Annotated in this window: 466 protein-coding genes, 2 tRNA genes, 1 rRNA gene, 1 other RNA gene, 7 pseudogenes, 3 riboswitches and 1 other annotated feature (1 of these 481 only partly in view); of the genes and pseudogenes, 365 read left to right on the top strand and 112 right to left on the bottom strand. The window is 41.2% G+C overall.

The window, feature by feature from the left end:
- Positions 1–900, top strand: partial view of a teichoic acids export ABC transporter ATP-binding subunit TagH gene (gene tagH, locus FXF70_RS02365; RefSeq protein WP_148779780.1) — the 3' portion only. Its footprint begins 705 nt before the window's first position; the window shows 900 of its 1,605 coding nt (coding positions 706–1,605); its start codon lies beyond the left edge, outside the window; it ends in the stop codon at positions 898–900.
- A gap of 26 nt (positions 901–926) precedes the next feature.
- On the opposite strand, the gene galU is transcribed toward tagH, so the two are convergent.
- Positions 927–1,808, bottom strand: coding sequence for a UTP--glucose-1-phosphate uridylyltransferase GalU (gene galU, locus FXF70_RS02360; RefSeq protein WP_008343198.1), 882 nt, complete (start codon positions 1,806–1,808; stop codon positions 927–929).
- Between the two features lie 263 nt (positions 1,809–2,071).
- On the opposite strand from galU, the gene wecB reads away from it, so the two are divergent.
- The 5 genes from wecB (at position 2,072) to FXF70_RS02335 (ending at position 8,124) form a co-directional block, all read left to right on the top strand.
- Positions 2,072–3,205, top strand: a complete 1,134-nt coding sequence (gene wecB, locus FXF70_RS02355) for a non-hydrolyzing UDP-N-acetylglucosamine 2-epimerase (protein ID WP_148779779.1) — start codon at positions 2,072–2,074, stop codon at positions 3,203–3,205.
- A gap of 197 nt (positions 3,206–3,402) precedes the next feature.
- A complete protein-coding gene (locus FXF70_RS02350; RefSeq protein WP_135009623.1) occupies positions 3,403–4,119 on the top strand; it encodes an IspD/TarI family cytidylyltransferase in 717 nt (238 codons plus the stop codon).
- Positions 4,112–5,137, top strand: coding sequence for a ribitol-5-phosphate dehydrogenase (locus FXF70_RS02345; RefSeq protein WP_148779778.1), 1,026 nt, complete (start codon positions 4,112–4,114; stop codon positions 5,135–5,137). The genes FXF70_RS02350 and FXF70_RS02345 overlap by 8 nt, the downstream gene beginning before the upstream one ends.
- Before the next feature lie 4 nt (positions 5,138–5,141).
- A complete protein-coding gene (locus FXF70_RS02340) occupies positions 5,142–6,305 on the top strand; it encodes a CDP-glycerol glycerophosphotransferase family protein (protein ID WP_148779777.1) in 1,164 nt (387 codons plus the stop codon).
- On the top strand, positions 6,295–8,124 hold the full coding sequence (locus FXF70_RS02335) for a CDP-glycerol glycerophosphotransferase family protein (protein WP_262368767.1): 1,830 nt from the start codon (positions 6,295–6,297) through the stop codon (positions 8,122–8,124). The genes FXF70_RS02340 and FXF70_RS02335 overlap by 11 nt, the downstream gene beginning before the upstream one ends.
- 50 nt (positions 8,125–8,174) lie before the next feature.
- On the opposite strand, the gene tagU is transcribed toward FXF70_RS02335, so the two are convergent.
- A complete protein-coding gene (gene tagU, locus FXF70_RS02330) occupies positions 8,175–9,098 on the bottom strand; it encodes a polyisoprenyl-teichoic acid--peptidoglycan teichoic acid transferase TagU (RefSeq protein ID WP_148779775.1) in 924 nt (307 codons plus the stop codon).
- Positions 9,099–9,280: 182 nt separating this feature from the next.
- Here tagU and FXF70_RS02325 point away from each other — a divergent pair, with 182 nt between their 5' ends.
- From FXF70_RS02325 to FXF70_RS02255, 15 genes are all read left to right on the top strand, one after another.
- Complete coding sequence (locus FXF70_RS02325) at positions 9,281–9,604, top strand: hypothetical protein (RefSeq protein WP_024719258.1); 324 nt, start codon at positions 9,281–9,283, stop codon at positions 9,602–9,604.
- Between the two features lie 25 nt (positions 9,605–9,629).
- Positions 9,630–11,738: a SpoIID/LytB domain-containing protein gene (locus FXF70_RS02320; RefSeq protein ID WP_113746927.1), complete on the top strand. Its 2,109-nt coding sequence runs from the start codon at positions 9,630–9,632 to the stop codon at positions 11,736–11,738.
- A 22-nt stretch (positions 11,739–11,760) separates the two neighbouring features.
- Positions 11,761–13,251, top strand: coding sequence for an N-acetylmuramoyl-L-alanine amidase (locus FXF70_RS02315; protein ID WP_024719256.1), 1,491 nt, complete (start codon positions 11,761–11,763; stop codon positions 13,249–13,251).
- 138 nt (positions 13,252–13,389) lie between these two features.
- Positions 13,390–14,880 carry an N-acetylmuramoyl-L-alanine amidase gene (locus FXF70_RS02310; protein ID WP_148779774.1) on the top strand — a complete coding sequence of 497 codons (1,491 nt, stop codon included), beginning with the start codon at positions 13,390–13,392 and terminating at the stop codon, positions 14,878–14,880.
- Positions 14,881–15,024: 144 nt separating this feature from the next.
- Positions 15,025–15,594: a hypothetical protein gene (locus FXF70_RS02305; protein ID WP_019743577.1), complete on the top strand. Its 570-nt coding sequence runs from the start codon at positions 15,025–15,027 to the stop codon at positions 15,592–15,594.
- A gap of 198 nt (positions 15,595–15,792) precedes the next feature.
- The gene (locus FXF70_RS02300) at positions 15,793–16,452 is read left to right on the top strand and encodes a sugar transferase (RefSeq protein ID WP_008348294.1); all 660 of its coding nucleotides are present in this window, start codon (positions 15,793–15,795) and stop codon (positions 16,450–16,452) included.
- Positions 16,453–16,470: 18 nt separating this feature from the next.
- On the top strand, positions 16,471–17,922 hold the full coding sequence (gene tuaB, locus FXF70_RS02295) for a teichuronic acid biosynthesis protein TuaB (protein WP_187424751.1): 1,452 nt from the start codon (positions 16,471–16,473) through the stop codon (positions 17,920–17,922).
- Positions 17,919–19,103 carry a teichuronic acid biosynthesis protein TuaC gene (gene tuaC / locus FXF70_RS02290; protein WP_148779773.1) on the top strand — a complete coding sequence of 395 codons (1,185 nt, stop codon included), beginning with the start codon at positions 17,919–17,921 and terminating at the stop codon, positions 19,101–19,103. Before tuaB ends, tuaC begins: the two co-directional genes overlap by 4 nt.
- A 75-nt stretch (positions 19,104–19,178) precedes the next feature.
- Complete coding sequence (gene tuaD / locus FXF70_RS02285) at positions 19,179–20,516, top strand: UDP-glucose 6-dehydrogenase TuaD (RefSeq protein WP_046344599.1); 1,338 nt, start codon at positions 19,179–19,181, stop codon at positions 20,514–20,516.
- 14 nt (positions 20,517–20,530) lie between these two features.
- Positions 20,531–21,460, top strand: a complete 930-nt coding sequence (locus tag FXF70_RS02280) for an NAD-dependent epimerase/dehydratase family protein (RefSeq protein ID WP_017368146.1) — start codon at positions 20,531–20,533, stop codon at positions 21,458–21,460.
- Positions 21,461–21,499: 39 nt separating this feature from the next.
- Positions 21,500–22,966, top strand: a complete 1,467-nt coding sequence (gene tuaE, locus FXF70_RS02275) for a teichuronic acid biosynthesis protein TuaE (RefSeq protein WP_035701590.1) — start codon at positions 21,500–21,502, stop codon at positions 22,964–22,966.
- Positions 22,967–23,027: 61 nt separating this feature from the next.
- Complete coding sequence (gene tuaF, locus FXF70_RS02270) at positions 23,028–23,705, top strand: teichuronic acid biosynthesis protein TuaF (protein WP_035389676.1); 678 nt, start codon at positions 23,028–23,030, stop codon at positions 23,703–23,705.
- Positions 23,706–23,729: 24 nt separating this feature from the next.
- Positions 23,730–24,485, top strand: a complete 756-nt coding sequence (gene tuaG, locus FXF70_RS02265; protein ID WP_008348281.1) for a teichuronic acid biosynthesis protein TuaG — start codon at positions 23,730–23,732, stop codon at positions 24,483–24,485.
- Positions 24,454–25,701: a teichuronic acid biosynthesis protein TuaH gene (gene tuaH / locus FXF70_RS02260; protein WP_148779772.1), complete on the top strand. Its 1,248-nt coding sequence runs from the start codon at positions 24,454–24,456 to the stop codon at positions 25,699–25,701. The genes tuaG and tuaH overlap by 32 nt, the downstream gene beginning before the upstream one ends.
- Before the next feature lie 134 nt (positions 25,702–25,835).
- A complete protein-coding gene (locus FXF70_RS02255; RefSeq protein WP_024719245.1) occupies positions 25,836–26,903 on the top strand; it encodes a glycosyltransferase family 4 protein in 1,068 nt (355 codons plus the stop codon).
- Between the two features lie 37 nt (positions 26,904–26,940).
- Here FXF70_RS02255 and FXF70_RS02250 read toward each other — a convergent pair whose 3' ends face one another.
- Positions 26,941–28,038, bottom strand: a complete 1,098-nt coding sequence (locus FXF70_RS02250; RefSeq protein ID WP_024719244.1) for an LCP family protein — start codon at positions 28,036–28,038, stop codon at positions 26,941–26,943.
- A complete protein-coding gene (locus tag FXF70_RS02245; RefSeq protein WP_017357860.1) occupies positions 28,023–28,691 on the bottom strand; it encodes a YigZ family protein in 669 nt (222 codons plus the stop codon). The genes FXF70_RS02250 and FXF70_RS02245 overlap by 16 nt, the downstream gene beginning before the upstream one ends.
- A gap of 221 nt (positions 28,692–28,912) precedes the next feature.
- Between FXF70_RS02245 and degS the strand changes: the two genes are divergently transcribed.
- From degS to FXF70_RS02125, 24 genes are all read left to right on the top strand, one after another.
- The gene (gene degS / locus FXF70_RS02240) at positions 28,913–30,088 is read left to right on the top strand and encodes a two-component sensor histidine kinase DegS (RefSeq protein ID WP_003213166.1); all 1,176 of its coding nucleotides are present in this window, start codon (positions 28,913–28,915) and stop codon (positions 30,086–30,088) included.
- Positions 30,089–30,152: 64 nt separating this feature from the next.
- A complete protein-coding gene (gene degU / locus FXF70_RS02235) occupies positions 30,153–30,842 on the top strand; it encodes a two-component system response regulator DegU (RefSeq protein ID WP_008348273.1) in 690 nt (229 codons plus the stop codon).
- 211 nt (positions 30,843–31,053) lie between these two features.
- Positions 31,054–31,896: a DegV family protein gene (locus FXF70_RS02230; protein ID WP_024719242.1), complete on the top strand. Its 843-nt coding sequence runs from the start codon at positions 31,054–31,056 to the stop codon at positions 31,894–31,896.
- 119 nt (positions 31,897–32,015) lie between these two features.
- A complete protein-coding gene (locus FXF70_RS02225) occupies positions 32,016–33,395 on the top strand; it encodes an ATP-dependent helicase ComFA (RefSeq protein WP_148779923.1) in 1,380 nt (459 codons plus the stop codon).
- Positions 33,396–33,459: 64 nt separating this feature from the next.
- Complete coding sequence (gene comFB, locus FXF70_RS02220; RefSeq protein ID WP_099496873.1) at positions 33,460–33,753, top strand: late competence protein ComFB; 294 nt, start codon at positions 33,460–33,462, stop codon at positions 33,751–33,753.
- A 215-nt stretch (positions 33,754–33,968) separates the two neighbouring features.
- Positions 33,969–34,436, top strand: a complete 468-nt coding sequence (locus FXF70_RS02215; RefSeq protein ID WP_099496872.1) for a ComF family protein — start codon at positions 33,969–33,971, stop codon at positions 34,434–34,436.
- A gap of 56 nt (positions 34,437–34,492) precedes the next feature.
- Positions 34,493–34,912 (top strand): TIGR03826 family flagellar region protein, encoded by a 420-nt coding sequence (locus tag FXF70_RS02210; protein ID WP_017357864.1) that lies wholly within the window; start codon positions 34,493–34,495, stop codon positions 34,910–34,912.
- A 79-nt stretch (positions 34,913–34,991) separates the two neighbouring features.
- Positions 34,992–35,255, top strand: coding sequence for a flagellar biosynthesis anti-sigma factor FlgM (gene flgM / locus FXF70_RS02205; protein ID WP_003213252.1), 264 nt, complete (start codon positions 34,992–34,994; stop codon positions 35,253–35,255).
- Between the two features lie 18 nt (positions 35,256–35,273).
- Positions 35,274–35,756, top strand: coding sequence for a flagellar protein FlgN (locus FXF70_RS02200; RefSeq protein WP_007499977.1), 483 nt, complete (start codon positions 35,274–35,276; stop codon positions 35,754–35,756).
- A gap of 15 nt (positions 35,757–35,771) precedes the next feature.
- A complete protein-coding gene (gene flgK / locus FXF70_RS02195; RefSeq protein ID WP_058336981.1) occupies positions 35,772–37,292 on the top strand; it encodes a flagellar hook-associated protein FlgK in 1,521 nt (506 codons plus the stop codon).
- Positions 37,293–37,300: 8 nt separating this feature from the next.
- Positions 37,301–38,212 (top strand): flagellar hook-associated protein FlgL, encoded by a 912-nt coding sequence (gene flgL / locus FXF70_RS02190; protein ID WP_008348257.1) that lies wholly within the window; start codon positions 37,301–37,303, stop codon positions 38,210–38,212.
- A gap of 46 nt (positions 38,213–38,258) precedes the next feature.
- Positions 38,259–38,837: a DUF6470 family protein gene (locus FXF70_RS02185; RefSeq protein ID WP_047945621.1), complete on the top strand. Its 579-nt coding sequence runs from the start codon at positions 38,259–38,261 to the stop codon at positions 38,835–38,837.
- Positions 38,838–38,865: 28 nt separating this feature from the next.
- Complete coding sequence (gene fliW, locus FXF70_RS02180; RefSeq protein ID WP_148779771.1) at positions 38,866–39,300, top strand: flagellar assembly protein FliW; 435 nt, start codon at positions 38,866–38,868, stop codon at positions 39,298–39,300.
- Positions 39,294–39,518, top strand: a complete 225-nt coding sequence (gene csrA, locus FXF70_RS02175) for a carbon storage regulator CsrA (protein WP_008348252.1) — start codon at positions 39,294–39,296, stop codon at positions 39,516–39,518. The genes fliW and csrA overlap by 7 nt, the downstream gene beginning before the upstream one ends.
- Positions 39,519–39,671: 153 nt before the next feature.
- Complete coding sequence (gene flaG / locus FXF70_RS02170) at positions 39,672–40,013, top strand: flagellar protein FlaG (RefSeq protein ID WP_007499987.1); 342 nt, start codon at positions 39,672–39,674, stop codon at positions 40,011–40,013.
- A gap of 20 nt (positions 40,014–40,033) precedes the next feature.
- On the top strand, positions 40,034–41,548 hold the full coding sequence (locus FXF70_RS02165; protein WP_148779770.1) for a flagellar hook-associated protein 2: 1,515 nt from the start codon (positions 40,034–40,036) through the stop codon (positions 41,546–41,548).
- Positions 41,549–41,565: 17 nt separating this feature from the next.
- Entirely contained in the window at positions 41,566–41,970 is a 405-nt protein-coding gene (gene fliS / locus FXF70_RS02160) for a flagellar export chaperone FliS (RefSeq protein WP_008348247.1), read from the top strand.
- Positions 41,967–42,308 carry a flagellar protein FliT gene (gene fliT, locus FXF70_RS02155; protein ID WP_148779769.1) on the top strand — a complete coding sequence of 114 codons (342 nt, stop codon included), beginning with the start codon at positions 41,967–41,969 and terminating at the stop codon, positions 42,306–42,308. Before fliS ends, fliT begins: the two co-directional genes overlap by 4 nt.
- Positions 42,309–42,321: 13 nt before the next feature.
- On the top strand, positions 42,322–42,702 hold the full coding sequence (locus FXF70_RS02150) for a DUF8042 domain-containing protein (protein WP_008348244.1): 381 nt from the start codon (positions 42,322–42,324) through the stop codon (positions 42,700–42,702).
- Between the two features lie 33 nt (positions 42,703–42,735).
- On the top strand, positions 42,736–44,421 hold the full coding sequence (locus FXF70_RS02145; RefSeq protein WP_148779768.1) for a methyl-accepting chemotaxis protein: 1,686 nt from the start codon (positions 42,736–42,738) through the stop codon (positions 44,419–44,421).
- A 189-nt stretch (positions 44,422–44,610) separates the two neighbouring features.
- On the top strand, positions 44,611–45,174 hold the full coding sequence (gene hpf / locus FXF70_RS02140) for a ribosome hibernation-promoting factor, HPF/YfiA family (RefSeq protein WP_007499992.1): 564 nt from the start codon (positions 44,611–44,613) through the stop codon (positions 45,172–45,174).
- Between the two features lie 198 nt (positions 45,175–45,372).
- Positions 45,373–47,898, top strand: coding sequence for a preprotein translocase subunit SecA (gene secA / locus FXF70_RS02135; RefSeq protein WP_148779767.1), 2,526 nt, complete (start codon positions 45,373–45,375; stop codon positions 47,896–47,898).
- A 67-nt stretch (positions 47,899–47,965) separates the two neighbouring features.
- A protein-coding gene (prfB, locus tag FXF70_RS02130; protein WP_098680723.1) for a peptide chain release factor 2 occupies positions 47,966–49,067 on the top strand; the annotation gives its coding sequence in 2 pieces (ribosomal slippage) (positions 47,966–48,037 and positions 48,039–49,067; 1,101 coding nt in all).
- A gap of 124 nt (positions 49,068–49,191) precedes the next feature.
- The gene (locus tag FXF70_RS02125) at positions 49,192–50,985 is read left to right on the top strand and encodes a M3 family oligoendopeptidase (protein ID WP_148779766.1); all 1,794 of its coding nucleotides are present in this window, start codon (positions 49,192–49,194) and stop codon (positions 50,983–50,985) included.
- Between the two features lie 215 nt (positions 50,986–51,200).
- Here FXF70_RS02125 and FXF70_RS02120 read toward each other — a convergent pair whose 3' ends face one another.
- Positions 51,201–51,935, bottom strand: coding sequence for an alpha/beta family hydrolase (locus tag FXF70_RS02120; protein WP_148779765.1), 735 nt, complete (start codon positions 51,933–51,935; stop codon positions 51,201–51,203).
- Between the two features lie 189 nt (positions 51,936–52,124).
- Here FXF70_RS02120 and FXF70_RS02115 point away from each other — a divergent pair, with 189 nt between their 5' ends.
- From FXF70_RS02115 to FXF70_RS02095, 5 genes are all read left to right on the top strand, one after another.
- A complete protein-coding gene (locus FXF70_RS02115; RefSeq protein WP_148779764.1) occupies positions 52,125–52,973 on the top strand; it encodes a YitT family protein in 849 nt (282 codons plus the stop codon).
- Positions 52,974–53,021: 48 nt separating this feature from the next.
- The gene (gene cccB, locus FXF70_RS02110; protein ID WP_008348231.1) at positions 53,022–53,351 is read left to right on the top strand and encodes a cytochrome c551; all 330 of its coding nucleotides are present in this window, start codon (positions 53,022–53,024) and stop codon (positions 53,349–53,351) included.
- 382 nt (positions 53,352–53,733) lie between these two features.
- The gene (ftsE, locus tag FXF70_RS02105) at positions 53,734–54,420 is read left to right on the top strand and encodes a cell division ATP-binding protein FtsE (RefSeq protein WP_008348229.1); all 687 of its coding nucleotides are present in this window, start codon (positions 53,734–53,736) and stop codon (positions 54,418–54,420) included.
- Positions 54,413–55,303, top strand: coding sequence for a permease-like cell division protein FtsX (gene ftsX / locus FXF70_RS02100; RefSeq protein WP_024719915.1), 891 nt, complete (start codon positions 54,413–54,415; stop codon positions 55,301–55,303). Before ftsE ends, ftsX begins: the two co-directional genes overlap by 8 nt.
- Positions 55,304–55,417: 114 nt before the next feature.
- Positions 55,418–56,680, top strand: coding sequence for a murein hydrolase activator EnvC family protein (locus FXF70_RS02095; protein ID WP_008348225.1), 1,263 nt, complete (start codon positions 55,418–55,420; stop codon positions 56,678–56,680).
- 48 nt (positions 56,681–56,728) lie between these two features.
- Here FXF70_RS02095 and FXF70_RS02090 read toward each other — a convergent pair whose 3' ends face one another.
- Positions 56,729–57,469, bottom strand: coding sequence for a sulfite exporter TauE/SafE family protein (locus FXF70_RS02090; protein ID WP_017368130.1), 741 nt, complete (start codon positions 57,467–57,469; stop codon positions 56,729–56,731).
- Positions 57,470–57,622: 153 nt separating this feature from the next.
- Here FXF70_RS02090 and ctpB point away from each other — a divergent pair, with 153 nt between their 5' ends.
- From ctpB to FXF70_RS02075, 3 genes are all read left to right on the top strand, one after another.
- The gene (gene ctpB, locus FXF70_RS02085; RefSeq protein WP_046344575.1) at positions 57,623–59,071 is read left to right on the top strand and encodes a carboxy-terminal processing protease CtpB; all 1,449 of its coding nucleotides are present in this window, start codon (positions 57,623–57,625) and stop codon (positions 59,069–59,071) included.
- Positions 59,072–59,415: 344 nt separating this feature from the next.
- Positions 59,416–59,769, top strand: a complete 354-nt coding sequence (locus FXF70_RS02080) for a swarming motility protein SwrAA (RefSeq protein ID WP_007500014.1) — start codon at positions 59,416–59,418, stop codon at positions 59,767–59,769.
- Between the two features lie 68 nt (positions 59,770–59,837).
- A complete protein-coding gene (locus FXF70_RS02075; protein ID WP_262368766.1) occupies positions 59,838–61,025 on the top strand; it encodes a PDZ domain-containing protein in 1,188 nt (395 codons plus the stop codon).
- 9 nt (positions 61,026–61,034) lie between these two features.
- Here the strand turns inward: FXF70_RS02075 and FXF70_RS02070 are convergent, their stop codons facing one another.
- Positions 61,035–61,400 (bottom strand): winged helix-turn-helix transcriptional regulator, encoded by a 366-nt coding sequence (locus FXF70_RS02070; RefSeq protein ID WP_148779763.1) that lies wholly within the window; start codon positions 61,398–61,400, stop codon positions 61,035–61,037.
- 220 nt (positions 61,401–61,620) lie between these two features.
- On the opposite strand from FXF70_RS02070, the gene FXF70_RS02065 reads away from it, so the two are divergent.
- Positions 61,621–62,295, top strand: coding sequence for an NAD(P)H-dependent oxidoreductase (locus FXF70_RS02065; protein ID WP_148779762.1), 675 nt, complete (start codon positions 61,621–61,623; stop codon positions 62,293–62,295).
- A 91-nt stretch (positions 62,296–62,386) separates the two neighbouring features.
- Positions 62,387–62,611, top strand: a binding site (T-box leader).
- 75 nt (positions 62,612–62,686) lie between these two features.
- A complete protein-coding gene (locus tag FXF70_RS02060) occupies positions 62,687–64,036 on the top strand; it encodes an amino acid permease (protein WP_148779761.1) in 1,350 nt (449 codons plus the stop codon).
- A 48-nt stretch (positions 64,037–64,084) separates the two neighbouring features.
- Here FXF70_RS02060 and FXF70_RS02055 read toward each other — a convergent pair whose 3' ends face one another.
- From FXF70_RS02055 to FXF70_RS02020, 8 genes are all read right to left on the bottom strand, one after another.
- Positions 64,085–65,077, bottom strand: a complete 993-nt coding sequence (locus FXF70_RS02055) for a glycosyltransferase family 2 protein (RefSeq protein WP_099496864.1) — start codon at positions 65,075–65,077, stop codon at positions 64,085–64,087.
- 31 nt (positions 65,078–65,108) lie between these two features.
- Complete coding sequence (locus FXF70_RS02050; protein WP_148779760.1) at positions 65,109–67,232, bottom strand: ArnT family glycosyltransferase; 2,124 nt, start codon at positions 67,230–67,232, stop codon at positions 65,109–65,111.
- A 148-nt stretch (positions 67,233–67,380) separates the two neighbouring features.
- Positions 67,381–68,799: a HAMP domain-containing sensor histidine kinase gene (locus tag FXF70_RS02045; RefSeq protein WP_148779759.1), complete on the bottom strand. Its 1,419-nt coding sequence runs from the start codon at positions 68,797–68,799 to the stop codon at positions 67,381–67,383.
- Positions 68,796–69,482 carry a response regulator transcription factor gene (locus FXF70_RS02040; protein WP_148779758.1) on the bottom strand — a complete coding sequence of 229 codons (687 nt, stop codon included), beginning with the start codon at positions 69,480–69,482 and terminating at the stop codon, positions 68,796–68,798. The genes FXF70_RS02045 and FXF70_RS02040 overlap by 4 nt, the downstream gene beginning before the upstream one ends.
- Positions 69,479–70,462, bottom strand: a complete 984-nt coding sequence (locus FXF70_RS02035; protein ID WP_057079000.1) for a YncE family protein — start codon at positions 70,460–70,462, stop codon at positions 69,479–69,481. The genes FXF70_RS02040 and FXF70_RS02035 overlap by 4 nt, the downstream gene beginning before the upstream one ends.
- A 268-nt stretch (positions 70,463–70,730) precedes the next feature.
- Complete coding sequence (locus FXF70_RS02030; protein WP_148779757.1) at positions 70,731–72,065, bottom strand: MFS transporter; 1,335 nt, start codon at positions 72,063–72,065, stop codon at positions 70,731–70,733.
- Between the two features lie 40 nt (positions 72,066–72,105).
- Positions 72,106–72,678 (bottom strand): TetR/AcrR family transcriptional regulator, encoded by a 573-nt coding sequence (locus tag FXF70_RS02025; protein ID WP_008348201.1) that lies wholly within the window; start codon positions 72,676–72,678, stop codon positions 72,106–72,108.
- Between the two features lie 90 nt (positions 72,679–72,768).
- Positions 72,769–75,294 carry a PEP/pyruvate-binding domain-containing protein gene (locus FXF70_RS02020; RefSeq protein ID WP_148779756.1) on the bottom strand — a complete coding sequence of 842 codons (2,526 nt, stop codon included), beginning with the start codon at positions 75,292–75,294 and terminating at the stop codon, positions 72,769–72,771.
- 281 nt (positions 75,295–75,575) lie between these two features.
- On the opposite strand from FXF70_RS02020, the gene FXF70_RS02015 reads away from it, so the two are divergent.
- The 3 genes from FXF70_RS02015 (at position 75,576) to uvrA (ending at position 80,981) form a co-directional block, all read left to right on the top strand.
- Positions 75,576–75,821, top strand: coding sequence for a CsbA family protein (locus FXF70_RS02015; RefSeq protein ID WP_008348197.1), 246 nt, complete (start codon positions 75,576–75,578; stop codon positions 75,819–75,821).
- Positions 75,822–76,111: 290 nt separating this feature from the next.
- The gene (gene uvrB / locus FXF70_RS02010; protein ID WP_148779755.1) at positions 76,112–78,097 is read left to right on the top strand and encodes an excinuclease ABC subunit UvrB; all 1,986 of its coding nucleotides are present in this window, start codon (positions 76,112–76,114) and stop codon (positions 78,095–78,097) included.
- Between the two features lie 7 nt (positions 78,098–78,104).
- Positions 78,105–80,981, top strand: coding sequence for an excinuclease ABC subunit UvrA (gene uvrA, locus FXF70_RS02005; protein ID WP_148779754.1), 2,877 nt, complete (start codon positions 78,105–78,107; stop codon positions 80,979–80,981).
- 32 nt (positions 80,982–81,013) lie between these two features.
- On the opposite strand, the gene FXF70_RS02000 is transcribed toward uvrA, so the two are convergent.
- Positions 81,014–81,244 carry a hypothetical protein gene (locus FXF70_RS02000; protein ID WP_008348188.1) on the bottom strand — a complete coding sequence of 77 codons (231 nt, stop codon included), beginning with the start codon at positions 81,242–81,244 and terminating at the stop codon, positions 81,014–81,016.
- 197 nt (positions 81,245–81,441) lie between these two features.
- Here FXF70_RS02000 and FXF70_RS01995 point away from each other — a divergent pair, with 197 nt between their 5' ends.
- From FXF70_RS01995 to FXF70_RS01975, 5 genes are all read left to right on the top strand, one after another.
- A complete protein-coding gene (locus tag FXF70_RS01995; RefSeq protein WP_008348186.1) occupies positions 81,442–81,777 on the top strand; it encodes a hypothetical protein in 336 nt (111 codons plus the stop codon).
- A gap of 11 nt (positions 81,778–81,788) precedes the next feature.
- A complete protein-coding gene (locus tag FXF70_RS01990; protein ID WP_148779753.1) occupies positions 81,789–82,880 on the top strand; it encodes a DUF4097 family beta strand repeat-containing protein in 1,092 nt (363 codons plus the stop codon).
- A gap of 6 nt (positions 82,881–82,886) precedes the next feature.
- Complete coding sequence (locus FXF70_RS01985; protein WP_008348183.1) at positions 82,887–83,081, top strand: PspC domain-containing protein; 195 nt, start codon at positions 82,887–82,889, stop codon at positions 83,079–83,081.
- Positions 83,082–83,468: a phage holin family protein gene (locus tag FXF70_RS01980; protein WP_007500042.1), complete on the top strand. Its 387-nt coding sequence runs from the start codon at positions 83,082–83,084 to the stop codon at positions 83,466–83,468.
- Between the two features lie 94 nt (positions 83,469–83,562).
- Positions 83,563–87,417 carry a lamin tail domain-containing metallophosphoesterase family protein gene (locus tag FXF70_RS01975; protein WP_148779752.1) on the top strand — a complete coding sequence of 1,285 codons (3,855 nt, stop codon included), beginning with the start codon at positions 83,563–83,565 and terminating at the stop codon, positions 87,415–87,417.
- Positions 87,418–87,443: 26 nt separating this feature from the next.
- Here the strand turns inward: FXF70_RS01975 and FXF70_RS01970 are convergent, their stop codons facing one another.
- Genes FXF70_RS01970 through nagA form a run of 3 tightly spaced genes read right to left on the bottom strand, consistent with a single transcriptional unit; the run spans position 87,444 to position 90,103 of the window.
- Positions 87,444–88,169, bottom strand: a complete 726-nt coding sequence (locus FXF70_RS01970) for a GntR family transcriptional regulator (RefSeq protein ID WP_148779751.1) — start codon at positions 88,167–88,169, stop codon at positions 87,444–87,446.
- 18 nt (positions 88,170–88,187) lie between these two features.
- Positions 88,188–88,913 carry a glucosamine-6-phosphate deaminase gene (gene nagB, locus FXF70_RS01965; protein ID WP_017368120.1) on the bottom strand — a complete coding sequence of 242 codons (726 nt, stop codon included), beginning with the start codon at positions 88,911–88,913 and terminating at the stop codon, positions 88,188–88,190.
- Positions 88,913–90,103, bottom strand: coding sequence for an N-acetylglucosamine-6-phosphate deacetylase (gene nagA, locus FXF70_RS01960; protein ID WP_148779750.1), 1,191 nt, complete (start codon positions 90,101–90,103; stop codon positions 88,913–88,915). The genes nagB and nagA overlap by 1 nt, the downstream gene beginning before the upstream one ends.
- 176 nt (positions 90,104–90,279) lie before the next feature.
- Between nagA and hprK the strand changes: the two genes are divergently transcribed.
- The 7 genes from hprK (at position 90,280) to FXF70_RS01925 (ending at position 95,403) form a co-directional block, all read left to right on the top strand.
- The gene (hprK, locus tag FXF70_RS01955; RefSeq protein ID WP_003212943.1) at positions 90,280–91,212 is read left to right on the top strand and encodes an HPr(Ser) kinase/phosphatase; all 933 of its coding nucleotides are present in this window, start codon (positions 90,280–90,282) and stop codon (positions 91,210–91,212) included.
- An 11-nt stretch (positions 91,213–91,223) separates the two neighbouring features.
- Positions 91,224–92,048 (top strand): prolipoprotein diacylglyceryl transferase, encoded by an 825-nt coding sequence (gene lgt, locus FXF70_RS01950; RefSeq protein WP_148779749.1) that lies wholly within the window; start codon positions 91,224–91,226, stop codon positions 92,046–92,048.
- Positions 92,049–92,064: 16 nt separating this feature from the next.
- Positions 92,065–93,009 (top strand): nucleoside recognition domain-containing protein, encoded by a 945-nt coding sequence (locus tag FXF70_RS01945; protein ID WP_007500055.1) that lies wholly within the window; start codon positions 92,065–92,067, stop codon positions 93,007–93,009.
- A complete protein-coding gene (ppaX, locus tag FXF70_RS01940) occupies positions 93,006–93,656 on the top strand; it encodes a pyrophosphatase PpaX (RefSeq protein WP_007500058.1) in 651 nt (216 codons plus the stop codon). Before FXF70_RS01945 ends, ppaX begins: the two co-directional genes overlap by 4 nt.
- A gap of 1 nt (position 93,657) precedes the next feature.
- Positions 93,658–94,176, top strand: coding sequence for an acyltransferase (locus FXF70_RS01935; protein WP_148779748.1), 519 nt, complete (start codon positions 93,658–93,660; stop codon positions 94,174–94,176).
- A 69-nt stretch (positions 94,177–94,245) separates the two neighbouring features.
- Positions 94,246–94,674: an Rrf2 family transcriptional regulator gene (locus tag FXF70_RS01930; RefSeq protein ID WP_003213266.1), complete on the top strand. Its 429-nt coding sequence runs from the start codon at positions 94,246–94,248 to the stop codon at positions 94,672–94,674.
- Positions 94,675–94,761: 87 nt separating this feature from the next.
- The gene (locus FXF70_RS01925) at positions 94,762–95,403 is read left to right on the top strand and encodes an NAD(P)-dependent oxidoreductase (protein WP_045033996.1); all 642 of its coding nucleotides are present in this window, start codon (positions 94,762–94,764) and stop codon (positions 95,401–95,403) included.
- Between the two features lie 31 nt (positions 95,404–95,434).
- On the opposite strand, the gene FXF70_RS01920 is transcribed toward FXF70_RS01925, so the two are convergent.
- On the bottom strand, positions 95,435–96,226 hold the full coding sequence (locus FXF70_RS01920) for a C39 family peptidase (RefSeq protein WP_046527619.1): 792 nt from the start codon (positions 96,224–96,226) through the stop codon (positions 95,435–95,437).
- A gap of 233 nt (positions 96,227–96,459) precedes the next feature.
- On the opposite strand from FXF70_RS01920, the gene FXF70_RS01915 reads away from it, so the two are divergent.
- From FXF70_RS01915 to FXF70_RS01835, 17 genes are all read left to right on the top strand, one after another.
- Positions 96,460–97,635 carry an ATP phosphoribosyltransferase regulatory subunit gene (locus FXF70_RS01915; protein WP_079919148.1) on the top strand — a complete coding sequence of 392 codons (1,176 nt, stop codon included), beginning with the start codon at positions 96,460–96,462 and terminating at the stop codon, positions 97,633–97,635.
- Positions 97,628–98,275, top strand: a complete 648-nt coding sequence (gene hisG / locus FXF70_RS01910) for an ATP phosphoribosyltransferase (protein ID WP_007500071.1) — start codon at positions 97,628–97,630, stop codon at positions 98,273–98,275. The genes FXF70_RS01915 and hisG overlap by 8 nt, the downstream gene beginning before the upstream one ends.
- Positions 98,272–99,561: a histidinol dehydrogenase gene (gene hisD / locus FXF70_RS01905; RefSeq protein ID WP_148779747.1), complete on the top strand. Its 1,290-nt coding sequence runs from the start codon at positions 98,272–98,274 to the stop codon at positions 99,559–99,561. The genes hisG and hisD overlap by 4 nt, the downstream gene beginning before the upstream one ends.
- The gene (gene hisB / locus FXF70_RS01900; protein ID WP_017357901.1) at positions 99,558–100,142 is read left to right on the top strand and encodes an imidazoleglycerol-phosphate dehydratase HisB; all 585 of its coding nucleotides are present in this window, start codon (positions 99,558–99,560) and stop codon (positions 100,140–100,142) included. Before hisD ends, hisB begins: the two co-directional genes overlap by 4 nt.
- Positions 100,142–100,780, top strand: a complete 639-nt coding sequence (gene hisH, locus FXF70_RS01895) for an imidazole glycerol phosphate synthase subunit HisH (RefSeq protein ID WP_148779746.1) — start codon at positions 100,142–100,144, stop codon at positions 100,778–100,780. The genes hisB and hisH overlap by 1 nt, the downstream gene beginning before the upstream one ends.
- The gene (hisA, locus tag FXF70_RS01890; protein WP_017357903.1) at positions 100,777–101,514 is read left to right on the top strand and encodes a 1-(5-phosphoribosyl)-5-[(5-phosphoribosylamino)methylideneamino]imidazole-4-carboxamide isomerase; all 738 of its coding nucleotides are present in this window, start codon (positions 100,777–100,779) and stop codon (positions 101,512–101,514) included. The genes hisH and hisA overlap by 4 nt, the downstream gene beginning before the upstream one ends.
- Positions 101,511–102,269: an imidazole glycerol phosphate synthase subunit HisF gene (gene hisF / locus FXF70_RS01885; protein WP_008348145.1), complete on the top strand. Its 759-nt coding sequence runs from the start codon at positions 101,511–101,513 to the stop codon at positions 102,267–102,269. Before hisA ends, hisF begins: the two co-directional genes overlap by 4 nt.
- Positions 102,266–102,895, top strand: coding sequence for a bifunctional phosphoribosyl-AMP cyclohydrolase/phosphoribosyl-ATP diphosphatase HisIE (gene hisIE / locus FXF70_RS01880; RefSeq protein WP_076821147.1), 630 nt, complete (start codon positions 102,266–102,268; stop codon positions 102,893–102,895). Before hisF ends, hisIE begins: the two co-directional genes overlap by 4 nt.
- Positions 102,896–103,025: 130 nt before the next feature.
- The gene (locus tag FXF70_RS01875; RefSeq protein ID WP_148779745.1) at positions 103,026–104,486 is read left to right on the top strand and encodes a tetratricopeptide repeat protein; all 1,461 of its coding nucleotides are present in this window, start codon (positions 103,026–103,028) and stop codon (positions 104,484–104,486) included.
- A gap of 364 nt (positions 104,487–104,850) precedes the next feature.
- The gene (locus FXF70_RS01870; protein WP_148779744.1) at positions 104,851–106,224 is read left to right on the top strand and encodes a C40 family peptidase; all 1,374 of its coding nucleotides are present in this window, start codon (positions 104,851–104,853) and stop codon (positions 106,222–106,224) included.
- A gap of 234 nt (positions 106,225–106,458) precedes the next feature.
- Entirely contained in the window at positions 106,459–107,409 is a 951-nt protein-coding gene (trxB, locus tag FXF70_RS01865) for a thioredoxin-disulfide reductase (protein ID WP_029575420.1), read from the top strand.
- A 357-nt stretch (positions 107,410–107,766) separates the two neighbouring features.
- Complete coding sequence (locus FXF70_RS01860; RefSeq protein WP_008348133.1) at positions 107,767–108,231, top strand: 8-oxo-dGTP diphosphatase; 465 nt, start codon at positions 107,767–107,769, stop codon at positions 108,229–108,231.
- Positions 108,232–108,270: 39 nt separating this feature from the next.
- Entirely contained in the window at positions 108,271–109,158 is an 888-nt protein-coding gene (gene rapZ, locus FXF70_RS01855) for an RNase adapter RapZ (protein WP_025208027.1), read from the top strand.
- Positions 109,159–110,118: a gluconeogenesis factor YvcK family protein gene (locus FXF70_RS01850; RefSeq protein WP_017368108.1), complete on the top strand. Its 960-nt coding sequence runs from the start codon at positions 109,159–109,161 to the stop codon at positions 110,116–110,118.
- A 17-nt stretch (positions 110,119–110,135) separates the two neighbouring features.
- On the top strand, positions 110,136–111,086 hold the full coding sequence (gene whiA / locus FXF70_RS01845; RefSeq protein WP_008348125.1) for a DNA-binding protein WhiA: 951 nt from the start codon (positions 110,136–110,138) through the stop codon (positions 111,084–111,086).
- A 26-nt stretch (positions 111,087–111,112) separates the two neighbouring features.
- On the top strand, positions 111,113–111,370 hold the full coding sequence (locus FXF70_RS01840; protein ID WP_008348124.1) for an HPr family phosphocarrier protein: 258 nt from the start codon (positions 111,113–111,115) through the stop codon (positions 111,368–111,370).
- Positions 111,371–111,409: 39 nt separating this feature from the next.
- Positions 111,410–112,153 (top strand): arylamine N-acetyltransferase family protein, encoded by a 744-nt coding sequence (locus FXF70_RS01835; RefSeq protein WP_148779743.1) that lies wholly within the window; start codon positions 111,410–111,412, stop codon positions 112,151–112,153.
- Between the two features lie 52 nt (positions 112,154–112,205).
- Here the strand turns inward: FXF70_RS01835 and FXF70_RS01830 are convergent.
- Both FXF70_RS01830 and FXF70_RS01825 read right to left on the bottom strand, forming a co-directional pair.
- A pseudogene (locus tag FXF70_RS01830) lies at positions 112,206–112,532 on the bottom strand (ribonuclease); the annotation flags it as partial.
- 342 nt (positions 112,533–112,874) lie between these two features.
- Positions 112,875–113,852, bottom strand: a complete 978-nt coding sequence (locus FXF70_RS01825; protein WP_035390199.1) for a 2-hydroxyacid dehydrogenase — start codon at positions 113,850–113,852, stop codon at positions 112,875–112,877.
- A gap of 563 nt (positions 113,853–114,415) precedes the next feature.
- On the opposite strand from FXF70_RS01825, the gene FXF70_RS01820 reads away from it, so the two are divergent.
- The gene (locus FXF70_RS01820) at positions 114,416–114,997 is read left to right on the top strand and encodes a beta-class carbonic anhydrase (RefSeq protein ID WP_148779742.1); all 582 of its coding nucleotides are present in this window, start codon (positions 114,416–114,418) and stop codon (positions 114,995–114,997) included.
- A 37-nt stretch (positions 114,998–115,034) separates the two neighbouring features.
- A complete protein-coding gene (locus FXF70_RS01815; protein ID WP_035389606.1) occupies positions 115,035–116,657 on the top strand; it encodes a SulP family inorganic anion transporter in 1,623 nt (540 codons plus the stop codon).
- Positions 116,658–116,881: 224 nt separating this feature from the next.
- On the opposite strand, the gene FXF70_RS01810 is transcribed toward FXF70_RS01815, so the two are convergent.
- A complete protein-coding gene (locus FXF70_RS01810; protein WP_008347798.1) occupies positions 116,882–117,223 on the bottom strand; it encodes a MazG nucleotide pyrophosphohydrolase domain-containing protein in 342 nt (113 codons plus the stop codon).
- 136 nt (positions 117,224–117,359) lie between these two features.
- Between FXF70_RS01810 and FXF70_RS01805 the strand changes: the two genes are divergently transcribed.
- Complete coding sequence (locus FXF70_RS01805; RefSeq protein WP_148779741.1) at positions 117,360–117,938, top strand: LOG family protein; 579 nt, start codon at positions 117,360–117,362, stop codon at positions 117,936–117,938.
- A 55-nt stretch (positions 117,939–117,993) separates the two neighbouring features.
- Here FXF70_RS01805 and clpP read toward each other — a convergent pair whose 3' ends face one another.
- A complete protein-coding gene (gene clpP / locus FXF70_RS01800; protein WP_007500118.1) occupies positions 117,994–118,590 on the bottom strand; it encodes an ATP-dependent Clp endopeptidase proteolytic subunit ClpP in 597 nt (198 codons plus the stop codon).
- A 253-nt stretch (positions 118,591–118,843) separates the two neighbouring features.
- Here clpP and FXF70_RS01795 point away from each other — a divergent pair.
- The 5 genes from FXF70_RS01795 (at position 118,844) to abc-f (ending at position 124,089) form a co-directional block, all read left to right on the top strand.
- Positions 118,844–118,919: transfer RNA gene (locus FXF70_RS01795), tRNA-Arg, on the top strand.
- A 293-nt stretch (positions 118,920–119,212) separates the two neighbouring features.
- The gene (locus tag FXF70_RS01790; protein ID WP_148779740.1) at positions 119,213–119,677 is read left to right on the top strand and encodes a DinB family protein; all 465 of its coding nucleotides are present in this window, start codon (positions 119,213–119,215) and stop codon (positions 119,675–119,677) included.
- 233 nt (positions 119,678–119,910) lie between these two features.
- A complete protein-coding gene (locus FXF70_RS01785) occupies positions 119,911–120,801 on the top strand; it encodes an ABC transporter substrate-binding protein (RefSeq protein WP_073413322.1) in 891 nt (296 codons plus the stop codon).
- A gap of 167 nt (positions 120,802–120,968) precedes the next feature.
- Positions 120,969–122,135 carry a macrolide family glycosyltransferase gene (locus tag FXF70_RS01780; RefSeq protein ID WP_148779739.1) on the top strand — a complete coding sequence of 389 codons (1,167 nt, stop codon included), beginning with the start codon at positions 120,969–120,971 and terminating at the stop codon, positions 122,133–122,135.
- Between the two features lie 394 nt (positions 122,136–122,529).
- Complete coding sequence (gene abc-f / locus FXF70_RS01775) at positions 122,530–124,089, top strand: ribosomal protection-like ABC-F family protein (RefSeq protein ID WP_222863436.1); 1,560 nt, start codon at positions 122,530–122,532, stop codon at positions 124,087–124,089.
- A 16-nt stretch (positions 124,090–124,105) separates the two neighbouring features.
- Here abc-f and FXF70_RS01770 read toward each other — a convergent pair whose 3' ends face one another.
- The gene (locus FXF70_RS01770; RefSeq protein ID WP_017359186.1) at positions 124,106–125,515 is read right to left on the bottom strand and encodes a polysaccharide deacetylase family protein; all 1,410 of its coding nucleotides are present in this window, start codon (positions 125,513–125,515) and stop codon (positions 124,106–124,108) included.
- A gap of 310 nt (positions 125,516–125,825) precedes the next feature.
- Here FXF70_RS01770 and FXF70_RS01765 point away from each other — a divergent pair, with 310 nt between their 5' ends.
- The 4 genes from FXF70_RS01765 to FXF70_RS01750 all read left to right on the top strand — a co-directional run bounded on the left by FXF70_RS01765 (position 125,826) and on the right by FXF70_RS01750 (position 129,158).
- Entirely contained in the window at positions 125,826–126,878 is a 1,053-nt protein-coding gene (locus FXF70_RS01765; protein ID WP_038475387.1) for a FecCD family ABC transporter permease, read from the top strand.
- A complete protein-coding gene (locus tag FXF70_RS01760; RefSeq protein WP_008347766.1) occupies positions 126,875–127,876 on the top strand; it encodes a FecCD family ABC transporter permease in 1,002 nt (333 codons plus the stop codon). Before FXF70_RS01765 ends, FXF70_RS01760 begins: the two co-directional genes overlap by 4 nt.
- Before the next feature lie 16 nt (positions 127,877–127,892).
- Positions 127,893–128,789, top strand: coding sequence for an iron-hydroxamate ABC transporter substrate-binding protein (locus tag FXF70_RS01755; protein ID WP_007500130.1), 897 nt, complete (start codon positions 127,893–127,895; stop codon positions 128,787–128,789).
- 144 nt (positions 128,790–128,933) lie between these two features.
- Positions 128,934–129,158 (top strand): phage holin, encoded by a 225-nt coding sequence (locus FXF70_RS01750; protein WP_008347764.1) that lies wholly within the window; start codon positions 128,934–128,936, stop codon positions 129,156–129,158.
- An 88-nt stretch (positions 129,159–129,246) separates the two neighbouring features.
- On the opposite strand, the gene slrR is transcribed toward FXF70_RS01750, so the two are convergent.
- Entirely contained in the window at positions 129,247–129,717 is a 471-nt protein-coding gene (gene slrR / locus FXF70_RS01745; protein ID WP_007500131.1) for an HTH-type transcriptional regulator SlrR, read from the bottom strand.
- A gap of 257 nt (positions 129,718–129,974) precedes the next feature.
- Here slrR and FXF70_RS01740 point away from each other — a divergent pair, with 257 nt between their 5' ends.
- The 19 genes from FXF70_RS01740 (at position 129,975) to FXF70_RS01650 (ending at position 150,294) form a co-directional block, all read left to right on the top strand.
- Positions 129,975–130,706 carry a YveK family protein gene (locus FXF70_RS01740; protein ID WP_007500132.1) on the top strand — a complete coding sequence of 244 codons (732 nt, stop codon included), beginning with the start codon at positions 129,975–129,977 and terminating at the stop codon, positions 130,704–130,706.
- Positions 130,696–131,379, top strand: a complete 684-nt coding sequence (locus FXF70_RS01735; RefSeq protein WP_008347761.1) for a CpsD/CapB family tyrosine-protein kinase — start codon at positions 130,696–130,698, stop codon at positions 131,377–131,379. The genes FXF70_RS01740 and FXF70_RS01735 overlap by 11 nt, the downstream gene beginning before the upstream one ends.
- A gap of 165 nt (positions 131,380–131,544) precedes the next feature.
- Positions 131,545–133,419 (top strand): polysaccharide biosynthesis protein, encoded by a 1,875-nt coding sequence (locus FXF70_RS01730; protein WP_035701475.1) that lies wholly within the window; start codon positions 131,545–131,547, stop codon positions 133,417–133,419.
- Positions 133,385–134,524, top strand: coding sequence for a glycosyltransferase family 4 protein (locus FXF70_RS01725; RefSeq protein ID WP_148779737.1), 1,140 nt, complete (start codon positions 133,385–133,387; stop codon positions 134,522–134,524). The genes FXF70_RS01730 and FXF70_RS01725 overlap by 35 nt, the downstream gene beginning before the upstream one ends.
- 2 nt (positions 134,525–134,526) lie before the next feature.
- Complete coding sequence (epsE, locus tag FXF70_RS01720) at positions 134,527–135,366, top strand: glycosyltransferase EpsE (RefSeq protein WP_148779736.1); 840 nt, start codon at positions 134,527–134,529, stop codon at positions 135,364–135,366.
- Positions 135,359–136,489, top strand: coding sequence for a glycosyltransferase family 1 protein (locus tag FXF70_RS01715; RefSeq protein WP_079920540.1), 1,131 nt, complete (start codon positions 135,359–135,361; stop codon positions 136,487–136,489). Before epsE ends, FXF70_RS01715 begins: the two co-directional genes overlap by 8 nt.
- A 14-nt stretch (positions 136,490–136,503) precedes the next feature.
- Positions 136,504–137,607 (top strand): EpsG family protein, encoded by a 1,104-nt coding sequence (locus FXF70_RS01710; protein ID WP_148779735.1) that lies wholly within the window; start codon positions 136,504–136,506, stop codon positions 137,605–137,607.
- 27 nt (positions 137,608–137,634) lie between these two features.
- On the top strand, positions 137,635–138,663 hold the full coding sequence (locus FXF70_RS01705; RefSeq protein ID WP_148779734.1) for a glycosyltransferase family 2 protein: 1,029 nt from the start codon (positions 137,635–137,637) through the stop codon (positions 138,661–138,663).
- A complete protein-coding gene (locus FXF70_RS01700; RefSeq protein ID WP_065461113.1) occupies positions 138,663–139,691 on the top strand; it encodes a polysaccharide pyruvyl transferase family protein in 1,029 nt (342 codons plus the stop codon). Before FXF70_RS01705 ends, FXF70_RS01700 begins: the two co-directional genes overlap by 1 nt.
- A 28-nt stretch (positions 139,692–139,719) precedes the next feature.
- Complete coding sequence (locus FXF70_RS01695; protein ID WP_148779733.1) at positions 139,720–141,249, top strand: MATE family efflux transporter; 1,530 nt, start codon at positions 139,720–139,722, stop codon at positions 141,247–141,249.
- Between the two features lie 20 nt (positions 141,250–141,269).
- Entirely contained in the window at positions 141,270–141,863 is a 594-nt protein-coding gene (locus tag FXF70_RS01690) for a sugar transferase (RefSeq protein ID WP_017359198.1), read from the top strand.
- A complete protein-coding gene (locus FXF70_RS01685; RefSeq protein WP_148779732.1) occupies positions 141,826–142,515 on the top strand; it encodes an acetyltransferase in 690 nt (229 codons plus the stop codon). The genes FXF70_RS01690 and FXF70_RS01685 overlap by 38 nt, the downstream gene beginning before the upstream one ends.
- A complete protein-coding gene (locus tag FXF70_RS01680) occupies positions 142,512–143,675 on the top strand; it encodes a DegT/DnrJ/EryC1/StrS family aminotransferase (RefSeq protein WP_148779731.1) in 1,164 nt (387 codons plus the stop codon). The genes FXF70_RS01685 and FXF70_RS01680 overlap by 4 nt, the downstream gene beginning before the upstream one ends.
- 168 nt (positions 143,676–143,843) lie before the next feature.
- A complete protein-coding gene (gene nikA / locus FXF70_RS01675; RefSeq protein WP_048002931.1) occupies positions 143,844–145,463 on the top strand; it encodes a nickel ABC transporter substrate-binding protein in 1,620 nt (539 codons plus the stop codon).
- An 18-nt stretch (positions 145,464–145,481) separates the two neighbouring features.
- Positions 145,482–146,426 carry a nickel ABC transporter permease subunit NikB gene (gene nikB, locus FXF70_RS01670; protein ID WP_035389444.1) on the top strand — a complete coding sequence of 315 codons (945 nt, stop codon included), beginning with the start codon at positions 145,482–145,484 and terminating at the stop codon, positions 146,424–146,426.
- Positions 146,423–147,256: a nickel ABC transporter permease subunit NikC gene (gene nikC / locus FXF70_RS01665; RefSeq protein WP_148779730.1), complete on the top strand. Its 834-nt coding sequence runs from the start codon at positions 146,423–146,425 to the stop codon at positions 147,254–147,256. The genes nikB and nikC overlap by 4 nt, the downstream gene beginning before the upstream one ends.
- A gap of 13 nt (positions 147,257–147,269) precedes the next feature.
- Positions 147,270–148,076 carry an ABC transporter ATP-binding protein gene (locus tag FXF70_RS01660; RefSeq protein ID WP_148779729.1) on the top strand — a complete coding sequence of 269 codons (807 nt, stop codon included), beginning with the start codon at positions 147,270–147,272 and terminating at the stop codon, positions 148,074–148,076.
- Positions 148,077–148,089: 13 nt separating this feature from the next.
- Entirely contained in the window at positions 148,090–148,905 is an 816-nt protein-coding gene (locus FXF70_RS01655) for an ABC transporter ATP-binding protein (RefSeq protein WP_148779728.1), read from the top strand.
- Between the two features lie 63 nt (positions 148,906–148,968).
- The gene (locus tag FXF70_RS01650; RefSeq protein WP_148779727.1) at positions 148,969–150,294 is read left to right on the top strand and encodes an MATE family efflux transporter; all 1,326 of its coding nucleotides are present in this window, start codon (positions 148,969–148,971) and stop codon (positions 150,292–150,294) included.
- Positions 150,295–150,318: 24 nt separating this feature from the next.
- Here FXF70_RS01650 and yvfG read toward each other — a convergent pair whose 3' ends face one another.
- The gene (gene yvfG, locus FXF70_RS01645; RefSeq protein ID WP_017359206.1) at positions 150,319–150,534 is read right to left on the bottom strand and encodes a protein YvfG; all 216 of its coding nucleotides are present in this window, start codon (positions 150,532–150,534) and stop codon (positions 150,319–150,321) included.
- A 70-nt stretch (positions 150,535–150,604) separates the two neighbouring features.
- On the opposite strand from yvfG, the gene rpoN reads away from it, so the two are divergent.
- Positions 150,605–151,903, top strand: coding sequence for an RNA polymerase factor sigma-54 (gene rpoN / locus FXF70_RS01640; RefSeq protein WP_148779726.1), 1,299 nt, complete (start codon positions 150,605–150,607; stop codon positions 151,901–151,903).
- Between the two features lie 173 nt (positions 151,904–152,076).
- On the top strand, positions 152,077–152,814 hold the full coding sequence (locus FXF70_RS01635; protein ID WP_148779725.1) for a FadR/GntR family transcriptional regulator: 738 nt from the start codon (positions 152,077–152,079) through the stop codon (positions 152,812–152,814).
- Between the two features lie 227 nt (positions 152,815–153,041).
- Here FXF70_RS01635 and FXF70_RS01625 read toward each other — a convergent pair whose 3' ends face one another.
- The gene (locus tag FXF70_RS01625) at positions 153,042–154,484 is read right to left on the bottom strand and encodes a sigma-54 interaction domain-containing protein (RefSeq protein ID WP_148779724.1); all 1,443 of its coding nucleotides are present in this window, start codon (positions 154,482–154,484) and stop codon (positions 153,042–153,044) included.
- A 209-nt stretch (positions 154,485–154,693) separates the two neighbouring features.
- On the opposite strand from FXF70_RS01625, the gene FXF70_RS01620 reads away from it, so the two are divergent.
- From FXF70_RS01620 to FXF70_RS01560, 13 genes are all read left to right on the top strand, one after another.
- Entirely contained in the window at positions 154,694–155,887 is a 1,194-nt protein-coding gene (locus FXF70_RS01620) for an ornithine--oxo-acid transaminase (protein WP_050826616.1), read from the top strand.
- Between the two features lie 137 nt (positions 155,888–156,024).
- Positions 156,025–157,410 carry an amino acid permease gene (locus FXF70_RS01615; protein WP_048002953.1) on the top strand — a complete coding sequence of 462 codons (1,386 nt, stop codon included), beginning with the start codon at positions 156,025–156,027 and terminating at the stop codon, positions 157,408–157,410.
- Positions 157,411–157,698: 288 nt separating this feature from the next.
- Positions 157,699–158,736 (top strand): sugar-binding transcriptional regulator, encoded by a 1,038-nt coding sequence (locus tag FXF70_RS01610; RefSeq protein WP_008347711.1) that lies wholly within the window; start codon positions 157,699–157,701, stop codon positions 158,734–158,736.
- Positions 158,737–158,767: 31 nt separating this feature from the next.
- Positions 158,768–159,775 (top strand): type I glyceraldehyde-3-phosphate dehydrogenase, encoded by a 1,008-nt coding sequence (gap, locus tag FXF70_RS01605; RefSeq protein WP_148779723.1) that lies wholly within the window; start codon positions 158,768–158,770, stop codon positions 159,773–159,775.
- 213 nt (positions 159,776–159,988) lie between these two features.
- Positions 159,989–161,173 (top strand): phosphoglycerate kinase, encoded by a 1,185-nt coding sequence (locus FXF70_RS01600; RefSeq protein ID WP_017359212.1) that lies wholly within the window; start codon positions 159,989–159,991, stop codon positions 161,171–161,173.
- Between the two features lie 30 nt (positions 161,174–161,203).
- Positions 161,204–161,965: a triose-phosphate isomerase gene (gene tpiA, locus FXF70_RS01595; protein ID WP_060832658.1), complete on the top strand. Its 762-nt coding sequence runs from the start codon at positions 161,204–161,206 to the stop codon at positions 161,963–161,965.
- The gene (gpmI, locus tag FXF70_RS01590; protein ID WP_017359214.1) at positions 161,958–163,493 is read left to right on the top strand and encodes a 2,3-bisphosphoglycerate-independent phosphoglycerate mutase; all 1,536 of its coding nucleotides are present in this window, start codon (positions 161,958–161,960) and stop codon (positions 163,491–163,493) included. The genes tpiA and gpmI overlap by 8 nt, the downstream gene beginning before the upstream one ends.
- A gap of 29 nt (positions 163,494–163,522) precedes the next feature.
- A complete protein-coding gene (eno, locus tag FXF70_RS01585) occupies positions 163,523–164,815 on the top strand; it encodes a phosphopyruvate hydratase (protein WP_003212752.1) in 1,293 nt (430 codons plus the stop codon).
- A gap of 280 nt (positions 164,816–165,095) precedes the next feature.
- Entirely contained in the window at positions 165,096–165,365 is a 270-nt protein-coding gene (locus FXF70_RS01580; protein WP_008347702.1) for a hypothetical protein, read from the top strand.
- 59 nt (positions 165,366–165,424) lie between these two features.
- Positions 165,425–166,192, top strand: a complete 768-nt coding sequence (locus tag FXF70_RS01575; RefSeq protein WP_148779722.1) for an ATP-binding cassette domain-containing protein — start codon at positions 165,425–165,427, stop codon at positions 166,190–166,192.
- Positions 166,164–167,561 (top strand): hypothetical protein, encoded by a 1,398-nt coding sequence (locus tag FXF70_RS01570; protein ID WP_148779721.1) that lies wholly within the window; start codon positions 166,164–166,166, stop codon positions 167,559–167,561. The genes FXF70_RS01575 and FXF70_RS01570 overlap by 29 nt, the downstream gene beginning before the upstream one ends.
- The gene (locus FXF70_RS01565) at positions 167,558–167,923 is read left to right on the top strand and encodes a hypothetical protein (RefSeq protein WP_046344490.1); all 366 of its coding nucleotides are present in this window, start codon (positions 167,558–167,560) and stop codon (positions 167,921–167,923) included. The genes FXF70_RS01570 and FXF70_RS01565 overlap by 4 nt, the downstream gene beginning before the upstream one ends.
- The gene (locus FXF70_RS01560) at positions 167,924–168,205 is read left to right on the top strand and encodes a hypothetical protein (protein WP_008347692.1); all 282 of its coding nucleotides are present in this window, start codon (positions 167,924–167,926) and stop codon (positions 168,203–168,205) included.
- A gap of 20 nt (positions 168,206–168,225) precedes the next feature.
- Here the strand turns inward: FXF70_RS01560 and FXF70_RS01555 are convergent, their stop codons facing one another.
- Positions 168,226–168,690, bottom strand: coding sequence for a GNAT family N-acetyltransferase (locus tag FXF70_RS01555; RefSeq protein ID WP_148779720.1), 465 nt, complete (start codon positions 168,688–168,690; stop codon positions 168,226–168,228).
- A gap of 15 nt (positions 168,691–168,705) precedes the next feature.
- Entirely contained in the window at positions 168,706–169,170 is a 465-nt protein-coding gene (locus tag FXF70_RS01550; protein WP_148779719.1) for a hypothetical protein, read from the bottom strand.
- Between the two features lie 118 nt (positions 169,171–169,288).
- Here FXF70_RS01550 and FXF70_RS01545 point away from each other — a divergent pair, with 118 nt between their 5' ends.
- Positions 169,289–169,924, top strand: a complete 636-nt coding sequence (locus FXF70_RS01545) for a MarC family protein (RefSeq protein ID WP_035389414.1) — start codon at positions 169,289–169,291, stop codon at positions 169,922–169,924.
- Positions 169,925–169,979: 55 nt separating this feature from the next.
- Here the strand turns inward: FXF70_RS01545 and FXF70_RS01540 are convergent, their stop codons facing one another.
- Positions 169,980–170,516 (bottom strand): GbsR/MarR family transcriptional regulator, encoded by a 537-nt coding sequence (locus FXF70_RS01540; RefSeq protein WP_017359221.1) that lies wholly within the window; start codon positions 170,514–170,516, stop codon positions 169,980–169,982.
- A 269-nt stretch (positions 170,517–170,785) separates the two neighbouring features.
- On the opposite strand from FXF70_RS01540, the gene FXF70_RS01535 reads away from it, so the two are divergent.
- The 4 genes from FXF70_RS01535 to FXF70_RS01520 are packed head-to-tail and all read left to right on the top strand — an operon-like array spanning position 170,786 to position 174,243.
- On the top strand, positions 170,786–171,934 hold the full coding sequence (locus tag FXF70_RS01535) for a betaine/proline/choline family ABC transporter ATP-binding protein (protein WP_008347682.1): 1,149 nt from the start codon (positions 170,786–170,788) through the stop codon (positions 171,932–171,934).
- Positions 171,935–171,947: 13 nt separating this feature from the next.
- Entirely contained in the window at positions 171,948–172,601 is a 654-nt protein-coding gene (locus FXF70_RS01530; protein ID WP_024719832.1) for an ABC transporter permease, read from the top strand.
- Between the two features lie 13 nt (positions 172,602–172,614).
- Positions 172,615–173,532, top strand: a complete 918-nt coding sequence (locus FXF70_RS01525; RefSeq protein ID WP_008347678.1) for an osmoprotectant ABC transporter substrate-binding protein — start codon at positions 172,615–172,617, stop codon at positions 173,530–173,532.
- 21 nt (positions 173,533–173,553) lie between these two features.
- On the top strand, positions 173,554–174,243 hold the full coding sequence (locus FXF70_RS01520) for an ABC transporter permease (protein ID WP_008347676.1): 690 nt from the start codon (positions 173,554–173,556) through the stop codon (positions 174,241–174,243).
- Positions 174,244–174,324: 81 nt separating this feature from the next.
- Here the strand turns inward: FXF70_RS01520 and catR are convergent, their stop codons facing one another.
- The 3 genes from catR to FXF70_RS01505 form a co-directional block, all read right to left on the bottom strand.
- Complete coding sequence (catR, locus tag FXF70_RS01515; protein WP_007500199.1) at positions 174,325–174,645, bottom strand: catDE operon transcriptional regulator CatR; 321 nt, start codon at positions 174,643–174,645, stop codon at positions 174,325–174,327.
- A gap of 82 nt (positions 174,646–174,727) precedes the next feature.
- Complete coding sequence (locus FXF70_RS01510; RefSeq protein WP_061420173.1) at positions 174,728–175,129, bottom strand: helix-turn-helix domain-containing protein; 402 nt, start codon at positions 175,127–175,129, stop codon at positions 174,728–174,730.
- 130 nt (positions 175,130–175,259) lie between these two features.
- Positions 175,260–175,664 carry a helix-turn-helix domain-containing protein gene (locus FXF70_RS01505; protein ID WP_007500204.1) on the bottom strand — a complete coding sequence of 135 codons (405 nt, stop codon included), beginning with the start codon at positions 175,662–175,664 and terminating at the stop codon, positions 175,260–175,262.
- A 154-nt stretch (positions 175,665–175,818) separates the two neighbouring features.
- Here FXF70_RS01505 and FXF70_RS01500 point away from each other — a divergent pair, with 154 nt between their 5' ends.
- The 7 genes from FXF70_RS01500 to ssrA all read left to right on the top strand — a co-directional run bounded on the left by FXF70_RS01500 (position 175,819) and on the right by ssrA (position 181,185).
- Positions 175,819–176,052 (top strand): helix-turn-helix domain-containing protein, encoded by a 234-nt coding sequence (locus FXF70_RS01500; protein ID WP_008347669.1) that lies wholly within the window; start codon positions 175,819–175,821, stop codon positions 176,050–176,052.
- Positions 176,053–176,089: 37 nt separating this feature from the next.
- The gene (locus tag FXF70_RS01495; RefSeq protein ID WP_008347666.1) at positions 176,090–176,380 is read left to right on the top strand and encodes an AbrB/MazE/SpoVT family DNA-binding domain-containing protein; all 291 of its coding nucleotides are present in this window, start codon (positions 176,090–176,092) and stop codon (positions 176,378–176,380) included.
- Positions 176,381–176,567: 187 nt separating this feature from the next.
- Positions 176,568–176,801, top strand: a complete 234-nt coding sequence (gene secG / locus FXF70_RS01490; protein WP_003212746.1) for a preprotein translocase subunit SecG — start codon at positions 176,568–176,570, stop codon at positions 176,799–176,801.
- A 123-nt stretch (positions 176,802–176,924) separates the two neighbouring features.
- On the top strand, positions 176,925–177,671 hold the full coding sequence (locus FXF70_RS01485; protein ID WP_008347663.1) for an alpha/beta hydrolase: 747 nt from the start codon (positions 176,925–176,927) through the stop codon (positions 177,669–177,671).
- 19 nt (positions 177,672–177,690) lie between these two features.
- A complete protein-coding gene (rnr, locus tag FXF70_RS01480) occupies positions 177,691–180,030 on the top strand; it encodes a ribonuclease R (RefSeq protein ID WP_148779718.1) in 2,340 nt (779 codons plus the stop codon).
- 139 nt (positions 180,031–180,169) lie between these two features.
- Positions 180,170–180,640: an SsrA-binding protein SmpB gene (gene smpB / locus FXF70_RS01475; protein WP_008347658.1), complete on the top strand. Its 471-nt coding sequence runs from the start codon at positions 180,170–180,172 to the stop codon at positions 180,638–180,640.
- A 181-nt stretch (positions 180,641–180,821) separates the two neighbouring features.
- Positions 180,822–181,185, top strand: a transfer-messenger RNA (tmRNA) gene (gene ssrA / locus FXF70_RS01470).
- 110 nt (positions 181,186–181,295) lie between these two features.
- Here the strand turns inward: ssrA and FXF70_RS01465 are convergent.
- Positions 181,296–182,132 carry a hypothetical protein gene (locus tag FXF70_RS01465; protein WP_148779717.1) on the bottom strand — a complete coding sequence of 279 codons (837 nt, stop codon included), beginning with the start codon at positions 182,130–182,132 and terminating at the stop codon, positions 181,296–181,298.
- Between the two features lie 427 nt (positions 182,133–182,559).
- Between FXF70_RS01465 and FXF70_RS01460 the strand changes: the two genes are divergently transcribed.
- Positions 182,560–183,129: a hypothetical protein gene (locus FXF70_RS01460; RefSeq protein ID WP_148779716.1), complete on the top strand. Its 570-nt coding sequence runs from the start codon at positions 182,560–182,562 to the stop codon at positions 183,127–183,129.
- Positions 183,130–183,231: 102 nt separating this feature from the next.
- Here FXF70_RS01460 and FXF70_RS01455 read toward each other — a convergent pair whose 3' ends face one another.
- Positions 183,232–183,477 carry a hypothetical protein gene (locus FXF70_RS01455; protein WP_148779715.1) on the bottom strand — a complete coding sequence of 82 codons (246 nt, stop codon included), beginning with the start codon at positions 183,475–183,477 and terminating at the stop codon, positions 183,232–183,234.
- 239 nt (positions 183,478–183,716) lie between these two features.
- Here FXF70_RS01455 and FXF70_RS01450 point away from each other — a divergent pair, with 239 nt between their 5' ends.
- From FXF70_RS01450 to FXF70_RS01405, 10 genes are all read left to right on the top strand, one after another.
- Complete coding sequence (locus tag FXF70_RS01450; protein ID WP_148779714.1) at positions 183,717–185,315, top strand: histidine kinase N-terminal 7TM domain-containing diguanylate cyclase; 1,599 nt, start codon at positions 183,717–183,719, stop codon at positions 185,313–185,315.
- A 255-nt stretch (positions 185,316–185,570) separates the two neighbouring features.
- A complete protein-coding gene (locus tag FXF70_RS01445; protein ID WP_148779713.1) occupies positions 185,571–186,026 on the top strand; it encodes a DUF6376 family protein in 456 nt (151 codons plus the stop codon).
- A 97-nt stretch (positions 186,027–186,123) separates the two neighbouring features.
- Entirely contained in the window at positions 186,124–186,429 is a 306-nt protein-coding gene (locus tag FXF70_RS01440; protein WP_017359234.1) for a metal-sensing transcriptional repressor, read from the top strand.
- 83 nt (positions 186,430–186,512) lie between these two features.
- Positions 186,513–186,719 carry a copper chaperone CopZ gene (copZ, locus tag FXF70_RS01435; protein WP_017368060.1) on the top strand — a complete coding sequence of 69 codons (207 nt, stop codon included), beginning with the start codon at positions 186,513–186,515 and terminating at the stop codon, positions 186,717–186,719.
- Positions 186,720–186,803: 84 nt separating this feature from the next.
- Positions 186,804–189,239 carry a heavy metal translocating P-type ATPase gene (locus tag FXF70_RS01430; protein ID WP_148779712.1) on the top strand — a complete coding sequence of 812 codons (2,436 nt, stop codon included), beginning with the start codon at positions 186,804–186,806 and terminating at the stop codon, positions 189,237–189,239.
- Complete coding sequence (locus FXF70_RS01425) at positions 189,236–189,433, top strand: hypothetical protein (RefSeq protein ID WP_008347641.1); 198 nt, start codon at positions 189,236–189,238, stop codon at positions 189,431–189,433. The genes FXF70_RS01430 and FXF70_RS01425 overlap by 4 nt, the downstream gene beginning before the upstream one ends.
- A gap of 242 nt (positions 189,434–189,675) precedes the next feature.
- Entirely contained in the window at positions 189,676–190,953 is a 1,278-nt protein-coding gene (locus FXF70_RS01420; RefSeq protein WP_007500222.1) for a cation:dicarboxylate symporter family transporter, read from the top strand.
- A 16-nt stretch (positions 190,954–190,969) separates the two neighbouring features.
- Positions 190,970–192,415, top strand: coding sequence for an aspartate ammonia-lyase (gene aspA / locus FXF70_RS01415; protein ID WP_007500224.1), 1,446 nt, complete (start codon positions 190,970–190,972; stop codon positions 192,413–192,415).
- Positions 192,416–192,532: 117 nt separating this feature from the next.
- The gene (locus FXF70_RS01410) at positions 192,533–193,849 is read left to right on the top strand and encodes an ATP-binding protein (protein ID WP_017359237.1); all 1,317 of its coding nucleotides are present in this window, start codon (positions 192,533–192,535) and stop codon (positions 193,847–193,849) included.
- Entirely contained in the window at positions 193,846–194,781 is a 936-nt protein-coding gene (locus tag FXF70_RS01405) for a response regulator (protein ID WP_017359238.1), read from the top strand. Before FXF70_RS01410 ends, FXF70_RS01405 begins: the two co-directional genes overlap by 4 nt.
- A 14-nt stretch (positions 194,782–194,795) precedes the next feature.
- Here FXF70_RS01405 and FXF70_RS01400 read toward each other — a convergent pair whose 3' ends face one another.
- The gene (locus FXF70_RS01400; RefSeq protein ID WP_148779711.1) at positions 194,796–195,404 is read right to left on the bottom strand and encodes a TetR/AcrR family transcriptional regulator; all 609 of its coding nucleotides are present in this window, start codon (positions 195,402–195,404) and stop codon (positions 194,796–194,798) included.
- Between the two features lie 88 nt (positions 195,405–195,492).
- On the opposite strand from FXF70_RS01400, the gene FXF70_RS01395 reads away from it, so the two are divergent.
- Positions 195,493–196,041 (top strand): hypothetical protein, encoded by a 549-nt coding sequence (locus FXF70_RS01395; RefSeq protein WP_017359239.1) that lies wholly within the window; start codon positions 195,493–195,495, stop codon positions 196,039–196,041.
- 38 nt (positions 196,042–196,079) lie between these two features.
- On the opposite strand, the gene FXF70_RS01390 is transcribed toward FXF70_RS01395, so the two are convergent.
- From FXF70_RS01390 to FXF70_RS01380, 3 genes are read right to left on the bottom strand one after another with little or no spacing between them, the layout of a single operon-like run.
- Positions 196,080–197,018, bottom strand: a complete 939-nt coding sequence (locus FXF70_RS01390) for a metal ABC transporter substrate-binding protein (protein ID WP_148779710.1) — start codon at positions 197,016–197,018, stop codon at positions 196,080–196,082.
- Between the two features lie 13 nt (positions 197,019–197,031).
- Complete coding sequence (locus FXF70_RS01385; protein WP_007500236.1) at positions 197,032–197,904, bottom strand: metal ABC transporter permease; 873 nt, start codon at positions 197,902–197,904, stop codon at positions 197,032–197,034.
- Entirely contained in the window at positions 197,904–198,647 is a 744-nt protein-coding gene (locus FXF70_RS01380; RefSeq protein ID WP_024719815.1) for a metal ABC transporter ATP-binding protein, read from the bottom strand. The genes FXF70_RS01385 and FXF70_RS01380 overlap by 1 nt, the downstream gene beginning before the upstream one ends.
- 423 nt (positions 198,648–199,070) lie before the next feature.
- Here FXF70_RS01380 and FXF70_RS01375 point away from each other — a divergent pair, with 423 nt between their 5' ends.
- From FXF70_RS01375 to FXF70_RS01345, 7 genes are all read left to right on the top strand, one after another.
- Positions 199,071–201,170 carry a heavy metal translocating P-type ATPase gene (locus FXF70_RS01375; RefSeq protein ID WP_148779709.1) on the top strand — a complete coding sequence of 700 codons (2,100 nt, stop codon included), beginning with the start codon at positions 199,071–199,073 and terminating at the stop codon, positions 201,168–201,170.
- 146 nt (positions 201,171–201,316) lie between these two features.
- Positions 201,317–202,003: a DsbA family protein gene (locus FXF70_RS01370; RefSeq protein WP_017359241.1), complete on the top strand. Its 687-nt coding sequence runs from the start codon at positions 201,317–201,319 to the stop codon at positions 202,001–202,003.
- Positions 202,000–202,413 carry a disulfide oxidoreductase gene (locus FXF70_RS01365; protein ID WP_007500241.1) on the top strand — a complete coding sequence of 138 codons (414 nt, stop codon included), beginning with the start codon at positions 202,000–202,002 and terminating at the stop codon, positions 202,411–202,413. The genes FXF70_RS01370 and FXF70_RS01365 overlap by 4 nt, the downstream gene beginning before the upstream one ends.
- Before the next feature lie 345 nt (positions 202,414–202,758).
- Entirely contained in the window at positions 202,759–203,370 is a 612-nt protein-coding gene (locus FXF70_RS01360) for a trimeric intracellular cation channel family protein (protein ID WP_007500242.1), read from the top strand.
- A 322-nt stretch (positions 203,371–203,692) separates the two neighbouring features.
- Positions 203,693–205,708, top strand: a complete 2,016-nt coding sequence (locus FXF70_RS01355; RefSeq protein WP_024719813.1) for a Na+/H+ antiporter — start codon at positions 203,693–203,695, stop codon at positions 205,706–205,708.
- Positions 205,709–205,771: 63 nt separating this feature from the next.
- A complete protein-coding gene (locus FXF70_RS01350; RefSeq protein ID WP_148779708.1) occupies positions 205,772–206,641 on the top strand; it encodes an ROK family protein in 870 nt (289 codons plus the stop codon).
- A gap of 68 nt (positions 206,642–206,709) precedes the next feature.
- The gene (locus FXF70_RS01345; RefSeq protein ID WP_017359243.1) at positions 206,710–207,555 is read left to right on the top strand and encodes an aldo/keto reductase; all 846 of its coding nucleotides are present in this window, start codon (positions 206,710–206,712) and stop codon (positions 207,553–207,555) included.
- A gap of 180 nt (positions 207,556–207,735) precedes the next feature.
- Here the strand turns inward: FXF70_RS01345 and modB are convergent, their stop codons facing one another.
- The 4 genes from modB to FXF70_RS01325 all read right to left on the bottom strand — a co-directional run bounded on the left by modB (position 207,736) and on the right by FXF70_RS01325 (position 211,758).
- Complete coding sequence (gene modB, locus FXF70_RS01340; RefSeq protein WP_148779707.1) at positions 207,736–208,401, bottom strand: molybdate ABC transporter permease subunit; 666 nt, start codon at positions 208,399–208,401, stop codon at positions 207,736–207,738.
- Positions 208,401–209,177, bottom strand: a complete 777-nt coding sequence (gene modA, locus FXF70_RS01335; RefSeq protein ID WP_148779706.1) for a molybdate ABC transporter substrate-binding protein — start codon at positions 209,175–209,177, stop codon at positions 208,401–208,403. The genes modB and modA overlap by 1 nt, the downstream gene beginning before the upstream one ends.
- Positions 209,178–209,292: 115 nt before the next feature.
- Complete coding sequence (locus FXF70_RS01330; RefSeq protein WP_065461066.1) at positions 209,293–211,143, bottom strand: LTA synthase family protein; 1,851 nt, start codon at positions 211,141–211,143, stop codon at positions 209,293–209,295.
- A 123-nt stretch (positions 211,144–211,266) separates the two neighbouring features.
- Entirely contained in the window at positions 211,267–211,758 is a 492-nt protein-coding gene (locus FXF70_RS01325) for a metal-dependent hydrolase (protein ID WP_148779705.1), read from the bottom strand.
- Between the two features lie 171 nt (positions 211,759–211,929).
- On the opposite strand from FXF70_RS01325, the gene FXF70_RS01320 reads away from it, so the two are divergent.
- The 3 genes from FXF70_RS01320 (at position 211,930) to FXF70_RS01305 (ending at position 214,487) form a co-directional block, all read left to right on the top strand.
- Complete coding sequence (locus FXF70_RS01320; RefSeq protein ID WP_007500254.1) at positions 211,930–212,358, top strand: MarR family winged helix-turn-helix transcriptional regulator; 429 nt, start codon at positions 211,930–211,932, stop codon at positions 212,356–212,358.
- Positions 212,359–212,440: 82 nt separating this feature from the next.
- Positions 212,441–212,584: a small acid-soluble spore protein SspJ gene (gene sspJ / locus FXF70_RS01315; RefSeq protein WP_146270529.1), complete on the top strand. Its 144-nt coding sequence runs from the start codon at positions 212,441–212,443 to the stop codon at positions 212,582–212,584.
- Positions 212,585–212,706: 122 nt separating this feature from the next.
- Positions 212,707–212,885: riboswitch (Lysine riboswitch) on the top strand.
- Between the two features lie 192 nt (positions 212,886–213,077).
- Positions 213,078–214,487 carry an amino acid permease gene (locus FXF70_RS01305; RefSeq protein WP_148779704.1) on the top strand — a complete coding sequence of 470 codons (1,410 nt, stop codon included), beginning with the start codon at positions 213,078–213,080 and terminating at the stop codon, positions 214,485–214,487.
- Between the two features lie 37 nt (positions 214,488–214,524).
- On the opposite strand, the gene FXF70_RS01300 is transcribed toward FXF70_RS01305, so the two are convergent.
- On the bottom strand, positions 214,525–215,463 hold the full coding sequence (locus FXF70_RS01300; RefSeq protein ID WP_148779703.1) for an ABC transporter substrate-binding protein: 939 nt from the start codon (positions 215,461–215,463) through the stop codon (positions 214,525–214,527).
- A 258-nt stretch (positions 215,464–215,721) separates the two neighbouring features.
- Here FXF70_RS01300 and FXF70_RS01295 point away from each other — a divergent pair, with 258 nt between their 5' ends.
- From FXF70_RS01295 to pdxA, 20 genes are all read left to right on the top strand, one after another.
- A complete protein-coding gene (locus FXF70_RS01295) occupies positions 215,722–216,774 on the top strand; it encodes a FecCD family ABC transporter permease (RefSeq protein WP_008347113.1) in 1,053 nt (350 codons plus the stop codon).
- Positions 216,775–217,797 (top strand): FecCD family ABC transporter permease, encoded by a 1,023-nt coding sequence (locus FXF70_RS01290; protein WP_007500263.1) that lies wholly within the window; start codon positions 216,775–216,777, stop codon positions 217,795–217,797.
- Between the two features lie 21 nt (positions 217,798–217,818).
- Positions 217,819–218,634 (top strand): ABC transporter ATP-binding protein, encoded by an 816-nt coding sequence (locus FXF70_RS01285; RefSeq protein WP_007500265.1) that lies wholly within the window; start codon positions 217,819–217,821, stop codon positions 218,632–218,634.
- Between the two features lie 177 nt (positions 218,635–218,811).
- Positions 218,812–219,534: a response regulator transcription factor gene (locus FXF70_RS01280; RefSeq protein ID WP_072367948.1), complete on the top strand. Its 723-nt coding sequence runs from the start codon at positions 218,812–218,814 to the stop codon at positions 219,532–219,534.
- 3 nt (positions 219,535–219,537) lie between these two features.
- A complete protein-coding gene (locus FXF70_RS01275; RefSeq protein ID WP_079919735.1) occupies positions 219,538–221,292 on the top strand; it encodes a HAMP domain-containing sensor histidine kinase in 1,755 nt (584 codons plus the stop codon).
- Positions 221,293–221,428: 136 nt separating this feature from the next.
- Positions 221,429–222,865: a glucuronate isomerase gene (uxaC, locus tag FXF70_RS01270; protein ID WP_017359252.1), complete on the top strand. Its 1,437-nt coding sequence runs from the start codon at positions 221,429–221,431 to the stop codon at positions 222,863–222,865.
- A 67-nt stretch (positions 222,866–222,932) separates the two neighbouring features.
- Complete coding sequence (locus tag FXF70_RS01265; RefSeq protein WP_148779702.1) at positions 222,933–223,943, top strand: LacI family DNA-binding transcriptional regulator; 1,011 nt, start codon at positions 222,933–222,935, stop codon at positions 223,941–223,943.
- A 58-nt stretch (positions 223,944–224,001) separates the two neighbouring features.
- Entirely contained in the window at positions 224,002–225,453 is a 1,452-nt protein-coding gene (locus FXF70_RS01260) for a tagaturonate reductase (RefSeq protein WP_148779701.1), read from the top strand.
- Positions 225,450–226,943 carry a UxaA family hydrolase gene (locus tag FXF70_RS01255; RefSeq protein ID WP_148779700.1) on the top strand — a complete coding sequence of 498 codons (1,494 nt, stop codon included), beginning with the start codon at positions 225,450–225,452 and terminating at the stop codon, positions 226,941–226,943. The genes FXF70_RS01260 and FXF70_RS01255 overlap by 4 nt, the downstream gene beginning before the upstream one ends.
- Positions 226,944–226,963: 20 nt before the next feature.
- Positions 226,964–228,355 carry a glycoside hydrolase family 28 protein gene (locus FXF70_RS01250; protein ID WP_148779699.1) on the top strand — a complete coding sequence of 464 codons (1,392 nt, stop codon included), beginning with the start codon at positions 226,964–226,966 and terminating at the stop codon, positions 228,353–228,355.
- A gap of 171 nt (positions 228,356–228,526) precedes the next feature.
- A complete protein-coding gene (locus tag FXF70_RS01245; RefSeq protein ID WP_008347105.1) occupies positions 228,527–229,477 on the top strand; it encodes an ABC transporter substrate-binding protein in 951 nt (316 codons plus the stop codon).
- Positions 229,443–230,501: a FecCD family ABC transporter permease gene (locus tag FXF70_RS01240; RefSeq protein ID WP_017359258.1), complete on the top strand. Its 1,059-nt coding sequence runs from the start codon at positions 229,443–229,445 to the stop codon at positions 230,499–230,501. Before FXF70_RS01245 ends, FXF70_RS01240 begins: the two co-directional genes overlap by 35 nt.
- Entirely contained in the window at positions 230,498–231,784 is a 1,287-nt protein-coding gene (locus FXF70_RS01235; RefSeq protein WP_148779698.1) for a heme ABC transporter ATP-binding protein, read from the top strand. The genes FXF70_RS01240 and FXF70_RS01235 overlap by 4 nt, the downstream gene beginning before the upstream one ends.
- Before the next feature lie 179 nt (positions 231,785–231,963).
- A complete protein-coding gene (dapA, locus tag FXF70_RS01230) occupies positions 231,964–232,866 on the top strand; it encodes a 4-hydroxy-tetrahydrodipicolinate synthase (RefSeq protein WP_079919746.1) in 903 nt (300 codons plus the stop codon).
- Between the two features lie 4 nt (positions 232,867–232,870).
- Entirely contained in the window at positions 232,871–234,043 is a 1,173-nt protein-coding gene (locus FXF70_RS01225) for an iron-containing alcohol dehydrogenase (protein WP_148779697.1), read from the top strand.
- 71 nt (positions 234,044–234,114) lie between these two features.
- Positions 234,115–235,518: a sodium:solute symporter family protein gene (locus FXF70_RS01220; RefSeq protein WP_025207958.1), complete on the top strand. Its 1,404-nt coding sequence runs from the start codon at positions 234,115–234,117 to the stop codon at positions 235,516–235,518.
- Complete coding sequence (locus tag FXF70_RS01215) at positions 235,518–236,693, top strand: sialidase family protein (protein ID WP_035389375.1); 1,176 nt, start codon at positions 235,518–235,520, stop codon at positions 236,691–236,693. Before FXF70_RS01220 ends, FXF70_RS01215 begins: the two co-directional genes overlap by 1 nt.
- 146 nt (positions 236,694–236,839) lie before the next feature.
- Entirely contained in the window at positions 236,840–238,624 is a 1,785-nt protein-coding gene (locus FXF70_RS01210; RefSeq protein ID WP_187424750.1) for a sigma-54-dependent Fis family transcriptional regulator, read from the top strand.
- Positions 238,625–238,649: 25 nt separating this feature from the next.
- A complete protein-coding gene (locus FXF70_RS01205) occupies positions 238,650–239,996 on the top strand; it encodes a four-carbon acid sugar kinase family protein (protein ID WP_148779695.1) in 1,347 nt (448 codons plus the stop codon).
- On the top strand, positions 239,972–240,976 hold the full coding sequence (pdxA, locus tag FXF70_RS01200) for a 4-hydroxythreonine-4-phosphate dehydrogenase PdxA (protein WP_050826602.1): 1,005 nt from the start codon (positions 239,972–239,974) through the stop codon (positions 240,974–240,976). Before FXF70_RS01205 ends, pdxA begins: the two co-directional genes overlap by 25 nt.
- Before the next feature lie 233 nt (positions 240,977–241,209).
- On the opposite strand, the gene FXF70_RS01195 is transcribed toward pdxA, so the two are convergent.
- Complete coding sequence (locus FXF70_RS01195; RefSeq protein ID WP_017368030.1) at positions 241,210–241,956, bottom strand: SDR family NAD(P)-dependent oxidoreductase; 747 nt, start codon at positions 241,954–241,956, stop codon at positions 241,210–241,212.
- A 189-nt stretch (positions 241,957–242,145) separates the two neighbouring features.
- Here FXF70_RS01195 and FXF70_RS01190 point away from each other — a divergent pair, with 189 nt between their 5' ends.
- From FXF70_RS01190 to liaR, 7 genes are all read left to right on the top strand, one after another.
- Complete coding sequence (locus FXF70_RS01190) at positions 242,146–242,715, top strand: cob(I)yrinic acid a,c-diamide adenosyltransferase (protein WP_007500294.1); 570 nt, start codon at positions 242,146–242,148, stop codon at positions 242,713–242,715.
- Positions 242,716–242,880: 165 nt separating this feature from the next.
- Positions 242,881–243,276 carry a hypothetical protein gene (locus FXF70_RS01185; RefSeq protein ID WP_050826601.1) on the top strand — a complete coding sequence of 132 codons (396 nt, stop codon included), beginning with the start codon at positions 242,881–242,883 and terminating at the stop codon, positions 243,274–243,276.
- Positions 243,277–243,291: 15 nt separating this feature from the next.
- Positions 243,292–243,957 carry a stress responsive protein LiaH gene (gene liaH, locus FXF70_RS01180; protein WP_148779694.1) on the top strand — a complete coding sequence of 222 codons (666 nt, stop codon included), beginning with the start codon at positions 243,292–243,294 and terminating at the stop codon, positions 243,955–243,957.
- Positions 243,958–244,068: 111 nt separating this feature from the next.
- A complete protein-coding gene (liaG, locus tag FXF70_RS01175; protein WP_148779693.1) occupies positions 244,069–244,938 on the top strand; it encodes a LiaG family protein in 870 nt (289 codons plus the stop codon).
- Positions 244,939–244,968: 30 nt separating this feature from the next.
- On the top strand, positions 244,969–245,733 hold the full coding sequence (gene liaF, locus FXF70_RS01170) for a cell wall-active antibiotics response protein LiaF (protein WP_007500301.1): 765 nt from the start codon (positions 244,969–244,971) through the stop codon (positions 245,731–245,733).
- The gene (gene liaS, locus FXF70_RS01165) at positions 245,730–246,794 is read left to right on the top strand and encodes a two-component system sensor histidine kinase LiaS (RefSeq protein ID WP_007500303.1); all 1,065 of its coding nucleotides are present in this window, start codon (positions 245,730–245,732) and stop codon (positions 246,792–246,794) included. The genes liaF and liaS overlap by 4 nt, the downstream gene beginning before the upstream one ends.
- Positions 246,791–247,426: a two-component system response regulator LiaR gene (liaR, locus tag FXF70_RS01160; protein WP_007500305.1), complete on the top strand. Its 636-nt coding sequence runs from the start codon at positions 246,791–246,793 to the stop codon at positions 247,424–247,426. Before liaS ends, liaR begins: the two co-directional genes overlap by 4 nt.
- Positions 247,427–247,468: 42 nt before the next feature.
- Here liaR and FXF70_RS01155 read toward each other — a convergent pair whose 3' ends face one another.
- Genes FXF70_RS01155 through FXF70_RS01140 form a run of 4 tightly spaced genes read right to left on the bottom strand, consistent with a single transcriptional unit; the run spans position 247,469 to position 251,498 of the window.
- A complete protein-coding gene (locus FXF70_RS01155; protein ID WP_007500307.1) occupies positions 247,469–247,837 on the bottom strand; it encodes a hypothetical protein in 369 nt (122 codons plus the stop codon).
- 37 nt (positions 247,838–247,874) lie between these two features.
- Entirely contained in the window at positions 247,875–248,996 is a 1,122-nt protein-coding gene (locus FXF70_RS01150) for a Ger(x)C family spore germination protein (protein WP_148779692.1), read from the bottom strand.
- Entirely contained in the window at positions 248,993–250,087 is a 1,095-nt protein-coding gene (locus tag FXF70_RS01145) for a GerAB/ArcD/ProY family transporter (RefSeq protein WP_008347081.1), read from the bottom strand. Before FXF70_RS01145 ends, FXF70_RS01150 begins: the two co-directional genes overlap by 4 nt.
- Positions 250,074–251,498: a spore germination protein gene (locus FXF70_RS01140; protein ID WP_148779691.1), complete on the bottom strand. Its 1,425-nt coding sequence runs from the start codon at positions 251,496–251,498 to the stop codon at positions 250,074–250,076. The genes FXF70_RS01145 and FXF70_RS01140 overlap by 14 nt, the downstream gene beginning before the upstream one ends.
- A 113-nt stretch (positions 251,499–251,611) precedes the next feature.
- On the opposite strand from FXF70_RS01140, the gene FXF70_RS01135 reads away from it, so the two are divergent.
- Both FXF70_RS01135 and fumC read left to right on the top strand, forming a co-directional pair.
- The gene (locus tag FXF70_RS01135) at positions 251,612–251,779 is read left to right on the top strand and encodes a YvzF family protein (protein ID WP_003213147.1); all 168 of its coding nucleotides are present in this window, start codon (positions 251,612–251,614) and stop codon (positions 251,777–251,779) included.
- 87 nt (positions 251,780–251,866) lie between these two features.
- Positions 251,867–253,261, top strand: coding sequence for a class II fumarate hydratase (gene fumC, locus FXF70_RS01130; RefSeq protein WP_008347076.1), 1,395 nt, complete (start codon positions 251,867–251,869; stop codon positions 253,259–253,261).
- 111 nt (positions 253,262–253,372) lie between these two features.
- Here the strand turns inward: fumC and FXF70_RS01125 are convergent, their stop codons facing one another.
- Entirely contained in the window at positions 253,373–254,251 is an 879-nt protein-coding gene (locus tag FXF70_RS01125) for a TetR/AcrR family transcriptional regulator (protein WP_046527525.1), read from the bottom strand.
- A gap of 192 nt (positions 254,252–254,443) precedes the next feature.
- On the opposite strand from FXF70_RS01125, the gene spxO reads away from it, so the two are divergent.
- The gene (gene spxO / locus FXF70_RS18990) at positions 254,444–254,608 is read left to right on the top strand and encodes an anti-adapter protein SpxO (protein WP_008347070.1); all 165 of its coding nucleotides are present in this window, start codon (positions 254,444–254,446) and stop codon (positions 254,606–254,608) included.
- Between the two features lie 21 nt (positions 254,609–254,629).
- Here spxO and FXF70_RS01120 read toward each other — a convergent pair whose 3' ends face one another.
- Together FXF70_RS01120 and FXF70_RS01115 are read right to left on the bottom strand one after the other, a co-directional pair.
- Complete coding sequence (locus FXF70_RS01120; protein WP_007500323.1) at positions 254,630–255,961, bottom strand: HAMP domain-containing sensor histidine kinase; 1,332 nt, start codon at positions 255,959–255,961, stop codon at positions 254,630–254,632.
- Entirely contained in the window at positions 255,958–256,632 is a 675-nt protein-coding gene (locus tag FXF70_RS01115) for a response regulator transcription factor (RefSeq protein WP_008347066.1), read from the bottom strand. Before FXF70_RS01115 ends, FXF70_RS01120 begins: the two co-directional genes overlap by 4 nt.
- A gap of 337 nt (positions 256,633–256,969) precedes the next feature.
- Between FXF70_RS01115 and FXF70_RS01110 the strand changes: the two genes are divergently transcribed.
- Complete coding sequence (locus FXF70_RS01110) at positions 256,970–258,340, top strand: S1C family serine protease (RefSeq protein ID WP_008347064.1); 1,371 nt, start codon at positions 256,970–256,972, stop codon at positions 258,338–258,340.
- Positions 258,341–258,584: 244 nt separating this feature from the next.
- Here FXF70_RS01110 and FXF70_RS01100 read toward each other — a convergent pair whose 3' ends face one another.
- On the bottom strand, positions 258,585–259,427 hold the full coding sequence (locus FXF70_RS01100) for an oxidoreductase (RefSeq protein WP_148779690.1): 843 nt from the start codon (positions 259,425–259,427) through the stop codon (positions 258,585–258,587).
- Positions 259,428–259,540: 113 nt separating this feature from the next.
- Here FXF70_RS01100 and FXF70_RS01095 point away from each other — a divergent pair, with 113 nt between their 5' ends.
- From FXF70_RS01095 to FXF70_RS01085, 3 genes are all read left to right on the top strand, one after another.
- Entirely contained in the window at positions 259,541–259,987 is a 447-nt protein-coding gene (locus FXF70_RS01095) for a YusW family protein (RefSeq protein ID WP_171465740.1), read from the top strand.
- 145 nt (positions 259,988–260,132) lie between these two features.
- Complete coding sequence (locus tag FXF70_RS01090) at positions 260,133–260,963, top strand: ABC transporter ATP-binding protein (RefSeq protein ID WP_008347057.1); 831 nt, start codon at positions 260,133–260,135, stop codon at positions 260,961–260,963.
- Between the two features lie 72 nt (positions 260,964–261,035).
- Positions 261,036–261,287 carry a YusU family protein gene (locus FXF70_RS01085; RefSeq protein ID WP_017359282.1) on the top strand — a complete coding sequence of 84 codons (252 nt, stop codon included), beginning with the start codon at positions 261,036–261,038 and terminating at the stop codon, positions 261,285–261,287.
- Positions 261,288–261,318: 31 nt separating this feature from the next.
- Here FXF70_RS01085 and FXF70_RS01080 read toward each other — a convergent pair whose 3' ends face one another.
- Genes FXF70_RS01080 through FXF70_RS01070 form a run of 3 tightly spaced genes read right to left on the bottom strand, consistent with a single transcriptional unit; the run spans position 261,319 to position 262,078 of the window.
- Complete coding sequence (locus FXF70_RS01080; protein ID WP_146270489.1) at positions 261,319–261,666, bottom strand: spore coat protein; 348 nt, start codon at positions 261,664–261,666, stop codon at positions 261,319–261,321.
- Positions 261,667–261,678: 12 nt separating this feature from the next.
- Positions 261,679–261,930, bottom strand: coding sequence for a hypothetical protein (locus tag FXF70_RS01075; RefSeq protein ID WP_262368776.1), 252 nt, complete (start codon positions 261,928–261,930; stop codon positions 261,679–261,681).
- A 10-nt stretch (positions 261,931–261,940) separates the two neighbouring features.
- Positions 261,941–262,078 carry a YuzL family protein gene (locus FXF70_RS01070; protein ID WP_008347049.1) on the bottom strand — a complete coding sequence of 46 codons (138 nt, stop codon included), beginning with the start codon at positions 262,076–262,078 and terminating at the stop codon, positions 261,941–261,943.
- A gap of 199 nt (positions 262,079–262,277) precedes the next feature.
- Between FXF70_RS01070 and FXF70_RS01065 the strand changes: the two genes are divergently transcribed.
- The 21 genes from FXF70_RS01065 to FXF70_RS00965 all read left to right on the top strand — a co-directional run bounded on the left by FXF70_RS01065 (position 262,278) and on the right by FXF70_RS00965 (position 282,081).
- A complete protein-coding gene (locus FXF70_RS01065) occupies positions 262,278–264,665 on the top strand; it encodes a 3-hydroxyacyl-CoA dehydrogenase/enoyl-CoA hydratase family protein (RefSeq protein WP_148779688.1) in 2,388 nt (795 codons plus the stop codon).
- Positions 264,666–264,677: 12 nt separating this feature from the next.
- Positions 264,678–265,853 (top strand): acetyl-CoA C-acetyltransferase, encoded by a 1,176-nt coding sequence (locus FXF70_RS01060; RefSeq protein ID WP_019743167.1) that lies wholly within the window; start codon positions 264,678–264,680, stop codon positions 265,851–265,853.
- Positions 265,854–265,867: 14 nt separating this feature from the next.
- Positions 265,868–267,649: an acyl-CoA dehydrogenase family protein gene (locus FXF70_RS01055; protein WP_148779687.1), complete on the top strand. Its 1,782-nt coding sequence runs from the start codon at positions 265,868–265,870 to the stop codon at positions 267,647–267,649.
- A 110-nt stretch (positions 267,650–267,759) separates the two neighbouring features.
- A complete protein-coding gene (locus FXF70_RS01050) occupies positions 267,760–268,116 on the top strand; it encodes an arsenate reductase family protein (RefSeq protein ID WP_008356673.1) in 357 nt (118 codons plus the stop codon).
- Positions 268,117–268,182: 66 nt separating this feature from the next.
- Entirely contained in the window at positions 268,183–268,566 is a 384-nt protein-coding gene (gene gcvH / locus FXF70_RS01045; protein WP_003213614.1) for a glycine cleavage system protein GcvH, read from the top strand.
- 44 nt (positions 268,567–268,610) lie between these two features.
- Positions 268,611–268,847 carry a YusG family protein gene (locus FXF70_RS01040; RefSeq protein WP_008347037.1) on the top strand — a complete coding sequence of 79 codons (237 nt, stop codon included), beginning with the start codon at positions 268,611–268,613 and terminating at the stop codon, positions 268,845–268,847.
- A 127-nt stretch (positions 268,848–268,974) separates the two neighbouring features.
- A complete protein-coding gene (locus FXF70_RS01035; protein WP_008347035.1) occupies positions 268,975–269,319 on the top strand; it encodes a toprim domain-containing protein in 345 nt (114 codons plus the stop codon).
- Positions 269,320–269,330: 11 nt separating this feature from the next.
- Positions 269,331–269,633 carry a thioredoxin family protein gene (locus FXF70_RS01030; protein WP_017368017.1) on the top strand — a complete coding sequence of 101 codons (303 nt, stop codon included), beginning with the start codon at positions 269,331–269,333 and terminating at the stop codon, positions 269,631–269,633.
- A 120-nt stretch (positions 269,634–269,753) separates the two neighbouring features.
- On the top strand, positions 269,754–270,095 hold the full coding sequence (locus tag FXF70_RS01025) for an SCP2 sterol-binding domain-containing protein (protein WP_008347033.1): 342 nt from the start codon (positions 269,754–269,756) through the stop codon (positions 270,093–270,095).
- A gap of 102 nt (positions 270,096–270,197) precedes the next feature.
- A riboswitch (SAM riboswitch) is annotated at positions 270,198–270,306 on the top strand.
- Positions 270,307–270,461: 155 nt separating this feature from the next.
- Positions 270,462–271,487, top strand: a complete 1,026-nt coding sequence (locus tag FXF70_RS01020) for a methionine ABC transporter ATP-binding protein (protein WP_017359288.1) — start codon at positions 270,462–270,464, stop codon at positions 271,485–271,487.
- Positions 271,480–272,148, top strand: coding sequence for a methionine ABC transporter permease (locus FXF70_RS01015; protein ID WP_025207943.1), 669 nt, complete (start codon positions 271,480–271,482; stop codon positions 272,146–272,148). The genes FXF70_RS01020 and FXF70_RS01015 overlap by 8 nt, the downstream gene beginning before the upstream one ends.
- A gap of 14 nt (positions 272,149–272,162) precedes the next feature.
- Complete coding sequence (gene metQ, locus FXF70_RS01010) at positions 272,163–272,984, top strand: methionine ABC transporter substrate-binding lipoprotein MetQ (protein ID WP_007500351.1); 822 nt, start codon at positions 272,163–272,165, stop codon at positions 272,982–272,984.
- 103 nt (positions 272,985–273,087) lie between these two features.
- The gene (locus FXF70_RS01005) at positions 273,088–273,456 is read left to right on the top strand and encodes a carboxymuconolactone decarboxylase family protein (RefSeq protein ID WP_003212803.1); all 369 of its coding nucleotides are present in this window, start codon (positions 273,088–273,090) and stop codon (positions 273,454–273,456) included.
- A gap of 215 nt (positions 273,457–273,671) precedes the next feature.
- Positions 273,672–273,809 carry a YuzK family famiily protein gene (locus FXF70_RS18985; RefSeq protein WP_008356693.1) on the top strand — a complete coding sequence of 46 codons (138 nt, stop codon included), beginning with the start codon at positions 273,672–273,674 and terminating at the stop codon, positions 273,807–273,809.
- A gap of 210 nt (positions 273,810–274,019) precedes the next feature.
- Positions 274,020–274,805 carry a Fe-S cluster assembly ATPase SufC gene (sufC, locus tag FXF70_RS01000; RefSeq protein WP_007500355.1) on the top strand — a complete coding sequence of 262 codons (786 nt, stop codon included), beginning with the start codon at positions 274,020–274,022 and terminating at the stop codon, positions 274,803–274,805.
- A gap of 18 nt (positions 274,806–274,823) precedes the next feature.
- The gene (gene sufD / locus FXF70_RS00995; protein ID WP_148779686.1) at positions 274,824–276,137 is read left to right on the top strand and encodes a Fe-S cluster assembly protein SufD; all 1,314 of its coding nucleotides are present in this window, start codon (positions 274,824–274,826) and stop codon (positions 276,135–276,137) included.
- The gene (locus FXF70_RS00990) at positions 276,137–277,357 is read left to right on the top strand and encodes a cysteine desulfurase (RefSeq protein ID WP_035389339.1); all 1,221 of its coding nucleotides are present in this window, start codon (positions 276,137–276,139) and stop codon (positions 277,355–277,357) included. Before sufD ends, FXF70_RS00990 begins: the two co-directional genes overlap by 1 nt.
- Positions 277,347–277,793, top strand: coding sequence for a Fe-S cluster assembly sulfur transfer protein SufU (gene sufU, locus FXF70_RS00985; protein ID WP_008347017.1), 447 nt, complete (start codon positions 277,347–277,349; stop codon positions 277,791–277,793). The genes FXF70_RS00990 and sufU overlap by 11 nt, the downstream gene beginning before the upstream one ends.
- 17 nt (positions 277,794–277,810) lie before the next feature.
- The gene (gene sufB / locus FXF70_RS00980) at positions 277,811–279,208 is read left to right on the top strand and encodes a Fe-S cluster assembly protein SufB (RefSeq protein WP_007500362.1); all 1,398 of its coding nucleotides are present in this window, start codon (positions 277,811–277,813) and stop codon (positions 279,206–279,208) included.
- A 785-nt stretch (positions 279,209–279,993) separates the two neighbouring features.
- Positions 279,994–280,332, top strand: a complete 339-nt coding sequence (locus tag FXF70_RS00970; RefSeq protein ID WP_136944536.1) for a nucleotide pyrophosphohydrolase — start codon at positions 279,994–279,996, stop codon at positions 280,330–280,332.
- Between the two features lie 3 nt (positions 280,333–280,335).
- Complete coding sequence (locus FXF70_RS00965; protein ID WP_148779685.1) at positions 280,336–282,081, top strand: DUF2075 domain-containing protein; 1,746 nt, start codon at positions 280,336–280,338, stop codon at positions 282,079–282,081.
- Between the two features lie 467 nt (positions 282,082–282,548).
- Here the strand turns inward: FXF70_RS00965 and FXF70_RS00960 are convergent, their stop codons facing one another.
- The gene (locus tag FXF70_RS00960; RefSeq protein WP_148779684.1) at positions 282,549–283,568 is read right to left on the bottom strand and encodes a hypothetical protein; all 1,020 of its coding nucleotides are present in this window, start codon (positions 283,566–283,568) and stop codon (positions 282,549–282,551) included.
- A 595-nt stretch (positions 283,569–284,163) separates the two neighbouring features.
- On the opposite strand from FXF70_RS00960, the gene FXF70_RS00955 reads away from it, so the two are divergent.
- Both FXF70_RS00955 and FXF70_RS00950 read left to right on the top strand, forming a co-directional pair.
- A complete protein-coding gene (locus FXF70_RS00955; protein ID WP_148779683.1) occupies positions 284,164–284,748 on the top strand; it encodes a TetR/AcrR family transcriptional regulator in 585 nt (194 codons plus the stop codon).
- A gap of 59 nt (positions 284,749–284,807) precedes the next feature.
- Entirely contained in the window at positions 284,808–286,664 is a 1,857-nt protein-coding gene (locus FXF70_RS00950) for an alpha/beta fold hydrolase (RefSeq protein WP_148779682.1), read from the top strand.
- A 77-nt stretch (positions 286,665–286,741) separates the two neighbouring features.
- On the opposite strand, the gene FXF70_RS00945 is transcribed toward FXF70_RS00950, so the two are convergent.
- Complete coding sequence (locus FXF70_RS00945; RefSeq protein ID WP_017359295.1) at positions 286,742–287,386, bottom strand: FMN-dependent NADH-azoreductase; 645 nt, start codon at positions 287,384–287,386, stop codon at positions 286,742–286,744.
- Between the two features lie 83 nt (positions 287,387–287,469).
- Between FXF70_RS00945 and FXF70_RS00940 the strand changes: the two genes are divergently transcribed.
- Positions 287,470–288,402 (top strand): helix-turn-helix transcriptional regulator, encoded by a 933-nt coding sequence (locus FXF70_RS00940; RefSeq protein WP_017359296.1) that lies wholly within the window; start codon positions 287,470–287,472, stop codon positions 288,400–288,402.
- Between the two features lie 80 nt (positions 288,403–288,482).
- Here the strand turns inward: FXF70_RS00940 and FXF70_RS00935 are convergent, their stop codons facing one another.
- A complete protein-coding gene (locus FXF70_RS00935) occupies positions 288,483–289,688 on the bottom strand; it encodes a DUF418 domain-containing protein (RefSeq protein ID WP_148779681.1) in 1,206 nt (401 codons plus the stop codon).
- 236 nt (positions 289,689–289,924) lie between these two features.
- On the opposite strand from FXF70_RS00935, the gene FXF70_RS00930 reads away from it, so the two are divergent.
- From FXF70_RS00930 to FXF70_RS00890, 9 genes are all read left to right on the top strand, one after another.
- The gene (locus tag FXF70_RS00930; protein WP_148779680.1) at positions 289,925–290,620 is read left to right on the top strand and encodes a response regulator transcription factor; all 696 of its coding nucleotides are present in this window, start codon (positions 289,925–289,927) and stop codon (positions 290,618–290,620) included.
- Positions 290,607–291,914: a HAMP domain-containing sensor histidine kinase gene (locus FXF70_RS00925; RefSeq protein WP_148779679.1), complete on the top strand. Its 1,308-nt coding sequence runs from the start codon at positions 290,607–290,609 to the stop codon at positions 291,912–291,914. The genes FXF70_RS00930 and FXF70_RS00925 overlap by 14 nt, the downstream gene beginning before the upstream one ends.
- A gap of 37 nt (positions 291,915–291,951) precedes the next feature.
- Positions 291,952–292,380, top strand: a complete 429-nt coding sequence (gene psiE, locus FXF70_RS00920) for a phosphate-starvation-inducible protein PsiE (RefSeq protein WP_024719769.1) — start codon at positions 291,952–291,954, stop codon at positions 292,378–292,380.
- Between the two features lie 288 nt (positions 292,381–292,668).
- The gene (locus FXF70_RS00915; RefSeq protein ID WP_035389322.1) at positions 292,669–293,580 is read left to right on the top strand and encodes an alpha/beta hydrolase; all 912 of its coding nucleotides are present in this window, start codon (positions 292,669–292,671) and stop codon (positions 293,578–293,580) included.
- 71 nt (positions 293,581–293,651) lie between these two features.
- Positions 293,652–294,554: an alpha/beta hydrolase gene (locus tag FXF70_RS00910; RefSeq protein WP_148779678.1), complete on the top strand. Its 903-nt coding sequence runs from the start codon at positions 293,652–293,654 to the stop codon at positions 294,552–294,554.
- A 139-nt stretch (positions 294,555–294,693) separates the two neighbouring features.
- The gene (locus FXF70_RS00905) at positions 294,694–295,647 is read left to right on the top strand and encodes an ABC transporter substrate-binding protein (RefSeq protein WP_148779677.1); all 954 of its coding nucleotides are present in this window, start codon (positions 294,694–294,696) and stop codon (positions 295,645–295,647) included.
- A 70-nt stretch (positions 295,648–295,717) separates the two neighbouring features.
- Entirely contained in the window at positions 295,718–296,734 is a 1,017-nt protein-coding gene (locus FXF70_RS00900) for a FecCD family ABC transporter permease (protein ID WP_007500383.1), read from the top strand.
- Positions 296,727–297,764: a FecCD family ABC transporter permease gene (locus FXF70_RS00895; protein WP_057079118.1), complete on the top strand. Its 1,038-nt coding sequence runs from the start codon at positions 296,727–296,729 to the stop codon at positions 297,762–297,764. The genes FXF70_RS00900 and FXF70_RS00895 overlap by 8 nt, the downstream gene beginning before the upstream one ends.
- A 21-nt stretch (positions 297,765–297,785) precedes the next feature.
- On the top strand, positions 297,786–298,529 hold the full coding sequence (locus tag FXF70_RS00890) for an IucA/IucC family C-terminal-domain containing protein (protein WP_148779676.1): 744 nt from the start codon (positions 297,786–297,788) through the stop codon (positions 298,527–298,529).
- A 15-nt stretch (positions 298,530–298,544) separates the two neighbouring features.
- Here FXF70_RS00890 and FXF70_RS00885 read toward each other — a convergent pair whose 3' ends face one another.
- Positions 298,545–299,423, bottom strand: a complete 879-nt coding sequence (locus FXF70_RS00885) for an endonuclease I family protein (RefSeq protein WP_116306160.1) — start codon at positions 299,421–299,423, stop codon at positions 298,545–298,547.
- A gap of 173 nt (positions 299,424–299,596) precedes the next feature.
- Here FXF70_RS00885 and FXF70_RS00880 point away from each other — a divergent pair, with 173 nt between their 5' ends.
- Entirely contained in the window at positions 299,597–300,832 is a 1,236-nt protein-coding gene (locus FXF70_RS00880) for a pyridoxal-phosphate-dependent aminotransferase family protein (protein WP_025207926.1), read from the top strand.
- 163 nt (positions 300,833–300,995) lie between these two features.
- Complete coding sequence (locus FXF70_RS00875; protein ID WP_019743815.1) at positions 300,996–302,189, top strand: MFS transporter; 1,194 nt, start codon at positions 300,996–300,998, stop codon at positions 302,187–302,189.
- A gap of 48 nt (positions 302,190–302,237) precedes the next feature.
- Here the strand turns inward: FXF70_RS00875 and FXF70_RS00870 are convergent, their stop codons facing one another.
- Complete coding sequence (locus FXF70_RS00870; protein WP_148779675.1) at positions 302,238–303,395, bottom strand: oxalate decarboxylase family bicupin; 1,158 nt, start codon at positions 303,393–303,395, stop codon at positions 302,238–302,240.
- Between the two features lie 64 nt (positions 303,396–303,459).
- Positions 303,460–304,632 carry a PucR family transcriptional regulator gene (locus FXF70_RS00865; RefSeq protein ID WP_148779674.1) on the bottom strand — a complete coding sequence of 391 codons (1,173 nt, stop codon included), beginning with the start codon at positions 304,630–304,632 and terminating at the stop codon, positions 303,460–303,462.
- Positions 304,633–304,943: 311 nt separating this feature from the next.
- Here FXF70_RS00865 and FXF70_RS00860 point away from each other — a divergent pair, with 311 nt between their 5' ends.
- The 4 genes from FXF70_RS00860 (at position 304,944) to yunB (ending at position 308,445) form a co-directional block, all read left to right on the top strand.
- Entirely contained in the window at positions 304,944–305,795 is an 852-nt protein-coding gene (locus FXF70_RS00860; RefSeq protein WP_007500400.1) for a DUF72 domain-containing protein, read from the top strand.
- A 63-nt stretch (positions 305,796–305,858) separates the two neighbouring features.
- Positions 305,859–307,232, top strand: a complete 1,374-nt coding sequence (locus tag FXF70_RS00855) for a bifunctional metallophosphatase/5'-nucleotidase (RefSeq protein ID WP_148779673.1) — start codon at positions 305,859–305,861, stop codon at positions 307,230–307,232.
- 67 nt (positions 307,233–307,299) lie between these two features.
- Positions 307,300–307,605, top strand: a complete 306-nt coding sequence (locus tag FXF70_RS00850; RefSeq protein WP_007500404.1) for a YunC family protein — start codon at positions 307,300–307,302, stop codon at positions 307,603–307,605.
- Positions 307,606–307,674: 69 nt separating this feature from the next.
- On the top strand, positions 307,675–308,445 hold the full coding sequence (gene yunB / locus FXF70_RS00845) for a sporulation protein YunB (protein ID WP_017367991.1): 771 nt from the start codon (positions 307,675–307,677) through the stop codon (positions 308,443–308,445).
- 78 nt (positions 308,446–308,523) lie between these two features.
- On the opposite strand, the pseudogene FXF70_RS00840 reads toward yunB, so the two are convergent.
- Positions 308,524–308,978 (bottom strand): annotated as a pseudogene (locus FXF70_RS00840) (DUF2691 family protein).
- Positions 308,979–309,200: 222 nt separating this feature from the next.
- Here FXF70_RS00840 and FXF70_RS00835 point away from each other — a divergent pair.
- Positions 309,201–309,431 (top strand): hypothetical protein, encoded by a 231-nt coding sequence (locus FXF70_RS00835; protein WP_008346846.1) that lies wholly within the window; start codon positions 309,201–309,203, stop codon positions 309,429–309,431.
- A 72-nt stretch (positions 309,432–309,503) separates the two neighbouring features.
- On the opposite strand, the gene FXF70_RS00830 is transcribed toward FXF70_RS00835, so the two are convergent.
- Positions 309,504–310,448, bottom strand: a complete 945-nt coding sequence (locus tag FXF70_RS00830) for a M23 family metallopeptidase (protein ID WP_262368775.1) — start codon at positions 310,446–310,448, stop codon at positions 309,504–309,506.
- A 323-nt stretch (positions 310,449–310,771) separates the two neighbouring features.
- Between FXF70_RS00830 and lipA the strand changes: the two genes are divergently transcribed.
- Positions 310,772–311,668, top strand: coding sequence for a lipoyl synthase (gene lipA, locus FXF70_RS00825; RefSeq protein WP_008360456.1), 897 nt, complete (start codon positions 310,772–310,774; stop codon positions 311,666–311,668).
- 39 nt (positions 311,669–311,707) lie between these two features.
- Here the strand turns inward: lipA and FXF70_RS00820 are convergent, their stop codons facing one another.
- Positions 311,708–312,343 carry a YhcN/YlaJ family sporulation lipoprotein gene (locus FXF70_RS00820; RefSeq protein ID WP_007500413.1) on the bottom strand — a complete coding sequence of 212 codons (636 nt, stop codon included), beginning with the start codon at positions 312,341–312,343 and terminating at the stop codon, positions 311,708–311,710.
- 120 nt (positions 312,344–312,463) lie between these two features.
- Between FXF70_RS00820 and FXF70_RS00815 the strand changes: the two genes are divergently transcribed.
- The 3 genes from FXF70_RS00815 to FXF70_RS00805 are packed head-to-tail and all read left to right on the top strand — an operon-like array spanning position 312,464 to position 313,985.
- Complete coding sequence (locus FXF70_RS00815; protein ID WP_008346837.1) at positions 312,464–312,739, top strand: YutD family protein; 276 nt, start codon at positions 312,464–312,466, stop codon at positions 312,737–312,739.
- Positions 312,740–312,758: 19 nt separating this feature from the next.
- A complete protein-coding gene (locus tag FXF70_RS00810) occupies positions 312,759–313,193 on the top strand; it encodes a DUF86 domain-containing protein (RefSeq protein WP_017367989.1) in 435 nt (144 codons plus the stop codon).
- A 21-nt stretch (positions 313,194–313,214) separates the two neighbouring features.
- Positions 313,215–313,985, top strand: coding sequence for a TIGR01457 family HAD-type hydrolase (locus tag FXF70_RS00805; RefSeq protein ID WP_148779671.1), 771 nt, complete (start codon positions 313,215–313,217; stop codon positions 313,983–313,985).
- A 42-nt stretch (positions 313,986–314,027) separates the two neighbouring features.
- On the opposite strand, the gene FXF70_RS00800 is transcribed toward FXF70_RS00805, so the two are convergent.
- Positions 314,028–314,528 (bottom strand): phosphatidylglycerophosphatase A family protein, encoded by a 501-nt coding sequence (locus FXF70_RS00800; protein WP_024719755.1) that lies wholly within the window; start codon positions 314,526–314,528, stop codon positions 314,028–314,030.
- 113 nt (positions 314,529–314,641) lie between these two features.
- Between FXF70_RS00800 and yutH the strand changes: the two genes are divergently transcribed.
- From yutH to FXF70_RS00770, 6 genes are all read left to right on the top strand, one after another.
- Positions 314,642–315,682 carry a spore coat putative kinase YutH gene (yutH, locus tag FXF70_RS00795; protein ID WP_035389301.1) on the top strand — a complete coding sequence of 347 codons (1,041 nt, stop codon included), beginning with the start codon at positions 314,642–314,644 and terminating at the stop codon, positions 315,680–315,682.
- Positions 315,683–315,756: 74 nt separating this feature from the next.
- Complete coding sequence (locus FXF70_RS00790) at positions 315,757–316,725, top strand: 2-hydroxyacid dehydrogenase (RefSeq protein ID WP_048002532.1); 969 nt, start codon at positions 315,757–315,759, stop codon at positions 316,723–316,725.
- Between the two features lie 222 nt (positions 316,726–316,947).
- Positions 316,948–318,249, top strand: a complete 1,302-nt coding sequence (locus tag FXF70_RS00785) for a homoserine dehydrogenase (protein ID WP_039963829.1) — start codon at positions 316,948–316,950, stop codon at positions 318,247–318,249.
- Positions 318,249–319,310 (top strand): threonine synthase, encoded by a 1,062-nt coding sequence (gene thrC, locus FXF70_RS00780; protein WP_008346825.1) that lies wholly within the window; start codon positions 318,249–318,251, stop codon positions 319,308–319,310. Before FXF70_RS00785 ends, thrC begins: the two co-directional genes overlap by 1 nt.
- The gene (gene thrB, locus FXF70_RS00775; RefSeq protein ID WP_007500423.1) at positions 319,307–320,239 is read left to right on the top strand and encodes a homoserine kinase; all 933 of its coding nucleotides are present in this window, start codon (positions 319,307–319,309) and stop codon (positions 320,237–320,239) included. Before thrC ends, thrB begins: the two co-directional genes overlap by 4 nt.
- Positions 320,240–320,341: 102 nt before the next feature.
- Positions 320,342–322,312, top strand: coding sequence for a S9 family peptidase (locus FXF70_RS00770; RefSeq protein WP_148779670.1), 1,971 nt, complete (start codon positions 320,342–320,344; stop codon positions 322,310–322,312).
- A 44-nt stretch (positions 322,313–322,356) separates the two neighbouring features.
- Here the strand turns inward: FXF70_RS00770 and FXF70_RS00765 are convergent.
- Positions 322,357–322,656, bottom strand: a pseudogene (locus tag FXF70_RS00765) (NifU family protein).
- A 121-nt stretch (positions 322,657–322,777) separates the two neighbouring features.
- Here FXF70_RS00765 and FXF70_RS00760 point away from each other — a divergent pair.
- Complete coding sequence (locus FXF70_RS00760; protein ID WP_008346819.1) at positions 322,778–323,107, top strand: YuzD family protein; 330 nt, start codon at positions 322,778–322,780, stop codon at positions 323,105–323,107.
- A 100-nt stretch (positions 323,108–323,207) separates the two neighbouring features.
- Positions 323,208–323,438 (top strand): WYL domain-containing protein, encoded by a 231-nt coding sequence (locus FXF70_RS00755; protein ID WP_148779669.1) that lies wholly within the window; start codon positions 323,208–323,210, stop codon positions 323,436–323,438.
- A gap of 48 nt (positions 323,439–323,486) precedes the next feature.
- On the opposite strand, the gene FXF70_RS00750 is transcribed toward FXF70_RS00755, so the two are convergent.
- Entirely contained in the window at positions 323,487–324,554 is a 1,068-nt protein-coding gene (locus tag FXF70_RS00750) for an NAD(P)/FAD-dependent oxidoreductase (protein WP_148779668.1), read from the bottom strand.
- A gap of 255 nt (positions 324,555–324,809) precedes the next feature.
- On the opposite strand from FXF70_RS00750, the gene FXF70_RS00745 reads away from it, so the two are divergent.
- The 7 genes from FXF70_RS00745 (at position 324,810) to FXF70_RS00715 (ending at position 330,274) form a co-directional block, all read left to right on the top strand.
- The gene (locus FXF70_RS00745) at positions 324,810–325,046 is read left to right on the top strand and encodes a YuzB family protein (RefSeq protein ID WP_008346813.1); all 237 of its coding nucleotides are present in this window, start codon (positions 324,810–324,812) and stop codon (positions 325,044–325,046) included.
- A gap of 270 nt (positions 325,047–325,316) precedes the next feature.
- Positions 325,317–326,171: a diaminopimelate epimerase gene (dapF, locus tag FXF70_RS00740; protein WP_116306149.1), complete on the top strand. Its 855-nt coding sequence runs from the start codon at positions 325,317–325,319 to the stop codon at positions 326,169–326,171.
- A 73-nt stretch (positions 326,172–326,244) separates the two neighbouring features.
- Positions 326,245–326,607 carry an iron-sulfur cluster insertion protein ErpA gene (erpA, locus tag FXF70_RS00735; RefSeq protein ID WP_008357254.1) on the top strand — a complete coding sequence of 121 codons (363 nt, stop codon included), beginning with the start codon at positions 326,245–326,247 and terminating at the stop codon, positions 326,605–326,607.
- A gap of 430 nt (positions 326,608–327,037) precedes the next feature.
- Positions 327,038–327,838, top strand: coding sequence for a sce7726 family protein (locus tag FXF70_RS00730; RefSeq protein ID WP_187424749.1), 801 nt, complete (start codon positions 327,038–327,040; stop codon positions 327,836–327,838).
- Between the two features lie 13 nt (positions 327,839–327,851).
- Complete coding sequence (locus FXF70_RS00725) at positions 327,852–328,787, top strand: sce7725 family protein (RefSeq protein ID WP_148779666.1); 936 nt, start codon at positions 327,852–327,854, stop codon at positions 328,785–328,787.
- A gap of 12 nt (positions 328,788–328,799) precedes the next feature.
- Entirely contained in the window at positions 328,800–329,876 is a 1,077-nt protein-coding gene (locus FXF70_RS00720) for an RES family NAD+ phosphorylase (protein ID WP_148779665.1), read from the top strand.
- Between the two features lie 191 nt (positions 329,877–330,067).
- Positions 330,068–330,274, top strand: a complete 207-nt coding sequence (locus FXF70_RS00715; protein WP_008346803.1) for a hypothetical protein — start codon at positions 330,068–330,070, stop codon at positions 330,272–330,274.
- Positions 330,275–330,320: 46 nt separating this feature from the next.
- On the opposite strand, the gene yumC is transcribed toward FXF70_RS00715, so the two are convergent.
- Positions 330,321–331,319 carry a ferredoxin--NADP reductase 2 gene (gene yumC, locus FXF70_RS00710; RefSeq protein ID WP_007500433.1) on the bottom strand — a complete coding sequence of 333 codons (999 nt, stop codon included), beginning with the start codon at positions 331,317–331,319 and terminating at the stop codon, positions 330,321–330,323.
- A 390-nt stretch (positions 331,320–331,709) separates the two neighbouring features.
- On the opposite strand from yumC, the gene FXF70_RS00705 reads away from it, so the two are divergent.
- From FXF70_RS00705 to FXF70_RS00695, 4 genes are all read left to right on the top strand, one after another.
- Positions 331,710–332,927, top strand: coding sequence for an NAD(P)/FAD-dependent oxidoreductase (locus FXF70_RS00705; RefSeq protein ID WP_162149727.1), 1,218 nt, complete (start codon positions 331,710–331,712; stop codon positions 332,925–332,927).
- 135 nt (positions 332,928–333,062) lie between these two features.
- Positions 333,063–333,188: a YuiA family protein gene (locus FXF70_RS18980; protein WP_008346797.1), complete on the top strand. Its 126-nt coding sequence runs from the start codon at positions 333,063–333,065 to the stop codon at positions 333,186–333,188.
- Between the two features lie 81 nt (positions 333,189–333,269).
- Positions 333,270–333,590 carry a YuiB family protein gene (locus FXF70_RS00700; protein WP_003212933.1) on the top strand — a complete coding sequence of 107 codons (321 nt, stop codon included), beginning with the start codon at positions 333,270–333,272 and terminating at the stop codon, positions 333,588–333,590.
- Positions 333,591–333,689: 99 nt separating this feature from the next.
- Positions 333,690–334,334, top strand: a complete 645-nt coding sequence (locus FXF70_RS00695) for a 3D domain-containing protein (RefSeq protein ID WP_148779664.1) — start codon at positions 333,690–333,692, stop codon at positions 334,332–334,334.
- Between the two features lie 40 nt (positions 334,335–334,374).
- On the opposite strand, the gene FXF70_RS00690 is transcribed toward FXF70_RS00695, so the two are convergent.
- Positions 334,375–334,851, bottom strand: coding sequence for a divergent PAP2 family protein (locus FXF70_RS00690; protein WP_008346791.1), 477 nt, complete (start codon positions 334,849–334,851; stop codon positions 334,375–334,377).
- 326 nt (positions 334,852–335,177) lie between these two features.
- On the opposite strand from FXF70_RS00690, the gene FXF70_RS00685 reads away from it, so the two are divergent.
- Both FXF70_RS00685 and FXF70_RS00680 read left to right on the top strand, forming a co-directional pair.
- Positions 335,178–336,668 carry a leucyl aminopeptidase gene (locus FXF70_RS00685; RefSeq protein ID WP_008346787.1) on the top strand — a complete coding sequence of 497 codons (1,491 nt, stop codon included), beginning with the start codon at positions 335,178–335,180 and terminating at the stop codon, positions 336,666–336,668.
- Between the two features lie 336 nt (positions 336,669–337,004).
- Complete coding sequence (locus FXF70_RS00680) at positions 337,005–338,333, top strand: Na+/H+ antiporter family protein (protein WP_008345907.1); 1,329 nt, start codon at positions 337,005–337,007, stop codon at positions 338,331–338,333.
- A gap of 47 nt (positions 338,334–338,380) precedes the next feature.
- On the opposite strand, the gene FXF70_RS00675 is transcribed toward FXF70_RS00680, so the two are convergent.
- The 3 genes from FXF70_RS00675 to FXF70_RS00665 all read right to left on the bottom strand — a co-directional run bounded on the left by FXF70_RS00675 (position 338,381) and on the right by FXF70_RS00665 (position 341,570).
- A complete protein-coding gene (locus FXF70_RS00675) occupies positions 338,381–338,977 on the bottom strand; it encodes a biotin transporter BioY (RefSeq protein WP_148779663.1) in 597 nt (198 codons plus the stop codon).
- Between the two features lie 116 nt (positions 338,978–339,093).
- Entirely contained in the window at positions 339,094–340,230 is a 1,137-nt protein-coding gene (ald, locus tag FXF70_RS00670) for an alanine dehydrogenase (protein WP_148779662.1), read from the bottom strand.
- A gap of 110 nt (positions 340,231–340,340) precedes the next feature.
- Entirely contained in the window at positions 340,341–341,570 is a 1,230-nt protein-coding gene (locus FXF70_RS00665) for a sporulation transcriptional activator AdeR (RefSeq protein WP_007500450.1), read from the bottom strand.
- Between the two features lie 407 nt (positions 341,571–341,977).
- Here FXF70_RS00665 and FXF70_RS00660 point away from each other — a divergent pair, with 407 nt between their 5' ends.
- The 8 genes from FXF70_RS00660 to FXF70_RS00625 all read left to right on the top strand — a co-directional run bounded on the left by FXF70_RS00660 (position 341,978) and on the right by FXF70_RS00625 (position 353,354).
- Positions 341,978–342,271: a WXG100 family type VII secretion target gene (locus tag FXF70_RS00660; RefSeq protein WP_003213769.1), complete on the top strand. Its 294-nt coding sequence runs from the start codon at positions 341,978–341,980 to the stop codon at positions 342,269–342,271.
- Between the two features lie 95 nt (positions 342,272–342,366).
- Positions 342,367–342,606, top strand: coding sequence for an ESX secretion system protein YukD (gene yukD, locus FXF70_RS00655; RefSeq protein WP_008345897.1), 240 nt, complete (start codon positions 342,367–342,369; stop codon positions 342,604–342,606).
- Positions 342,607–342,620: 14 nt separating this feature from the next.
- Positions 342,621–343,934 carry a type VII secretion protein EssB gene (gene essB / locus FXF70_RS00650; protein ID WP_045034547.1) on the top strand — a complete coding sequence of 438 codons (1,314 nt, stop codon included), beginning with the start codon at positions 342,621–342,623 and terminating at the stop codon, positions 343,932–343,934.
- A gap of 51 nt (positions 343,935–343,985) precedes the next feature.
- Positions 343,986–348,461, top strand: coding sequence for a type VII secretion protein EssC (essC, locus tag FXF70_RS00645; protein ID WP_148779661.1), 4,476 nt, complete (start codon positions 343,986–343,988; stop codon positions 348,459–348,461).
- The gene (gene esaA / locus FXF70_RS00640) at positions 348,458–351,355 is read left to right on the top strand and encodes a type VII secretion protein EsaA (protein ID WP_046526547.1); all 2,898 of its coding nucleotides are present in this window, start codon (positions 348,458–348,460) and stop codon (positions 351,353–351,355) included. The genes essC and esaA overlap by 4 nt, the downstream gene beginning before the upstream one ends.
- On the top strand, positions 351,336–351,833 hold the full coding sequence (essA, locus tag FXF70_RS00635; protein ID WP_017358933.1) for a type VII secretion protein EssA: 498 nt from the start codon (positions 351,336–351,338) through the stop codon (positions 351,831–351,833). The genes esaA and essA overlap by 20 nt, the downstream gene beginning before the upstream one ends.
- Before the next feature lie 99 nt (positions 351,834–351,932).
- Positions 351,933–352,676 carry a (S)-benzoin forming benzil reductase gene (locus tag FXF70_RS00630; protein ID WP_046526548.1) on the top strand — a complete coding sequence of 248 codons (744 nt, stop codon included), beginning with the start codon at positions 351,933–351,935 and terminating at the stop codon, positions 352,674–352,676.
- Between the two features lie 144 nt (positions 352,677–352,820).
- Positions 352,821–353,354, top strand: coding sequence for an HD domain-containing protein (locus FXF70_RS00625; protein ID WP_017358935.1), 534 nt, complete (start codon positions 352,821–352,823; stop codon positions 353,352–353,354).
- Here the strand turns inward: FXF70_RS00625 and FXF70_RS00620 are convergent.
- Positions 353,351–354,835 carry an esterase/lipase family protein gene (locus tag FXF70_RS00620; protein WP_148779659.1) on the bottom strand — a complete coding sequence of 495 codons (1,485 nt, stop codon included), beginning with the start codon at positions 354,833–354,835 and terminating at the stop codon, positions 353,351–353,353. The two genes, FXF70_RS00625 and FXF70_RS00620, sit on opposite strands and share 4 nt — an antisense overlap.
- Positions 354,836–355,015: 180 nt before the next feature.
- On the opposite strand from FXF70_RS00620, the gene FXF70_RS00615 reads away from it, so the two are divergent.
- From FXF70_RS00615 to FXF70_RS00575, 9 genes are all read left to right on the top strand, one after another.
- On the top strand, positions 355,016–355,252 hold the full coding sequence (locus FXF70_RS00615; protein ID WP_003213721.1) for a YuzF family protein: 237 nt from the start codon (positions 355,016–355,018) through the stop codon (positions 355,250–355,252).
- Between the two features lie 184 nt (positions 355,253–355,436).
- Positions 355,437–356,540, top strand: coding sequence for an AI-2E family transporter (locus FXF70_RS00610; RefSeq protein ID WP_008345881.1), 1,104 nt, complete (start codon positions 355,437–355,439; stop codon positions 356,538–356,540).
- 68 nt (positions 356,541–356,608) lie between these two features.
- A complete protein-coding gene (locus tag FXF70_RS00605; RefSeq protein ID WP_008345880.1) occupies positions 356,609–356,830 on the top strand; it encodes a spore germination protein in 222 nt (73 codons plus the stop codon).
- 101 nt (positions 356,831–356,931) lie between these two features.
- On the top strand, positions 356,932–357,153 hold the full coding sequence (locus tag FXF70_RS00600; protein ID WP_008345878.1) for a spore germination protein: 222 nt from the start codon (positions 356,932–356,934) through the stop codon (positions 357,151–357,153).
- Positions 357,154–357,248: 95 nt separating this feature from the next.
- On the top strand, positions 357,249–357,497 hold the full coding sequence (locus tag FXF70_RS00595; protein ID WP_024719734.1) for a YueH family protein: 249 nt from the start codon (positions 357,249–357,251) through the stop codon (positions 357,495–357,497).
- Between the two features lie 27 nt (positions 357,498–357,524).
- On the top strand, positions 357,525–357,932 hold the full coding sequence (locus tag FXF70_RS00590; RefSeq protein ID WP_041091828.1) for a YueI family protein: 408 nt from the start codon (positions 357,525–357,527) through the stop codon (positions 357,930–357,932).
- A gap of 60 nt (positions 357,933–357,992) precedes the next feature.
- Positions 357,993–358,544, top strand: a complete 552-nt coding sequence (locus FXF70_RS00585) for a cysteine hydrolase family protein (RefSeq protein ID WP_148779658.1) — start codon at positions 357,993–357,995, stop codon at positions 358,542–358,544.
- A gap of 17 nt (positions 358,545–358,561) precedes the next feature.
- Complete coding sequence (locus FXF70_RS00580) at positions 358,562–360,031, top strand: nicotinate phosphoribosyltransferase (protein ID WP_007500472.1); 1,470 nt, start codon at positions 358,562–358,564, stop codon at positions 360,029–360,031.
- A 140-nt stretch (positions 360,032–360,171) separates the two neighbouring features.
- Positions 360,172–361,398, top strand: a complete 1,227-nt coding sequence (locus FXF70_RS00575; RefSeq protein ID WP_046526550.1) for an EAL and HDOD domain-containing protein — start codon at positions 360,172–360,174, stop codon at positions 361,396–361,398.
- Between the two features lie 36 nt (positions 361,399–361,434).
- Here FXF70_RS00575 and FXF70_RS00570 read toward each other — a convergent pair whose 3' ends face one another.
- Positions 361,435–361,788: a YuzC family spore coat inner layer protein gene (locus FXF70_RS00570; protein WP_019744042.1), complete on the bottom strand. Its 354-nt coding sequence runs from the start codon at positions 361,786–361,788 to the stop codon at positions 361,435–361,437.
- 505 nt (positions 361,789–362,293) lie between these two features.
- On the opposite strand from FXF70_RS00570, the gene degQ reads away from it, so the two are divergent.
- The 6 genes from degQ (at position 362,294) to FXF70_RS00540 (ending at position 367,112) form a co-directional block, all read left to right on the top strand.
- Positions 362,294–362,434 (top strand): degradation enzyme regulation protein DegQ, encoded by a 141-nt coding sequence (gene degQ / locus FXF70_RS00565; RefSeq protein ID WP_003213123.1) that lies wholly within the window; start codon positions 362,294–362,296, stop codon positions 362,432–362,434.
- A gap of 151 nt (positions 362,435–362,585) precedes the next feature.
- Positions 362,586–363,509 (top strand): polyprenyl synthetase family protein, encoded by a 924-nt coding sequence (locus FXF70_RS00560; protein ID WP_035389264.1) that lies wholly within the window; start codon positions 362,586–362,588, stop codon positions 363,507–363,509.
- Entirely contained in the window at positions 363,487–363,657 is a 171-nt protein-coding gene (gene comX, locus FXF70_RS00555; protein WP_017358941.1) for a competence pheromone ComX, read from the top strand. The genes FXF70_RS00560 and comX overlap by 23 nt, the downstream gene beginning before the upstream one ends.
- 13 nt (positions 363,658–363,670) lie before the next feature.
- Positions 363,671–365,977: a sensor histidine kinase gene (locus FXF70_RS00550; protein WP_079920597.1), complete on the top strand. Its 2,307-nt coding sequence runs from the start codon at positions 363,671–363,673 to the stop codon at positions 365,975–365,977.
- 80 nt (positions 365,978–366,057) lie between these two features.
- On the top strand, positions 366,058–366,699 hold the full coding sequence (gene comA / locus FXF70_RS00545; RefSeq protein ID WP_007500477.1) for a two-component system response regulator ComA: 642 nt from the start codon (positions 366,058–366,060) through the stop codon (positions 366,697–366,699).
- 23 nt (positions 366,700–366,722) lie between these two features.
- A complete protein-coding gene (locus FXF70_RS00540) occupies positions 366,723–367,112 on the top strand; it encodes a hotdog fold thioesterase (protein WP_017358943.1) in 390 nt (129 codons plus the stop codon).
- Positions 367,113–367,202: 90 nt separating this feature from the next.
- Here FXF70_RS00540 and mnhG read toward each other — a convergent pair whose 3' ends face one another.
- From mnhG to FXF70_RS00505, 7 genes are read right to left on the bottom strand one after another with little or no spacing between them, the layout of a single operon-like run.
- On the bottom strand, positions 367,203–367,577 hold the full coding sequence (gene mnhG / locus FXF70_RS00535; RefSeq protein WP_003213369.1) for a monovalent cation/H(+) antiporter subunit G: 375 nt from the start codon (positions 367,575–367,577) through the stop codon (positions 367,203–367,205).
- On the bottom strand, positions 367,561–367,842 hold the full coding sequence (locus tag FXF70_RS00530; RefSeq protein ID WP_008345849.1) for a Na(+)/H(+) antiporter subunit F1: 282 nt from the start codon (positions 367,840–367,842) through the stop codon (positions 367,561–367,563). Before FXF70_RS00530 ends, mnhG begins: the two co-directional genes overlap by 17 nt.
- Positions 367,842–368,321, bottom strand: a complete 480-nt coding sequence (locus FXF70_RS00525; protein ID WP_008345848.1) for a Na+/H+ antiporter subunit E — start codon at positions 368,319–368,321, stop codon at positions 367,842–367,844. The genes FXF70_RS00530 and FXF70_RS00525 overlap by 1 nt, the downstream gene beginning before the upstream one ends.
- A gap of 6 nt (positions 368,322–368,327) precedes the next feature.
- A complete protein-coding gene (locus tag FXF70_RS00520; RefSeq protein ID WP_148779657.1) occupies positions 368,328–369,806 on the bottom strand; it encodes a Na+/H+ antiporter subunit D in 1,479 nt (492 codons plus the stop codon).
- The gene (locus FXF70_RS00515) at positions 369,799–370,140 is read right to left on the bottom strand and encodes a Na(+)/H(+) antiporter subunit C (protein ID WP_003213576.1); all 342 of its coding nucleotides are present in this window, start codon (positions 370,138–370,140) and stop codon (positions 369,799–369,801) included. Before FXF70_RS00515 ends, FXF70_RS00520 begins: the two co-directional genes overlap by 8 nt.
- Positions 370,140–370,571, bottom strand: coding sequence for a Na(+)/H(+) antiporter subunit B (locus FXF70_RS00510; protein WP_008345843.1), 432 nt, complete (start codon positions 370,569–370,571; stop codon positions 370,140–370,142). The genes FXF70_RS00515 and FXF70_RS00510 overlap by 1 nt, the downstream gene beginning before the upstream one ends.
- Positions 370,568–372,979 (bottom strand): Na+/H+ antiporter subunit A, encoded by a 2,412-nt coding sequence (locus tag FXF70_RS00505; protein WP_148779656.1) that lies wholly within the window; start codon positions 372,977–372,979, stop codon positions 370,568–370,570. Before FXF70_RS00505 ends, FXF70_RS00510 begins: the two co-directional genes overlap by 4 nt.
- 219 nt (positions 372,980–373,198) lie before the next feature.
- Between FXF70_RS00505 and FXF70_RS00500 the strand changes: the two genes are divergently transcribed.
- The gene (locus FXF70_RS00500) at positions 373,199–373,408 is read left to right on the top strand and encodes a hypothetical protein (RefSeq protein ID WP_017358947.1); all 210 of its coding nucleotides are present in this window, start codon (positions 373,199–373,201) and stop codon (positions 373,406–373,408) included.
- A gap of 73 nt (positions 373,409–373,481) precedes the next feature.
- Here FXF70_RS00500 and FXF70_RS00495 read toward each other — a convergent pair whose 3' ends face one another.
- The 7 genes from FXF70_RS00495 to malK all read right to left on the bottom strand — a co-directional run bounded on the left by FXF70_RS00495 (position 373,482) and on the right by malK (position 382,472).
- The gene (locus FXF70_RS00495) at positions 373,482–374,819 is read right to left on the bottom strand and encodes a 2-hydroxycarboxylate transporter family protein (RefSeq protein ID WP_008345838.1); all 1,338 of its coding nucleotides are present in this window, start codon (positions 374,817–374,819) and stop codon (positions 373,482–373,484) included.
- 179 nt (positions 374,820–374,998) lie between these two features.
- Positions 374,999–375,958, bottom strand: coding sequence for an ABC transporter permease (locus FXF70_RS00490; RefSeq protein ID WP_008345835.1), 960 nt, complete (start codon positions 375,956–375,958; stop codon positions 374,999–375,001).
- Entirely contained in the window at positions 375,959–377,005 is a 1,047-nt protein-coding gene (locus FXF70_RS00485) for an ABC transporter permease (RefSeq protein WP_017367955.1), read from the bottom strand.
- Positions 376,998–378,533 (bottom strand): ABC transporter ATP-binding protein, encoded by a 1,536-nt coding sequence (locus tag FXF70_RS00480; RefSeq protein WP_148779655.1) that lies wholly within the window; start codon positions 378,531–378,533, stop codon positions 376,998–377,000. Before FXF70_RS00480 ends, FXF70_RS00485 begins: the two co-directional genes overlap by 8 nt.
- Positions 378,534–378,692: 159 nt before the next feature.
- Positions 378,693–379,775, bottom strand: a complete 1,083-nt coding sequence (locus FXF70_RS00475) for a BMP family lipoprotein (RefSeq protein WP_035701194.1) — start codon at positions 379,773–379,775, stop codon at positions 378,693–378,695.
- Positions 379,776–380,170: 395 nt separating this feature from the next.
- Positions 380,171–380,878 carry a response regulator gene (locus FXF70_RS00470; RefSeq protein ID WP_024719723.1) on the bottom strand — a complete coding sequence of 236 codons (708 nt, stop codon included), beginning with the start codon at positions 380,876–380,878 and terminating at the stop codon, positions 380,171–380,173.
- The gene (malK, locus tag FXF70_RS00465) at positions 380,871–382,472 is read right to left on the bottom strand and encodes a malate sensor histidine kinase MalK (RefSeq protein ID WP_108611603.1); all 1,602 of its coding nucleotides are present in this window, start codon (positions 382,470–382,472) and stop codon (positions 380,871–380,873) included. Before malK ends, FXF70_RS00470 begins: the two co-directional genes overlap by 8 nt.
- A gap of 185 nt (positions 382,473–382,657) precedes the next feature.
- Between malK and FXF70_RS00460 the strand changes: the two genes are divergently transcribed.
- A complete protein-coding gene (locus FXF70_RS00460; protein WP_017367952.1) occupies positions 382,658–383,215 on the top strand; it encodes a YufK family protein in 558 nt (185 codons plus the stop codon).
- 43 nt (positions 383,216–383,258) lie between these two features.
- Here the strand turns inward: FXF70_RS00460 and FXF70_RS00455 are convergent, their stop codons facing one another.
- The 3 genes from FXF70_RS00455 to FXF70_RS00445 form a co-directional block, all read right to left on the bottom strand.
- Entirely contained in the window at positions 383,259–383,669 is a 411-nt protein-coding gene (locus FXF70_RS00455) for a thiol-disulfide oxidoreductase DCC family protein (protein ID WP_144626082.1), read from the bottom strand.
- An 18-nt stretch (positions 383,670–383,687) separates the two neighbouring features.
- Complete coding sequence (locus FXF70_RS00450; protein ID WP_008345818.1) at positions 383,688–385,589, bottom strand: transglycosylase domain-containing protein; 1,902 nt, start codon at positions 385,587–385,589, stop codon at positions 383,688–383,690.
- 108 nt (positions 385,590–385,697) lie between these two features.
- Positions 385,698–386,876: an MFS transporter gene (locus FXF70_RS00445; RefSeq protein ID WP_220482436.1), complete on the bottom strand. Its 1,179-nt coding sequence runs from the start codon at positions 386,874–386,876 to the stop codon at positions 385,698–385,700.
- 218 nt (positions 386,877–387,094) lie between these two features.
- Between FXF70_RS00445 and kapD the strand changes: the two genes are divergently transcribed.
- The gene (kapD, locus tag FXF70_RS00440) at positions 387,095–387,712 is read left to right on the top strand and encodes a 3'-5' exonuclease KapD (protein WP_008345814.1); all 618 of its coding nucleotides are present in this window, start codon (positions 387,095–387,097) and stop codon (positions 387,710–387,712) included.
- Here kapD and kapB read toward each other — a convergent pair.
- Positions 387,709–388,101, bottom strand: coding sequence for a kinase-associated lipoprotein KapB (gene kapB / locus FXF70_RS00435; RefSeq protein ID WP_017358956.1), 393 nt, complete (start codon positions 388,099–388,101; stop codon positions 387,709–387,711). The genes kapD and kapB overlap by 4 nt on opposite strands.
- 93 nt (positions 388,102–388,194) lie before the next feature.
- Between kapB and FXF70_RS18975 the strand changes: the two genes are divergently transcribed.
- Positions 388,195–388,371: a hypothetical protein gene (locus FXF70_RS18975; protein ID WP_008345810.1), complete on the top strand. Its 177-nt coding sequence runs from the start codon at positions 388,195–388,197 to the stop codon at positions 388,369–388,371.
- Here FXF70_RS18975 and FXF70_RS00430 read toward each other — a convergent pair whose 3' ends face one another.
- Together FXF70_RS00430 and FXF70_RS00425 are read right to left on the bottom strand one after the other, a co-directional pair.
- Positions 388,372–389,664, bottom strand: a complete 1,293-nt coding sequence (locus FXF70_RS00430; protein ID WP_008345807.1) for a sensor histidine kinase — start codon at positions 389,662–389,664, stop codon at positions 388,372–388,374.
- 133 nt (positions 389,665–389,797) lie between these two features.
- Positions 389,798–390,973, bottom strand: a complete 1,176-nt coding sequence (locus FXF70_RS00425; RefSeq protein WP_148779654.1) for a MalY/PatB family protein — start codon at positions 390,971–390,973, stop codon at positions 389,798–389,800.
- Positions 390,974–391,056: 83 nt separating this feature from the next.
- Here FXF70_RS00425 and FXF70_RS00420 point away from each other — a divergent pair, with 83 nt between their 5' ends.
- A complete protein-coding gene (locus FXF70_RS00420) occupies positions 391,057–391,317 on the top strand; it encodes a DUF1871 family protein (RefSeq protein ID WP_025207895.1) in 261 nt (86 codons plus the stop codon).
- On the opposite strand, the gene FXF70_RS00415 is transcribed toward FXF70_RS00420, so the two are convergent.
- Positions 391,314–392,138 (bottom strand): alpha/beta fold hydrolase, encoded by an 825-nt coding sequence (locus tag FXF70_RS00415; RefSeq protein WP_148779653.1) that lies wholly within the window; start codon positions 392,136–392,138, stop codon positions 391,314–391,316. The genes FXF70_RS00420 and FXF70_RS00415 overlap by 4 nt on opposite strands.
- Before the next feature lie 178 nt (positions 392,139–392,316).
- On the opposite strand from FXF70_RS00415, the gene FXF70_RS00410 reads away from it, so the two are divergent.
- The 3 genes from FXF70_RS00410 to yugI all read left to right on the top strand — a co-directional run bounded on the left by FXF70_RS00410 (position 392,317) and on the right by yugI (position 394,603).
- Positions 392,317–392,817, top strand: coding sequence for an Lrp/AsnC family transcriptional regulator (locus tag FXF70_RS00410; RefSeq protein ID WP_007500517.1), 501 nt, complete (start codon positions 392,317–392,319; stop codon positions 392,815–392,817).
- Positions 392,818–394,011, top strand: coding sequence for an aminotransferase (locus FXF70_RS00405; RefSeq protein WP_035389238.1), 1,194 nt, complete (start codon positions 392,818–392,820; stop codon positions 394,009–394,011). It abuts the gene before it with no gap.
- A 199-nt stretch (positions 394,012–394,210) separates the two neighbouring features.
- Positions 394,211–394,603 (top strand): S1 domain-containing post-transcriptional regulator GSP13, encoded by a 393-nt coding sequence (gene yugI / locus FXF70_RS00400; RefSeq protein ID WP_008345795.1) that lies wholly within the window; start codon positions 394,211–394,213, stop codon positions 394,601–394,603.
- 66 nt (positions 394,604–394,669) lie between these two features.
- Here the strand turns inward: yugI and FXF70_RS00395 are convergent, their stop codons facing one another.
- Complete coding sequence (locus tag FXF70_RS00395) at positions 394,670–394,906, bottom strand: DUF378 domain-containing protein (protein ID WP_008345792.1); 237 nt, start codon at positions 394,904–394,906, stop codon at positions 394,670–394,672.
- 144 nt (positions 394,907–395,050) lie between these two features.
- Between FXF70_RS00395 and FXF70_RS00390 the strand changes: the two genes are divergently transcribed.
- From FXF70_RS00390 to FXF70_RS00370, 5 genes are all read left to right on the top strand, one after another.
- A complete protein-coding gene (locus tag FXF70_RS00390) occupies positions 395,051–396,214 on the top strand; it encodes an iron-containing alcohol dehydrogenase (RefSeq protein WP_008345790.1) in 1,164 nt (387 codons plus the stop codon).
- Positions 396,215–396,333: 119 nt separating this feature from the next.
- Positions 396,334–397,506: an iron-containing alcohol dehydrogenase gene (locus FXF70_RS00385; RefSeq protein ID WP_008345787.1), complete on the top strand. Its 1,173-nt coding sequence runs from the start codon at positions 396,334–396,336 to the stop codon at positions 397,504–397,506.
- A 126-nt stretch (positions 397,507–397,632) separates the two neighbouring features.
- A complete protein-coding gene (locus FXF70_RS00380; protein ID WP_017367943.1) occupies positions 397,633–398,988 on the top strand; it encodes a glucose-6-phosphate isomerase in 1,356 nt (451 codons plus the stop codon).
- A gap of 317 nt (positions 398,989–399,305) precedes the next feature.
- The gene (locus FXF70_RS00375; protein ID WP_025207892.1) at positions 399,306–399,524 is read left to right on the top strand and encodes a spore germination protein; all 219 of its coding nucleotides are present in this window, start codon (positions 399,306–399,308) and stop codon (positions 399,522–399,524) included.
- Between the two features lie 29 nt (positions 399,525–399,553).
- Entirely contained in the window at positions 399,554–399,955 is a 402-nt protein-coding gene (locus FXF70_RS00370) for a YugN-like family protein (protein WP_024719713.1), read from the top strand.
- On the opposite strand, the gene FXF70_RS00365 is transcribed toward FXF70_RS00370, so the two are convergent.
- Complete coding sequence (locus FXF70_RS00365) at positions 399,952–400,938, bottom strand: potassium channel family protein (RefSeq protein WP_041091818.1); 987 nt, start codon at positions 400,936–400,938, stop codon at positions 399,952–399,954. The genes FXF70_RS00370 and FXF70_RS00365 overlap by 4 nt on opposite strands.
- 126 nt (positions 400,939–401,064) lie before the next feature.
- Between FXF70_RS00365 and FXF70_RS00360 the strand changes: the two genes are divergently transcribed.
- From FXF70_RS00360 to FXF70_RS00335, 6 genes are all read left to right on the top strand, one after another.
- Positions 401,065–401,289 carry a YuzI family membrane protein gene (locus tag FXF70_RS00360; RefSeq protein ID WP_008345775.1) on the top strand — a complete coding sequence of 75 codons (225 nt, stop codon included), beginning with the start codon at positions 401,065–401,067 and terminating at the stop codon, positions 401,287–401,289.
- An 81-nt stretch (positions 401,290–401,370) separates the two neighbouring features.
- Entirely contained in the window at positions 401,371–402,045 is a 675-nt protein-coding gene (locus tag FXF70_RS00355) for a zinc metallopeptidase (protein WP_024719711.1), read from the top strand.
- A 48-nt stretch (positions 402,046–402,093) separates the two neighbouring features.
- The gene (locus FXF70_RS00350) at positions 402,094–403,386 is read left to right on the top strand and encodes a hemolysin family protein (RefSeq protein WP_024719710.1); all 1,293 of its coding nucleotides are present in this window, start codon (positions 402,094–402,096) and stop codon (positions 403,384–403,386) included.
- Positions 403,387–403,522: 136 nt separating this feature from the next.
- Positions 403,523–403,924, top strand: a complete 402-nt coding sequence (locus tag FXF70_RS00345; protein ID WP_025207889.1) for a secondary thiamine-phosphate synthase enzyme YjbQ — start codon at positions 403,523–403,525, stop codon at positions 403,922–403,924.
- A gap of 14 nt (positions 403,925–403,938) precedes the next feature.
- Positions 403,939–404,970: an NAD(P)H-dependent flavin oxidoreductase gene (locus FXF70_RS00340; RefSeq protein WP_148779652.1), complete on the top strand. Its 1,032-nt coding sequence runs from the start codon at positions 403,939–403,941 to the stop codon at positions 404,968–404,970.
- 24 nt (positions 404,971–404,994) lie between these two features.
- A complete protein-coding gene (locus tag FXF70_RS00335) occupies positions 404,995–405,243 on the top strand; it encodes a hypothetical protein (protein ID WP_008345765.1) in 249 nt (82 codons plus the stop codon).
- A gap of 21 nt (positions 405,244–405,264) precedes the next feature.
- Here FXF70_RS00335 and FXF70_RS00330 read toward each other — a convergent pair whose 3' ends face one another.
- Positions 405,265–406,005 carry a protein-glutamine gamma-glutamyltransferase gene (locus FXF70_RS00330; protein WP_008345763.1) on the bottom strand — a complete coding sequence of 247 codons (741 nt, stop codon included), beginning with the start codon at positions 406,003–406,005 and terminating at the stop codon, positions 405,265–405,267.
- Positions 406,006–406,161: 156 nt separating this feature from the next.
- Between FXF70_RS00330 and FXF70_RS19430 the strand changes: the two are divergent.
- From FXF70_RS19430 to FXF70_RS00305, 9 genes and pseudogenes are all read left to right on the top strand, one after another.
- Positions 406,162–407,211 (top strand): annotated as a pseudogene (locus FXF70_RS19430) (cache domain-containing protein); the annotation flags it as partial.
- Positions 407,203–408,153 (top strand): methyl-accepting chemotaxis protein, encoded by a 951-nt coding sequence (locus FXF70_RS19425; RefSeq protein WP_395947854.1) that lies wholly within the window; start codon positions 407,203–407,205, stop codon positions 408,151–408,153. The pseudogene FXF70_RS19430 and the gene FXF70_RS19425, both read left to right, overlap by 9 nt.
- A gap of 126 nt (positions 408,154–408,279) precedes the next feature.
- Positions 408,280–409,323: pseudogene (locus tag FXF70_RS19420) on the top strand (HAMP domain-containing protein); the annotation flags it as partial.
- Positions 409,318–410,268 carry a methyl-accepting chemotaxis protein gene (locus FXF70_RS19415; RefSeq protein WP_370529239.1) on the top strand — a complete coding sequence of 317 codons (951 nt, stop codon included), beginning with the start codon at positions 409,318–409,320 and terminating at the stop codon, positions 410,266–410,268. The pseudogene FXF70_RS19420 and the gene FXF70_RS19415, both read left to right, overlap by 6 nt.
- Positions 410,269–410,444: 176 nt before the next feature.
- Positions 410,445–411,482, top strand: a pseudogene (locus FXF70_RS19410) (HAMP domain-containing protein); the annotation flags it as partial.
- Positions 411,474–412,421, top strand: coding sequence for a methyl-accepting chemotaxis protein (locus FXF70_RS19405; RefSeq protein ID WP_370539194.1), 948 nt, complete (start codon positions 411,474–411,476; stop codon positions 412,419–412,421). The pseudogene FXF70_RS19410 and the gene FXF70_RS19405, both read left to right, overlap by 9 nt.
- A 165-nt stretch (positions 412,422–412,586) precedes the next feature.
- A pseudogene (locus tag FXF70_RS19400) lies at positions 412,587–413,630 on the top strand (HAMP domain-containing protein); the annotation flags it as partial.
- Positions 413,622–414,575, top strand: a complete 954-nt coding sequence (locus tag FXF70_RS19395; protein WP_375803961.1) for a methyl-accepting chemotaxis protein — start codon at positions 413,622–413,624, stop codon at positions 414,573–414,575. The pseudogene FXF70_RS19400 and the gene FXF70_RS19395, both read left to right, overlap by 9 nt.
- A 90-nt stretch (positions 414,576–414,665) precedes the next feature.
- A complete protein-coding gene (locus tag FXF70_RS00305; protein WP_008344162.1) occupies positions 414,666–415,190 on the top strand; it encodes a type 1 glutamine amidotransferase domain-containing protein in 525 nt (174 codons plus the stop codon).
- Positions 415,191–415,245: 55 nt separating this feature from the next.
- Here the strand turns inward: FXF70_RS00305 and FXF70_RS00300 are convergent, their stop codons facing one another.
- Positions 415,246–416,235 (bottom strand): Gfo/Idh/MocA family protein, encoded by a 990-nt coding sequence (locus FXF70_RS00300; RefSeq protein ID WP_008344161.1) that lies wholly within the window; start codon positions 416,233–416,235, stop codon positions 415,246–415,248.
- Positions 416,236–416,435: 200 nt separating this feature from the next.
- Here FXF70_RS00300 and FXF70_RS00295 point away from each other — a divergent pair, with 200 nt between their 5' ends.
- The 4 genes from FXF70_RS00295 (at position 416,436) to FXF70_RS00280 (ending at position 419,639) form a co-directional block, all read left to right on the top strand.
- Positions 416,436–416,828: a DoxX family protein gene (locus FXF70_RS00295; RefSeq protein WP_148779649.1), complete on the top strand. Its 393-nt coding sequence runs from the start codon at positions 416,436–416,438 to the stop codon at positions 416,826–416,828.
- A 65-nt stretch (positions 416,829–416,893) separates the two neighbouring features.
- The gene (locus FXF70_RS00290) at positions 416,894–418,036 is read left to right on the top strand and encodes an AI-2E family transporter (RefSeq protein WP_007500555.1); all 1,143 of its coding nucleotides are present in this window, start codon (positions 416,894–416,896) and stop codon (positions 418,034–418,036) included.
- A gap of 124 nt (positions 418,037–418,160) precedes the next feature.
- On the top strand, positions 418,161–418,994 hold the full coding sequence (locus FXF70_RS00285) for an undecaprenyl-diphosphate phosphatase (protein ID WP_024719699.1): 834 nt from the start codon (positions 418,161–418,163) through the stop codon (positions 418,992–418,994).
- Positions 418,995–419,165: 171 nt separating this feature from the next.
- Entirely contained in the window at positions 419,166–419,639 is a 474-nt protein-coding gene (locus tag FXF70_RS00280) for a stress protein (protein WP_148779648.1), read from the top strand.
- Between the two features lie 41 nt (positions 419,640–419,680).
- Here the strand turns inward: FXF70_RS00280 and bioB are convergent, their stop codons facing one another.
- The 3 genes from bioB to FXF70_RS00265 all read right to left on the bottom strand — a co-directional run bounded on the left by bioB (position 419,681) and on the right by FXF70_RS00265 (position 421,795).
- A complete protein-coding gene (bioB, locus tag FXF70_RS00275) occupies positions 419,681–420,676 on the bottom strand; it encodes a biotin synthase BioB (RefSeq protein WP_017367939.1) in 996 nt (331 codons plus the stop codon).
- Positions 420,677–420,824: 148 nt separating this feature from the next.
- On the bottom strand, positions 420,825–421,175 hold the full coding sequence (locus FXF70_RS00270) for a hypothetical protein (protein WP_003213146.1): 351 nt from the start codon (positions 421,173–421,175) through the stop codon (positions 420,825–420,827).
- Positions 421,176–421,417: 242 nt separating this feature from the next.
- Complete coding sequence (locus FXF70_RS00265; RefSeq protein ID WP_007500560.1) at positions 421,418–421,795, bottom strand: helix-turn-helix domain-containing protein; 378 nt, start codon at positions 421,793–421,795, stop codon at positions 421,418–421,420.
- A gap of 159 nt (positions 421,796–421,954) precedes the next feature.
- On the opposite strand from FXF70_RS00265, the gene FXF70_RS00260 reads away from it, so the two are divergent.
- The 18 genes from FXF70_RS00260 to FXF70_RS00180 all read left to right on the top strand — a co-directional run bounded on the left by FXF70_RS00260 (position 421,955) and on the right by FXF70_RS00180 (position 433,224).
- On the top strand, positions 421,955–422,194 hold the full coding sequence (locus FXF70_RS00260) for a helix-turn-helix transcriptional regulator (RefSeq protein ID WP_017358976.1): 240 nt from the start codon (positions 421,955–421,957) through the stop codon (positions 422,192–422,194).
- Between the two features lie 18 nt (positions 422,195–422,212).
- Positions 422,213–422,365, top strand: coding sequence for a hypothetical protein (locus FXF70_RS18970; protein ID WP_017358977.1), 153 nt, complete (start codon positions 422,213–422,215; stop codon positions 422,363–422,365).
- Positions 422,343–422,537, top strand: coding sequence for a hypothetical protein (locus FXF70_RS00255; RefSeq protein WP_226650593.1), 195 nt, complete (start codon positions 422,343–422,345; stop codon positions 422,535–422,537). Before FXF70_RS18970 ends, FXF70_RS00255 begins: the two co-directional genes overlap by 23 nt.
- Before the next feature lie 102 nt (positions 422,538–422,639).
- Entirely contained in the window at positions 422,640–423,044 is a 405-nt protein-coding gene (locus FXF70_RS00250) for a holliday junction resolvase (protein WP_148779647.1), read from the top strand.
- Between the two features lie 17 nt (positions 423,045–423,061).
- Positions 423,062–423,247 carry an XtrA/YqaO family protein gene (locus FXF70_RS00245; RefSeq protein ID WP_370648332.1) on the top strand — a complete coding sequence of 62 codons (186 nt, stop codon included), beginning with the start codon at positions 423,062–423,064 and terminating at the stop codon, positions 423,245–423,247.
- 124 nt (positions 423,248–423,371) lie between these two features.
- Entirely contained in the window at positions 423,372–423,890 is a 519-nt protein-coding gene (locus tag FXF70_RS00240) for a sigma-70 family RNA polymerase sigma factor (protein WP_148779646.1), read from the top strand.
- A 152-nt stretch (positions 423,891–424,042) separates the two neighbouring features.
- Positions 424,043–424,690 (top strand): phage terminase small subunit, encoded by a 648-nt coding sequence (terS, locus tag FXF70_RS00235; protein WP_058213668.1) that lies wholly within the window; start codon positions 424,043–424,045, stop codon positions 424,688–424,690.
- A gap of 8 nt (positions 424,691–424,698) precedes the next feature.
- A complete protein-coding gene (locus FXF70_RS00230) occupies positions 424,699–426,000 on the top strand; it encodes a PBSX family phage terminase large subunit (RefSeq protein WP_161630747.1) in 1,302 nt (433 codons plus the stop codon).
- Positions 425,997–427,454 carry a phage portal protein gene (locus FXF70_RS00225; RefSeq protein ID WP_148779645.1) on the top strand — a complete coding sequence of 486 codons (1,458 nt, stop codon included), beginning with the start codon at positions 425,997–425,999 and terminating at the stop codon, positions 427,452–427,454. Before FXF70_RS00230 ends, FXF70_RS00225 begins: the two co-directional genes overlap by 4 nt.
- Before the next feature lie 34 nt (positions 427,455–427,488).
- Positions 427,489–428,580 (top strand): XkdF-like putative serine protease domain-containing protein, encoded by a 1,092-nt coding sequence (locus FXF70_RS00220; protein ID WP_039169992.1) that lies wholly within the window; start codon positions 427,489–427,491, stop codon positions 428,578–428,580.
- 22 nt (positions 428,581–428,602) lie between these two features.
- Entirely contained in the window at positions 428,603–429,526 is a 924-nt protein-coding gene (locus FXF70_RS00215) for a phage major capsid protein (RefSeq protein WP_008344119.1), read from the top strand.
- 13 nt (positions 429,527–429,539) lie between these two features.
- Positions 429,540–429,923: a protein YqbG gene (yqbG, locus tag FXF70_RS00210; RefSeq protein WP_007500574.1), complete on the top strand. Its 384-nt coding sequence runs from the start codon at positions 429,540–429,542 to the stop codon at positions 429,921–429,923.
- Entirely contained in the window at positions 429,920–430,276 is a 357-nt protein-coding gene (locus tag FXF70_RS00205) for a YqbH/XkdH family protein (protein WP_017367938.1), read from the top strand. The genes yqbG and FXF70_RS00205 overlap by 4 nt, the downstream gene beginning before the upstream one ends.
- Complete coding sequence (locus FXF70_RS00200; protein WP_025207873.1) at positions 430,273–430,770, top strand: HK97 gp10 family phage protein; 498 nt, start codon at positions 430,273–430,275, stop codon at positions 430,768–430,770. Before FXF70_RS00205 ends, FXF70_RS00200 begins: the two co-directional genes overlap by 4 nt.
- Positions 430,771–430,774: 4 nt before the next feature.
- A complete protein-coding gene (locus FXF70_RS00195) occupies positions 430,775–431,230 on the top strand; it encodes a phage tail terminator family protein (RefSeq protein ID WP_041091933.1) in 456 nt (151 codons plus the stop codon).
- Positions 431,217–431,429: a YqzN/YkzM domain-containing protein gene (locus FXF70_RS00190; protein ID WP_008344108.1), complete on the top strand. Its 213-nt coding sequence runs from the start codon at positions 431,217–431,219 to the stop codon at positions 431,427–431,429. The genes FXF70_RS00195 and FXF70_RS00190 overlap by 14 nt, the downstream gene beginning before the upstream one ends.
- Before the next feature lie 3 nt (positions 431,430–431,432).
- Complete coding sequence (locus FXF70_RS00185) at positions 431,433–432,779, top strand: phage tail sheath family protein (RefSeq protein WP_017367936.1); 1,347 nt, start codon at positions 431,433–431,435, stop codon at positions 432,777–432,779.
- 1 nt (position 432,780) lies between these two features.
- Complete coding sequence (locus tag FXF70_RS00180; RefSeq protein ID WP_003213309.1) at positions 432,781–433,224, top strand: phage tail tube protein; 444 nt, start codon at positions 432,781–432,783, stop codon at positions 433,222–433,224.
- Between the two features lie 277 nt (positions 433,225–433,501).
- On the opposite strand, the gene FXF70_RS00175 is transcribed toward FXF70_RS00180, so the two are convergent.
- Positions 433,502–433,558 carry a putative holin-like toxin gene (locus tag FXF70_RS00175; protein ID WP_229200408.1) on the bottom strand — a complete coding sequence of 19 codons (57 nt, stop codon included), beginning with the start codon at positions 433,556–433,558 and terminating at the stop codon, positions 433,502–433,504.
- A gap of 183 nt (positions 433,559–433,741) precedes the next feature.
- On the opposite strand from FXF70_RS00175, the gene FXF70_RS00170 reads away from it, so the two are divergent.
- The 20 genes from FXF70_RS00170 to FXF70_RS00075 all read left to right on the top strand — a co-directional run bounded on the left by FXF70_RS00170 (position 433,742) and on the right by FXF70_RS00075 (position 449,649).
- Complete coding sequence (locus FXF70_RS00170; protein ID WP_008344099.1) at positions 433,742–434,182, top strand: phage tail assembly chaperone; 441 nt, start codon at positions 433,742–433,744, stop codon at positions 434,180–434,182.
- 41 nt (positions 434,183–434,223) lie between these two features.
- Complete coding sequence (locus FXF70_RS00165; RefSeq protein ID WP_008344097.1) at positions 434,224–434,361, top strand: hypothetical protein; 138 nt, start codon at positions 434,224–434,226, stop codon at positions 434,359–434,361.
- A gap of 1 nt (position 434,362) precedes the next feature.
- Positions 434,363–438,385: a transglycosylase SLT domain-containing protein gene (locus FXF70_RS00160; RefSeq protein ID WP_395947853.1), complete on the top strand. Its 4,023-nt coding sequence runs from the start codon at positions 434,363–434,365 to the stop codon at positions 438,383–438,385.
- Entirely contained in the window at positions 438,378–439,046 is a 669-nt protein-coding gene (locus FXF70_RS00155; protein ID WP_025207870.1) for a LysM peptidoglycan-binding domain-containing protein, read from the top strand. Before FXF70_RS00160 ends, FXF70_RS00155 begins: the two co-directional genes overlap by 8 nt.
- Before the next feature lie 11 nt (positions 439,047–439,057).
- Positions 439,058–440,068 carry an XkdQ/YqbQ family protein gene (locus FXF70_RS00150; RefSeq protein ID WP_017367933.1) on the top strand — a complete coding sequence of 337 codons (1,011 nt, stop codon included), beginning with the start codon at positions 439,058–439,060 and terminating at the stop codon, positions 440,066–440,068.
- Positions 440,065–440,331, top strand: coding sequence for a DUF2577 family protein (locus FXF70_RS00145; RefSeq protein ID WP_039169977.1), 267 nt, complete (start codon positions 440,065–440,067; stop codon positions 440,329–440,331). The genes FXF70_RS00150 and FXF70_RS00145 overlap by 4 nt, the downstream gene beginning before the upstream one ends.
- Before the next feature lie 14 nt (positions 440,332–440,345).
- A complete protein-coding gene (locus FXF70_RS00140) occupies positions 440,346–440,768 on the top strand; it encodes a DUF2634 domain-containing protein (RefSeq protein ID WP_024719684.1) in 423 nt (140 codons plus the stop codon).
- Entirely contained in the window at positions 440,761–441,807 is a 1,047-nt protein-coding gene (locus tag FXF70_RS00135; RefSeq protein ID WP_144665809.1) for a baseplate J/gp47 family protein, read from the top strand. Before FXF70_RS00140 ends, FXF70_RS00135 begins: the two co-directional genes overlap by 8 nt.
- Positions 441,794–442,717, top strand: a complete 924-nt coding sequence (locus FXF70_RS00130) for a YmfQ family protein (protein WP_148779643.1) — start codon at positions 441,794–441,796, stop codon at positions 442,715–442,717. Before FXF70_RS00135 ends, FXF70_RS00130 begins: the two co-directional genes overlap by 14 nt.
- An 11-nt stretch (positions 442,718–442,728) precedes the next feature.
- Entirely contained in the window at positions 442,729–443,112 is a 384-nt protein-coding gene (locus FXF70_RS00125; protein WP_017359000.1) for a phage tail-collar fiber domain-containing protein, read from the top strand.
- A gap of 15 nt (positions 443,113–443,127) precedes the next feature.
- Positions 443,128–444,264, top strand: a complete 1,137-nt coding sequence (locus FXF70_RS00120; protein WP_148779642.1) for a hypothetical protein — start codon at positions 443,128–443,130, stop codon at positions 444,262–444,264.
- Between the two features lie 11 nt (positions 444,265–444,275).
- Positions 444,276–444,578, top strand: a complete 303-nt coding sequence (locus FXF70_RS00115; protein ID WP_148779641.1) for a hypothetical protein — start codon at positions 444,276–444,278, stop codon at positions 444,576–444,578.
- Positions 444,579–444,842: 264 nt separating this feature from the next.
- Positions 444,843–445,082, top strand: coding sequence for a hypothetical protein (locus FXF70_RS19155; protein ID WP_224558654.1), 240 nt, complete (start codon positions 444,843–444,845; stop codon positions 445,080–445,082).
- A 952-nt stretch (positions 445,083–446,034) separates the two neighbouring features.
- Positions 446,035–446,355: a hypothetical protein gene (locus tag FXF70_RS00105; protein WP_148779640.1), complete on the top strand. Its 321-nt coding sequence runs from the start codon at positions 446,035–446,037 to the stop codon at positions 446,353–446,355.
- Positions 446,352–446,495: an XkdX family protein gene (locus tag FXF70_RS00100; RefSeq protein ID WP_187424748.1), complete on the top strand. Its 144-nt coding sequence runs from the start codon at positions 446,352–446,354 to the stop codon at positions 446,493–446,495. The genes FXF70_RS00105 and FXF70_RS00100 overlap by 4 nt, the downstream gene beginning before the upstream one ends.
- Positions 446,496–446,584: 89 nt before the next feature.
- On the top strand, positions 446,585–447,670 hold the full coding sequence (locus FXF70_RS00095) for a pyocin knob domain-containing protein (protein ID WP_148779639.1): 1,086 nt from the start codon (positions 446,585–446,587) through the stop codon (positions 447,668–447,670).
- 103 nt (positions 447,671–447,773) lie between these two features.
- Entirely contained in the window at positions 447,774–447,986 is a 213-nt protein-coding gene (locus FXF70_RS00090; RefSeq protein ID WP_017367922.1) for a BhlA/UviB family holin-like peptide, read from the top strand.
- A gap of 12 nt (positions 447,987–447,998) precedes the next feature.
- The gene (locus FXF70_RS00085) at positions 447,999–448,262 is read left to right on the top strand and encodes a phage holin (RefSeq protein ID WP_019743388.1); all 264 of its coding nucleotides are present in this window, start codon (positions 447,999–448,001) and stop codon (positions 448,260–448,262) included.
- A 19-nt stretch (positions 448,263–448,281) separates the two neighbouring features.
- The gene (locus FXF70_RS00080) at positions 448,282–449,100 is read left to right on the top strand and encodes a peptidoglycan recognition protein family protein (protein ID WP_148779638.1); all 819 of its coding nucleotides are present in this window, start codon (positions 448,282–448,284) and stop codon (positions 449,098–449,100) included.
- Positions 449,101–449,202: 102 nt separating this feature from the next.
- Positions 449,203–449,649: a biofilm-forming protein gene (locus FXF70_RS00075; protein WP_148779637.1), complete on the top strand. Its 447-nt coding sequence runs from the start codon at positions 449,203–449,205 to the stop codon at positions 449,647–449,649.
- Positions 449,650–449,708: 59 nt separating this feature from the next.
- Here FXF70_RS00075 and FXF70_RS00070 read toward each other — a convergent pair.
- Positions 449,709–449,781 (bottom strand) — tRNA-Ala (locus tag FXF70_RS00070).
- Between the two features lie 72 nt (positions 449,782–449,853).
- Positions 449,854–450,411: a transcriptional regulator GbsR gene (gene cudC, locus FXF70_RS00065; protein WP_035389194.1), complete on the bottom strand. Its 558-nt coding sequence runs from the start codon at positions 450,409–450,411 to the stop codon at positions 449,854–449,856.
- Between the two features lie 206 nt (positions 450,412–450,617).
- On the opposite strand from cudC, the gene betB reads away from it, so the two are divergent.
- Both betB and gbsB read left to right on the top strand, forming a co-directional pair.
- Complete coding sequence (gene betB / locus FXF70_RS00060) at positions 450,618–452,087, top strand: betaine-aldehyde dehydrogenase (RefSeq protein WP_008344052.1); 1,470 nt, start codon at positions 450,618–450,620, stop codon at positions 452,085–452,087.
- A gap of 27 nt (positions 452,088–452,114) precedes the next feature.
- Entirely contained in the window at positions 452,115–453,323 is a 1,209-nt protein-coding gene (gbsB, locus tag FXF70_RS00055) for a choline dehydrogenase (protein ID WP_008344050.1), read from the top strand.
- Between the two features lie 40 nt (positions 453,324–453,363).
- On the opposite strand, the gene FXF70_RS00050 is transcribed toward gbsB, so the two are convergent.
- A complete protein-coding gene (locus FXF70_RS00050; RefSeq protein ID WP_058213677.1) occupies positions 453,364–453,843 on the bottom strand; it encodes a DinB family protein in 480 nt (159 codons plus the stop codon).
- 205 nt (positions 453,844–454,048) lie between these two features.
- On the opposite strand from FXF70_RS00050, the gene FXF70_RS00045 reads away from it, so the two are divergent.
- The gene (locus FXF70_RS00045) at positions 454,049–454,579 is read left to right on the top strand and encodes an NfeD family membrane protein (protein ID WP_017367919.1); all 531 of its coding nucleotides are present in this window, start codon (positions 454,049–454,051) and stop codon (positions 454,577–454,579) included.
- An 11-nt stretch (positions 454,580–454,590) separates the two neighbouring features.
- Positions 454,591–456,138, top strand: coding sequence for a flotillin lipid rafts scaffold protein FloT (locus tag FXF70_RS00040; RefSeq protein ID WP_148779636.1), 1,548 nt, complete (start codon positions 454,591–454,593; stop codon positions 456,136–456,138).
- A gap of 31 nt (positions 456,139–456,169) precedes the next feature.
- Here FXF70_RS00040 and ftsW read toward each other — a convergent pair whose 3' ends face one another.
- The 3 genes from ftsW to FXF70_RS00025 are packed head-to-tail and all read right to left on the bottom strand — an operon-like array spanning position 456,170 to position 459,137.
- The gene (gene ftsW, locus FXF70_RS00035) at positions 456,170–457,303 is read right to left on the bottom strand and encodes a putative lipid II flippase FtsW (protein WP_375805987.1); all 1,134 of its coding nucleotides are present in this window, start codon (positions 457,301–457,303) and stop codon (positions 456,170–456,172) included.
- Between the two features lie 5 nt (positions 457,304–457,308).
- Positions 457,309–458,463: a rod shape-determining protein RodA gene (rodA, locus tag FXF70_RS00030; RefSeq protein ID WP_047946758.1), complete on the bottom strand. Its 1,155-nt coding sequence runs from the start codon at positions 458,461–458,463 to the stop codon at positions 457,309–457,311.
- A 14-nt stretch (positions 458,464–458,477) separates the two neighbouring features.
- On the bottom strand, positions 458,478–459,137 hold the full coding sequence (locus tag FXF70_RS00025; protein WP_065460943.1) for a DUF1232 domain-containing protein: 660 nt from the start codon (positions 459,135–459,137) through the stop codon (positions 458,478–458,480).
- Positions 459,138–459,286: 149 nt separating this feature from the next.
- Between FXF70_RS00025 and FXF70_RS00020 the strand changes: the two genes are divergently transcribed.
- Entirely contained in the window at positions 459,287–459,841 is a 555-nt protein-coding gene (locus tag FXF70_RS00020) for a GNAT family N-acetyltransferase (RefSeq protein WP_073415995.1), read from the top strand.
- 240 nt (positions 459,842–460,081) lie between these two features.
- Here the strand turns inward: FXF70_RS00020 and thiT are convergent, their stop codons facing one another.
- Positions 460,082–460,657, bottom strand: coding sequence for an energy-coupled thiamine transporter ThiT (gene thiT, locus FXF70_RS00010; RefSeq protein WP_148779634.1), 576 nt, complete (start codon positions 460,655–460,657; stop codon positions 460,082–460,084).
- 97 nt (positions 460,658–460,754) lie between these two features.
- Positions 460,755–460,857, bottom strand: a riboswitch (TPP riboswitch).
- Between the two features lie 436 nt (positions 460,858–461,293).
- Here thiT and FXF70_RS00005 point away from each other — a divergent pair.
- Positions 461,294–461,373 (top strand): 16S ribosomal RNA (locus FXF70_RS00005); the annotation flags it as partial.

The following is a 461,373-nucleotide window of genomic DNA, read 5'->3' as shown; positions in this document are numbered from 1 at the left end:
GAGTTTGTTGATTGGTTTAACAAGCTCTCCAAGAAAGAGAAACAAAAATATCAATCAGAACAGAAGGAAGGTCGAAAAGGCCAACAAACGACAGAGAAGGTCACCAGGTATAATGACACTGGAAAACGACGTTCCTTTTTCGGACCGGCATTTCAAGTCACCATAATAGCTGTTTTAACCATCTTACTTGCCCTTTCAATGTTTTCGGATCGCCCGCTTCGTACACTTGCGACATTTGGTGCAATTCCTTCAGGTAAAACAGAGGCGCCCCAGTCAACGAACCATGAGACGAAAGGTGCCCCTGATGATATGAAAAAGATTGACCAACAGGCCATAGTTAAGGCAGATCCAATGACGGTTTATACAGACAGGGCCATGAAAAAAAAGGCAGACGTCACATTATCGTTTGGACAAGAAGTAGAGGCTGTGGCTAAAAATAAAAAAGCCATTCAAATCAAAACAGCATCAGAGACGTATTATGTGAAACCTGATGCGTTACAAAACGCAGATGAATTGAAGCCGTTATCCATAGGACCAGCACAGTTCAATTCCTACGTATCGCCCGCATCTGCGGGTTCGTATGAGTACTTACTTTCTTTCCTTGGAAAAGAAGAGTCTGTGCTGAAGCAAAGAATGCAGACACTTAGCTCGGTCAAAAGTGAACAAGGCGATACCATTGAGCGGCTGACCACTGAGAAAACCGATTATGTGATTGAAAATGGCCAGGCAAATACGATGGTGTTCCACGAGATCATGCCCATCTCTCCTTCAACACTTGGGCTGACAGAACAGAATGTCTGGATGAATGAAAAACAAACGAAATTCGCAGTAAAAGGCGAAAATCATCTATTTGTTATCGATAATGAACAGCATACGCTGACTGTTTCAGCGAGCAAATAAAAAGCTGCCGATGCCGGCAGCTTTTTTTAATTCACTTCTTCTTTTTCAAGTAGCTGTTTCATAAATGGAATGAGTTTTTTCTTGAGCTCTTCATCTTGAAGGGCAAACTCTAGCGTCGTTTCAATGAAACCTTGCTTCTCTCCGACATCATATCGTTTTCCTTCAAAATCATAGGCGAATACACGCTGGATGTCATTGAGCTTTTGGATGGCATCTGTCAGTTGAATTTCTCCGCCTGCACCAATTTCTTGTTGATCAAGGTACATAAAGATCTCTGGCGTGAAAATGTAGCGCCCTAAAATGGCTAAATTAGATGGTGCGGTTCCTTGCGGCGGCTTTTCAACAAAGTTTTTCACTTGGTAGCGGCGTCCTTCTTGGGTAAGAGGATCAATGATCCCGTAGCGATGCGTATCGCTGTCTGCTACCTGCTGAACGCCGATCACTGATGATAAGGTTTTTTCATATTCATCCATCAGCTGGCGAAGTCCAGGTGTTTCGGCTTGGACAATATCATCACCTAATAAAACAGCAAAAGGTTCATCACCGATAAAGTTGCGCGCGCACCAAACGGCATGTCCGAGTCCTTTAGGTTCCTTTTGGCGAATATAATGAATATCAGCAATATTAGAGGATTTTCTCACTTTTTCTAAAAGCTCACTCTTTCCTTTTTCCTCTAGATTGCGCTCAAGCTCTGGCGCAAAATCAAAATGATCCTCAATGGCTCTTTTCCCTTTTCCAGTGACAATAATAATGTCTTCAATTCCTGACTCAACAGCTTCTTCAATAATATATTGAATGGTTGGTTTATCAACGATTGGTAGCATTTCTTTAGGCATAGCCTTTGTGGCAGGGAGGAAACGTGTCCCGAGACCTGCAGCTGGTATAATGGCTTTACGTACTTTTTTCAATGAACTTTGCACCTTCCTTACATATAGAAAAAATGATGTGATCTTCATTTTTCATCTTTCATAAAGTGTAACTTACAAATGATAGAAATGACAAATGATTTACGAGAAAGATTTAAAACCAATTGTAAAGAACTTCTGTAAATATTCATGTTGAAAAGAGTAAAGGTGATGTAAAGATTAAGAATAGAATGATTAGGATTCGTTCTTATTCTTTTGTATAATGAACAACATACAATAATTGAGAAGAAAAGAGGCATCGACTATTGAGAACATTACATGTAATGACTGTATTCGGGACGAGGCCTGAAGCGATTAAAATGGCACCCCTTGTCCTTGAGCTAAAAAAACATCCACAAATTAAATCTTCAGTTACTGTGACGGCTCAACATCGACAAATGCTTGATCAAGTGCTGAAAGCTTTTGATATTAAGCCCGATCACGATTTGAATATTATGAAAGAACGCCAGACATTATCTGAAATCACATCGAATGCACTGTTGAAATTAGATCAATTATTCAAAGAGGAAAAACCTGATATTGTGCTTGTTCATGGAGACACAACGACAACTTTTGCAGGAAGTTTGGCTGCGTTTTATCACCAAATTTCAGTAGGTCATGTTGAAGCGGGTTTAAGAACACATAATAAATACTCACCGTTTCCAGAAGAATTGAACCGTCAAATGACAGGAAATATAGCCGATATTCATTTTGCGCCGACACATGAGGCAAAGCAGAATCTTTTAGTTGAAAATAAAAAAGAAGAGACCATCTTTGTAACAGGAAATACAGCAATTGATGCATTGCAAACAACGGTTACAGAGCAGTATCAACACCCTATTTTAGAGAAAATAGGCACAGATAAAATGATCTTGTTAACGGCTCATCGCAGAGAAAATCTTGGTCAGCCGATGAAGAACATGTTTAGAGCGATTCGCCGTGTTGTAGAAGAATTTAAAGATGTTCAAGTCGTATACCCTGTCCATTTAAATCCTGCTGTTCGTGATGCGGCACAGACGGAATTCAGTGATCTTGATCGTGTGCACTTAATTGAGCCGCTTGAAGTGGTTGATTTTCATAACTTTGCTGCTGCGTCGCACTTTATTTTAACGGATTCAGGCGGTGTGCAGGAGGAAGCTCCCTCTTTAGGAAAGCCAGTATTAGTGCTGCGTGATACAACAGAACGTCCTGAAGGCGTGAAAGCTGGTACGCTTAAGCTTGCAGGAACCGATGAAGAAACCATTTATCAGATGGCAAAAGAGCTGTTAAAAGACCGGGAAGAGTACGATAACATGTCGAAGGCTTCTAACCCTTATGGTGATGGACAAGCGTCGAAACGAATTGTTGAAATGCTTCTTTATCACTATGGATTAACGGATGTCAAGCCGCAGTCATTTTGAAAATGACCATTCATATGTTAGAAAAATTTGTCGATACATGTTACAAATTCTAAATCAATAATTAAAAAAATATAAAAATGTGGTATTATAATGGCATATATTAAGATATGAATGGTTTTTTTGTAATATATTTTACAATCTATTCGTGTTGAAATATTGCCATTTTTTATTTGATATGATTGAGAGGGGTATTAAGTATGATTTATGCAGAAATATTAGCTGGTGGGAAAGGTTCTAGAATGGGTAATGTTAATATGCCAAAACAGTTCTTACCGTTAAATAATCGCCCTATCATTATTCACACTGTTGAAAAATTTCTATTAAATGATCGTTTTGAGAAGATTATCATTGTAACTCCTAAAGAATGGATCAACCATACGAAGAATATACTAGAAAAATACATACATGCTGATGATAGATTAGTAGTAATTGAGGGCGGAACAGATCGGAACGAATCGATCATGAGTGGAGTTCGTTTTATTGAAAAAGAATATGGGCTAAATGATGATGATGTCATTGTTACACATGATTCAGTAAGACCTTTTTTAACTCATAGAATTATTGAAGAAAATATTAATGCCGTTTTAGAACATGATGCTGTCGATACTGTTATCCCTGCTATAGATACAATTGTGACATCAGAAGATGGAGCAAATATTACTGATATTCCTGTACGTGACAACATGTATCAAGGCCAAACACCTCAAAGTTTTAAGATCTCTCTCTTAAAAAGACTTTATGGCGAACTAACAGAAGAACAGAAAAAGGTGTTGTCAGATGCGTGTAAAATTTGTATTTTAGCAGGACAAAAAGTGAATTTAGTCCGAGGCGAGGTATTTAATATAAAAGTAACGACACCATACGATCTAAAAGTTGCGAATGCTATTTTACAGGAGAACATAAAAAATGATTAATCAAACATATCGATTGGTTTCTGCTAGACAATTTGAAGTGACTTATAAGGATAAGGAATTTACTTCTGGTCAAGTCGTTGTTAGACCAACCCACTTGTCAATATGTGCGGCTGATCAGCGTTACTTTACAGGTACTAGAGGTAAGGAAGCAATGGATAAAAAGCTTCCAATGGCGCTTATCCATGAGGGTGTTGGAAAAGTAATGTATGACCCTACAGGAGCTTTTAAAGTCGGAACACATGTGGTGATGGTTCCAAATATTCCAAATGAAGAAAATGAATTTATTGCGGAGAACTACCTGCGCTCAAGCTATTTCAGGTCAAGTGGATATGATGGGTTCATGCAAGATTATATGTTCATGAATCCGGATCGCCTTGTTGCCCTTCCAGAGCAAATGAACCTTCATGTAGCCGCTTTTATTGAATTAATTACAATTGCTGTTCATGCAATGAGTAGGTTTGAAAGAGTGGCTCACCAAAAACGAGATACATTTGGTGTTTGGGGGGATGGGAATCTCGGATTTATCACCTCCTTAATACTCAAAAAACGTTATCCTTCTTGTAAAGTATACGTTTTTGGAAAGAACCAATATAAATTAGAACATTTCTCTTTTGTCGATGAAGTTTATCAAATTAATGATATACCAAAAGACCTTCGAGTCGATCATGCATTTGAATGTGTCGGTGGACGTGGCAGTGAAAGTGCAATAGAACAAATCATTGATTATACTCAGCCAGAGGCATCTGTGGCTTTATTAGGTGTGTCAGAATACCCTGTGAAGGTAGCAACAAGAATGATTCTCGAAAAAGGGATTATTTTCATTGGAAGCAGTAGAAGTGGCAGCAAAGACTTTGTTAATACTGTTAATCTACTAAATGAATTTCCTGAGATTGTAGATTATTTGGAGACATTAATTGGAGCAGTCCATACTGTGAGAAGTATAGAGGATATTGGAAAGGCATTTGAAGAAGATTTGACTTCTTCATGGGGGAAAACTATCATGAAATGGGAAATCTAACACAATGTATATGACAAAAATTGTGAAAGTTTTTTTTCAAATAGTCTACACAGTCTTTTCTAAATTAATTCCGGTAAATCAGCAAAAAATTGTGATTGCTTCCTATAGAGATAATAATATAAATGAAAATTTCAAGAACGTATATGATGAATTGATAAAACAACCCCATTTAAAAATTGTTCTATTATTCAGAAAGTCAGAAAGCGGGTTCCTAGGGAAGTTTTTCTATATTAATTATTTATTAAGAACGTTGTATCATATTGCTACTTGTAAGGTGCTCTTATTAGATGATTACTATTATCCACTTTATTTAATTAAAAAGCGCTCAGAAACAAAGGTTGTTCAAATTTGGCATGCTTGTGGTGCTTTTAAAAAATTTGGTCACAGTATTAAGGATAAGCAGGGAGGACCTTCTTCTGCTTATTTAAAAGTTGTGCCTGTTCATTCAAATTATGATGTTGCAATAGTGAGTTCAGAAGAAGCAATTGGTCCGTTTTCTGAAGCGTTTAATATGCCTAAGCAAAAAATATTAGCGACAGGAGTTCCAAGAACAGACTTTTTTTATTCAGAAGAGCATATTCATGAAGTGAAAAAGAGGTTTCATGAGGAATACCCAGAATTGAAGAATAAAGTGAAAGTGCTATATGCTCCAACTTATAGAGGAGGAGTTAATAAGCAGCATGGGGAGCAACTTCTTTTGAATCAGGAAACTCTTTTTAGACATTTAGATCCACAGCGTTATGAACTGCTCATTAATGTGCACCCTTATATGCGAAAAAGTTCATTTGGAGAAGCAGATATATCTGAGAAGTTTACTTTATATGAGTTGATGATTGTTTCTGATGTGTTGGTGACAGATTACTCATCAGTTATATTTGAATATAGTCTATTGAATAAGCCAATGTTTTTCTATTGTCCCGATCTAGAGAACTATGTGCAAGAGAGAGACTTTTATTATCCATTTCATGAGTTTGCACCAGGACCTATTAGAACGAAAATGGAGCCTTTAATAGAGGATTTGAAAAATGTAAGTTTGGATAAAACACAAACAGACTTTCGTTCATTTTCAAAGCGGTTCATGAATCGTTGTGATGGACATTCTACAGAACGTGTTGTTTCAATTATACTAAGCTTACTGAATGAAGGAGAGAGAGTTTTTGAAATTTAAACTAGGGACACTATTCAAGAAAAGGAGTGTTCAAAAAAATCTTAATCATGTAGATGAAATAAGTGAAGAAAAGTTATTCTCACTATTCGATAAAGCAGAAGATGTCATCACCAATAAGAATATACCTATAAGAGTGATAACAAAATTTAACTGGTATGAATCATTCTTAACAATTGAGGGATATATGTATATTGATGGTATTCCCTTGCTGAGAGAAGACACTGTAAGAAAAAAGTTGTTAATCGTTCAAAAAGGGGATGTCGTACAATCCATTCCTCTGAAAAATCAACGTTTGGACGAATCAGAAAGACAGCGGCTGGGGTTTTCTGAAGAGTACGAATGGGCTGGTTTTTATCAAGAAATTAACTTTTCAAAGGTAAATGGAGGCAAGCCGTTACCGCACGGGAATTTTCATTTATATTTAGAGTTAGAAGTACTAGATGAACAAAATATAAAATACCATGAGACTCATACGTTAGGAAATATAAATCAATTCCTGAAGCAGGATATCTATGCAACCAAAATGGAACATTTTTCAGGAAAGAAAAGATTGAAGTATAATTTCATTGTTACATACGATGAAGAGGAAAAAACAGCTTATGTATCATCACACAAACTCCAAGAAATTGACCAAGGGTTAATAGAGACGACTATGAAAAATGAAAATCGTATAATTCGTAAAATGAAGCGTGTTATGTTTCAAATCTTATATCAACTATTTTGTATCCTGCCAGTAAAACAGAATAAAATCACTTTCGCATCAGACAGTCGTACTGATTTATCAGGAAACTTTGAATTTGTCTATCAAGAGCTTCTTAATAGAGACGAAACGTTTGATTTTCAGTTTTTCTTAAAAGAGAGTATTAATACGAAAAAAAGTATCGCAGAATATGTGCAAATGGCCTATCATTTTGCTACAAGCCGACAAATTTTAATAGATGATTTTTATCCAATCATCTATCCATTAAAGATCCGAAAAAATGCTGATCTTGTTCAATTATGGCATGCTGTGGGGGCATTTAAGACATTTGGTTATAGTCGTATAGGTTTACCAGGAGGCCCATCGCCGACATCTAAAAATCATAGGAACTATACGAAGGTCATTGTCAGTTCTGATCATATCCGTAAGCATTATGCAGAGGGATTTGGTGTAGATATTGAAAATGTCATTGCCACAGGAATTCCTAGAACAGACTTCTTTTTCAATGAAGCGAAAAAAGCTGAAGTTAGATCAAGTTTATATGAAGAATATCCTTTTCTAAAAGGGAAAAAGGTGATTTTATTTGCCCCGACTTTTAGAGGAAATGGCCAGCAGTCTGCTCATTATCCGTTCGAAGTATTAAATTATGATCAGCTTTATCAAGAGCTGAATAACGAATATATTTTCTTGTTTAAAATTCATCCATTTGTTAAAAATCAAATTAATATTCCATATCAATATAGTGAATTTTTCTATGATTTTTCAGATTTTAGAGAGATCAATGAACTGTTGTTAATTGCAGACGTTCTGATAACTGACTATTCATCTGTTTGTTTTGAATTTGCTTTGCTACAAAAGCCAATGATCTTTTTTAGTTATGATGTGGACGAGTATATTCGAACACGTGATTTTTATTATGAGTACTTCTCATTTATCCCAGGCCCACTAGCTAGAACTTGTCGTGAACTCGTTTCAATTGTTAAGAACAATCAGTATGAATTCGAAAAGTTAGATTCATTTGTACAGTATTTCTTCGATGAATTGGATGGTCAATCGAGTAAAAGAGTAGTGGATGCGATCTTCTTAGAACAAAAAGAAGGCGATGAAAAACAAGGATAACTTCTTTTATAATGAAAAAAACACCTTTCTATAAGAAAGGTGTTTTTTATTTACGAAGCTTCCAAACTATCCTTCAATTCCTTCTTCACTTTCGCTAAACTGCTGTCATCAAGCTGATAGTAATAAATATTATTGATTCGTGTGCCTGTTCCCTTTAGTTCGTGCTGTTTCACTTTTTTCCTTGCATCACGATAATCATTCATCATCGTCCACATGTCGTCAAAGGACATATTCGTTTTCATGTTGTTTTCAACGACTTTAAACATATCGCCGAATTTCGTAATAGAGGAAATGTTAGCCCCTTTTGCAATAATACCTTCGATGACTTGGCGCTGTCTTTCCTGACGGCCGAAATCACCTTTAGGATCTTGCTTTCTCATTCTTGTATAGGCAAGGGCTTGATCGCCGTTCAGGTTAATTTCTCCTGTACCAAATGAATGGCCATCATAGCTGAAAGCAAACGTGCTGTTCACCGTAATGCCGCCAAGTGTATCCACAATGTCTTTAAAACTTTCCATATTCACTTTTACAAAGTAATCTACAGGTACATCAAGCAGTTCCTCTACTGTATCTGCAGCCATTTGTGTACCGCCGAAAGCGTAGGAGTGGTTGATTTTATCCATTGTGCCTTTTCCGACAATCTTTGTATATGTATCGCGGGGGATACTCACCATCTCAGTGGTTTTCGTTTTCGGATTCACTGTCATGTATATTAATGTATCTGCACGGCCGCGGTCATTCTTTCTTTCATCGACACCCATCACTAAAATGGAGATCGGGTCTTTTTTACTTAAATCGACATCTTTGTCACGCTTATCTGACTTCTTTAAGTTCTCCTGAATGCCTGCGACAGTTGATGCGGCTGTATTCCAAAGATGATACGCGTATCCGCCAGTGGCTAATACGAATAAGCCAATAATCGATAAAACAATCCAAAGAACCTTCTTTTTCTTTCTTTTTCTCTCAGCTCTCATAATGTCCCTCACCTTTTCTATGATTCTTCCATGATTATAGGTTTACGAATCTTGATAAACAAGTTATTTTTTTACTCTGAACCTAGATATAGACGTTGTAACAAAAAAAAGGTTTCAAAAAACCTTAAATTTACCTTAAAATATTAAGTTATAAGACGATACAAAGACATGAGGTGAAAAAAATGAAGAAAATCGTCGTTTTACCGTTCTTAATACTACTACTAGGTATCGTGCTCACGGCATGTGGAACGGCTGAGCAATCCTCAGGAGAAAACAAGACAAGCAGTTCAACTCCTCAGGTGCTGGAAGAAAAAGCTGAATTTATTGGAATGGCTGATGCACATACAGTCGAAGTAAAAAAAGTGAATACGACCTTAAGCTATGAATTTACGGATAATTTTAAAGATGTATTAAATGAATTTAAACCAGGTGACAAAGTAGAAATCTCTTACTTTATCAATGACAATGGTCAAAAAGAAATTCAGAAGATTGAAAAACAGAAGTAAAAAAAGATGGGCGGGATGAACAAAATTGAAGAAAACAGGCATTACACTTATCGTTCTCATGACAATGACACTACTAATTGCACCTTTTCAGTCTGCCATGGCCAGCTCGACAATTTCAGTAAAACTGTCTAACTATATCGGAAACAAAAACAGCATGGATTTCTCAACAACGGGGGAATACAAACTATCAGGATCAAATGTCGCTGTGACGAAAAGATACGACGGCAAAAATCGTTACGAAGTAGCCAATAGTATTGCTTCTGCAGGATGGAAAAATCCTTCAACCGTTGTGATTGTGAGCCGAGATGCTTTTGATCATGCCATTTCTGTATCGCCGTTAGCATACAAATTAGGCGCCCCAATTTTGTACACGAACATTGAAAAGCTAACGAAGACAACCGAAAATCAGTTGAAAAAGATGAATCCTGATAACATCTTAATTGTCGGGAATACGAAAAGTATTTCAACAGCTGCTGAGAAATCAATCAAAAAGTATGGAAAAGTGAGACGCATTAGTGGGAAAGACAAATTTGAAATTTCCCAAAAAATCGCCAAAGAAATGGGTAACTATAAGCAAGCAATTGTTGTCGGCGGGAACTCATTCATGAATGGGATTGCAATTGCATCCTATGCATCGAGAAAAGGATACCCAATCCTATTAACAAAAAAAGATTCCATTCCGTCTTATAAAATGCCAAGTAAAGTCATTATCATCGGCAGTACAAAAAGTACGGGACAAAAAGTAGAAAATCAAATCAAGAAAACCTCACAGGTGACACGAATCAGCGGTGCCAATCGCTACGAATTATCTGTGAATATCATTAAAAAATTAAACATTAATGCAGATAAAGTGTACTTGGCAAAAGCCTCTAGCTATATTTATGCAATGCCTTTGTCGCAATTGGCTGCAAAATCTAACAGTACCGTTGTGTATGTGAAGCCGGATTCTGTCACAGCGTCATTAAAAGCATTGCTGAAAGAAAAAGGTACATATGCTTACCATCTTGCTGGTAGCACAAGTGCGATTACAGATAGTTTAAAAAATTCTTTAGCCAAACAAGTCTATCTGAAAAAAAATCAAAACTACCAATTGAATATTTCTAACGGAAAAATTTCATTAAAAGGCATTAAGACGTATAACACATTAAGAGTTGTTCCTGAGAAATATTCAACAAAAAATGTCCTTAAAATCGCAGGGAAGCCTTACTTAGGTAACGTCAACTTTGCCATTGAATCAGGATATATCAGGCCGACTAATGAAAATATTCCATTTGAAGACTATCTAAAAGGTGTTGTGCCAAACGAAATGCCTGCGAGCTGGCATGTTGAGGCATTAAAAGCACAAGCTGTTGCCGCTAGAACGTATTCAGTGAAAAGTATTGGAAAAGTCGTACCTGATACAACAGCCTTCCAAGTATATGGAGGATATAACTGGTACACAAATTCGACAAAAGCTGTAGATGCCACAAAAGGCAAGGTTCTGAAATACAACAATCAACTTATTTCAGCCACCTATTATTCTAGTAATGGCGGATACACTGAGGCGAGTGAAGAAGTATGGGGGAATGCACTGCCATACTTAGTCGCCAAAAAAGACACAAAAGATCCTGTCAATGCGTGGACACTGAAGTTGTCTAAAAAGCAATTAGGCACTACGTTGACTGCAAGTACAGCAGCTTCTGAGTGGTCTAAGGCAAAAGAAGCCAATGCTGCCGACCTTGCTGGTCTAAAATCATGGCTGTTGAAAAATAAAGAAACAGCTGCATCTGACATGAGAATTGCATCTATTTCAAGCCTGACATTCTCAGGAAAAACAAAAGGTCAGCGTGCGAAGACCGTTTCAATCAAGCTGAATTACCATCTGAAAAACAAAACAGGTACGTATACAGTGAACAAAAGTACAACGGCAAGTATGAAAATGACAGAGTTTAGAACAGTCATGGGCGCAACAAAGGTGAAAAGTACGTTTGCGTCAGTAAAGAATAATACAAATGATTTCACGATTTCAGGAAAAGGCTATGGTCACGGCATTGGTATGAGTCAATACGGCGCCAAAGCTAGAGCTGAATCTGGAAACTCGTATTCTTCCATACTTTCGTTCTACTATCCAGGTACAAAACTAACAAACTATTAAGAATAAAAGGAGGACTTAGAAGATGCGCTCAATGATCAAAACAGCCATCCTCAGCCTCATCGCCATTTTCGTTATTGTTCCAACAGCTTCAGCAGATAACTCGGTCTCCCGAATTGATGGTGGGAGCCGGTATGCTGTAGCAGCAAACGTAGCGAAAAAAGGATGGGGAACAGCAAGTACAGTTGTTTTAGTGGGGAAAACTGCATATGCAGATGCAACAGCAGGAATTCCACTGGCACATCAAAAAAATGGACCAGTTCTTTACACAAATAGTACAAGCCTTTCTGGAGATACAAAAAAAGCCTTAACGGCTTTAAAAACGAAGACAGTTATTGTTTTAGGCAGCACATCAAGTGTGTCAAACAACGTGGTCAATCAAGTAAAGAAAATGGGCATCTCTACACAACGTATTTCAGGAAAAAACCGATATGAGCTATCGGCAAATATCGCGAAAAAAATGAAAACGCCAGCTGGCGTCGTTGTGGTTGAAGGGTCATTCTATGCACATGGAATTGCCATTGCACCTGTAGCGGCACAAAAAGGGTTCCCAATTCTATATACAGATAAAAAGGGCCTTCGTTCTGAAATCGCTTCTGTTGCAAAAGCAAGCAATGTGAAACAAACCATTGTCGTAGGCGGAGAGAATTACGTCACAAAAGCAGCTTATAATCAATTAAAATCTCCAACGCGAATCAAAGGCTCTACTCGTTATGACGTGGCTGCGAATATTGTGAAAAAATACAATATGAGCACAAATAATACCTATGTAGGAAGAGGGTTTGGCTATGCCACTTCATCTTCTGCGGCAGGAATTGCAGCAAAGCAAAACAAAGCATTGCTCCTAACGAATGAAAAGACGCTGCCAAAGGTAACAAGAGCGACGATTAGCAGCAAAAAAATCACCAAATTTACTGTCGTTGGCAGTACAAATACAGTGACACCAACTGTCGTGAATCAATTGAAAAATCCTGTCGTTGGCAAAAAAGTATTCATTGACCCAGGTCATGGCGCTCATGATTCAGGAGCGGTAGGCTACGGATTATATGAGAAGAACTTAAACTTAGATGTAGCCAAACGTCTAAATACAAAGTTAAACAACGCAGGTGCACTTGTGACGATGTCAAGAACATCAGACACATTCGACAGTCTTCAAACAAGGGTGAGCAAAGGTGCGTCAGCAAATGCAGATATCTTCATCAGTGTCCATGCGAACTCAAATGATAACAGCAGTGCAAATGGAACTGAAACGTATTATGACAAAACATATGCGGCAACAAACAGCTTGAAGCTTGCGCAAAATATTCAGCCTAAAATGGTCAGTGCATTAGGCACAAGAGACCGTGGCGTGAAGACAGCTGCCTTCTACGTCATTAAATATTCTAAGATGCCAAGTGTTCTCTTAGAAACTGGTTTTGTTTCCAGTCCAGTTGATTCAAATATTTTGAAATCAGCTACTTATAAAGATCGATTGGCGTCAGGTATTTCAAGCGGTGTTTCAGGCTATTTTAGATAAGAAACATACAGATGAGGGGTGCCGAAGATACACCTCTTAGGCTGCTCGAGAAACGACTCTCGGCAGCCTTTTTTCAAAATTACATGAAGTGTTTCCGGGTTCCAGGATGAAGGGTTCAAAACCAAGGAGGTTGACTTCATGCGTTCTTATATCAAATGTTTTGTTTTGATTGTGATTTCACTATGTTTATATGCACCATCAGCATTTGCGCAGCACAATGTATCGAAAATTGAGGGAAGTAATCGATATGAGGTGGCAGTTAACGCTGCAAAACGAGGCTGGTCGACAGCACATACAGTTGTTTTAGTAGGCGGTGAAGCTTATGCAGATGCGCTAAGTGCTGTGCCGTATGCCTTTCAGCAAGGAGCCCCAGTGCTGTTAACGAATACTAGCAGTCTTTCAGGTGCAACTAAGTCAGGTCTTCAGCATTTGAAAACGAAGCGTGTCATCATTCTTGGCGGAACCGCAAGCATTTCGCAAAAAGTCGTAGCGCAGCTAAAAGCAATGAATCTATCCGTATCGCGAATACAAGGAAAGAATCGATATGAATTGGCGGCAAACGTTGCTAAGCAAATGAAGAGTGCTGATACAGCTGTGATTGTGAATGGTTCTGCTTATGCAGATGCTGTGGCGATTGCTCCGTATGCTGCAAAACAAGGCTTTCCTATTTTATTAACCGATGCAAAAGGGCTGCGGCAGGAAACAGCCAATCTATTAAAAAGCAAAGCGGTGAAACGGACGATTGTGATTGGCGGGGAAACAAGTGTCAATCAAGCAGCCTATCAAAAGCTGCCATCACCCGTGAGAATCAGTGGAGCTAATCGGTATGAAGTGGCAGCCCGAATTGCGAAAACATACCCGATGAAGACAACCCAAACGTATATGAGTAACGGCTATGCATATGCCGATGCGGCAGCTGCGGCAAGTACGGCAGCCAAGCAAGGGCAAACCCTTCTTCTTACAGACGCTCAATCAGTGCCAGATGCGATTCGTCGTGTCATTGGGTCTAAAAAGATTTCAACATTTACAGTGTTGGGCGGAACATCAACCATACGAACCAGTGTGATCACACAGCTGAAAAATCATGTGTTAGGTGAAACCATCTTTATTGATCCAGGTCATGGTGCACAGGATGCTGGAGCGGTAGGAAATGGGCTGTTTGAAAAAAATGTTAATCTGGATGTCGCGTTAAAACTGCAAGCAAGGCTCAAACAAGCGGGTGCGCTGACGGTCATGTCTAGAACATCTGATACATTTGATTCCTTGCAAACACGTGTAAGCAAAGGATCACAGGCTGGTGCGGATGTGTTCATCAGCATCCATGCCAATGCAAATGATCATAGCGGTGCAAATGGAACAGAAACGTATTATGATGCGACGTATGCTTCGGCCAATAGTTTAAGGCTGGCACAAAAGGTACAGCCCCAGATGGTGAAAGCCCTTGGCACAAGAGATCGCGGTGTGAAGACAGCAGGATTCTACGTGATCAAGTATTCAAAAATGCCCAGCATCTTGCTTGAAACGGGGTTCGTAACTAGTCCGATTGATGCCAGTATATTAAAATCAACGACTGCCAAGGAGCGGCTGGCTTCAGGAATCGCAGCAGGTGTATCTCAATATTTTGAATAAAATAGATCGGATGAATGATATGTCAAGTTAAAAATACATTTCATTTCAGGTTATTTTTGTTATAATCGAAACATAGAAGGTGGATTTTTCACGTATTTGCCTTCCAATGACAGCAAATCGACAAATCATGAAGAGGTGACGATCTTGAAAAAATTAATCACAATGCCGTTTTTAGTCTTACTTCTAGGTGTAATGCTCACAGCATGCGGCACATCAAATCAGTCAAACGATAACAATACGGATAACAGCAAAAAAGAAACAACTGAAGCAGCAGATCAAAAGAAAGAAAATGCAACAGACGAAAAGACGGAAGACAAGTCTGCAAGTGAAAAAGCAGATGATGAAAGCAAAGAAACAGCTGCTCAAACAGAAGACCAAGCAGGTCAATCTGATGAAGATGCAAAAGAAAGCTCAAGTAAGGAAATCACAAAAGAAGAAACGACAAATGATCAGTCAAAAGCTGAATCTAAAACAAAAAAAGAATCTACAACGAAGAAAAATGAAGTCACCAAAGAAGGCACATATGTCGGTTTGGCTGATGGACATACAATTGCTGTCAACATTGATGGAAAAGAAGTAGCCATTCAATTCGGAAATACATTTTCTAAACAAGTGAACAGCCTAAAAGAAGAATCAAAAGTGAAAGTAACGTATACAAAAGATGCAAACGGAACGCTTAGACTGAAGACGATCGAATCCGTAAAGGCAAAATAAAAAAAGACACGTAGACCCGCAGAAATGCGGGTCTTTTTTACGTTTAAAAGGGCATAACTTGATATAAGGGCACATTCTTAACACACTTTTACAAGACTTAACAGCCCATTTACATTTGCTTAATGTTGCTCTGCTAAACTGACTTTCATAGAACATCTCTTTACACAACAACTACTTTGAATGGTGAGGTGCAGGTCAGTGAGCGCAGAGAAAGCGATGAACCTTTACAGAGAATATGAAGTGAGACGAAACCACTCTTTTGCTTTAACAGAACATATGGTTCGATATTTATTTGCAAAACGTTTCATAGATGTCGTGTTCTCGTTCATCGGATTGATGTTGAGTACGCCAATCATTTTACTGTTTGCCCTTTTAATCAAGCTAGAAACACCAGGGCCAGCCTTTTATATGCAGGAAAGGGTCGGAAAAGACGGTGTCTACTTTAAATTATGGAAGCTCAGATCGATGAGAACCAACGCAGAAAGCGGAGGAGCGAAATGGGCGCAAAAAAATGACCCTCGTATCACCAAAGTGGGGGCATTCATCAGAAAAACAAGAATTGATGAACTGCCGCAATTTATCAACGTGTTAAAAGGAGAAATGAGTATTGTAGGTCCACGTCCTGAAAGACCAATGTTTACTGCCGAATTTAATCGGACGATTCCAGGCTTTACAAAAAGACTGACAGTGAAGCCGGGGCTGACTGGTCTTGCTCAAGTAAATGGGGGATATGAAATGAGTCCAAGTGAGAAATTATCACATGACTTACAGTATATTCAAAACTTGACATTTTCTCTCGACACGAAGATTATGGTAAAAACGTTAAAAGTCATCGTGACTGGTGACGGAGCCAGATAAGTAAAGTAGGGAAGAGAAATGGCAAGTATGAAAAATCGCCTGCTGGGCGGAGCAAAATGGACAAGCTTGTCCGCATTGATCATTACCATCATCCAAATTGCACAGTTCGCCTTTTTAGGAAACGTAATGTCACTGAAAGAATTTGGACTCGTTGGCATGATCACAACGGTCACAATATTTACACAGATTTTACTTGATCTAGGTATCGGTGCTGCGATCATTCAAAAGGAACAAACGACGGAACGTCAATTATCTACATTATATTGGATCAACTTGCTGACGGGAATTCTCTTGTTTTGTGTATTGATCCTCGTAAGTCCCTTGATTGCCGCCTTTTATGCCAGACCTGAGCTGGAAGGCTTGCTCAAGTTATTATCAATCATGTTTCTCATTGCACCAATTGGTCAGCAATACCAATATATGATGCAGAAAGATTTAGCCTTTAAAACCTTAAGTACGATTGAGACGATAGCGACGATCATTTCGCTGATTGTTCTACTGATTCTAGCCTTTTTTATTAATCCAATTGTGGCCTATGTGATCTCTCAAGTACTGCTTCAATCAGGAAAAGGACTCATGTATGCAGCGGCTTATTGGAAGAAGTGGCGCCCGGCACCCGTTTTCGCATTAGGGGAAGTGAAAGAGTTTTTCTCCTTCGGGGCTTTCCAACTGGCGTCAAGGATCGTCAATCGGGCAGGCTCAAATATCGACATGATTTTAATTGGACGGTTTCTTGGAGCAGAGGCATTAGGAATTTACAGTCTGGCTTATCAAATTGTCACAATCCCGGTGCTGAAAATTAACCCGATTGTGACGAGAGTGGCTTTCCCAGTTTTCGCAAAAAGTCAGCGTGATCATTCTAGGCTGCGTGAGGGCTTCCTAAGCATGACGAATATGCTTGCACTCATTAGTTTTCCACTCCTCATCGGTCTTGCTGCCGTATCAGAAAGCTTTATAGAAGTGGTGTTTGGAGAGAAATGGCTAGTGGCGGTCCCGGTTTTGAATATTTTGTGCATTGTTGGTCTACTCCGTGTGCTGATGAATCCAAATGGTTCCATCCTTCTTGCAAAAGGAAGAGCTGACTTAGCTTTTTATTGGGATACAGGCATGCTCATCGTATATGGATGCGCCTTATATGCAGGAGTCCATACTGGCAGTCTATTGACTGTAGCTTGGGTCTACTCAGGGGTCAGCCTGCTGAACTTCATTGTCGGCAGGTGGCTGATGGCTTATGTCATTCAGCTAGATATGAAGGTGTATGTAAAATCACTCGTAAAGCCTGCTGTCATGACGCTGTTAATGGCCGCCTGCGCAGTGACTGTTCATCAAGGGATGAAGCTGACATCAGCGGATATACTGCTTCAATTACTACTCACGATTGGTTTAAGTGCGGTTTTATATAGCTTGCTACTTGTCAAAATGTATCCGCAGATGGCAGGGAAATTATGGAGAAGAGGTCGTTCGTCATGAAGGTGCTATGGCTGACAAGTGTATATCCTAGTGAAAAACATCCAAGTGAAGGCGTCTTCCATGAAACGCAAGTGCAGGAGCTGGTCAAAAAAGGCGTAGAAGTGAGCGTGATTTGTCCTACTCCTGTCAATCCGCCTATCTTACGGATGCTTAAAGCTTCCTATCGTCAGAGAAAAGATCTTCCCGAGCAGGAAGTGAGGTGCGGCGTGCCGGTTTACAGACCGCTCTATACAGCGCTGCCTGGACAGCTAAAATGGGCTCAGCCGAGTAAACGAATCGCAGCTTCTGTCCTGCGCGCAATGGAGCGTTATGAACTGTCACCGGATTTCATCCATGCGCACTTTGCCATGCCGTCTGGCGGCGCAGCAGCTGTGATCAAAAAGGAAGCAAACATCCCTTATCTTCTGACCTTACACGGCAGTGATGTGAACGTCTATCCAACCTATAGCCAAGGGGCGCTTGCAGCCTTTAAAGCAGCAGTAAAACAGGCGTCTGCTGTTCTCACAGTGAGTGAAGAGCTGGCAAAGAAAACACATGACATGACAGAGGTGGATGCACAATGTCTTCCGCTGGGAATTCCGCTCAAGTCATTTTCTAGAACACCAGAGGATCAAACAGCCATCAGAAAGCAGATTGGTTTACCGCTTCACGACAAGCTCGTCGTTTTTGTCGGCCGTTTAGTCAAAGAGAAAGGTTTGCTTGAATTAGCGGAAGCTGTCAGCGGGATGGAGGGTGTAAAAGCCGTCTTTGTCGGAAAAGGCCCCCTCGCAAAGGAGCTGGCCGAACGGGCGGGAGAATCCATTATACTCCCGGGGCAGGTGCCGAATAAACAAGTCAAACATTATTTAATGGCAGCTGACCTGTTTGCCCTTCCATCCTACAGTGAAGGAATGCCGACTGTCGTCCTTGAGGCGCTCGCTTTAAAACTGCCTGTCATCGCAACACGGGTTGGTGGTCTCCCATCACTATTTTCTACCTATCAACATCTGCTCATTGAACCGCGTTCAACGAGTCAGCTAAAAGAAGCGATTCACGCTTATCTTTATGAAAACAGATGGAACGAGCAAGTGAAGAACGATCTTCACCACATCGTCCATACAGATTATTCATCATCACATAATGCTACGCTCCTGATTCAGCAATATGAAAAGGTGCTGAATCAATCAACATCCACCGTTTAAACAGGATGAAATGTGCAAAGACTGATAGATAAACAGTTTGGAACGACCAATATGCTTTTACTGAGAGGATGAAACATGTTGAAGAAAATTGCTGTGATTGGAACAGGATATGTCGGGTTAGTATCGGGTACTTGTTTTGCTGATATCGGAAATCGCGTCATTTGTTGTGACATCGACGAATCAAAAATCAACAGCTTAAAAAGCGGTCTCGTTCCAATTTATGAACCGGGCTTAAAGGAATTGATTGAGAAGAATACAGAAGAGGGAAGATTGTGTTTTACAACCAATATTCCCGCTGCAATTCGAGAATCAGAGATTATTTATATTGCGGTAGGAACACCAATGACACCTCAGGGGGAAGCGGATTTAACATTCGTGAAAGCTGTGGCTCAAACGGTTGGAGAACACCTGAATGGCTACAAAATCATCGTGAATAAGAGCACAGTGCCAGTTGGAACAGGACGTCTTGTTCAAGCCATTGTTCAAAAGGCTTCACGCAGTAAATATCCATTTGACGTCGTCTCCAATCCAGAGTTTCTGCGGGAAGGTTCAGCTATTCAAGATACGATGAATATGGAGAGAGCGGTCATTGGCTCTACAAGCGCACATGCATCCACGATCATTAAAAAATTGCATGATCCGTTTCAAACAGAAGTGGTTGAGACCAATCTAGAAAGTGCAGAAATGATTAAGTATGCGGCAAATGCCATGCTCGCCACAAAAATCTCATTCATCAATGATATTGCGAACATTTGCGAGAGAGTTGGTGCTGATGTGGAAAAAGTCAGCGAAGGCGTTGGGTTAGATAGCCGTATCGGGCATAAATTTTTAAAAGCAGGCATTGGATTTGGCGGTTCTTGTTTCCCAAAAGATACGATGGCTCTTCTCAAAATTGCCGAAACAGCCGGCTACCGGTTCAAGCTGATCGAATCTGTCATTGAAACAAACAACCACCAAAGAGCCCATCTTGTCAGCAAACTGATGAGTGTGTTCGGTGATATTAAAGGAAAAACGATTTCCGTTTTAGGGCTCGCATTTAAACCAAATACAAACGATATGCGTTCAGCACCAGCACTAGATATTATCCCAATGCTGAGAGAGCTCGGAGCTTTTGTCAAAGCCTATGATCCAATTGCTTATATAGAAGCAGAAAGAGAGCTTGGCCCGCAGGCGGTCTTCAGCAATGATCTCTATGAAACAGTGAAAGATACAGATGCTTGTCTCATCTTAACGGAATGGGATGACGTACAGAAGATGGATAAAGATCAGATCAAGCAGCTGCTTCGTTCTCCCATTTTAATTGATGGAAGGAATTTGTTTGATCCAGCAGAAATGAAAGAGAGAGGATTTATTTACCAGTCCATCGGCCGCCCAGGCGTATGGGAAACAGAATTGGTATCGAAGGCACAATAATAGGGGGAACTTGGATGAAGAAAGTATTGGTCACTGGGGGAAGTGGATTTATAGGATCTCATACGGTAGAGGCTTTATTAGAGAAAGGATATGAGCCTATCGTTCTTGATAACTTTTCAACTGGATCGAAGGAAAATATCGCTCATCTATCCGTACAATGCATTGAAGCAGATGTCACAAAATCAGAAACGGTCGATTTGATCAAACACATTGCACCAGATTATATCATTCATCTTGCAGCGCAAGTGAGTGTAGCCGTTTCGGTTCAACATTTCGTCTACGACGAAGAGGTCAATATTAAAGGCTCGCTGCATGTGATCAAAGCAGCGGCTGAAGCCGGGGTGGAGAAAGTGGTGTTTGCCTCATCGGCAGCAGTCTATGGAGACCCAGTCTATCTGCCGGTCGACACAGCTCATCCACTGCAGCCTGGCTCACCTTATGGCTTGTCGAAACTGACAGTTGAACGATACTTAGAGATGGCAAAATCACTCTATGATGTGGACTATTGTATTATGCGGTACAGCAATGTATATGGTCCGCGCCAAGACGCACTTGGTGAAGGTGGTGTTGTCTCAATTTTTTCTGATAAGTTTGCAAAACATGAGGCACCTTTCATCTTCGGAAACGGGGAACAAACAAGAGATTTTATCTATGTAGGCGATCTAGCCGCAGCGAATGTTGCAGCTTTAACAGCTCAATCAAACGTTTGTTTAAATATCTCATGTGGTCATTCCATCACGGTGAATGAGCTGTTTCAAACGATGAAGCGAGTCACGAGATCAGATCTTGAACCGATTTATAAGCCGCAGCGTGCAGGAGATATTGTGCATAGTACATTGGCAAATGAGGAAACGAAACAAGTCTTAGCATGGGAGCCTGTTGTGACTTTACAAGAAGGTTTGGCTCGTACCATTTCCTACTATGAACAGGAAGTAAAGGCTTAATCCCTCAAATCGGATGGGTTGCTTAGGAGGAAAATAGGTATGAGTGTGAAACAAACAGCATGGCAAATCATGATCGGATGTATGTTATTAGCAGCGGGTATAGGGCTTGTACAAATGGCATCCGCACATCCTATCGGGTTAAAGAAGATGGTGGTCATTCCGGTTTTACTTGTGGTGCTCATGGCGGCTGCTATATGTATGAAGCTCTACATGAATGGTGAACACATATTCATGTCAGCCATTTACCTTTTAATTGCATTAACATTTCTCAATAATGCTTTTTTCTCTATTAGTGTTGGGTTCTTTAGTCTCTTTCTCTACCGCATCATGCTCTTGGCTGTCTTTGCTTTATTCATATGGCGGATGAGAGACAAAGGAACGTACATATCCCAGTGGCAGCAAATTCGTGTTAAAGGCATTCTTGGTTTTTTCGCTGCATGGTTTCTTTACGGGCTCATCTCACTGCTTTGGGCTCATTCGGTCACAGACGGCCTGAAATATATGTCTCTTCTTGCGATGGGAATGGGTTTTGTCTTTCTTGTGGTCATGTACATTCAGCGAATGGATCAGATCGTGACTTTTTATAGTATTTGGCTAGTCATGACTGTATTTGTGATGGGAATCGGGTTCTATAATCACTTGACCTTGAATCATTTACCGAATACCTCATTGTATCTTGGACCAGCGTACAAACAGCACTATCCTACGGCTGTCTTCTTTAACCAAAATGACTTTGCGACGTTTTTATCTATTAGCTTTTTCTTATATGTGGCGTGTATGCGCCAAATGAAAAATGGTTATATCAAAGCGTTCGGATTACTAGGAGCCATCTTAGCGCTGTATCTCATTTTGTTAACAGAATCGCGCGCCAGCTTGCTTGGCATATTAGCTGGAGCGGTCATCTATGTATGGCTACTGATGCCTCGCTTTTTAAAAAAGTGGTCCATCATGGCAGCAGGCGGGCTTGGTATCATCTGTATCGCCATTTTTTCAGCCAAAATCTATTCTGTCTTTGATGACTTGTTTCTCGCTTCTCAGGTCGCTCATTCTTTTAGCGAACCACTTCCGTCCAACATTGCCCGGGCGAATTTAATCAAAAATGCCTGGCATTTCTTTACGAATTCATATGGCTTCGGAGTCGGAGCGGGCAATGTGTCTTATTACTTAGCTCACTTTTCTATCTTTGATACAGATCAGGTCGTCGAAGTTCACAATTGGCTGCTAGAGGTGATGACGAATTTTGGGTTTGCCGTCATGCTAGGTTATATCTCAGTGTATGCCTATCTCATGTTCTCACTGTACAAACAATACCAATTGGCTGACACGAGATCAGCCAAGATGATCATTGAAGGTCTATTTGCTGCCATGCTGAGCTTTCTCGTCTCAAGTATCAGTCCGAGTTCGGTCTCGAATTTATATTTCCACTGGGTGTTTCTAGGTCTAGTGATCGCAGCGGTCAATATCATGAAAAATAAACAGCGCTTCAAGCCGTGGGCAAACGTGTGATGCTGAGTTTGTATGGCTACACTAGTGAAAAAGCAAATACGTCAATGTTGGGAGAATGAGCATGTCTGGTTTTATGTTAAGAATAGGGAAGCGAATGAAAAAATATATCGTATGGCTTGTGCTGCTGCCCGTTGTATTGGCTGCTTTTGGTTTCTTTTTTGCCAAGGGGACAGTAGAACAGTCTAGTTACACAGCTGCTGTGACCTTGACGCTTGGGAAATATGACGACGGTGTGTATAACAATATGGAAGAAGTGACATCTCTATTAAAAAGTGATGCATTTCTGAATCAAGCACTCCGTGATGTAAAGGAAGAAGAAAGGCAGGATGTGAAAAATCGTTTGATTCTCACGAACCAGTCCGATACACAATTGCAGTTGTCGTTTACAGATGCTGATCAAGCTCGAGCTTTGGCGGTAGTGAAACAAGTGTCAGATACATTTTTAAAGCAGGACAAAGCCTTATTTACGAAAAGACAGCAAGTCATTGAAAGAAGACTATCCGCTCTTGAAGATGAATCTGTCAGCAATGACTCTAAAGTCGATAAAGAACGATTTTTATATGAATTGGAATCGACAAAGCTCGGGATGAAGCAGGCAAAGATTGTCGATCCTGCCCAAGTACTTGATGAAGGGAACAAAGGGATGTCAGCGAAAAAACGAGCACTGCTTGGACTTGTCATTGGCCTTAGCATCTCGCTTATGTTTGTGGTGTTACCTGAAGTGTTCAAAGAATCTTAATGATGAACTGGAGATGAGTCTTAGGTGAACAATCAACCGTTAGTATCAATTATTACACCGGCGTATAATGCGGAACGTTATTTAACGGATACAGTTCATTCCGTCCTTGCCCAAACCTATTCCAACTGGGAGCTGATCATTGCAGATGATTGCTCAACAGATGGCACAAGGAAGTTGTTAGGGGAATTAAGTCAGACGGACGACAGAATCAACGTCATTTATTTAGAGGAAAACGGGGGAGCCGCTATTGCTAGAAACACAGCCATCAAACAGGCGAAAGGCCGCTTTATCGCTTTTTTAGATAGCGATGATATGTGGAAACAGACAAAGCTCGAAAAGCAGGTCAAGTTTATGTTAGAAAATGATCATGCCTTTACTTTCACGGCATATGACATCATTTCAGAAAATGGAGAGCCGTTACAAAAAACCGTCACAGCGCCGGCTCAGTTGAACTACAATGAAGCTTTAAAAAATACGATTATCGGCTGTTTGACGGTGATGCTCGATCTTCAACAAGTAGGACACGTGGAAATGCCAAACATTCGAACAAGGCAGGACTTAGCCACATGGCTCTCTATTTTAAAAAAAGGATTTACTGCCTATGGAATGAGTGAGCCGCTCAGTGAATATCGCATCGTGGGAAACTCGATTTCTAGTAACAAGTGGAAAGCAGCGAAAAAAACATGGTTTGTCTATAGAGAAATTGAGCAGCTTCATTTTGTGAAAGCATCTTGGTGTTTTATGCACTATGCCACAAATGCTGTCAAAAAGCGTTTATAAACAGAAGGGAAAAAAGGTGATAAAGGTGAAAGCAGACTCGATCATACATGTGATTGTCGCAACGGGAGAATGGGGCCACGATGGCTTAAGGTACAGACGGCATCGACTGGCGGAATTTCTTGCATCTGATCCAGAAACGAAAGAGGTCATCTGGGTATGCCCATCTTCCACTCGTCATTCAACTCCCTTTCAGCCTATAACGGATCGAATGAAGCAAATGACCATTCCTGATGTGCTCAAGAGCAAGTTTTTTCGCTTTGGCCGTTATCAAGATATGTTTTATTTTCATAAATTATCTCCTCTTCTTGAGCATTTGCGTCAAGAAGAAAAGCAGGGCATAGCCGTCTGTTTATGGTATACGTTTCCGGGATTTCCGCTCTTATCTTCTTTATTTGAATGGAAACATATTGTGTATGATTGCAGTGACCTGTGGGGAGAGCCCATCAGCGGAAAAAACAACATTCTCTCTTATATGAGACAGCGAGTCATTGTAAAAGCAGAAAACCGCATTATTAAATATGCACACAGCATTACGTGCTCTTCACAATACTTACATGATCAAATCAAAAAAAGGCTCATGGGTGAACCGAAAGATGTCTTTACAGTCGAAAATGGCGTCGAGTATGATGTGTTTGCAAAAAGCAACCTCCCTAGCAGGGAAGACGTGCTAGAGGGAAGAGAGGGAACGGTTCTTGGCTTTATAGGTGGGATCAAGCCGAAGCTCGATTTTGACATGATCGCTCAAGCTGCTCGCATGCAGCCAGATTGGACATTTTTATTTGTCGGTCCGGATGGAACGAATGGAGATCCATCTTTTCAGCATGCACTCAAACTGCCCAATGTCCTATGGACTGGAGCAGTCGCACCAGAAGAAGTGCCTGCTTATATGAAATTAATTGATGTAGGGATGATGCCATACAAACAGTCTCCTTACAATCAAGCGGTTTTTCCGCTCAAGCTGTATGAATTTTTAGCTGCCGGAATCCCTGTTGTTGGTTTAAATCTTCCATCAACGGAAAGACTAAAAGAGAATGATGTGTATGAATATGTAGAGGGCGAAGATCCAGCTCTCTTCGTAGAAGCCTGCCAGAAAGTGATCAATAAAAAAGATGACATGACATGCAGACATCTAAGACAAAGCCGGGCAAAGAAAAAAGATTGGCACGCACTGTTCACAAACATGGTGGAATTAACGAATATTAAAGAAAACGCATAATTCATTCAGGATTGTGCGTTTTTATTTGTTTCTTCTTCTTAGGGGGAGCTTGTGATCATCCTATATTCAATTGTATAATGGAAAGAGCGGCCAATATACAAAATACAGATTTCAATTTAGAAGGAGACTGACCTATGGATTACGAACGCGCCTTATTAGCGTTTTTTGTCTCTCTGGCTACAGTTTTAATTGTGACACCAATCGTCAAAAAGTTTGCAATTAAGATTGGTGCAGTGGACCAGCCGAATAAACGAAAAGTTCATGATAGAGTAATGCCTCGAATGGGCGGTTTGGCGATTTTTATTGGGGTAGCGGCTGGAGCACTAGCAGGCGGGCTGTTTCTACATAATAAAATTACAGCTATATCAGTTGGCGCTGTACTCATCGTCATTTTAGGTATATTTGATGATAAATATAATTTAAGTGCAAAATTTAAATTTCTTGTGCAAGTTCTCGTTGCATGCTTAATCGTGAGCACGGGCTTAAAAATGGACTTTTTCTCTGTTCCTTTCTTAACAGATCGACTGGAGTTAGGATGGATGGCGTATCCCCTGACTGTACTATGGATTGTTGGGATTACAAATGCGATCAATTTAATTGATGGATTAGATGGACTGGCTGCCGGAATTTCGGTTATCGGTTTAACCACGATTGCCGTCATGGCATTTTCTGCGGACAAGATCCTGATTCTTTCGTTATCTCTTGTCGTCATTGGCAGTACCATCGGTTTTCTTTTTTATAACTTCCATCCAGCAAAAATATTTATGGGTGATACAGGTTCGTTATTTTTAGGCTATATGATCTCGGTCCTGTCACTTTTAGGATTGTACAAAAGTGTTACTTTGTTTAGTGTTGTTGTCCCTGTAATTATTTTAGGTGTGCCTATTTTTGATACGACCTTTGCGATCATAAGACGAATATTGAATAAACAGCCTATCTCATCACCTGACAAATCACACATCCATCATCGACTGATGGCCTTTGGCTTATCACATCGAATGGCAGTGATTGTGATTTACATGATTGGCTTAGTCTTCAGCTTAAGCGCGATTTTGCTGACAAGTGCCACCATTTGGCTGTCATTGATCATCATCTTTTTACTGGTCATGTTTATGCAAGTTATCGCTGAAGTCACTGGTTTGGTGAACGAAGAGTTTAAACCATTTACGAAATTCTACAAACGTATGGTCAAAAGACAATAAAAAACAGCCCGCTTCCAAGGAACGGGCTGTTTTCCTATTATTGTCCTGATGTGCTGGTCGAAGGGGCCTGTGTATCGGCTGACCCTGTTGTACCAGAAGATGAATCGGTTTGTGTATTTGTTTCAGTTGAGGACGATGACTCGGCAGGAAGCTTTAAATGCGTCCTTAACTCATTTTGCACCTCAGCCAAGTTGGTTTGATCTGGCTCAAAGAAGTACGTTCGATTTGGCCCCAAATAAAGGTCTGATCCTTTAATAGATAGTGTTTCAGTATCGTCTCCTTTAAAACCACTGTAAATTTGCTGTAGAGCAAGTCCTTCTGTGATGCGGAAGTTGGTTGTTATATGATCACTTACTTCTTTTGCGATATTATCCACGTTTGCAATGTTATGAGGTTTCGCCATTTGATCAATCATGGCACGTAAGATTTGTTTCTGACGATCGTTACGCCCGAAATCACCACGTGGATCTTGTTTTCTCATTCGTGCGTAAGCAAGAGCCTCTTCCCCGTTTAAATGCATATTCCCTTTTTTAAAGTAAATCTTTTTCGATTTTTTGACGTCACTTTTTTCATTGAAGTCAAATGGGACGTCTATATCGATTCCCCCAACTTCATCAATGACATCCTTAAAACCGTCAAAGTCCACTGTTGCATATTTGTCAATTGGGATATGCAAGAATTGTTCGACAGTTTCAATCGTTTCGTCTTTACCGCCTTTAGCAAATGCCGCATTGATCTTTACTTTATTTCCCGTTGTGTCACTAGCAAGCTGTACTCGTGTGTCACGGGGGATACTGACCATTTTCATCGTTTTATCCTGAGGATTAATCGTTGCGACGATGAGTGAATCTGAACGGCCGTGATCACCATTTGTGGCGTAATCCTCTATGCCAACAAATAGAACAGAGAAAGGTTTTTTCTTTATATCAATGACAGCATCACGGAGTTTCGATTTCTCCCCGCGCTCTAATTCATCATAAGTTTTGTCAGCAGCTTGGAGTGTATTCACAATCTTATAAACTGCAAATCCGCCCATGCAGATGAAGAGAAGCAAAAATAAGACCAGAATCCGTTTGAAAATCTTTTTCTTCTTACTCTTTTTCTTTCGTACACGCACTTTTACTCGTTGTGCCATTCATCTGTCTCCTTTATCGGACCAACGTCCTTTTCTAAATAAATCAATTCGCCTTCTTTAGTAACACTCTTTCCATTAGTCAACTCAGTCATCCATTCAATGAACTGCTCTGTTTGTGTTTCTTCTACATACGTTTCAAAAATCACATCTTCTGCATAATGGATGTCTTTTAGCTGAAAAGATGAGGCTCTAAGCTCATTCTCTACCTTTCCAAGCCATGTATAATCTATTGTTGTGTGCATCGTACGCATTAAACAGCGTTCTACCATACCAACATGATTAATTGCTTCAGACACAGATTTTCCGTACGCGCGAATTAAACCACCGGCACCTAGCTTAATACCGCCGAAATAACGAGTGACGACAACAACTGTATCTTTCAGCTTGCGTTTTTTTAGCACTTCAAGCATTGGTACCCCTGCCGTACCGCTTGGTTCACCATCATCATTTGCTTTTTGAATCAGATCATGTTCACCGATCAAATAGGCGGAACAATTATGAGTGGCGTTCCAATGTTGTTTTTTTATGGATTGTATAAAGGCTTGTGCTTCTTCTTCTGAGACAGCACGTTGTATATGACAAATAAAACGTGATTTTTCAATGACGATCTCATGCTCGCCACGGCTTTTTACTGTGAGATAGCGGTTCAGCAAAAGACATACCCTCCTGACAAGCAAATTGTAAGGCTAGAGAAAATTTGCATTGGTTTTAGAATTTTACAGCGTATTTTGTTATGATGATAGGAGCGGAAAAAGGGTCGTCATAAAAATTTCATGATTTATACGCATTCTTTCATTATAATTCGACATAAAATGCAGATCAATGACATTTATAATAAAAAAAGATGACATCACTGTTACGGGAGGGAAAAGCCATGACAACACCTAAAATGGATCCGAAGTTATTGGATTCAATCATCATGAAAATGCTAAGTACAGTTGATGGCAGTAAGGACGAAGTATTTAGAATCGGCGAACAGTCCCGTCAACAATATGAAAGCCTAGTAGAAGAGCTTAAGCAAATTAAACAGCAAGTCAACGAAGTAATTGATTTTGGGGATAAACTAGAAGTACATACGAGACATGCTAGAAATCGATTATCTGAGGTCAGCAGAAACTTCAACAAATTCAGCGAAGAAGAAATACGAGAAGCCTATGAAAAAGCACATAACCTGCAAGTAGAATTGACCATGATCCAGCAGCGCGAAAAACAGCTGAGGGAAAGAAGAGATGATCTCGAAAGACGATTGTTAAGCTTACAAGATGTCATTGAACGTTCAGAAACGCTTGTGAGCCAGATCACGGTCGTCCTCAACTACTTGAACCAAGATTTACGTCAGGTCGGTGTTTTACTTGAAGATGCTCAGGCAAAACAAGATTTTGGACTAAGAATTATTGAAGCCCAGGAAGAAGAGCGCAAAAGGGTATCACGAGAAATCCATGATGGACCTGCTCAGATGCTGGCAAACGTGATGATGCGTTCAGAACTAATTGAACGAATTTTTAGAGACCGTGGAACAGAAGAAGGATTTAAAGAAATTAGAAGTCTAAGACAGAATGTGCGAAATGCACTGTACGAAGTGAGAAGAATCATTTATGATTTAAGACCGATGGCTTTAGATGATTTGGGTCTCATTCCGACACTGCGAAAATACTTAAACACAATTGAAGAATATGATGGAAAAACCAAAATTACGTTCCAGTGCTTAGGTGATACTGAAAGCGAAAGAATTGCTTCTCAATTTGAAGTGGCACTATTTAGACTAGCTCAAGAAGCTGTCACAAATTCTTTAAAGCATTCTGAAGCTGAAGAAATCTCTGTGAAGGTTGAAGTGACGAAAGACTTTGTCACCTTAATTATCAAAGACGATGGAAAAGGCTTTGATATGAAGGATGTTAAAACAAATAAAAACAAATCCTTTGGGTTACTTGGTATGAAAGAGCGCGTAGACTTACTAGAAGGTAAAATGACCATAGACTCAAAAATAGGTCTAGGGACATTCATCATGATTAGAGTACCGTTAACATTACAAAATAAAATTGTAAAATAGAGACAAAAGACATATTGACCATAAAGTTCAGGTGTAGAACAATAAACATGGGGAGGCGTAGCTTGTGACTAAAGTAAATATTGTAATTATCGATGACCACCAATTATTCCGTGAAGGTGTCAAACGGATTTTAGATTTTGAACCTACTTTTGAAGTAGTTGCAGAAGGAGACGACGGTGACGAAGCTGCACGTATCGTAGAACACTATCATCCGGATGTTGTCATTATGGACATTAATATGCCGAATGTAAATGGTGTGGAGGCTACAAAACAGCTAGTAGAGCTTTATCCCGAATCAAAAGTCATTATCCTATCTATTCATGACGATGAAAACTATGTGACACATGCATTAAAAACAGGAGCAAGAGGCTACTTGTTAAAAGAAATGGATGCAGATACCCTCATTGAAGCAGTAAAAGTAGTAGCTGACGGAGGCTCTTATTTACATCCGAAAGTCACTCATAACTTAGTAAATGAATTCCGACGCTTAGCAACAAGCGGCGTTTCAGCACATCCACAGCACGAGGTATATCCTGAAATTCGCAGACCACTTCATATCTTAACAAGACGTGAATGTGAAGTTCTTCAAATGTTAGCTGACGGAAAGAGCAATAGAGGTATTGGTGAGTCGCTCTTTATTAGTGAGAAAACAGTCAAAAACCACGTGAGTAACATTTTGCAAAAAATGAATGTAAATGACCGTACTCAAGCTGTTGTTGTAGCAATTAAAAACGGCTGGGTAGAAATGAGATAATGTTCCGGACAAGTACTCCTTTTTCGCCTGTTTTTAGTTCTCTCACATTCAAGTTAGAGAGCAATGATAGGCAGGTAAGGAGTCTTTTTCGGATATAGCGGGCTTGCCTATTGATTAGGCAAGCTTTTTTGATTAGTATTATAAATCTAGTGAAAAACAATGATCATTCTTTTTTAAAAAGCAACTTAACGGATAAGGAAGGTATTTAAGAATGAAAATAGCCGTTGTAACAGACAGTACTGCTTATATACCACAAGAACTACGTGATAAACATCATATTCATATGATCCCTCTGAATGTCATCTTTGGTACTGAATCATACCGTGAAGAAGTAGAAATGGATTGGAAGACATATTATGAAGAAGTCAAGAAACATAAAGATCTTCCAACAACCTCTCAGCCTGCTTTCGGTGAACTTATAGAATTATATGAAAAACTTAGTGAAACATATGATGCTGTGATTAGTATACATCTGTCAAGCGGAATTAGTGGAACATACAATAGTGCGGCCTCAGCGAATGAACTAGTTGACGGAATCGACATTTATCCGTTTGATACAGAGACTAGCTGTATGGCGCAAGGTTTTTATGTGTTAGAAGCTGCTGAAAAAATCCAAGGTGGTGCTTCTCCAGAAGAAGTGATTTCCCATCTCAATTATCTGAAAGAAAATCAAAGAGCTTATTTTATGGTAGACGATTTAACTCATTTACAACGTGGCGGCAGATTAAATGGTGCTCAGGCTTTTATTGGAAGCCTCTTAAAGGTAAAGCCTATCTTGCATTTTGACAACAAGCTAATTGTCCCTTTTGAGAAGATTCGTACACGCAAAAAAGCCATTTCACGTATTTTTGAATTATTTGATGAAGATGCATCACGTGGTGTTCCAATGAGAGCAACTCTGATACATGGTAATAGAGAAGAAGAAGCAGATGAATTAATTGCGCACTTATTAGAAAAGTATCCTCATGTTGAATTTTATAAAAGCTACTTTGGTGCCGTGATTGGCACTCATCTAGGCGAAGGCTCTTTAGCACTTGGCTGGATCATCAGATAGATATCAAAATCCCCTTTTCTCATGGAAAAGGGGATTTGTTTTTCTGTTTTTACAATTAGACGAAAGGCCTTCTCTTTGTACATAATGGGTCAACATGAATGGAAAGGTAGTGCGTGAAATTGAATCTGGAAAAAGCAATGGAACTCAGTCACAAGCTACAATCAAGGCATCTTCTTCCTATTGAATGTCAATGTACACAGTCCGAATTGGAGTGGCTGGAGAATCAAGGATTCATCCATAGAACACCTGCTGTCAATAGGGTGGCGGGTGGTTTGATCTGCTGCCGGTGCGGTGTATCAAACAAGCGCTACTTTGCCCTCTCTCCGTGTGAAACATGTAAAAAAGACTGTGTATACTGTAGATCCTGCATCATGCTGGGAAAAGTAAGCGAATGTGGCTTTCTCTACGAATGGACGGGTCCACAAAAGAAAGAAACAAGACAAGTTGAATTAACATGGCAGGGAGAGCTTTCTAAAGGGCAAAAGAGAGCGTCCGATAGGCTAGTAGAAGCAATCCAAAACAAATTTGATCTGCTCGTTTGGGCTGTTTGTGGTGCGGGGAAAACGGAGGTGCTTTTTCATGGAATAAAATATGCGCTAAATAACGGAATGAGTGTTTGTATTGCGACGCCTAGAACCGATGTTGTACTTGAGCTTGAACCTCGAATGAGAAAGGCATTTCAAGGACTGAATATAGCTGCACTTTATGGCGGGAGTTCTCAAAGATTTCAAATGGCGCCGCTTATGATCGCTACAACCCATCAGCTAATGAGATATAAAAACGCCTTTGATGTCCTCATTGTAGACGAAGTCGATGCTTTTCCTTATTCAATCGATGAACGGCTTCAGTTTGCTGTTTTAAAGTCAATGAAAAAAACAGGAGTTAGAATTTACTTAAGTGCCACACCATCTAAAAAAATGCAAAAAGATGTTGCTCGTAGACAATTAGAAGCGATCAAAATTCCTCTGCGCTTCCACCAAAAACCGTTACCTGTCCCAACATTTCAATGGGTTGGAGATTGGAAAAAGAGATTAAAAAGAAATCGGCTTCCAGCATCTACAATGAACTGGCTGCATGAACATATCACAAAGAAAAAAAGAGTGTTACTCTTTGTTCCTTCTATTTCTACTATGAAGAAGGTAACTCATATTCTTCAAGGTCAAGATGTAAATGTACAGGGTGTTTCTGCGGATGATCAAGAAAGGAAGCAAAAAGTCCAGCATTTCAGAGATCATAGATACGATGTATTGGTTACAACAACTATTCTAGAAAGAGGCGTTACCATTCAAGATGTTCAAGTGGGCGTCTTAGGTGCGGAATCTCCTATTTTTACAGAAAGTGCACTTGTTCAAATTTCTGGTAGAGCAGGGAGACATCCAGATTTTTTTAACGGAGACGTGTACTTTTTTCATTTTGGTTTAACGAGAAGTATGAAACAAGCAAAGAAACATATCGTAAAAATGAATAATACAGCTGAAAAAGAGTTTTCTGAAAAATAGTGTGGGTTCAACTAAATCATGGTACATTATATTCACAAAACACAAATGGCAGGAGAGACAAAATATGCTACTCAATGCAAAAGAAATACTACTTAAAGAAATTCTCTATCAATATCTCAACCAATTAAACATGATTTGTCATTGTGAAAAATGTATAGAAGATGTATTAGCCATTTCTCTAAATCAAGTGAAACCGCAATATATAACAGATATCGATAAAATATCCTACAGTAAATCCGAGATGGTGGATAAACAGAAGAATACGGCGATGCTCGTCATTCTGACAGAAGCAGCTTCAACGGTCACTACATATCCAAGGTGCGAAAATCATTTGTCGTTGAACAAAGAAAAGCATTGATTTGTCCAATTTGTGAGAGCCATTTTGTGGCTGCTTTTACATGGAAATCATTCCTACTATTAAATGAAGATCGTTTATGTGTAGCATGTAAGAACCACCTCATGAAGATTCAAGGTCCTACTTGTCCCAAATGCGGAAGAGCGCAATCAAATGATCAATTGTGTCATGATTGTTCAAGGTGGAATAAACGACGGGATTTTGCTGAGATTCTTGTAATGAATCGGTCTGTTTATGCTTACAACGACTTTATGAAAGATGTTCTAGCTCGATTTAAATTTCGAGGTGATACGGCTTTAGCTGATCTATTTAAAAAAGATGTACATTCAGCGTTTAAACGTTCTTTTTCAATCAAAGAACCGGTGCTTGTCCCAATTCCTTTGAGTAAAGAGAGATTAAAGGAAAGAGGATTCAATCAGTCAATGATGCTTGCTTCCATGATTGGCGGACCTATATTGGAGCCACTTATAAAAGTACATCAAAGGAAGCAGTCTAAGAAAAGAAAAAATGAACGTTTACATCAACAGAAGTTGTTTCAATTAAGGCAGGCAAACCCGATCGTTCTAAAGGATATCATATTAATCGATGATATTTATACAACTGGGGCGACAGTCTATCATGCAGCAAAAATTTTAAAAGACGCAGGCGCCAAAAGTGTTTCCTCTTTTACGTTGATTCGTAGTTAAAAATCATGACAATCAACCGATATTAAGAAAAGAAAATAACGTAAGGGGTTTTGGTTATGAATCAATTGGCAAACTGTCCACAATGTAATCAGTTATTTTTAAAAACCACCATCCAAACGGTTTGTAACAAATGCTTTGAAGAAGAAGAACGTTCTTTTGATATCGTTTATAAATTCTTGCGTAAGCAAAGTAATAGACAATCAACCATTGCTGAAATAGTAGACGCAACAGAAGTTGATGAAGAATTAATCCTGAAATTTATCCGTTTGAAAAGACTTCAAATTAGTCAATTCCCTAATATCAATTATCCTTGTGAAAGATGCGGCCAACCGATCAGGAAAAACAAGCTGTGTAGCCATTGTGAAAAGGATATAAAGACGCAAATCAGCCAAATGGACCAAGAAGAAGAGCGTAAAAGGGAGATTGAATCTAGGAAAAAAGACACCTATTATGCCATTAATCCTAAAAACGACTGATTCCCTAAACTAAGTTGCAGTTTGGTCGATAAAATGGATAGAATCAAGACAGACTGTAACGGAAAGCGAGAGGAATCCCGTGAAAATTAATCGATATGGAACACAACCAGTAAATCCTTACAAGAAAACATATGAGAAACAAACGTTGCAATCGAATCAAGCAAAATCAACTGACAAAGTCGAAATTTCTAAAAAGGCAATCGAAATGCAAAAGGTGCCGAATATCATGAAAGAACGTCAAGATAAAATAGACCAAATTAAAAAAAGCATTGAAGCCGGAACATATCAAGTAGATACCAAAGGCATTGCAGATAAAATGTTGAATTTTTATAAACAACAATAACAAAAGGGAGTAGCGTGAATGTCAGTAAAAATAATGATTGAAGAACTGCACCGTCTCTACGGATTACATGAACAGCTTCTAAAGCTGTCTAAGAATAAAACAGAAATGCTGAAAAATAATGAGATCGATGCTCTTTCAGAGGTTCTGAACCTTGAGCAAAAATATATTCAGGCCATTTCACAATTAGAAGAAAAGCGGATTGAAGCAGCAGTTCAATTTTTACAAAGTGATCAATCGCCGACAATCACCGCATGTATCGAAAAAGCTACAGGAACGGATCAAGAAGAGCTTATTTCGTTATATGAGAAGCTGAATGACATCATGGTGGAACTGAAAGATGTAAACGAACTGAACAAACAGCTTATTCAGCAGTCACTTCAATTTATTTCACTGACATTCGATCTTGTGAATCCTAACAAAGAAAATATGAATTACGGACAAAATGGTCTTGAGAGTTCAAAGCCTAAACAGCATAGGGCTTTGTTTGATTCAAAGGCGTAAACAAGGAGGATATCTATGGGTTCTACATTCATGGGACTAGAAACGGCAAAAAGAGGAATCACAGCCCAGCGTGCAGGGCTTTATGTCACATCAAACAACGTATCCAATGCAAATACTGATGGCTATTCAAGACAGAGAGTTACCTTTAAAGCAGAGAATCCTTACCCAGTGATTTCTGTTTATGATGGCAAGACATATGGCCAAATGGGGACAGGTGTCCAAGTTGGAACTGTTGAAAGAATTCGAGACAGCTTTTTAGATCTTCAGTATAGAGATCATAACAATAACTTGTCTTATTATGCGACGAAGTCTGATGCTCTTTCACAAATGGAAGGAGTGATGAATGATTTAACAGATGAAGGCTTGAATAGAGCCTTTGATAATCTCTGGAAATCATTACAAGTCTTATCAGAATCGAAAAATGCTGATACTGCTTCAGCCCGTACAGTTGTTAAGACAAGTGCTCAGGCTTTAGTAGATCAATTCCGCCTGCTAAATTCTTCTTTAACAACGATACAAAAGAATTTAAAAACTGAACTCGATTCAACGGCAAAAAATGTGAACACCCTATTAACTCAAATTGATGAAGTGAATAAACAGATTGCAACCGTTGAGCCAAATGGTTATCTTCCCAATGATCTTTATGATACGCGCGACGCTCTTATAGATCAGCTTTCCTCACTTGTTGATATTAAAGTGAGCTACAACCCTTCTGGAGGAAATGCTCTGGAAATTGCTGAAGGAACCGTTAACATCGACATTATCGGTGCTAATGGACAATCTGCTGGAACGATTTTAAATGGCATTACTAATGAAAAATCTGAATTGCAACTTTCCTATGATAATACGACAGGACTTGTTAACTCACTCCAATTTGGAACGACAACCATCGCAGCTGATCAATTACAAGTGAATGGTAAAGTAAAAGCACTTGTTGAGGCGTATGGCTACATGTCTAATGGAGATGAAAAAGGCATGTACCCGGATATGCTTGCTGAGCTGGATGAAGTAGCAAAAGTATTTATGGATGCTTTTAACGATGTCCATAAGCAAGGGTACACGTTAAATGGCACAAGTGGACAAGACTTTTTCGATATTGAGAATAACAATGATTTGAATAAAGGCTTGGCAGCCCGTATCAAAGTGAGTGACGTGATTTTAGCATCGACAGATAACATTGCTGCATCTCTTAATCAAACGCAAGGTGATGGTTCGAATGCTACGAAATTAGCTAATATTCAAAACTTAAAGCTGCCAATCGGCGGAAATACCACAACGATTCAGGATTACTATCAGAATGTCATTGCTGAAATGGGGATACAAGCTAAAAAGAACATGACCCTTGAAAGCAGTTCAGCAGCTCTTGTGAATTCAGCCAATGAACGCAGGATGTCAACTAGTGCTGTATCTATTGATGAAGAAATGACGAACATGATCCAATTCCAGCATGCGTATAATGCAGCAGCAAGAATTATGACGATGCAAGACGAAGTATTAGATAAAATAATAAACGGCATGGGAGTCGTAGGAAGGTAGGGTAACTGATGCGAGTCACGCAAAGTATGATTTCTCAAAATTCACTTCGAAATATTAGTAAAAGTTATGAAAAACTCTCTAAAATTAATGAGCAGGCACAGTCTGGAAAACGTTTCACAAAAACGTCTGATGATCCTGTGGCAGCAGTGAAAAGTCTTCAATATAGTACAGCCATGTTTCGAAATGAGCAATACCAAACTAATTTAAATGAGGCACGAAACTGGATTGATACATCTGAAACAAGTGTCACTGAAATAATTGATATCATGTCAAATATACGAGATAAAGTACTCGATGCGGCCAATGGAACAAAACAGCCAGAAGATTTAGCTGCTATCGGAGTGGAAATTGGTCAGATGAAGAATCAAATCATTGATGCAATGAACACGCAGATGTTAGGTAAGTTTGTTTTTAATGGGACAAATACCAATGTTAAACCAGTTGTAGAGAATGCAGATGGTACGTTTACATTTAACTTTGAAAACTATACAGATGCAAACGTGGTTCAGTCGAACATTTCTGATGGAATCACATTAAATGTGAATTCAAATCCTCTTTCAGCTTTTGGTGGGCAATCTGCCAGTGGTCAAAATGTCATTGAAATGCTGACTGATTTAGAAAACTCATTAAAAAATGGAACGTTTACAAATTCAGATGATGCATTAGGAAATATCGATCAGTTTAAAGAAGTGATGAGTGCTGAGCGTTCAGATCTTGGGGCTAGATCCAATCGTATCGACTTAGTCGGGAGCCGTTTGACTTCGCAATTTGAAGTGCTGAAAAAGGCTAAATCAGATGCCGAAGATGTAGAAAGTGAAAAAGCCATTCTTGATCTTCTTCAACAAGAGACTGTGAATAGAGCTGCTTTAGCGACGACAGCTAAAGTGATTCAGCCATCCCTTGTCGATTTCTTAAGATAAGAAAGAGCATCCGTTGGGTGCTTTTTTGCATCATGGAGGTGAACCTATGCAAATCCCTAGATTGTTAATGGAGCAAACTTATGCAAAGCTGCAAATGTCGACAACCCCTTCCAAGCAAGAAGTAGAGCAGCCAAGAGCGGATCTTGACATTCAGCAGCCAAGAGCTGTCATGAATATCACAAGGACACCGTCGAAATTAACCATAGATCAAACCGAGGCATTTGCCGATATGGATATTAAGTCGATTTTTAGGCGTTCAGAGGAATGGGCGGCTGAGGGGAAACGTGCGATTGGAGAAGGAATGGGGCGTAGAGCGGAAGAAGGAAGTGAACTCATCAAGATCGAGAATGGTGGGAATGCGATTGCTGAGTTTGCGAAAATCAACGGCAGTCCTCCAGCAAAACAATTCAACATCGGTGTGATTCCTTCATTTTTTAGTGTGAAAATTCATTATGAGCCATCTGAACTTAAAATTGATGTGGAGCCGCAAAAAGCTATTATAGAGGCAACACCTCATAAACCAATTGTTAACTACCAGCCAGGTAAAGTTCATATTGATATGTTACAATACCCAGAATTAAAAATAGAAGTTGACGAAACAGGTCAAAATGGTGATAAGGTATAGTTAAGAAAAATGAAAAAGGTCGTGAATTATGATCATTCAAACAAAATACCATGGCGAAGTGACGATTAAAGAGGAGCAAATCATTCACTTCTCTAATGGGATACCAGGATTTCTGGATCAAAAACAATTTGTCATTTTACCTTTATCAGAAGAATCCCCATTTTTAGTTCTCCAATCTTTGGAAAATACAGAACTAGGCTTTATTGTCAGCAGCCCATTTTTGTTCTTCAATCAATATGAATTTGACTTAGAAGAATCGGTTGTAGACATTCTTGGGGTAGAAGATGCCAATGATGTGGAAGTCATGGTTATTTTAACAATGGGATCTTCTATTGAAAAAACGACAGCCAATTTAAGAGCGCCTATTATTGTGAATCGGAAAAACATGAAAGCCAAGCAGGTCATTTTGCATGATTCAGCCTATCATACAAAACATTTGCTAGAGGTGGCTTCCTCATGTTAGTTCTATCTCGTAAATTAAATCAATCGATTCAAATAGGCGACGATATTGAAGTTAAAATTATTGCGATTGAAGGCGACCAAGTAAAAGTCGGAATTGAGGCTCCTAAGCATATTGATATTCACAGGAAGGAAGTATACCTGTCTATTCAAGAAGAAAACAGCCGTGCTGCTAGCTTGTCCTTTGATCTACTTTCTCAATTATCCTCACAAAAAAAGTGAGGATTTTTTTATCCTATTTGTCTATCCTCCTCCGTGTGAAACCGTAGAAGTACATCATCTATATGAAACTTTAACAAATCGGGCCATCTATATTTAATTTAATAATTCAAAGCCGATATAAAAGATAGATCAAAGCACAGGAGCTGAATAACTATGTCTGTTGGTAAGTTGACTTCGCTAGAGCCACTGATTGATGCATTTCAAACCCGTGTTACGAATCATCAAAATGACAATGCAAACACTGATTTACAAGCAAATGGAAAAGTCGTTTCAAAAGAAGAAATTGAGAAAACGCTTCAAGGAGCAAATAAGCTGATTGAACCTACTCAATTTCATCTTCAATTTGAATTGCATGAAAAACTCAATGAATATTATGTCAAAGTCGTAGATAACCAAACCGAAGAAGTCATTAGAGAGATTCCTTCCAAAGAATGGCTTGATTTCTATGCGGCAATGACAGAGATTGTCGGTTTATTTGTCGATAAAAGAATGTAATTGAAGGGAGAACATAAACCATGGTTAATCGAATTACTGGATTTTCTAATGTATTTGATATTGATGAAATCGTCTCAAAGTTAATGAAAACTGAGCAAGCACCTCTTGATAAAATGACACGTCAGAAACAAACACTTGAATGGCAAAGAGACAGCTATCGCGAGGTCAATTCAAAGGTCAAAGAATTAGATGATCTCATTGCCAAACTAAATTTAACATATCCGAGTACTTATGGCGCAAAAAAGGTCACTAGCTCCAATGAATCTGCTGTCACAGCAACTGGCTCAACAAATGCTACCTCTGGCTCGATTAATGTGACCCAACTAGCGACAGCATCCGTATTCAAATCTTCTAGTCCATCTGGATTTACTGCTTCAAACGGTACGTTTACGTTTGAGGTGACGACACCAGATTCTACAACACCTAAAACAGTTACCATTAATACAACTGATACAGATACCCTTGATTCAATCGTGTCAAAATTGAACAACGCTCAACTAGGTGTCACGGCTTATAAAGGCCAGATCTTTGATGGAACCAACTACGTAGATACGATCGCTCTGACTTCGCGTACGACTGGTGAAGGTGTCAGTATTAAGGCAGCAGATGGCAATTCTGCTTCATTTTTAACGCAATTAGGATTCCAAGTGGATGGAGATAATAAATTAGTTGCGACTACTCAAGGGCAGAAAGCGCAATACGAAATTAATGGTCTCAAAATGGAAAATAACAATAATACCTTCACGCAGGCTGGTATCACATATGAACTTAAAGGAACAACAGATAAGCCTGTCAGTTTGAACGTTTCAACAGATGTCGATGCCATCTTTGATAAAATCAAACAATTCGTTGATAAATACAATGAACTTGTTGAAGAGATCAATGGTAAAGTCAATGAAAAAAGAAATAGAGACTACTATCCATTAACAGCTGAAGAGAAAAAAGCCATGTCTGACAAAGAAGTCGAGCTATGGGAAACGACTGCGAAGTCAGGCTTGTTGAGAAGTGATTCAATTTTACGATCTGGTGCATCTAAATTAAGAAGTGATTTTTATGTTGATATTACGACAAGTGATGGGAATAAAATTCACATGACACAAATCGGAATTGCCACTTCAGATAAATATAAAGATGGCGGAAAGCTTGTCATTGATGAACCGAAGCTAAGAAAAGCTATTCAAGAAGACCCACAAAAGATTAGTCAAATATTTATGTCAGGTTCGCTAAATGTAGATTCAAAAGATAAAGATAAAGCGCAGCAGCAATATAAAGAACAAGGAATCATTCATCGTATCAAAAATTCCTTATCAGCCTTCTCGAAGAGCATTCAGACAAAGGCTGGTAGCACAACGATGGCATCAAAAGAATACGGACTTGGTAAGGACCTTGATTCTTTGACCGAACGAATGAGTACATTCCAAGATCGTTTAAAAATGGTGGAAGCTCGTTACTACAAAAAGTTTAACGCCATGGATAGTGCGATTCAAAAGCTAAACAACCAATCTGGCTATCTTTCTCAACTGCTTGGACAATAATTGGAGGTTTATAACATATGGCAATTCAGAACCCTTATGCCGCCTATCAGAAAAATTCTATTGAGACCGCAACACCGGCCGAGTTAACGCTTATGCTTTATGAAGGATGCTTAAAGTTTATTAGACTAGCAAAGCATGGCATTCAAAAAGAAGATGCTGAAATGAGAAACTTGAACCTGAAAAAGGCTCAAAACATCATCCAAGAATTAAATGTCACCTTAAATCGTACGTATGATGTATCAAAGAGCATGGCAAGTATGTATGACTACATCTATCGAAGACTGATTGAAGCCAATCTGCAAAATGACGAAGAGATCCTGAATGAAGTAGAGCAATATGTGACTGATTTCCGAGATGCTTGGAAGGAAGTCATTCAAACCGATCGAAAAGGGCGTCACCACTCTATTGGGGGATCTCTATGAGTATTGTGGACCAACTGCACGACCAAACGTTAAAAATGGCAGCGGAAATAGAGGCCAATCCGCAAAGCGAAACACTCATTGAAGACTTTGATGCTTTTTTAGTTGAGAGAGACGAACTAATGAGAGATATTCAACATGAGCTTTCCGTTCAAGAAAAAGAGAAAATCAAAGAAATCATTCAAACAGATCAATTGATGGCCAAGCAATTAACGGAGATTCAAAATGGGATCAAGGCAGATATTCAAGCCATTCAACGTAAGAAAACAAAACAGCTGAATTATCAAAATCCGTATCAGCCCATGACAAGTGACGGCGTATACTACGATAAACGGAAATAAATAGGTGAGACCTGTGGCGTATCGTTCAGATGACTATATATTATTAACCACATATTATGACCTTCTATATACAATAGAAGAGAGTCTAAAATATTTAGATGAAATTGAGAAGGATTTTGCTAAAACAGAAGGGGATCGGATCTTTAATGATCTGATCCATGCCTTCTTTCATTTAGAGACAACACACCCGCTTCTGCTTTCAATTATTGAAAATGAGCACTTTGCTAAGACGATTCGATCGTTTGACCAAATTTTTTTAAGTTTCGATATACTAGCTTTCTATACATTCCCTTCAAATCACTTCCAGTCATTCCTTACATCATATTTTATACCTGAATATAGAAAGTGGATGGATGAAATACATGCCTGTATGAGGCCGTATGTCATTCATTAATTTTTGTTCAATTCAGACCATTCGGAGGAATTTATGAGACTAAAAAATCAATTTTTATTTGGGCTTATTGTCATATGTGTATTGTTTGTCAGTATTTTAGGATTTTCTAGCTTTATCTATTACAAAACAGATCAATCGTATAAAGCACTCCTCACCAAAGAAGTAAAGCTGTACCAGACCTCACTGGAATTAGAGGCACTGCTACAAAAACAGGAAGCACAAATTAAAACGTACGTGGTTGTTCAAGATGCTGAAAATTTACAGAAGATTGAGCAAACATATGAAGAAATCAATAAGAAAACAGCTGAAGCATCAAAAATGAGCACCGTTAAACAAGCAAAAAATCTGTTAGATCAAATTTCCGAAAAAAATTATCTTTACTACACCTCAACAAATCGATTATTTAATTCATTGAATATGCAAAATCAAAAAGAATTCAATACCCGTCTCAGTCAAGAATTACAACCTATCGAACAAGAAATACATACCTTTACAAAAGAATTTGCTCAAACACAATTGAAACAGCGGGATCAAAAAATCAGTCAGCTCAATGAAGAAAGTAACCAATTATTGCTGACGCTTATTCTCGTTAGCGCAGCGATTATAGTCGGCTTTTTAGTCATTGGCACAAGGTTTGTTCATCGTATGACAAAACCGATTGTCTCTGTCACACATGCAGCAAGAAGAATGGCAGATGGTGACCTCACACTTGAAGAGATTGAAGTAACCTCTAAAAATGAAATTGGCCAGCTCGGTACGGCTTTTAACCAAATGACAGCGCATTTGCGTCAGCTTATCTTACAGGTGCAAAACGGGTCAAGACAATTAGCTGATTCTGCTGCTCAATTTGAAGAAACCATCAGTCAAACCATATCGGCTAGTGAACAGACGTCTAGCTCGATTGAACAGGTCAGTGAAGCTTCACGTGAACAATCGGATGCAGTAGGAAAAGTAGCTTCTTCAATTCAAGAAGTCTCGACTGGTATGCATAATGCGGCTGAACATACGTCTGATGTTTCGGGTCACTCAATTTCAGTGACTGAAAAGGCTGAAGAGGGCGCATCCCTCATTCAACAATTTGTGAAACAAATGAGTTCTATTAAAGAATCTGTGAATGAACATCATTCTACAATGGCCAATGTACAAGTACAGTTTACCGGCATTCAAGACCTGCTGGGGAATATTCATGCCATTGCAGATCAGACAAATTTACTTGCTTTAAACGCAGCCATTGAAGCAGCAAGGGCTGGGGAACATGGAAGAGGTTTTGCGGTTGTTGCAGATGAAGTCAGAAAGCTGGCAGAAGAATCAAGTCAGCTGACCGACCAAATTAGTCAGTTACTCGCCAACGTGAACAAAGATACTGAAAGATCGTCTCAATCTATGACGAAAGTGGAACGAGATGTAGCAGAAGGTGTGAAAGTATCGCAATTGTCTGAACAGAGTTTTCAAGAAATTCTGGAATCCATCCGTGATATCTCGATGAAAGCAGAGGAGCTTTCTGCCACGACAGAGCAAATCTCAGCTAGTACAGAAGAAATTTCTCAAACAATTGGTGTGATAGAAGAAGGAGCCAAGCGAAATTCTGAGGAAACAGAGTACATGTCGGCGGCTGTTGAAGAATCACTAGCGGCGAATGAGGAAATGAAAGCAGCTGCGGAAGATTTAAAATCTTTGTCTCAATCACTGAAAACATCTATTTCATCTTTCAAGATTTAACAGTGCGATGGTCTTTTTCAAGAATCAATCGAATATATATTCATCACCTATCAAGTAAAAGCTGAAGCACCGCAGGATTCGACAAATTTCAATAAAAATTCACATTTTTTTTACGTTTGAGCAGGAGAAAAGGAGGGAAAAGTAGAAATAAGTTTACATATCCTTAATTTTAAAGGAGGCGTTCTTTACATGAATTACAATGTCCGAGGAGAAAACATCGAAGTAACACCTGCACTAAGAGATCATGTCGAGAAAAAAATTGGAAAGCTGGAGCGTTATTTTGAGTCAGATGTTGATGCTTCAGTCAACGTGAACTTGAAATTTTACAACGATCAAGAATCTAAAGTTGAGGTTACCATTCCAATGACTGATCTAGCACTTCGAGCAGAGGTGCATAATGAGGATATGTACAATGCAGTAGACCTAGCAACCAGTAAATTAGAACGTCAAATTAGAAAACATAAAACGAAAGTGAACCGTAAATTCCGTGAGCAAGGTGCGAAAAAGCATTTATTTGCTGGAGGAAACGGTGCTTCCGAAGTAGCAGTTCAAGATGACGAAGAAATTGATGAAACAGAAATCGTCAGACAAAAACGCTTCAATCTAAAACCAATGGATAGCGAAGAGGCCATTCTCCAAATGAACATGTTAGGTCACAGTTTCTTTGTCTTCACAAATGCTGAGACAAATTTGACCAATGTGGTATACCGCCGAAATGACGGTAAATATGGACTCATTGAGCCGAACGCTTAATCATTCGTTCCTTTTGATCCGAAAATGACCTAAAAAAAGTAAACCCGTTCCCTTCATTAGGGGCGGGTTTTTTGTGCTAAATCATTGCAAATTCTTTGGAAATCAAGGAAGGTATGGTATGATAAATGCAGGTAAATATGGACCTGTAAAACTTTTGGACATGCCGAAAAATTGCATGAAATAGAGGAGCGTTATTATATGCTTGGAATCTTAAACAAAGTGTTTGATCCTACGAAACGTACGATCAGCCGATATGAAAAAAAGGCAAATGAAATCGAAGCTCTCGCTCAAGATTTTGAGAAATTATCTGACGAGGCTTTACGAAATAAAACGATCGAATTTAAAGAAAAACTTGAAAAAGGACAATCTGTAGACGACCTTTTGGTTGAAGCGTTTGCAACGGTTCGTGAGGCTTCCCGCCGCGTGACAGGAATGTTCCCATTTAAGGTGCAGCTCATGGGGGGGATTGCCCTACATGAAGGGAATATCTCTGAGATGAAAACAGGTGAAGGTAAAACGTTGACATCAACGATGCCTGTTTATTTGAATGCTCTTTCTGGGAAAGGCGTCCACATTGTAACAGTCAACGAATATTTGGCAAGCCGTGATGCACAGGAAATGGGCAAGATTTTCGAATTTCTTGGATTAACGGTTGGCTTGAACTTAAACAGTTTAGACAAAGATGAAAAAAGAGAAGCGTACGCTGCTGATATCACGTATTCAACAAACAATGAGCTTGGCTTTGATTATTTACGAGATAACATGGTGCTGTATAAAGAGCAAATGGTTCAAAGACCACTTCATTATGCCGTCATCGATGAAGTTGACTCCATCTTAATTGATGAAGCGAGAACACCTCTTATTATTTCTGGACAAGCTGCAAAATCGACGAAACTTTACGTACAAGCAAATGCCTTTGTTCGTACGTTAAAAATAGAAGACGATTTCACTTATGATATTAAAACAAAAAGTGTACAGCTGACGGAAAGCGGAATGACGAAGGCGGAAAAAGCATTCGGCATTGAGAACTTGTTTGATGTCAAACATGTCGCTCTTAACCACCATATCGCGCAGGCTCTTAAGGCGCATGTTGCGATGCAAAAAGACGTTGATTATGTTGTGGAAGATGGCCAAGTCGTCATCGTTGACTCCTTCACAGGACGTTTAATGAAAGGACGTCGCTATAGTGAAGGTCTGCACCAAGCCATTGAAGCAAAAGAAGGTCTTGAAGTGCAGAATGAAAGCATGACACTTGCAACCATTACGTTCCAGAACTACTTCCGTATGTATGAAAAGCTATCTGGTATGACAGGTACAGCGAAAACGGAAGAAGAGGAATTCCGTAACATTTACAATATGCAGGTTGTCACAATCCCAACCAATAAACCGGTTGTGCGTGATGACAGACCTGATTTAATTTACCGCACAATGGATGGCAAATTTAAAGCAGTAGCTGAAGACGTCGCACAGCGTTATATGACAGGACAGCCGGTTCTTGTCGGAACTGTTGCGGTTGAGACATCTGAATTGATTTCAAAACTGCTTAAAAATAAAGGCATCCCTCATCAAGTGTTAAACGCGAAAAACCATGAGCGTGAAGCACAAATTATTGAGGAAGCTGGACAAAAAGGTGCCGTCACAATTGCGACAAACATGGCGGGACGTGGAACAGACATCAAGCTTGGCGAAGGTGTGAAAGAACTAGGCGGTCTTGCTGTTATTGGGACAGAGCGTCATGAATCACGCCGTATCGATAACCAGCTCCGTGGTCGTTCTGGTCGTCAAGGAGACCCAGGGATTACTCAATTCTATCTCTCAATGGAAGATGAATTGATGCGCCGATTTGGTGCAGAGCGGACAATGGCGATGCTTGATCGCTTCGGTATGGATGACTCTACTCCAATTCAAAGTAAAATGGTCTCAAAAGCTGTTGAATCTTCTCAAAAACGTGTTGAGGGGAATAACTTTGATTCCCGTAAGCAACTTCTGCAATATGATGATGTTCTTCGTCAACAGCGTGAAGTCATTTACAAACAGCGTTTTGAAGTTATCGATTCTGATAACTTGAAATCGATTGTGATCAATATGATTCAATCGTCTATTGAGCGGGCTGTTGGATCTTACACGCCGAAAGATGAGCTTCCAGAAGAATGGAAACTAGATGGTCTTGTTGAATTAATCAACACGAACTATTTAGATGAAGGTGTCATTTCGGTCAAAGATATCTTCGGTAAAGAAGCAGATGAGATCACCGAATTCATCATGGAGCGGATTAAAGAGAAATATGATGCAAAAGAAGAGACATTTGGCGATGAACAAATGCGTGAATTTGAAAAAGTCATCGTTCTTCGTGCAGTAGATTCGAAGTGGATGGATCATATCGATGCAATGGATCAGCTGCGTCAAGGAATCCATTTACGTGCATATGCACAAACCAATCCGCTTCGTGAGTATCAAATGGAAGGATTTGCGATGTTTGAGCATATGGTCGCTTCAATTGAAGATGACGTCGCTAAATATGTGCTAAAATCAGAAATCCAAAACAACCTAGAACGTGAAGAAGTCGTTCAAGGACAAACAACTGCTCATCAGCCTCAAGAGGGCGATGAGGAGAAAACAGTGAAGAAAAAGCCGGTGCGTAAAGTGGTGGATATTGGAAGAAACTCACCATGTCACTGCGGAAGCGGCAAGAAATATAAAAATTGTCATGGGAAGACAGAATAAGTAATGGAAAGAGGTGAAAACCTCTTTCTATTCATGTCAGCCCCCATACATCTATGAGGTGAAGGATATGGAATTAGTAGAAATTAGACAAGAGCTTGAAAATATGGCTAGCAGGCTAGCTGATTTTAGGGGGTCTCTTTGACCTCGATACAAAAGAAGCGAAAATTGCAGAGCTTGAGGCCACGATGTCAGAGGCTGACTTTTGGAATGACCAGCAAAAAGCGCAAGGTGTCATTAATGAAGCCAATGCACTGAAGGATTATGTGAATACATATCATGAGCTCAGTGAATCTCATGATGAGCTGCAAATGACGCATGATTTATTAAAAGAAGACTACGATGAGGATCTTCATGCAGAGCTTGAAAAAGAACTGAAGAACTTAACAAAACAATTTAACGAGTTTGAATTGCAGCTTCTTTTAAGTGAACCGTATGACAAAAACAATGCCATTCTTGAGCTTCACCCGGGTGCAGGTGGAACGGAATCACAGGACTGGGGATCGATGCTCCTCAGAATGTATACCCGCTGGGCAGAGCGCAGAGGCTTTAAGGTTGAAACCCTTGATTATCTTCCAGGGGATGAAGCGGGAATTAAGTCTGTGACATTGCTGATTAAAGGACATAACGCTTACGGTTACTTAAAAGCAGAAAAAGGTGTCCATCGTTTAGTCCGTATTTCTCCATTTGATTCATCTGGCCGTAGACACACATCTTTCGTTTCTTGTGATGTCATGCCAGAATTTAATGAAGAAATTGATATCGATATTCGTACAGAGGATATTAAGGTGGATACGTATCGTGCAAGTGGTGCAGGGGGGCAGCACGTCAATACGACGGACTCTGCGGTTCGTATCACACACATCCCAACAAATGTCGTCGTGACGTGCCAAACGGAAAGATCCCAAATCAAAAACAGAGAACGTGCAATGAAAATGCTGAAATCTAAGCTTTATCAAAAACGGATCGAAGAACAACAGGCGGAATTGGATGAAATCAGAGGAGAACAGAAAGAAATTGGCTGGGGAAGCCAAATTCGCTCGTATGTCTTCCACCCATATTCCCTTGTGAAAGACCATCGTACCAACACGGAGATGGGAAATGTTCAAGCGGTGATGGATGGAGATTTAGATTCCTTTATCGATGCGTATTTACGTTCAAAATTATCATAAAAACTCGGCTTCTTGCCGGGTTTTTTTAATTGTGAGAAAATATAATGAATATAAAGGAATACATATGCCATACTGACTCTATATCCTTTGTATGATGAAATTAGCAATTAAAGGGGGAAATAATTTGGGATTAAAACCATTACAAGAGACGTGGGATTTAGATGCCTTTTTTAAAGGAGGCAGTTCTTCATCAGAATTTATCACATACTTACAGCACATACAGCAGCTATTAGATGAGTTACGACAAAAGGTAGATGCCTTTTCAAAAGAAGATACACAAATTGAAAAAAAGTTAAGAACTGTCCTTGAAACGTATGAAATCACATATAAAAAATTAGCACAAGCAGGTTCATTTGTATCCTGTCTACAATCTCAAAATACAAAGGATATGAAGGCGGGCAGTCTCCGAGGGTCTATTGCCAAGCTGGAAGCTGAATTAGGAACCATTCTAGCAGGGTTTGATCAATCACTTGCTGAGATACCTACTAGCCAGTGGGAAGAATTAATGGATTCAGCCGCTTTCTCAGATGTTCGTTACATATTAAATGAACGAAGAGAACATGTGAAAGATCAACTGCCTGTTGAACAGGAAACACTCATTCAAAAACTAGCAGTAGATGGGTATCATGCGTGGGATGAACTTTATTCTAGCTTGGTGAACAAAATTACCATTCCATTTGAGCAAAATGGTGAAACACAAATGATTTCTGTAGGCCAAGCAGAAAATGCGATGGATGATTCAGACCGTGAAGTGAGAAAAGCCGTCTATCATAATTTAGAACATGCATGGACACAGGATGAACATTTGTTTGCAAGCACACTCAATCATCTCGCTGGTTTTCGTCTACAAGTATATGAAGCCAGAGGATGGAATCATATATTAAAAGAGCCCCTTGATATTTGCCGGATGAAACAAGAGACGCTCGATACAATGTGGTCTGTCATTGATGAACATAAGCAGCCATTCATTGATTATTTACAACGTAAAGCTGACATGCTTAGGGTTGATAAACTAAGCTGGTTTGATGTGGGAGCGCCTATTGGAAGTGAGACAAAAACCTATTCTTATCAAGACGCAGCCGCTTTTATTATCAAGCATTTCGCAGGGTTTGGAAAAGAGCTTGCTGCTTTTACTGAAAAAGCTTTTAATGAACGCTGGGTAGAAGCTGAGAATCGCCCAAACAAACGAGTGGGCGGTTTCTGTACGAATTTCCCTGATAGCGGAGAATCACGTATTTTTATGACCTTCTCAGGGACTCCATCCAATGTAGCGACACTAGCACATGAGCTTGGTCATTCGTTCCATCAGGAAGTCATGCAGGATGTTCGGATGTTGAATCGTAAATATGCGATGAATGTAGCTGAAACTGCGTCTACATTCGCAGAAATGATTGTGGCAGATGCTTCATTAAAAGAGGCGGCCAATGAAGAAGAGCGTCTCAGTTTGCTAGAGGATAAGCTGCAGCGCAGTGTAGCATTCTTTATGAATATTCAATCACGCTTCTTATTTGAACAACGCTTTTATGAAGAGCGCAAACAAGGAGAAGTGCCAGCTGACCGCTTGAATGAGTTGATGGTAGAAGCACAGAAGGAAGCCTTTGGTGACTCTTTAGATGAATACCATCCGCATTTCTGGGCGTCTAAACTGCATTTCCATATTACAGGGGTCCCGTTTTATAACTTCCCTTACACCTTCGGGTACATGTTCTCTCTAGGTATTTACGCGAAAGCATTGCAGGCTGGGGCATCATTTGAAGAGAAATATATTGCGCTATTAAAAGATACAGCGTCAATGACTGTAGAAGATTTGGCATATAAGCACCTAGGTGTCGACCTGACTCAAAAAGCATTTTGGGAAGAGGCCATTTCACTGGCTGTGGCAGATGCTGAAGAGTTTTTAGAAGCGACGAAGGCATAAAAAATGAAAAGCTCCCATTACGGGAGCTTCAGCGTGTAGACAAACCCTCGCATTCGGTGTCAGTCCTGCGCTTCGGTGCTCACGAATGTCAGATTCGCTCCGCACCGATGCTCGTCCTTCCTAGGGCTGCAAAGGTTTTCTATCACGCTGAAAAGAAGACAAAGGGCTAAAATCAAGTTCATTTTAGCCCTTTATCAACAATCTTGCAGCTCCCATTACGGGAGCTTTTTTGCTGGTTTTAACCATTCCAGCATCGTCTGAACGATGTCTTTTTGTTGCGTGAGGACTGGAATGTCTGCAGGCTGATCCCCTTTTTGTTTGCCATACATGCCAAACTGAGCATGATTACCGCCTTTTATCTCATGATACACCGTTTGAGATGGCAGATGCTTTTTTGATTTTTTGATTTTTTCTTGTGTCGCTAGCCCATCTTTTTCGCCTGAAATAGATAATATTTGCAAGGAAGCCTGTTTCAAATCATCTGATGCAGGATAGGAGGCAAGGAAAAAGAGGCCGTCCAGCTTGCTTTGATTTTTCTCTGCATACATAGCGGCAGCTGTCCCGCCTAGCGAATGTCCGCCAATGTACCAATGCTTGATGGCTGGATGACTTTTGAGGATATCCTCTGCCTTCTTCGTATTAAAAATCGCGAAAGAAAATGGCATGTCTGGGATAAAGACCGAATAGCCTTTCTTCATCAGCGCATTCCCAATATAGGCATACGCAAGAGGTTCAACTTTTGCCCCAGGATAGAGAATGATGCCAGTATCGCTTTTTGATGCTTCAAATGAATATACCCTATTTTTATGATCGACTTGTTCAATCTTCACCTGCTTTTTTAACGCTTCCGATGGTCCATATGTAAAACGGCTCCATGTATAGAAAGCACCAAAAGCTAAGATGATGAGTGCAAGTAATGTAATACCGGTGATCTTCAATATTTTCTTCATCGTATGTCCCTTCTTTCTCATGTACATATTAAATATACCATCATTTACTCTTCTGCCAAACGGCAAGTACGCTGATCCGGCTGTGTGATAAAGTATTAATCCATTAGCACTGCATTTGGCTGTTATTTACAATCTGAATGAGAGGGCTTAAAATAGGTGTGCATTCAGAAGTAACGGAGGAAGAAAGACATGAAGCAGGAACATTCTCAACTTTGGATTGAAGTGAAAAATTATGTACTCATTTTAATAGGATCAGCCATCGTGGCGGTTGGCTTTAATACGTTATTATTACCAAATCAGATTGCTGCTGGCGGTGTGAGTGGAATCAGTACCATTGTGCAGTCATTCGGTTTTGAAGCTGCATATGTACAATGGGGCCTCAATATTCCGCTCTTTATCGCAGGCTTTTATTTATTAGGTGGAACATTTGGGGTAAAAACGCTCGTTGGTTCTGTCTTTTTACCTTTAATGGTGTTCTTAACAAGACACATTGCTCCTGTCACCCATGAAGCACTGCTCGCCGCAATATTTGGCGGTGTAGTGATTGGGATCGGAATTGGGCTCGTTTTCCTCGGCAATGGTTCAACGGGAGGAACGGCACTTGCGGCCAAAATCATCAATAAATATACAGGGCTGACGTTAGGTACTTGTTTAGCGATGATGGACGGTTTGATTGTTTTGGCGGCCATGACTGTTTTTGGGATTGAAGAAGGACTGTACGCTGTGATCGGAGTGTTCATTTCTAGTAAGACGATTGATGTCGTGCAGGCTGGCTTTAGTCACTCGAAGATGGCCATGATTATTACGGGTCATGAGGATGAGGTCAGACAGGCGGTGTTTGATCAAATTGATCGTGGTGTAACGAAGATTTCAGCAGTAGGTGGGTACACCGACCATGACCGGCCTATTTTAATGTGTGTTGTAGGGCAGTCACAATTCACAAAGTTGAAACAAGTGGTAAAAGCAATCGATGCATCAGCGTTTGTCATCGTCATGGATGCAAAAGAGGTGCTTGGTGAGGGTTTTAAAAGGGCATAAACAAGGATATAATAACGTTGACCAAATGATTGTAAGGGAGGGAAATACATGAAAAAGAGCGGATTAACGCTTCTTTTTGTCGCTATGCTTTTTGTACTTGCGGCCTGTGGAGGAAATTCAAGCAGCAGTGACAAAGAAGGCAGTAAAAGTGCTTCAAGTGTGAGCAGTGGTGAAGAGATTTATCAGCAAAACTGTATTGGCTGTCATGGAAAAGACTTATCTGGCGGAGGCGGCCCAAGCCTGAAAGAAGTCGGAAAGAAATATAATGAAAGCCAAATTGCAGATATTGCCCAGAACGGTAAAGGATCTATGCCAAGTGGAATGGTAGATGAAAAACAAGCAAAAGAAGTCGCCAAATGGCTTGCAGAGAAAAAATAAAACCTTTGTCTAATCGACAAGGTTTTTTTATTTTCTATTTGTAGAAAAAGACTTTTGAATAGTATGAAAACGTATTATATTAAATTTTATTTAAAAAATAAGGGTAAAAAGACACGTTTTTCGGTTTTGATTGCTCTATTTACCTTTTATTTATAAGTTTTGAAATATAAATGTAATACCATTGCGTCGATTCATGACGTATAATTGGAGTTGTTGAAATTTAGACGATTCAATTTTTTCATCTTTTTGGATGAAAAGGACATAAATTGCTTGTGCGTATCGAAGGGTATGTGCGTGACCATACATAACGTTTTTTGACGAGAAGTGTCAGAACATCATGATAAGCTGTTTGACAGCGAATAAGAAAAGATTAGGTGATTACATGATTGAAATGAAGGAAGTCTATAAGATCTATCCTAATGGTGTAAAGGCGATCAATGGAATCAATGTCTCTATCCATCCGGGAGAGTTTGTGTATGTTGTTGGTCCCAGTGGCGCTGGTAAATCCACGTTCATTAAAATGATGTATCGTGAAGAGAAACCAACAAAAGGGAAAATCTTAATTAATAACAAAGATTTAGGCTCGATGAAGGAAAAAGAAATTCCTTATGTGAGAAGAGAAATTGGCGTAGTATTCCAAGATTTCAAACTGCTTCCAAGTCTCACGGTCTTTGAGAACGTGGCATTTGCTCTTGAAGTCATTGGTGAACAGCCAAGTATTATTAAGAAAAAAGTGCTTGAGGTACTTGATTTGGTGCAATTAAAGCACAAAGCTCGTCAATTTCCAGATCAGCTTTCCGGCGGTGAACAGCAGCGTGTATCGATCGCTCGTTCGATCGTCAATCATCCTGAGGTTGTCATTGCAGACGAACCGACAGGAAACCTTGATCCAGATACTTCATGGGAAATCATGAAGACACTCGAAGAGATTAATAACCGCGGAACAACAGTCGTCATGGCGACACACAACAAAGAGATTGTAAACAGCATGAAGAAACGCGTCATCGCAATCGAAGATGGAATGATTGTGCGTGACGAAGCAAGAGGGGAGTACGGAATTTATGATTAAAACTCTCTCGCGGCATTTACGTGAGAGCTTCCGTTCACTTGGAAGAAACACGTGGATGACATTTGCATCAATTAGTGCGGTCACTGTCACATTGATTTTAGTTGGGGTTTTTCTTGTCATTATGCTCAACTTGAATAACATGGCATCGAACGCTGAGAAAGAAGTAGAAGTAAAAGTTCTCATCGATTTAACTGCGAATCAAAAGCAGCAGGATGAATTAAAAGCAGAAATTGAGAAGATTCCTGAAATCAGTGATGTGAAATATTCATCCAAGGATGATGAACTAAAAGCACTGATTAAAAGCTTTGGTGAAAATGGACAATCTATGGGACTGGTTGATCAAGAAAATCCATTGAATGATGCGTTTATTGTGAAAACAACAGATCCCCACGATACACCAAAAGTAGCGAAGAAATTAGAAAACCTAAAAGGGACGTATAAAGTCACTTATGGAAAAGAAGAGGTCAGCCGACTCTTTAATGTTGTCGGAGTGGCGCGTAATGTCGGCATCGCACTTATTATTGGGCTTTTATTTACAGCGATGTTCTTGATTTCCAATACGATCAAAATTACGATTTTTGCTAGACGTAAAGAAATTGAGATTATGAAACTAGTAGGTGCAACGAACTGGTTTATCCGCTGGCCGTTCTTCATCGAAGGATTACTACTTGGTGTATTTGGCTCGATTATACCAATCGCTGTATTGCTTGGCACGTATCAATATGCTGTCGGCTGGGTGGCACCAAGGGTACAAGGTTCATTTATTTCAATGCTTCCATACAATCCGTTTGTCTATCAAGTATCACTGATCCTTCTATTGATCGGTGCCATTATCGGTGTGTGGGGAAGTTTAACGTCCATCCGTAAATTCTTGAAAGTATAAATCTATTTATATTGATGGCAGCACTCGAAGATTCTATAGAAGATGTGACCGGTTGATCCAATTCATCCGGTCGACTCTTTATGCAGGCAGTTGTCATGGGAGGGGAATATCGTTTTGAAAAGAAAGCTGATGATGGCTGGAATGGCAGCGTTTATTGGAACAACGTGGCTATACATTCCAGGGAACGAAAATCGTGCATTCGCATACGAAGACCTAGATCAAAAACGTCAACAAATTGAAGAGAAAACATCGAAGACTGAATCAACCTTGAAGAAAAAGAAATCAGAACTGGCAAAGCTTGAAAAGAAAGAATCAAAGCTCAAGCAAGAAATTGAAAAAATTGACCAAAAAGTAAGTGCCGCAACTGAAAAAGTCGCTGAAAAAGAAAAAGAGGTCAAACAGACGAAACAAGAGATCAAAAAACTAAAAAAAGAGATTGAAGTCATCAACGAGCGAATTGAAAAGAGAAAAGCGATTTTCAAAGATCGAATTCGTTCTATGCAAAAAAGTGGCGGTACAATCAACTATTTAGATGTGCTGCTAGGTGCTCGTAGCTTTAGTGATTTTGTCAGTCGTGTGGGAGCTGTTACAACCATCGTCGAAGCAGATAAAGACATGATTACAGAACACGAAAATGATTTGGAGCTAGTGGAGCAAAAAGAAGCAGAGCTAAATAAACAGCTAAGTGGACTTGAAACATCTTTGAAAGAGCTTGAAACGTTGAAAAAGGACCTATCTAAACAGCAAAAAGAAAAAGGAAAAGTCCTTGGTCATGTAACGGAAGAAAAAGAACATGCACATGATGAACTAGGAAAGCTTGAAAATGAACAAGAAATTCTAGCGAATCAAAAAGCGGCGGTAAAGTCTGAAGAGGCACGTCGTCAAAAAGAAGAAGCGAAGAAAGCAGAACAAGCAGCTGCTGAAAAAAGTGCACCTGCACCAAGTGGAGGATCTGATCAAGTGTCAGATACACCAGCAAGTAGCTCAGGTTTCATTAAACCAGCTGCAGGCCGTTTCTCATCAGGCTTTGGCGGACGTTCTGGCGGACAGCATTACGGATTAGATATCGCTGCAAAAGGCACTGTATCTGTCGTTGCAGCCGCATCTGGAACAGTCACGAACTCAAGCTACTCGTCGAGTTATGGGAACGTGGTGTTCATTACACATAACATCAATGGCCAAACGTATCAAACGGTATACGCTCATCTTTCAACAAGAAGTGTGTCAACAGGTCAAAGAGTCGAGCAAGGTCAATTCCTTGGATATATGGGCAACACAGGTCAGTCTTATGGCCAGCATCTTCATTTTGAAATTCATAAAGGATTATGGAATGGCGCGAAATCAAATGCAGTCAATCCAGCGCAATATATCCGCTGACAAAAAGCCGATAACAGCATGTTATCGGCTTTTTTCATGTAGATGAAATTAAAATAACAGCAGTAATCCGGCAATAATAGGTGTTAAAAGCACAGCGGATTTTAAGAGAGGTTTCGGCGCAAGGCGTGTAAATTTTGCCCCAATAAAAGCCCCTAATACGGTACCGATTAAGATCTGAACGAGCAGGATAAAGTCAACATAGCCTTCTGAAATATAACCAATTCCACCGCCAATAGAGATTGGAATAATCACTAGCATCGTTGTGCCAACAGCTTGTCTAATAGACAGCTTCAGCAAAATCAAAAGCCCCACTTGAATAAATGGTGCTGATCCGATACCGAACATCCCTGAAAGCATCCCTGATACAAGGCCTAATATAATGCCCCTGATCAGCAATTGGCGTGAAGAAAGCGGCTGCTGTTCAGCATCTTCTTTTAGGACAAACAATTTGATCATCATAAAAACAGCAGATAAAAAGAGCATACCAGCTGTTAAATAGTGCAGGCTATCCTCTGGAATAAAAGGAGCCACTTTTGCTCCGGCAAATGAAGCAATACAAGCTAGTGCACCGACAATCAAACCTGATTTGAGCTGGATATTTCCTTCTCGGTAGTGGCTGTATGCACCAGATAAAGTCGTAAATGCCATAGCAGCTAAAGATGTCCCAAGTGCAGTATGGATTGGTACATCAAAGATTAACGTCAGCAATGCGATGACAAAACCAGCCCCGCCAGCTCCTACAAACCCTAGTAAAATTCCTAATAAAAGCATCGTCAATATAATATACATAGCGAAGACTCCTTCTCGATCGTAACAAAATAAAAATTACACCTAATGAAATGATTAGTCAAGCCTCCTTAGGAGAATGTCTTTACATGAAATCCCTTCTTCTGGCATATAATAACTCAGGTCATCAGGAAGAGTTGAAGAAGGAGGCCAAATATGAAAAAACAAATCGCATCCATCATGGCAAGTGTCATTCTCATTATCAGTGCAGGGGTTATGACGCATAAAGAGGCGACTCAAGCGGAGTCACCGAAAGCGGCTGCTGCAGTGGCTGGACAAGCTCAATCAAGTGATCGAGCGAAGGAAAACGGAATGGAGAAAATTGAGAAAGCCTATGACCTCATTTCGAATGAATATGTAGAGGAAGTGGATCGTCAAAAGCTGCTTGAAGGTGCCATTCAAGGAATGCTTTCAACCTTAAATGATCCGTATTCAGTATACATGGACAAGCAAACCGCAAAGCAATTTTCGGATTCACTTGATTCCTCATTTGAAGGAATTGGGGCAGAAGTTGGAATGGATGAAGGAAAGATTATCATTGTCTCTGCCTTTAAAAAATCCCCTGCGGCAAAGGCGGGTCTGAAACCGAAAGATGAAATCATCAGCATTGACGGTGAGTCGATGAAAGAAAAAAGCCTAAACGATGCTGTACTGAAAATAAGAGGAAAAAAAGGAACGTCTGTCGCCTTGAAAATCAGACGAAATGGAATTGAAAAAGAGCTAACATTCCATATCAAACGAGAAGAAATCCCGCTTGAAACCGTAACGGCTTCAATGAAAGAGGTCAATGGTCATAAAACAGGCTATATCGCGATCTCTAGCTTCTCTGAAGATACGGCGAAGGATTTCACGGCAAGCTTGAATAAGCTCGAGAAAAAGGGCATGGAAGGCCTTGTGCTGGACGTGAGAGGAAATCCTGGCGGCTATCTACAAAGTGTGGAAGATATTTTGAAACATTTTATCACAAAGGATCAGCCATATATTCAAATTGCAGAACGGAATGGCGATCGAAAACGATATTTTTCAAAACGAAAAGAACAAAAACCATACCCGGTCAATGTCTTAATTGATAAAGGAAGTGCATCCGCTTCTGAAATTCTGGCTGGTGCCATGAAAGAAGCAGGGAAGTATGAAGTGGTAGGTGACGTTTCCTTTGGTAAAGGAACTGTACAGCAGGCGGTACCAATGGGAGATGGGAGTAACATTAAATTAACGCTGTATAAGTGGCTGACACCGAAAGGGAATTGGATTCACAAAAAAGGCGTTGTGCCGACCATTGCGATTCATCAACCAGATTACTTCACCGTTGGCCCGCTCCAGCTGAAAGAACCGCTTCAGCTTGATATGAACAATGAAGAAGTCAGACAAGCACAGACATTGTTAAAAGGGTTATCATTTGACCCTGGCAGAGTAGATGGATATTTTGACGAAGAAACGAAAAAGGCTGTACTCGCATTTCAAAGCACATACAATCTCGAAAAATCAGGTGTGATTGATTTAAAGACAGCGAAAATGATGAACAAGATGGTAGATGAAGTGAAATCTTATGAAAAGAATGATCTTCAGCTGCAAACTGCACTAAAAGCACTATATCTCAAAAAATAAAGAGGCGAATAAATGCCTCTTTTTTTTGGTTCATAAGTGTTACGAACATGTAATAATTTATTCTTAAAAATATATTATATCTATAAATATATTCATTTATTTTACAAAAAACATAACATTCCTTCGAATTTACCCGATAACATATTTATATAAGAGACTTTCTGTTGATTTAAACATGTCATGAAAATGAAACTTTTGAAAGTTGTATGTTACATAAATAATTCTTACAATAAAAAGTAGCACTCATTTTAAATATTTTATTTTTTGCGGATATTCAGCTTAAGCATTGAGCTGTACCGAGGTTTGCGCTTTTCTTAAAAGAACTAGTAAATGGGGGTACACAATTGAAAAGGGCAAGTATTGTGAGAGAGAAAAAATATTACGAGTTGGTAGAGGAGCTTAAGAGTCGTACGAAAGATGTGACGTTTTCGGCTACAAAGGCATTAAGTCTACTCATGCTGTTAAGCAGGTACTTGGTCAATTACACAACGGTAGAATCAGTCGACGAGATCGATGAAGACTGTGCTGAGATATACTTCAATTATTTAATGGATAATCATAAGAGACTTGGTATAAACTTAACCGACATCAAGAGGTCCATGCAGCTTCTGGGCGGCATACTAGATGTAGATGTAAATCACTATTTAAAAGATTTTTCACTGTCGAATGTCACACTTTGGATGAATCAGGAGAAATAAACCTGATGTCAAGCATCGATTTATTTGATAGAATAAGAGAAAATGCTTGACTTGGGCGGTGAACGATAATGAGCTCGGAGTGGATGGGAGCCGGATTAAAAGCGGTCGGTCTGTTTTTAATCCATCCTCTTTTTTATTTTATGGTATTAATCAGCCTATTATATGGCTACATCCGCGTAAAGCGGGAGAGAAAAGCGTTTCAAACAAGAATAGAAGATGTTTACGATGAACTGAAATTTACATATTCAAAGGGATGGGTTCCAGGATTTTGTCTATCGATCATATCTGTAGGCTTAGGGATTTCCCTTCCGCCTGGATTCATCGTGCTGATTGCAGCGATGACCATCGTTTTCTCTTTATTCTTTAAGGCGAGTGCGCTTTCGTCTGCATACACACTCGGTTTCAGTTTTATTGCGGCATTTGGACTGATGTCTGTTCAAGTGAGCCAATCTTGGCTGCCGCAGCTTTCAATGATGAATGCATCAGCCGTTGTGATCCTGTTAGGGCTACTGTTAATGACCGAAGGCATCTTAGCCTATCGAACGGCGCATTTACGTACATCGCCTGCAATGGTGATGAGTGCGAGAGGACTTTTGATCGGCCAGCAGCGAGCGAACCGTCTGTGGCTTCTACCACTTGTTTTGCTGATGCCGGCAGGTGAATGGACTTCTTCTCTGCCATGGTGGCCTGTGCTTCAAGTGCACGATCAAAGCTTTTCATTTATTGTGATCCCTTACATCATCGGCTTTGGCCAGCGTATTCAAGGATCGCTGCCAATTGTGAGTATTCAAATTACGTCACGCCGTATTATGATGCTCGGTCTAGCTGTTGCTGCAGTAGGTGCGGCAAGTATTTGGTTTGAGCCGATTGCGTGGGGAGCTGTTGTTCTAGCGATTGCAGGAAGAGCCTTTTTATCATGGAAGCAGAGGGTGAATGACAACGCTGCACCATTCTTTTTCTCTAAGCGGAATCAAGGGCTTATGGTGCTTGGTATCATTCCGAATACCCCTGCGGCTGATTTAAAGCTTGAGATCGGAGAAATGATTACAAAGGTCAATGGAATCGAGATCAAAACCGTTTCAGAATTTTATGAAGCACTACAAACCAACCGTGCTCTGACAAAGCTCGAGATCATTGGTCTCAATGGTCAGACAAGATTTGAGAAACGCGCCTCTTACGAAGGGGAGCATCACCAGCTTGGTATCCTGTTTGTGAAGGACGATCCTCAGCAAGAGCCAACGGCGATTTCATCTTAAAAAAAGCTGCTAGAGATGGCAGCTTTTTTCTTTTGGGTGCGTTTCTCTCCCATAGGATTCACCCCATTCACGCATGGCAAAGATAATGGGCTTTAACGTATTTCCAAGAGAAGTCAGTGAATACTCGACACGAGGAGGAACTTCCTCATAGACTTCACGGTGAACAATCCCGTCTTGTTCAAGTTCTCGTAATTGCAACGTCAGGACACGCTGCGAAATTCTTGGCAGAAGCCGGCGTATTTCGTTGTAACGCTTTGGACCGCAAGTCAAATGATAAAGGATGACGCCTTTCCATTTCCCTCCGATGACATTTGTAGTGATAGACACGGGACAGCCATGATTCACAATACTGACTGGATTGGATGGTGCACTCATCTCAACATTCCTTTCTTAAACGAAAATGGTCATAAACGCACATGTTTGTACCTAACGAACAAAAATGTGCGTACTTGAATCAATGGAAGCTTTTCTTTTACCATAGAGATAGACATCACACATTCGGGTTGTTTGTTTTCCTATCATAACAATTTCTATGAGGGAATGGAAAGAAATTGGATTGTGGGAACACACCTGTTCATTAGAAAGGATGAATAATATGCGAGACAAAGAGCTATTAAAAAAAGAAATCATTGAGGCGTATGAATTCCGTCATGCGACAAAAGAGTTTGACCCAGCGAAAAAGATTCCAGAGGATGATTTTGCATTTATTTTAGAAACAGGAAGACTTTCTCCAAGCTCTGTAGGGTTTGAGCCTTGGAAGTTCATCGTTGTTCAAAATGAAGCATTCAGAGAAAAATTAAAAGAGTATACATGGGGGGCACAAAAGCAGCTTCCAACTGCCAGCCATTTTGTGATCATCTTGGCAAGAACAGATGCCCGCTATGATTCAGCATATGCAGAATACATCAACAAGCAAATCAAAGGAATGACAGACGAAACGTTTGAAATGGTCAAGGGGCGCTACAGAGAATTTCAAGAGAACGATCTTCATCTACTAGAAAATGACCGTACATTATTTGATTGGGCTTCAAAACAAACGTATATTGCCTTAGGTAACATGATGACAGCTGCGGCACAGATCGGCATTGATTCATGCCCAGTTGAAGGATTTAGCTACGATCACATCCATCGTATCTTAGAAGAAGAAGGGTTACTGGAGGATGGTCAATACGACATCTCTGTCATGGCAGCCTTCGGTTATCGTGTCATTGAGCCAAAACGCGGCAAAACACGTCGCCCGATGGATGAAGTAGCTGTTTGGATTCGTTAATCGCTGTTTGTCTGAAAAAGGCTGTTGACAATTGCGTGGTTAGTCAGTATATTTAAAAAATAAAATCTTTGACGAATATACAAATTTGACTATAAACGCTTTGACTTGAGAATAGTAAATGAACATCCGTTTTTTAAGAGAGCTGCGGGTCGGTGCAACGCAGTAAAACGAATCATTGAACTCGCTCAAAGAGCGGTAAGACTGAATGAATAGTAAGTCTTTACGTGTGACCTCCGTTATCGGGTTTTAAGTTGGATTCAGCCATGGCTGAATCAATAAGAGTGGTAACGCGGTTGCAAGGTCAGTCGTCTCTTCCAGGAGATGGCTGGCCTTTTTATATGCTTTTATCTCATATTTGTCTGAAGATTCAAATTTAAAGGAGCTATAGAAAATGGAAAAGGAACATGTGCAGTTAAAACGAACAATGACATCAAGGCATATTATGATGCTTGCGCTTGGCGGTGCCATCGGTGCTGGTCTGTTTAAAGGAAGCAGTTCTGCCATTGATATTGCGGGTCCTGCTGTCATTTTGGCATACATGATTGGTGGTCTTATTTTATTATTTATTATGCAAGGACTTGCCGAAATGACCGTTGCACGACCTGGAGCAAGAACATTCCGTGACTTGATTGAACCTGTGTTAGGAAAGTACCCGGCCTATTTCTTAGACTGGATCTATTGGAAGATGTGGGTGCTGAACATTGCAGCAGAAGCGATTGTGTCGGCCATCTTTATTCAGTACTGGTTCCCACAAGTGCCAATCTGGATGCTTGTGTTAATCATTTCACTTGTAGTCACAATCATTAATGTTTGCTCAGTCAAAATGTTTGCTGAGACAGAGTATTGGTTAGCTTCTATTAAAATTGCTGTCATCATCTTATTTATTATCATTGGATTTACCATGCTATTTGTCTCATTCGGACAGCATGCAGCACCTGGATTGTCTAACTTAACGGATCACGGTGGATTTTTCCCAAATGGTACTGGCGGATTAATTGCAGCAATGCTGGTTGTCGTGTATTCATATGGTGGGACGGAGATGATTGGGGTCACGTTAGCAGAAACAAAAAACCCTGAAAAAGTCATCCCAAAGGCCATTCAAAGTACGTTTGTACGCATCATCGGTTTTTATGTACTGCCGTTCTTTATCATTGTCAGCTTAATCCCTTGGAATCAAGTAAACAATGAGCAAGTAAGTCCATTTGTGACAGTGTTTGCAACAATCGGAATACCGTATGCCAGTGACATCATGAACGGCATTATCTTACTAGCGATTTTGTCTTCTATGAACTCTGGCTTGTATGCTTCATCACGGGTGCTTTATACACAGGCAATGGATGGCCGTGTATGGAAAGGATTCTCCAAGCTGTCAAAACAGCAGGTGCCTGTTCGAGCCATCCTTGTATGTACATCTACCTTGTATGCAGCTGTATTGATTTCTCTTTTTGTAGGAAGTCAAACGTTTAATTACTTGATGGGCTCTTTAAGTTACACAGTTCTATTCATCTGGTTTATCATTGCCGTCGGTCATTTGAAATCTCGAAGCGTCGCACAGCCAGGCGGATATCGTGTGAAACTGTATCCTTTCACAACGTGGTTTTCCGTTATTGCGATCATGGCCATTTTTGTCGGCGTTGTATTCAATACACCAATTGTTCAAACGCTGGTCACTATGGGCATTTATTTAATCATTACACTTTCTTTCTTTATTAACAGAAAACGGTTTGAAACAGCCGTCTAATTTATTAAAAAGCGTGCAGGACCTTTTGAAGGGTCTCGCACGCTTTTTTTAATGCTGTTTATATTGCTTGAAGTGGACAGGGGATTGAACGGGATGGGGCTTTGCCTGAAGGCCATAGCTCTCCCTGACGATATAAAGCGGCCGGTCCTTGGCTTCATCGTAGATTCGGCCGATATACTCCCCGATCATGCCTAACATAAAGAGGATGATCCCGCTAAAGAATAGCTGAATGACAATTAATGAACTCCAGCCGGTGATGGTGCTGTTAGTAAAAAGCTTTAAATATAAAACTAGAAACATCGAAATGAAGCCAATAGCTGAAAGGACAATACCTGCTACGCTGGCTAGCTTTAAAGGTTTGTAAGAAAAAGATGTGATCCCATCCATCGAGAGCTTGAGCATTTTTTTGAGAGGGTACTTTGTTTCTCCTGCCAACCGCTCATCCCGAACATATTCTACCGCAATCTGTTTGAAGCCAACCCAGCTCACTAATCCCCGGACAAATGGGTTTTTCTCGCGTATTTTTTTCATTTCATGACACACTTTACGATCCATCAATCTAAAGTCGCCGGTGTCAATAGGAATATCTACTTCAGTGATTTGACGTAGCACTCGGTAGAAAAGGGAAGCCGTGTACTTTTTGAAAGCTGTTTCGCCTTTTCGTTGCGTGCGGACCGCGTATACGACCTCATAGCCTTCCTTCCATTTTTCAATCATGTCTAAAATCAATTCAGGTGGATCTTGTAAATCCGCATCAATCACTACGACAGCTTCTCCCTTTGCATAATCCATTCCCGCTGTAATGGCAATTTGATGCCCAAAGTTACGAGAAAAATCAATAAGTCTCACATGCGGATCAGTCTGGCAGTACCCTTTAATCAGTTCAGCTGTTCGATCCATACTGCCGTCATTGACGAAGAGAAGCTCATATGCTTCTCCCGTCGAATCCATGACGGTCTTGAGGCGCTGATACGATTCATGGATCACAAGTTCTTCATTATACACTGGGACTACAACAGAGTATTGTATGTTCTTTTCCATCAGTCATCGTTCCTCCCTTTTAATAGATGAATTAATCAACGGATAGTTCATAAAGAGTACCGCTCTCCATTCCGCCCATTCGTCCATTTGACTGATCATTTTGTTCTGATTGTTGGCTGTCTGAGCTGTCTGTTTGCTGGTTCGTTTTGGATGTAGAGCTGTTCTGCCATTTAGAAGTAGATACTTCTTTGCCATTTTTTTGAATCCAAGTGAGAATGTCAGAGCTGCCGCCTCTCATACCAGAAAGATAGAAGTATTTGATTTTGCCGTCTTTAACGAGCTGTTTGAATTCATTAAGCGTGAGAATGTTATCAGATCCACTAAATCCACCTAATGCCATAACAGCTTTTCCTGTTTTAATAATGTAAGGCGAAGCAGTGGTTGCATCTGTTGTCCCGAATAGGAATTCTTCTCCCGTATTGTTTTTTTCCAGATAGCTGATCAGCTTTTCATTGACTTGTGAACTCATGCTGCCACTTGAAGTTGCAAGCTGAGGACCAGCCTCTGGCAGCATACTGTTTCCTCCGTAAAGAAGAGGTGTGCTTGCCCAGTATAGTGGTGCGATCAGCATCCCAAGGATGGCAATGAGAGACATGAATTGTTTTAGTTTTTCTTTCCCTTTTATCAAGAGCAGAGAAAGGATGGTTCCAACACCAATGATACCGACTGCAATGCTTAGTCCAAGACCGATCGTGCTTGTAAAAGTGGATAGGATAAAGATTTCAAATGCGGTTGTGACGAATATCGCAATTGGCAGTAGCCATTTTTTAAAGCCAGTTCCCGTTTGAAACAATTGAGTCATAGAAACCCATCCGGCTCCTGCTAAGACAGCAATTGGCGGTGCCAGCATGATTAAATAATAGTGATGGAAAAATCCAGCTACACTGAAGAATGCAGCAACAGGTATAAGCCAAGCTAACCAAAATAGTGTTTCTTTTTGTTTTGTATTGAGGCGTCTTCTTTCAAAGGCTGTCGAGAAGAAGATACCAATCGCACCGAAGAGCGCAAATGGAAGCAGCCAGCTGATTTGATCGGACAGTTCAGATTGGAACAGACGTAATGGCCCTTTTGTTCCTGTTCCAAACATGCCAGAACCATTTCCCATTTTTCCGCCCCCGCCATTTGGCGGTCCATCACCATTACCGCCTGAAGGCATATCAGGTGGTGTTGTGCCGTTTGCATTGCTTGGTGGTCCTTGCATTGAAGGCTGTTCCTGACTGGATGATTGGTTTGAATTGTCTGAGTTGTTTTGAGTTCCATTTGATGGCGGCTGAGGCATGGTGGATGAATCATTGTCATTTTGCTGATCACCCTGCTGTGAAGGTGGCTGTCCCTCACCTTGATTTGTGCCGCCTCCTCCGCCAGACTGTTGACCAGTCAACCGCTGAAGACCATTGTAACCAAAGGCTAATTCTAGTGCTGAATTCGATTGACTTGATCCCATATAAGGACGATTGTCTTTGGAAGTGAGATCAACCGCTATAGACCATGAAGCAGATACACCTAAAAGAACAATCATCGAAATCATCAGCGATAACAACTTTTTCTTCCATGTCGTTCGATAGGCGATGATGTAAAACAGGACGAGAGCCGGTACAATCATATACGCTTGCAGCATTTTTGTATTAAAACCGACACCGATCATTGCAAAAGAAGCAATCGCCCAAAGCACTTTCTGCTGTTTCACAGCCTTGAACATCATGGCTGTTGCGAGTAAAAGAATAAAGACGAGTAAGCTGTCAATGTTATTTGTACGAGATACAGCAACTGCGATTGGTGTACACGCCATAATGAGTGCTGACACTCTTGCAGCAGCCAGGCCAAATGTAGGTTTGACTAGGCGGTAGATTAAATAAACAGATCCAATGCCAGCTAAAGCTTGGGGTAAGATCACACTCCAGCCATGCAGGCCAAAAATTTTGGCACTGATCGTTTGCAGCCAGAAGGCGAGCGGTGGTTTATCCACCGTGACATAACCTGAGGGATCGAACGAAGCAAAGAAGAAATTATGCCAGCTTTGCATCATACTTGTGACCGCCGCTGTATAATAAGCGTTCACCGTATCGTCGTTCCAAATGTTATAAATGTTTAAAATGGCAGATAAAATCAATATGAAAAATAAATAAAGATCAAATTTCTGAAAGCGTCTAATCAAAAGCTTGTCACTCCTTTTTCTTAACTTGAAAAAAGTGTAACAAGCAAATATGAATAAATTGTTAATAAAAAAAGGCCAATTCTTTATTTTTCTGTTGAATAAAAACAGCTCTAGAAAAGAGCTGTTTGGTTTAAGATGTCATCTTATTTTATGAGGAGACAGGAGGAGTTTCAGTGCTCTCTGCACTTGGTAATTGTATAATAGCGGTCGTACCTAGGCCTTGTTCAGATTGAAGAACGAACGTGCCACGATGTTTTTTTATAATTTGATAAACAATGGCTAGTCCAAGACCAGAGCCGCCATCTTTTCTTGTGCGGGCTTTATTCACTCGATAAAAACGCTCAGAAACATGAGGGAGATCTCCTTTTGGAATTCCGCTGCCTTCATCTGTGATTCTCAATTCAGCAGTTTGTTGGTGAACGAATAATTCAATCGAAATCGATTTTCCTGATGGCGTGTAATGGATGGCATTGTCCAATAAATTACGAACGACTTGCTCAAGTCGATCGTTATCACCATAAATAATACATTCTTCTTCGAGTTCTCGGTTGAACGAGATTCCCTTTTGACTAGTAATGAATGTCATTTGATCAAGAACATCATGAATAAGCTGCGAAAAGACGATTGGTTCCATCGTTAGTGGATAAGATTCCCCCTCTAACTGCGCGAGATCAAGAAGATCATGTACGAGCCTGCTTAATCGTGTGGATTCGTCTTGAATAATCTGCATGCCTTTCTTTTGATCAATAATGCCTTCTTCAATTCCTTCGGCATAGCCTTTCATATAACTTAAAGGCGTTCTCAGTTCGTGAGAGACATTAGCAAGGAACTCTCTGCGATGCTGTTCAACTTTTTCTAACGTAGAGGACAGTTTATTAAAGGAACGGCTCAGCTGATTTAGCTCATCCCCTTTTTCGGTCACAGCCATGCGTTTTGAAAAATCACCAGATTCCATTTCCATTGCAATTTCTTTCATTTGATTGATCGTCCTTACGACTTTATTAGAACTTTTATATCCAATAAAGAAAATCAAAAGCAGGATAATTAAAATAGAGATGCCAAGCGTTAATCGAATTTGAACAAACGGTTCATACACATCAGATAAAGGCATAGAGAGGAAAATGGTTCCTGATAAATCATTTTTGTTTGAGAACACAGGGATGGCAATCCCGAGAATATCTTGATGAAACTGGGGGTGTTCTCTAATTAACACAACTGTTTCCCCCTGAAGAAGTTTTTGGCGTTCTTTAAACGTAATGAGGTTATCGTTTGTATTCGTATCAAAAGGAATACCGCTTGAAAGCTCCATAGGATCATCAGTAAAAATAACACTTGCCTGACTTGAGTCATTTGCCCACTTCATTCTGTCAGTAAAATATGTGTCTTTCCCGTGTTTGTGATAGATTTCTGCCAGCTTCTTTCCTTGTAAACTTAAAGAGTCAATCTGTTTATCTATATATAAGTGCTGGTATAAGTAATAAGTCAGGGCAAGAGCTGAGGCAGCAACGATGCCTATAACGGAAAGGATTAAGAAAAGCACTTTCCTTTTAATAGATAATGGCTTCATTTGTCCTCCTCAAACTTATAGCCGACACCCCAAACGGTCTTAATATACCGTTCCGCTTCCTTTAATTTCAGTCTTAGTGTTTTAATATGTGTATCGACTGTTCTTAAAGAGCCACTAGGTGAGTGTGATTCCCACAATTTTTGATAGAGCTGTTCACGGGAAAAGACTTGGCCTTGATTGAGCAGAAGAAACATAAGTAAATCAAATTCTCTTCTTGTTAAATTGATGGGCTTTTGCTTGAGATAGACTTGTCTGCCGTCTTGATCGATCTCCAAGTCACCAATCATGATTCGACTGCGCTTTAAAGAAAGACCTCTAATTCGTCTTAATGTCGTTTCAATTCTAGCTGCAAGCTCACGTAGACTAAAAGGCTTCATGATGTAGTCGTCTGCGCCAATTTTCAGCCCCTTAATGCGATCTTCTTCATAACTTCTAGCTGTTAAAAATAAAATGGGGATTTGGGAGGTTTGCCTGATGCGCTGGCAGACTTCGAATCCATCCATATCTGGCATCATAATATCCAATACAACAAGGTCAATGGCCTCTTTTTCAAGCTGATGTAAGGCGCCCGTGCCATTATTTGCAGTTATCACGTGAAAGCCTTGTCTCTGCAAAAAGGATCCGATTAACTCAAGCATATCTAATTCATCATCTACTATTAAAATATTCATCTGTTCTTTCATTTCTTTTCCTCCAACATGATAGCATAAGGTCCTGCTGGGATGTTCAGTCGGTTCTTCAACATAAATGTATGTTTGTCGATGACGGATACTGAATTGTCATCTAAGTTACTGACATATATAGATGAGGAATCAGCAGTGATATAATTCGGATTTTGACCGGTCTCAACAGAGGAAAGCAGTTTGTTTTTCTCGGTATTTACTTTATATAGTGTGTGGTCTCCATGACATAATACATATAAAGTAGAAGAGTTTTTTTCTGAAAAAAATGCGACTGGCATAACACCTAGTTTGATTTCTCGCTGTTTTTTACCTGTTTTAGGGTCGTAAGCAAAAATGCTCTTATTTAATGTGCCCGGTTTACCGTGCCCTCCAACCCAAATGGAATGCCCATCAAAATGAATGCCAGATGGCCGTTCTAGGACGGAAATCGTTCGTATCTTTTTTTTCTTTTCAATATCAATGACTGAAACAGAATGACTTTTTGCATTTAAAACAAACAACGTTCCTGAAGAAGACAACGCCATAGAAGAGGGGAATGTCCCGGTCTTCACAGTTGCTTTTATTTTCTTGTGCACTGTATCGATAAAATAAACGACATTTTTCTCTGAATCGGTCACAAGTAAAGTGTTGGTATCCGCATCATACGCAAGTGAAGTCAGACCTTTATTCATATCCATATAGTCCGCTGCTGTTCCTTTTTTTAAATTGATTTCTATAAGAGATTGTCCTTCCTTACTTGATGCAATGATCACGTCTTTGTTGATGTGAACAAGATCAGTGAGAGGATGTTTTAAATCAACGGAAGAGACAATTTTATTTTTTTGTAAATCAACGATTGAAAAGGAGGCTTTTTTTAGTTGAGAAATGACAGCAATTGATTGAGAGCTGCCAGGGGGCGTAAATTGCTGGTCTTTTCCGCAGCCTGCTAGGAAAAATAGTAGAGCTGACAAGCATATTAAAAAATATTTCACTCGTTTCATCCTTCTGCTCCTTTGGTGCTCTATTTTCAAAAAGCATAACACAAAAATTGTGAAAAAAAATCGAAGTTATGAATGCTGGAAGATATGAAAAGAAGTTTTTAGGTGGGGAAGTAGAGGTAAATGAAAGCTGAAATTTCTTTTTCGTTTATTCATATGACATTTTTTCATGAGTAAAAGATCATTTTCACAGTTTGATCATTGTATTCATAATCGGTTACAGTAACAAATAATCATAGCTCCCCCGCCCTAAATAGAGCGAAGGGAGTCGTTAAGCAGAGTGTTCAGATGAATGAGAAGTGGATTTCGTTTTTAGACGATGAGAGAGGAGGAAACCAAGAATACCTGCGCCCATTAATACGATAAATAAAGATTGAAAACCACTTAATATACCAATTAAAGTAGATGAAATGATACTTCCGAAATATCTAAAGGTAGAAAAAATCCCAGATGCAGAGCCGGATAAACTCTGATCAACAGATGTTAAAGAAGCCATCTGCATGCTAGTCATGCCAATACCTGATGAGATCCCCCCAGCGACTAATGTGATGATAAGGAGTGGTAAATTTGGGTAGCTGCTTAGTGTGATCAGCATAACACCGGATAAAGTAAGACAGAGAAATGAAAATCGAATCATTTTTTTGGCACCTTTTATTGGATGGAGCTTTGCCCCGAGTAATCCACTAATCGACATACAGAGTGAAAAGATCGAAAGGAAAATCCCGCTTTGTGTATGAGAAAGCGCGAGTTTTTGCTCCATAAACAGCGGCATAATGAGAAGAATCGCGTACATCACAAAATTACTAAGCATGATAGAAAGGTTAGCGTTCGTAAAGGTACTGTTTTTAAATAATGTCAAATCAATGATGGGATTTGTAACTTTCCGTACGTGTTTGAAAAATAAAGGAATGGAAATGACCGCTAGAACGCCATAGATCATGTATTCGTTTAATACTTGGCTTTTAGTAAACAAAATGAGTGTGGCGATCCCGATTGTTAAGTATAACGAACCGATGATATCTACATTGGCTTGTAAACGCGTATGTTTCATCTTCGGAATCATAAAAACGCCTGTCACAAGTGTGAGAATCAAAAATGGTATATTCACTAGGAAAATGGAATGCCAGTCAAAGTTCTGAATGAGAATAGAGCCAATAAAAGGTCCAAGTGCGGCACCAATTCCCGCTCCAAAACCGAAAAATCCCATAGTTTTAGAAAGCTTTTCATGTGATACTGTTGCTCGAATTAAAGCAATGCTGTTCGGCGTTAATATAGCTCCGCCTGCCGCTTGAATTGATCGGAAGCTAATAAGAAAAGCAAGATTAGGTGCGAAAGCACATCCAATGGAGCCAATCAAAAAGAGTATCACACCAGCTAAATACATGCTGCGGTGGCCGTATATATCTCCCAGCTTACCCGCAATAGGTTGAGTGACTGCCATGACAATTAGATAAATCGTGACCACCCAAGTAATGTTTGATATGGATTGATCGTAATAAGTTGATATAGATGATAGAGCGACTGCGATCATGGTTGAATTGACTGGAACTAAAATAGCTCCAAGCAGCAAAGAATAAATGATCAAGTTCTCTTTTTTAAGATTCAATGTGTTTACCACCTTTGTAAAAAAGAAGAATTTCACCCAATTAAGTGGGGGAAATTCCTCTCATGAAAATGTGTGTGCATGTCTCAATAAAGTCTTCTTTTTGTGTTAAAACAAGCTGAATGTCTTGCTCTAGCTGTTGAATGAAAAAGCCAAAATACGTGCTAATAAATATATCTGCATAGATGTCTTCTTTTCCCTCTAATACACGATGCTGAGCACTCATTTTTTTGAAATAATGAATCAGCATGTCTCTCAATTCTTGAGGATAAATTTTTTCATGGTCTGTTAAATCTTTAAACATAGCCGGTTCTCTCATGCTGATATAGATAAATTCTTTTTTTGAAGTCAAATCTTCAAGGAAATAGCTACCGAGAAATTTTAAATCGGTGTATAAATCGTCTTTAAATTCAGCTTCAAGGGTTTTGGTCGGTGTTGATTTCATTTTCATAATGGCAGCAATCACGCCGCGTTTGTTTTTAAAGTTACGAAAAATTGTCGCTTCACTTACATTCGCTTTTGTTGCAATTTCTTTTGTCGTTGTTTTTTGATAGCCCTTTTCAGACAATAATTCCATTGTTGCGCGAATGATCCGTTGATTTGTTGATTTTAACAAGCATACTCACCTCAGGTTATGAATGTGTTTGCAACAAAGTAAGTATACCGATAAAATTTGTGACCGCCAATATGATTCAAACAGTGACGACTATGCCCGTGAATGCTGATTTAATAACTGGATACGCCCATTGGCTCCATCTACTGTCACGAGGTCACCGGATTTTAGTTTTTCAGTTGCGATCCGTGTACCTAGGACAGCCGGTATCATATATTCTCTAGCGATAATAGCGGAATGGGACAAAATGCCGCCAGAATCGGTGATGACTGCTTTTGCGTCTCTAAATAAGCTGGTCCATAAAGGGGTCGTTGTTTTACAAACTAAAATGTCATCTTTTTCAAATTGTGAAAATTCATCAGCAGATGTAATGACTCTGACTCTTCCAGAAGTAATGCCGCTAGATGCACCAATTCCATAGATTGCATCGTCTGTGTTGTTTTCATTTTCCCTTAGCGAACCGAGCATTCTTTCTACTTGCTGCAATTCAGCTTCAGAAGGCGTTCCTGTATAAGCTGGTGGTTGGATGGATTCATTTTCCTTCATTTCAATTTTTCTTTGCTGAATGATCGAATCGTATGTGGTCGAAGTTGTGAGCGCATTGAGTACTTCATCATCGTAAAGATACCAAAGGTCTTCTTGATGAGGGATCGCTCCTTTTTGAACAAGAAGTTCACCAATTTTTAAGAGATAGAGTCTCGCTTTTGCATCTAACATGGCATCAATGTAAAAGTGATGATCATCTCGAATATTGGCTGCATGGAGTGCAAAATGATAAAGTTCTTCAAATTTTGTTTTAAACGCTTCATCTGTCACTTGACTGATAAACTGTTCATACGTTTCTTGCCTTTTGATCACGGCTTGTGCAAATTCTTCATCAAAATCAGATTGGTGCCGAATGTTGTTTCTAATGATGTCCAAGACAAATTCAGGATTTTCCACCCATGTTTCCTCTGTGAAATCATGGCTTTTAACAGACCGCCAACCATAGACTTGGAGAAAATCTTCTACTTTGGAAATGAAGTTTTTCCCTTTTTCTGTATGATTGAGTGCATATAATAGTTCAGCATTCGCTGAATGATCTGTAAATGCTTGAAGAAGTTCCGAATCTTGAAGGACGTCTTTTGCCAAGTGAAATAGCTTTTGATCTGTTTCAAGAGACTTGTTCATCACACCTATCATCATTTCATGCAACAGGACGACTTGTGTTTGATCGCCAGTATATGAGACAAGCATGTCTTCAATGATCGCTGATAGAATGACTTGAGGTATGACAATGTCAAAATGGTCGTCATACGCTCTTAGATAAATCTCCTTTAATTCTTGAAAACCATTAATGGCTTCATCAATTGTTAGCGGTTGAGTGATTTGCCGATCAAGTTTTTCGTATAATGGGAACAAGTTTTGCTCTAAAATGCGATACATTCTTTCGCTTAAACGAGGAAACAGTTCGAATAGGCTCTCGTCAAAAACTGGTTCCGCTGACGCTTCTGGCATAGACGGTGAAGAATACAGATGTCCTCTATAAAGCTTGATATCTTTAATATTAAGGTCTGGTACTTGATACTTCTCTCCGTTTTTCTTCATCCCGTTTTTTAAAGCAGGTATGATCAAACTTGAAAAAAGAGGACTTGTGGGTCCAGGCATATGATCGTCCATTGAGATCCAGAAGTCTTGCAGCTCTTCAGGTTTCATTTGAAAGGCTGCACCTGAGGAGCCATTTGCTGTATTGGAAAAAGAAGCAGTAATCGGTCTTGCTTGAAGTAAATAAAAAGTACCATCTGACATGCCGAATTCGATATCTACTCCATGTCCATAAAGTTCTTCTACTTGTTTTGTCATTTTCGTGATTTGGATCAATTGATCATCTCGAAGACAAAATTGGCCAGCCATCTCCTCACCTACGGGTTGTTCAATGACGCCCTCTTGACAGGGGACAATTTGCACTTCTTTTGTTCCTAGTGATTTTTCAATAGAGTACGTTTCTTTGTTTACAATAAATGTATCTGGCGTCACAAGGCCGGAGACGATGGCTTCTCCTAGTCCATAGCTTGCAGTCATCATGACTTCGTTTGTTTTTCCTGATACAGGATTCTCACTAAAGATGACACCAGAGATGTCAGAATGGATCAATCCTTGTACAACAACAGCCATGAGCGGCATCTCTTCCTCGTTCTCAATCATTTCTTCCTTATATTCTGCGACTCTTGCTGCGAAGTAAGACGACCAACATTCTTTGACGGCTTGCAAGAACTCTTCATTTGTTTTGATATTTAAATAGGTCTCGTATTGACCTGCAAAGGAGGCGCCTTCGAGATCTTCCGCAACAGAAGAGGATCGCACTGCAACGGATGGATATGTTTTCAACAATGATTGAAAGGATGAGAGTAATTCTGTCTCCATTTGTGAAGGAAACGAAGCTTCTGTGATTTTTCGGGCAAGGTTTTGATCAGTTGGATGGAAACTGTGATATGAAAGAAAGCTTGCAAAGCTGTTCGTTTTAATAATAAATCCATCTGGAACTGGCAGTCCGTGATTGTTTAATTTAATTAAATTCACGCCTTTTGCCCCTGCGAGTGATGCGGATTCTTCAGCCGCATGAAATAATACTGAATACATGGGAATGCCCCCTTATCCAAATAGCCAATGGTTTGTATGTTTCTCTATTTTTCAAAATGATAGTGCGCACTATCATTTTAATCATAGGATTGATTGGATGTTATTGTCAAAGTCGGAAAGACCTATCTTTATAAAGGGGACAATCTCACTAATTTTCTTCTATTTCTAAAACAAAAGTCTCCGAACATGAAGAAAAAAGGAGAAATCGAAAACTGTGAATTGTTCATTATGCCAATCTTTACTATAATCAAGGGAGTAGACCATGTAGAGGGAGGGTTTTTGTGATTACAAAAGCCATATTTGCACTTGTTTTTCCTTTCTTGCTCGTTATTTTATTTTCAAAGGTTACTTATAATCATTACGTTGGCATTGCATTAACAGCAGCGCTTTTATTTGCTTCGTATATGAAAGGCTATACAGAAACCTACTTTATCGTAGGATTAGATATTATTTCTTTAGTGGCCGGGGCATTGTTTATGGCCAAGAAAGAAGTCGAAAAAAGAGAGAAGGCTGAAAAACATCATTGATGTGATCCCTCTTGATGAAAAGAAAATGTTTTTGATTGCAGGAGCTGTGCTTACGATTCTAGTGAGTGCAGCTTTCTTTTTTGTGGTTTTTCTGCTGATCGAATATCTCGCTCCAAAATGTTCCATACTGAAAGGAAGGTTTCTTTAGAGGGTTATGAGCCACGGCAGAGAGGGTATGGTTGTATTGGAAATAAAAATCAAGTCAGACACGAACTTTAGTTCGTATTTTTGTGTTCTTTTATGATAATATATTCATTAGATAGATTTCGTAACGAAACGGAGGCTTTGATGTGAGTGACCGCTTTGAATTAGTTTCTAACTATCAGCCCCAAGGAGATCAGCCAAAAGCCATTGAAAAGCTTGTGGAGGGCATCCATCAGGGGAAACAGCATCAAACGCTGTTAGGTGCTACAGGTACGGGAAAGACCTTTACTGTATCCAACCTGATCAAAGAAGTGAACAAACCAACCCTTGTCATTGCGCATAACAAGACACTTGCCGGACAATTATACAGCGAGTTCAAGGAATTTTTTCCAAATAATGCTGTTGAATATTTTGTGAGTTATTATGATTATTACCAGCCTGAGGCGTATGTTCCTCAAACTGATACATTTATTGAAAAGGATGCCAGCATTAATGATGAGATCGATAAGCTAAGGCACTCCGCCACATCCTCATTATTTGAGCGGAGAGATGTCATCATCATTGCCAGTGTGTCCTGTATTTATGGCTTAGGTTCTCCTGAAGAATACAGAGAGCTTGTGCTGTCTTTACGAACTGAAATGGAAATTGAACGCAATCAGCTGCTGCGTAAGCTTGTGGATATTCAGTATTCTCGTAATGATATAGATTTTCAGCGCGGAACCTTCAGAGTTCGAGGAGACGTCGTTGAAATTTTTCCTGCTTCACGAGATGAGCATTGTATCAGAGTGGAGTTTTTCGGTGATGAAATTGAACGTATTCGTGAAGTAGATGCTCTCACTGGAGAAATTCTCGGTGATCGTGACCACGTTGCTATTTTCCCAGCATCTCACTTCGTCACAAGAGAAGAAAAGATGGAAAAAGCGATTATTAATATTGAAAAAGAGCTTGAGGAACAGTTGGAAAAGCTTCGTGAAAACGGAAAATTGCTTGAAGCACAGCGTCTTGAGCAGCGGACAAGGTATGACCTAGAGATGATGAGAGAGATGGGCTTTTGTTCAGGGATTGAGAACTACTCAAGACATCTCACCTTACGTCCGCCTGGTTCTACACCTTACACATTGCTTGATTATTTTCCGGATGATTTTATGATTGTTGTCGATGAGTCACACGTGACCATCCCGCAAATTCGCGCCATGTACAATGGGGACCAGGCAAGAAAACAAGTGCTTGTTGATCACGGATTCCGTCTGCCGTCAGCACTTGATAATAGACCACTCACATTTGATGAGTTTGAAAAGCACATTAACCATATTGTGCATGTATCCGCAACACCGGGCCCATTCGAGCTTGATAAAACGCCAGAGGTCGTGGAACAAATTATTCGTCCAACCGGTTTGCTTGATCCAATCATTGAAGTTCGTCCGATTGAAGGACAAATCGATGACTTAATTGGGGAAATTCATGCAAGGGTTGAGAAAAATGAGCGTGTGCTTGTGACGACTTTAACGAAGAAAATGTCTGAGGATCTGACAGATTATCTGAAAGAAATCGGAATCAAGGTCAATTATCTGCACTCAGAAATTAAGACACTCGAGCGGATTGAGATTATTCGTGATTTACGTCTCGGAAAATATGATGTGCTTGTAGGGATCAACCTTCTTCGAGAAGGCTTGGATATTCCAGAGGTGTCGCTCGTGGCGATTTTAGATGCGGATAAAGAAGGCTTTTTACGTTCAGAAAGATCCCTCATCCAGACGATTGGCCGTGCTGCAAGGAATGCAGAAGGCCGGGTTATTATGTATGCAGACAATATGACGAAATCAATGGACATTGCCATACAAGAAACCAAGCGGAGACGTGAGCAGCAAGAAGCGTATAATGAGAAATTTGGTATCACTCCGCAAACGATCCATAAGAAGATTCGAGATGTGATCAAGGCAACAAAAGTACATGAGGATTCAGAAGAATACGAAACAAAAGCAGCACCAAAGTTGTCAAAAATGAGCAAAAAAGAACGAGAAAAAGTGTTCGAAAACGTCGAGATGGAAATGAAAGATGCAGCAAAAGCGCTTGATTTTGAAAAAGCAGCAGAATTAAGAGATCTATTGCTAGAGCTAAAAGCGGAAGGATGAATGCCTGATGGCTATGGAACGAATAGAGGTGAAAGGGGCAAGAGCCCACAACCTTAAAAATATTGATGTCAATATCCCGCGCGATCAGCTAGTGGTTATTACGGGTTTATCTGGTTCGGGAAAATCGTCGCTTGCCTTCGATACCATTTATGCAGAAGGTCAGCGTAGGTATGTTGAATCACTGTCAGCCTATGCACGTCAATTTCTCGGTCAAATGGACAAACCAGATGTAGATGCGATTGAAGGGCTTTCTCCAGCGATTAGTATTGACCAGAAAACGACAAGCAGGAACCCTCGATCAACCGTTGGGACTGTTACAGAAATTTATGATTACTTGCGTCTATTATATGCTCGAGTCGGAAAACCGATTTGTCCTATTCATGGGATCGAAATTACATCACAGACGATTGAGCAAATGACAGACCGCATTTTAGAGTATCCAGAACGAACGAAACTACAAGTGCTTGCTCCGGTTGTATCTGGACGTAAGGGAACTCACGTGAAAGTACTTGATCAAATTCGGAAGCAGGGCTACGTTCGAGTCAGAGTTGATGGCGAGATGGAGGACCTGTCAGAAGAGATCGAGCTTGAAAAGAATAAAAAGCATTCCATTGAAGTGGTGATTGATCGAATTGTCGTGAAAGAAGGCGTGGCTGCACGGTTGTCTGATTCTCTTGAAACGGCACTCCGACTTGGTGAAGGTCGTGTGATGATTGATGTGATTGGACAAGAGGAGCTGTTATTTAGTGAGCATCATGCTTGTCCGCACTGTGGATTCTCTATTGGGGAACTTGAGCCAAGAATGTTCTCGTTTAATAGCCCTTTCGGTGCCTGCCCAAGCTGTGATGGGCTTGGTTCTAAACTTGAAGTAGATCCAGAGCTTGTGATTCCGAATAAGGATTTGACTTTACGTCAGCATGCCATTGCCCCATGGGAGCCTCAAAGCTCACAATATTACCCGCAGCTTCTTGAGGCGGTATGTACACACTATGGAATTGACATGGATATTCCAGTAGAAGATATTCCGACGCATTTATTTGATAAAATTTTATATGGCAGCGGCTCTGAGCTGATTTATTTTAAATATGAAAATGATTTTGGCCAGGTCCGTGAAAATGAAATCGAGTTTGAAGGTGTGCTTCGTAACATTGAACGGCGCTACAAGGAAACGAGCTCCGATTATATTCGGGAGCAAATGGAAAAATATATGGCCAATCAGCCATGCCCGACCTGTAAAGGATATCGCCTGAAAAAAGAAACGCTTGCGGTTCTCATCAATGGCAAACATATCGGAGAAATGACCGATTTGTCTGTATCTGATGCCCTTGATTTCTATGAGAAAATTGAGTTGTCTGAGAAAGATTTGCAGATTGCCCAGCTCATTTTACGTGAAATCAAAGAGCGCTTATCCTTCTTAAATAATGTCGGATTAGATTATCTGACATTAAGCCGGTCTGCTGGCACATTATCAGGCGGGGAGGCGCAGCGGATTCGTTTGGCGACACAAATCGGATCAAGACTGACAGGCGTTCTTTATATTTTAGATGAACCATCGATTGGTCTGCACCAACGGGATAATGACCGGTTGATTGGGACATTGAAAAACATGCGTGATATTGGAAACACACTGATTGTCGTAGAACATGATGAAGATACGATGCTTGCCGCTGATTATCTCATTGATATTGGACCAGGTGCAGGGGTTCATGGAGGAGAAGTGATTTCAGCTGGAACGCCAGAAGAAGTCATGAAAGACCCAAAATCGTTGACTGGACAATATTTATCTGGTGAGAAATTCATCCCGCTTCCGATTGAGAGACGAAAGCCTGACGGCCGCTTCATTGAAATTAAAGGGGCAAAAGAAAACAACCTTAAAAACGTGAATGCGAAATTTCCTTTAGGTGTCTTTACCGCTGTGACGGGTGTGTCAGGATCAGGGAAAAGTACACTTGTGAATGAAATTTTATTGAAATCCCTTGCCCAAAAACTGCACAGAGCAAAAGCGAAGCCAGGACAGCACAAAGAAATCAAAGGAATGGATCACTTAGACAAAGTCATTGATATTGATCAATCTCCAATTGGCCGTACACCAAGATCCAACCCTGCTACGTATACAGGTGTATTTGATGATGTGCGGGATGTGTTTGCGCAAACCAATGAAGCGAAGGTACGAGGCTATAAAAAAGGGCGATTCAGCTTTAACGTGAAAGGTGGACGCTGCGAAGCATGTCGTGGAGATGGCATTATTAAAATTGAAATGCACTTTTTACCTGATGTATACGTGCCTTGTGAAGTGTGTCACGGGAAACGTTATAACCGTGAGACGTTAGAGGTCACGTATAAAGGGAAAAATATTTCCGATGTGCTTGAAATGACGGTAGAGGACGCACTTCAATTTTTCGAGAATATCCCGAAAATTAAGCGGAAGCTGCAAACGATCTTTGATGTTGGATTAGGATACATTACACTTGGGCAGCCTGCCACGACATTGTCTGGTGGAGAGGCGCAGCGTGTGAAATTGGCATCTGAGCTTCACCGCCGTTCAAACGGAAGATCTTTGTATATTTTAGACGAACCGACAACCGGTCTTCATGTGGATGATATTGCTAGGTTGTTAAAAGTGCTCCAGCGCTTGGTCGAAAATGGGGATACGGTATTGGTCATTGAGCACAATCTTGATATTATTAAGGCTGCCGATTACCTTGTTGATCTAGGACCAGAAGGCGGTGCTGGTGGAGGAACGATTATTGCTTCAGGCACACCTGAACACATTGCTAAAGAAGAAGCTTCTTACACCGGTCGATACTTAAAACCGATTTTAGAGCGTGATCGTGAGCGAATGAAACAGTTAGTCAAAGAAACAGAAAGTGTGACATCCTCATAAAGAAAAACCCCTCGGAAAGAGGGGTTTTCCTTTTATTGCACATCTTCCTTTGGCATTAAGTTACTGAGGTGCGTTAAATCCTTTAAAATATGAGTGCTGCTACTATCGAGCAGTACTTTTAAATAACGGATATCACCATACTTCGGATGAGACGGATGAATGGCCTCTAGCTCCTTGATCATATCGCTGTTCATGCTTTTCTGTTTCTGTATAAGGTCTAAAAGCGTTTGTGCCGTGTGGTTAGCATTATGATGATCTGTCAAAATAATTACCCCCTATAATGATAATCACCATCTTTTCAACATATTTTAAAGGGTAATCCATGAAGAATCTACACTTAGGTGCAAAAAGAAATAATTTGTGTCTAAGGTCATATGTAAATCGAATGAGTTTGAAACTTTTTATACGCCATAAACGTATGAGTTAGAAAGGAATTTTCATCATGAAGGAGCGAATATATATGAACAGAGATCAGTCGATCATTGCATCTATTTGTTATTTTAGTGTATTTTTCATGCCGTTTATTGTGCCGATCGTGGCATATTTTGTAGTGGATCAAAAGGAAACGAAACGGCATTCGCTGCGTGCATTGTGGTCACATGTTTTGCCAGTCGCAGCGTGTGTGCTGCTGGTTTTTGGAGCTATCCCCTTTTTATTGACGACACAGGCAAGCGACTCACTCGTTCCAGTGTTCACCGTACTTATCTTGTCCTTTTTAGTCGCCATTGGCTTTTTGATCTCTGTCATTTGGAATATCATTCAAGGTATTAAAGTGCTTCAATCCATCAAATCGTAGGAGGGCTTTGTATGAATGAAAAAGAACGCATTTTAAAATTAGTAGAAGACGGGACATTATCTGCAAAAGAAGCAATTACGCTACTTGAAAAATTAGAAGAAAATCAGTCCATTTCACTAGAAAAATCAACGGCTGATCATACCTTTCATGAAGAAAAAGCTGGCACAGAGAATAAAGGAACTGGTACTGAAAACCTCGGTGCAAAGCTGTTTGGATGGTTAGATTCGGCGGTGAAAAAGGTCAAAGATGTCGATCTTGATTTGAACTTTGGACAGTCCGTCGACGTTGAACACATTTTTCAATTCAAAGACGCGGCACTATCTCATTTAGATATTCAATTGGCAAACGGCAGTCTCAATTTGATGCCTTGGGATGATGGGGATGTTCGGGCAGAGTGTCATGCGAAAATTTACCGTGCAGAGGATGGAGAGCAGGCCAGACAGCAATTTCTTCAACATCTGGATTGCGGGCTTGAAGGGGACAAATTTTTTATCCGAACTGAAAAGAAGACCATGAAGGTCAATGTCACCCTGTATGTACCACGTATCCAATACGATAAGATCAAAGTCAAACTGTTTAATGGACCGATTCGCGGGGAAAAGCTAAAGACAAAAGAACTGGCTGCAAAAACAACAAATGGCGTCGTCTCTTTTGCCTCTTTACAAGCAAAAAAAGTCGGGATTGAAACAGCAAATGGACAAATCAAACTGGCTGATCACGAGTGTGGTATGATTGAAGTAGAAACCATTAATGGGCTCATTGACCTGCGCGGGAAAAGTGAATCAATTGATGCACAGAGCTTCAATGGGAACATTGCTGTTCAGCTGTCAGATGAGAAATGCCGTTCGATCTATGCAAAAACGACAACAGGCAGTGTGGACGTTCAGATTCCGCGTGCTTGTGCAGTGACTGCGGAGCTGAAAAGCAATCTCGGATCGATCTCTCATGAACTGCTTGATGCAAATATGATTAAAGAGAAAAATGAAACGCTGCAAAAAGAGAAAATGATCAAAGCCAATCAACAGGCGGAGCACAATATATCCATTTTTGCAGAAACAAAAACAGGCTCAATCCAAGTAAAGCACCAATCAGACAAGGAGTGATTCTACATGAAGAAGCTTTATCGTTCAGCGACAGATAAAAAAATAGCGGGTGTTGTCGGTGGACTTGCTGAATACTTAAGTGTCGATGCATCCCTGCTTCGTATTTTAACGGTGATCATCGGATTTATGACAGCATTTATGCCGATATTCTTGATCTACTTCATCTGGTATTTTGTTGTTCCGGAAGAAGGCACTAACTAAATGCTTAGATGGATCGTTAGTATTTTCGTCAATGCATTACTTTTAATCGTCATTGCTGGATATTTTGATTCAGGCATTCTGCCAGGCCTTGGTAGTGTGTATATTGAAGGCTTTGGCGCAGCGATTGTAGCAAGTATTATTTTGTCCTTGCTCAATATTTTAGTGAAGCCGTTTTTGATCATTTTAACGCTGCCAGTGACAGTACTTTCACTAGGATTGTTCCTCTTTGTCATTAATGCCATCACACTGATGATGACCTCAAGCTTTATGGGAGATAGTTTTAACATTGATGGGTTTGGAACGGCCATTTGGATGGCTGTCATTTTATCCATTTTCCATCTGCTCATACAGAAAGGAATCGTGGAACCGTTAGCGAAAAAAAGCTAACGGTTTTTTTGTGTGAATTTATATCGTTTCCCCGTTCCATCTGTCATAAAAACCGTCTTCAGGAGACACAATATCCGAAGGGAGGCGGTGCACGATGGTGAATGTGAGCAGACAAATCATTCTTTTGCTTTTTTTGAGCATTCTTTTTTGTTTCAGTCAGCCTGCTTCAGCAGGATCTTTGACACAAACACAAGTGAACATACGAAATAAGCCCTTTTCACCTTTTATCTTTGATCAATTTCAAGTAGATGTCCGTCCGGTTCAAGGAAAAAAACGTGATCTTCAATTTCGGGCATCTATTAGTCAGTCAGAGCAAATTTTGTCTGCAAACTTGTACTATAAACAGAGTGATGAACTAGGATATCGATTGATCCCAATGGAACGATTGCCGGGGATGAAACCAGAATTCACAGCGAAAATCCCGACAGATCAATTGTGGAATCCAACAGTTCATTACTATACAGAATTCTTGACGCAGAAGTCTGTCATCAAAACAACCGAACAAGCAGTTCACTTAAATGGATTTGAAGAGGATCTCTCACAGATTCCTGAGCTATTGATGACAGAAATCGTCGTGAATTCAAAAAACCGAAAAGGCAAGGATGCTTTTGAATTCATCGAGGTGTATAACACAACACATGCACCCATTTCACTTCGACATTACCAGCTTCGCTATCGCAATCCAGCGCAAGGCGTGGAGATGGATGATATATATTCATTCCACACAAGTCCTATCACCATTTCTCCTGGAAAACCGTATGTATTTTGGCTTAGAAAAAAAGGGCAGGAGCATTTAACGGTAGCGGACTTTAATGCGATGTACAAAAGTCATTTAAAAGAGGGCGAGCATCTATCTGTAATCGAGAGCAAAGGATTGTCCAATTCTAAATCCCGCCTTGTTTCTATCACAACAAATATAGGAGAAGAGGTATCGTCGGCATCCTATCGTTTAAAGCCTTCATTGTTTAGCGAGCACAGATCGTTACTGTTCAAGTATCCAATGGATGGTACGACACAAATGAAGCTGATCTCGAAAGTGGAGGAAGAGCCGACACCCGGAAAAGTATTAAAAGCACAAATTCCAACTGAAAAAAAAGAAATATCACAAGATGTTCATAAACCTGTGATCGAAGACATGACAGACAATCAACCGATAAAACCAACTGAAGGCATTGAAATGAGAGCAGATGTGCAGGATGATCAGTCCGTCAAAACGGTCAAATTGCGATATCGAACCAATCGTCATGAAGATTTTAAAGAGGTGTTGCTTCAAAAGGATCATAATGATCGGCTGTTTCACTATATTATTTATTCACCTGAGCTCATCGGTAAAGATCGATTGGAATATCAGATTGAAGCGTCTGACGGCGAAAATCAAGCAATGACAATGAAAAAAACAATTGATGTGGAACAAGTAAGCAAAGCTCACGGCCTTCGATTGAATGTAGAAGAAGGAGTTACGGTTTCTGGCGTATTTCACTTAAAAGCAACAGCAGATCAGAAAAAAAGCATACAATTAATGATAGATGGGAAACCGATTCGACAAGTATTCCCTGCACTTGAAGCAGATCCATATCTTGCATTTGATGTCAAAGGGACAAATTTATATTTTAAGAATGGTGTGTCTATAGGTAAGCACTTACTTTCCATTTTTGATGATTCGACAAAAGTGTATCGCACCTATACGATACCAATACCAGAAAAACACTTAGAAAAGGCAGGTCCACAAACGATATCATTCCATGCTGGGACGAAGTCATCGCCGTTTGACCGATTTCCTGGAGAAAATCACGATGATTTTGAATTGAAAAATGTCCAGATGATTTTATCGAATGGAACTCAAATTCTGCCTCTAAATGCGAGCCAGCATGAGGAATGGAAAATGGGTGACGGTGGCAGCGCTAAGAAGGTAAGAGCATTTCAGTTTCAAATCCCGAAGCAAGCATATGCTTCAAGCTATATTCAGTGGGATACAAGAAGGCTGAAAGAAGGAGTACATGTTGTTCAGGCTAAAACCGCAGACGAATCTCAATCTGTACGTGTGAAAGTCGATAACACGGGTCCGAAAATCAAGAGTAATATACAAGCAAATGACCAATATAAAGGCGTCTTTACGTTAAAGGCAAAGGTGACGGATCGTTGGAGTGATATAGCGGAGATGAAGGCATATTTAGATGGAAAACCGATCTCTTTGCCTTATCAAACGTCCTCTAGCGAATTAGAACCTGGGGAGCACACATTGAAGATAAAAGCAAAAGATGCCGCTGGAAACAAATCAACTTTGAGAAAGGTTTTTAAGACGGTACATGAACACCCTGAAACGCCAGAGAGAGTGTCAGATAGGACAAAAAAGGAATCATCTAAGCAAACAGTGCTAACCAATGATCCTACTAATGATCAGTTAGATTACTCCTTTTACCGTGCCTATCAATATACATCGCTGCATCCGTCCATGAAGATTTTCAAATATGCAGCGGAAACAGAGCCGCCAAAACATTTAAATGAAACAGGTGAAATGATTTTTTCTAATCGAGAAAGAAATCGCATTGCATTTGCTGATGGTAAATCAGTGGAAACGAAAGATCTACAGCATTTTCCTTATCATCGCTTTCAAATCAAGGTTCATCACGATGTACGTGAAAAGGATGTTGTCGAGGCTGTATGGAAAGGAAGCTCATTATCAGGGAGAAAGGTAACGATGTACGCTTGGAATCATCAGCAAGAAAAGTGGGATAAAATCACTCATCACTTTGCCAAGGATGAAAAGGAATTTTACCTGAAAGGGCTGCTGTCAGTCAGACAGTATATGAAAAATCAAACGTTTGATTTGCTTGTACAAGATGAGATCAGTAAGACGTTAAAGCCTTATAAGATGGTGTGGATGTCTGATACTCAATATTATGCCAGAAGTTATCCTCATATCTTCAAAAAAATGGTCGAGTGGATCAGAGATCAAAGGGACCCATTAAATATTCAATATGTGTTCCATACAGGTGATATTGTGGATGATTCAAAGGATAAGCAGTGGAATCGTGCCGATACATTTATGCGTGTGTTAGATAAGCATCATATTCCTTACGGTGTATTAGCTGGTAATCATGATGTCAGGCACAAAGACGGCCATTATAGGGAATATGGGAGGTATTTTGGAGCGAAACGCTTTGAAGACAAGCCGTATTACGGTGAATCCTATCAAAACAATCGAGGTCATTATGATCTTATCTCTGCTGGTGGCAATGATTATATGATGGTGTATATGGGCTGGGGGATCAAGCAAAATGAGATTGACTGGTTAAATCGAGTCATTTCTGAACATCCAGATCGAATTGTCATTTTAAATTTCCATGAGTATTTGTTAGTGAGCGGCAATCGAAGCCCAATTGGAGATTTGATCTTCCATCAAGTGGTAAAGCGTCACCCGAATATTGTCGCAGTATTTAGCGGCCACTACCACGGAGCCAGTCGAAAAGTAGATGAGATTGACGATGATCATGATGGAAAAGTGGACAGAAAAGTATATCAAATCCTTGCAGATTACCAGTCAGGTCCTGAAGGCGGTCAAGGTTTTATGCGGCTGATCACTGCGGATCAAGAAAAAAATCAGCTTCATTTCACCACATACTCACCCTACTTGAATCAAGAACATTTTTATGATCCAAAAACGTATGGAGATCAAGATGAATTTTCAATTGATGTCGATTTAACACCTAAAATGAAATCCGTTAAAACCAATTATTTTGAATTGAATGTCTACACAAACGTTCTTCTTGGAGAGGTCAAAGGTGTGAAAAGTGGTAAAAAAGCAAGCTTTGAATGGAAAGGGTTAAAGCCAAATCAAGAATATTATTGGTACACTGTAGCAAAAGACCGTTTCGAAGGGAAAGCGATCTCGCCTATATGGAAAATTCATACAAAAAATGATGATCAATCAACATTTCTTAGGAAATAAAAAACTGTGCTTTCAGGAGCACAGTTTTATCTTTCCATTGTGTGAGTGAGCTTGTATCGATCCCCTCTATAAACGGATATGACATACTCGAATGGAAGGTCATTTTGAAAATAAGTTGTTCTTGCAATGGAGAGAACAGGGTCCCCTAATGAAATAGACAGCGCGTTAGCTTCTTCCTTTGAAGCAACATTGGCTTCAAGCTCCTGCTTGGCATGGGCGATGGTTAGACCTGTGTTCGCTTCTATATATTCATATAAAGATCCAGTTAAATGTTCCTTTGTGAGCTCGCCAGCAAATTTTTCAGGAATATAACTCGTTTCAATAGCCATTGGTTCATCGTTTGCAAGGCGGATTCGTTTTAATTCATAGACATTTTCACTGTTCGACAGCTGTAATGATTGCAGCAAGTGCTCTGGGCATGCGACTTTTTTGAAATCAATCAACTGACTTGAAGCTTTGAGCCCACGTTGACGCATATCTTCTGTAAAGCTTGTTAAGCCCTGAAGCGGTTGTTCAAATTTCTTTCGGCTAACAAATGTTCCTTTTCCTTTTTGCCGGTATAAATATCCTTCGTTCACAAGGTTCGATAAGGCTTGTCTGACAGTCATTCGGCTAATACCAAAGCGTTCGGCATATTCTCTTTCAGAAGGAATGAGTGTATCAGGTGCTAACGTTCCATCCTCAATCTGCTTTTTCAAGTTCTCCATAATCTGATGGTACATGGGGATAGGTGACTGCTTATCAATAAACATGTGAAAATCCTCTCGTGTTTAGCGTAGTGAACCAGCTTCTCGATCAATAAAAATCGTCACATCTTCATGAAGTTTCAGAGCAGATGCAGGGAAGTCTGGGTGAATCTCTGTTTGTTCTAAATATTGTATCACGTCCGCTTTTGATTTTCCTGATGCGAGAAGGAGAATTTTTTTACTTGAAAGAATGCTTGCAATTCCCATTGTAATGGCATGTGTAGGTACCTCATCTATAGAAGAAAAGTACCTTGCATTGGCTTGGCGAGTGTGTTCATCTAATTGGACGACATGCGTCTTTGAGTCAAAAGGAGTACCAGGTTCATTAAACCCGATATGTCCATTTTGTCCGATACCAAGTAGCTGAAGATCAATACCCCCTAAATCTTCAATGAGCTGATCATACCTTAAGCACTCTTCTTCCAAGTGAGCAGCAGCACCATTGGGGAGGAAATATTGATCTGATGGGAGATCAATATGGTCGAATAAATGACGCTTCATGTAAGTCATATAACTATTTTCATGATTTGGATCAATTCCCACGTACTCATCCAGATTCACTGTTCTTGCTTGTTTGAAAGACAATTGTTCTGTTTGATGCAACTGAATTAACTCTTTATAAGTGTCAATTGGTGTACCGCCAGTTGCCAGACCGAGAACCGCATCTGTTTTTGATTCAATGGTACGTGCAATGAAAGCAGCTGCTGCTTTCCCTAATTGATCTTTATCTGCAAATTCGATGATGTTCATCAGTGTGTGGCCTCCTTTTTTTCATAAACGATTTGTCCATGGCAGATCGTCATCATGAGTTCGCCAGCTTCATCCCAAATGACCAAGTCTGCCAGTTTTCCAACTTCGATCGAACCGAGCTGATGATCGATCCCGAGCTGAGTGGCTGCATTTGTTGAGGTCATTTGAGCAATTTCTGTCCATCGACATTGTGTGATCTGTCTCATACGTTTGACCCCATCTTTCATTTGTAAAATCGATCCTGCAAGTGTTCCATCTGCCAGCAATGCTTTTTCACCGCTGACTGTCACAGTCTGTCCGCCAAATTCGTAGGTTCCCTCTCCAAGTCCTTTTGCACGCATTGAGTCTGTAATCATGATCAAACGTTCACTTCCCTTAGCCAAATACGCAAGCTTTACGGAAAGAGGATGTGAATGAATGCCATCTGTAATCAGCTCAGTCAAAAGCTTTTCGTTTGTAAGCGCAGCCCCTGCAACATTTGGCTCACGATGCTGAAATGAACTCATCGCATTATAAAGATGCGTGACATGACGCGCACCGTGCTTTGCTGCTAGTTCAATCATGTCATGAGGAGCATTTGTATGTCCAATAGAAGGAATGATATTTTTTTCTTTTAGCAGGGAAAGGAATGCAAAATCAGTATCTTCCTCAGGTGCAAAAGTGACAATTCGAATCAGCTGATCAGATGCACTCAGCCATTTCTCAAAAAGAGGAAGGTTAGCTTGTGTAATCCATTGAGCTGGCTGCGCACCAGCTTTATCTTTAGAAATAAAAGGACCTTCTAGATGAATGCCTAAACATTGTGCCTGACTTCCAGCCTGTTTTTCATTATAGGGTCTCCACTGTGCGACATTTTTAAGTGCTTGCTCAATCTCTTGGTGATTTTGTGTAATGGTTGTTGCTAAAAAGCTTGTCGTTCCTTCTGCGGGTAAGTGATCAGCAAGTGTATTCATGGCTTCTGGTGTCGCATCCATCATATCTGCACCATATCCCCCATGGATGTGAATATCAATCATTCCGGGGAGTAAATAAAAGTTTTCCCGGGAAATATATACTTTTTCATAATTTCCTGTCGGCGGTGATGTTGAAATATAGTCGATCTTGCCATCGCGTAAACCGACAAAACCGTTTTCAATGATTTCTGTCTTTGTCACAATATGAATATTGGAGAGCAATAAAGAACTGCTCATGATTGTGCCCCCTTATTCTCGTCGTTAGATTCAGTTTACCTTTTTTAAGTATAGTTGTCTATACCAGTAAATGTGGTGAAACAGGATCAGGATAAAATACTATTTTGGGTTCATCATTGAAAGTGATAAAATAGAGCTGTATTTCTGAAACGCCTGCGATAAAAGGAGGAAGAAGCGTGCCGAAAGTTCGTACGAAGGACATAATGGAACAATTTCATCTTGAACTGGTAAGTGGGGAGGAAGGGATTAATCGTCCCATTACAATCAGTGATCTTTCCAGACCAGGTATTGAAATGGCTGGATATTTTACATATTACCCAAAAGAAAGAGTTCAACTTTTAGGGAAGACAGAGCTTTCTTTTTTTGAACAGCTCCCAGAACGCGAACGAAAGCAGAGAATGATGTCTCTTTGTACAGATATTACCCCTGCCATCATTTTGTCACGAGATCGTGAAGTACCAAAGGAATTGATCGAAGCTTCAAATGAAAATGGAGTGCCGGTTTTACGCTCAAGCTTAAAGACGACAAGACTTTCGAGTCGATTAACGAACTTCTTAGAAAGCAAACTTGCACCAACGACTGCGATTCATGGCGTACTCGTGGATGTATATGGTGTAGGTGTGCTGTTAATTGGAAAAAGTGGCGTAGGTAAAAGTGAAACGGCTTTAGAATTAGTGAAGAGAGGACACAGGCTGGTTGCAGACGATTGCGTGGAAATTAGGCAAGAGGATCAGGATACGTTAGTTGGAAGCGCACCAGAGCTGATTGAGCACCTTCTAGAAATCCGTGGACTAGGCATTATTAATGTGATGACCTTATTTGGAGCGGGCGCTGTCAGAAGCTATAAGAGAATTACGATTGTTATGAACCTTGAGCTTTGGGAACAAGGCAAACAGTATGACCGTTTAGGACTTGAGGAAGAAAAAATGCGGATCATCGATACAGATGTACCCAAGCTGACCATCCCTGTACGTCCGGGACGAAATTTAGCGGTCATCATCGAGGTAGCTGCTATGAACTTCAGATTGAAACGAATGGGACATAATGCAGCGGAACAATTTACAAGTAAACTTGCCGATGTCATTGAAGACAATGGCCAGGATGAATAGGAGCTGTCTATATGAATGAAGCAATTCAACCAATTGATCCGATTGCTTTTCAGCTCGGACCTATTTCGGTTCATTGGTATGGTGTGATTATTGGGGTCGGAGCGCTGCTTGGACTCTGGCTCGCATTAAGGGAGTGTGAAAAAAGAGGCATCAATAAAGATATGTTTATTGATCTCATCTTATTTGCCATACCTATCGCCATTATTTGTGCACGAATTTATTATGTATCCTTTGAATGGGATTATTATCAGCAGCACCCAAATGAAATCATCAAGATTTGGAATGGCGGAATTGCCATACATGGTGGACTGATAGGGGCGGTGCTGACAGCGATTGTATTTACTAAAGTGAGGAAGGTGTCCTTTTGGAAAATCGCCGATGTCGCAGCGCCTAGTATTTTACTAGGGCAAGCCATAGGGCGCTGGGGGAACTTTATTAATCAGGAAGCGCATGGTGAGGCTGTTTCAAGAGCCTTTTTAGAAAGTTTGCACCTGCCTGAGTTTATTATTAATCAGATGTACATTGACGGGACCTACTATCACCCTACGTTCTTATATGAATCATTATGGAATATCGCAGGCGTTTTGATATTAATCTTATTACGTAGAACATCATTGCGTCGAGGCGAAATGTTCTTGTCTTATTTAATCTGGTATTCAATCGGTCGTTTCTTCATTGAAGGAATGAGAACAGACAGCTTAATGCTGACTGAGCATCTTCGAATTGCACAGATGATTTCAATTGCTATATTTGCAGTAGCTATCTTGTTGATTGTGTTTAGAAGAATCAAAGGATATGCATCTATACCGTATAAAGAGAACAACTCATCAAATTAAGCAAGGGGGATAAAAGATGAGGGAGACATGGAAAAACGGCTTGAAAGCAGGGTTATCGACAACTTGGACACTTGGAAAAGTCATTTTTCCGGTTACCATTCTCGTTAGTATCTTGCAGCATACACCTGTGATGGATTGGATGATACAATTCATCCGTCCATTTATGGGTCTGTTTGGTCTTTCAGGGGAAGCGGCCATTCCGCTTGTTTTAGGAAATATGCTGAACTTGTATGCGGGTATTGCAGCCATCTTGACATTAGAGCTGCCTGTGAAGGAAGTGTTCATTTTAGCGGTCATGCTCTCTTTTTGTCACAACTTGATCATCGAATCAACAGTGGCGGCGAAGGTTGGGCTGCGGGTGTCTATCATTTTGCTAGTCAGAATCAGTCTTGCCGTCGTGTCAGCAATTGTCATTCATCTCGTTTGGCAGGGAGGCGAGGAGCCGGCGCAATATGGTTTGCTGACAGCTGCTCAGTCGGCTGATGTGCCTTCTAGCTGGTATATGATCGTACTTCTTGCTTTACAGAAAGCTGTTCTTGGTGTGCTGCAGCTGGCTTGTATTGTCATTCCTCTCATGATCATCATTCAATTCATGAGAGACTTAGGGTGGCTCCATACGCTGTCTAAGTGGCTGTCTCCTTTTACGAGAATGCTTGGAATGAAAGAAAATACGTCTATGACGATGGTGGCTGGTTTAACCATTGGTCTTGCCTACGGGGCAGGCGTCATGATGAAGGCAGTGGAAGAGGACGGTGTCAGCAAAAAGGATTTAACGCTTGCTTTCATTTTCCTTGTGGCGTGTCATGCGGTGGTTGAAGATACACTCATTTTCATTCCATTAGGTATTCCAGTATGGCCGCTTCTTCTTATTCGCCTTATTTCTGCTATTTTATTGACAGCTGCCATCAGCTATATTTGGCGGAGGCGGGAACATGCAGCTGTTAGAAAGGAAGCTATATGAACCAATCAACTATTAACACAGTGCTATTTGATTTAGATGGCACATTAATCAATACAAATGAATTAATTATTGCTTCATTTCAACATACGCTTGATCATTATTACCCTGGTCAGTACAGCCGTGAGGATATCCTTCATTTCATTGGTCCATCATTATTTGATACATTCTCTGCAATGGATCCGAATCTGACAGATGATATGATCCAGATGTATCGAACGTTTAATCATGAACAGCATGATCTGCTTGTGACAGAGTATGAGACGGTGTTAGACACGTTGAAAATTCTTCAGGATCAGGGATTTAAGCTCGGAATTGTGACAACAAAAATCCGTGATACGGTCTTAATGGGATTAAAGCTGACTGGGTTGGAGCCATTTTTTGAGGTCATTGTCACACTTGATGATGTACAAAATGAAAAGCCGCATCCAGAACCAGTTCAACTGGCATTATCCAAGCTCGGCAGTGATCCGCATGAGGCGATCATGGTTGGTGATAATTATCACGATATTTTATCTGGTCAAGCGGCAGGGACGAAAACAGCAGGTGTTGCTTGGTCTATTAAGGGAGAAGAAGCCCTGTTAAAGCATCGCCCAGATTATATGCTGCAGAAAATGAGTGATCTCTTGGCGATTGTTGGAGCTGATTAAGTTGAGAAAAACAGATCGTTATCCTGTCAAAGGGGTCAATTCGCTTAGACAAGTCTATCGAACGGTCCCCTTTCTCAAGGTTGTAAAAAACTTTATCTTTATTCAACTGGCAAGGTATACGCCTTTTATGGGAATGAAAAATTGGATTTATCGCACCTTCCTTCGAATGAAAGTCGGGGAGGATACGGCGTTTGCTTTAATGGTGATGGTCGATCTCATGTTTCCTGAGAAAATCACTGTCGGTCGAAATAGTGTGATTGGCTATAACACAACCATTCTGTCCCATGAGTATTTGATTAAAGAGTATAGGCTTGGGGAAGTCTATATTGGTAATGAAGTGTTAATTGGAGCAAATTCAACGATCCTACCTGGAGTGACAATTGGTGATGGTGCGATTGTATCGGCAGGAACTCTTGTGAACAAAGATGTTCCGGCAGGCTCCTTTGTTGGAGGTAATCCAATGCGGATGATTTATACGAAAGAGGAAATGGAAGCACGTCAATCTTCGTCTGCTGAGTAGCTCGGCAGACTTTTTTGTTGACATTCTAACATGGTGTAACTATAATGATTACAACAGAGGTGAGAAAACATGAAAATCAGCAGCAGATTTACTGTCGCTGTCCATATTCTGGCCTTGCTATCACTTGAAAAAGGTTCTTTACAGACATCGGAGGATATCGCAGGAAGTGTCAATACAAATCCAGTGGTGATTCGCCGTATCATGAGTAAGCTCAAAAAAGCAGGCCTAATCTCAACGAGTCTTGGCAAAGGCGGTTCTCAATTGAACCGAAGTGAGGATGACATCACACTGCTCGATGTGTATAAAGCGGTTGAAGTTGTGGATGAGGGAGAGTTGTTTCAAATTCATGAAAGCCCAAACCCTGACTGTCCGATCGGTGCCAATATTCAAGCTGTACTAGAATTAATTTTGTGCCGTGCTCAAAGTGCGATGGAGCAAGTGCTTGCTGAGATTAAATTAAGTGAACTAACGCAGGTTTTAATCAAAAAAATTGGATGATCTATTCAATTTTTTTTACCTCTGTTGTAACTATTGTGGTTACATATTGAGTGATCAAAATAACCTTATATTGTAGGAGGAATTTACATGAACATTGGAATCATTGGCGCAACAGGTAAAGCAGGACAACACATTTTAAAAGAAGCTCAATCGAGAGGGCACGAAGTAACGGCAATCGTTCGAGATGCACAAAAAGTGACCAATTCATCAGCAGCTGTTTTAGAAAAGGATGTTTTTCACTTAGAGGCAGGAGACGTCAAAGGTTTTGATGTGATCGTAAACGCATTTGGTGCACCAGCGGGACAAGAGCACCTTCATGTAGAAGCAGGGAAAAAACTCATTCATCTCTTAAAAGAGACACCAGAAACGCGTTTAATCGTTGTGGGAGGTGCTGGAAGTTTATTTGTAGATGAGGCCAAAACAACTAGACTGATGGACACACCGGAGTTTCCAAAGGAATACTTTGCTACTGCTTCACACCAAGGAGAAAATTTAATAGATCTTCAAAAGACCGAAGGATTAAAATGGACATTTTTAAGTCCAGCAGCCTTCTTTAATCCAGCAGGCAAACGGACAGGTGCTTATGTGAAAGGCAAAGACCATCTTATCGTCAATTCAAAGGGTGACAGCTATGTGAGTTATGCTGACTACGCCGTTGCACTTGTCGATGAGATAGAACAAGCTGCTCATGTTGGAGAACGTTTTACTGTGGTTTCTGAAGCAGAATAAGAATATAAAAACCCCGCTATTTAGCGGGGTTTTATGCTTTAATGATAATCGCCTGGCTACCCATCTGTTTCCAAGAATCCTCAAACTGTTCACGATCGACTTTTTGATTCTTTTCTCCGTATGGATTATTTAAGTAGACATGATCTTTGTCATAGCCAGTGATGACGACGCTATGCATATTAAAGCTGATATCTATTTTTCCATTTGGTGTATTCCATGTTTCAATGTTATCTGTTTTGGCAAAGGTCGAAGTTGTAATGACCCAGACAGGATAACCTTTTTCAAGTGATTGGTAAATGGCTTTTTTAACTGGCTTGCCGGTCAAGTCCACCGCTTGATTACCTGCATATTTTTTCGCAAGCTGATAAATGGGTTCGTGGTACACACCAAGACCTGGCCCATTCTCCATATCGCCTACAAACCCGTCATGAGGGTCTCCTTTTAAGCCATTCTCATAATTGAGTGGGATACGCTTCATCTCGTTTGCCAATGCGTTTTTCGTTATATGCTCATAGCCGCTGTAATGAAGAAGCATGGCTAAGCTCGTGACTTCGCATCCGTTATAAAGCTTTGGTGCATCCATTTGATTAAAGAGGATGACGTCCATGGCTTTTTTATTTCCTTTTAAACTAGAATGTGTCGTTTCTGTTTTCTTCGTAGAACGTGTTTCTTCTGCTGCTAGTGCGGTATCATTTTCTTTTTCTTTGGCTTCTTGCGGTGACGTTGTTTTCTTGACTTGGTCGAATTGTGAAACGTAAATAAAGCCGAAATAAACAAGACATGCGCACAACAAAGTTAAGATTAATATCTGGATGAATTTCACTGTAATCTCCTGTGTTATTCAATATTTTTAAGTATTATAGCATGTTCCTAAAGCAAAGAGATCAAAAAGGATTAGGTGTCATTTTAATGTAATATATGAACAAATGATTAAGGAAAAAAAGGGGAAAATAAAAATGATTGATTTAATCACTTTATTTTGTTAGCATATTATCATATTAGCGAACTAAAGGATTCTGAATTTTTTGTTTTAATGTGTTGGAGGTGCGGAAGAACATGTTCATGTTTGAAAAACCATATGGTATGCGAGATTCATTACCAGGATTGTATGAGACGAAGAAAAGAGTCAGGCATTCTTTAACAGAGGTCATGAATGGTTGGGGTTATCGTTTAATGGAAACGCCAACGCTTGAATTTTACGATACAGTCGGTGTTCAATCGGCGATTACAGATACGCAGCTGTTTAAGCTTCTTGATCAAAATGGTCAAACCCTTGTGCTTAGACCTGATATGACGGGACCAATTGCGAGAGTGGCGGCTTCAAAGCTTCACGAACAGGCGTATCCGCTTCGAGTCGGTTATGCAGCTAACGTGTTTCGGGCACAGGAAAGAGAAGGCGGAAGACCTTCTGAATTTGAGCAGGTCGGTATTGAATTGATCGGTGATGGTTCGATTAGTGCAGATGCTGAAGTCATAGCGCTTGTTGTGTTTGCATTAAAAAATGCTGGACTTCAATCCTTCAAAATTGCGATCGGGCATGTGGCTTTAGCTGAGACCTTGTTTTTAGATGTACTAGGGAATACGGAGCGGGCAAACGTATTGCGCCGATTTTTATATGAAAAGAATTATGTGGGATACAGGCAGCATGTCAAACAATTGCCGCTCTCTTCCATCGATAAAACAAGGCTGCTCCAGCTTTTAGAGCTGCGCGGCGGTCAAGAAGTGACCCAGCAGGCTGAAGAAATTGTGGTCTCACAAGAGGGCAAAGAAGTGCTGGCGGAGTTAAAGGCGCTGTGGGAGACACTTGAAGATTACGGCTGTACAGAATATATCCGTTTGGATTTAAGCATGGTCAGTCATATGAGCTACTATACGGGAATTTTGTTTGAAGTATTTGCAGATCATGTTGGGTCTGTGATCGGAAGTGGAGGAAGGTATGATCAATTGCTTGCTCACTTTGATGCACCCGCACCCGCTACAGGCTTCGGACTTCGATTAGACCGTCTTCTTGAGGCACTCGACGCAAAAGAAATAAATGAGCCCCAAGAGGCTGTGATTTTTAGTAAAGAACAACGGCTTGAAGCATTTGATTTTGCAGAAAAAGAGCGGAAAAAAGGCAAAAGGATTGTTCTCCAAGACTTAGCAGGTATTGAAAATATCGATGCCATGACCAAGGCATTTGAACAAGTGACTTATTTTATCGGCGCTAGAAAGGAAGAGCAAAATGGGTAAAGTGTTGACAATGGCAATGCCAAAGGGGCGGATATTTGAAGAAGCAGCAGGGCTATTAAGACAGGCTGGATATCAGCTGCCGGAGGAATTCGAAGATTCAAGAAAACTAATCATTGATGTACCGGAAGAAAATCTCCGCTTTATTTTAGCGAAGCCAATGGATGTGACGACATATGTAGAGCACGGTGTAGCGGATGTGGGCATTGCAGGCAAAGACGTCATGCTTGAAGAAGCACGGGATGTGTACGAAGTGCTCGATTTAAACATTAGCAAATGTCATTTAGCTGTAGCGGGCTTGCCGGGAGCCAGCTGGGGCGGTGTCGCACCGCGTGTGGCTACAAAGTACCCAAATGTCGCTTCTTCTTATTTTAGAGAACAAGGTGAGCAGGTGGAGATCATTAAGCTAAATGGTTCCATTGAATTAGCACCGCTCATCGGACTTGCCGATCGAATTGTTGACATTGTCTCCACCGGTCAAACACTTAAGGAAAATGGGCTTGTCGAAACGGAACATATTTGTGACATTACGTCACGTTTTATTGTCAATCCTGTGAGCTATCGAATGAAGGATGCGGTAATCGATGAAATGGCGCAGCGTCTGGCAAGAATCATCGAAGGAGAAGGGGAGGAAACATCATGAACATCACCTACATACAAGAAGGTGAGACAGACACCCTCTCACTCAAGCGTTCTCTAGATACAGGAACGGAAGAGCAGCGACTGGCTGTTCAGCGGATTATCGAAGAAGTGAGAAAAAATGGTGACGAAGCGGTACGGTCTTTCACGAAGCAATTTGACGGTGTCTCTATTGAACAGCCACTTGTGACGGAGGGTGAAAAGACAAAATCCTACGAACGTTTGGACCCGGAGATGATCCAAATCATCCAAACGGCGATCCGGAATATTCGAACATACCACGAGCGTCAGCTAACCTCCTCTTGGTTTTATCACCAAAAGGACGGCTCAATGCTAGGTCAGAAAGTAACACCGCTCGATGCGGTCGGTGTATATGTCCCAGGCGGAACGGCCGCCTATCCATCATCTGTTTTAATGAATGTGATCCCGGCACTTGTTGCCGGCGTTGAGCGAATTGTCCTTGTGACACCGCCAGGAAAAGACGGTCGTCTGTCTGACGCTGTACTAGTAGCAGCGAAGGAGCTGGGCATTTCAGAAATGTACAAAATGGGTGGTGCTCAGGCGATAGCCGCTCTTGCATATGGAACGGACAGTATCCAGCCTGTTGATAAAATCACCGGTCCAGGAAACATTTATGTAGCACTTGCCAAACGGGAAGTATTTGGTCAAGTAGACATTGATATGATTGCGGGCCCAAGTGAAATTGCTGTTTTAGCAGATGAAACGGCAACTGCACATGAGGTGGCAGCTGATTTGCTTTCACAGGCAGAGCATGATGCATTGGCATCTAGTATTTTGGTGACACCATCTAAAGGATTGGCTGAAGCAGTGCAAGCAGAGGTGCAAGCGCAGCTTGATAATTTGCCAAGGAAATCAATCGCAGCACAATCTATTCAAGACCATGGTTATATTTACGTGACAGAATCTTTGGATCGTGCAGTTGATATCGTGAACCAGTTAGCCCCAGAGCATTTAGAAGTGCTGACGGCGTATCCAGCATCACTACTTGGTCAAATCAAGCATGCTGGAGCAATTTTTTTAGGGCGTTACAGCCCAGAGCCGGTAGGGGATTACTTCGCAGGACCGAACCATGTGCTACCAACAAACGGGACGGCAAGATTCTCCAGTCCGCTTGGTGTCACGGATTTCCAAAAGAAAACGAGCATCATTTCATATAGCAAAGAAGCCTTCGAAACACATAGGGAAAGCATTGCGGCTTTTGCAAGATTAGAAGGGCTTGAAGCACATGCAAGATCGATTGAAGCGAGAAAGCGGGAGGAATCAAAATGAGACAGGCGGAAACAGCGAGACAGACAAATGAAACGAACATTTCGTTAGCGCTAGAGATTGATGGTGAAGGAAAAGCGGATATTCAGACAGATGTCCCTTTTATGACGCACATGCTCGACTTATTCACGAAGCACGGACACTTTAACTTAACTGTAGATGCAAAAGGAGACACAGATGTCGATGATCACCACACAACAGAAGATATTGGCATTGTGCTTGGGCAAATGTTGAAAGAAGCGCTCGGGGATAAGAAAGGAATTAAGCGCTACGGCTCTAGTTTTGTTCCAATGGATGAAACACTCGCTCAAGTCGTCGTGGATTTAAGCAATCGTCCTCATTTGGAAATGAGAGCGGATTTCCCGAGTCAGAAGGTTGGCACCTTTGATACGGAGCTGGTTCATGAGTTTCTTTGGAAATTTGCCCTTGAAGCACGAATCAATCTGCATGTGATCGTTCACTATGGAACTAATACCCACCATATGATTGAAGCCATTTTTAAAGCGATGGCACGCGCCTTAGATGAAGCAACAACCATTGATCCGCGTGTGAAAGGGATTCCGTCGACAAAGGGGATGCTCTAATGATTGGCGTCATTGACTATGGAATGGGAAATTTGTTTAGCGTATCAAAAGCACTGGAACGAGCAGGAGCGTCTTATATCGTGTCTTCTGAAGCAGAGGAGCTCAAAAAGGCAGATGCTTATATTCTGCCTGGGGTCGGTTCGTTTCGTGATGCGATGCAGTTGTTAAAACAGACAGGACTTGAGGGATTTATCCACCAAGTCGTGCAGGAAGGAAAGCTGCTATTTGGCATTTGCCTTGGCATGCAGTTGTTGTTTGAAGAAAGTGAAGAAGCAGGAAAAACAAAAGGGCTAGGCCTTTTAAAAGGACGTGTCGTTCTTTTGAAGGATCGTGATCAGGATGGACAAAGGCTGAAGGTGCCTCATATGGGCTGGAACGAGCTCACATTTCACCAGCCGTCACCATTATTTGACGGTGTGCCGGAAGGATTTGCATACTTTGTTCACTCGTATTATGTGAGCGGCATGAATCCAGAAGACCTATTGGCAAGTGCGCCCTATGGTGTTCAAGTACCTGCCGTTGTTGGGAAGGGGAATGTGTTTGGAACGCAGTTTCACCCTGAAAAAAGCAGTACAACAGGAATGGCACTGTTGAAACAGTTTATTCAATTAGCAAACGAACAGAGGGTGAGCAAATGAGTGATTTTACATTATATCCAGCAATTGATATGAGAAATGGCAAATGTGTACGACTTGTGCAAGGAGACTATGACCAAGAAACCATTTATGGAGATTCACCGTTAGACATGGCGAGACGGTTTGCAAATGAAGGAGCGAAATGGATACATCTCGTTGATTTAGATGGCGCAAAAGCAGGAAAACGCGTGAATCACGAGCATGTGCTATCGATTGCTTCCTCATTAGATGTGAATGTCCAAATTGGCGGCGGCATTCGGACAGAAGAAGATGTTGCATTTTATTTAAACAATGGCGTATCAAGAGTCATTCTTGGCAGTTCAGCGGTGTCAAACCCGGTTTTTGTGAAAAAAATGCTGGCGCAATATGGGGAGAAAATCGCCATTGGCATTGATGCACGAAACGGTTTTGTATCGACTGAAGGCTGGCTTGAAACGTCGGAAGTGAAGGCGGAGGAACTTGGTCAGGAACTGGCAAAGGAAGGCGCAGAGGTCTTCATTTTCACGGATATTCAAATGGATGGCATGCTGTCTGGTCCAAATGTGGAAAGTACGGTTCGATTAGCAGAAGCAACTGGCAAACAAGTCATTGCCTCAGGTGGTGTCAGTGCAGTGAGTGATCTGCAAAAGCTGTCAGCACAAAAGCAGACAGGCGTGTCTGGTGCCATCATTGGCAAGGCGCTGTACACAAAGCAATTTACTTTAGCTGAAGCGTTTGAAGGGCTTGACAGCATATGATGACAAAACGAATCATTCCATGTCTTGATGTAAAGGAAGGGCGTGTGGTCAAAGGTATCCAATTTCTAGGGTTGAAGGATGCTGGTGATCCGGTCGAATTAGCGCAGATCTATGACGAGGAAGGTGCGGATGAACTCGTCTTTCTTGATATATCTGCCTCTCATGAAGGCCGAAAAACGATGGTGGATGTGGTCAAACAAGTGGCATCCACTCTCGCTATCCCGTTCACGGTGGGTGGCGGGATTAACCACCTTGATGACATGAAGCGTATATTAAGAGCGGGGGCAGACAAGGTGTCTGTGAACACAGCGGCTGTCTTAAGACCGGAGCTAATAACAGAAGGAGCCGACTTTTTTGGTTCACAGTGCATCGTTGTTGCGATTGACGCGAAATACGATGAAGAGAAACAAGCATACATGGTCTATACGCACGGAGGACGCCGTCAAACAGATTTAGAAGTGAGTGACTGGGCGAAAGAAGCCGTGCGAAGAGGAGCAGGCGAGATCTTGCTGACTAGCATGGATGCCGATGGTGAGAAAACGGGCTTTGAGCATCGTTTGACGAAGCTTGTATCAGAAGCAGTCACAGTGCCAGTTATTGCTTCAGGAGGTGCTGGCAATGCGCAGCATATGCTGGAGGCTTTTACAAAAGGTGAAGCTGATGCCGCACTCGCAGCCTCTATTTTCCATTATAAAGAAACCTCCATTCAAGAGGTGAAGACATATTTGAGAGAACACGGGGTGAAGGTAAGATGAAACAGGCAAACGAATTAACCTTTAATGATGCAGGTCTCATTCCTGCCATTGTACAGGATGCTCAAAGCAAGGAAGTTCTTACTTTGGCGTATATGAATCAGGAATCCTATGAAAAAACATTAGAGACAGGGGAAACATGGTTTTTTAGCAGATCGAGAAATGAGCTTTGGCACAAAGGAGCCACATCTGGACACACCCAGCGTGTTACATCTATTCGCTATGACTGTGATCAAGATGCCCTGCTTGTTCTAGTGACACCAAGCGGCCCAGCCTGCCATACAGGCAGCTATAGCTGTTTTTCAGAAGAGGGCGTGAAACAGCAAAGGGGAGAACAAGACCGCTTTGCCATTTTAAATGAACTGGAACAGGTCATTGCAAAGCGGCAGACGGAAATGCCAGAAGGAGCTTATACAACCTATCTTTTTGAAAAAGGAGTCGACAAAATCCTGAAAAAGGTAGGGGAAGAAGCTTCTGAAGTTATCATTGCGGCGAAGAACCGTGATCAAGAAGAATTGAAATGGGAAACAGCAGATCTCCTGTATCACCTTCTTGTGTTATTACGTGAACAGCAGCTGCCTCTTGATGATGTATTAAAGGTATTGAAAAAGCGCCATCAAGGGGAATGAAAAGCTGGGGGTACCCCCAGCTTTTTGCTTTTAAATGAAAAACAAATCCTTCCTTTCCTTTTGTTCTATGTGACGACTCATGAAGTATGTTATACTACACACGGTACACTGTTCGAAATGGAGGGTATCGGTGAGTAAATACACTTCTCAAAATAATCACACACAAGTCGTCCAGCTATTCCAAGATGGGCATTACTTTTTTCATAAAGGTCTAAAAGCATATAGAGAAAGAAATCTGTCTAGGGCAAGTAAGTTGATACAGCGGGCCATCGTACTTGAGCCTGAAAATGTAGAAATGCTGTCGCAGCTTGCCATTATTTATACTGAAATGGGTCATTACCAACAATCTAATGAACTGCTTGATTTTATCCTTGAACACTTGGATGAGAACATGTCAGAGTGTCACTACTTTAAAGCCAATAATTATGCGAATCTCGGTTTGTTTCAAGAGGCATATAGATGCGCCACTGCTTATGCTGCGCTGGAAGAAGACGGGGAATTTGCAGATGAAAATGACGATCTCCTCGATCTGCTTGATATGAGTGACGATGTTGATGAAGATTTTCCTTATGATCAGGATGATCTGATTGTAAAGCAGGATCAAGCCAACCATTTGCTAGAAAGCGGCAGGCTGGATGAAGCAATCGAGATGCTGGAACAGATGATTGTTGAGTATCCAGAGTTTTGGTCAGCGTATAATAATCTCGCTTTGGCCTATTTTTATTCTGGCCAAATCGATCAGGCAAAAGAAATGTTGAACCGGGTCCTTCATGAAAATCCCGGTAATCTGCATGCCCTTTGTAATCAGCTTGTTTTCTATCATTATGAAAAAGAAGAAGAAAAGGTCAATCTGTTAGCGAAGCAATTAACGCACGTGTATCCAATATTAAGTGAACAGCGTTATAAGCTTGGCGCAACATTTGCCCTTGTTGGAGAATTTGAATGGGCATTTAAATGGCTTTATTCTTTGTATAAAACAGGTTTCCAAGGTGATAGTACGTTTTTATACTGGCTGGCAAGTGCAGCCTATTATACGGGCCACAAAACGCTGGCGCAAACCGTTTGGGATAAGATGGTGGAAGAAGATATTGATGCAGATGAAATCAAGCCGTGGCAAGACAAACCAGAGGAGTCTGAGCCAATGGTTTCAATTGAGGAACGACTCACTGCCTACTATGTCAGCAAACAAAAAGGTGAACGTGACGTCTTGCAATCTGTTCTTGATTCCCGTGCTGCGAAAACGACCTTTGAACAGCAGTTTATTGAGTTACTTTTATTTGAAGACCAAATGGAAGAACGGTCGTTTTCAGAAGATGCGGTCTTCGCAAAACAGGCGGCATCTGCTTTGGAAGAAGCGGTGCAGCCTGATAGCCACATGCCATATTTTTGGTTATTCCATATTATTCAGCAAGCACGCGCTTCAGGCGTAGAGAAGAAAAATGCCATTGCATGGGCAGCAGCTTCTTATTATCTATGGATGAATGAACAAGAAGAATCAGCTGTCAGCAAAAAAGAGATCGCAGCTTCTTTTCAGATCAGCGTTCAAACGCTGTCAAAATATGAGAATGTTATTTGTGCGTTCATGGTTTGAATAGGTAAATAGAATCAGATAACAGTAGCATGGCCGAAAAGGTCATGCTTTTTTCTTGGTTAAAAAGGTGGGATTTGCTAGGATTTGGCGAAGTATGACAATCTCGACATCTATTTGAAACATAAATGTAATAAAAATATTAGCTCATTTTGTCGATGTGTCATGTATAATGAAACTCGTGGATTAAAACAAAGACATATATTTAAATATTTTACTATACATAATGCAACACCTAGTGATAGAAACAATCTGGTCAACATCTGACTGAATCATCAGGAAGAAAGACACAGGAAGCACAGATTGGTCGCAGAGAATTTGCTGCTTTCTCATGTCGCTTGGGAAATTGTCAAAGGAGGAACTATACGTGAAAAAGTTTATTACTTTCGGTTTAGCTTCGGTGATTGGAGCGAGCGGTTTATTTATTCCATTTACTCATGAAGCAAATGCACAGAACTTTGAACAAAAGAAACAAGAACTAGACAGCAAGCAGTCAGAGGTAAACAAGAATCTTCAAAAGAAAAAAGAAGAGCTTTCAAAGCTTGAGGCAAAACAAGAGGCACTTGCGCTAAAGCTAAAAGAAATTGACGAAAAAGCTTTAAAAACAAGTGATCAAATCGAAGAAAAACAAAAAGAAAACGAAAAAACAAAAAAAGAAATCAAGGCACTGAAAAAAGAAATTGCTGATACAGAAAAACGTATCGAAGAAAGAAACGAATTCTTGAAAAAGCGTGTACGTGCGCTTCAAGAAAGCGGTGGTTCTACGAAATACATAGATGTATTACTAGGAGCAAAAAGCTTTAGCGATTTCATCAGTCGTGCAGGTGCTGTATCTACATTAATCAACGCAGACAGCGAAATCATTAAAGAACAAGAAAGAGACAAAGCGGAATTACAAAAGTCTGAAAACGAATTAAACACAAAGCTTGAAGATGTTCAAAAGACGCTTTCAAAGCTTGAAACACTTCAAACTGACTTAAATAAACAGCTTGATGAGAAAGACAAGCTATTCAAGCAAGTGAAAAAGCAAAAAGGAAGTGCTTCTTCTCAAATCAGCGAGTTAAACACTGAGGCAAACAGCATTGCATCTGAAAAAGACGCAACAATCGCTGCTCAAAAACAAGCTGAAAAAGAAGCAAGAGAAGCTGCTCAACAAGCAAAAGAAGAAAAAGCACAAAGACAACAGCAACGTCAAGCTAGTGTTCAAGCTGAAGACAACAGCTCTAATAACGACAGCGGTTCTTCTTCAAATAACAGTGGATCTTCAAATAACAATAGCAGCAGTTCACCGAGCAAGAAGCCATCTTCTGGCGGTGGATCACCTGTCAGCAATAACGTAGGCGGAATCGAAGGTGCGATCAGCACAGGTTCTACCATTGTAGGACAATCTCCATATAAATGGGGCGGCGGCAGATCACAAGCCGATATTGACGCACGTCGTTTTGACTGTTCTTCATTCGTTCGCTGGGCATTTGCATCAGCAGGCATCAACCTTGGACCAGTTGGCGGTACAACAACAGATACGCTTGTAGGTAAAGGAAGAGCTGTAAGTGCATCTGACATGAAACGTGGAGACCTTGTGTTCTTTGATACGTACAAAGTAAATGGCCACGTTGGTATTTACTTAGGAAACGGTACATTCTTGAACGATAATAGCTCTCGTGGTGTTTCAGTTGACTCTATGAGCAACGTTTACTGGAAAAAAGCATTCAATGGCGTTGTAAGAAGAGTCGTTGAATAAATCATTACTTACTATATAACCGTAAACAGGCTTCCTTAAACAGCAGTTTAAGGAAGCTTTTTCTTTTTTTGAAGATATGAGCAAATGATTCGCTTATTATCCGCAGATTTAATAGGATATGGGTAAGGAATAAAAGCTAAGAGTGGAAATGATGCTCTCTGTCATGAATGGAAGCATCACCCAAGGGCATTCTAATAAGAAATGCTAGCAGCAATTGAAGAGGGAGTGACAGTTGTGTCAGAAGAAAAAATCTACGATACGATCATCATTGGAGCGGGTCCTGCCGGAATGACAGCCGCTGTTTATACATCACGGGGAAATCTTTCAACACTGATGATTGAAAGAGGAATTCCAGGCGGCCAAATGGCGAATACGGAAGATGTCGAGAACTATCCGGGCTTTGAAAGCATCTTAGGGCCGGAACTTTCAAATAAAATGTTTGAGCATGCAAAGAAATTCGGTGCCGAGTATGCGTATGGCGATATTAAAGAAATTGTAGATGGTGAAGAGTACAAAACCGTCAAAGCTGGTTCAAAAGAATACAAAGGACGCTCTGTCATTATTGCGGCAGGTGCTGAATACAAAAAAATCGGTGCACCAGGCGAAAAAGAACTTGGCGGCCGCGGCGTATCATACTGCGCTGTATGTGACGGTGCCTTCTTTAAAAACAAAGAGCTTGTCGTGATTGGCGGAGGAGACTCAGCAGTAGAAGAGGGTGTTTACCTCACTCGCTTTGCGTCTAAAGTCACAATTGTCCATAGACGCGACAAACTTCGTGCCCAAAGCATCTTACAAGCACGTGCATTTGATAATGAAAAAATCGACTTTATGTGGAACAAAACCGTTAAAGAAATCAATGAAGAGAACGGGAAAGTCGGCAGTGTGACATTAATTGATACCGTGACAGGTGAGGAAGAAGACTTCAAAACAGATGGCGTCTTTATCTACATCGGTATGCTGCCGCTGTCTAAACCATTTGAAAATCTAGGGATTACAAATGCAGAGGGCTACATTGAGACGAACGAAAGAATGGAAACAAAAGTTGAAGGAATCTTCGCAGCTGGAGACATTCGTGAGAAAACACTTCGTCAAATCGTCACAGCAACAGGTGATGGAAGTATTGCAGCACAGAGTGCACAGCATTATGTAGAAGAGCTTGCTGAAAAGCTAAAAGCAATGAAATAAACAGATGTCGTAAATCCTTAATATTGCGTCACGGGCTTTTAACTGGAATGTAACATGGGTGAAATAATTATCCGTTATGATGAAACTAGTAATTGACCCCCTTTTATAAGGAATACATGTTTGGCACGGATGTGAATCCGTGTCCTTTTTTTTGCTTAAAATCAGAAATTCACGAGATGTTCACAAATGACGCATGGAGAACCGTTACATGTTGTAAAATAAAGAATAGAGAAAGTGCCCGTCGCCATATTCATACGAAAACCTGTCTGTTTTCAGTGAAGAACGGGCATGTTCATTGTGGGAGTCATGATGAACCTGTATAATAAGAAAAAGACATAAAAGAGTAGGTGACAGCTGATGCAACGAGTAACCAATTGTGTGCTGCATCACGAAGATCAAGTTCTCTTGCTGCAAAAGCCAAGACGAGGCTGGTGGGTAGCACCTGGCGGCAAAATGGAGAGCGGAGAATCGGTCAAGGATTCAGTCGTTCGAGAATTTAGAGAAGAAACAGGCATTTATATTTTAAATCCTCAGCTAAAAGGCGTGTTTACCTTTATCATAAAAGAAGGCGATCAAATCGTTCAAGAGTGGATGATGTTCACCTTTATGGCAGATTCCTTTACAGGAAAAAACGTATCAGAGTCGGAGGAAGGCATTTTAAAATGGCATGATGTAAAAGATGTGCCCAGCTTGCCGATGGCTCCAGGAGATTCCCATATTCTTGACTTCATGTTGAAAGGGAAAGGACTTCTCCACGGCACTTTTACGTATACACCAGATTTTGAGCTGATTGCTTATCGATTAGATCCTCAAGGAGACTAATAAATGAACCGTTTTCATAAAGAAGGAGAGGGAGCAGGCATGAATACGCACAAACAAGATGATATTCAGCTTGTGATTATTACAGGGATGTCAGGTGCGGGGAAAACCGTTGCCATCCAAAGCTTTGAAGACTTAGGTTACTTTTGTGTGGATAACTTACCGCCATCACTTTTACCGAAGTTTCTAGAGCTCATGAAGGAATCCAATTCAAAGATGAGCAAGGTGGCCCTTGTGATGGATTTGCGCGGACGCGAATTCTTTGATAGCTTAATTGCAGCCTTAGATGAAATGAGTGATCTTGGTTGGATCACACCAAGAATATTATTCTTAGATGCAAACGATAAGGTACTTGTCTCAAGATACAAAGAAACGAGACGTTCGCATCCTCTTGCGACAACAGGTTTGCCGCTCGAAGGAATCGCGATGGAACGCGATCTGTTAGAAGAGTTAAAAGGCCGAGCTCAAATGATTTTTGATACATCGGATTTGAAACCGAAACAGCTTCGAGAAAAGATTGTCACACACTTTGCTACGAATCAGGGGCAAGTGTTTACAGTGAATGTGATGTCATTTGGCTTTAAGTACGGCTTGCCAATTGATGCTGATCTTGTATTTGATGTGAGATTTCTGCCGAATCCTTACTATATTGAGAGCATGCGTCCACAGACTGGAAATGATGAAGAAGTACGCTCCTATGTCATGAAGTGGAGTGAAACGCAAAAGTTCACAGAGAAATTAATCGACCTTCTCAGCTTTATGCTACCGTCCTATAAACGAGAAGGAAAAAGCCAACTTGTTATTGCCATTGGCTGTACAGGCGGACAGCACCGATCAGTGACGCTAGCGAACTACTTATCGGAGTATTTTAAAAATGACTACTATACTCATGTCACTCACCGGGACATTGAAAAGAGAAGCAGAAAATAGATGACGACACTTCCAAAGGTGGTCATTCTTGGCGGGGGCACTGGCTTATCTGTTTTGCTCAGAGGGCTAAAAACAAAGCCAGTGGATATTACCGCTATTGTAACGGTTGCTGATGACGGAGGAAGCTCAGGGAGACTGCGACATGATTTGAATATTCCGCCTCCAGGCGATATTCGAAATGTACTTGCGGCACTCTCTGATGTCGAACCGCTTGTAGAAGATTTATTTCAGCACCGTTTTAATAAAGGGAATGACTTAACAGGCCACTCTCTTGGCAATCTCATTCTTGCGGCTATGACGAATATAACCGGTGATTTTTTTCATGCCGTCACAGAAATGAGCAAGGTCTTAAATGTGAGAGGAAAAGTATTGCCAGCAGCGAATTCAAGTGTTGTTCTTCATGCTGAATTAGAAAATGGGCAAGTGGTAACAGGAGAATCAAAAATCCCAACCTATGGTGAGCGAATTAAACGAGTGTTTCTCACACCCGATACGATTGAGCCGCTCCCAGAATCGATTCAAGTCATTCGTGAAGCCGACTTGATCGTCCTTGGACCTGGCAGCTTGTATACAAGTATCTTGCCAAACTTGCTTGTACCGCATATTGGCGAAGAAGTGATTCGTTCTAAGGCGAAAAAAGTCTATGTTTGCAATGTCATGACACAGCCGGGGGAAACGCTTTCCTACAGTGCAGCTGATCATGTGCAGGCACTAAACGATCATATGGACCGACCATTTATCGATACGATTTTTGTGAACAATAAAGAAATTCCAGAAGAAATCAAAGCAAAATATGCAGAAGAACAGGCGCAGCCTGTACAATTCGACACAGATGTACTCAAAGCCATGGGACTAGAAGTCATCCCTGGGGAAATCATTACATATGACCAACATGTGATTCGTCATGATACGCTGAAAGTAGCTGCGCTGCTTGTCGATTTGCTGCATCAGAAAAAATAGGAATGGGGGTGGCAAGGATGTCATTTGCATCCGAAACAAAAAAAGAGCTGACTAATCTGGAAGTGAAGGACTGCTGCACAAAAGCAGAGCTTTCTGCCCTCATCCGTATGAACGGTTCATTATCTTTTTCTAATCGAAAATTGATTTTAGATATACAGACAGAGAACGCAGCCATTGCAAGACGTATTTATACCCTTTTGAAAAAGAAATACGATGTGACTGTCGAGCTGCTCGTTCGTAAAAAAATGAGATTAAAAAAGAATAATGTGTATATTGTCAGACTGGTAGAACGAGCGAAAACCATTTTAGAGGACCTAAAGATATTAGGTGAACAATTTGTATTTGAACGCAACATTTCAGAAGAACTTGTGAAGAAAAGATGCTGCAAGCGTTCCTATATGAGAGGTGCTTTTTTAGCAGGAGGTTCTGTGAATAATCCAGAAACCTCTTCGTATCACCTTGAGATTTTTTCACTATACAAAGAACATAATGATGCCCTTTGTGAGCTCATGAATCAATTTCATCTTAACAGTAAAACACTTGAACGCAAAAAAGGCTTTATCACATACATGAAGGAAGCGGAGAAAATTACGGAATTCTTAAGTGTTGTGGGTGCTCATAACTCATTGCTTCGTTTTGAAGACGTGCGTATCGTCCGAGATATGAGGAATTCAGTGAACCGGCTCGTCAATTGTGAAACAGCAAACTTGAATAAAACGATCGGTGCCTCACTGCGCCAGGTTGAAAATATTCAATTCATTGACGAAAAGATTGGACTAGACGCCCTGCCAGATAAGCTGCGTGAAATTGCGCAACTGCGTATTGACTACCAAGAAGTCACACTAAAGGAACTTGGCGAAATGGTGGAAAGCGGCAAGATCAGCAAATCAGGCATTAATCACCGTTTAAGAAAGCTAGATCAAATTGCAGAACAATTAAGAAACGGACAAGCTGTTACACTCAAATAGGGAAATAAAAAAGGGAGGCAGATCATATGGTGGAAAAAACGGTCACAATTCAGCTGAAAACGGGTTTGCAGGCACGTCCGGCTGCTTTGTTCGTTCAAGAAGCCAATCGTTTTGGTGCTGATATTTTTCTAGAGAAAGATGGGAAAAAGGTCAATGCGAAGAGTATTATGGGACTGATGAGTCTTGCGATTAGCTCTGGGGTCACCGTCAAACTAATAGCTGATGGAGCAGATGAACAAGAAGCCATCGATGCGTTAACGGATTTTATCAATCAAGAAAACTGAGTCTCTTTCAAGGGCTCAGTTTTTTTAGGAGGGAAAGTTGTGATTCAATCAGCCTTTTTACAGAAAATTGGATACGAAGCTGCGTCCATTACGTTTGATCAATTACCGGATTTACTAAGGAAGATGGCTTATACCTTTCCTTTTGAAAATAGATCTGTGGTGGGTAAACACGCCTATGCTTTGGATCAAGAAGGTTTGAAGCTTCATCTTCTGGAAGGCAGCAGAGGTGGGCTTTGCTATGACCTCAATCCGCTCTTATATTATGTCTTAAAAGAGGCAGGTCTCGCTGTACAGCTCGTTCAAGGGACCGTATATAACAAAGAAGCGGAGAAGTGGGCACTGGATGGGACGCATGTAGCCATCGTCCTTCAACATCACCATGAGCGCTACCTCATTGATGCAGGATTTGGTGTGAATTTACCCCTTCAGCCCGTCCCTTTTACAGGTGAATGGGTGGAAGCACCGTCCCTTCGTTTTCGCGTGAACGCAGAAGAAACAGAAAAAGGAACCCATCTACTCCAATTGGATAGGGGAGCGGGTGCTGAAACAGGTTATGCTTTCACATTAAAAGAAGTCGGTGAAGATACACTTGTGCAATTGAGGCATGAGATTTATGAAAATGAAGCCTCTCCTTTTAACAAAAGGCCGCTTGCATCCAAACTGACACCAACAGGTCGTGTGATCGTGACAGAAGATCATGTCACGATACATGAACAGGACGAAGTATCGAAGAAACCACTCTCACAACCGTTTGAGGAGTACGTACAAAAACTGCTTCCGTAAACAATATGAAAAAAGACAGCCCTTTTGACTTAGGGCTGTCTTTTTATAATGATTAACGAATCCTCGTAAATGTCGCATAGTGATCGGTTGTTTTATAAATGAGCCAGTCACTTGAATACACAAGGCGGTCAGCATTACGGAAACCGGATACGTAGTTGATGTCGGCTTCACGCCATGTACGGCCACTAGCGGATGGAAGGCGTCCCTCCCGATTAGAGAATACGTCTCCACCGATGCTTTTGCCCGGCGCGACTTCAGCTAAATTTCCTTTTGATGCCACCCATCCGAGGGCGCTCGCTTGTGATTTGGTGATGTAATTATCAGGTAGTCGTTTATAGCGGATTAAGTAATCTGCTACACCATCAAAGGTATTAATGACGGCAAGGGTACGAAGGTCTGGTGCAAGCTGTACGGAAGCAGTTTCATTTGTGGCTGTTGGTGTAAGTGGTGTTTCTGCATGGGCTTGCTGCGGGATAAATCCAGAAAACAGAATGGCAGCAATCAGAGCGAACAGAGTAAAAATCGAACTTATTTTTTTCATCTTGATCCTCCTCAAAAGGAAATGGGATGCCGTCCTCTTGATGCTTGTCTATCTCATATTATAGCACCGGCAGATGAAGAGAATGTAAAGAATCAGGAGATTGGTGAAAATGAGGCTTTTTGACCTACTGTCTCTAGATGACGTAAACAAAAAGACGCAGTTCCCTGCGCCTTTTTTCAATTAAGATGAGGCAAGCTCCTTCACAATATCAACAGGGGCTTTGCCGTCAATTCCATGAATCACATTATGAATGGCTCGTTTCAGCATAAGGTCTCTGGTCGTTTCAGTAGCGGAACCGATATGCGGGGCAAGCGTGACATTGTCCATCTCCTTGAAAGGATGATCTTCCTGAAGCGGTTCTTGCTCGTACACATCCAGACCAGCTCCTTTAATCCACCCTTCCTGCAGTGCTTGAATGAGGCTTTTCTCATCGACGGTTTTTCCGCGGGAGATGTTCACGAATAAAGCTGTCGGCTTCATTAATTTCAATTCCCGCTCTCCTATCATATGGTACGTCTCATCAGTCAGCGGTGTGATTAACACAATGATATCAGCTTGCTTCAGCAAGTCATCCAGTGCACAATATACAGCGCCATATGCCGATTCGGCTTTCTCGTTTCGGCTCCGGTTGTGATAGAGGACGTTCATATCAAAACCATGAGCGGCTCGTTTGGCTACTTGCTCTCCGATTCGTCCCATCCCAATGATCCCAAGCGTTTGATGATGGACATCAATGCCGAATATATCTTCCTCTTGAACAAATTTTGTCCATTTTCCCTTGCGGATAAAACGATCAAGCTCGGCAATTCTCCTCGCAGAAGAGAGAATGAGCGAAAAGGCAAGATCAGCAACGGTATGATCGAGTGTATAAGGCGTGTGCGTACCAATCACGCCTCTTTGTCTCATGGCTTCTAGATCAAAATTGTCATAGCCGACTGAATTATTGCTCACCACCTTGAGTTGGGGTGCGTGATCTAATAAATCTTGATCAATTTTCGTACCAGATGTTAAAAGGCCATCAGCCTTCTGCAGCTTCTCAAATAACAGATCTCTTGGGATCGGGTCCTTTGACTGCCATACCTCATATGTACAATGTTCCTTTAGCATGTCTTCAAAAGAGGCAGGTAAGGGTTTGGCGACAAAAATATGTGGTTTCATCATCAACTCGCTCCTTTCACATGGTCATCTTTCTCTTTTTATTATAAAGCAACCACTTTGGCAGTACACGTTTGAATATGAGCTGCTCAATATTTAATATACTGAAATAACGGAAAAGAAGAGATTTTTATAGTGAAAGAGTAAATGACATGGCCATCTGATGTCTTTTTACGATGTAGAAAAACGAGTGATTAGTAGATGAGTCATAGAAAAATGCTAGATGTTTCGAGAGATAATCTGACAAACTGGAAAATAGATCGAGACTTTTTGATAGAAAATTTATTATATTTGCAGTGTATTAAACGGGATGGTCATTTTCTACTAAACCTTTTCATCGTCTTTTGGTGAAATGAGAGCTATCGTTTGTAAGCAAAAGCCGCATATCCCCTGTGCTGAAGCGGAACAAAGAGCAAAATAGAGAAAATGCTTACATATTCTCTCATCGTTTTCTCATTTTTTTCTTTTTTTTCTATCATTTTTCTTCTCTATGCTTGAGAACACACAAGGGAAAAGGAGGCCAGGTAAGGCGTTACAATCACTTAAAAAAGATAGGAGATGACAGGATGGGATCAACATTAGAACAGATTCTTCAGCACAATGCATATTTTGTGAAAGAGAGACAGTATGAGCCTTTCAAGGCGGGAAAATTTCCTGAGAAGAAATTGGTTATATTAACTTGTATGGATACACGCCTGTTGGAATTATTACCGCAATCCATGGGGCTTCGTAATGGTGATGCGAAGATCATTAAAAATGCAGGAGCCATCGTCACACATCCATTTGGCAGTGTCATGCGGAGTATTTTACTAGCCATTTATGAGCTGAAAGCAGAGGAAGTATGCATTGTCGGCCATCATGAATGCGGAATGGCAGGCCTTGCGGCAGACCCTTTACTTGAAAAGGCAAAAGCACGGGGAATTGAGGAAAAGTGTTTGAGCATTGTGAAAAGCGCAGGTGTCGATTTAAAGGGCTGGCTGACAGGCTTTGATTCAGTGGAAGAGAGCGTATCCCAAAGTGTGAAATTAGTCAAAGAGCACCCGCTCATGCCAAGTGATGTAGCTGTTCATGGACTAGTGATTCATCCGGCAACAGGAAAGCTGGATGTCGTTATAAAAGATAAACAGATCGACCCACAGTATGCCTAAATCATCTACACATACTTGAAGGAGGCCAACACATACCATGCGTTTTTATGGAAGATTTGAAGGTTATGATTCATCAAAGTTTAGACGCGATTTAATCGCTGGGCTTGTCGTGGGCGTTGTGGCAATTCCTTTAGGCATGGCTTTTGCCATTGCATCTGGTGTCGGACCAGAATACGGATTATACACAGTCATCGTTGCCGGCATTTTGATTTCATTGTTTGGTGGTTCAAAGTATCAGATCGGCGGACCGACCGGGGCATTTGTTCCAATTTTATTCGGGATCGTCAGTCAGTACGGTATTGAAAACTTACTCATTGCTGGTTTTATGGCAGGCTGTATGCTTGTATTATTCGGAATATTCAAACTAGGGAAGCTCATGAAATTTATTCCTCGTCCGGTTATCATCGGCTTTACTGCCGGCATTGCTGTCATTATTTTTTCAGGACAGATTGCCAACTTCCTCGGATTAAAGGGTGTTGAAAAGCATGAAAGCTTTTTCCTCAATATGAGAGAAATCGTGGTCCATCTCGGTACCGCAAACAGTTTCGCCATTCTCACAGCGATTGTTGGGCTCATCGTGATTTTGGCGGCACAAAAATACATTCCCAAAATACCTGGTGCTCTATTAGGTCTACTCGTTTCAACATTTATAGCTGTTCTCTTTTTTCAAGGACAAGTTGAAACCATCGGCTCTGCATATGGCGAAATCCCTCGTCAGCTGCCAACTTTCGCTTTTCCTGAATTGACGATTGAAAAAATGATTTATCTGCTGCCTCCGGCTATTGTCATTGCCCTTTTAGGCGGCGTGGAGTCCATCTTGTCAGCTATGGTTGCTGATAATATGAAAGGCTCAAAGCATGACAGCAACAAGGAGCTTGTCGGGCAAGGAATTGCCAATATGGCGGCACCGCTTTTCGGAGGGATCCCAGCGACGGGAGCGATTGCTCGTACGGCAACAAACATTAAAAATGGTGGAGCAAGCCCCATTTCAGGAGTCGTGCATGGTGTCGTTGTCTTGCTCATCTTAATGTTATTTGCACCATATGCATCGATGATTCCACTTGCTGCCATGGCACCGATTTTGATGTTTGTGGCGTGGAATATGAGTGAGAAAAAAGAGTTTATCAATATTGTCAAAGTCAAAAATGCGGATTCCCTTGTGCTTGTCGTGACCTTCCTGCTGACGGTCATCGGTGATTTGATTATTGGCGTGACTGCAGGTCTCATTTTAGCGTTTATCGCCTTTATCAAGAAAATGAGTCAGACAACGAATATCCACACAAATGTCGCTGTTCCTCAAATCGAAACCGCAGCTGCCTTAGAAAGGGAGACCGATCAGAAAGGGATTAGTATGTATTCGATTGAAGGGCCACTCTTTTTCGGTACAACCGATTCATTGGAAAATTCGATTTTGGATCATGTTCAGACAAAGCCGAAAACACTCATTTTGCTTATGAACAAAGTGAATTATATGGACACCTCAGCAGAAGCGGTTCTGATGAACATTTCCAATCGATTAAAGCATCACAATGGAAAATTGATGATTGTAGGGCTTCAATCACAGCCAAAAGAGCTTTTACATCGTACCGGTCTTTTCCATCACATTGGAAAGCAGCATTTCTTTGAACGAACGGATGATATTTCACCACAGCAGCTATAAAAGGCTAAAAAAAGCACGTGACATGTCGGTCACGTGCTTCAGCGTATAGACAAACCCTCGCATTCTTTGTCAGTTCTGCGTGCCGGTGCTCACAAATGTCAAATTCGCTCCGCGCCGGTACTCGTCCTTCCTAGACTGCAAAGGTTTTCTATCACGCTGAAAAGAAGACAAAGGGCTAAAATCAAGTTCATTTTAGCCCTTTGTCAAATCCCGTGACATGTCGGTCACGGGCTTTTTACCTGCTCTTTTTCACTAGAAAACCGTTGTGTGAGTTTCTGTTGATGGGAAGAGAAGACCTCTTCTACTGTTACATCATAGAGATCAGCTAGAACAAGTAGATTTCCTAAGACATCTCCCATTTCTTCAATAAGGTCCTTTCTTAACGCGGCGTCCTCCTGTGTTTTCTCATCAGGTCGATCGCGTCCAATTTCGACCGCCCTGACTGCGCGAGCGAGTTCACCTGTTTCTTCCATCAGGAAACCTAACCTGATAAACGGCCCGTATTCTGTCCAATTTCTCATTTTGTAGAAATCTTTGATCCATTTTTCCATTTCAGTTGTTTGCATTCTCTTTACACAGCTCCTTATATGGTGTTCACCTTCTGATTTTACACTATATATAGATGAAGCGGCTGTTTCTTTACAATGAATTATAGTAGAATGAGTGGGTGAAGAAATCATAGAGAGAGATGGAGCTGTTTTGATGAAAACGATTTGTGTGTTTGCTGGTTCGAATCCAGGTGTGAATGACATCTACAAACAAAAAGCTGTCGAGCTAGGGGCTTATATGGCAGAGCAAGGAATCCGCCTTGTATACGGTGGCTCACGAATTGGCTTAATGGGAGCTATAGCGGATGAGGTATTGAAAAACGGCGGGCAAGTGATCGGAGTCATGCCAAAAGGGCTTTTTAGAGGAGAGGTTGTGCATCAAGAGCTAACCGAATTGATTGAAGTCAAAGGGATGCATGAACGAAAAGCGAAAATGAGCGAGCTGGCCGATGGGTTTATTGCCATGCCAGGTGGTTTTGGTACATATGAAGAATTATTTGAGGTGCTATGTTGGGCGCAAATTGGCATCCATCAAAAGCCAATCGGATTGTATCAAGTGAATGACTATTTCAATCCGCTCATAGACATGGTGAAGTTTAGTATACAGGAAGGTTTTTCGAATGAATCACACCTTCGATTGCTACATGCCTCTGGAGAACCGGAAGAATTGATTTCACAGATGGCTTCCTATCAAACACCAACTCTTCAACAGAAATGGACGGAGCTGTCTTAAAATAGATGCATAACAAAAAACCGTCTGTTCAAAGAGCAGACGGTTTGTTTTGTGATTATTTTTGTTCTTCTGTATTACGGGTCAAGACTTTGTCAATGAGTCCGTATTGAAGTGCTTCTTCCGCTGTTTTAAAGTTGTCACGATCTGTATCGCGCTCAATGACTTCAATTGGCTGACCAGTACGTTCAGCAAGTACTTGGTTCAGTTTATCGCGTAAAGAAAGGATTCGTTTTGCCGCAATTTCAATTTCTGTTGCTTGACCTTGCGCACCACCTAGTGGTTGGTGAATCATCACTTCACTATTTGGAAGGGCATAACGCTTACCTTTTTCACCAGCAGCAAGCAGGAACGCACCCATAGATGCAGCCATACCAATACAAATAGTTGATACCTTTGGTTTAATAAATTGCATCGTATCGTAAATGGCCATACCAGCTGTGATCGAACCGCCAGGGCTGTTAATGTAGATAGAGATATCTTTTTCTGGATCCTCGGCTTCTAAGAAGAGAAGCTGTGATACGATGGAGTTGGCAACATTGTCATCGATCGCAGAACCAAGCATGATAATACGGTCTTTTAAAAGACGAGAATAAATGTCGTAAGCTCTTTCCCCACGATTTGTTTGCTCAATGACTGTAGGTATTAAATTCATAATGTTCCTCCTTCACCTTTTAGGTAAGTATGTAATTCAATGATACATTTTTGGTCAATAAAGGTCAAACAAAATGCTGACCTAAAATCAAATACCCCTATCCATTTTCCCCAAAACTCTTCCACTTCAAACCATCATATGAGTATATGTATGGGAATGAAGAAAATGCATCGACAGGGATAGCGATTAATCATTGCTTTCTTGCAGCATTTCCCTTATAATTTGATATGCTGACGTTCAAAAAACATATCGTGCGCTCGTAGCTCAGTTGGATAGAGCGGTGGTTTCCGGTACCACGTCTGCCGGGGGTTCGAATCCCTCCGAGCGCGTCTTGAGTATCCGATGGATTATTTATGAAAGAACTTGAAAACCCTTTGAAATAAAGGGTTTTTTTGTTTTTTTATGAGTGGTATTGTGTGAGTAAATTGAGAGGAACTTCACTATTTATTAGAGAGTTCATCTTGTATCGAAAAACACAGATTAAAATTGTTAAAAAGACAAATTTTCTTGATGATAGGCAATCAAGTAAACTTAATCTATTATTGGAGTATAAAGTCAGTTCATCAATATTCTCAAAGCTTGTTCAACGAAAAGGGCAAAATTCATTCATAAGGAGGCACTAATGAATTGTGAAAGTGTTTTTCATCAAATTGAAGTAGCTGTTAAAACATTAATAAAAATAGTGAGTCAATTAGAAGAAGCTGATTTACGAAAAAGACCAACACCTCATAAGCAGTCTATCGGAGAGTTGCTGGAACACATTGCGATCATTTGTGAAGCTGACTGGCGTATCGCAAATGAGGCGACCCAAGAAGAGATGGAAACATTTTATGCTAATGTATCATATAAAACTGTAAAGTCGATAGAAAAAGGCTTAATGACTAATTTTCATTCATTAAAAAATCATTATATGAAATTATCGGACACAGAACTACTGTCTCGTACCACTTCCTATTGGGGTGTGACATATACAAGGTATGAATGGTTGTTAGAGATATTAGCACATGTTTATCATCATAGGGGGCAAGTACACGCTATGCTTGTTCACTGTTACGATAAAGACCCTAAAATTTCTATGTTTGAATAACTGTCCTCAATTCAAATAACCATCCATCGTGTTGGTTCTAGTAATGTCAATTATACGTTCTTCGAGTTCATGCTCGACCTAGTTCACGATAGAACAAGGTCTCTCAAACCCTTCTCCATTAAGAGAGGGGTTTTTGTGTGGCGTTCACTTCTAAAACTTTACATCTATACCAAACTATTTATGCTATAATTAATAATCATTCTCAATTAAAGGTGGTTTCGTCAGTGAAAAAAATGATTTGGCTTATGAGTCTGCTGGCAGTATTGTTGGTGGCTTGTGGGCAGAAAGACAATAAAGAACAAGAATCAAATACTCGTACATATACAACTGAAACGGGTGAAAAGATCACCATTCCTGACAAGCCTAAACGAATTGTTGTGTTAACAGCACAGCTTGGAAATTTTAAAAAGTTAGGTGTGACACCTGTTGGCATGACAGATGTTTATCCTAAATCATCCTTTTTAGATGAAACAGGTGTGAAGAGGGTGCCGATAGAAAATGTGGAGGCAATCGCCAAACTGAAGCCTGATCTCATCATTGCTTATTCACAAAATGATCAAGTTGAAAAATATAAAAAGATCGCAAAAACAATCACTTTCACAACAAGTGAACATAGCTTTAAAGAGATGCATATTGAAATCGGAAAGATTCTTGGAAAAGAATCGTTAGCCAAAAAACAAATACAAGAAATGGACGAGCAGCTGAAAAAAGACGGCAAAGAGGTCAAAGCAAAAATTGGTGAAGACAAGACGTTCTCCATTATGGATGTGCAGCCTAAGCAGGTGTACTTATTTGGTACAGACTTTGGCCGCGGTGGGGAGGTCATCTATCAAGGGTATGGATTTAGCCTGCCTGAAAAAGCGGATAAGGCTCTTCCGAAAGAAGGGTATCTCGGTATTTCATTAGAAGAGATGAATGAGTATACAGGTGACTATTTACTTGTACCAACAAAGGATGGAAAAGCACCTAATCTAGATATCACAGGCAGCGGTGTATGGAAGAAGAATAAAGCAGTGAAACAAGGACATGTTTTATCCTATTCAATCAATGAATTTATCTATGCTGATCCAATCTCAATTGAAAAACAGTCTGCTACGTTTAAACAAATGCTACTTAAAAATTAATAAAAAGAAGACAAAGCACTTAAACAGGAGGCTTTGTCTTTTTTTCTGCTATCCTCTTAAAATACTAGCCATAAGACTCATTTCTGCCCTTTTCAGGCGTATTTGTTGAGCCCGATCACTGTATAAGATTAACATGGAAGGGAATTGACAATAAGGAGAGGATTCTTGTGGCGAAGGTTTTAATGATTACGTTCCCAGCTGAAGGACATGTGAACCCAATGTTAGGAATGATAAGAGCATTTGTTGATCGAGGTGATGAAGTGCATGTGGTCACAACTGAACATTATCAAAAGCGGATCAAACGCTTAGGCGCTCACATACATATACATCCAGATTATATTCGCACATTAAGTGTCGAAGAAAGCGATTTAGAGTCCATGCAGCCATTTTTCCATGCCATGCTACAAACGTCATTAGACATTTTAGAAGTGGTGGAAACTCTTTCTCAACAGCATTCATTTGATTTGGTCTATTTTGATATGTTTGGAGCAGGTGAGCTTGTGCGGGATTACTTACAGATTCCAGGCATCGGTTCGAATCCTTCTTTTGTGCTGCAAGAGGCACATTTTGATACACCTCTATACAGAAAAGATGAGAAGGCGGCTCATCTGTTAGAAGAAATACATGAACGTTTTGGCGTTCAGCCAAAGCATTTGATGCAATTCATGAAAAACCGTGGAGAGCTGAATATGGTGTATACAAGTGAATATTTTCAGCCGTCTGTTGATGCATTGGATGATTCGTTTGTTTTCATTGGACCGAGCTTTCTAAAACGTGCTGACCAGCACGATTTCCCGTTAGAAACGCTTGAGCGAGAGAAGGTCGTCTTTATTTCAATGGGAACGGTTCTTGGAGATACTGAAGCATTCTTTAATATGTGTATTGATGCCTTTGCCGACTTTGATGGAAAAGTGATTCTCGCAACTGGTGAAAAAATCGACATGTCTCTCCTAAAAGAAGCGCCATCTCATTTTCTCATCGAGCCTTATGTGCCGCAGCTTGAAGTCCTTGAACTGACAGATGTGTTTGTGACCCACGGCGGGATGAACAGTGTCAATGAAGGTATTCATTATCATGTTCCAATGGTTGTCATCCCGGTTGACAAAGATCAGCCGATGGTGGCAAAAAGACTGACTGATCTCTCTGCTGCTCGTGCACTCGATAAAGACCAGCTGACAGCAAAGCAGCTGAAAGATACTGTAGAGAATGTACTGGGAAGTGACACGTACCGTGATGGGATTGAAAAGATTGAAGAAAGTTTCCAAACAGCAGGTGGAACAGAAAAAGCATTACGTGTCATTGATCAGTTTATGCAAGCGAAACAGATGCAATAGGTAAGGTGTTTACCCATTGGCCAGCCTGTCTCAATAGGAAACCTACTTGACAAAAAATAACCAATCTTTTATCGTATACGTAACAAACGACGGAAGGGTGACCCAATGCAATGAAGTACTAATCCTATGACCTGTAAGCAAAATGAAAGAACGAAGGCAGTGAGCAAACGATATGTGTTGCTATGTTTGCTGCGTTTTCATTTTTTAGCTTCGGAATAGGATGGTACAGCTTGGGAATCAAAGATTGAAGTGATGGATACGGGGGAGATGTGTGCTCATTTGATGAACCGCATGTCATTCTGTATCGATACGCTTATTTTTGTACACCATTTTGCCTCCTATTCTGAGAATGGGAGGCTTTTTCATGTCTCCTGATACGAAAGGAGAGGGTTGGATGTTACTGAGAGCCCACCAATTAAAAGTATTTCGAAAGGATCGCTTGTTATTTGATATAGAGGAGCTGGCCATTCATCAAGGGGACCGAATCGGTCTTGTAGGGACAAATGGCAGTGGGAAAACGACATTGCTCCATGTACTGGCGGGGAGGGAAAAACCAGACAGCGGCACATTTGCACACACTACAACTTGTACGCTGCTTCCTCAACTAAAGACAGGAGATGGCAGACAAAGTGGCGGGGAGATGACTCAAGCTTATATTGAGAGAGCTTTAAGCCGGCCTTCTGCCCTTTTATTAGCCGATGAACCCACGACTCACTTAGATACGGAGCATATTGAGTGGCTAGAAGAAAAGCTTCGTTATCATCAAGGTGCTCTGATTGTCGTCTCGCATGACCGTGCTTTTTTAGATGCGTTATGTACAGACATTTGGGAATTAGAAGATGGGAAGCTCAAACTATACAAAGGCAACTACAGCGATTTTGCCCGGCAAAAAGAACTCGAACATCGTCAGCAAGTGGAGGCGTACGAGGCGTATACCCAGAAGAAAAAACAGTTAGAACATGCACTGCAAAAGAAAATGAAAAAAGCCGACAAAGCGACAAAGCCATCTCCAAAGCTGAAATCCTCGGGGCCTAAAATTGCAAAGCCTTATTATGCAAACAAGCAAAAAAAGCTTCAAAAAACAGCCAAATCCATCGAAACAAGAATGGAGAAATTAGAAAAGGTGGAGAAGGTAAAGGAAGCCCAGTCTCTTCAAATGACGCAGCACACCATGAAGGAAGTGGCAAGCCGCACCATTTTTCGTGTCGAACATGTAGATGGCAAGGCAGGAGATAAAGTCCTTTGGAAAAAGGCGAATGTAGAAGTAAGAGGCGGAGACAAAGTCGCGATCATTGGGAAGAATGGGAGCGGTAAAACGACATTTCTCCGAATGCTTGTAAACGGTCATCCCGGGATTTTTCGTTCAGAAGCCGTGAAGATTGGTTATTTCAGCCAAGATCTTTCAGGACTGAATCTAGATGAATCGATCTTACAAAATGCACTGGAACAGGCGATTCAAGATGAGACTGTCGTTCGCACCGTTTTAGCGAGACTTGGGTTTCGGGGAGACGATGTGTATAAGCTGACGAACGTATTAAGCGGCGGGGAACGGGTGAAGACGATGCTTGCCAAGCTGCTCGTCAGTGATGCCAATGTTCTGATGCTTGATGAACCGACGAACTTTTTAGACCTTGCGGCAGTAGAAGCGCTTGAAGGACTTTTAAAAGATTACCCGGGCACAGTTGTGTTTGTCTCCCACGACAGAAGGCTCATTGAGCAGGTGGCTACTCGTATTCTTCATGTGCACGAGGGGACCATTGAACGCTTTGATGGCACCTATGAAGAATATAAACAAAAGGAAGAAAAGCCAGCTGCTACAAAGAAAGAAGAAGAGCTCCTGCTGATTGATATGCAGCTGTCTGAAGTGCTCAGTCGTTTAAGCATCGAGCCTTCTCGTGAGCTTGAAGAGATGTTTCAAGCATTGTTGAAAAGAAAGAAGTTGTTAGAGTCATAAAAAAAAGCCCCTGTGTTTACTGCACAGGGGTCTGTTCGTTTCGTTCTTTTTTCAATTGTTCAAGTTCGCTGACTGTGACAAGCTGGTAGCCTTGTTTGGTCAGTTCATGTATGATCTTCACTGCTGCTCGAGCAGAGCTGTCATAAATATCGTGCATGAGTACGGTTTTGCCATCTGCTGCATGTGAGAGAACATGGTTTGTGATCTGCTGGCTGTTGCGAATTTTCCAGTCTTCAGGATCGACATCCCACAATGAAACGTTCATGCCAACCGCTTGATTGATGTCGGGATTTGTTCCTCCATATGGCGGTCTAAAGTGCGTAGGAGTATAACCGCTGGCCTTTTCAATCAGTTTCTGCGTGTCTTTTACTTGTTTGACCGCTTCTTTTAGAGGGAGTCTCGTTAATAAAGGATGGTTATATGAATGGTTTCCGATCTCATTTCCGCCCTTTAAAATGTCGGCAAGCATTCCAGGATAATACTGAACCCTGCTTCCTAATACGAAAAAGGTGGCGTGTCCTTTATTTTCCTTCAGCGCTGCTAAAATGGTTGAAGTTGTGGCTGGGTTTGGACCGTCATCAAATGTGAGTGCGATGGCTTTTTTATTCGGATCAAGCTTTGGCTTTTGCGGCAGCTTGACGGCTTTTCTTTTTGGATTTGGTTCTTTGATTTCATTCTGATTTTTGGTCTTATTCATATATTCCGGCTTCAAGATATCTTTTAGTAGCGTCTTTTTGATCGCCAGCGTTTGCGGACCTAAGTCCTTTGCGGCTACTTGAGAAGCTGGGAAATAGAACTCTATATATTTCTCTTTTAAGGCGAATTGACTGAAGTTTTGATCAGTAGGGGCTGTTCCTTTTTGAAGGAGTGATAGATCCTTAGACAAGGTTTTATCTTTTTTAAGCTCCGTGTATGTAATATAGGATAATTTTTTCAAATAGTCCTTTTTTGGTTGAAATAAATCTTTTGTATCAAGAAAGTCTTTTTTCTGAAAATCGAAATTGATTGTGACGTGATGAGTGGTTCCATTTTGCTGACCTGTATATGTGTAGGTCGTAAAATAAATGGCCGCAGATTGTTTTGCATAGTGCACCATGTCATAGTCAATATTCAGTTCAAACCGTTTGTTTTCATCAATGTCCTTTGCTTCACTAAATGTCTTTTTGAAATGTTCTAATGCTGAATTCGCATAGCTTTGAATCTTGTCATCTAGCTTTTTTTGATGAAAAAGTGGATAGTTCACCGCATATCTCATAAACTTCCCGTCATTTACAAGAGTGACAATTTCAACATTTTTATAATTCGTATCCTGCTTCACATTTTTCTTCTCTGTACCGCTTGCTTGCTGATTTTGAAAGAATGCAACTGCTCCAATGACGATGGCAAGCGCAAATAGGATGATACTCCATTTTCCCTTTACTGACACAACTTTCAATTCTCCTCTCATGACGGGTCATTCTTTATCCTTTTGACATCTGTTTGTAATATTTTTATAACAATTGACTTACTTTTGTAATTTTAGGGGATTTTCATGCGGAATGTCAACTATTTTCCTATTAAAATACTGTAATAATTGATAGGTCTTTCAGAACGAGAAAAAGCAGAAGGAAAGAATTCTCTTATTTGCCGTCTACCAATACCTTCAATAATTAAAAAATTGAGCCGTACATTGATTTTTCAGAGGCTGACGGCTATAATTTTGATGATTATGATTCTCATTTTCAAACTGACTTTTAATGAAGAAAAGGATGACACCGATTTTGCCGGATAAGCGAACATCTCAACAAAAACGATCATCACCTATTTTGTTCTTTTTATTGTTTTTTCTCGCTGTCATTGGTTTATTGGCAGCTATGTTTTTGGCTGTTTCATACGGTGCAAAGTCATTGTCTTTGCAAACGGTCTGGACAGCTGTGTTTGACTATCAGTCTCATGTGACAGAGCAGCAGATCATTCATGAATTAAGGCTTCCTCGTGTGCTAGGAGCGGCGCTTGTTGGAGCGGCGTTTGCTGTGGCAGGTGCGCTCATGCAAGGCATTACAAGAAATCCGCTGGCAGATGCGGGGATATTAGGCATTAACGGCGGTGCGATGTTTGTAGTCGCTCTCTGTTTTGCTTTTTTTCCAGGAATGCCTTATTCGGCATTGATGTTATTTTCTTTTTTTGGTGCAGTTCTCAGTACACTGCTGATCTTTGCCATTGGGGCGGCTGGAGGCGTGCTGACCCCACTTCGGCTCACGGTAGCTGGAGCTGTTGTTGCCGCATTGCTGCATGCGCTAAGCTCGGGTATCGCCATTTACTTTGATCTCAGTCAGGATCTGGCTTTTTGGTATGCAGGGGGTGTGGCAGGTGTCAAATGGCCGCAGCTGATGATCCTTGCTCCAGTCATTCTCATTGTCATCGTTTGGGCGATGTTATTAGGACGATCCCTCTCGTTATTATCACTTGGTGAAGATGTAGCTGCGAATTTAGGGGTGAAAACTCGGCAAGTGCGAATACTAGGTATGGCAGCTGCGGTTCTGCTGGCAGGCGTTTCTGTATCGGCGGTTGGGTCTATTGGGTTTGTCGGGCTTGTCATTCCGCATATTGCACGAAAGCTTGTTGGGGTCAATTATCGTTTCGTCATTCCGATGTCAGCGATTTTAGGCGCAATGCTTCTCGTCTTCGCTGATCTTGCCAGCCGGACAGTAAATCCGCCAAGAGAGCTTGCCATTGGCGTCATGGTGGCACTTGTTGGTGTTCCTTTCTTCTTATATATTGCCAGAAAAGAAGGGAGGAACCTGTCATGAAAGAGAAACGGCGTGCTCTTGTCGTGACAGCCGTTTTGCTTTGTCTGAGTGCGGCTGTCGTGCTGTATAGTTTAAATACCGGCACGCTGAAACTCAGTCCTCTCGTTGTCGTCAAAACGTTATTTGGCTTTGGAGATTTCCAAAGTGAGACGGTGCTGTTTGATTATCGTCTCCCTCGAATCGTCGTGACGATACTAGCTGGAATAGGTCTAGGCATCGCAGGTGGCATTTTGCAGAGTTTATCCCGCAATCCACTGGCCGATCCTGGGATTATCGGTCTGAATGCAGGAGCCGCATTCGGCTTAATCATCTTTGTGACGTATTTTCACGTACTAGAAGGAAATCCATCTTTACTCATTCCGCTCTTTACGTTTGGTGGAGGCCTACTTGCGGCGTCAGTCATCGTTCTTCTTGCGTACGACAGGCATGAAGGGCTTGTACCTATCCGGCTGATCCTTGTTGGAATTGCCGTAGCTGCGGGGTTTAGTGCATTGACGTTATATTTGTCATTGAAACTGGATGAAGATACATACACCTTCGCTTCAAGGTGGCTTGTGGGAAATGTATGGGGAAGAGACTGGATTCATGTGCTTGCGCTCCTACCTTGGATCGTATGTCTTGTCCCGCTTACGCTCATGCAGTCCAGCACACTCAATGCGTTAACGTTAGGTGATGCCGTCGCCTCAAGTGTTGGCGTACGTGTACAGCGTAAACGTCTGTTGTTACTCACCTTAGCTGTAGGTCTAGCGAGTGCAAGTGTATCGATGACAGGCGGAATTGGTTTTATTGGCCTTGTTGCACCTCATTTGGCGAGGCGTCTTGTCGGCTCACTGCACCAATATTTTTTACCAGTAAGTGCCCTGCTTGGGCTGTTGATTCTGGTCAGTGCCGATACAATCGGACGTTCCATATTTGCCCCAAATGCCATCCCAGCAGGTGTGGTTGTGGCTTTTATCGGAGCACCTTATTTTCTCTATTTATTAACAAAAACAAAATAAGAAAGAGGAACTCATCATGAAAAAAGTACTTGTGTTTGGTTTAACGCTCTGTTTTTTGATTCTGGCCGCTTGTGGTCAACAGGAAACAAAGAAGACAACAAATCAAGATGAAAACGGAACACCTAAGATTGCATCCTTGTCGATTCATTTAACAAATGATTTATTAGCACTCGGGATAAAACCTGCTGGCTCTGTTGTAGGGGGAGACTTAAAAGATTTCCTTCCACATGCGAAAAAGCAGCTTAGCCAAACGAAGAAGCTGGGCATCGCAGCAGATCCTGATATGGAGTCATTGCTTGCTTTAAAACCAGATGTCATTTACGTTGATGAAGAACTAGCTGGACAAGACTTATCAAAATACAAAAAAATTGCCAAAACCGAAGTGTTCAATTTAAATGATGGCACATGGCGTGATCATTTGAAAAAAATCGGCAAGCTCGTCAATAAAGAAAAAGAAGCCGATCAATATATTAAGGACTACAATCAAGAAGCAAAAGAAGTCAAATCACTCATCCAGAAAAAGATTGGGAATGGAAAAGTGATGGCAATTCGTGTAACAGCAAAAGAGCTTCGAGTATTTAGTATGAAACGTCCGATGGGGCCAATTTTATACGATGATTTAGGACTGACACCTGTAGATGGTGTGAAAAAGCTGGACAGCAAACGTCCATTTGAAGTCATTTCTCAAGAAGTGCTTCCTGACTTTGATGCAGATGCTATTTTTGTTGTCGTGAACCGTGATGATAAGGCGCAGCAGGCATTCAAACAGTTAGAGCAGACACCGATTTGGAAAGGCCTAAAAGCCGTAAAGAAAAACCAAGTGTATCCGATTGCCGATCAGCCATGGCTTGATTATTCAGCTCTAGGCAACAAAATGGCAATGGATGAAGCAAAAAAGATGTTCTCTAAATAAACAGCACATAAATCAAGGCATCATTCCGCATCTAGGAATGATGTCTCTTTTTTTGATTCATTCTTCTATTCATGCGCTTTTTGCATACATATGAGAGGGAACGAGCAGTATCGCCCGTATGAAAGGATAAGGGGAGGGGTTACATTGAAGGTTCAAAAAATTAGTGCAGGCACTATAGCGAGGCTTGTGCTGCTTTTATTGGCACTTGTGAACAGCGCTCTCACCGCTGCAGGGAAAAGCCCAATTCCAATTGATGAAGAAGGCGTGCAGCAATTCATTACATTAGCCTTTCTTGGCATCACATCACTATGGGCCTATTGGAAGAACAATGATATTACGAAAAAAGCACGAACGAAAAAAGAAGAATAATAGAAAACAGAGCCTTTTCATGCAAAAAGGCTCTATTTCATCGAAGCGACAAGCGCCTCTCCCCGCAAATTGGTTTGATCTCAGTGGCTTACGCCCGGTGTTCTCCCATATTGGTAAGAAACGCTTTCACTTCCTCGATGGTTAAGCCAATGGCCTTTGCTTCACTCATGAGACGCTTCCATTCTGACATATTTGAGTCGGTCAACTTTCTATGATGGACATGCAATGTCTTTCCTTCCTGCTCCTTTCTGTAGGTTTGGAGCAGCTGATACAGTTCTTCTTTAGGCATGCCGGATTGGACGGCATGAACGATATGATCCCGCCACTCCTGTTCACCGCCCTCAGCGTAATGAAACATCATCGTTTCTGCATCAAACAGCTCTTGTAAATCAATGTCTAGTGATGAGGATACCTTTTTTAAAAACTGGACAGATGGATTACGATGGACACCACGCTCAATTTTACTCAAATATGATTTAGAGACATGGGCATCTTCAGCCAACTGCTGGATTGAGTATCCTTTCCTCTTTCGGTAAATGCGTATCACCTTTCCAATCATTCGATATATGATCTCCCTTCTCCCCGGCGAATCGTTCTGCGACCTTTTCGTTCATTATAAGAAATAAATTGTTCTTTATAAAATTCAAAAACGTAAGAAACAGGAAGTAAACAAAAGAAAACGAACGATTTCGTTCTTTAAAAAGAACTATAAGACCTATTATGACATTTTTCTTTGCGGGTATTATCTTTTATAATCCAATCATTAACAAAAAGAAACCATATATAACCTTTTTATGATGAAATCGGGAGGTATCTATGAATGAGAATATAGGTTTTAAGCAGCTGTTTTCTGTCATAAAAGAGAAAATGGCCCTTCTGATCCTGATTGTCCTGATCGTAACGGGCATTTCAGCCTACTATCAGTTCTATGTCTCGACTCCTGTATATCAGGCAACCACTCAAATTCTTGTTCATAAACGAAGCAGTGATGCACAAGCAAATTTAAACGATATTCAGATGAACCTTCAATATACACGTACCTTTCAAGTCCTATTAAAAAGTCCAATCGTCATTGAAAAAGTAAAAGAAACACTCAATCTTACAGAATCGGCTGAAGGATTAAAACACAAAATTGCCACAAGTACAGAAAATGAGTCAGAGGTCATAAATATTTCTGTACAAGATGAGGACCGAGCGAAGGCAGTAGCCATTGCGAATACAGCCACAGAGGTGTTGCAAGAAGAAATCAAAAAAACCATGAATATGGATCGCATTAATGTTTTGTCTGAAGCCAAGCTGTCCAACACGATACTAATGAACTCACGTAAATTCGTTCACATCGTTCTGGCACTAGGCGCCTCTGTATTAGGGGGAATGACACTCATTTTCTTAATGAATTTACTCGATGATACGGTAAAACGAACACATCAAATAAGAGAAGAGATCGGATTGCCGTCGCTCGGCAGTGTCTATCAGATGCATGCAGACAGGAGGGCAAAAAAAGACAAGCAGTCCGTCATAACGGGAGGACAGAACATTGATTTTTAAGAGGAAAAAACGAGAAAAAAGAGATTTATCCTGCATTTCTGTATTAAATCCTCACTCTGTCATTGCGGAACAATTCCGAACGATCCGAACGAACATCGAATTCACGTCGATTCAAACGAGGCTGAAGTCGATATTGGTCACATCCTCCTTGCCGAAGGAAGGAAAATCATTTACGGCTGCAAACTTGGCAGCTGTTTTTGCACAGCAGAAAAAACGGGTTTTGCTCATGGATGCTGATTTACGTAAACCAGCTATTCATGAATATTTTGATCTGAGTCCGCACACCGGATTGACCAATGTGCTATTAAATAATTGCAGTTTGGAGGAAGCCATTTTGCCTACTCCGATTGAGCATTTAGAGCTGCTTCCGAGTGGGACCATTCCGCCAAATCCCGCTGAGCTGCTTTCCTCCTCTGTGATGAAGCAGCTATTTTACGAGATTGAGCAGCAGTATGACATGGTGATTGTGGATTCCACACCGCTTCTGCCTGTAGCCGATGCAAAAATATTAGCAAACCGGACGGATGGAAGCATTCTTGTGGTTTTAAGCGGTAAAACGAAGATTGCCGCTGTGAAGAAATCAAAAGAAGTATTAGAGGGTACGACAGGGAAACTGCTTGGGGCGATGCTAAATGGCAAGAAAGTGAAAAAGGGAAGGCACTATATGTATTAAAGAGATTGATAGGTGATGTCTCCTAATCTTTAACAACGGAGGCACTCGATCCTGCTGTGGGCATGACATATGCCTTAGATGCTCGTCATCGGTAGTGGGATGTGAGGACGGGTTTGATGCCCATTTTATGTAAGAATAGTGATGCTTTAAAAAGGGGGAGGAGCGTTGACTTACGCCCAAAGATTATCAATCATCGTGGCACTAGATTCATATCTCATTTTAGTTGCCGTCTTTTTTGGCTTTCAATTTGTTCAAGAGGCAGCGTTAACCGTATATACATTTGAAATGCTCGTCATTTCTTCGCTCAGTCTACTGATCGGGCACCATTTGTTTTCGTATGTTTTTCACGTGTACAAGCAAGTATGGGCCTATACAGGGGTTAGAGAGCTATTTTCTTTAATGAAGACCTTTGCGTGTTCATTTTTATTTTCCATGACGATGCTGTACATTTTTGTGCAGACATGGCCATTTCGCTTTTTATTTATTGTCTGGCTTTTCCATGTGTTATTCATCGGTGCATCTCGTATGGCATCCAGGCTGTTTCATGATGGTGCGAAGCGGTTTCAAGTTGAAAAGGAGCGGGCACTAATCATTGGCGCTGGATCAGCCGGAACCATTATCGTTCGTCAGCTTCAGCAGTCGAGTGATGTACATATTGAGCCGGTCGCTTTCATTGATGATGACAAAACAAAGCATAAGCTTGAAATTATGGGGCTGCCTGTTCTTGGGGGAAAAGAACATATTCAAACGGCTGTTGCGATGATGGATATTCAAAAAATCATTATCGCCATTCCATCCAAAAGCAGTCACACATTAAAAGGACTGTATAAGGAATGTGTAGCGACTGGAATCAAAACACAGATTATGCCGGAAATGGAACAGATTTTAAAAGGAACCCATGCGCTGAATCAATTGCGGGATGTACAGCCAGAGGATTTGCTTGGAAGAGAGCCGATTCAATTAGATACAAGCCGTCTATCCGTTCACCTAAAAGGAAAAACGATTATGGTGACAGGAGCTGGCGGGTCTATCGGATCAGAAATCTGTCGTCAAATTTGTGTATTTGCCCCTCGGGCGATTGTGCTTGTGGGACATGGAGAATTTAGCATTCATTCTATTTTACTAGAGCTGAAAGAATTGTATGGAGATAGCATTAGCCTATATCCACAAATTGCGGATATTCAAGATAAACAAAAAATGAGTGAAATCGTTGGTCGTTTTCAGCCGGATATGATTTATCATGCCGCCGCGCATAAACATGTCCCGCTCATGGAAATTAGCCCGAAAGAAGCGGTGAAAAACAATATTATCGGGACAAAAAATGTGGCAGAAGCTGCACATGAGCACGGAGTTGAAACATTTGTCCTCATCTCATCTGACAAAGCGGTCAACCCTGCCAATGTGATGGGAGCGACAAAGCGGTTTGCTGAAATGGTGATTATGCAAATGGGGGCAAGCAGTGAAACGAAATTTGTCGCCGTCCGGTTTGGGAATGTACTCGGAAGCCGGGGCAGTGTCATTCCAATCTTTAAAAAACAAATTGAAAAAGGTGGACCAGTGACTGTTACGCACCCAGCCATGACAAGATATTTTATGACGATACCAGAAGCATCAAGGCTTGTTATTCAAGCTGGTGCACTAGCAGAAGGAAGGCAGATTTTTGTTTTAGATATGGGGGAGCCAGTCAAAATTGTCGACCTCGCAGAAAACCTCATTCACCTCTCAGGCTACACCACAGACCAGATTCCCATCACATTTACGGGGATTCGTCCCGGAGAGAAAATGTACGAGGAGCTACTCAACCAGCATGAAAAAGCACAGGAGCAAATTTTTCCGAAAATCCATATCGGGCATGCCTTGGATGGAGATCCGTATGTGCTGAACCGCTTTATTCACGAATTTAACATGATGAATGACGATCAATTAAGACAGGCCTTGTTTGCCGCCATTGAGTCGCATGATGTATTGCCTGAACCGATGCAACGAGAGGAGGAGCCACTTGCCAATGAAGAAAAAAGTCTTGTTTTGCGCAACGGTTGATTATCATTTTAAGGCGTTCCATCTCCCGTATTTCAGGTGGTTTCAGGAACAAGGATGGGAAGTGCATACAGCGGCAAATGGCCAGCTGGAACTGCCATATGTGGATCAAGCGCATTCCATTCCGATTCAGCGTTCCCCTTTTCATTTGCACAACCGGCTTGCTTATGTGGAGCTGAAAAAGCTGTTAGAAAAAGAGCATTATCAGTTCATCCATTGTCACACACCGATGGGGAGTGTCATTGGCAGGCTAGCGGCGAAAACAACACGCAAAAAAGGGACGAAAGTTCTTTACACAGCGCATGGCTTTCACTTTTGGAAGGGGGCACCGCTTCAAAATTGGCTGCTTTATTATCCAGTTGAGAGATGGCTCGTTCAATATACAGATGCACTCATCACCATTAATGGAGAAGACTATGAAAGAGCCGATCGTCTGTCAAAAGAGAAGGCGGCTGTGCATTATGTTCCCGGTATGGGTGTCGATATGAAGCGATTTGCACCAGTTGATGGCAAAGAAAAAGACCGCCTTCGTAAAACATATGGTTTTACCACGCAAGATTTTATCGTGCTGTGTGCTGGTGAATTAAATGACAATAAAAATCAAGGAATGCTTATCAAAGCTTGCGCGCAGGTGTATCGGAATATACCACATGTGAAAATTGTATTTGCTGGAGAAGGGACGAGTCGGTCGTCCTATGAAAAGCTGGTCTGTCAGCTGAATCTTGAGGAACATGTACAGTTTGTGGGATTTTGCAAACACATCGAAGATTGGATGCATATGAGCGATGTATGTGTATCAACCAGCTTGAGAGAAGGACTTGGGATGAATCTTCTTGAAGCGATGTCTGCTGAAAAGCCGGTGATTGCAACAGAAAATAGAGGGCATTGTGAGCTCGTCAAACATGGAGTGAACGGCTTTTTAGTCAAATCGCATGATGTGAATGGTTTAGCCGTTTATTTACAGCAGCTCTATCATAAAAAGGACCAGCTTCACCTAATGGGGAAAGCGGGACGTTCTATGGCTCACGCATTTGCACAGGAGCAGACGGTAAGTGCAATGGAGGAAATTTACACAACGTATATGGATCAAAAAGAGAAGGTGATGTGAGCATGCGTCAGCCGAAAGTATCAATTATCATGGGTGTTTACAACTGCCAAGAGACAGTAGAAGAAAGCATTGAATCGATTCTTCACCAAACCTATGAAAACTGGGAGCTCATCATATGTGATGATGCATCAACAGATGGCACCTATGAAAAAGTGCTGCACTATACCATGCGTGATCCCGATAGAATTCGCCTCATTCAAAACGAACATAATCAAAGACTTGCCGCCAGTTTAAATCGTTGTCTCACTGAAGCGAATGGAGAACTGATTGCAAGACAGGATGGCGACGATATATCAGTGTCTACACGATTAGAAAAACAGGTTCATTTCCTCGAAGCACATCCAGAATATGATGTGGTTGGTACGGCGATGACGGTGTTTGATGAGTCAGGGACGAAGGGCGTTCGAGCACTTGTCTCAGAGCCTGATCGAAGGGTGCTAGCAAGAGGAACGCCTTTTTGTCATGGGACGATTATGATGAGAGCGTCTGCCTACAAGGCTTTAAATGGCTATCGTTCTGTCAAAACAACCAGACGGATGGAAGATATCGATCTTTGGATTCGTTTTTTTGCTGCGGGGAGAAAGGGCATTAATCTGCAAGAGCCCTTATACCTTGTAAGGGAGGATGAAGCGGCCTTTCAGCGCCGGAAATTCCGATACTCAATGGACAATGCCTGGCTTGTGTTAAAAGCATGCAAGCAATTAAAATTGTCGCCGTTTGATTATCTCTTTGCGCTTAAGCCGGTCATCCGTGCCTGTATGTCACCAAAGATCATGAGGTTTTATCATCAGCGGAAACTTGGAGGATCTATGGTGAAAAGGAGGACGATTCGGGATGAGTGAGCCAAAGCGTGTACTTCATGTTGTGGGCGGAATGAACAGAGGCGGTGCAGAAACGATGATCATGAACATCTATCGTGCAATCGACCGAAATGTTCTTCAATTTGATTTCATTACCCACCGAGAGGATGTCTGTGATTACGATGAGGAAATTCGTCAGCTTGGCGGGCGGATTTTTTATGTCCCAAGTATTGGAGCGTCCTCTCCATGGACGTTTGTCAAAACGTTGACGAAGACGATTAAGCAAACGGGACCTTATCAGGCGGTGCATGCACATACAGATTTTCAAACGGGCTTTTCTGCCCTTGCTGCGAAACTGGCAGGTGTGAAGATACGCATTTGCCATTCACATAATACGGCTTGGAAACAGTCTCCTAGCCGGGTGGATCATTTGATGCTCAAAGGATTTCGTCAGCTGATCTTTGCCTTTTCTACGAAGCTTGTTGCATGCGGTGAAGATGCCGGTGTCTTTTTATTTGGACAAAAAAGAATGCACGATGGACGAGTGGACATTTTGCCAAATGGGATTGATTTGAATCTTTTTTTTCAGTTGGAGCCAGAAGCGAAGGTGAAGATGAAAAAAGACCTCCATCTTCACGAGAGAAAACTGATCATTGGACATATTGGCCGATTTCATGAGCAGAAAAACCATGTTTTTTTCATCGAATTAGCGCAGACACTGAAAAAACAAGGGGTCTCCTTTCAGCTAGTTCTCATAGGAGATGGGCCGCTCCGGCCAGTGGTTGAATCGTATGCAGTGAAAGCCGGATTAATGGAAGACATTGTGTTTACGGGCGTTGTCTCAGAGGTTCCGCAGTATATGAAAGCATTTGATGTGTTTGTGATGCCGTCTTTGTTTGAAGGTCTTCCGCTCGTATTAGTGGAAGCGCAGGCATCTGGACTCCCATGTGTGATTTCAGATCATATCACAAAGGAAGTCGATTTAGGTTGTGGGCTTGTGAAACGGAAATCCTTGCAAGATTCAGCACATGAGTGGATGAAAGCCATACTAGAAGCCTACCATGCAGACCCTCCTCTTCAGGAGACGATTATTTCTCAGCTTGGCCTTAGAGGATTTGATGTGAAACAGAACATCACCCGAGTGATGAATGTGTATGGATTGTAAGGAAGGATTGGCAGATGGCGGTTTATTTGGTGAACATGATCATGGTCTATTTATGGTCGAGCTTTGCTGCATTTTATGGCAGGCGTGATGATACCATACAAAGCGGCTGGCGGCCGAACAAGCTTCTGGTGTTTTTTCCATTTTTATTTCTTTGTATTGTGGCGGGCATACGTTACAAAGTAGGAACTGATTTCGTAACCTATGGACAAATGTATGAGTTCTCCGTCAACTATGACAAGCCTTGGCATATTTTCGGATTCGGTGTAGACAAGGCCGCCACTGATCCGGGCTTTACATTGATCTTATGGATGCTCAATCAACTGTCACATGAGCCGCAAATCATGTATATCACAGTTGGGATCATCACCTATTTTTTTATTATCAAAACACTTGTGCGATATGGACGGCCATTTGAGCTTAGTATGCTGCTATTTCTCGGCACATTTCATTATTACGCTTCGTTTAATGGCATGCGGCAGTATATGGTGGCAGCGATTCTTTTTTATGCCATCCATTTTGTCATCAAAGGTCAGTGGAAATGGTATTTTCCGCTCGTACTTGTATGCGCGCTATTTCATTCCTCGGCACTCATTATGATTCCAGTCTATTTCATCGTCAGAACAAAGGCATGGTCTTGGATGATGCTTGTGTTATGTATGATTTTTCTAGGCTTAACCGCTCTGTATGACCGCTTTGTCTCCGTGTTTGTGGTGATGCTGCAAGGGAGTTCTTATGGTCATTACGAGGAGTGGCTGACAACGAATACGAATGGAATGAATGTGACGAAAATTGGTGTCTTGATTTTGCCGTTATTGCTTGCGTTCTTTTGTCGAAAACGACTTCGTGAGCTGACGCCAGAGAGTGATTATATTGTGAATTTTTGCTTGCTTGGATTTTTGTTTGGCATCCTTGCGACGAAGGATGTCATTTATGCAAGATTTCATATTTACTTTGGTCTGTATCAGCTCATTTTACTGCCTTATTTCACACGGATTTTTGATCAGCGAACCAATTTTTTTATGTATATCGGAATTGGGGTTTGCTATATTTTGTACAGCATCATGCTGATGCCGTTTGATTCTTCTGTTTTACCGTACCGAACGATTTTTACAAAGTAGATTTGAAGAAAGGTGGGGCTTGCTGTCATGCCAGCTATCAGTCTATTGGTCGCAGTCTATAACACTAGTCAATATGTGGAGCAGTGTCTTCAATCGATTGCAGACCAAAGCTTTTCAGATATAGAGGTCATCCTCATTAACGATGGATCTACCGATCACAGTGGAGACATCCTTGAAGCGTTTGCTGCGCGTGATGAGCGATTTCGGGTGATTCACCAAACCAATCAAGGGCTGGGAGCGGTGAGGAACAGGGGCATAGAAGAAGCAACAGGAACGTATCTTGCCTTTGTTGATTCAGACGATGTTCTCGCTCCTCAATACTGTGAGGCTTTATATCAAGAAGCCGAAAACACTGGTGCCGATCTTGTTGTTAGTGAATATTGGATTCAGTTTGAACAGTCAAAACGGATCATACCGACGACGCTGTTAGCTCAGCAGAAAGCCGATAAGACAAGTTTAATAGAATCGTTATTACATGGTGAGATCACGGGATTTTCATGGAATAAGCTGTATCGGCGGGCATTTATCGAAAAGCATCATATCCGTTTTCCGTTGAGAGGTGAGCTTGAGAATATTGAAGATCAATATGTCACGCTGCGCTGTTTTTCTTTATCACGTGTCATTGCCTTTGTTCATGAGCCGCTTTATTATTACCGGGTTCATTTGTCATCCATTGTCCAGCGATATCAAAAGCAGTATTTTCAGCATGGACTGGCGTTTTATGACGCGCAGCGTTTGTTTTTAAAAGAGCATGATGAGCTGACACCATATGAGAAGGCTTTATATTTTTTTATCGTGAATCATACGCTGCATTGTATGCTCAATGAATGGAAGAGCCAAAATTCCCTTTCCTTTCAAAAAAAGCTTGGTCATATGCGTGAAATGGTGACACATGAAGCTTTTCAGAAGGCTGTGAAACAAGTGGAACCATCGAAACTGACTGTGCGCAAGCGAATGATCTTATTCCTTGCTAGGCTGCAGTGGGTGTATCCGCTCTCTGCCGCAGCGTCAAGCTATCAAAAATGGATTGAATATCAAACGAGAAAATCGGGGTGATGAGTGTGACATTGCAGCAATTAAAAGCACATGCCGCAGAGTGGCTGCTCTTAAAGGTCAAGTATCCGCTTCAATATAGGTTGAGCCGCCAAAGACTGCCAGAGCTGCGTCATCAGAAGAAAATCATTCTCACGCTGCTGCCGGCACATGACAACTTAGGTGATCACGCGATTGCCTATGCCAGCTGCTGTTTTTTACAAAAGCACTTTCCAGACTATCAAATCATAGAAGTAGACATGCAGGAGATGTATCGTCTAGCACGTCCGCTGAAGCACGCGCGGCACCCAGAGGACATTGTCTGTATCATCGGCGGGGGCAACATGGGCGATTTATATCGATATGAAGAATGGACAAGACAATTTATCATGAATGCCTTTAAGTCCTATCCCGTCATTCAGCTGCCCGCTACTGCTCATTTTACAGAAACAAAGAGAGGGAAAAGAGAAGAACGCCGCGCTATTCAAGCATATCAGCAACACCCGAGGCTTCTCTTGATGGCAAGAGATCAAACCACCTATCAATGGATGAAGCAGCATTTTCCTAATAAAGAGGTGTGGAAACAGCCTGATATGGTCCTGACATTAGACGAAACATCAAAGAGTCAAACCCGTAAAGGAGTGCTGCTTTGTCTGCGTGAGGATAAGGAGGCATATCTCACGAAAGAGAAACGAGAACAACTGCAGGAGCATATCAAAGAAACGTATGATCAAGTTGGGTTTATCACAACAACCATTGGGAAGCGAGTGAATCGAACGACTCGTTTAGAGGAATTATCCACGTTATGGACGCAGTTGAGACAGGCACAAGTCGTCGTGACAGATCGACTGCATGGCATGATCTTTTGTGCGATCACACATACACCGTGTGTTGTCATCAGGTCGTTTGATCATAAAGTCATGGAAGGATATGAATGGGTAGCGCACTTGCCGTTTATGACCCTTTTGAAGGAACCAACGGAGGAAGCGGTGAAAAAGGCCATTCATCAGCATATGAAAACAAGCGGACAAAAGGGAGAGGAAGTTGGATGAAGGCCCTTAAACACTGCGTGAAATCACCATGAACCGTGCGTTTCTTTACAATGTCAGTGCAAATATGATGACGTTTATCTTGATGATGCTGATGTCTGTTTGTTTAACGCCTTACATTGTTCATACACTTGGAGTGGAAGCGTTTGGTCTGATTCATCTGACGCAAAATATGATCAATTATTTATCGGTCATTACGGCTTCATTAAGTGCTGTGGTGGTGCGTTTTTTTTCTGTTGCGGCTCATAAAGGAGAGATGGAACAAGCGCAGCGCTATCTCGCTTCCTATTTTGTCAGTTCTCTTTTTTTATCCATCTGTCTTTTTTTACTTTGTCTATTCATGTCTCAGCAGCTGGTTGATTGGCTCCATGTGCCTGCTCATCTTGCAAAAGATACACAGATCGCCTTTGTGTTAGGGGGTCTTTTATTTATGCTCAATTTCGTCATGTCTGGTATTGGGGCGGCACCGTTTTATGCGAACAAATTATATGTATCGAGTGTTGGACAGGCCATTCAGATGTTTGGCAGGGCGCTTGTGATTGTGCTGTTATTTACTGTGACGACACCAGCCATTTGGCATATTCCACTTGCAGCCATTATGGGGAGTCTCGCCGCTTTGGGAATGGGTCTCTATTATTTTAAGAAACTCATTCCTTGGTTTTCGTTTAAGTGGCGGTACGTTTCTTTATCTTCAAGTCTCACGCTGGTTCGATCAGGGGTGTGGCATTCATTTGAGCAAATGGGCATTTTGTTGTTTTTACAAATCGATTTATTGATGACCAACTTACTGATTGGGGCAGAAGCGACTGGACAGTATGCCGCCATTTTACAATTTCCATTATTATTGCGCACCCTTGCAGGGACACTTGCGATTGTGTTTGCGCCAACGATCACAAAATTATATTCAAACCAAGACGAGCAGGGGCTCATTCAATACGCCGCCAATGCCATGAAATGGAGTGGTTTATTTGTAGCATTCCCCGCGGCTCTGTTAGGAGGTCTTGCCGGTCCGCTCATGCTGTTATGGCTTGGACCAGCCTTTGAGGAACTGAAATGGCTGCTGATGATTCATGCGGCTTATTTGTGTTTCACGTTGATGTTTTTACCGCTGACCTATGTACCGACTGCCTTTAACCGATTTAAAGTGCCGGCGGTTGTGACACTCATATTAGGCGGTTCCAATGTCCTCTTAGCCTATGGACTGACTCACCTACTTCAGCTTGGGTTATATGGCATTGCATCAGCAGGAGCCGTTGTTTTATTGATGAAAAATATCGTCTTTCTCCCATTGTATACAGCCAAGATCACGAAACAGAAAAGTACCATCTTTTATAAACATACAGTCGTTCCGCTGTTTGGGGCTCTGTTCATATGGGGGATCTGTGCCGGCATTCAGGCTGTGTATGATGTGACGAGATGGTGGGAGCTATTTTGTATTGGCGGAATATGTTTCGTTCTCTACTTAGGCTATTTGTATCAATTTGCAGGAACAAAACAAGAGCGGATACAGCTCATGCGTAAGGTGAAACAAGCTGCTATTGAACGAGCTGTCTCCCGCTAGTGTGGAAAGGAGAAGCAATGATGAAAAGAATAATAGATGTGGTCGTGGCACTGACACTGCTCATCGCAGGGAGTCCTCTTTTCCTTCTCATCTATGGACTCATTCGGTGGAAAATCGGAGCTCCTGTGGTGTTTCGACAAGAACGGCCTGGTCTGTACGGACAGCCGTTTATGCTTTATAAATTTCGGACGATGACCGAGGAACGCGATGAACATGGCGTACTGCTTCCAGACCATCTTCGATTAACAAAAACCGGCGCCTTTATTCGTAAGCTCAGTCTTGATGAATTGCCGCAGCTTGTCAATGTACTCAAAGGGGAAATCAGTCTCGTTGGACCAAGACCGCTTTTAATGGAGTATTTACAAATGTACACAGAGGAGCAAGCGAAGCGTCATCTTGTAAAGCCTGGTATCACTGGATGGGCCCAGGTGAATGGGAGAAATACTCTCTCTTGGGAGGAGAAATTCACCTATGACCTCTGGTATGTAGAGCACCAATCGTTTTGGCTCGATATGAAAATCTTATGGATGACCTTGCTGAAAGTCATCAAAACAGAAGGGGTGCAGCAGCCAAATCATGCAACAGCTGAAAAATTCAAAGGAACTGATACGTAAAGAGCAGCCCATTGGCTTAATAGGGGCTGGCGGACACAGCAAGGTCATTCAGGAGTTGATTTTTTTGCATCCTGATTACTCATTGTGTGCGGTATTAGACGATCGATTTGAGGAAGCTGACACTCAAACCGGCATTCTGTATGGTCCGATTTCTATGAGTCAAAAGGTAAGAGATGAAATACCTGATATGCAATGGCTGATTGCCATTGGGCAAAACGAAATCAGACAGAGCATCAAAGAACGTCTCGAATTTGAAGAGAGGGCATTTGCCACACTGATTCATCCAGAGGCAGTTGTGAGCTCGTCAACGAAGGTTGGCCGGGGAACGGTTGTGATGGCAAGGGCTGTTGTGCAAGCAGATGCAGTGATCGGTGAGCATGCCATTATCAACACCGGTTCTATCGTGGAGCATGACTGCTTTCTCGAATCCTTTACGCACCTATCCCCGGGAGCTGTGCTCACCGGCTGTGTCTCTGTGCGAGAGGGTGCTCATATTGGAGCTGGGGCTGCTGTCATACCTGGCAGAACCATTGGAAGCTGGGCAGTGATCGGCGCAGGAGCGGCAGTGACCCGAGATATACATGATCAGAAAGTCGCCGTAGGCGTTCCTGCAATTGAGATCAAAGATCGAAGAGAAGGTGGGAAATCATGAGAGACAGGAAACGAATCTACTTATCTCCTCCTCATATGAGTGGAAAAGAACAGAAGAAAATAGAGGAGGCATTTAAAAGCAATTGGATTGCACCATTAGGACCGCTTGTAAATGAATTTGAGCAAGTGGTCGCGGATTATGCAGGCGTGAAGGGTGGAGCGGCATTGTCTTCAGGAACAGCAGCCATTCACCTTGCCTTAAAACTCATTGGCGTTCAAAAGGGAGATATGGTCTTTTGTTCCACTCTTACATTTGTTGCCAGTGCAAATCCTATTTTATATGAACAAGCGACGCCTGTTTTTATTGATTCAGAAAAAGAGACATGGAATATGTGTCCACTGGCGTTAGAGAAAGCCTTTGCTGAAACAAAACGACTTGGGAAAAGACCCCGTGCGGTTATTGTCGTTCATTTATACGGACAAAGTGCGAAAATGGATGAAATCATAGCGGTGTGTGAGGCATATGATGTGCCAATCATTGAAGATGCGGCTGAATCGTTAGGCAGTATATATAAAGGAAGAAAAAGCGGTTCAATGGGCAGGTTCGGTGTGTACTCTTTTAACGGAAATAAAATCATTACAACATCAGGAGGCGGAATGCTTGTCAGTGATGATGAAGCAGCCATCGACCGCTGCCGATTTCTCGCGTCACAGGCAAGAGAACATGCCCTACACTATGAACATCAAGAGGAGGGATATAACTATCGGATGAGCAACCTGCTCGCAGGTGTAGGAATTGCACAAATGGAAGTGTTAGAGGAGCGTGTTCAGCAAAAACGCCGCATTTTCGAGCGTTATCAAAATGCTTTAGCCGATATTGAGGGTCTTCAATTTATGCCAGAATATCAAGAAACCACATCGAACCGCTGGCTGACCACATTCACCATGGATCATCATGCACAGATGTCTCCAGTAGAGATGATAGATGCTTTAGAACAAAAGCAGATTGAAGCAAGGCGTGTATGGAAGCCACTGCACCAGCAGCCGCTCTTTCATGGTTATCCTTTTTATACAACAGCCGATGAAGTCCCTGCATCTGAGTTGTTATTTGAGACAGGTCTTTGCCTGCCATCTGGTACAAGCATGACAGACGCGGAACAGGAGCTTGTCATTGATACACTGTACAACGCCCTGCAAAAGAAAGCATTACCCTCCTCATAGGCTGCTCGTTCATCAGCAGCCTGCCTCTCTTTTTAACAAATCTCTTAATTTGTGGAATAATAAGGAATATATATTGTCATTTCATTTCAAATATGATATTGACAACAGAGTCCTTCCTCCTTAAAATGAAAATGATTATCAGCATCAATTAGGAGGAGCAACCAACTTATGTCGATTTGGAGTAATTTTCCGAAAATTAAAATAAATACAATATTACCTATCCTACTGATCTTCTTACTAGTAGGCTGTTCTCAAGCAAATAATGGAGCAGGTGGAGACAAGGATCATCCTGATATGATCACCATGGCATGGCCAAGAGATATTGGCGAAATGAATCCGCACATATACAATCCATCACAATTGTTTGCCCAATCCATGATTTACGAACCATTGGTGAGCTATCAAAAAAATGGAAAGCTTAAACCTGAATTAGCAAAATCATGGGATGTTTCCAAGGATGGCAAGGTGTATACGTTCCATCTTAGAGACAATGTCACGTTCTCAGATGGATCTAAATTTAATGCGAACATTGTGAAAAAGAATTTTGATACGATTTTAAAAAACAAAGAAGTACATAGCTGGTTAGGTGTCATAAAGAAAATTAAAAAGACAGAAGCAGTGGACAAGCAAACGTTTAAACTCACATTAACTGAGCCTTATTATCCAACTGTTCAAGAGTTAGCTGTTGTGCGCCCCGTTCGTTTCCTAGGCGAAGCAGGTTTTCCGAAAAACGGAGATACATCAAAAGGAATCGAAAAACCAGTGGGAACAGGTCCTTGGGTATTAAAGACGTACAAAAAAGATGATTACGCGATTTTTGAACGAAATGACCACTACTGGGGAGAGAAACCAAAGGTCAAAGAAATCAAAGTGAAGGTCATTCCAGATGCCGAAACAAGAGTGATGGCATTTGAAAAAGGCGATGTAGATCTACTTTACGGAGAAGGAACGATTAGCCTTGATGCTTTTAAACAACTAGAGGCGAGCGGCAAGTATGAAACGAAGATGTCAGAGCCTGTAGCCACAAGACAGCTTGTCATGAACACAAAAGTCGATCAGCTGTCAGATGAGAAAGTGCGTCACGCCCTTCAGTATGCGATCAATAAAACATCATTGGTGGAAGGTGTGACCTCTGGCTTAGAGGATGTAGCAGATCACATCTTGCCGACAAACATGCCATATACGTCAGGCATCCGGGTGAAATCTTTCCAATATGATGTGGACAAAGCGAAGGCTTTACTGGATGAAGCAGGCTGGACGCTTCCAAAAGGAAAAACCATACGCGAAAAAGACGGAAAAACGCTTGAGTTTAGTATGATGTATGACTCAGCAGAATCGATTCAAAAAACAATGGCTGAAACACTGCAGGCAGAATGGGCAGCCATTGGGGTTGGCGTCAAACTTGAAGGTGTCGAGCTGGCGACGCAGGTTCAGCGGTTTAAAGCGAACAAATTTGATATGAACTTCTTTAGCAATTACGGAGCGCCGTATGATCCGCATACATTTATGAACGTTGTCTCATCAGATGGTTTTGGATTCAAAGAGGCGATCTCAGCGTATCCGAATAAAGATAAGCTGATCAAAGAAATGACGGAGATTCCATCGACAACTAATGAAAACAAACGCAAAGCACTTTATTCGTCCGTCTTATCATCCTTGCAAGATCAAGGGGCGATTGTGCCAATCTCTTATTTTAAAAAGACAGCTGTTTATCAAAAAGATGTGAAGGACTTTGATTTCCCTGCGAATCGAGATGAACACCCTTTCACAGGCATCAAGCTGAAGTAACAGAAGGAAGGTAAGCAAATGAGCCGCTATATCATCAAACGAATGTTATCTATCATTCCTGTATTTCTACTAGCCACACTGTTCACAACTGGCATGATTCATCTGTCACCAGTTGATCCAGCGGAGGCATATTTAGCAGCGGCTCATATTCAGCCTACTGATGAGGTATTAGCCCAAAAACGAAGTGAATTTGGTTTAGATGAACCTTTTTACATGCAGTACCTTCATACGATTGAAAAAGTCGTCCGTCTTGATTTTGGGCGGTCGTATATGACCAATCAGCCTGTGCTTGATGAGGTGATCTATCGAATACCTGCGACGATTCAATTGGCGTTCACTAGTCTGCTGATCGCAATTTGTGTCAGTATTCCACTGGGCTTTTTCAGCGGGTTGAGAAAAAATGGCGTTGTAGATCATGTGAGCCGGATGATTTCTTTCCTAGGAGCATCTATCCCGACCTTTGTTTTGGGGTATTTGCTCATCTTCTTTTTTTCAGTGAAACTCGATCTTTTACCTGTTGAAGGTGTTGGTACATGGGAACATCTTGTACTGCCGTCCATTACACTGGCTGTGCCGTTAATTGCGATGTATACGAGATTATTGCGAGCGAGTGTGAGTGAGACGCTTCACGAGCCTTTTGTTCAATATGCGAGAATGAGAGGGTTAAAGGAACAATCGATTATGTTCAAACATGTCTTCAGAATGGCGATATCACCGATGCTGACAGGACTTGGCGTGAATCTTGGCAAGCTGCTCACAGGAACTATTATTGTAGAGGCTGTTTTTTCATGGCCTGGATTTGGACGATTTTTTATTGAAGCGATCTTTAACCGGGATCTGCCGGTCATTCAATTTTATGTGTTGATGGCGGCGTGTATCTTTATCTTAAGCAGCTTGATAGTTGATCTCCTTCAGCTGCTCATTGACCCCCGTATTTCTAGAAAGGAAGGCCGCCAGCCATGATGACAAAAGTAAAACATCTTTTCTATCATCAAAAGATGATCTCGATCTGTGTGCTGCTGCTCGGTCTCCTGCTCATTGTGACGATATGTGCACCATGGATCGCTCCGCATGACCCGGCGGCGGTTAATCTTGCAATGAAACTAAAGGGATCTTCATGGGAGTATCCTCTAGGCACCGATCAATTGGGAAGATGCAATTTATCTCGTATTCTATATGGTGCTCGTATTTCACTAGGCTGTGCGTTGTTAATCTTTGTTTCCTCTCTATCTATCGGTTTAATCGTAGGGCTGATATCTGGATATAAAGGCGGCTGGATCGATCACGTATTGATGAGATTGTGCGACGGGGTCATGACATTTCCGAATTTGGTACTGATCCTTGGATTAGTCGGTATTTTTGGACCGGGGCTTTCTCAAGTGGTGCTGGCTTTGATGCTTGTGCAGTGGGTGTATTATGCTCGCGTCTTTCGAGGGATGGTGCTTAGTTTAAAAGAACAAAACTTTATTGCAGCTGCGAAGATTAGTGGTACTTCCCATTGGAATATCATGAGAAAGCATATGATTCCGAATGTACTGCCGCCACTCGCGGTTGTGGGCACACTTGAAATGGGCTGGGCGATTATGGACATTTCAGCCATGTCTTTTCTAGGCTTAGGGGTTCAGCCCCCTACGCCTGAATGGGGAGCGATGATCCATGAAGGAAAATCGTATATTCAAACAAATCCTCAGCTGATGCTTTATCCGGGTCTTGTGATTATGGCTGTGGTCATTCTATTCAACTTACTGGGAGAAGCCCTTTCAGAGAAATATGGCGTCAAACGTCGTGTGTAAAGGAATGAGTCAGATGGAAGAGTCTATTTTAAACATAGAGAACCTGCATGTGCATACGAAAACGCCGCAAGGAACCATTTCTCTCGTTCAGGAAATAGCATTTGAGGTAAAGCACGGTCAAATTGTTGGATTAATTGGTGAGAGCGGATGCGGAAAAACGGTGACAAGTATGTCGATCTTAAACATGCTTGATCGAAAAACAACGGAATTGACTGGCAGTATCACTCTACAAGGTCGAGAATTGATCGGTTTGAGTGAACAGCATATGCGGTCTATTCGTGGCAAAGATCTCTCATATATCATGCAAAATCCAATGAATAGCTTTACGCCTGTATGGACAATTGGACATCAATTGATTGAAACAATCCGCCGGCATACAGCTGTCAGTAAAAGGCAGGCACGGGTCCAGGCAATTAAAGCCTTAGAGAAAATGAACCTGCCGCATCCAGATCAATTACTGAGTAAGTACCCTTTTGAATTAAGCGGGGGGATGCTCCAGCGTGTCATGATTGCTATGGCTGCCTGTATGCATCCGCCTCTGATCATCGCAGATGAACCGACAACCGCATTAGATGTACACAATCAGAAGCTGGTGCTTGAGCACTTGAATCAAATTCGTCATGAATACGGAACGGCGATTTTGCTCATTACCCACGATCTTAGTGTGATTGCGGAAATGGCAGACGTGGTCGTGGTGATGAAACAAGGAAAAATCGTTGAAAAGGCTGAAGTTCTTGAGCTTTTTGAACACCCGAAGCATGATTATACAAAGAAACTTTTAGCAGCTCGTCCATCCATGCCAGCTGTTTGCCCGATTTGAGGTGAGAAGACCGTTGCATTTAATAGAAGTGAAAGCAGTGAGTCATTCATATGGCAACCGATCGTTTCTGATGAGGACAAAAGGGAGAACCCCTGTCTTGAAAAACGTCCATTTGACCATTGAAGAAGGCACTTGTCTTGGATTATTAGGTCAAAGTGGTGCAGGGAAAAGTACACTCGGCCGCATCATCCTTGGACTAGAGAAGCCAAGTAGCGGAAAAGTTCTGTTTGAAGGTCAGGATATCATTCGTGCAGATCAGCGGACACATCAGCATTTCCGCCGACATGTACAAGCGGTATTTCAAGATTCATATTCAGCGGTGAATCCAAGGTGGACAGTGGAACAAATCTTATCTGAGCCGCTTGAAAACTATGAACCAATGAACCGTAAAAAACGTCAGCATATACTGATTCACTGGTTAGAAAGAGTAGGGCTCAGTGAGCAGGATTTGTCCAAGTACCCATACCAATTTAGCGGTGGCCAGCTACAGCGGATCAACATCGCCAGAGCACTGGTGCTTCAGCCAAAGCTCATTGTGCTGGATGAATCAGTCAGTAGCTTAGATATGGTTACGCAGGCTGTCATTTTAGATTTGTTAGTCGAATTAAAGAAAGAGCTGAAGCTTGCATACTTATTTATTACACATGATTTGACAGCGGCCTATCATTTAAGTGATCAATTAGCGATTCTTGATCAGGGTGAGCTTGTGGCTCACTTTCAATCGAAGGATGATTTCTTTATATCAGAGCACGAAGCTGTGCTGAAAATGAAGGAGGCAACGCTCGCCAGCCACCCTTTGTCTCGAACGATTGGCAGGCCGGTTCGTTAACTTTTTCATTCCCTCAATGCCTCTTTTAAGAGAGGCTATTTTTCATGAAAGGCAGGTGGCATCGTGAACCATCGAGCATATTTAGCTTTGGCGATCCCTTTAACCATTTCAACGATGACCACGCCATTACTTGGAGCTGTCGATACAGCAGTTGTTGGCCAGCTTGCCAACCCCGCTTATATAGGAGGCGTCGCAGTCGGCAGTCTCATTTTTAGTACATTGTACTGGCTGTTTGGTTTTCTGCGGGTAAGTACTTCTGCTTTTGCTGCCCAAGCAAACGGAGCGCAGAACGAGGAGCAGGGTGTTCTTGCTTTTCTAAGGCCTTTTTTGCTAGCTATTATCGTCGGACTTTGTTTTATTGCTCTTCAATGGCCCATTATTCAATCCGCATTATGGATCATCTCTCCTGCTGCTGATGTGCGCGAATATGCAGCGGACTATTTTCATATTCGGATCTGGGGAGCGCCATTTACCTTGATGAATTACGTCATACTCGGCTGGCTGATGGGGATGGCAAAAATGAAAGAAGCCCTTTCTTTACAAATTTTGATCAATGTCATGAATATGATCTTGGCATTGATCTTAGTTCATGCGTTTTCTTTTGCCGTCAAAGGTGTGGCAGCGGCGACATTGATCTCTGAACTCACTGCTTTTGTGTTAGGGGCCTGGATTATCTTGAAGCATACGTCAAACGGTTTTCGGATGCCGTCTCTTCAGCAGGTGATGGACACACGTGCAGTAAAGAAAATGTTTCATGTGAATAAAGACTTGTTTATCCGAACGATCTGTCTGCTTGTTGTGATCAACATGTTTACAGCAAAGGGAGCGTCTTTCGGAACGGAGCAATTGGCAGCGAATGCCATTTTATTTCAAATTCACTACATCATGGCCTATTTGTTCGATGGATTTGCCAATGCATCCAGTATTCTTGTCGGTAAATCAGTAGGGGCGAACGACCGAGCGCTTTATGATAAAACTTTAACCCTTTCGAGACAATGGGCAGTTGTGATGGCATGTGTCATTGCGGCAGCTTACTTTTTCTTTAAAGTACCGATTTTGAGCCTGTTTACAAATTTGCCTCAGCTTCTTGATGTGACACTGCAATATGCCGATTGGCTCGTTCTTTATCCGTTTGCTGCTTGCTTTGGTTTGGTGATTTATGGTGTATTCACAGGTGCGACAGAAATTGCTCCTGTTAGGAATTCAATGCTGTTTGCGATGATTTTGTTTGTGGCTGTTCAGGCGGCAGTCATTCCGATATGGCACAATCACGGACTATGGTTTGCCTTTATCATTTATACTGTAGGACGGTCTGGCTTTTTGATGATGTACAAATCGAAGCTGGATCAAAAGCTTTTCCTGCATGAAAAACACCCTTTGCAATCATGAGAAAGGGTGTTGTTTTTCGTCCATTTATTCGCTTTCTTTTTTCACCTTTTGGTACGCTTCATCGAGATGCTGAATTCGCTTCAAGACAACAGCATTTTTCGTCAATTGGTCCTGCACAAGTGTAGAAACCACTGAACGATAATAAGCGTTCATGGCATGAATCTTGTCTTCATGTTGATTCATGGCAATGTGCTGTTTTAAGTTATCAATAAAGTATGGAACGGAAAAAAGTTCAGACATGAACATCACTCCTATTTCGTATATACGGTCCGTCAATCTTCATGTAAAATGATGAGAGGGAGGGGAGACAATGAGCCTTAAACTGCAACAAGAACTAGTATTAAAGCAGGTACTCACACAAGAACTCAGGCAGGCGATTACGCTGCTGCAACTGAATTGTGCAGAGCTGGGTGAGTATCTTGATCAGTTAGCGCTTGAGAACCCTCTGATTGAGCGGAAAGACACGGACAGCTATCAACCAGTTTATCATAAAAGAACGCAAGATCGAATGACAGAGCCGTATCGTACGCATCAAAAAGAAAGCCTGCAAATGTATTTAAAGAGACAGGCCATTGATTTGAATTTAAGTGAAAAGAATCAAAGGATTTTTCACTTCATGATTGAGTCCATTGATTCCAATGGCTATTTAAATGAACCGGTTGACCAAATGGCCGCTGTTTTACAGGCTTCGGCAGAAGAAGTAGAAGCTGTTCTTCATCAGCTTCAATCATTAGAGCCTGCCGGTATTGGCGCTAGATCATTGCAAGAATGTATCCTGCTCCAGCTTAGACGAAAAAAGGATCGCTGGTATGAAGCAGAGCTGATCATCGAAGGGCATTTCTTTCTTTTCGCAAGGAAGGCTTGGAAGGAAATCGCGGCAAAAACAGGTATACCTTTGAAAACCCTGCAAGCCATACAAGATGAGGTGTCGCTTCTCGAACCAAGACCAGGCCTTCATTTCTCTTATGAAGAAGAGGATGTGTATATAGAACCAGATGTGTTGATTACAGCTGCGGGAGGTCACATCACATTCGAGCTGAACCAGCGTGCTTTTCCAGACATTGAAATGAATGAAGGGTATTTCGCCATGATTCAAGATCAAAAGCGGCATGAAGCATATGCATATTTAAAGGAAAAGCAGCAGCAGTACAATTGGCTTGTTCAAGCGCTGAAGCAGAGAAAACAAACGATGACAAATGTCGTTCGTGAGATTATCTTACAACAGACTGATTTTTTCCTGACCGGGAAGCATAAAATGAAACCGCTTACGATGAAGCGGGTTGCAGATATATTACAAGTGCATGAGTCGACAGTGAGTCGAACAGTCAAAGGGAAAATGGTGCAGACCCCATACGGATTAATGGAAATGAAACAGTTTTTCCAAGCGAAACTAGAAGGGCATTCTCTCGAAGAAGCATCCAGCTACACAGTGAAGACGCACATTGCAGAGCTGATTCAATCAGAAAATAAGAAAAAACCGTATTCGGATCAGCAAATCATGACGCAGCTTCAGCAAACCTTTGGTATCCGTGTCTCTCGCAGAACCATTGCCAAATATCGTGAACAAATGAACCTTCCGTCTTCCACGCTGCGGAAGCGATATGATTAAAAAGAAGCACATGCCAGAAACAATGGCACGTGCTTCTTTTTTGATGAGTGGAAGAGTGATAGAAGATTTCTTGAGAATTGAAAAAAGGGAAGACGTGTGATCTGAATTTTGGGGTAAAGTATAAGATAGGGCATGAGCCGATGGGGTAGACAACAGTGATGAGGTGAGACCAATTGAAATATAAACAAATCAAAACGAAAAAAATATATGAAGAAATTGCGGATGCATTAATCGAATCCATTCGGACGGGGGAGCTTCTTCCGGGCGAAAAATTAGACTCGGTTCAAGCACTTTCTGAAAACTTTCAAGTCAGCCGTTCCGCTGTGAGAGAAGCGCTGTCCGCTCTGAAAGCGATCGGATTAATAGAGATGAAGCAAGGAGAAGGCACATATGTGAAGCAGTTCGATCCTGAGCAGCTCACATTTTGTTTATCTCCTGCTTTTTTGATGAAGCAGCAGGATATCGCACAGCTTCTTGAAGTGAGATCAATCATTGAATCAGGTGCTGTCAAAAAGGCAGCATTGCTGCGGACAGACGATGACCTCCATCGACTGCAGGAGGCACTTGAACAAATGAAGCGTGCAGAAGCGCATAAAGAAATTGGTGAGGAGGCAGACCTCACATTTCATCTTGCCATCGCTAAAGCCTCAAAGAATCATTTACTAGCGGCGTTAATGAATCAGGTCTCAACCTTGTTAATGGAAACGATGCGAGAAACAAGAAAAGTCGTGTTATTCTCAAGAAAAGCTTCCATCCATCAGCTTTACAAGGACCATGAACGAATTTATCAAGCTATCATGGACAAACAGCCAGAAGAAGCAGAGCGGGCGATGCTCACACATTTGGAAAAAGTAGAACAACTTCTTGGTGATGTGCTGCAAGAACAGGAAGGAAAGCCAGATATACAATAAGCTGTGCCGAAAAGCGGCACAGCTCAGCGTGTAGACAAACCCTCGCATTCTTTGTCAGTCCTGCGCGCTGGTACTCACGAATGTCAAATTCGCTCCGTAAAAGTAGCTGTCCTTCCTAGACTGCAAAGGTTTTCTATCACGCTGAAAAGAAGACAAAGGGCTAAAATAAAGGTCATTTTAGCCCTTTGTCAACAATCTAAGCTGTGCCGCATAAGGGCACAGCTCTATTATTGAAGAGAAATATGCAATTTTTTCATTCGATATTGCAGACTTTGCCTGCTCATGCCCAATATCTTTGCAGTCTGTGAAATATTGTCGTCCATTTTATTTAAGTAATGGACGATGTATTGTTTTTCAAATCGTTCCATTTGGGTTTGGAAATCAGTCGTATGTTCTGAGCTCGTGTAGACGAAGGTATCAGCTGCAGCTGTAGGCTGCACCGGACTCATCTGCATGTGTTCACTAGGATGACCTTCTCCTTGCTTGAATCGGAAATGGTAAGGAAGGTGATGCAAGCTTAAGGATGTTTCGTCCATCATCATATTCATTCCAGCCTCAATCACATGCTCCAGCTCTCTTACATTACCTGGCCAATGATAAGTTTGGAACAGGGCAAGTACCTCTTCATCAGCCGCCTTCACATTCATTTGAAACAGTTCATTATATTTTTGAATAAAATGCATCACAAATGTCGGGATGTCTTCTTTTCGCTCAGAGAGCGGCGGGATAAACAAGGTGACAATGCCAAGCCGGTAAAATAAATCCTTTCGCATCCGTCCACCTGCGATCGCATCCACAGGGTCCTCATTCATATTAGCAATCACTCTCACATCAATGGCGATTTCTTTTGTACTGCCTAACCTTCTCACGCGCTTCTCCTGCAAGACGCGCAATAGTTTTGCTTGAAGAGCCGGGTGTAATGAGTTGATTTCATCTAAAAGCAGTGTACCACCTTGTGCTTGTTCGAATAGACCGGGCTGATCTGTTGCCCCTGTAAAAGCCCCTTTTTGTGTTCCGAAAAGCAGACTTTCAATCAGGTTATCAGGCAGTGCTGCACAATTCTGCGTAATAAATGGTCCAGATGAACGGCTGCTGCCATTATGAATGCTTTGTGCAAATAGCTCTTTCCCCGTCCCTGTCTCACCAACAATCAGCACATAAGAAGAGGTACGTGTGGCTCGTTTCGCATGTTCAATCACTTCTAAAAAGGCAGGACTCTCCCCAATGATTGAATCAAATGTAAAGCGTGTGTTTCCTTTTTTCTTCATATTGTGATGAATGAGCCGTTCCAGTTTCGTGACATCATTCGAAATTTCAACCGCCCCTTGAATCAGACCGTCTCGTACGAGCGGGTATGTATGGTTAATCGTTGTGATTTCTTTACTATTGTAGTTGTGATACGTCTGCTTTGCATGAACCGTCTGTTTCCCGGTTCGCAGCGCTTGGACAAGTGTACTGTGCATCTCGTCCTGAAACACAAAGAGGTCTAAGACATTTTTATAAAGGACATCAGAACGTTTTAAAGATTCGATCTCCATCATTTTTTTGTTATAAACAATGGTATTGCCATTTTCGTCAATGGCGTGAACCCCAACATCAATTAAATCGAGCATTTGTTTATATAGATCAATCTCATTTTCAAGCTTTGCGGTATGCTGATCTTTTTTCACTTGCGCCACCTCCAGACATTACCTCTATTTTACATGAAAAATTTTGCGGTTTCCTCTAAAAAAATTTGCATATGCAAAATATTTCTGCGTTAAAGGTGAGAACAATCCTAGGCACAGAGCGATCACTAAGTTGGCATGATCCTTGCATAACATAAGAGTGAAGATGAACCCCATAAAAAGAGGCAAGCTTACAGAAGGAGGAATACACGATGACACAGACAAAAGCATTGATTCATCAAACAGAACAATACGGTGCGGCGAACTATCATCCGTTGCCAATTGTGATTTCAGAGGCTGAGGGAGTGTGGGTGACTGATCCTGAGGGCAACCGCTACATGGATATGCTCAGTGCATATTCTGCAGTCAACCAAGGACATCGCCATCCCCGCATTATAGAAGCGCTTAAAACACAAGCTGACCGCGTGACACTCACATCAAGGGCCTTCCATAATGATCAGCTTGGTCCTTGGTATGAGAAGATTTGCAAATTAACGAATAAAGAGATGGCATTGCCGATGAATACAGGAGCAGAGGCTGTGGAAACGGCGATAAAGGCAGCGAGACGATGGGGCTATGATGTCAAGGGTATCGAAGAGAATCGGGCAGAAATCATTGCATGTACCGGGAATTTTCATGGTCGTACAATGACGGCTGTGTCACTTTCTTCGGAAGCAGAATATCAAAGAGGTTTCGGTCCGATGCTTCCGGGCATAAAGCTCATCCCTTATGGAGATATTGAGGCGTTACGCAAAGCGATCACTCCGCAAACAGCAGCTTTTCTCTTTGAACCGATTCAAGGGGAAGCGGGCATTGTCATGCCGCCCGAGGGCTTTATAAAAGAGGCAAAAGCGATCTGTGAGAAGGAACATGTGTTATTGATCGCAGATGAAATTCAAGTGGGATTAGCGCGGACTGGCAAGATGTTTGCATGCGACTGGGAAGGCATTGAGCCGGATATGCTGATTCTTGGTAAAGCACTTGGCGGCGGGGTATTCCCGATCTCATGTGTTGTAGCAAATCGTGATATTTTAGGTGTGTTTAACCCAGGATCTCACGGGTCTACCTTTGGCGGGAATCCTCTTGCGTGCGCAGTATCGCTAGCTGCACTAGATGTTTTAATCGACGAGAAGCTTGCCGAGCGCTCATTGGAGCTTGGGGAATATTTCAAAGACAAACTGTCACGCATTCAAAGTCCTGTCATTAAGGAAGTGCGCGGGCGTGGACTATTTATTGGAATGGAACTGACTGAGGCAGCTAGACCCTATTGCGAGAAGCTCAAGCAAGCCGGGCTGTTATGCAAAGAAACCCATGAGACAGTAATTCGATTTGCACCGCCGCTCACCATTTCAAAAGAAGACTTGGATTGGGCAATCGCTCATATCGAAGCGTTATTTCAAGCATAAATGATCAAGGGAGAAGCCTTCAAATTCTCCCTTTCTCTTTCAATGAACGGCGAATTTTGTCAAAGGTTGATGAATAGAAGAGTGAAAGTGGGGAAGCGGATTTGAAGCCAGAACAGCATAATGAACTAGAGCGTTCCATGAAAAGTAGACATCTCTTTATGATTGCCTTAGGTGGGGTCATTGGAACAGGCCTTTTCCTTGGGTCAGGACTCATTATTCATCAGGCAGGCCCAGGGGGAGCCATTCTTTCGTTTATCATTGGCGGATTGCTCATGTATTTGGTGATGCTCTGTCTTGGTGAATTAGCAGTGGCGATGCCGACAGCTGGTTCTTTTCAGGAGTATGCCACGAAGTATATTGGTCCATCCACGGGCTTTATGATCGGCTGGCTCTATTGGTTTAGCTGGGCGTGTACGATTGGACTTGAGTTTACATCAGCAGGTATTCTACTCCAAAGGTGGTTCCCAGATATCCCTGTTTGGCTTTGGTGTCTTGCCTTTAGCGTCATCTTATTTTCCATCAATGCCATCTCGGCACGCAGTTTCGCTGAAACAGAGTTCTGGTTTTCAGCCATCAAGGTTGCTGCGATCTTATTGTTTATTATCATTGGAATTGGCGCAATTTTCGGAATGATTCACTTAAAAGGCGGGGAACCTGCCCCACTATTTCGTCATTTGACGGATCATGGCGGCCTTTTTCCTAATGGTCTTTTGGCGATTTTATTAACCATGGTCACAGTCAATTTCTCCTTTCAAGGAACAGAGCTTGTAGGGATTGCAGCAGGTGAAAGTGAAAGTCCGGAAAAAACACTCCCGCGTTCTATTCGGAATATTATTTGGCGGACGATGGTCTTTTTTGTTTTATCGATTGCGGTTCTTGCAGCGCTTCTGCCATGGCAGACCGCCGGCGCAGTGGATAGTCCGTTTGTTGTGGTATTGGACAAGGTCGGCATACCATACGCTGCAGATATCATGAATTTTATTATCATTACAGCCGTCTTATCTGTAGCGAACTCTGGATTATATGCATCATCACGTATGCTATGGGCGCTTTCAAAAGACGGGAAAGGACCTGTTTTCACGAAAAAATTATCCAAGCGTAAAATCCCGATCAATGCCTTATTGGTGACAATGGGTGTATCCGCTCTATCACTGCTTACGAGTGTTGTAGCACCAAAAACGGTATATGTCTGGCTCATATCCATTTCGGGTATGGTGCTTGTCGTGGTTTGGATGTCGATTTGTTTATCCCAATACTTCTTTAGGAGACAATTCATAAAAGAGGGCGGAGATGTAAAGGATCTTGTCTTCCGAACGCCTTTTTATCCATTTGTGCCATTAGCAGGCTTTATCGCATTTGGCATTGTTCTTATCAGTTTATTCTTTATTGAGGATCAGCGGATTGGTCTTTATTGCGGAGTTCCATTTATGGCCGCCTGCTACATCATTTACTACCTCAAGATTAAACCGAAGGAAGATGCGAAACGATTTAATGAAGAGAAAGAAACGATACCGAAAACATAAGCAGGCGGCTTTTGACCGCCTGCACCTTTTCAAAGACAAATGCATTCAATATAGAAGAAAATAAATAGTTTGAAAAAAATAAAATAGCGGAAAGCTAGATGACAAGCAGGTTATCGGTCAAAATGTGTCTATTTTTTGTCTAAATGTGTTTGTAAGAGTTGAAAATGCAAGATTATCCTGTTAAAATAATTAAAGAAAGCAGGGATTGATTTTTTTTGGCTGTGGCGGGACGTTTTTTGTCACAGTGGGACGTTTTTAGTCCAACGTGAAAAGAAAGGGTCGTTAGCCATGAATCGTTTATTGGAAGCTCAAAAAAAATTATTACCAGATCTTCTCACAGTTATGCAAAAGCGCTACGACATTTTGCAGTACATCAGATTAGCTGAACCAATTGGTCGCAGAAGTCTTGCGACAAGTCTTGGTCTGAGTGAACGTATCTTAAGAGCTGAGGTTCAGTTCTTAAAGGAACAAAATCTGCTGGATGTCAAAACGAGCGGTATGATGCTGACGACTGAAGGTCATGCTTTGCTTGAAATGCTTGAAGGAATGATGAAGGACGTTTTAGGTTTAACCTTTTTGGAAAATACATTAAAGAGGAAATTAGGCCTAGAAGAAGTCATCATCGTTTCTGGTGACAGCGATGAATCCCCGTGGGTGAAGCAAGAAATGGGAAGAGCTGCTGTCCAGTGTATGAAAAAAAGGTTTACTGGAAATAATATCGTCGCCGTCACTGGCGGAACGACGATGGAAGCTGTTGCCGAAATGATGACCCCTGATGCCAAAAACAGAGACATGATGTTTGTCCCTGCGAGAGGCGGTCTTGGGGAGAATGTAAAAAATCAGGCAAACACCATTTGTGCCCACATGGCTGAAAAAGCTTCCGGTACTTACAAACTGCTGTTTGTTCCAGGACAGCTGTCAGAAGGTGCTTACTCTTCCATTATTGAAGAGCCGTCTGTCAAAGAAGTGCTTCAAACGATTAAATCATCCACGATGCTCATTCATGGAATCGGTGAAGCAAAAACAATGGCGATGAGACGAAACACACCCGCTGAAGATTTAAAAAAGATTGATGAGCATGACGCAGTGACAGAGGCTTTTGGCTATTACTTTAATCGTGATGGCGAGGTCGTCCACAAAGTGCACTCCGTCGGCATGCAGCTAGATGATTTAGAAAGCATTCCACACATCATTGCTGTTGCAGGTGGATCATCAAAGGCTGGAGCCATTGAAGCTTATTTCAAAAAACCCCGCCGAACGGTTCTCGTCACAGACGAAGGAGCCGCAAAAGAGTTATTAAGGGAGTCAATCGATCCCTCAATATAAAACATTGTGACCTATAAAAGGAGGAAACATCATGGCAGTAAAAGTCGGTATTAACGGATTTGGACGTATTGGACGTAACGTATTTCGTGCAGCATTAAACAATCCTGAAGTTGAGGTAGTAGCGGTTAACGATCTAACAGACGCTAACATGCTTGCACACCTTTTACAATATGACTCTGTTCACGGAAAACTAGATGCAGAGGTTTCTGTAGACGGTACGAACTTAGTAGTAAACGGTAAAACAATCGAAGTATCAGCTGAGCGTGACCCTGCGAAATTAAGCTGGGGTGAACAAGGCGTAGAAATCGTTGTTGAATCTACTGGATTCTTCACAAAACGTGCAGACGCTGCTAAACACTTAGAAGCTGGCGCTAAAAAAGTTATCATCTCTGCTCCTGCTAACGAAGAAGATATCACAATCGTTATGGGTGTAAACGAAGACAAATACGATGCAGCTAGCCACGATGTCATCTCTAATGCATCTTGTACAACAAACTGCTTAGCTCCATTTGCAAAAGTACTTAACGATAAATTTGGTATCAAACGCGGTATGATGACAACTGTTCACTCATACACAAATGACCAACAAATTCTTGATCTTCCGCACAAAGACTACCGTCGTGCTCGTGCAGCTGCGGAAAACATCATCCCAACTTCTACAGGTGCTGCGAAAGCTGTTTCACTTGTATTGCCTGAACTTAAAGGTAAATTAAACGGTGGCGCTATGCGTGTTCCAACACCTAACGTTTCTTTAGTTGATCTTGTTGCTGAATTAAATCAAGATGTGACAGCTGAAGACGTAAATGCAGCACTTAAAGAAGCAGCTGAAGGAGAACTTAAAGGAATCCTTGGCTACAGCGAAGAGCCATTAGTATCTGGTGACTACAATGGTAATGCAAACTCTTCAACAATCGATGCTCTTTCTACAATGGTAATGGAAGGCAGCATGGTGAAAGTCATTTCTTGGTACGATAACGAGAGTGGATATTCTCACCGCGTTGTTGACCTTGCAGCTTACATTGCAAAACAAGGTCTTTAATTTCTCACACTGAAGGAACTCACTTGGTTCTTTCCTAGAGACACGATATAATGAAGACGGACAAGGGAAGGGGAAGCATCCCTTTCCCTTTTTCTCTGTATTTATCCGTTCTGCACGATTTCTCGTTTTGATGAGGGCAAAATGGGAAAAGGATAAAGAGAGACTTGTCCAATGCGTAAGGAAACCAGAATAAAGGAGGATCTCCTGACGAGCATGAATAAGAAATCAGTAAAAGACATTGACGTAAAAGGTAAAGTTGTGTTCTGCCGCGTAGATTTTAACGTTCCAATGAAGGACGGAAAAGTGACGGATGATACTCGTATTCGCGCAGCATTACCAACGATTGAGTATTTAACAGGACAAGGCGCAAAGGTACTACTAGCTAGTCATTTGGGTCGTCCGAAAGGTCAAGTTACTGAAGAACTGCGTCTGACACCTGTAGCAAAACGTCTGCAAGAGCTTCTTGGACAAGAAGTGAAAAAAGCAGATGAAGCTTACGGCGACAACGTGAAAAAGCAAATCTCTGACTTAAAAGAAGGAGATGTGCTAGTGCTTGAAAACGTTCGTTTCTATCCTGGTGAAGAAAAGAACGATCCTGAATTATCAAAAGCGTTTGCTGATTTAGCCGATGTGTATGTCAATGATGCGTTCGGTGCTGCACACCGTGCACATGCATCCACAGCTGGTATTGCAGCGTATCTTCCGGCTGTTTCAGGCTTCCTCATGCAAAAAGAGCTTGAGGTTCTAGGGAAAGCCATTTCAAACCCTGATCGCCCATTTACAGCGATTATCGGTGGCGCAAAAGTAAAGGATAAAATCGGTGTAATTGAAAGTCTTCTTGATAAAGTGGACAACCTGATCATCGGCGGCGGACTTGCTTATACATTTGTCAAAGCACTTGGCCACGAAGTAGGAAAATCTCTATTAGAAGAAGACAAAGTAGATTTAGCGAAATCCTTTATGGACCGTGCAAAAGAAAAAGGTGTGAACTTCCTGATTCCAACAGATGTTCTGGTAGCCGACGACTTTTCAAATGATGCGAATACAAGCATTGTGCCAATCTCTGAAATTCCAAGTGATCTAGAAGCACTTGATATTGGAACAGAGACAAGAGAGAAGTATGCTGATGTCATTAAAAACAGCAAACTTGTTGTCTGGAACGGACCAATGGGTGTATTTGAAATCGATGCATTCGCTAAAGGAACAAAAGCAATCGCAGAAGCACTGGCAGAAGCAAAAGATACATATTCTGTCATTGGTGGTGGAGATTCAGCAGCAGCTGTTGAGAAATTTGGTCTTGCCGATCAGATGAGCCATATTTCTACAGGTGGCGGCGCTTCACTTGAATTTATGGAAGGCAAAGAACTTCCAGGTGTGACTGCATTAAACGATAAATAAGACCAAAACTGCTATAAGGAAGTGTCAATCATGAGAAAACCAATTATAGCTGGGAACTGGAAGATGAACAAAACACTTGGTGAAGCTGTAAGTTTCGTTGAAGAAGTCAAATCATCTATTCCATCTCCTGACAAAGTGGAATCTATTGTCTGTGCACCAGCCCTTTTCCTTGAAAAGCTGAACAGCCTTTCTAACGGAACAGACCTTAAAATTGGTGCGCAAAACATGCACTTTGAAGAAAATGGTGCATTCACTGGTGAAATCAGCCCTGCTGCGCTTAAAGATCTTGGCATCGGCTACTCAGTGATCGGTCATTCAGAGCGCCGCGAATTCTTCGCTGAAACAGATGAAACAGTGAACAAAAAAGCACATGCTGCATTCAAGCATGGCATCGTTCCAATCATCTGTGTAGGTGAAACGCTTGAAGAACGTGAAGCAGACAAAACAAACGAACTTGTCGCTGATCAAGTGAAGAAAGCACTAGCTGGTTTAACGAAGCAGCAAGTCGCTGAATCTGTGATTGCCTATGAGCCAATCTGGGCGATCGGTACAGGTAAATCTTCTACAGCGAAAGATGCAAACGATGTTTGTGCGCACATTCGCCAAACGGTTGCAAGCGAATTTGGTCAAGAAGCGGCAGACAGCCTTCGCATTCAATATGGCGGAAGCGTGAAACCTGCGAATATTAAAGAATATATGGCAGAATCCGATATTGACGGTGCTTTGGTAGGCGGCGCAAGCTTAGAACCTCAGTCTTTCGTTCAATTATTGGAGGAAGGTCAATATGAGTAAGAAACCAGCTGCATTAATCATCTTAGATGGATTCGGTTTAAGAGGCGAAACAGTCGGTAACGCTGTTGCCCAAGCAAAGAAACCGAACTTCGACCGCTACTGGAACGAATTCCCGCATCAAACCTTAACGGCTTCAGGTGAGGCAGTAGGCCTCCCAGAAGGTCAAATGGGTAACTCTGAAGTTGGGCATTTGAACATCGGTGCAGGACGCATCGTGTACCAAAGCTTAACAAGAGTGAATGTGGCCATTCGTGATGGGGAATTTGAGAAAAACGAAACGTTCCTAGATGCAATGACTTATGCAAAAGAAAATGACAAGGCGCTTCATTTATTCGGTCTCTTGTCAGACGGCGGTGTGCATAGCCACATCCAGCATCTTTTTGCCTTGCTGAAACTAGCGAAAAAAGAAGGCTTAACAAAAGTATACATTCACGGCTTCTTAGACGGACGTGATGTTGGTCAGAAGACAGCGAAAGTGTACTTAAAACAGCTTGAAGAACAAATCAAAGAAATCGGTGTCGGAGAAGTCGCAACACTTTCTGGACGCTATTACTCAATGGACCGTGACAAACGCTGGGATCGTGTGGAGAAAGCATATCGCGCGATGGCGTATGGTGAAGGCCCAAGTTATCAAAACATCTATGATGTCGTTGATGACTCCTATGAAAATGGAATCTACGATGAGTTCGTTATTCCATCTGTCATTACGAGAGAAAATGGTGAGCCGGTTGCAAAAGTAAACGACGGCGACTCTGTGATTTTCTATAACTTCCGTCCAGACCGTGCGATTCAAATTTCAAACACATTCACAAATGAAGATTTCCGCTCGTTTGACCGCGGGGAAGCACATCCGAAGGATTTACACTTCGTCTGCTTCACACACTTCAGTGAAACGGTAGATGGCTATGTGGCTTTCAAACCAGTGAATTTGGATAACACAGTAGGAGAAGTACTTTCTCAAAATGGATTGAAGCAGCTGCGGATTGCTGAAACAGAGAAATATCCTCACGTGACGTTCTTTATGAGCGGTGGACGTGAAGAAGAATTTCCTGGAGAAGACCGCATCTTAATCAATTCACCAGATGTCGCAACCTATGACCTCAAGCCAGAAATGAGCGCTTATGAGGTAAAGGATGCGCTTGTTGCAGACATCAATGCGGACAAGCATGATGCGATCATTCTGAATTTTGCTAACCCAGATATGGTGGGGCATTCAGGTATGCTTGAGCCAACAATCAAAGCCATTGAAGCAGTAGATGAGTGCTTAGGAGCTGTAGTCGACGCAATCCTAGCAAAAGGCGGACATGCCATCATCACGGCAGACCACGGTAACGCAGACGTGCTCATTACCGAAGAAGGAAAGCCGCATACTGCACATACAACGAATCCTGTGCCAGTCATCGTAACGAAAAAAGGTGCGACGCTTAGAGAAGGCGGCATTTTAGCTGATCTATCTCCAACGCTTTTAGACTTACTTGGACTTGAAAAACCAAAAGAGATGACAGGAACATCATTGATTCAAAAATAACAAATTGATTCAAAAGGAGAGAAATAACGATGCCATACATTGTTGACGTATATGCACGCGAAGTATTAGACTCTCGCGGTAACCCAACAGTTGAAGTAGAAGTTTACACAGAATCTGGCGGCTTTGGCCGTGCACTAGTACCAAGTGGTGCTTCTACTGGTGAATATGAAGCAGTAGAACTACGTGACGGAGACAAAGACCGTTACCTTGGAAAAGGTGTTTTGACAGCTGTAAACAACGTAAACGAAATCATTGCACCAGAGCTTTTAGGCTTTGATGTAACAGAACAAGTAGCGATCGACAAAATGTTAATCGAACTTGACGGAACAGAAAACAAAGGGAAATTAGGTGCAAACGCAATCCTTGGCGTATCTATCGCTGTAGCACGTGCGGCTGCTGATTTCTTACAAATTCCACTTTATCAATACCTTGGTGGATTCAACTCCAAAACGCTTCCAGTACCGATGATGAACATCGTCAACGGTGGAGAGCATGCGGATAACAACGTAGACATTCAAGAATTCATGATTATGCCTGTAGGTGCTCCAAACTTCCGTGAAGCACTTCGCATGGGCGCACAAATCTTCCATAGCCTGAAATCTGTATTAAGCGCAAAAGGCTTAAACACAGCTGTAGGTGACGAAGGTGGATTCGCTCCAAACCTTGGTTCTAACGAAGAAGCACTTCAAACAATCGTAGAAGCGATTGAAAAAGCTGGTTTCAAACCAGGTGAAGAAGTGAAACTTGCGATGGATGCTGCATCTTCTGAGTTCTATAACAAAGAAGACGGTAAATATCATTTATCAGGTGAAGGTGTTGTGAAAACATCTGCTGAAATGGTTGACTGGTATGAAGATATGGTATCGAAATACCCAATCATCTCAATCGAAGACGGCCTTGATGAAAACGACTGGGAAGGTCACAAACTATTAACTGAGCGTCTTGGCAGCAAGGTTCAGCTAGTAGGAGACGACTTGTTCGTAACAAATACGAAGAAGCTTTCTGAAGGAATCAAAAACGGCGTTGGTAACTCAATCCTCATCAAAGTAAACCAAATCGGTACATTAACTGAAACATTTGATGCAATCGAAATGGCGAAACGTGCAGGCTATACAGCTGTTATCTCTCACCGTTCTGGTGAAACAGAAGACAGCACAATTGCAGACATTGCAGTTGCAACAAACGCTGGACAAATCAAAACAGGTGCTCCGTCTCGTACGGACCGTGTGGCGAAATACAACCAATTACTTCGCATCGAAGATCAATTGGCTGAAACAGCTCAATACCACGGCATTGCTACATTCTATAACTTGAATAAGTAATGTAAAGTAACGCGCTGCGTGCGCTCTTTTGAAAAGAGCGTATCGCAGCGCTTTTTTTATGTTGAAATAAAGACGCAAAGCTGGCTCAAGCGAATAGGCTCTGCTTCCTTTGTCATATCCTATTTTTGTAAAAAATCATCCTTCAGTCAGAGGCGAAACGATGAGCTTGACGATTTATAAGCAATAAATCATGAAAATTCTTCTAAAAATATGATCTGAATTGAACTTATGCTATTTGCATGGGGGTGGTATCATTTTACATATATTAGGGGGTGATGAGATGCTGAATCCTTTTAGCCTTCGTTTTCCAGTAGGCGTGTACATGTATGTCCTTCACCTACTGGCGGCATATGATGAAAGGAAGCAACGAATTCTAACTTCTAAGAACGTACAGAAAAATGCATTTTGGATTTATGTCCTTGCCGCTATCTTAGGCATTGTGACAGCTGCAGCTTTGATTTGGGCATGCAAAACATTTGGAAAAGGCTCGAAATTTTTAGGAGAGTTCAAGTTTTTAGGCCTGTATATTAAAATCAAATGCGGCTTCTAACAAATGGTGAGAACAGATGCGAGGTCATCTGTTCTATCTGAAATAAATGGAGGGACATGATGCTGACATTACACTTAACAGAAAAAACGTATAGCCGCACCTTTTCTCTCCGCGATATTCAGTTAAATGTAGAGAAAGGACGTATGCTTCTGCTTTTGGGGCATAATGGGGCAGGAAAAACCACGATGATTCAGTCTATGTTTGGCCTGACACCATTTACGGGTGTTGTCTCTTTAGATGGTAAACAGCTGAATTTTCAATCCTCAGCACATATCTCCTTTTTGAAAGAACATGTTTCCTATATTCCTGATGATCATGCTTTGTTTGATTATTTAACGCCGAGAGAATATTTTCATTTACTCCAGCTTCCAGACAAACGAAATGGACCTCGAGAAGAGGCCTTCGTCGATCTGTTTGAGCTGAGACCTTATATGGATCAGCCAATTGCCCAGCTGTCTCATGGCAATCAAAAGAAAACCCAAATCATTTCACAGCTCCTTAGGTCTTGTGATTATTATGTATTCGACGAGCCTACAAATGGACTTGATCCAGATATGATGATCATCTTAAAAAAGGTGCTCATGAAGCTGAGAGATCAAGGTGCAGGCATTCTTATTTCTACCCATCATTTGGGCTTTGGTGAGACATTGTATGACCACCTTATGATCTTAAGAAACGGTGATATCAAGCTGGATATGTCACGTCAAGAAACAAACAAAACATTCCCTCATCAATCACTTGAGGGTATTTATAAAGAAGTGAATCAAGATTACTATATGCAGGTGGAGAGGTTGCTCAATGACTTGGACACGACACGTTCTTCATAAAATAGAATGGGGCATGCTCACAACGAAAATCAAGCAGCTCGGCAAAAAATATCCTTTGCAGCTTCTCGCCGCAGCTGTTTTTTTATTGCTGATCTACGCCATATACGTTGTCATGAGCCTGCGTTTTTTTATGCAAGTAGGGGAGAGCGAACCAGTTGCTTTATACCTTCAATTTGTGAAAATGACCCTGCTGCTTTTGGGAGCAGGTATTGTCTTTTCCCGTCATAAAATGAAGCGTCAAGAGTATCAGTTCTTCTTTTTGAATAGTGCGATGCAAAGTGTCTCATTTGTCCTTTGTGTGTATTTCTTTCCAGTGCTGTTTTGTTTCATCATGCTTGGTCTGCTTTTTTTACCCATCCTATTAGGACTGATCATTAGCGGCGTTACACTATCTTTGTATTGGATCATTGTGGTAGCGATCACTTTCTGTGGATTGGCGCTCTATACGCTTGCTTCTTGGATGCTGATACGAATTGGTGTGAGCCATTTTATATCAAAAACAAAAGAGCATTTACTGCTGCAAACGATTGGATTTGTGACGCTCGGTGCTTTCGTGTTTCTCCTTTTTCAAAAAGCGGTTGAGATGATTCACGTATGGCCGTCTATCTATCTTGTATTTCTGATGATCTTTCTATGTGCAGGGTGGTTTTGGCTGAAAGGCTTGGCGGCTTGTTATGTCAATCGGATGTTTTTGCAGCTAAAGGTAGAGGTGAAGTCGTTTTCTTACCAAAAAATCAGATCGGATTCTTCATTTTTCACACATCTGCGGCAGGAGCTTGTTTATTTTAGCCGATCAGCTGTGTTTAAAGAACAAGGTATTTTGTTCCTGTTTCTTGTCTGTTTCACGATAGGTCTCCCATTCATCTTTACTCCGGCAGAGACTGGCTGGCTGTTTGCTTTTATTGTGCAGTTTGCCTTAAAGGAGATCCTTATTATGCTACCGCTCATGATTGGCAGGGAATATCATCTCCATCAGCGAGCCATTTTTATGTTAAATACATCAAAGGGTGCCTATTTATTATCAAGAATTTTATTTTATTACACAATGAATATATTGATTTATTTTGTCTATATCGGGCTTGCTTATTTCATGATTGGGGTTGAAAGTGAAGGGCACGGTTTGGCAAGCTTGTCCATTTTATTGATTACTGTCATGGCGGCATGTGTCGGGTTTGTCGTGAAGATTAGTGATTTTAATAAACTGTTTGTGATCGTGATGATGATTGCTGTGTTCAGTATGTTGGATATGCTTTTAGTCCAGTGGCTTTCAGCAAATATCCAGCTGCTCTCAACTGCCTATATGGCTTGTTCAGCCGCATTCTTCATCTTCATATATGCTGCCATGCTAAAGAGGCCGATTGTGCGATGATGACGCTTTTATTTTGCTTAATAGCCGTTGTGCTCATTCATGAACTCGGACATATCCTGATGGTGATGGTGTGCAACAAAATCGAAAAAAACCCCATCTTTGATTATGTGGTGATGATCGATTGGAAGCACGTGTCGATTGTCCATGAGAAATTTTCACGGCCGGGTTTTAATATGATGGTCGCACTTGCAGGTCCTGTGTTTCCAGTGATCTGCTCGGGTGTGCTTTTCTTCATGTGGAGGCATCCATTGACGCATCCATTGCTGCTATTTTCTTTATTAAATACAGTAATGCTGCATCCAGCTTGCCCAGACGGGAAAAATATCATCGCCAGTTTAAAAGAGATGAAAGGAGAGAACTAAATGGTTAAAGTATTTCATTCGTTTTCTAGCGGCTTAACGCTTGCGATGCTTTATGTGTTTGCTGTGTTTATGACACCAGTATTTTTAATGCTGCTAGAGGTTCATCATGTTGAATCAAGTCCAACTCTATTTGGTATGCCATTTTATATCATGAAAATTGAACAGTATCAATTCAGCTCAGAGGCAACGCTCTTTGGGTGCGTGGTCTGTTTTTTAGCGGGTGCCGCTCTCTACTTCTTGATTCAATATGTGATTCATGCAGTGAAAAAGAGCAGAACATAAAAAAAGCAGGCTGAATGAAGTCAGTCTGCTTGAAGAACGAGTGACAACCGCACCATATCCATACACTGAATACCGTTCTCATAAATCGGTTCATCATAGTGCTTCAGAAAGAAATTGTGATCGATAGACGCCATGCGAAAACCGCATTTTTGATAAAGGGCGAGCTGCTGAATACTAGAGTTGCCTGTGCCAATTTCAATTGTATGAAAGCCAGCTGCCTTGGCTTCTGAAATAGCATGGCGGATCAGCTGCTTCCCAATTCCTCTACCTTGCCATGACTCTTTCACGGCGACATTCATGATTTCCACTGTCTGCTGAGACAGAGGCGTCAGAACATACACACCAATCATGTCCTGTTTATGAAAAGCAACATAACAAGAACCAGATTGTACATAGGCAATGACTTTTTCAGTTGAAGGGTCAGCTAATAGTAAAAGATCCATAGGAACAGATTGATCATGAGACAATGGCCGAATCTGTATCAAATCATTTCATCCTCTCTATTCTTTGATATACCCTTGTTTAACACCCCAATCATATTGATCCTGCACCCATTGAGAAGGAGGATGATGGGTGACATTTGGGTCTTTCTTAACAGTTGTTTTCCTAGTCGTTTGTGCTGCCTGCTTATTCGCTTGAGCCGTTGCTTTCGCTGATGCCAGTTCTTTTTGAAGCTGATCTATTTTTAACTCAAGCGCTTTACGCTGTTTGGTTTCTTTTTGATGCGCCTTCTTTTCTTTCTTCAGCTTGTTTGTGACGGTGGACAATTCCTTTTTTTGACCATCCATTTCATCTTTCATATCCGTTCCTTCTGACTTTAATTGTGTCAGCTGCTCATCATTCTTTCTCATTTCTTGCTGGTATTTTTTCTCTGCTGCGGTGAGCGACTGCTGCTGCCACACAATCCAGCCAGTTGCACCTAGGATGATCACAGACAGGACAATGATCGTGATGTTTTTTTTCATGTTCTATTCCCCTTTCGTTAAACCTCTATTATCATCGGTTAAAACAAACCAGGTTTTAACAGAACAAGGGAATATTCGCATCAGATTAGCAGACACTATGAAAAAAGGAGGGTGTCTGTTGATTTCCTTTATGATTCATGTCATTGTGTCATTATTTGCTGTCTCAAATCCCATTGGAAACGTGCCTCTTTTCATCACTTTAACAGAAGGCTACTCAGAAAAAGAACGCGCCCAGACGGCCAAAAAAGCGATTGTTGTGTCTTTTATGATTTTGATTGCCTTTCTTTTGGCAGGCAGGCTCATTTTCAAATTGTTTGGCATTGATATCCATGCACTCCGTATCGCCGGAGGTATTTTTATTTTTGGTATCGCTTACAATTTGCTGAATGCAAAAGAATCACATGTTCAAAACCCTCATTCGGATGAAAAGGCAGAGAGCAAAGAGAAGGCCGATGTTTCGGTGACCCCGCTCGCCATTCCGATCATTGCCGGACCTGGTACAATTGCGACTGTCATGAGCTTAACGCCAGGAAGCCACCAAGTAACGCTTCATCTGCTTGCGATTCTTATTGGCATTGTGGTTGTACTTGCCATGACCTATTATGCATTTCATTATTCAAGTTTCATTATGCGAAAAATGGGGAAAACAGAGATGAATGTCGTGACACGATTAATGGGATTGATTCTAGCTGTTGTGGCAGTTGAGATGATTGGCGCAGGGATCAAAGGGATGTTCCCAATGCTGATGTCATAAGTGTATATAAAAAAGCTGTTTTTTTCTACAAAATTGTAAAATAAAACAGCTTTTTTTAAGGTTTTGGCACATGTTGAAATACTTCTTCACTTTCAAAGAACTCAATTAAACGGCTAATCCAGTCATAATAATCGAGACTTTCCTTGATTTCTGAAAGAAGAAGATTGATTTTATCTACTGTTTCTTCTGGCAGGTCATCTTGTTCAAGCAGCTCCAGCAATTCCTTGCATGTCTTCTTATGTGCCTTGCGATTTTTGCTGACAACACGTGACCAATTGGCTGCAAACAATGAAATAAAGGTTTGATATTGATCTTGCTCAACGTCATATAAATCTTTGCGTATTCCTTTTTCATAAACCTTTTCAGCAATATTCAGATCAAGCATTTCTCGAACGACTTGACTCATTCTTGTTTTGCTCATGCCGGTCGCCTCTGAGAGCTCACCGAGCGTCATTGGTTTACGGTTCATATGAATGATACCAAGCACTCTACCCACTGTGGCAGAAAGACCAAAGGCATTCATGTTCTCGGCAGCTTTTTCAATATAATGATCCTGTGCTTTTTGAATGGCGCCTAACGCTTGCTTGTCCATTCCCCGCTTCATCCCTTCACGACTGACAATTTGTAACACAATATATCATATACCTGTTTGTTCATGAAAACAATAAATATTGAGTATTTGCTCGTAAGTTGGAGGAAAAAGGAGGGATCGGTACATATCAGGCCGTTAACTGAAAATTTTAAATAAATCTTATGCAATACAAACACATTGTAAACTTTTTATTTTATAAAGTTTGCACTATAATAAATAAGGTGTAAATTTTCTGAAAATATATATCCGACTAATTGGAGGTGTCTCATTTGCTGAAACTAGAGAATGTATCTAAGACGTATAAAGGCGGAAAAAAAGCTGTCAAAAATATTGATTTAGAAATAGCAAAAGGAGAATTTATTTGTTTTATTGGACCGAGTGGCTGTGGTAAAACGACAACCATGAAGATGATTAACCGACTGATTGAACCTTCCTCAGGAAACATATTGATCGAGGGAGAAAACATTATGAAAAAAGATCCAGTCCAATTAAGAAGAGAAATTGGTTATGTGATTCAGCAAATTGGACTTTTCCCTCATATGACCATCGCACAAAACATTTCCCTTGTGCCGAAGCTGCTGAAGTGGCCGGAAGAAAAACGAAAAGAACGAGCGCGTGAATTGCTCAAACTCGTCGACATGGGGCCGGAATACTTAGAGCGTTACCCTCATGAACTCAGTGGAGGACAGCAGCAGCGTATCGGCGTTCTTCGCGCACTCGCAGCAGAACCCCCTTTAATCCTAATGGATGAACCATTTGGAGCACTTGACCCGATCACAAGAGATTCATTGCAGGAAGAATTTAAGAAACTGCAAAAAACGTTAAATAAAACAATCGTATTCGTCACACATGACATGGATGAAGCGATTAAACTTGCAGACCGCATTGTCATTTTAAAAGATGGAGAGATTGTCCAAGTGGGCACGCCTGATGATATTTTACGTAATCCTGCGAACGAATTCGTAGAAGAATTCATCGGGAAAGAACGTCTGCTTCAGTCAAACCCGAATATGGAACGTGTGGAACAAATGATGAACACGTCCCCAGTCACAATTACCGTCGAAAAAACATTGACAGATGCCATCTTTATTATGAGAGAAAAGCGGGTTGATTCCCTGCTTGTCGTTGATGAAAATCATGTGCTGAAAGGCTATATCGACATTGAAACCATCGATGCAAACCGCAGAAAAGCAGCCTTCGTTGGCGATATTTTAAATACAGAATTTTATACAGTACAAGAAGGTGCACTTCTTAGAGATACTGTCCGAAAGATCTTAATACGCGGCATTAAATATGTACCGGTTGTCGATGCAAAAGGGCACTTAAAAGGCATCGTCACACGTGCAAGTCTTGTAGATGTCGTATATGACTCTATTTGGGGAGAAGATACCCCGGAGGCTGTCACTGAAATGAACTAAGGGAGGTGTACACATGGATCAAATCATCGATTTTCTTGAGAAAAATGGTGGGGAACTCCTCACAAAAATGTGGGAGCATTTATACATTTCTTTAATTGCCGTTGTGTTAGGCATTATCGTGGCCGTTCCTTTAGGCGTCATTCTTACACGAATGAAAAGAGGCGCCGGTTTTGTCATCGGCATCGTGAATATCTTTCAAACACTCCCTAGTTTAGCGATTCTTGCATTTTTTATTCCTATTTTGGGAGTTGGAAAAATACCTGCGATCGTTGCGCTATTTTTCTATTCCGTTTTGCCTATTTTAAGAAATACGTATGCCGGTGTTCAAGGTGTGAACAAAAACTTGCTTGAATCTGGTAAAGGGATTGGCATGACGACATGGGAACAAATTCGTCTTGTTGAACTGCCGCTTGCTGTTCCGGTCATTATGGCAGGGGTCAGAACCTCAACGATTTATTTAATTGGGTGGACAACACTTGCTGCTTTTATCGGTGGAGGCGGTCTTGGTGACTACATTTTAATTGGGCTTCAGCTTTACCAGCCGGAATACATTATTGCGGGTGCGATCCCTGTCACTATTTTAGCAGTCATCATTGACCTTACATTGATGAAGCTTGAAAAAAAAGTAACACCAGAAGGCTTAAAAGGATTGAAGGAAGTTTCATAAGGAGTTGGCTCATGTGAAGAATCGAAAAACAAAATGGATCAGTGCACTGCTTGCCGGATGCTTGCTATTCATAAGTGGCTGTTCACTTCCTGGACTAGCCGGCTCTTCAGGGAGCACGCTGCGAATCGGTGCACAAAACTTTACAGAATCAGAAATTATGGCCTATATGGTGGGAGACATCATTGAGCATTACACAGATAAAAAGACAACCATTGTGAAGAATTTAGGCTCAAATACGGTGCAGCAAAAAGCAATGGAAAACGGTGATGTCGACATTTCGGCAACACGATATACAGGCACGGATTTAACAAGTACGCTAGGAATGGATGCAGAAAAAGATCCAAAGCGTGCAATGGAAATCGTCCAGAAAGAATTCAAAAAACGCTATGATTACAAATGGTTTGATTCCTATGGGTTTGATAATACGTATGCCTTTGCTGTGACGCAGAAGATGGCGAAGGAAAACAACCTAGAAACAGTCTCTGATTTAAAAAAGAATGCCAAAAATTATCGCTTCGGTGTGGATAATATTTGGCTGAAAAAGAAAGGTGACGGTTACGAAGGGTTTGTGAAAACATACGGAATTGAATTTGGAAGCACTTTTCCGATGCAGATCGGTCTAGTCTATGACGCATTGAAAAATGAAAAAATGGATATTGTGCTTGCCTATTCAACAGATGGCCGGATCAAAGCGTATAATCTCAAAATCTTAAAAGATGATAAACGATTCTTCCCACCATACGATGCATCACCAGTTGTCCCTGAGAAGGTATTAAAAGAAAATCCAGGACTGGACAAGGTGATCAACAGGTTGATTGGAAAAATCGATACCGAACAAATGCAAGAGCTCAATTATCAAGTCGATGGAGAACTAAAAGAACCAGCGACTGTTGCGAGAGATTTTTTAAAGAAACACAATTACTTTGAGTAAGATTGGGAGGTGTCAGAGCTGATGGACACACTGCAGCAATTATGGGCGTATTATCAACAGAACGGTTCATATGTGTTAGAAGAATTTTACCGGCATTTCCTCATGTCAGCGTATGGGGTATTATTTGCGGCAATTGTCGGAATACCAGTCGGCATCTTTGTGGCGCATTACCGCAAACTGAGCAATTGGGTGTTCGCAATAACCAATGTCATTCAAACCATTCCAGCGTTAGCGATGCTTTCTGTGTTGATGCTTGTATTAGGACTTGGCGCAAATACAGTCATCTTATCACTCTTTTTGTATTCGCTTCTGCCGATTATCCGTAACACGTACACAGGTATTGTCAGCATTGAGCATGCCTATTTAGAATCGGGGAAAGCGATGGGTATGACGAAATGGCAAGTGCTGAGAATGGTTGAATTACCGCTTGCTTTATCTGTCATTATGGCTGGTTTAAGAACCGCACTTGTGATCGCAATCGGTATTACAGCGATTGGGACATTTGTTGGTGCTGGAGGACTTGGTGATATCATCATCAGAGGATCAAACGCGACAAACGGAACAGCCATTATTTTAGCAGGTGCTATTCCAACTGCGCTCATGGCCATTATTGCCGACCTTGTCATGGGCTGGCTTGAACGCTATTTAAGCCCAACCAACAAGAAAAAAGAAAGCAAGGCGTTAGCTGAAAAAAACATGACGTCCGCATAAATGCTTGAAAAGACAAAACCTCCTCTACATCTGTAGGGGAGGTTTTTTTATCATGATTAGGCGGCTCACATCAGGAGACATTTATGATTCAAGTGTGATCCATTCAGAGGACCACTTCGCAATTTCCTCAAAAACGGGTGCAAGTGAGCGCCCCATATCAGTTAATGAATACTCAATACGCACGGGTGTTTCAGCAAAAACCTCCCGTTTTACAATGCCTGCTGCTTCCAGCTCTTTTAATCTCTCAGATAAAACCCTTCCGCTTAAATTGGTCAGAGCTGCTTCGATTTCACTAAAGCGCTGTGAACCTGAGAGAAGCTGAAAAACAATCAGTGCCACCCAACGTTTACTTAATAACTCAACTGCTTTTTCAAACCGCGGGCACATATCAGATTGATTCATCTTTCTTCACTCCAATCTGAACCCATTATACCGTAATTCTGTCAAAAATCGGCGCAAAAAGCTTGTCAATGATCAAAACATTTTACGATGACGAACGGCTGTTTAGTAGAAATAACAAATAGCGGTTTAAATCCTCTATTTCATGTTTAGAAAGGGTGGACCATATGTCCCCATTAAATATTTCAAGATCATCAAGTTCATATTGCTCAGCTGCTTCTCTTATTTGGGTAAAAGCCGTTTCTTCTTCCTTTATGACATGGGCAGAAGATGCTTCTTCAATATACCCTGCAGCCTGCATCATGTCCTCATAAGGTACTTTTAATGCACCTGCTAGTTTTTTAATTGTAGGAGGTTTCGGAATGCCGCGCTTCCCGTTTTCAATCCGAGAAATACCAGCAGCGCTGACCTCTGAATACATCGCTAATTGGTTCACCGATAGTTTCCTTTTCTCACGTAATGCTCTTAAATATGCACCGAAGTTCATCAACTCAAAACCTCACATGGTTAAAGATTAGTTATCTCTAGTGTACCTGATTTGTTGACTATTGGCAATAAGTGCACCATGAAAATATTGACATTAGTTAATGGTGGATGTATCTTATGTTTATGCCCCGCTATTTGTTCGCCTTTTTTTGGTTAATGAGCGTGAGAAAGTATTGATTCAGCTGGCTGATGTCTTGTGCGGTGAGTGTTTCCCATTGGTCTCCATCGAAAATAGGGAGATGTTCTACATCCTTTTGAAGCGCCGTTTGATAGATTTTTAATATGGACTCATATTTCGGTTTCATTTCATGCACTTTTTCCTGTTCAATATAACCGGCAAGCAGCATTAAATCCTCATAAGGCACCTTCAAAGCGCGTGCTAATTTTTTTATGGTTAAAGGCTTTGGCACACCACGCTTTCCATTCTCAATCCGAGAAATACCGGCAGCGCTTACGCCTGAATACATGGCGAGTTGATTGACAGACATCTTTCTATTCTCTCTTAAAATGCGTAATTGTTCACCAAAGTGATTCATGTCATCGAACCTCACATTTCAGTATATGACTTATTTTAGTATGATCATTGACCAAAGGAAATAGAAAGGGCGTAAAAGTGTTGACATAAGTTAATGGATCTGGGAGATATGAGAGTCCTACATGTTGTACATATTGATCCTATAGGAGGTTGTAATGATGGTCGAAAAGATTCAGATCAGGCGGGCTTTTGTGATGCAGTATATGATTGAAAACGATATGTCTTTAAATCAGCTCGCAGATGAAATTGGCATCTCTCCTGCCACACTCAGCAGGGTATTGAATGGTCACCGGAAACCAGGACAGCTTGTCATTGGCAAAATGATTCATTACTTTGATAAAAAATTTGAAGATTTATTTTACTATGAAGATGTTGACAAAAGTCAATGAATGAAATCATCGTATCATCATAAAGGAGGCGGCTTCATTGAAAAGAACTGGAATGGTAAGACACATTGATTCGCTTGGCAGAATTGTTCTGCCTTCAGAAATGCGGAAGGTACTCAATATAAAAGAAGAGCAGCTGTTAGAAATTTTCATCGAAGATCAAACCATTATGCTGAAAAAATATGATGCAGATAAGAGCTGCTTATTAACTGGCCAAATAACGAAATACAACAAAAGCTATGGAAATGGTAACGTCGTGCTGAGTCCTGAAGGAGCTGAGCGGCTGTTAGTAGAATTAAAACAGCTATTAAAAGAAGAAGCAACTCGCTAAAAACGTTTTTTAACCTCAAAAATTGCATATAAAAAATGCTGCATACAATCCATTGGAGCGAAATTGAATCAAAATGACAAATAAAGTCGACAATATATAGGAAATCTTTATTTTGATGTTTCGTGACATGCACCTTGTTTTCATGTAAAATAAAGTTATGTGTACCAGTTTGTCTGGAGGTGTTTTCATGCACGCATTTGTTATCACATTACTCGTAATTGTCAGTATCGCACTTATCATCGTTGTATTATTACAATCAAGTAAAAGTGCAGGACTGTCAGGCGCTATTTCAGGTGGAGCCGAGCAGCTTTTCGGTAAGCAAAAAGCGAGAGGTCTTGACTTGATTCTTCACCGATTAACTGTCATTTTGTCAGTGCTTTTCTTCATCTTAACACTTGCATTGGCATATTTAGGCGTGTAGGCGCGAGTAACAGAAGGTCTGATCTTTTTTCAGACCTTTTTTTATTATCAGCACTCTTTTGTGTTTGTTTCATACATACAAGTGGAAAATATAAACCATATCAGAAGGAAAGGAAGTCACATCATGAAAGTTGTTACACCAAAACCATTTACGTTTAAAGGTGGAGAAAAGGCGGTGCTTCTTCTTCACGGTTTTACTGGGAATACAGCCGATGTTCGCATGCTTGGGCGTTATTTGAATGAAAGAGGCTATACATGCCATGCACCTCAATACAAAGGACACGGTGTACCGCCAGAGGAGCTTGTTCATACAGGTCCTACAGATTGGTGGAAAGATGTAGAAGAAGGCTATCAATTTTTAAAAGACGAAGGTTATGAGGAAATTGCGGTCTGCGGACTATCCCTCGGAGGAGTTTTTTCATTGAAATTAGGTTACACTGTACCTGTAAAGGGAATTGTACCTATGTGTGCACCTATGTACATAAAAAGTGAAGAAGTCATGTATCAGGGTGTACTAGATTATGCCCGTAACTATAAAAAATTCGAGGGTAAGTCTGAGGATCAAATTGAGCAAGAGATGGAAGAGTTCAAGAAAACACCAATGGGTACACTCAAGGCTCTTCAAGAACTCATTGCTGATGTCAGAAACAATGTTGACATGATTTATTCACCTACTTTTGTTGTTCAGGCACGTCATGATCATATGATTAATACAGACAGTGCAAACATTATTTATAACGAAGTAGAGACTGATGAAAAACATTTAAAGTGGTATGAAGAATCGGGCCATGTTATCACGCTTGATAAAGAGCGGGAGAAGGTTCATCAGGATGTATATGCATTCTTAGAATCACTCGATTGGTCAATTTAAATATATAGGGGGTTAGAGTGTGCAAAAAGAAGAATTTATGGATGAATTACTTGCGTTTATGCAAGAAGAGGCGTACAAACCATTAACGGTGCAGGAATTAGAAGTCATGATGGAAATTACCAATCCAGATGATTATAAAGAGCTCGTCAAAGCACTTGTGATATTAGAGGATCAGGGACTGATCGTCCGTACCCGCAGCGACCGCTATGGTGTACCGGAAAAAATGAACTTGGTCAAAGGGAAGCTGTCTGCGCATGCAAAAGGATTTGCATTTGTGACACCAGAAGAGTTTGGACAGGATGATATTTTCATTCCGCCAAATGAGCTAGGCACAGCAATGAATGGTGACACCGTCATGGTTCGTGTCAGCCACAAATCAAATGGCACCAAAAAAGAAGGAACGGTCATCCGTATTCTGGAACGTAATACTCAGACGGTTGTCGGTACCTATACAGAAACGAAAAGTTTTGGTTTTGTCATTCCTGATGATAAAAAAATCACAAACGATATCTTCATTCCGAAATCCGCTAAAAACGGAGCGGTCGAAGGTCATAAAGTCGTTGTCACGCTGACAAGCTATCCAGAAGGAAGAATGAGCGCAGAGGGTGAAGTGACGGAAATCCTTGGTCACAAAAATGACCCTGGCATCGATATTTTGTCGATTATTCATAAACACGGTCTACCAGGTGAGTTTCCGGAAGAAGCGCTCCAGCAGGCAGCAGACACACCTGAAACGATCGATGAAAAAGACTTAGAGGGCAGGCGTGATCTGCGCAATGAAACGATCGTGACGATTGACGGTGCAGATGCAAAGGACTTAGATGATGCCGTAACTGTGCAAAAGCTCGATGATGGCAAATATAAGCTCGGCGTGCACATTGCAGACGTTTCTCATTATGTAACGGAAAACTCTCCGATTGATCAGGAAGCCTATGAGCGTGGAACGAGTGTGTATCTTGTCGACCGCGTCATTCCAATGATTCCTCATCGCCTGTCAAATGGCATTTGCTCATTGAATCCGAAGGTTGATCGTCTCACACTCTCTTGTGAAATGATCATTGATCGAAGTGGGAAAGTCGTCAAACACGAAATTTTCCAAAGTGTGATCAAAACGACGGAAAGAATGACCTATTCCGATGTGAATAAGATTTTAGTTGACCAAGATGAAGAGCTTTTAGACAAATACGAGCCGTTAGTACCAATGTTCCAAGAGATGGAGAAGCTTGCAGAAATTCTGCGTGACAAGCGAATGGAGCGCGGAGCAGTCGACTTTGATTTCAAGGAAGCAAGAGTGCTTGTAGATGATGAAGGCGCAGCAAAAGACGTAGTCATTCGTGAACGTTCTGTTGCCGAAAAACTAATTGAAGAATTCATGCTGGTGGCAAACGAAACAGTTGCCGAGCATTTCCACTGGATGAATGTTCCGTTCATTTACCGAATTCACGAAGAACCAAATCCTGAGAAGCTTCAGCGCTTTTTAGAGTTCGTGACGACGTTTGGTTACATCGTCAAAGGGACGTCAACGAACATTCACCCGCGCGCACTTCAAAGTGTACTTGATGCCGTCCGTGATCAACCAGAAGAAGTCGTCATTCAAACTGTGATGCTTCGCTCTATGAAACAGGCGAAGTATGATCCAGAAAGCATTGGCCATTTTGGATTATCAACGGAATTCTATACACACTTCACATCGCCGATCCGCCGTTACCCGGATTTAATCGTGCATAGGCTGATCAGAACCTATTTAATAGAGAAAAAGACAGACGAAGCGACCCTTGAAAAGTGGGGCCAACTGCTGCCAGAAATCGCAGATCATGCATCTACAATGGAGCGCCGCTCTGTTGATGCTGAGCGCGAAACAGATGACCTGAAAAAGGCAGAGTTTATGCTTGATAAAATCGGTGAAGAGTTTGATGGTATGATTAGTTCTGTCACGAATTTCGGACTATTCGTTGAACTGCCGAATACGATAGAAGGCCTTGTCCATGTGAGCTACATGACAGACGATTACTATCGTTTTGATGAACAGCACTTTGCCATGATCGGTGAGCGGACAGGGAATGTCTACCGTATCGGTGACGAAATCACTGTCAAAGTGGTGAGTGTGAATAAAGATGAGCATTCCATTGATTTTGAAATCGTCGGGATGAAAGGCACTCGCCGTAAATCACCAAAAGACTTCAAGTTCAAAAAACGGACAGATCCACCAGCCAAAAAAGGACGCGGAGGTCAAAAGGCCTCTGGAGAAAAAGGCAAAGAGGATAAAGGCGGCGACTGGTTTACTGGTCGTAAAAAGAAGAAAAAGAAAAAACGCGTATTTGATAACGCACCGAAACAAAAGCGCAAAAAGAAAAAGTAACGTGACAAAAAGCAAATAGGGCATCACGCTCTATTTGCTTTTTGACCACGTGGCAGCAGCATTGTCGAAAGCTGGATTGTTTGATAAAATAATCCGTACGATTTGGACCGTGTCTGTGTCAAAAGGAGGGTGTACGCCAATGCCAAAGGGAGAGGGAAAGGTTGTTTCCCAAAACAAAAAAGCCAACCATGATTATTTTATAGAAGAAACATATGAAGCCGGCCTTGTATTACAAGGAACTGAAATCAAATCCATTCGAGCAGGAAAAGTGAATTTAAAAGATTCCTTTGCCAAAATCGAACGGGGAGAAGTGTTTCTTCACAACATGCACGTGAGCCCATACGAGCAGGGGAACCGTTATAACCATGATCCGCTCAGAACGAGAAAGCTGCTGCTCCACCGCAAACAAATCAGCAAATTGATTGGTGCGACAAAGGAAGAGGGCTACTCACTTGTTCCCATTAAACTCTATTTGAAAAATGGCTTTGCCAAAGTGCTAATTGGAGTCGGTAAAGGGAAGAAGAAATATGATAAACGTGAAGATCTGAAGAAAAAAGATGCGAAACGTGAAATCGAGCGAGCTTTCCGTGACCGGCAAAAGCAATTCTAGACGCATGCAGATGGCTTGCTGAGAGCGGAAGCATTATGCTACAATATGTTATGCAGTAAACAATCACCGTCGTTTTTTTACAGAAACCACCAGTTGTTTCGAGCGATGAGATTGTTATAATAGTCATATACGGAAGCAGTTAAGCTAAAGAACGTTTCCATCCCGTATATCCCTTTTACAAGGGGACGTTACGGATTCGACAGGGGTGGTTCGAGCTTAGGCTGCGAGCCGAGAGGCGATCTCGTTAACACGCACCTAAATGTAACTGGCAAAACTAAAAGTTTTAACCAAAACTTAGCACTAGCTGCCTAATAAGCGCAGCGAGCTCTTCCTGACATCGCCTATGTGTCTGTGAGGAGCCCAATGAAGTAGGCTACGCTTACGTTTTCGTCTGAGGACGTAAGAAGAGATCCATCAGACTAGCTCTCCAAGCGCCCGTCAGCAGGCATGAGGATGAGTGAACACGTAAATATGTTGACTACGCTCGTAGACGCTTAAGTAATCGATGTCTCTGGACGTGGGTTCGACTCCCACCGTCTCCATATGATTTTAAAAAAGTGTCAAAACCCATGTTAGATAAGGGTTTTGACACTTTTTAAATACGTGAAATTTTATAGTTGCAATGAACTTTTGCTATATGTTGCTGTTACAAATATTATAGGAATTCATAATTTAGTTTCAGTTGTTTATATATAAGTGAACTTCGTTCAAGAATAGCTTGATTAACAAAAGTTGAAAATTCACTCAGATTATTTTCATCTTTGGTACTAACTGTTCCTTTAAAGTGATTGCGCCAAAATTCTTTTGGTTCACTGGTTAAATCTTTTGGGTTTTCTAAAAAGCTCTGCAAAAAATTCTTCTCCACAAAATTAGGCCAAGTTTTAAAACTTAAAATCCACTTAGCAGATTCAATAATATATTTTTTATACTTAAAAGTGTTATTGTTCATTGTGTTTTCTAAAAAAATCTCAATAGAATCATTACTATTCATAAAATCATTTAAAATTACTTTAATATGGTTCAAAGTTAAATCCCAATAATCATAGGTAGATTTATAACGTTTGCTATTAAAAGGAGAAAACCAATTTTTATTATTTTTGATGGCGTATACAGGTATAAAATTACCTACTGTGTGTGTTAATTTTGCATAATCTTTAAACATAGGATTGGATAAATCATATGTCTCCTTATAAAAGGCTTTGTAAGGAGTTACAAATGAATTCATTGTTTCTCCATTTGCCTCAACAAAATCTGTTTGTTTAGTATTCCAGAATTCAAATTGATTTCCCCATAAGCGTTTGTATATTTCGAGGGTCAAAGGTAATCTATCACAATCAGATTGGGAACCATAAATATTACCTTTATATAGAATAATATTTGCAATAGGGTTTTTTTCATCATATATTAAATTTCTTAAATCAAAAACCTCTCTTTTGAAATCATAATTTATAAATTCTTCTTCTGAAAGTTCCATTAATTCATTAAAAGTCATTCGTAAGTTCTCCTTTATGTCCACTCTTTATTTATTAGAAGATTATCTAACTTCATTTTTTAACCTCTTTATTATACTTTCATATACTTCATCTAATTCATTTCACACTTAGAATTTAAAAATTAAGAAGCCATTCGGCAATGTAGCTTCTTTCTCAACTTTCAGAAGCCGTCGTATCTAGTGTCTGGAAGATAGATGCTTAGGTTGTTCCTTATAGAATTTTTTATTAGAAAATTAGGAAGAATACCTAAATATACCTATTTTTTAACCGATGATAATTTGTAGGGAAATATCACCAGATAATGTTAGGGGGACAATTTAGATAAAAGAAAAAAGTTCGAATAGACCCTACAAAGCATATGATGAAACAGCTAAAGTAGTTGACGAATTAGAAAAAGTCTCAAAGGATAAGGAGTAATTCATAAAAATGAAAACAAACAAAAAGACAATCATTTCAGTATTTCTTTTAGTATTTACATTGATGATGGGTACAGCATGCGGTAAAAATGAATCAGCAAACGGTTCATCATCAAACAAAGCAGCAGCAAAACAAGAAAAAATAGAAAAAATGACTGATAGCGAATATGCATCATGGTATAAGGGATATCTAAAACGGTTTGAAGAAAGAATTATGTCTTTTGTTTTATCGTTGGTTCCTTTAGACGAGGTTTACGATAAAGAATGGGCTAGTGATGTTGAGACAAAGATTGATAGTATGAGAGAATTACTCAACGAAGCCAAAGACAAAGACGTTAAAGTTCCTGATACGTATAAAAAAGTAAACGAGTACTTGGTGAAAGCGGATGACAAATTTGAATCACTTTTCAAAGATATCTTAAAAGTAATCAAGCGAGATAAAGTCAGTGATGATGATTTAAGTTTCATGAATTCTAGAATGAAAAAAGCTTTAGAAGAAGTGGATAATGCTAAAAAAGAGATGAGTAAAATGAAAGACAATAAAGCAAATGAAAAACAAAAAGATAAATCAAATTCATAATTAAGTAAAGAAAAAGACGTCTGCTTTACAAAGCTCAGTGGGTCTTAAGAATAACGAGTTTAGTTCACAAAGTAAGAAGGATGCTACATACTGTCATCCTTCTTACTTTTCATGTAAGTTCCTCGAGGAAAACCGAACCAACCGAACAAACAAAGGACAAACCACAACCACCGCCATCATCATCAAAAGTCCATCCGACATGATCTCCACAAATGTTGTCTGAATCACATAAACCGCAAGCAGCAGCAAATAACTCATTAAAAATAACAGCTTAGATCGTTTCTTCTGAAATGGCTTCTCTAAAAGAATCAGCATAAACAAACCTGCCATGATGATCAAAAAAGTCATCTCCTATCAAGCCTCCTTTTCATTCATCTCCACATTGTACAGATATTTCACTTGCAACAATATGCTTTATCCTTAAATTAAGTAAGAAGTAATGAATAGATGGGGCGCCACGACTAGTAAAATGACGAACGCTTTCCAAAAAACCGCCAACCAAATCAAAATCACATCTTCCCATTTGAGACGTCCTCATATATAGTAAGATTAGACTAGTTCTAAATAACTGAAATTGGGGCGTTTACATGGATTCGATTGTTTTACATTTTATTGTGATCATGAGTGTTTCTGGCATTCTGTCCGTAATATTATCAATCATTGCTCATGCAAATCGCCATCGGTATATTGGCTGTCAATTGTTTATGTATATGTCTGGAGCAACTGCGATTTATATTTTTGGACATACATTTGAATTATTGGCGCGCACCCCTCAAGAAATTACATTCTGGGTTAGTTTTCAATACATAGGTCTTCCGTTTATTGCACCGTTCAGCCTGATGATTGTGCTGCAGTTTACTGGTTTCCATCAATATGTAACAAAGCGCCGCGTGATTCTCTTCTTGCTGATTCCAATTTTAACCACCATTCTGGTGTTCACCAACTCTTTTCATTCACTCTTTTACCGAAGCATCACGATGAATACAGTAGACGGTTTTTTATTAGCTGATTTCACCATTGGTTATTGGTATATCATTCATGGGGTCTATACATTTGGCTGTTCCATGCTCGCTATTTTTATGCTGCTTTGGTTTTTACGTGTGAAGAGAGAATATTTGAAACAGGTTCTGATCTTGCTCGTTGGAATATTATTGCCGATCACGACCTCTTTTATCTATTTATTAGGTGTCACGCCTTTTCACATTGACCCAGTACCAGTGGTGATGTTTTTAACCAATGCACTCTACTTATGGGCGATTATGTCTTTTCATCTCTTTAAGCTCTCTCCCATTGCAATGGAGCGTGTGTTTGAACATATGTCAGAAGGTGTTCTTCTATTGGATCGATACCGAACACTGATTGATTATAACCCTGCGGCTGCATTGATCATTCCTGTGCTCGCTAAAAAGGGAATCGGCTATAAAATCGATGATATATTCTCAGGAATCATCAAAGAACCAGCGTTTATACAGTGGCTACGTTCTCCGCAGGATCATTCACAGTATGATTTAATGTGGGAAAAAGAGCAGCCCTTCTATTATCATCTCACTGCTTCCTCTCTTTTTAATAGAAGAGGAGAAGTCGAAGGCAGGCAAATTGTCATCAGCGATGTTACTGAACAGCGACTATTACAGGAAGAGCTGGAGCGCCGAGCATATATTGATGGTTTGACGAATATCTTCAATCGGTCTTCTTTTATTGAACGAACGCAGATGTTATTGGAAGAGGATGCGCAGGATACTGCGATATTGCTATTTGACATTGATTTCTTTAAACAAATCAATGATACGCATGGACATCATATTGGAGACGAGGCGTTGCGTCATGTTGTGTCCATTTGTCAGCAGCATTTGAAGATGGATGATTTATTTGGTCGATATGGTGGAGAAGAGTTCGCCATTTGTCTCCCGCATCATTCATTTGAAGAGGCATGTCATATTGCGGAACAGATGAGACATTCATTTGAAGTGAGTTTCTTTCAGACAGATGAGAAAAAAGTAAGAGTGACAGCAAGCTTTGGCGTCGCCCATACAGCGAATGATCCCTCTATATTAGAAACGCTTCTATTTGAGGCAGATCAAGCCTTGTATATGTCAAAACGCCAAGGACGTAATCGGATTTATGCATCAACTGGTTCGGACTATATGCTGTACCAAAAGCAGGATCTTCCCCCTGCTTCTCATTGACTGTTGTCCTTCATTTAGATATGATAAACATAACATTTGAACGGTTTCCTAAAGGGGAGTAGCTTTTACGGCTTGGTCGTCATTACAGAAACATCCTTTGTTTCTCGGCCATTCCGGCATGAACATGTTAGCCAGACCTTTGCCTATCACACATGAGGCAAAGATCTGGCTTTTTTTAAGGTCTTTTTGCATCTGTGTGGTTGGAAGCTGGACAAATGAGGGGTTTCAACATAGCAGATGAAAGGATGATGGATCTTGAAACAATATGTGATGGCGTTTCTATTTACCGGTACGTTTTTGTTAAGTGGATGTTCAGGACTGTTAGACCAAGTGAACGATACAACGACATATGTCACAGAGGCGAATGAGTATGTGACGGATATTCAGCAATTCACAGAGGATTTTCCACAGCTTGCGGAAGAAGCTGTACAAGATGCTGCCAAAAGAGCAGATTTGACGCAGCAACTGGAATCATTGAAAGCAGACATTCAAGAATTTAATGAACTCACAGCCCCATCAATAGCAGAAGACCTGCATGCACAAATCATAGAGAAAAATAAAGTGCTGTCAGAGGAGATTCAAACCTATTTACAGCAATTGAAAATGGACAACTTCAATGCTGCAGCTGTTTTAGAGGATCAACAAGGGCTCATGAAGCAGCTTCAGCAATCGGTCAGCCTTTTGCAAGATATTGAACAACTAACAAACTAGGGTAAGCAAACGGTGATCACAGCATATCTTTGCCTTTCCAGGTGAAGATATGCTTTAATTGAATGTAACACAAGTATGATAGAAAAAAGGTGATCAGATGACAGAACATGAAGAAAGACATATCGCTTCGCCTAGAGCTGAGAAGGAAAAAGAGCAATTAATCAATCGCTTAAAACGAGTGGAAGGTCAAGTGCGAGGGATTCAGCAAATGATTGAAAACGATCGCTACTGCATAGATGTCGTGAATCAAATTTCTGCTGTCAATGCAGCTTTAAAAAAAGTGAGTCTTCAATTAATGGAAAAGCATACACATCACTGCGTAGCGGATGCCATTAAGAGCGGTAATGGGGATGAAGCGATTGAGGAGTTAATGAATGTCTTCACGAAGCTGACAAAATCGTAGCAAAAAGCGGATCATTTATGTTTACAATGATACCCTACTAGGGTATAGTAAAAAAAGAAAATGATTGATGGAGGCGATGAGAAGTGGAACAAGCAACACTACAAGTGCAAGGCATGTCTTGCGGACATTGTGTGAAAGCAGTCGAAGGAAATGTAGGAGAATTAGCAGGTGTTGAATCTGTGAAAGTCCATTTAGATAAGGGTCAGGTGGAGGTTTCCTTTCACCCAGATCAAATCACGTTACACCAGATCTCTGATGTCATTGAAGAACAGGGATATGATGTCGTATAAAATGAGCATACGTGCTGCATAAGACAGCACGTATTTTTTTAAAAATAACAATACCCCCATGGAGTATGTGGAGAGGTGAGATAAATGAAAAAAGAAATTGATTTTCAAATTACGGGAATGACTTGCGCCGCCTGTGCAGGCCGCATTGAAAAGGGCTTGAACAGGTTGGAAGGTGTGGACGGCGCCAGTGTGAACTTAGCTCTTGAAACATCCCACATTGTGTATGAAACAGAACAACTCACAGCAGAGGATCTGAAACAAAAAATTCAATCTCTTGGCTATGATGTGGTGATGGAGCAAGCTGAATTTGATATAGAGGGAATGACATGTGCGGCTTGTGCAAACCGAATTGAGAAAAAAGTCAACCGAATGGACGGTATTGATCAAGGATCAGTGAACTTTGCGCTTGAGTCACTTCAGGTGACATATCATCCAGGGAAAATATCTCCAAGTGACATAAAAGAGGCTGTGAAATCCATTGGATATTCATTAACCGAACCAGCCGAAGAGCATGCGGAGGAAGGAAAAAAAGACCATCGTCAAGCAGCGATTGAGAAACAAACGGCACGCTTTTTGTTCTCGATGATTTTGTCATTGCCTCTTCTTTGGGCAATGGTCAGTCATTTTTCTTTCACATCGTTTATTTGGTTGCCAGAAGCGTTTATGAATCCATGGGTTCAGCTCGCATTAGCAGCGCCCGTCCAGTTCATTGTCGGCTGGCCTTTTTATGTAGGTGCTTATAAAGCGTTGAAAAATAAAAGTGCCAATATGGATGTCCTTGTGGCATTAGGGACATCAGCTGCTTTTTTCTATAGTTTATATGAAAGTATTCAGTCAGCGGTTCAAGGCACACATGAGGCGGCCCTCTATTATGAAACGAGTGCTGTGCTCATTACGCTAATTGTGCTCGGAAAATTAATGGAAGCAAGAGCGAAAGGGAGATCATCAGAAGCGATTCAAAAACTGATGGGCTTACAAGCGAAAGAAGCTGTGATAGAGCGAGATGGGAAAGAAATGACCGTTCCTATTTCTGAAGTGAAAGTGAATGATCTTGTGTTCGTCAAGCCGGGTGAAAAAGTCCCGGTAGACGGAGAAATCATCGAAGGAACAACAGCGATCGACGAATCCATGATTACAGGTGAAAGTCTGCCAGTTGATAAAACCACAGGAGATACAGTCATCGGGGCAACCATCAATAAAAATGGATTTGTGAAAGTGAAAGCAACAAAAGTAGGAAAAGAAACGGCTCTTTCACAAATCATTCGAGTCGTCGAACAAGCGCAAGGCTCAAAAGCACCAATTCAAAGAATGGCAGATCAAATTTCAGGGATATTTGTCCCCATTGTTGTAGGATTGGCTGTGCTCACTTTTCTGATTTGGTATATCTTTGTTGATCCAGGAAATGTGACAGCAGCCCTTGAGACCTTTATAGCGGTCATCGTCATCGCATGTCCTTGTGCGCTTGGTCTTGCTACACCGACCTCTATTATGGCAGGCAGCGGCCGGGCAGCTGAATCAGGGATTTTGTTTAAAGGCGGAGAACACTTAGAGGTAACCCAATCACTAGATACAGTAGTGCTAGATAAAACAGGGACTGTGACAAAAGGGGAGCCGAGTCTTACAGATGTGATCGCGTCTGCCAATTGGACAGAAGATACGCTGCTTCAGTTAGCAGGATCGGCAGAACAGCAGTCAGAGCATCCACTTGCCAGAGCGATTACAGAAGGCATGAAGAACCGGGGTCTCCAAGCGGTAGAGGTAGAAGCTTTTCAAGCAGATCCTGGTCATGGAATTGAAGCAAGAGCTGCAGGACATGAGCTTTTGATTGGCACACGGAAGCTCCTAAAGAAACATCATATCAGCTGCGAAGCACTAGAAGCAGTTGTGACTGAGCTTGAAGAACAAGGAAAAACGGCGATGCTCATTGCCATTGACCGCGAGCCAGCAGGTATTGTCGCCGTTGCAGATACGATCAAATCGTCTTCTTCTCAAGCGGTCGCTCGTCTCAAAGAGCAAGGGATTCACGTCGTGATGATGACAGGAGATAACAAACGAACAGCAGAAGCGATTGCGAGTGAGGCAGGCATAGATCATGTGATCGCTGAAGTTCTTCCTGAGGAAAAAGCGGCTCATATTGCAGCGCTTCAGAAACAAGGAAAAAAAGTGGCGATGGTTGGAGACGGCATCAATGATGCCCCTGCCCTTGCAACAGCAAATATCGGGATGGCCGTCGGAACAGGTACAGATGTTGCCATGGAAGCGGCAGATATTACGCTCATGACAGGAGATCTCCATGCCATTGCAGATGCACTTGAATTTAGCAGAAAAACGATGAGAAACATTAAACAGAATCTATTTTGGGCGCTTGCTTACAATTGTATTGGTATACCGATCGCTGCATTTGGGTTCCTAGCGCCATGGCTTGCAGGAGCCGCAATGGCCTTTAGTTCTGTATCGGTTGTGCTGAACGCACTAAGATTACAGCGATTGAAACCTGTCAGAGAGGGCGTGGCAAAATGAAGCTGAATGTTAAATGGGTGTGGACGTTGAGTGCTGTGATTTATGTAGCCTTTGTACTGATAGGTTATGCGATTTATGTCGAACTTTCCCCTCTTCAAGAGCCGCCAGCTGATCATATGCAACATGAGACTTCATCAGAAGCGAAGTCCTCGCATTCTTTGTCAGTCCTGCCCTTCGGTGCTCGTCCTTTCTAGACTTCAATGGTTTTCTATCACAAAGAGCTAAAATAAAGTTCATTTTAGCTCTTGCTCAACAACCTGAGACTTCGCCAAAAGCGAAGTCTTTTTTTAACAATTTTGTGGAAAAACCCACCTTTTAAAAGATTTTTCATAAAAAATTCACTTCTTTTTGTTCCTTTTTGTCGTTTTTTGTAGGTTCATCGTTAAGATGCGATTAAGCAACAAAGAAAGCGTTATCAAAAAAAGGGGGTCCACGTATGAAAAAGTTAGGGTTAGCTTCTCAAATACTCATCGCACTTGTCTTGGGTGTTGTCGTAGGAGCGCTGTTTTATCAAAATGAAACCGTTATTAATGTGTTAACGCCAATTGGCGATATATTCATCCACTTAATTAAAATGATCGTTCTTCCAATTGTTATTGCTGCATTGATTGTAGCTGTTGCAGGTGTAGGCGATATGAAAACCATCGGAAGACTCGGTGGGAAAACGATTCTTTACTTCGAAATTGTGACAACGATTGCATTAGCAGTTGGACTGCTTGCAGCAAACGTTTTCCATCCTGGTACAGGAATTGATATGAGCAACATGGAGAAAGGCGATATCTCTAAATATGAAGAGACATCTAAGTCTTCTGCCGAAAAAGCTAGTTTCTCTGAAACGATTGTGCATCTTGTGCCAACAAACGTGTTCCAATCCATTGCAGAAGGTGATCTATTACCAACAATCTTCTTTACAGTGTTATTCGGATTAGGAATTGCAGCAGTTGGAGACAAAGGAAAACCAGTGTTAGGATTTTTTGAGGGCATCCTCGAAGCGATGTTCTGGGTGACCAATAAAGTGATGAAGTTTGCACCATTTGGTGTATTCGCGCTCATCAGTGTGACGGTGATCAAATTCGGGGTCGGAGCGCTTCTCCCGCTAGGTAAACTGGTACTTGTCGTTTACGGCACAATGGCATTCTTCGTTATTGTCGTACTTGGCATTATCGCAAAATTAGCTGGAACAAGCGTCTTTACACTATTTAGAGTGTTAAAAGAAGAAATCATTCTTGCATTCTCAACAGCAAGTTCAGAAGCTGTACTGCCTAGACTAATGGATAAAATGGAGAAGTTCGGCTGCCCGAAAGCGATCACGTCGTTCGTTATCCCAACAGGCTATACCTTTAACTTAGATGGAAGTGCCATCTATCAATCCATTGCCGCCATATTTGTTGCACAAATGTACGGCATGCCTCTTTCCATCTATGAGCAAATTACGTTACTATTAATCTTAATGCTCACATCAAAAGGAATGGCTGGTGTACCAGGTGCATCGATCGTTGTTGTGATCACAACACTTGGAGCAATGGGACTTCCGCTTGAAGGACTTGCCTTCATCGTTGGGATCGACCGTATCCTTGACATGGTTCGTACAACTGTTAACGTATTTGGTAACTCACTTGCAGCCATTGTCATGTCTAAGTGGGAAAAAGTGTTTGATCAAGAGAAATCGAAGAAGTATATTGAGGAATTAAAACAACAAACAAAAGCAGCGTAAAAGGAGATCTTTTCAAATGACGAAGCTACAGGACAAGCAAGTTCGTATCGAACGAGACTTTCTAGGTGAAAAGGAAGTAGACACTCAAGCGTATTATGGAATTCAAACATTACGTGCAGTAGAGAACTTTCCAATTACTGGCTACCATGTTCATGAGGAACTCATCAAAGCATTAGGGATTGTCAAAAAGGCAGCCGCACTTGCAAATATGGATACAAAGCGACTATATGCTGGTCTTGGAGAAAAAATTGTTCAAGCCGCAGATGAAGTGATTGAAGGAAAATGGAATAATCAATTTATTGTCGATCCAATTCAAGGCGGGGCTGGCACTTCAATGAATATGAATGCCAATGAAGTCATTGCAAACAGAGCGCTTGAACTACTAGGAAAGGAAAAAGGCGCTTATACTGAGCTAAGTCCAAACACGCATGTGAACATGTCGCAGTCAACAAACGACGTTTTCCCAACAGCGATTCATATTTCAACATTGAATATGATTGAAAAACTACTTTATACGATGGAAAACATGCATCAAGTCATGACAGAAAAAGCGCAAGAATTCGATCATGTCATCAAAATGGGACGTACGCATCTTCAGGACGCTGTTCCAATCAGACTTGGTCAAGAGTTTAGTGCATATGCAAAGGTTCTTGCTCGTGATATTAAACGAATCAAGCAGTCTAGACAGCATTTATATGAAGTCAATATGGGCGCAACTGCAGTTGGAACAGGACTGAATGCTGATCCTAAATATATTCGCCAGGTCGTTGGTTATCTAGCTGACATTAGCGGATTGCCGTTAGTTGGAGCAGAAGATTTGGTCGATGCTACGCAAAATACAGATGCTTATACAGAAGTATCAGCTGCACTGAAAGTATGTATGATGAATATGTCCAAAATGGCAAACGATATTCGTTTGATGGCTTCAGGTCCTAGAGCAGGCTTTGGTGAGCTGCATTTGCCGCCGAGACAGCCAGGTTCATCTATCATGCCAGGGAAAGTCAACCCAGTGATGCCTGAGGTCATGAACCAAGTGGCATTCCAAGTCATTGGAAATGACCACACGATCTGCCTTGCATCAGAGGCTGGTCAGCTTGAACTGAACGTCATGGAGCCAGTTTTAATATTCAACTTACTACAGTCTCTCAGCATGATGAAAAATGTATTTGAATCCTTTGTCGATAACTGCTTGCGTGACCTAAAAGCAGATGAATCTAGATTAAAAGAATATGTAGAAAAGAGTGCTGGTGTCATGACGGCGGTCAATCCGCATATTGGTTATGAAGCTGCTGCACGAATTGCGAGAGAAGCGATACTTACAGGCGTATCTGTACGTGAGCTTTGTCTGCAAAATGATGTGTTATCAGAGGAAGAGCTTGATATCATCTTAAATCCTTTTGAAATGACAAAACCAGGTATTGCTGGCGCATCACTTTTAGAAAAGGATCGTTTAGAAGATTAAGCGGCATCATGAGAAGCGCACACCGACAAATGTCCGGTGTGCGTTTTTTCATGGACTGTTTGTTTTTCTGAAGCTCACATAGTATACTATCGTCAATTATTAGGGATGTGACTGCGTTTGAATCTACTGAAAAAATGGTTGAATACAGAGCCTTATTTAATTATCATGCTCATTGTTCTGACTCCGATTGGGGGAGAGCTGAAATTTTATCCATTTGAGGATAGCTTTCGGGTCAGCTTTGGAACCGTTGTCTTTTTCTTTATTCTGCTTCAAATGAAAAAATTCCCGGCATGGGCAAGCGGCATCATTGCGGGGGGATCAGTGTTTGCATTCCGGGTGCTTCTTGATACCGCTGTGTCAGGCCACTTAGCGCTGGAAGAGGCCGTTTCTTTAAGATTTCCTTCCCTGCTGTATTACGTCGTCTATGGTACGCTTTTTTATGTATTACAGGTCAGACGTTTCCGTGATAAGCCTTGGCTCATTGGGGCGACAGGGATTATCATGGAACTATGTGCAAGTGTAGTAGAAATGATTGCACTCAGGGGAGCTATTGATGAAATTTTAACAGTGAGAACGCTGTTTCAACTATTTGTATTGGCGATTTTCAGAAGCTTTTTCGTATTGGCTTGTTATACGATGATTCGATTATACGAAGAACAGGCGAGAGAGCGCCAAATGAAGAAGGAAAAGGAACACCTGTTGATGCTGCTGTCGAATCTTTATACGGAATCTACATATTTTTATAAAACCCTTGCACATGCTGAGCACATTACAGCTACTTCCTATCAATTGTATCAATCACTGCATCATGCAAAGGATACGGAGTCATTAGATTTGAAAAAGCTCGGAAAAACAGCTTTGCAAATTGCAGGTGAGGTACACGAAATCAAAAAGGATAATCAGCGAATTTTTTCTGCCTTATCAAAACTGATTCATGAGGAAAACTTTCAGGAGTATGCAAGTCCTGCTCATATCGCTGGACTTGTGATTCGTATCCATGAAAATTATACGGAATCTCTTAAAAAACACATCGTTTTTCATTATGATGAAGAAGGACAACACCCTGCTTATCATGTGTATACCATTCTATCTTTATTAAATAACATTGTATCCAATGCCGTTGAAGCGATTCCAGTAAATGGAGAGGTATCACTATCCATTTCGCGGAAAGAGAATGATGTAATTTTTCAAATCAGTGACAACGGGCCAGGCATTAAAGAGCGTAACCATCATGTGATCTTTAAACCGGGCTTCACTTTAAAATACGACCAAGCCGGGAACCCATCAAGCGGCATCGGTCTTTCCTATGTGAAAGACACAGCTGAGAAGCTTGGCGGAAGTGTTGAAATGAAGAGTGTCCCGAATCAACAAACGAGGTTCACTTTAACGATACCAATTGATCAAGTCAGCAGAAAAGAGGGGAATGGGAGATGAGATTTTTTATTGTTGATGATGATGAAGCCGTTCGTTCTTCACTGGCACAGCTCATTGAAGATGAAGAGCTTGGCATTGTGGCAGGGGAAGCAGAGGATGGTGCTGAAGTAACAGCGAGCTACTTAAATGATTTGCATATTGATATCTTGTGTATTGATCTTCTGATGCCGGAAAGGGACGGTCTTGAGACGATTCGAGCGATCAAGGATGAATTTCATGGGAAATATTTAATGCTGTCACAGGTAGAAACAAAGGAACTCATCGGCCAGGCATATACGCTCGGTGTCGAGTATTATGTGACAAAGCCGATCAATCGGGTAGAGGTCTTAAGTGTGCTCCACCTTATGATTGAACGTCTGCATTTAGAGCACTCAATTGAAAATATTCAGCATTCGCTCAAATCGGTCATGCAGTTCCAGCAGCGCGGACAGACCACGAAAACGAAGCAGCGTGGGAAAAGTCTTGCAGAGGCAGGTCAGTTTTTGTTGGCGGAGCTTGGGATTGTCGGCGAAAAAGGGTCTAAGGATTTACTAGATATGATTCTTTTCACAGATCAGTATTTAGCGTTACATGCCGATCAGCACGACTCTTTTCCTTCATTAAAAGTAATTTTCACTGGCATCACAGAGGATAAATTAAACGAACCTTTTACATCAGCAGACATCGCAAGAGAAGCAAAAGCAGCGGAACAGCGGGTAAGACGTGCGATCAACCAATCATTGAAACACATCGCCTCGCTCGGGTTAACCGATTTTTCTCACCCAACCTTTGAAAACTATGCATCAAAATTTTTCGATTTTACCATTGTGCGTAAGAAAATGAGTGAACTCACAAAAGAGACAAGTGGAAGAGAAGAGCACACACGTATCAATGTGAAGAAATTTGTGCAGGTGCTCTATTACGAGGCGAAACGTATTTTCATGGAAGATTAAAAAAGACATGCTCTCTATAAGGAGGGCATGTCTTTTTTTGTGATGGATTGAAGATGCATCTGTAGCACGGAGCGCATGAGCTGAGGCGGTAAACGATGGGGCTGTACGATTCCATTCAATGCAAGCCCATTGATGACCGCATAAAGCCGCTCAGTTTCTAATAAAAGATCGAGATGATCTAGCAGTAGCTCATCCTCTTTCAATTTCATTAAGCAAAATTGAACGGTTTGAAAAAGCTCGTCATACATCTTTGCATTGAGCGGCTGTAAATCTGGTTCAGTCAGTGCCTTGACTGTAAAAGCCTGCCACACCTCCATTTCAAATATTCGTTCTTCGTCTAGTGGAAGAACCTGCTCCAATAAAGTGAATACATTTTCCTCTGTTGAACCGTTTAATGGAAGCCTAGCAATTCGCTCCTTCACCCTTTCCTGAATTAAATTCATGGAGAATAGAAATAATTCTTGCTGTGTGGAAAAATAATGACGCATAGAGCCGGCTGAAATGCCAGCTTCAACGGCTATTTTTCGTACAGAAGCGCTTTCCAACCCCTCTTGTTTAATCACTCTCATAGCAGCTTGAGCGACCTTTTGTTTTTGTTTATGGTGATCGACGATTTTTGGCATACCTTGATTTTAGCACAGCTATTGTTTTTTTAACACAGTTGTGTTATTTTTTATTTAATACAATCGTATTAAAAAGGATGTGGGGAAATTGGTCGGTTTATTGATTGTGGCATGTGAAATTGGTTTTTGGCTGTTTATTCTTATGGGCTTAACACTGCGTTATGTGTTTAAACAGAAAAAATGGGGTGCTTTCTTTCTTGTCTGTACGCCGGTTTTAGATCTCATCCTTCTTGCGGCTACTTATATAGATTTAAAGCAAGGGGCTGTGGCGAGTGTCATTCACGGGCTTGCGGCTGTCTATATTGGTGTGAGTCTGGCCTTTGGACATCAAATGGTGAAATGGGCGGATGCCCGGTTTGCTTATCGTTTTGCAGGTGGTCCTAAGCCAAAGGGGAAACCAAAGTACGGGAAGGAGCGGTCTTTGTATGAGATGGTGGGCTGGACGCGTCATTTCATCTCTTATGTCATCGGAGCGGGGCTGTTATATGGATTGACCTATCTCATCCAAGCACCAGAACGAACGGAATCTCTGATGCAGCTTGTCAGTGTGTGGGGGATGGTCTTAGCCATTGATTTCGTCATTAGCATCAGCTACGTCATTTGGCCGAAAAAACACCCAGAAAATATAGCAGGTTGACAAAAAAGACAGGCGGACTCATTCCACCTGTCTTTTTGCTATGAGGACAATCCTTTGTAAATGGTGTCAATATTCCATTTCATCATCTTATAGTAGCTGTCCCCATCTTCACCTTCTTTGCCAATAGAATCCGTAAATACTTTCCCCTTAATCGGAACTCCGGTTTCCTCAGATAGGCTTTCAAGGCTGCGCTTATCTACACTTGTTTCAAGAAAAAGGGCAGGAACTTGATGGTCTTTAACAAAATGAATGATGCGCTTCATTTGTCCAGGTGTTCCTTCACTTTCTGTGTTGATCTCCCAAATGTAGCCGGCTTTCAGTCCATACGCATCCGCAAAATATTTGAATGCCCCTTCGCTTGTGACAAGGAGTTTTTTGTCTTTTGGCAGCTGATCAAACTTATCTTTTGCTTCATTGTGAAGCGTTTGAAGCTTTTTGATATAGATTTCAGCATTTTTCTCGTAATCCTCTTTATGCTCAGGATCTGCTTGAATGAGCGCATCTCTGGCATTTTGTGCATAAAGAATCCCATTCTCGACATTCAGCCATGCGTGTGGGTCCTGCTGGCTTTCAAGCCCTTTTGAAGACAAATGCTTCACTTTGACGCCTTTACTTAGCTCGGCTACAGGTGCATCATCCCCGTCCTTGCCGCTCGATTCAAGCAGTTTTTGAAACCAGCCATTCCCTGTTTCAAGGTTCAAGCCGTTAGATAGAACAAGGTCTGCATCCGTCGTATACTGAACATCCTTTGGCAGTGGGTCAAATTCATGTGGGTCTGTACCAATGGGAACAATGCTGTGAATAGAGACATGCTGTCCGCCTACTTCCTTCACAATGTCATAAAGAATGGAGTAGGTTGTGACAACTTTTAATGTACCGTCATCTTTTCCAGAACTCTTTTGCTGAGTAGAACAGCCTGCGATGACCAAAAGGGCAATACATACTGCGGTCAAACGGATTGCTAATACCTTCTTCATATATGTCCTCCTTTTACATAGACGCTTCCTTTTTTAACTGTGTTCGTTTTCGCTTCGATTTTAAGGATCTCCACAATATCCCTTGTTTCGGTGAAAAGATAAAGGCACTGCCGAATAATATGGTCGCGACCAGCACAATGGAAGCACCAGAAGACAAGTTATACGTAAAGCTGAGCCCAAGTCCTACGACGGCTGAAACTGCTCCAAAAAAAGCAGATAAATAAATCATGATCCATAGCCGGTCTGTCAATAAATAAGCGGTGGCAGCTGGTGTAATAAGCATTGCAACAACAAGAATAATACCTACAGTTTGCAGGGATGCCACGGTCACTAAGGTCAATAAGGTCATGAGGAAATAATGGATCATGCGATTCGGTAAACCGTAAACCGAAGAAATCACTGGATCAAATGAACTAATGAGCAGTTCTTTGTAGAAAACAATAACAGCTAGCAAAATGAAAATGCCGATGCCAAGCGTGATCCACATATCAGATGAACGAACGGCTAGTACGTTTCCGAATAAGATATGATATAAATCGCTAGAACTTTTCAAAAATGTAATCAAAATGATCCCAATGGAAAAAAAAGCAGTGAATACGATCCCGATGGCAGAATCATTTTTAATACGGCTGTTTTGACTGACATATCCGATGCCGATGGCTGTCAGTACACCAGTTAGAACCGCACCAAAGAAAAAGTTAATGCCGAGCATATAAGAGATGGCGACACCTGGAAGTACAGCGTGTGAAATCGCATCTCCCATCAAAGCCATTCCCCGTAAAATGATAAAGCAGCCGATGACGCCGCAGATGATCCCTACCATCACGGATGTAAATAACGCTTTTTGTAAAAACGCATATTCAAAAAGTCCGGTTAAGAATTCCATTACGCGTCTCCTCCTGCTGATTTTAAAAATGGCAGCTGTGTTTCGTATGCTTGGAGCATGACCTCAGGACGAAGAATATCATGGACAGGGCCTGCTTTGACCAGCTTCTTATTTAGAAGAACGAGATGGCTGAAGTAATCATCGGCTTTACTTAAATCATGGTGGACGACCAGAATGGTTTTTCCTTCATCTCGTAATTCCTTCAAAATGCCGATCATCGTTTCTTCACTTGCCATATCAATTCCGACAAACGGTTCATCTAAACAAAAGAGCTGTGCGTTTTGAGCAAGTGCTCGCGCAAGGAAGACACGCTGCTGCTGACCGCCAGATAATTCCCCAATCTGTCTTTTGGCAAAGTCCTGCATTCCGACTTTTTCTAAGCAATGGTACGCATAGGCACGGTCTTCTTTTTTCGGTCGTTTGATTAGTCCGAGCTTTGGGTATGTGCCAAGCAGTACGGTATCCAGTACATGGATAGGAAACGTCCAGTCTAGATCATTTCTTTGCGGTACATAGGCGATCTGTTTTCTCACTTGTTTAAAGGGTTGTTCAAAAAAACGAATGTCGCCTTGATCCTTTTCAATTAAATCCAAACATGCTTTCAATAAAGTCGATTTACCAGCACCATTTGGACCAATGATTCCAGTCATCGTTCCTTCCTGTATGGAAAGAGAGACGTTTTCTAGTGCATCCTGTCCGTGGTATGAGACATACAGGCGGTCGATTGTTAAAGCATATGACATCTCTTAAAGGCCCCTTTCGATCATCAATTGCGTTTCCTAAAAATATATGCATACATTTAATAATTTTGACTAAAGGATGAAATGATTCTCTAACGCTAATTTGTTTCCTTAAGGAAACTTTTATCTTATTCTAATCGTATGTCCTTCTTTTGTAAAGAGAAATGCTGAATATTCCCATCAAGCGATCGTTTTTATGTTATGCAACGAAGAGGGGACATGAGCATGGATTATTGAAAATTCACGTGACATCCTTGAATACGAAAAATCTCAAACATTTGCTTATAAATGATTGACAGTTTGTAAGAACTCCTCATATAATAAGGGTAATTCAATATATGAATATGTGCTCATATATAATATCTACAGCAGCTGATAGGTTTGATTGAATCAGGGAAGGCTACTTATATAGAAAAAGGTGAGAACATGAAAAAGATGAAGGATGAATACGTATTAAGCGGTCTCGATTGTGGAAACTGTGCACGTAAAATTGAAACAGGTGTCAGCAAACTCGAAGGGGTTGAAGCCTGCTCAATTAATTTTGCGACGGGTACATTAACTGTGACACATGCTGATGCACAAGAAACGATGTCAAAGCGTATTGAAAAAACCGTTCAGTCCATTGAACCTCATGTGAGTGTATCACCAAAAGAAGAAGGACATCACCACGATCACGATCATGGAACAAAGAATTTAAAAACGATTGTACTGAAATTAATTGGTGGTGCAGTCATTGGAACGGCGGCTTATTTTATACCTGACAATGGCTTACTGAAGTTCATCATGTTTTTCGCCGCGTATTTACTAGTTGGCGGCGATGTTGTCTTGAAAGCGCTGAAAAATATTGTGCGCGGTCAAGTATTTGATGAGAACTTCTTAATGACCATAGCTACAGTTGGTGCTTTTGTGATTCAGCAGTATCCTGAGGCACTGGCAGTCATGCTGTTTTACCAAATTGGAGAACTGTTCCAAGGGGCAGCTGTGAACCGCTCTAGAAAATCAATTAGCGAATTAATGAATATCCGTCCAGAATACGCAAACCTCAAAGTGGGGCAAGAAACAAAAAAGGTAAAGCCGGAAGAAGTCAAAGCTGGTGACCGTATTGTCGTTAAACCAGGTGAAAAAATTCCTTTGGATGGACGCGTGATAGACGGTTATTCTCTTGTGGATACCTCTGCACTAACTGGGGAGTCTGTTCCAAGAGATGTGGAAGCAGGAAAAGAAGTGCTTGCTGGATTTGTGAACCAAAACGGCATTCTTGAAATTGAAGTGCAAAAAGAGCTCAGTGAGTCAGCGGTTACGAAGATTTTGGATTTAGTCGAAAATGCAAGCAGCCGTAAAGCGCACACAGAAAACTTTATCACAAAGTTCGCTAAATATTATACACCTGCTGTGGTCGTGCTAGCTTTATTGCTTGCCTTTGTACCACCGCTTCTCATCCCATCAGCTCAATTGTCTGATTGGGTGTACCGGGCACTTGTCTTTCTTGTCATTTCGTGTCCATGTGCTCTCGTTGTATCCATTCCATTAGGTTTCTTTGGCGGGATTGGTGCCGCATCAAAACGAGGTATTTTAGTGAAAGGCAGTAACTACTTAGAAGCCTTGAACTCTGTGCGCTATGCGGTGTTTGATAAAACAGGTACTTTGACAAAAGGGAACTTTACAGTCACTCATATCGAAGCAGCGAATGAGAAATGGTCAGAAGAGGAATTGCTTTCTTTTGCGGCACTGGCAGAAGCGCATTCTTCGCATCCGATTGCGGAATCGATTAAGGCGGCTTACGGGGCGTCTCTTGATGAGAGCCAGATCGAATCTTACGAGGATATTGCGGGTCATGGGATCAAAGCGACAATTCGCGGAGCTCATGTATTGGCAGGCAACCATCGCCTGATGGAACGAGAGGGCATTGCTTTTGAAAAAGAAAAACGAAGCGGAACGGTTGTGTATTTAGCAATAGACGGTGAGTTTGCGGGATCGATCTTGATTGCAGATGAAGTAAAAGACGATGCAGTTGAAGCGATATCTTCTCTAAAAGCTGCGGGCATTCAAACCGTGATGCTTACAGGGGATGCTGCGCAAGTAGGAAATGCAGTCGCACAACAGATCGGCATTGACGAAGTTCACACTGAATTATTGCCACAGGATAAAGTCGCCAAAATCGAAGACATGTATGAGAAAAAAGCATCTCAAGACAAATTATTGTTTGTTGGTGACGGCATAAACGATACGCCGGTTTTGGCAAGAGCGGATATAGGTATTGCCATGGGTGGACTTGGTTCAGATGCAGCAGTTGAAGCGGCTGATATTGTGATTATGACAGATCAGCCATCGAAGGTAGCGGAAGCTATTGCTGTTGCTAAAAGAACGAGAGCCATCGTATGGCAGAATATTGCGTTTGCTCTTGGGGTGAAAGCCGTCTTTCTCATACTTGGTGCATTCGGTATTGCAACGATGTGGGAAGCCGTCTTTTCGGATGTTGGTGTCACTGTACTGGCTGTTTTAAATGCGATGAGGGTCATGAAATAAAATTGTAAGGAAAAATTCATGAATAGCGTCTTTCATAATAGACCCCCTCTTGTTAAAATAGAAGAAGTTGGATAATGGCATTTTCCTGAGCTGTTATCCTTTTTCTTTGTAAAGGAATGAATGAAAAAGATAAGGTAGGTGCTTTTGTGAGTAAAAAAAATAATCAATCTTCATCCATCAAGTTTGCAGTTATATTAACCATCATTGCAGCTCTTCTCATCGGTATTTTCGTTGTGATCGGTAACAACAACAGCCAAGAAGCACAAACAGTCGACAGTAAGCCGTCTATTAAAGGACAGCCTGTCATGGGAGATCAAAAGGCAAAAGTGCAAGTTGTCGAGTTTGGGGATTACAAATGTCCATCATGTAAATCATTTGAGACTGACATTTTCCCAAAATTGAAAGCAGACTACATAGATAATGGCGATGTATCCTTCTCATTTATTAACTTACCACTGCCTGTTCATGGGGACGGTGCGGTATTAGCAGCACTGGCTTCTGAAGAAGTGTGGAAAGAAGATCCGAAAAACTTCTGGGCATTTCATGAAGCGGTCTACAACGCACAACCAGATAGTGAAGCAGAATGGGTAACGCCAGCAAAGCTCACCGAATTGGCGAAGAAGACAACGAAAATTGATACGGACAAGCTGAAAGATAACCTATCAAAGAAAACATATCAGCCACAGCTGAACACAGATGATCAGCTGGTGAATCAATACAAAGTAAATGCAACACCAACTATTTTCATTAACAATAAACAAGTCCAAAACTTTTATGACTATGATGAAATCAAAGAATTAATTGATCAAGAGCTGAAAGGGAAAAAATCATGAAGAATAAACTGATTTACTTATACAGCGCTTGGATCGTCTCGATTGTGGCGACGATGAGCAGCCTGTATTTAAGCGAAGTAAAGAAGTTTATTCCATGTGATATGTGCTGGTTTCAGCGCATTTTCATGTATCCGCTTGTGCTTTTACTTGGAATTGCTACATTCCGTGGCGATGTCAAAGTGAAGTACTACGTTCTCCCTTTGGCCGGGATTGGTGCTTGCTTTTCCATCTATCATTATATGGAACAAAAGATTCCAGGCTTTGCATCAATTCGTCCTTGTCTAAGCGGTATTCCTTGTTCCGTTGATTATCTGAACTGGTTTGGTTTTATCACCATTCCACTCTTAGCTCTCATTGCATTTATTCTGATCATCATTAGTATGCTGCTTTTAAATGCAAAAGAAGATTGAGGAGATAGCCTGCTTTTAAGCAGGCTATCAGCGTGTAGACAAACCCTCGCATTCTTTGTCAGTCCTGCGTGCTGGTGCTCACGAATGTCAAATTCGCTCCGCGCCAGTACTCGTCCTTCCTAGACTGCAATGGTTTTCTATCACGCTGAAATGAAGACAAAGGGCTAAAATCAAGATCATTTTATCCCTTTGTCAACAATCTGAGCCTGCTTTTAAGCAGGCTATTTTTTATTTTTGCAAAAAGGTAAAATTTAAAGAAAATTTGTATTGCTTTTCATTTGTGTCAGATATACATTAAGGGGAGAGTGTTAGATGATCAGACAATGGTAAGGAGATAAGCGGAAAATGGCATGGGAAGTGTTAAGTATTATTGGCATTGTGGCATTCGCCATTAGTGGTGCGATTGTAGCAATGGAAGAAGAGTACGATATTCTTGGTGTGTACATTTTAGGGATTGTCACAGCATTTGGCGGTGGAGCGATTCGGAATCTATTAATTGGTCTTCCGGTGTCTGCTTTATGGTCGCAGGGCAAAATGTTTACCATTGCCCTTGTATCCATTACGATCGTGTTTCTATTTCCAAAGCTTTTGCTCAAGCACTGGAGCACGTGGGGGAATTTCTCGGATGCGATCGGTTTAGCAGCGTTTGCGATTCAAGGTGCATTATTTGCTGTACAAAGAGAGCTCCCGCTCAGTGCGGTCATTGTGGCAGCCATTTTGACTGGAAGCGGCGGCGGCATTGTGCGTGATTTATTAGCAGGACGAAAGCCACTTGTGCTAAAAGCAGAGATTTACGCAGTATGGGCAGCCCTTGGAGGCTTACTCGTGGGACTCGGCTTAGCGCAAGGAGAGCTTGCTTTATATCTGCTGTTTGTCATACTCGTTATATGCAGGGTTTGTTCCTACTTATTCAAATGGCGGCTTCCCGCTAGGTCTTATTTTTTAAATAAAGGGTAAAACGAAAAGAGGGCGATGGGTCGCTCTTTTTTTTATGTGTTATTCGAGCTTGATGTCAGCAGGTCAAGCTGTTTTCGTGTAAAATAAAAGTAGGTTCTTTATTCATCATTGGAACAATACACGAGATGAAAATGTTGTCATTTGACTGAATATGTAGATTCAGTCTTTTTTTGCCTAGATGGATTGTTATGTGTTGGTTTCGCTTTTTGCGGGATACTAAAGAAACGCTCATGACCGAACGGATGGATCTGAAAGAAATGAACACATCTTTGCATGTAAGCAAAACATGACGGAAAAAATGAAATGGGAGGGACATGTACTAGTGGAGATTTTTTTGGCAGTGCTCGTACTACTAGCACTCATTGCATCATCTAATATTATCAATCGTTTTCTGCCCTTTATTCCAGTTCCATTAATCCAAGTGGGTTTAGGGATATTGGTCGCAGCTTTTCCTTCAGGTTTACATATTTCTTTAAATCCTGAGCTATTCTTCGTTTTATTCATTGCACCGCTGTTATTTAATGATGGGAAGCGTACCCCAAGGGACGAGCTGTGGAAATTAAGAGCGCCCATTCTTCTATTAGCTTTAGGGCTCGTATTTGCGACAGTCATTGTCGCAGGATATACCATCCATTGGATGATTCCAAGCATACCACTTCCAGCTGCATTTGCGCTTGCAGCGATTTTATCACCGACAGATGTGGTTGCTGTAAGTGCCCTTTCCAGCCGTGTGAATATGCCGAAGGGGATCATGAGACTGCTGGAAGGCGAAGGCCTGATGAACGATGCGTCAGGACTTGTTGCCTTTAAATTTGCTATTGCTGCAACGGTTACAGGGGCATTTTCCATTGCAGAGGCATCCTTTAGTTTTGTTCTTATTGCTGCTGGCGGATTATTGACCGGATTTATTCTGTCGTTTTTTATCATTCGTTTTCGCTATTTTCTCCGCCGTTTAGGCATGGACGATGTCACAATGCACATCATCCTGCAAATCCTCACGCCGTTTGTGATTTATTTAGCAGCGGAAGAAATTGGCGTATCCGGCATTTTAGCCGTTGTTGCCGGTGGTGTGACACATGCCATCGAGCAAGACCGAATGGAAGCGAATTTAGCAAAACTGCAAATTGCTTCTTCAAACACGTGGAATATTATTTTATTTATTTTAAATGGCCTTGTTTTCGTTTTACTTGGGTTACAAATTCCTGATGTATCGACCGTCATTTTCCAAGATGAAGCCTTTAATAATATGCAGGTGATCAGTTACATTTTAATCATTACATTCTGTCTAATGATTCTCAGATTTCTATGGGTATGGCTGTTCTGGGCAGGAAACTGGAGTGTATCGAAAAAGAAGAACGCAAAAAAACCGAAGCTGCGTGCTTCTATGCTGATGACATTCTCTGGTGTTCGTGGTGCTGTTACATTAGCGGGTGCTTTCTCCATTCCGTTTACGCTTGCAGACGGGTCACCATTTCCTGAGCGCCATTTAATTATTTTCCTCGCAGCAGGCGTCATTTTATGTACACTCATTTTAGCGAGTGTCTTGCTGCCTATTTTATCGGAGAAAAAAGATAAGCAAGTGGATGTGGACTTAGATACAAAGATTCAGCACGCGAAACGGAAGCTGCTGAGAAGTGCCATTAAAACCCTAAAAGAAGGAATGAATGAGGACAATCGAGAAGTATCCCTTGCACTCATCAATGATTTCCGAATGAAGCTACGAAATATTCAGCGGGAACCGTACCAGTTTGGTATGAGAAAACAAGAGAGAAAAATCAGACTGCATGGTATTAAAGCAGAACAGATGAAACTTCAGCAGTTGATTGAGGAAGAGAAAATCGACAAAGAAGAAGCATATGAGCTGCAAGAGAGATTTCATGAGCTGGAAATGCTCTATTCCAACTCCTTTAAAATTCGTTTCTCAAAAGTGAAGTTTCTGCGCTTACTACAATGGCTTCAATTGTGGCGTCCGCATCAGCGTATTTCGAGCGGCATATTAGAAAACGAGGAATCGTATAAACAAATCCGTAAGAAAACGGCTGAAGCTGCGGTGGATTCTATTAAGCACCATATGACTGAAGACAATCAACAAACGTGTCATCAAGTCATTGGGTTTTACAATCAAGTGATTTTCCGCTGTGAACATGGTCCTTCTTTCTTCCAGCAAAAGGATCGTACGTTTGACCGGAAGAAGAAAGAGCTTAACTTCCAAGCTGTACAGACGATTCGTAATGAAATCCAAACCTTATATGAAAATGGCGAAATCAATCGTGATATTGCCCATCATTTAAGGGAATATATCAATGACATGGAAGCAGTCTTACTGACCAATACATGATGTTGTCATCTTCTCCCCTATGTTTTATGATGAAAAAAAGAGACGAGCAGGGGGAGAGGCAGGATGACATATTACGGAGCGATTGAAGTTGGGGGGACAAAGTTCTGCTGTGCCATTGGCAATGAACATGGTGATATCATAGAGGAATTAACCATTCCAACAGAGCACCCGGAAAAAACCATCCAATCACTTATTCCATTTTTTCAGCAACATGAAATTGCAGCATTAGGGGTCGGTTCCTTTGGACCGATTTGTGTCCAGAATGACGATCCTTCTTACGGTTACATCATGAATACGCCGAAAGTGGAATGGAAGCATTACCCGTTGATACCTGAGCTGGAGAAACAATTAGGCGTACCGGTGTCCTTTACGACAGATGTCAATGCCGCAGCATTAGGTGAACTGACAAAAGGGGCCGCCAAAGGGCTAAGCAGCTGTCTGTATATCACGGTCGGTACGGGGATCGGTGCCGGGGCTGTTGTGAAACATGAGCTTCTTCACGGTCACTCACATCCAGAAATGGGACACATCCTGGTCAGGCAGCATGAATCAGATCAGTTTGAGGGTGTCTGCCCAGCGCATGGTACTTGCTTAGAAGGACTGGCGGCAGGACCAGCTATTGAGGCAAGGTGGGGAAAGCCGGCTAAAGAGCTTACCGAAGAAGAAGCAGTTTGGTCTCTTGAAGCAGATTATTTAGCACAGGCATTAATGCAATACACGCTGATATTAAGCCCAGAGCGCATCATCATGGGTGGAGGCGTCATGAAGCAAAAACAGCTATTTCCGCTCATTCGAGAGAAGCTGGCTGCGTATGTCAATGATTATGTCGACATGCCGCCGCTTGATACATACATTGTCTCTCCTGGACTTGAGGACAAGGCAGGTATGACAGGTGCTTTGCTGCTAGCGATTGAAGCGAAGAGAAACGCCTGATAATAGAGTTTTCAAACGCAACATGAGATAATGAAAAAGATGGAATCTATGAAAAGGTGGTTGTTAACATGGTCAAAAGCTTGAATGATACCGTAACACTAAATAACGGAGTAGAAATGCCATGGTTTGGTTTAGGTGTATTCAAAGTGGAGGACGGCAACCAAGTGGTTGATGCCGTCAAAGCAGCCATACGAAACGGTTATCGCAGCATTGATACGGCTGCCGTTTATAAAAACGAGACAGGCGTAGGGAAAGCCATTAAAGAATCTGGCGTCAAAAGAGAAGAATTGTTCATTACGTCAAAAGTATGGAACACAGATCAAGGATATGACAAAGCACTCGCTGCATTCGATGCAAGCTTAAACCGGCTCGGTCTTGATTACTTAGACCTCTATTTGATTCATTGGCCTGGACCAAATGCAGATACATTTAAAGAGACATGGCGTGCGCTTGAGAAGCTTTATAAAGATGGAAAAGTAAGAGCGATTGGTGTCAGCAACTTCTACGTGCAGCATTTAGAAGAGCTGTTAAAAGATGCGGAGGTTGTTCCAGCGGTGAACCAAGTGGAGTTTCATCCAAAACTGACACTTGTCGAATTACGACAATATGCGAAAGAAAAAGGCATTCAAATTGAAGCATGGTCTCCGCTGATGCAAGGAAAGCTTTTGGATCATGACGTATTAAAGGAAATTGCAGCACAATACAACAAATCTGTGGCTCAAGTGATCTTGCGTTGGGATCTGCAAAGCGGCGTTGTCACCATTCCAAAATCAATCAATGAAGAACGCATTAAACAAAATGCCGACATTTTTGACTTCGAGCTTTCACAAGAAGACATGGAAAAAATCAATGCACTTAATAATAACGAACGTGTCGGGTCTAATCCAGAAACGATGACGGTTGGGTTTGAATAAATATAAAATCCCCTTTGCGTGTAGACAAACCCTCGCATATTTTGTCAGTGAGTACTGGTGCTTCCTAGACTAGCAAAGGTTTTCTATCACGCTGAAAAAAGACAAAGGGCTAAAATCAAGTTCATTTTAGCCCTTTGTCAACAATCTGAATCCCCTTTCTCTTTTTGAGAAGGGGATTTTTTAATTCATGCTTCGGCGCACAGCCAACAGCATGAGAAAAGACAGGATCACAATACAAATGGTCCAAGCCCACGCAAGTTCCATTCGTCCAGAATCAATCGCCACATAGATGGCTGTTGGGAGGGTTTGCGTTTTCCCAGGAATGTTGCCAGCGAACATTAAAGTCGCTCCAAATTCTCCTAAAGCCCTTGCGAAACTTAAAACTGCACCAGAGAGAAGAGATGGCAGTGCGAGTGGGACGGTAATATAGGCAAAGACCTGGAAAGAATGCGCACCATCAACTTTTGCAGCACCTTCAATGTCTGACTCAATCGTAGAAAAACCAGCTTTCGCTGATTGATACATGAGCGGGAATGCGACAACTGTCGATGCAATGACTGCTGCCCAATAAGTGAAGATGACAGGCTGATGGAAGATCCATTCAATGGCTTGTCCAATCACGCTGTGCTTCCCGAACACGACGAGCAGCAGAAATCCTACGACCGTTGGCGGCAGGACAAGCGGCATCATGAGGAGCGTTTCCACGATCATTTTTCCTTTGAAAGATGTACGGGCCATCCAAAAACCAATGGACGTTCCTAAAACGACAGCTAATAATCCACTGAAAGCAGCCACTTGTATGGACAGCCAGATAGGTGAAAGAAAATCTTCGGTCAGCATCGGCATTATTTCACTTGAAAGCCGTACTTTTTAAAAATCGCTGCGGCTGGATCTGATTGGAGATATTGAAAAAATGCTTTCGCCTCTTTCATGTGATCGGTCTGTTTTACAATGCCAACAGGATAAATGATGGGGGAATGCATGTCTTGATTTGCCTCATCTACTATCTTTACTTTGCGAGAAACGAGCGCGTCCGTCTTATACACGACACCAGCTTCCACATTTCCTGTTTCGACATAGTTTAATACTTGACGAACATCCTTGCCATAGACAGCATTCTGTTTCACTTGGTCCCATATATTCAGTTTTGTGAAAATCTCTTTTGCATATGTACCAGCAGGAACAGATTCAGGTGTGCCAAGCGCTATCTTTCCTTTTATGTGATCAACATCGCGAAAGGTTTTGATAGCAGAAGAACCTTCTTTTGGCACGATGAGGACAAGCTCATTTTGTATGGCATCCTTTGTATGGTCCTGATCGATGTCGCCAGATTGAACAAGGTCATCAAAAGGATCTTCAGCTGCTGAGAAGAAGAGATCCGCTTTTGCTCCTTGAGCGATTTGCTGCTTCAATGCGCCGGATGACCCGAAATTATTCGTGAGTGTCACGTTTGGATGATCATCTTCATAGGCAGATTCAATCTCTTTCAAAGCATCCTGCAGGCTTGCCGCCGCTGAAATCACAAGTTCTGTCTTTTTGCTTTGATTTGGTGACGTCGACTCCGTTTGACACCCAGTCAGGAGCAAACAGATGGTGACGAAGGTTAAGAATAAATATTTCATGATCACACCTCTTTATCATTCAACATCATGTGTATCCTTTATTATAATCAAACTTATTTGACCATTCATAGGTTTTCAGGAAAAGAGAAAAGAAAAAGCCGCCAGAGGGCAGCTTTTAATGCTGATAAAAACGTAGTAAGTTCCCGTTGATCACTTTATCTGATAGAGACAGCTCTTTATTGGCTTTTTCTATATAGGGCTGGCATACTTCATCTTCTTCAACAGGTTGTTTTGTTTTTTGATCATAGCACGTGTTCTTTGTATAAAGATAATCATCTGTAATAAAGTTTCCATTTCTCAGCACAGCGAACGGTGTACGCTCATTGGAGAAAAGGTCATTTCCAAATTGAATGGCATCTTTTGATTCAATGCCGAGTAAATGAAGAAGTGTCGGTTTGACATCCATTTGACCGGCTGTTTCAGAAATGGTTTGAGGGGCCTCATCTGTCACCCCAGGAATGTAAATCAAAAAAGGGACCCGCTGCAGTTTAACTGCATCAAACGGTGTGATTTCATCCTGCTTCAGCAGCTCTGCCATTGCCTCATGATGTGCTTCTGAAATGCCGTAGTGGTCTCCCATCAGGACAAACATTGTATTTTCATATAGTCCTTCTTCTTTCATTCGTTCAAAGAACCTTTTGATGGCTTCATCTTGATAGCGGACGGTGGTCACATAGCGGTTTAAAATGGTGCTAGTCGAATCGTATTCATCAATGAACTGATCCTTTGGATCAATTTCAAATGGGAAGTGATTGGTTAAGGTAATAAACGTGCTGTAATAAGGCGTCTTCAGCTTTTTTAAATAATCGATGGATTGGTCAAAAAAGTCGATATCCTTTAAGCCCCAGCCAGTCGAATTCTGTTCATTGACATCAAATGAATCGACATCATAAAAGCGGTCAATCCCAAGAGATTCATACATCACATCACGATTCCAGAACGTTTTATTATTCGCATGAAATTGGACGGATTGATAATTCTCTTTTTTCAATTGCTTGTACAGTGTGTCATATTCGTTGTCACTCGCTGTGAAAAAGACAGCGCCACTGCTAGATGGATAGAGGGAGTTTGCGACGATAAACTCTGAGTCCGACGTTTTGCCTTGCTCTGTCTGCTGATAAAATTCATCAAAATAGAAGCTTTTTTTGGCAAGTTGATTTAAAAATGGTGTGATGTATTGTCCATTCACCTTTTGATTCATGACAAATTGCTGCGTTGATTCAAGTGAAATGAACACGACATTTTTGCCTTTAGCAAGTCCAAAGTAGTCTTCATTCGGAGCACTGTAATCAGCTTTTGTGTAGTTTGCCACTGTTGAAAGTGTATCTTCGTCAGCAAAGGCTTTTTGTCCAATTCGTGCTGTTTGAGCGGCACCGTCATACAAATGGAATTGAAACAGCCCAAGGTTGCGTACAATGACTTCTCGATCATACGAGCTTGTCAAAAATCGAGGGTGGTCCATCAAAGCTGAGCTGACATGGAACAATAGCAAGCTGCAGCAAACCACATAGTATGTTTTGATCGTCTTAAAAGACGCTTTTGGTGATAGCGGTTTCCGTTTTAAGAGCCATGCCAGCACTACAAAATCAATCAGCATGAGTATAAATAGCGGATGAAACAATTCAGTCATACTGCTGCCCATATCTCCCATGTTCTTTGCTTGAAATAAGACAGGAATGGTAATGAAATCAATATAAAAACCGTAAAAGATCGTATTCGATATCAAAATGGCTGTCAAAATAAAATTTGTGGTCAATAAAAAGACCTTTTGTTTCGTTTCATTTAAGAAAAGAGCAATCCCAAACAAAGGGAGCAAAAAGCTAAGTGGATTAATCAAAAGCAGCCACTCGTGAAACAGATTGGCCGTTCGTATATGAAATCCGAATTGATAAATGATGTATGTTTTCATCCACATAAAGAGGATGGAGTACACTAAAAACCAGTGATTTTTGAAAAACGCTTTCATTTATGTAACTCCTCACCATTCTGTATTCAGCTGCAAGGCAAAAACACTTATCTTAAAACTACTAAAAAAATGAGGAATGATCAATTCATATCCTGCTTTTTTGCAAAACTCTTTTTTCTTTTTCTAAAACGGCAATGGGATGGATATTCCGCAAATGACAGCCATGTAATAGCAGGTGACAATGGTCAGAGCAGCTAGTACGACTTGTTCTCCTGTGCTGCCTGTTTTAACATAAAAGGGGAGACGTACTTTCATGGTTGCAGGGAACAAAAATTTAATACCGTTCACTGTGCCTGCATCAAGGATGAGGTGGCTTGCCATCCCAACTAGTAACCCGGTACTGAGGCTGTCATTTGGAATGTATGTTGTCGCAATAAAATAAATGATCAGCAGAAATAATAAACTATGTGTAAAGGTGCGGTGCCCGAACACACTACTGATCAGTGTGGAAAGCAGCGGGAATTTCCTGCCGATTTTGCTTTTTGTATGACATAGATCTGGGATGAGGGCACCTACTGATCCTGCAGCAGCCATCGTCACTGGTTCGAATCCGCAATAATAGGCGACGGCTGTGGAGGCGGCAATTCCGCCCATAATATGTGTTTTTCCTGTCATGATGCGTACTCCTGTTCTGTTTTTTGTTCAAGTACTCACTATATCAAGGGTGAATCCATTCAGCAAGGCTTATTTCTACAGAAAAATGGGATAAAATAGTTGGCTGTTTGGAAAAACATTCTATAATAAGAAGGAAGTCATGTTGACACTAACGATAAGGATGCGATTCGGATGAGTAATGCAGACATTTTAAAAGAAATTGTTCTTGTACATTATGAAGTCAGCCGTAAATTAAACCGCAAGTTACTTGAGTTAGAAAAAGACATCACGCCTCCACAGATATATGCTCTTTCTATATTGATACAAGGAAAAGTATCACATGCTGAAGAGCTCAAACAAAGACTCTCTCTCAACCCAGGTGCCGCTTCCATTGCCCTCAATAAATTATGTGAGCAAGGCTACATTCAGAGAGAACGGGACAAGGACGATCATTCCCTTGTCCGGCTAGAAGCCACGGAAAAAGGGCTGGCTATTTACGAAAAGCATACACGTCTTTTTGGAAAGGTGATTCAGCATATGATGTCAGACTTCACAGAGGAAGACTTAAAGACCTTTCTAACGTATTTGCAAAAAATGAGACAGACCTTTCACGATGAATGAACCGCTCCTCTTTGTATAATGCTGAGCGCTGTAGCACAAATTAAACAGGCAAAGGCATTTTATGATAAGGGGGGAAATAGCGATGTCATTTTTCCAAAAGGATAAAAAGACGAAAAGCGAGAAAGACCATCAGCAGGTCGATCAGCTGTTAGAAGAAGCAAGTAAAGAACTAGCAGGCGATCCGCTTCAGGAAGCTGTCCAAAAGAAGAAAAACAACCATCAATAAGCTGACAAAAAGGCGGAGAATCATTTCTCTGCCTTTTTTCTATGTTTTTCCCTTTGACAGATATGAGAATGTTTGATAACCTTCGTGTAGTAAAAATGAATAGAAATCCTCACGCTATGTCTCAGTGAGGTAGAGGTTGCGCGGATGATGAGTCACTCATGGGAGAGATGGAATCGTTGATCATGAGAAAAAAGGCATCAGCGCCGAAGTGTAGAGAGAGCTCCAACTTTCTTTATGCTGGGTCTGCATTGAACAAATGCAGGACTGCCACGTCTTTGAAGCGTGGAGGGCTATCCGGAGATCAAGGTGTATGTTTTGAAAAGCATGGACTTTTGTTCAGGCTTTTTTTTATGTTCTGATTGCCTAAGAAAAGGGTATGCTGGTAAGAAAGTGACCCAACATGAACATAAAGAATGCAAGTCATTGCTTCACAAATATATCAATGAAGATACTGCCGGGTCTGGTCCAAAGTGAATATAACGGAGGTACGAAAATGGAACAGACAAAAAAATGGGGTTTTTGGTTATTGACGGCTTTTGTCGTCGGAAATATGGTAGGTTCAGGCATCTTTATGCTGCCTAGTACACTTGCCCAGCATGCAAGTCCTTTAGGTGTGACGATGGCATGGCTTGTCACAGGTGGCGGCGTACTGATGATTGCCTTTGTGTTTGGACATTTGTCCATTCATAAACCGCAGCTAACAGCTGGACCACAAAGCTATGCAAGAGCGCTTTTTAAAGATCCGAAAAAAGGAAAAGCAGCCGGTTTTACAATGGTTTGGGGATATTGGGTGGCAAGCTGGATTAGTAATGTCGCCATTATCACAAGCCTAGCTGGTTATTTAACAACCTTTTTCCCAATTTTAACCGTGAAAACGGAGATCTTTACTTTTGGAAAAGAAGCGATCACACTTGGTCAGCTCTCAACGTTTATCGTATGTACAATCCTTCTATGGGGGACTCATACGATTTTAATTACAAGCTTAAGCGCAGCAAGTAAGCTGAACTTTATTACGACCTTTTCAAAGGTGCTTGGATTCGTCCTTTTTATTGTCGCAGGCTTATTTGCATTCCAAACCGCATTATTTGAACATTATTACTTCCCTGTTGAAGCAGCAAGTGGTGAAGGAGTGCTCGGACTTGGAGGCCAAATTCATCATGCGGCCATTTCCACACTATGGGCATTTATCGGCATCGAATCTGCTGTCATTTTATCAGGAAGAGCTTCCTCGCAGCGTGATGTCAAACGTGCGACGATTACAGGACTTTTAATTGCACTGTCTATTTACATGATTATTACCTTGATTACAATGGGCGTTCTGCCGCATGATCAATTGCAAGGTTCTGATAAACCATTCGTAGACGTGCTTCAGCTCATTATCGGACCGGCTGGCGGCATTGTCATGGCACTTCTTGCGATCATTTGTTTATTTGGTTCGATGCTTGGCTGGATTTTGCTTGGTTCTGAAGTCCCTTATCAAGCAGCAAAGGCTGGCGATTTCCCAGCAGTGTTTGCAAAAACAAACAAAAAAGGCAGTCCTGTTTTTGCTTTGACTGTCACAAATATCATGTCACAGCTGTTTATTTTCTCAGTCATGTCACGTACGATTAATGAAGCCTTTACTTTCTTAACAACATCAGCGACACTTGCGTATCTCATTCCGTATATCGTGTCGTCGATCTACAGCTTTAAGGTCATCATGCAAGGTGACACATATGAGCTCCAAAAAGGAAACCGGACAAGAGACGGGATCATTGCGCTTGTGGCCATGGGGTATTCCGCTTGGGTCATTATTTCAGGCACAGCTGATTTCAAAACATTTGGTCTTGGTATTGGATTGTTCTTAGTTGGCATTTTACTCTACCCATTCATGTCCAAAAAATTTGCCAAAGGTACAGTATAAGAAATACGTTTCTCCAGCATTGGAGAAACGTATTTTTTTATGAGTCAGATGTTAATCGATCCACAATAAATTCGAGCTGACCTTCTAGTGACACAGGGTCATTAAAGAAGTAACCGACTGTATCTGTTTCAAATACGCGTTTGTTTTGGACAGCAGGAAGTGATGCCCAGATGCTGCTTTTATACACTTGATCGCCATTACTTTTTGAACCGCTCCATGGGCTTGTGAAAATATAATCACCTGCAAATTCTGGAAGCTTTTCAAGAGAAATGTTTGCATAACCGACACCACTGTCGATGGCTTCTTTTTGGGCGGCCTTCGGAGCTTTTAATTTCAGCTCGTCATAAATGATTTCACCACCGCGTGCAAAAGTGTTACCGAAAATGTAAATGCCCTTATCGAATGGTGATACGATCGAAACGGTTTTGTTTCCTACAGCTTTTGTTACTTTTGGTTTCACTTCAGCAATTTTGGCATCCCATTGTGTGATCCAATCCGTTGCTTTTTTTGATGTGCCTGTCATTTTACCGAATTCTTTTAGCTGGTCTTTAAACGAATATTGATTGTATTGAATGGCAACTGTAGGGGCAATTTTTTTGTATTGATCAAATTTCTCATCTTCTCCCCAAGCAATGATCATATCCGGCTTCAAAGAGGCTACTTTCTCAACAGAGGGAGATTTTCCAATATTTTTCACTCCATCTGTTTTTCCTTTATAGAAAGGGTTTTTAAAGATGGGCGCAGTAGCAGCAATTGGGGTTTTGCCGAGTGTGACGAGATCCCCGTAATAGCTTTCCGCCAGAAGCACAATACGTTTTGGGTTTTGAGGCAGTTTCACTTCACCCTTTACATCTTGATAGGTGATCGTGTCATTTTTTTTGGCTCCCGATTCTTTATTGGAAGTGCTGCCGCAAGCAGCAGTAAAAATCATAAGGGTAATGAGGGAAATCAAAAGAAGTCCAGTTCGTTTTTTCACTAAAGTTCGCTCCTATTCAATTGTTTATGATAATGATTCTCATTTGCAATTATATCTTATCATGATAGAAGAAAAAATGCATCGGCTATTTTATGACCAAAAGAAAATGGTGAAATTCTCCCGGTTTTTTGATGAAAATAAAGAAATTTATCAGAACAAGGATTTCAAAACGTGAAGAAAGTGATATACTAGACTCCGAGATTGATAATCATTATCACTAATAACGAATAGATATGAACGGAAAGGAAGAGACTGGTTTTGGGCTCACAATCGAATAAACAGCTGTCAGCTAAAGATGATGCGATAGATATTGTGACAAAGCCTTTTGGTACAGCAGCTGTTGTCATCATAGGAATCATTGCTTTAGCATTTGGTCTTTTTTTATCAGTATCGCTAGGAGCGGCAAACATTCATTTACACACGGTATGGGAAGCCGTCTTTCATTTTGATTCACAACAAACCTCACATCAAATCATTAGGGAACTAAGGCTACCGCGTACAGTTGGTGCCGCACTTGTCGGTGCCTTTTTAGCAGTATCGGGTGCCATCATGCAAGGCATGACAAGAAATGCGCTTGCGTCTCCTGAAATCATGGGTGTGACAAATGGCTCTGCATTTGCGATTGCCATTGCGTTTGCTTTTTTCCCAGGCCAATCTTCTTTTACATTAATTCTTTGGTCATTTTTGGGTGCAGCACTTGGCGCCTCTATTGTATTTGGGGTTGGAACCCTTTCAAAAGGGGGGCTTACTCCTGTGAAGCTCGCATTAGCCGGTACGGCTGTTGGCGCACTTTTAAGCTCAATTTCCTCAGCGATTGCCATTCGATTTGACGTCGCGCAAGATATGAGTTTTTGGTACGCAGGCGGTGTGGCTGGTGTGAATTGGAGCAATATTAAGATCATCATTCCAGTTGCGGCTGTAGGACTGATCATCGCAATGATTCTTGCCCGCTCCATCACGGTTTTAAGCTTGGGTGATGAATTAGCAAAAGGGCTTGGACAATATACACGAACAGTAAAGGTACTTGGCATATTGGTCGTGATCCTTTTAACAGGTGCAGCCGTGTCAGTTGCAGGTTCTATTGGCTTTATCGGGCTTGTGATTCCTCATGTTACGCGTTTCTTGGTCGGCGTTGACTATCGCTGGATTATTCCTTGCTCAGCTATTTTAGGGGCTATTTTGCTCATTTATGCAGACATTGCGGCAAGGCTTGTCAATGCGCCGTTTGAAACGCCAGTTGGTGCCATTACAGCCATTATAGGCGTTCCTTTCTTCTTATATTTAGCGAGACGTGAAAGGAGCGGAATTTAAATGGAAATGGTGCAGCAGGCAAAGAAAAAGAAATACAAACGAACGATGGTCATGATCTTTTTAGCCATCGTGGCTGTGTTCCTGATTAGTTTAAATACCGGAGAGATAAGGATTTCTCCGATGGATACATTCAAAACATTTTTTGGACTCGGAAGTGAAATGGATGAGCTTGTATTATTCGAGTTCAGACTTCCAAGGATGGTCATCGCTTTACTTGTTGGCGCTTCTATCGCTGTATCAGGTGCCATTTGGCAAGGTGTTTCTCAAAATGGTTTAGCTGATCCCGGCATTCTAGGTGTAAATGCGGGTGCAGGTTTTGCGGTTGTTTTGTTTATCTTTGCCTTTCAGGGCTCGATGTCGAACTTAGGTGATTTTACGATATTTGTACTGCCGCTTTTCGCTTTCGCAGGGGCAGCCTTTGCTGCATTTCTCATTTATGTGCTAGCGTGGAAAAAGGGCATTACGCCTGTTCGATTGATTTTAACTGGTATTGGGATCAATGCTGCATTTTCGGCAGCAATTGTGGTCATTCAATTAAAGATGAGCCCAAATGATTTTAACCAAGCCATTGTGTGGCTGTCAGGAAGTATTTGGGGCTCAAGTTGGACATATGTCTTATCAGTCGTGCCGTGGATGCTGATTTTTCTTGTATTAGCGATGGTGAGGGCACGCTACTTAAATATCATGAATTTGGGTGATCAGATATCTTATGGCTTAGGGATTTCAGTTCATAAAGAAAGAAGTTTTCTCATGCTGATTGCAGTTGCATTAGCCGGTGCGAGTGTCGCTGTTGCAGGGAGTATATCGTTCCTAGGGTTAGCGGCACCACACCTTGCAAGAAAGCTAGTTGGACCGAAACATCAAGGAATGATCCCGGCGTCCGCTATGATTGGTGCACTGCTGTTATTACTTGCAGATACACTTGGGCGTGTCATACTTGCTCCATCAGAGGTGCCCGTTGGACTTGTCGTTTCGGCCTTAGGCGCACCTTACTTCATTTACTTATTGATGAAAACGAACTAATGAGGAAGGAGAGTATAACAGATGAATTCACTAGAAACAGAAAAGCTTTGTATTGGCTATCATGACCGTTTGATTGTAGACGATTTAAATATCAGCATCCCAAAAGGCAAGGTGACGACATTAATTGGACCGAATGGGTGTGGGAAGTCAACGATTTTAAAAACAATGTCTCGTATTATGAAGTCCCATCAAGGTGCTGTTTATTTAAATGGCCAGGCGATCCATCAAACACCAACAAAAGAAATTTCAAAACAAATGGCCATTTTACCGCAGACGCCTGAAGCCCCAAGTGGTCTGACCGTTTATGAGCTTGTGTCATATGGACGTTTCCCGCATCAAAATGGATTTGGCCGTTTATCAAATGAGGACAAACGAATCATCAGATGGGCACTTGAGGAGACGGGAATGATTGCATTTCATGACCGGCCAATTGAAGCACTCTCCGGTGGACAGCGTCAGCGGGTATGGATTGCGATGGCACTCGCTCAGGAAACAGAGCTGCTTTTATTAGACGAACCAACGACGTATTTAGATCTTGCTCATCAGCTGGAGATCCTTCAGCTATTAGAACGCTTAAACAGAGAGCAGGGCAGAACGGTGCTGATGGTGATTCATGACCTCAATCATGCTGCACGCTTTTCGCATTACATGATTGCCCTCAATCAAGGGAAAGTCATTAAAGAGGGTACGCCTCATGAGGTCATGACAAAAGAGGTACTCAGTCAGGTGTTCCACATCGATGCAGAAATTGTGCTTGATCCGAGAACGAATAAGCCGATCTGTTTAACATATGACTTAATGAATCATGAAAGAAAGCTTGAAGCTGTGAACGGATAATAGATGGACAAAAACTCGGTATATATGACCGAGTTTTTTTGCATCTTCTGGTATTACCTATTGATGCCATTTTCTCCAGTTGATCTTTTTTCGCTTTTATGCAGAAAAGAGGTACTTTTTTACTTTGGACAATGGTAATATACGGTTAGAGATCATAGCTAGAAAGGAAAGAGATGCGTGGAAACAGCAAAAATATTGATTGCAGATGACGAAGAAGCAATTGTAAAAATGGTTGAACGCGTATTAAAAAAAGAAGGGTTTCAACATATTTATAAAGCCTATCATGCAGATGAAGCATTAGATATTGTCAAAAACGAGGACATCCACCTCTTACTTCTAGATGTGATGATGCCCGGTAAGTCAGGCTTTGATGTTCTGCCTGACATCAGGAAAATGACGAAGGCACCGATTTTCTATTTAACAGCAAGAACGTCTGATGTAGACAAATTGACTGGATTTGCACAAGGTGCAGACGATTACATCACAAAGCCATTTAATCCGTTAGAGCTAGTAGCTAGAATTAAGGCGCACTTAAACCGAACTTATGTCTCCTTACAGGAGGAGCAGGAAGAAGCGCACAGTCAATATGAATATGCTCATTTCTCGTACCATCCTCATGCAGCCGAGTTGAAAGTAAGGGGAGAAGTGACGGCTTGCTCAGCTCAGCTTTTGTCCTTGCTGAAGTATTTTTGTGATCATCCGAATGTGGTACTTTCAAAAGATCAGATCTATGAGAAAGTATGGGGTGTTCCATCATATGGTGACAACAACACCGTCATGGTTCATATCCGAAAGCTGAGAGAAAAAATAGAGTTAGATCCAAGTCAGCCTGAATATATTGTGACGATCCGTGGTATGGGCTATAAGTTCATTCCCCAACCTGTGAAGGTTCTTCAATAGTTTATGAATTTACGAACAAAACTTTTCTTTCACTTTGTCGGACAAATGTTTATTGTCATCGTCATTCTAACGATCGGGCAAACATTCTCTGAAAATCTTTATTTTCAAAAACGCTATGAGAATATGACTGAAACTGGTTTAACGAAGGCAGATGGAGATACACTCATGAGCTGGCTTTATTTTAACGAGGATGGAAAAATGGAAGCCGATGATCAGCTCAAACAAGCAGTGGAAAAACGTGATGGCTGGCTACAAGTGATTGATTCCAAAAAACGCAACGTCTATAGCTATCAACTCCCTAAAAACATTCCAACATCCTATCAAAAGGATGAAATGATCAAGATCTTTGAAAAAAGACAATTTAAAGATTACAAGATGTACTTCTGGCCAATTGAGATTGATCAAGAAAGCTTTATCGTCTTATATGGATTTAAAACGAACAGCACAAAGGTAGCCAATTATCTCAAGCAGCATGAAAAAAACCTGGCTGCATTGTCTCAATATTCAGTTGAAACAAAAGAATTTTTGAAAAGAATGAATGGATCGGTGCATCTGTTTAATGAAGAAGGAAAATACTTAAAAGGTATCCGAGCCAAAAATAATTTGAAAAATAACGTAACGGATGTTGAACTGCTCAAGTATCAATCAAAGCCTTGGGAGTTTAGAAGTGACCTGTCGTATATCAAAGTGAATAAGGATTTGTATATGATTGTTTCGGTGCCAAACAAAGTATACAGCCCAGACGAGCTTTATGATAAAGAGACAGAGGCTTTAAACCAATATACAACGCTTTTGATTGCAGGTCTTGCGCTTACGATTATTATCGTTATGACATTATGGTACTCGTATCGCTATGGGCTACCGATCTATCACATTATCCGCTGGCTGATTTTCTTATCAAGAAATAAATTGCAGGAGCCAACAAATAGAAAAGGTATTCCAGTAAGTAAAAATAAAAAGGGCCGTATTAAGCGGGAGTACCGGCTGTTTGAGGATATCCTCAAAACAATGGATCAGCTCACCAATACGTTAAAAGAGAATGAAGCAAACCGAAGAAAAATTCAAACCACAAGGGAAGAATGGATCGCAGGGCTGTCTCATGATCTAAAAACGCCTCTTAGCACGATTTACGGCTATGGATTAATGCTAGAATCAGATCAATACCAATGGTCCAAGGAAGAAGTCATGGAAATGGGACAAGTCATTCGTGAGAAATCAGAATACATGTCGACCTTGATTGAGGATTTAAACCTCACGTATCGATTGAAAAATGGTGCATTGCCTATTAATCGAAAACCTGTTGAGCTTGGTGAATTTTTAGCCTCCATTATGGACGAGTTTTCAAGAAGCACGCTTTCAGAAGATTATTTATCATCCTTTGAAGATCAAACAGAGGGTGTCATGTTTGAGATCGATAAAGCCTGGTTTAGACGAGTCATTGAGAACCTGCTGGCGAACGCAGTGAAGCATAACCAGAAAGGTACTCTTATTCAAGCTATTCTATCTGAAACAAATGATGAAGTTCGGATCGAAATGAAAGATAACGGACGCGGAATGGCGCAAGAAACGGTGGATCATTTATTTAATCGTTACTATAGAGGGACAAATACGAATGATCCAACAAATGGAACAGGACTAGGACTGGCGATTGCAAAAGAGCTTGTCTTACTGCACGATGGCGATATTCAAGTAGAAAGTGAATTAGGTCAAGGAACAACTATTGCGATTATCCTAAAGAAAACACCATCTGTAAAATAGCCAAAAAACGATTTTCTTTTCTAAAGGAGATCGTTTTTTCTTGTTTTAGGATTGAAATCGACTTTGTAAACGATTACAATAAAATTGTTAACGTGAACAAATTGATTTTCATCATTATAAGAGATGGGGGAGTTTGATGAAAGCTTTTTTAGATGAGCAGTTTTTATTAAACAGTCAAACGGCGGAAAAGCTATACCATGAGTTTGCAAAGAACCTTCCGATTATTGATTACCATTGTCATTTAAGTCCAAAAGAAATCTATGAAAATAAAACGTTCCGAAATATAACCGAAGCATGGCTTTACGGGGATCATTACAAATGGCGCGCCATGAGAGCAAATGGGATACCTGAAACACATATCACAGGAGATGCCTCAGATGATGAGAAATTTTTAGCTTGGGCGAAAACTGTTCCGATGACGATTGGAAATCCTCTCTATCACTGGACCCATCTAGAGCTAAGACGATATTTTGATGTTGAAGAACTTTTGAATGAAGAAAGCGCAGACATCATCTGGAAAAAAGTAAATGAAAAGTTGCAAGGAGATGGATTTGGTGCGAGAGATTTCATTGTGAAATCAAATGTTGAAACGGTTGTGACGACAGACGATCCGGTTGATTCGTTGATTTATCACCAACAACTGCGGGAAGAAGGCTTTTCTGTGCAAGTACTGCCAGGGTTTCGGCCAGATAAGGCATTAGATATCACAAATGACTTGTTTATCGAGTATGTTCATCAGCTAGCGGAGGTTTCATCTATCAAGATCGAATCCTATCAAGACTTCATAAAAGCACTTCATATGCGAATCGATTTCTTTCATGAACAGGGCTGTTTGATTTCAGATCATGCCATCAATGAAATGACGTACGAAGACACGACGGAAGAAGAAGCTACGATCATTTTTCATAAAAGAATGTCTGGACATCCATTGACGGAAAAGGAGAAGGTTCAATTTAAAACACACACATTCATTGAACTAGGTCAGGCATATGCTCAGCGGGGATGGGCGATGCAGCTTCATATCAATGCGCTCAGAAACAACAACTCGAAAATGTTTGAGCGGCTTGGACCAGATACCGGATATGATGCAATGAATGATGAAGACATTGCAAAACCTCTTTGCCGCGTATTAGATCGGTTAGAACAAGCACATGCATTGCCAAAAACCATCCTCTATTCCTTGAATCCAAGGGACAATGTGGTGATTTCAACGATAGCTGGAAGTTTTCAAGATGGAAAGACTCCTGGGAAAATGCAGCATGGAACAGCCTGGTGGTTTAATGATACAAAGCAGGGAATGACAGAGCAGATGATGGCACTTTCCAGTATCGGACTGATCAGCCGATTTATTGGGATGCTGACAGATTCACGAAGCTTCCTGTCTTACACAAGACATGAATATTTTCGTAGACTGTTATGTGACATCATTGGAGATTGGGTGGAAAAAGGTGAAGCGCCTAATGATCTCAATTTGCTAGGGGGAATGGTAAAAGGAATCAGCTATGAAAATGCAAAGCAGTATTTTCAATTTGAACGGGCAAATGAGCTTTCGCATAAAAGCAAGATGATATGAACAAAAAACAAGAATATGAAAGCGTTTTTATGATAAGATGATAAAAAATCATAAAAGGCGGAATAGCATGACAGTCACAATCAAAGATATAGCAAAATTGGCAAACGTTTCTCATACCACAGTATCAAGGGCTTTGAATAACAGTCCTTTTATTAAAGAGAAAACAAAACAAAACATCTTGTCGATTGCAAAACAGCTGAATTACTCACCGAATGTCCATGCCAGAGGCCTTGTCTCGCAAAAATCATTTACAATTGGTCTGTTTTTTACGAGTTTAACAGAAGGCACATCCTCAAGTTTCTTTGTTGATGCATTAAAAGGCGTCAACAGTGTAATAACAGAAAACTATCATTTGGTTGTAAGAGGAATTGACGATTTTCACGATTACACAACCATTCATAAACAGCGGTATGATGGTATTTTGCTTATGAGCCAAAGCGAGCATGATGAAGCGTTTATCCATCATGTGAAAAAACAGGGCATTCCCATTATTGTACTGAATCGCCGTGTAGAAAGTAATCAAGTGATGAATATATTAGCGGATGATGGTGAAGGGGCATATCAAGCTGCACACTATTTCATTCAGCAGGGGCATAAACAAATTGCCATTATTGAAGGGAAAGAAGGTTTTAAATCCACACAGGAAAGAAAAGCTGGATTTTTGCAAGCACTCATTGACCATCATGTACCCATGAAGAAAGAATACATGATCATAGGCGACTATCATATGAAGAGCGGCTATGAATCAATGGAAGCCTTACTCACTCTTGATGATCCGCCAACTGCCCTTTTTTGCTCAAACGATGACATGGCGATTGGTGCGATGAATGCATTGTTTGCAAAAGGTAAAAGGTGTCCTGATGATCTCTCTATTATCGGATTTGATGATATTTCATTTTCATCTTATACAACGCCTGCCCTCACAACAGTCAAAAAGCCAATTGAAAAAATGTGTGCGCTTGGAGCAGAAGCCATCCTTTCAGTCATCAACGGTGAAAAGCAAGAAAACGATCATCTGGAAAAAGTGTATGTCCACACAGAGCTGATGATTAGAGATTCAGTCAAAAAGGTGCAGTAATCAGCATCTTTTAAATGAAAATGTTCACGTGTGCAAAAAATGCGGGGAGGAAAAGCGTTTGAGACGATTATCCAAAGATGTGTACCCAGTGGCTGAATATCCTGAAACCATTCTACAAATTGGCGAAGGGAACTTTATGCGGGGATTTATGAATTGGCAGATCCAGAAGCTAAACGACTGTACAGATTTTAAAGGAAGAGCAGTGGTTGTTCCTCCTCGAAAAGGATCAGTGACAGCTCTAAATGAACAAGATGGTTTGTACACTTTATGTATTCAAGGATTTCATGACCAAAAAGAAATGAACGAACGGATCGTCATTCAATCCATCAGCAGGGGAATCAGCACATATACAGATTATGATGCCTTTTTACATGTAGCGGAAAGTCCTGATGTGCGCTTTGTCTTTTCTAATACAACAGAGGCAGGACTTGTGTTAAGAAAAGAGGACCGATTAGAAGATCGGCCGCAAGTAAGTTTTCCAGGAAAGCTGACAGCCTTCTTGTATCACCGCTTCAAAGCTTTTTCTGGAGATGAGAAAAAGGGTTTGATCATTTTACCTTGTGAATTGATTGAACAAAACGGTGATCGATTAAGAGAATATGTGATCACAATGGCAGCTGAGTGGAATCTTCCGCCTGATTTTGTGACTTGGGTCAAGGAAGCCAACACGTTCTGTAATACGTTAGTTGATCGGATTGTCCCAGGATTTTCTCAGGAAGCAGCGGAGACTGTTCAAAAAGAAGAAGGGTATATCGATGAATTGCTTGTCACAGCAGAATATTATCACCTGTTTGTCATTGAAGCACCTGCGTTTGTTCAAAAAGAGCTTCCTTTTCAAGAAGCAGGGTTAAACGTACTTTTTGTGGAAGATATCGCTCCCTATCGTATGAGCAAGGTTCGCATTTTAAACGGTGCGCATACAGCGATGGTGCCGATTGCATATTCATGTGGATTGGATACTGTCAAAAAAGCGGTGGATGATGAGCATGTTGGTGTGTTCATTCGCCGCATGCTTGAGGAGGAAGTGCTGCCAGGTTTGCCACTTCCTGAAGAAGAGCTGCTGCTTTATACACAATCCGTTTGGGATCGATTCTGCAACCCTTTTGTCAAACATCAATTACTTGATATTGCCTTAAATGGTGTATCGAAATTTCGGGCGCGTATTCTCCCGTCTCTTCTAGATTATATAGAGCTAAAAAAACAGTTGCCTACGAAACTTATGTTCTCACTGAGCAGTTTGATTTATTTTTATCAAGTCCATGCAGATCAAATAAAGGATGATGAGTCTGTGATGACATTCATGAAGGAAGCATGGGAGGAAGTGGACCATTCCTATGAATCAATGGTCGATCGACTTCTTTCAAACGAAGTTTTATGGGGGATGGATTTGACGAAGATCGCAGGGCTGAAGGATGCAGTAGCCGAGCAGCTCACCTTCATACATGAAAATGGCATGAGAGCTGCTGTTCACCAAATTCTTCAATATGAAAGTCAGGGGGAGAAGGCATGAGAGACTTTGTTGTGATTCATCCTTCAGATAATGTTGGTATCGCTTTAAAAGTGCTTGAGCAAGGCGAAGAGCTTCAGCACCAAGGTCATACAATCATTTTAAAAGAAACCGTTGCTAAAGGTCATAAATTTGCATTGGCTGAGATCAAAGAAAAAGAGAATATCATCAAATATGGCTACCCCATTGGTCATGCATCCACTGCGATTTCGACTGGAGAATGGGTGCATACGCACAATATCAAAACGAATCTATCAGGTAAGCTCGATTACGAATACCGCCCTTCTTTAACAGAAAACCCCTATGAAAAAACGAATCTGACATTCAAAGGGTATAAACGAAAAAATGGCGCAAGTGGTATACGAAATGAGCTTTGGATTGTCCCAACAGTTGGGTGTGTCAATGGCATTGCCGATCAAATCATTCAAATATTTACCGCTGAAATGGGGGGGAGCATCCATCCTTTTGAAACGGCGTTAGTATTAAAACACAATTATGGATGCTCACAACTTGGGGATGATCATGAAAACACAAAAACAATACTTCAAAATGCCGTAAAGCACCCAAATGCTGGAGGGGTTCTCGTTCTAGGGCTTGGCTGTGAAAACAATGATATTGAGGATTTTAAAGCTACATTAGGGGAGTATGACCAGACGAGGGTGAAATTTTTAAGAAGCCAAGAAGTAGGGGATGAGATTGAGACAGGTGTCGCTTTACTCAAGGAAATTTATGACGCAGCGAAAGAAGATCAGCGTGAAGACATTCCGTTATCTGAGCTGAAAATTGGCTTGAAATGCGGAGGATCAGATGGGTTTTCAGGCATTACCGCAAATCCACTTTTAGGTAGACTGTCCGATTTCATTGTGGCTCAAGGCGGAACCACCGTCTTAACAGAAGTGCCGGAAATGTTCGGGGCTGAAGAGATCTTAATGGAGAGAGCGGAATCAAAAGCGACATTCGACAATATTGTGCAGATGATCAATGATTTTAAACAATACTTTATGGATCATCGACAGCCAGTATATGAAAATCCTTCCCCGGGAAATAAAGCAGGAGGAATTTCGACATTAGAAGATAAATCTCTCGGCTGCACACAAAAAGCGGGTACTTCCGTTATAAAGGATGTTTTAACATACGGGGAGCTGCTAAAACGAAAAGGATTGAATTTATTAAGTGCGCCTGGGAATGATTTGGTTGCTTCATCTGCTCTCGCAGCGTCTGGCTGTCAGCTCGTCCTCTTTACAACAGGCAGAGGCACACCGTTTGGCACATTTGTTCCAACGATGAAGGTATCGACCAATACCGCTTTATATGAAACAAAAAAACATTGGATCGACTTTAATGCGGGGGAATTGCTTGAGGATGTATCAGAAGATGTGGTGCTAGAGAAGTTCATTGCCACGGTGATTGATGTGGCGAGTGGAAAGCTGTTAAATCATGAAAAAAACAATTTTAGAGAGTTGGCTATTTTTAAAACAGGTGTGACACTTTAAGGCGTCTGGGGGATGAGGAAATGTCTAAAAAACGGAATTTGATGTATGTGACAGCAGGAACAGTACTAACAGGAATTGGACTCGCACGTTTAGCAAAGCAAGGGAAAAAAGACAAAGAAACAGATGGTATAGATCATGTGTTAAAGCAGATAAAAGCGCCAAAGTTCCCAGATCGTGAATTCAATGTCATTCATTATGGTGCAGATAACAAAGGGATAGAGCTTTCGACAAATGCTATTCAGTCTGCCATCGATGATGCACATCGTTTGAAAGGAGGGCGTGTGCTGATTCCTGAAGGGACATTTTTGACAGGCGCTCTTGAATTGAAAAGCAATGTAGAGCTTCATCTTCATGAAAAAGCCTATGTGAGCTTCAGCCAAGATACACGTGATTATCTCCCGCTTGTTCTAACAAGATATGAAGGCATTGAGCTTTATAATTATTCGCCACTTATTTATGCCCATCATGCAGAAAACATCGCGATTACAGGAGCAGGCACGCTGGACGGGAGAGGGGATGAACACCACTGGTGGCCTTGGAAGTATGGAACAAATGGTCAGCCCTCTCAAGATCGGGATCGTCAGCTCCTTTTTGATATGGCTGAAAAAAGAATACCAGTGGAAGAAAGAGTGTTTGGCGAAGGACATTATTTAAGATCAAGCTTTATCCAGCCATACAATTGCCAAAACATTCTCATTGAAGGAGTAACCGTAAAGGATTCACCGATGTGGCAAGTCCATCCGGTGTTAAGTGAAAACGTCATCGTCCGCGGGGTGAATATCATCGGTCATGGCCCAAATACAGATGGTGTGAATCCAGAGTCGTGCCGACATGTGCTCATTGAAGATTGTTATTTTGATAATGGCGATGATTGTATTGCCATTAAATCGGGCAGAAATGAGGACGGCCGGAGAATCGGCGTTCCATCTGAAAACATCGTCATTCGTAGAAATACGATGCGTGATGGTCATGGCGGAGTAACGATCGGGAGTGAAATCTCTGGAGGCGTCAAGTATGTATATGCAGAGGATAATGTCATGGACAGTCCGAACCTCGACAGGGCATTGCGCATTAAGACCAACTCTGTCAGGGGCGGTACCATTGAACACATCTATTTTAAAAACAATCTAGTGAAAAGCTTAAAGCATGAGGTGGTCTGTATCGACATGATGTATGAGGAAGGGGATGCCGGTCCGCATAGGCCTGTAGTCCGTCATATTGAAGTAGAAGGGCTAAAAAGCAGCGGAGGGCGATATGGTGTCAAGATCGCCGCATACTCACATTCCCCGGTCACACACTTTAAAATGAAAGACTGTGTCATTGACGATGTCACGTACCCTCTTTCATTGGAACATGCAGTATCTCCTTCATTTCAGAAAGTGGTCATTAATGGTGAAGATATCAACCAATAGCGGAAGTGAAAACAGCCACGTCAAAGGCTGTTTTTCTTTTACAAGGACAGACAAGACGTATTCGGAATCACATATACAACCTATCTGCACTGTAGTATAATATTCCCGAAATTAGAAAAGAATTGACGAAAGAGATGACGTCAAGCAGTACATAAAGCAGGGGGTTTATTGATGAAGAAGTTAACTGGTATTTGGCTATCATTGTTACTTGTGATCGGTGTTTTAGCAGGGTGTGCAGGTGCGGAAACGGACCAAAAAACAAACAGTTCAAAGCCTAAAGAGACAGCGGCTGCGGCATTTCCTGTATCCATCAAAGATGCAGCTGGTAAAACAGTTGAAATCAAAGAACAGCCTAAACGAATTGTTTCGTTAATTCCAAGTAATACAGAGGTTGCCTATGCCCTTGGTCTTGGAGATAAAATCGTGGGTAGATCAGATTTTGACAACTATCCAAAGGAAGTAGAAAAGGTAGAGAAGATTGGCGGTCTTGATTTCAATGTAGAGAAGGTTATTTCCTTAAAGCCTGATCTAGTCTTAGCACATGCATCACAAATGAGCTCAAAAGACGGATTTAAACAGCTTGAAGATGCAGGTATTCAAGTGCTGACTGTCAATGATGCGGCTTCCTTCAAAGATGTTTATAAGTCTATCCATATGATTGGTGAAGCAACCGGCGTAAAAGAGGCATCAACGAAGCTTGTAGATGAGATGAAATCAAAACTGAATGACATCAAAAAACAAGCAGAATCCATCTCCAAAGACAAACAAAAAACAGTTTTTGTCGAAGTATCAGGTGCGCCTGAAATTTATACAACAGGTAAACAAACGTTTATGGACGAAATGCTGTCTGTCATTCATGCAAAAAATGCTGCTGGCGACCAAACAGGCTGGGTGCAAATGACGGAAGAATCAATTATTAAACGAAATCCTGATGCTATCGTTACGATTGATGGCGCAAGTTTAGCTGATCTGAAAAAAAGAGACGGCTGGAAGGCGATCAAAGCAGTCAAAGAAAAACAAGTCTTTCAATTGAATACGGATCTGGCATCACGACCGGGACCGCGATTGGTTGAAGGAGTGGAGGCTCTTGCGAAAAGCATCTATCCTGACACGTTCAAATAAAATCATCATCGCATACACAGCAAGTGCTTTACTTCTTGTCGTGAGCATTGGAATGGGAATCTCATTTGGCAGTTTAGGGATTCCCATTCCTTCTATACTTCGGATCTTTGTTCATGAAGTATTTGGAATTCAGGCCGGAACCATTGATGCAATTGACCGCAATATTATGATGAATATCCGGCTGCCGAGAGTGATATTAGCGGCGTTAGTCGGTGCAGCTCTGGCGTTATCTGGTGCAGCCTTTCAAGGTTTATTAAAAAATCCCCTCGCTGACCCTTATACACTTGGGGTATCTCAAGGGGCATCTGTGGGAGCTGTAGCCACATTGTTTTTCAGTTTGCAGTTTCCTTTGCTTGGCAGTTTTACACTGCCTTTTTTGAGTATGACAACAGCGCTTGTCACACTATGTCTCGTCCTCTTTTTTGCCCGTCTGGTTCACCGAGGAATGAGCATTTCTTCTTTAATTTTGACGGGGGTCATCTTCAGCTCTTTTTTAGGAGCCCTCATTTCATTAATGATTGCGTTAACAGGTGATGATTTAAAAGAGATTATTCATTGGCTTCTAGGCAGTGTGTCTATGAGAGGCTGGCGATATATTGCTCTTTTCCTTCCTTTTTTCCTCATTGGTACATTTGCATTGATCTTGATGGGAAGAGATTTAAATGTGATGACATATGGCGAAGAAAAGGCAAAACTGTTAGGGGTTCATGTGAAACGGAGCAAATATGTGGTGTTGCTTGCTGGTTCGATTCTGACTGGAAGTGCGGTGGCTGTGTCAGGAACGATCGGATTTGTAGGACTGGTGATTCCGCATTTTATCCGTCTTTTATCCATTACGGATCATCGTCATTTGCTGCCTTTGTCGATGCTGAATGGTGCTTCCTTTCTCGTTTTAGCAGATGTGCTCTCCCGTACGATCATTGAACCGACTGAATTGCCTATTGGCATCATTACAGCGTTAATTGGTGCACCTGTCTTTGGCATCATCCTCATCCGCAGATATAGAGGAGGGACGCATCTATGATTCAAGTGAAGGAAGTTAGAGGAGGATATGGTGAAAAAGAGGTCATTCACGGCGTGAGTTTTGAAGTGGAGCGAGGGGAATTCTTCGGCATCCTTGGTCCAAATGGGAGCGGTAAGACGACACTGCTTAAAATGATCGCAGGTATTTTAGCACCTGAGAGCGGCCAAGTAACACTAGATGGCCATCCAGTTCAATCCTACCGGCCAAAGGCACTTGCGCAAAAATTGGCGGTTCTTCCCCAGAAGACCGATCAAGCCTTTTCATTTACAGTGGAAGAAACGGTCCAGTTTGGGCGTTATCCTTATCAGAAAGGTTGGCTGCAATCTGTTACGAAAGCAGATATCGAGATTGTCAGCAAGGTGATGGACCAAACAGATATTGCTCAATTTAAGGATCAATCCATCCATGAGTTAAGCGGTGGAGAACAGCAGCGGGTTTACTTAGCTCAAGCGCTGGCTCAGTGCCCTGACTATTTATTGCTGGATGAGCCAACCAGTTTTCTTGATTTAGCTTATCAAAAAGAGTTACTCGATTTGATTAAACAAGAGACGGTTTCCTCTAACTTAACGGTGATCGGTGTGTTTCATGATGTGAACATTGCCAGTTTGTATTGTGACCGTCTGCTTTTGCTGAATGAAGGAAAGACGGACATGCTGGGAGAACCGCATCATGTGTTGACCACCGAACGGGTGAACCGTGTGTATGAAACAGATGTAACACCTCTCCAACATCCACTGCGGGCAAACCCTCAGCTGGTAATTGAACCTGCGTCCATCTCTGAACATTCAAGACTGAACTTAGCGGATGGGTGGAAAACATATGGCGCAAACGGAATGACATTTTCTACTCATCAGCCATTGCGCATCCTTTCATCACATGAGAAAAGCGGGGGTTTCTTTTGGACACGGTCCCTTGGAACGGGAACTGAAGCACTCCAAGACATGCTGGATGATGAGGAAGGGTACTTATTTCTTGGTCAATCTGATGGGCCGAAGCAATACGCCGCTGAAGATGATGATGAAGATGTCCTTCTTTATGGGATGCATCAAGAAGGAGAGCTGTCCGTTTGGCTTGTGCTGAAAGGAACGATATCAGATGGTGCGTCTGTCCAGCTGATGGGCGAGCTGACGCACTTCATTAAACAAGAGACAAGTATCCAGGTACATCATCTTTGTATCGTTGCTGCCAATGCAGAAGAAAAGGAGCATACTGCTCATTTACATGAAAGAGTCAGACTGAAAGTGAAGCATCTTCTTCATACATTGAATGCTATGAAAAAGTGAACTGGCTGGTTCACTTTTTTTGTTGAAAACATCAACATCTACTTATGTCATCCACTGAATATTTGAAAAAAACGAAAAATATGTTGCTAAATAAATCACATTGCTTTTATAATAAGAATAATGAAAGCGTTTTAATAATTAATTGTTTAAAAATGCAACAACCGAAAGGGGAGGATCATTTGAACATTCAAGGAATCATTCCAGCTATTTTGACACCGCTTACAGAAGAAGAGCATTTTCATCCAGAAGTGACAAAGCAACTTATTGATCATTTAATCGACTCAGGTGTGCACGGCATCTTTGCTTTAGGGACAAACGGCGAATTTCATTTGTTTTCAGAGGAAGAAAAGCTTCAAATTGCTGAAACTGTTGTAAAGGCTGCGGGCGGCAGGGTGCCTGTATACATGGGAGCAGGTGAGAATAGCACTAAGGCAACCATTAAGCTGTCAAACAAGTTCGCAGATTTAGGCGTAGATGTCTTGTCGGTTATCACCCCTTATTTTGTTGCGCCATCACAAGAGGAGCTGTATGAGCATTTTCGTCATATTTCAGAGAATGTGACCATCCCCATTTTACTTTATAACATTCCATCAAGAACAGGTGTGTCACTTGCGCCAGAGACGGTTGCAAGGCTCAGCGTTCTACCGAATGTGTTAGGTATTAAAGACAGTAGTGGAGATATTGCCAATATCAAAGCGTATCTCGATGTCACAAAGGATGAAGAGTTTGTCGTGCTTGCAGGAACGGATTCCCTCATTTTAGAGACATTGAAGCTAGGCGGAACAGGTGCAGTGGCGGCAACGGCAAATGTGCTTCCCAAAACCGTCGTTGGCATTTATGAATCGTTTCAGCAAGGAAATCTTGACCAAAGTGAGCAATGTCAGCAGCAACTGCAGCCGTTAAGAGCGACATTCACATTAGGAACGTTACCAGCACCTTTGAAAAAAGCAGCTGAACTTTCAGGGATTCCTGTAGGTCCGCCAAAAAGCCCGGTCAAAGCATTATCCGGCGAGGCTTTAGAAGCTGTGGTGAACATGATGGAGAATTATCGGATACAAGCAAAAGCAGCAAAGGAGTCGTGAAGAGATGACAATATCACATTATCACTTTCAAACGGCATCACACATTGTTTCTGGCGCCCACTCTCTAGAGCTCCTTGGGGAGAAACTAGAGCTATTAGGACTAAGCACGTTGAGATCGATTTTTATTTTAACGCAGCCATCCATCGTATCTCTTGGTTACGCAGATCAAATCAAAACAGAACTTGCGAAAAAAGGGATTGCGAGTGAGATCAGCACAGAGATTAAGCCTGAACCAACGGAAGAAAATATCGAGGACGTATTCCAGACATTTTTAAAAGGGGAGCATGAAGCCATTATTGGGATTGGTGGCGGGAGTGTGCTGGATGCGGCCAAAATATTAGCTGTTCTAAAGACGAATGATCAGCCAATTTCTGATCTCGTTGGCACGAACCTTGTTAAAAAAAGAGGAGTTCCAACGATTCTCATTCCAACAACCTCAGGTACGGGATCAGAAGTGACACCAAACGCGATTGTTACCTTTCCGGAAAAAGAATTAAAAATTGGCATGGTCAGCCCATACCTTTTGCCTGATCTTGTGATCTTAGATCCCGCACTGACACTCAAATTGCCAAATGCCATTACCGCAGCTACAGGGATGGATGCGTTTACGCATGCGCTTGAATCGTATATTTCAAATAAAGCCAATCCATTTAGTGATATGTTTGCACTCGAATCGATGAGGCTCATTTCAGGAAGTATTCAGGAGGCCTATCATCACGGGGATAATATGACAGCAAGGGAAGATATGCTGGTTGGTGCCATGTATGGCGGGATGGCGCTCACAAGTGCCGGAACCGCTGCTGTTCATGCAATGGCTTATCCGTTAGGGGGGAAATTCAAAATTTCACACGGTGTCGCTAATTCCATGCTGCTTCCTCATGTTACGGCGTTTAATGCAGACCATATCAAAGATCGTCTTGAAGATATTGCTAGAGTGATAGGGATCGAAGAGAAAGGCTCACAGCATACGCTTGCAGAGCAAGTGATTCGTCAAGTTGAAGAGTGGACAGCGGATTTACACATTCCTCAACAACTCAAAGCCTTCGGTGTGTCAAAAGAAGATGTGCCGGCACTTGCTGAAGCTGCTTCAGAGGTGAAGAGATTAATGGATAACAACCCGAAGCCGATGTCTGTCTCTGATATTGAACAGGTCTACATGAAACTGCTCCACGTTTAACACTTCATACGTCACTGGGATGGGACATGAGAAGTTGCTTCATACGGCTTGCACACAAAGGGGGATTTTAAGTGAATGTCTTAAGTAGTTCTGTCATCACATTTATTTTAATCGTCATTATTCTCTATATTCTGTTTACGACCTGGCTGACGATGCGTTTCCGTAGTAAGTCTAACTCAGAATTTAACAATGCCGCTAAGTCACTTCCAGCTATTGTGGTCGGTATTTTGTTAATGAGTGAATTCATTGGGACGAAGTCAACTGTCGGAACAGCTGAATCTGCTTTTACACACGGACTTTCCGCTTCATGGTCTGTTATCACAGTTGCTATTGCCTTTTTTATTTTTTCCTTTTTCTTAGTGGGAAAGTTTTATCGAACAGGACAATACACGATTTCAGGTATTATTGATCAAAAATTTGGGAAATCAACAAAGCTTGTTGTCTCTGTCATTATGATTGCAGCCCTGCTCTTGGTGAATCTAGGAAACTATTTAAGTGGTTCAGCTGCCATTGCATCCATTCTTGGTCTTCCTTTAATGACCTGTGCCATCATCACGGCGGTTGTGAGTACATTTTATTTTACTTTCGGAGGAATGAAGGGGGTTGCATGGGTCACGATCCTTCATTCAATTGTGAAGTATGCGGGGATTTTGATTACACTAGGGGTAGCCCTTTATTTAACAAAAGGCTTTGAGCCAATGAAACAAACATTACCCGACCATTTCTTTACATGGGATGGGACCATCGGTTGGGGAACGATTGGAGCTTGGTTTATAGGAAACATGGGGGCCATTTTTGCGACGCAGTTTATCATTCAAGCGATCACCTCGTCGAAAAGTGAGCGAGAAGCGAAAAAATCGACCCTGTATGCAGCACTCCTTTGTTTGCCGCTTGCCATTGCGATCGGGATCATCGGTGTCGCAGCCCGTTATTTGTATCCAGACATTGACCCTATTTATGCTTTCCCTGTCTTTTTACAGCATATGAATCCGATTTTGAGCGCTATTGTGGCAACATCGCTTGTCGCATCCATTTTTGTTGGTGTCTCGACGGTTGCACTTGCTACAACCACGTTGATTATTGATGACTTTTATGTACCGAAAAAGAAACCATCACCAGAGCAGCGTATGAAGGTGACTCGGTATGTAGCCGTCATGGTTGGGATTGTGCCGCTTGTGGGGGTCGCACTTGCACCAGAGTTGCTGTCACTTTCCTTTTTTACACGAGCACTTCGAACATCGATTGCAGTTGTAGCAGCAATGGGCTTTTACTTGCCATACTTTAATTCAAATAGAGGAGCAACCATTGGTCTTGCCGCTTCAGGCATCGCCACGACGGTGTGGTATTTACTCGATAATCCATTTGGAATCGATAATATGTATGTGGCCATTATCATTCCTTTCCTAGTTCTGGTGATGGATCGATGGATCAGCCCGCCAGCTAAAAAGGATCAATCACTGAAAGGAGAATTATGATGACAAATGAAGACATCATGATCAAAATAGATGGAAAATTGCGACAAAATGAACAAGACGCAGCTAGAAAAGAAGCCTTTTTACCAACAGATTGCGTGCAAAACCATGCGGCTAATCTCATCGAACTGGATAATGGAGATTTGCTGTGTGTATGGTTTGGCGGTACGCAAGAAGGAATTCCTGATATCTCTATCTATATGTCAAGGCTCAAGCAAGGAAGTAATCAATGGACGAAAACTGTGAAGCTGTCTGATGATTCTACACGATCTGAACAAAATCCAGTTCTTTTTCAAGAGAAAGATGGCAGGCTGTGGCTGCTTTATACAGCACAACTTTCTGGCAATCAAGATACAGCTCTTGTGAGATATCGTTTATCGGAGGATAGAGGAGAGACTTGGGGAGAGATTGGTACTTTATTTGATCAGCCGGGGACGTTTATACGACAGCCTATTGTTGTATTGGATAATGATGATTGGCTCCTTCCGGTGTTCTATTGTAAAACGATTCCTGGCGTAAAATGGACAGGAAACCGTGATGTCAGTGCTGTGAAGATTTCCTCAGATCAAGGGAAGACCTGGGAAGAGGTCACTGTGCCCAACAGTACTGGCTGTGTTCATATGAATATCGGAAAATGTGCGGATGGTTCCCTGCTTGCCCTCTTTAGAAGCCGGTTTGCTGATTCGATTTATATGAGCCGTTCAGTGGATCATGGACGGACATGGTCTGAGCCAAGAGCAACAGAGCTGCCAAACAATAACTCATCCATTCAATTTACGGTGCTCCATAATGGTCATCTTGCCCTCGTTTATAACCATATCAACGCGGATGATCAAACAGAAAGAAGAGCGTCCTTGTATGATGAAATTGAGGATGAAGGCGATACACGAACGGCTGTTGATACAGAGGCGCGTCCAGCCTTTTGGGGAACACCGCGTGCGCCAATGACACTTGCCATCTCGACGGATGACGGTGCGACATGGCCCGTCAGACGTAACCTTGAAATTGGCGATGGATATGCCATGACAAACAACTCAAAGGACAAATTGAATCGAGAGTATTCCTATCCATCCATCACAGAAGGAAAAGATGGTAGTCTGCACATTGCGTTTACTTTTTACCGGCAGGCCATCAAGTATGTGTGTGTGAAAGAAGAATGGACTCATCACACGTCTTAACCGCAAGGGATCAGTGTTTCCGTGAATTGTAACCCTCATTTTCTTCATTTATAATTGATGTTTGGAGGGTTGTCTCAATTTGCTAACATTTGGACTCCCTCAACGTATGTCTCACGATGAAGAGATAAAAAATGGGGGTCCTTTTCATGAATATAAAAGTATTAGGTATTGCGCCGTATAAAGGATTAGGCGATGTATTAATCGACCTTGCCAAAGACGAAAAAAGCATCACATTCCAGCTTGAAGTCGGAGATCTTAGGTCTGGTGTTGCACTGGCAGAACAGGCCGAGGCTCAAGGAATGGATATTATTATGAGCCGCGGGGGGACAGCTGCGCTTATTCAAAAACACGTCAACATTCCAGTGGTGGATATCCCTGTGTCAGGCTACGACTTGCTTCGTGCCCTGACGCTGATTAAAGATTACCAAGGGAAAAAAGCAGTAGTTGGATTTGAAAATATTACACAAGGTGTACGCACCATCGGAGAGTTATACGGGATCAAAATTGATATTTATACAATACAGCAAGAGGAAGAAGTGTGGGATCTTTTACAGCAGTTACAGGAGCAAGGGACACAGGTTGTACTGGGTGATGTGGTTACAGATAAAGCGGCCAAGGAGTTGGGGATGCAAAGCATGCTCATTACCTCAGGACGTGAATCTGTCAAAGAAGCGTTTCATCAAGCAAAACAAATGTACCGTTTATATAAAGAGGCGACAGCTGAGCAGCGCCTCTTTCGTGAAATGATTGACCAAGAGTCAAAAGGGATGCTGATCATTGATCAGCACAATCAGCTTTATTTTATCAATCAGCAAATGAAAGAATGGACAGAAAAAGGGTTATTTGCACCGTTTACGTCTCATGTTGATGTGATGGATTGGTGCCCGGCGCTTGAACCAGCAGTAAAAGCAGTTCGAGAAGGAAAACAAAATGGATATTCTCAAATCTCCTTTCAGCAGCAAGTGTGGCATGTCAAAGGAAGCTTATTATCTAAAGGTGAGCTACTTTTGACGATTGAGAAGCCTTCTGCTGTGATTAATAGGGAGGGGCAGTCTATATGGACGCTGGCTGCACCTGTTCATTCAGCACATCCATTTGCTCTTTTTACTGAGCAGAGTTCAAATATGAAAGATGTGATTAAAAGGGCAAAGGCGTTCAGCCAAACAGATCGATCGATTTGTCTCTATGGTGAACAAGGAACTGGTAAATCAAGCCTTGCTTTTGCTATTCACCAAATGAGCGAGAGGAAAAATGAGAGCTTTATGACGGTGCATTGCAGCCGTTTGACTGAATTAGATGATGTAAACATAATTCCGGTGCATCAAAAAGGGACGATCTTTTTGAAAGATATTGATCGTGTCCCAATGGCTATGCAGCCCCTCATGGCCGAGCAGCTTATTCATCATCAGCAGAACATTCGCTGGATGGCTGCATCTACAGTTGATTTGTTCAAATTGATGCAATCTGGGGCGTTTCGTGAAGACCTATATACGTGTTTGCAGGAGCTCGTCATTCATGTCCCGCCGTTATCTGAACGGGCAGAAGATATTGAGGATATGAGCAGGTTATTTATAGCTGAATTAAATTCTCTTTATGGGACGCAGGTTGTTGGGCTGTCAGCAGATGTGATTGCCGCCTTTCAAAACGAGCGATTTAGAGAAAATGTCCGGCAGTTCAAGCGGATTATGGAGGAACTGGTGCTGACAACAAAAAGTGGATATATCACGTTGAGTAAAGCAAAGCCGGCAATTGAGCAACTTGCTTCTGAGAATGAAGAAAAACAGCTGTCCAGCTATTTACATGGCACGCTTGACGAGATTGAAAGACGAATCATTCGGACGGTACTGGAAGAAGAAAATATGAATCAATCAAAAGCAGCAAAGCGGCTGAATATTAACCGCACGACGCTGTGGAGAAAGTTAAAGGAATAATATGCAATGAGACCGAGGTGTCTAAATGACAAACGATCTATTAAAAAAAGGAGCGAACTTAGAGCAAAAGGTGATCATTGTGGCTGATGATTTAACAGGCGCAAGTGATACAGGTGTTCAATTTGTGAAGGCCGGTTTAAAAGCCTCTGTGCTGTTCCAGCCGTCATTTGAGGATATGAGCCGGTACAAGGAGGAAGATGTACTGATTGTCGATACAGACTCGCGAAGTATGTCTTCTGAAAGAGCGTATAATGAGGTCAGTCAAATGGTTCAGCCGTTTCTACAAGGAGATTCACACCTTTTCTTTAAAAAAATAGATTCAACGTTAAGAGGAAATATAGGAATAGAGCTTCAGGCACTAATGGATCTTGGCCGGTTTGATGCGGCAGTCATTGCCCCCGCTTACCCCGATGCGAATAGATCTACGGCCTATGGCATTCATTATGTGGAGGGTGTGCCTGTTCATCTATCAGAAGCAGCGAAGGACCCAAAAACGCCTGTCCTGACATCCAGTATTTCAGACTTAATTGAAGAGCAGACAAACATCAAGCCAAAACATCTTTCGCAGCAGGCGGTCTATTCAGAGCTAAACGAAACGAGTCATGACGTTTCATCTTTATTAAAACATGGTCATCAATGGTTTGTGTGTGATGCAGAAACGAACAATGATTTAACACAGATCGTTGATTTGTTTATGAAGATCAATCAAAGAGTGCTTTGGGTTGGGTCAGCTGGACTCGCTGGCGCATTATCATCCTATGTTGCGAAACACCGCAATCTTTCTCATGCAAAAAAGCATGAATCTGTTCTCATCGTTTCAGGAAGTGCTTCTCAAAAAACAAATGAGCAGTTTGCTTTTTTAAGAGAAAAGCACGATTGTCTCGAGGTGAAAGTGAACCCGTTGAATGTATTAAACGGCCGTGAAGCATGGGAAAGGAAATCAGTCATGGATCAGCTGCTCATGCGTCAGGATGAAGATATTCTCCTTTATACAGACGCAAGGCCAGAAATGGTTGAACAGATGTTGGCATACGGTGAAGTGAATGGCATGACAAGACAAGAAGTAGGAAGTACCTTATCTGTCTGTCTTGGTAAGATCACAAAAGACATTGTTGAATTAACAGGGGTGAAACGCCTTTTTTTAACTGGTGGAGATACGGCGCGTGCGATATGCCATGAGCTTGGAGCAGGCGGGATTCAGCTGTTGAAAGAAATTGAACCCGGCATCCCGCTTGGGCGGCTCGTTGATACGAGTGTATATGCGGTCACAAAAGCAGGGGCATATGGTCAAAAAGATTCTGTGCTCCATGCGGTTGAAGTGTTGAAAAACATAGAGGGGGTAGACGAATGGCAAAACCAATCATTGCTGTAACGATGGGAGATGCTTCTGGGGTTGGTCCTGAAATTATTTTAAAAGCTTTCCAGCAAAGCCGTTTACATGAAGAAGCCGTTCTATTTGTCATTGGAGACACCCATATATTAAATAGGGCGAAAGATTTTGTGAATACAGATGTGGAGATTGTCAGTATTAAAGAACCGGAGGAAGCGGAACAAGTAAAAGCTGGTACAGTTCCTTGTCTTGATCTTCATCTATTAACAAGCGATATTCCAGTAGGAGAGATTTCAAAAGAAGCAGGGAATGCCGCTTTTCGATATCTTGAAAAAGCCATTACACTTGCGAATGACCGTAGAATTGACGGCATTTGTACAGCACCGTTAAACAAGGAAGCACTTCATAAGGCTGGTCATATGTATCCAGGGCATACAGAAATTTTAGCTGACCTGACAGGTACGGACGATTATGCCATGATGCTGGCAGCTCCTAATTTAAAAGTGGTGCATGTGACGACACATATCGGATTAATGGATGCCATCTTAAAAATCAATCCTGAGCGTGTATACACAACGATTAAACTGGCTCATGATACCCTCGTTCGATCTGGTATCCCTGCACCTAGAATTGCTGTGTGCGGGATTAATCCACATGCCGGGGAGAATGGTCTGTTTGGAAACGGAGAAGAAGAGGAGAAGATCATTCCAGCGGTAGAACGAGCACAGGATGAAGGGGTTCAAGTATTTGGCCCGCTACCAGCTGATACACTGTTCTTTAGGGCGACAAGAGGCGACTTTGATATCGTTGTGGCGATGTATCATGATCAAGGGCATGGACCAATCAAGGTGCTTGGCTTAGAATCAGGCGTGAACATTACAGTTGGATTGCCTATAATTCGTACAAGTGTTGATCATGGGACGGCATTTGATATTGCAGGAACAGGAAAGGCTGATTCTGCGAGTATGGAAGAAGCCATTCGGCAGGCAATCATGCTTTCTGGTACGAGAGAGAACCGATAGTAAAAGAGAAAGAGCCTTCCAATGGAGGCTCTCAGCGTGTAGACAAACCCTCGCATTCGTTGTCAGTCCTGCGCTTCGGTGCTCACGAATGTCAAATTCGCTCCGCGTCGATGCTCGTCCTTCCTAGACTGCAAAGGTTTTCTATCACGCTGAAAAGAAGACAAAGGGTTAAAATAAAGTTCATTTTAACCCTTTGTCAACAATCTGAGAGCCTTCCAATGGAGGCTCTTTCTTTAGTTCATATACGTTCCGCCATTCATATTGATGGTTTCCCCTGTGATGAAATCTGACTGATCAGAGGCTAAAAAGGTAACGGCGTTTGCGACTTGCTGCGGTGTTCCAATTGTTTTCAGAGGAATTCTTTCTAAAACAGATCTACGGTATTCATCACTCCACTGTTTGCTCATGTCTGTCTCAATTGGCCCAGGACAGACAGCATTTACATGGATGTGATGTGCTGCTAATTCTTTGGCAAGATGCATCGTTAAGTAATTGATACCTGCCTTTGAAACGCCGTAAGCGGGTGATGCATTGTGATGAGGGGTTTTGCCAGTAGTTGAACTCATGTTGACAATCTTCCCGCCTTGCTGTTTGATCATGTCAGGAATGACTGCTTGACACATGAGAAACGTACCAGTCAAATTAATATCAATTAGTCTTTTCCATTCATCAACAGATGTATCGACTGTTGATTTCCGCAAATTGATCCCAGCATTGTTGACCAATATATCAATCTGTCCGAAATGGTTTTTTGCCTTCTCAACGAGGGAGGCAGCTGTCGCTGGTAAACTAGCATCGCCAGCGACAGAAACAGCGCGTGTCTCTTCTTTATTCAGAGAGGAGCAAACGTCTTGCAATAGCACTTCATTCGTTCCGTTCAGCACCACTTTAGCTCCTTCAGAGACAAATGCCTCAGCAATGGCGCGGCCAATCCCTCTGCTTGCACCTGTAATGATTGCTACTTTGTTTTGTAAAGTCATCTATCATCCCACCCATCTGTCATAATTAAAAAGCGCTTTCATTTATTATAAAATGTGATGTTTCATCATTCAACATATAAAGTGGAAATGAAGAGATTTTGAATAAAAGTGTTTCATAATAAAACAAATACATCTTTTCCACTTCAGGGTATACTAAAAGGAACAAGCAATGGATAAGGGGGAACCTCAATGAAACTTTATACAAAAACCGGAGATCAAGGTCAAACAGGCTTGATTGGCGGGCGGGCTGATAAAGATGACGCAAGGGTAGAAGCGTACGGTACATTAGATGAGGCGAATAGTTTGATTGGACTAGCCCATGCAAACTTAAGGCAGCATGGCGAATTGTTTCAAGATATTCTATCTGAGCTGATGGTCATTCAGCATGAACTGTTTGACTGCGGCGGTGATTTGGCAGCGGTGAAACCACCGAAAGAAGGCAAGTTAAAAGAAGAATCTGTCACAGTCCTTGAAAAGCGAATGGACGTGTATGTAGAAGAAGCCGCGCCGCTGACTAAATTTATTTTACCTGGGGGCCAGGAAGGTGCTGCCCTCTTACATGTAGCGCGAACAGTCGTCAGGAGAGCCGAGCGGCATATTGTGACACTCGCAAAGCAGGAGGAGATTCCAGCAGTTACGCTCACATATGTGAACCGTCTATCCGACTATTTATTTGCTGTCGCCCGTATTGTGAATCATCGGCTCGGTGAAGCAGATGTTGAATATGAACGAAGTGCAGATGTGTTTCGTTCTAAATGAGGAAAAGCACTCTTCTAGTCGAAGAGTGCTTTTTCTATAGATTCAACCGTTCAGTCTGAGCCATGTTACGACTCTGGTCGCAACCAAAGATCAATCTACGACACGTTTTGCCGGCTTCCTTTTTTGACTATAGTGAAAGCAAGGAGCAAGAAAGGAGGCATGAAGATGAAAATCACAAGTAAAACCATCATCGGTTCAATCCTGATGTTTATCGGTTTATCCATCTTCTTTGGTGGTTCATTGGGCGGGCTGATCCCGACTTTGATTGGGGCGTGGCTCATTTATGTAGGTGTCAAAAAATATGATAAAGGCAGTAAAACAACAGGGGTCATACTCACTATTATCGGTGTATTGCTCGTCGCACAGTCGCTACCATTTTTACTCGGAATCGCATTTGCTGGAGTACTTCTCTACTTTGGCTGGAAGATGATCAATGGTGAATCTGCTAAGGAATCATCCGGCAGAACAACATATATGGAGCCAAACACGGCACCGAACATGGAAGAACCCATGCACACGACATTTGATCAAGAATGGGAAGACTTTTTAAAGAAAAAATAAAGGGAGGAATATGAAATGGTATTAAGAAGAGTACGTGATATGTTTGTTGCAACAGTCAATGAAGGTTTAGATAAATTGGAGAATCCGCGTGTCATGCTGAATCAATATGTTCGTGATATGGAGGACGATATTGCCAAAGCGAAACATGCGATTATCAAACAGCAAACCATTCAGCAAGGTTTCTTGAGAAAAGCAGAAGAAACAGAAGCATTTGCTGATAAGCGAAAGAAACAGGCGGAGCTGGCGTTTCATGCAGGAGAAGAAGAACTTGCACGGAAAGCACTGACTGAAATGAAGTATTTTGAAGAAAAGCACAATGAATATCAAGATGCCTATCAGCAATCTTTTAAACAGCTGAAAGAGCTGAAAGAACAGTTGCAGCATCTAGAAACAAAGCTGCGTGATGTTAAAGACAAGAAGCAAGCGCTGATTGCAAGAGCCAATGCCGCACAGGCAAAGCAGCATATGAATGAATCTATGAATAAAGTTGATAGTGAAAGTGCTTATAAAGAATTTCTACGCATGGAGAACCGTATAGAGGAAATGGAGACAAAAGCGGGCAGCTATGCACAATTTGCTGATCAGGGTGCATATGCTCATCTTGATTACGCTGATGAGGTTGAAAAGGAATGGCAAAAGCTTCAACGATCAAAGCAGCTTGAGAAACAGCCGGCAAACTAATGGAAATGTGTCAAAACGGAAGAAAAACAGGATTTTTCTTCCGTTATTTGATTTCTTTCTGTTTCGCTTTTCCTTATAATAAAAAGGTCAAAGGATAAAGGGATGATATAAATGAAACGGTTCATTGGTCTAATTTGTATACTTGTTGGTGTTTTTTTGATGATTGGGATGCTTTTCAAAAATGGAGATCTCTTTCATTTGAGCTTTTCTCGTGATAAAGCGGTCACAACAGCTTCAGCGAAAAAGGATGAGGTTGAACAATTAGATATCTCTCTTTCTGGATTTCGCATCAAGGTGGAGCCGGAAGATCGTTCGGATATTTCTGTGATGGTTGTGAATGGAAAAGGGAAAATGTATGCGGAACAAACAGGCGGAACATTCAAAGTCCGTGCTGAAAATAAAGGATTTTTGTTTTTCTCTGCATTTGAAAAAGGAGAACTCTTAGTCAAAATTCCAACAGATTATCATAAAGATGTGAAAATAACAGGTGGAATCGGCGTGAGCGAAGTAAATGGCGAAGGAAAGCTGTCTCTTCAAGATGTGACGCTCAAATCAACGAGCGGAAACCTCACAGCTGAAAACTTCTCAGCAAATCGTGTGGAAATCAAAGCGACTTCTGGCAGACTTTCAGTGTCTCATATTGATGCGAAGGAAAGTGATATTGGTGCCACTTCTGGTCGTGCTGATATTCAAGATGTAAAAGGAAAGCTGCAATTAGGCATGACAAGCGGCAGGCTGACAGCAAGCTTTGATACAATTGATTCACCAGTCGACTTTCACATGACATCAGGCAGTGCGAAATTGAACTTGCCAGATGAGGGAGATTTCAAAGTTCAAGTGAAAAAAACGAGTGGACGTATTGATCATTCGTATGATTTTGACCAAGCGGATAGTGAAGGCCGAGGTTTTACAGGCACGCATGGGAAAGGGACACACATAGTCGATATTGAGATGACAAGCGGAAACTTAAAATTGCGGTAAACAAACGTAAAAAGGAAGGAGGCGAGTCAACTGCGTTTTTCTAGAAATCAAATTTTAGGCATCATTGTGGTGATTTTCGGTATTAATCTTTTTCTCAAAATTATTGGGATTGGGGCAGACCTATTTTGGCCAGTGTTTTTTGCTCTAGCTGGTTATTGGCTGCACTCTCGATCTAAACGTTGGCTCGGTTCGGTTTCCTATATTTTTGCAGGCTTTCTTTTCTTGAAGTTTCTACTAAATATCACGTTTAGTTTGACTGGGTATTTATTTGCTGCCTTTTTGATCTATGCGGGCTATCGTTTATTGAAAAACAAACCTGTTTTTGATGTCGATAAAAAGGAATCATCAGACGATGGAAAGCCTTCACTGAAAGTCAATCTTGAAAAAGAGGGCGATCAGAAGAAAACAAAAAGCCAGACGAAGCCGCGCAAAGAACATGATTTCTTTATCGGTGAAGTCAGGCTGATGAAAAAACCATTTCAATTAAGCGATTTGACCATTTCAGGTTTTATTGGCGATGTCAAAATCGACTTATCAAAGGCAATCATTGCTGAGGAAGAGAGTACGATCGTCATTAGTGGACTCATCGGAGATGTCGATATTTATGTACCGCAGGATATTGAAGTATGTGTGAGTGCTTCGGCCGCGATTGGTGATATGAAAATCATTGATGAAAAAAGAAGTGGGTTCGGCAGTAAAGTGTATGTCATGACAAATGATTATGACGAAAGCAAGCGAAAAGTGAAAATCTCCATTTCTCTCCTGATTGGGGATGTGGATGTGAGGTACTTATGAGGAAACTGCATTTAGGCATCCAGTGGCAATCTGTTCGTCTTGCAGTCGGTATCTCGCTTGGTGTTGTCATCATGACGACACTCCCGATGTTTTTTTATTACCAGCTTGATCCCATGATTTTGCTGTCTACGCGGTGGTTCGGCATCCCGTTTTTTTGTATTTTACTCATTATTAGTCTCGCCATTGGTGTATCAGCGGGGCATGTGTTTGGCTATCAGCATAAGAAGCGGCTAGATCAGCTTGTAGAGTCGATTTTGAAGTTTGAAAATGGGAATTTTGCCTATAGACTGCCTTCTCTAGGTGATGATGAAATTGGTTTGGCGGCAGATCAATTAAATGAAATGGCGAAACGAGTGGAAGGGCAAGTAGCCTCCTTACAAAAGCTCTCAAATGAGCGAGCTGAATGGCAGGTTCAAATGAAAAAATCGGTTGTCTCAGAAGAGCGTCAGCGTCTAGCGCGTGAGCTGCATGATGCAGTCAGCCAGCAGCTATTCGCCATTTCGATGATGACGTCTGCGATTCTTGAAGGGATGAAGGAAAAGGATGAAAAGATTTTAAAGCAAATGCGTCTTGTGGAACGAATGGCTGGCGATGCACAAAATGAGATGCGTGCACTCCTTCTGCATTTAAGACCGATCACCCTTGAAGGAAAAGACTTGAAAAAAGGCTTGATTGAGCTACTCAATGAATTTCAGGCAAAGCAGCCAATTGATATTGATTGGGAAATAGAAGATGATGCTCCGCTGTCTAAAGGGGTGGAGGACCATCTGTTCCGAATTGTGCAAGAAGCCCTTTCCAATGTGTTTAGGCATGCAAAGGCGACAAAGGTGACAGTACGTCTGCTTATTCGGAATCGTCAAGTTCAGTTGAAAATTATCGACAACGGGATTGGTTTTCAAACAGATCATGTGAAGACTGCTTCCTACGGACTTGAATCGATACGAGAAAGAACAAGTGAAGTAGGCGGTGTCGCAGAGATTATGTCATTTGAGGGAAAAGGCACACAAATTGATGTGAAGGTTCCCATTTTTGATGAAGGAAAAGGAGAGAACGTTCGATGATTCGAGTGCTTTTAATTGACGATCACGAAATGGTGAGAATGGGTCTTGCTGCTTTTTTAGAGGCACAGGCGGATATTGAAGTCATCGGTGAAGCGTCAGATGGACAAAAAGGTGTAGAACTAGCGGTTGAATTAAAGCCAGACGTGATTTTAATGGACCTTGTCATGGAAGGCATGGATGGCATCGAAGCAACGAAAAGAATTTGTCAGGAAATAGAGGATGCCCGGATTATTGTACTGACGAGCTTTATTGATGATGATAAAGTGTATCCAGTGATTGAGGCTGGTGCTTTAAGCTATCTTTTAAAAACATCGAAAGCAGGAGAAATCGCTGATGCCATCAGGTCTGCGAGTATCGGCGAACCAAGACTTGAATCAAAAGTAGCTGGGAAGGTCATGAACAAACTCCGCCATTCATCAAATGGGTCCATTCTGCACGATTCGTTAACCGCAAGAGAAATGGAAATATTAAAGCTGATTGCCGATGGAAAATCGAATAAGGTCATTGCTGAGGAATTGTTTATTACCATCAAAACAGTCAAGACGCATATTACCAACATTCTTTCCAAGCTTGATGTAGAAGACCGCACACAAGCAGCCGTGTATGCACATCGCCATAAGCTGATTCAATAAAAAAACAGCTTTCAAATGAAAGCTGCTGGAACATGCGCAAATTTAGTCCTTCTGTCCTGTGATTGGACGTTCGGATAGTTGATGGAGCTCAGGAACTGGAAAAGCCTCCTGCTCCTCGGCCGATTTGTCTTCCAGGGTTTTCTTCATCTCGGAAAGCAGCTTGACGCTTTCCTTTGCCACTGCCGCTTTTTTCTCTTGCAAATCAATGATCTGTGAAAGTCCAACAAATAAACCGCCTCCAATCAGAAGGAGCGCAGGGGTTTGTCCATAATAAATCACGATCAAAAATGTGCTTGAAAAGCTGTCGGCTTCAATGAAGAAATCTTCTTTTGATTGCATGAATACCACGACTAATAGAAGTATTCCTAGAATCAAAAATAGAATGCCGGCCGAAAGTAAAGCTCGTTTCATGATTGACACCCTTTTTTTCTTACCATTTTAACATACTCTATAAGGATTGTGTTGCGCCCTTAGTCCCGAAGTCACGGATTTTCACATTTACCTTGTAACGAATATCCGATTCACTAAAAATGGCATCCCAATGTTTTGCTTCTTTTCGATAGTCTTTCGGATATGCAATGCTTGCTTTTTGATAAAACCCACAAATATCTGCTTTGATTTCATGCTGTAATTCCCCGATAAAATCTTTCACATTCTCCTCCAGTCGATGTGCCACAACTTTCTCAATTTCTTGGAGGTATTTTTCATTAAATGAATTTTCCCGTTCATTCCAATCCTCAGACATTCTGCCATCAAGCTCCACTGACACATCAAATTCATATTTGCCACTGGCTGTTTTATGGGTGTCAATGTTGTGTTTGATTTTAAAGATCTCAAAAGAATAAATGCTATGTTCATATTGGAATTCAATCACTCCGCCTGTTGCATCTCCAGTCAGCAGGTTGTAGGACTGCACCGCTAAAGGAGAGATGTTGGTGAGAAATCGTTTGTTCTGAATAATCGAGGCACCATCCAGCATTAATTTGCCCTGACTGACACTGACTTTCGGAATGGCAAAGGATACGTTGTTTTGCATAGCAGAAGAAATATCTCCTAAGGAAACGGGCTTGAACATACGAATGGTCGTTTTTGTATTCGAAGAAATATCGTATAAGGTGGAAGCGGCAGGCTGGCCGTCGTCATTGATTTTCAGCATATCTCCAGGCTTCTCAGAGGCCATAAAGACAAGGCTTCCTCTTCGTGTTTCATTGTCCCGAATGAATTGATTGATGACCAAATCGAAATTATTTTCATTGATAAGGTCTTGAGAAAACAAATAAACCCTCAGCTGCTGAGCAAAAATGCGGTGTGTTTTTAGGGCCGTCGTACGAAAAATTTGGTGTATGGAATCACCGCTTGTCTCAATAATCTTCGTCGGATCTTTCACGCTTGATTCTTGCTCAATTTTTTGCGGAACGAGCACCTGCATAGACAGCTTCAATTTATGTCCGTCATCTCCTTTATCTACAGCAAATCCAATTGCCATGTTGAGCTCCTCGATATTTGTACTATCCCAGCACCCGCATAATAGAATCAGTGAGAAGAGCGCAAGAACCGCTTTCTTTTTCATGCTGTTTTCCGCCTCCTTTTGAAAAATACGATGATAAATAAAAGAAACGGGAGTATACCAAATAGAAGAAAGAACAAGTTGTTTACGTAGGTTAAATAGTCTCGGACCGTATCAACATCTTTTGGGAAAAGAGCGGCAAAGAAGATCACAATGCCCATCAAGGCGAGCGCGATTTTTTTAGGGAATTTAGTCAATTTGATGACTCCTATCGTAGCAAAAAACGTATATCCTACAAAGCTCGTATAAAGCTGGACAAGCCAAACAATCAGCAAAAAGGATTCAATCCGTTCAATAAAAATCCCCTGAATATCAAATGATTGAAATAAGGCAATGGTCGGCCACGTCAGAGTCGCCGTTTCTTTCACCGTGAGCGCACCAACCACAAGAATATAGGTGAAAATATAGATGATCGCAGGAATCAAAAAGCCGATGGAGCCATATGCAAAAGTGTGTTTTTGCGTATTCATATAGGCAGGCATGAAAAGCATCATTTCAATGCCGACAAACGAAATGGCCGAAGCATTCAAGGAATTGAAAACAGGGGAAATGCCCTCTCCTAAAACTGGCCGTAGGTTATCGAGCTTAAACTCTTGTACACTAAGTCCGTAGGCTACAAATAAGATGATGAGTGTGACAATCAGAAAAAAAGGGCACAGCCGGGCAAAATCACCAATCCCCCCAATCACAAGGTAAAAACCAACCAAAATAAAGCTAATCATCGTCACGGCTACAGGTGTGTTTTGAAGTAGAAAGAATTTCACCATCTCAGACATAGCTCGTACTTCATAGCTGGCAACGCCGAGAAAGTAAATAATAATCAACAGGTTGGCAAGTGAGCCAATCCATTTTCCAAGTCCTTCTTTTGTATAGTCATAGTAGGAAGAAAAGGAGACCTTTTTCATCATGAGCACATTGACAAAAATGAACACAATGTATATCACACTCATGAGTAAGAGTGCAATCCAGCCGTCAGGTGTAGGCGCCGCTTGAGCCATTGATCTTGGCAGAATCATCATACTTGCGCCTAGTGTGGTATTGGCGATAATGGCACTTGCCTGATAGCTTGTGATCGACTCTTTATGATTGACCATGTTGTTCCCCTTTCTTTTGATTTTTCAAAGGCAATCTGATGATGGAATTGTCCTCATTTTTATAGCTGAACACAAAATCTGGTGAAAAATATGGGGTGCCAAAGCTTTTTTGTCTTGTCAAATGAGTGAGTAAGACGAGCATAAACAGGACAAGTCCATATAAACCGAATGCAGCTGCAGCAAACATGGACACAAAGCGAAGGACACGAAATGATATCCCCATTCCATATTGAGGAAAGGTAAAGGATGCAAGTGCAATGACGCTGACAATAATGACCATAATGGAGCTGACGATATGGGCTTGTACGGCTGCCTGCCCAATGACAACACCGCCCACAAGTCCGATTGTTTGTCCAAGTGGATTAGGCAGTCTTAACCCAGCTTCCCGCAGCAGCTCAATGGTCATTTCCATGATGAGTGCTTCCACAATAGGAGGAAAGGGGACATTCTCTCGTGTGCTTGAGATGGAAATAGCTAAAGTTGTGGGCAAAAGACCTTGATGGAAGGACACAAGGGCAATATAAATGGCTGATAAAAACAATGTGAGAAAGATGGACGTAAAACGCAGCAAACGAATCAGAGAGGCAGCGATCCATCTTTCATAATAATCATCAGGTGATTGCATAATCGTCGCGAGAGAAGCAGGCACAATTAAGATAAAAGGCGAATGATCAACAAAGATGGCGACGCGTCCATTGTTTAAAGCAGATGCCACTTTATCAGGCCGTTCTGTGTTTTGAATTTGCGGAAAAGGAGAATACACATTGTCTTCAATCAGCTCCTCAAGAACGCCTGAGTCTTGAATATCATCTATGGTGACTTGTTTGAGACGCTTTTTTACCTCTTTTAAAACAGAGGGCTCAACGATACCATCAATGTACATGATCGATACTTGGGTGTATTTCTTTTCGCCGATTTTCATATCTACTGTTTTGAGATCAGGGTTTTTCAAACGCTGTCTGACGAGAGCTAAGTTCGTGTTGATATCTTCAATGAAACCAATTTTTGGTCCTCTTACGATGGTTTCAGATGTAGCATCTCCTAAATTACGTTTCTTCGTTCCGTGTGTTTCTAAAATATAAGCATGCTGAAATCCGTTAATCAGTACGACACAATGTCCTTGGAAAATAGCATCTACTAGTTCTTCAGAGGTTTTCACCGTACGGGTAGTCATCATCGATAAATTGGATTCTAGCTTCTCTTTTGTCAGAGAAGAATGATCTTGAAGAAGCAGCTTTAAGAAAGTTTGAATCTGCATCGTTTCGTTCATTTCTTTAATATATAAATAATAAACAACCTGACCATGAGGTAATGTTTTTTTATCATGGATCAAATCATCCATGTCCTTTAACTGAGGGAGAATGACAGAGAGATTATCGTATAAGTGCTCTTTCAATGGAGTTTGATTCAAATGGATCACCCGCCTCAATTTCTTTTTCTTAGCATTACCTGCTTGAAAAAACAATATTCTGTGTTACATTATTTTGTGATATATGAAAGAATCACGGTGTTGGAGGAAAGAAGATGGCGCAAATTCGTTTAGCAGGAACAAAAGAGGAGATCGACCGTATTCTACAGTCGTTTGACAAGCATTATGAGGTGACCTATACGTCAAAAGATTACGGAAAAACAAATCCGAAATACAAATATTCCAAAGATGTTCGTGTTTATATTGAACTAAAATTAAAATAAAGATAAAATTTTAATTGAAAACGCTTAAAGGATTTTCGTTTTTTGTATAGAATAGAGTTGAGTGATGAAGCTATGGAGGGATACATAATGACAGAATTTAGAATCGAAAAAGATACAATGGGCGAAATCAAGGTGCCACAGGACAAGTTCTGGGGTGCACAAACACAACGAAGCAAAGAAAATTTCAAAATCGGTTCTGAGAAAATGCCAAAGGAAGTTGTGAATGCGTTTGCAATTTTGAAACGTAGCACAGCGATTGCGAACGAACGTCTAGGCAACTTAGAAAGTGAAAAAGCAGAAGCGATTGCTGCTGTATGTGATGACATCATCAGTGGAAAATATGACGAGCATTTCCCACTTGTTGTATGGCAAACAGGAAGTGGAACACAAAGTAACATGAACATGAACGAAGTCGTTGCAAATAGAGCAACTGCTTACTTGAAAGATAAAAATAGTGAATTCAGCATTCACCCGAATGACGATGTCAACCGCAGCCAAAGCTCAAATGATACATTCCCAACGGCTATGCACGTTGCAGCTGTTTTAGCTGTGTACAAAAAGCTATTGCCTGCGATTGACCAGTTAAGAGCGACGCTTGATGAGAAAGCAAAAGCATACCAAGAGATCGTGAAAATTGGCCGTACGCATTTGCAAGATGCAACACCTCTTACAGTGGGCCAAGAGATTAGCGGCTGGGTGTACATGCTTGATCGTTCAAAAGAAATGATTTTAGAATCTACTGAAAAAATGAGAGAACTTGCCATTGGCGGAACAGCTGTTGGTACGGGAATTAACGCACATCCTGAGTTTGGTAAATACGTGGCAGAAGAAATCAGCCAGTTAACAGGTCAAACGTTCAATTCTTCACCAAACAAATTCCATGCGCTGACAAGCCATGATGAAATCACATATGCACACGGAGCGCTTAAAGCTCTTGCAGCTGACTTAATGAAAATTGCCAATGATGTGAGATGGCTTGCAAGTGGTCCTCGCTGCGGAATTGGTGAATTGATCATTCCTGAAAACGAGCCAGGCAGCTCCATTATGCCAGGAAAAGTCAACCCAACTCAAAGTGAAGCTTTAACAATGATTGCCGCACAAATCATGGGGAATGATGCAACAATCGGTTTTGCCGCAAGCCAAGGAAACTTCGAGCTGAACGTATTTAAGCCGGTCATCATCTATAACTTCTTGCAGTCAGTTGAATTGCTAGCTGACGGTATGAACTCATTCCATGACAAGTGTGCCATTGGAATTGAACCAAACCTAGAAACAATCGAGAAAAACCTAAACAATTCATTGATGCTTGTGACGGCACTCAACCCGCACATCGGATATGAAAATGCAGCGAAAATTGCGAAGCTTGCGCACAAAGAAGGATTAACGCTAAAAGAAGCTGCCCTTCAATTAGAACTATTAACAGAAGAGCAGTTTGAAGAGTTTGTGAAACCAGAAGAAATGGTGACACCGAAAGCAAAATAAGACACCAGAGGCCTCTGTGCCTCTGGTTTTTTAATGGAAACTTCCTGAAATCACAGAAAAGAAGTTTGATTGTTTGTCACAATAAAACCCAGGGCAACCAAGCCCTGGGTTTTATAAATGATCTTCTTTTAGAATGCGTAATAAGGAGCTGGAGACCGGCTGAAGCGGTGTGTATAATTTCAATTGATAAAGCATGCCTTTGACGATGACTTGTCTTGGTTTTTGTTTGTTTAACTCGTTTTCTAAAATGCCAAGCGCTTCAAATAAATCTGGCTCGTCTTTCACTTCATAATGTGCTTCTGCCAGTTCTCTTAATTCTTTTAATAGAGATTCTGTGAGCGGGTCAAATGATCGTTCATAAATCGGGCCGAACCAGTCGCTTGCTTGGTCCACAGAAATGAGCGGATGGTCATTGCGCTTCATCATACCGCCCATTAGATCATCAATACGGTGAATCATTGTTGCGGCAAGCTCCTCTGCTTCGAGCTGAAAATCATATAAAATGGCAAGCTCAAAGTAAACGTGACTCATGCCCTCAATCGTTAAACATAGATCAGCCATATAAGGAATGGCTGCATCTCCATACACTTGCTTAATGTTATCAATGTGCAACTGAATCGTCGCAAGTCGAATTTGCTTTGCGAGCTGCTGCGTTTCTTCGTTCAATGGGAGCGCCCTGTCGCTTAGCTGCATTTTAATAAAATCTTTTTGCTGCAAAATATTATCGTAATAGACAGTGAGCTGTTTCCGGTAGGCCTCTTTTGGTGTGCCGCCCTCTGTTTGAACCTCATGAATCCGGGTAAATACCTTATCGTAATAGTAATGCAAGATCGAAATAAGTAGTGCTTCCTTCGATTTGAAATAAAGGTAAAACGCACCCTTTGACATGTGGCATTCATCTGCAATTTCCTGAACAGACGTTGTATTATAGCCTTTGCTGGCAAATAACTTCATACCAGCCTCAATAATCATTTTTTCTTTCTTTTTCAATATGAATGTCATCCTTTCTTACCGAGAGACAAATGTCTTAGGAAACGTGCGCAAAGAGATGTGACTTATCGGTCATAAACGACAAAACTTTTCAAAAATTAATCAGATTGTAACTTGTTTTTTACAGTGTAATTCTTTATATTATAAAGTAAGGTGACCAACCGGTCAAAAAATGTGAAAGGATGATGTTCCATGAGAGAAATTGATGATATGATTAGACGCTTGAAAGCAAAAGGAATTCAAGTAGAAAAAGTCAAAATGCCGAAAGAGACAACCATTGAAAAGAAATGGATGTATCAAGCTGGCAAGAAGATCAAAGCCACATACCGTGATTTCAATGGGTATTCATTCATCTAAAAAAAGACTGCGGTGTAAAACCTACAGCCTCTTCTTTGGAACAGTGATCGTATAGCGTACACCTAGTTCATCATTTTCAATTGATATGGACGCTTGATGCATTGAAAGAATTCGTTTGACAATGCTTAATCCAATGCCGAATTCGCCCTTTTTTCCCTTACTAAAAGGTTCGTATAGGCTGGATAGCATGTGTTCTTCAATTGGAGGGCCATCATTACGAATGACGATGCGAATTTGATCCTCTTCCTGCTTCATATGAATATCAATTTTATTTTTTGCATAGCGAAGTTGATTTTCTAATACATTTTCAAATAATTTGCTCCATTGTTCTGGATCGCCTTCAAGTGCAGCCTCATCATCTAAGTCCACGTTCCACTGCAATTCATTTTTCGACCAGCGTAAACGGTCAACCACTTCCAGCATTGTATTACTCACAAGGAAGGGAGAATGCGCCGGATGTTGTTTTGATAAATAATCAAGCTTTGTTAAATACAGCAAATCTTTGATTTTCTTCTCAAGCTTTTCCGCTTCGCCTTCAATCACTTCCACCGTTTGTTCAAGATCTCCTTTAGGGAAAATTCCATCTTTAATAGACTGCGTATAACCGCGGATGACCATCACAGGTGTTTTTAAGTCGTGTGATATATTTTGCAAAAGCGTTCGTTCTGTTTCATCCTTTTGAATGAGCTTTTGTCTCATTTCTTCAATCGTATGCCCCAGTTTGCCAATTTCATCTTGCCGGTCAACCATCACAGGATCGTCCCAGTCTTCTTGTGCAATGCGCTTGACGTGCTTTTCAAACGCGACGATTGGACGTGATAAGTAGCGGGCGAGCCAAATCGATGGAATCCAGCTTAGTAAAATAACCGTTCCTAAGATGAAAATCAGCTGTTTAAACAGTGTAAAGGACAAGTCATCTCGATAAGAATCGGGTGCATATGACAAGAGAATATATTGTGTATTGCCTGTTGAGACTTTTTTGATCACAAAAAAGATATGCTGACCATTCACTTCTTCAGAATAGCGTTTTGTTGCGCTTTTTTGTTTTTTAACAAAGGACTGCACTTTTTCAATAAAGGCATGCGGGAAAAACTGAGCCATTTGATTTAATTCATCTGACGGAATCAGAATGTGCTGAACCGAGCGGTTTTCTGGTGTCGACTTTGGTGAGCCGTCTCGATTCAGAGGGTATTCTGTTAACACTTGCTGCTCGTTTTCAATGTTTTTATAAATTTCATTCGTAAAGAAGCTGCGTAATGTATTTGAAAATAAAATGATCAGGACAATCGAGATGGTGAGTAAAATGCCAGAGATGACAACCCAAATTTGAAAAGCGAGTGGTTTGTTCTTCATCCTTTTAGCATCCTATAGCCAAATCCATAAATGGTCTCGACTTTTAAGTCAGGCATTTTTTTGCGCAGCCGTCTGACAAGATCATCGACCACACGATCTGTCCCGAAGTAATCGTGCCCCCAGATCTTGACGAGGATATCTTCCCGGGAAAAGGCATGTCCTTGATGATGGGTAAATAAGAGCAGCAAATCAAATTCCTTAGACGTTAAGTTAATCAGCTGATCTCCTTCATACACCTCTCTTACGTCCTCATGAATGATATAGGAAGAAACGGGTGTGACGCTTTGCTGCGGTGTGTCACTATTTTTATATACAAGCTCCAGCAGCTTTTGCACGCGGATGATCAGCTCACGCGGAAGAAAGGGTTTCGCAATATAATCACTGCTCCCGAGTTCTAAGCCAAGCACACGATCAATATCTGCATCACGTGCCGAAATAAAAATGACCGGTACGTCAGGCGAGGCTGCTTTGATTTCTTTAATGAGTGTGTAGCCGTCCGTATCAGGCAGCATAATATCTAAAATCCATAGATGCGGTGGCTTGTTCATGGCCGCGCGTGCCGCTTCTCCGGTTAAAAAAGAGGACACATTCCAATTTTCACTCTCTAAATATTTGGTTAACAGTTCATTTAAATTCTGCTCATCTTCAACTAAATAAATGGTGTACGACAAAGTCTTCCACATCCTCTCAACGTCATTATAACGGGATACAAAGGCGGCATGTCAACAATCACACGCTTTTTTCACAATTTCACATATTCTTCTCATTATTATCCCATAATGTTTGTTTATGATAAGCTCAAGGGAAAAAAGGGCATAGACAAAAGGCTAATGAATAGGTGCTTTTCACCAATGTGCACACCTTGCTTTTTTTCTATGAATAAGTATTATATAATTTGACATATTGTCATAAAGAATTTTTCAATGATATTGCCATTAAGAGGACATGAGTCCTGTCTAGACATATGAATGAAGCATTTCATGAAAATGATGCAAAGGAGTGCAAGCGATGGATTTCCGAAGAGAAGATGAAGAGAAAAAAATGAATGATCAAGAACACACACATCAAGAGAATGAGAAACAAATAGAAGAACCAGAAAAAGAGAAAGAACTCGTTTTTCACCATCATGAAAACGAAGCATCTGCCTCTCAGGAGAGGGTGACAAATGGGTCTCCTCAAGTGATTGATGACCGTTCGTCTAAAAAGGAGAAAAAACGAAAGGCTGCATGGCTAAGTCCGATTCTTGGAGGGATTATTGGTGGCGGTCTTGTGCTTGGCATTACACCGCTTTTACCGCAGTCACAAGATACAGCGGCAAACACTCAAACCCAAACAGCATCAAGCGAACCGGCTTCATCTGAAAATTTCTCAACAAAACAAATCACCAATGCGACGAATGTTGCTGATATGGTAGAAGATTTAGAGCCGACGATTGTAGGGGTCTCAAACTATCAATCTACACAAAACTCGTTCGGTCTTAGCGGTGATTCAACTGAAGCAGAAGCTGGAACGGGTTCTGGTGTCATCTTCAAAAAAGATGGAAAAAAAGCATACATTATCACCAATAACCATGTAGTCGAGGGTGCCAATAAATTAAAGGTCACACTATACGATGGGAAAACAAAAGATGCGAAGCTTGTCGGCAGTGACGTAATGACAGATTTAGCTGTCGTGGAAATAAATGCTGACGGCATTGATAAAGTTGCAAGTTTTGGAGATTCTTCTAAGCTACGTGCTGGAGACAAAGTCATTGCAATCGGGAACCCGCTCGGTGCGCAGTTCTCTGGTACAGTAACAGAAGGGATTATTAGTGGTCTCGATCGTACCGTTGAAGCCAATACATCATCTGGAACTGTTGAGATGAATGTACTTCAAACAGATGCAGCCATTAACCCTGGAAACAGTGGCGGTCCGCTGATCAATACAGACGGTCAAGTCATCGGCATCAACAGCTTGAAAATTAGCGAAAGCGGAGTAGAATCACTCGGATTTGCGATCCCAAGTAACGATGTAAAACCGATCGTAGATCAGCTGTTGAAAAATGGAAAAGTCGAACGTCCTTACCTTGGCGTACAAATGATTGACCTTGAGCAAGTGCCTGAAACGTATCAGGAAAATACACTTGGCCTATTTGATAAACAAATCGGTAAAGGCATCTATGTAAAAGATGTTTCAAAAGGATCTCCTGCACAAAAAGCAGGCTTGAAGTCTGGAGATGTCATCATCAAGTTCAAAGGAAAAGATGTAGCGAACAGCTCACAGCTGAAAGAAATCCTTTATAAAGAAACAAAAATTGGCGATAAAACGACAATGACTGTCATTCGTGATGGAAAGAATAAAAATCTTGATATTACCCTTGGGCAGTCTGATAACGAATAAAAGAAAACAGGTGGATAAAAGATCCACCTGTTAGATTGTTGACAAAGGGCTAAAATGAACTTGATTTTAGCCCTTTGTCTTCTTTTTTTCAGCGTGATAGAAAACCTTTGAAGTCTAGGAAGGACGAGTACTGGCGCGGAGCGAATTTGACATTCGTGAGCACCAGCACGCAGGACTGACAAAGAATGCGAAGGTTTGTCTACACGCTGACAGGTGGATAAGCGATCCACCTGTTTTTTTGTGCCTATTTTTTTGAGGATAGTGTCCGTAAAATAATGTTTTCCCATACATTCCAAGGCAAGAGCTGCTTTGCTATGAATGAAAGCCGAACACCTTTCCCCACAAGATACCTTAGCTTCTTTAGTCGCTTCTTCTCTGCAAGCGAAACCACAAGCTCTGCAACTTCGCCTGGATCTCCATAGTTGTTTTTTTGCGTCTCTATATAGGACATCATGTTTTGATAAATAGTTGTGTATTTAGAACCTGCTGATGGTGGTGTCATTTGCTCATTCATGGAGGTGTTCCAAATGTTCGTTTGGAAAGAACCCGGCTCAATCAAAGCGGCCTGAATACCAAACGCAGCCAGCTCAATTCGCAAACTCTCTGTATAGCCCTCTAGTGCAAACTTTGACGATACATATGGAGAGAGTGCGGGCATTCCCATGAGTCCGCTGATACTGCTCATATTCAATATTTTTGCACCGCTCGTCATCAACGGAAGGACTGCTTGTGTCATTTCCATCACACCAAAGACATTGACTTCAAATTGCTCACGGTACTGGTCAACAGGCACTTCTTCAGCAAAACCAGCATAGGCCGTTCCCGCATTGTTCACAAGCAGGTGAATGGGAGCATAGGCATTAAGCCTTTTTTGAAATGCTTGAATGGACTGTGTATCTGTCACATCTAATGCTTCAATATGTATTGATTCGGATAAAGCGGCGTTCTTTACTTCTTCGGCAAGCTTTTTCGCATTGGTTTCCTGTCTTACGCCAGCAATCACAGTGTACCCTTGCTGAGCGAGACGCAGTGTGATGAGCTTTCCGAAACCGCTGTTGGCACCAGTCACAATGGCTGTTTTATTCATCTTCCGGTTCTCCTTTTTGTTTTAATCTACCATAGTCTGCTGTTTTATTGAATAACCAAAAGGGGCTTGGAGAAGAATAAAAAACGATGCTATGAAATAGGAGGAAACACATGATGTGCTGGAAGAAGGCGGGACTGCTAGGAGTGCTGTTCTTTATGCTGTCTGGCTGTCGTTCAATCGAACCAATACAACATCCACATGAAGCAGAAGCTGAAAGTCTGTCAGCTGTTCAAATGAAGGAATTGCCATTTCAGCATTTGCAATTGCACGTACAATATGGACAAAAAAGCGAATTATATGAAGCTACCTATCGTCAAGCTGGTGGAAGAGAAGAAGCACTGATTCGAGATCATATGAATGGTGTCCGCTATGAAGGGGAAGAAGCTTTACGTGAAATGAAAATGAAGCTCAATGATATGTCGATTCCTAGTGCAAAGCTGAATGAAACATATGTCAATGAGTTATTATCTGCTTTTAATTTAGATGATGATTATCAGCGGATACGAGTCGATATCAAGCTCGAAGATGGGACAAAACGTGCATTCGAAAAGAAAAAGTAAACGAGACTTTCTCATTTTTTAATTGAAAATGATTTTCAAGATCACTTAAATCTGATACACTAAATTGAGATAAGTGATCTTTGACGTCTACATAGACGATATTCAATATAAAAAATTTGGATGAGAAAAGGAGCGTTTGAGCGGAATGAGTGCCATTTCTACTGAAGGTTTAAGCTTAGGTTACGGAGAAACAATGATCATAGACGAACTAAATGTGTCAATCCCTAAGGGTGAAATCACAGTATTTATTGGCAGCAATGGATGCGGTAAATCCACGCTACTTCGCTCTTTGGCCCGTCTCATGAAGCCAATGGGTGGTTCTGTCCTGCTTGAAGGTCATTCCATTGCCAAATTACCAACAAAGGAAGTGGCGAAACAGCTCGCCATTCTTCCGCAAGGACCGGAAGCGCCAGAAGGATTAACGGTACATCAACTCGTCAAGCAAGGGCGATATCCTTATCAAAATTGGCTGAAGCAATGGTCAAAGCAAGATGAAGAAGCGGTAAATCGCGCACTGAAATCAACGAAGATGGAAGACCTTGCTGATCGAACGGTTGATTCATTATCAGGTGGACAAAGGCAGCGTGCATGGATTGCGATGACATTGGCTCAGGAGACGGATATTATTCTATTAGATGAGCCAACAACGTATTTAGACATGACGCACCAAATTGAAATCCTGGATCTTCTTTTTGATTTAAATGAAAAAGAGCAGCGCACGATTGTCATGGTTCTGCATGACCTCAATCTCGCTTGCAGATATGCGCATCACCTTGTGGCCATTAAAGACAAGTCGATTTATGCAGAAGGAAGACCGGAAACTGTCATTAACTGTGATCTTGTGAAAAATGTCTTTGATATGAACTGCCAAGTAACAACAGATCCTTTATTCGGAACACCGTTATGTATTCCGCACGGCAGAGGACGCTGTATTGTCCAACAGGCACAAGCTGAGACATTTCTTGCTGCAAGATAATCGTATGTGAAAAGCCTGACATCTGTTACACGCAGAGTCAGGCTTTTTTCTGAAAAAAGGAGCGGAATACAAATGGGAAATGAATTAGATGAAAAGCTCGAAGGCCTGCTTGATAAATATACAGAGCTGCTGCTTGGTGAAACGAATGAGGAACTGAAAAGAGATGTCTCGCAGTGGATCATCTATTCTCATATTGCCAAAAGCATGCCGCCTTTAGCCAAGCATTTTAATGACACGTATCCAGAGGCAAAAGAAGACATCAAAGAAACGATTCAGCGGATCAAGCAATTAAATGAAGCTCATCGTGCCAATAAAGACCGTTAAAAAACTGCCAGTACGAGCTGGCAGTTTTTCTTTATGACATGGGTGATGATCCGTACGGTGATTGATCTGTCAGTGTTTGCTGGAACTTCTGATGTGCTTGCTGAAGCTTCTGCTGGTCAGCAGCTTCGACAGAGTACCAGCCATATTTGAACATGACATCATATAAATGTCTTTGCGTTTTTTGTGTTTCTAGCGCAATTCGCTGAATATCTTGGTAAAGAGATTCATGGCTGAATTCATTGAGCGCTGTGTTATATCCGTTTGTCATATATTTTTCAGTCGACAACAGGTCTGTGACAAAGTCGCGATCGTTCATGTTCGTAGTGGTTGGAACCGGCGTTTGTGGATTCCCGATTTTTTGTTGGTTTTGCTGTTCCATGTCTGTTACCTCCTATTGCATAAAGCCAGAAGACTGGCCTTGCCCTGAGCTGCCTAAATGCTGAAGAATTTGTGTGTAATGCTGATGATGCATTTGGCCAACTTGATTGAGTTCTTGTTTCAATGTTTGATCCTGACAATGCTCGGCCATAAAATGAGCCTTTTTAATGGCGATCAAATTCCAGTTCAGCATATCCTCTAGGTACAAGGAATCTTTTACTGAAATCACCTGTGGGGGCATATTCATTTGCTGGTTGTTCAAGATGTGTTCCTCCTTACGATTTCTTTTTATATTGCTGATTTTGACTGGTCTTTTTACCACCTAGGTCTGCTTCTTGTGATGGACCTGCGTTTCCTTTCACACTTGCAGCACTTACGCCTGCTTTTGATGGGTTCTTTTGCAAACGAGACATGTGGACATCACCTCCATTCTTACAATTCCCCCTCGTCTTTAATTCATACGCTGTAAAGAAAGGCGCATGAGAATGTGTAAATTTTTGAAATCTGCTATTGAACTGTTTCGGAAAATCTTTTAAGATAAAGAAAGAGGCATTGCTTTTTTTTGGACAAAAAATGAATGACTGTTCATTCAAAATGTTTAGGGGGATATTTATGGGCAAACATATTCGCAAGGCGGCTGTCATTGGTTCAGGTGTCATGGGCTCAGGCATTGCTGCACATCTAGCCAATATCGGGATACCAGTAACATTGCTAGATATTGTGCCAAATGAACTGACAAAGGAAGAAACGGCAAAAAAGCTAACGCTTGATCACCCTAGTGTTCGAAATAGATTAAGCCAAGACGCAATGAAAAAATTGTTAAAGCAAAAGCCAGCACCTCTTACTTCAGCCAAAAACCTATCATACATCACACCCGGAAATCTCACAGATCACCTTTCCTTATTACACGATGCTGACTGGATCATTGAAGTCGTCACTGAAAAGCTCAGCATTAAACAACACGTATTCTCTCTCATCGACGAACACCGCAAAGAAGGCAGCATCGTATCCAGCAATACATCCGGTATTTCTGTTGAAAAAATGGCAGAAGGCCGATCAGTTGATTTTAAACGCCACTTTTTAGGCACTCATTTTTTTAACCCAGCTCGTTATTTAAAGCTTTTAGAAGTAATTCCTATTCAAGAAACAGATCCAGAAGTACTCTCATATATGAAAACATTTGGTGAAGATGTACTTGGCAAGGGTGTGGTCGAAGCAAAAGATACACCGAACTTTATTGCCAACCGCATTGGCACTTATGGGCTTCTTGTCACAGTGCGTGAAATGCTTGAGAACAAATACACGATCGGAGAGGTCGATTCTGTCACAGGTCCTCTTATTGGCAGACCGAAAAGTGCGACCTTCCGCACACTTGATGTGGTGGGGCTCGACACATTTTCTCATGTAGCCCGCAATGTGTATGAACAGGTAGAAGGAAAGGAAAAAGATATTTTTCAGCTGCCTGAGTTTATGGAAAGAATGCTTGAAAAAGGGTGGATCGGCAGCAAGGCAGGGCAAGGGTTTTATCAAAAAAATGGGAAGACCATTTTAGAGCTTGATCCTGTCACACTCACATACGGAGAACGGACAAAGCTAAAGGATCCGGGTATTGACATTGCCAAGCAGCAAAAGGGGACAAAAGCGAAATTGAAAGCGCTTATTTATCAAGACGGCCGTGCTGGGCAATTGCTTTGGAATATGACCGCACCTGTTCTTCTTTATTCAGCTCATCTAAAAGGCGACATTGCGGATGATATTCAGTCCATCGATAACGCCATGAAATGGGGATTTGGCTGGCAGCATGGCCCGTTCGAGCTGTGGGATGCGATTGGTGTGAAAAAAGCCGTCAGTCGAATGGAAGCGGAAGGGCACAGCATCCCGACATGGGTGCAAGATATGCTTTCAGAAGGACATGACAAGTTCTATCAAGAAAATGCCGAAGGAGACCGTGCATTTTATCAGAATGGTGCTTATGAACAGGAAAAGGGAAACGACAAGAATATTTCGTTAGCTAGATTGAAAAAGAAACACGATGTCATTTTTAAAAATACAGGTGCAAGCTTGATCGATATCGGGGATGATGTTGCCTTGCTTGAATTTCATTCGAAAAGTAATGCCATTGGGCTTGATGTCATTGATATGATCAACCGTGCTGTAGATGAAACGGAAAAGAATTATAAAGGGCTGGTCATCGGTAACCAAGGAAAGAACTTCTGTGTTGGTGCGAATCTCGCCTTAATTTTAATGGAAGCACAGGACGACAACTTCTTTGAAATTGATTTTGTCATTCGCAGGTTCCAGCAGGCGATGATGAAGGTGAAGTATAGTGACCGTCCAGTTGTGGCTGCACCATTTGGTATGACACTTGGCGGAGGGACGGAGCTTTGTCTACCAGCAGCCGCTATCCAAGCGTCCAGTGAAACGTATATGGGACTTGTCGAAGCGGGGGTCGGACTCATACCGGGCGGAGGCGGAAACAAAGAACTCTATATTCGCCATCTGCAAGGAGCGGAAAAGCCATCAGCAACTGCGATCCAAGATGCTGCGCTACAAACCTTTGAAGCCATTGCGATGGCAAAGGTATCTACATCAGCAGAGGAAGCGCGTGATATGAAGATGCTTCGAGTGAATGACCGGATCAGCATGAATGGTGATCATTTAATCCATGATGCGAAACAACTCGTTCTTTCTCTTGATGAAGCGGGTTATCGTGCACCGCTGAAGCAAAAGGTGCCCGTGATGGGGGAAACAGGCTACGCAGCAATGGTGCTGGCTGCTGAAAATATGAGATTGTCTGGATACATTTCAGACCATGACATGACCATTGCGAAAAAACTAGCGCATGTCATTTCTGGCGGCAAATTGCCATTTGGTACAGAGGTGGATGAACAATACTTATTAGAGCTTGAAAGAGAAGCCTTTTTAAGTCTTGTAGGGGAAGTCAAATCTCAGGCACGCATGCAGCACATGCTCGTTAAAGGAAAACCTTTACGTAACTAGGGGGGAGTCAAAATGAGAGAAGCAGTGATTGTAGCTGGCGCAAGAACACCAGTAGGGAAAGCCAAAAAGGGATCATTAAAACATGTCAGACCTGATGATATGGGCGCATTGTGTGTAAAAGAAACGCTAAAGCGTGCCGGTGATTATGATGGAACAATCGATGATTTAATCATCGGATGTGCGACACCAGAAGCAGAGCAAGGGCTGAATGTGGCCCGGAATATTGGGGCTTTAGCAGGTTTGCCATATACAGTACCTGCTATTACCATTAACCGCTATTGCTCTTCTGGTCTGCAGTCAATTGCTTATGCAGGTGAACGAATTATGCTTGGGCAGGCAGAAACCATTTTGGCTGGAGGCGTCGAATCGATGTCGCAAGTCCCAATGATGGGTCACTCCATTCGTCCAAACGCTCTTTTGACAGAGCAAGCGCCTGAATACTATATGAGCATGGGCCACACAGCGGAGCAAGTGGCGCAAAAGTATCAGGTCACACGACAAGATCAAGATGCTTTTGCGGTGAGGAGCCATCAAAAGGCAGCAAAGGCACTTCAAGAAGGGAAATTTTCAGATGAAATTGTTCCCGTTGATGTGACAGAAAGACGGGTAGGAGAGCAGAATCAACTAGAAGAACGCCAATTTACGTTCTCACAAGATGAAGGTGTCAGAGCGGGCACAACAGAGGAGGTTCTCTCAACGTTACGACCTGCCTTCTCAACAAAAGGCACAGTGACTGCAGGAAACTCTTCGCAGACGAGTGATGGAGCGGCATGTGTCATGATGATGGATCGCGAAAAAGCATCTTCTCTTTCTCTTCAGCCGCTCGCCAAGTTCAGGGCGTTTGCTGTTGGCGGTGTACCACCTGAAGTCATGGGGATTGGGCCGGTTGAAGCCATTCCGCGTGCGCTGAAAATCGCTGGTCTAGAGCTGAAGGACATCGGGCTGTTTGAATTAAATGAAGCATTTGCTTCTCAGGCGATTCAAGTCATTCGTCATTTAGGGATCGATGAAGAGAAGGTAAATGTCAACGGCGGCGCCATTGCATTAGGACATCCGCTAGGCTGTACAGGAACGAAACTCACGCTGTCCCTCATTCATGAAATGAAACGGCGAAATGAACAATTTGGTATTGTGACGATGTGTATCGGCGGGGGCATGGGAGCAGCAGGCATTTTTGAATTGATCTAAAGGGGGAAAACAGGATGAAAGCAATGGAAGAAGTAAAAAAGGGTGGCAGTTTCTTAATAGATGAGACGAATTATGAGCATATCTTTACACCAGAGGATTTTTCTGATGAACATCAAATGATCGGGAAAACAACGGAAGATTACATTTTACAAGATGTCGTTCCGCACATCGATCAAATTGAAAATCATGAATTCGAGCACTCTGTTCGTCTCTTGAAAAAGGCTGGAGAGCTTGGCCTGCTTGGTGCGGATGTTCCTGAGGAATTTGGCGGGCTTGGGCTAGATAAAATCAGCTCAGCCATCATTACTGAAAAATTTGCAAGAGCAGGCAGCTTCTCTCTTTCTTACGGCGCCCATGTCGGGATCGGTTCTTTGCCGATCGTGCTGTTCGGCAATCAAGCGCAAAAGGAAAAGTATCTGCCAGGACTCGCCTCAGGAGAAACAATTGCGGCATATGCCCTAACAGAGCCAGGGTCAGGTTCTGATGCGCTAGGTGCGAAAACAACGGCAGTCCTGAATGAAGCTGGAACACATTATGTCCTCAATGGGGAAAAACAATGGATCACAAACTCCGCATTTGCCGATGTGTTTGTCGTGTATGCGAAGATTGATGGGGAACACTTCTCTGCTTTCATTGTAGAAAAGGATTTTCCTGGAGTCAAAACAGGACCTGAAGAGAAAAAGATGGGCATTAAAGGGTCCTCGACGAGAACGTTAATCCTTGAAGATGCCGAAGTGCCAAAGGAGAATTTGCTTGGTGAAGCAGGCAGAGGCCATGTCATTGCCTTTAACATTTTGAACATTGGACGCTATAAACTGGCTGTAGGGACAATCGGTGCATCAAAACGAGTCATTCAATTATCGGCAGAGTATGCCAATCAGCGTAAGCAGTTTAAAACACCAATTTCTCAATTCAGCTTAATTGGCGAAAAAGCAGCCAACATGTCAGCAAAGCTCTATGCCATGGAAAGTGCTGTATACCGCACAGTCGGGTTATTTGAACAAAGAATGGGTCTATTAAGTGACGAGGAGCAAAAGGATGGGAAACAAATTGCGCAATCCATTGCAGAATATGCGATTGAATGCTCTCTTTGTAAAGTGCTTGGCTCTGAAACGCTCGATTACATTGTGGATGAAGGTGTGCAGATTCACGGCGGATATGGTTTCATGCAAGAATACGAAGTCGAAAGAGCTTATCGTGACTCACGAATTAACCGTATTTTCGAAGGAACGAACGAAATTAACCGATTGCTTGTGCCAGGCACCTTCTTGAAGAAAGCGATGAAAGGAGAGCTTCCGCTTCTTCAAAAAGCGCAAACCCTACAGGAAGAGCTGATGATGATGATGCCGGAAGAGCCGGGTGATCAGCCGCTTGATCAAGAGAAATACTTACTTGCCCATGCGAAAAAGATCGCCTTAATGGTATCTGGAATGGCGGCGATGAAATATGGGAAAGCATTAGACAAAGAGCAAGAAATCCTTGTGAATATAGCAGATATCGTCAATGAACTCTTTGCGGCTGAGTCGGCGGTCTTGCGTACGGAAAAAGCAATCGCTGTATCAGGCGCAGAAAAAAATGCACAAAAGCTGGCGTATACACAAATTTTCACACAGGAAGCCTTTTTAAAGATTGAAGCTCATGCGAAAGAATCATTGATTGCCATGGAAGAAGGAGATTCACTCCGTATGAGTCTGTCAGCCCTTCGCAAGCTGACAAGATTCACGCCAATGAATGTCATTGCGAAAAAGCGTGAGGTGGCAAAACGAATCTTTGAAGCAGAGAAATATATCGTATAAGACGGCTTAAAAGGTGCGGATATCATGTCGCACCTTTTTGTAAGCATACATTTAGGTTTTTAAAACATTTTGTGATAAAATGTTGTCACTATTTGCAGGAGGTGAAAATGGTGGCTTTAGATTTTTACGAATACCCATCTTGCGGTACATGCCGAAAAGCAAAGAAATGGCTGGAAGAACACAATAAAGACATCAACAGCATACATATCGTCGAAGAGACGCCTGATAAAGAAACATTAAAAGCCCTTTACGAAAAAAGCGGTTTAGAGCTGAAGAAATTTTTTAATACGAGCGGTCAGAAATACAGAGAGCTGCAGCTGAAAGATAAACTTCCTGCAATGTCAGAGGACGAGCAGCTTGAATTACTTGCGTCTAACGGAATGCTAATCAAGCGTCCAATTACAACAGACGGCAAACGAGTGACAGTTGGATTTAATGAAGATACATTTAAAAGCGTCTGGAAATGATGTAACTTTCATTCAGATTGTGGTATCTTCAATATAGATTGTAAGAAAAGACTGGAGGGGTATGAAATGAGCACACCAAAAGATTTACGTTATTCAGAAGAACACGAATGGGTCAAAGTAGAAGGAGATAAGGTGCGTATCGGTATTACGCATTTTGCTCAATCTGAGCTAGGTGATATCGTGTTCGTTGAGCTTCCTGAAGTAGGAGACAAAATTACAGCGGACGAGCCTTTCGGAAGTGTAGAATCAGTCAAAACAGTTTCTGAACTATACGCACCGATTAACGGCACAATCGTTGAAGTAAACGATGAGCTTGATGACAGCCCAGAGTTCGTCAACGACTCTCCATACGAAAAAGCTTGGATGATCGTAGTAGAGCCAGCGGATACATCTGAAATCGAGAACTTAATGACAGCTGAGCAATATGAAGAAATGACAAAAGAAGACTAATTCATGTGAAATTGGACACTCTACCTATATGGGGGGTGTCCAATTTGTCTTTTCAAAAAGAACAGGTGGATATAACAGAGCATGTCACTGGACGATTCAAAGAGAGCGGCATGGTGCTTTACCATCAAAACGAAGAGATTGGCACGATGATTAGTGAAAATCAATATGAATTAAAATCAGGTTATTCCTATGATCAAAACCGTTTTTATCGTCTGTCAGATACGTTGACCCATGGGACTGAAAAATATGTAGACTGTGACGATGAAAATGGCTGGTGCTGATCACAGATAAGGCTGCAGTGAGTGCTGCAGTCTTTTTGTTGATCAATTGCCCAATCTTTACAACCTGAATGAAAGATTGTAATCTAAGGAAGAAGTGAATCAACGTCAAAAGGGCCGGGTGATCGTGATGAATGTCGAGATAGAAAAGGTCATCATTGTAGAAGGTAAATCAGATAAACAGAAGCTAAAAGAAGTCATAAGTGAACCTGTTACCATCATTTGCACCAATGGCACGATCAGTACATCGAAGCTGGATCAGCTTGTGGACGATTTATTCGGGAAAGACGTTTACATATTAGCAGACAGTGACGATGCTGGCGACAAACTGCGGAAGCAATTTCGAAAAGAATTCCCTGAAGCACTGCATCTTTTTGTCGACAGAACGTACCGCGAAGTGGCCGCTTCACCGTCAGCCCATATTGCATCTATTCTATTAGCTGCAAACATTGATGTTCATTCGAAATATTTATAAGGGTGACGTATATGAAAGAGATTGAAGAGCATGAATTCAAGGAGATAGAGGACGATTTATTTCTTTTGTACTTATATACACCATTTTGCGGAACATGCCAGCTGGCAAAGAAGATGCTGGCAGTGGTTGATGCCATGCAGCCGGAAGTTCCTTTTTATGAGAATAATTTAAATTACTCGCCAAGTTTTGCAAAAGCATTTGAGATCGAAAGTGTCCCTTGCTTTCTCCTGTTTAAAGAGGGTGAAATCGTGCAAAAAGGCTATGCTTTTCACTCCGTTCCATATCTTCACGAAATGATTGAAACCGCTAAATAAAGCGGTTTTTTGTCATATTTCAAGCAATTCATTTGAAAATTTGTCGAGCTATTTATAAAGGACAAGCCGATGTTTGTAGAGAAATGTTATGTATAACCAAATGACAGGGAGGTTATACATGTGGAAAATGTGAAAGCCCATGGAAGTGCAGGGCAGCGATTATTGTTAAAGCCGTTGCTCTCATCATCATCCTTGAAGATTACATTTGAGGCGGAAACGGACTCTTGTACATTGATTGTGGATGAACGTGGTGAAGTGAAGAAACTACCTGCAATTGAGTTATCGGATCTCATCTTTTATGGTGAGCGAAAAGAGATTTTGCAATTATTAGATGGAGACATGTCCTTACAGCAGCTGATCAGCAGAGGACAAGTGAAAGTGAAAGGCTCATTTCGAGCACTTCTTAGACTAGAAGCGGTACTTTGGCTGACGAACGGTTTTTTTCGAAAAATGATAACGTAGTCGTTTACTTGGAAATTAGCGATTTACAGCGTTGACATATCTCAGATAGCATGATATTCTACGTTAGTAAAAACATGAACATCACATAAAACAACATATTTTCTCTTATTAAGAGAGGTGGAGGGACGTGCCCTATGAAACCCGGCAACCGTCAGCATAGCTGAAATTGGTGCCAATTCACTCAAAGCCGCAACGCTTTGAAAGATGAGAGAAAGGCGTATTTGATATAAAAGGCCTTTCTGCTTGCGTTGCAGTTAGGTCTTTTTTACTGACCTTGCGTCAGGCTAGAGTCATAACAGTCGGAAGAATAAATGAACGTATGTGATGGCAACCTATAGATTCAGCAAGAAAGCAGGTGAACAGACTGTGATCCATTTACAGAATGTATCAAAAACGTATCTTTCAAAAAGCGGAAATGTTGATGCCGTGAAAGACGTCAACTTGGATATCGATAAAGGTGAAATATTCGGAATTATCGGGTATAGCGGCGCTGGGAAAAGCTCCTTGATTCGCCTATTAAACGGTCTGGAGTTGCCAACAGAAGGAATCGTTGAAGTGGCAGGCAACCGGATCAATGAAGTATCGAATGCGAAACTTCGGAAAGCAAGACAAGAAATCAGCATGATTTTCCAACACTTTAACTTGCTCTGGTCAAGAACAGTGAGACAAAATATTATGTTCCCGCTCGAGATCGCAGGTGTACCAACGTCAAAACGGAGAGCTCGTGCAAACGAACTGATTAAATTGGTCGGTTTAGAAGGAAAAGAAAATGCATATCCTTCTCAGCTCAGCGGCGGGCAAAAGCAGCGTGTAGGGATTGCGAGAGCATTAGCGAATGACCCAAAAGTTCTGCTATGTGACGAAGCCACTTCTGCGCTTGATCCACAAACAACGGATTCCATCCTTGAGCTTTTAGCCGATATTAATAAACGACTAGGACTCACCATTGTATTGATCACACATGAAATGCACGTCATTCGCAAAATTTGTCACCGTGTGGCAGTGATGGAGAATGGCCGTATTGTCGAAGAAGGCGAAGTATTACGTGTCTTCAGACAGCCGAAAGAAGAAATGACGAAGCGATTCGTGAAACAGCTTGCTGAACCAGAAGAAGCAAAAGAAACGATCGAGCACGTCCTAGAGAGAGTAAAAGAAGGTCAGGTCGTCAGGTTGTCCTTTATTGGAGATTCTGCCGAACAGCCGCTGATCACGGAAATTATTCGATCCTTCAAGGTCGATGTGAACATCCTGCAAGGAAAGATTTCTCAAACGCAGGAAGGCGCGTTTGGAACACTCTTTATCCATATTAATGGGGACGAGAACGAAGTTGAAAAAGCCATCGCCTATATCCAAAGCAAACAGGTTGAAATCGAGGTGATGACACATGTTTGAGAAATGGTTTCCGAACGTTGATCTAGAGGTTATTTGGAACGCGACGGGTGAAACGGTCTATATGACACTCATTGCATTAGCGTTTGCTTTTGCTATCGGCATCATCCTTGGGCTGTTGCTCTTTTTGACAAGTAAAGGCGGTTTGTGGGAAAACAAACCAATTAATGCTGTCATCGGCGCAGTCGTCAACATTTTCAGATCGATTCCCTTTATCATATTAATCATTCTATTATTAGGATTTACTAAACTAATTATGGGCACGATATTAGGCCCAAATGCAGCATTACCAGCCCTTGTCATTGGCTCAGCTCCTTTCTACGCACGTCTTGTTGAAATTGCACTGCGTGAAGTAGACAAAGGAGTCATTGAAGCAGCACGATCTATGGGAGCAAAAACGTCGACCATTATTTTCAAAGTATTGCTTCCAGAATCACTGCCAGCCCTTATTTCAGGAATTACTGTAACAGCAATTGCTCTGATTGGCTCTACTGCGATTGCAGGAGCAATTGGAGCAGGCGGACTTGGTGACCTTGCTTATGTGGAAGGATACCAATCTGGTAATACAGATGTCACACTTGTAGCCACTGTGTTTATTCTGATCATCGTCTTTATCATTCAAATAATCGGTGATTTGATTACAAATAAAATTGATAAACGTTAAGGGAGGAATTATTCATGAAGAAATTGATTTTAAGTGCACTATTTCTAGCATTTGCAGGCATTTTAGCTGCTTGCGGTTCATCAAATAACGCAAGCGATAACAAAACCATCACGGTTGCCGCTTCAAAAACACCACATGCCGAGATTCTTGAAGAAGCAAAACCACTTCTAAAAGAAAAAGGCTACGATCTAAAAGTGAAAGTACTGAGCGATTATAAAATGTACAACAAAGCATTAGCTGAAAAAGAAGTGGATGCGAACTTTTTCCAACATATCCCTTACTTAAACGAAGAAAATAAATCAAACAAAGATTACAACCTAGTAAGTGCTGGTGCCGTTCACCTTGAGCCTTTCGGTATCTACTCTAAGAAATACAAATCAGTAAAAGATATTCCAAACGGCGGCACGATCATCATGACAAACAACGTAGCTGAGCAAGGACGTATGCTTGCCCTATTACAAAATGCTGGTGTGATCAAGCTTGATCCAAAAGTAGATACAATCAACGCAACAGTCAAAAACATCAAAGAAAACCCGAAGAACCTAAAATTCAAAAAAATCGCTCCTGAACTAACAGCGAAAGCTTATGAAAACAGTGAAGGCGACGCTGTATTTATTAACGTTAACTATGCGATCCAAAATAAATTGAATCCGAAAAAAGATTCAATCGAACTTGAGCAAACGAAAAACAACCCGTATGCAAACATCGTCGCTGTTCGCAAAGGTGACGAAAAATCAGAGAAGATCAAGGTATTAATGGAAGTTCTTCACTCTGATAAAATCAAAGAATTCATCGACAAAAAGTATGATGGTGCAGTATTGCCTGTATCTGAATAACAACTTGTAAACCTCGCTTCATGAAAGCGAGGTTTTTTTGTGTATTTTTTCAAATCTCGCTCATAATAAAAACGAACAAATGACTTGAAGGGATGGAATGAAGATGAATGAACAACATATGAGCGGATCGATGCAACAATCACTGACGGATTATAAAACGGCAATGGGTGAATTTCAGAAGAAAATGCCGGTGTTTGGCAAGAAATTTAATGAATTTACGGAGCAGTGCTTTCAGAGCGATTCCTTAACACAAAAAGAAAAACAAATGATTGCCCTTGGCATCAGCATTCATGCACAAGATGAATATTGCATGATCTATCATACAAAGGGAGCGCTCGACCAAGGCGCAACAGAAGAGAATTTGCTGGAGGTCGTCAGTGTGGCGGCAGCGTTTGGCGGCGGTGCTGCGCTAAGTCAAGGCATCACAGTTGTTCAGCAATGTATTGATGAATTTGGAGGACAGACGCATTAAGGGAAGGATAAGATGGTATTTTTCCAAATCAGGGAGTTGAGTCGTTCTCAGCCGGTTGTGTGAGAAAATATGCCAGCATAGCGTGTTATATCCCTTTTGAGTGAAGCAGCATGCCTTTGATACAATGAAGCTACACTCAAAGAAGGGAATGGTTTATTATTTGTTCGGACCAGAGTACACTGGGATTGGATTATACCGCCGAGATGGAAAAGGCCATGCATCAATCTCATGGCATGAGTTATGCAGAGTACGAAAGAGACCATGACTTACGAATGAAAGTAGAACTTAAACGAGAGCAGTCCTATCGAGATGAGAAAAGACAGCTCGCAAAAATGAATATACGAGGCTATTGATAGCTAAGGGGCGGGGAGAATAGTTTCCCGTCCTTTCTTTATGAAAACAGTCTTTTCGACATAAATCCTTTTATCTACCTGTATTTTTTGTTAGAATTTTGAGAGCATCCTCTCACGCTTGTCGTGAATGTGTTGTATTCACTTTTAATTTGTTATAAAATTAGAATGAGAATAAATTGAGAATAATGATTATTTTGGAGGTATCGATATATGACTGCTTCGACATTAACAATTAAGGACTTGCACGTTGAGATTGAAGGGAAAGAAATCTTAAAAGGTGTAAACCTAGAAATAAAAGGTGGAGAATTCCACGCAGTAATGGGACCAAACGGTACAGGTAAATCTACTTTATCTGCTGCAATCATGGGCCACCCTAAGTATGAAGTGACAAAAGGCAGCATTTTGCTTGATGGCGAAGATGTTCTTGAAATGGAAGTAGATGAGCGCGCTCAAGCGGGTCTTTTCCTTGCAATGCAATATCCATCTGAAATTAGTGGTGTAACAAATGCAGACTTCCTTCGTTCGGCTATTAACGCACGCAGAGAAGAAGGCGATGAAATCTCTCTCATGAAATTCATCCGCAAAATGGACGAAAACATGGAATTCCTTGAAATGGACCCTGATATGGCGCAACGCTACCTAAACGAAGGTTTCTCAGGCGGGGAGAAAAAACGCAACGAAATTCTTCAATTAATGATGATTGAACCAAAAATCGCCATCCTTGACGAAATCGATTCTGGTCTTGATATCGATGCGCTGAAAGTTGTTTCTAAAGGAATTAATAAAATGCGCGGCGAAAGCTTCGGCTGCTTAATGATCACTCACTATCAGCGTTTATTGAACTACATCACACCAGATCACGTTCATGTCATGATGCAAGGACGTATTGTGAAATCTGGCGGACCAGAACTCGCGCAGCGTCTAGAAGCAGAAGGTTATGACTGGATTAAAAAAGAGTTAGGAATTGAAGACGAAACTGTTGGTCAAGAAGCGTAAGCGTTAGGAGGATTATTGATGACATTAGAAACGAAATTATCAGTAGATCAAGATTATGTCAAAAGCTTCTCCGAGAAGCATCAGGAACCGGCATGGATGAGTTCCCTTCGCTTACAGGCTCTTGAAAAAGCAGAAGACCTTCCAATGCCAAAGCCTGACAAAACGAATATTTCTAAATGGAATTTAACCAATTTCAAACAGCATACAGTCGAAAGTGCGCCATTTGGATCTTTAGAAGAGCTTCCTGAAGAAGTGAAGTCTCTTATTGATTTAGAGGACACAGATAAGACAGTCTATATTCAGCGTGATCAAACGCCAGCATACTTGTCTCTTTCTACTGAAGCAAAAGACAAAGGCGTGATCTTCACTGATATCCATACAGCGATTCGCGAACATGGAGAGCTAGTGAAGAAATATTTCATGACTGATGCAGTGAAAGTGGATGAGCACAAACTAACAGCTCTACATGCTGCTTTAGTGAATGGCGGAGCTTTCCTCTATGTACCGAAAAACGTAGAGCTTGAAGCACCAATTCAAGCCGTTTATCTTCATGAAAATGACGAAACAACGTTGTTCAACCATGTCATCGTTGTAGCAGACGATCATAGTGCTGTGACATATGTCGAAAACTACATCAGTACGGCAACACCAGAAGGAGCGATCTTCAATATCGTGTCTGAAGTCTTCACAGGTGCAAATGCTCGCGTCACTTACGGTGCAGTGGATAACCTTGCAGAAGGTGTGACAGTCTATGTGAATAGACGTGGTATGGCAAATGGTCGTGACAGTAAAATCGAATGGGCGCTTGGTCTGATGAATGATGGAGACGTTGTGTCTGAAAACATCACGAAGCTTATGGGCGACGGTACATTCGGTGATACGAAATCAGTTGTTGTTGGCCGCGGTAATCAAACGGAAAACTTCACAACAAGCATCATCCACTTCGGTAAAAACTCTGAAGGGTATATCTTGAAGCATGGTGTCATGAAGGATCAAGCATCTTCTATCTTTAACGGGATTGGTAAAATCGAGCATGGCGCAACGAAGTCAAATGCAGAGCAAGAATCTCGTGTTCTCATGCTGAGTGAGAAAGCACGCGGTGACGCTAACCCAATTCTTTTAATCGATGAAGATGATGTAACAGCAGGGCACGCTGCTTCTGTTGGGCGTGTGGATCCAATTCAACTCTATTACCTCATGAGCCGTGGGATTTCCAAAGAAGATGCAGAAAGACTTGTCATTTATGGCTTCTTAAATCCAGTCGTCAAAGAACTGCCGATTGAAGGAGTTAAAAAGCAGCTCGTTTCTGTGATTGAAAGGAAAGTAAAATAATGAATATCAAAGACGTTCGTGAGCAATTTCCAATCCTTCATCAGCAAGTGAACGGACATGATTTGGTGTATTTGGACAGTGCAGCGACATCTCAAAAACCACGAGTTGTCATTGATGCAATGAATGAGTATTACCGGTCTTACAACTCGAACGTCCACCGGGGTGTTCATACCCTTGGCACAAGAGCAACGGACGCATACGAGGGTGCAAGAGAGAAAGTTCGAGCATTCATTGGCGCTTCTTCTGTCCAGGAGATTATTTTTACTAGAGGTACAACAACAGCACTGAACACAGTGGCAATCAGCTATGCTAGAGCAAACCTTAAAGAAGGCGATGAGATCGTTATTACGCATATGGAACATCATGCGAACATCATCCCTTGGCAGCAGGCAGCAAAAGCAACTGGCGCCACGTTGAAATATATTCCGTTACAGGAAGACGGCACGCTGTCGCTTGAAGATGTGAAGCAAACCATCACACATCAAACGAAAATCGTTGCTGTCACACATGTCTCAAACGTATTAGGAACCATCAACCCAATTAAAGACATCGCAAAGATTGCTCACGATCACGGTGCAATTATCGTCGTCGATGGTGCCCAGAGCACCCCGCACATGCAAATTGATGTTCAGGACTTGGATTGCGACTTTTTCGCCTTCTCTGGGCATAAAATGTGTGGACCGACTGGCATTGGTGTTCTTTACGGGAAGAAGGACCTTTTGAATAATATGGAGCCTGCTGAGTTTGGCGGTGAAATGATCGACTTTGTGGATCTATATGATTCTACATGGAAAGAGCTGCCGTGGAAATTTGAAGCGGGAACACCGATTATTGCAGGAGCAATTGGGCTCGGAAAAGCGATTGATTTCTTAAATGACATCGGAATGGAGGAAGTCAGCCGTTATGAGCATCAGCTTGCGACTTATGCACTTGAGCGCTTTAAGGAGCTTGAAGGTGCCACGGTTTACGGACCGCAGCACCGAGCTGGACTTGTGACGTTTAACTTAGACGACGTCCATCCTCATGATGCCTCAACTGTTCTAGATACGGAAGGTGTCGCCATTCGTGCTGGACATCACTGTGCACAGCCGCTCATGAAATGGCTTGGTGTATCAGCGACTGCAAGAGCAAGCTTCTATCTGTACAATACAGAAGAGGAGATTGACGAGCTCATGGCAGCGCTCCGTAAGACAAAGGAGTATTTTACGAATGTCTTTTAATGTAAACTTAGACACACTGTACAGACAAGTGATTATGGATCATTATAAAAATCCGAGAAACAAAGGTGTGTTAAACGACAGCATTGTCGTCGATATGAACAACCCAACGTGTGGTGACCGCATTCGTCTCACGATGAAAATCGAAGACGAAAAAGTCATCGATGCGAAATTTGAAGGAGAAGGATGCTCGATTTCGATGGCATCTGCCTCTATGATGACGCAGGCGATTAAAGGGAAAGATATTGAAACAGCTTTGAAAATGTCTCAGATTTTCTCCGATATGATGCTAGGAAAAGAATACGACGATTCCATTGATCTTGGTGACATTGAGGCGCTGCAGGGAGTCGCAAAATTCCCAGCGCGCATCAAATGTGCAACATTATCCTGGAAGGCGCTTGAAAAAGGCGCATCTGCCGAAGATAACGGCAAATCATAAGATTGGAGTGAAAATGGATGGCTAAAAAAATGCCAGATGTTGGTGAATATAAATACGGCTTTTCTGATAAAGACGTTTCCATTTTCCGTTCAGAGCGCGGACTGACAAAAGAGATCGTTGAAGAAATTTCTCGTATGAAAGAAGAGCCTCAGTGGATGCTCGACTTCCGTTTGAAATCTCTTGAGCACTTTTACAACATGCCGATGCCACAATGGGGCGGAGATTTAAATGCATTAAACTTTGATGAAATTACGTACTACGTAAAACCATCAGAACGCTCTGAGCGTTCTTGGGATGAAGTACCAGAAGAAATCAAACAAACCTTTGATAAGCTTGGAATCCCTGAAGCAGAGCAAAAGTACTTAGCAGGTGTATCTGCTCAGTATGAATCTGAAGTTGTGTATCACAACATGAAGCAAGATCTTGAAGATCTAGGCATTGTGTTTAAAGATACAGACAGTGCATTAAAAGAGAACGAAGACATCTTCCGTGAGCACTGGGCAAAAGTCATTCCTCCGACTGACAACAAATTTGCTGCGCTTAACTCGGCTGTATGGTCTGGTGGTTCATTCATCTACGTACCAAAAGGCGTAAAAGTAGATACACCACTTCAAGCATACTTCCGAATCAATTCTGAGAACATGGGCCAGTTCGAACGTACACTGATCATCGTTGATGAAGGCGCACATGTGCATTACGTAGAAGGCTGTACAGCTCCAGTTTACACAACAAACTCACTTCACAGTGCGGTTGTTGAAATCATCGTCAAAAAAGGCGGCTACTGCCGTTATACGACGATTCAGAACTGGGCAAACAACGTCTTCAACCTTGTGACAAAACGTACAGTATGTGAAGAGAATGCAACTATGGAATGGATTGATGGAAACATCGGTTCTAAGCTGACAATGAAATACCCAGCTGTCATCTTAAAAGGTGAAGGCGCTCGTGGTATGACATTAAGTATTGCCCTAGCAGGTAAAGGTCAGCACCAAGATGCAGGTGCAAAAATGATTCACCTTGCACCAAACACATCTTCAACGATCGTATCGAAATCGATTTCCAAACAAGGCGGTAAAGTCACATACCGTGGAATCGTACACTTCGGACGCAAAGCAGAGGGTGCACGCTCAAACATCGAGTGTGACACACTCATCATGGATAACAAATCAACATCTGATACGATCCCTTACAATGAAATCTTAAACGACAACATTTCATTAGAGCACGAAGCGAAGGTATCAAAAGTATCAGAAGAACAGCTATTCTACTTGATGAGCCGCGGAATTTCTGAAGAAGAAGCAACAGAAATGATCGTCATGGGCTTCATCGAACCATTCACAAAAGAACTGCCAATGGAATACGCCGTTGAAATGAACCGTTTGATTAAGTTTGAAATGGAAGGTTCTATTGGTTAATAAATAAAAAACCTTTATATATCAGAGGTTTGAGAGGATTTCATATCGTGCCAAATTTGTGCCAGGTTGAAATTATCTTTTAGTGTAGGAGGCGAACTTTTTTAGTTCGTCTTCTTCAATTTTTTCAGTAATATTAAGATAAGTGTCGACAGTTGTTTTGATGGTTTTATGCCCCAAACGATTTGATGCATATTGAAGGCTTGCACCTGATTCAAGCAGTAGAACGGCATGAGTATGCCTAAAGAGTCAGTAGCCGGATTTCTCCATCTCATTCGGCTGATTCAATAAATTCCTGTTCAGGCAGTATGGGGGCAAAGGAGGAATAACAATGTACACTATGATTGAAGAAGGATGGAAAGCATATTATCGCCAATATCGGCAGAAACCAGAAAACAAGAAAAAAGGCTAGTATCCTATCAAGTTCATCGTTCAGCCAATTATATGGAATATCGAAAATCCAAATTAAAGGATGTTAATAAAAAAATGTTTTGTTCAAAAGGCTTGAGAAGTTAGGCGGAAAGACTTAAGCCTAATATGTCATTTAGTTTTAATAGCTTTTTGTTATTTTTAATTGAAAACAACCCCTCCAATCGTTTAGCAGCTATTTTATGTAGTTGCTCTTTTTATTGAATTAAAGGGACAGGATAGTTGAAGAAGGAAGGTTCGTAACATAAACTAAATATGTACATAAATATTGAAGGATTGTTAGAAAAGAAACCTACTATACCTGGTTCAATAATCAAGATAGGGGAAACATTTTCTGAAAGGAATGAAAGGAAATTAATATGAGTGAAACAATGCAGCGGATTAATCAATTTAGAGATGAGCGCAATTGGCGGCAATTTCATAATGAAAAAGATTTGGCAATTTCCATCTCTTTAGAAGCAAATGAATTATTGGAATTATTTCAATGGAAAACACCAGAAGAATCCAAAGAAAATCCTGAGCGACTTAAAGAAGAACTGGCAGATGTGCTGATTTACTCTTATATGATGGCTGATAATCTGGGATTTGATATTGATGAAATCATCGCAGAAAAATTGATTAAAAATGCTGAGAAATATCCAGTTCCTAAAAGCTTTGGTCAAAAAAAGAAATATAATGAACTGGATGAGGTGGATTAAGCAATGGCTAAGTACAACTGTATAACATTGAAAGTGAAAAATGGAGAATTGGAAGGTTTCGATAAACTTCGCCAGTCTGAACAAAATATTCTTAGAAATGGCAATGTCGTTTATATCTACAAAGGTACGAAGTCGAAAAAGGTTTACATTGGACAAACGAAACACTTTACTGAGCGGAATAGGCAGCACTACAATGGTCAAGAGGAAAAATTTAATATAGCAGATTTCGACCAAGTAATGATTCTTATTTCATCCTATTTCAACGGTTCAGCCTTAGATGATGTCGAAAGCCAGCTGATAACCTACTTTATGGCCGACAATCCAAAATCTAAAAAGCAGCTGGTTCAATATGATAATGATGAGATTATTAATCGAACCTATGGCAACAGTGTCAATGACTACCGAGAACGAGAAAAGGTTGCTTCAGAAGTTATTTTACCTTTTTGGGAAAAAGAGCTATACCCTAATGGATGGGTAAGCACAAAGACTTTAGAGGAGTTGCGCAATGGTGCACTGGTCAAATATAGCCCAATCAAAGAATTAACAAACCAGCAAATGGGCTTTCTTGAAGAGATTGAATCGAATCCTGATAAAAGCTTTGTGATTAATGGGGATGCAGGGACTGGCAAAACCGTATTGCTGACTCATTTGGTCGCTAAACTATTGAAAGAAAAACCTAATCAGCGAATAGCAGTCGTTTTGCAGCCTAATTGGATTAAAACGGCAAAGGATATCTTTAGAGTATATGGAATGAACAACAGTAACCTGACACTTGCTACCTCGACACAGTTGATTAATGCCGATGAAAATTATGATGTTGTAATTGTTGACGAATCTCATAAGCTTTCTAGAAAATTTTCCAAGCAAATGGCATCCTTCAACAAAGTGTATAAGGGAAGATTTGCCCAGGATGATAACCACTTGGAGTCTTTAAAAAAAATAGGCCGTCAAATCGTGTTAATGTATGACGTATTGCAAGCTATTCGCCCTGCCAATATGACACGTGTGCAATTCAAAGAAGCAACCAAAGACTTTGAACAGAGATACTTAACAACACAATTTAGAATCCAAGCTCCAGCAGGAAAGAACTATTCATCAGAAGACTTCGTAAATGGTATTAAATATCTATTGTATAAGGATACAGGTCTATTAAAACAAACGAATTTTAACCCGAAATTTGACAGAGCTGTGTTCCAAGATAGTAATGCTGATGCTTATTTTGGCTATTTTGAAACGGAACCTTTAAAGAATTTGATTGATTGGGTAGAAGAAGACAGAAATTTCAATCCTGAACATATAAACCGTGTGCTAGGTGGATTAGTTGAACCTTGGAAGCAGGCTGATGGCAAAGACCCGTTAATCACTCATTGGCATGAAGGAAATATCAAACGAAGATGGAATTCCACTCAAGAAAATTGGATTAATTCAGTGGATGCCGATGCTGAGGATCAGATTGGCTCCGTTTTTGCAGTCCAGGGTATCGATTTGAATAAAGTCGGTGTTTTAGTCGGCAATGATCTTCAAGTCGATGCAAAGGGACGGTTATTCGGCAATCCAGAGAATTTTCATAATGTAAACGGCAAGTTCTCCAAAGACGATGAAAGCCCTGAAAATGCACATGAATTTACCTTATTTGTGTTGAATATTTACTATATTCTGATGACTAGAGGAATTGACGGGATTCGGCTGGGATTCTGGAAAAATGATGCATTTAAAAAGTATATGGAGGAAGTATTGGAGATTAAATAAGTACCTGATATTTTGCATGCTTGACTAACGGGTGCTTTATCTCAATAAGAACACCTTAAAAAAATGAAAAAAACTCACAGCGGCGACCGTGAGTTCTTACTGTAAAATCCTTGTTTTATGTGACTTCAGACAATGGCAACGCAATGCCAAATTCGTGCCATGTTGAAATTACTTTTCAGTGCAGGAGGCGAACTTTTTAAGTTCGTCTTCTTCTTTTTTAGTAATATCAAGATAATAATTGTTATTGAACGAACGGGTTAGGGGAAGAACTAACAATTTGATTTGACTGGGATAATTGACGATGATATAAAATAAGACATCTAAGTGTCTTATGTACTTTCAAATCAAACACACCGATAAATTAGAATTTTATGCTCCCTTAATCCGATGTCCGACAATCGTTATCTCATTGGCTTAGTGCATCTTGACAAGTGCAGTTAATTTAATCGATATCTGAAAATATGTGATTAAAAAATTCCAGCAGTTTTAAGAAATTTCATTTCCTTTTCGTATGTATTACAAGTATACGGAATTTCGAATAAAGGTATATTATGTGACTTTGCATATTTACGTTTTAATTCGTCATTCTTTACTTGATACTCAAATTGTGAAACACCACCGAACTCATCTACAGGCTTATAATGTTGTTCACCTTGACACTCAATAAGACATTTAATGCTATTATCTGAACCGAGAATAGCAAAGTCATAACGCAACAATTTCTTTTGCCCTACACCATATAAGTCTTGAAACTCAACCTCAACTCTATATGCTACATTCTGTTTTCTTAGTATTTTAATAGTTCGCCATTGAAATGATGAAATGTTATGACAGTCACAAAAAGCATTACAATAATATCCATCCATCGCTCTAGACCCGTATGCATCAATTTTTATCTCAAAATCTGATGATTTAAATTCATATTCTTTACCACACAGATAGCAACGACATTTATATAACTTATATACAATACATTTGCCAGCTCCAGCTCCCTTTTTTCGTTTGTCATATGTAATAGGTATTCCCTCATAATTTTCATTAATACATTCTAATATCTCTAATGATTCATGTGTGGTATTGGAATAATCAATATGATAGCTTTCGTCTTTTACTCTGGGATATGAAGCTACTCTCTTTTTAATACGCTCTTGCTTTAACCCACAACTTTTATCTTCTCCTATACCTTCAAACCCTTCACAATCTATCCATCTTTTTCCTGAAAAATCAGTCTCAACCATATAAACTACTTTTCCACATTTACACTGACATTTATATAGCTTATGAGACTTGTAACGTTGTATCCATTCATCAAAAGTATCTACAGATTCAATATTATTATTAGGATTTTCCCTCCCATTTATAAACTTTTGCTTATCTTGTTCTAGTTTTACAATTCTATCTTTAGCAACTTCTTCTTGATATGCTTCAAAACCAGCGATTATAGTAAAACATCCATGTTTCGTTCCAATAGACAATAGCCTGTCCAAGTATTTCCAGCCTCCCCATTTATAATAAAGATATTAACGATCTATCGAATAGCTATGTATTTTATAACAACTTTACCATCTTTCTCTTATAATGTGTTAATTTGCTTTGCCGTGAGTGCTTACTGTAAAGTCCTGATTTTATATGATTTTTCCAATGCCAACACCGTGCCAATAACATGCCAAGTTTGTGCCAAGTTAAAATTATAATCCATTTTATACGATTTAAAGAAATAGCTATATATCAAGGGTTTGGGCTACCTTTTTATAAATCAATTCGTGCCATTTCGGGTGAAATTAATTAAATTCGAGATGGAAGGTTCAATCTGTTAATAAAGACATTGAAACACAACGCTTTTGAAGGCATTTAATTTCGAGTGATATCGTTATGATACCATTTGTTAATTAAAGACCTTCATGGTGTTGTGTTTTTTTTATGTAAATGTGGAGAAGTATACAGTATTCTTCCTGGAATGACAGATTAATCCAGTTCGTGAAGTCAGGCCCATTAAAGCCATTATATTTTGTAGCATCAAACTTTTTTCTAAATATACATAAATACTTGCCCTGAATAAATTAGTACTGTATAGTTCTAATTATGACAAAGGCAAAATTAATAAATCAAAAACGGGTACTTGAAGTAGCTGCAACATTATTTTTAGAAAAAGGGTTTGCTTATACGAGTATGGACGAATTAGTTCGTGTAAGCAAAGTATCAAAGTCTAATGTGTATTATCACTTTTCTAATAAGGAAGAATTATTAGAAGGGGTCGTTGATTATTGGATTGACATGTATCAAGCTGCAATGGATGACGTACTGTCTCAGACCCAATTTTCAGTTGAAGATCGTATTCAACTGTTTTTAAAGCAATTATCACAAGGCGTTCAGTCGAGAGAGTATAAGGGCGGCTGTCCATTTATTACTCTTTATATTCAAAGTCCTGCAAAGGCCACACAAATAAAAGAAAAAATAGGACTTTTTTTCACAGGATTACAAGAGAAAGTTTCTCTATTACTGAAACAAGGGGTAGAGAACGGGGAATTCAGACATACGATTCAGATTGATGAGGTGGCATCACTTTTTATGACAAATCTTGAAGGAGCGTTATTTGTTTCAGAAACATTGAAGGATGCCACTGTCATCACAAAAACAGCAGATCATTTATTTAACTTGCTTCGATAAAAGAAGCATTTTTTTTTACATCGAATTAGTACTATGTAGTACTAAAAAGGAGATTTCACATGAAAACAGTATTTTTAACGGGTGGTACAGGCTTTATCGGAAAGCAATTAGTAGAAGAATTAGCCAAAGAGGATGTGAAGATTCTTCTTTTAGTGAGGTCAAAAAGTAAAGCGACACGCATTTTTCAAGAAAGAGGTATTTTAAAAGAGTTAGTGATGCACTTTGTTGAAGGGGATTTGACGAAAGTCGATTTGGGTCTAAGTGCTGAAGATCAGGAGAGGGTATTGAAAACGGATGTGATCATTCACGCAGGAGGCCCGATGGATATTCAAGCAACCAGTAAAGAGGCAGCTTCTATCTTTTTGAATGGCGCCAAACACATTAGTGAGTTAGCTAAAAGTATTCATCAATCGAAGGGCTTGCAGCAATTTATTCATGTTGTCGGTTATATGAGTCCCTTTGATGATCAAAATAGCAAGATTTCAATTGACGTGTTTGAAGAAGGAAACGATTACTTAAAAATAAAAAATCCTTATGAGAGAACAAAGTTTTTAGCAGATCTTTATATTCGTCAACAGGCATCAGCAGTAGGTTATCCGCTTTCTGTCATTAATCCGCCAACTGTCGTCGGTAGTAGTCAAACAGGGAGTACAGAGCAAATTGCAGGATTGGGTTTGCTTGTAAAGAGTATGCGAAGAGGGCTCATGCCGGTGATTCCTGGAGGTAAGGACTATCGGTTACCACTTATTTCAAACGATGGGTTTTCGAAGTGTATTGTACAGGTTTTCAAGTTGGAGCAGCCGGCTATTCAAACATATACACTTGTTGAAGACAAAGAGCACGATCAGAACGTTGCTGGACTATTAAGTATGATGTCAGAAAGTATGAATATGAAGGCACCTAGCATCTCTGTCCCAATGCCACTGATGAAAGCTATCATGAAGAGTGGTGTAAGTAAACTCACAAACATTCCTTCTGACGGATTGAATTTTATGACAAAACGAACGTTTTCAAATGCTTCAGTGAAAAAAATAATGGAAGAAGATTGGTTTAAGAAGACGAGTGTCATGACATTTTTCCCTGCTGTAGTAGCTGATCTAGATTATCGAATGATGGCTCAAAATGGTGAGCACCAACATTTATTTAAACGAACATTATGCGATAATAACACCCTTTACCAATTACAAGGAGAAGGGAAGCCGTTTATTTTATTACATGGTTTATTGAGTGATGGAGAAGATTTATTTCCTTTAGCACAAGAGCTTCATGAGAAAACAGGTCAACCTGTATGGATCTTGGACCTTCCTGGTTTGGGGCGTTCTCCATTTAAACGAGAGAAACATCTTCTAGATATCTATTTAAATGTAGTGAAAAAAGTAATAGAAAAAGCGACGAATGGTGCACATCTAATCGGCCATTCATTCGGTGCGTATATTCTTCTAGAAGCTTTAGCACAAAATTACATAGATAAGAAGTATTCCATCACTTTACTTCAGCCGCCTGTTGCTAAACAAAAGGCAAGATCACTATATGTTCCTCAATTTCTGAACAAATGGACATTAAGGTTGGCAACGACTCATTTGATAGAGCGTTATGTGTTAAGAAATGGTTTGTTTGAAAGCACGAAGAGCATCCCTAAACATTATATTGAAAAAATCAGAAACAGCTTTACTTCTCCTAGAATTTTAAATACGACGGTTCAGCTTAACCATTTATTACGGAAAACCGATCAAGGTGACTTTAAAGAAGTCACAAAGGATAACTTACACATGATTTGGGGTGAGTATGACAGAGGCTATTTTGCGCCATCGCATCTTGGGAAGGTTGATTTTGTTCCGTATGGCCACCATTTCCCTCTTAGCCATCCGAGTGAAACGGCAGCATTAGTCATCAATAATATTTGTACTAGTAGATAGGAGTCACCCCAAAACGAAAAATAAGATTGATGACAAGTGAGCAAAATTTTTCGTTCTGGGTCTTGAAAATATAGAGGTTAACGAGGTGCATAAAACGCATCTAAGGTTTTCGTCATGTCATCAGATGCAGATTGTAAGATCACATCTTGCTCTAAAATCGCTGTTCCTTGTGCCCGGACAATATGAAATTGATGAAATCCCATCAAGTTTTGGAATATTTCCTTTAGATAATAATATGAAAATTCCAGTGGTGTGTACCGATCATTATTTGTGAAAATTGAGCCACTTGCTTGAAGCAAAAGTACACGATAATCGTCAGTCATCAGACCAACTGAACCATCTTCTGTATATTTGAACGTTTCTCTCGCAATAAAGATATTATCTATATAATCTTTCATTCGTGAAGTCACATTGAAATTATGAACAGGTGATACAATTACAATTCGATGATGTGCTTTGAATTGAGTCAATAGAGCAGATGAAGCAGCGGCGATTTTTTCTTCGGCAGCTGTTAATGATTGTTCAGATGCTTGCTTATCCCAAATTCCTAGCAGCTGGTCTTTTTCGATACGAGGAATTTCAGTTCCATATAAATGTAAAATGGTTGGTTCCTCATGAGGAAATCTTTCTTTAAACTGCTTTAAAAATAGTGTTTGCAGTTTGTTTGAATAACTTTCTCGATGAGTGAAATCTGGGTGCGCGTTAATGATTAGTGTTTGCATATACATGCTCCTTTTCTTTTGATAAACTGAGTATAAAATATAAAGGTGACAAAACATGTCACCTTTTTCAGAAGGAAAATCAAATGAAAAAATCAGAACGCTTAAACCAAGAGCTTATTTTTTTAAGTGATAAATATTCATTTCAATTAAAAGATTTAGAAACTGAATTTGGCATTTCTAAACGTACGGCTTTAAGAGATATGGAAGAGCTAGAGTCCATGGGCTTAGCTTTTTATGTTGAAAATGGCAGACATGGAGGATATCGGCTCGTGAATCAATCTCCATTGGTTCCGATCTATTTTCAAATAGATGAAGTTCAAGCCATTTTTTTCGCTCTTAAAGCCTTAGATCTGTTGTCAGCAACACCATTTAAAAAGTCTTACTCACAGATTCGCCAAAAACTGTTTGCTACAATGTCTGATGAGAGAAAACATCGGATCACGGAGATTTTGGATGTGATTCATTACTATCATGTCGCACCAGTGAGTGAACAACATCATTTGGATTTGATATTGCAGGCAATGATGGAAGATCAAATCGTGAAGATGACATACACTCAATATGAACATAAAAGGATCAGGCTACAATTTCTTGAGTTGTTTTATCGAAATGGGATTTGGTTCACCGAAGCATATGATGTTCAGAATAAAAAGTGGGGCATCTACAGATGTGATTGTATGACGGACATGATGATCGAAGAAGAAACGAAAGACACTTTTACGAAGGAAGAATTAAAAGCACTGCAGCTCGAATACGAAAAAACCTATCATGATATCTCTTTTAAATGTCGATTAACGGAACAAGGGAAAGAGAAGTTTTTGAAGAATCATTATCCGAATATGAGATTGGAGACCATTGATGATACGCCTTATATAGTGGGTGGGTACAACCAAGAAGAATTATCGTATATGACTCACTATTTGATCTCATTTGGGAAACATGTGAAAATTGAATACCCCGATGAATTAAAAGAGAGTTATTTGACTCAATTGCAAGAAATGATGGATCAATATTAAAAATGAACGGATTGTATCTCAATCACAAAAAACTTAACACATTAAAAAAAGGCGAACTGTCGTAATTCGCCTTTTTTCTATTACTTCGCCGCCTGAAATGTATTTGTTTTCGATTTGTCATTGACCTTTCCATACGTCAGCTGACGCCAGATAAATTCCATCGGTCCAGACTTAAATCGCTTTAACCATAACGTACTGAAAAGGACAAGGAAGGCATACACGCCAATGCCAATGAAGAACGTACCAGCGGGTTGAAGATGATCTGCAAGTCCGGCTCCATATTTCAGAAACAGCACTGTTCCAATGATCGAGTGAAGCAAATAGCAGGTCAGGGACATCCGTCCGACCTTGGTAAAAACCATCAAAGCACCTCGCAGCTGAGGAACATGCAAAAACAGCATCGCAAGTGAACTCATATAGAACATACTGCCAGTTAATCCTCCGTTTTGCTCAAGTGCTGAGACAATGTTCATCCATGGCGTATGTTCAAAAGGGGTGACCGCTGTCATAATCGTACTGCCTTGTGTGATAAGAAAAGCGATTGTACAAATCATCCAAATACGATTCCAAATCGCTTTTTTCGTCTCCATGTTTTTGAAAAACGACATTTTCACAAAATACACACCAAGTAAAAACATGAAGAACATCGAATAGACGGTGGAAAATGAGCTGGAAGCCATCGTGACCATATCGGACCACCGGTCACCAATAGATGCTAAATAAGTCAGACTGTTGTGGCTAGTCAGCTCGAAATCAGCAAAATCCGGCTTGCCTGATGATCCCGTACTAATGGTATTGAGCAGCATGGTGAAAAAAGGCGTGAGCAATTGAATCACAAAGAGTGTGATCAGCCAGTACAGGATGGTTTTGGCTGTGCGTTTGTAAAAGAAAAGCAATAAGAAGCCCGCGACAGCATAATAGGTTAAAATATCTCCAATCCATACAAACGTGACATGCAGAAGACCAATCCCTAAGAGAATGGTTAATCTGCGAGCAAACAGCTTGTTCGGACTGTCCACCTTCTGAGCAGCTCGATCCATAAAAATCATAAACCCAACCCCGAATAGAAAGGAAAATAACGTAATGAACTTTCCTGAAGCAAACCAATTCACCAAGTTGTGAAATACATCATTAGACTCCATCTCAAATCCCTTGACCGAATCCACAATCAAAAAATAGTTGACCAAAATAATCCCCATTAAGGCGAATCCTCGTACGATATCCAAGAAATGCACCCGTTCTTTGAGACTCATTGGTTGTCCGTGTTCTACCTTGCTTACATTCATATTAATGCTCCTTTTCATGTATTGGATCTAAAGATAGATCCTTCAATGAATCAATATACAGGCCAATTCTTAATCATTTATGAAGATCCAATTTTTTGAAAATAAATGTGACAACTTGATGGCAATTGATCATATTCATAAACACTTAAGATTTATGGTGTATCTTTTCACATAGCTAGATGATATATAGTAATAATATATAAGAATGAAGTCATGGAGGATGAGGTGAGAGAGATATGACCCATCGAATATTAGTTGTAGAGGATGATCAGGATATTGGTGACCTGTTGCAGGAATCTCTGACACGTACAGGGTATGAGGTGTTGAGAGCCATGAATGGCAAGCAGGCATTGCATGTTATAGATGATTCGCTGGATTTGGTGATTTTGGATGTCATGATGCCAGGTATCTCCGGTATAGAAACGTGCCAGCAAATAAGAGCCTCCTCAAACGTTCCCATTTTATTTCTGACAGCCAGATCAAGTACATTGGATAAAACAGAAGGATTACTCGCTGGCGGAGATGATTATATGACAAAACCTTTTTCAGAGGAGGAGCTTCACGCTAGGGTCATGGCGCAATTGCGCAGATATACCATCTATCAGGAAAAAAAGGAACAGGCAGAAACCTATTTAGTTGGCGGTAGCCTGAAGGTGAGTGAAGAATTTAATGAAGTATGGAAAGGTGGGCAGCAAATCAAGTTGTCTGATTTAGAATATCGGATATTAAAACTGCTCATGAACAAGCGAAACAAAATATTTTCTGCTCAAAATATTTATGAAAGCGTGTGGGGCCAGCCTTATTTTTATTGTTCAAACAATACGGTCATGGTGCATATCCGAAAGCTGCGTGCCAAAATTGAAGATGACCCGGCTCGTCCCGTGTATATCAAAACAGAATGGGGGAGAGGATACCGGTTTGGCACATCGTAAATATACGCTGACCAAAAAGCTGTCACTGCTCATTTTGGTCGCTGCTATCGTAAGTGGTGTTGTCTTTTTGACACTGCAAAAGATTACTGATCACCTGATTGAAGGATATTTAAGTTCGGATGAGTACTATAAGGAAGAATCTGCTAGATACATTCAAACATTCAGCCGCTACGTTTCAGAACATGAGCTGACTTCAACGGATCGAAAAGCATTCGGTGAGTGGGTGAAAAAAGAAGATTATATTAATCTCACTGTTTACAAGGATGAAGTGCTTCAATATGACTCGATTTACTCTGCCGCTGACGAATCGGCCTATGGGAAAGAAAAGGTGACCGACTACGCAAAGCGTCATTCTTACCCGGTTCAATTTAGCGACGGAGAAGGGAGGGTTATGGTAGACGGGTTTTACTCCTCTCGATATCACGATCTCGCCTTTACACTAGAACTGCTTGGTGCAACACTCATTTTTCTCATGATTGTACTTGTTGGCATTCGCCGAAGTCTGCGGTACTTGCAAACAATCCGTGAAGAGATTCATATTCTTGAAGGCGGTGAGCTCGATTATGAGATGACAGTGAAGGGGCATGATGAATTGGCCATGATTGCAAAGAGCATTGAGGATTTAAGAACAGCCTTTTTGGACAAGCTTCACGCTATTGATGATCTGCAGGAAGAGAGCCGCAGTTTAGTGACCGAAATGTCGCATGATATGAGGACCCCGCTGACATCACTCATCATGAATCTGGAATTTGCGAAAAAAGACGAGGTTCTAGCGGATACCCGCAAGGAGCAATATATAGCGAGTGCGTATGGAAAAGCCCTGCAATTAAAGAATCTGTCTGACAATCTATTTGCTTATTTCCTGCTGGATAAAGAGCACGAGTCAGAGCTTGAAACCGTTGCAGTGAAAGAAGTGATTTATGATCTTCTATCAGATCAGGTCGCCCTGCTGCATCAGGAGAATTTCACGGTCCATATTGTAGGCGAAATGCCGGATAGCTATATTAACGTAAACGTCGAGGAACTTGGCAGAGTGTTTGATAATGTGATGTCAAATTTACGTAAATACGCAGATCCTGAAAAGGACATTCAGATCACTTTTTTATCCGACCTAGATGTCTTTGAAATCCATGTGAGCAATGCGATAAAAAAGACAGACATCATCCCGGAAAGCAATGGACTCGGGGAACGAAGCATCAAGCGGATGATGTCCCGAATGCATGGACAGTTTGAAAGTGGAGAAAAGAACGATACCTACTACATCGTGCTGCGATTTTGGAATACCAAAATGTAGAGAGCAAAAACAACATCATGGAATGGGGAACAATCTGATGAAACGATTCAACAATTTCCAAAAGGTACCTGATCTTCTGCAAGCCCTTCTGAATATCTGCCTGTTCTTTCTAGCGATTGCGCTAAGCGTACTCTTAATTAGTGAAACATGGTACATCGTACAATTCGTCTATAAAACAGTGTTTAACAAAGGAGAAAGCTATTATGGAATGCTTGGCGAGCTGCTGATCTTCTTTATGTATTTTGAGTTTATCGCCTTAATCATTAAATACTTTAAATCCAACTTTCATTTTCCGCTGCGTTATTTTATTTATATTGGCATCACAGCTGTCATCCGTTTGATTATCATTGATCATGAACAGGCCGTATCGACATTCTGGTGGGCACTGGCCATTCTTGCGATGACCTGTGCACTCTTTATCGCGAGCAAAAGAGATACTGCTCATGAGCATGAGGAAGTGAAGTGAGGAAGAAGGACGAGTGGTCAACGCTCGTCTTTTTTGTGTTTAAATGAACAGTTTTTGAATATGTGTTGATTAATGAACAATGATTGAAAGATTGACAATTGATGATGATGTATCTAGAAAATATAATATAAATAGACAGGTGTTCATAAATGAATAGATGTATAGAAAAAGTATTCTGTCCAAAGCAGTTAACGGATTCACAAGTTCTTATGTTATGCTTTAGAAAAAGAGAAACCATTCTTTTCCTAGACATTGATTGTCATCATTCTATCTATAGGGGTCGATCGTATGCGAAGTATTCAAAGTTTGTTTGTTGAATGGTTACTTGTACTTACAAAGAAGAAACTGAATGTTGAGGGGTATTTAGAAGAACGAAGAATGGCGAATCAATTACCTTATGTGCTGCCTGAGAAGTTGAAAAAGAAATATCACATCACCAAAAGCAGCACGTTTTCAGTCGATACGTACATGTTGAAATCAGATGTGCAGCCAGATGATCATCAGGTGCTATTTTTACATGGAGGAGGCTATATTGAGCAGCCGCTCGTATGGCATTGGCGTTTCTTGGATCGATTGACGAAGCAATTAAATAGTACGGTGTATGTGCCAGTTTATCCTAAAGCACCGAATCATCAGTATATGGATGCAATCGAGAGTGTTCTCCCAGTTTACCAAGCTCTTTTAGAAAAAGGAACACCAGAAAAAATCGTCATCATGGGTGATTCTGCTGGCGGCGGTTTATCGCTCGCCTTTGCTCAATACTTAGCAAAAAAAGGTCTCCCGCAGCCTGGAAACATGATTCTATTATCACCATGGCTTGATGTGACATTAAGTCATCCTGATATCGCTAAAATGGTTCCAAAAGAGCCAATGCTCAACCTAGATTTACTGATCGAATCGGGCAAAGCCTATGCAGGTGATACAGATGAAACACATCATTTGATCAGCCCGATCTATGGAGAAATCAAATCGTTAGGACGAATTTCTGTTTTTATTGGCACTCATGAATTCTTTCTCCCAGATGCCCGGAAATTTAAAGAGATGGCAGACAAGCAGGGTGTTCCCATCAACTATATCGAATACCCAAAAATGAATCACGTCTTTCCTGTCTTCCCTATTCCCGAAGCGAACCAAGCGTTAAAACAAATTGTCGCTATTATTGAGAGTAAGACGTTCCCTTTGAGGGATATGACAAAATAGGATGCGAACATGAGGATGGCCAGCAATGCTCTAGCCATTCTCGTTTCTAATTGGAGGATCAAAAGTTAATTATGAACGAAACAGAACCGTTCTCATTTACAAGTATGCAGGAAGCAGCTCCTGTAGCTATTCCAGAAAGACAGTTCATTCAATCACATGACGGCATACGTCTTGCTTATTATCCGTTTTTATCAGAAACAAACACGCAGACCAATGTGATCATCATTCATGGCGGAGGCGCTCACAGCTTGGCTGGTTATGAGCATATTGCCTATACATTGCAGCATGATTTTCACGTGAATGTGTTTTTGCTGGATTTGAGAGGTCACGGACATTCTGGAGGAAAAAAGGGAGATACACCCAAAGTCACTGACGTATGGCAAGATATTTCGCAAGTTGTGGATGTCATCAAACAGCAGCACGAAGGAGCACTTTATCTTTGTGGTCATTCCTCTGGAGCTGGATTGCTGCTTCAATATCTATCTTGGGGTGAAAAAAGAAAAGTAGACGGTTACTTTTTTATTGCTCCTGAATTTGGCTACAAATCTGACACAGCGAAGTCTAATCAAGTCCCTTTTGCCACAGTTCAAGTTTGGAAATTTGTGCTATCTGCGATGACAAAAGGAAGGCTGATGGGGCATTCAGAAGCTGTACGATTTCACTACCCAGCATGGGTGATTGCACAAGATCCACTTCTTTTAACATGCATTACCATCAATATGTCTCTTGCCTTAACGCCATCTGCACCTCAAAAACAATTTGCAAGGCTGGATCAGCCTTATGGCATGTTTGTTGGAAGCGAGGATGAGTTATACGACGTAGACAAATTTCATCCATATCTGGCGCTTCCAAATCAGCAGGTGAAAAATCAATCTGTTTACCAAGTGATAGAAAACCATACTCATTTGTCCATTTTACTAGAATCAGGAAAAAAGATTGGGCATACAATCCAAATGTGGAAAAGTTCCAATTAACCTGAACAACTAGTCAACACTCTACCTTTTTCTTAAAAATTTACATTGACACCATCCTTTTCTATGATAAAATCATAGTGTGATAATGAGAATCGTTATCAAACGATATGACTACATATAGAATGGATAGGTGAGGTACATGTTCAAAAAATCTTTTTGGTCGCTATTAGTTGTGCTCTCCATCATATTACTTGCGGCTTGTGGCAGTAATAGCAGCGAAGGCAAGTCAGATAGTAATGAGAAAACAAGAACCGTTGAAAGCGCTATCGGTTCAACTGAAATTAAAGGATCGCCTAAACGTGTGGTGACGTTGTATCAAGGAGCAACTGATGCAGCCGTCGCTATGGGCATTAAACCAGTGGGTGTTGTAGAATCTTGGCTTGAAGCACCTACGTATAAATATTTAAGAGATGATTTAAAGGGTGTCAAAATTGTTGGGCAGGAAACACAACCAAACTTAGAAGAAATTGAAAAGCTGAAACCAGATGTCATCTTTGCATCAAAGATTCGCCACGAAGAAATATTTGATCAGCTGAAAGAAATCGCGCCAACTGTTGCAACTGACACAGTGTATACTTTTAAAGATACAGTAAAGTTAATGGGTGAAGCGCTAGATCAGCAAGATAAATCAAAAGAATTGCTGACGAAGTGGGATGACCGTGTCGCTGATTTCAAAGAAAAGGCAAAGAAAGACATTAAAAACTGGCCAATGAGTGTGTCTGTGGTGAACTTCCGTGCAGATCATGCAAGAATCTATCAAACTGGGTTTGCAGGTTCAATTTTAACAGAGCTAGGCTTTGAAGGTCCAAAAAATGTCAAAGATAAAAAGCAAGATATCATTACACTTACAGACAAAGAGAGCATTCCACAAATGGATGCAGATGTGATCTATTACTTCATGGATGATCAGGATAAAGCAGTTGAAAAAGCATATAAAGAGTGGACAAGTCATCCTTTATGGAAGCAGCTTGATGCAGTGAAAGCGAAACAAGTGCATAAAGTGGATGAAATCACTTGGAACATGGCTGGCGGTATCACCGCTGCAAACATGATGCTTGATGATATTTATGATCGTCTAGGGCTTGATAAATAAGTGTAGCAGAGGAGAAAATGTGAAAAACCATTTTCTCCTTTTTCCATAACAGATTGAAAGCGGGAATCAGATGAGAAGTTTATTAAAAAAGGATTCGAGCAAGGCACTGCTATTTGCTGGATTCATCGTGTTGATGTTGGTCTTTTTTATGCTCAGTATTTCTCTTGGGCAAACCTCAATTTCCCTCAAAGCCACCATCCATGCGTTTCTTCAGTTTGATGAGTCAGATCCAAACAGTGTGATTGTCATGACATCCAGATTATCAAGAGCTTTAATTGCGACGGTTGTTGGATCAAGTCTAGCGATTTCAGGTGCACTCATGCAGGCATTGACGAGAAATCCGCTGGCTGCACCAGATCTTTTAGGTATTAATGCAGGTGGACTCTTTTTTATTGTGATTTCGATTGTTTTCTTTTCTACTGAGTCGTTAACAGGTTATATGTGGACGGCCTTTTTAGGCGCTGCCATTGCAGGTATGCTCGTCTTTCTTCTAGGCTCCATTGGAAGAGACGGACTGACACCGGTCAAAATTGTACTCGCAGGTGCTGCGATATCTGCTCTGTTTGCGTCCTTTACTCAAGGACTTTTAATCGTGAATGAACAGTCCATTCAAAGCATCCTGTTCTGGATGGCTGGTTCAGTGTCAGGAAGAAGTATAGATATGCTGCTGCCAGTGCTGCCTTATATTCTTGGGGCGACTGTGGTGGCGCTGCTTCTTGGTCGCTCGATCAATGTCCTTTTATCGGGTGATGATATTGCGAAAGGGCTTGGCCAGCGTACGCTTCTTTTGAAGATGACGATGGGGGTACTTGTCGTCTTTTTAGCAGGAGGTTCCGTCGCTGTTGCAGGATCCATTGGATTTGTTGGTTTTCTTGTGCCGCATATTGTGAAAAAGCTCGTTGGACCTGACCACCGCTGGGTACTGCCGTATTGTGCCGTTGTAGGGGCGTCGCTTTTACTTGTCGCAGACCTTGCCGCTCGTTTTCTGATCATGCCGCAGGAAGTACCGATTGGTGTCATGACGGCGGTAGCAGGAGCGCCTCTATTTGTTTATCTCGTGCGCAAGGGGTTGAAGACAGGTGGCTAAAACATACACAGTGCGTTCAAAGGGCGGACGCATTTCATTTCAATTTTCAAAGCGGACGTTTTTAATTTTACTATTATTGACAGGCATTGCCTTTGGTTTATTTATTCTGAGCCTTTGTATGGGCAGCCGGTTTATTCCGCCTGCTGATGTGCTGCTACATATCTTCGGACAAGGCGAGGGAAATACGTTTGTATTAAATACGTTGAGGATTCCAAGGACCCTGCTTGCGGTTTTAGTGGGAGCGGCACTTGCGGTATCGGGGCTTATTTTACAAGGTCTCATTCGAAATCCGCTTGCATCGCCTGACATCATAGGAATTACGAGCGGTGCGTCGTTTGGCGCCATTATGTTCATCGTCTTTTGGATGGGCACTGTGCCTATTGCTTATCAGTCGTTGTGGGCCATTGCAGGCGCTTTTGCGGTATCATGCCTGATTTATTTGCTTTCATGGAAAAAAGGCGTCAAGCCGATCACGCTCGTCTTGATGGGGATTGGGATTTCCGCCATTATGAAGGCGTGTGTGACGTTTACTCTTGTGCTCAGCGATACGATGACCACGACCAAGTCATACATCTGGCTGACGGGCAGTTTATATGGTTCTACAATGAAGGACGTCATCGCAATGCTTCCTTGGGTATTGATGATTTTACCGATTGTCATGGTGCTGGCAAGAACGATGAATGTGAAGGAGCTTGGAGATGATCTTGCAACAGGTCTCGGGGTCAAGGTTCAGGCGAAGCGGTTATTCTTTCTACTGATGAGTGTGACATTAGCCGGTATTGCCGTTGCCTTCGCAGGCGGTATTGAATTTGTCGGACTGATGGCGCCGCATGTTGCAAGGATGATCATCGGTCGTTCCTTTATTGCGCTTGTTCCAGCATCTGCGCTTGTTGGAAGTATTCTCGTGATGCTGGCAGACTTAGTTGCGAGAACGGCTTTTCTCCCGTTAGATGTCCCGGCAGGTGTGTTTACGGCTGCAATCGGCGCACCGTTCTTTATTTATTTGTTATATCAACAGCGAAATCGTTAAACGAAAGATGGGGGTTTTGATATGAAGCCAGAGTGGGTTGAGAGAGAATTACTTGATTTCGGGGTACACATCACAAATGGACCAATGACATCTGATCGCACACTTGCTGCGCTTTTTTCAGAAGCATCTATCAGACGTTTATTAGAAGCTGAAAAGGAAGCGATGCATGCACCGAATATAGCAGTGGCGGCGTCCATGTTTTCAAAACGCTATGCCTATTTAGCTGTTAGTTCTACTTTGTACTTGATGACGATGTATGATGCTGTCTACCGGTTTTCACCAGAGGCGTGTGTCTTTAGAGAAGATCGTAAAATTGAGCTAGATGAAACGCTCTGTTCATTTGTTCAGTCAGAAGGAGATCGTCATGAGTGGAGAGAGCAGGTCGTCCGCATGCTATTTACGCAGTGTGTCACACCTCTTTTAGATGTATTGAAACGTACTTCAAGACTTCCGTATTCAATTTTATGGGAAAATGTAGCGGTACGTATCAATTCTCTTTACCGTAGCATGATGCGAGAAACGGAAGAGCCTAAAATGAAAGAGCGCGTACGGGAGGATTATTTGTTTCTGAAGAAGGCATCGGGTGATCTTTTCGGAGCGAAGCAAAATCCTTTTCAGCACAGCTTAAATTTAGATGAAAGTTTGCTAGACACATCAAATCGAAAGACTTGCTGTATGTATTATAAGCTTGAGAAAAAATCAGAGAGCCTTGATTATTGTCTCGTCTGTCCGCTTGAAAAAAAGAAAGGCACTGCTTGCTCATAGCAGTGCCTCTCTTTTTTATTCCCAAATATCGCTTACCCATTCAGGGTGATCAATAAAAGGATTGCGATTGTGCTGGTACGTTTGATAGATGATTTCGTTACGATTCCGTTCGATTTGATCGACTGGATCTTGCTTGTGCCATTTCAATAGGACAGACATTTTGCCGTGAAGAGGGGCGCTTCCATTATTCACTTTGTTGTTTAATTCTAAATCTGGGAAGCGGTCATCGCCTTCATATCGGACGGCCATATAAAAGAGCATTCTTGCTACATCTCCTTTCACCCGGCTATGAGGTTCAAATGAGTCGCTGTCGTAGAAGTTGCCCGGCGCTCCCTTGTATTCATTTCCGCCTATATCAAAATCTAAATTACCTCGTGTGCTATTCGTTTGTACGTCTGTTGCCCGAAGGTGATGGAGATCTGTACCAGGTCCTTGGCTCGTCCCAAAATTGCCGTGAGATTTAGCCCACACATGCTCCCGGTTCCACTGTCCCACGTTTCCTCCATTTGCTTGCTTTGACCTGGAGATACCGCTATAGAGCAGAAGCACATTGCTTGGATTTTTTGGATCTTCATCCGTTTTCTTTAATGCATCCCAAACCTGGCTGTAGGATAGCTGCGTATGATCATCAATAATATCGTGTAATGCTTTCTTAAGAGCAGGCCCAGATTTGCCAGCAGCAGATTGGTAATAGGAATCAATTTGACTTGAAGCGGTTGTTTTCGCATGTTGAGCAGATGTTTCGGTTTGAAGCTGTAACGGGGAAAAGGTGATGGTTTGACTCGGTTCATTCAGAGTAAAGCCTTGAGCACTTGCAGCGGGAGGCAGCGGAGCGGCAAATGTACCGAAAATCATGATTCCGGCGGCCACAGTTCCAAATAAAGATCTTTTCATTCTATTTCCTCCTTCATAGGGAATGTATACTCTTTATTTCTATCATATTGCCATAAAGAAATAAATGGATTTATCGTAAATTTTATGTAATCAATTCGTAAGAAAAGAGATTGCTATTTTATCAGCATTGCTGTATAAGTGGGCATATAAGGATGGACACAGCAAGGGAGAGGATGGATAACATGAAAGAACTACACACACCTACTAGAACCATTATGACACCAGGACCTGTCGAAGTAGATCCAAGAGTCCTTCGGGTGATGAGTACACCAATTCTTGGTCAATTTGATCCTGCATTTACAGAGATCATGAATGAAACGATGACCTTATTACGATCACTTTTTCAAACAGAAAATGAATGGGCTTATCCAATTGATGGGACGTCCCGCTCAGGGCTTGAAGCTGTGCTTGCCAGTGTGATCGAGCCCGGAGATGTGATGCTCGTTCCGGTCTTTGGACGCTTCGGTCATTTGCTGATTGAAATTGGACAGCGCTATGGTGCTGAGGTACATACAATGGAATGTGAATGGGGAACGGTTTTTAAGCAAGACGACATCATCGTAGAGATGCATCAAGTCAAGCCGAAAATTGTTGCGATGGTTCATGGTGAAACATCTACCGGAAGATTACAGCCGCTTGAGAAAATTGGTGAAGCATGCCGAGCGCTTGATGCGCTTTTTATTGTAGACGCTGTGGCGACAATTGGTGGAGTCGAGGTCAAGGTAGACGAATGGAAAATCGATGCGGCAATTGGGGGCTCGCAGAAATGCTTGTCTGTTCCATCAGGGATGTCACCGATCACATATAATGAACGAGTGGCAGACGTCGTACAATTGAGAAAGAAAGTCGAAAAAGGGATTGCAACACAGGACGAACTGCAAAAACAGGTAGACATTTCTCCAATCAAAAGCAATTACTTTGATCTAAGCCAGCTGCAAGATTATTGGAGCCCGAGGCGGTTAAATCATCATACAGAAGCGACAACGATGCTTTATGCACTGAGAGAAGGGGTTCGACTTGTGCTAGAGGAAGGTCTGGAGGAACGTTTTCAGCGCCACTTGTTTCATGAAAAGGCTTTAATGGCAGGACTTGAAGCGATGGGACTTGAATTATTTGGTGATCCAGACTGCAAAATGCCGGTCGTGACGTGTATCGTCATTCCAAGTGATATCGACGGAGAAGCGGTCCGGGCTGATCTTCTTCATCATTTTGGAATTGAAATTGCGAGTTCATTTGGGCCGCTTGCAGGACGGATATGGAGAATTGGCTCAATGGGCTATAGCTGCCGAAAGGAAAATATTCTATTTGTTTTAGCAGGCCTTGAAGCCATCTTGATGAAGTACGGAGCAGCCATCAATTGTGGCGCCGGGTTACAGGCGGCTCTTTCCATCTATGAACAAGCTGAATAAAAAAGGGATACTCAAAATACTCGCCACCAGCGGGTATTTTTTATTTGGGAAAAAACGCTGTTTTTTGAAAAACTAGACTTATAGAGAGCGATATCGCTATACTGAAGAAGTTCTTATCATTTTTGTCATCATTTTCATTTATTTTGAAGAAAGAGGTTTTAATATGAAAAAAATGGGCAGATTGTACATTTTGATGCTCAATATTTTTATTGCCATGCTTGGATTTGGTCTGATCGTTCCTGTCATGCCAAGTTATATTGAAGCCTTTGGCGCAACTGGGAAAACACTTGGTTTCCTCGTTGCTGCAACTGGCCTCACACAATTTGCTTTATCACCCGTCGCCGGAGCGCTGACTGATCGATTTGGACGCAGAAAATTGATTATTGCCGGGATTGCCGGCTTTACGGTAGCTCAATTTATTTTTGCATTTGCCGATCAGCTTTGGATGCTGTTTGTGTCTCGGTTTTTAGGCGGAGCTGCTGGTGCGCTGCTGATGCCCGCCATGTTTGCCTACATTGCTGATATCACAAGTGAAAAGGATCGAGGGAAAGGAATGGGGCTATTTAGTGCAGCAATGACGTTAGGCTTTGTCATTGGACCGGGTGTTGGGGGTTATTTGGTTGAGTTTGGGATTGCTTTTCCTTTCCTCATCGCTGGTTCCTTTGCAGCCCTGTCGACGCTGTTGTCTTTCTTGTTCTTACCTGAAACTTTAACAAAGGAAAAGCAGGAAGAAGCACGATTGAATAAAGAGCTTCATTTCAATCCTTTTACGCAGATGATTCAGGCTTTAAAAACACCATACGGTTTTTTGTTTATCTTGGCCTTTGTTTTGAATTTCGGAATCATTCATTTTGAATCGATCTTTGGCTTATATGTGGACCAAAAACATGGCTTTACACCGAAGGATATTGCATTTGTCATTACAGTAGCTGGACTTGCGGGTGTCATCGTTCAAGGTGCTTTAGTAAATACCTTTGTGAAACGATTTGGCGAAATGCGTGTCGTCCGTTATGCCCTTTTAGCTGCGGCGTTTATGCTGATCGCCTGCCGCTTTGCTCCTTCCTTTTGGCTCATTTTTACGGGCTCCATTTTATTTTTATCAGCCACCTCGTTTGTTCGTCCAGCTCTTAATACATTACTTTCTAAAATGGCAGGGAATCAGCAGGGGGTAGCAGGCGGCCTCAATACCTCCTTTATGAGCCTTGCGAATATCGTCGGGCCAAGTCTTGCGGGTATTTTATTTGATGTGAATATTGAGCTGCCATTTATGTTTGGAACGCTGGTGCTTTGTATGAGTTTCATTGCTTCTATTTTATGGGCGAAAAAAGCGCAGCAACATTCCCATGCCGTATCGTAATGACAGCATAGAAAAAACCGATCAGCACAAATGGATCGGTTTTTTTCGTCATCGCTCATACTTCACAACTGGTGATTTTTCTTTATGCAACGCATGAATCAATGCATCGTCTACATGCAAATGCTCCTTCACTAATTGAGGAGGGGTTAAGGCCATCCATTGGTTCAATGAAATATCAGCAAATCGATCGCTTTTAAACATTTCTAGAAACCAAAGGCTCGTTTGCCCGATATTTTGTATGTAATGCCCCATCCCGAAAGGAACATAACCAACATCACCTGCTCTGTAATTAAAAGTGCGAGCTGTCCCGCCTGCCCCAAAAACCGTCATTTTGGCTGTACCGGTTAAATAGAATTGCCACTCATCATTATTCGGGTGCCAGTGCATTTCTCTCATCCCGCCAGGTTTTACCTCCACAAGTGCAGCAGCAATGGTTTTAGATACTGGAAAATTGCGTGAGTCGACGATTCGCACGGTTCCACCAGAGGTCACGATTGGTTTTTGACGAAGGAGCTGGTGGGTAAATGGCGGTTTGATGCCGCCGTATGGATCAGAGACTGTTTGGCTTTCAATAGATGCCGGTGAAGAGCCTTGAAACATATAGCGCTGTTTATGTGGAATGCGGTCAAACAGCTTGATTGGCACGCCGAAATTAGCAGAAAGAATGTCTTTTGGTGTATGAGCAAACCAGTCTGTGATGGTGAACGTATCAAATTCAGAAAAAGCACCATCATCAAACACAAGGAGAAACTCACAGCCATCCTCAAGACCTTGAATGGAGTGCGGAATACCGGGCGGGAAATACCACAAGTCTCCTTCTTCTACATCAGCGATCATATTCCGTCCTTCTGCATCTACAGATGTGATCCGGGCTTTGCCTAAAATCATATATGCCCATTCCGCCTGCTTATGCCAATGAAGCTCACGAACACCTCCGCGCGTAAGCCGCATGTTTACACCAGCAATCGTTGTTGAAACAGGCAGCTCTCGCTCGGTAATTTCTCTCGACCAGCCGCCATGATTCAAGTGCATATGTGTATCAGAATATGAAAATTTTAAATTAGGAATCGTCCCCGCATCCGTTTTAGGGGGAACGAACATATCTGGGTTCTCCATATCGCGCAGAACGTCTCGCGGGCCTAAATCGGTTGCGCCGGCTCCATCGTCTCGAATCGGTTGCGGGATGTGACGAATTTCCTCATCCATTTGACACCACTCCTTGTCATTCACATTTCTCCTCCAAAATATATGAGACGTAAGAAAAAAAGATTCAATCCGAATCGGATGAAAGGTGCTTTTGAATACGCAAAGCTAAGCGCAAGCGCAATGTTGCGTCAGGATCTTTTAGGCTGATCTGAAGCAGTTCTTCACATTTCTCCAGTCGATATATCACGGTGTTGCGATGAACAGATAAACGCTTGGCTGTTTCTGAAATGTGGCAATGTGTTTCGACATAAACAGATAAGGTGTGGAGAAGGTTTGGATCGACTTGTGGTTGTTCATATAATGGGTGGAGATACCGCTCATAGAATGTTGTTAAATCTTTTGGTGGGATGAGCTTCAGTAAATCTGACACATCTTTTGCTTGATAGAACTGAATATATTCAGCTCGTAATGAAAGCTGGCCTGATTGCAGAGCATGGGCAGCTTCACTGAATCCTTTTGGCAGATCGGTGATGAGATAACCGCTTAAGCTCACACCAAAGGAAATGGTGGCATTCACATGTTGTTTAATAAGGATCTGCATTTGTTTTAAAAAAGAGCAGATCGATTTGTTCATTGCCTGCCAGCCGCCAGTCTCTTCTATAAGGAAGATGCCGATATCTCCTTTGACAAAAAGAAAGGCGGGAAATGGACAGTGCGAAAGGGTGCTTTCAAGTAAAGCAAACACATCCTCTACAAGGGTTTGCTGCTTAAGGAAACAAGAGAAATGACTGCTCTGATCAAGCTGACAGACGATACATAGATAGGGAATCGTTGTGTTTAATCCAAACATGCGTGCCAGGCAGGCGACATCTTGCTCTGAGGAAATCGTTCCCTCCATCCATTTGCGAAACCATTCATTTTTGGCTCGCTCTGTCGATTGCTTGATAGCATGTTGTTTGATGCGTGAAATGGACATGGCATTTACAGCTTGTTCAATTATCAAATGCAGCCCCATGTCGTCTTGAGGATGAATGAAGGCGGGAACGACTAAATAATCATAAGCTTGTTCGTTTATATAGATAGGAAAAACAGAAAGGCTCTCTTTTGAATGAACCATAGAAAAATATTGCTGCTGCGTACTGTGAAGCAAGCGGAGCATTTGTATCCAATCTGGATTTGTCATACCTTGGGGTGAGGTGAAAAGAATACGTCCATACTGATTGATCAAATAGACAGGCTGATGAATTCTTTGGGCCACTTTTTGCAATGCTTCAACATGATGATCGACAATGTTCATATCCACTCATTCTCCTTTTTTAGAGCTGAAGCCTTTGGTGAAGATGAATAAAAAAATGGACAATCGCTGTCAAAGTCTCTGATATAAATGTTATGTTATCAGCTCCATTCAATTTAGATAGAAAGTTGTGATGTAATATCACAAAAAAGATGGCAGGGCAACATCACATCAGTCATCTTCATTCAGAAAAATGGGTAAATATGATATGTTGTAGACAGAAGAATTTCTTTCAGAAAGATGGGTATCCCAAGAAACAAAGACTTTCAATGGGAAAATCCGTTTAGACAAGCAAGTGGCAAGAGGTGAGATAGATGATTTATATCGGATTAACTGGCTGGGGCGATCATGACAGTCTGTACCCGCCGAGAATCGGCAGCTCTCAAAAGCTGTTTCACTACGCATCAACGTTTCCCATTGTGGAACTGGATGCAAGCTTTTATGCTGTTCAGCCTGAGCGCAACCATGAAAAATGGATAAAAGATACGCCAGACGCCTTTCAATTTGTCGTGAAAGCATATCAAGGAATGACCGGGCATCAAAGAGGCGAGATCCCGTTTGCTTCAAAGGAAGAAATGTTTGATGCCTTTATTCTTTCACTGACTCCTCTCATTCGAGCAGGGAAACTGGCGATGGTTCTGTTTCAATTTCCACCATGGTTTGATTGCAAAAAGGAGCACGTCCACTATTTAAGATGGTGTAAGGAGAAGATGGGGGACATTCCTTGTGCACTCGAATTCCGAAACCGAACTTGGTTTTCAGACGAGTTTTATGAACAAACCTTATCCTTTATGGAGAAAGAAGGGTGGATTCATTCCGTCTGTGATGAACCGCAAGTCGGAGAAGGGTCTATACCGCCAGTCATAAAAGCCACACACCGTGACAAAACATTGGTCCGTTTCCACGGAAGAAATAAACAAGGCTGGCTTCACCCGGCAGATCATGAGAACTGGCGTGAAGTTCGTTACTTATATTTATATAATGAAGCTGAACTAAAGGAATGGAAAAAGAACCTCGACATCCTGCATCAGCAGTCGAAAGATGTATATGTCGTATTTAATAATAACTCAGGCGGAGATGCGGCGACGAATGGCCAGCAAATGATTGATTTGCTGGATTTGACGTATTCAAGCTTATCCCCGAAGCAGTTAGATTTATTTAGTTAAACGAGAGCTGCGGCTTTCAACTTGAACGAGACGGTTCAGTGACAACTTGAGGGAGAGATCAACATGCTGCAGAAGCTATGGTTATATCATACAAACGACTTGCACAGCCACTTTGAAAATTGGCCAAAAATCGCAGCTTATATTGAAGAAAAGCGTCAAGTTCACGATCAGATGCTCTTATTTGATATTGGCGATCATATGGATCGAGTAAACCTTGTATCAGAAGCGGATTATGGAAAAGTGAATGTCAAACTCCTCAATCAGCTTGGCTATGATGGCGTCACAATTGGTAATAATGAAGGCATTACGTTGCCTCATGAGCAGCTCGACCAATTGTACAAAGACGCGCAATTCCCGGTGATTTTATCTAATTTATTTGAAAAAGGCAAAAGACCATCGTGGGCAAAGCCTTATGAAGTGATCACATTGAAGAATGGACTGAAAATCGCCATCTTAGGGGTGACCATTGCGTATACACCTGTCTATGAAAAGCTGGGCTGGGACATTACAGACCCATTTGAGAGCATACGGGAGATGCTGCAAGAAATGAAGGGACAAGCCGATGTCATTGTTCTTCTTTCCCATCTAGGCATCATCCATGATCGAGAGGTAGCCCATGACTTCCCGGAAATCGACATCATCTTAGGCTCACATACGCATCATCTTTTAGAACAGGGCGAGATGGATAATGGTGTTCTTCTTGCATGTGCTGAAAAGTATGGGCATTATATTGGCTGTGTCGAGCTGACCATTGACACAGCGAGTTGCGAGCTCATCGAGAAAAAAGCGACGGTGCAATCAGTCGACCAGCTGATCAGTGAATCCGATGAAGCGATCACGACTTTACAGAAAGCAGAAAGAAGAGCGAAGTCACTCATGCAGGAAAAAGTGACATCCATTGAATCAAAGCTCGAAACAAAGTGGTTTGATGACTCCCAGCTTCCGCAGCTTTTAACAGATGCCATTAAAGAATGGTGCGAGGCAGATATCGGCATGATGAATGCAGGGATGGTGCTTGATTCATTAGAGGCTGGCATCGTCACAAGAGAGGACATTCACCGGATATGTCCGCATCCAATTAATCCAATCAGGGTGACACTTACTGGGAAGCAATTGATCGAAACAGTGTCTCGTGGCTGTGAAGAAAAAATGGAACAGCTACGCATCAAAGGCTTTGGCTTTAGAGGCGAACTGATGGGGAAAATGCTATACAGCGGTTTGACTTATTCATTAGAAGAGGGCGAAACCAAACGAGTAAAAGAGGTCTATGTAAACGATCAACTCGTCAAAGAAGATGATTCCTATACGGTTGGCACAGTGGATATGTATACACTTGGCTCTCTTTTTCCTCATATACGTGACCATGAACACATCGAATATTTCATGCCGGAATTTTTGCGTGATGTCCTGAGCTGGCGATTGAAGGACGCAAAGTGAAATCCGCTCCAGCCTAACAACACTTGCCCTCCCTTCACATAGATTGTGTTGAAGGGAGTGAAGGGATATGGTGAATTTAACACCTATTACAATTGATGGCCATTCCTTTACAGCCGTCACCGTCAAACTGCCAAAGACCAATTTCATGGCAGTGACAAATGAGCATGGTTATATTATGTGCGGTGCACTTGATGTCGGGCTCCTAAATGAAAAGCTTGCAGATAGAGGAATCATCGCAGGAAGAGCAGTCGGTGTAAGAACCATCGAGCAATTGCTGGATGCACCTTTAGAATCTGTGACATATGCCGCTGAGTCACTCGGCATTCATGCTGGCACAATTGGAAGAGATGCATTATTAAAAATGGTGAAATAAAATGTACAGATGATTCCTATCCCCCCGCCTGTCTGCATACACTTGTAATGGAGAAGGGGGGATTTTTTATTGAGATTGAACCGCCGTTATCGCCCCTATAAAAAGGGCCCTCTGCCATTTCGTTACGTCATGCTGCTTGCCGTATTATTTTTTGTGCTCTCAACTGTCATTAGCCTATTCTTCATCAATCGTTCCATTAAACCAACGTTGATTCACATTGCTGAACTAGAAACAGAACGAATTGCCAATCATCTCATCCAATATTCTGTTCAAGATTTTGCAGATGATCAGGAGAATATGAAAGATATGGTTGTGATGAATACAAGTGAGAACGGAAAAGTGACAACTATCGACTTCAATGCGCAAGCAACATCGAAAGCAATGGCTGACCTGTCACGTCACCTTCAAAAAAATCTAGAGGACATTGAAAAGGGGAATTTTCAAAAAGAGGCAAAAGAAGCATTAAAGGATCAAACAGATGGACATGACGGCATTATATATAACATTCCGCTTGGGCAAGCGTCCGGAAATGCACTTATCGCCAACCTAGGACCAAAAGTACCTGTACGATTTAGTGTTATTGGTGACCCGCATACAGACGTTGAAAAAAACATCAAGCCATATGGCATTAACAATGCCTTGATTGATATTAGTGTGCTCATTGAGGTGAAGGTGAGAGTCATCATCCCATTCGCCTCAGAAACCATCGTCGTCAAAAATTCCGTGCCTGTCTCCATCCAAGCCGTTCAAGGAGACGTCCCAGATTATTATAATGGCAGCGGAACAAATTCAGGCGCTCCATCGATTGTTCTGCCAGAAAAAAAGGAGAAGAAAGAATAACAGCCCAATGGACGAATTGGGCTGTTTTTTTCATACGCTGTCATTGCATATAGTGTTTTTGTGATGCACGTTTTATTGTTACGAAACAGACAGTCTTGTCCTTGCATCATTTTCATCGGTGATATAGGTCACGTCTTCAAATCCACATTCCACTGCATTTTTGTATAGCCATTCGAGTGTTCCCTTATTTTTGCAATAGATCGTGACATAGGAGCAATCGGCCAAAGCTCGCATAGGCTTTCAATAAATTCTTCATAGGTCTTAATATGAGACAATGTCCCTTTTGGATATGCTTGTAAATCGGCGAAAATCATATAATACGTCTTGTTTTCAATGAGGTGTTTGAGTTTTATACCGTCCATTTCTGTTTTACCTTCAGGAAAAAGTTCTTCATCTTTTTCGCCATCAACTAGTATATTCGAGTCTTCGGTATCGATTCGCCAGCTGAATTTGGTGATGTCGATCGGTTTTAGCACTTCTCCAAGGAAGACTCCGTATTCATTTGGAATGGTAAAGGTCATTCCTCTTTTCAAAAAAACAACCCCCTAACTCTTTGTGAAGTAATTATTCATTGGCTGCGATGCTTAGACTTTTTTATGTGATCTGTTCATCTTATCCTAATTAACCACTTGATTCCATACGAATCACGTGCCATGATAAATGTTCATTGTTTTCCTTTTTGAATAGTGTAGCTATCCTGAAGGCTGATTTTTCACGATCGTCTGTTAAGAAAGTGAGAGGAGGATTTGATTGATATGAAGAAAATTCATGTAAGCGGGTTTTGTTTTTTAGTATTTGCCATTGTATTTAGTGCTAAATATATGTCAGCATCGATATTATTAGCTGGGAGTGACAGTTTGAGTGTCGACTTATTTAGAGGGATGTTTGACATGATTCCACTTGAAGTAACAGTTGTGTATCTCCTTTTTTTCATCATGGGTATTCTTTTTTTAGTTTTAGGATTGAAAGAAAAGCATAAGCAGTAACAGTAGACAAGTGATAATGTTGATACATATTAAAAGGAGAAGCCAGCGGTATCGCTAAACTTCTCCTTTTATTTATCGACGTTTCCGCTCGGCTCTTTCCCATGCCCTTAAATGAGGGTAAGGATCAAACGACCATTCAGTTCGTCCATTGTCTTTATACATGCCGTAATGAAGGTGTGGCGGGAATTTTCCTGCTGTGCCAGGTGGACCGTAACCGGAGCTTCCGACTGATCCGATGACTTGACCAGGTTCTACAATCTGCCCAGCTTTGAGTCCTTTTGCAAAGCCATTTAAGTGGGCAAAATAATGATAATGATTATGAATATCTCGAATGCCGATCCGCCAGCCGCCAAAGCGATTCCAGCCTTTCATTTCAATCACGCCGTACGATGTCGCACGAACAGGAAGACCGTAATGAGCAAAAAGATCAGTGCCTTCATGAATTCTTCTGCCTCCAAAGCCTCTCGCATCACCCCATGTACTCCTGTAGCTGTAGTCAGCGCCAACCGGAAGAGGAAACGCGTGCTTTCCAAGGTCAAGATGGCCGTAATGCTTATAGAGCTTCATAAAAGATGAAATGATTCCAACGGTTTGATCACGTCCGTAATAATCCCACAGCGCGATTTTTAATTGGTCGATGCTGCTGCCGTAATGGAGCAAGTATTGAGCAAACGTGAACAGGACATCTTCATCGTTATCGATTTCTGCTTTTCCATCCCCATTACCATCAAGCCCAATACCGTCGAACACTTTAATGCTTAATGGAGAGGTATCCTGCTTATTGGGGTTTTCTGGTCCTATCCACATTTCCCGGGGAATGTAGATACCAATCACACCTGTTTGTTTTGGTAAATCTCTTCTGCTTTTGCGTATATTGTGTTCATACTGATCAACCGAAGCAAGTACATACCACGGGACCTGTGTGGTGATGGCGATCTTTTCATACAGTGCCATTCGCTGTTTTAATTCATCTGGCTGTTTGTTTGCCCCTTGTGCATGGACTGATGCGGGAATCATTGAAAGAGCGATGATGATCGCTAAAACCACTTTCACAAACGTCCATCTCCTTTCTTCGAACATCTCTTCTACCGTTTAGTGTGGTTTGATCACGTTATTTCATAAGAAGAAAATGTTAGTAATTTTCTTCTGTTATTTTAGGAGTCTTTTGGGTATTTTTGCAGCTCATTCCCTTGTTGTTCAATCTGTACTATGTTAAAGTGTCTAAAGAAAAGGCCTTAGGCCGAAGATTCAATTTTTTGCGGCAACAGCTGCATCCATCGTATATAGCAGGAAGATGATTGTATATGCACCTTTAACGAATTCATATGGAGATGATGGAATTGGCAAAGAAGGAAGAGCACGTAAGAAAACCGGACTGGCTTAAAATTAAGCTGAATACGAATGAAAACTATACCGGTTTGAAAAAAATGATGCGGGAAAACAACCTGCATACCGTTTGTGAGGAAGCGAAATGTCCGAATATTCACGAATGCTGGGCAGTGAGAAGAACTGCTACATTTATGATCCTCGGATCTGTTTGTACGCGCGCATGCCGTTTCTGTGCGGTGAAAACCGGACTTCCTACTGAATTAGACTTGCAAGAGCCAGAACGCGTGGCAGATTCAGTGGCTTTGATGAATTTAAAGCACGCTGTTATAACAGCGGTTGCAAGGGATGACCAAAAAGATGGCGGAGCAGGCGTATTTGCTGAAACTGTTCGTGCCATTAGAAGAAAAAGTCCATTCACAACAATTGAAGTTCTCCCTTCAGACATGGGTGGCAATTATGATAATTTGAAAACGTTAATGGATACACGCCCTGATATTTTAAATCACAATATTGAAACAGTACGCAGGTTAACACCAAGAGTTCGTGCACGGGCTACATACGATCGTTCATTGGAATTCTTGCGTCGTGCAAAAGAAATGCAGCCTGACATTCCAACGAAATCAAGCATTATGATTGGACTTGGTGAAACGAAGGAAGAAATCATTGAAGTTATGGATGATCTTCTTGCCAATAACGTTGACATCATGGCAATTGGTCAGTATTTACAACCGTCGAAAAAGCATTTGAAAGTGCAAAAATACTACCATCCAGATGAGTTTGCAGAGCTGAAGGAAATTGCCATGTCAAAAGGCTTTAGCCACTGTGAAGCTGGACCGCTTGTCCGTTCTTCTTATCATGCAGACGAACAAGTAAACGAAGCGTCTAAGAAGCGTCAGGCGCAAGCATAACAAAGAAAACGCCAGAGCTCTCTGGCGTTTTTTCTCGTATTAATTTTGGCCGTAAGGTGCGTTTCGTCTCATGGTCCGATCGGAATTCGTCATGCCATTGGCATCTTCTTTCGTTGAAATATCTCCGCCTTGAGGAGAGTATTTCATTTGTTGAATCGTTTTTGTTAAAATTTGATCGAAATCACGTGAATTGGTTTGAAGACGTGAAAAATTGGCAATGGATTGAAAGTGCTCTGGGTTATCAGAGACGTACACATGATAATAACGAGGGAGAACAGAAACCGCTGTTTTTTTCACTTGATCGGCTGATTCATCTCGGTTTTTGTTGCCTGTTCGATACACAATGAGGGCATCCTCGTCTGTGACAAGTGTTGCTGCATCCTTTATATTTGGCAGCTGGATGGCTAAACTTGTAATCACGTGGGCAAGGTGCTCACGATTTAAAGCAGGGGTTCTTTCCTTTTGATCGGTTACTTGCTGGCGCTGATAACGAACATAGCCTGCTCGATTCGTATCTGCTTCTGGCATGTTGGAATTATTTCCTTCATGACGATCAGACAGGCGGATTGTCTTGCTGGAAGAATCTTCATCCACTTGCCGGTTCATGCCTGATTGAAAGCCGCACCCGCCTAAAAGCATGCATAGGAGAATAGTGGCTGTGAGTTGTTTCATCATAAATGTGACCTCCTTTTTTCTTTAGCTTCGGCTAAATCGGAAAAAACATGCTTTAGCAATTGATGGAGTTGTTCCAATGAATTATCATTAAAGATGGATCGTTTAAAAAGAGGTGAGAAGATGATCGTCATTCAGAATGCTACCTTTGATCTTGTCAGAGAAATCAAAGACGGCTTTGATGAGGAAGCGTTTAAAGCAAGGTACTCAGATATTTTAAATAAGTATGATTATATTGTGGGGGATTGGGGCTACAACCAGCTTAGGCTGAAGGGGTTTTTTGATGACCAAAACCAAAAGGCCACATTCGATACAAAAATCAGTACACTCGATGAATACATTTATGAATACTGTAATTTTGGCTGTGCCTATTTTGTCTTAAAGCGGATTAGAAAATAACGCAAAGGGGAGCGTCATGATGTATTTCGTAGACAGAAAGAAGATTGAAGAGACATTACGTTTTTTTGAGGAGCAATATAATTTGATGCGCAGTCATCAAACATGGTCAAGCCCTTTAGAAAAAAAAGCGCTGGAACGAATTGTTCATTTGCTCGTCGAATGTATTCTTGATACAGGAAATGATATGATTGACGGCTTTATCATGCGGGACCCGGGAAGCTATGACGACATCATGGATATTCTTGTGGACGAAAAGGTTGTACCGACAGAAGAAGGCACTCATCTGAAAAAACTGGTCTCGTGCCGTAAAACACTTGTTCAGCAATACCAAGAAGTGGTTCATCACGATTTGTTGCAGGTCATCAGTGAGGTAGAACAGGCGCTGCAAGTCTTCCCGAATCGAATTCGCACTTACTTGGAGCAGGAGCTTGGACCAGTATCAGCGTTTAAATAAACCATTGGAGTTGTAAGCAGCATGAAATACAAAGGCTATTTAATTGATTTAGACGGGACGATGTATAAAGGAACAGAAAAGATCGAAGAGGCAGGGCAATTTGTTCACAAGTTAAATGAGTTGAACATCTCTTATTTGTTTGTCACGAATAACTCTTCACGCACACCGAAGCAAGTAGCAGAGAAACTGGTTTCATTCGATATTCCAGCAACGGAAGAACAAGTCTTTACAACAAGTATGGCGACGGCAAACTATATCGCAGAACAAAAGAAAGATGCCTCGGTGTATGTGATCGGAGAAGAAGGCATTCAGCAGGCCATCGAAGAAAAAGGCTTGTCGTTTGGTCAAGAAGACGCTGATTTCGTTGTCGTTGGAATAGACCGCGGTATTACATATGAAAAACTAGCGGTAGGAGCCATTGCGATCCGTCAAGGTGCACAATTTGTTTCAACAAATGGAGATATTGCCATTCCGACAGAAAGAGGGCTGTTACCTGGAAATGGATCGTTAACATCTGTGCTGACGGTTACGACAACAGTGCAGCCAACATTTATCGGAAAGCCAGAGTCTATCATTATGGAACAGGCCATGCGGGTGCTCGGGACAGATGTGTCAGAGACGCTCATGGTGGGCGATAATTATGATACCGATATTATGGCAGGGATGAATGCAGGGATGGATACACTGCTTGTCCATACAGGCGTCACGACAAAAGAGCTGCTTCAGAAATATGACAAACAGCCAACCTATGTCATTGATTCATTATCTGAGTGGATTGAACGATTATCTTAATGAAAAGAGGACAAGCGTCAGACGCACGTCCTCTTTTGTGTTTTATTCTGCATTTCTCGCACTATGTGCCAGTCTGCTTGATGCTGCCGCAGCAATAGCACCGACAATGTCATCTAAAAAGGTGTGGCATTCGCCTGAGGATTTATCGTTGAGTTTCCCGAGAATCCCTGGTTTTTCTTTATCGATATATCCGTAATTCGTAAAGCCGATGGAGCCATAAATATTAACGATGGCAAAGGATAAAATTTCATCCACACCATATAGACTTTCATCTGTTTCAAGAATGGATTGCAGCGGTTCTGTCAGCTTTTTTTGCTCAGCGAGAACATCTAGTTCAACGCCTGTTAAGATGGCATTTTGGACTTCACGTTTTGCGATGACACGTTCCACATTGTGGATGCACTCTGTCATGTCTAAGCCAGGATGATATTTTTCCTGTAAAAAGAAGACAAGGTCTGCTATATCTTGAATGGTTACGCCTCGTTCCTGTAAACGGCGTCTTGCTGTTTTTTCTACTTCGTTCATCTCATGATGATGCGGCATGTTCCTCACCCAATCCTCGTAATTTGTCCACAACGTGTGAAAAAGCTTCGGATAGTAAATAGTATTCATAAATCCCTCAACCTGCGACTACGATATGATAAGAGACTGATTTTATGAACGCAGGTGAAATCATGAAAGAAACCATTTATCACACATTTGGTATTGATGTGCGTCAATTTATGCCATATGGCAGTTATCAGAGCTTTCAAACGGCGAAAGCTCTCTTCATCATTGTTCCCGTGTCTCATTTGCGAGAAGAAGAACTCACAGAGCTTTATCATATCAGTCAGTATTTACTGAATGACGGTGACCCATACGTTGCCGTGTTTGAATTAACAAACGAAGAGAAACCGACTTTTACCCATGGAAAAGAACTGTACGCTCTATTAAAGGCAGCACCGCGGGTTACAAGCCGCTCATTTCAGCACGCATCAGAGCTGGCGGCCTTTCATGTCAGGGGGAGAGGGTTTCCATATGAGGTGTCTGAAACAAAACGTGTCGGAGCTTGGAAGGAATTATGGGCAAAACGGTTAGACCAGCTGGAAGGCTTTTGGATGCAGCAAATGCATCAAAAACCACTTGAACGATTTGAAAAGAAATTCATTGAATCCTTTCCGTATTATCTCGGATTAACGGAAAATGCCATTCAATATTTAGTGGATACAGAGCTTGATGATGAACCAAAAGAATGTGATTCAGGAACTGTTTGTCATCAGCGCTTTTCACGTATGACCTGGCCACACGAGCAGCCGCTTCGTTTACCTGTTGACTGGGTATTTGACCACCCAACAAGAGATATCGCGGAATATTTAAGAGAAACCTTTGTCCAGCATAAGGAGGATTTAATTGAAGAGGGATTCTCCTTTTTGCAGCAATATGAGCAGGTTACGCCTCTTTCATCGTTTTCAAAGCGACTGCTGTACAGCCGTCTTCTGTTTCCGCTTCATTATTTTGAAATTGTCGAAGGGTATTATATGTCAGGAGAAAATGAAAAATCTTATTATGAAGAACGATTAGATTACGTTTTAAATGATGCGAACCGCTACGAATATTTTCTCAAGGTGTTTCAAGAATTGAGTGCCATGCGCAGCGGTGGGCATCTCATTCCTCCTGTTGGATGGATTCATCAATCCGCTGATTTGAAGTTTCAGTGAACAGACGAAACGTCTCTTTTCTCTTGAGGCGTTTTTCGTTATGCTTAAAGAAATCAACCAAAGGAGTGTTCTTCTTGACGAAACCTTATGTCTATATCACAAGAAAGCTTGATGAAACAACACTTACACCATTAAAAGAAGTCGCTCATATTGACATGTGGACGAGCGAGGATGAGCCGTGTCCAAGAGAAGAGTTAGAAAAACAAGCGGCTCAAGCAGATGGGCTGCTCACGATGCTGTCAGATCAAGTAGATGAGGCACTTTTATCAAATGCTCCAAATCTAAAAGTGGTCGCGAATCTCGCGGTCGGCTATGACAATATTGATCTAAAGGCAGCTAAAAAGCACGGGATCACGGTATGTCATACACCGGACGTCTTAACAGAATCGACGGCTGATTTAGCCTTTGCGCTTTTGATGGCGTCAGCAAGACGAATTGTCGAAGCGAGTGATTGGATTAAGGATGGGAACTGGACAGGCTGGGGACCGCTTCTTCTAGCTGGTGCTGATGTGCATCATAAAACGTTAGGGATTGTCGGAATGGGCAGTATTGGAACTGCACTGGCCAAGCGGGCAAAAGGTTTTGATATGAATGTGCTTTATCATAATCGTTCAAGAAAGCCAGAAGCAGAAGCACAGCTAGGTGTGACCTATGCCGCATTTGATGAGCTGCTTACGCAGTCTGATTTCATCGTTTGTTTGACGCCTTTAACGCCTGAAACGAAAGAAATGTTTAATAAGAAAGCATTTGAGCAGATGAAGAGCACAGCTTACTTCATCAACGTTTCCAGAGGGCAGACGGTAGACGAAGAGGCTTTATATGATGCTGTCACGACAGGAAAAATTGCAGGAGCAGGTCTGGATGTATTTAGCAAGGAACCAGTCAGCCCAGATCACCCATTAACGACATTACCAAATGTAACAGTGCTTCCTCATATCGGAAGTGCAAGTGTTGAAACGAGAAAAAACATGATGCATTTATGTGCTGAAAATATTGCGCTTGTCCTGCAAGATCAGCAAGCCAAAACGCCAGTTCAGGCGTAATCTCAAGCTTCCCGGCTTCGGGAGCTTTTCTTACAAAAATATTTTGAAAATATAGAATCTTGATATAAATAGATGTTAAGCGGTTTCATTCTCATATTCTCTTATTTTATTACCTTGTCAAAATGAGGATACCCCTTTATAATGTGTGTACATTGAATGTCTGCGTTAGGTTAACAAATGTCTTTTTAGAGAGGACATTTACGGAGAAAGGTGGAATTTCAGGTGAAGGCAATTCGAGTTGGACTACTAGGATTAGGAACAGTGGGGAGCGGTGTCGTTAAGATTATTCAAGATCATCAGGATAAATTAATGCACCAGATCGGCTGTCCGGTATTAATACAAAAAGTGCTTGTGAGCAATCCCGATAAAAAAAGAGATGTGGATGTGGCAAGAGAGGTCTTCACAACTGAAGTATACGATGTGATTCGAGATCCAGAGGTCGACGTCATTATTGAAGTGATGGGCGGCATTGAAAAGACAAAACAATATTTAATAGATGCACTAAATGAGAAGAAGCATGTCATTACAGCCAACAAGGATTTAATGGCGCTATATGGCACAGAGCTTTTACATGTAGCAAAAGAAAACGGCTGTGACCTTTACTATGAAGCGAGTGTCGCAGGTGGGATTCCGATTTTGCGTACACTAGAGGAAGGTTTAGCCTCTGACCGCATCACAAAAATGATGGGAATCGTGAACGGGACAACGAACTTTATTTTAACAAAAATGAATGTCGATAAAAGTGCGTATGAAGATGTATTAAAAGAAGCGCAGGATCTTGGCTTTGCAGAAGCAGATCCGACGGCGGACGTAGAAGGACTAGATGCGGCAAGAAAGATGGCCATCCTGGCAAGACTTGGCTTTTCCATGAATGTAGACTTAGAGGATGTGAAAGTGAAAGGCATCTCGGACATCTCGGATGAGGACATTAATTTCAGTAAACGTTTTGGCTATACAATGAAGCTAATCGGAATTGCTCAAAGGGATGGAGAGAAAGTAGAGGTCAGCGTACAGCCAACTTTACTTCCTGATCATCACCCGTTATCTTCCGTCAACAATGAATTTAATGCTGTCTATGTTTACGGAAGTGCTGTCGGAGAAACGATGTTTTACGGACCTGGAGCAGGCAGCCTGCCAACGGCAACAGCTGTAGTCTCAGATTTAGTCGCTGTTATGAAAAACATGCGTCTTGGTGTGAATGGCAGTGGATTTATTGCACCGCAATTTGAGAAGAAAATCAAATCATCATCCGAAGTATTTGCTCAGCAATTTTTAAGAATACATGTGAGAGATCAAGTCGGAGCTTTCTCCCGCATTACATCGATTTTTTCTGAAAGAGGCATCAGCTTTGAAAAGATCCTGCAGCTTCCTGTCAAAGGGCATGATGAGCTGGCTGAAATTGTGATTATTACACATCAGACATCAGAAGAAGATTTCTCAAATATCCTGCAAACATTAAACGATCTCGACGTGGTGGTTCAAGTGAAGAGCACGTACCGAGTAGAAGGGAACGGTTTAAGCTGATGAAGTGGAATGGACTTATTGAAGAATTTCAAGAATTCTTACCAGTAAACGAGCAAACACCTAAACTAACATTAAATGAAGGAAATACACCGCTGATTCATCTCGCAAAGCTATCTGAAAAGCTTGGGATTGAACTCCATGTGAAAACAGAAGGCGTCAACCCTACAGGTTCTTTTAAGGATCGCGGGATGGTCATGGCCGTCGCAAAAGCAAAAGAAGAAGGCAATGATACGATCATGTGTGCATCGACAGGGAATACATCTGCAGCAGCGGCAGCTTATGCGGCGCGCGCTGATATGAAATGTATTGTCATCATTCCAGATGGAAAAATTGCCTTCGGTAAGCTGGCGCAGGCTGTCATGTACGGAGCAGAGATCATTGCCATTGACGGCAACTTTGATGATGCACTTAAAATTGTCCGCAGCATCTGTGAAAAAGCACCGATCGCACTTGTTAACTCCGTCAATCCATACCGAATTGAAGGACAAAAAACAGCGGCATTTGAAATCTGTGAGCAGCTAGGCTCCGCACCGGACGTACTGGCGATTCCTGTTGGAAATGCGGGGAATATTACAGCGTACTGGAAAGGCTTCAAAGAATATCATGAGAAAAAAGGCACTGGACTGCCAGTCATGCGTGGTTTTGAAGCAGAAGGAGCTGCAGCCATCGTTCGAAATGAAGTCATTGAGCAGCCAGAAACAGTCGCAACAGCCATTCGCATCGGAAACCCTGCAAGCTGGAAGCAAGCTGTAGCAGCGGCAGATGAATCAAACGGGAAAATTGATGAAGTGACAGATGAAGAAATTCTTCATGCCTATCAATTGATCGCACGTGAAGAAGGTGTGTTTGCAGAACCAGGGTCTTGTGCATCAATTGCAGGTGTACTCAAACAAGTGAAATCTGGAGAAATTAAGCCAGGCAGTAAAGTCGTCGCTGTACTGACAGGAAACGGATTAAAAGATCCGAATACGGCGATTGATATTTCGCACATCAAACCGGTCACACTGGATGCAGATGAAGATCAAATTCTGGAACATTTAGAAAAGGCCGCACGCGTATGAGTAACGCCTCCATGCTTTTTTCAATCACAGTACCGGGAAGCACTGCCAACTTAGGACCAGGCTTTGACTCAGTCGGAATGGCGCTCAGCCGCTATTTAAAGCTATCGGTCTATGACCATGATAGCTGGCTGTTTGAAGCAGAAACAGATGTTGTGTCTGGTATTCCATCAGGCACCGATAATCTGATCTACCAAACAGCTAAAAAGGTCGCAGATGACTTTGGAAAAACACTCCCGCCTGTTCATGTCAAAGTGTGGAGTGATATTCCATTAGCGAGGGGGCTGGGCAGCAGCGCTGCTGCTATTGTCGCCGCTATTGAGCTCGCCAATCAGTTGCTTGAATTAAAGATGACCGATGATCAGAAGCTCTTTTTTGCAAGTGAGGTAGAAGGTCATCCAGATAATGCAGGTGCCTCTTTATTCGGTGGTTTACTCATCGGTCTTCATGAAGAAGACAAGACACATGCCGTTAAAGTGCAGCATGTGGATGTAGATGTCGTCGTCGTGATTCCTTTTTATGAAGTGCTCACAAAGGATGCCCGTGATGTCCTGCCAGAGGATTTTTCCTATAAACAGGCCGTGAGTGCGAGTGCAGTGAGTAACGTCCTTGTTGCCGCCTTAATGACACAGAACTGGCCGCTTGTAGGAGAAATGATGAATAAAGATTTATTTCATCAGCCATACCGCACGATGCTTGTCCCAGAGCTATCAAAGGTGGAGCACGTTGCTTCATTAAAAGGCGCGTATGGAACAGCATTAAGCGGTGCTGGGCCGACTATTTTGACCTTAGTGGAAAAAGGGAAGGGAGAAGCGCTGAAAAAGCAGCTTGCCCAAAATTTCCCGCATTGTGAAGTGGATGTGTTGACGGTGCCAGTAGAAGGTGTCGTCGTCGAGCATCATTCTGTGAATCAAATGAAGAACGTGCTGTGAAGACGCACGTTCTTTTTTTATCCTTGTTTTTCATAACAAAAGCAGGGATTATTATTTAGAGAAGCGAACTATTTTTGATACATAAAAGGGGGAGATCTATTGATGAAGAAATTGATAACAGCAGAAGAGTTAACACAAATCGTGTCTGTTTCTCATCCAGTTTATTCACCAGATGGAAAAAAGGCTGTTTTTACAAAAGTAACGGTGAATGAAAAAAAGGATGATTACAATATTCATTTATGGGTTCGAGATGAAGAGAGAGGGGAGCTGTCTCAATGGACATTTGATGATGGAAAGCATCATCAACCAGCATGGTCAAAAGACGGAAAGCAGCTTGCGTTTATTTTGCAGAAGCCAAAAGAAGTCCCCCAGCTCGCACTCATTCAGAGCGATGGCGGCGGCATTCGTACTTTAACGAATATTCCTTACGGCGTATCTCATCCTGTATTTTCACCGGATGGAGCGTTCATTTATGCAGCGGTCTCATTAAAACAAGAAGAATCTGTTCATGATGAAAAAAAAGAAGAGCGTGATGACTTTGCTCCGGCCGTATATGATGATTTGACTTATAAAGCAGATGGCAGAGGCTTTTTAGATGGGCGTTTGACGCAAATTGTAAAAATCGATGTCCGTTCCGGCGAGGTAGAGATGGTTACGAGTGAGTCGCATCATCATGTGAATCATGTCGTCTCTCCTTGCGGGAAGTGGCTCGCCTATATTCAATCCAACCCGCAGACGTTTTACATAAGTGATATCTGTCTCCTTTCCTTAGAGGACGGTACATCCAAGAAAATCACCCAATCAACAGGCGCTTACACGACTGTATCATTTTCTCCAAATGGAGAAAGCCTTTTGTACATTGGACACGAACGTGAATTTGAAAATGCAACCTTCCTGTCATTGTGGCTGCATGACCTGAAGGAGAAAAAGACCGTTCAATTATCAGAAATGCTCGATATGTATGTAGGAAACTGTATGGCAGGGGATAGTGTTATGGGTGAGGCCAATCAGTTTCCACAATGGACAAAGGATAGTCAGGGGTTTTATGCGCTTGTTTCTGATCAAGGGAGTACCGGAATTTATTATTTCTCTATTGAAGGCTTAGCCTATCCCGTTCGTTTAGAGGCAGAACATGTGACGAATTTCAGTCTTCATCCAGATGAATCAAAAATGCTGATCAGCCGTCTTTCACCTGTCTCGCCTAGTGAGCTGTATGAGCTGACTTTAGGGGAATCCTCACTCAAGCAAATCACGTTTGAGCATGATGACTTTCTAAAGGAACATGTCATATCCGAACCTGAACCAATTTCTTTCCAGTCAAAAGATGGAGACGTTGTACGTGGCTGGTTTATGAAGCCTGCTCAGATGGAAGAGGGGAAGACATATCCACTAATCTTAGAAATTCATGGCGGACCGCATGCGATGTACGGTCATACGTATTTTCATGAATTTCAAATGCTCGCCGCTGAAGGGTATGCGATTGTGTACATCAATCCTCATGGCAGTCATGGGTACGGACAGATGTTTACGGATCGGGTAAGAGGCAGCTATGGTGACGTTGATTATGAGGATGTCATGCTGGCTGTTGATCATGTGCTCAAAGCCTATGACTTTCTTGATGAAACAAGGCTTGGCGTAACAGGCGGCAGCTATGGCGGTTTTATGACCAACTGGATCGTCGGACAGACAGACCGTTTCCGTGCAGCTGTTACACAGCGTTCTATTTCGAACTGGATTAGCTTTTATGGCATCAGTGATATCGGCTATTTCTTTACAAAATGGCAGATTGATGGGGATATTTATGACTCTGTTGATAAGCTATGGGATCGTTCGCCGCTAAAGTATGTAAAACAGGTGAATACACCACTTCTCATCCTGCACAGTGATGAAGACTACCGCTGCCCAGTCGATCAAGGAGAACAGCTTTTTGTGGCATTGAAGGAACTTGGAAAAGACACGAGATTAGTCAAGTTTCCCAAGGCTTCTCATGATTTATCGAGAAGCGGCCACCCTGGGCAGCGTATTCAAAGACTGACCTTTATTCAAGAATGGTTTAGAGAGAAGTTATCCTAATTAAAAAACGACCCGGTAAGGGTCGTTTTCATGTCATATATGAATTAGAAAACCTGTTCAACTTCTACAACGCCAGGTACTTCTTCTAATAATGCGCGCTCAATACCGGCTTTCAATGTAATGGTTGAACTTGGGCAGCTGCCGCATGCACCAAGAAGGCGTAATTTCACAATGCCATCTTCAATGTCTACAAGCTCACAGTCTCCACCATCACGTAATAGAAATGGACGAAGTTTGTCCAGTACTTCCTGTACTTGGTCTTTCATTTCGACTTCAGTCATTAGATATAATCGCTCCTTTCACAACATATCACCATTATATTCATCTGGACGATAAAAATCTATTGATTGGTTTCAAAGTTTCCTTCTCATTATAGCACAATCTCATCTTGAAACAAAAAGTGATTTTGACTTTTTTCATACAGAAAATTCAGCTAAAATAAAGAAAGAATAGGGGGCTTGTCAAATGAACAAAACCGTTGACCTTTATGTATATGGAAGAGATGTCCTGTGCGCTAGTTGCGTGAATCTGCCTTCTTCAAAAGATACATTTGAGTGGCTAGATGCAGCATTAAAACGAAAATATCCAAATCAGCCGTTTCGCATCACATATATCGATATTGAGCACCCGCCTGAAAACGAACGCCAAAAAGAATTGTCTGAACGAATTCTTGATGATGAATTCTTTTATCCACTTGTCCTTGTTGAGGATCAGATTGTTGGAGAGGGCAATCCAAAATTAAAAGATATTTATCAAGAAATGGAGAAATACGGGTACGAAGAGAGCAGTGAATGAGCTGTTCTTTTTTAGGAAAATAAACAGAACAAACGTTCCTTTTTTAGGTTGATTTAGAACGTTTGTTCTTATATAATGAGATGAAAGGAGCGTGAGCATCATGAATTATTTACTAAAACAATCTCTTCATCAACAAATACCGATTGATATGATTTATATGAAGAAAACTGGAGAGTGTTCGAAACGAAAAATCATTGTACATCGTCAAACTGAACAGTTCATACAAGCGTATTGTTTATCGAAGAAGACGATCAGAACGTTTCGTAAAGACTGCATCCTTGCGCTTGCTCCTATCAAAGTGAACCATTCATCGGCACATGCCGTTTCATAATAAAAGCTCCTTCATTAGAAGGAGCTTTGAGAAAAAATTCACATCATTTTATCCATTGTGATGCTTGTACATCCAAAGAAGTCCAGATTTTAAGAGTCTTGGAACACGACCAACAAGCGGGCGATCCGCCACTAAGCCAAAGCCGGCTTTTTTCCCTAAAGAGCCGAGTACGCCTTTTAACTTAAACTGTGGGTAAGCCTCAGGAAGCGGCTCATTTTTCCAGCGTTTCTGTAGAGATTGAACAATTTGCTCTGCCTGTGCCTCGGCAAGCTGTGCACTTGGTGCGTGCGGCAAGCTTGCGCAGTCACCTACGACATAGACATGCTCATCTCCAGGGACATTGTGATGAGGAGTTAAGACGACACGGCCTTGGGCATCTTTTTCAACATCCATATCTCGCACGACTTTACTTGGCCGAATTCCTGCTGTCCACACAATGACATCTGCTTCAATGGCATCATCATGGTTGTACACAACTCCTTCTTCAACCTTCGTAATATTGGCGCAGTTAATGATCTTCACATCATTTTCTTCAAACCATTTTTGTACATATAAACTTAATCTTTTTGGGAAACTGGAAAGAATCAGTTCTCCGCGGTCAAAAAGAATGATGTTTAAATCAGAGCGGCTTTCACGTAGTTCACTGGCTAGCTCTACCCCGCTAAGTCCAGCACCGACGATACCAACCGTTGCACCTGCACTCAAATTGTTTAATTTGTTATACGTATGTCTTGACTGATCAATGGTTTGAATGCTGTATGTATGTTCTTTCGCACCAGGGACATTGTGATACTTGTCCTCACAGCCGAGTCCGATTACCGTATCATCATATGGAATCGGTTCACGGTCGCTAAATAAAATTTGTTTGTTTTCAATATCAATTTTTTCTACTTCCCCGTATTGAATATCCAGCTTCGGATGCTCTGGAAAAGATACTCGAATGTGATGATCAGAGATCGTTCCAGCAGCAAGTGCATAATATTCTGTTTTTAAACAGTGGTAAGGATTTCGATCAATTAATGTGATAGTAACATCATCAGGTAATTGATTTGGCAATAAGCGGTGGAGAACCCGCATATTCCCGTAACCTCCGCCGATCAAGACTAAATTTTTCATGACGATTCTCCTTTTCCCCCTAGACATTGAAAAACACTTATACTAAAAAACTTTAAGTTAAAATACCAAATAAAATTATATCGAATTTACTGTGAAACCACAATAATTGTTTCAAAATAACCTACATATTCATTACTTAGTCCTAAATAGTAAAACATTTTACGGGGAATAGGCGTAACGATTTATTGAAGCTCATGTTTTGACTAATAGAAGGAATTTCGGTAGGATAGTAAGGCAAATGTGAGGTGAAGCACAGTGTTTCCACTGATCGAATTTTGTGTAAGTAATCTTGCACAAGGGTCTCAAGAAGCAAAAGAGAAACTTGAAAAAGACCCAAACTTAGATGTAATGGAATACGGCTGTTTAAGCTACTGCGGCAAATGTATGGACTCCCCATTTGCGCTTGTGAATGGAGAATTTGTTTCTGGAGAAAATGCAGAGCAGCTAGTCGAGCGTATTTATGCTTTTATAGAGGAAAACGATATGTTTTAAATGCACCACATGGGTCATGAGGTGCATTTTTTTCATATATTCAGTTTCCATTTTTCAGGAGAAAATGTAGAAAGCGCATCCAATATGTTATGCTAATAAAATATCATCAAAATGAAGCATCACACGAAAGAAAAAGAGGCATATGCATAATAAAAGCCCTTTGCCATGGCAGCAAAGAGCTTCTATGTATGAAAAACGGGGGATGATAAGATTGTCTCCTGAATCGACTCCTTTTATACTATAAAGAAACAACATTTTTGGAGGACGCTCATGACATCATTTCAATTCACGAAAATGCACGGACTAGGAAACAATTATATATACGTCAATCAGATGAAGGAACAGCTTCCAGAAGAGCAGCTGTCAGAGATAGCGATCCGCGTTTCTTCTGTTTATACAGGTATCGGTTCAGACGGAATGATCCTCATTTGCCCATCAGATGTTGCACCTGTGAAAATGCGCATTTTCAACAATGATGGATCAGAGGGGAAAAACTGCGGTAACGGTCTGCGTTGCGTTGCAAAATATGTGTATGAGCATCAAATCGTAACAGACACAACGTTCCAGATTGAGACATTGTCAGGACTCGTTGAAGCGACCGTTCATGTGCAGGATGGTCACGTTCAGTTAGTGACAGTAGATATGGGTAAACCTCGTTTTGAAAAAGAAGCGATACCAATGCTTGGTGAACCGGCCAGTACAACGATTAATGAACCGCTTGATTTTGGCACGACGACCTTAAATGGAACAGCTGTTTCAATGGGGAATCCCCATATCGTTTTCTATTTAGAAGACATTGAACAGGCGCCGCTTGATTCACTTGGGCCAATCATTGAAAAGCATGACATGTTTCCAGAAGGCGTCAATGTAGAATTTGTGGAACGTGTCAGTGAAACGGAACTGCATTTTCGCGTGTGGGAAAGAGGATCAGGGATTACGCAAGCGTGCGGAACAGGAGCATGTGCTGCGGCTGTATCAACGATTGTGAATGGGCATGCGAAAAAAGAAACGGACATGACCGTTCATCTAGCTGGCGGAGACCTTATCATTCGCTGGAAAGACAATGACCATGTGCTGATGACAGGACCTGCTGAAACGATTTGTGACGGTACATTCTATCTCTAAACCATTTATTTGAGAAAAGGCAACATCACGTTTATAATTGAAAAGAAACATCCAGTCAAAAGGAGGGATGATCGTGAGTACACCAGTAACGATTACAGAAGCTGCTGCATTGCAGATTAAAGATATGATGAAAGAACATGAAGAAGAAAATGCGTTCCTGCGAGTGGGCGTAAAAGGCGGCGGCTGCAGCGGTCTTTCATACGGAATGGGCTTTGACCATGAAGTCTCAGAGAAAGACACGCAGTTCGAACAGCACGGCATCAAGGTCCTTGTCGACTCCGAAAGCCTTGATATCATGAACGGCACCATCATTGATTTCAAACAATCACTAATGGGCGGCGGTTTCACGATTGACAATCCGAACGCGATTGCGTCATGCGGATGCGGTTCTTCTTTCAGAACAGCCACGAATACCGGTACGCCGGAAGAGTGTTGAATTAAAACTGAAAACCTTCTATATATGGGGATTAGGCTGTCAAGATTTTCTTGACAGCCTTTTTAAAATGAAAACACGTTATCCATCAATGGGAACAAATTGAAACAAAATAAAATTTTTTTGACATCTTACCCTGAAAAACTTTACTTTCTCTTCGATCTGAGTTTTTCCTCAAAGTCTTTTTTATGCAGGTATAAAACCAATACACAGTTTGATAGTTCTAAATGTCATATAACAAATTAAAGAAAATTGATGAGGTATCATATTAAAAAATGATTTATTTGTAATTACATGGATATTCTGGTTAAATTAAAATTGAAGATTGGAATGTTAAGTTCAAGATGCTAAAAATTTCATATGAATATTTGCACTGGATATCGCAGAAAATGTTAAACTTATTTGGTATAGATGATTGGAAAGTGTGATGAGTGTGAATTATATTTATTTAAATAAGTTTTTTAGTAAAAAAAATTTAACAGAAAAATTTTCAAGAGATAGATTTAGTGCTGAAATCTTTAATAAAGAAATTCAAAATTATTATGATATCTTGAGAAAAGAGTATAGGAATGAATTCTTTTTTAAAAATACTCTTTTTAATAAGTTAGTTTTAGGAAAATATAGTTTAAATACTACAACTGCTTTTAGTGAAGTTGTTGTTGGTAACTCTAAAGCAGACTTTGTATTAATAAATAAAACCTTTGGGATTGTTTATGAAATTAAGACTGATTTAGATAACCTTGAAAGAATGGATAATCAACTGAATGATTATTCAAAAGCATTTAGTGAAATCTACATAGTAACTTCCGAAAAATATTATTACCCAGTTTTTAAGACTATAAAAGAAAAAAATCCCAATGTGGGTATCATTGTATTAACCAAAAAAGAAACCCTAAGTGTAAGAAAAAAAGCAACTTTAGATAGTAGCAAACTTAATCATGAAGTCTTGTTTAAACTTTTAAGAAAAAACGAATATGAACAAATCTTATATTTTAAGTTTAAATGTCTACCTAATGCTAAGCCAGTTCAATATTTTAGAACATCTCTTCAATGGTTTAAAACAATTGAAATTAGAGAAGCTCAGAAATTGGTGTTTAAACAATTGAAAAAAAGAGTTAATCCTAAAGACCTTGAAAAAATAAAATATTTTCCAATTCCTATTAGATGGATTATATACTCGAGTAATTTGAATAGTATAGAATTAGAAAAAATATATAAAAAAATAACTGTATAATGGGGGAATTGTAATGTATTATCCAATAATTAGAGGTAGGCAATATGATTTACTAGCACTTAGAGAATTATTAGAAAAAAATCTTTTGAGCGAAAAGGTAATTCCAGTTATCGAGCCTACTAAGCTGAGCCCTACTCTAGTGTCTACAATAAATAGTTTCAAAGAAAATTCTAGAAAAATAATCCTGGTATCTAATCCAAAAATCGGTTCATTTCACGGAGAATTAGCAATGCCTAGTATCTATAGTAAATTTTTAAGTCTAATGAGCTTGGACAATGTAATTATTGGACATCAATTAAATGGAAATTCAAAAAATGAGATTCGGAAATTATCAGATGACGTTTCTTTAAGTTTGGAAAATTTAGTTATTTTTCACACCGAAAGAAAATTTATACAATTATATAGAGAGATTTATTCTTCAGTTAAAGCTGATCTAAACATTATCCCATCTGATAATTCCTTTAGGAGACAATTAGACGATCAAAATTTAGTAGGTTTAAGTGATAAATTTAATAAACTCCCTAGAAATGCAGATTATTTAGAGATTGAAAGTGAGTTCTTTTCAGAGGAACATCTCTTTTATAAAAAGGAAGGATACATTGGATTTTCCGATTACTCTATTGTAGGTGCAGAATACAATACAAGCGGTTTCGCCCCATATGCAGTTGCGTTTCACATTGTTTATCCGAATTCTGAAAATGGGCTGGAAATAATGCATTTTGTTTCTGATTCAAATACTGATATAAGTGACCCTGCTGGAAAGTTCTCCGAAGCATTAGGGAAAATGATGAGTTGGTACTATGATATTAAGGCTGATAAAAGAATGAATACATTTGCTATGCAGTCCTTTGAAGATCATCATGAAAAGGGGACATATCCAGGTTTAGCAACTATAAAAAAATTATCAATTATGCATCATCTTGAACTAATGGGAAGTTTACTAAGTTAGAGGGTGAAATAAATGAATTGTTGTGTTGAATGCTTTGTGTCACCTGAAATAAAAAGTATTATAAGTAGTTTGGATAATAACGGGAATTGTGCATTTTGTGATAGTAGAAATGTTCAAGTGTATGATCTTAAAGCTGACGATGGCTTGGACAATTTGTTTAATGAAATTCTAAACATATTTAAATTAGGTTCAGAGCTAATTACGGATGGATTTCCCGAGGTCAATTTAATTAGTATTAGGGATCAATTCGAGAATAAATGGAAGATATTTAATGGTTTTGCTGGGGATAAAATATATACATTTTTGAAAACTCTTCTGGAACGTAAATATCCGGATAAGATGGAATTATTAATAAATCAAGTTGGAATTATTGAATGGATGAATAAAGAATATTTAGAGGAAAAATCTGTACTGAAAGGTCATACTTGGACAGACTTCGTAAATTATATTAAATATCGAAATAGGTTTCATTCAAAATATGTTAATTTTGGAGTATTGAATGAGTACATTGAAAAACTAACAACTTTTGTTGAAGAAGATATTTTCTATCGAGGGAGAATCTCGAATGACAAAGAGTTAGGGATTAAAAATATGGGAGCTCCAGATCCACCAAAATCAAGTGCCGGAAGAGCAAATTCAGAAGGAATTAGTCACCTATATTTAGCTAGTGCTATTGAAACAGTAGTGAGTGAGATTAGACCTAGTATAAGTGATACTGTTTATATAGGGAAATTTCCACTAAAACAAAAGTTAAAAGTTATTGATTTCAGAATGTTAAAAAATCTAGATGTTTTTACTTTTGAAGATCCAGTTATGTATGCAATAAATTTAGATATATTTAATGAAATGTCAATGGAGATATCTAAACCCGTTCGTAGCGGGGATAGTAAATTAGAATACTTACCTACACAATTTATTGTGGATTATATAAAGAGCCTTAACGAAATTCAGTCTGAAAGTTATCAGGGGATTGTCTTCGAAAGTACACTTAGTACAAAAGGTTATAATTTAATGGTATTCGATACGGGTTTATTAGAATGTACAACAGTTGAGAAAATTATCATAAATAATATAAGCTATAATTATTAATAAAAATGATAATAATATAAACAATTATATTATATAAGTGCAATATTTAGTAAAACTATTGAAAAGAAATCATTGTATATGTAATTACATCAATTCCGTGACATTATACTTCATCAACTGGCTATTTCCACTCGAAAAGAGTATCATGAGAACCAAACATAAACTGTCATCAGAAAAGAGGTTGCTGAGGTTTGAGTGAACAAATCAATTGCAGGAACTGTCATGAACTGATTCCGTATCGTTCAAAAACATGTCCATCTTGCGGGATAGATAAGCCGCTTCCGAAAAAGGAACGTGTGAAGGATCGGGTGATTTTGGTTGTGGCAGGAATTGTTGTGGTGCTACTTGCTGCAATGGTACTTGGAATGGCGAATGCCTATATTGGGATTTTTAAATAAACAAAAAAGGAGTTCCGCAGATGGGACTCCTTTTTTTGATCCGTTCTTATTTATTTTCAAATAAGCTTGTGGAATGAAGCGGCTGTACACGAGCTTTCGGGTCCATGTAAGCTTTCGCGTTGTTCACAGCAGTTGGTGCTTCACCAAATCCGCTTGCGATTAATTTGACTTTTCCTTCATACGTACAGATGTCTCCTGCCGCATAGAAGCCTTCGATGTTTGTTTCCATTGTGGATTTGACCACGATAGAGTTCTTTTCGATTTCAAGGCCCCATTGTTTGATTGGTCCAAGGGAGGAAACAAAACCGAAGTTGACGATCACGTCGTCCACATCTAGTACTTGCTTTTTATCGCCTTTGACTTCTTCAAGCACAATTTGTTCGATGCGGTCTTCCCCAATGAGCTCCGTTGGGACAAATGGTGTCAGCACATTGACTTTCGAGTTGTGCAAGTTTTCTACACTGTGCTCATGTGCACGGAATTTATCACGACGGTGAATAATCGACACTTCTTTTGCGATTGGCTCAAGCATCAGAGCCCAGTCGACCGCAGAGTCTCCACCGCCAAGAACAGCAACACGTCTCCCGGCAAATTGGTTCAAGTCATTGATGAAGTAATGCAGGTTGCTTCCTTCAAATGATTCTGCTGCATCTAGCTCAAGCTTTCTCGGTTGGAATGCACCGTTACCAGCTGTAATGATGATCGTTTTTGAATAATGAACCTCTTGATTCGTAACGAGTTTGAAGATACCGTCTGCTTGTTTTTCAACCGTTTCCACAGCTTGCTCTAAGCAAATGGTTTGATCAAATTTATCCATTTGTTCCTTTAAATTATCAATTAATTCTTGTGCGCGGATTTTTGGGAAACCAGCCACATCATAAATGTATTTTTCAGGGTAAAGAGCGGATAGTTGACCGCCGAGCTGAGGAAGGCTTTCAATAATTTTCACACTTGCCTGTCTCATGCCTCCGTAAAACGCAGTAAACAATCCGACTGGGCCGCCCCCGATAACGGTAATGTCATATACCTTAGAATCTTCTTGCATTCCTTAATCCTCCCAAATGAAAATTGTTATCACTATATCATATCATACCACATATCGTCGTTTGACTTGTTTTGAAAAACTTGTCGTTTTTTGATGCCGATGCTGTGAAAAGGGGAAAAAAGAGAGAAAGACCGTTTATCCTAAGGATTTTCAGTTTAAAGCCTTGAAAAAAGGAGCAGAACTCGCTATTATTGTTAAGGGAACTAAATATTAATTTTTTATGAATTTTTGTCGGATACGGTCAAATGCTTTCGTTTTTTGTAGGTGAAAGTTCAGATTTTCACATACTTATTTTTTTGTTTAAATTTCATAAAATGCCGCAAAGCGGTTGAGAATAACGATATGTAATTCTTTATCCGTTTTACAGCAAATTTAAAAAAGGTGGATGTGATTCCAGTGAATAAACCGAAAATCGTTGTATTAGGTGCAGGTTATGGCGGATTAATGACTGTAACAAGATTAACAAAACAGCTTGGCACAAATGATGCGGACATTACTCTTGTGAACAAGCATAATTATCATTACGAAACAACATGGTTACATGAAGCAAGTGCAGGTACTCTTCATCATGACCGTTGTCGTTATCAAATCAAAGATGTGATTAACAGTTCCCGTGTCAACTTTGTACAAGCAACAGTTGAAAGCATTAATAAGGAAGAGAAGAAAGTTGTGACATCAGATGGCGAACTTTCTTATGACTACCTTGTTGTTGCGCTTGGTGCTGTTCCTGAAACATTTGGTATTGCAGGACTAAAAGAATACGCATTCTCAATCTCTAACATCAACTCTGCTCGTCAGCTTCGTGAGCATATTGAGCTTCAATTTGCGACTTATAATACAGATGCTGAAAAGCGCCCAGAGCGTCTAACTATCGTTGTCGGCGGTGCAGGCTTCACAGGTATTGAGTTCCTTGGTGAGCTTGGAAACCGTGTACCTGAGCTTTGCAAAGAGTATGATATTGATCAAAAAGACGTGCGTATTATCTGTGTAGAAGCTGCACCAACAGCTCTTCCAGGATTTGATCCTGAATTGATCGACTATGCGATGAACTACCTTCAAGGTAAGGGTGTTGAGTTCAAAATCGGTACAGCGATCAAAGAATGTACGCCTGAAGGCATCATTGTTGGAAAAGACGATGATACAGAAGAAATTAAAGCAGAAACAGTTGTTTGGGCTGCTGGTGTACGTGGTAACCCAATCGTTGAAGAAGCTGGATTTGAAAACATGCGCGGCCGCGTAAAAGTGTCTCCAGATCTTCGTGTACCAGAAAATGAAGATGTATTCATCATCGGTGACTGCTCATTAATCATCAATGAAGAAATTAATCGTCCATACCCACCTACTGCACAAATTGCGATGCAGCAAGGTGAAACAGTAGCGAAAAACCTTGCAGCACTAGTAAAAGGTGGCACGCTTGAAAGCTTTAAGCCAGACATCAAAGGAACAGTTGCTTCTCTTGGTGAACACGACGCTGTAGGTGTTGCGTTTGGTAAAAAACTTCAAGGAACAAAAGCTTCTGCAATGAAAAAAATCATCGACAACCGTTCATTATTCATGGTTGGCGGACCAGGACTTGTTCTGAAAAAAGGAAAATTCAAGTTCTTCTAAACCGATATAGACAAAAACGTGTATCCCTGTGGTACACGTTTTTTCATGTTTGACGGAATATTTTCTCACTTGGTACTGGACAGAAAAATATGTTATGATGAATTATCAGAAAATTTAGATTAAGGAGTGAGCAATATGAATGCACAAACGAAAGAAAAAAAGTCAACTTGTCAGTATTGTTCAGGAAAAGGATATTTTCAGTTATTGCTCGGCGGATCAGAAACATGTGAGGAATGTAAGGGGACAGGAAAGAAGCATTAATCTTACGGCTTTTTCCATTGATTGACTTCATCTCTATTTCCAAGTTAAACTAATGATGGGATATTTGGGGGTGGAGATGAAGTGATCAGTTTACCAGTCGTTATCATTTCAGTTATTTTATTTTTCGTGTTATTCTTCGGCATTGGCTTTTTGCTGAATATGCTACTGAGAATGTCATGGATTATGGCAATTTTATATCCAATTGTATGCCTTTTCATTATCAATAATCAAAAGATGATTGCTTATGTAAGAGAACCAGGCATTGCTTTTTCCGGGATAGGAGACCGCATCGTTTCTCTTGCTGCGGCAGATATCATTATTTTATTAAGTGGTCTAATTGGTGCCATTGCCTCAGGTTTTGTCATCAATGCTCTTCGTAAAAGAGGCTATCAAATGTTTTAACTCACTTGTCTACACGCAAGTGGGTTTTTTTGTTTCTCCTTTGCATAGTTTCCATTTTGTTTGGAAACAAATAGATGGGTAGAGGAGTGACAAATAGAAATGAAAACATGGATGAAACGATTGTTCATGACAGTTCTGTTTATGCTTGCCTTGATGACAAGCTTTACGGGCATATCTGGCGTAGAACCAAGTGATTTAGCTGCATGGGTGAAAGAGACCGATGCCGGTAAGCACGTATCTTCTTTTTTAAAGCATCCAAAAAGGCAGACGATGGCGGTGAAAAGTGACGATTTGCGTGCTGTTTCTCTCGAAGAAGCATTTAATTGGAACGATTATCCGAAGCAAAAGGTTGTCGCCACAGGTTATACAGCAGGTGTAGAATCAACAGGTAAGACGAAAGAACATCATGCATTTGGCATTACATATTCAGGCGTCAAAGTAAAACGTGATTTATATTCAACCGTGGCAGCGGACCCATCTGTCTTTCCGATAGGAACTGTCCTGTTTATCCCCAATTATGGCTATGGTGTAGTCGCAGATACTGGGAAAGCGATTAAAGGTCATAAGCTTGATTTATATTATGAAACGGTTGATGATGTGTATAGAGAATGGGGTAAAAAAGTGCTGGACGTTTATGTGATTAAAAAGGGTGAAGGAACGCTGACAGAAAAAGACTTAAATCAGTTGAATGAAGCGGAATCGATGCAAGTGTTCAGGCAGCAGTTTCAAGCCAATAAAGAATAAAAAAGCTTTGGATCTCAAAAGGTCCAAAGCTTTTTCGTTTCTACATGAAGTAATAATCTAAGATGAGTGTGAGCAAGATTCCTGTTAAGCCGCCGAAGAAGACTTCAATCGGCTTATGCCCAAGAAGCTCTTTCAATTTCTTTTGCTTCTCTTTTTCTTCCGCATTTGGGAAGTTCTTTGCCTCGGCAACAAACCGGTTAAAATCTGTGACCAGTTTGTTCAGGACAGTTGCCTGTTCTCCTGCCTGTCTGCGAACACCTGTCGCATCAAACATCGTAATAATGGCAAAGATGGCGGAAATGGCAAAAATAGATGTTCCTAGCCCGTGCTCTAAAGCAACTGCTGTTGAGAGTGCTGTTACTGCTGCGGAGTGTGAACTTGGCATTCCGCCTGTGCTTGTAATGAGCGACCAATCTAGTCGTCTAGAAATGATAAATTGAATCGGTACTTTTACAAATTGTGCAAAAAAGATGGCTGCAAGGCTGGCAAGCAGCGGAAAATTCGTCAGTACGCTCATGAACAAGAAACATCCTCTCTTTAAGAAAAAATAACGTGCGAAATGATAAAGTATTTACCCTAGTAAGATAAAAAAATGATGGCAGTAAGAACTGTTGCCAAGTCCATGTTCATTATAACATTAAAGAAAGTAGATGTGGAACGAGGAGACCATGGACAGGCTGCTATGGATCGCTGCCGCTTTTTCATGATGCCCTTCCGCATGCCAAAATATAAATGTTCTTCAAGGGAAGACAGGCTGGCAATGATCGTATCAGGACATAAATTTTGATATAATAGAAGTTCCAATGTGAAATATGGAGTTCATTGAAGGAGCGTGTGATAAATATGTTTTTCTCGACAAATGAGTTGCAACATAAAGATACACTGGCCATCGGACTTTTTCAAAAGAGCCAACTATCAGGAAAAGCAAAAGAAATGGATGAATTACATGGAGGAAGAATCACTGAATTACTAAAAGAAGGCGATATTTCATCTAAACGAAATCAGCTTTCGAAATTTTTCCCATCCCCTGAAACCGGCATTAAACGCATTTATTTTGTCGGGCTTGGGAAGGAGTCAGATTACACGTTTGAAGAGGCAAAGGAAGTGTTTGCGCATTTATTTAAAAAGCTTCATCAAGATAAAAAGCAAGCAGTTTCGGTTTTGCTTGATACATTTACAGGAAAGGATCTGCCTGTTCAAGATGCAGCCCATGCCCTTTCTGAAAGCTGCCTTTTAGCTACATATGAATTACAAGATTTTAAACATAAAACGAATGAACCGGATCGCTTTATCGAATTTGTTTATGCAACAACGGATCATGATGCTGCCGAAATTCAGGCAAGTCTGAAAGTGGGCGAAGTCTACGGACAATCGGTCAATTCGGCTCGTACACTTGTGAATATGCCGCCGAACATGCTCACGTCCTCTGATCTTGCATCCTATGCGGCAGAGCTTGCTTATAAATATGAATTCGAGATTGAAATTTTAGATAAAGAACAAATGGAAGAGCTCGGAATGGGCGGTATTCTAGCCGTTAATAGAGGCTCAACAGAACCACCGAAGCTGATTGTATTGAAATATCAAGGCAAGGAAGAATGGACAGACGTCATCGGCCTTGTCGGTAAAGGCATTACGTATGATACAGGTGGGTATTCCTTAAAGCCAAGAGCAAGTATGGTGGGGATGAAAACAGATATGGGCGGTTCAGCCTCTGTTTTAGGCGCAATGGAAATCATCGGTGAACTTCGTCCAGAGCAGAATGTCATTGCGGTCATCGCCTCAACAGATAATATGGTCTCAGCAGATGCGATGAAGCCAGATGACGTCATTGTCTCACTAAGCGGCAAAACAATCGAAGTGCTTAACACGGATGCAGAAGGTCGTCTTGTTTTAGCAGATGGTGTGACCTATGCGAAGCAGCATGGCGCCTCTGTGCTTGTGGATGTTGCGACATTAACAGGCGGTGTCATTGTGGCACTTGGGAATGAAACAACAGGCGTGATGACCAATAACGATGAACTGTATGCCCAGTTTAAAGAGGCATCAGAAGAATGCGGGGAAATGATTTGGCAGCTGCCAATCACCGAAAAAGATAAAAAACGAGTAAGAAACAGCAAAATGGCTGATCTGAATAACTCACCAGGTCGTGATGGTCATGCGATCATGGCAGGTGCATTCATTGGGGAATTCGCTGAAGACACCCCTTGGGTTCACTTAGATATTGCAGGAACAGCCACGACAGAAAAGCCTTCATGCTTTGGTCCAACAGGAGCAACAGGTGTGATGGTCAGATCATTAGCAACATTTGTGGAACGATTTGAACCGAAGAAATAACGATGGAAGCTCTGCCAACTGGCAGAGCTCAGCGTGTAGACAAACCCTCGCATTCGGTGTCAGTCCTGCGCTTCGGTGCTCACGAATGTCAAATTCGCTCCGCGCCGATGCTCGTCCTTCCTAGACTGCAAAGGTTTTCTATCACGCTGAAAAGAAGACAAAGGGCTAAAATAAAATTCATTTTAGCCCTTTGTCAACAATCTGAGCTCTGCCAACTGGCAGAGCTTTTTATGTAGGACATACGCCATTTGACGAAGTAAATTTTCTATGGTAACATACGTTGGTACTTTAATTATCTACTACATTAGTAAACTAAAGGATTTCGGAGGTTTCACCATGAATGCAGTTGTTTTAGCGGTTGTTTTAATGTTGATATTAAGCTTGCTGCGGGTCAATGTCGTGATTGCGCTGGCACTTGGCGCTTTAGCGGGCGGACTTGCAGGTGGATTAGGTCTAGGGGGAACAGTTCAAGCGTTCACTGACGGTCTTGGCGGAAATGCGACAGTGGCGATTAGTTACGCACTATTAGGTGCATTCGCAGCCGCACTGACGAAAACGGGTCTTCCTGATGCCATGGTCGAAGGAGCTGTGAAGCTTCTTGGAAAAGAAGGCGATTCAAGAAGAAAAACATTATCAAAAGTGCTCATTATTCTGGTCATTTTGATCGTATCTTGTTTTTCTCAAAACGTTGTTCCTGTTCATATTGCCTTTATTCCGGTCTTAATCCCGCCATTATTAAAGGTGTTTAACGAGCTTCAAATTGACCGCAGACTGCTAGCATGTGTGATGACTTTCGGACTTACTGCACCATATATTTTGCTTCCGGTCGGTTTTGGACAGATTTTTCACGGAATGCTTCGTGACAACATGAAAGATGCAGGTTTAACAGTGAATTTAGCAGACATTCCGTATGCGATGCTGATTCCTGTAGGCGGCATGGTTCTTGGCTTGATCGTTTCACTCTTTGTCTATCGTAAGCCAAAAACATATGAAAATCGTGACATTACGGATGTAGAAAAATCAGCATATACAAAAAAGAGCTTATTCTTTGCTGGGCTTGCGATCCTTGTATCACTTATTGTTCAGTTATATCTCTCTCAAAGCCTTGGAGTCGAAGGGATGATCTTCGGTGCGCTTGCAGGCTTGCTTGTCTTGTTTGTAACGGGAATGATGAAACGCGATGAAGCAGATGCGCTGATTACATCTGGCATGAACATGATGGCATTTATCGGATTTGTCATGCTTGTTGCAGCTGGATTTGCCAATGTTTTAACGAAAACAGGAGATATTGAATCTCTCGTCAAGGCATCTTCTCAATTTATCGGAAACAGCCAAAGCTTAGCGGCCATTTTAATGCTACTGGTGGGTCTGCTAGTGACAATGGGCATTGGCTCATCATTTGCAACGATTCCGATTATTACGACGATCTTTGTACCGCTTTGTTTACACTTAGGGTTCAGCCCAATGGCGACTATTGCGATTATTGGTTCAGCTGCGGCGGTAGGAGATGCAGGTTCACCTGCAAGCGACAGTACACTCGGACCAACATCTGGACTGAATATGGATGGACAGCATCACCACATTTGGGGTACATGTGTCCCAACATTCGCCTTTTATAATATCCCGCTCGTCTTGTTCGGCTGGCTTGCGGCAATTATGCTATAAATGAAAAAAGGTTCCTTACTCATAGAGTAAAGGAACCTTTTCTGATATTAGGAAGCTGTTTGTTCTTTTCGAAAGGATGTGGCTTTTGAAACTGATCGATAAATTTTAGGTGCCAGCATCGCAAGGAGGAGGGTCAGTGCGTAGTCTTTTACCATAAACCACATCATGAAGAACCATGTGGTTTGATAAGAGATTGGTGCGTTCAGCCATACATTTAATGCGATGTATGTATAAGTTGTCCCGATCACATACATCACGGTCGTTCCTGCAATGGCTGCAAATAAAAAGCGGCCAAAACCAGGGTTTTGTCTTTTTTCAAGAATGAATCCGGCAAGCCAAGCAGCAGGAATGTATGATAACACAAAGCCACCGCTTTTTCCTAAAATAACGCCGAGACCCGCCGAGAACTGTGCGAATACAGGTGCACCAGCGATCCCAACAAGAGCATAGACAATCATGGCCAATGCGCCAAGTCGTCTGCCCAACAAAAGACCAGCAAGCACACAAAAAAACGGCTGCATCGTAAGTGGGATTCCGCCGACCTGTAAAAATGGCACAATGGATGTGATATTGGCTCCGATAGCCATGAGTGCAGCAAACATCCCGACGAGCACAAAGTCAGCTGTTCTTGTCTTCTTTTGCATGATATTTCCCCCTGTCTTATCTGTACAAATAGATTAAGGGGAAGAGGTTCTTTTGTCAACTTATTTTTATTTTAGGTTAACAATAAAACCCGCCCCTGAAAAGGGCGGGCTAGATATTAAGCTTCGGTCATGGGAGACGTTTCAAGGGCTTTACTAACAGGTACATAATCATAGTCGAGATCACGAGCGACAGCTTCATAGGTGATATGTCCATTCATCACATTGACGCCTTCAGCAATCGCCTTGTTTTCTTTGATCGCTTTTGCAGCGCCTTTATTTGCAATCTGCAGTGCGTATGGGACCGTGACGTTTGTTAAAGCAACTGTCGATGTTCTCGGAACCGCTCCTGGCATATTGGCAACAGCATAATGTAAAATGCCGTGCTTTTCATAAGTAGGCTGATCATGTGTTGTAATATGATCGATTGTTTCCACAATCCCGCCTTGGTCAATGGCTACATCGACAATGACAGAACCAGGCTTCATTTGTTTCACCATTTCTTCTGTGACAAGGGTTGGTGCTTTAGCACCTGGGATGAGAACCGCACAAATGAGCAGGTCTGCCTCGCTCACTGAATCTGCAATGTTAACAGGATTAGACATTAACGTTTTCATTTGGTGACCAAACTGATCGTCCAGCTGACGTAATCGTTCCGCATTTACATCAATAAGGGTGACATCTGCGCCAAGTCCGATCGCCATTTTCGCTGCATTTGTTCCAACGACACCGCCGCCAATAATGGTGACTTTCCCTCTCGATACTCCTGGCACGCCGGCGAGCAAAATGCCTTTTCCGCCTTTTGGCTTTTCTAAAAATTGAGCACCAATTTGAGCAGCCATTCTACCTGCTACTTCAGACATTGGCGTTAATAGAGGGAGTGATTTTCCGTCCGTTACCGTTTCATAAGCAATGGCTGTCACACCTTTTTGTTTTAATGCTTCAGCCAAGGAGGGCTCTGCTGCAAGGTGCAAGTACGTAAATAAGATCAGACCTTCTCTGAAATATGAATATTCTTCTGGTAATGGTTCTTTTACCTTCATAATCATATCAGAAGATGCCCACACATCTTTCGCTTGATCAAGAATCTCTGCACCAACAGATACATAATCGTCATCAGTGAATCCGCTTCCAAAACCAGCGTTCGTTTCAATTAAAATCTGGTGTCCAGCTGAAAGCAATTGAGATGCTGCTCCTGGTGTTAATGCGACCCGGTTTTCATTGTTCTTAATCTCTTTCGGAATGCCGATGATCATATCAATTCCTCCTATGCTTATCTATTGATATTGTATGTCTAGTGTATCCTGAAAGTTTAGAAAATTCTTCGGTTGAATGAAAAAATTAAAAAACGCCTCTTTGTGAAATTTCACAAAGGGACGTTTTTTAGCTTCATATCAAGATAAATGGTCATTTTCTCATTCATGTTTTTTAAATCAATTTCTGCAATGTCTGTAATCCGCTTCAGTCTATAATTCAGTGTGTTGATATGAATATTTAACTGCTTTGCGGCGATATTGGCGTTGCTGTCACAATCAATAAACCGTTCAAGGGTCTCGACGAGGTTGGAATGATGCCTGAGATCGTAATCCTCAAGCTTTGATAAAGAGTAACTGGAATAAGACGATCCCTTTCGTTTTTCTGCAAGCACATCTAAATATTGATAAATACCCAGTTCAGAAAAGCTGTTTAATCGTTCTGTTTCCACAGGAAAGCGTTCTTTTGTTTTTAAGACGGCCAGTGCTTCTTTATAGGATGGCTGAATATGAGTAATGTGATCGTAAATTCCACCAATGGCCGCTTGAACGTCATGGAGCTGATACCGATCAGACAACTGCTTTAGCATGCCGCTTGTGAATTGTTTAATATCTTGAAGCGGATGTTCTGTTTTTGGCGAGACAAGAATAATGAATTCGTTAAAATCAACAGTCGTTAACAGCACCTGCACTTGCTGCGTTGTTTCAAGCAGATAGGAGAGCTTCTTTTCCGTATCTTCTGTGAGTTCATCACGAAGGCGAAAAATAATAATCGCATACGTGTCTGGACACCTCATCCCAAGCCTCAAGAAGAGATCAAGCATCTCATCCTTTTCATGAATATGTCCTGTGAGCATCTTCCAAAATAGCTCCTGATTGCGTTCTTCTGTTTTCGTTTTTCGAATTTGTAAATTGAGTAATTTGTTTTTCACGGCATGTGCTGCCATCTTGAGAAGGTCCATTTCTTCATCTGAAAAAGGCTGCGTGGATTCAATTGCCCAGATAAAGCCGAGCACCTCTTTGTCTTTCCATATGGAAATGGCAACCCTGCTGGATAGACCGACTTCTGCAATTTGAGGTACGCGAAGCGGTTCATCTGTTTTAAGGAGTGTAGGAATGATACCGTCTTTCCAAAGCCGATTAATGACTTTTTCCGGTACACGGCGGGAGATAATGGTTGAAGTTCTGGCGGGATCAGTGAAATCATTATGTGTGCTATAGGCTAATAATCGATGATGAGTATCTTCTATAGTAATAGGGCAATTGAGCACATCACTAATTTGGTCTGCCACATCCTCTAAACGATCAAGGCTATACTTAAATGGATCTGTCTTTTTTGTCATAAAAAACCCCTGCTTTTTCGAATATTTCACGTACTTACATTATGAAGAGAATCAGGTACGTAAATCAACAAGAAAATGCCATAATCATTAAAAAAACAAAAAGCTTGAGAAATGAGCACATTGGTCATGCGTTGATCACAAAAAGAAATAGTACAATAATAATGTAGTAAAAAATCAATAGGCGGAAAGATTCATCGAAGTGCACGCCCTTTTATTAAGAATATATGACCAAAAAATTGTTAAATACTAGATAAAGAGCGAAAAAACAGTAATTCTATAGACTCATTTTGTAAAATAAAAACAGATTTGTTTGACTGTGTATCATTTCTGTTTTTATAATAATAACGTCAAAAAATAAGTGGATTAGCCCATTATATGGCGGCTATGCACGGGAGGTAATGAGGAATATGTCAGGAATTATTCGCGTAACCCCAGAAGAACTAAGAGCGACCGCTAAGCAATATGGTGTTGAAAGTCAAGAAGTGTTAAACCAAGTTGATCGTCTAAATAGAATGATCTCTGACCTAAAAGGAATGTGGGAAGGTGCTTCTAGTGAAGCATTCGCTGATCAATACGAACAGCTTAAACCTTCATTCATCAAAATGTCTGATCTATTAACAGATGTCAGCAATCAGCTTGATCAAACTGCAAATACACTTGAAAGCACTGACCAAGACATCGCTAGCCAAATCCGCGGCTAATCAAAGGGATTTCCTTTCTAAGTGTGAAAAGCAGAAAAAGCGCCGAGTCTGTCAGTTGATGCCGGCGCTCTTTCTATTTTGTGAGGTGGAAATTTGTGTATATCGATATTACCATCGACTTAAAAAACTATGATGGCAGTGTGTTTGATTTGAGACTATCAAATTATTTACATATTAAACAAGTCATCCATATCGCCTGGCAGGCAAAACAAATCTCACTACCTAAACGAGATGGCGGATGGGTGCGTGTAGTCAATAAGAAAGCTGTGTTTTCAGGCGAATATAAGCTGTCAGACTGTGGAATCACCACAGGAGACAGGCTGGAAATACTATGAAAGGACTTTTGTAAATGGCAGATAAAAAGAGTTCCTATTTAGAAGAACAATTAGAAGCAGTCATGAAAAAAGAGGAAGGCACTTACACCTTCATTTTTCAAAGAGAGACAATTAAACTCTTAGACGGTTTAGAAGCGGCACCGATCAAAGATATCAATCCTTCATTTAAAAAAGAGATCCAATTAACCGAAGGTGAGGTCATCATTTCGATTCAACCGCCTCCTGCCTATCAGGAATTTCGTTTCATCCATGCAAAGGATGAAAAAAGCAAATGGATTTTTTCATACCAGCTTGTCGATGCAGTGTGCAAACACGATGTGAAGCGGCTGCATCCTATTGTTTCTCCTGAAAACATTGTTTTTCATCAAGGCTTAGCTCCTGCATTTTTGCATTACGGGGTCAAAGAAAGCATCCCGCCATATGAAACCGACCAACATCGTCTGTTAAAAGAGGTCAAAGCCGTCATTCTTCGAGTGGTGGACCATGAATATCAGTTTCAAGAATATTTGGCTTATCATGATACGTTGAAATTATCTGAGCAGGCAAAGGAAATAAGTGATACACAGTCACTGGAAGAATTGTCTGCTTTGATTCAACAAAAAATAGAAGCCATCGAAGCAAAAGAAAAGACGCTCTTAACTATTCCAAAAAAGAAATGGAAGATCGAACGATACATTGGACTTGGTCTCCTTGTTCTTTTGATTCCCGCATTGGTGTATACCATTTACACGTTCTTTTTCGCCATGCCGAAACAAGAAGCGTATGTGGAAGCGAACAAATATTATCTCAACAAACAGTACAGCCAAGTGGTGGATACGCTCGAAAAATACAAAGCCGATCAAATGCCAGTCTCTCTTCAATATGAACTGGCCATTTCGTATGTGCAAACGAATCAAGGGAATCTATTGCTTGACCAGCACAAAAAAGAAATCACGGATACGTACACATTGCAGACAGACCCGCAATACTTCCTGTTCTGGATTCATATTGGACAAGGCAATAGCAAGGAAGCTCTGGATATTGCAAGGGTGCTCGGGGACGACCGATACATATTCACAGCACTCGTCGCCTACCGCAATGAAATTCAAAATGACGACAGCCTATCTGCTGAAGAAAAACAAAAACAGCTAGATCCAATCATTAAGGAAATGGCGAAGTATGAAGAAAAAGAAACAACGGAGACGAGCACCAATGACTCCTCAGATGCAAGCCAAACAGATGAAACAGCTGAACAAAAAGAGCAGTCAAAAGCCGATCAGGAGAAAAAAGAGAAAGAATCTGATGCAAAAAAGAAAACCTCTCAGACGAAAAAAGATGAGAAAAAATAATTCTTTCGATACAACTGACAGTTGGTGCTGTCCGATGAGGAGGTGGAGCGTTTGAGTCTTCTATGGGTTTTTTATGAGGAAGATTATCAAACCGTCCGTTTAGATGAGCAGTTCAACCGGGAAGCTGTGATTGGACCTGAAATAGAGCATACAGTAACAATTCCTTCCCTTTCGTTTGATGAAGGATTGATTCGTTTATCTCCAGATGAAACGAATGATGGCTTTTCTCTTTATCAGGGCGAAAAGAAGATAGGTCACTTACTTCCACATGAACCATGTCAGGTTGGTTCACTCACACTCATGTTGATGGATTCACATCATGATCAAATCATTTATTACCTAGGAAATAGAGTCGAAGTGACTATTTCAAGTGAAGAAATAGATGAAGCGGATGTGTGGAAGGAACAAGCCCATTCAATGTTTCAAGATGCCAAATCCTTCACGTTGGAAAAAATAGAAGGCACTTGGTATGTCATTCCCCAAGATGAAACGATCTATTTGAACGGGAAACAGCTGCACGGTCCACAGCAACTTCTTGCTGGAGATGAGCTGTTTTGGAACTTTTTGACGCTGTCATTGAAAGATGATGATTTATTGCAAGTAATAGCATTTGAACCATTTCAAACACGTTTAGAAAAAACAAGTCCGCCGAGTACCGAAACGAAACAAAAATATCCTTTATATAGACGAACACCACGTTTGATTTACGATCTGCCAGATGACCGGGTGTCTTTCAGCTTTCCTTCACAGGAGAGTGAAAATAACGGCAGAGGACTTTGGCTCGTGGTTCTTCCGCCGCTTGTCATGCTGATTGTCATGGGGATCGTGGCCCTTGTTCAGCCGCGGGGTTTCTTTATTGTCGTGTCGATGGCGATGTTTATTATGACGTTAATTACTTCGTCCGTTCAATATTTTAAAGAGAAATCACAGCGCAAAAGACGAGAAGAGAAGCGGCAACGCGTTTACTCTCTTTACTTAGAAAATAAGCGGAAAGAGCTGCAAGAGCTGTATGACCGTCAACAATTTATTCTAACGTATCATTATCCGTCTTTTGAACAAATGAAATATTTGACGTCAGAAATCAGCGGGCGTATTTGGGAAAAGACGCTTGTCAGTGATGATTTTTTACAGCTGCGTCTAGGGACAGGTGCAGTTCCTTCAAGTTATGAATTATCGACGAGCGGCGGCGATATGGCCAATCGTGACATCGATGACTTAATGGAACAAACCCAGCATATGCAAAACGTCTATCGCGAGGTAAAAGATGTACCGATTACGTTCGGTCTTGCGGACGGTCCAACCGGATTAATAGGAAAACCGGCAATTGTCAAAAATGAACTTCACCAGCTTGTCGGTCAGCTTGCTTTCTCGCACAGCTATCATGATTTGAGATTTGTTTTTATCTTTAATGAACAGGAGTATGAGAACTGGGAATGGATGAAATGGCTGCCGCACTTCCAACTTCCTCATACATACGGGAAAGGGTTTATATATAACGAACAAACACGTGATCAGCTCTTGTCTTCTATTTATGAAATTTTGCGAGAGCGTGATCTGGAAGAGGAAAAAGAGAAAAAAATCTTTACGCCTCACTTTGTGTTTATCGTGACAAACCATGAACTCATTGCGGAACATGTGATTTTAGAATACCTAGAAGGTAGCCGGACGGATTTAGGCATCTCAATTATCTTTGCGGCAGAAACAAAGGAAAGCTTGGCTGAAAATATTTCAACGCTTGTTCGTTACATTAACGAAGAAGAAGGAGATATTCTCATTCAGCATAAGAAGGCCGTACGAATTCCATTTCAGCTGGATGCACATGAGCGAGCGGACAATGAGCTGTTTGCCAGAACCTTAAGAACATTAGATCATCAAGTCGGGATGACCAACTCGATTCCAGAAACGGTTTCCTTCCTTGATCTGTTTCATGCCAAACAGGTAGATGACATTGGCATTCGTGAAAAATGGCTGACATCTGAAACAGCAAAGTCATTATCTGTGCCTATCGGTTATAAAGGAAAAAACGATATTGTCGATCTGAATCTGCATGAAAAAGCACATGGCCCACATGGTCTATTAGCAGGAACAACGGGATCAGGAAAAAGTGAGTTTTTACAGACGTATATTTTATCCTTGGCTGTACACTTTCACCCGCATGAAGTGGCGTTCCTGCTCATTGATTACAAAGGGGGCGGAATGGCGCAGCCGTTCCGAAATATTCCGCACTTACTTGGTACGATCACAAACATTGAAGGCAGCAAAAACTTTAGTGAAAGAGCGCTTGCCTCTATTAAAAGTGAACTGAAGAAAAGACAGCGCTTGTTTGATCAGTATCATGTGAATCATATCAATGACTATACGAAACTCTATAAAGAGAAAAAGGCGGAACAGGCGATGCCTCATTTGTTCTTAATCTCTGATGAGTTTGCTGAATTAAAAAGTGAAGAGCCAGATTTTATTAGAGAGCTTGTCAGTGCCGCGCGGATTGGACGAAGTCTCGGTGTCCATCTCATTTTGGCGACACAAAAGCCCGGCGGGGTCATTGATGATCAAATTTGGAGTAACTCCCGCTTTAAGGTCGCATTAAAGGTACAAGATGCATCAGACAGTAAGGAAATTTTGAAAAATAGTGATGCAGCGTCAATTACCGTGACAGGTCGTGGATATTTGCAAGTGGGGAACAATGAAATCTATGAATTATTCCAATCGGCTTGGAGTGGTGCACCGTATATGGAAGATGGCTACGGATCAGAAGATGACATCGCCATTGTAACGGACACTGGACTGATCCCATTATCAGGGGTAAGTACAGAGCCGGCTGTGAAAAAAGAGACAGTGACGGAAATTTCCGCTGTTGTGGATGAAATTGAACGTATGCAGCAGGAGCTTGGAATTGAAAAGCTTCCGAGTCCATGGCTTCCACCGCTTGAAGAGCGGATTCCAAAAACACGTTATGCATCAAGTGAAGAGCACGTCTTCCATTTCGCTCTTGTCGATGAGCCAGATCAGCAGAGCCAGCATCCACTTTCTTATCAAATGATGGAGGATGGAAATATTGGCATCTTCGGTTCATCAGGCTACGGCAAATCACTTGCTGCCACAACACTGCTTATGAGCTTCGCAGAAAGATATTCACCTGAAGAATGGCATGCATATATTTATGACTTCGGTAACGGCACCTTGCTACCGCTTGCCAAACTTCCGCATACGGCTGATTATTTCTTAATGGATCAAATGAGAAAGATTCAAAAATCGATGAAGCGTCTTCGTGAAGAGGTTGAATATCGCAAGCGTTTATTTAGACAGCAGGAAATGAGTCATATCAAAATGTACAATGCGCTGAATGAGAAAAAGCTTCCATTCATATTTATCGTGATTGACAACTTTGACATTGTGAAAGACGAAATGCATGAACTCGAATCTGAATTTATTCAGTTAAGCCGTGATGGACAATCGTTAGGCATTTATTTCTTAATCACAGCGACTCGTGTCAACGCAGTCCGTCAATCTCTTATGAACAACTTGAAAACAAAGATTGTCCATTACTTAATGGATCAAGGAGAGGCATACTCCATTATTGGCAGACCGAAATTCAGCTTAGAGCCAATTCCAGGACGAGTCATTATCAACAAAGAAGAGCTTTACTTTGCCCAAATGTTCCTGCCAGTTGAAGGAGAGAACGATCTCGAATTGTTTGAGCATTTAAAACAAGAGATCCAGCTTCTAGATGCTCGCTTTGAATCAGCTGAAAAACCAAAACCTGTACCAATGCTTCCTGATAAGCTGACCATTTGGGAGCTAGAGAATCGCTTAGAAGGACAAAAACAGCCGTATGAGATTCCAGTCGGACTAGATGAGGAATCTGTGGCACCTGTTTACTTTGATTTGAAAAAGAATAAACACTGCCTCATTATCGGACAAACGCAGCGTGGAAAAACAAACGTGACAAAACTGATGCTTGATCAGCTACTAGAAGCAGCACCAGAAAAATTGGCCGTCTTTGATTCCATTGATCGTGGTCTTTCTCATTATGCGAAAGAAGAAAACATTGATTATCTTGAAACAAAGGATGATATCACGGAATGGGCAGAGGAACTGGACCGTTTATTTAAGGTTCGAGAAGAAATGTATGTCGAAGCTGTGCGCCGCGGGGAGACTGATCAGCTGTCATTTCCTCAAGTTGTGCTCGTCATCGATGGCATTACGCGTTTTCAGCAGACAATCGACCCGCGTCTTCAAGATCAATTGGCTGATTTCATGAAGTCATATGCACACTTAGGCTTCAGCCTGATCGCATCAGGGAATCATACCGAATTCAGTAAAGGCTATGATGCACTCACAAACGAAATCAAACAGGTTCGTCATGCCATGTTACTGATGAAAAAATCAGAGCAAAACATCATACCGCTTCCGTATGCAAGACAAGAACCAGAGATTCAGCCAGGATTCGGATATTTGGTTGAAAACGGGAAAGAGAAGAAAATCCAGGTTCCTTTATGTGCGGTAGAAAGGAAGAGTGTTCAATGACAGAGCAGCAAAAAAGCTCCATCAAAATCGTGTCGACCATGATACTGATTCTCGTCTTGCCGGTTCTATTTTTCCATCTCATTGGGGATGATCCGGCAAAACAGAAAAAGAATGCCACACGTAACATTGCCGTGGTCAATGAGGATATGGGGGCGAGCGAAAGTGAAAATACCGCTCGTTTCGGACAGGATGTGGTGGCGGCATTATCAGAGCGTCCAGATTACACATGGACAGTCGTCAATCGAAGTGCGGCAGAAAATGGCCTGAAAAATAGAAAGTACGATGCAGTTCTTTATATTCCATCTGACTTCTCTAAAAATGTGCTGAGCTATGATAAGGATCATCCTGAGAAGGCATCTATCCAATTCTCAATCCAAGATCAGCTCAATGCAGTGAATAAAGAAAAAGTACAAAGAGAGCTAGAAAATGCTCAAAAGAAAATGAATGAACAAATGTCGACTTTATATTGGAGTTTTGTATCACAGGAAATCGGCAATGTCAGAGAAGAGTTTGAGCATATTGTTGGCAAAGAGGTCGAATTCCAAAACACGATGTACAACTTCTATAAGCCAAATTCAAACAAACTATCTGATGCCGTCCAGCAGCAGAAGAAACAAATAGAAGAACTAAAAAATGCGATGGCCAATTCACAAAAACAGTATAAAGACGGTTTAAGTACAACAGAAGAAGCGAAAAGTCAGCTGAAGGATTTCGTAAAAGTAGTCGATCAATATCAGCAGTATCAAGACAAACAAAAGGATCTCTTGATCAAAGCGCAATCTACAAGTAAAAAACAAATCCAGCAAGGACTCAAACAGCTTGCGGAGATTCAAAACCAAAATGCCCGCAGCTTTAGCGATCAAATGGGCGGACTCAAAACCGATATCAATGGGGTCCAAAGTCAGCTTAAAACAACGGACAGCGCAATTCAATCTGTTCAAAAGGCAAGAGAAGACGCAATTCCTAAGCAATCGTCGGGATTAACGGACCTTGTGAAGGCGTCTCAAGAAGAACTTTTGAAGAATTATGAAGGTCAATACTTAGAGGCCTATAAAAGTAAGATCATCGCCTTGCAGAATAAGCTAGAAGCAAAAAGGCAAGAGCTAATGAACGCACCCGAGCAGCCAGCTGATCCTGATGATGACGGGCAATCAGATCAAGATAACGAGAACCCAGAAGAGATTGGCATTAACTTAGATGATGAAACAAATGAACTCTCGCAAATTTCATCGGAAATGAACGATCTAGCTGATCAATTAGAAGATCAGACTGCACCTCCTACTAATGAAGATGATAAAGAGAGTGAAAATGGTCAGGATGCTGTTCAGCCAGATAACAGCGGCACGAATCAATCAAAAGATGACCTAAAAGCACTGTCTAATCGTTTAGAAGAAGTGAAAAAGAAGATTCAAGAAAAATCGGCCGCTCATAACGACCAATTGAAAGACAAAGTAAGTCAAATGAGTAAGGAGCTTGAAAGCCTCACGAAAAAAGTAGAGAAGCTTGAAAAGATGATTCTAAGGTTACAAGATCGATATAACGTCATTCCGAATGAAATCAAAAATCAGGAATCCTCTATTTTAAACAAAGTGCAAGAGCTGAAACGCGTAAACTCGCCGATTGGCAACACTGTGAATACGAAAATATTTGATCAAGAGTTTAAAACAAATTCAACAAGCACCAAAAAGTTAATGGAATACTCCAATCAACTGTCTCAGCTAGAGATGATGCTTGGGAATCTATATCAACCAACAAACAACTCATCTCTACTAGACACAAAAGGAGATGAAATCCAGTCCATCCTTTCCATCAAAAAAGAAGAAACGGAAAACTGGGATACACTCAAAAATCAAATGCTGACGTCAAATGATGATGTGTCTACCTTTATTGATGAGATGCAAAAATTCTCAGATGGCTACGCAGAATACATTTCGACTCAGCAGGCAAGCATGGAACAGGAGTTAAATGCCATTTCTGAAAGTGCGGACACAGTAGCTGAACAAATGGCTGATCAAGGAGATGCTGTGTATACGGCAGACCTTGCGGGCAGTTCGATTGTTGTGAGTGCACAGGATTCAATTGGTCAGGAAGTGCTTCGTCTTTCTGAAAATATGAGTTCGTTAACTGACCGCCAAAAAGGGGTGGCGGATTATACGAATAATATTGAAGAAAGTGTCACAACCGTTCAAGAAAAAGCAGATACGTTGAACGAAAACTGGAGTAAGAATGTCAATTCTACGAAGCTTGTTCAACAAGATTTAAAGGGTATTTTAGGCAACACTTTAGACGATCAAGGCAACAGCAACTATGTGTATAACCATTTAGCCAATCCGCTGAAAATTAGCGGCGATGTGCCAGAAGAAAAAACGCAGACTGTACCGCCAGTAGTCATTTTGGTTATTGTGATGATCAGCAGTTTGTTGATTGGCTTTTTTAGCTCGTACTATGCGTCAGCGCCAATGCTGGTCAAAGGTGCACTGTTTGGTATTTTAAATCTGCTAGTCGGGCTCATGATCAGTCTGTTTGGACTCAACATTTACAAACTAGCTGATGACCAAGCCATTCAATGGTCGATCTTTACGATTTTGCTGCTAGTGGCATGCTCTGCCTTTATTCGCACAGCTTTCCTTTTCGGTTCAATTGCCGGATGGATGGCAGCAACGGCGCTTATTTTCTTCTTTGTTGCACCGTTAATTGATTTGGTCATGCCAAACTTCCATTTTACAAATCCAGTGACAGACGTGTATCTGTCCATCCAATATGGAAATGGAGACAACTTCGGTATGGGCATCACAGGGCTACTGATTTTAACGATATTGTTCATGGTCATTCCACTAGTGAAGAAGCTATGGAAAGACAAAACAGAGGAACGTGATGTCACTCATGAGGCTTAATCTATTCGTCAAAGGGATGGCACTTGGTGTCATATCCCTTTTTCTCCTCAGTCCTGCTGCTTTTGCTGCTACAGGTGAAGATACGGATACGAATGTCAAGCCGAATGAATATCAAGAAAAGAACCTCAATATTAATTCGAGTATATTGAGGGATCAAACGAAATACGAACAAAGCAAAACAACATCTAAAGTCAAAACGGACATTCACTTTGCTGACCCGCCTAAGACCTCTGGTGGTCAACTTTCGCCGCAAATTTTTAGTGATCTGAAAGACAATCCGCCTAAAACGCCAGCTCGTATGATGAAAGAGATGAATATCTCTTTCAGCGATTCGGCTGTATCAACTCCTTCTGGCGATGATCATGAAAAGCAGAGATCGGCGCTTCTGCCAATCATTTTTGGCATCTTGATCGCCTTTGGCATCATTGTCATGATCATTCTGATTCCAAAGGTGAATGTGAAGACGGAAAAGAAATAGCCTGCCTCTTTAAAAAGGGGCAGGCTTTTCTTTATGCAGATTGCTTGATGTGATACCGATTCACTATTTAAAATAGTATTATTAAGGGAGGAGATTGTCATTCGAATTTCAATCGTCACAGGCGGATCAAAAGGATTTGGTTTAGCACTTGTCAAACAGCTACTTTCACGCGGGGATAACGTGTACACCGCTGCAAGAAGTGAGTCGCCAATATCCCATCCACACCTCACGCATTCACAGGTCGATCTCACTGATGAGGAATCGGCTGCAAAATGGCTTCAGAGCATCTTGTCCTCGCAAACTCTCGCAGACGCTGATGACGTCTTGCTTGTCAATAATGCAGGAATGGTCACTCCTATCAAACGTACAGGGCAAGGCGGAGAGGATACGCTTCATCAGCATTATACGCTGAACCTTATCATCCCTGTTTTGCTCAGTCATGTGTTTGTGAGGGAGACACAATCCTTTGAGGGGAAGAAAACCGTCGTGCATCTTTCTTCTGGAGCAGCTAAAAATCCGTACAAAGGATGGAGTGCCTATTGCAGCTCAAAAGCAGGGCTTGATATGTTTATGAGGACTTTACATGAGGAACAGCAGGACGAAGCATATCCTGTCACCACGTTTTCCTTTTCACCCGGTACGATTGATACGGATATGCAGGGAGAGATTCGGAAATCCTCCAAACAGGACTTTGAACAAATTGAACGGTTTCAGCAATTACATGAAACAGGTACGCTAAAGAGCCCAGATGAAGTGGCCGGTATTTTACTCGACCTTCTAGCAGATGACCCAGCTGGCGGTTGTGTATACGATGCCCGTGAGTATGGAAAAAAGCAGTCATAACGGCTGCTTTTTTCGTATTGTACAAGCAAAGACAGCTTATCGAGCATAAGCTAAACTTGAGACTCATCGGAAATATGACAGAACATTTGAGTTTCTTTTCAGAATATGTTAGGATGCTAAAAATATAGATAAGGAGGGGTTTCCATGAGAAAGGTTACATTAATGGATGTTTACACCCATCCAGTCGCTCAAAAATATTTAAATCGTTCAGGAAAAGCCCACGCCATTGCTTGTGCTTATCACGCATTCAAACTGGCGATGCAGGCGGGGATTAACCCGGATCTTGCTGTGAAAGCAGCACTCTTGCATGACATCGGCCACTATGAATGGTATACAGCAGGCGGAGAATGGGATTACGAGACATATAGACGAAATGATATTCATGCCATTAAAGGGGCAGAGCGGGCACATAAACTGCTCATACGGCTCGGCGAGGAACCAAAAGCAGCCAAAGAGATTGCCCTTGCGATTCTGCTTCACACAGATTCATATTTGCCAGAGGGCGACCTGCATAAGGACACACTCCAGCAAATTGTGAAGAAAGCAGATGAAATGGACGAAGAGCCTGGTGGACACCATCATTACAGACAAATAGATGAATCACTTGCGCTCCAAAAAATTGCTGATTTGGATGAGAAGGTGCAGCAGGCGCTTCAGCCCATGAAACGCTCTGTTTAATATGGAATATCTCCATGAATCGTTCCGTGCTGATCCACATACAATGTGCGGATCACAGTACGGTTAAATGCCGACGTCCCTGACGCAGTGAGACCTGTGTAATGAACCGTGACGGAATAAGCACCTTCTTTTTTCAATTGAACGGCTGATGAAGAGCTCGTTTTCAGTGGATGATCCTTCTCGGCATCTTTAAAATAAGTGGTCTCTACAGTTTTGCTTAATCGTTTAATCAGCTTGCTCGAATGTGTCGATGCATCTCCTGATTTCGCTGCAGCGATTTTGATTTCTTCATTCAATGGTGAATCAAAGGATACAAGTAGCAAATAAGGATCCTTTTTTCCTGAATTTGATCGAATCGTCCATTTTCCTGGAACGGGTTTATTGATTTGCACATGGTGTGAATAGGCGCCTTCATATGGGAATGATGCTTCGGATGTCGTCAAATTGGTTAAAACATCTCCATTTGGCGCAACGATTTCCGGATTGGCTTCCTGTCTTTCATTTAACCACTGAATCGATAGGCCATTCGTTCCTTCCTCTACATAGAACGCTTCTGTTTTATCCTTTTCACTTTCTCCACCTTTCACATAAACGTTTGTATTTAGCTCCGAAGAGACTGGTTCTTGCTCTTGTTCGTCTTCACTTTCAGCGCTTGCGGTACTTGCACGCAGCTGTGCCTGAAATACGGGGAACATGCTTGTGCCGTTTTTGATCGAAAAGTGATCCCATTTTCCTGTTAAAATATTGTTTGCATATGCTAGCTTTGTGCTGCTGACTGTCACAGCGCCATCGTTTGCACCAAAGCTTTTTAAATACATGCCGCCTAAATAAAGCACTCCGCCAAAGGTTCCCCATTCTGAACCAGAATAGGTCACATATTTATGAGGAAACGTCTCCAGCTGGTCGGTTTCGCTTCGAAAAGCTGCCATCATCCCGGTTTGCAGAGAATAGAGCGCGTCGCTCTTTTGTCCAAGGATTTGCGCAAGCCAGCTTCCGCCTTTGCTATAGGCTAAATCCGCAAGCGGCGTCCCATAATGTGGAGAGCCAAGTGTGATGACTTTCTCTACATATGGATGAGCGTTGTAATACACGAGTGCAGCCTGCGTATCCACTCCGCCTTTACTATGACCGATTATGATCAGTTTTCTGCCGAAAAATTCATAGATTTCTTTTAACTTTTCTGCTAATAGTTTCCCATTCTTTTTCATGTCCTGATCTGGATACAAATCTATGAACGCGCTTTCGTATCCGTTCAGAACAGCTTGTTTTGCCATATCGTTTCGATCAGACCATGTGGAGGAAGAACTGTTTATGCCATGAACAAAAACAAGTGGGGGTTTTGACAGGTCTTTTTGTACCGGTTCTTCGCCTTTAAACCACTTCCCTGGTGTACCAGGTGCATCTCCAATTGTGCCTGCGTGCGCATAACTTGCAGAGGATAGTAAGAGCATGACAGCAACGATACAGATTAATTTTTTCAAGATCATTCACCTCTTCAAATAATTTAAGATGTTGGCAGCACCAATCTATTATACTTCTAAAAATTGTAAAAAAATATGAAATGTAAAAATACGGTAATAATGTTGTGGGTTTGCTGAGTGACACTCACATGGGTCATTGCATACGCTGTGGGTAAATACACAAGTAAAGGGGCAGGTAGCATGGCACAACAAGGAAGTCCACAGCTTGTTTCATTAGTTGATCCATATGTTTATCAAACATTGCAGAAAGTAGTCGGTATGAGATTGATTGTTCAAACAGTGAAAGATACAGTACGTGGAAAGTTGAAGGAAGTGATGCCGGATCATATTGTGATTGAGGCGGGGGCAAAATCAGTGTTTTATGTGCGGATCCAGCAAATCGTGTCGGTGATGCCTGATCACAGTGAAAGAGTGTAGCAAGCAGACGCACAGGTGTCTGCTTTTTTCAATGCTTACAGAATGTATATCTGGAAAAAGTGCATGATATACCAATTGTTCTTTTTTTTTCAAAAAATATGGTTCTAAAACAAGAAGCAGTTGACAGAAGGTGGGTTGAATAGTAGTTTTTTAATAAGGTCAATACGTAACAGGAGGAGCATCTTTGTTAAAATCTAAAGTTCATTTTTGGACATTCCAAATATTACTGGTTTTACTGATTGTGTATGTATCAACAAAAGTTTCATTTTTATTTCAGCCGATCATTTTATTTGCTTCAACGTTGTTTGTTCCTATTTTACTGGCAGGTATTCTCTTTTTCATCTTTAATCCGATTGTTCGATTTTTGTCGAAGAAGATACCTAGGACGCTCGCCATTCTGATTATTTATCTCCTATTCATCGGGCTTATCACGTTTGTTGTCAATGCTGCTGGACCTGTCATTGTCACGCAGGTGGGTGGACTTGTCAAAAGCTTCCCGGGGTATGTCACGGACATGCAGAAATTTATCAACGACTTCTCGCATTCTAAAACATTTACGTGGATGATGAACCAAGATTATGTGTCTGTTTCGAAGTTTGAACAGTCGATCGTTTCGACATTAAAAGATTTACCGGAAAATATTGCTTCCAGTATGTCGGCGGTGTTTGGCGTGATTGCGAATATTGCCCTCGCTGTCATTACCGTTCCATTCATTTTATTTTACATGCTAAAAGACGGGCATAAGTTTCCGGACAAGCTCGTTCAATTTTTGCCAATGCCTTACCGTAAGGAAGGATTGAAGATTTTTAAAGAATTAAACGATACGCTTGCTGCTTACATACAAGGGCAAATCGTTGTTTGTTTATTTGTCGGAGTTGCTTGTTTTATCGGATACTTATTAATTGGTGTGAAATATGCGCTCATTCTCGGCATCATTATTGCGGTGACAAACGTCATTCCATATCTTGGGCCATATCTTGGTGCGGCACCAGCTGTGCTCATTGCTTTTCTTGATTCGCCTGGAAAAGCGGTTGTGACTGTTATTGTCATTCTTGTTGTTCAGCAGATCGATGGAAACGTCATTTCTCCATTGATCATTGGAAAACGTCTCAACACACATCCGTTAACAATTATCTTGCTATTAATTGGGGCAGGAAGTTTTGGCGGAATCCTTGGCATGATTTTTGCCGTTCCTGTCTATGCGCTGCTGAAAGCCATCACACTCAATATTGTCAGATTGGTTCAGCTGCGTCAGCGCTCTCGAAAAGAACAACATCTAAACGTTTAGGGCAGATGCACAACTTTTCCCTTTTTGCATAACATAACTCACATAAGCGAATAGGGAGGAGAAGGAAGATGCCTGCGATTGTTGGACCCATCCATATTGAGTCTTTAGGCGGAAACGGCTCGGCTACTTTTGGTGACGTTCTCGCCATTGCCCCTTTGGCTGTAGATCACTCGACCGGTGGAGCGGGCGCTTTTAATTCAGGTGATTATATGTCCCTGACAAGCGATCCGAATGCCACCATGCTTTGGGACTTTACACTGTTTGGCCAGCCTCAATCATTTAATGCATAAAAGACAGCTGATCATATGACATATCAGCTGTCTTTTTTATGTTGGATAGACACGTATTGTTCCGCTAGGCATATGATGAGGGTAGTAAAGGTGGTGGAAAGATGCCAGCAATTGTTGGACCCATTCATATTGACCGTGTGATAGGAAACGGTTCTGCACATTTCGGCGATGTGTTTGCCATTTCGCCAAAAAGTGTGGATCATTCCGCTGGTGGTTCAGGCACCTATAATGCAGGAGACTTTGTTCAATTTTTCAACAATCCGAACGTCACTTTTGTTTGGGATTCAAACCTGATCAGCCAGCAAAAGAGCTTTAACGCATAGCCAGCTTTGAAAGGGTCTCCTTTTCAGAAGCTGTCTTTTTTTATGGTACAATGGATAGAAGAAGGAAGAAGAAAAAGGGGGGTAAAACACATCAAATGAAAATAAGAAAAGCGCATCTGACAAGCGGGCAACCAACAACCTACAATGTATATTTACATGAAAATAAAAAAGAATATAAAACGCTTGTCGCTGTACCTGACATAGAATGGAGTATTTCTATTGCATATGAAGACGAAAAAACGCAGCTTGAGCAAGCACTTGAACAATCTTTAAACAAAAGAGTAGAAATAGACGAAGCCCGTGAACTTGCACAAAAAATTGTGCACTGGGTCACAGAAATGTAAATTCAGAAACCAGGAGTGAACACAGCAATGAAAGAAGAATCCGTAGACTTTTATTTGCAGCAAGGGATATTTGGACATGCTGAAACAAAACCCGATGAACGAAGAATGTTTCTCGGCTCATTAAGAGAACGTGCTCTTCTCGCTCTGACAAAAGGGCAAGTATCGAGACATAAATCGTATCAAGAGGTAGAGCAAGTATTGAAGGCAAACCGAGAGGCCACTGTTCTTTTAAATGGTGAATTGTCATATGCTTCTTATTCTCCATATGTCAAAATGGCAAATGCCGCTGGTTGTTCTTTTAAAGTGGTCAACCATCACGAGTCACATTCACCTTTTGGGCTTGTGATAGAAGTGCCGCATGCGATCAATCAAGAGCACATCTATGTAGAAGATGAGCTTTTTCAAAAAGCTTTTTCTCGTGAATCTGTTGAATAGGTTTCCCTAGTGAAATGAATAAGCTATAATGATTCAAAAGAGCATATGGGAGAGATGCGGATGGGCAAAGCATTGATTTGTATTGATTATACAGTTGATTTTGTTGCAGACGATGGAAAACTGACGTGCGGAAAGCCTGGACAGGCGATTGAGTCGAAGATCATAGAGATCACTTCCTCATTTATTGATGAAGGACACTTTGTTGTTTTTGCCGTCGATCATCATGAAGAGCAAGATCCATATCATCCAGAGACAAAGTTATTTCCGCCCCATAATATTCGCGGGACAGAAGGAATTGAACTTTACGGAAAACTAAGTTCACTATTTCACACGTCAACACATTTAAATCATGTCTATTATATGGAAAAAACAAGATACTCTGCTTTTGCAGGCACTCAATTAGAAATGAAACTGCGCGAGCGTGGCATCACTGAACTTCACCTAGCCGGAGTGTGTACCGATATTTGTGTACTTCATACAGCTGTTGATGCATACAATAAAGGCTTTGAACTTGTGATTCATGCGAATGCCGTAGCGAGTTTTAATGAAGCGGGGCACGAGTGGGCACTTTCTCACTTTGAGCATACGCTTGGTGCGAAAGTGGTTAAGTAAGGGAAGGAGAATGGAAGTTGGAGCATCGGTTTATTGACGACAGTTTATCACTACATACAGATCTTTATCAAATTAACATGGCAGAAACGTATTGGAGAGACGGCATTCATGAGAAGAAGGCAGTCTTCGAACTCTTCTTTAGAAAGCTTCCATTTGACAACGGCTTCGCTGTATTTGCTGGTTTAGAGAAAGCGATTGAATATTTATCGGACTTCTCCTTCACCGAGAGCGACCTTGCATATTTAAAAGATGAACTCGGTTATAAAAGCGATTTCATTGAATACTTAAGCGGATTGTCTTTTACAGGGACACTTCATTCAATGCGAGAAGGAGAAATTGTCTTTGCGAATGAACCTATTATGCGCATCGAGGCAACACTTGTTGAAGCGCAGCTAATTGAAACGGCACTGCTCAACATCGTGAACTTCCAGACGCTAATTGCAACAAAGGCGGCTCGTATTAAAGGAATCATTGAAGATGAGACAGCATTAGAATTCGGAACAAGACGTGCGCATGAAATGGATGCAGCCATGTGGGGAGCAAGAGCAGCACTGATCGGCGGATTTCAGGCAACAAGTAATGTCCGTGCAGGGAAACGCTTCAATATTCCCGTATCAGGCACACATGCCCATGCCCTTGTACAAGCATATCGCGACGAATATACTGCATTTAGAAAATATGCCGAAACACATACAGACTGTGTCTTTTTAGTGGATACATATGATACGGTCAGATCAGGCATTCCAAATGCGATTAAGGTAGCGAAAGAATTCGGTGATAAAATCAACTTTATTGGGGTCAGACTTGATAGTGGAGACCTTGCCTACTTGTCTAAAAAGGCGAGAACGATGCTGGATGAAGCTGGATTCCATGACGCCAAAGTCATTGCATCAAGCGATCTTGATGAACACACCATTATGAACTTAAAAGCACAAGGTGCAAAAATTGATGTATGGGGTGTTGGAACGAAACTGATTACCGCATTCGATCAGCCAGCTCTTGGTGCTGTATATAAGCTTGTATCGATTGAAGAAAACGGTCAGATGAATGACACGATCAAAATTTCTTCTAACCCAGAGAAAGTGACAACACCAGGCCGTAAACGAGTGTATCGCATTATCAATCAATTGAATCATCACTCTGAGGGAGACTACATTGCCCTTGAAGAAGAAGATGTTCAAAGTGAAGATAAGCTGAAAATGTTCCATCCAGTTCATACATTTATCAGCAAATTTGTGACAAATTTTGTGGCAAAGGACCTTCATGTCCCAATTTTTGAACAAGGGAAGCTGGTGTATGATAATCCAGATATCCAAACGATTCAAGCATATGTGCAGGATAGTCTCGGACTCTTCTGGGAGGAATACAAACGAATCAGCAAACCAGAAGAATACCCAGTCGATTTGAGTCAAAAATGCTGGGATAATAAGATGCAGTTTATCCATGATGTGAAAAATAAAATCAAAAAAGAGCTTTATGAAAGCTGATTACCCCGGGAAAGGAGATCATCAAGCCAGATGGTCTCTTTTTTTTCATGTTGGACCATTCAAAATGAACCTTATGGGCAATCATTTGGTATACTGAAGGCACATCTTGTTTGTCATTGCATAAAGGAGGAATGGAGCAGTTGAGGGTGTTTGTTGCAAGGCAGCCTATTTTTAACAGAAAAGAACAAGTCGTATCATACGAGCTGCTTTATAGAGATAGTGAAACCAATACATATAGCGCTGAAGATGGTGATCAAGCGACAACTGACCTCATTATCAATAGTTTTTTAAACATTGGCATCGAAACACTGACAGAAGGAAAACGATGCTACATCAATTTCACCGAAAGCTTGCTTTCGTCTGATCTGCTCACTTATTTTGATCCACATCAGCTTGTGATCGAAATATTAGAAAATGTACCGATTACCCCGGCACTTATTATGAGATGTAAGCAATTAAAAAAGTGGGGATACACGATTGCGCTCGATGATTTCTTTCTGAGCGGAACACATTTTCATGACAAGTTACTCGATGAACTCCTCTATTGCATTGATATTTTAAAAATTGATTTTCTGAAAACAACATGTGAAGAACGAAGAGACATTTTACATACATATAAAAAGTATCGACTTCGATTCCTTGCTGAAAAGGTAGAAACGCGAAAAGAATATGAAGAAGCGTTAGAAGCTGGCTTCCATTTGTTTCAAGGATATTTTTTTAGTGAGCCGCACGTCATTTCGGGACGAGCCTTATCGACTAGCTTCCACGCATACCATCAGCTATTGAATGAGCTGAGCAAGGAGCAGCCGAATATTCAGACCGTGACGCACTTTATAGAAAGTGATCTTTCCCTTTCATATCAATTATTAAAAATGCTGAATTCTGGCGGCATGAGACGTCTTTATCAAATCAAGAGTATTCGTCAGGCGATTATCCTGCTTGGGTTTAATGAAATACGGCGATGGATCTTTATCCTTTCATTTAAAGAACTGAATGTCCAGGCCAACTCAAGCCAAAAGGAAATTATCAAAATGTCGTTCATTCGTGCCAAAACGTGTGAACTCATTGCTAGTCGGACTGAACGAGAGCATCCCGCTTCTTATATGCTGACAGGTATGTTTTCACTCATTGATACGCTTGTCAGGGCGGACATTACTGAACTTGTGAAAGAACTGCCTCTTTCGGATGAAGTAGGTGAGGCACTGCTTGGCTATGAAAATGACTATTTCCTTGTGTTAGACATTGCCAAACGTATTGAACGAAATGAATGGGATAATGAGATGTTAGGTGGAAGTCTCCCTAAGCAGGAAGCCTACGGCTGTTATATAGAAGCCATTGAATGGTGTCATAAAATGTTTGAATCTTAAGAAAAGCCGCTCCCACTAGAGCGGCCTTTTTCTTTGTTATCCCCACTGTAAAAGTAGAAAAAGCCTACTGGAAGAGAGGGATAAGTAGATACGGATGCCTTCTGGACTAAAGCGGATATCGATATTGCTTTTCACCCCAATCTGCTTCAGCATTCGAATCACACTTGCGGTGTCAGCACGTTCAGCAGCTTCCATGATTCGCTGTCCAAACGAAAGCGAACCGGAAATCTGCTGTGTAATGAGGGATGCATCAGCCACGAGACGGGTTGATTCCTTTGCAGCCTTTTGAAACGCATGAGCATCTACTGGAGGAAAAGTCATAGGTGTTCGCGGGTATGCGTTCCCCATTGCGGGAACCTGCAAAGGCGGATAAGGAACATAGTAAAACACATGGTCACCTCTTCTCTCATTGAAGTGAATTTGGACGGATATCTGTTCTAAATGTATGAAGAAAATCCGAATAAAGAATCAAAATGATCTTTCTACCTTTGCATATTCATCATAAAAATAGGTACTTTTGCGGTCAATTTCGGTGAATGTCGCCAAAAAATTGCGGTGTCTACAGTAGAGCCTGTCGTCTGACCTATAACATGAAAAACCGAGGAAATAGAGGGGATCGTATGTTCTGTATCGTGAGAATTGTGACGAATGATGCCTGTTCATGTCGCAAAAATGACGTATTTCCTTTGAAATTGAGATAAAAGTATCATTTGAAAAGTCTGAAAATGATGAAAAAAGACCTATTGAATTTTGCGGTATCACGCACACATTTTGTGCATACTTTTCGGTGAAAAAATACTCAATAGCATTTACACTGTTAGTAACAGATCAAATACTTATGACCCAATCAACATACACAAATACATTGATCTTCCAAAAAAGGAGAGTGGAATCGATGGAAAAGTATGAAATCGAAGAACTTAAACAACTATTATGGAAACTTGAAAACGAAATTAGAGAAACAACGGCTTCTCTTCATAACATTAACAAAAGCATTGATCAATACGACAAATATGAATATGTGAAAATTTCTTAAAGACTTGATAACCATCAAGTCTTTTTTTTATCCAAATACATACAAAAAAAGGATATATTATTATATAATTGTTAAATAGTGATGTCAGTGGACATTTGCTTATTTCTTTTTAGTAAAATAAGAGGCGAGAGGGTGAGGATCAAGATCGAGTATGCTAAACTATCTAGAGAATACAAAAATCAAGCAGAAAATGTCTGATTTTATTCAACATGCAGTCAGGCAAAATGATTTACAAAAGCTGCTTCTCGAATTTACAGATATAAAGAATGAATTTCCTTTTGGGCAATTGGCTTACCAACATTATGAGGCATTTGGCGGACAAGACAAGCAAGCGATTACAAAACTGGCAGCAGGGATTGAACTTCTCATCTTATCTGCCGATATATTAGATGATATTGAAGATCAGGATAATGATTCGTATCCTTGGATGAAATGTCAGAGCGGAATTGCGATTAATGCGGCGAATGTTCTCTTTGCATTGAGTTTTGATGTGTTTTCAAAGCTTGATCATGGAGCGAAGCTTTTAAACAATGTATATTCTTATTCCATTCAGTCAATGCAAGGGCAGCATATAGATATGACACTGGAGCCAGAGAATGAGCAGGATTGTTTAAATATCATGAAGTTAAAAGCAGGGTCACTGTTTGTATTACCTTGTGTGTTAGGTGTTGTTTTGGCAACAGGTTCTTTTGAAAAGAAGGTAGAAGAATATGCTTATTACCTAGGAATGGCGGAACAGCTTGAAAATGACTATCTAGGTCTTTTTAATAAAGATAATGTTGACTTTAAAAGAATGCAAACATTACCGCTAGTTTACTTGAAAAATGAGTTTAATCCATCTAGTTCAGACTTGCTCAGTTATTTTCAATCAAAGGATAAGAGTGCCGGCTCTGAAGAATTAAAGGATAAATTAAAAAAATCTGGTGCTCAACAATATGTATTTATTATGAGAAACCTTCTCAGAAATAAGTTTAAAGAAGCATTCAAGAAACTACATTTAGAGGCTTCAAAAAAGAAAAAACTGATACTTTTTTTAAATGGAGATGGAGAAGATGAAAATTCAGGAATTGGTTAGTTATTTAGTGGAGAATCCTTCAACATTAAATCAAATTGCTAATGGGAACGCATCATTGCTTCACGTTGATCAAGAAACTGCAAGTATTATTGTTGACGGATTCCAGAAAGAAGACGTTATTAAAGCAATCATATGGGCAACTGCTTGAGTAGATAAATATTATGAGAAAGTTTTACTCTAAGTTAACAGTTATATTAGTTATCCTTAGCTTCATCTATGTGATTTACATCTCTTATATCAACGTATTTAATATTTTTGTTGGAGCAGCTGTTAAGGAAAATAGTCAGGGTCAACTTGAGGTAGTGGATGTCGATAATTTTACAGATAGCTATCTAGCTGGAGTTAGGAAAGGCGATATCATACTTGAAGTGAATGGGAATAAAAAACCAGTTGAAGAAGTTAAAAGAGGTTTTTTAGCTAATGTTAAAAGTTTAGTCGTTGATAGACATGGTGATAAAATTGATTTAGAGAATGTAAGGTTATTGAGTCAAGCGAATCTGTTTATTTATCTAATACCAGTCATTCTTTATTCCATCTGTCTATTTTGTATATTTATGATTTTAAAAATGAATAAAGCAAACCAAAAAGAGTCAGCTTATATTTTAGCTTTATTTCTTTTGGCGGTGTCTATAGGTTATGTAAGTTCTGGTGGTTCTGGAAAAGGAGAGGCTATCAGTCGTATTCTTGTAATCGTTACAATGAATATTGTACCTCCACTATATATGCACTTTATGTATCAATATTTAAAAGAATTAGGAACAGAAATTATTCGTCGTCGAGTTCTTTTTTATTTGTATCTAGTTCCAGTGACTAACGTTTTATTAGTTTTATTCTATAAAAATAAAGCAGGACCAGTAGATCTATTAGCATATGTCAATTTACTTTCATTTTTTGTTCTGGCTTTCCTTTCGATTATTATCACTATAAGGGCTGCTAAAAAATTGAAAGACAATGAAGTCAGCAATGTACTTCGAGCATTTGCACTCATTTTAATCTCAGCATTCAGTCCATTCATGCTATTTTTTATCATTCCTTATTTTTTTGGTATATATTTTATTTCACCGTATGTTGTTGCATCGTTTGTTCTTTTAATTCCTTTTTTCTTAGTCTATCAATTTATGTCAAATAAGCTATATAATGTTGATTTCTTTATGGGAAGGATTAAATACTACGGTTTTTTAGCAATTACACCGACAATACTAGTGGTTGTTCTTTTTGATTTTATTCAAAAGCCAAATGCAAATTTCTATACAGTGAAATTTACGATTATCACGTACATTCTTATGCTTACCGTCTTCTACTTTAAAGAAATTATCGATTTCCGTTTTCGATTGAAGCGTTTTTCAGAGAAGCATAATTATCAGGATAGTATATTTAAATTCACACAGCTTATTCGTGAGGCGTCATCACTTCATCAAGTATTGTATCATTTAAAATACACCATCTTAGAAGTACTTGTTGTGAACAAAGCCTTTGTGCTTGAAGTGAAGGCAGATGGACAAATTGTTGAAATTGATGAATCAATAGAAGAAAGCCAGCTATGGAAAGATTATGTGGACCAATTTCAAGATATTTTAGGTGAAGTTGGTAAAATCATCGGGCTTGATAAAGGGTTTATGATGAAAATTGGTGAGCGGGGCGGTCACTCGTTTGTGATTTGCTGTTTATCTAATTTAAGGACACCTAAGCTGACCCGCGATGAAATTTCATGGCTGAAAACATTGGCATTTTACACAAGTGTCAGTTTAGAAAATGTCGTCAAGATTGAAGAATTGATGGAGCATCTTGAGGATTTGAAACAGCGGGAAGCCAATCCCGCCTGGCTGAAGAAAGTCATGTTCGCCATGGAAGAAAAGCAGCGCTCAGATTTAGCGAGGGATCTTCATGATTCTGTGCTGCAGGATTTGATTTCACTGAAGAGACAGTCCGAGATGTTCTTAACCAATTTCCAAAACAACCAATGCCCAACATCTATTGAAAATTCGCTGATCTCTTGGAATGAACAAATGTCTAAGGTGATTCAAACCACGAGAGAAACATGTCATGAACTTCGGCCGCAGCTCCTCTATGACTTGGGGTTAGTGAAGGCAATTTCGAAGCTGACTTCGCAAATTCAAGAGGAAGCGCCATTTCATATTAGGCTGAATACAACCCGCTTTGATAAAGAACTGGACATTGATATTGACTCACAGCTGAATATTTACCGGATAGTGCAGGAGCTGTTATCCAATGCGTTGAAGCATTCTAAGGCCAGCCAAGTCTTAGTGATGCTCATTTGTATTAAAGATCAAGTTGTTCTCCATTATGAGGACGATGGAGTCGGATTTGATGCAAGCCAGCTTGATCAGCACACGATGAGCATGGGTCTTTCTGGCATAAGGGAACGAGTCAAAGCTCTAAATGGAAAGCTTCAAATTCACACAGCACCTGAAAAAGGGCTCAAGGTGAAAATTGAAATGGAATTGTAACGATTTCTTAAGGAATAAGACTTGGCATCTGCCAAGTCTTTTATATAAAATGGAAGTGAGTGATTTAAAGGGAGGAAGACATGAAGAAGATATTGGTCATTGATGATCATCCGGCTGTCATGGAAGGGACAAAAAGCATATTAGAATCAGATCAGCAGCTATCAGTCGATTGTTTAAGTCCTGATGCAGAAGGCGCCTTTTTAAAGACGCATGACTTTTCCATCTATGATGTGATCTTGATGGATTTAAATCTCGGGGATATCAATGGAATGGACATTGCCAAACAAATTCTAGAAACGAATCAACAAGTGAAAATTATCATTTATACAGGATATGAAGTAGATGATTATTTCGAAGAGGCCATTCGAGCTGGATTGCATGGTGCAATAAGTAAAACAGAGACAAAAGACAAAATTATTGAATACATACACCGCACATTGCAAGGAGAAGTTGTCATTCAGCTATCCTATTTAAAGAAATTAATTTCACAGCAGCAAGAGAAGCCAGAACAGGCGCAGCAGACGGATCATGAGCTGTTAACAGAGCGTGAATGCTTAATCTTAAGAGAAGTGGAAAAAGGGTACACAAACCAAGAGATCGCCGATGTGCTTCATTTGAGCAAACGCTCGATTGAATACAGTTTGACCTCCATCTTTAATAAGCTGAATGTTGGATCTCGAACAGAAGCGGTGTTAATTGCAAAATCGGAAAGTGTCCTGTAAACGTGTGAAGGGAGAGGGCCTTGATGGATGTGAGTGGTTCAAATACACTGCTTGAGGCACTGGGGATTGAGATTGTGGAATGCAATACGTCACGATGCGTGGCGACAATGCCAGTCGATCACCGAACAAAACAGCCATTTGGATTACTGCACGGAGGAGCATCAGCTGCTCTAGCAGAAACAGTGGCAAGCATGGGTGCTGCTGCTCATTTGGATTTAACGAAGCAGGTTTGTTCAGGTATTGAAATCAATGCCAATCATTTAAAATCTGTACGTGATGGAGTGGTGACAGCTACAGCTGTTCCTGTACATGTGGGACGGCGTACAATGGTATTCCAAATCGATATAAAAGATGATCGAGACCGTCATATCTGTACGTCAAGATGTACACTCGCTGTCATTGATCGCATATAAAAAAGCTCCCGGTGCAGCGGAAGCTTTTTTTAATACCCTTTTATGAACATGCGGGTAAAGTGAACAAGACCTGAATGTCAGGTTCTTCATTTATAAATAAGAGTCTTCTTTTCGTTTAATGACAAAGTTACGGAAACCGCCATAATCATCTTGGACACTTCGTTTGTCCATTTTCACACCAGTGTTGTAAGCGGCTCTTCCGATCAAATGAGCGCCGACTGGTGCGGTCAGAAAGATAAAGACAATCCCAAGCAGGATTTTCGCAGAGATGATCCCTGCAAGAAACCATTCATGAAAGAACACACCAACTAAAATGAGAACAACACCAAGTGTCGATGCTTTTGATGCAGCATGCATACGTGTGTAAACATCCGGCAGGCGAAGGACACCAATGGCTGAAATTAAACAGAGGATGGCGCCAAGCAGAATAAAGAAAATTACGATCGCTTTAGCGATGACGATCATTTTCAATCACTTCCCCTTTCTCAAGGAATTTGGAAAAAGCGACAGTGCCGATAAAGGCAAGAATACCGAGCAGTAAAATAATTTCAAAGAACGTCGTGGTTTTCAGTAAGATAGACACGATGGCTGTCATCCCAATTAAATTGATTCCTATCGCATCAAGCGCACTAACGCGATCAGGAATAGAAGGTCCTTTGATGACCCGTATGACAAAAAGCAAAGTAGACAGCGCAAGAATCCCAAGTGACATTTGCAAGATCAGTTCCATTACTTACCGCTCACCTCCTGAATCGCTTTTTCAAATGATACCCGAATATCGTGGATGGCTTTTTCAGCATCTTCAATATCCATCGCATGAATATATAAAATCGAACGATCATCCGAAATATCGATGACCAGTGTACCAGGTGTTAATGTAATCATATTAGCCAGTATGGTGATTTCCCAATCTGTTTTTAAATCTGTACGAAAGGCGAAAATACCAGGCTTGATCTTAAGCTTTGGAGATAACACCGTCTTGAGTACACTCAAATTGGCAAGAAGCAGCTCTCTGATAAAAATGATGACGAGCTTGAAAATCGCATAAAGGGCATAGCCGTAAAAACGTTGCGGGAAGAATCGCCGTAGCATAAAAATGGCGATCATCCCTAGTGCAAAGCCTGATACAAAGTCTGCAGCTCTGTATGTATCATTCATAAACATCCATGTAAAGGCGAGGAGAGCGTTTAATAATATTTGAAAGGCCATGTTCATCTACTCCTTCAGCACAGCTTGAATATATTTTTCTGGTGTTGAAAGCATTTCCGCAGCTTGATTGATATAAGGTGCAATGAATTCTGTGCCTAATCCAATCGCAAGCGATAAGATAACAAGCAGTACCCCAGGATACACCATTCCTCTAATGGATGGCTTTCTTCTTCGCATATCCTGTTCCTCTCCCCAAAACGCGAGCATGAAAATCCTCATAACAGAATAAAGGACAAGAAGACTGGACAGTAAAACAAGGATAGAGAACATCATGTACCCAGCAGAAAACCCACCTTCAACAATTTTCAGCTTGCCAACAAATCCACTTAGCGGAGGAATACCCGCAAGTGATAAAGCCGATATGAAGAACATCCAGCCGAGTAGAGGCTGGGATTGAATCAGCCCACCCATTTTTTTCAGATGATTGGTTCCAGCATACACAAACAGTGCCCCTGCAAGCATAAATAGAGCTCCTTTGATCACCATATCGTGAATGAGGTAATAAATGGCGCCTTGGAGTGATGCCGGTGTATTGGCCGCAATCCCAAACAAAATGACACCAACAGCTGTGACAATGTTATAAATCACAATTTTTTGCACATCAGAATAGGCGATAGAGCCAATGACACCGAATATAACCGTTAGAGCGGCCAGCCAAGCCATTAGTGTATGTGTAAAACCTGTATCATGTATAAAGATAAGTGTGAAGACCCTGGCAATTGCATATAGCCCGACCTTTGTCAGCAGTGCGCCAAACAAAGCTGAAATCGCTGCCGGCGGTGCATGATAAGACCCTGGCAGCCAGAAATAAAGCGGGAAGACCCCAGCTTTTAAGCCAAATACGATCAGGAACAGAATGGCAATCACGGTGATTAACCCTGTTTGCCCAGATTCAGCTATTTTCACACTTAAATCAGCCATGTTCAGTGTGCCTGTGACTGCATATAAACACGCTACGCCAACAATAAATAATGCCGATGAGATAATATTAAACACAATGTATTTCAGTGATTCACGAAGCTGGGGCTTTGAACCACCCAGAACAATAAGCATATAAGATGCCATCAGCAACAATTCAAAGAAGACAAACAGGTTGAAAATATCTCCCGTTAAAAAGGCACCACTGACACCAGCTAACAAGAATTGGACACCAGAATAATAGAACAGCCGCTCTCTTTCTTTCCCAATCGTTTGAAAGGAAAAAAGAACTGTGACAAGTCCAACAATGGAAGCGGTCAAAACAAGAAGCGCAGCAAACTGATCGGCCACAAGGGCAATGCCAAACGGTGCTTTCCAGCCGCCCAAATAAAGGGTTTGTATGCCGTTTGTGAAAATCGTTTGGACCAAATAGACATTACAGATAATGGCTAAAAGAGATGCAAACACACTAAAGCCTCTCGACAGCATGGTGTTTTTATTCATAAAAATCAATAATGTAGCAGCTAGTAATGGTATTAATATAGGCAGGATCACGAGATTATTCATGCTGATCATTTCCTCTCATTTGATCCATGTCATCTGTTCTCAGCTCTTGGAAGGCACGGAAGGCCATCACGAGCAAAAAGGATGTTACACCAAAAGCAATGACAATGGCTGTTAAAATTAATGCTTGTGGCAATGGATCTACATAGGATGTGAGCCCCTCTTTCAAAATAGGAGGTGCTCCCTTTTTTAAGCCGCCCATTGTTAATAGAAGCAAATGGACGCCGTGACTTAAAACGGCAGTACCGACGATGACCCGTAGAAGGCTTTTTGAAAGCATTAAATAGGTCGCTGCCATAAAAATGATTCCGACGATAATAGACATTAGAAATTCCATTATTCCTTCTCTCCAATCGTTTGAATAATGGTCATGGTGACACCAACAACAACTAAATACACACCGATATCAAACAGGACTGCTGTCGCCAGTTCTGTTTTCCCTAGAAACGGCAGTTGGAAATAATCAAATGCATGGGATAGGAAAGGTGCTCCGAACAGAAAAGATCCCATACCTGTTAGGATGGCAACGAGCAAACCGACACCAGCCACATAAATAAAGTCAAATGGTAAAATGCGTCTGACTGTTTTAAGGTCGTAGGCTAAAAGCAGAAGGACGACAGCACCAGCACTCATCAAACCGCCAATGAATCCTCCGCCAGGATTGTTATGTCCTGCAAGAAATAGGTGAAGTGAGAAAAGCAAGATGATGAATGCTGTAATTTTAGTAGTGACTTGTAAGAGCATATCATTCGTATCAATCTTTCTCATCGCCGTACGCCTCTCTTCCGTTTTCCTTGTGCTTTTACCTTCAATAATCCATAAATACCGAGTGCCGCAATGGCCAGCACTGTAATCTCAAAGAGTGTATCAAAGCCCCTGAAATCGACAAGAATGACATTGACAATATTGTCTCCGCCAGCCAGTTTGTAGCTGTTTTCAATGAAGTACGTTGAAATTGTGTCAAGAGACTGCTGGCTTGTTGAAGCGAAAGCAAGACAGGTGACAACGACTCCAACACCTAATGAGATGATCAAATTTGTTAATTTAAATCTTCGTGTTTTTTGCTTCAGACTCAGCTTTGGCAAATGATAGAAGCAAAGTAAAAACAGCGCGACAGAAATGGTTTCAATAATGAGCTGTGTCAGCGCAAGGTCAGGTGCTCTGAAAATCACGAAGAACAATGACAGCGTGTAGCCCATAACACCTAGCGCAATAATAGCTGTTAAGCGTGAACGAGCAAATACAGTCGTGACTGTCGCTGTGACCATCACAAGTGAAAGGATGGCTTCGTACGTGCCGATTGATGCAGCGTGCTCAGTTTGAAATGAGAAGGCTTGCTTGTAGAACATCACGCTGCCAAGCACGATAATCATGAACCCAAATACATAGACAAGATAGTCACGAAGGAATCCTGTCATATAACTGTTTGTTAGGCGGTATGACCCTTTTTCTACACCTATAAGTGAACGATCATACAAAGCGTTAAATGACCATTTTTCTTTAAATATGTTGTACATTGGGCGCCATTTCGACAGCGTTAAATAGCCAATGGTACCGAGTGCAACTACACCAATTGTCATGTAAAGCTCTGGCTGGAATCCATGCCACGCTTCAATTTTTACGGCAAAGCGGCTTCCTGTTTGAATGGCTTCAGGAATGATCGCTTGCATGGCAGGTTCAATGACAGAATAGGCAAGAATATTAGGGAAAAAGAAGAACGTGACCACAAGTGCAGCTAAAATAATTGGCGGGATCAGCATACCAATTGGTGCTTCATGCGGTTTTTTCTCCAATTGATCGACATTCAGACGGCCTCTAAATGTTTTAAAGACGATCATCATACTGTAGATGAACGTAAACACACTAGCGAGCCAAGCGATAGCAGGGAAGATAGCCCCCCATGTTGACACATCCGTAAAGCTGATCTCAGAAATCCGGATCATACTTGTGAAAAATAGCTCTTTACTTAAAAATCCATTAAAAGGCGGGAGTCCAGCCATCGAGAATGTACCAATTAACGTAATTGTAAAGGTAATTGGCATGATGGTCATTAATCCACCTAATTTGCGAATATCACGTGTACCTGTTTCGTGATCGATAATCCCTGCTGCCATAAAGAGACTACCTTTAAAGGTCGCGTGGTTAATGAGATGAAAAATAGCAGCAAGAACGGCTGCGCCAAAAAAGGCAGGGTTGTTTTCATGAATGGCAGCTGCGCCTACTCCTAGCATGAGCATAATCATACCGAGTTGACTCACTGTCGAGAAGGCCAGAATGGCTTTCAAATCATTTTGCCGAACGGCGTGGAAAGATCCCCAGAATAGTGTGATAAGTCCGACAATCGAAATGGTCCAAAACCACACCTCTGATATAGCAAAAATCGGACTAAAGCGGGCAACCAGATAAATACCGGCTTTGACCATAGTAGCAGAATGTAGATAACTGCTTACAGGGGTTGGTGCTTCCATAGCATCAGGCAGCCAAATATAAAATGGGAACTGCGCTGATTTCGTGAAGGCCCCTAGTAAAATGAGAACCATCGCAGGGATGAAATAAGGTGATGCCATAATGAGCTGAAGCTGATTGACTGCTTCGCGAATACTGAATGAATCAGTGATCAGGTAAATGAGGATGAAGCCGCCAAGCATAGCTAATCCGCCAAACACAGTAATAAGCAGTGATTTGGTTGCTCCGTAACGAGAACGCTCCCGCTTATACCAATACCCAATTAAGAGGAAGGAAGAGATACTAGTTAGCTCCCAGAACAAATAAAGTACGACCATGTTGTCAGAGAGAACAACACCGAGCATAGCGGTCATAAACATTAATAAATACGTATAGAAAGAGCCAAGCTGTTCTTTTTCCTTTGATAAGTAGAAAATACTGTACAGTACCACAAGTGCACCAATACCTGTGATGAGTAAAGCAAATAACAGGCTGAGACCATCTACATACACAGTGAAATTCATCCCTAGAGAGGGAATCCATTCAGCTTGTGAGAACAACGTTCGTCCATTCGAGGTGATCTGGAGCATTTGGATGAAATAGGTAAATAAAAGAATAGGCAAGATGAGAACAAACCATCCTGTATGTATACGCCTTACGTATTTAAAGAGAAAAGGGACGACAAAGGCAAGTAAAAAAGGTGATAGGATGGCGAAGTGAATAAGCTGCAAGAAAATGAACCTCCTTTGATCAATATAAATTCACGTTCTAAAGAACTGGTAACTAAAATTATAGCGTAAATACAGACATAGTGCATTGGTTTGAACTGATTTACGGCAAATCGAAATTGTTTTGAGTTCTTTTGACCACAAAAAATATTTTATCAAAAATGAAACTCGTTGTATATTGTTTTGTATTTCGTACATGCTTTTCTTAAAGGAGCTGATCAAATGAAACGAAAGATCGCCATCAGCTTAAGCATATTCTGCACGATTTTAGGAGGAGCATTCTTGATTGAACGAAATGATCAAAAAAGGTGGCAGGCCGGGAGTGAATGGCCGCTATTTTCTGAACATCTCCTCCATATGACCTATCCGCAGGCGAAACAGTATCCTTTTCAGCCTCGGGAGTATATACGAATTGTATTAGCTGATGAATGAGGATGTATGGGAGAAAAGAAATATAAAAAAAAGCATGTCCCTTATGAAAAGGACATGCTTTTTGTTTCTTTTTTTAAGTAAACATTCTAAGTAAGATTGTTGCGCAAATAACGGTTGCTGCTCCGCCAAGACGTGTAGAGACTTGAGCGAAAGGCATAAGGCCCATTCTTCCAGAAGCTGAAAGAATCGCAACATCACCAGTACCGCCTAATCCACTGTGACAGCCCGTCACAATGGCAGATTCAACTGGATACATGTTCATGAATTTACCAACAAAGTAACCAGAACCAACCATGCCTAGAACAACAGCAATACATACACATACGAAAGGAATCGAAATAACAGTGGCCACATCATCAAGTGGAATGTATAGAATTCCTAAACCAACCATTAGAGGCCATGTAAAGCTTTTCGATACAAACTTGTAGAACTGTTGTGAGCCGTTTTGCAAATGCTGAGGCATCACGTTTAAGTATTTGATTAATGCAGCAAGAACAATCATTAAGATTGGACCTGGAATATGAACAAAACTTTCTAATAAGCCGCCAAAGATAAAAGTTGTACATGCAACAAGTACACCTGCACCCATTAAGCTGAAGTCAACTTTAGTATCCATTTCAGGCTGTTCAAAGATTTCATTTGCTTCTTTTGATTTAACAAGTCGTCCATTCCCGTTTAGTTCAGGACGTTTTTCACCAAGCTTTTTCATTGCGCCAGCACAAATGATGGCAATGACGTTCCCAATAACAGCAGCCGGAATCAATTGAGAAATTAATGACTCTGCTGATACACCAAGAATTTGCGAATAAGCAATCGATAATGGCAATATCCCTTCACCGACACCACCGGCAATAATCGGTACAATGATAAAGAAGAACGAATGATGCGGTGTGTAACCAACTAGAAGACCCACTAGAATTCCAGCAGCTACAGCTGTAATTGTACCTGCAACAAGAGGAACAAACATACGAATAAGGCCTTGTACTAAAACAGTTCGTTGCATCCCAAGAATACTACCTACTACAAGAGCAGATATATAGAAGTATAGGAAGTTCGACGTTTTCATCAGAGACGTAACCGCTTCCAACGAGTTTGGATTCAGAACATGAAAAAAGACCAGGAACGATGGTACGAATAAAGAAAGAATCGCCGGTCCACCAATATCTTTTAAGATTGGAATACGTTGTCCTACATCTCCTAGGAAAATCCCCAAAATCATAATAACAGCGAAACCACCAAGCATATTTGCTGGAATTTTATTAAAATAAGCGGCAGTTAAAATAATCGCTGCAAGTACTATATACACAGGTAGATCAATAACACCAATTTTCCAAGAAAGAATTTTTCGGAAAACGCTTTTATTATTGTCAGAATCGTTTGTAATCGATTTCAATTGTTGTGTATTAGCCACATAAACACCCCCAAATGCTATTTGTCTCAATTGTAGAAGATTCTGTGACACTCATCTATTTATTAAACTAAATTAAGTGTAATAAAAGTAAAATAAACGGGGGTTTTGTCGTTTTTATCATACAAAAATCCCCTGAAGATAGTTTGTCCTTCAGGGGATTGATCATACATGGTATTTATTTATCGTTTTCCTTTTAAATAAGGGGTACCAAGTGCTTTTGGTGCGTCTGCTCGTCCAATGAAGCCAGTAAGAGCTAGGATCGTCAGCACATATGGTGCAATGAGCATGTACACGTTCGGGATATCTTGAAACAGCGGAAGCAGAGAGCCAATGATGCTTAAGCTTTGTGCAAATCCAAAGAATAAAGCAGCGCCCATAGCGCCAAATGGGTGCCATTTCCCGAAAACAAGGGCGGCTAACGCAATGAAGCCTTGTCCTGTAATGGTGGCGTGTGAGAAATCAAGAGCGATGGTCGATGCATACACAGCTCCGCCAAGACCGCCAAATAGACCACTAATGAAGACGCCGATATAGCGCATTCGGTATACCTTGATTCCCATTGTATCAGCTGCCATTGGATGCTCTCCGACTGCACGAAGTCGCAAGCCAAACGGCATTTTAAATAAAACAAACCAAGCGACAACCGCAAGAACCAATGCGAGAATGGACGTATAATACACATCTTTAAAGAAAATATCACCAATGATCGGAATGTCACTTAAAAGGGGAATATCTCCTTTATAGAAAGGTTCTGTAATTTTATCCGTTTGTGCTTTGCCATAAATCAGTTTGACAACAAACAGCGTAGCACCAAGGGCAAGCATGTTAATCGCAACACCACTGACCGTTTGATCTGCTCTGAACGTAATAGTGGCAACAGCGTGAATGAGTGAGAACACGCCGCCAATGGCCATACCAACAAGTAGACCGAGCCACGGGGTCAAGGCACCAAACGTATCAGCAAACATTAAGTTAAAAATAATACTAGAAAATGCTCCGACGACCATCAAACCTTCAAGACCGATATTGACGACACCTGATCTTTCTGAAAAGACGCCTCCAAGAGCGGTTAAAATAAGTGGTGCAGCATAAACGAGTGTAGCCGGGACGATGATTTCAAGAATTTGCAGAAATCCCACTTATTTTCCCCCCTTTTTCTTCAATTGTTGAATGACAAGACGGATGATATAGCTTGAGGCAACGAAAAGAATAATGATCGCAATCACAATATCAACGACCTCAGTCGGTACGCCAGATTCAAGCGGCATGTTTAAAGCACCGACTTTCAATCCACCAAGCAATAATGCCGCTAAGACGACACCAATAGCTGTGTTTCCGCCTAATAAGGCAACAGCGATTCCGTCAAAACCAACGCCAGTGAATGATCCTTTAATCGAAGCATATTCAAATGTTCCGAGTCCTTCCATCGCACCTGCAAGACCTGCAAAGGCACCAGAAATGAGCATCGCATAAATGATGTTGCGTCGAACGTTCATCCCAGCATAATGAGAGGCCTGCTGGTTCATCCCAACTGCGCGTAATTCAAACCCTTTAGAGGTTTTCTGGATAATAACCCACATGACAACAGCCGCAATAATGGCAACAAAAATCCCATTATGCATTCTAGAGAAATCAGTGATCTGCTCAAAAAAACCAGATCGAAGGGAAGCTGTTGCATCAATTTTTTCTGTTTTATCTTTATTGTTTGTTAAGACATTTGAGATTAAATAATTTGTGACATGAAGGGCAATGTAGTTCATCATGATGGTGACAATGACTTCATGTACGTAAAAACGAGCTTTTAAAAATCCGGGAATAAAGCCCCATAGTGCACCAGCAGCTGCTGCTGTGATCAGTGCAAGAGGCAAATGGATATACATAGGGGCATGGACAGTTGTGCCGATCCATACAGCAGCAACCCAGCCAATCAGCATTTGACCTTCTACCCCGATATTAAAGAGGCCCGTCCGAAATGCAAAGGCAACAGCAAGTCCTGATAAAATATAAGGCGTGACTTGTCGGATGGTTTCTCCCATATAATACGTTTCACCGAAGACGCCATTCCAAAGGGCGCTATAACCTTCGATGACACTATAACCGCTTGCCAGCATAATGATGGCCCCAACGAAAAGACCAAGTACAATGGCGATAAGCGGAATCAGCAGATTTGTTAAGCGATTAGACATTTGCTTCTTTCCCCACTTCCTGTTGCGTACTTCCAGCCATTAACAGACCAAGTTCTTGCTCTGTTGTTTCTTTTGGATCCACAATGGCAATAATGCTGCCTTCGAAAATCACAGCAATCTTATCACTGACATTGATAATTTCATCAAGCTCAAAGGATATGAGCAGAACAGCTTTGCCTGAATCCCTTTGTTCAATCAGACGTTTATGAACAAACTCAATGGCTCCGACATCAAGTCCACGTGTCGGCTGTGCGGCAATTAATAAATCAGGATTTCGGTCCACTTCACGGCCAATAATGGCTTTTTGCTGGTTACCGCCTGATAGCGCACGTGCTTCTGTATATTCACTAGGCGTCCGTACGTCGTATTCAGCAATGATTTGTTTTGCTTTTTGATAAATATTTTTCATATTCATCAAGCCAAACTTCGAATATGGACGCTGATAATACGTTTGTAAGGAAATATTTTCTCCAATTGAAAAGTCAAGGACAAGTCCGTGCTTATGACGGTCTTGAGGAATATGTCCGATACCAGATTCTGTGACCTTACGAGGCGGGAGGTTTTGAATGGCTTTCCCGTTTAGCATGATCGTGCCAGATTCGGATTTTTTCAGACCTGTAATGGCTTCAATTAATTCAGATTGACCATTTCCGTCTACACCCGCAATTCCGACAATCTCACCAGCTTTCACTGATAAATTGAGTTGTTTCACAGCTTCAATTCCTCGCGCATCTTTGACAGTGAGATCTTGAATTTGCAAGACTTCTTCAGCAGGGGAGGCTGCTTTTTTGTCTGTTTTAAATGAGACTTCGCGGCCGACCATTAAACTGGCAAGCTCGTCTTTGTTTGTGTGTTCCACATCAAGTGTACGAATACCTTGCCCTTTTCGGATAATGGTCACACGATGACAGGCATCCATAATTTCTTTAAGCTTGTGGGTAATTAAAATAATGGATTTGCCTTCTTTGATTAAGTTTTTCATAATTTGTATGAGTTCTTTTATTTCTTGAGGTGTTAAGACGGCTGTTGGTTCGTCGAAGATCAAGATGTCAGCGCCGCGGTATAGTGTTTTTAAGATTTCTGCTCGCTGCTGCATACCGACTGAGATGTCAGATACTTTAGCCGCAGGGTCTATTTTTAGTCCATAACGGTCAGAAAGTTCCTGCACTTGCTGAATGGCTTGTTCTTTGTCAATCTTTCCAAATTTCTTTGGCTCTTTTCCTAAAATGATGTTTTCAGCCACAGTAAATGTATCAACTAGCATAAAATGCTGATGGACCATTCCAATGCCTAAATCACTTGCATCATTTGGACTTGAGATTGTAACCGGTTTTCCGTGTACCTTGATTTCACCTTTTTCAGGCTGATACAGTCCGAAAAGCACGTTCATAAGCGTTGATTTTCCAGCGCCGTTTTCACCAAGCAGCGCATGAATTTCGCCCTTTTTTAGCTGCAGCGTAATGTTATCATTTGCTACAATGCCAGGGAATTCTTTGCGTATATTCAACATTTCAATGACATAATCCACAGGTTTAACCGCTCCTTTTTTAGGGTGCTGATGAAGATAAAAACTAGCAAAAGAAAAGCTGCAAAACAAGGCTGCAGCTTTTCTTTTACCACCTTTTACGAATAAAGAGGAGGTAAAGGAGAGGCAAGGGGATAAGGCGTGCTTATCCCGATGCACAAATTAAGCTTTAAAATCTTTTAGTTCATCACGTGTTGCAGGGATTTTCACTTCACCCTTGATGATTTTTTGTTTCCATTCTTCGACTTTCTTCAATACATCTTTATCAAGATTCTCTTGAGATGGAGAGATGTCAACGCCGCCTTCTTTCAGACCGTACGTGATGACTTCGCCACCAGGGAATTTACCTTCTTTTGCTTTTGTTGTTAAGTCTTGTACCGCTGTGTCTACTTTCTTAATCATAGAAGTAAGAGTGACACTTTGTTTTGTTCCAGGTACTTTACCTTCGTCATACTGGTCTTTATCAACACCAATGACCCACACTTTGCGGTCAGGATCAGCTTTTTTCAGGTTTTTCGCTTCTGTGAAGACACCAGTTCCAGTTCCGCCTGCTGCGTGGTAAATGACGTCAACGCCAGATTTGTACATACTTTCAGCTGTTGCTTTACCGATGTCTGCTTTATCGAATGCACCAGCATATTTCACTTCAACTTTTGCTTTTGGATTAGCTGCTTCAACGCCTGCACGGAAACCAACTTCGAATTTTCTGATTAATTCAGAATCAACGCCGCCAACAAAACCAATTTTGTTTGATTTTGTAGAAAGAGCCGCTGCCACACCTACAAGGAATGAACCTTCGTTTTCGTTAAATGTAATGCTTGCTACGTTGTCTTTTTTTACAACTGCATCAACGATGGCAAAGTGGTTTTTCTTACGTTGATCAGCAATTTCAGTAATAGAATCTTGCATTAAGAAACCAATTCCGTAAATCAAATCAAATTTTTCACGAGCAAGTGTGTTTAAGTTTGTTGTATAGTCAGCGTCTGATTTAGATTGTAAGTAATCAAAGCCGTTTTTACCTTTTGTTAAATTGTTGTCTTTCCCAAATGCTTGTAAACCTTCCCAAGCAGATTGGTTAAACGATTTGTCATCGACACCACCGACATCAGTTACCATTGCAACAGTGAATTGATCTTTATCTTTTTTGTTTTCACCGCTGTTTGAGCCAGAGTTGCCGCATGCTCCAAGGATGGTTCCTGCTGCTACGACTAAGGACAATGCAAGTCCAATTTTGCGCTTCTTCAAAACATAACCCCCTATAAAATTTAAAAGTTTCAGAAAAGTCTCGCGAAAAAAGACCGACTCTTGCCTTCTCCTATCCTTGTGAAAAGGGTATTTTATCCTGCATTCTTTTAAAATTGATGGAAACAGGAGAGAAGATGTAAGACATCAGACTTATATCTCGTTGAACTAATCAATCATAATTTATCATTTCCCATCGAATAAATAAATAGAAATTTGTTTTATTTTTAAAAAAATGTTAAAAGGCTAAATTCGATGTCTTTTTATGTGCTGAAATATGATATAATGCCGCTTTTATGATGTGCTCTACTACAGTGGAACCACTGATATCAAGGGGTTTGTGACATCGTATGCCATAAAAAAACATCTGGCCTTTGAGAAAGGTCAGATGTGTCAAATTAAAGATATTGCTGAATCAAATTCATGTTGCTTGTATTCAGTTTATATTGGAAAACAGGGCGGCCGATTGTCCCGTATGCCATCTCCACATCAACCACTTCGATATCCTCAAGAAATTTCAAATATTTTCTAATCGAAACTTGAGAGATTTCAGTATGATTGGCTAGGTCTTCGGTCGTGAAAGCCTGCTGACCGAATGATTGAATGCTTGTCCAGATGAGTTTGAGTGTGCTCTTCGTCAGGCCTTTTGGCAGCAGGACTTTTTCCGCCTCTGCTTTTTTATGAAAAAGCTTCGCGTCTAAATCATTTTGAGAGATGCTGTTCATCGTTTGGTATAGGGCATGTTTTCTTTTATATTCTGCCAGTGCTGATTGGAAGCGTTCAAACTCAAAAGGTTTGATTAAATAGTCGACAGCTCCGTTTCGCATCGTTTGCTGTACGACATCCACTTCATTTGCAGCTGAAATGACGATGACGTCAACGGAATGATTTTTCTCACGAATTTCTGATAATAGGGCGAGCCCATTTTGTCCAGGCATATAAATATCAAGCAATACAAGGTGAATGATTTCTGATTTTAAGATGTCTAGTGCCTTCTGAAATGAGGTGGCAATCCCTTTTAATTCAAATCCTTCTATTTGGGTCAAGTAGCGTTTATTCAGCTCCCCGACCATTGGGTCATCTTCTACGATCAACACATTAATCATGTGAATCCTCCTTTTGTTTATATGGAATACGGAGACTAAAGGTCGTTCCTTCTCCTTTTTCGCTTGTGACGATCATATGTCCGTTCAGTTTTTTGATGCTTTGGTCAACAAAGTAAAGGCCAAATCCTCTGTCTTCTCCTTTTGTTGAAAAGCCTTGATCAAACATAATGTCCTGTTCTTCTTTTGTCAGACCGACCCCTGTGTCTGTAATTTCAATATGAAGCTGCTCTTGGACATATCTGAATGAGATGGAGATATTTTTGTTCTCTGTATGGGAAACGGCATCGAGTGCGTTATTTAACAGATTACCGATGACCGTAATAAGGTCATGTGTGACTGCTGGGTCCTCCGAGTTTGGTACCTGTGTACTGCAATTGACTTCTAAAGCTGCGCCTTGTTCTCTGATGTAGCTTTGTTTTCCTAGTAAAAACCCGGCTAAGACAGAGTTTTTCACATGGTTGATGATTTCATTTGTTTCTGTCTGCTGATAAATCGCAATATCTTTAATATAGGTGCCAAGGTCATCATAGTTCTTCAGTTGGACCAATCCTAAAATGACATGGAGCTTGTTCATAAATTCGTGTGACTGGGCACGAAGCGCATTGGCATACATCTTCACCCCGCTCAGCTGCTCAGCCAGATGTTTGACTTCTGTTTTGTCACGGAAGGTTGCGATCGCTCCGACAATTTCTCCTTTTACCGTAATCGGCACCTCATTAAAGACCAGCTCCAATCCGTTCATTCTGACATCGCGATCAAGCAGCGGTTTCCGTGTTTCAATTACTTGCTTTAAGCCGCTTGAAGGAAGAAGGGCCTGTACGTCTTGTTCTCTAGGGTCAACCATAATGCCCATATTATGAAAAAGACGTTTAGCTTCTGCATTTGCCAGCTTGATTTTACCGAGCTGATCGACGGCAAGAATGCCTTCTTTTGTCGATTCTAGCATAGCGCTTCGTTCTTTTAATAAGGTGGCAATTTCATCTGGCTCTAGTCCAAACATAATCTTTTTTACTTTACGTGCCACAATGAGTGCGCCGATAATGCCAGATAAAAGGCTAAGCGATGTGACAAAGTAGAGCGGGAGCAGGCTTTGATGAATAATTAAATCAATTTCCTTTAATGTAATCCCAACTGCCACAGCTCCGAGCTGCTTGCCATCTTGGTTATAAACAGGAACAAAGGCACGCATGGACTTGCCAAGTGTTCCAGATGCGGTACTAATATGTTCTTTACCCTGTAATGCCGGTTTTTCATCACCGCCAGCAAATCGCTTCCCAATCTTTTGCGGATTCGGATGTGTTTTGCGGATACCGTTCATATCCATGACGACAACGAATTCGGTTTTGGTAATACGCTGCACATTGGTTGTATATTTCCGTAGTGCTGTATATGATTGATCTTTTTCCAATGATTTCGCTGTGATCGGAGCCTCTGCGACCATTTTGGCAGTGGAGAGGGCGATATCACGTTCCTGCTGATGAATATTTTTGGCTGTTTCTGACCAGATCGTAAAGAATGTGATACAGAGGGAGATCAGGACAACAATACAGACAAAGATCGTCAGCCGTGTTTGCAGTCTTAAAGTTTTTTTCACGAGTATACCCCTAACGCGCAATTTTTTCGTAATAGTAATACTTTAACGGGAAAATGTAAGTTTGTGAAGGAATGTACGTGCAAAATCACAAATTTGATTTAGATTCCAGTTTACTTGGAAAGCATCTTGTCAATCCGTTTTAAGTGAGCCATAATAAAAATGAGCTTATGAGAAAGGATCTATTTATGAAAAATACATATTTGACTGGATATTTTCCGCTGATTTCGATTTTGCTATTCAGCTCTGCCTTTTCTATTTTTACAGTAGGTATCACGACTGACTTCTTGACCCAAGCAGGGATTTTAAAAGGAATGCTGGAATTTTTCTCTGAACAGGGCATTCGTCTTGCTTTATTTGCCGCATTTGCACTTGTTTATTTTATGATTTTATCTGCTTTAAAACTCATTGCAGATACGGTGTTAGAGTTGGCGCTGCTCTTTTTTGCAAAGGACCCTGAAGGGGAGAACTTAAAGAAAATTCGGATTGCATCGGTTGTCTATTTGTTTGCCAGCTTACTTGCATTTCTATTGACGCAGCAGCTCATTCTGCTTGTTGGACTTTTTGTTTTAGCAAGTCTCGTCTATTTTATCTGGGTTGTGGTACGCATTTATCAATCACTTTCCATGCTGAATTTAATTGGGTTTATGATGTTTAATCTGCTGTTTTGGGCCACGTTTTTGATTGGCATTTTGTACTTATTTATTAAGCTTTATAACAGTGTGATGGCGAGTCTGCCAGCTTAATCAGACGAAAGAAAGCATCCTCCGATGATGGAGGATGCTTTTTTTATGGAAGAAACCGCTTCTGAATTTCAGGTGTAGGCATCATACAGGATGTTTTTTGACCAAACCATTTGTAGCGATTCTTTGCAATGAGTTGATAAAACCAGTCACGGATTGGACGAGGGATCACGAGGAGTAAATAGCTCCATCTGTATATCCCTTTTAAATGCCGCGCGGCTTTTAAGATGCCTGTTGACTTCATATAAAGGGTCCCATTTTCAATATAAATGAATGAATTGAACTCATCTAAAGGCAAGCCGTTTTCTTTTAAAACACGCTGCCCTGTATCTGATTGTAAAGAAGCAAACATCATCCGCTCATTCGGGTCGCGCTTGATGATAAACTGAACAGCACCACTGCACACGTTGCAGACACCGTCAAATAAAATGAAGTGAGAGGGTTGTGTTGAATGCATTGCAATCAAACCTCCTGTTTATCTAGCGTATTGCATAGTTTGTTTCCAAATACGTAAGTGCGGGCTTGAACTATAAATCGATTCAACGGTTCCTCTATCTCTTCCTACCCATACACCCATTGTGTATTGATCTGTCAGGCCAACAAACCAAATGTCTTTGTAGTCATTGGATGTCCCTGTTTTCCCCCCAATGTAAGGAGAATTGAAATTCGCCTTTTTCCCTGTTCCACTTTTCACAACAGAGGCAAGTAGTTTGCGCATTGTTTCATTTGTACGCTGAGAATAGATTTGCTTCGGCGACTCTTTCCACTTGTAAAGGGTTTTGCCGTTTAAGTCTGTGACCTTTGTAATGGAGTGATTTCGCGTATAGGCACCTTGATTGCCAAACACGGTATAGGCATCGGTTATTTCTAGCGGCGAGAAGCCTTTTGTAAATCCTCCAAGTGCAGAAGGGAGGCGGTAATCATCTGCGACAATATGTTCGAATGAAAACTTTTCTAAATAGCTGAAGCCTTTTTTGACACCGACTGTATCAAGCATACGAATCGCTGGTGTATTGTAAGAATTCTTAAAGGCTGTTTCAAGTGTTACAGTTCCATACGTTTTATGATTATAGTTTTGCGGGCAATATCCGCTACTGCAAAACTTGCCGGCACTGATTTTGCTTGATGCCGTGGCACCGGTTTGATCAATATAAGGGCCATAATCTAACAGCGGCTTAATGGCGGAACCTGGTTGTCTTTGCGCTTGATAGGCGTAGTTGAAATCAAACTTTTTATAATTCTTCCCGCCAGCAAGTGCGACGATTTGATGGGTTTGGTGGTTAATGACTGCTGAACCGCCTTCCACACCTTGATAAGGCAATTGTGCATTGAGCTGATAGACCGCTCTTTGCTGTAAGGAAGGGTCTAGTGCTGTATAAATCTTCACACCATCTTGAAGCAATGCACTAACCTTTTCTGATAATTCTTTTTGAATCGCCTTTTTTGCGCCAGCTGTTTTGGCTTTTTTCAATCGTTTTGTAAAGCCTTCCTGATCAGACACCAGATCGGTAAATTCTTCATTGGCGTATGTCACATAATCAGGGTAAAGATTTTTCTTTTCACTTAAGGACAAGCTGATTTTTTCTTTCACCGCTTTTTTGTATTGCTTCTTCGTAATGACACCATCTTTTTCTAAAATACCAAGTAGCCGTTTCTGGCGTTTCTTTGTATGTTTGAATTGTTTCAATGGGTCATACAGCGTAGGGTTGTTAGGAATCGCAGAAATAAATGCCATCTGTGCAAGTGTCAAAGAACTAAGCGGCTTATCAAAATAGTAATTAGCCGCAGAACCGACACCGTAAACCCCGTTACTGAAATAAATCGTATTTAAATAGCTTTCGAGAATTTCCTCTTTTGTAAATTTTCGCTCGAGCTCATAGGAATAGAGCAGTTCTGTAAACTTTCGGCTGAATGAACGTTCATGACTTAAATATAAATTACGGGATAACTGTTGTGTGATGGTGCTAGCGCCTTGGCTAATGCCATGGTTTTTCACATTTGCGGCAAGGGCACGAATCACGCCCATAAAGTCAATGCCTTTATGGTCATAAAAGTTGCGGTCCTCTGATCGGAGGAACAGCTCCTTTACGGAATCAGGAATTTTATCGTACTTCACGAAAACACGGTTCTCATCGTTTGATACGATCTCAGAGATAAGAGAACCATCTCGATCATACATATAACTGTTTTGGGAAAAGTCTACCTTTTCCAGCTTGATTTTTTGATCAAGCACTTCGTTAACAGGTTTTACACTTGCGGCTTCTTCCTTTGATAGATAAAAAGTCAGAACAAATAATGGGATGAGGGCAGCAAGTAATAACCAACCAATGATTGCACGAAACATGAGGTCACTCACTTTCTTCGGATTTCTAGCCATATCGTACCATTCTTTTGCGATTACGAGAAGGTTATTTTTAGAAAAGAATAGACGTGAAGTCTAGTAAACAAGGCATTTAGACAGAAGAAAAGAGTATCTGATAATGGATCAGACACTCCTCTCTTTTGTCTTTGATTGTGAGCGGACCGCCCATAAAAATAATGCCCCGAAAAGGAAAATGCCGGCGGTAACATAAAAGACAGCTGGAATTCCGTAATGACTCGCCACAATACCGCCTATGACGGGTCCGACGACATTTCCAAGAAAGCGGAAGCTGACATTGTAACCAAGCACTTCCCCTTGCATAGAGGCAGGCGCTTTGATCCGAATATAGGCCGTCGTACAAGGAATGATGCCCCCTAGTGCCATCCCGTATAAGAAACGGAAGATCACTAACATCCCGTAGGAATCCGCCATCGCTTGCGGGATGAATAAAATGGAGGAGAGGATGAGAAGGGCGAGCAGCACCTTATCGTGACCAATACGATCTCCAAGGTCTCCCCATTTCCGTGTAAATAGCAAATTGCCAAGCCCGGTTGCAGAAAACGCCAGCCCTGCATAAAAGGCAAGATTGACTGGGCCGTGTAAATCATGAATGTACAAGGCTAAAAGCGGCTGAATACTAAAGTTCCCGACTTGCGTAATAAATGTGAGTAGCATGGTGACGACAAGCAAAGGCTGTTTGAAAATATGGACAAGGACGTCCTTCCGTGAGTAAGAAACCCGTTTTGCTTCTTTTGAACGGATCGGCTGTTCTTTCACACCGAAGATAATGACAATCGCTGACACATATATGACAGCAGCTGTTAAGAAAAATGTATAAATGAATCCGACACTGTCTGCCATAAATCCACCCATTAATGGACCGAATAAGCCTCCGGCAACATTACTCATCTGCATCGTACCAAGGGTCTTACCGGCTGTTGCCTTTTCGGTCTGTGCAGAAATCAGTGCCATCGAAGTCGAAATAAAGCCTGTCACAAGTCCCATGAAAAGCCTTAACGCAAATAGTTGATAAACGGTTTGAACAAGCCCCATTAATAAAATGCTTGTTGCAATCCCAATGCCATTAATGAGCAAAATCTTTTTATAGCCATGCCGGTCACCAATCCGTCCCCAAATTGGAGAAATGAGAAAGGCTGTTAAAAACGTAACCCCAAAGACATAGCCGCTCCATCTTTGAACAAATTCATTCGAATAACTGCTATCAAGAGACTCTATGTAAAGTGATAAAAAAGGGACGATCATTGTAATGCTGGCAGATACAAAAAAGTTCACAAACCACATGATGTACAAGTTTTTCTTCCTGTTTGTGATAAAGACCACCTTCTTTATTTATTTCGTGTTCCTTAATAATTATAAAGGAAAATAAACGATCTTTCATCTGATGAATAGGTTGGGCATAGTGAATCTGCATTATTTTCACGAAAATGAAGTGATTTCAAAGTCCGTCTTAATATAATAGTAGCAGGATGGAAAACAGACGAGAAAGTGGGGTGAGACTGATGGAACAGAAGACGCTGCTTGTGGTCGATTTTGAATTTACGATGCCTGATGGGAAATATCATCCGCAAAATTTTTTCCCGGAAATCATTGAGGCCGGTGTCGTTAAAGCATCAAATGAAACGATCATAGACACATTCTCAAGCTATGTCAAACCGAAAAAGTTCCCGAAGCTGACAAAGCGCTGTAAATCGTTCCTGGGCATTACGCAGCAGGATGTAGAAAGCGGGATTTCTTTTGAGGCGTTTATCGAGAAGCTCGTGTCACTCGATGGGGGAGAAGACTGTGAGATTATCACATGGGGAAATATGGACATGAAGGTACTGAAGCAAAACTGTATGCTCAATCATATTGGTTTTCCTTTTAAGGGGAATCAAAGGGATCTGGCTTTTGAATATAAAACCTTTTTTGGGGATAGAACACTCACAGGACTTCGGAAAGCAGCTAAGGAGTACGGCAGTGAAGGAGCTGGTAAGCATCATAAAGCACTCGATGATGCCATGACCACTTATCAGCTGTTCACCCTTTTTGAAAAAGATCGATCCTATGTGGAAAATCCGCAAACAACCAAAATTGGTGAACTCATTGACTTCTCTCACTTTTTTGATTCGGCAGATTAGCGGGCGTCTTCTGGAAAATAATCTTTTTCAAGAGAAGAGAGGCACGCTCTTGATTTTTCAGCCCACTTGGAATCATCCGCACTGAGCCCTTTTTTCAATTTGTCTACGGCGTCTTTCAGTGATACTTGATAATCAGGTATGTCGCCATCATAAGGCTTGACCATATGATGAGGGATGTTCGTCTGTTCCCTAAAGGCCAAAGCCCGTCTTTCCTGAAAAAAAGGTACGTCCGCTTCTTTTGGATGATGCAGGTCACCTTGAGTGGGGTGTGTTAAAACCGCTTTTACTTGAACGAGATAAGTAGATGGTTTAACGGCTGTCACTTCCCCAATGTAAACACCTGTTTTGTAAAAACCTTTCACGATTTGTCCAATCTGAATGTCCGTCATATGAAATTCCTCCATTTCCTTCGCATAAGAAGGTATTTCCTTTCTTTTAGCCAATATAGTGAAGTAAACGAGCAAAAGGGGGAAGAGCGGAACATGTCGTTCATCATATTCTTTCTACTGTATTTTCCTGAAGATAAAAGGGAGTATATCCCTGCGGCAATCACGACGGTGCTTTTCTTTGCTGCTGCATTTATTTGCTTTCGTCTGATCGTTCGTGCTTCTAAGAAGCAGGAGCAGATCGATGAAAAAAGGACAAAAAAAATGGATTGATCATTTTCTTCTTGTATCTTCAGGAAACTTCACGGTGACTGTTGTACCAGACTGCAATGAGCTTTTGAAACGAATCGTTCCATGATGATTTTCAATGATGGAAAATGTCACTGTCAACCCAAGCCCTGTTCCTTTATTTTTCAATGTGTAATAGGGTTCACCAAGCTTTTTCATTTGGCTTTCTGACATGCCTACACCGTTATCAACAAAATAAAGGCAGATTCGATGATTTTCTTTTGAAGCAAACAGTTCGATTTTACCTTCGTGTTCGGGCGCTGCTTCGATTGCATTTTTGATTAAATTAATCATGACTTGTTTGATTTTCGTTTCATCACCTTGGATGTATAAGTCTGGTTCAATCGATTGATGAATCGTGACCGACTTAAAATTCGCATAGGATGTCATCAGCGATGCACACTCTTCAAGTAATTTAGATAAATTGAGAGACTCTATTTGATAATAATTTTGTTTCGCAATATCAAGATAGCTCGTAATAATATCCTGCGCACGGTCAAGTTCAGATAAAACGAGATTTTTATAATCTTTATTGGTTGACGGCTCTTTCGTATTGTCACTTGAAAAGAGCAGTTGGATAAATCCTCTCACCACCGTCAGCGGATTGCGGACTTCATGGGCAACACTTGCTGCCAGTTCACTCACAATCGTCAGTTTCTCTGATTGGACAAGCTGTGTTCTCATTTGCGCATTCTCTTTCACAAACTCAATGGAATAAATACTCAGCACAAGAAAGAATATGTAGTAAAGAGTTGAGAAAAATAATTCGAGCAGCTTTTGTTGCATAATGAATGCAGGGCTGTACTCTATTAAGCTGACCACAAGCAGTCCAATGTAAATAAACATCCCTTTTGATAACGCAATTAGGACTCCGTATAACAGCTTTCTCTGCTTAGAATATTGGCGCCATTTCCGGTAAAGCAGGAAAGGAATGAAAAAGTAAATCGGTACAACAATCAATCCAACCCATAAAAAAGAGCCATACATCACGAACTTTACGGTTGAACTAACTAAGATAGCGACGATTCCAGCGGTATATCCCCCGTATAAAATAGCCAGTACAAGGGGAATCGATTGAAGCCCAGTCTGCAAATCTAAAATCGAACCAACTGGATACATAATACATAGTGCTGATGAAATGGATGCAAATATGGTGATGAGCAGTTTATTCGTTTTAGGGAAATGAGCAGGGGTCCGGCTTAGCCATAGTGCATGATATAAAAAGATTGGAAATAGAATAAAAGATACATGGAGCAGAAAATCCTTGAACATTTCCATTTAAATGCTCTCCTCGTAAATAATTGTAATTCCTCTCATTATATCATTTCATGTACAAAGTAGATATGATAATAGGAGGGTTTTTTTCTTTAAAAAGAACACCCGTTAGGATGTTCTTTTGATAGAAATGGTTTTATTCGGATGATTGAGTGAATGCTTGGTGAAGGCGCTTCAGACCTTCTTTTACTGTTCCGGCAGGACAGCCTAGATTCATTCGAATAAAGCCGTCTCCTTCGTGCCCATATACGTTTCCGAGCTCTAGTATGACCTTGCCCTTTTTCAGCAGATTACGTTTCAATTCTGCTTGAGTGAGCTCATAATTACGAATATCCAGCCACAATAGATAAGAAGCATCTGGTTTCATATAACGCATGCTCGGCAGATATTCATCAATATAATCCATTGCGATCTTCATATTATTTTCGAGATAAAGAACAAGTGAATCAAGCCACTCATCTCCGTGGCGATAGGCCGCCTCCATGGCAGGAATAGCAAAGGCATTCAGTTTAGACAATCCATTTCTTTGCACTTCATTGGTGAAAAGGGTTCTTTTTTCTTCATCAGAAATGATAATGGCAGATGCCTGAAGACCAGCTAAATTAAATGTTTTACTCGGTGCAATACACGTTACCGTGATGTTAGCTATCTCATCAGAAAGGCTGGCAAAAGGCACATGCGGTTGCCCGTAAAGCATCAGATCGGAATGAATTTCATCTGACACGACGGTGACACCGTACTGTACACATAAATCTCCTACACGCTTTAATTCCTCTTTTGACCAAGCTCTCCCTGAAGGATTATGCGGATGACAAAGAAACATCAGCTTTGCTTCTGGCCTGCTTAATTTCTTCTCTAAATCATCAAAATCCATCATGTAACGGTTGTTTTCTATTTTTAAAGGGTTGGTTGAGACGATACGTCCGTTTCTTTCAATCATTTGATAGAAGGGCGTATACACCGGTGACTGAATGACCACTTCATCATTCGGAGCTGTAAAGGCTTGTACCGCAAAACTAAGTGCTGTCACGATACCTGGTGTGAAGGTGACGGTATCTGTTTGTATCGTCCAACCGTGTCGTCTTTTGACCCATTCAGCTACTGCTTGCTGCGTATCCTGATCCTGAAATGCATAGCCGAATACGCCGTGATCTAATCGTTCTTTTAAAGCATCAAGTACGACTTGCGGCGCTTTAAAATCCATATCTGCTACCCACATTGGCAGCGCATCTGTTGTCAGGAATAAAGACTCTGCTTGATCCCATTTGACTGATTTTGAACCTTTACGTATGATCTGTTCGTCGAAATTCATGAAACCCACCTCTAGCCGTTTTTCAACCATTCTTGGTTGTGCTAAAATAAACATCACAAAATTTATTATAAGCGGTGATCCCTATGAAAGATAGTCAAGCTGTAGAAGAGATGATTCAAATCATTAAGGCATGGGACCCTTTTCAGTATGGAGAGGACTTTTACGAAACGGAGCCTGCTGACGTCATCAGTGCCTTATACGACGCAGAAGACCCTTTATCTTTCGCGAAAGACATTCAAGCCATTTACCATCACTCATTTGATCAGCTTCTTCCGATGGAAAGCTGCCAGCATATCGCAAATCAGCTTTTTATCATAAGAGAAAGTAGCTCCTGCTCGTTTTAAGACAGGCTGAAATGACCAATTTGATCAGACACAAAGACCGGATTTTCCTCAGGGATGAGGTGCCCGGTTTTTTTTAATGCGTGAAAGGTTGAATGCGGCAGATCTTTGTGAAGTCTTTCGCCAATTTGAATAGGAACGATCCGGTCTTCCTCCCCCCAAATCAGAAGGACAGGTGTCTCCATTTTCTTTAAGACATCTGACGCTAAATCACCTTCCCTATGCCGAATCAAACGAAAAATACCTCTAAAAATTTGGTCATCTGAAAAAGGCTTTAAATATCCGTCTACCATCTCTTGATCAATAATCGAATGATCATGCACAACAGAGGTTAAATTTTTCATAATACCTTGCTTGAACAACTTTCTTTTTAAATAGAGATAAAAATAAGGAATATATGTGCTGTAAACAAGCGACTTTTTGGATTTATTCATATACCCTGAACTGCATAAAAGAACAGCTTTTTCAAATAGGTCGGGACGCTCAGAGGCAGCATATAAAGCAATTTGTCCCCCCATGGAATGCCCCACGAGGATCGCATGCTGAATCTGCAAATAACCAGCTAGTTCAATGATGATTTTTGCCATGTTGCGATAGCTGTAAATGAACGTATTTGATTTTTCGGACTGCCCGAATGGAGGCAGATCAATCGCAATTAAATTGAAGTCTTGTTTCAGAAGCGGGATGAGCTTTCGATAGCTGAAGGTAGATGAGAAAAGACCGTGAATCAAAATCAATGTCTTCTTACCTTCATTTGGATAGTGTTCGTAATAGATATCTAAACCGAATTTACTTTTCATATAGGATGGCTGTACAATGTCCACACTCATCAACTCCGATATTTGATACTCACTCTCTGTTAGGTGACTGTATTGTACCCTAAAAAGTGGATTTTAAGCTACGATTAGAATCTTTTCCCTGCTTAGCATAATGGGAAAAACGTGCTATAATGTTCAGAAGATTTTTTAAAACTAGCTTTTTACAATCAGAGGTGTGAAATCAATGAAACTAACCGAAAAAGAAACTGAAATATTAGAGATTTTAGATGAAAACAGCCGCGCCGATTTAAATACAATTGCAAAAATGGCAGGTGTGACATCAGAAGAAGCAGAAGCCATTATTCAAAAGCTCGAAGATCAAAAAGTCATTATTGATTATTCGACCATGATTGACTGGCGAAAAGTAGACGGACACGAAGGCGTTACAGCGATGATTGATGTGAAAGTGACCCCAAAAAGAGGCGTCGGTTTTGATGAAATTGCTGAACGCATTTACAGGTTCCAAGAAGTGGAGTCCGTGTATTTAATGTCAGGCGTGTATGATTTATCTGTTGTGATCAGAGGAAGATCCATGTCTGATATCGCCCGCTTCGTATCTGAAAAATTATCGACACTTGATTCTGTTGTTTCAACCACTACCCACTTTATTTTGAAAAGATATAAGCATGATGGGAAAGTCTTTGAAACAGGGGACGATGACAAAAGAATCGTGGTGTCTCCTTAAATGAAAAAGTCTTATTTATCTGAAACGGTACAAAGCATTCAGCCGTCAGGTATTCGGAAATTCTTTGATTTGGCAGCCACAATGGAAGGGGTTATCTCCCTCGGGGTCGGCGAACCGGATTTCGTGACAGCTTGGAATGTGAGAGAAGCCAGTATTATGTCTTTAGAGCAAGGACTGACCTCTTATACAGCAAATGCTGGGCTGCTCTCTTTGCGAAAAGAATTGAGCCATTATTTATATAAGCGGTTTCACATTGAATACAGTCCTGAAGAAGAACTCATTATTACCGTTGGCGGTAGCCAGGCGCTTGATTTGGCCTTTCGCGCCATTTTAAACAACGGGGACGAAGTAATCATCCCAGAGCCTTGTTTCGTCGCATATGGGGCTCTGACGACACTTGCGGGCGGTGTACCGGTTTATTTAAGTACATCGGCTGAAAAAGATTTTAAAGCCGATTCTGCTGATCTTCGTACGAAGCTGACGCCGAAAACAAAAGCCATCTTGCTATGCTCTCCATCAAACCCAACAGGGTCTGTTTACTCGAAAGAAGAGCTTGAAGATATTGCTCAGTTTGCAAAGGAGCATGATCTTTTAATCATCACAGATGAGATTTATGCTGAGCTGACGTACGATGAAGCTTTTACGAGTGTCGCGGCGATTCAAGATATGAAGGAAAGAACGATTTTGATTTCAGGCTTTTCCAAAGGGTTCGCTATGACGGGGTGGCGCTTAGGCTATGTGGCAGCACCGCCAGTCCTCCGTGATGCCATGCTGAAAATACATCAATATTCTATGATGTGTGCACCAGCTATGGCACAATATGCTGCAGAAGAAGCATTAAAAAATGGACTTGAAGATGTGGAGAAAATGAAGAAAAGCTACAGAAGACGCCGTAATTTGTTTGTCGGCTCTCTCAATGAACTTGGACTCACTTGCCATCAGCCAAACGGAGCGTTTTACGCTTTCCCGTCCATTAAAAGCACAGGCATGACTTCAGAACAATTTGCCGAGGAGCTACTGCTTAGCGAGAAAGTAGCAGTTGTCCCTGGAAATGTATTCGGCCCAAGTGGTGAAGGACATATTCGTTGTTCATATGCGTCATCACTCGATCACTTGCAGGAATCACTTTCAAGAATCCAGCGTTTTTTGCAGAATAGACAAGTGCAAGAAGAGGCACCTGCTATCTTAAAATAAAAAAAGGCATCAATCCAACTGGACTCATGCCTCTCAAATTAGGGGGGGAATACTAGAAAGCATTCTTGTTTTCAGGTATTCCCCCTTTTGAACGGATCTAAACCCAATTAAAAAATATTTTGCGTAAAAGACCGTTCTGTGATATAGTTTTTAATTGCGTATAAACGAATATTAAAACATTTATTTAGGAGTTGTTATCATGGCGACAAAGTTTGAAGTAGGCAGTGTTTACACTGGTAAAGTAACAGGATTACAAGCGTATGGTGCGTTTGTTGCATTAGATGAAGAAACTCAAGGACTTGTGCACATTTCTGAAGTAACTCACGGTTTTGTAAAAGACATCAACGAGCACCTTTCAATTGGTGACGAAGTACAAGTGAAAGTTCTTTCTGTTGATGAAAATGCTGGTAAAATCAGCCTTTCTATCCGTGCAACGCAAGAAGCACCTGAAAGAAAAGAAAGCAAACCAAAGAAACAAAGACCACAGCAAGTGAAAGAAGAAGCTGCTGCACCACAAGGTTTCAATACACTAAAAGATAAACTTGAAGAGTGGATTGAGCAATCTAACCGTAAAGACCTTATCAAGAAATAAAAAAAGCACCGCTTCAAACGGTGCCTTAGGCTGCCTCATAGGCAGTCTTTTTTTATGTCTTTTTCATTAGCGGACCTCTGGATTTGGCTCGTCACGGCGGACAGCTTCTTCACTAGGTTTGAACAACAGACCAAGATTGACAAGACCTGCAATTCCAACAAGACCATAAATAATACGTGATAATGCAGCACCTTGACCGCCAAAGATCGCTGCTACTAAGTCAAATTGAAAAAAGCCGATTAGTCCCCAGTTAATAGCACCGATAATCGTGAGCACGAGGGCAATACGCTGAATAGCACTCATCGTGATTCCTCCTTTCGCTACAGTATCAATACATTTATATTTTGCAGATTTTTAGCCAAACTATGCGTAAGAAAATGGATGAAAGCAAATTACTTTACTTTTGGAATGAAAGAGGCGCATAATGTAGCGCGAGGAGGAGATCACATGGATCGATTTACTTATTGGAACCCAACGAAATTAATCTTTGGAAAGGGAGAAGTATCAGCCCTTTCAGATGAACTAAAACACTACGGAAAAAACGTATTGCTTGTATATGGTGGAGGCAGCATTAAACGAAATGGCCTTTATGACCAAGTTGTCAGCATCTTAAAAGAATCAGGAGCTACAATCACTGAGCTTGCTGGTGTTGAGCCAAACCCGCGCTTAACAACGGTTAGAAAAGGGGTTGAGCTTTGCAAAGAGAACCAAATTGATTTTATTTTGGCAGTCGGCGGCGGTAGCGTCATTGACGCAACCAAAGCGATCGCAGCTGGTGCGAAATACGATGGAGATGCTTGGGATATCGTCACTCGTAAGCATGTCCCAATGGAAGCCATCCCATTTGGTACAGTATTAACACTTGCCGCGACAGGTTCTGAAATGAACTCTGGCTCCGTCATCACAAACTGGGAAACAAATGAGAAATACGGATGGGGCAGTCCAGCTGTCTTCCCTAAATTCTCTATTCTTGACCCAGTCAATACATTTACTGTGCCAAAAAACCACACGATTTATGGCATGGTTGACATGATGTCTCACGTGTTTGAACAATATTTCCATCACACGGAGAATACACCTTACCAAGATCGTATGTGTGAAGGACTTCTTCGTACGGTCATTGAAACAGCACCGAAGCTGATCAATGATTTGGAAAACTATGAGCTTCGTGAAACGATTTTATTCACAGGCACTATTGCACTGAATGGAATGCTTTCAATGGGTGCACGCGGAGACTGGGCATCTCACAATATTGAGCATGCGGTATCTGCGGTGTATGACATCCCGCATGCAGGCGGACTTGCGATTTTGTTCCCGAACTGGATGAAGCATGTCATTCAAGAAAACCCAGGTCGCTTCAAGCAATTAGCAGTGCGTGTATTCGATGTAGACCCTGCGGGCAAAACAGACGAAGAAGTTGGCTTAGAAGGAATCGAAAAACTTTCTGCTTTCTGGACAAGTCTAGGCGCACCAAACCGTTTAGCTGACTATGACATCAACGATGAGAAAATTGATCTGATTGCAGACCGTGCAATGGCACGTGGTGAATTTGGCCAATTTAAAAAGCTGAACAAAGAAGATGTTCTAGCTATTTTAAACGCTTCTTTATAATCGAACATGGAAAAGATAGCTGCTTTTAAGCAGTTATCTTTTTTGAGTTCTGCATGTACATATGTTACAGTAGTCTTTCATGTTTTTGGATATATATGTTTTAAGGAGATGTAGAACAGATGGAGAACTTTATTTACTATAATCCAACGAAATTAATGTTTGGAAAAGGACAACTAGACGGACTAAAAAGCGAACTCGCTCGTTATGGAAAGCGAGTGCTTCTTGTATATGGTGGAGGCAGTATTAAGAAAAATGGTCTTTATGATAAGGTCATCAGCGCTTTAAATGAAGCAGAGGCTGACGTATTTGAACTGTCAGGAGTTGAACCGAACCCTCGCCTCACTACAGTGCAAAAAGGGATCGACATTTGCCAAAATGAGAACATTGATTTCTTATTAGCAGTTGGTGGGGGAAGTGTCATCGACTGTACAAAAGCCATTGCAGCTGGAGCTGAATATGACGGGAATGTTTGGGATATTATTTCAAAGAAAACGACCGCTCAAAAAGCACTGCCATTTGGCACAGTATTGACACTTGCAGCGACAGGCTCAGAAATGAACCCGGATTCTGTGATCACGAACTGGGAAACAAATGAAAAGTACGTGTGGGGCAGTTCAGTCACGCACCCTGCTTTTTCAATTTTAGATCCTGAGCACACATATTCTGTGCCAGAGAATCAGACGGTGTATGGCATGGTTGATATGATGAGCCATGTATTTGAACAATACTTCCATAATGTCAAAAATACGCCTCTACAAGATCGGATGTGTTTTGCTGTTCTTCAAACAGTCATCGAGACAGCACCAAAGCTACTGGAAGACTTACAAAACTATGAGCACCGTGAAACCATCCTTTATGCAGGAACGATTGCTTTAAATGGCACGCTGCAAATGGGCTATTTTGGCGACTGGGCATCTCATACGATTGAGCATGCCGTATCAGCAGTCTATGACATACCGCATGCAGGTGGACTTGCGATCCTCTTCCCAAACTGGATGCGTCATACACTCGATCATAATGTCGAACGTTTTAAAAACCTCATGTTGAACATGTTTGACATTGAGACAGAAGGGAAATCGGATCGTGACATCGCATTAGAAGGAATCGACAAGCTGTCAGCCTTCTGGACAAGCCTCGGTGCACCGAGCCGTTTAGCCGATTATGATATTGGTGAAGACCAACTGGACAAAATTGCTGACATCGCAGCAAAAGAAATGGAATATGGTGGTTTTGGTAACTTTATGAAACTTGGCCGTGATGACATTTTAGCGATTTTGAAAGCTTCTCTATAATTTGGATGGCCGCTTCTCTTCATGAGGAGCGGCTTTTTGCTGCATCAATGACGATCACTTGATTTCAATAGCTAGTTCCGCTAAAGTGAAAGGGACAGAACTAACGTAATGGAGGGCTTACAAGCGATGACACATATTCAATTTGACTACTCGAAAGCGTTACCTTTCTTTCAAGAACATGAGCTTACATATTTAAAAGATTTTGTGAAGGTGGCCCATCATAATATTCATGAACAAACGGGTGCTGGCAGTGATTATTTAGGCTGGGTTGACTTACCGAAGCAATATGATCGCGAAGAATTTGCCCGCATTCAAAAAAGTGCTGAAAAGATTAAATCTGATTCTGATGTATTACTCGTTGTTGGAATTGGTGGATCTTATCTTGGGGCACGTGCGGCCATTGAGTTTTTAAACCATTCTTTCTATAATACTTTGCCAAAAGGCAAACGCAAAACACCGCAAATCATCTTTATTGGAAACAACATCAGTTCTTCTTATTTAACAGATGTAATGGATCTGCTAGAAGATGCCGATTTCTCCATTAACGTGATTTCAAAATCTGGTACAACAACAGAGCCAGCCATTGCGTTCCGTATCTTTAAAAAGCTCCTTATCGAAAAATATGGTGCTGAAGAAGCGAAAAAACGCATCTATGCGACAACTGACAAGGCACGCGGGGCACTCAAAACATTAGCAACTGAAGAAGGCTATGAATCATTTATCATCCCTGATGACGTCGGCGGACGCTATTCCGTTTTAACAGCAGTTGGTCTATTGCCAATCGCTGTAAGCGGTGCAGACATTGATCAAATGATGGAAGGTGCTGCGAAAGCAAGTGAAGACTTCGCATCATCTGAGCTCTCAGAAAATGCGGCTTATCAATATGCGGTTGTCCGTAATGTTCTTTACAATAAAGGACGGACAATTGAAATGCTGATTAACTATGAGCCAGGCTTACAGTACTTTGCGGAGTGGTGGAAGCAGTTATTCGGCGAAAGTGAAGGGAAAGATGAAAAAGGAATCTATCCTTCATCTGCGAACTTCTCAACGGATCTTCATTCACTTGGTCAATATGTACAAGAAGGAAGAAGAGACTTGTTTGAAACCATCGTGAATGTAGACAAACCACGACATGAACTTGTCATCGAAGCAGAAGAACAAGACCTTGATGGGTTAAACTATCTTGCAGGAAAAACGGTTGATTTCGTCAATAAAAAAGCATTTGAAGGCACAATGCTTGCTCATACGGATGGAAAAGTACCGAACCTGATTGTGACAATTCCTGAAATGGATGCTTATACATTCGGATATCTCGTGTACTTCTTTGAAAAAGCATGTGCGATGTCTGGGTATTTACTAGGCGTCAATCCATTCGACCAGCCTGGAGTAGAAGCGTATAAAGTGAACATGTTTGCTTTATTAGGAAAACCGGGCTTCGAAGAGAAAAAGGCAGAACTTGAGAGCCGTCTCAAACAATCATAAGAATAAAAGGCACATCTTTTCATAAGATGTGCCTCAGATTGTTGACAAAGGGCTAAAATGAACTGTATTTTAGCCCTTTGTCTTCTTTTTAGCGTGATAGAAAACCTTTGAAGTCTAGGAAGGACGAGCACTGGAGCGGAGCGAATTTGACATTCGTGAGCACCAGTGCGCAGGACTGACAACGAATGCGAGGGTTTGTCTACACGCTAAGGCACATCTTTGCATAAGGTGTGCCTTTTTTTATGTTCTCATGGTGTCAGTGCAAGCCTCCCTAAGCTCTGTACATAGAATAATCAATGGAGGAGGTTGATGAAGCGATGAGAACAAATCATATTTATATCCATGACATTTCCGGGCAGGCCATCGTTAACTTTGGGAATGTTGGACGGATTTGTCCAATGAGTGCTACGAAAGAAACATCAGGAGCGGGCAGTGCGAACGAGACAAATGCATCATCCAGTCAAAGCTTATTTGATGCTGCTTTTACAAACAATGTGCAAATCACGAAAGGCAAATGTATGAATTCCTCTCTTTAACGAACCCTATACAAAAAGGAGGGTTCTGTATGATTCATGTACCATCTAGGCTGACTGGTGAAAGCTTTTCACTGTACCATTTAGAAGAAAACATGAAGCCGCTCGGATATGTCATTAATGGGAATTGGGATTATGATCATGGATATTTTGATTATAAAATTGACAACCGTGACGGCTATACCTTTCTCAGAGTTCCGTTTACAGCCGAGAAAGGACAGCTGGATCAGCCAGGCGTTGTGGTGAAAATGGGACATCCATTTCTCTTAAAGCATGTCTATCAAGATAAATTAGATGACCATGCGATGGTTGGAAATGTAGGGGCATCTTTTAATCAATTCCAAGAACCGAAAGAGAAAGACGGAGATGTGTCAAAGGCTTATGCCGAAATTGGCTTTTCACTCGTCAAAGAATTAGAAGATGTACTGCTTTAAAAGCTGATCAGCTCATCCTCTGGATGAAGCTCATATCCAAAAGGAGGATTCATCATGGGTCCTTCTTTTTTTTGTACGCCTACAATGATCACATGATGCTCTAAAAAGTGATGAAGTGCCGTTAAGAATGTCTCTCCAGCTAATGAAGCTGGTACTGGAATGATGGTGATCTGTTTATGGAGGGTCATGTTTCTTTTGATTTTTAACGCCATGAGCTGTTCTTTTAAAAGAAAATGCTCCACCATTAAATGATTCACGGCATCAGAAGTATGGATGACTTGATTGGCGCCAGCCCGCTCAGCATTTTTCACATAGCGATCGGTTAAAATTTCAATTAAACAATATAACGAAGGATTTAATCCTTTTGCCGCAAGCAAGGTTAAGACACTCTGCATATCAGCCGTCACTTCATTTTCATGCTGGTCGGCGGTAATCATCAATGTATCAGCACTCATAATATTTGCTCTGCGAAGTGTGGCATCCTCTGTACCATGGCCTTTAATAAAATGGACATTCTCTAAAAGAGGTCCTTCCTTTAAGGAATCATCAATGAGTACAATCGGCATCGCGGGATCAATGGTTTGAAACGATTGAAGCAGTTTGTTCGTTTTCTCATTCCAGCCGACAATGATGAGATGTCCCTTCCCCTTGAAAGCCACCTTCCCCTCTACATAATGGTGCTGTTTGCTAAATACAGCGGCAGCAAGCGTGGCAAAATATGCAGTGACAAAGCTGGCGCCGATCAAAATAAGCGCCATCCCTGCTACTTGCCCAGGCATGGTTTGCGGCACAAAATCACCATAGCCTACCGTCGCAACTGTAATGAGAGCCCACCAGATCCCATCAAAGATCGTATGATACTGCTTTGGTTCAAGTATGACGATTAATTGTCCAAAAAAGAGAAGCAAGAAACAGATGATGATCGCAATGCGAACATAAAGAGGCCATCTTAGCCAGGCAATGAAGATACGGTTTGATTTCATCGAACTCGTCCTTTCAGGGAGACTGCTAATGTCAGTATGCCCGATTAGGAAACAATTTTTCATCATCGTCATGTATTGAAACAGAACCCATATCTTAAAATAAGAGAGAAGAAGGAGGGAATGCGAATGTCGTTTGTTCAAAAGACCGTACTTCTTTTTATTGGCGCACACTTTTTATCATCTGCGGTGATTTTACTCGTGTTTGATTTAAATGCGGTGAACCATTTTATGAATGATTTCTCGTGGCTTCGTTTTTTTCAAGACCTATATGGAACAGTGACATTTTATACAGCATGCATCGGAATGTTCTTCTTTTTCATTGGTGTAGTGATTCCCCTTAAAAAGACCTAGTGCTTTTTGCTGTACACGTTACATAAAAGTCATTAAAATTGTAAATAAATATATAAAATAAAAAGGAAGCTGATGAGCATGCTGTTTTTTTATTTTTTAACATTTGCCGCATTGGGATTGTCTTTTTGGGCACAATTTAAAGTAAAGAATAATTTTGAAAAGTATTCAAAGGTTGAAGCTGCCAGTATGAAAACAGGTGCTGAAACCGCTCGATATATTTTAGATCGCAACGGGTTATACGATGTACCCGTTGAACCGGTAAGAGGAACTTTGACTGATCATTACGACCCGACGCAGCGTGTGGTTCGTTTATCTGAACCAGTGTATTATGGCCATTCAATTTCGGCCATTTCAGTCGCATCACACGAGGTTGGACATGCCTTGCAGCATCAGGAATCCTATGGTGCGCTTGTCTTGAGACATAAGATCTTCCCTGTCGTGAACTTTGCATCTGGTGTTGCCCCGCTTCTTTTCCTAGGTGGATTATTGCTCGGCAGCCTTAACTTAATCGGGCTTGGGATCGTTCTGTTCTCAGCTGCTGTGTTCTTTCAGCTAGTGACATTGCCTGTTGAGTTTAACGCAAGTTCTCGTGCAAAGAATATCATTGTTTCAGAAGGAATCATTAGAAGCAGTGAAGAAAGAGGCGTGAACAAGGTGTTAAATGCCGCAGCTCTTACGTACGTAGCAGCGGCCCTTGTCTCCCTGTTTGAACTGCTCCGTTTTGTAATGATCTTCCTAAATGGCCGTAATGATTAATTGACGCCAGAGGAGGTGAGCCCTTACCCGTGTTAGGTAAGGGTTTTTTTGTATATTTTAAACGTATTTTTAGTCCTATTACTCATTGCTGCGACAGCTTTTTTTGTTGTCACTGAATTTGCGATTGTGAAAATTAGAGGCTCAAAAATCAATCAGCTGATTGAAAGCGGTGATAAGAGAGCCATTCATGTTCAGAAACTGACAACCAACCTTGATGAATATTTATCTGCCTGTCAGCTTGGCATTACCATCACGGCTTTAGGCTTAGGGTGGTTAGGGGAGCCGACAGTGGAACATTTCCTGCATCCGCTTTTTGAAAAGGCAGGGCTTCATTCCGCTTTGACAGACATCATATCGTTTATCATTGCCTTTGTGATCATTACGTTTTTGCATGTTGTCGTTGGGGAACTTGCTCCCAAAACGATTGCCATTCAAAAGGCAGAAGCCGTCAGTCTTGTGACGGCAAAACCTCTTATTTTTTTCTATAAAGTCATGTACCCGTTTATTAAAGCATTAAATGGGGCTGCACGAGGCATTGTGAAATTATTTGGTTTTCATTCTGTCAAAGAACATGAAGTGGCGATTAGTGAGGAAGAATTGCGTCTCATCCTGTCTGAAAGCTACGAAAAGGGCGAGATCAACCAATCTGAATACAAATATGTCAATAAAATATTTGAATTTGATAACCGAGTGGCGAGAGAGATCATGATCCCGCGTACAGAAATCTCTGCCATTGAAATTGAACAGAGCCTGGAAGACGTGACTCATTATATGCTGAACGAAAGGTATACACGTTATCCTGTCATTAAAGAAGACAAAGATCATGTCATTGGTGTGATCAATAGCAAAGACGTATTTAAAGCAAGTTTTCTCAATCAAGAGGTGTCCATTGAAGACTTAATGCGCCCTGTCATTCGTGTCATTGAAAGTACACCGATTCAAGAACTGTTGATTTTGATGCAAAAGGAACGGATTCATATGTCGGTGCTTGTAGATGAATACGGCGGAACAGCAGGTCTCGTCACAGTTGAAGACATATTAGAAGAAATTGTGGGCGAGATTCGAGATGAATATGATCAAGATGAAACCCCGCATATTGTGAAAAAAGGTGACTTCCACTATGTCATGGATGGGAAAGCCTTGATCGATGAAGTAAATGATTTATTGGATTTAGCGATTGAAAATGATGATGTTGATACAATTGCCGGCTGGATGATGACGCATAAAATTGATTTTGACATTGGAGATATCATTGAAGCAGAAGGCTGTGAATTTAAAATTGTCGATGCAGAAGATCATCATATTCGAACCATAGAAGTAAAAAAGGTTCACTTTTCCTAAAAACCTCGGAGCTATTGACGAGGTTTTTTTGCTTGGTAAACTTTAGGTAAGAAGATTTGTTTCTGCCAACCGGCAGTGATTGGTTTCACATAAAAAGGGTATGGTTTTATAGACATGATCAAAAGGAGCCAGTGAAATGAAAAAAATCAACGTACAAACAGACAAACACGATGACATGATAGACATTACCCATGAAGTTCAGCAATATGTCCGGGAAACTGGGATTCAAAACGGAACGGTTATGGTCTATTGTCCACATACGACGGCTGGAATCACCATTAATGAAAATGCCGACCCAGACGTCAAACGAGATATGCTGCGCCGGCTTGACGAAGTCTTTCCGTGGGAACATTCAAAAGATCGTCATATGGAAGGCAATACAGCAGCGCATATGAAAGCTAGTTATATGGGAGCATCTCAGCACGTTCTTGTCCATCATGGTGATCTTGTGCTTGGAACGTGGCAGGGAATCTATTTTTGTGAGTTTGACGGACCGAGACATCGTCACTTTTATGTACAGGTGTCATCTAACGAGTAAGGGCGGGGGAGAAGATGGGAGAATTCACAGCGTTACTTCAAATTGAACATGGCATCATTCAAGCACCAATGGCAGGAGGAGCGGTGACGCCGCAACTTGTCGCCGCTGTTTCACAATATGGCGGTCTCGGCAGCTTAGCAAGTGGTTATGTACAGCCTGAAAAGATGAGGCAGCAAATCAGACAGGTCAAACAGCTGACATCTCGTCCATTTCAAGTGAATGTGTTTGTCCCTGAATCCATTTCAGAAACGAAAACAGAAGATGTATCATTTTGGACAGATCGGCTGCCTGTCATACCAGAAGCACAGATAATCCCTAGCGAAGAAGAATTATGGAAGGACTATGAACAAAAAATCAACATTCTTCAAGAAGAAGAAGTCCCAGCTGTGTCGTTTACATTTGCCTGTCCAAACGAACAAACAATTCATCACCTGAAACAAAATGGGATCTTTCTCATCGGAACAGCTACAACAAAAAAAGAAGCACTGCTTTTAGAAGAAAAAGGAATGGATGCCATTGTTCTGCAAGGAAGCGAAGCAGGAGGGCACCGAGGCACCTTTTTACATTCAAAGGGAGATGCTCTGCAGGGACTTTTCTGCCTGATCAGTGATGTCAGGTCTGTCTGTCATATCCCATTGATTGCCGCTGGAGGTATCACAGACAGGACCACTATGAAAGCTGCACTAGCACTTGGAGCAGATGCGGTTCAAATAGGGACACGATTTTTAGCGAGTCAAGAAAGTGCTGCGGCAGATGTGTACAAAAAGGCGCTGTTACAGGCAGAAGGCAGTGAAACAGCGATGACACGGCTTTTCTCTGGAAAAAAGGCCAGAGGTATTGTCAATCAGTGGATGGAGGAAGAAAGACGAAATGAAGACCGGGTTCTTCCCTATCCTATACAGCATGTATGGACAACACCGATGCGAAAAGCGGCAGCTGCTACAGGAAACCCAGAACAAATGGCTCTTTGGGCAGGTCAGGGGGTTGGCCGTATTCATTCCATTTTAACCGTTGAAGAGATCATGCATGAACTCACGCAGAAATAATTTGATAATGGGTGGTGTGACAGGATGCAAATCTTAAAACATTCATATCGGAAAAAAGGACAAATTGAATTTCTATTTGATGATTTTCCGCACTCCCCTGCCGTCCTTACCCCCATTCGTCATTACTATTTCGTTCGTTATGTCAAATGGAATCAGCACGACCCTCCAGTCACAAGAAACGATCTAGAAGAAATGGAAATCCTAGCAAACACAATGCTTGGCACGCTCCATGATTACCGCAAACGCAAGGCATACAAAGGCCCCTTGTCATAACCTATAGACAAGAGGCCCTTTTTAACTACCAAACATTTGCCTGAGATAAATAACATCCATCCTAGTAGTCTGCGGCAGTAAATAAGCGGACTGAACAGCCCCTGGCCGTCTTCTGGCATTTAATTTATCGATAATCTCTGCAGCTGTTAAGATCCCAAGCCCATGCCCATAATATTGATCTTCCCCTAAGTAAATCACATTTTCTCCGCGCCATTGAGACTGTTGATAGCTAAACTCTGGATTCTCGAAATATAGGCAATCCCCATAGATAAAATCATTTCCACGCTCTGTATAAATGGACAATGTATCATAGTGCCAGTCATACAGTGTTAAACTTCTAAGTCTTCGATTGAACTTCTCGTCTCCTACCGTTTGCAAGACTCCCATATAAAACACAATGACAATCGCTGTGGCACATTCAAAGGCATATTTTGAGCCATTTTCAAAGATGTCTTTAATCCCTGTAGATGGCTCGACTTGATAGCGCAGTTCTAACGCTCCGGCCTCTGATACACGCCAATAGGCGTCATTCGCACGGGACCTTTGAAAGATAGCAAATGAGGCACCACTTTTATTCAAATCTCTTGCTGCATTCATGATATTCGATCTTAAAGTCACTTCAAATAACAAATCAGATGCCTGCCTATAACGGAACGTATCATTTGAGGCTTGTAACTGCATCAAAATGATCCGCTTTTGTCCTTCTAGCTGAAACGATGCCAGCTGCTCATTTGTCACTGGCTGTCCTGAAAGGATAATCATATGAAAAGCGCCCCCTTTTGTATTAGCGTATGCGGGATGCTTGGGCAAGGAATCAATTTGTGAAAATAAACAAAAAGGCATCCTTTTTATTTGAAAAACATGAAAATAATATAAAGCTGTCCGATATAAAACATAACGTTTAAAAGGAGGAAAAACATGAAAAGTATCATAAAATGGTTGAAAAAACCATCGATTTCTAAAAGGCTGATTATTTCATTCACACTTGTTCTCGTCTTGCCTATCATTACACTCAGTACGATTTCATATCAGATTGCCAAAGAAGAATTAGATCATGAAATCATGTACGGAGCCAACGCAAGAGTCAATGAACTGAATGACATGATCGAGCAAAAGCTTTTGAATAAGGAGAACGCAGTCAAACTGTTTACCGAAACATCCAGTGCTGCAGACTTTAAAAAGAAAAACCAGGACGAACTGTATGAGCATTTTGAGATATACAGTAAAATCAATGAAGATGATGTAGTTGGATTTTATGCAGCAAGTAAAAATCGTGATTTTATTCAGTTCCCTAAAGTGGACATGCCAAAAGGCTATGATCCAACAACTCGTGATTGGTATAAAGCGGCGATGCAGGACGAAAAAGGCGAACCTGTGGTCACCAATCCATACATCTCTGCCACAACAAACGGCATGGTTGTCACAATCGCTCAGCGTCTGAAGGACGGGTCGGGAGCCATTGGGATTGATATTGATGTTCAAGATATCGTCGATAAAATCAAAGATATTAAAATTGGACGAGAAGGATATCCAATTATTGCAAATAAAAACAAACAGATTGTAGCTCACCCAGAAGAAAAATCAGGCTCTGCAGTTACAGAAAATATTTCATCAATCCTTTACAGCGGCAAAGAAGGAACATCAACTTATGAGAATAAAGGAGAGCAAAAACGTCTCGTTTTTGTGACAAATGATTTAACAGGTTGGAAAATTGCTGGAACGATGTTTGTATCAGAAACAGAAGAAGCAGCACAGCCAGTTTGGAATTCTGCCATTATTCTTTTAATTTCTTCTTTTATCCTTGGCGGTATTGCGATCTTCTTTATCGTTCGCTCCATCACAATTGGACTTAGAAGGCTTGTTGATTTCTCCGAAAAGGTGAGTGAAGGGGATCTAACGGAAACCCTCGAAACCAAATCGAAGGATGAAATAGGAGACCTCACAAGAAGCTTTAGCAAGATGAGTGAATCTTTGCGTGAAGTTATTCGAGCGGTCCAGCAATCTGTCGACAATGTGGCTTCAGCTTCAGAAGAGCTGACTGCTAGTGCCAGCCAAACAAGTCAGGCGACAGAGCATATCACCATGTCGATTGAACAATTCTCAAATGGGAATGAAGCACAAAATGAGAAAGTCGAATCTAGCACGAATCAGCTTGTCGCAATGAATGAAGGATTACAAGGTATGTCACAAACTTCATCAGAAGTGACTGCTGTCTCCATTCAATCGACAGAAGCGGCTGGACAAGGCGGACGTATCGTTGAAAGCACAGCGAATCAAATGAAACATATCGATACATCTGTACAAGAAGCAGAACAAGTCATGAAAGAATTAGAATTCAAATCTAAAGATATTACGAGCATTTTAAATGTCATTAATGGCATCGCAGATCAAACGAATTTACTTGCACTCAATGCAGCCATAGAAGCAGCAAGAGCAGGTGAATCAGGGCGCGGCTTCTCTGTCGTAGCAGAGGAAGTCAGAAAACTAGCGGTCCAATCCGCAGATTCAGCGAAAGAAATTGAAAAGCTAATCCAAGAAATTGTGTTGGAAATTTCCAAATCTCAAGAGATGTTCAAAGCTGTTAACCGAGAAGTAAATGCAGGACTTGGGATGACAGAAGAAGCAAAAGAAAGCTTCCAAAACATCTATGAGGCGGCAGAAGGTATGTCGAAAAAACTCACTCAATTAAATGATACAGCGGTTGACCTATCAAGCGGATCAAAACTTGTGTCACAAGCCATGCAAGAGATGCGTCAAGTTTCAAGAGAAAGTGCGGCGAACATTCAAGATATTGCGGCATCTGCTGAAGAACAATTGGCATCTATGGAAGAAATTTCGTCCTCTTCTGTCACACTTGCCAATATGGCTGAGGAATTAAAAGAGCTGACAAGTCAATTTAAAATTGATTAAAAAACGATGAAAAAATATCCAGAATTGTCTGGGTATTTTTTTTATTTTTAAACGTCATTTCCAGCCCTCTAAAAATAAACCTTTCATCCGATAATAACTTTAGAGAAGTAAAGGGGGAAAGAGAAAATGGGAAAAATGATCCAATGGTTCAAAAAACCATCCATTTCTAAAAAATTAGTTATTGCCTTTTTGGTAGTCCTTATACTGCCAACTGTTGCACTGACCATTAGTGCGTTTTTCACATCAAAGACAGAGTTAGACAAACAGATTATGGGCAGTGCGATGAGTCAGGTCAATGCATTTGATACCTTAATCGATGAGAATATTGGGAACAAGGCAGAGGCTGTGACTCTGTTTACAGATGATCTCAAAGCGGCTAATCTTCAAGAAAAAAATAGACAAGCTACCATTAAAGAATTGCAGCAATATGGAAAAATTAATGAAAAAGATGTCTCAGCCATTTATGCAGGTTCAGAAAAGGGTTTGTTCATGCAATACCCAGTTCAAAAAATGCCTGAAGGCTATGACCCGCGAGAGCGTCCATGGTATCAAGAGGCCATGAGTGCTGATGGTAAACAAGTCATCACGAAGCCATATGTCGCAGCATCTACAGGTAAAATGGTCATCACCATTGCCCAAAAAACGAAAGATGGCTCAGGGGTGATTGGTCTTGATATGGAAATTGACAGCCTCATTCAAAAGCTAAAAGAAATCAAAATAGGTCAAAAAGGATATGCTTTCATCATGGAGAAGGATAAAACCGTGTTAGCAGATCCAACCCAAAAGCCAGGAAGCAAAGTCAATGAGAATTTGGCGAACATTATTTTTAAAAACAAACAAGGAAACGGCAGCTATACACTCAATGGAACAGATAAAAAGGTAGCTTATGTCACCAATGAACTAACCGGCTGGAAAATCGGCGGCACGATGCTCGTATCAGAAGTAGAGGATGCAGCTAAACCCGTTTTCAATACAGCCATTATTGTGTTCAGTGTGACACTGATCGTAGCAGGAACCCTCATCTTCTTTATTGTCCGCTCTATTTCAAGTAGATTATCCAATCTGGCCCGTTTCTCGAAAAAGGTCAGCGATGGTGATTTACGTGATAAACTTCAGATTCAATCAGATGATGAAATAGGACAAGTTGGTAAAGGCTTTAATACGATGATTGACTCATTAAGATCCCTCATTGGTGCCGTCCAAACCTCCGTTGAAAATGTCGCTTCTTCATCAGAAGAACTGACCGCAAGCGCAGGACAAACAAGTAAAGCAACAGAGCATATTACATTAGCCATTGAACAATTCTCTACTGGTAACGAAAGCCAGAATGATAAAGTGGAATCAAGCTCAGAAGAGTTAGAAGAAATGAACAGAGGCCTTCAGCACATGAACGAGTCGGCTGAATCGATTACCGCTTCATCCATCAAATCAACAGAGATTGCAGGAGAAGGCGGACAGCTAGTAGAAAAAACCGCTTCTCAAATGAACGTGATTGATCAATCAGTGAAAAAAGCAGAGAATGTCATCAGTGCGCTGGAAAGCAAATCAAAAGATATTACCCAGATTCTTGGTGTTATTAATGGCATCGCAGATCAAACGAATTTACTTGCGCTGAATGCAGCGATTGAGGCAGCAAGAGCTGGCGAATCTGGTCGAGGCTTCTCCGTTGTAGCAGAAGAAGTAAGAAAACTTGCTGTTCAATCTGCCAACTCAGCGAAAGAAATTGAAAACTTAATCAAAGAAATCGTTCAAGATATTGATGTATCACAAGAAGTATTCACAGCAGTAAATCAAGAAGTTCAATCAGGCTTAAGCTTTACTGAACAAACGAAAGTCAGCTTCCACAATATTTTCGACATGACCAAAGAAATCTCAGATCAGCTCCAAACAATGAATCGAACAGTTGTCCAGCTGTCAAAAGGATCTGCACATGTTTCTGAGGCTGTCCGTGAGATTGCAGACGTATCACGTGAAAGCTCCGCCAATATTCAAGACATTGCCGCTTCAGCTGAAGAACAGCTGGCATCAATGGAAGAGATCAGCTCATCCTCTGCCACCCTTTCTTCAATGGCAGAAGAATTACGTGATTTGATTAGCAAATTTAAAGTCGAATAAACAAAATGAAAAGAACCTCCAGCTAGGGGGTTCTTTTTTGAACTGAATATAACGAAAGAAATAGGTAAATATGCTTATTTTGGTGGGTTTTTGAGCATTACACCTTGAAAAATAATCCGTATTACCTAAAAATAGAGGGGGATGATCCCAAATCATAAACCAAAAGGAGTAGAGTCATGAAAAAAATCAACTTTTTTAAGCACTTTACGATGTCAAAGAAATTAATTACTGCATTCTTAGCGATTCTCCTAGTGCCCATTCTTGTGTTGGCCGCATTTTCCTATGAAGTGGCGTCTAAGTCTCTCAATGATGAGATTATGTCTAGCGCTGCAAATGGTGTGAATCAATTAAATGAACTGATCAATAAAGATGTACAGCCTAAAATTGATATTGTTTCATATTTATCTAAATCGGTGAAAAAAAAGGAACTGGCCTCTAAAAATAAGGATTTACTTAAGGTGAAATTAGAGCAACTATCGGAAACAGACGACGATGTCGTAGAAGTATTTGTTGCAGATCAGAATGGTAAACTAACTGAATATTCCGAGATTCATAAAGGTAGTGCCAAAAGCGCAAAAAATGAACCATGGTTTCAACAATCAATGGGAGATGACAAACTCATCATTTCAGATCCTTTTACAGACAAGTCATCAGATGACCTGCTCATCACAATATCAGAACAGTTAGCAGATGGTTCTGGTGTCATTGGTATAAATGTACGATTGAACACGATTGTGAAAGATACAAACAGCATCAAAATTGGTCAAGAAGGTTATGCGTTTGTCGCTACCTCAGACCAACGTTACATTGCTCATAAAACGGAAAAGGCCGGGACGAAACTGACAGGCGATTTCATCGAAAAGATGTATCACAATAAAAAAGGAAGTTTCGAATATGAATTTAACGGACAGCCGAAGCAAATGTTTTATGACACAAATGAAGCGACAGGCTGGAAGCTTGCGGGAACAATGTATGTCAACGAAGTGAAGGAAGCCGCACAGCCAGTGCTTGACTTAACCATGATCATCCTAGCTGCTGCGATTGTCATCGGTGGAATCGCGATTTATTTTATTATTAAATCGATTCGAAAACCACTCATAGAGCTCTCTGAATCTGCTGAGAAAATCAGTCAGGGGGATCTCACCCAGCATATCGAGGTGCGCACACACGATGAAATCGGCAAGCTTGCACAGAGCTTTAACGATATGTCGGCAAAGCTGAAACAAGTCATTCAAGCCGTCCAGAATTCAATTGAAAATGTTGCTGCTTCATCTGAAGAATTAACGGCTAGTGCAGGACAGACAGCCCAAGCGACTGAGCATATTACCTCATCTATTGAACAGTTCTCAAACAGCAATGAACATCAAAATGAGATGATCGAAAAAAGCTCTGTCCAGTTAAACGACATGGATCGAAGCTTATCACATATGGTCAACACGACTTCTCATATGATGGAATCATCTATTGAGTCTAGCAAAACCGCTCAGGCTGGTGGAGAGCTCGTTCAAAAAACAGCAGGTCAAATGCAAACGATTGAACAAGCAGTGAAAGAAGCAGAGCTTGTGATTGCAGGGCTAGAACAGAAATCTAAGGACATTACAAGCATTCTTGGAGTCATCAACGGCATTGCAGATCAGACGAACCTCCTCGCTTTAAATGCAGCGATAGAAGCCGCACGTGCAGGTGAGGCAGGAAGAGGCTTCTCTGTGGTCGCAGAAGAAGTCCGCAAGCTGGCAGAGCAATCAGGCAGCTCTTCAAAAGAAATTGAAAGCCTAACGAACGAAATTGTAGATGAAATTGAAAAGTCGCAGAAGATGTTTAGACAAGTAGCAGGTGAAGTTCAATCTGGATTAAACATTACAGATGAAACGAAAGTGAGTTTTGAGAAAATCACCCATAAGACATCAGAAATGACAGAACAAATGAAACAAATGAACGGATCAGCCCAAGAACTTTCTCATGGCTCAAACGATATTTCACAAGCAGTCAATCAAATCAAAGAGCTTTCACGTGAAAGTTCCGCAGGTTTCCAAGATATTGCGGCTTCAGCAGAAGAACAGCTGGCATCAATGGAAGAGATCAGCTCATCTTCCGCCACTTTATCTCAAATGGCAGAAGAACTGAGAGAGCTCATCAAACAATTTAAAATATAAGAGTCATAGTAGAACACCTGACGTTTTGACGTCAGGTGTTTTTCCGTTTTTTGCACATAATTTGGGTATTTTGGACTTATCTAGACTTTAATAAATTAAAAAAGTAAAGAACCTAGTAGTACTTCCGATATATATACTATCTTACTAAAAGGAGTTTTCTTTTTTATGAATTTCATACAGTATTTCAAAAAACCATCTATATCAAAAAAGCTCGTTTTCTCTTTCTTATTTATTCTTTTATGCCCAATTATCGTATTGGCATTCTCTTCATATCATACGGCGAGCACCTCTTTAAATGATCAAATCATGCAAAGTGCAAAGGAAAATGTAGAACAGCTGGACAAAAACATTACGAAGGTTGTGAAAGTAAAAACAGACGCAGCCGATTTCTTTAGCAAATGGATTACGAAGAAAAAGCTGGGGCAAAAAGGAACGACTGATATTCAAGGGCGCTTTGAGCAATTCATGAGCATGAATGATGACACAGAAGGCATCTTTGTTGCTTCAAGTGATGGAAAAGTGTTCTCAAGATATCCAAATCAAAAAATGCCTGCTGATTATGTCGCAACTGAGCGGGATTGGTACAAAGATGGCTGGGCGAAAAACGGTGAGCTGTCTGTTTCCGCTCCATACCCAACCGCATCAACTGGTACACTTGTTGTGACGATTTCTAAAAAACTAGAGGACGGTTCTGGTGTTATTGCCATGAACCTGGACATTGCGAATCTAGTAAAAGAGTCTAATAGTATCAATATTGGTAAAGAAGGTCATGCTTTTATCGGAAGCCCAGATCGAACATACGTGGCACATCCAACGAAAAAAGCAGGAACAAAATTAACAGGTGATTGGGTAGACAAGCTTTATACACAAGACAAAGGTTCAATGAGTTATATGTTTGAAGGGAAAGAAAAGCAAATGGAGTTCACAACAAACAAAGCGACTGGTTGGAAAATTGCCGGTACAATGTTTGTCAGTGAAGTAGAAGAAGCGGCGCAGCCAGTCTTCAATATGGCGGCCATTATATTAGCTGGTGCGCTCATCATTGGCGGTATTCTCATCTTCTTTATCATCCGTTCTATTACAAAACCACTTTCCATGCTTGTCTCCTCTTCTAAGAAGATTAGCGAAGGAGATTTAACAGAGAAAATTGATGTCCGGTCAAAGGATGAGATTGGTCAGCTCGGTACAAGTTTTAATGAAATGAGTGAGTCACTCAGAGATGTGATCCAAGCTGTACAGACATCTGTTGAAAACGTGGCGTCATCGTCGGAAGAACTGACGGCAAGTGCAGGTCAAACGACAAAAGCAACCGAACATATTACATCATCCATTGAAACATTCTCGAACGGAAACGAAAATCAAAGTGAAATGGTGGAACAAAGTGCAGCCCACTTGAAACAAATGAACGAAGGGCTAAATGAAGTTGCACAAACATCTGATGTCATTACAGAATCATCGGTTCAATCAAAAAAAGTCGCAGAAACAGGCGGACAGCTTGTTGAACAGACAGTTGGCCAAATGAAAACGATTGATCATTCAGTGAAAGAAGCTGAAAGTGTGATCAACGGATTAGAGCATAAATCAAAAGATATCACCAACATTTTAGGTGTCATTAACGGTATAGCAGATCAAACGAATTTACTGGCTCTGAATGCAGCCATTGAAGCAGCACGTGCGGGCGAGTCAGGCAGAGGCTTCTCAGTTGTAGCAGAAGAAGTCCGTAAGCTGGCGGTTCAATCATCAGATTCTGCAAAAGAGATTGAAAAACTCGTCAAAGAAATTGTCTCTGAAATTGAAACGTCTCAAAATATGTTCAAATCTGTGAATGAAGAAGTAAAAAATGGTCTATCAATTACAGACCAAACAAAAGAAAGCTTCTCACAAATCAATCAGCAAACGGCAGAAATTGCGACAAGAATCAATGAAATGAATACAACAGTTCGTGAGCTTTCAAAAGGATCTGAGCAAATTTCTAAAGCAGTGAATGAAATTGCAGATGTATCGAGAGAGAGTTCAGCAAGTATTCAAGATATCGCGGCATCAGCAGAAGAACAGCTGGCATCAATGGAAGAGATTAGTTCTTCTTCAACGACGCTTTCCCAAATGGCGGAAGAATTGCGTGACTTAATTAAAAAATTCAAGATCAGTGAATAATGGAAAGTGGTTCTCCTCAAGGGGAACCGCTTTTCTTTTTAAGAGATGATCTCGTACAATAGAGGAAATCCGAAGAAAAGGAGAGAGGTTATGCGTTTATCAAATAAGAAGGTCATTGCGTTAGTCAGTGATGATTTTGAAGATTTAGAGCTATGGTATCCCGTTTTGCGATTAAGAGAAGAGGGGGCAACTGTCCATCTCGTAGGCGAAAAAGCAGATCATGAATATATCGGGAAGTACGGAGTGCCGGCTGTATCAGATGCAGACTTCTATTCCATTCAAGCAGATGATTATGATGCGGTTCTCGTTCCTGGGGGATGGGCGCCCGATAAACTGCGCCGATATCCAGAAGTATTAGACATCGTTCGTACGTTTGATGCAAAGGGCAAACCGATCGGACAAATCTGTCATGCCGGCTGGGTGCTCATTTCAGCTGGTATCCTGAAAGGTAAAAAAGTAACGAGTACACCTGGTATTAAAGATGATATGACGAATGCTGGAGCGGAATGGTTTGATGAAGCCGTTGTGACAGATGGTCATATTGTATCAAGCAGACGCCCGCCGGACCTTCCGCCATATGTGAAAGCATTTGCCGATGTATTAGCGGCAAACTAGATTCACACGAACAAACAAAGGGCTGTAAAACGCCCTTTGTTCGTTCAATGCCTCATTACATTTGTCTGTCGGCTGGATAGATAATGCCCATTTGTCTTCTTGCCTCGTCCATGACGGACATGGTTTGAACGGATAAGGCAAATGTATTGATTGGAGACTGCCCCTTTTTTTGCTTGATGCATTGAATGAAGTGATCGATTTCATAATACATAGCCGGTTGATCATCTTTGATAGAAATATCGGTTTGCTGTCCATTCCGATCATGGATGATGATACGAGAAGGGCGATGGAATTGATCAATCACCATTGTGGCATCCTCCCCTTGAATTTCAGCAGATACATGAGATGTTGAGATTTTTGAATGGAAAAGAAGTGCTTGATGTCCTTCATATTGTAAAAGTAATGAACCGCTCCCATCTACTCCAGAAGAAAGTGTATAGCCTCTCGCGGTGATTTGATGTGGCAGCCCGAATAAATAAATGATGGGAAAGACAAGATACACGCCGATGTCCATTAAGGAGCCATTGGATAATTCCGGCTTAAAAGCATTTGGAATCTCACCGTTTCGGTAGGCATCGTATCTTGAGGAATATTTACAGTAATGAGCGATCACTTGCCGAATGGGGCCTAGTTGATCAAGATGCTGTTTGATTTGAAGAAAATTCGGCAGAAAGGTGGTCTTCATCGCTTCCATTAAGCACACCTGATATTTTTTCGCAGCAGCAATCATTTCTTCAGCCTCTTTCCGGTGAGAGGCCAATGGTTTTTCACATAATACATGTTTTTGATGCGCCATCATCAGCATCGCTTGCTCTTTGTGAAGGGCGTTTGGACTTGCGATATACACAGCATCAAACGCATCACTTGCCGCCATTTGTTGTAAATTAGTAAAGACGGTATCAATGCCATACTTGTTTGCAAATGCCTGTCCTTTTTCAGCAGACCGAGAATAGACGGCCGTACATGTAAAATCCGCCACTCCTTCACCAGCCTGTAAGAATCGATCTGTAATCCAATTCGTTCCGATGACAGCAAATCGAATCATCACATTCCCTCCTTCTGCTTTTCTCTGATTATACATGCTTTGAAAGCGTTTGTATGAAAGAATCTTCTTTTTTATTGAAAAGCGGATGAAACCTTTACCTTAGCTGATGCGTCTTACATAAAGAATATAAATGTACGAAAAGTGGATAGTTTCCTCCTTCATTCGGGTAATACTTGAGAAGGAGGGAGGAGGAAACGAACATGAAGCGCATCCTACATATAGGAAGTACATACGCATTCGCGCTTTTATTTATAGCAGCCGGTGTTTTTCATGTGATAGAGCCAAGCGGCTTTGCCCGCATGATGTCTGGATGGCCATTTCCCTATGGTATCATTTATGCCACCGCATGCTTGGAATGGCTGTTGGCCGTATTACTGCTTCTTCCAAACGTAAGGATTGTGGCAGCAAAAATGATCGCTGTCTATCTGGTGCTCATTTTCCCTGCGAACCTATTTGCTGCGAGAGAAGGGATTCCATTTCCAGGGCAAGAGAGCACAGAACAAGCCTTGTTATGGATGAGATTAATCGGACAACCGATTTTGATTGGATGGTCCATGTCCATTGCGAAACGTGAAAAAAAGCTAAAACAATGATCACAAAATGATGATCAAGTAGTGTACAATTTACTAATAAAATAGCCCGTGTTTGGAGGAAAGATATGAATTCTATGCAAATGTGGAGCAGTCGATTTAGAAAATTTTTTCTTGATAACAAGTTTGTTCTCTTTTTACTCATCCTGCTATTAATAGGGTTGAATATCCTTGTTTTCATGAAAGCATCTTTTATTTTCACACCGCTCATTGTACTCATCAAAACCATTGCCTTACCGATTATTTTAACGGGGGTTGTGTATTATTTATTAAATCCAATTGTGAATTTATTAGAGAGATTTAAGGTCAAACGGATCTTTTCGATTTTGCTTTTATATATCGTCATTATTGGGATCATTACTGTGACCATTGTATCTATTATTCCTTTTTTACAAGCACAAACGATGAGTCTGTTTCATAATCTGCCAAAATACGTTGATACGGTAGAAGAACAGATTAGACAATTAACTGGAAGCAACTTTATTAGTCAAGTGCAGAAAACGATGAACTTTAACGTCTCTGAATTGGTAAGTAAAGCGTCAAGTCAAGCGACGAAGATTTTGGAAAGCACTTTTACCGGAGTCGGCACTTTCTTAGGGGCGCTTACTGAAATTATCATCTCGATCGTGACGGTTCCGTTCATTCTGTTTTATCTATTAAAAGACGGCAAAAAACTGCCTGACTATTTCTTGAAATTTATCCCGAATAAGTTTAGAGACCATACTCATATCGTGCTTCACGAAATGAACCATCGTCTAAGTTCTTATATACGCGGGCAGATCATTGTCAGCTTCTGTATCGGTATTCTTCTTTTAATTGGCTATATGATTATTGGACTTGACTATGCGCTGCTGCTGGCGATTATTGCGGCATGTACAAGTGTAGTGCCATACCTTGGTCCAACCATTGCGATTACACCAGCGATTGTGATTGCGCTTGTGACATCACCAGTGATGCTTTTAAAACTCATCATTGTCTGGACAGTGGTTCAGCTCATTGAAGGGAAATTCATTTCTCCTCAGGTCATGGGGAAAAACCTTCATATCCATCCGATTACGATTATTTTTGTTCTATTAACAGCAGGTAAATTGTTCAGTGTCGTCGGCATCATTGTCGCGATTCCGACGTATGCCGTTCTGAAAGTGATCACGACCCACCTGTTTGATTGGTTCAAAATGCGATCCAATTTGTATAAAGAAGAAAAGGTTTGATGTCATAATCTTTTTTAGAAAAAAATATAGTATCATAAAGACGAGCTTTCGAAAAAGAAAGCTTGTCTTTATGTGGACATAGATGTTTGCCTTCAAAAGATCAGAATTGAAAGGAAAGAAAATCATGAATCTATGGGATTTATTCGTGGCACTGGTTTTAGGAATTGTCGAAGGATTAACAGAGTATGCACCTGTCTCGTCTACAGGGCATATGATCATTGTTGATGATCTTTGGCTAAAATCAAAAGACATCATTACGCCAGAGGCTGCAAACACATTTAAAGTCGTGATTCAGTTAGGTTCTATTTTAGCTGTCATGATCGTGTTTAAAGATCGTATTTTGAACTTGTTAGGCTTAAAGAAAAATATCACAGAAGAACAAAAACGCAGCGGACATAAGCTGACCATTGCTCAAATTGCTGTTGGACTCGTCCCAGCCGTCATTTTAGGATTCTTATTTGAAGATTATATTGATAAATATTTGTTTGATGTGAGAACGGTCGCTGTCGGTTTGATTTTAGGGGCTGTGCTGATGCTTGTCGCTGATTGGATCAATAAACGTAAAACAGAAACAAGCTCTGTGGATAATATGACGTACAGACAAGCGCTGTATATCGGGTTATTTCAATGTTTAGCACTATGGCCAGGCTTCTCGCGTTCAGGTTCTACAATAGCAGGTGGTGTTATTCTTGGACTGAATCACCGAGCGGCGGCTGACTTTACGTTTATTATGGCTATGCCGATTATGGCGGGAGCAAGCCTCTTAACACTTGTTAAAAATGCCGAATATTTAACAACAGACATGCTTCCATTCTTTATTGTGGGCTTTGTGAGTGCGTTTATTGTGGCTCTCTTTGTTGTTCGATTCTTCCTAAAACTGATTAATAAAATCAAACTTGTGCCTTTTGCGATCTACCGAATCATCCTAGGTCTGATTTTATTTATCCTGTTTATGTAATGATGGAAAACTACTCTTTTAAAAGAGTAGTTTTTTTGTTGTTTTGCCCTTTTAAACAGTAAAAAAAGCCTCTTAATTGGTAGAAAAAGAAGTTTTTTCTTAAATTAGTGTTTAAGTGACAAAGAAAAGGGTAGTACATAAACATACCAATTAAAGGAGGAGTTAGAAATAATGAGGAAAAAAAGTAAATTTTTTGTTAGCTCTATGATTGCTACGTCAATGGTTGCTGTCCCTTTATCTCTTACGACTTTTGGTCAAAAGGCTGAAGCTGCTACGACAACAGGTGTCGATGGAAGTGTCTCGATTGATCCAGTAGCCATTGCCGATAAAATTGAACAAGCAGTCAAATCATCTCAAAATCGTGATGGATTTGTAAAAAATGCGGCATACAGTGCATTCTATGAAGCAGGTCAAAATTACAACGTAGTTGTTCAAAACTTAAGCCAAGATCATGACTTTAGCGGACTGAACAATGTTGTTTATTATGATAGTGTTGAATATGACGGCATTACGTTTGGTATTTGGGTATTTGAAGATGGTACGTTTGTCAACAATGGTGACGGCGGCTATATTAACTGGACTTTTGTTGGCAGCTTTGACCGCGAAGAAGGAAGCGGTACTGTCGATTTCCATAAAAGATTCTAATCTTAACGTCAAAAGTCTGCCGATTCATCGGCAGACTTTTTTTAAAGCGCACATTCTTCTATTTCAAAACCTAAATCTTCAATGATGTGATGATCGGTTTGAACTTGCTGTCCTTTTGTCGTTAAATAATCGCCTACGAAAATAGAGTTCGCTGCATATAATGCGAGAGGCTGAAGCGTTCGTAAATTAAACTCTCTTCCCCCAGATACTCGAATTTCCTTAGCCGGGTTGATAAATCGCATCAGTGCCAAAACTTTCAACGCTTTGATTGGATGTGTGCGTTCTTGATGTTCAAGAGGCGTTCCTTCAATTGCATGGAGAAAGTTGACGGGAATCGAATCCGCATCAAGGGCTCTAAGCGCAAAAGCCATTTCGACAATTTGTTGATTGGTTTCGCCCATTCCAATAATAACCCCTGAACATGGTGACATCCCTGACTGTTTGACCTTCTCAATGGTCGATACGCGGTCATCATACGTATGGGTCGTTGTAATTTGAGCATGATGATCTTGATGTGTATTGAGATTATGATTATACCGATGAACACCCGCTTCCTTCAGCCGTTTCGCTTTTTCTTCATTTAATAACCCAAGGCATGCACACACCTTCAAAGGCATCGTCTCAGTAATTTCCTTTACTGCTGCGGTGACTTCATCTAATTCACGGTGCGAAGGTGCTCTCCCGCTTGCTACAATACAATAAGTCCCTGCTTTTCTTTTTAACGCCTCACGCGCACCGGCCACAATGGTTTTTTGGTCAAGCATTGTATATCTCTCAAGCAGAGCTGTTGAAATCACCGATTGTGAACAATACCCGCAGTTTTCAGGACAATATCCGCTTTTGGCGTTAAAGATCATATTTAACTTCACCTTTTTTTGAAAAAAATGAAATCTCACCTGATAAGCTGCATGCATAATAGGCAGCAACTCTGCGTCGTCTGCTTCAAGAATATTTAGACCTTCTTCCATCGTAATTGGTTCATGATTGATGGCTTTCTTCACGATCGTTTCCCAAGACAAAGACGTTATTTTTCCCATCATAAGCCCCTCTCAATATGTAAACTTATTTTTATTAAAAGTTAACATAATGGATAGAGATTGGCAAGCACTGGTAAGCAGCTTAAAAGTAAAAACACAAAAAGGCGATGAACATGTAGTCATCGCCTTTTCATATGAAAAAAATCGCTTAACGAACAGTAATATAGTTAATAACAAGCTCACCTAGTGAATTATAGTAAGACACTGTAACAGAACCGCGTTGTACAGCACGGATCCAAGTGAAGTTTGGAGCAGTTTGGTCTAATTGAATGGCATACGTTGCGCCTGAGACAGAAATTTGACTTGCTGGAAGTGAAACAGCGATTGAAGAACCTACAGTAAGTGTGCGGTTCACCGTAATCACTTTATTCATAATAGGAGCTTTTGCTATAACTGGTTCTTTAGGCTGTGCAGCTGCATGAGCACCTTCTGTTTGGAAGAACGTAAGAGCACCTAAAGCAGCTAAAGACAATGTACAAGCTTTCATTAATTTTTTCATCGGTAACACTCCTTTTTTTGGTATATACATATATTAATAATAATAGAATTATATGTCAATCAAAATAAGTGGAAAAATGAGTATTTTTGGTGAAAATTGTCACATATTATTTAGGGGAAGACGATTTTATCCCAAAAAACATGATTTTTTATTCATATGTCATTCTTTTTTAGGGGGAAAAAGAGACATAAAAAAAGCTGGGTATCTACCCAGCTATGTGATGCTTTATGAAAAGAGATCTTTTATTTGTCGTCTGTCTGTTTTGGCTGACGGCCTTTTTGTTTTTCTTTCTCTCTAATGTAGTTAATAAAGTCGATGGTTTGTCTTCGTGCTTCTTCAGAAAAATCGGAGGCAGCTTTAAACGCAATTTGCAAATCAGGATCATCTGCAAGATCGTCATCAGAGGCGTTTTTGTCTTTACCTGTGAGAAGATAATCTGTTGAGACCCCGTATAACTCGGCGATTTTCACAATCATTTCACCATCTGGCTTTCTCAATCCATACTCCCAGTTAGCATAGGTCGACATCGCCTTTAATCCGAGTTTTTTGGCAACGGTAGACTTACTCCATCCATGTTTCTCTCTTAATTCAGTTAGAATCTTTCCAGTCAAATTATCCATCGGAAACACCTTTTTTCATATTATGTGTAAATTTTATCATGAATTACACGGAAAAGATAAATAAATACACAAAAAGAATAAAAATATGATTGACTTACTCGTTTTGTGTATATTATCATAATGAATATAACTTACACATAATGAGTAAGAGGTGGAAACATGAAACTTGAAAATTTACGAGAAGAACGAATATTACAAGGAAAAACACAAACGTATATGGCGAAAAAACTTGGATATAAGTACACGAGTGGCTATGCAAATATAGAAATGGGCCGAACAAAGCCCAGCTTAGAAATAGCCAAGCATATTGCAGATTTGCTAAATATCGGTGTTCAAGAGCTTTTTTTTGGTCAAAAGTTACACAAAAAGAGTAATAGTCTTGAGGAAGACCGTTCTTAAAAAGGGGAGACAAACAGAATGAGTATCGAACATCCGATGGTGACACAAATGAATGATTTCGGCTATCCAAAACGTTACTGGCCATATGAAATGTCCCGAAATGGTTATCGATTAGAGGACGAGGACCGTGAGAAAGGATTTGATGATGATGAGACATCAGATGACATTTGATGCCCGAAAAGAAGCCCAGCATTGCCTAGTACAAGCTGGCGGCTGGATCACTTTTCATCAAAAAGAGCCGATTTTTGCTTTCCCCACGGCAGAAGAAAAACGCACATACATGACCCTCATGGCAGAAAAAGCCGTTGATGACAAGAAGAAGGAAAGGATGAATGCGACATGAATCGATTGAAGCAAATCATGACATTCCTGAAATGTTTGCTCAATGCGGGTCAAAACGAACAAGACATTCGGCAGTGGGCGAAGGATGACGGGAGATCGTAGCATGGTCCTTCATTTTATCATTGGAAAAGAACATTTATGTACAAAAGAGACATTGATAAACAGAATTCAAACAGCCGCTAAAGCGCAATGCACAAGCAAAATAAAAGGCGCATTATCACTCGACATTCGCTCATTTTACAATATGCCCATTGATCTAGCGAACAGCCAAGACACGCGTACATCTGCAGAAAAAGGTTTGATACGCCCGGTACACATCTGCATTCTTCAACCAAATTTGCAGTATATACAAGAAGCACTTCATGCCTTTACCGATAACGCCTCTTTACAGATTGTAGAATTAAGAGTTTCACAGTTTTATAGCATGCGTCCTCGAATGGAAATCATTTTAAATACGATGGGTGATGATATGAGATCCTCACCACCAAATAAGGAGACAAGCATATGAACGAGCCAAAACAAATCATGATTCAAGAAAACCAGACATTTGTCGGTGAAATGGAAAAAGGAAAGATTCAAGTCATTGTGTTAGATGGAAACGTAGGAACGGCTTATATGATGGATGTACCTGAGCATGGAAAAACAATTATTCAAACAGCAAAAGGACATTTTGCAAGAGTCGATCATGAGATTGGTTTTAAAATCAGCTAGTCTGATGAACAAGAACAACTGAATAAGTCCAAGACGGAAAGCCTGCGGACACTGATCAAGACCCTATAAAAAGGGGCTGATTGGTGTCCGTTTTTTATTTTCTTAAAAAAGGGAGAGAGCATAGATGCAAGATTTACTGATCGAATATAAAAGAAGTTTAAAAGATGCCAGAAAACGATATGATCAATTGAAAGACAAAGAAGAGAAACAGATGTCAGATCAGGACAAACATGATCAAAAAATGATCGCCAGTATGGTCAGTGATTTAGAATATGTGGTGGAATGGCTTCAAATCGGTAGAGAGCCGGGCGCACGCAGAGGATTAGATAGACGGTCTGTGTATCAGCGTACCATTCTTGCTAATCAAGAGGTATTAGAGGCTTTATCACATGAATACACCCTCATTCAAGAGAAAGAAAGAGAGGTAAGTGAGCGTGACAAAAGGCGAATCGATGAAGCTTTGTCTGTTTTAACAGATCGAGAGAAAGACGTATTTTTTATGCACACAACGCAGGGTCTGTCATTTAGCGAGATTGCGATCATGCTAGATGTAAAAAAAGGAACAGTCCAAAAACATATGGAAAGAGCTCGGACCAAAATGTCCAAAAAAGTACAAGAACGCCTATTCAGAGCTGCTGAATAGGCGTTTTTTCTTTCATCACATCAATCTTCAAAAGCTTGTCTTACAGTTGCCACCTATAGTTAGAAAGACCAAACGAATGTTTGCTAGCCCGGCACAAATGATTCCTCTTCAGGGAATCATTCGAACTAAAAGGAGGCGGCAGGTGAATGTAAATGAAAGATAAACGGATAGAGGCTAAGCAGGATTATATGAAAGGGATGACGTACCAGCAGCTAGCGGATCAATACAACGTCTCCATCCATACCGTCAAATCATGGAAAAGACGATACGGCTGGCAAAGACAAAAAACACCGTCAAAGCAGGCGCACTCGATCTTTCATCAATTTCTTTCAGATGAAACGATTGAAATCATGGAAAAAATGGATGGGCGCACATCTCTTGATATCATCTGGGATCAAATTCAAATTCAATACGCAGCCATTATTCGAGCGCAGCGCATCATGCATGTAGCAGATCAAGATGACATGATCAAAGAACTGAAAAAGGCGACGTACTTGCCTTCTTCATTAGAGGAAGAAACAGGCGAAGGCATTCATCCAGAGCCAGAGATCACGGCAGAGGAATTTTCGTTTCAATTTTCATGGGATCGGCATGCCACTTTTTTAAATGCCCAATCTCGTGCAATGGGAGAGCTAAGACGGCTGATTAAACAGTTTGAAGAGCTCGCTCATGCGAAAGATGAACGAAGATTAAGGCTGAAGCAAATTGAGCTAACAATCGAAAAAACAAAAAAAGCAGTTCGTGAGGAAAAAGAAGAAGATCTTCATATCATGATCAAAAGAAAAGAGGACGATTCATGACGCCGTTGATTGAAAAAGAAGTCAATCCTCACTTTGAACACTTTTTGTTCGATTGGAATCAAAAGTTTCAGTTTTTAGTAGGCGGCTATGGCTCATCCAAAAGCTATCACATTGCTTTAAAGCTGATCTTAAAGCTGCTTGAGGAAAAACGGACAGCACTTGTCATTCGAGAAGTGTATGATACGCACCGGGAGTCGACCTACTCTCTTTTACAAGAAATCGTCAGCGATCTTGGCATCGATCATCTAGTAAAGTGCCGCAGTTCACCACTTGCTCTCACTTTTCGCAATGGGAGCAGCATTTTATTTAAAGGACTGGACAAGCCTGAGAAATTGAAGTCGATCAACAACATCTCAATGATTTGGATTGAGGAGTGTTCCGAGGTTTCATATGAAGGGTTTAAAGAACTGCTTGGAAGGCTGAGACATCCGGTTTTACCTCTTTATATGATGTTATCGACGAATCCCGTTGGTCAGGATAATTGGACGTACAGACATTTCTTTCGAGATGAGCAGCTGAAACGTTTTGTCCTTGATGACGAAACCTTATACAAACAGCGAACCATCGTGATAAAAGATACGTACTATCACCACTCAACAGCAGAAGACAATCTATTTCTTCCTAAAAGCTATGTCAAGCAGCTGGATGAGCTGAAAGAATACGATCCAGATCTTTATCGAATTGCAAGGAAGGGATACTTCGGTATCAATGGCACAAAAGTGTTTCCACAATTTGAGGTCAGACAGCATGCTGACGTATTAGAAGCGATCGGGCAAATTGAAAGACCGCTGAAACGGGCGGGGATGGATTTTGGATTTGTCGAATCCTACAATGCGCTCATTCGGTTAGCTGTCGATCATGAAAAAAAGTACTTATATATTTATTGGGAATATTACGACCGCGGGAAAACGGATGATGAAACAGCTGTTGATTTGAAAGAATTTGTTGAATCAAAGGAACTGATTAAGGCAGATGCAGCAGAGCCTAAAACGATTCACTATTTTCGGCAGCGTGGATTTCAAATGGTCGCTGCGCATAAGTTCCAAGGGTCACGTTTGCAATATACAAAGAAAATCAAACGATTTAAGAAAATCATTTGTTCTGATGCTTGCCCTTATACCATCTATGAACTTCAATCACTAACCTATAAGGCAGATAAGAACGGCCGCTTAGAGGAAGATGAATTTCAAATCGATCCACACACATTATCTGCCATTTGGTATGCGCTAGATGATTATGAAGTGACCGATTTGAAACAGACTGCTTCAGAGCGTGTTCGTCCAAACCGAGAGAGGAGGTCCATACAATGAAACAATTAAAAGCAACGATTATGAAGGCCAACATGTCTGATCATACAAAACAAATGTATGAGGATGAATTTTCATACGAAAAAGACGACATTGTCCCCCCGCCCTACCATATCAATGAATTAAAAAGCATGGCAGAATACTCAACGATTCTTCAGCAATGTATAGATGCGTATCGAACAAACATTTTAGGCTTTGGCTTTGGGGTGGAATACGCCTTTGATTTTAATGCGGAAGATGTGAAACCGGTCAAAAAGAAGACAGCCGAGAAGGAATGGACAAGACTCGAAGAGTTTACGAAATACATGAACTATGATGAGTCTGCTGACGTGATTCTTGGTTATGTCCTAGAAGACCGGGAGAAAACAGGAAATGGCTTTTTAGAGGTGCTGCGGGATGGACAAGGAAAGCCGGCAGGAATCGAGTATTTGGATGCACTCCATATCCGCATTTGCAAGCTGAGTGAGCCAGTCGACGTCGAATTCCGCTACACAGAAAACGGCGAATTAAAGACGATGAATCGCAAGAAACGATTCCGAAAATATGTGCAGGTCATCAATGAGAAGAAAGTCTTTTTCAAGGAGTATGGTGATCCGCGCATATTAAATTATGAAACAGGCAAGTACGATGATGCTACACCAGAACCACTTCAAGCAACAGAAGTCATCCATTTTAAAATTGGCAGTGGGACGTATGGGATTCCCCGCTGGATTGGCAACATCGTCAATATGTATGGCGCACGAAAAGCAGAAGAGCTGAATTATCTTTATTTTAAGCAAGGACGGCATGTACCTGGTGCCATCATTGTCGAAAACGGCATGCTGTCAGAGACTTCTTATCAGCAGCTACAAGATTATATGGATGATATTGAAGGGTCTGACCATGCGCATAAGTTTTTATTGCTTGAAGTAGAAGGGCTTCCGACAGAAAAAGGATTAACAGGTGAAGAAGATGTATCAAATGTCAAAGTGAACTTTAAATCCTTGGCGGAAATCCTGCAAGAGGATGCGCTCTTTTTAGAATACGATGAAAAGACGAGAAACAAAATCCGCTCCGCTTTTCGTCTGCCGCCTATTTACACAGGAGAGTCACAAGATTATAACAAGGCCACGGCAGATACCGCGCGAAAAACAACGGAGGAGCAAGTGTTTCAGCCAGAGCGACATCTTATTACAGGGAAACTCAATACTCTTTTTCTCCCGGATTTAGATATTTGGCATGTCCGCTTTCTATTAAATGGCCCTGACTTTAGAGATCCGTTAGAGATAGCGAAGGTTCTGACACCATTTATTCAGGCTGGGGCAGTATCGCCAAATGATTTACGAGATCTTGCGGGGCGTATTCTTGGTAAGACGTTAGAGGAATGGCCGGAAGAATTCTACCACCGACCTTTAGAAAGCCGCATAAAAACAGCTGATGGGCTGTCTCCATCCAAGTCAAACCAGCTGGAGAAATAAAAGGACGTGAGCTTTTTTGAAAGGGGGTGAACATATGCCAAGGGAATTAAAAAACGCAAAAATTACACATGTTTCCTATGTGGACAAGGCCGCCAACCAAAAGAAATTTTTCTTGATGAAAGCAAAGAAAAAGCAGCCTGACTTTCAAAAAGAAGTCAGTGTCCTGACGAAGGCAGAGGACGCGCATCGCCTCGTATATGGCGTCGTGTATGAACCCAATACACCTGATGCACATCAAGACTTTATGTCGGCCAAAGAAATTGAAAGAGCAGCACACGGTTTTATGAAAGATGCCCGTCACATTGATAAACAGCATGATTTTCAAGACGGTGTTGGCGAAGTCGTCGAATCATACATTGCCCCAGCGGATTTTGAAGTAGGCGGGGAGCTGATTCAAAAAGGATCTTGGGTACTTGTGACAAAGGCATCACAAGATATTTGGGACCAAATTCAGCAAGGCCATATTACAGGCTACTCAATGGCTGGAACAGCAGACATCATCGCAATAGAGGAACACGATCAGCTCCTATCTCAAGAAACGAACGAGAGAGGGCTTTTTTCTTTGCTGAAAAATTTCTTTTTGAAAGAGGAAGGTGCAAATATGCCACAACAATTTTGGAGCGTTTTAGATCATCTGCTGGAAACGTTGCAGTCAAGTGATGGTGATGAATCTAGCGTAAGAGCGGCACTTGAACAATTGATTCCAATTGTGCAGGATGTGTTGAAAACAAATGATGTCCTCCAAACGATTGGCGAAAGACCAGCATCCGTTCAAAAGCAAGATGCCGGATTAACGACTGATCAAGTACGCGAACTAGAAAAAGCAAAAATGGCCATCGACAACGTTTTACAACAAGCGGATAAACAAGGGACAGATCAAACAGGTGAAGAAGAACCTGTACAAAAAGTGCTGGAGCAAGTGGTTGCGCCAATTCGTCATCAGCTCTCTTCCTTAGAGAAATCAGCAGGCAGAGAAAAAGCAGCGATTCAGGAAGTGCTTCAGCAACAGCTACTGCCTATTTCAGAGCGGATACACATGCTTGAAAAAGCGCGGGGCATTTCTAAACAAACAAATCACGATACACAAAATGATATGACAAAGCCCATATGGGATGGCTTACTATAAGCCTAAATAAGGAGGAAAAAGTGTGAGAAATCAAGAGTTGATTCGCAAGGCTGAAATGACACTTGCCAGCTTAAAAACAGGCGGTCTCATGAACGCAGCCCAATCCAACACATTCATTAGAATGATGCAAAATACACCAACCGTTTTAAATGATGCACGTATCATTCCAATGGAAAGTGATTCACAAAAAATCGAAAAAATCGGCTTCGGTCAGCGCATTTTACGCCCAGCAGAAGAAGGCAAAGCGCTGGATGCAAAAGACCGTGTTGTCCCAGCGACAAGCACTGTCCAGCTCAATGCAAAAGAAGTCATTGCTGAGATCCATATGACGTACGACAGCATTGAAAACAACATTGAAAAAGACGGGATTCAGCAGACCATTATGCAAATGCTGGCGGAACGAGCGGCAGTCGATATTGAAGAACTGATCGTCAACGGTGATACAACTTCACAAGATCCATTTTTAGCTCAAATGGATGGCGTACGAAAACAGGCAGTTTCTCATATTGTCGATGCGAATGGAGCGGAAATTAGCCGTCAAATGTTCAAACAAGCCTATAAAGCGATGCCGTCAAAATATTTACGTGTACCTCAGGATTTCCGTTTTTATACATCCCCAAGTTTAGAGGTCGAGTGGAAAGACCAAGTAGCAAACCGTCAGACAGGTCTCGGAGATGCGGCGATTCAAGGCGGACTTTCTTCTGCATTCGGTGTTCCGGTCAAAGGTCTTGCCAATATGCAGCCATATGATGAAGAAGGAACAGACGTATCAGATATTTTACTGACACATCCGAAAAATATTATCGTAGGATTTTCTCGCAATATTCGTATTGAAGTAGAAAAAGATATTCGCAGCCGTAAGTTTATCATTGTTCTGACAGCGAAGCTCGACAGCAAATTTGAGGAAGAGGATGCTGTAGCCAAAGTAATGAAAGTGAAAGAGTAGGTGACAGCAGGCTATGATCATTTCTGCTGAGGAACTACAAGCCTATTCTGTATTTGATCGCGTGAAAAATCGTTCTGTAGAGAGACTAGCGGCAGATATTATTGAAGCAGAAGCAGCGGTATTTCAAATGGTCGGGCACGATTTTACACATGAAAAATATCAGCCCATTCCTGAAAAAGCAAGGATCGCCTTATTAAAAATGGCCCAGTATTTTGCCATGCTGAATGATGACGAATCCATGATGAAAGGCTTGACTTCAGAAAAAATGGGTGATTATTCATATGCAAAGGCAGCGGACAAAGTGAAAGGCAGACCTTATGTGTATGCCCTTCTTGTTGATTATATTGAACCTTCATTAACTGGCGGCAGCGCCAATTTAAAGGTGAGATCATTATGAGCTATGATTCTCTATTAACGGATCGCTGTGATCTTTTTCACTTGGAGAATGAGGAGGCAGTCCGCGGCAAATTTGGTATACCAGCAGGAGATCTGCAGACGGACCTCACTTATCCTGATACACCAAGTATGAGAGATGTGGCTTGCTATGTTGTAGAAAAAAGCCAGTCACTCGTGCAAGAAGAACCGAATACAGTCATCTATCAGTCCTATCTCGTCCATTTCCCTCTAGCAAGCGACATTCGTTTGCATGACAAAATGGTGTGGAACGGCATCTCACTTAAGTTGCAACAGCCAAAAAGAGTGAAAAATCATCACATGGAAGTGATGGCCGTCAGAAAGGAAAACCTATGAAAATTGATGGACTTGACCGGCTGCTATCCCAGCTCCAACAGGCAAATAGTGGCGGCTTAACGGCGCAATATCAAGAGTGGTTACAGGAAATGGGCTTACAGTTTTTAGACATCATTCAAGATGAAATCATCAAAGAAAAGGCTGTTGATACAGGCCGTCTCCTCAATTCCTTTCAAAAAGGTGACAAGGAGAATCACTTTCTCACTTCCCGAGGCGGGCTCACGCTAGAAGTAGGGACACAGCTTGATTATGCCTCTTACGTGAATGATGGACATGCCATTTCTTCAAATGGAGAACGAAGATGGGTGCCTGGCAGATGGAACGGCAGCCGCTTTGAATATGATCCGAATGCCAGTACTGGCATGATGCTTTCATCTCAATGGATTGAAGGAAATGGGTACTGGGATCATGCCGTCATGCTCTATGAACAAATGTTTGAACACTCGCTGGATCGAAAGCTTCAAAGCTGGATCGATCGACATTTTGGGAGGTGATGGAATGAATCAAGAAGTCGGGGCAATCATGCATTATATATACACACACTTTCCTGTGAAAATGTATGATCGTCTTCTGCCAGAGCGTTTCCAAGTGCCATCTGTTTATGTGCCGCCAGTGACTGTCATTAGTGGTCCAGATACAGTGTCTACTTTTATGAAATCTTATTCGCTGCAAGTGAAAGTGTTTCATATGGATACAGAAAAAGCGCATGATGCGGCGGAAACAGTCGTCGATGCATTGCTTGCTGATCGTCAAATCATTCAGATGATCAGTGAAGATGGAGAGGTGCTTGATGATTATGTCCGCATAAAAAGAGTGGAAACAAGAATCATAGATCAAGGTGTAGCAGCGATTGTCCTGACGTGGGATAGCAGCTATTGGTACAACCGAGATAAACAGCCAAGCCTAGAAGATATCAATTTTTCAGATGGGGTGATCAAACGTGAGCAAGACTAAAAAAACACAGCTCGACCAAACAGCGGGCGAAGAAAAAGAATTTGGCTTTTCATTTGAAGCCTTAAAAGAGCACAGCAAGGATCTTTTTGGGGTAAAACCAGAAATCCTTGAAGGTGCTCTTTTTTATATCAAACATCAACCAATTACAAAAACAGAAGCAAAGAAGCACATCGATGCTTTTTTGTCCAAGGAGGTTTAAAGGATGAACGGAGGCACTTTTACACCAGGTACAGAGAAAAAGCGTCCTGGCATTTACTTTAATTTTAAAACAACAGCAGAGCAGCGAATTACTTTAGGCGAGCGAGGAACAGTTGCACTTCCTCTTGTCATGAGCTGGGGAGAACCAAAAACCTTTATTTCCGTTTCCGATATGGAAGACTTAAATAAAAAGGTCGGGCTTAACATTGATGATAAGTCACTTCTTCTTTTCCGTGAAGCGAAGAAAAAAGCGCAAACGGTCTTGCTTTACCGTCTAAACGAAGGAGAGCCAGCCAAAGCGGAAATCGCAGAAAACTTTGTGGTCACAGCCAATTATGGTGGTCAAAAAGGAAATGAGATCACCATTCAAGTGGCAGAAAATGTACTCGACAGCACAAAACGTGACGTCATCACCTATCTTGGAACAGATATTGTCGATAAACAGGTGGTCAAAGATGTCAAAGATCTTGTGAAAAACAAATACGTTCAATTTTCTGGTGAAGGCGAAGCGGTCATTACTGCTGGAGCGGCTTTAAGCGGCGGGAAAAACGGTGTGGCAAGTGTCGCAGATTATACAGCTTTCCTAGAAGCAGCTGAAACGGAATACTTTGATGTCATTGCACTACCAGTCGATAATAGTGAGCAATTAAAAGCAACATTCGCGTCATTTATTGAGCGTTTACGTGATAAGCAAGGACGTAAGGTGCAAGGCGTTGTGGCTAACTATGCAGCTGATCAAGAAGGAATCATCAATGTCACAAGCGGTGTTGTTTTAGAAGACGGAACAGAACTGACGCCTGCTCAAACAACAGCTTGGGTCGCAGGAGCAAGTGCAGGAGCGAATTTTAATCAGTCACTGACCTTTGTTGAATACGAAGGCGCAGTCGATACATTAGAGCGTCTTGATAATGATCAAGTAGAATACCGTTTATCACAAGGAGAGTTTCTTTTCACTTTCGATGCAAGAGACCGCACGGTGAGCGTTGAAAAAGATATTAACTCTTTGACAAGCTTCACGGTTGAAAAGAACCAGCAAATGGCGAAAAACAAAATCATCCGTGTGCTAGATGCAATCAACAATGATTTAACATTTGAACTGAAAAATTTGATTAAATTACGCAAAGCCAATGGCAATGACATTCCAGCATCAGACGATGGTGTGCAGCTTGTGAAAACACTGATTACACAGTATCTCACACAACTTCAAGATGGAAGCGGCATTACAGGCTTTAACTCAGAAACAGACATCGTCATTGGCCTCAATGAAGATCGTGATGGATTTATCATCGATTTAGCAGTACAGCCAGTAGACGCAGCAGAAAAATTCTATTTCAATGTGGAGGTGAAGTAAGATGGCTTTTAAAGCACAAAATACAATCTCAGGTAAAGAAGGTCGTCTTTTCTTAGAAGGTGAGGAACTTGCCTTTATCAAAACGTTTGAAGCAAACGTGGAGAAAAATAAATCAGAAGTGAACGTAATGGGCCGCCGAATGACTGGCCATAAAACAACTGGGGCAAACGGAACAGGAACGGCAACATTCTATAAAGTTACGTCACGTTTCGTTCAACTCATGCTCAACTATGTGAAAAAAGGGGAAGATCCTTATTTCACTCTTCAAGCGGTAATTGATGATAAATCATCAGGCCGAGGCACAGAGCGTGTGACATTATTCGATGTCAACTTTGATTCAGCTAAAATTGCTGGACTAGATGTCGATTCAGAGGCACTTGAAGAAGAAGTTCCATTTACATTTGAAGACTTTGATCTGCCTGAAAAGCTGAAGAATTCTTTCTAAGAAATGTGGAGGAAATTAGCTAATTAATTAGCTAAATAAAAACCAAATATGCTATAATGCAAATGTAATGAAAAATGAATGCATTTGTAATGCACATTGCATTCAATAACACACAAAATGATGTTTACATGCAAAGCGATTTGCATACAATAAAAAGAAGCCAGGATGCGCTAACATCCCGGCAATGTACAATGAGGCCCTTCAAGGGGCTGGCTTATCAATTAGATAGTTTTAAGGATAGACTTTCCCTTTCACCTACCAAAGCTCAAGGGGGAGTCTATTTTTTGTTTATATACGTCAACAAAGCAAGGATAAACATCCCGAATAAAAGCATTAGGGAAATCGCTTGGAACGTTGACATGAGCATCACCCCCTTCCTATCGGGGATGAGCCAGACACCCTTGAGCAAGCCGTTCAATTGTACGAGTTATATTATACATGAAAAGATTGGAAAGCACATTCAAAAAATGGATGTGCTTTTTTGCATTCAAAAAACAAACAAAAGGAGTTTTTAAACATGAGCGAAAAACAAACATTTGATCTTTCATTTTTTATGCCAGGACAAACAGTAGAAGCAGAAGAGGTCAAAGTACCAATTTCTAAGCGTTTTGTTGATAAAAAAGGGAATGTTATTCCTTTTGTCTTCAAAGCGATTACTACGGAACGTATTGATGAACTGGAAAAAGAAAACACCACGTTCAAAAATGTCAAAGGCAGAGGCCGTGTGAAAGACTTAGACAGCCAGCGCTTCTACGCACGAATTGCCATTGAATCGACGATTTATCCAGATTTTCGCTCAAAGGAATTAAGAGAAGCCTACAGCACACAAGATCCAGTTGAAGTTGCAAAACGTGTTTTATCTGTCGGCGGTGAATACGCAAACTGGTTAAACAAAGCGATTGAAATCAACGGATTTGAAGACGAAATTGAAGATTTAGAAGACGCAGCAAAAAACTAATAAAAGATGGGGATAAGGAAGCGGTGTTTTTATATTACGCCATGCACGAGCTTCACTATTCCCCATCAGAACTCCTCGATTTATACGAAGCACCAAGACAATTTAAGGCATTCTTATTCGGACTCATCAGCTACAAACTTGACATGCTAGAAAAAGAAGCAAAGAAAGGAGGGAAATAAACTGGCGAAGCTCACTGCACGATTTGAATTAGAAGACAAAGTATCAAAGAAGCTGTTGCGCATTCAAAAACGATTTCAAACGTTTGAGAAGCAGCTCAAACCATTTAGAAAACCGGTGAAAATAAGCCTGGAAATAGATGAAAAGAAGCTAAGGAACCTCAATTTATCGATGAGAAGGTTTTCTGTATTATCCATGAAGCTAGATCAAGGAATCTATCGTGATCTCAAATCATTAACAAACCAGCTGAACATGATACCGAAACAGATGATCATATCGATTCAAGCAAAAGGACTAGATGTCATTAAATCCAGTATAGATCGCTTGAAACAATCACAAGCAAGTCCAATCCTGCTGACGTTCAAACTGAATGATCAGTTGTCAGGAAAAATGTCATCAATCAAAAAATCAATCCTTCAGCTCATGAACAGAACGTACTATATGAGATTAAACATGGTTGACCAAGCCACCAATGCCATTCAACGAATCAAAAAGACACTCAAAAGCTTGACAATGGCTAAACATGAGATCAGAGTGTCTGTTCAAGACAATGCAAAGAGTAAGTTGAAAAAACGAGATCAGGCAGAGTCAGTTGTGAAAGAACAAAACATAAAAAAAGAGCCTGAAGCTGTTAGTCCGCCAATTAAAAAGGATGAACCCAAACAGGATTGGCTCCAGAGCCTTGCTAATAAAGGGTTAAATGAAATTCAAAAATATGCAGGTGATGTTGCAGACAAGCTGAAAGAAAAATTAAGTCCTAGAAAGTTTTGGGACGAAAAGGCACTTCCTTGGGTTGAAAATAAAATGGAAGAGTACAAGCAAGATGTGATCGGAAGAATAAAAGAGAAGATTAAATTTAATCCTGAAAAAAAACTAGATGAATTGGTGACCAATGTATTTGATCGTCTCTTTGGTGCAGGTGATCAATCGAATGGAAGTAGCACTCCAGCGCCAACAACAGCGCCAACAACAGCGCCGACAACAGCGCCAACAACAGCACCAACAACAGCACCAACATCCACACCATCAAATTCAGCTCCCAATAAGAAATCTAAGCCGCGAGGTGGTAAAGGTATGTTTCGCAATAGTTGTTGTCCTTGTTGTGCAAGAGGTTTAAGCAGGGGAGGATCTACTAAAACCAAAAATAGAAATGGTCAATCACCAAGACAACCTAGAAATCCAAATGCCACAACAAGAACCGAAATGAATAGAAGACCTCCAAGTAAATTAGGGGATGCGTTGAAAAATATCGGTAAAGGGAGCGGCAAATTATTAAAGAAAGTACCTATTTTAGGCAGTGTACTTAGTGCAACAAATCTAATTGGTATGAAAAAAGAGAATGCTGGTGAAAAGATCGGTGCGACTGGAGGCGGCATCGCCGGAGGGATGGCAGGTGCAGCAGCAGGTGCAGCTATTGGAAGTGTAGTACCAGGAGTAGGCACAGCCATCGGCGGCCTAGTAGGCGGCATCGCTGGCAGTATGGGCGGAGAATCTATCGGTGAAACAATTGGAAAATGGTTTGATGGCGGTGGATTTGAGAAGATTGGCCAAAAAGCCATTGAAATCAAAGATCAAATTGTTGAAGTGTGGTCTACAGTCGCAGACTGGTTTATCCAAAATGTGTGGACACCATTAAGCAGCACGGTTGGCACGGTAGCAACCACGATCTGGACAAGTCTAGTCAATGCCTGGACATGGATACAAGAAACATTCAGTGCAGTCGCAGGCTGGTTTATCGAAAACGTCTGGACACCACTAAGTGGTACAGTCGTTACAGTAGCAACCACGATTTGGACAAGTCTAGTCAATGCCTGGACATGGATACAAGAAACATTCAGTGCAGTTGCGGGCTGGTTTATCGAAAATGTCTGGACACCGCTAAGCGATACAGTCGTTACAGTAGCAACCACGATCTGGACAAGTCTAGTCAATGCCTGGACGTGGATACAAGAAACATTCAGTGCAGTAGCAGGCTGGTTTATTGAGAATGTGTGGACACCGCTAAGCAGCACAGTTGTCACAGTCGCTACGGGGATTTGGACAGCATTATCAAATGCGTGGAAAACCATTCAATCAATTTTTGGAGCAGTATCCTCTTGGTTTATGAACAATGTATGGAATCCGCTTGTAGAAACGGTTGGAACCATTAAAGATAGCATTGGGAAGAAGTTTGAAGAAGCGTATAAAGTGGTGACAGATATATGGAATGGATTATCCAAATGGTTTAAAGATAATATTCAGACACCGATCGTAAAAGTGGCTGGTGCCATAAGTGATGGTTTTTCTAAAGCATTTAACTGGGTTAAAAAGATTTTTGACAAAGCGGGCGATGGCATTAATTTTGTAGTAAAACATTTATTTGGAGATCCTGATAAAAAAGCCACAGGCGGCTATATCACCCAGCCTACCTTATCATGGATTGGTGAAGCAGGTAACGAATTTGTCATTCCAACTCAAAATAACCGGGGTCGTGGGAAGATGCTGCTTGCACAGGCTGCTTCTCATCTTGGAATGTCTGTTGTGCCAAGCAGCAGCGGAGCAGCAAGTCCAGTTTCTAGCTCTCCAGCTCCAATAACGCCAAATGCTCCAGCAGCTCCAACTGCTTCTGCCGGTTCAATTGGTGGAACGGTTTCAATGAATGGAAACATCCAATCTGCCAGCATAGGTGAGCAATTTAATCATGATTTTGAACAAGGGCTGAATCAAAAGGTGGTTTCACTTGATCAATGGAAGCAAAAAAACATTCAGCAGCCATTTAATCAAATGACATCAGATTCAGGAAAGTACGGACAACAAACGGTATCGGCATTTGCTACTAGCCAGCAAATGACACCAACAGGAACTGACAGCTTTTTGCAAAGTCGTGTAAAAGCACCATACCAACAAGTGATGACAGCATCACCAACTTGGGGTTCTGGAACTGTTAGTGGCTTTGCAACAGGTCAAAATGCCACATCAATTGGCACAAGCCAATATGTAGACCAACACGTCAAACAACCATTCCTGCAGGCCAAACAAGAATCACCAGGATGGGGTTCAGGAATGATCGACGCCTTCAATAGCGGCATGCGTTCAAAAGCAAGTGAAGTCACACAAGCTGCCAAAGAAATGGCGAAGAAAGTGGAACAGGCGTTTAGAGAAGAACTAGACATTCATTCTCCTTCACGTGTCATGATGAGTCTAGGGAAATTCGCATCGATTGGTGTCGTCAAAGGGCTCGATTCAGTTGATGTGAAAAAGTTTGCTGAAAATCAAGCGGGTTCATTAATCGGAGCGTTCAGCGGTATGGGTGCTTCAGGTCTTAGTGTTCAGCAATGGCTCATGGCAGCTCTGATGGCGACTGGCACATCGATGAGCTGGCTTCCAGGTCTTATGACAATCGCTCAGCACGAATCAAATGGTAACCCGAAAGCCATCAACTTGTGGGATTCCAACGCCAAGAAGGGAACGCCTTCTAAAGGGTTAATGCAAACCATTGGACCGACCTTCCATTCCAATAAAGGCAAGGGCATGAATGATATTTGGAACCCAATTCATAATGCCGTAGCAGCCATTAACTACATTAAGGGCAGATATGGAACAGTCTTCAATACACCGGGATTACGGAGTATGAAAAGAGGCGGTCCTTATAAAGGCTACGCCAATGGCGGTCTGATTACTCAGGAGCAGGTAGCTAGAGTCGGTGAAGGAAACAAACGCGAATGGATTATTCCAGAAGAAAGAGGCATTCGCGGGAGATATTTATTGACGCAGGCAGCGAAGGCACTTGGAATGCAAGTCTATGATCCATCAAATGCATCTGCTCCTTTACCAGAATCACAGATGCAGCAAGTCACCTCAGCACAGCCAGCTGGGAATACAACAACGTCAGGCAATAAACAAATCACCATCCAGTTCAATGGTGATCAGCATTTCCATAATGGACAGGATCAGCAATCGCTTGTCGAAAAAATTAGACAAATGCTTGTAGACGAACTGGAAGTAGAGCTTCAGACAGGAACGAAAGGGGTCGTGATCGATGGGTAAATCAGTGTATCAATTGTGGATTTCCCAAGGCAAGGAGAAGCTGCGATTCCCTGTTCTTCCATCCGAACTTGAGATCACAAATAATGTACAAAATGAAACAGTGAAGGTCTCCTCCTTTGGAGAACTGACTTTTATTGATGTACCATCAGCTAAACAAGTATCATTCACCTCATTATTTCCTAAGAAATATTCGCCAATTGCAGAATATAAAAGCATTCCATCACCAGAGAATGCAATAGCGAAAATTGAACGAATGATGCGTTCAAAGAAGTCTGTGCGCCTGATTGTGACAGGGACTAAAATCAATATGACGTGCAGCATTGAGAGCTTCACACACAAGGAAGGGTCTTATGACATAGGCGATCGTGAATTTACGATCGCGCTAAAGGAATATAAAACCGCATCGCCTAGGAAAATCAAGCGAAAGAAAAAAGCGAAACAAACCAAAAAGAAAAGACCCTCAAAAACACCACCAAAATTGTACACTGTCAAAAAAGGAGATACTCTGTGGGCCATTTCAGGCCGTTTTTATGGCGATAGTACAAAATGGCGGCGTATTTGGAATGCCAATAAAGCAGCGATGATCAAACGAAGTAAACGGAATATTAAACAGCCGGGACATTGGATTTTTCCAGGGCAAAAATTGAAAATACCACAATAGGGGGGCTGACATTGATTGAGCTTTTTGCCATCAGAAGCGGCACGATGTATGAGCTTGTCACAGAGAGTGTGACACTTCAGGGGCAAAGGTATCAGGCCCCTCGCTCTATTCAGGCGAACATTATCACAAAGCAAGGCAGTCAAACATATTACCGTGTCTCAGAAGGAGACACGGTTCTTTTTAAATGGAAAGGAAAAGAGCTGTTCAGAGGCATCGTGTTTTCTAGGACGCCTGTTGAAGGAAAGCTGACCTTTACCGCATACGATATGCTCCAATATTTAGTGAAAAACCAAGATGTATATGTTTTTTCAAATCAACGGGCAGATCAAATTTTGAGGCGGATCGGGGCAGACTTTCAAATTCCTATGACATCCATCGCAAATACAGGACATGTCATGAAGTCTCTCGTCTTTAAAAATGACACGAGTTTATATGACATCATTTTAAAAGCATTGAAGGAAACGAAGCGGCAAACCGGTAGAAATTATCAAATTTATTCTGCTAAAGGCAAGATGGGGCTGAGAGCTTGGCCCGATCCAGAGGACGTGTGGGTCATTGAATCAGGCGTCAACCTCATCGGTTATCAGTACAGCACCTCCATTGAAGAGACAGCAACACGTGTGAAGATGCGCACGTCTGTAGACGAACAGGGGAAGAATAAGAAAAAAGGTAGCAAATCAGATATTGTGGTGATCGAACAGGACAAAGCGGGTCAGAGTCAGTACGGCATTTTACAGCATGTGGAGACGGTCACAGGTCAAATCAACCAGCCGCAGCTTCAAAAAAGAGCGAAAGTACGCCTAGCTGAAAAAAAAGGCGTCAAACAAGAAGTGAAAAGCATACAAGCACTTGGAATCCCTGAACTGCAAAGCGGTTTGCCAATCTATTTGAAAATCCCTGAAATCAACATCAAAAAAACCTACTGGATCGATCAAGACAAGCATGAATTCAATGGAGTGAAGCACACCATGACAATTGACGTCGTTGAGAAAAATTCCATGCCAAAGGGTGATCAAGCATGAGATTAAGTGAAGCAATTAAACGACTCGCTGTCAATGCAGTAGATGCAGCTTCTCCAATTGATCTGGTGATTGGAGAGGTCACAATGGCTTCGCCTCTTCACATCCGATTAAATGAAAATAGTAAGCTGATCATTCCAGAAGAACTGCTTATTTGGCCTAAACGCTTAAATAAGGGTGAGGATGATGAGTTGAAAAAGGGAGACAGCATTATGGTACTTGCAATGGCAGGAGGGCAGTCCTTTTACATCATCGACAAATTGTAAGGGAGGTGATGAATGTGGCACTTTCACCAGAGGAAGAAATCGAGGAAACAGAAGAAGACGAAGAGGTAGAAACCTCGACGACGTATCGCATAGATTTTGAAAATGGTAGGCTGACAAATGAAGCCATTACAGGCATTGAAGCGATCCGTCAATTTATTTATATGACATTGCGAACAGAGCGCTATGCACACCCCATTTACAGTCACGACATTGGTACTGAAATTCAGGAGCTATTGACCGATACAGAAGCAACAGATGAATACAAAGAAATGGAGATTCCAAGATTGCTAGAAGAAGCATTGGTCGTTGATGAGCGGATTGATCATATTGAAGAGATAGAGGTCACGAAGCAAAATGATGCCTTTCAAGTCAAACTAGCCATTGTCACAGATGAAGGCACATTAGAAATAGAGGAGGTGATGGAGGGAGATGTTTGAGGAGCAAACGTATGAGGCGTTGATGGAAAGAATGCTGGACAGGCTGCCAGATGACATAGATAAAAGAGAAAACAGCGTCATTTGGAATGCCTTGGCACCTGCTGCTGCTGAACTGGCTCAGTCGTATATTTGGCTTGATCAAGTATTTGAGCTTGTCTTTGCTGATACAGCACAGGGGGAATTTTTAGATCGACGAGCAGCAGAAGTGGGGATTGAACGAAAGCCAGCCACCAAAGCGGTCTGGTCCGTAACCATTCAACCAGAGAACGTAAATATTCCAGCAGGATCAAGATTCTTTATTGAAGATGTTTATTTTCAATTTTCAAAGGACGGTACACTAGAATGCGAGACAACAGGTACAGTCGGCAATGGGCAATTAACAGGTCAGCCGCTGCTATCGCTTGATACCATTCCGGGTCTTGAGTCGATGATCATGAAGGAATTGGTGATACCAGGGCAAGAGGAAGAAGATGATGCGTCATTATACGATCGGTATTTAATACGCGCAAGGCGAGAGGCTGTCAGTGCCAACAGAGCACATTACAAAAAGTGGGCCGAGGAAGTGGTTGGTGTCGGCAGAGCGAAAGTATTCCCGTTATGGAATGGAGAGGGAACGGTCAAAATTGTCATCACCGATGGCAATCTAGATGTAGCATCTGAGCTTCTTGTCAAAAGGGTTCAGGAGTATATCGATCCTGTACCAGGAGAAGGAGAAGGGCAAGCTCCTATTGGTTCAAAAGCAACTGTTGAAAGCGCCAAGTGGCTAGATATTGACATAGAAGTGTCCGTCGAACTTCAGATGGACTGGACGCTTGAAGGTGCGCAAAAAGAAATAGAAGAAAAGGTCAAAGCACTGTTAAAATCAATCGCATTTGAAAAAAGTACGATTCGAATGTCCGCCTTAAATGATATCTTGTACCATTCAGAGAGCGTGTCCGATTATGCAAATGTCTTATTGAATGGGGAGTCAAAAAACTTAGTATTACAGGACATTGAGATACCACGTCTGAGGCAGGTGAAGGTTATTGAGCAAACTTGATGAAATGAAAAACTACTTGCCGCCTTATTTCACAGAGATTTATGATGTGGATCATTTACTAAAAACGGAGGCGCCAGAGTTTGAACAATTGGACGAATCCATTTTTGATGTAACGGATCAGTTCTTCCCCTTAACAGCGACGTGGGGATTGAATCGGTGGGAAAGAATGCTCAAGGTGCAGCGAGAGTCAGATGATTCAATTGAGCTGCGCAGGGCACGATTACTCAATATGATGTCGAACATTCCACCAATTACGTATCTTTCATTAGAGAAATCAGTGAATCGATTTCTTAAAAATCCAAGTGCGATCATCCGTCTTACAGTCAACCGTTATCATTTTGCATTGCGTGTCAACCTGGATGACCTGCAAAACACAAGATATATCGTCGAAATACTCGAAACGTTAAAGCCAGCACATTTGGCGTATACGTTCACCGCCAGTCATCATACCGATGTTCATGAAACAAATGATCATCACCAGCGGCTCACACTGCGAAGCAGAGTGGGCTTTTTCGATCATATTCCAATTTTACTCAATGGTGAATTCGTATTAAATGGAACGTTCTATCTCAGCGGGATACGAGGTACTACGGAGGTCCCTGCTCGCTTTCGGCATTCATTAAAGATGAGAATGCCGCTTCAACAAGAGAAAGAAACAGCATATCGTCTGAATTATGTCATGACTGGAGCATCGCATGAAACGAAGCAAGCAGCTACGCTGACTTTGCGCGCAAAGAACCAGCTTTCACATCAAACGAAAAAGAGGATGACGTTCCGCTTACCGGTACATGTTCAAAATGAACAAGGCGGCAGTTTACTGATCAAGGAGCATTACTGGATTCTCGATGGATCCGTTTCACTTGATGGATCAAAAATGCTGGCAGCAACTTCTAAAAAAATAGACCTATAAGGAGGATCACAATGGCTGATCAATTAACCGTAACCACACTATATGCACGTCAACAAATGGCAAAGGCACGAGCAGAAGGAACAAAACTCACAAAAGTCGTCAAAATGGCATTCGGAAATGGAGGAACAAAGGATGGAAAACCAATCTCACTAGACGGAACTGAACAAGCACTCAAAAAAGAACTGATTCAAAAAAATATTGATTCATTTACCTTCATGGAACCGGCAAAAATCCGCTACACCTGCACCATCGCTGAAGGAGAACTCGCAGGCGAAGTCATCAATGAACTAGCCCTTGTCGACGAAGCCGGCAAATTCACCGCCATCCGCACCATGACAGACAAACAAAAAGACGGCGACATCGAATTTGTTTTTGAGATTGATGATATTTATTAAGGGAGGGAGTCAAAAATGGACTTGAAAACACCAAAAACATTTGAAACTAGTGATAAAGCTCATGCAAACCTATTTAATGAAATGGTTGAAGTCTTACTTGAAAACGACCATGGGCTGTTAGAACAGTTCACTAGTCATAAAAATGATACGATTCAACATGTAACTGGATTGGAGAAACAAAAATGGAATGATTCTCAAAGTTATAAAATAACTGCAGACAATGGGACACATTTAATCAGCATTCCAGCTTCTGGTAAGATCTATGATGCTATTAAAGATAAAGGAACATGTACATTTTACGCTCCTCGTGGAATAGAAGATAGTCCAACAACGAATGCTTTAAGAGGCATTCAAACGGTAGGGCAAGCGAATGCAGGAACAGGATTTGCGATCGATACAATGGGAAATGCTTATACATTTCTATATGGGTCCAGTGATCTTTCTATTAGTTGGACGCCTCTGCCAAATATGTCCGATCAAAATAAATGGAATGATAGTCAGTTAATTAAAATTACTAATGACACGGGTGGCGTACGTGTATCTGTGGGAGCGACAGAAAATTTATTAGATAAATTAACTGAAACAGGAAAAACATTTGGTACATTTTATTCACCTGCTGGTGTACAAGACAACCCCTCAGCTTTGGCTTCAAGAGGTTTTTATCATTTTACTTCATCCGACAGTAACAACAAAGGTACGTTTGGTTGGGTCATTGCAATAGACTATAAAAATAACATGTTTACTAACTACCTTGACTTAAATCTAGGTTGGCAAGGTTGGAAGCGTAGTCTTACTGAAGCAGATCAAGAAGTAACGTGGACCACACCTAGAATACTAAACGGATGGAAACTATACAGTACGAGTTCTTTACCGATTCGGTTTAGTAAAAATGCTTTAGGCGAAGTCGAAATTAATGGAGCTGTAAGAGATGGTCCATTAGGGGAAATTCCTGTTTTTGTTTTACCAGAAGGCTACCGTCCAAAGCAGCCTGTCTATTATGTTGGAGTGGCTTCTAGCCTTGGAACATCTGGAACACCACAATATCATAGGACATTGATCACAACTGATGGAAGAGTGTGTGTGCAATTATCTTCTAACACAGCCAATCCAACAGAATTCATTACGTTTTTAATCAAATTTAGTACGTTGTAGGAGGTAATAATATGTGGATTTATAAATATGATGATCAATTTATCTATATACCAGGTGAAGAAAAACTACTCGTAAATGAACATGAAGATATACCTGAAGGTTTTACAGATATACCACCTCCTGTTGAATCATATATTGCAAAATTTGATCCTAAAAAAAAACAATGGGAGGAAACAGCCACGCAAGAGTATATGAATAGCTTTAAAATAAAGCCTTTACCTAATGATCTTGAAATATTGAAGAAACAAATTGCATTTTTAACAAAACAAATGACACACATATTACGTGACATAGAAGAGTTGAAATTATTATAAAAATTCACGTAGATTTTTGATTCATTATTCATATATAAGGGGGAGGATATGGTTTTAAAAACACTGCGTTCTTTTGAGATAAATGACAAGGCGCATGAAGATTTATTTAACAATATGGTGAAGATTTTGATTGAAAATGACCAAGAACTGTTGAAGTAATTCAACCTTCATACAGAAGATTCAAATCCTCACATTTCTAGTACAGATAAGAAGAAATGGAATAATTCGCAGCAGTATAAACTGACAAATGATAACGGCTCCCAATTGATCAGTATCCCTGCTGGCGGCAGTATCTATGACGAAATTAAAACTCTAGGTGCCTGTTCATTCTATGCGCCTAGAGGTGTTGGGGTAGTTGATTCTCCTGCTATTGGCAACGCTGTATTAAGGAGATTCCAGCTTGTAGGTCAAAATAATATTGGTGTTGGAATCGTAATTGATACGTTAGGCAACGTTTTCTGTTTTTCCTATTATGTGAAAGACATGGCGATTAATTGGCTGTAAATGCCTACACAAAATGAAAAAAATAAATGGGACGCAGGACAGTTATCTAAAATCACTGCTGACGATGGGAAAGCGTATGAGAGAATTTAATGCAAATGATTCAAGTATATTGGAGAGATTAACAACGTTACCTGGTGTACATTCTTGGTATATTCAGGAGGGACATGAAGATTTACCGACATTTAGTTCAATGAGGGCTTTATCTGTTTTCAGTGAAAATATATATGTATAGATACTTGGTGTAAACAATACAGGAGATATTTATGTTAATCGCTCAACAACTGATGTTACAGGCAATAAACAAGAATGGAGTGGGTGGAAGCGACTAAACGATCATCATTTATTGAATACCAATGGGACAAGATTATCTATGCGAATGGACACAGATATATTAACATTACCTTCAGGGTTTTATTTTGCTGTTGGATCTAAGTTAGTAAATATGCCTACTGAAAATGATTCAGCTTGGTTTAATATTGACGTTTTAGAAACTATAAATGGTAGAAAGACCATTCATGTCAGCAGGAGTTATGACAACACTCATTGGTTCGGAACGGTTCATACTTACGGTATTTTTTAAAGGATGGAAAAAATAGTAACTGATGCTGAATTTTAAAATGTCAAGTGGCTAAATGTCACGCTTGACAATGGTTCCTCTATGGAGATAGACCAGTCGAATATACTAGATGAAGAAATTTATTATTGTTGAGAGGCCACCTAAAAGCAAATATAGAAGTTATCTGTGGAAAGATTCCAATTTCGGGCTTACTGGGCTTACCATATAAAGGCCTAGTAGTATCAGTTCCAGTATTAGGTACAACTGGTCATAGTAAACTACTTATATATAAGACAGGAGATCTAAAGCTAACTGATTTACTGTCGAAAAATGACATTTCTGTAACTGGTTATTATCTAGATACGGTCATCCCATTAAATTAAGGAAGTGATCAAAATGATCCAAGTCTATGAATATAATCATCAAAATGAATTGGTCAGACCAATAGAAGTGTATGAGAGGGATGATGAAGGAAATTATATTATTCCAGAGCACTGTACAACAATTGCACCACCCAATAATCCTTCTTTTTATAAAGCTGCATTTGATGTGGAAAAACAACAATGGTATGAATTAGCGACAAAGGAGTATATAGATAGCCTAAAACCAGCCCCTCTCCCGCCAAGTGATATAGAACTTTTAAAGAAACAAAATGCTTTATTGTCAAAACAATTAACACAGCTATTGGCTATGCAGAAAGGGGGAAGATCAGAATGATGTTTCCAACTGTAGCAGATATCAAACAATTCTGGGACTGGCAGTGTTACGGCCCAGAGGACGTTGCATTTTATGTAAGCATTGGCTGGATCTCGGCAAATGACTATAAAGATATAACTGGAGAAATGTACGAAGCCTAATAGATTTATTTTTTTGCCGTTCTCTTTTGCTGAATTCTGTTTCAATCTCATTCAGACAACTTATGCAATTATAGAAAGGAGAGAACACATTGGAGATAAAAACTCCTCGTCCTTTTGAAACGAGTGATAAAGCTCATGCAGATCTATTCAATGATATGTTGGAAACATTGCTTCATAACGACACTGGTATGTCAGAACAAATAACTCTTCATATCAATGATCCAAGTCAACACTCTTCAGAAGTAGAAAAAAAGAAATGGAATGAGTCGCAGCTGTATAAAATTACAGGTGATAATGGAACACAACTTTTAAATATTTCCGTTGGTTCAAGAATTTTTGATTCCATTAAAGACAAAGGAACATGTACATTCTATGCGCCCAGTGGGATCGAGGATAACCCTTCACAATACGCAATTAGAGGGATACAGACAGTGGGGCAAAATAATATTGGAACAGGTTTCGCAATAGATACATCCGGCAGTGCATATTACTTTTACTATTATCCTAACCACATATCTATCAATTGGACACAGCTTCCGACAGCAGCTGAACAAGATAAATGGAACAACAGTCAACTTCATAAAATAACAAGGGATAACGGTCAACCCTTTTATAAAAGTATAGGTGAGACCACCGACTATAACGAAATTATAGAAACAGGAATGTATCTCATTTATAATGCAGGCCTTAATGGTCCAAAAGAGATCAAAAGAGCATTTATGATAGTGATAAGTTATGGGAATACCTTGCTACAAACTATATATGATGCAGTCAATGGTCTAAACTCATTTTATAGAATTAGGAAAACTGACTATACATGGACTGAATGGGAAAAACATCTCACGTCTACAGATTTAAATGCTACCTGGAATAATGTAAATCTAAATAGTAATATAAATCAATATTCAGTTAATCCATTGAAATATTCTGTCAGACAAAATATTTTATATTTGAGAGGGTCATTTGAAATAGTTTCGGTTAATGAAACAGAAATTGCACGTTTAACGTATAAACCTTCCTCTTTAACCGTTTTCACTTGTGCGACGGTTGGTTCATACGGATCTGCTAGGATGTCTTTATCTAAAGAGGGTAGTTTAAAATTAGATGGATTAATTGCGAATGATCCGTTAAAGGTAACACGTATTGAAATGAATGAAGCAATTCCACTATGGTAGTTACAATAAGAAAGTCACTAAAGCAGAAGACTATCAAAATATAACTGGAGAAATATACAAAGCCTAATGGCTTTATTTTTTTGCCGGAAAGTAGGTGATTCCAATGGAAGTTGATGTCGTTCAAAACTTAATGACACAAGGCCCATTCGCCGTTCTTTTTTGCTGGATTCTGTTTTATGTTCTCAACACTACAAAAGAACGAGAAAACAAACTCAATGAGCAAATCGAGGCGCAAAATGATGTGTTAGCAAAGTTTAGTGAGAAGTATGACGTCGTGATCGACAAGCTCGATAAAATTGAACGGAATTTAAAATAGGAGGAAAACATCATGAAAACATTCGACAAAGGCACTGTGATTCGCACAGTGCTTCTTTTTATTGCGCTTATCAACCAAACGCTTGTCATGTTTGGACAAACAGTGCTGCCGATTAGCGAGGAGCAAGTGCAAACCGCAGGAGAGGCACTATATGTGGCAGGTTCCACAATTTTCACTATGGTCACTGCCGTGATCGCTTGGTTTAAAAATAATTATGTGACCTATAAAGGTCAATTGCAAAAAGATGCCCTGAAACAAAGAGGGTTAACAAAATAATTTTTGAAGGAGAAACAATATGGTGAAGATCATTCAAGCACTCATCCCAAAACAAAATCGCAACAGACCAGGAAACAGGATGAAGCCGCTCTATATTACGGTGCATAATACATCGAACACTGGACGGGGGGCTGATGCGGCAAATCATGCAGCATTTGTTGCTCGGGCAAGTACCGGGGTTAGCTGGCACTACACGGTCGATGATCAGGTCATTTATCAGCATTTACCTTTAAACGAAAATGGCTGGCACGCAGGAGATGGCAGGGGAACCGGCAATATGAAATCAATTGGAATTGAAATTTGTGAAAATGCAGGCGGTGACTTTGAACAAGCCGTTGAAAACGCCCAATGGCTCATTCGAAAACTGATGGGGGATTTAGGAATTCCTTTATCAAACGTGGTGCCGCATAAGCATTGGAGCGGGAAAGAGTGTCCGCGTAAGCTGTTAAATCGTTGGGATGGCTTCAAGGCGGGTATTGCATCAGCATCAAGTCAAATGACAACAGCTAAACCTGTGAAAGAAACATCTATCAAAACCATATCAACGAGATCAACATCTAAAACCAACAAGGTCAAAAAAACATACAGTTTGCCTGCAGGTATTTTAAAAGTGACGAAGCCTCTTACAAAAGGGTCAGCTGTAAAAGCCGTACAACAAGCCTTAGCATCGATTTATTTTTATCCTGATAAGGGAGCGATCAATAATGGAATCGATGGGTACTACGGACCCAAGACTGCGAATGCAGTGTCTCGATTTCAAATGATGCATGGGTTAACCTCAGATGGCATATATGGTCCAAAGACCAAAGAAACATTAAGAAAGGTCATAGAAAGTTAACACATATGGAATGAATCAACCCTTATCTATTATAAAAAAGTAAAATAAAACCATTTTTGGCGTTATTTGTTGTATAATGGTAAAAATGAATGGAGGGGTTGTATGAAGCGGATATGTGTAATGATGTCTCTTTGTTTCATTGTCATGTTCCATTTTAATATGGAAAAGGTTGCAGCTAAGACCATTTATCGAGAAGTAGAAGTTGATTTCATCATGACGGAACAGGAAAAAGATCTGTGGGTACCAGGAGGTCAAAATAATCCTGAACAATATCCATCTACTTATGGCTACCAATTTTCTATACTAAATGCAGAGGGTTGTACTTTAGAGCTGACACTCTACAGAACATCCTTATCAGGAACGGATTTTCCGTCATCAGTCAAAGAGTATACAGGTAACCAATATGATCTAAGTGCAACAGACCGAATTTTATCAAGTGGGCGCTACATTTATAGACCCCATGGTATTAAACTGACTAAAAAAGAAGGCTGTGGGGATGTTGAGATAAAAGGAGTCTTTGGTTATCAAATTCAAGAACCAGACAAATAAGCTTTTATGAGTAAAATCAAATGAAAAAGCCTATCCATCATTGGATAGGCTTTTGATAATGGAGCATAGCGGGATCGAACCGCTGACCTCTACGCTGCCAGCGTAGCGCTCTCCCAGCTGAGCTAATGCCCCGAAGTATTACGACATAACTTATTATAATCAATCCTCCTGTAAAATTCAAGCTGTAAAACACAAACACCCCGGCTATTTTTCTTTCTGATCAATCGGAATATAGTCAAAGATGTCTCCCGAATGAACCGAGTGGGCTAATCGTCTAAGCCAGTCATAATAGGCTTTTGAGCTTTCAAGCTGTTCAATGAGCTGTTTTGCTTCCTCTCTTTCATGTTCCTCCGCCTGATCATCACGAGCTACATCTTGAAGGCGTTCTTGCGCTTCTTCAATCGCTGCTAGATTAACCTCGACCTCTCGTTCCCATTTTTGCGGGAAGAAGTTCATGAAAAACTTAAAAAAGTCTTTCTCAGCAACAAAGCTGTGTTTTCTTCGGCCGCGGTGGAAGGTCTTTTTGACAATATTCATGTCTTGCAGTTTTTTCACACCCGTACTCATACTAGGCTTACTCATTTGCAGCTCTTCACGCATTTCATCCAGCGTCATTTCCTCATTTAAATACATCGTCCCATATAGAATACCCGCACTTCTAGTAATGCCATAGAGATCCATTGTTTCAGCGATGGAATCAATGACGAGATCTTTAGCAGCTAAAATGCGTTCTTCTGCTTGTGGCTGTTCCTGCTTTTTCATCTTGTCCCTGCTTTCTATTAAGTGAATTCAATACGTTCAAAAAAATCTTTATGGACTATATGTTAACGAAAGAATGCAAAATGTCAAAATAAAAGAAGCATATCCCCCTTTGACAGAAAAATTTGAACATGTTAAGTTAATTATGTTCAAAACGTTAAATTTTTATTTAACAAACTTACCAAAGAGAATCAGAGGAGGTTCCTTCTATGAGTCAAACACTATTTATCGATGGACAATGGGTTGGCGCTAAGAGTGGCGACACAAGAGATATCATCAATCCATTTAATCAAGAAGTGATCGCGACAGTCAGTGAAGGATCAAGAAATGACGCGCAGTTAGCCATTAAGGCAGCGAGAAAAACCTTCGATCAAGGTGATTGGGCAAACATGCCTGGACTTGAAAGAGGAAATATTGTGTTTAAAATTGCTGAATTGATTAGGCGAGACCTAGATGAATTAGCCAAATTAGAATCACTTGATACCGGCAAAACATTAGAAGAAAGCAAAGCGGATATGGACGATATTGCGAACGTGTTCCAATATTATGCGGGGCTTGCTGATAAGGATGGCGGGGAAATCATTGCATCGCCTATTCCAAACTCAAAAAGTGAATTAGTCCGAGAACCTGTCGGTGTATGCGGTCAAATCACTCCTTGGAACTATCCATTGCTTCAAGCGAGCTGGAAAATCGCTCCTGCACTTGCAGCTGGAAATACAATCGTACTAAAGCCAAGTGAAATTACACCATTAACCACGATCAAAGTTTTCAAACTTATGGAAGAAGCGGGTGTTCCAGCAGGCGTTGCCAACTTAGTACTTGGACCTGGAGCAACTGTTGGAGATGAGCTGGCTGTCAATGACCAAGTCGATTTAATTTCATTCACAGGCGGTATTGAAACAGGTAAGAAAATCATGCAGGGAGCCAGCGGGAATGTGAAGAAAATCGCCCTTGAGCTCGGCGGGAAAAACCCGAATATCGTCTTTCAAGATGCTGATTTAGACGTAGCGGTTGACCAGGCAATGAATGCTGTGTTTTTCCATGCAGGGCAAGTGTGTTCAGCAGGTTCACGCTTGTTAGTGGAAGAATCTATTCATGATGAATTTTTAGAAGAACTGGTGAAGCGTACGAAAAAAATCAAGCTAGGCAACGGCTTTGATGAAGGAACCCAGAGCGGACCGCTCATCTCAGCTGAGCATCGAGAAAAAGTAGAAAAATACGTCAGCATCGGTTTAGACGAAGGCGCAACATTAGAAACAGGTGGGAAACGACCTGAAGCAGAGGAGCTTCAAAAAGGGTTCTTCTACTTGCCGACGATTTTCTCAGGCTGTACATCAGACATGCGAATTGTACAGGAAGAAGTGTTTGGACCAGTCCTCACTGTCGAATCCTTCCGATCAGAGGAAGAAGTCATCGAGCTGGCAAATGACACGATTTATGGTTTAGCAGGAGCGGTGTGGTCTTCTGATATCGGCAAAGCCGAACGAGTGGCTCGTCAATTAAGATTAGGCACGGTATGGATCAACGACTTCCATCCTTATTTTGCCCAAGCACCGTGGGGCGGGTATAAACAATCAGGTCTTGGACGTGAATTAGGACGTACGGGCCTTGAAGAATATACGGAACTAAAACATTTATATCGAAATACAAAACCAGAAGCGGTTCATTGGTTTAAATAAATATCACTTATCTGGAGGAGATTCTATATGACTTTAAATATGAAAATTGAAAGCATGCAAAAATTCCATACGTTTGAAATTCCGACTGTTATCAAGCATGGCATTGGGGCAGTGAAACATGTTGGGGAAGAAGTGAAAGCATACGGCGTTTCAAAGGTATTGCTTGTCACAGATCCTGGTATTTATCAAGCAGGTGTTGTAGATCCAGTGATTGCTTCATTAAAAGAAGCGCAAGTTGATGTGGTTCTATTTAATAAAGTAGAACCAAACCCACCAGTCCGTTTAGTCAATGAAGGATCTGCGTTATATGAAAAAGAAGGCTGTAATGGTTTAGTCGCAGTAGGCGGCGGAAGCTCAATGGATACAGCGAAGGCTATCGGTGTGGAAGCGACTCATGAAGGATCAGTTCTTGATTACGAAGCGGCTGAGGGGAAAAAACCGCTTGAAAATAGAATCCCTCCGTTAACCACAATTCCGACAACGGCTGGTACAGGTTCAGAGGTCACGCAGTGGGCAGTGATCACTGACGAAGAAAGGGAATTCAAATTCAACACAGGTGGACCGCTCATTGCAGCTCACCTAACAGTGATTGATCCTGAGCTTCATGTATCAATGCCGCCGCATGTGACAGCAATGACGGGTATCGATGCGCTTGCGCACGCGATCGAATGCTATACGATGAAGTTTGCTCAGCCAATTACAGATGCGGTAGCGCTCATGGCCATTGAATATGCTGCTCATTATATTCGCCGTGCCTTTGCCGATGGAGAGGATTTGGAAGCAAGATATGGCATGGCACAAGCTGCGATGCTTGCAGGACTTTCCTATGGAAGTGAATCAGCTGGTGCAGCCCATGCGATGAGTCAAACGCTTGGGGGTATTATTCCTGTCGCACATGGTCAATGTGTAGCGGCAATGATGGGACCTGTCATGGAATATAACTGGAAAGGGTACCCAGAGAAATTCGCTCGAATTGCGCAAGCATTCGGTATTGATACAAGCAGAATGACAACAGAGGAAGCTGCAAAAGCAGCAGTGAATTGGATGTATGATTTAGTGGAAGACCTAGAAGTTCCTTCATTAGAAGAACAAGGTGTACCAAAAGATATGATCGATCGCTTATCTAAAGAAGCAATGAAAGATCCGCAAACAGTTGGAAATCCAAGAGACCTGAACGAAAAAGCATACAACTGGATTTACGCTCGCTGCTTTGATTTAACACCTAAAACAGTGTAACAATGAAAAAAGGCTCCCAAAAGGGAGTCTTTTTTACATCTTATAGCTGTTCTTTAATTTCTTTAATTTGATGAATATGGCGTTTTTCGTGTGCGCCGATAAAATCAAGGTATTGCTTTAATGAAAGCTCTTCAAACACAGGATGTGGAATCACGCGTTTGAAATCTTCCTCTGTAAACGTTGATAAAATTTGATTTAATTTCTCACGAGCTGTATCAAGCTCATCTTTTAAATGTGTAGGTGTCACATGCTTGCGCTCTGGTTCAACAATACTAGGCGCGGTGGCTTTTTTTGAACGATCCTCTGCCATTTCAACTGGTTTTGGCTTATATTCTTTGATTGGTGCTTTTTTCCCCTCGGCAGCTAGATGTTTTGCTGAAATTAGGTCCATTTTCTTTAAATGATCTGCAACCTCTTGAATGCTCCAAGTATCATCAGATAATTTTTTGTTTAATTGTTCTTCACTTAATCCTTGCAGCTCTTGCCATAATTCTTGTCTTGCTTCATGTAATAAACTCATTTCTCTCACCTCAAGATCAAATTTTATCATACTGGTACAAGACAATCATTCTTTAGCTATCCGAGAAATCCTTTAATGAATTGTGATGAAATATGAAACCTTTACAAAAGTGGTTCGTATTACCTGTTAGAAGGAATACACTTGGATGTGAGCATGGTCTAAATGAATGAAAGGCTGCTCATTTCATAAAGAAAGGGTGAGGAAGATGGATGTGTTTGGGCTGCCTCTTCAGACGCTGTACTTATACATATTGATGGTATCAGGAATCCTGACGCTTGTTTTCGTCTTTTTTGGCGATGTATTTGATGGATTGTTTGAAGCGATTCCTGTCCCGTTCCTTCAACCAACATTGATCCTCGCATTTCTTACCTTTTTCTCGGCTGGAGGATTTATCTCTGAAAAAACAGCAATTGTAGGAAGTGGACTTGGCGCCGTATTATCTGCCATCCTCGCAGTGGTTCTCGTTACTTGTTTACATGTATTTGTCCTAGTCCCGCTTTCCTCTGCTGAAGAATCTCTTTCATATACGGAGGCCGACCTAAAAGGAAGAACTGGGGAGATCATTGTATCTGTACCAAAAGATGGGTTTGGAGAAGTGCTGTTAATTAGTAACAGCGGGAAAATCTCAAAGCCTGCCGTCAGTTTCGACGAAGAGGAGATTCCATATGGAACCCGGGTGCTGGTCGTCGAAGTAAACAAAGGCGTGTTATCTGTTATACCAAATGAAGAAATCTAGGAGGGAATGCTATGCCAGGAACAACCATATTAATTATTATTGGAATTGTGCTTGTGATTCTCATTGCACTTATTGGTGTATTTGTTTCGAAATACCGGACAGCTGGTCCAGATGAAGCATTAATTGTCACAGGAAGTTACCTCGGAAGTAAAAATGTCCACGTGGATGAAGGTGGAAACAAGATTAAGATTGTAAGAGGTGGAGGTACCTTTGTACTCCCTGTTTTTCAACAAGCAGAGCCGCTCAGCTTACTATCTAGCAAGCTAGATGTTTCAACGCCTGAAGTCTATACTGAACAGGGTGTACCGGTCATGGCCGATGGAACGGCCATCATTAAAATCGGCGGATCAATTGAAGAAATCGCCACTGCGGCAGAGCAGTTTTTAGGGAAAACAAAAGAAGATCGTGAAAATGAAGCAAGAGAAGTACTAGAAGGACACCTTCGCTCCATTTTAGGGTCAATGACAGTTGAAGAGATTTATAAAAACAGAGAGAAATTTTCTCAAGAAGTACAGCGTGTCGCTTCTCAAGATCTAGCGAAAATGGGTCTTGTCATTGTATCGTTTACAATCAAAGATGTCCGTGATAAAAATGGCTATTTAGAATCACTAGGTAAACCTAGAATTGCTCAAGTGAAACGCGATGCAGATATTGCGACAGCAGAAGCAGATAAAGAAACACGTATCAAACGTGCAGAAGCAGATAAAGATGCGAAGAAATCTGAGCTTGAGCGTGCCACTGAAATCGCTGAAGCAGAAAAAATCAATGAGCTGAAAAGAGCAGAATTCAGACGTGAACAAGATACAGCAAAAGCAAGCGCTGACCAAGCGTACGATCTTGAAACAGCTCGTAATCGTCAGCACGTAACTGAACAAGAAATGCAAGTCAAAATCATTGAACGTCAGAAGCAAATTGAATTAGAAGAAAAAGAGATCCAGCGTCGTGAGCGTCAATACGATTCTGAAGTGAAAAAGAAAGCAGATGCGGACCGTTATGCTGTTGAGCAGTCGGCTGCGGCGGAAAAAGCGAAGCGTCTTGCAGAAGCAGATGCGAAGAAATACAGCATTGAAGCAATGGCAAAAGCAGAAGCAGAGAAAGTTCGGATTGACGGGCTTGCCAAAGCAGAAGCCGATCGTGCAAAAGGGGAAACAGAAGCAGAAGTCATTAGGTTGAAAGGACTTGCGGAAGCAGAAGCGAAAGAGAAAATTGCAGAAGCATTCGAACAGTATGGTCAAGCGGCGATTCTTGATATGATTGTGAAAATGCTACCTGAATATGCGAAACAAGTATCTGCTCCACTTTCTAACATTGATAAAATTACAGTTGTTGATACAGGTGGTAACGGGGAAGGCAGCGGCGCCAACAAAGTGACCGGCTATGCGACAAACCTTATGTCCAGTCTTCAAGAAAGTCTGAAAGCTTCCTCTGGAATTGATGTCAAAGAAATTATTGAGAATTTCTCTGGCAAAGGCAATGTGAAACAAAGCATCCAAGAACTGACGAATGAAATCAAACAGCCAAGAAAAAAAGAAATCCCTGATCATCAAATAGAAGAATAAAAATCAAAAGACACCTTCTGATAGAGGGTGTCTATTTTACTTGGGGCACATGCCGGTGTCTTTTGATAGATGAAGAGAGATTCACAAGAATGCCTGCAGATATCATCATGAACACCAATGAAGATCCGCCGTAGCTAATAAAGGGAAGAGGAATGCCTGTAATGGGGAGAAGCCCAAAGACAGCTCCTAGATTAAAGGCTGCTTGAATCATAATTTGAAAAGTAAGCCCGATCGTTAATAGCTTTCCAAATGGATCTTGTAAGCCTTGAACGATTCGAACGGCGCGATACATGATGAGTAGGTAGGCACCCATCACAAACAACAGCCCCATGATTCCCAGCTCTTCACTGATGATGGCCATAATAAAATCTGTATGGGCTTCAGGAAGAAATCCTAGTTTTTGTATGCTTCCGCCTAAACCATTCCCGGTCAGTCCCCCTGAATCCATGGCGAGATAAGAATGGATCAGCTGATAACCATCTCCATCTTCATACATGAAAGGATCACGAAAAGAAGTGATCCGTTTCAAACGATAAGGAGCGGTCACAGCAAAAAAAGTGATCCCTGCCGCAGCCGTCGAACCTAGTAGAATGAGGTGGCGTGTTTTAAGTCCAGCACATAATAAGACGATACCGCAGCTCAATAAAATAGAAACTGCTGTACCTAAATCTGGCTGTTTTAAAATCAATAAAAAAGCTAGACTTAAAAGAAGAAGTGGAGGTAGTACTCCTTTTTTAAAGGATGTAATGTACGCTTGTTTCCTTGCATATACATAGGCGAAATAGATGATCATCACTAATTTCACAGCCTCAGAAGGCTGGATGATCAAAGAGCCCAATTGAATCCATCGTTGTGAATTGTTTTTGACAACACCGATTCCAGGAAGCAGGACAAGGAGAAGACATAACAATGACAGCATCACAAGCCACCGAATCCATTTACGGTAAGCTTGATATGGAACAAGGGCCGCAGCGATGAAAAAGAAGAATCCAATCAAAAGCCATTGCCACTGTTTCATGAAGAAGTAGCTGCCCTTTCCATATTTTATTTCGCCTAAAGGATAACTCGCACTGTACACCATTAGTAATCCAAAGAAACAAAGACAAACAATCGTCCCAGCAAGAATGTGGTCGATTTTTTTTAGGTGAGAAAGAATCAATGACATCACCTTCAAACCCAGTTACGTCCAAACATGTAGGATGAGGACCTCAAATTGACACTAAACACAAGGCCAATGGCAATCATATTGGTTAAAAGCGCACTGCCTCCATAGCTGATAAAAGGAAGGGCAAGACCAGTCACAGGCATTAGCCCTACTGTCATCCCAACGTTTTGGAAGACTTGAAAAACGATCAGCCCAACCACTCCAGCACATATATAAAGCCCATAAAGGGTATTCGCATGCATAGCCACATGAATCATTCGATAGACCATCATAAGATATAAACAGATCAATAGGGAGGCGCCGATAAAACCAAACTCCTCGCCAATGACTGCAAATATAAAATCTGTATGGGCTTCAGGGATATTTCCCCCTTGTACTTGATTTCCTTTTGTATACCCGCTTCCTGATAATTGTCCTGACCCAATGCCAAGCATTGCTTGTTTCAGTTGATACCCATATGTCGAATCAAATTCATCTGGGGAGAGCCACCCATAAATGCGATCAAGCTGATGAGGTTTAATCACTTTTGTAAAGTGCTCAAAATGTTCATTGTGCAAGTAGGTCAAAAATGCAAGAAGCGCGAGAAAAGAAGCGATTAATGCAGCGATCATCTTACTTGAAATGCCTGACACAAGCATCAGTGTAAAAGCAATAGACAAGATCACAAGTGCCGTCCCCAAATCTGGCTGAATTAAAATCAGGAAAAAAGGAACAGCGGTCCAGCATATGATGTTCATTGTAGGAATCATGCTTTCTTTAAACGAAAAGCGCTGATGTTTGTATCGATTTAAAATAGCCGCTAACAGAAGAATGACAAAAATTTTCATAAATTCTGATGGTTGCACTTTCATGGGCCCCAAGCTGATCCATCTTTGGGAGCCATTTTGATTCGTGCCAAAAAAATGAACGAGAATGATGAGGAAGAGACCACCTGCAAATAATCGAAAAGATAACCGCTCAAGCAGTTCATAATCAAAGTAAGCAACTGCCGCCATAAGGCCAAAACCGACGATATACCAGAAAACTTGTCTTTTGACGAAATAAAACATATCTTGCGTTTCATACTGGCCCGATCCGCTATACACAGCCAGCAGGCTGATCACAAAGAAGCAAATGACAGTGAATAATAATGCGAAGTCAATGCTGTTCTGTTTTTTCATGTCTCCGTCACCTGCTATGACCTATTTGTCAGCTGGTTTAATACGACCTGCACCGCTGCAGCGTCATCAATATAGCCGATCGGAAAAATATAATCTGGTATTAAATCAACGGGCATAATGAAGTAAAGTAATGCGCCTCCCATCAACATCAATTCTCGAGAAGTACCCCGTGCGCTCATGAACGAGCTGTACATGCTTTTCAATTGATCAAGAAATGGTCCAACACCGCTTATCGTGTCTATCTTTTTTTCAAACTTTGCTGAGATCGTTTCTTTTCCCTCGTCTGATTGACTATAGGTCTCATATTCATTTAACTTCTGTTTCAATTCATTCTCGCTGAACGTTCCGTCATAGACATCATGATCTTTCAGCGTTCGCTCAATCTCTCCTACCGCTTGAATGAACGTATCACCGTGAATTCTTTCGTTTTTAATTGAAAATCCAGCCGTGGCCAATAGATGATCTAAAGAAATGTGTAGAGCATCTGATAGCCGCTGTAAATGGTTCAAAGTCGGTTTTCTTTTTCCGTTCATGATTCTAGACAGTGTCGCTTTATCAATTTCTGTTTGTGTACTCAGTTCTCTTAATGAAAGAGAACGTATTTGCAGTTGTTCTTTTAAAAACTGCCGAAGCTCAGTTGTTTTAAATTCCATCTCTTTCTTCACCCTTTTCATAAAGTTCAACTCTTTAATAGAAGAAGTCGTACCCAATATATAGGGGTGTTGACAAAATGTCAACGAATATCCATTAGGGATTGAATTTTATAAAATAGCAACTTATCATATGAAACATAGAGTAAGAAATGGCTAAAAGGGGTGTTCAGATGAAGGTTAGACATGCAGTACATAATGATATTCCTAAAATTGCCGAAATTCATGTGAAGAGCTGGCAAACGACTTATCACGGCATTATTTCACAAGAGTATTTAGATGATTTAAATGTAGAGGAGCGGGAAGAGAGCTGGAGAAGCAGGTCGCTTGAAGGCACGTTTGTCGCAGAGGATGCTGACGGAGTATTTGGTTTTGCTTCCTTCGGAAAACAGCGTGATGAGAGATATTCAATATATGATGGTGAGCTTTATGCCATCTATTTGTTGCAGAGAAAACAGAAATCAGGAGCGGGTATGGCTTTGATTGCAAAAGGTGTGGATTATTTAATAGAGAAAGGCTATCAGAATATGCTGCTCTGGGTATTTGAGCAAAATTCAGCAAAGCAATTTTATCAAAAGCTTCAACCTAGTTTTGCCGTCACCAGCCAGTTCGAGCTGGCTGGTGAGAACCATGAGGAAATAGGGTATGGATGGGAACTGTCTGTACTAAGTGATCATGTTCAACAAATTATATCGTCAGCTTCCAATAATAATGAGAGAAAAAAGTAAAAAGGGTGGCGAGTAAAATATAAGATATAAAAGGAGAAGCCTCTACTTTCCCTTTCACACCTGCTATTTTTAATGCCTCATAGAAACTTGCCAAAAAGTAGGCGAGGCTGAGGATGTAACAGCACAGCATAATGGAGTAAGGATTCATTGTCGTACCTCCAGCATGAAATCTTCTACTATTAATAGATTCAATAGAGCAGCAAATTATGCATAAAAAAATAACCCGCTGAAACAGCTGGGTTATTTTTGTTGAGGGAAAACCAAACGAGACGCACTAGGGATGAGTAAACAAAGAACAATACTACAAATGATAAATGAAGGAACCATATATGTGCTGTTATAAATTAATGAATACACCCATCCAGGTGTTCCTTTTGGTGCATAATGAGAAAAGAAAACTACGCCTGAAATAAAGAACGTCAGCAGTCTGAAAAAACTGCCGACAAATACAGCTAGGATAATATAGAAGAATTGTTTCTTTCGCTTTTTATCCTGAATGGCTTTTTTAATTGATCCTGAGAATAGCCCGCTTAAACAAATCACAACAGATGCGACAAAGTAATCGAGAAATCCTTGTACAGGTGTGGCGATAATAGGATTGTTCATCAGCTGCAGTCCTGCGATTAACACACCGATGATAAATCCAGCAGACACGCCCCATCTAATGGACATGAGAATGACAGGAATCATGATCAGTGCAATTGACCCGCCGTTCGGCATTCTTAAAAAGAGACCTGATAAATAATCTAAAACAAGTGCAAGAGAAGTCATGATGGCGATCTCCATCAGTCGTACTAATTGATTTGATTGCTGCATAAAAAAATCCCCTTTTCACGAATTGTGCAAGGAGAGACCATGTCAGGATGAGTATGTGATTCATAGAAAAACATATCGGCTTGAATACAATGCATGTATGCAAGTGATTCCACATTCCTACTTCAGTATTAACTGACAGGTTCAAAGGGTCAGAACAACGAATTGTTCACTCTCAGCACAAAGCTCCCCCTGCGGTTATTTAATTTCAATCTATTATAAATATACTAAAGACCTACAGGATCAACAATAGTGAATTACGGAGTTAAGCCCTTTTTGTACGAATATATAGGAAGAGATCAAGAAAAATAAATTATTTAGAAAAAATACTTGTTTCTTCTTTTAAAAGGTGTTATATTTGTATTCGCCGCTGAAACAGCGCGGTTGAGAAATAACATTCAAGAAAAAAGTTGTTGACTTCATCTTGATAGAATGTTATATTAATAAAGTCGCCTCTGAGCGAAAATGAAGATGATCTTTGAAAACTAAACAAGACAAAACGTACCTGTTAATTCGAGTTTTTATAAAAAAATCCTATGATACTTCATAGGTAGTCAGTCAGACTGACGAGGCAGGAAATGATCACATGCTAAGTTCGCTACATCGTGTAGCAACGCATGTGTGATATGCATCCTGCATACCTCGGAGAGTTTGATCCTGGCTCAGGACGAACGCTGGCGGCGTGCCTAATACATGCAAGTCGAGCGGACAGAAGGGAG

This window comes from Bacillus sp. Y3 (assembly GCF_008123875.1).
Classification (GTDB): domain Bacteria; phylum Bacillota; class Bacilli; order Bacillales; family Bacillaceae; genus Bacillus; species Bacillus altitudinis.
This window is presented reverse-complemented; position numbering and strand designations above follow the sequence as displayed.

What these genes read in the sequence shown, in the direction of transcription:
- dapF (WP_116306149.1), top strand. Translation starts at nt 325,317, where the DNA reads ATGACATCATTTCAATTCACGAAAATGCACGGACTAGGAAACAATTAT.
- nikC (WP_148779730.1), top strand. Translation starts at nt 146,423, where the DNA reads ATGATGACAAAAGTAAAACATCTTTTCTATCATCAAAAGATGATCTCG.
- FXF70_RS00285 (WP_024719699.1), top strand. Translation starts at nt 418,161, where the DNA reads ATGAATCTATGGGATTTATTCGTGGCACTGGTTTTAGGAATTGTCGAA.
- comX (WP_017358941.1), top strand. Translation starts at nt 363,487, where the DNA reads ATGAAAATTCAGGAATTGGTTAGTTATTTAGTGGAGAATCCTTCAACA.
- betB (WP_008344052.1), top strand. Translation starts at nt 450,618, where the DNA reads ATGAGTCAAACACTATTTATCGATGGACAATGGGTTGGCGCTAAGAGT.
- FXF70_RS00675 (WP_148779663.1), bottom strand. Translation starts at nt 338,977, where the DNA reads ATGCAAAAGAAGACAAGAACAGCTGACTTTGTGCTCGTCGGGATGTTT.
- FXF70_RS01255 (WP_148779700.1), top strand. Translation starts at nt 225,450, where the DNA reads ATGAGAGACTTTGTTGTGATTCATCCTTCAGATAATGTTGGTATCGCT.
- cudC (WP_035389194.1), bottom strand. Translation starts at nt 450,411, where the DNA reads ATGAAAAAGCAGGAACAGCCACAAGCAGAAGAACGCATTTTAGCTGCT.
- FXF70_RS00685 (WP_008346787.1), top strand. Translation starts at nt 335,178, where the DNA reads ATGTTTTTCTCGACAAATGAGTTGCAACATAAAGATACACTGGCCATC.
- fliS (WP_008348247.1), top strand. Translation starts at nt 41,566, where the DNA reads ATGGCAATTCAGAACCCTTATGCCGCCTATCAGAAAAATTCTATTGAG.
- FXF70_RS02185 (WP_047945621.1), top strand. Translation starts at nt 38,259, where the DNA reads ATGCAAATCCCTAGATTGTTAATGGAGCAAACTTATGCAAAGCTGCAA.
- epsE (WP_148779736.1), top strand. Translation starts at nt 134,527, where the DNA reads ATGCGTCAGCCGAAAGTATCAATTATCATGGGTGTTTACAACTGCCAA.
- liaR (WP_007500305.1), top strand. Translation starts at nt 246,791, where the DNA reads ATGATTCGAGTGCTTTTAATTGACGATCACGAAATGGTGAGAATGGGT.
- FXF70_RS01185 (WP_050826601.1), top strand. Translation starts at nt 242,881, where the DNA reads ATGAAAATCACAAGTAAAACCATCATCGGTTCAATCCTGATGTTTATC.
- FXF70_RS01685 (WP_148779732.1), top strand. Translation starts at nt 141,826, where the DNA reads ATGCAACAGCTGAAAAATTCAAAGGAACTGATACGTAAAGAGCAGCCC.
- FXF70_RS01360 (WP_007500242.1), top strand. Translation starts at nt 202,759, where the DNA reads ATGGCATGGGAAGTGTTAAGTATTATTGGCATTGTGGCATTCGCCATT.
- clpP (WP_007500118.1), bottom strand. Translation starts at nt 118,590, where the DNA reads ATGAATTTAATACCTACAGTCATTGAGCAAACAAATCGTGGGGAAAGA.
- FXF70_RS01690 (WP_017359198.1), top strand. Translation starts at nt 141,270, where the DNA reads ATGAAAAGAATAATAGATGTGGTCGTGGCACTGACACTGCTCATCGCA.
- FXF70_RS01700 (WP_065461113.1), top strand. Translation starts at nt 138,663, where the DNA reads ATGAGTGTGACATTGCAGCAATTAAAAGCACATGCCGCAGAGTGGCTG.
- hisIE (WP_076821147.1), top strand. Translation starts at nt 102,266, where the DNA reads ATGAAACAGGCAAACGAATTAACCTTTAATGATGCAGGTCTCATTCCT.
- FXF70_RS01985 (WP_008348183.1), top strand. Translation starts at nt 82,887, where the DNA reads ATGAAGAAGCTTTATCGTTCAGCGACAGATAAAAAAATAGCGGGTGTT.
- abc-f (WP_222863436.1), top strand. Translation starts at nt 122,530, where the DNA reads ATGTTACTGAGAGCCCACCAATTAAAAGTATTTCGAAAGGATCGCTTG.
- FXF70_RS00115 (WP_148779641.1), top strand. Translation starts at nt 444,276, where the DNA reads ATGTGGATTTATAAATATGATGATCAATTTATCTATATACCAGGTGAA.
- FXF70_RS00410 (WP_007500517.1), top strand. Translation starts at nt 392,317, where the DNA reads ATGAAACTAACCGAAAAAGAAACTGAAATATTAGAGATTTTAGATGAA.
- FXF70_RS00075 (WP_148779637.1), top strand. Translation starts at nt 449,203, where the DNA reads ATGAAGCGGATATGTGTAATGATGTCTCTTTGTTTCATTGTCATGTTC.
- FXF70_RS00420 (WP_025207895.1), top strand. Translation starts at nt 391,057, where the DNA reads ATGAAAGATAGTCAAGCTGTAGAAGAGATGATTCAAATCATTAAGGCA.
- FXF70_RS00335 (WP_008345765.1), top strand. Translation starts at nt 404,995, where the DNA reads ATGCAAATCTTAAAACATTCATATCGGAAAAAAGGACAAATTGAATTT.
- nikA (WP_048002931.1), top strand. Translation starts at nt 143,844, where the DNA reads ATGTCGATTTGGAGTAATTTTCCGAAAATTAAAATAAATACAATATTA.
- sufC (WP_007500355.1), top strand. Translation starts at nt 274,020, where the DNA reads ATGACTGCTTCGACATTAACAATTAAGGACTTGCACGTTGAGATTGAA.
- rapZ (WP_025208027.1), top strand. Translation starts at nt 108,271, where the DNA reads ATGAATACGCACAAACAAGATGATATTCAGCTTGTGATTATTACAGGG.
- slrR (WP_007500131.1), bottom strand. Translation starts at nt 129,717, where the DNA reads ATGATTGGAAAGGTGATACGCATTTACCGAAAGAGGAAAGGATACTCA.
- FXF70_RS01710 (WP_148779735.1), top strand. Translation starts at nt 136,504, where the DNA reads ATGGCGGTTTATTTGGTGAACATGATCATGGTCTATTTATGGTCGAGC.
- FXF70_RS00515 (WP_003213576.1), bottom strand. Translation starts at nt 370,140, where the DNA reads ATGGAATTTCTAATGTCTATTATCGTCGGAATCATTTTTATGGCAGCG.
- FXF70_RS01400 (WP_148779711.1), bottom strand. Translation starts at nt 195,404, where the DNA reads ATGCCAAAAATCGTCGATCACCATAAACAAAAACAAAAGGTCGCTCAA.
- FXF70_RS02280 (WP_017368146.1), top strand. Translation starts at nt 20,531, where the DNA reads ATGAAGAAAGTATTGGTCACTGGGGGAAGTGGATTTATAGGATCTCAT.
- FXF70_RS00965 (WP_148779685.1), top strand. Translation starts at nt 280,336, where the DNA reads ATGGCTAAGTACAACTGTATAACATTGAAAGTGAAAAATGGAGAATTG.
- FXF70_RS00300 (WP_008344161.1), bottom strand. Translation starts at nt 416,235, where the DNA reads ATGATTCGATTTGCTGTCATCGGAACGAATTGGATTACAGATCGATTC.
- nagA (WP_148779750.1), bottom strand. Translation starts at nt 90,103, where the DNA reads ATGAGCAGTTCTTTATTGCTCTCCAATATTCATATTGTGACAAAGACA.
- FXF70_RS01425 (WP_008347641.1), top strand. Translation starts at nt 189,236, where the DNA reads ATGAAGCTGAATGTTAAATGGGTGTGGACGTTGAGTGCTGTGATTTAT.
- FXF70_RS00185 (WP_017367936.1), top strand. Translation starts at nt 431,433, where the DNA reads ATGAACGGAGGCACTTTTACACCAGGTACAGAGAAAAAGCGTCCTGGC.
- FXF70_RS01815 (WP_035389606.1), top strand. Translation starts at nt 115,035, where the DNA reads ATGCGTTTTTATGGAAGATTTGAAGGTTATGATTCATCAAAGTTTAGA.
- hisH (WP_148779746.1), top strand. Translation starts at nt 100,142, where the DNA reads ATGATTGGCGTCATTGACTATGGAATGGGAAATTTGTTTAGCGTATCA.
- yqbG (WP_007500574.1), top strand. Translation starts at nt 429,540, where the DNA reads ATGATCATTTCTGCTGAGGAACTACAAGCCTATTCTGTATTTGATCGC.
- FXF70_RS01190 (WP_007500294.1), top strand. Translation starts at nt 242,146, where the DNA reads ATGAAACTTTATACAAAAACCGGAGATCAAGGTCAAACAGGCTTGATT.
- FXF70_RS00450 (WP_008345818.1), bottom strand. Translation starts at nt 385,589, where the DNA reads ATGGCTAGAAATCCGAAGAAAGTGAGTGACCTCATGTTTCGTGCAATC.
- FXF70_RS01195 (WP_017368030.1), bottom strand. Translation starts at nt 241,956, where the DNA reads ATGACTTTACAAAACAAAGTAGCAATCATTACAGGTGCAAGCAGAGGG.
- FXF70_RS00120 (WP_148779642.1), top strand. Translation starts at nt 443,128, where the DNA reads ATGGACTTGAAAACACCAAAAACATTTGAAACTAGTGATAAAGCTCAT.
- FXF70_RS01500 (WP_008347669.1), top strand. Translation starts at nt 175,819, where the DNA reads ATGATGGTCGAAAAGATTCAGATCAGGCGGGCTTTTGTGATGCAGTAT.
- FXF70_RS00460 (WP_017367952.1), top strand. Translation starts at nt 382,658, where the DNA reads ATGAAAAATACATATTTGACTGGATATTTTCCGCTGATTTCGATTTTG.
- FXF70_RS01975 (WP_148779752.1), top strand. Translation starts at nt 83,563, where the DNA reads ATGGTGAATGTGAGCAGACAAATCATTCTTTTGCTTTTTTTGAGCATT.
- FXF70_RS00940 (WP_017359296.1), top strand. Translation starts at nt 287,470, where the DNA reads ATGAAAAAATCAGAACGCTTAAACCAAGAGCTTATTTTTTTAAGTGAT.
- FXF70_RS01440 (WP_017359234.1), top strand. Translation starts at nt 186,124, where the DNA reads ATGACAGAACATGAAGAAAGACATATCGCTTCGCCTAGAGCTGAGAAG.
- modA (WP_148779706.1), bottom strand. Translation starts at nt 209,177, where the DNA reads ATGAAATATTTATTCTTAACCTTCGTCACCATCTGTTTGCTCCTGACT.
- FXF70_RS02315 (WP_024719256.1), top strand. Translation starts at nt 11,761, where the DNA reads ATGCGCTCAATGATCAAAACAGCCATCCTCAGCCTCATCGCCATTTTC.
- FXF70_RS00590 (WP_041091828.1), top strand. Translation starts at nt 357,525, where the DNA reads ATGAAAGAAGAATCCGTAGACTTTTATTTGCAGCAAGGGATATTTGGA.
- FXF70_RS00170 (WP_008344099.1), top strand. Translation starts at nt 433,742, where the DNA reads ATGAGCGAAAAACAAACATTTGATCTTTCATTTTTTATGCCAGGACAA.
- FXF70_RS00220 (WP_039169992.1), top strand. Translation starts at nt 427,489, where the DNA reads ATGCCAAGGGAATTAAAAAACGCAAAAATTACACATGTTTCCTATGTG.
- modB (WP_148779707.1), bottom strand. Translation starts at nt 208,401, where the DNA reads ATGCCGATGCTGACCGAAGATTTTCTTTCACCTATCTGGCTGTCCATA.
- flgL (WP_008348257.1), top strand. Translation starts at nt 37,301, where the DNA reads ATGCGAGTCACGCAAAGTATGATTTCTCAAAATTCACTTCGAAATATT.
- nikB (WP_035389444.1), top strand. Translation starts at nt 145,482, where the DNA reads ATGAGCCGCTATATCATCAAACGAATGTTATCTATCATTCCTGTATTT.
- FXF70_RS00225 (WP_148779645.1), top strand. Translation starts at nt 425,997, where the DNA reads ATGAAACAATTAAAAGCAACGATTATGAAGGCCAACATGTCTGATCAT.
- FXF70_RS01610 (WP_008347711.1), top strand. Translation starts at nt 157,699, where the DNA reads ATGAATCGTTTATTGGAAGCTCAAAAAAAATTATTACCAGATCTTCTC.
- tuaE (WP_035701590.1), top strand. Translation starts at nt 21,500, where the DNA reads ATGAGTGTGAAACAAACAGCATGGCAAATCATGATCGGATGTATGTTA.
- FXF70_RS01760 (WP_008347766.1), top strand. Translation starts at nt 126,875, where the DNA reads ATGAAAGAGAAACGGCGTGCTCTTGTCGTGACAGCCGTTTTGCTTTGT.
- FXF70_RS00945 (WP_017359295.1), bottom strand. Translation starts at nt 287,386, where the DNA reads ATGCAAACACTAATCATTAACGCGCACCCAGATTTCACTCATCGAGAA.
- sufU (WP_008347017.1), top strand. Translation starts at nt 277,347, where the DNA reads ATGTCTTTTAATGTAAACTTAGACACACTGTACAGACAAGTGATTATG.
- tuaH (WP_148779772.1), top strand. Translation starts at nt 24,454, where the DNA reads ATGCCACAAATGCTGTCAAAAAGCGTTTATAAACAGAAGGGAAAAAAG.
- FXF70_RS01925 (WP_045033996.1), top strand. Translation starts at nt 94,762, where the DNA reads ATGAACATTGGAATCATTGGCGCAACAGGTAAAGCAGGACAACACATT.
- FXF70_RS01055 (WP_148779687.1), top strand. Translation starts at nt 265,868, where the DNA reads ATGAAAGCAATGGAAGAAGTAAAAAAGGGTGGCAGTTTCTTAATAGAT.
- FXF70_RS00040 (WP_148779636.1), top strand. Translation starts at nt 454,591, where the DNA reads ATGCCAGGAACAACCATATTAATTATTATTGGAATTGTGCTTGTGATT.
- FXF70_RS01540 (WP_017359221.1), bottom strand. Translation starts at nt 170,516, where the DNA reads ATGGACAAGCAAGCGTTAGGCGCCATTCAAAAAGCACAGGATCATTAT.
- FXF70_RS00425 (WP_148779654.1), bottom strand. Translation starts at nt 390,973, where the DNA reads ATGAATTTCGACGAACAGATCATACGTAAAGGTTCAAAATCAGTCAAA.
- FXF70_RS00830 (WP_262368775.1), bottom strand. Translation starts at nt 310,448, where the DNA reads ATGATTCCCGCATCAGTCCATGCACAAGGGGCAAACAAACAGCCAGAT.
- FXF70_RS00395 (WP_008345792.1), bottom strand. Translation starts at nt 394,906, where the DNA reads ATGAGTGCTATTCAGCGTATTGCCCTCGTGCTCACGATTATCGGTGCT.
- FXF70_RS00405 (WP_035389238.1), top strand. Translation starts at nt 392,818, where the DNA reads ATGAAAAAGTCTTATTTATCTGAAACGGTACAAAGCATTCAGCCGTCA.
- FXF70_RS01030 (WP_017368017.1), top strand. Translation starts at nt 269,331, where the DNA reads ATGAAAGAGATTGAAGAGCATGAATTCAAGGAGATAGAGGACGATTTA.
- sufB (WP_007500362.1), top strand. Translation starts at nt 277,811, where the DNA reads ATGGCTAAAAAAATGCCAGATGTTGGTGAATATAAATACGGCTTTTCT.
- hisB (WP_017357901.1), top strand. Translation starts at nt 99,558, where the DNA reads ATGAGACAGGCGGAAACAGCGAGACAGACAAATGAAACGAACATTTCG.
- FXF70_RS01765 (WP_038475387.1), top strand. Translation starts at nt 125,826, where the DNA reads ATGAAGAAAAGGATGACACCGATTTTGCCGGATAAGCGAACATCTCAA.
- lgt (WP_148779749.1), top strand. Translation starts at nt 91,224, where the DNA reads ATGAATGAAGCAATTCAACCAATTGATCCGATTGCTTTTCAGCTCGGA.
- FXF70_RS00525 (WP_008345848.1), bottom strand. Translation starts at nt 368,321, where the DNA reads ATGGCCTTTCAAATATTATTAAACGCTCTCCTCGCCTTTACATGGATG.
- FXF70_RS02120 (WP_148779765.1), bottom strand. Translation starts at nt 51,935, where the DNA reads ATGAAGAAAATATTGAAGATCACCGGTATTACATTACTTGCACTCATC.
- FXF70_RS01145 (WP_008347081.1), bottom strand. Translation starts at nt 250,087, where the DNA reads ATGGTCAATCATAAAGAGTCGATCACAAGCTATCAGGCAAGTGCCATT.
- FXF70_RS00470 (WP_024719723.1), bottom strand. Translation starts at nt 380,878, where the DNA reads ATGATTAATGTGTTGATCGTAGAAGATGACCCAATGGTCGGGGAGCTG.
- terS (WP_058213668.1), top strand. Translation starts at nt 424,043, where the DNA reads ATGAAAGATAAACGGATAGAGGCTAAGCAGGATTATATGAAAGGGATG.
- FXF70_RS00265 (WP_007500560.1), bottom strand. Translation starts at nt 421,795, where the DNA reads ATGGATAATTTGACTGGAAAGATTCTAACTGAATTAAGAGAGAAACAT.
- FXF70_RS00255 (WP_226650593.1), top strand. Translation starts at nt 422,343, where the DNA reads ATGAGACATCAGATGACATTTGATGCCCGAAAAGAAGCCCAGCATTGC.
- FXF70_RS01210 (WP_187424750.1), top strand. Translation starts at nt 236,840, where the DNA reads ATGAATATAAAAGTATTAGGTATTGCGCCGTATAAAGGATTAGGCGAT.
- FXF70_RS00585 (WP_148779658.1), top strand. Translation starts at nt 357,993, where the DNA reads ATGGGCAAAGCATTGATTTGTATTGATTATACAGTTGATTTTGTTGCA.
- psiE (WP_024719769.1), top strand. Translation starts at nt 291,952, where the DNA reads ATGAAACGATTCAACAATTTCCAAAAGGTACCTGATCTTCTGCAAGCC.
- FXF70_RS00105 (WP_148779640.1), top strand. Translation starts at nt 446,035, where the DNA reads ATGATCCAAGTCTATGAATATAATCATCAAAATGAATTGGTCAGACCA.
- FXF70_RS00365 (WP_041091818.1), bottom strand. Translation starts at nt 400,938, where the DNA reads ATGAAATCAAACCGTATCTTCATTGCCTGGCTAAGATGGCCTCTTTAT.
- FXF70_RS02325 (WP_024719258.1), top strand. Translation starts at nt 9,281, where the DNA reads ATGAAGAAAATCGTCGTTTTACCGTTCTTAATACTACTACTAGGTATC.
- FXF70_RS02020 (WP_148779756.1), bottom strand. Translation starts at nt 75,294, where the DNA reads ATGTATTCAGTATTATTTCATGCGGCTGAAGAATCCGCATCACTCGCA.
- FXF70_RS18980 (WP_008346797.1), top strand. Translation starts at nt 333,063, where the DNA reads ATGAATGCACAAACGAAAGAAAAAAAGTCAACTTGTCAGTATTGTTCA.
- FXF70_RS01860 (WP_008348133.1), top strand. Translation starts at nt 107,767, where the DNA reads ATGCAACGAGTAACCAATTGTGTGCTGCATCACGAAGATCAAGTTCTC.
- FXF70_RS01430 (WP_148779712.1), top strand. Translation starts at nt 186,804, where the DNA reads ATGAAAAAAGAAATTGATTTTCAAATTACGGGAATGACTTGCGCCGCC.
- FXF70_RS01565 (WP_046344490.1), top strand. Translation starts at nt 167,558, where the DNA reads ATGATGACGCTTTTATTTTGCTTAATAGCCGTTGTGCTCATTCATGAA.
- FXF70_RS00520 (WP_148779657.1), bottom strand. Translation starts at nt 369,806, where the DNA reads ATGAATAATCTCGTGATCCTGCCTATATTAATACCATTACTAGCTGCT.
- FXF70_RS01005 (WP_003212803.1), top strand. Translation starts at nt 273,088, where the DNA reads ATGAATGAACAACATATGAGCGGATCGATGCAACAATCACTGACGGAT.
- FXF70_RS02075 (WP_262368766.1), top strand. Translation starts at nt 59,838, where the DNA reads ATGAGCTCGGAGTGGATGGGAGCCGGATTAAAAGCGGTCGGTCTGTTT.
- degQ (WP_003213123.1), top strand. Translation starts at nt 362,294, where the DNA reads ATGGAAAAGTATGAAATCGAAGAACTTAAACAACTATTATGGAAACTT.
- FXF70_RS01755 (WP_007500130.1), top strand. Translation starts at nt 127,893, where the DNA reads ATGAAAAAAGTACTTGTGTTTGGTTTAACGCTCTGTTTTTTGATTCTG.
- FXF70_RS01945 (WP_007500055.1), top strand. Translation starts at nt 92,065, where the DNA reads ATGAGGGAGACATGGAAAAACGGCTTGAAAGCAGGGTTATCGACAACT.
- uxaC (WP_017359252.1), top strand. Translation starts at nt 221,429, where the DNA reads ATGAAAGCTTTTTTAGATGAGCAGTTTTTATTAAACAGTCAAACGGCG.
- csrA (WP_008348252.1), top strand. Translation starts at nt 39,294, where the DNA reads ATGTTAGTTCTATCTCGTAAATTAAATCAATCGATTCAAATAGGCGAC.
- FXF70_RS00135 (WP_144665809.1), top strand. Translation starts at nt 440,761, where the DNA reads ATGTTTGAGGAGCAAACGTATGAGGCGTTGATGGAAAGAATGCTGGAC.
- FXF70_RS01330 (WP_065461066.1), bottom strand. Translation starts at nt 211,143, where the DNA reads ATGAAAGCGTTTTTCAAAAATCACTGGTTTTTAGTGTACTCCATCCTC.
- FXF70_RS01305 (WP_148779704.1), top strand. Translation starts at nt 213,078, where the DNA reads ATGGAACAGACAAAAAAATGGGGTTTTTGGTTATTGACGGCTTTTGTC.
- FXF70_RS00340 (WP_148779652.1), top strand. Translation starts at nt 403,939, where the DNA reads ATGGGAGAATTCACAGCGTTACTTCAAATTGAACATGGCATCATTCAA.
- FXF70_RS01820 (WP_148779742.1), top strand. Translation starts at nt 114,416, where the DNA reads ATGGGATCAACATTAGAACAGATTCTTCAGCACAATGCATATTTTGTG.
- yvfG (WP_017359206.1), bottom strand. Translation starts at nt 150,534, where the DNA reads ATGTCTGAACTTTTTTCCGTTCCATACTTTATTGATAACTTAAAACAG.
- FXF70_RS00270 (WP_003213146.1), bottom strand. Translation starts at nt 421,175, where the DNA reads ATGAAAAAATTAATGAAAGCTTGTACATTGTCTTTAGCTGCTTTAGGT.
- FXF70_RS01715 (WP_079920540.1), top strand. Translation starts at nt 135,359, where the DNA reads ATGAGTGAGCCAAAGCGTGTACTTCATGTTGTGGGCGGAATGAACAGA.
- FXF70_RS01825 (WP_035390199.1), bottom strand. Translation starts at nt 113,852, where the DNA reads ATGAAACCACATATTTTTGTCGCCAAACCCTTACCTGCCTCTTTTGAA.
- FXF70_RS01325 (WP_148779705.1), bottom strand. Translation starts at nt 211,758, where the DNA reads ATGACAGGAAAAACACATATTATGGGCGGAATTGCCGCCTCCACAGCC.
- FXF70_RS01350 (WP_148779708.1), top strand. Translation starts at nt 205,772, where the DNA reads ATGACATATTACGGAGCGATTGAAGTTGGGGGGACAAAGTTCTGCTGT.
- FXF70_RS00145 (WP_039169977.1), top strand. Translation starts at nt 440,065, where the DNA reads ATGAGATTAAGTGAAGCAATTAAACGACTCGCTGTCAATGCAGTAGAT.
- FXF70_RS00800 (WP_024719755.1), bottom strand. Translation starts at nt 314,528, where the DNA reads ATGCCGCATCATCATGAGATGAACGAAGTAGAAAAAACAGCAAGACGC.
- FXF70_RS00250 (WP_148779647.1), top strand. Translation starts at nt 422,640, where the DNA reads ATGGTCCTTCATTTTATCATTGGAAAAGAACATTTATGTACAAAAGAG.
- tagU (WP_148779775.1), bottom strand. Translation starts at nt 9,098, where the DNA reads ATGAGAGCTGAGAGAAAAAGAAAGAAAAAGAAGGTTCTTTGGATTGTT.
- pdxA (WP_050826602.1), top strand. Translation starts at nt 239,972, where the DNA reads ATGGCAAAACCAATCATTGCTGTAACGATGGGAGATGCTTCTGGGGTT.
- FXF70_RS02310 (WP_148779774.1), top strand. Translation starts at nt 13,390, where the DNA reads ATGCGTTCTTATATCAAATGTTTTGTTTTGATTGTGATTTCACTATGT.
- FXF70_RS00025 (WP_065460943.1), bottom strand. Translation starts at nt 459,137, where the DNA reads ATGAAAAGGGTGAAGAAAGAGATGGAATTTAAAACAACTGAGCTTCGG.
- FXF70_RS00865 (WP_148779674.1), bottom strand. Translation starts at nt 304,632, where the DNA reads ATGAACATTGTCGATCATCATGTTGAAGCATTGCAAAAAGTGGCCCAA.
- FXF70_RS00020 (WP_073415995.1), top strand. Translation starts at nt 459,287, where the DNA reads ATGAAGGTTAGACATGCAGTACATAATGATATTCCTAAAATTGCCGAA.
- FXF70_RS01215 (WP_035389375.1), top strand. Translation starts at nt 235,518, where the DNA reads ATGACAAATGAAGACATCATGATCAAAATAGATGGAAAATTGCGACAA.
- FXF70_RS00950 (WP_148779682.1), top strand. Translation starts at nt 284,808, where the DNA reads ATGAAAACAGTATTTTTAACGGGTGGTACAGGCTTTATCGGAAAGCAA.
- FXF70_RS01680 (WP_148779731.1), top strand. Translation starts at nt 142,512, where the DNA reads ATGAGAGACAGGAAACGAATCTACTTATCTCCTCCTCATATGAGTGGA.
- FXF70_RS00195 (WP_041091933.1), top strand. Translation starts at nt 430,775, where the DNA reads ATGAATCAAGAAGTCGGGGCAATCATGCATTATATATACACACACTTT.
- FXF70_RS00205 (WP_017367938.1), top strand. Translation starts at nt 429,920, where the DNA reads ATGAGCTATGATTCTCTATTAACGGATCGCTGTGATCTTTTTCACTTG.
- FXF70_RS01110 (WP_008347064.1), top strand. Translation starts at nt 256,970, where the DNA reads ATGGATTTCCGAAGAGAAGATGAAGAGAAAAAAATGAATGATCAAGAA.
- FXF70_RS00125 (WP_017359000.1), top strand. Translation starts at nt 442,729, where the DNA reads ATGGCTGATCAATTAACCGTAACCACACTATATGCACGTCAACAAATG.
- FXF70_RS00605 (WP_008345880.1), top strand. Translation starts at nt 356,609, where the DNA reads ATGCCTGCGATTGTTGGACCCATCCATATTGAGTCTTTAGGCGGAAAC.
- fliT (WP_148779769.1), top strand. Translation starts at nt 41,967, where the DNA reads ATGAGTATTGTGGACCAACTGCACGACCAAACGTTAAAAATGGCAGCG.
- FXF70_RS01705 (WP_148779734.1), top strand. Translation starts at nt 137,635, where the DNA reads ATGCCAGCTATCAGTCTATTGGTCGCAGTCTATAACACTAGTCAATAT.
- secG (WP_003212746.1), top strand. Translation starts at nt 176,568, where the DNA reads ATGCACGCATTTGTTATCACATTACTCGTAATTGTCAGTATCGCACTT.
- FXF70_RS01785 (WP_073413322.1), top strand. Translation starts at nt 119,911, where the DNA reads ATGATTTGGCTTATGAGTCTGCTGGCAGTATTGTTGGTGGCTTGTGGG.
- FXF70_RS02215 (WP_099496872.1), top strand. Translation starts at nt 33,969, where the DNA reads ATGAATCGGTCTGTTTATGCTTACAACGACTTTATGAAAGATGTTCTA.
- yumC (WP_007500433.1), bottom strand. Translation starts at nt 331,319, where the DNA reads ATGCAAGAAGATTCTAAGGTATATGACATTACCGTTATCGGGGGCGGC.
- FXF70_RS01080 (WP_146270489.1), bottom strand. Translation starts at nt 261,666, where the DNA reads ATGGAACAGCAAAACCAACAAAAAATCGGGAATCCACAAACGCCGGTT.
- tuaC (WP_148779773.1), top strand. Translation starts at nt 17,919, where the DNA reads ATGAAGGTGCTATGGCTGACAAGTGTATATCCTAGTGAAAAACATCCA.
- ppaX (WP_007500058.1), top strand. Translation starts at nt 93,006, where the DNA reads ATGAACCAATCAACTATTAACACAGTGCTATTTGATTTAGATGGCACA.
- FXF70_RS00755 (WP_148779669.1), top strand. Translation starts at nt 323,208, where the DNA reads ATGAATTATTTACTAAAACAATCTCTTCATCAACAAATACCGATTGAT.
- FXF70_RS01035 (WP_008347035.1), top strand. Translation starts at nt 268,975, where the DNA reads ATGAATGTCGAGATAGAAAAGGTCATCATTGTAGAAGGTAAATCAGAT.
- FXF70_RS01095 (WP_171465740.1), top strand. Translation starts at nt 259,541, where the DNA reads ATGTGCTGGAAGAAGGCGGGACTGCTAGGAGTGCTGTTCTTTATGCTG.
- essB (WP_045034547.1), top strand. Translation starts at nt 342,621, where the DNA reads ATGGCAGATAAAAAGAGTTCCTATTTAGAAGAACAATTAGAAGCAGTC.
- FXF70_RS02055 (WP_099496864.1), bottom strand. Translation starts at nt 65,077, where the DNA reads ATGGAAAAGAACATACAATACTCTGTTGTAGTCCCAGTGTATAATGAA.
- FXF70_RS00455 (WP_144626082.1), bottom strand. Translation starts at nt 383,669, where the DNA reads ATGCATTCAACACAACCCTCTCACTTCATTTTATTTGACGGTGTCTGC.
- FXF70_RS00875 (WP_019743815.1), top strand. Translation starts at nt 300,996, where the DNA reads ATGAAAAAAATGGGCAGATTGTACATTTTGATGCTCAATATTTTTATT.
- catR (WP_007500199.1), bottom strand. Translation starts at nt 174,645, where the DNA reads ATGAATCAATCTGATATGTGCCCGCGGTTTGAAAAAGCAGTTGAGTTA.
- FXF70_RS01530 (WP_024719832.1), top strand. Translation starts at nt 171,948, where the DNA reads ATGGATCAAATCATCGATTTTCTTGAGAAAAATGGTGGGGAACTCCTC.
- ctpB (WP_046344575.1), top strand. Translation starts at nt 57,623, where the DNA reads ATGAAAAAACAAATCGCATCCATCATGGCAAGTGTCATTCTCATTATC.
- FXF70_RS01560 (WP_008347692.1), top strand. Translation starts at nt 167,924, where the DNA reads ATGGTTAAAGTATTTCATTCGTTTTCTAGCGGCTTAACGCTTGCGATG.
- FXF70_RS00690 (WP_008346791.1), bottom strand. Translation starts at nt 334,851, where the DNA reads ATGAGCGTACTGACGAATTTTCCGCTGCTTGCCAGCCTTGCAGCCATC.
- FXF70_RS01455 (WP_148779715.1), bottom strand. Translation starts at nt 183,477, where the DNA reads ATGACTTTTTTGATCATCATGGCAGGTTTGTTTATGCTGATTCTTTTA.
- FXF70_RS00835 (WP_008346846.1), top strand. Translation starts at nt 309,201, where the DNA reads ATGAAGAAAATTCATGTAAGCGGGTTTTGTTTTTTAGTATTTGCCATT.
- FXF70_RS01810 (WP_008347798.1), bottom strand. Translation starts at nt 117,223, where the DNA reads ATGCAAACAACTGAAATGGAAAAATGGATCAAAGATTTCTACAAAATG.
- FXF70_RS00695 (WP_148779664.1), top strand. Translation starts at nt 333,690, where the DNA reads ATGAAAACATGGATGAAACGATTGTTCATGACAGTTCTGTTTATGCTT.
- FXF70_RS01620 (WP_050826616.1), top strand. Translation starts at nt 154,694, where the DNA reads ATGACACAGACAAAAGCATTGATTCATCAAACAGAACAATACGGTGCG.
- thrC (WP_008346825.1), top strand. Translation starts at nt 318,249, where the DNA reads ATGAAGTGGAATGGACTTATTGAAGAATTTCAAGAATTCTTACCAGTA.
- FXF70_RS01150 (WP_148779692.1), bottom strand. Translation starts at nt 248,996, where the DNA reads ATGAAAAAGAAAGCGGTTCTTGCGCTCTTCTCACTGATTCTATTATGC.
- FXF70_RS01015 (WP_025207943.1), top strand. Translation starts at nt 271,480, where the DNA reads ATGTTTGAGAAATGGTTTCCGAACGTTGATCTAGAGGTTATTTGGAAC.
- FXF70_RS01205 (WP_148779695.1), top strand. Translation starts at nt 238,650, where the DNA reads ATGACAAACGATCTATTAAAAAAAGGAGCGAACTTAGAGCAAAAGGTG.
- FXF70_RS00375 (WP_025207892.1), top strand. Translation starts at nt 399,306, where the DNA reads ATGAGAACAAATCATATTTATATCCATGACATTTCCGGGCAGGCCATC.
- FXF70_RS19415 (WP_370529239.1), top strand. Translation starts at nt 409,318, where the DNA reads ATGATTGACTCATTAAGATCCCTCATTGGTGCCGTCCAAACCTCCGTT.
- FXF70_RS02065 (WP_148779762.1), top strand. Translation starts at nt 61,621, where the DNA reads ATGCGAGACAAAGAGCTATTAAAAAAAGAAATCATTGAGGCGTATGAA.
- FXF70_RS01450 (WP_148779714.1), top strand. Translation starts at nt 183,717, where the DNA reads ATGGATTCGATTGTTTTACATTTTATTGTGATCATGAGTGTTTCTGGC.
- tuaD (WP_046344599.1), top strand. Translation starts at nt 19,179, where the DNA reads ATGTTGAAGAAAATTGCTGTGATTGGAACAGGATATGTCGGGTTAGTA.
- FXF70_RS02035 (WP_057079000.1), bottom strand. Translation starts at nt 70,462, where the DNA reads ATGAAACGAGTGAAATATTTTTTAATATGCTTGTCAGCTCTACTATTT.
- FXF70_RS00665 (WP_007500450.1), bottom strand. Translation starts at nt 341,570, where the DNA reads ATGACAAAAAAGACAGATCCATTTAAGTATAGCCTTGATCGTTTAGAG.
- FXF70_RS01285 (WP_007500265.1), top strand. Translation starts at nt 217,819, where the DNA reads ATGAATTCACTAGAAACAGAAAAGCTTTGTATTGGCTATCATGACCGT.
- FXF70_RS00820 (WP_007500413.1), bottom strand. Translation starts at nt 312,343, where the DNA reads ATGATGAAACAACTCACAGCCACTATTCTCCTATGCATGCTTTTAGGC.
- FXF70_RS02345 (WP_148779778.1), top strand. Translation starts at nt 4,112, where the DNA reads ATGATTAATCAAACATATCGATTGGTTTCTGCTAGACAATTTGAAGTG.
- FXF70_RS00045 (WP_017367919.1), top strand. Translation starts at nt 454,049, where the DNA reads ATGGATGTGTTTGGGCTGCCTCTTCAGACGCTGTACTTATACATATTG.
- FXF70_RS18975 (WP_008345810.1), top strand. Translation starts at nt 388,195, where the DNA reads ATGTCGTTCATCATATTCTTTCTACTGTATTTTCCTGAAGATAAAAGG.
- tpiA (WP_060832658.1), top strand. Translation starts at nt 161,204, where the DNA reads ATGAGAAAACCAATTATAGCTGGGAACTGGAAGATGAACAAAACACTT.
- FXF70_RS01995 (WP_008348186.1), top strand. Translation starts at nt 81,442, where the DNA reads ATGAACAGAGATCAGTCGATCATTGCATCTATTTGTTATTTTAGTGTA.
- FXF70_RS01275 (WP_079919735.1), top strand. Translation starts at nt 219,538, where the DNA reads ATGAATTTACGAACAAAACTTTTCTTTCACTTTGTCGGACAAATGTTT.
- hisA (WP_017357903.1), top strand. Translation starts at nt 100,777, where the DNA reads ATGAGTGATTTTACATTATATCCAGCAATTGATATGAGAAATGGCAAA.
- FXF70_RS02165 (WP_148779770.1), top strand. Translation starts at nt 40,034, where the DNA reads ATGGTTAATCGAATTACTGGATTTTCTAATGTATTTGATATTGATGAA.
- bioB (WP_017367939.1), bottom strand. Translation starts at nt 420,676, where the DNA reads ATGGGAAAAATAACGTCTTTGTCTTGGGAAACGATCGTGAAGAAAGCC.
- hisG (WP_007500071.1), top strand. Translation starts at nt 97,628, where the DNA reads ATGGGTAAAGTGTTGACAATGGCAATGCCAAAGGGGCGGATATTTGAA.
- gcvH (WP_003213614.1), top strand. Translation starts at nt 268,183, where the DNA reads ATGAGCACACCAAAAGATTTACGTTATTCAGAAGAACACGAATGGGTC.
- FXF70_RS00860 (WP_007500400.1), top strand. Translation starts at nt 304,944, where the DNA reads ATGATTTATATCGGATTAACTGGCTGGGGCGATCATGACAGTCTGTAC.
- FXF70_RS01245 (WP_008347105.1), top strand. Translation starts at nt 228,527, where the DNA reads ATGAAGAAGTTAACTGGTATTTGGCTATCATTGTTACTTGTGATCGGT.
- FXF70_RS00360 (WP_008345775.1), top strand. Translation starts at nt 401,065, where the DNA reads ATGTCGTTTGTTCAAAAGACCGTACTTCTTTTTATTGGCGCACACTTT.
- FXF70_RS18985 (WP_008356693.1), top strand. Translation starts at nt 273,672, where the DNA reads ATGCATCAATCTCATGGCATGAGTTATGCAGAGTACGAAAGAGACCAT.
- flgK (WP_058336981.1), top strand. Translation starts at nt 35,772, where the DNA reads ATGGGTTCTACATTCATGGGACTAGAAACGGCAAAAAGAGGAATCACA.
- FXF70_RS00935 (WP_148779681.1), bottom strand. Translation starts at nt 289,688, where the DNA reads ATGAATGTAAGCAAGGTAGAACACGGACAACCAATGAGTCTCAAAGAA.
- FXF70_RS01740 (WP_007500132.1), top strand. Translation starts at nt 129,975, where the DNA reads ATGAATGAGAATATAGGTTTTAAGCAGCTGTTTTCTGTCATAAAAGAG.
- yutH (WP_035389301.1), top strand. Translation starts at nt 314,642, where the DNA reads ATGAACGCAGGTGAAATCATGAAAGAAACCATTTATCACACATTTGGT.
- FXF70_RS00560 (WP_035389264.1), top strand. Translation starts at nt 362,586, where the DNA reads ATGCTAAACTATCTAGAGAATACAAAAATCAAGCAGAAAATGTCTGAT.
- FXF70_RS00970 (WP_136944536.1), top strand. Translation starts at nt 279,994, where the DNA reads ATGAGTGAAACAATGCAGCGGATTAATCAATTTAGAGATGAGCGCAAT.
- FXF70_RS01600 (WP_017359212.1), top strand. Translation starts at nt 159,989, where the DNA reads ATGAATAAGAAATCAGTAAAAGACATTGACGTAAAAGGTAAAGTTGTG.
- FXF70_RS02115 (WP_148779764.1), top strand. Translation starts at nt 52,125, where the DNA reads ATGAAGCAGGAACATTCTCAACTTTGGATTGAAGTGAAAAATTATGTA.
- FXF70_RS02070 (WP_148779763.1), bottom strand. Translation starts at nt 61,400, where the DNA reads ATGAGTGCACCATCCAATCCAGTCAGTATTGTGAATCATGGCTGTCCC.
- FXF70_RS00600 (WP_008345878.1), top strand. Translation starts at nt 356,932, where the DNA reads ATGCCAGCAATTGTTGGACCCATTCATATTGACCGTGTGATAGGAAAC.
- FXF70_RS01550 (WP_148779719.1), bottom strand. Translation starts at nt 169,170, where the DNA reads ATGAAAAAAAACATCACGATCATTGTCCTGTCTGTGATCATCCTAGGT.
- FXF70_RS01915 (WP_079919148.1), top strand. Translation starts at nt 96,460, where the DNA reads ATGTTCATGTTTGAAAAACCATATGGTATGCGAGATTCATTACCAGGA.
- FXF70_RS00880 (WP_025207926.1), top strand. Translation starts at nt 299,597, where the DNA reads ATGGATAACATGAAAGAACTACACACACCTACTAGAACCATTATGACA.
- FXF70_RS01265 (WP_148779702.1), top strand. Translation starts at nt 222,933, where the DNA reads ATGACAGTCACAATCAAAGATATAGCAAAATTGGCAAACGTTTCTCAT.
- FXF70_RS00915 (WP_035389322.1), top strand. Translation starts at nt 292,669, where the DNA reads ATGCGAAGTATTCAAAGTTTGTTTGTTGAATGGTTACTTGTACTTACA.
- FXF70_RS01135 (WP_003213147.1), top strand. Translation starts at nt 251,612, where the DNA reads ATGGCGCAAATTCGTTTAGCAGGAACAAAAGAGGAGATCGACCGTATT.
- thiT (WP_148779634.1), bottom strand. Translation starts at nt 460,657, where the DNA reads ATGCAGCAATCAAATCAATTAGTACGACTGATGGAGATCGCCATCATG.
- ftsW (WP_375805987.1), bottom strand. Translation starts at nt 457,303, where the DNA reads ATGTCATTGATTCTTTCTCACCTAAAAAAAATCGACCACATTCTTGCT.
- FXF70_RS01290 (WP_007500263.1), top strand. Translation starts at nt 216,775, where the DNA reads ATGGAAATGGTGCAGCAGGCAAAGAAAAAGAAATACAAACGAACGATG.
- nagB (WP_017368120.1), bottom strand. Translation starts at nt 88,913, where the DNA reads ATGAACATCATCGAATTTGCAGATAAAGATCAATTAGGGAAAGCAGCA.
- FXF70_RS01660 (WP_148779729.1), top strand. Translation starts at nt 147,270, where the DNA reads ATGGAAGAGTCTATTTTAAACATAGAGAACCTGCATGTGCATACGAAA.
- FXF70_RS02200 (WP_007499977.1), top strand. Translation starts at nt 35,274, where the DNA reads ATGTCAGTAAAAATAATGATTGAAGAACTGCACCGTCTCTACGGATTA.
- FXF70_RS00810 (WP_017367989.1), top strand. Translation starts at nt 312,759, where the DNA reads ATGTATTTCGTAGACAGAAAGAAGATTGAAGAGACATTACGTTTTTTT.
- hisD (WP_148779747.1), top strand. Translation starts at nt 98,272, where the DNA reads ATGAACATCACCTACATACAAGAAGGTGAGACAGACACCCTCTCACTC.
- FXF70_RS01580 (WP_008347702.1), top strand. Translation starts at nt 165,096, where the DNA reads ATGCTGAATCCTTTTAGCCTTCGTTTTCCAGTAGGCGTGTACATGTAT.
- FXF70_RS01420 (WP_007500222.1), top strand. Translation starts at nt 189,676, where the DNA reads ATGAAAAAGTTAGGGTTAGCTTCTCAAATACTCATCGCACTTGTCTTG.
- smpB (WP_008347658.1), top strand. Translation starts at nt 180,170, where the DNA reads ATGCCAAAGGGAGAGGGAAAGGTTGTTTCCCAAAACAAAAAAGCCAAC.
- FXF70_RS00260 (WP_017358976.1), top strand. Translation starts at nt 421,955, where the DNA reads ATGAAACTTGAAAATTTACGAGAAGAACGAATATTACAAGGAAAAACA.
- eno (WP_003212752.1), top strand. Translation starts at nt 163,523, where the DNA reads ATGCCATACATTGTTGACGTATATGCACGCGAAGTATTAGACTCTCGC.
- FXF70_RS01070 (WP_008347049.1), bottom strand. Translation starts at nt 262,078, where the DNA reads ATGTCTCGTTTGCAAAAGAACCCATCAAAAGCAGGCGTAAGTGCTGCA.
- FXF70_RS01320 (WP_007500254.1), top strand. Translation starts at nt 211,930, where the DNA reads ATGAGTAATGCAGACATTTTAAAAGAAATTGTTCTTGTACATTATGAA.
- FXF70_RS01405 (WP_017359238.1), top strand. Translation starts at nt 193,846, where the DNA reads ATGAGATTTTTTATTGTTGATGATGATGAAGCCGTTCGTTCTTCACTG.
- FXF70_RS01100 (WP_148779690.1), bottom strand. Translation starts at nt 259,427, where the DNA reads ATGAATAAAACAGCCATTGTGACTGGTGCCAACAGCGGTTTCGGAAAG.
- degS (WP_003213166.1), top strand. Translation starts at nt 28,913, where the DNA reads ATGACAACACCTAAAATGGATCCGAAGTTATTGGATTCAATCATCATG.
- thrB (WP_007500423.1), top strand. Translation starts at nt 319,307, where the DNA reads ATGAGTAACGCCTCCATGCTTTTTTCAATCACAGTACCGGGAAGCACT.
- FXF70_RS00750 (WP_148779668.1), bottom strand. Translation starts at nt 324,554, where the DNA reads ATGAAAAATTTAGTCTTGATCGGCGGAGGTTACGGGAATATGCGGGTT.
- FXF70_RS00885 (WP_116306160.1), bottom strand. Translation starts at nt 299,423, where the DNA reads ATGAAAAGATCTTTATTTGGAACTGTGGCCGCCGGAATCATGATTTTC.
- FXF70_RS01345 (WP_017359243.1), top strand. Translation starts at nt 206,710, where the DNA reads ATGGTCAAAAGCTTGAATGATACCGTAACACTAAATAACGGAGTAGAA.
- FXF70_RS00430 (WP_008345807.1), bottom strand. Translation starts at nt 389,664, where the DNA reads ATGGAAATGTTCAAGGATTTTCTGCTCCATGTATCTTTTATTCTATTT.
- hisF (WP_008348145.1), top strand. Translation starts at nt 101,511, where the DNA reads ATGATGACAAAACGAATCATTCCATGTCTTGATGTAAAGGAAGGGCGT.
- FXF70_RS00445 (WP_220482436.1), bottom strand. Translation starts at nt 386,876, where the DNA reads ATGTGGTTTGTGAACTTTTTTGTATCTGCCAGCATTACAATGATCGTC.
- tuaB (WP_187424751.1), top strand. Translation starts at nt 16,471, where the DNA reads ATGGCAAGTATGAAAAATCGCCTGCTGGGCGGAGCAAAATGGACAAGC.
- FXF70_RS00090 (WP_017367922.1), top strand. Translation starts at nt 447,774, where the DNA reads ATGGAAGTTGATGTCGTTCAAAACTTAATGACACAAGGCCCATTCGCC.
- FXF70_RS01850 (WP_017368108.1), top strand. Translation starts at nt 109,159, where the DNA reads ATGACGACACTTCCAAAGGTGGTCATTCTTGGCGGGGGCACTGGCTTA.
- FXF70_RS00870 (WP_148779675.1), bottom strand. Translation starts at nt 303,395, where the DNA reads ATGGATGAGGAAATTCGTCACATCCCGCAACCGATTCGAGACGATGGA.
- FXF70_RS00930 (WP_148779680.1), top strand. Translation starts at nt 289,925, where the DNA reads ATGACCCATCGAATATTAGTTGTAGAGGATGATCAGGATATTGGTGAC.
- FXF70_RS19405 (WP_370539194.1), top strand. Translation starts at nt 411,474, where the DNA reads ATGTCGGCAAAGCTGAAACAAGTCATTCAAGCCGTCCAGAATTCAATT.
- gpmI (WP_017359214.1), top strand. Translation starts at nt 161,958, where the DNA reads ATGAGTAAGAAACCAGCTGCATTAATCATCTTAGATGGATTCGGTTTA.
- FXF70_RS02340 (WP_148779777.1), top strand. Translation starts at nt 5,142, where the DNA reads ATGTATATGACAAAAATTGTGAAAGTTTTTTTTCAAATAGTCTACACA.
- FXF70_RS01235 (WP_148779698.1), top strand. Translation starts at nt 230,498, where the DNA reads ATGATTCAAGTGAAGGAAGTTAGAGGAGGATATGGTGAAAAAGAGGTC.
- FXF70_RS01615 (WP_048002953.1), top strand. Translation starts at nt 156,025, where the DNA reads ATGAAAAGTAGACATCTCTTTATGATTGCCTTAGGTGGGGTCATTGGA.
- FXF70_RS00485 (WP_017367955.1), bottom strand. Translation starts at nt 377,005, where the DNA reads ATGTCTAATCGCTTAACAAATCTGCTGATTCCGCTTATCGCCATTGTA.
- rpoN (WP_148779726.1), top strand. Translation starts at nt 150,605, where the DNA reads ATGAGCCTTAAACTGCAACAAGAACTAGTATTAAAGCAGGTACTCACA.
- FXF70_RS02040 (WP_148779758.1), bottom strand. Translation starts at nt 69,482, where the DNA reads ATGAAAGAACAGATGAATATTTTAATAGTAGATGATGAATTAGATATG.
- FXF70_RS00910 (WP_148779678.1), top strand. Translation starts at nt 293,652, where the DNA reads ATGAACGAAACAGAACCGTTCTCATTTACAAGTATGCAGGAAGCAGCT.
- FXF70_RS00720 (WP_148779665.1), top strand. Translation starts at nt 328,800, where the DNA reads ATGAATTGTTGTGTTGAATGCTTTGTGTCACCTGAAATAAAAAGTATT.
- FXF70_RS01840 (WP_008348124.1), top strand. Translation starts at nt 111,113, where the DNA reads ATGGTGGAAAAAACGGTCACAATTCAGCTGAAAACGGGTTTGCAGGCA.
- FXF70_RS01980 (WP_007500042.1), top strand. Translation starts at nt 83,082, where the DNA reads ATGCTTAGATGGATCGTTAGTATTTTCGTCAATGCATTACTTTTAATC.
- FXF70_RS02350 (WP_135009623.1), top strand. Translation starts at nt 3,403, where the DNA reads ATGATTTATGCAGAAATATTAGCTGGTGGGAAAGGTTCTAGAATGGGT.
- FXF70_RS01090 (WP_008347057.1), top strand. Translation starts at nt 260,133, where the DNA reads ATGAGTGCCATTTCTACTGAAGGTTTAAGCTTAGGTTACGGAGAAACA.
- FXF70_RS00510 (WP_008345843.1), bottom strand. Translation starts at nt 370,571, where the DNA reads ATGAGAAAGATTGATACGAATGATATGCTCTTACAAGTCACTACTAAA.
- metQ (WP_007500351.1), top strand. Translation starts at nt 272,163, where the DNA reads ATGAAGAAATTGATTTTAAGTGCACTATTTCTAGCATTTGCAGGCATT.
- FXF70_RS01510 (WP_061420173.1), bottom strand. Translation starts at nt 175,129, where the DNA reads ATGAACTTCGGTGCATATTTAAGAGCATTACGTGAGAAAAGGAAACTA.
- FXF70_RS02145 (WP_148779768.1), top strand. Translation starts at nt 42,736, where the DNA reads ATGAGACTAAAAAATCAATTTTTATTTGGGCTTATTGTCATATGTGTA.
- cccB (WP_008348231.1), top strand. Translation starts at nt 53,022, where the DNA reads ATGAAAAAGAGCGGATTAACGCTTCTTTTTGTCGCTATGCTTTTTGTA.
- gbsB (WP_008344050.1), top strand. Translation starts at nt 452,115, where the DNA reads ATGACTTTAAATATGAAAATTGAAAGCATGCAAAAATTCCATACGTTT.
- FXF70_RS02210 (WP_017357864.1), top strand. Translation starts at nt 34,493, where the DNA reads ATGAATCAATTGGCAAACTGTCCACAATGTAATCAGTTATTTTTAAAA.
- FXF70_RS00625 (WP_017358935.1), top strand. Translation starts at nt 352,821, where the DNA reads ATGAGAAAGGTTACATTAATGGATGTTTACACCCATCCAGTCGCTCAA.
- FXF70_RS00805 (WP_148779671.1), top strand. Translation starts at nt 313,215, where the DNA reads ATGAAATACAAAGGCTATTTAATTGATTTAGACGGGACGATGTATAAA.
- FXF70_RS00305 (WP_008344162.1), top strand. Translation starts at nt 414,666, where the DNA reads ATGCGTTTATCAAATAAGAAGGTCATTGCGTTAGTCAGTGATGATTTT.
- FXF70_RS00240 (WP_148779646.1), top strand. Translation starts at nt 423,372, where the DNA reads ATGCAAGATTTACTGATCGAATATAAAAGAAGTTTAAAAGATGCCAGA.
- secA (WP_148779767.1), top strand. Translation starts at nt 45,373, where the DNA reads ATGCTTGGAATCTTAAACAAAGTGTTTGATCCTACGAAACGTACGATC.
- FXF70_RS01060 (WP_019743167.1), top strand. Translation starts at nt 264,678, where the DNA reads ATGAGAGAAGCAGTGATTGTAGCTGGCGCAAGAACACCAGTAGGGAAA.
- spxO (WP_008347070.1), top strand. Translation starts at nt 254,444, where the DNA reads ATGAGAGAAATTGATGATATGATTAGACGCTTGAAAGCAAAAGGAATT.
- sufD (WP_148779686.1), top strand. Translation starts at nt 274,824, where the DNA reads ATGACATTAGAAACGAAATTATCAGTAGATCAAGATTATGTCAAAAGC.
- FXF70_RS01695 (WP_148779733.1), top strand. Translation starts at nt 139,720, where the DNA reads ATGAACCGTGCGTTTCTTTACAATGTCAGTGCAAATATGATGACGTTT.
- yugI (WP_008345795.1), top strand. Translation starts at nt 394,211, where the DNA reads ATGGCGACAAAGTTTGAAGTAGGCAGTGTTTACACTGGTAAAGTAACA.
- FXF70_RS00905 (WP_148779677.1), top strand. Translation starts at nt 294,694, where the DNA reads ATGTTCAAAAAATCTTTTTGGTCGCTATTAGTTGTGCTCTCCATCATA.
- FXF70_RS01465 (WP_148779717.1), bottom strand. Translation starts at nt 182,132, where the DNA reads ATGACTTTTAATGAATTAATGGAACTTTCAGAAGAAGAATTTATAAAT.
- FXF70_RS02060 (WP_148779761.1), top strand. Translation starts at nt 62,687, where the DNA reads ATGGAAAAGGAACATGTGCAGTTAAAACGAACAATGACATCAAGGCAT.
- tuaF (WP_035389676.1), top strand. Translation starts at nt 23,028, where the DNA reads ATGTCTGGTTTTATGTTAAGAATAGGGAAGCGAATGAAAAAATATATC.
- FXF70_RS00085 (WP_019743388.1), top strand. Translation starts at nt 447,999, where the DNA reads ATGAAAACATTCGACAAAGGCACTGTGATTCGCACAGTGCTTCTTTTT.
- FXF70_RS00770 (WP_148779670.1), top strand. Translation starts at nt 320,342, where the DNA reads ATGAAGAAATTGATAACAGCAGAAGAGTTAACACAAATCGTGTCTGTT.
- FXF70_RS01725 (WP_148779737.1), top strand. Translation starts at nt 133,385, where the DNA reads ATGAAGAAAAAAGTCTTGTTTTGCGCAACGGTTGATTATCATTTTAAG.
- FXF70_RS01390 (WP_148779710.1), bottom strand. Translation starts at nt 197,018, where the DNA reads ATGAAGAAGGTATTAGCAATCCGTTTGACCGCAGTATGTATTGCCCTT.
- FXF70_RS02230 (WP_024719242.1), top strand. Translation starts at nt 31,054, where the DNA reads ATGAAAATAGCCGTTGTAACAGACAGTACTGCTTATATACCACAAGAA.
- FXF70_RS01385 (WP_007500236.1), bottom strand. Translation starts at nt 197,904, where the DNA reads ATGGAATTCTTAACCGGACTTTTTGAATATGCGTTTTTACAAAAAGCG.
- FXF70_RS01120 (WP_007500323.1), bottom strand. Translation starts at nt 255,961, where the DNA reads ATGAAGAACAAACCACTCGCTTTTCAAATTTGGGTTGTCATCTCTGGC.
- FXF70_RS02045 (WP_148779759.1), bottom strand. Translation starts at nt 68,799, where the DNA reads ATGAAGCCATTATCTATTAAAAGGAAAGTGCTTTTCTTAATCCTTTCC.
- FXF70_RS00900 (WP_007500383.1), top strand. Translation starts at nt 295,718, where the DNA reads ATGAGAAGTTTATTAAAAAAGGATTCGAGCAAGGCACTGCTATTTGCT.
- FXF70_RS02250 (WP_024719244.1), bottom strand. Translation starts at nt 28,038, where the DNA reads ATGGCACAACGAGTAAAAGTGCGTGTACGAAAGAAAAAGAGTAAGAAG.
- liaH (WP_148779694.1), top strand. Translation starts at nt 243,292, where the DNA reads ATGGTATTAAGAAGAGTACGTGATATGTTTGTTGCAACAGTCAATGAA.
- FXF70_RS00760 (WP_008346819.1), top strand. Translation starts at nt 322,778, where the DNA reads ATGAACAAAACCGTTGACCTTTATGTATATGGAAGAGATGTCCTGTGC.
- FXF70_RS00050 (WP_058213677.1), bottom strand. Translation starts at nt 453,843, where the DNA reads ATGAGTTTATTACATGAAGCAAGACAAGAATTATGGCAAGAGCTGCAA.
- FXF70_RS00615 (WP_003213721.1), top strand. Translation starts at nt 355,016, where the DNA reads ATGGCACAACAAGGAAGTCCACAGCTTGTTTCATTAGTTGATCCATAT.
- FXF70_RS00855 (WP_148779673.1), top strand. Translation starts at nt 305,859, where the DNA reads ATGCTGCAGAAGCTATGGTTATATCATACAAACGACTTGCACAGCCAC.
- FXF70_RS00680 (WP_008345907.1), top strand. Translation starts at nt 337,005, where the DNA reads ATGAATGCAGTTGTTTTAGCGGTTGTTTTAATGTTGATATTAAGCTTG.
- FXF70_RS01970 (WP_148779751.1), bottom strand. Translation starts at nt 88,169, where the DNA reads ATGTTTATTGATAAGCAGTCACCTATCCCCATGTACCATCAGATTATG.
- FXF70_RS00380 (WP_017367943.1), top strand. Translation starts at nt 397,633, where the DNA reads ATGACACATATTCAATTTGACTACTCGAAAGCGTTACCTTTCTTTCAA.
- ftsX (WP_024719915.1), top strand. Translation starts at nt 54,413, where the DNA reads ATGATTAAAACTCTCTCGCGGCATTTACGTGAGAGCTTCCGTTCACTT.
- comA (WP_007500477.1), top strand. Translation starts at nt 366,058, where the DNA reads ATGAAGAAGATATTGGTCATTGATGATCATCCGGCTGTCATGGAAGGG.
- FXF70_RS00500 (WP_017358947.1), top strand. Translation starts at nt 373,199, where the DNA reads ATGAAACGAAAGATCGCCATCAGCTTAAGCATATTCTGCACGATTTTA.
- FXF70_RS01990 (WP_148779753.1), top strand. Translation starts at nt 81,789, where the DNA reads ATGAATGAAAAAGAACGCATTTTAAAATTAGTAGAAGACGGGACATTA.
- FXF70_RS00890 (WP_148779676.1), top strand. Translation starts at nt 297,786, where the DNA reads ATGAAGCCAGAGTGGGTTGAGAGAGAATTACTTGATTTCGGGGTACAC.
- FXF70_RS01570 (WP_148779721.1), top strand. Translation starts at nt 166,164, where the DNA reads ATGACTTGGACACGACACGTTCTTCATAAAATAGAATGGGGCATGCTC.
- FXF70_RS01065 (WP_148779688.1), top strand. Translation starts at nt 262,278, where the DNA reads ATGGGCAAACATATTCGCAAGGCGGCTGTCATTGGTTCAGGTGTCATG.
- FXF70_RS00280 (WP_148779648.1), top strand. Translation starts at nt 419,166, where the DNA reads ATGAGGAAAAAAAGTAAATTTTTTGTTAGCTCTATGATTGCTACGTCA.
- FXF70_RS00725 (WP_148779666.1), top strand. Translation starts at nt 327,852, where the DNA reads ATGTATTATCCAATAATTAGAGGTAGGCAATATGATTTACTAGCACTT.
- FXF70_RS02090 (WP_017368130.1), bottom strand. Translation starts at nt 57,469, where the DNA reads ATGTATATTATATTGACGATGCTTTTATTAGGAATTTTACTAGGGTTT.
- ald (WP_148779662.1), bottom strand. Translation starts at nt 340,230, where the DNA reads ATGATCATCGGCATTCCGAAAGAGATTAAGAACAATGAAAACCGGGTC.
- FXF70_RS00530 (WP_008345849.1), bottom strand. Translation starts at nt 367,842, where the DNA reads ATGGAACTGATCTTGCAAATGTCACTTGGGATTCTTGCGCTGTCTACT.
- FXF70_RS01930 (WP_003213266.1), top strand. Translation starts at nt 94,246, where the DNA reads ATGAAAATCAGCAGCAGATTTACTGTCGCTGTCCATATTCTGGCCTTG.
- liaG (WP_148779693.1), top strand. Translation starts at nt 244,069, where the DNA reads ATGAAACGGTTCATTGGTCTAATTTGTATACTTGTTGGTGTTTTTTTG.
- FXF70_RS01575 (WP_148779722.1), top strand. Translation starts at nt 165,425, where the DNA reads ATGCTGACATTACACTTAACAGAAAAAACGTATAGCCGCACCTTTTCT.
- fliW (WP_148779771.1), top strand. Translation starts at nt 38,866, where the DNA reads ATGATCATTCAAACAAAATACCATGGCGAAGTGACGATTAAAGAGGAG.
- FXF70_RS00370 (WP_024719713.1), top strand. Translation starts at nt 399,554, where the DNA reads ATGATTCATGTACCATCTAGGCTGACTGGTGAAAGCTTTTCACTGTAC.
- FXF70_RS00180 (WP_003213309.1), top strand. Translation starts at nt 432,781, where the DNA reads ATGGCTTTTAAAGCACAAAATACAATCTCAGGTAAAGAAGGTCGTCTT.
- FXF70_RS00100 (WP_187424748.1), top strand. Translation starts at nt 446,352, where the DNA reads ATGATGTTTCCAACTGTAGCAGATATCAAACAATTCTGGGACTGGCAG.
- rodA (WP_047946758.1), bottom strand. Translation starts at nt 458,463, where the DNA reads ATGAAAAAACAGAACAGCATTGACTTCGCATTATTATTCACTGTCATT.
- FXF70_RS18970 (WP_017358977.1), top strand. Translation starts at nt 422,213, where the DNA reads ATGAGTATCGAACATCCGATGGTGACACAAATGAATGATTTCGGCTAT.
- uvrA (WP_148779754.1), top strand. Translation starts at nt 78,105, where the DNA reads ATGGCTATGGAACGAATAGAGGTGAAAGGGGCAAGAGCCCACAACCTT.
- gap (WP_148779723.1), top strand. Translation starts at nt 158,768, where the DNA reads ATGGCAGTAAAAGTCGGTATTAACGGATTTGGACGTATTGGACGTAAC.
- FXF70_RS01225 (WP_148779697.1), top strand. Translation starts at nt 232,871, where the DNA reads ATGACAATATCACATTATCACTTTCAAACGGCATCACACATTGTTTCT.
- fumC (WP_008347076.1), top strand. Translation starts at nt 251,867, where the DNA reads ATGACAGAATTTAGAATCGAAAAAGATACAATGGGCGAAATCAAGGTG.
- FXF70_RS01375 (WP_148779709.1), top strand. Translation starts at nt 199,071, where the DNA reads ATGAAAAAGATGAAGGATGAATACGTATTAAGCGGTCTCGATTGTGGA.
- FXF70_RS00165 (WP_008344097.1), top strand. Translation starts at nt 434,224, where the DNA reads ATGCACGAGCTTCACTATTCCCCATCAGAACTCCTCGATTTATACGAA.
- essA (WP_017358933.1), top strand. Translation starts at nt 351,336, where the DNA reads ATGTCACTCATGAGGCTTAATCTATTCGTCAAAGGGATGGCACTTGGT.
- ftsE (WP_008348229.1), top strand. Translation starts at nt 53,734, where the DNA reads ATGATTGAAATGAAGGAAGTCTATAAGATCTATCCTAATGGTGTAAAG.
- FXF70_RS00290 (WP_007500555.1), top strand. Translation starts at nt 416,894, where the DNA reads ATGAATTCTATGCAAATGTGGAGCAGTCGATTTAGAAAATTTTTTCTT.
- whiA (WP_008348125.1), top strand. Translation starts at nt 110,136, where the DNA reads ATGTCATTTGCATCCGAAACAAAAAAAGAGCTGACTAATCTGGAAGTG.
- kapB (WP_017358956.1), bottom strand. Translation starts at nt 388,101, where the DNA reads ATGACGGACATTCAGATTGGACAAATCGTGAAAGGTTTTTACAAAACA.
- FXF70_RS00390 (WP_008345790.1), top strand. Translation starts at nt 395,051, where the DNA reads ATGGATCGATTTACTTATTGGAACCCAACGAAATTAATCTTTGGAAAG.
- FXF70_RS01805 (WP_148779741.1), top strand. Translation starts at nt 117,360, where the DNA reads ATGAAAACGATTTGTGTGTTTGCTGGTTCGAATCCAGGTGTGAATGAC.
- FXF70_RS00550 (WP_079920597.1), top strand. Translation starts at nt 363,671, where the DNA reads ATGAGAAAGTTTTACTCTAAGTTAACAGTTATATTAGTTATCCTTAGC.
- FXF70_RS00815 (WP_008346837.1), top strand. Translation starts at nt 312,464, where the DNA reads ATGATCGTCATTCAGAATGCTACCTTTGATCTTGTCAGAGAAATCAAA.
- comFB (WP_099496873.1), top strand. Translation starts at nt 33,460, where the DNA reads ATGCTACTCAATGCAAAAGAAATACTACTTAAAGAAATTCTCTATCAA.
- sspJ (WP_146270529.1), top strand. Translation starts at nt 212,441, where the DNA reads ATGTCATTTTTCCAAAAGGATAAAAAGACGAAAAGCGAGAAAGACCAT.
- FXF70_RS00660 (WP_003213769.1), top strand. Translation starts at nt 341,978, where the DNA reads ATGTCAGGAATTATTCGCGTAACCCCAGAAGAACTAAGAGCGACCGCT.
- flaG (WP_007499987.1), top strand. Translation starts at nt 39,672, where the DNA reads ATGTCTGTTGGTAAGTTGACTTCGCTAGAGCCACTGATTGATGCATTT.
- FXF70_RS19395 (WP_375803961.1), top strand. Translation starts at nt 413,622, where the DNA reads ATGAGTGAGTCACTCAGAGATGTGATCCAAGCTGTACAGACATCTGTT.
- FXF70_RS00080 (WP_148779638.1), top strand. Translation starts at nt 448,282, where the DNA reads ATGGTGAAGATCATTCAAGCACTCATCCCAAAACAAAATCGCAACAGA.
- mnhG (WP_003213369.1), bottom strand. Translation starts at nt 367,577, where the DNA reads ATGATCGTCATCGCTAAAGCGATCGTAATTTTCTTTATTCTGCTTGGC.
- FXF70_RS01365 (WP_007500241.1), top strand. Translation starts at nt 202,000, where the DNA reads ATGAAGAATAAACTGATTTACTTATACAGCGCTTGGATCGTCTCGATT.
- hpf (WP_007499992.1), top strand. Translation starts at nt 44,611, where the DNA reads ATGAATTACAATGTCCGAGGAGAAAACATCGAAGTAACACCTGCACTA.
- FXF70_RS01520 (WP_008347676.1), top strand. Translation starts at nt 173,554, where the DNA reads ATGGACACACTGCAGCAATTATGGGCGTATTATCAACAGAACGGTTCA.
- FXF70_RS00155 (WP_025207870.1), top strand. Translation starts at nt 438,378, where the DNA reads ATGGGTAAATCAGTGTATCAATTGTGGATTTCCCAAGGCAAGGAGAAG.
- liaS (WP_007500303.1), top strand. Translation starts at nt 245,730, where the DNA reads ATGAGGAAACTGCATTTAGGCATCCAGTGGCAATCTGTTCGTCTTGCA.
- FXF70_RS00955 (WP_148779683.1), top strand. Translation starts at nt 284,164, where the DNA reads ATGACAAAGGCAAAATTAATAAATCAAAAACGGGTACTTGAAGTAGCT.
- FXF70_RS01790 (WP_148779740.1), top strand. Translation starts at nt 119,213, where the DNA reads ATGAATTGTGAAAGTGTTTTTCATCAAATTGAAGTAGCTGTTAAAACA.
- FXF70_RS00850 (WP_007500404.1), top strand. Translation starts at nt 307,300, where the DNA reads ATGGTGAATTTAACACCTATTACAATTGATGGCCATTCCTTTACAGCC.
- FXF70_RS00345 (WP_025207889.1), top strand. Translation starts at nt 403,523, where the DNA reads ATGAAAAAAATCAACGTACAAACAGACAAACACGATGACATGATAGAC.
- FXF70_RS02255 (WP_024719245.1), top strand. Translation starts at nt 25,836, where the DNA reads ATGGATTACGAACGCGCCTTATTAGCGTTTTTTGTCTCTCTGGCTACA.
- FXF70_RS01485 (WP_008347663.1), top strand. Translation starts at nt 176,925, where the DNA reads ATGAAAGTTGTTACACCAAAACCATTTACGTTTAAAGGTGGAGAAAAG.
- FXF70_RS00540 (WP_017358943.1), top strand. Translation starts at nt 366,723, where the DNA reads ATGGATGTGAGTGGTTCAAATACACTGCTTGAGGCACTGGGGATTGAG.
- aspA (WP_007500224.1), top strand. Translation starts at nt 190,970, where the DNA reads ATGACGAAGCTACAGGACAAGCAAGTTCGTATCGAACGAGACTTTCTA.
- FXF70_RS00295 (WP_148779649.1), top strand. Translation starts at nt 416,436, where the DNA reads ATGAAGCGCATCCTACATATAGGAAGTACATACGCATTCGCGCTTTTA.
- FXF70_RS00245 (WP_370648332.1), top strand. Translation starts at nt 423,062, where the DNA reads ATGATTCAAGAAAACCAGACATTTGTCGGTGAAATGGAAAAAGGAAAG.
- FXF70_RS01085 (WP_017359282.1), top strand. Translation starts at nt 261,036, where the DNA reads ATGGGAAATGAATTAGATGAAAAGCTCGAAGGCCTGCTTGATAAATAT.
- FXF70_RS00330 (WP_008345763.1), bottom strand. Translation starts at nt 406,005, where the DNA reads ATGATTATCCTTTCAGGACAGCCAGTGACAAATGAGCAGCTGGCATCG.
- FXF70_RS01505 (WP_007500204.1), bottom strand. Translation starts at nt 175,664, where the DNA reads ATGAATCACTTTGGTGAACAATTACGCATTTTAAGAGAGAATAGAAAG.
- FXF70_RS01460 (WP_148779716.1), top strand. Translation starts at nt 182,560, where the DNA reads ATGAAAACAAACAAAAAGACAATCATTTCAGTATTTCTTTTAGTATTT.
- FXF70_RS19425 (WP_395947854.1), top strand. Translation starts at nt 407,203, where the DNA reads ATGAGTGAATCTTTGCGTGAAGTTATTCGAGCGGTCCAGCAATCTGTC.
- FXF70_RS00200 (WP_025207873.1), top strand. Translation starts at nt 430,273, where the DNA reads ATGAAAATTGATGGACTTGACCGGCTGCTATCCCAGCTCCAACAGGCA.
- FXF70_RS01380 (WP_024719815.1), bottom strand. Translation starts at nt 198,647, where the DNA reads ATGTCATATGCTTTAACAATCGACCGCCTGTATGTCTCATACCACGGA.
- esaA (WP_046526547.1), top strand. Translation starts at nt 348,458, where the DNA reads ATGACAGAGCAGCAAAAAAGCTCCATCAAAATCGTGTCGACCATGATA.
- FXF70_RS00385 (WP_008345787.1), top strand. Translation starts at nt 396,334, where the DNA reads ATGGAGAACTTTATTTACTATAATCCAACGAAATTAATGTTTGGAAAA.
- FXF70_RS01155 (WP_007500307.1), bottom strand. Translation starts at nt 247,837, where the DNA reads ATGAAACGAGCTTTACTTTCGGCCGGCATTCTATTTTTGATTCTAGGA.
- FXF70_RS00595 (WP_024719734.1), top strand. Translation starts at nt 357,249, where the DNA reads ATGAAAATAAGAAAAGCGCATCTGACAAGCGGGCAACCAACAACCTAC.
- FXF70_RS01250 (WP_148779699.1), top strand. Translation starts at nt 226,964, where the DNA reads ATGTCTAAAAAACGGAATTTGATGTATGTGACAGCAGGAACAGTACTA.
- FXF70_RS00990 (WP_035389339.1), top strand. Translation starts at nt 276,137, where the DNA reads ATGAATATCAAAGACGTTCGTGAGCAATTTCCAATCCTTCATCAGCAA.
- kapD (WP_008345814.1), top strand. Translation starts at nt 387,095, where the DNA reads ATGGAACAGAAGACGCTGCTTGTGGTCGATTTTGAATTTACGATGCCT.